Origin of the sequence: Streptomyces sp. NBC_00557 (assembly GCF_036345995.1) — a bacterium.
Taxonomy (GTDB): domain Bacteria; phylum Actinomycetota; class Actinomycetes; order Streptomycetales; family Streptomycetaceae; genus Streptomyces.
Genome location: NZ_CP107796.1, coordinates 6,618,374 through 7,073,474, shown reverse-complemented (window position 1 = coordinate 7,073,474; position 455,101 = coordinate 6,618,374). Strand labels below are relative to the sequence as shown.

411 protein-coding genes, 8 tRNA genes, 3 rRNA genes, 3 pseudogenes and 2 riboswitches (2 of these 427 cut by a window edge) are annotated in these 455,101 nt (G+C 72.4%); of the genes and pseudogenes, 137 read left to right on the top strand and 288 right to left on the bottom strand.

Features of this window, described 5'->3' with window-relative positions:
* The 5 genes from OG956_RS31225 to OG956_RS31205 form a co-directional block, all read right to left on the bottom strand.
* Positions 1-1,541 carry the 5' portion of an SMC family ATPase gene (locus OG956_RS31225; protein WP_330341350.1) on the bottom strand. 1,450 nt of this gene lie to the left of the window's left edge, so the window shows 1,541 of its 2,991 coding nt (coding positions 1-1,541); it begins with the start codon at positions 1,539-1,541; its stop codon lies off the left edge, out of view.
* A complete protein-coding gene (locus OG956_RS31220) occupies positions 1,538-2,701 on the bottom strand; it encodes an exonuclease SbcCD subunit D (RefSeq protein WP_330341349.1) in 1,164 nt (387 codons plus the stop codon). The genes OG956_RS31225 and OG956_RS31220 overlap by 4 nt, the downstream gene beginning before the upstream one ends.
* 106 nt (positions 2,702-2,807) lie before the next feature.
* Complete coding sequence (locus tag OG956_RS31215) at positions 2,808-3,434, bottom strand: YigZ family protein (protein WP_330341348.1); 627 nt, start codon at positions 3,432-3,434, stop codon at positions 2,808-2,810.
* A gap of 174 nt (positions 3,435-3,608) precedes the next feature.
* Positions 3,609-4,151, bottom strand: a complete 543-nt coding sequence (locus OG956_RS31210) for a SixA phosphatase family protein (protein WP_330341347.1) — start codon at positions 4,149-4,151, stop codon at positions 3,609-3,611.
* On the bottom strand, positions 4,148-4,984 hold the full coding sequence (locus OG956_RS31205) for a hypothetical protein (protein WP_330341346.1): 837 nt from the start codon (positions 4,982-4,984) through the stop codon (positions 4,148-4,150). Before OG956_RS31205 ends, OG956_RS31210 begins: the two co-directional genes overlap by 4 nt.
* Before the next feature lie 146 nt (positions 4,985-5,130).
* On the opposite strand from OG956_RS31205, the gene OG956_RS31200 reads away from it, so the two are divergent.
* From OG956_RS31200 to OG956_RS31190, 3 genes are all read left to right on the top strand, one after another.
* Positions 5,131-5,538, top strand: coding sequence for a CoA-binding protein (locus OG956_RS31200; protein WP_330341345.1), 408 nt, complete (start codon positions 5,131-5,133; stop codon positions 5,536-5,538).
* 214 nt (positions 5,539-5,752) lie between these two features.
* The gene (locus OG956_RS31195; protein WP_330341344.1) at positions 5,753-7,390 is read left to right on the top strand and encodes an APC family permease; all 1,638 of its coding nucleotides are present in this window, start codon (positions 5,753-5,755) and stop codon (positions 7,388-7,390) included.
* 63 nt (positions 7,391-7,453) lie between these two features.
* The gene (locus OG956_RS31190) at positions 7,454-8,677 is read left to right on the top strand and encodes a 4-hydroxybenzoate 3-monooxygenase (protein ID WP_330341343.1); all 1,224 of its coding nucleotides are present in this window, start codon (positions 7,454-7,456) and stop codon (positions 8,675-8,677) included.
* On the opposite strand, the gene OG956_RS31185 is transcribed toward OG956_RS31190, so the two are convergent.
* Positions 8,671-9,033 (bottom strand): ArsR/SmtB family transcription factor, encoded by a 363-nt coding sequence (locus OG956_RS31185; RefSeq protein ID WP_330341342.1) that lies wholly within the window; start codon positions 9,031-9,033, stop codon positions 8,671-8,673. The genes OG956_RS31190 and OG956_RS31185 overlap by 7 nt on opposite strands.
* A gap of 60 nt (positions 9,034-9,093) precedes the next feature.
* Between OG956_RS31185 and OG956_RS31180 the strand changes: the two genes are divergently transcribed.
* Positions 9,094-10,335, top strand: a complete 1,242-nt coding sequence (locus OG956_RS31180) for a cation diffusion facilitator family transporter (protein ID WP_330341341.1) — start codon at positions 9,094-9,096, stop codon at positions 10,333-10,335.
* A 148-nt stretch (positions 10,336-10,483) separates the two neighbouring features.
* Here OG956_RS31180 and OG956_RS31175 read toward each other — a convergent pair whose 3' ends face one another.
* Together OG956_RS31175 and OG956_RS31170 are read right to left on the bottom strand one after the other, a co-directional pair.
* Positions 10,484-11,041 carry a YbaK/EbsC family protein gene (locus OG956_RS31175; protein WP_330341340.1) on the bottom strand — a complete coding sequence of 186 codons (558 nt, stop codon included), beginning with the start codon at positions 11,039-11,041 and terminating at the stop codon, positions 10,484-10,486.
* A gap of 32 nt (positions 11,042-11,073) precedes the next feature.
* A complete protein-coding gene (locus OG956_RS31170; protein WP_330341339.1) occupies positions 11,074-11,646 on the bottom strand; it encodes a helix-turn-helix domain-containing protein in 573 nt (190 codons plus the stop codon).
* Between the two features lie 149 nt (positions 11,647-11,795).
* On the opposite strand from OG956_RS31170, the gene OG956_RS31165 reads away from it, so the two are divergent.
* Positions 11,796-12,653: an EamA family transporter gene (locus tag OG956_RS31165; protein WP_330341338.1), complete on the top strand. Its 858-nt coding sequence runs from the start codon at positions 11,796-11,798 to the stop codon at positions 12,651-12,653.
* A gap of 361 nt (positions 12,654-13,014) precedes the next feature.
* Here the strand turns inward: OG956_RS31165 and OG956_RS31160 are convergent, their stop codons facing one another.
* Positions 13,015-13,779, bottom strand: a complete 765-nt coding sequence (locus OG956_RS31160; protein ID WP_330341337.1) for an acyltransferase — start codon at positions 13,777-13,779, stop codon at positions 13,015-13,017.
* A 108-nt stretch (positions 13,780-13,887) separates the two neighbouring features.
* On the opposite strand from OG956_RS31160, the gene OG956_RS31155 reads away from it, so the two are divergent.
* Entirely contained in the window at positions 13,888-14,415 is a 528-nt protein-coding gene (locus tag OG956_RS31155) for a gamma carbonic anhydrase family protein (RefSeq protein WP_330341336.1), read from the top strand.
* A gap of 282 nt (positions 14,416-14,697) precedes the next feature.
* Here OG956_RS31155 and OG956_RS31150 read toward each other — a convergent pair whose 3' ends face one another.
* Positions 14,698-15,345: a DedA family protein gene (locus tag OG956_RS31150; protein WP_330341335.1), complete on the bottom strand. Its 648-nt coding sequence runs from the start codon at positions 15,343-15,345 to the stop codon at positions 14,698-14,700.
* 252 nt (positions 15,346-15,597) lie between these two features.
* On the opposite strand from OG956_RS31150, the gene OG956_RS31145 reads away from it, so the two are divergent.
* Positions 15,598-16,638 (top strand): lysylphosphatidylglycerol synthase transmembrane domain-containing protein, encoded by a 1,041-nt coding sequence (locus tag OG956_RS31145; RefSeq protein ID WP_330341334.1) that lies wholly within the window; start codon positions 15,598-15,600, stop codon positions 16,636-16,638.
* Positions 16,639-16,689: 51 nt separating this feature from the next.
* Here the strand turns inward: OG956_RS31145 and OG956_RS31140 are convergent, their stop codons facing one another.
* The 3 genes from OG956_RS31140 to OG956_RS31130 all read right to left on the bottom strand — a co-directional run bounded on the left by OG956_RS31140 (position 16,690) and on the right by OG956_RS31130 (position 20,165).
* Complete coding sequence (locus OG956_RS31140) at positions 16,690-18,567, bottom strand: RICIN domain-containing protein (protein ID WP_330341333.1); 1,878 nt, start codon at positions 18,565-18,567, stop codon at positions 16,690-16,692.
* 393 nt (positions 18,568-18,960) lie between these two features.
* On the bottom strand, positions 18,961-19,167 hold the full coding sequence (locus tag OG956_RS31135) for a hypothetical protein (RefSeq protein WP_330341332.1): 207 nt from the start codon (positions 19,165-19,167) through the stop codon (positions 18,961-18,963).
* A 50-nt stretch (positions 19,168-19,217) separates the two neighbouring features.
* Positions 19,218-20,165, bottom strand: coding sequence for a MurR/RpiR family transcriptional regulator (locus OG956_RS31130; RefSeq protein ID WP_330341331.1), 948 nt, complete (start codon positions 20,163-20,165; stop codon positions 19,218-19,220).
* A 212-nt stretch (positions 20,166-20,377) separates the two neighbouring features.
* Here OG956_RS31130 and OG956_RS31125 point away from each other — a divergent pair, with 212 nt between their 5' ends.
* The 4 genes from OG956_RS31125 to lpdA all read left to right on the top strand — a co-directional run bounded on the left by OG956_RS31125 (position 20,378) and on the right by lpdA (position 26,159).
* On the top strand, positions 20,378-21,376 hold the full coding sequence (locus OG956_RS31125) for an N-acetylglucosamine kinase (RefSeq protein ID WP_330341330.1): 999 nt from the start codon (positions 20,378-20,380) through the stop codon (positions 21,374-21,376).
* A gap of 8 nt (positions 21,377-21,384) precedes the next feature.
* The gene (locus OG956_RS31120) at positions 21,385-22,956 is read left to right on the top strand and encodes a sodium:solute symporter (RefSeq protein ID WP_330341329.1); all 1,572 of its coding nucleotides are present in this window, start codon (positions 21,385-21,387) and stop codon (positions 22,954-22,956) included.
* A gap of 446 nt (positions 22,957-23,402) precedes the next feature.
* Positions 23,403-24,581 (top strand): anhydro-N-acetylmuramic acid kinase, encoded by a 1,179-nt coding sequence (locus OG956_RS31115; protein WP_330341328.1) that lies wholly within the window; start codon positions 23,403-23,405, stop codon positions 24,579-24,581.
* Positions 24,582-24,743: 162 nt separating this feature from the next.
* Complete coding sequence (lpdA, locus tag OG956_RS31110) at positions 24,744-26,159, top strand: dihydrolipoyl dehydrogenase (RefSeq protein WP_330341327.1); 1,416 nt, start codon at positions 24,744-24,746, stop codon at positions 26,157-26,159.
* Between the two features lie 49 nt (positions 26,160-26,208).
* On the opposite strand, the gene OG956_RS31105 is transcribed toward lpdA, so the two are convergent.
* Positions 26,209-26,661: a DUF4442 domain-containing protein gene (locus OG956_RS31105; RefSeq protein WP_330341326.1), complete on the bottom strand. Its 453-nt coding sequence runs from the start codon at positions 26,659-26,661 to the stop codon at positions 26,209-26,211.
* Positions 26,662-26,810: 149 nt separating this feature from the next.
* Between OG956_RS31105 and OG956_RS31100 the strand changes: the two genes are divergently transcribed.
* The gene (locus OG956_RS31100) at positions 26,811-27,830 is read left to right on the top strand and encodes a hypothetical protein (RefSeq protein ID WP_330341325.1); all 1,020 of its coding nucleotides are present in this window, start codon (positions 26,811-26,813) and stop codon (positions 27,828-27,830) included.
* 114 nt (positions 27,831-27,944) lie between these two features.
* The gene (locus OG956_RS31095; RefSeq protein ID WP_330341324.1) at positions 27,945-29,240 is read left to right on the top strand and encodes an MFS transporter; all 1,296 of its coding nucleotides are present in this window, start codon (positions 27,945-27,947) and stop codon (positions 29,238-29,240) included.
* Here OG956_RS31095 and OG956_RS31090 read toward each other — a convergent pair.
* The 3 genes from OG956_RS31090 to OG956_RS31080 form a co-directional block, all read right to left on the bottom strand.
* Entirely contained in the window at positions 29,202-30,047 is an 846-nt protein-coding gene (locus OG956_RS31090) for a spermidine synthase (protein WP_330341323.1), read from the bottom strand. The genes OG956_RS31095 and OG956_RS31090 overlap by 39 nt on opposite strands.
* An 86-nt stretch (positions 30,048-30,133) precedes the next feature.
* A complete protein-coding gene (gene tuf / locus OG956_RS31085) occupies positions 30,134-31,306 on the bottom strand; it encodes an elongation factor Tu (RefSeq protein WP_330341322.1) in 1,173 nt (390 codons plus the stop codon).
* Between the two features lie 264 nt (positions 31,307-31,570).
* Complete coding sequence (locus OG956_RS31080) at positions 31,571-32,293, bottom strand: DNA alkylation repair protein (protein ID WP_330341321.1); 723 nt, start codon at positions 32,291-32,293, stop codon at positions 31,571-31,573.
* Positions 32,294-32,434: 141 nt separating this feature from the next.
* Here OG956_RS31080 and OG956_RS31075 point away from each other — a divergent pair, with 141 nt between their 5' ends.
* Both OG956_RS31075 and OG956_RS31070 read left to right on the top strand, forming a co-directional pair.
* Positions 32,435-33,586 (top strand): glutathione-independent formaldehyde dehydrogenase, encoded by a 1,152-nt coding sequence (locus OG956_RS31075; protein ID WP_330341320.1) that lies wholly within the window; start codon positions 32,435-32,437, stop codon positions 33,584-33,586.
* A gap of 110 nt (positions 33,587-33,696) precedes the next feature.
* A complete protein-coding gene (locus OG956_RS31070) occupies positions 33,697-34,464 on the top strand; it encodes a TVP38/TMEM64 family protein (protein WP_330341319.1) in 768 nt (255 codons plus the stop codon).
* Between the two features lie 6 nt (positions 34,465-34,470).
* Here the strand turns inward: OG956_RS31070 and OG956_RS31065 are convergent, their stop codons facing one another.
* Positions 34,471-35,640: a thiolase family protein gene (locus OG956_RS31065; RefSeq protein WP_330341318.1), complete on the bottom strand. Its 1,170-nt coding sequence runs from the start codon at positions 35,638-35,640 to the stop codon at positions 34,471-34,473.
* A 124-nt stretch (positions 35,641-35,764) separates the two neighbouring features.
* Between OG956_RS31065 and OG956_RS31060 the strand changes: the two genes are divergently transcribed.
* Entirely contained in the window at positions 35,765-36,241 is a 477-nt protein-coding gene (locus tag OG956_RS31060) for a winged helix-turn-helix transcriptional regulator (protein WP_330341317.1), read from the top strand.
* 541 nt (positions 36,242-36,782) lie between these two features.
* Entirely contained in the window at positions 36,783-36,965 is a 183-nt protein-coding gene (locus tag OG956_RS31055; RefSeq protein ID WP_330341316.1) for a hypothetical protein, read from the top strand.
* Positions 36,966-37,010: 45 nt separating this feature from the next.
* Here OG956_RS31055 and OG956_RS31050 read toward each other — a convergent pair whose 3' ends face one another.
* The gene (locus OG956_RS31050; protein ID WP_330341315.1) at positions 37,011-37,673 is read right to left on the bottom strand and encodes a hypothetical protein; all 663 of its coding nucleotides are present in this window, start codon (positions 37,671-37,673) and stop codon (positions 37,011-37,013) included.
* 175 nt (positions 37,674-37,848) lie between these two features.
* Between OG956_RS31050 and OG956_RS31045 the strand changes: the two genes are divergently transcribed.
* From OG956_RS31045 to lnt, 3 genes are all read left to right on the top strand, one after another.
* Positions 37,849-39,897 (top strand): restriction endonuclease, encoded by a 2,049-nt coding sequence (locus OG956_RS31045; RefSeq protein ID WP_330341314.1) that lies wholly within the window; start codon positions 37,849-37,851, stop codon positions 39,895-39,897.
* A gap of 116 nt (positions 39,898-40,013) precedes the next feature.
* Positions 40,014-40,490, top strand: coding sequence for a nuclear transport factor 2 family protein (locus tag OG956_RS31040; protein ID WP_330341313.1), 477 nt, complete (start codon positions 40,014-40,016; stop codon positions 40,488-40,490).
* Positions 40,491-40,795: 305 nt separating this feature from the next.
* Positions 40,796-42,370: an apolipoprotein N-acyltransferase gene (gene lnt / locus OG956_RS31035; protein ID WP_330341312.1), complete on the top strand. Its 1,575-nt coding sequence runs from the start codon at positions 40,796-40,798 to the stop codon at positions 42,368-42,370.
* On the opposite strand, the gene OG956_RS31030 is transcribed toward lnt, so the two are convergent.
* Together OG956_RS31030 and OG956_RS31025 are read right to left on the bottom strand one after the other, a co-directional pair.
* Complete coding sequence (locus tag OG956_RS31030; RefSeq protein WP_330341311.1) at positions 42,288-43,199, bottom strand: Gfo/Idh/MocA family protein; 912 nt, start codon at positions 43,197-43,199, stop codon at positions 42,288-42,290. The genes lnt and OG956_RS31030 overlap by 83 nt on opposite strands.
* A gap of 10 nt (positions 43,200-43,209) precedes the next feature.
* Complete coding sequence (locus OG956_RS31025) at positions 43,210-44,379, bottom strand: FAD-dependent monooxygenase (protein ID WP_330341310.1); 1,170 nt, start codon at positions 44,377-44,379, stop codon at positions 43,210-43,212.
* 82 nt (positions 44,380-44,461) lie between these two features.
* Between OG956_RS31025 and OG956_RS31020 the strand changes: the two genes are divergently transcribed.
* The 3 genes from OG956_RS31020 (at position 44,462) to OG956_RS31010 (ending at position 46,181) form a co-directional block, all read left to right on the top strand.
* A complete protein-coding gene (locus OG956_RS31020) occupies positions 44,462-45,085 on the top strand; it encodes a TetR/AcrR family transcriptional regulator (RefSeq protein WP_330341309.1) in 624 nt (207 codons plus the stop codon).
* A gap of 10 nt (positions 45,086-45,095) precedes the next feature.
* Positions 45,096-45,611 carry a DinB family protein gene (locus tag OG956_RS31015; protein WP_330341308.1) on the top strand — a complete coding sequence of 172 codons (516 nt, stop codon included), beginning with the start codon at positions 45,096-45,098 and terminating at the stop codon, positions 45,609-45,611.
* A gap of 114 nt (positions 45,612-45,725) precedes the next feature.
* On the top strand, positions 45,726-46,181 hold the full coding sequence (locus tag OG956_RS31010; protein ID WP_330341307.1) for a hypothetical protein: 456 nt from the start codon (positions 45,726-45,728) through the stop codon (positions 46,179-46,181).
* Positions 46,182-46,198: 17 nt separating this feature from the next.
* On the opposite strand, the gene OG956_RS31005 is transcribed toward OG956_RS31010, so the two are convergent.
* The 7 genes from OG956_RS31005 to OG956_RS30975 form a co-directional block, all read right to left on the bottom strand.
* Positions 46,199-46,657 (bottom strand): hypothetical protein, encoded by a 459-nt coding sequence (locus tag OG956_RS31005; RefSeq protein WP_330341306.1) that lies wholly within the window; start codon positions 46,655-46,657, stop codon positions 46,199-46,201.
* A gap of 201 nt (positions 46,658-46,858) precedes the next feature.
* On the bottom strand, positions 46,859-47,542 hold the full coding sequence (ung, locus tag OG956_RS31000) for a uracil-DNA glycosylase (RefSeq protein ID WP_330341305.1): 684 nt from the start codon (positions 47,540-47,542) through the stop codon (positions 46,859-46,861).
* An 89-nt stretch (positions 47,543-47,631) separates the two neighbouring features.
* Positions 47,632-49,212: an ABC transporter substrate-binding protein gene (locus OG956_RS30995; protein ID WP_330341304.1), complete on the bottom strand. Its 1,581-nt coding sequence runs from the start codon at positions 49,210-49,212 to the stop codon at positions 47,632-47,634.
* A gap of 198 nt (positions 49,213-49,410) precedes the next feature.
* On the bottom strand, positions 49,411-50,181 hold the full coding sequence (locus OG956_RS30990) for an SDR family oxidoreductase (RefSeq protein ID WP_330341303.1): 771 nt from the start codon (positions 50,179-50,181) through the stop codon (positions 49,411-49,413).
* Between the two features lie 12 nt (positions 50,182-50,193).
* The gene (fabG, locus tag OG956_RS30985; RefSeq protein ID WP_330341302.1) at positions 50,194-50,955 is read right to left on the bottom strand and encodes a 3-oxoacyl-ACP reductase FabG; all 762 of its coding nucleotides are present in this window, start codon (positions 50,953-50,955) and stop codon (positions 50,194-50,196) included.
* A gap of 166 nt (positions 50,956-51,121) precedes the next feature.
* Positions 51,122-51,571 (bottom strand): DUF3037 domain-containing protein, encoded by a 450-nt coding sequence (locus OG956_RS30980; protein ID WP_330341301.1) that lies wholly within the window; start codon positions 51,569-51,571, stop codon positions 51,122-51,124.
* Positions 51,568-52,332 (bottom strand): HipA family kinase, encoded by a 765-nt coding sequence (locus tag OG956_RS30975; protein ID WP_330341300.1) that lies wholly within the window; start codon positions 52,330-52,332, stop codon positions 51,568-51,570. The genes OG956_RS30980 and OG956_RS30975 overlap by 4 nt, the downstream gene beginning before the upstream one ends.
* A 193-nt stretch (positions 52,333-52,525) precedes the next feature.
* On the opposite strand from OG956_RS30975, the gene OG956_RS30970 reads away from it, so the two are divergent.
* Both OG956_RS30970 and OG956_RS30965 read left to right on the top strand, forming a co-directional pair.
* Positions 52,526-53,029, top strand: coding sequence for a Rieske (2Fe-2S) protein (locus tag OG956_RS30970; protein WP_330341299.1), 504 nt, complete (start codon positions 52,526-52,528; stop codon positions 53,027-53,029).
* 20 nt (positions 53,030-53,049) lie between these two features.
* Entirely contained in the window at positions 53,050-53,520 is a 471-nt protein-coding gene (locus OG956_RS30965) for a pyridoxamine 5'-phosphate oxidase family protein (protein ID WP_330341298.1), read from the top strand.
* A gap of 4 nt (positions 53,521-53,524) precedes the next feature.
* Here the strand turns inward: OG956_RS30965 and OG956_RS30960 are convergent, their stop codons facing one another.
* Positions 53,525-54,427 (bottom strand): LysR family transcriptional regulator, encoded by a 903-nt coding sequence (locus OG956_RS30960; RefSeq protein ID WP_330341297.1) that lies wholly within the window; start codon positions 54,425-54,427, stop codon positions 53,525-53,527.
* A gap of 74 nt (positions 54,428-54,501) precedes the next feature.
* On the opposite strand from OG956_RS30960, the gene OG956_RS30955 reads away from it, so the two are divergent.
* Positions 54,502-55,437 carry a DMT family transporter gene (locus OG956_RS30955; RefSeq protein WP_330341296.1) on the top strand — a complete coding sequence of 312 codons (936 nt, stop codon included), beginning with the start codon at positions 54,502-54,504 and terminating at the stop codon, positions 55,435-55,437.
* Positions 55,438-55,519: 82 nt separating this feature from the next.
* Here OG956_RS30955 and OG956_RS30950 read toward each other — a convergent pair whose 3' ends face one another.
* A complete protein-coding gene (locus tag OG956_RS30950; RefSeq protein WP_330341295.1) occupies positions 55,520-56,851 on the bottom strand; it encodes an aminotransferase class I/II-fold pyridoxal phosphate-dependent enzyme in 1,332 nt (443 codons plus the stop codon).
* Positions 56,852-56,928: 77 nt separating this feature from the next.
* On the opposite strand from OG956_RS30950, the gene OG956_RS30945 reads away from it, so the two are divergent.
* Positions 56,929-57,609: a pyridoxamine 5'-phosphate oxidase family protein gene (locus OG956_RS30945; RefSeq protein WP_330341294.1), complete on the top strand. Its 681-nt coding sequence runs from the start codon at positions 56,929-56,931 to the stop codon at positions 57,607-57,609.
* On the opposite strand, the gene OG956_RS30940 is transcribed toward OG956_RS30945, so the two are convergent.
* The 4 genes from OG956_RS30940 to OG956_RS30925 all read right to left on the bottom strand — a co-directional run bounded on the left by OG956_RS30940 (position 57,591) and on the right by OG956_RS30925 (position 61,403).
* On the bottom strand, positions 57,591-58,565 hold the full coding sequence (locus OG956_RS30940) for a DMT family transporter (RefSeq protein ID WP_330341293.1): 975 nt from the start codon (positions 58,563-58,565) through the stop codon (positions 57,591-57,593). The genes OG956_RS30945 and OG956_RS30940 overlap by 19 nt on opposite strands.
* A gap of 196 nt (positions 58,566-58,761) precedes the next feature.
* On the bottom strand, positions 58,762-59,769 hold the full coding sequence (locus OG956_RS30935; RefSeq protein ID WP_330341292.1) for an EamA family transporter: 1,008 nt from the start codon (positions 59,767-59,769) through the stop codon (positions 58,762-58,764).
* Between the two features lie 70 nt (positions 59,770-59,839).
* On the bottom strand, positions 59,840-60,418 hold the full coding sequence (locus OG956_RS30930) for a Clp protease N-terminal domain-containing protein (protein ID WP_330341291.1): 579 nt from the start codon (positions 60,416-60,418) through the stop codon (positions 59,840-59,842).
* Between the two features lie 370 nt (positions 60,419-60,788).
* Positions 60,789-61,403 (bottom strand): PadR family transcriptional regulator, encoded by a 615-nt coding sequence (locus OG956_RS30925; protein ID WP_330341290.1) that lies wholly within the window; start codon positions 61,401-61,403, stop codon positions 60,789-60,791.
* Between the two features lie 197 nt (positions 61,404-61,600).
* Between OG956_RS30925 and OG956_RS30920 the strand changes: the two genes are divergently transcribed.
* Positions 61,601-62,413 (top strand): PhzF family phenazine biosynthesis protein, encoded by an 813-nt coding sequence (locus OG956_RS30920; RefSeq protein WP_330341289.1) that lies wholly within the window; start codon positions 61,601-61,603, stop codon positions 62,411-62,413.
* Positions 62,414-62,423: 10 nt separating this feature from the next.
* Here OG956_RS30920 and OG956_RS30915 read toward each other — a convergent pair whose 3' ends face one another.
* Together OG956_RS30915 and OG956_RS30910 are read right to left on the bottom strand one after the other, a co-directional pair.
* Positions 62,424-63,236 carry a CPBP family intramembrane glutamic endopeptidase gene (locus OG956_RS30915; RefSeq protein ID WP_443065626.1) on the bottom strand — a complete coding sequence of 271 codons (813 nt, stop codon included), beginning with the start codon at positions 63,234-63,236 and terminating at the stop codon, positions 62,424-62,426.
* A 198-nt stretch (positions 63,237-63,434) separates the two neighbouring features.
* The gene (locus OG956_RS30910) at positions 63,435-64,952 is read right to left on the bottom strand and encodes a glutamate--cysteine ligase (protein ID WP_330341287.1); all 1,518 of its coding nucleotides are present in this window, start codon (positions 64,950-64,952) and stop codon (positions 63,435-63,437) included.
* A 567-nt stretch (positions 64,953-65,519) separates the two neighbouring features.
* Between OG956_RS30910 and OG956_RS30905 the strand changes: the two genes are divergently transcribed.
* Positions 65,520-66,119 (top strand): hypothetical protein, encoded by a 600-nt coding sequence (locus OG956_RS30905; RefSeq protein ID WP_330341286.1) that lies wholly within the window; start codon positions 65,520-65,522, stop codon positions 66,117-66,119.
* 277 nt (positions 66,120-66,396) lie between these two features.
* Entirely contained in the window at positions 66,397-66,603 is a 207-nt protein-coding gene (locus OG956_RS30900; protein WP_030603474.1) for a DUF5999 family protein, read from the top strand.
* Positions 66,604-66,721: 118 nt separating this feature from the next.
* Here OG956_RS30900 and OG956_RS30895 read toward each other — a convergent pair whose 3' ends face one another.
* Both OG956_RS30895 and OG956_RS30890 read right to left on the bottom strand, forming a co-directional pair.
* The gene (locus tag OG956_RS30895) at positions 66,722-67,777 is read right to left on the bottom strand and encodes an endo-1,4-beta-xylanase (RefSeq protein ID WP_330341285.1); all 1,056 of its coding nucleotides are present in this window, start codon (positions 67,775-67,777) and stop codon (positions 66,722-66,724) included.
* Between the two features lie 137 nt (positions 67,778-67,914).
* Positions 67,915-69,525 carry a glycoside hydrolase family 43 protein gene (locus OG956_RS30890; protein ID WP_330341284.1) on the bottom strand — a complete coding sequence of 537 codons (1,611 nt, stop codon included), beginning with the start codon at positions 69,523-69,525 and terminating at the stop codon, positions 67,915-67,917.
* A gap of 229 nt (positions 69,526-69,754) precedes the next feature.
* Here OG956_RS30890 and OG956_RS30885 point away from each other — a divergent pair, with 229 nt between their 5' ends.
* From OG956_RS30885 to OG956_RS30870, 4 genes are all read left to right on the top strand, one after another.
* Positions 69,755-70,285 carry a universal stress protein gene (locus OG956_RS30885; RefSeq protein ID WP_330341283.1) on the top strand — a complete coding sequence of 177 codons (531 nt, stop codon included), beginning with the start codon at positions 69,755-69,757 and terminating at the stop codon, positions 70,283-70,285.
* Between the two features lie 274 nt (positions 70,286-70,559).
* Positions 70,560-71,117 (top strand): hypothetical protein, encoded by a 558-nt coding sequence (locus OG956_RS30880; RefSeq protein ID WP_330341282.1) that lies wholly within the window; start codon positions 70,560-70,562, stop codon positions 71,115-71,117.
* A 285-nt stretch (positions 71,118-71,402) separates the two neighbouring features.
* Positions 71,403-73,358, top strand: a complete 1,956-nt coding sequence (locus tag OG956_RS30875) for an APC family permease (RefSeq protein WP_330341281.1) — start codon at positions 71,403-71,405, stop codon at positions 73,356-73,358.
* 89 nt (positions 73,359-73,447) lie between these two features.
* Positions 73,448-73,846, top strand: a complete 399-nt coding sequence (locus OG956_RS30870; protein WP_330341280.1) for a TOBE domain-containing protein — start codon at positions 73,448-73,450, stop codon at positions 73,844-73,846.
* Between the two features lie 280 nt (positions 73,847-74,126).
* Here OG956_RS30870 and OG956_RS30865 read toward each other — a convergent pair whose 3' ends face one another.
* Entirely contained in the window at positions 74,127-74,609 is a 483-nt protein-coding gene (locus OG956_RS30865) for a molybdopterin-dependent oxidoreductase (RefSeq protein WP_330341279.1), read from the bottom strand.
* 203 nt (positions 74,610-74,812) lie between these two features.
* Between OG956_RS30865 and modA the strand changes: the two genes are divergently transcribed.
* The 4 genes from modA to OG956_RS30845 are packed head-to-tail and all read left to right on the top strand — an operon-like array spanning position 74,813 to position 78,003.
* On the top strand, positions 74,813-75,637 hold the full coding sequence (modA, locus tag OG956_RS30860; protein ID WP_330341278.1) for a molybdate ABC transporter substrate-binding protein: 825 nt from the start codon (positions 74,813-74,815) through the stop codon (positions 75,635-75,637).
* Complete coding sequence (gene modB / locus OG956_RS30855; RefSeq protein ID WP_330341277.1) at positions 75,634-76,494, top strand: molybdate ABC transporter permease subunit; 861 nt, start codon at positions 75,634-75,636, stop codon at positions 76,492-76,494. The genes modA and modB overlap by 4 nt, the downstream gene beginning before the upstream one ends.
* Positions 76,491-77,555, top strand: coding sequence for an ABC transporter ATP-binding protein (locus OG956_RS30850; protein WP_330341276.1), 1,065 nt, complete (start codon positions 76,491-76,493; stop codon positions 77,553-77,555). The genes modB and OG956_RS30850 overlap by 4 nt, the downstream gene beginning before the upstream one ends.
* Positions 77,556-77,583: 28 nt before the next feature.
* Positions 77,584-78,003: a TOBE domain-containing protein gene (locus OG956_RS30845; RefSeq protein ID WP_330341275.1), complete on the top strand. Its 420-nt coding sequence runs from the start codon at positions 77,584-77,586 to the stop codon at positions 78,001-78,003.
* A gap of 54 nt (positions 78,004-78,057) precedes the next feature.
* Here OG956_RS30845 and gcvP read toward each other — a convergent pair whose 3' ends face one another.
* The gene (gcvP, locus tag OG956_RS30840) at positions 78,058-80,943 is read right to left on the bottom strand and encodes an aminomethyl-transferring glycine dehydrogenase (RefSeq protein ID WP_330341274.1); all 2,886 of its coding nucleotides are present in this window, start codon (positions 80,941-80,943) and stop codon (positions 78,058-78,060) included.
* Between the two features lie 176 nt (positions 80,944-81,119).
* Positions 81,120-81,214: riboswitch (glycine riboswitch) on the bottom strand.
* A gap of 119 nt (positions 81,215-81,333) precedes the next feature.
* On the opposite strand from gcvP, the gene OG956_RS30835 reads away from it, so the two are divergent.
* On the top strand, positions 81,334-81,705 hold the full coding sequence (locus OG956_RS30835) for a PRC-barrel domain-containing protein (protein ID WP_330341273.1): 372 nt from the start codon (positions 81,334-81,336) through the stop codon (positions 81,703-81,705).
* Here the strand turns inward: OG956_RS30835 and OG956_RS30830 are convergent.
* The 13 genes from OG956_RS30830 to OG956_RS30770 all read right to left on the bottom strand — a co-directional run bounded on the left by OG956_RS30830 (position 81,627) and on the right by OG956_RS30770 (position 97,278).
* The gene (locus OG956_RS30830) at positions 81,627-83,042 is read right to left on the bottom strand and encodes a DNA polymerase IV (protein WP_330341272.1); all 1,416 of its coding nucleotides are present in this window, start codon (positions 83,040-83,042) and stop codon (positions 81,627-81,629) included. The two genes, OG956_RS30835 and OG956_RS30830, sit on opposite strands and share 79 nt — an antisense overlap.
* Before the next feature lie 66 nt (positions 83,043-83,108).
* Positions 83,109-83,753: a MerR family transcriptional regulator gene (locus OG956_RS30825; protein ID WP_330341271.1), complete on the bottom strand. Its 645-nt coding sequence runs from the start codon at positions 83,751-83,753 to the stop codon at positions 83,109-83,111.
* Positions 83,754-84,041: 288 nt separating this feature from the next.
* Positions 84,042-84,515 carry a bifunctional nuclease family protein gene (locus OG956_RS30820; RefSeq protein ID WP_004934251.1) on the bottom strand — a complete coding sequence of 158 codons (474 nt, stop codon included), beginning with the start codon at positions 84,513-84,515 and terminating at the stop codon, positions 84,042-84,044.
* Between the two features lie 86 nt (positions 84,516-84,601).
* Positions 84,602-85,339 carry a transcriptional regulator FtsR gene (gene ftsR, locus OG956_RS30815; RefSeq protein ID WP_330341270.1) on the bottom strand — a complete coding sequence of 246 codons (738 nt, stop codon included), beginning with the start codon at positions 85,337-85,339 and terminating at the stop codon, positions 84,602-84,604.
* A gap of 45 nt (positions 85,340-85,384) precedes the next feature.
* On the bottom strand, positions 85,385-86,212 hold the full coding sequence (locus tag OG956_RS30810) for an FHA domain-containing protein (RefSeq protein ID WP_330341269.1): 828 nt from the start codon (positions 86,210-86,212) through the stop codon (positions 85,385-85,387).
* Between the two features lie 190 nt (positions 86,213-86,402).
* Positions 86,403-87,380: a DUF881 domain-containing protein gene (locus OG956_RS30805; protein WP_330341268.1), complete on the bottom strand. Its 978-nt coding sequence runs from the start codon at positions 87,378-87,380 to the stop codon at positions 86,403-86,405.
* Positions 87,381-87,385: 5 nt separating this feature from the next.
* Positions 87,386-87,718, bottom strand: a complete 333-nt coding sequence (locus OG956_RS30800; RefSeq protein ID WP_003988855.1) for a small basic family protein — start codon at positions 87,716-87,718, stop codon at positions 87,386-87,388.
* A complete protein-coding gene (locus tag OG956_RS30795; RefSeq protein ID WP_330341267.1) occupies positions 87,715-88,563 on the bottom strand; it encodes a DUF881 domain-containing protein in 849 nt (282 codons plus the stop codon). The genes OG956_RS30800 and OG956_RS30795 overlap by 4 nt, the downstream gene beginning before the upstream one ends.
* A 237-nt stretch (positions 88,564-88,800) precedes the next feature.
* Complete coding sequence (locus OG956_RS30790; protein WP_330342991.1) at positions 88,801-91,296, bottom strand: mannose-1-phosphate guanyltransferase; 2,496 nt, start codon at positions 91,294-91,296, stop codon at positions 88,801-88,803.
* Between the two features lie 114 nt (positions 91,297-91,410).
* The gene (locus OG956_RS30785) at positions 91,411-92,019 is read right to left on the bottom strand and encodes a CDP-alcohol phosphatidyltransferase family protein (protein WP_330341266.1); all 609 of its coding nucleotides are present in this window, start codon (positions 92,017-92,019) and stop codon (positions 91,411-91,413) included.
* Between the two features lie 106 nt (positions 92,020-92,125).
* A 5S ribosomal RNA gene (rrf, locus tag OG956_RS30780) occupies positions 92,126-92,242 on the bottom strand.
* An 86-nt stretch (positions 92,243-92,328) separates the two neighbouring features.
* A 23S ribosomal RNA gene (locus OG956_RS30775) occupies positions 92,329-95,451 on the bottom strand.
* A gap of 300 nt (positions 95,452-95,751) precedes the next feature.
* A 16S ribosomal RNA gene (locus OG956_RS30770) occupies positions 95,752-97,278 on the bottom strand.
* Together the 16S, 23S and 5S rRNA genes form the textbook arrangement of a ribosomal RNA operon.
* Positions 97,279-97,835: 557 nt before the next feature.
* On the opposite strand from OG956_RS30770, the gene OG956_RS30765 reads away from it, so the two are divergent.
* Both OG956_RS30765 and ptsP read left to right on the top strand, forming a co-directional pair.
* Entirely contained in the window at positions 97,836-98,285 is a 450-nt protein-coding gene (locus OG956_RS30765; RefSeq protein WP_330341265.1) for a PTS sugar transporter subunit IIA, read from the top strand.
* A 78-nt stretch (positions 98,286-98,363) separates the two neighbouring features.
* On the top strand, positions 98,364-100,034 hold the full coding sequence (gene ptsP / locus OG956_RS30760) for a phosphoenolpyruvate--protein phosphotransferase (RefSeq protein ID WP_330341264.1): 1,671 nt from the start codon (positions 98,364-98,366) through the stop codon (positions 100,032-100,034).
* A 152-nt stretch (positions 100,035-100,186) separates the two neighbouring features.
* Here the strand turns inward: ptsP and OG956_RS30755 are convergent, their stop codons facing one another.
* Complete coding sequence (locus OG956_RS30755; protein ID WP_330341263.1) at positions 100,187-101,080, bottom strand: hypothetical protein; 894 nt, start codon at positions 101,078-101,080, stop codon at positions 100,187-100,189.
* 24 nt (positions 101,081-101,104) lie between these two features.
* A complete protein-coding gene (locus OG956_RS30750) occupies positions 101,105-102,376 on the bottom strand; it encodes an MFS transporter (RefSeq protein WP_330341262.1) in 1,272 nt (423 codons plus the stop codon).
* A 56-nt stretch (positions 102,377-102,432) separates the two neighbouring features.
* Here OG956_RS30750 and OG956_RS30745 point away from each other — a divergent pair, with 56 nt between their 5' ends.
* The gene (locus OG956_RS30745) at positions 102,433-103,752 is read left to right on the top strand and encodes an aminotransferase class I/II-fold pyridoxal phosphate-dependent enzyme (protein WP_330341261.1); all 1,320 of its coding nucleotides are present in this window, start codon (positions 102,433-102,435) and stop codon (positions 103,750-103,752) included.
* Between the two features lie 16 nt (positions 103,753-103,768).
* Here OG956_RS30745 and OG956_RS30740 read toward each other — a convergent pair whose 3' ends face one another.
* Positions 103,769-105,736: an acetoacetate--CoA ligase gene (locus OG956_RS30740; protein WP_330341260.1), complete on the bottom strand. Its 1,968-nt coding sequence runs from the start codon at positions 105,734-105,736 to the stop codon at positions 103,769-103,771.
* A gap of 214 nt (positions 105,737-105,950) precedes the next feature.
* Between OG956_RS30740 and OG956_RS30735 the strand changes: the two genes are divergently transcribed.
* Positions 105,951-108,311, top strand: coding sequence for a glycoside hydrolase family 31 protein (locus OG956_RS30735; protein WP_330341259.1), 2,361 nt, complete (start codon positions 105,951-105,953; stop codon positions 108,309-108,311).
* Between the two features lie 10 nt (positions 108,312-108,321).
* Here the strand turns inward: OG956_RS30735 and OG956_RS30730 are convergent, their stop codons facing one another.
* Together OG956_RS30730 and OG956_RS30725 are read right to left on the bottom strand one after the other, a co-directional pair.
* On the bottom strand, positions 108,322-108,858 hold the full coding sequence (locus OG956_RS30730) for an NUDIX domain-containing protein (RefSeq protein WP_330341258.1): 537 nt from the start codon (positions 108,856-108,858) through the stop codon (positions 108,322-108,324).
* 46 nt (positions 108,859-108,904) lie between these two features.
* Complete coding sequence (locus tag OG956_RS30725) at positions 108,905-109,714, bottom strand: M15 family metallopeptidase (protein ID WP_330341257.1); 810 nt, start codon at positions 109,712-109,714, stop codon at positions 108,905-108,907.
* 195 nt (positions 109,715-109,909) lie between these two features.
* Here OG956_RS30725 and OG956_RS30720 point away from each other — a divergent pair, with 195 nt between their 5' ends.
* The 3 genes from OG956_RS30720 to glpK (OG956_RS30710) all read left to right on the top strand — a co-directional run bounded on the left by OG956_RS30720 (position 109,910) and on the right by glpK (OG956_RS30710) (position 114,371).
* Entirely contained in the window at positions 109,910-111,559 is a 1,650-nt protein-coding gene (locus OG956_RS30720; RefSeq protein WP_330341256.1) for a GGDEF domain-containing protein, read from the top strand.
* Between the two features lie 438 nt (positions 111,560-111,997).
* On the top strand, positions 111,998-112,747 hold the full coding sequence (locus OG956_RS30715; protein ID WP_330341255.1) for an MIP/aquaporin family protein: 750 nt from the start codon (positions 111,998-112,000) through the stop codon (positions 112,745-112,747).
* Between the two features lie 103 nt (positions 112,748-112,850).
* On the top strand, positions 112,851-114,371 hold the full coding sequence (gene glpK, locus OG956_RS30710) for a glycerol kinase GlpK (protein ID WP_330341254.1): 1,521 nt from the start codon (positions 112,851-112,853) through the stop codon (positions 114,369-114,371).
* Between the two features lie 145 nt (positions 114,372-114,516).
* Here glpK (OG956_RS30710) and OG956_RS30705 read toward each other — a convergent pair whose 3' ends face one another.
* The 4 genes from OG956_RS30705 to OG956_RS30690 all read right to left on the bottom strand — a co-directional run bounded on the left by OG956_RS30705 (position 114,517) and on the right by OG956_RS30690 (position 119,106).
* Positions 114,517-115,122: a GTP-binding protein gene (locus tag OG956_RS30705; RefSeq protein ID WP_330341253.1), complete on the bottom strand. Its 606-nt coding sequence runs from the start codon at positions 115,120-115,122 to the stop codon at positions 114,517-114,519.
* Between the two features lie 133 nt (positions 115,123-115,255).
* On the bottom strand, positions 115,256-115,651 hold the full coding sequence (locus tag OG956_RS30700; RefSeq protein ID WP_330341252.1) for a DUF742 domain-containing protein: 396 nt from the start codon (positions 115,649-115,651) through the stop codon (positions 115,256-115,258).
* A gap of 9 nt (positions 115,652-115,660) precedes the next feature.
* Positions 115,661-116,095: a roadblock/LC7 domain-containing protein gene (locus OG956_RS30695; protein ID WP_330341251.1), complete on the bottom strand. Its 435-nt coding sequence runs from the start codon at positions 116,093-116,095 to the stop codon at positions 115,661-115,663.
* Positions 116,092-119,106: a sensor histidine kinase gene (locus OG956_RS30690; RefSeq protein ID WP_330341250.1), complete on the bottom strand. Its 3,015-nt coding sequence runs from the start codon at positions 119,104-119,106 to the stop codon at positions 116,092-116,094. The genes OG956_RS30695 and OG956_RS30690 overlap by 4 nt, the downstream gene beginning before the upstream one ends.
* A gap of 416 nt (positions 119,107-119,522) precedes the next feature.
* On the opposite strand from OG956_RS30690, the gene OG956_RS30685 reads away from it, so the two are divergent.
* Positions 119,523-120,047, top strand: a complete 525-nt coding sequence (locus tag OG956_RS30685; RefSeq protein WP_330341249.1) for a hypothetical protein — start codon at positions 119,523-119,525, stop codon at positions 120,045-120,047.
* A 16-nt stretch (positions 120,048-120,063) separates the two neighbouring features.
* On the opposite strand, the gene OG956_RS30680 is transcribed toward OG956_RS30685, so the two are convergent.
* The 4 genes from OG956_RS30680 to OG956_RS30665 form a co-directional block, all read right to left on the bottom strand.
* Positions 120,064-124,809, bottom strand: coding sequence for a hypothetical protein (locus tag OG956_RS30680; RefSeq protein ID WP_330341248.1), 4,746 nt, complete (start codon positions 124,807-124,809; stop codon positions 120,064-120,066).
* 50 nt (positions 124,810-124,859) lie between these two features.
* Positions 124,860-125,738 (bottom strand): hypothetical protein, encoded by an 879-nt coding sequence (locus OG956_RS30675; RefSeq protein ID WP_330341247.1) that lies wholly within the window; start codon positions 125,736-125,738, stop codon positions 124,860-124,862.
* 31 nt (positions 125,739-125,769) lie between these two features.
* Positions 125,770-127,299 (bottom strand): hypothetical protein, encoded by a 1,530-nt coding sequence (locus OG956_RS30670; RefSeq protein ID WP_330341246.1) that lies wholly within the window; start codon positions 127,297-127,299, stop codon positions 125,770-125,772.
* A gap of 181 nt (positions 127,300-127,480) precedes the next feature.
* On the bottom strand, positions 127,481-128,170 hold the full coding sequence (locus OG956_RS30665) for a GntR family transcriptional regulator (protein ID WP_330341245.1): 690 nt from the start codon (positions 128,168-128,170) through the stop codon (positions 127,481-127,483).
* 112 nt (positions 128,171-128,282) lie between these two features.
* Between OG956_RS30665 and OG956_RS30660 the strand changes: the two genes are divergently transcribed.
* On the top strand, positions 128,283-129,122 hold the full coding sequence (locus OG956_RS30660) for a putative hydro-lyase (RefSeq protein WP_330341244.1): 840 nt from the start codon (positions 128,283-128,285) through the stop codon (positions 129,120-129,122).
* A 157-nt stretch (positions 129,123-129,279) separates the two neighbouring features.
* Here OG956_RS30660 and OG956_RS30655 read toward each other — a convergent pair whose 3' ends face one another.
* The 5 genes from OG956_RS30655 to OG956_RS30635 all read right to left on the bottom strand — a co-directional run bounded on the left by OG956_RS30655 (position 129,280) and on the right by OG956_RS30635 (position 134,878).
* On the bottom strand, positions 129,280-130,287 hold the full coding sequence (locus OG956_RS30655; protein WP_330341243.1) for an SGNH/GDSL hydrolase family protein: 1,008 nt from the start codon (positions 130,285-130,287) through the stop codon (positions 129,280-129,282).
* Positions 130,284-131,459 (bottom strand): glycosyltransferase, encoded by a 1,176-nt coding sequence (locus tag OG956_RS30650; protein ID WP_330341242.1) that lies wholly within the window; start codon positions 131,457-131,459, stop codon positions 130,284-130,286. Before OG956_RS30650 ends, OG956_RS30655 begins: the two co-directional genes overlap by 4 nt.
* Positions 131,456-132,583 carry a glycosyltransferase family 4 protein gene (locus OG956_RS30645; protein ID WP_330341241.1) on the bottom strand — a complete coding sequence of 376 codons (1,128 nt, stop codon included), beginning with the start codon at positions 132,581-132,583 and terminating at the stop codon, positions 131,456-131,458. The genes OG956_RS30650 and OG956_RS30645 overlap by 4 nt, the downstream gene beginning before the upstream one ends.
* A gap of 182 nt (positions 132,584-132,765) precedes the next feature.
* Positions 132,766-134,184: a HEAT repeat domain-containing protein gene (locus tag OG956_RS30640; RefSeq protein ID WP_330341240.1), complete on the bottom strand. Its 1,419-nt coding sequence runs from the start codon at positions 134,182-134,184 to the stop codon at positions 132,766-132,768.
* Between the two features lie 301 nt (positions 134,185-134,485).
* On the bottom strand, positions 134,486-134,878 hold the full coding sequence (locus OG956_RS30635) for an ankyrin repeat domain-containing protein (protein WP_330341239.1): 393 nt from the start codon (positions 134,876-134,878) through the stop codon (positions 134,486-134,488).
* A 306-nt stretch (positions 134,879-135,184) separates the two neighbouring features.
* Between OG956_RS30635 and OG956_RS30630 the strand changes: the two genes are divergently transcribed.
* On the top strand, positions 135,185-135,379 hold the full coding sequence (locus tag OG956_RS30630) for a hypothetical protein (RefSeq protein ID WP_330341238.1): 195 nt from the start codon (positions 135,185-135,187) through the stop codon (positions 135,377-135,379).
* A gap of 46 nt (positions 135,380-135,425) precedes the next feature.
* Positions 135,426-137,039: a hypothetical protein gene (locus tag OG956_RS30625; RefSeq protein ID WP_330341237.1), complete on the top strand. Its 1,614-nt coding sequence runs from the start codon at positions 135,426-135,428 to the stop codon at positions 137,037-137,039.
* A gap of 198 nt (positions 137,040-137,237) precedes the next feature.
* Here the strand turns inward: OG956_RS30625 and OG956_RS30620 are convergent, their stop codons facing one another.
* The gene (locus OG956_RS30620; RefSeq protein WP_330341236.1) at positions 137,238-138,746 is read right to left on the bottom strand and encodes an SCO1417 family MocR-like transcription factor; all 1,509 of its coding nucleotides are present in this window, start codon (positions 138,744-138,746) and stop codon (positions 137,238-137,240) included.
* A gap of 102 nt (positions 138,747-138,848) precedes the next feature.
* Between OG956_RS30620 and yczE the strand changes: the two genes are divergently transcribed.
* The 4 genes from yczE (at position 138,849) to OG956_RS30600 (ending at position 142,339) form a co-directional block, all read left to right on the top strand.
* A complete protein-coding gene (gene yczE, locus OG956_RS30615; RefSeq protein ID WP_330341235.1) occupies positions 138,849-139,502 on the top strand; it encodes a membrane protein YczE in 654 nt (217 codons plus the stop codon).
* On the top strand, positions 139,499-140,275 hold the full coding sequence (locus OG956_RS30610) for a glycerophosphodiester phosphodiesterase (protein ID WP_330341234.1): 777 nt from the start codon (positions 139,499-139,501) through the stop codon (positions 140,273-140,275). Before yczE ends, OG956_RS30610 begins: the two co-directional genes overlap by 4 nt.
* 62 nt (positions 140,276-140,337) lie before the next feature.
* Positions 140,338-141,684, top strand: coding sequence for an MFS transporter (locus OG956_RS30605; RefSeq protein ID WP_330341233.1), 1,347 nt, complete (start codon positions 140,338-140,340; stop codon positions 141,682-141,684).
* A 280-nt stretch (positions 141,685-141,964) separates the two neighbouring features.
* A complete protein-coding gene (locus OG956_RS30600; protein WP_003977404.1) occupies positions 141,965-142,339 on the top strand; it encodes an RNA polymerase-binding protein RbpA in 375 nt (124 codons plus the stop codon).
* A 127-nt stretch (positions 142,340-142,466) separates the two neighbouring features.
* Here OG956_RS30600 and fxsA read toward each other — a convergent pair whose 3' ends face one another.
* From fxsA to OG956_RS30580, 4 genes are all read right to left on the bottom strand, one after another.
* Positions 142,467-143,018, bottom strand: coding sequence for an FxsA family membrane protein (gene fxsA / locus OG956_RS30595; protein ID WP_330341232.1), 552 nt, complete (start codon positions 143,016-143,018; stop codon positions 142,467-142,469).
* 65 nt (positions 143,019-143,083) lie between these two features.
* Positions 143,084-143,881, bottom strand: a complete 798-nt coding sequence (locus OG956_RS30590) for a polyprenol monophosphomannose synthase (protein WP_330341231.1) — start codon at positions 143,879-143,881, stop codon at positions 143,084-143,086.
* A 537-nt stretch (positions 143,882-144,418) separates the two neighbouring features.
* Positions 144,419-146,023 carry an amidohydrolase gene (locus OG956_RS30585; protein WP_330341230.1) on the bottom strand — a complete coding sequence of 535 codons (1,605 nt, stop codon included), beginning with the start codon at positions 146,021-146,023 and terminating at the stop codon, positions 144,419-144,421.
* A gap of 69 nt (positions 146,024-146,092) precedes the next feature.
* On the bottom strand, positions 146,093-146,533 hold the full coding sequence (locus OG956_RS30580) for an Lrp/AsnC family transcriptional regulator (RefSeq protein ID WP_018548954.1): 441 nt from the start codon (positions 146,531-146,533) through the stop codon (positions 146,093-146,095).
* Between the two features lie 245 nt (positions 146,534-146,778).
* On the opposite strand from OG956_RS30580, the gene OG956_RS30575 reads away from it, so the two are divergent.
* Positions 146,779-147,216 (top strand): hypothetical protein, encoded by a 438-nt coding sequence (locus tag OG956_RS30575; RefSeq protein ID WP_330341229.1) that lies wholly within the window; start codon positions 146,779-146,781, stop codon positions 147,214-147,216.
* Positions 147,217-147,671: 455 nt separating this feature from the next.
* On the opposite strand, the gene OG956_RS30570 is transcribed toward OG956_RS30575, so the two are convergent.
* The 6 genes from OG956_RS30570 to OG956_RS30545 all read right to left on the bottom strand — a co-directional run bounded on the left by OG956_RS30570 (position 147,672) and on the right by OG956_RS30545 (position 154,787).
* On the bottom strand, positions 147,672-148,844 hold the full coding sequence (locus tag OG956_RS30570; RefSeq protein ID WP_330341228.1) for an acyl-CoA dehydrogenase family protein: 1,173 nt from the start codon (positions 148,842-148,844) through the stop codon (positions 147,672-147,674).
* Between the two features lie 331 nt (positions 148,845-149,175).
* Positions 149,176-149,835 (bottom strand): TetR/AcrR family transcriptional regulator, encoded by a 660-nt coding sequence (locus OG956_RS30565; RefSeq protein ID WP_330341227.1) that lies wholly within the window; start codon positions 149,833-149,835, stop codon positions 149,176-149,178.
* A 75-nt stretch (positions 149,836-149,910) separates the two neighbouring features.
* Positions 149,911-150,057, bottom strand: coding sequence for an SCO1431 family membrane protein (locus OG956_RS30560; protein WP_330341226.1), 147 nt, complete (start codon positions 150,055-150,057; stop codon positions 149,911-149,913).
* Positions 150,058-150,111: 54 nt separating this feature from the next.
* On the bottom strand, positions 150,112-151,473 hold the full coding sequence (locus OG956_RS30555; RefSeq protein WP_330341225.1) for a peptidase C39 family protein: 1,362 nt from the start codon (positions 151,471-151,473) through the stop codon (positions 150,112-150,114).
* 763 nt (positions 151,474-152,236) lie between these two features.
* Positions 152,237-153,778, bottom strand: coding sequence for an amino acid permease (locus tag OG956_RS30550; RefSeq protein ID WP_330341224.1), 1,542 nt, complete (start codon positions 153,776-153,778; stop codon positions 152,237-152,239).
* Positions 153,779-153,830: 52 nt separating this feature from the next.
* Positions 153,831-154,787, bottom strand: a complete 957-nt coding sequence (locus tag OG956_RS30545) for a hypothetical protein (RefSeq protein WP_330341223.1) — start codon at positions 154,785-154,787, stop codon at positions 153,831-153,833.
* A 274-nt stretch (positions 154,788-155,061) separates the two neighbouring features.
* Between OG956_RS30545 and OG956_RS30540 the strand changes: the two genes are divergently transcribed.
* Positions 155,062-155,682 carry a uridine kinase family protein gene (locus OG956_RS30540; RefSeq protein ID WP_330342990.1) on the top strand — a complete coding sequence of 207 codons (621 nt, stop codon included), beginning with the start codon at positions 155,062-155,064 and terminating at the stop codon, positions 155,680-155,682.
* A 427-nt stretch (positions 155,683-156,109) separates the two neighbouring features.
* A complete protein-coding gene (locus tag OG956_RS30535; RefSeq protein ID WP_330341222.1) occupies positions 156,110-157,975 on the top strand; it encodes an AAA family ATPase in 1,866 nt (621 codons plus the stop codon).
* Between the two features lie 26 nt (positions 157,976-158,001).
* Here the strand turns inward: OG956_RS30535 and OG956_RS30530 are convergent, their stop codons facing one another.
* The 10 genes from OG956_RS30530 to OG956_RS30485 all read right to left on the bottom strand — a co-directional run bounded on the left by OG956_RS30530 (position 158,002) and on the right by OG956_RS30485 (position 167,333).
* Complete coding sequence (locus OG956_RS30530; RefSeq protein WP_330341221.1) at positions 158,002-159,087, bottom strand: hemolysin family protein; 1,086 nt, start codon at positions 159,085-159,087, stop codon at positions 158,002-158,004.
* The gene (locus tag OG956_RS30525) at positions 159,084-160,418 is read right to left on the bottom strand and encodes a hemolysin family protein (RefSeq protein WP_330341220.1); all 1,335 of its coding nucleotides are present in this window, start codon (positions 160,416-160,418) and stop codon (positions 159,084-159,086) included. The genes OG956_RS30530 and OG956_RS30525 overlap by 4 nt, the downstream gene beginning before the upstream one ends.
* A 236-nt stretch (positions 160,419-160,654) precedes the next feature.
* The gene (locus OG956_RS30520) at positions 160,655-161,119 is read right to left on the bottom strand and encodes a PH domain-containing protein (protein ID WP_330341219.1); all 465 of its coding nucleotides are present in this window, start codon (positions 161,117-161,119) and stop codon (positions 160,655-160,657) included.
* Between the two features lie 13 nt (positions 161,120-161,132).
* Positions 161,133-161,981: an ATP phosphoribosyltransferase gene (gene hisG / locus OG956_RS30515; protein ID WP_330341218.1), complete on the bottom strand. Its 849-nt coding sequence runs from the start codon at positions 161,979-161,981 to the stop codon at positions 161,133-161,135.
* 52 nt (positions 161,982-162,033) lie between these two features.
* Positions 162,034-162,306, bottom strand: a complete 273-nt coding sequence (locus tag OG956_RS30510) for a phosphoribosyl-ATP diphosphatase (RefSeq protein ID WP_330341217.1) — start codon at positions 162,304-162,306, stop codon at positions 162,034-162,036.
* A gap of 34 nt (positions 162,307-162,340) precedes the next feature.
* The gene (gene ribH, locus OG956_RS30505; protein WP_330341216.1) at positions 162,341-162,826 is read right to left on the bottom strand and encodes a 6,7-dimethyl-8-ribityllumazine synthase; all 486 of its coding nucleotides are present in this window, start codon (positions 162,824-162,826) and stop codon (positions 162,341-162,343) included.
* Positions 162,827-162,863: 37 nt separating this feature from the next.
* Entirely contained in the window at positions 162,864-164,147 is a 1,284-nt protein-coding gene (locus tag OG956_RS30500) for a bifunctional 3,4-dihydroxy-2-butanone-4-phosphate synthase/GTP cyclohydrolase II (RefSeq protein ID WP_330341215.1), read from the bottom strand.
* Positions 164,144-164,785, bottom strand: a complete 642-nt coding sequence (locus tag OG956_RS30495) for a nicotinamide mononucleotide transporter family protein (protein ID WP_330341214.1) — start codon at positions 164,783-164,785, stop codon at positions 164,144-164,146. The genes OG956_RS30500 and OG956_RS30495 overlap by 4 nt, the downstream gene beginning before the upstream one ends.
* Entirely contained in the window at positions 164,782-165,390 is a 609-nt protein-coding gene (locus OG956_RS30490) for a riboflavin synthase (protein ID WP_330341213.1), read from the bottom strand. Before OG956_RS30490 ends, OG956_RS30495 begins: the two co-directional genes overlap by 4 nt.
* A gap of 154 nt (positions 165,391-165,544) precedes the next feature.
* A riboswitch (FMN riboswitch) is annotated at positions 165,545-165,675 on the bottom strand.
* Positions 165,676-165,965: 290 nt separating this feature from the next.
* On the bottom strand, positions 165,966-167,333 hold the full coding sequence (locus OG956_RS30485) for an ROK family transcriptional regulator (protein ID WP_330341212.1): 1,368 nt from the start codon (positions 167,331-167,333) through the stop codon (positions 165,966-165,968).
* 133 nt (positions 167,334-167,466) lie between these two features.
* Here OG956_RS30485 and OG956_RS30480 point away from each other — a divergent pair, with 133 nt between their 5' ends.
* Positions 167,467-168,681: an MFS transporter gene (locus OG956_RS30480; protein WP_330341211.1), complete on the top strand. Its 1,215-nt coding sequence runs from the start codon at positions 167,467-167,469 to the stop codon at positions 168,679-168,681.
* On the opposite strand, the gene OG956_RS30475 is transcribed toward OG956_RS30480, so the two are convergent.
* Positions 168,641-169,099 (bottom strand): acyl-CoA thioesterase, encoded by a 459-nt coding sequence (locus tag OG956_RS30475; RefSeq protein ID WP_330341210.1) that lies wholly within the window; start codon positions 169,097-169,099, stop codon positions 168,641-168,643. The genes OG956_RS30480 and OG956_RS30475 overlap by 41 nt on opposite strands.
* A gap of 76 nt (positions 169,100-169,175) precedes the next feature.
* Positions 169,176-170,456 carry an alginate lyase family protein gene (locus OG956_RS30470; protein WP_330341209.1) on the bottom strand — a complete coding sequence of 427 codons (1,281 nt, stop codon included), beginning with the start codon at positions 170,454-170,456 and terminating at the stop codon, positions 169,176-169,178.
* Positions 170,457-170,588: 132 nt separating this feature from the next.
* Between OG956_RS30470 and OG956_RS30465 the strand changes: the two genes are divergently transcribed.
* Entirely contained in the window at positions 170,589-171,995 is a 1,407-nt protein-coding gene (locus OG956_RS30465; RefSeq protein ID WP_330341208.1) for a uracil-xanthine permease family protein, read from the top strand.
* Between the two features lie 158 nt (positions 171,996-172,153).
* Positions 172,154-172,840 (top strand): DUF5995 family protein, encoded by a 687-nt coding sequence (locus OG956_RS30460; protein WP_330341207.1) that lies wholly within the window; start codon positions 172,154-172,156, stop codon positions 172,838-172,840.
* 118 nt (positions 172,841-172,958) lie between these two features.
* On the opposite strand, the gene OG956_RS30455 is transcribed toward OG956_RS30460, so the two are convergent.
* The 10 genes from OG956_RS30455 to OG956_RS30410 all read right to left on the bottom strand — a co-directional run bounded on the left by OG956_RS30455 (position 172,959) and on the right by OG956_RS30410 (position 184,782).
* Entirely contained in the window at positions 172,959-174,656 is a 1,698-nt protein-coding gene (locus OG956_RS30455; protein WP_330341206.1) for a flavin monoamine oxidase family protein, read from the bottom strand.
* Positions 174,657-174,706: 50 nt separating this feature from the next.
* Positions 174,707-175,495, bottom strand: coding sequence for a carbon-nitrogen hydrolase family protein (locus OG956_RS30450; protein ID WP_330341205.1), 789 nt, complete (start codon positions 175,493-175,495; stop codon positions 174,707-174,709).
* 214 nt (positions 175,496-175,709) lie between these two features.
* Complete coding sequence (locus tag OG956_RS30445; RefSeq protein WP_330341204.1) at positions 175,710-176,093, bottom strand: DUF742 domain-containing protein; 384 nt, start codon at positions 176,091-176,093, stop codon at positions 175,710-175,712.
* Positions 176,094-176,100: 7 nt separating this feature from the next.
* Positions 176,101-176,538 (bottom strand): roadblock/LC7 domain-containing protein, encoded by a 438-nt coding sequence (locus tag OG956_RS30440; protein WP_330341203.1) that lies wholly within the window; start codon positions 176,536-176,538, stop codon positions 176,101-176,103.
* Entirely contained in the window at positions 176,528-179,248 is a 2,721-nt protein-coding gene (locus tag OG956_RS30435; protein ID WP_330341202.1) for a sensor histidine kinase, read from the bottom strand. The genes OG956_RS30440 and OG956_RS30435 overlap by 11 nt, the downstream gene beginning before the upstream one ends.
* A 94-nt stretch (positions 179,249-179,342) precedes the next feature.
* Positions 179,343-180,806: an HAD-IA family hydrolase gene (locus OG956_RS30430; protein ID WP_330341201.1), complete on the bottom strand. Its 1,464-nt coding sequence runs from the start codon at positions 180,804-180,806 to the stop codon at positions 179,343-179,345.
* A 31-nt stretch (positions 180,807-180,837) separates the two neighbouring features.
* Positions 180,838-181,914 carry an ABC transporter ATP-binding protein gene (locus tag OG956_RS30425; RefSeq protein ID WP_330341200.1) on the bottom strand — a complete coding sequence of 359 codons (1,077 nt, stop codon included), beginning with the start codon at positions 181,912-181,914 and terminating at the stop codon, positions 180,838-180,840.
* 5 nt (positions 181,915-181,919) lie between these two features.
* On the bottom strand, positions 181,920-182,741 hold the full coding sequence (locus OG956_RS30420) for an ABC transporter permease (RefSeq protein WP_330341199.1): 822 nt from the start codon (positions 182,739-182,741) through the stop codon (positions 181,920-181,922).
* A complete protein-coding gene (locus OG956_RS30415) occupies positions 182,726-183,625 on the bottom strand; it encodes an ABC transporter permease (protein ID WP_330341198.1) in 900 nt (299 codons plus the stop codon). The genes OG956_RS30420 and OG956_RS30415 overlap by 16 nt, the downstream gene beginning before the upstream one ends.
* Positions 183,622-184,782, bottom strand: a complete 1,161-nt coding sequence (locus tag OG956_RS30410) for an ABC transporter substrate-binding protein (protein WP_330341197.1) — start codon at positions 184,780-184,782, stop codon at positions 183,622-183,624. Before OG956_RS30410 ends, OG956_RS30415 begins: the two co-directional genes overlap by 4 nt.
* 203 nt (positions 184,783-184,985) lie before the next feature.
* Here OG956_RS30410 and OG956_RS30405 point away from each other — a divergent pair, with 203 nt between their 5' ends.
* Positions 184,986-185,726: a GntR family transcriptional regulator gene (locus tag OG956_RS30405; RefSeq protein ID WP_330341196.1), complete on the top strand. Its 741-nt coding sequence runs from the start codon at positions 184,986-184,988 to the stop codon at positions 185,724-185,726.
* A 111-nt stretch (positions 185,727-185,837) separates the two neighbouring features.
* Here the strand turns inward: OG956_RS30405 and OG956_RS30400 are convergent, their stop codons facing one another.
* From OG956_RS30400 to fmt, 9 genes are all read right to left on the bottom strand, one after another.
* On the bottom strand, positions 185,838-186,290 hold the full coding sequence (locus OG956_RS30400) for an Lrp/AsnC family transcriptional regulator (RefSeq protein WP_031174468.1): 453 nt from the start codon (positions 186,288-186,290) through the stop codon (positions 185,838-185,840).
* A gap of 27 nt (positions 186,291-186,317) precedes the next feature.
* The gene (locus tag OG956_RS30395; protein WP_330341195.1) at positions 186,318-187,805 is read right to left on the bottom strand and encodes an amino acid permease; all 1,488 of its coding nucleotides are present in this window, start codon (positions 187,803-187,805) and stop codon (positions 186,318-186,320) included.
* Between the two features lie 317 nt (positions 187,806-188,122).
* The gene (locus OG956_RS30390) at positions 188,123-189,565 is read right to left on the bottom strand and encodes a GuaB1 family IMP dehydrogenase-related protein (protein WP_330341194.1); all 1,443 of its coding nucleotides are present in this window, start codon (positions 189,563-189,565) and stop codon (positions 188,123-188,125) included.
* Positions 189,566-189,697: 132 nt separating this feature from the next.
* Complete coding sequence (locus tag OG956_RS30385; protein ID WP_330341193.1) at positions 189,698-190,036, bottom strand: barstar family protein; 339 nt, start codon at positions 190,034-190,036, stop codon at positions 189,698-189,700.
* Entirely contained in the window at positions 190,033-190,434 is a 402-nt protein-coding gene (locus tag OG956_RS30380) for a ribonuclease domain-containing protein (protein WP_330341192.1), read from the bottom strand. Before OG956_RS30380 ends, OG956_RS30385 begins: the two co-directional genes overlap by 4 nt.
* A 353-nt stretch (positions 190,435-190,787) precedes the next feature.
* On the bottom strand, positions 190,788-191,831 hold the full coding sequence (locus tag OG956_RS30375) for a sugar-binding transcriptional regulator (protein ID WP_330341191.1): 1,044 nt from the start codon (positions 191,829-191,831) through the stop codon (positions 190,788-190,790).
* Positions 191,832-191,921: 90 nt separating this feature from the next.
* On the bottom strand, positions 191,922-192,605 hold the full coding sequence (gene rpe / locus OG956_RS30370; protein WP_330341190.1) for a ribulose-phosphate 3-epimerase: 684 nt from the start codon (positions 192,603-192,605) through the stop codon (positions 191,922-191,924).
* A gap of 155 nt (positions 192,606-192,760) precedes the next feature.
* A complete protein-coding gene (locus OG956_RS30365; protein WP_330341189.1) occupies positions 192,761-194,179 on the bottom strand; it encodes an RsmB/NOP family class I SAM-dependent RNA methyltransferase in 1,419 nt (472 codons plus the stop codon).
* An 80-nt stretch (positions 194,180-194,259) separates the two neighbouring features.
* Entirely contained in the window at positions 194,260-195,192 is a 933-nt protein-coding gene (gene fmt / locus OG956_RS30360) for a methionyl-tRNA formyltransferase (RefSeq protein ID WP_330341188.1), read from the bottom strand.
* Between the two features lie 239 nt (positions 195,193-195,431).
* On the opposite strand from fmt, the gene OG956_RS30355 reads away from it, so the two are divergent.
* Entirely contained in the window at positions 195,432-195,974 is a 543-nt protein-coding gene (locus OG956_RS30355) for a hypothetical protein (protein ID WP_330341187.1), read from the top strand.
* Between the two features lie 134 nt (positions 195,975-196,108).
* On the opposite strand, the gene OG956_RS30350 is transcribed toward OG956_RS30355, so the two are convergent.
* The 14 genes from OG956_RS30350 to pyrR all read right to left on the bottom strand — a co-directional run bounded on the left by OG956_RS30350 (position 196,109) and on the right by pyrR (position 212,736).
* Positions 196,109-198,256 (bottom strand): primosomal protein N', encoded by a 2,148-nt coding sequence (locus tag OG956_RS30350; protein WP_330341186.1) that lies wholly within the window; start codon positions 198,254-198,256, stop codon positions 196,109-196,111.
* Positions 198,257-198,453: 197 nt separating this feature from the next.
* Entirely contained in the window at positions 198,454-199,662 is a 1,209-nt protein-coding gene (gene metK / locus OG956_RS30345) for a methionine adenosyltransferase (RefSeq protein ID WP_330341185.1), read from the bottom strand.
* Positions 199,663-199,903: 241 nt separating this feature from the next.
* Complete coding sequence (gene coaBC / locus OG956_RS30340; RefSeq protein WP_330341184.1) at positions 199,904-201,106, bottom strand: bifunctional phosphopantothenoylcysteine decarboxylase/phosphopantothenate--cysteine ligase CoaBC; 1,203 nt, start codon at positions 201,104-201,106, stop codon at positions 199,904-199,906.
* Between the two features lie 93 nt (positions 201,107-201,199).
* Entirely contained in the window at positions 201,200-201,472 is a 273-nt protein-coding gene (gene rpoZ / locus OG956_RS30335; protein ID WP_003982715.1) for a DNA-directed RNA polymerase subunit omega, read from the bottom strand.
* 51 nt (positions 201,473-201,523) lie between these two features.
* The gene (gene gmk, locus OG956_RS30330) at positions 201,524-202,081 is read right to left on the bottom strand and encodes a guanylate kinase (protein WP_330341183.1); all 558 of its coding nucleotides are present in this window, start codon (positions 202,079-202,081) and stop codon (positions 201,524-201,526) included.
* Between the two features lie 72 nt (positions 202,082-202,153).
* Positions 202,154-202,477: an integration host factor gene (locus OG956_RS30325; protein WP_003977346.1), complete on the bottom strand. Its 324-nt coding sequence runs from the start codon at positions 202,475-202,477 to the stop codon at positions 202,154-202,156.
* Between the two features lie 300 nt (positions 202,478-202,777).
* Positions 202,778-203,623: an orotidine-5'-phosphate decarboxylase gene (gene pyrF / locus OG956_RS30320; protein ID WP_330341182.1), complete on the bottom strand. Its 846-nt coding sequence runs from the start codon at positions 203,621-203,623 to the stop codon at positions 202,778-202,780.
* The gene (locus OG956_RS30315) at positions 203,620-204,726 is read right to left on the bottom strand and encodes a quinone-dependent dihydroorotate dehydrogenase (protein WP_330341181.1); all 1,107 of its coding nucleotides are present in this window, start codon (positions 204,724-204,726) and stop codon (positions 203,620-203,622) included. The genes pyrF and OG956_RS30315 overlap by 4 nt, the downstream gene beginning before the upstream one ends.
* Before the next feature lie 70 nt (positions 204,727-204,796).
* Complete coding sequence (gene carB, locus OG956_RS30310; protein WP_330341180.1) at positions 204,797-208,105, bottom strand: carbamoyl-phosphate synthase large subunit; 3,309 nt, start codon at positions 208,103-208,105, stop codon at positions 204,797-204,799.
* Entirely contained in the window at positions 208,098-209,240 is a 1,143-nt protein-coding gene (gene carA / locus OG956_RS30305) for a glutamine-hydrolyzing carbamoyl-phosphate synthase small subunit (protein ID WP_330341179.1), read from the bottom strand. The genes carB and carA overlap by 8 nt, the downstream gene beginning before the upstream one ends.
* Complete coding sequence (locus OG956_RS30300) at positions 209,237-209,797, bottom strand: PH-like domain-containing protein (protein WP_330341178.1); 561 nt, start codon at positions 209,795-209,797, stop codon at positions 209,237-209,239. Before OG956_RS30300 ends, carA begins: the two co-directional genes overlap by 4 nt.
* Complete coding sequence (locus tag OG956_RS30295) at positions 209,794-211,080, bottom strand: dihydroorotase (protein WP_330341177.1); 1,287 nt, start codon at positions 211,078-211,080, stop codon at positions 209,794-209,796. Before OG956_RS30295 ends, OG956_RS30300 begins: the two co-directional genes overlap by 4 nt.
* Before the next feature lie 5 nt (positions 211,081-211,085).
* Positions 211,086-212,066, bottom strand: coding sequence for an aspartate carbamoyltransferase catalytic subunit (locus tag OG956_RS30290; RefSeq protein WP_330341176.1), 981 nt, complete (start codon positions 212,064-212,066; stop codon positions 211,086-211,088).
* 91 nt (positions 212,067-212,157) lie between these two features.
* A complete protein-coding gene (gene pyrR, locus OG956_RS30285) occupies positions 212,158-212,736 on the bottom strand; it encodes a bifunctional pyr operon transcriptional regulator/uracil phosphoribosyltransferase PyrR (RefSeq protein ID WP_330341175.1) in 579 nt (192 codons plus the stop codon).
* Between the two features lie 253 nt (positions 212,737-212,989).
* Here pyrR and bldD point away from each other — a divergent pair, with 253 nt between their 5' ends.
* Complete coding sequence (bldD, locus tag OG956_RS30280) at positions 212,990-213,493, top strand: transcriptional regulator BldD (RefSeq protein WP_043498969.1); 504 nt, start codon at positions 212,990-212,992, stop codon at positions 213,491-213,493.
* 167 nt (positions 213,494-213,660) lie between these two features.
* Here bldD and nusB read toward each other — a convergent pair whose 3' ends face one another.
* From nusB to OG956_RS30215, 13 genes are all read right to left on the bottom strand, one after another.
* On the bottom strand, positions 213,661-214,095 hold the full coding sequence (gene nusB / locus OG956_RS30275) for a transcription antitermination factor NusB (protein WP_189814907.1): 435 nt from the start codon (positions 214,093-214,095) through the stop codon (positions 213,661-213,663).
* Between the two features lie 2 nt (positions 214,096-214,097).
* On the bottom strand, positions 214,098-214,664 hold the full coding sequence (gene efp / locus OG956_RS30270) for an elongation factor P (protein WP_330341174.1): 567 nt from the start codon (positions 214,662-214,664) through the stop codon (positions 214,098-214,100).
* Between the two features lie 60 nt (positions 214,665-214,724).
* Positions 214,725-215,831, bottom strand: coding sequence for an aminopeptidase P family protein (locus tag OG956_RS30265; protein WP_330341173.1), 1,107 nt, complete (start codon positions 215,829-215,831; stop codon positions 214,725-214,727).
* 149 nt (positions 215,832-215,980) lie between these two features.
* Positions 215,981-216,859 (bottom strand): Pro-rich N-terminal domain-containing protein, encoded by an 879-nt coding sequence (locus tag OG956_RS30260; RefSeq protein ID WP_330341172.1) that lies wholly within the window; start codon positions 216,857-216,859, stop codon positions 215,981-215,983.
* Positions 216,860-217,042: 183 nt separating this feature from the next.
* A complete protein-coding gene (gene aroB / locus OG956_RS30255; RefSeq protein ID WP_330341171.1) occupies positions 217,043-218,134 on the bottom strand; it encodes a 3-dehydroquinate synthase in 1,092 nt (363 codons plus the stop codon).
* Positions 218,131-218,613, bottom strand: coding sequence for a shikimate kinase (locus OG956_RS30250; RefSeq protein WP_330342989.1), 483 nt, complete (start codon positions 218,611-218,613; stop codon positions 218,131-218,133). Before OG956_RS30250 ends, aroB begins: the two co-directional genes overlap by 4 nt.
* Positions 218,614-218,645: 32 nt before the next feature.
* A complete protein-coding gene (gene aroC, locus OG956_RS30245) occupies positions 218,646-219,830 on the bottom strand; it encodes a chorismate synthase (RefSeq protein ID WP_330341170.1) in 1,185 nt (394 codons plus the stop codon).
* Positions 219,831-219,996: 166 nt separating this feature from the next.
* Positions 219,997-220,836, bottom strand: coding sequence for a shikimate dehydrogenase (locus OG956_RS30240; RefSeq protein ID WP_330341169.1), 840 nt, complete (start codon positions 220,834-220,836; stop codon positions 219,997-219,999).
* A complete protein-coding gene (gene mltG, locus OG956_RS30235; protein ID WP_443065625.1) occupies positions 220,817-222,478 on the bottom strand; it encodes an endolytic transglycosylase MltG in 1,662 nt (553 codons plus the stop codon). The genes OG956_RS30240 and mltG overlap by 20 nt, the downstream gene beginning before the upstream one ends.
* A 177-nt stretch (positions 222,479-222,655) precedes the next feature.
* A complete protein-coding gene (ruvX, locus tag OG956_RS30230) occupies positions 222,656-223,120 on the bottom strand; it encodes a Holliday junction resolvase RuvX (protein ID WP_330341167.1) in 465 nt (154 codons plus the stop codon).
* A 26-nt stretch (positions 223,121-223,146) separates the two neighbouring features.
* Positions 223,147-225,819, bottom strand: coding sequence for an alanine--tRNA ligase (gene alaS, locus OG956_RS30225; RefSeq protein ID WP_330341166.1), 2,673 nt, complete (start codon positions 225,817-225,819; stop codon positions 223,147-223,149).
* Positions 225,819-226,175 carry a hypothetical protein gene (locus tag OG956_RS30220; protein ID WP_330341165.1) on the bottom strand — a complete coding sequence of 119 codons (357 nt, stop codon included), beginning with the start codon at positions 226,173-226,175 and terminating at the stop codon, positions 225,819-225,821. Before OG956_RS30220 ends, alaS begins: the two co-directional genes overlap by 1 nt.
* Positions 226,176-226,191: 16 nt before the next feature.
* Positions 226,192-226,626: a DUF948 domain-containing protein gene (locus OG956_RS30215; protein ID WP_209438828.1), complete on the bottom strand. Its 435-nt coding sequence runs from the start codon at positions 226,624-226,626 to the stop codon at positions 226,192-226,194.
* Positions 226,627-226,778: 152 nt separating this feature from the next.
* Here OG956_RS30215 and OG956_RS30210 point away from each other — a divergent pair, with 152 nt between their 5' ends.
* Positions 226,779-228,971, top strand: coding sequence for an ATP-binding protein (locus tag OG956_RS30210; RefSeq protein WP_330341164.1), 2,193 nt, complete (start codon positions 226,779-226,781; stop codon positions 228,969-228,971).
* A 128-nt stretch (positions 228,972-229,099) separates the two neighbouring features.
* Here OG956_RS30210 and rpsD read toward each other — a convergent pair whose 3' ends face one another.
* The 5 genes from rpsD to OG956_RS30185 all read right to left on the bottom strand — a co-directional run bounded on the left by rpsD (position 229,100) and on the right by OG956_RS30185 (position 234,441).
* Positions 229,100-229,714, bottom strand: coding sequence for a 30S ribosomal protein S4 (rpsD, locus tag OG956_RS30205; RefSeq protein WP_330341163.1), 615 nt, complete (start codon positions 229,712-229,714; stop codon positions 229,100-229,102).
* 305 nt (positions 229,715-230,019) lie between these two features.
* Positions 230,020-231,429: a replication-associated recombination protein A gene (locus tag OG956_RS30200; protein WP_330341162.1), complete on the bottom strand. Its 1,410-nt coding sequence runs from the start codon at positions 231,427-231,429 to the stop codon at positions 230,020-230,022.
* 44 nt (positions 231,430-231,473) lie between these two features.
* Positions 231,474-232,130, bottom strand: coding sequence for a vitamin K epoxide reductase family protein (locus tag OG956_RS30195; protein WP_330341161.1), 657 nt, complete (start codon positions 232,128-232,130; stop codon positions 231,474-231,476).
* Positions 232,131-232,450: 320 nt separating this feature from the next.
* Positions 232,451-233,713 (bottom strand): histidine--tRNA ligase, encoded by a 1,263-nt coding sequence (gene hisS, locus OG956_RS30190; RefSeq protein ID WP_330341160.1) that lies wholly within the window; start codon positions 233,711-233,713, stop codon positions 232,451-232,453.
* A 14-nt stretch (positions 233,714-233,727) separates the two neighbouring features.
* Entirely contained in the window at positions 233,728-234,441 is a 714-nt protein-coding gene (locus OG956_RS30185) for an MBL fold metallo-hydrolase (RefSeq protein ID WP_330341159.1), read from the bottom strand.
* A 177-nt stretch (positions 234,442-234,618) separates the two neighbouring features.
* Here OG956_RS30185 and OG956_RS30180 point away from each other — a divergent pair, with 177 nt between their 5' ends.
* Positions 234,619-235,452 carry a peptidylprolyl isomerase gene (locus OG956_RS30180; RefSeq protein WP_330341158.1) on the top strand — a complete coding sequence of 278 codons (834 nt, stop codon included), beginning with the start codon at positions 234,619-234,621 and terminating at the stop codon, positions 235,450-235,452.
* A gap of 154 nt (positions 235,453-235,606) precedes the next feature.
* On the top strand, positions 235,607-236,836 hold the full coding sequence (locus tag OG956_RS30175) for a DUF349 domain-containing protein (protein ID WP_330341157.1): 1,230 nt from the start codon (positions 235,607-235,609) through the stop codon (positions 236,834-236,836).
* Between the two features lie 142 nt (positions 236,837-236,978).
* Here the strand turns inward: OG956_RS30175 and relA are convergent, their stop codons facing one another.
* From relA to pgsA, 15 genes are all read right to left on the bottom strand, one after another.
* Positions 236,979-239,513: a GTP pyrophosphokinase gene (relA, locus tag OG956_RS30170; RefSeq protein WP_330341156.1), complete on the bottom strand. Its 2,535-nt coding sequence runs from the start codon at positions 239,511-239,513 to the stop codon at positions 236,979-236,981.
* 857 nt (positions 239,514-240,370) lie between these two features.
* Complete coding sequence (locus OG956_RS30165) at positions 240,371-240,910, bottom strand: adenine phosphoribosyltransferase (protein ID WP_330341155.1); 540 nt, start codon at positions 240,908-240,910, stop codon at positions 240,371-240,373.
* Positions 240,907-242,007 carry a protein translocase subunit SecF gene (gene secF / locus OG956_RS30160; protein ID WP_330341154.1) on the bottom strand — a complete coding sequence of 367 codons (1,101 nt, stop codon included), beginning with the start codon at positions 242,005-242,007 and terminating at the stop codon, positions 240,907-240,909. Before secF ends, OG956_RS30165 begins: the two co-directional genes overlap by 4 nt.
* Positions 242,008-242,010: 3 nt before the next feature.
* On the bottom strand, positions 242,011-243,783 hold the full coding sequence (gene secD, locus OG956_RS30155; protein ID WP_330341153.1) for a protein translocase subunit SecD: 1,773 nt from the start codon (positions 243,781-243,783) through the stop codon (positions 242,011-242,013).
* A gap of 140 nt (positions 243,784-243,923) precedes the next feature.
* Positions 243,924-244,427 carry a preprotein translocase subunit YajC gene (yajC, locus tag OG956_RS30150; protein WP_330341152.1) on the bottom strand — a complete coding sequence of 168 codons (504 nt, stop codon included), beginning with the start codon at positions 244,425-244,427 and terminating at the stop codon, positions 243,924-243,926.
* Positions 244,428-244,616: 189 nt separating this feature from the next.
* Positions 244,617-245,687 carry a Holliday junction branch migration DNA helicase RuvB gene (gene ruvB / locus OG956_RS30145; protein ID WP_330341151.1) on the bottom strand — a complete coding sequence of 357 codons (1,071 nt, stop codon included), beginning with the start codon at positions 245,685-245,687 and terminating at the stop codon, positions 244,617-244,619.
* A gap of 23 nt (positions 245,688-245,710) precedes the next feature.
* Positions 245,711-246,316 (bottom strand): Holliday junction branch migration protein RuvA, encoded by a 606-nt coding sequence (ruvA, locus tag OG956_RS30140; protein ID WP_330341150.1) that lies wholly within the window; start codon positions 246,314-246,316, stop codon positions 245,711-245,713.
* Positions 246,313-246,852: a crossover junction endodeoxyribonuclease RuvC gene (gene ruvC / locus OG956_RS30135; RefSeq protein WP_330341149.1), complete on the bottom strand. Its 540-nt coding sequence runs from the start codon at positions 246,850-246,852 to the stop codon at positions 246,313-246,315. The genes ruvA and ruvC overlap by 4 nt, the downstream gene beginning before the upstream one ends.
* A 127-nt stretch (positions 246,853-246,979) precedes the next feature.
* A complete protein-coding gene (locus tag OG956_RS30130) occupies positions 246,980-247,732 on the bottom strand; it encodes a YebC/PmpR family DNA-binding transcriptional regulator (RefSeq protein WP_330341148.1) in 753 nt (250 codons plus the stop codon).
* A gap of 60 nt (positions 247,733-247,792) precedes the next feature.
* Positions 247,793-248,389, bottom strand: a complete 597-nt coding sequence (pdxT, locus tag OG956_RS30125) for a pyridoxal 5'-phosphate synthase glutaminase subunit PdxT (protein WP_330341147.1) — start codon at positions 248,387-248,389, stop codon at positions 247,793-247,795.
* A 30-nt stretch (positions 248,390-248,419) separates the two neighbouring features.
* Entirely contained in the window at positions 248,420-249,325 is a 906-nt protein-coding gene (gene pdxS / locus OG956_RS30120) for a pyridoxal 5'-phosphate synthase lyase subunit PdxS (protein WP_330341146.1), read from the bottom strand.
* A gap of 151 nt (positions 249,326-249,476) precedes the next feature.
* Positions 249,477-250,019 (bottom strand): hypothetical protein, encoded by a 543-nt coding sequence (locus OG956_RS30115; protein WP_330341145.1) that lies wholly within the window; start codon positions 250,017-250,019, stop codon positions 249,477-249,479.
* Between the two features lie 120 nt (positions 250,020-250,139).
* A complete protein-coding gene (locus OG956_RS30110; protein WP_330341144.1) occupies positions 250,140-251,303 on the bottom strand; it encodes a glycosyltransferase family 4 protein in 1,164 nt (387 codons plus the stop codon).
* Entirely contained in the window at positions 251,300-252,208 is a 909-nt protein-coding gene (locus tag OG956_RS30105; protein WP_330341143.1) for a phosphatidylinositol mannoside acyltransferase, read from the bottom strand. The genes OG956_RS30110 and OG956_RS30105 overlap by 4 nt, the downstream gene beginning before the upstream one ends.
* Positions 252,205-252,921 (bottom strand): phosphatidylinositol phosphate synthase, encoded by a 717-nt coding sequence (gene pgsA, locus OG956_RS30100; protein WP_330342988.1) that lies wholly within the window; start codon positions 252,919-252,921, stop codon positions 252,205-252,207. Before pgsA ends, OG956_RS30105 begins: the two co-directional genes overlap by 4 nt.
* 242 nt (positions 252,922-253,163) lie before the next feature.
* Between pgsA and OG956_RS30095 the strand changes: the two genes are divergently transcribed.
* Entirely contained in the window at positions 253,164-255,362 is a 2,199-nt protein-coding gene (locus tag OG956_RS30095; protein ID WP_330341142.1) for an elongation factor G-like protein EF-G2, read from the top strand.
* A 211-nt stretch (positions 255,363-255,573) separates the two neighbouring features.
* Entirely contained in the window at positions 255,574-257,220 is a 1,647-nt protein-coding gene (locus OG956_RS30090) for a hypothetical protein (protein WP_330341141.1), read from the top strand.
* Positions 257,221-257,251: 31 nt separating this feature from the next.
* Here OG956_RS30090 and OG956_RS30085 read toward each other — a convergent pair whose 3' ends face one another.
* From OG956_RS30085 to OG956_RS30070, 4 genes are all read right to left on the bottom strand, one after another.
* A complete protein-coding gene (locus OG956_RS30085) occupies positions 257,252-257,809 on the bottom strand; it encodes an HIT family protein (protein ID WP_330341140.1) in 558 nt (185 codons plus the stop codon).
* A gap of 85 nt (positions 257,810-257,894) precedes the next feature.
* Entirely contained in the window at positions 257,895-259,871 is a 1,977-nt protein-coding gene (gene thrS / locus OG956_RS30080) for a threonine--tRNA ligase (RefSeq protein WP_330341139.1), read from the bottom strand.
* Between the two features lie 98 nt (positions 259,872-259,969).
* The gene (locus OG956_RS30075; protein WP_330341138.1) at positions 259,970-261,214 is read right to left on the bottom strand and encodes a hypothetical protein; all 1,245 of its coding nucleotides are present in this window, start codon (positions 261,212-261,214) and stop codon (positions 259,970-259,972) included.
* A complete protein-coding gene (locus OG956_RS30070; protein WP_330341137.1) occupies positions 261,211-261,777 on the bottom strand; it encodes a DUF4365 domain-containing protein in 567 nt (188 codons plus the stop codon). The genes OG956_RS30075 and OG956_RS30070 overlap by 4 nt, the downstream gene beginning before the upstream one ends.
* Positions 261,778-261,945: 168 nt before the next feature.
* Here OG956_RS30070 and OG956_RS30065 point away from each other — a divergent pair, with 168 nt between their 5' ends.
* Complete coding sequence (locus OG956_RS30065; RefSeq protein ID WP_330341136.1) at positions 261,946-262,671, top strand: 3'-5' exonuclease; 726 nt, start codon at positions 261,946-261,948, stop codon at positions 262,669-262,671.
* Here OG956_RS30065 and OG956_RS30060 read toward each other — a convergent pair.
* From OG956_RS30060 to OG956_RS30025, 8 genes and pseudogenes are all read right to left on the bottom strand, one after another.
* On the bottom strand, positions 262,643-263,443 hold the full coding sequence (locus tag OG956_RS30060) for a DUF2207 family protein (protein WP_330342987.1): 801 nt from the start codon (positions 263,441-263,443) through the stop codon (positions 262,643-262,645). The genes OG956_RS30065 and OG956_RS30060 overlap by 29 nt on opposite strands.
* A gap of 70 nt (positions 263,444-263,513) precedes the next feature.
* A tRNA-Val gene (locus tag OG956_RS30055) sits at positions 263,514-263,585 on the bottom strand.
* Between the two features lie 39 nt (positions 263,586-263,624).
* Positions 263,625-264,071: an SRPBCC family protein gene (locus OG956_RS30050; protein ID WP_330341135.1), complete on the bottom strand. Its 447-nt coding sequence runs from the start codon at positions 264,069-264,071 to the stop codon at positions 263,625-263,627.
* Positions 264,072-264,197: 126 nt separating this feature from the next.
* A pseudogene (locus tag OG956_RS30045) lies at positions 264,198-264,353 on the bottom strand (exo-rhamnogalacturonan lyase family protein); the annotation flags it as partial.
* Between the two features lie 2 nt (positions 264,354-264,355).
* Positions 264,356-264,999 (bottom strand): annotated as a pseudogene (locus tag OG956_RS30040) (ABC transporter substrate-binding protein); the annotation flags it as partial.
* 58 nt (positions 265,000-265,057) lie between these two features.
* Positions 265,058-266,005: an alpha/beta fold hydrolase gene (locus OG956_RS30035; RefSeq protein WP_330342986.1), complete on the bottom strand. Its 948-nt coding sequence runs from the start codon at positions 266,003-266,005 to the stop codon at positions 265,058-265,060.
* A gap of 935 nt (positions 266,006-266,940) precedes the next feature.
* Positions 266,941-267,012, bottom strand: a tRNA-Val gene (locus OG956_RS30030).
* Between the two features lie 84 nt (positions 267,013-267,096).
* Positions 267,097-267,579 carry a TIGR02611 family protein gene (locus OG956_RS30025; RefSeq protein ID WP_330341134.1) on the bottom strand — a complete coding sequence of 161 codons (483 nt, stop codon included), beginning with the start codon at positions 267,577-267,579 and terminating at the stop codon, positions 267,097-267,099.
* Between the two features lie 190 nt (positions 267,580-267,769).
* Between OG956_RS30025 and OG956_RS30020 the strand changes: the two genes are divergently transcribed.
* Positions 267,770-268,183 (top strand): SsgA family sporulation/cell division regulator, encoded by a 414-nt coding sequence (locus OG956_RS30020; protein ID WP_004002642.1) that lies wholly within the window; start codon positions 267,770-267,772, stop codon positions 268,181-268,183.
* 310 nt (positions 268,184-268,493) lie between these two features.
* Positions 268,494-269,054: a CGNR zinc finger domain-containing protein gene (locus tag OG956_RS30015; RefSeq protein ID WP_330341133.1), complete on the top strand. Its 561-nt coding sequence runs from the start codon at positions 268,494-268,496 to the stop codon at positions 269,052-269,054.
* Between the two features lie 64 nt (positions 269,055-269,118).
* On the opposite strand, the gene OG956_RS30010 is transcribed toward OG956_RS30015, so the two are convergent.
* Positions 269,119-269,271: a hypothetical protein gene (locus OG956_RS30010; protein ID WP_165289388.1), complete on the bottom strand. Its 153-nt coding sequence runs from the start codon at positions 269,269-269,271 to the stop codon at positions 269,119-269,121.
* Between the two features lie 200 nt (positions 269,272-269,471).
* The gene (locus OG956_RS30005; protein ID WP_330341132.1) at positions 269,472-269,933 is read right to left on the bottom strand and encodes a hypothetical protein; all 462 of its coding nucleotides are present in this window, start codon (positions 269,931-269,933) and stop codon (positions 269,472-269,474) included.
* 264 nt (positions 269,934-270,197) lie between these two features.
* Here OG956_RS30005 and OG956_RS30000 point away from each other — a divergent pair, with 264 nt between their 5' ends.
* Positions 270,198-270,731: a DsbA family protein gene (locus tag OG956_RS30000; RefSeq protein WP_330341131.1), complete on the top strand. Its 534-nt coding sequence runs from the start codon at positions 270,198-270,200 to the stop codon at positions 270,729-270,731.
* 33 nt (positions 270,732-270,764) lie between these two features.
* Here the strand turns inward: OG956_RS30000 and OG956_RS29995 are convergent, their stop codons facing one another.
* The 3 genes from OG956_RS29995 to OG956_RS29985 form a co-directional block, all read right to left on the bottom strand.
* Positions 270,765-271,589 (bottom strand): GNAT family N-acetyltransferase, encoded by an 825-nt coding sequence (locus OG956_RS29995; RefSeq protein ID WP_330341130.1) that lies wholly within the window; start codon positions 271,587-271,589, stop codon positions 270,765-270,767.
* Between the two features lie 72 nt (positions 271,590-271,661).
* Entirely contained in the window at positions 271,662-272,483 is an 822-nt protein-coding gene (locus tag OG956_RS29990) for an aminotransferase class IV (protein ID WP_330341129.1), read from the bottom strand.
* Positions 272,480-273,535 carry a chorismate-binding protein gene (locus tag OG956_RS29985; RefSeq protein ID WP_330341128.1) on the bottom strand — a complete coding sequence of 352 codons (1,056 nt, stop codon included), beginning with the start codon at positions 273,533-273,535 and terminating at the stop codon, positions 272,480-272,482. The genes OG956_RS29990 and OG956_RS29985 overlap by 4 nt, the downstream gene beginning before the upstream one ends.
* A 178-nt stretch (positions 273,536-273,713) precedes the next feature.
* Here OG956_RS29985 and OG956_RS29980 point away from each other — a divergent pair.
* From OG956_RS29980 to OG956_RS29960, 5 genes are all read left to right on the top strand, one after another.
* Positions 273,714-273,786: transfer RNA gene (locus OG956_RS29980), tRNA-Gly, on the top strand.
* Between the two features lie 37 nt (positions 273,787-273,823).
* Positions 273,824-273,897 (top strand) — tRNA-Cys (locus OG956_RS29975).
* A gap of 1 nt (position 273,898) precedes the next feature.
* Positions 273,899-273,970, top strand: a tRNA-Val gene (locus OG956_RS29970).
* A gap of 47 nt (positions 273,971-274,017) precedes the next feature.
* Positions 274,018-274,089, top strand: a tRNA-Val gene (locus OG956_RS29965).
* Positions 274,090-274,118: 29 nt separating this feature from the next.
* Positions 274,119-274,190: transfer RNA gene (locus OG956_RS29960), tRNA-Val, on the top strand.
* 70 nt (positions 274,191-274,260) lie between these two features.
* Here the strand turns inward: OG956_RS29960 and OG956_RS29955 are convergent.
* From OG956_RS29955 to OG956_RS29945, 3 genes are all read right to left on the bottom strand, one after another.
* Positions 274,261-274,551, bottom strand: a complete 291-nt coding sequence (locus tag OG956_RS29955; protein WP_330341127.1) for a TFIIB-type zinc ribbon-containing protein — start codon at positions 274,549-274,551, stop codon at positions 274,261-274,263.
* Positions 274,552-274,631: 80 nt separating this feature from the next.
* Complete coding sequence (locus OG956_RS29950; protein ID WP_330341126.1) at positions 274,632-275,591, bottom strand: aminoglycoside phosphotransferase family protein; 960 nt, start codon at positions 275,589-275,591, stop codon at positions 274,632-274,634.
* A 363-nt stretch (positions 275,592-275,954) separates the two neighbouring features.
* Positions 275,955-276,131, bottom strand: a complete 177-nt coding sequence (locus OG956_RS29945; RefSeq protein WP_330341125.1) for a hypothetical protein — start codon at positions 276,129-276,131, stop codon at positions 275,955-275,957.
* A gap of 601 nt (positions 276,132-276,732) precedes the next feature.
* Here OG956_RS29945 and OG956_RS29940 point away from each other — a divergent pair.
* A complete protein-coding gene (locus tag OG956_RS29940; RefSeq protein ID WP_330341124.1) occupies positions 276,733-278,145 on the top strand; it encodes a serine/threonine-protein kinase in 1,413 nt (470 codons plus the stop codon).
* Between the two features lie 174 nt (positions 278,146-278,319).
* Here OG956_RS29940 and OG956_RS29935 read toward each other — a convergent pair whose 3' ends face one another.
* The 10 genes from OG956_RS29935 to OG956_RS29890 all read right to left on the bottom strand — a co-directional run bounded on the left by OG956_RS29935 (position 278,320) and on the right by OG956_RS29890 (position 291,890).
* A complete protein-coding gene (locus OG956_RS29935) occupies positions 278,320-279,213 on the bottom strand; it encodes an IS982 family transposase (protein ID WP_330335877.1) in 894 nt (297 codons plus the stop codon).
* 55 nt (positions 279,214-279,268) lie between these two features.
* Positions 279,269-280,087, bottom strand: coding sequence for a TrmH family RNA methyltransferase (locus OG956_RS29930; RefSeq protein WP_330341123.1), 819 nt, complete (start codon positions 280,085-280,087; stop codon positions 279,269-279,271).
* 89 nt (positions 280,088-280,176) lie between these two features.
* Positions 280,177-281,409: a uroporphyrinogen-III C-methyltransferase gene (gene cobA / locus OG956_RS29925; RefSeq protein WP_330341122.1), complete on the bottom strand. Its 1,233-nt coding sequence runs from the start codon at positions 281,407-281,409 to the stop codon at positions 280,177-280,179.
* A 142-nt stretch (positions 281,410-281,551) separates the two neighbouring features.
* Positions 281,552-285,712 carry a nicotinate-nucleotide--dimethylbenzimidazole phosphoribosyltransferase gene (cobT, locus tag OG956_RS29920; RefSeq protein WP_330341121.1) on the bottom strand — a complete coding sequence of 1,387 codons (4,161 nt, stop codon included), beginning with the start codon at positions 285,710-285,712 and terminating at the stop codon, positions 281,552-281,554.
* A 393-nt stretch (positions 285,713-286,105) separates the two neighbouring features.
* A complete protein-coding gene (cbiE, locus tag OG956_RS29915) occupies positions 286,106-287,347 on the bottom strand; it encodes a precorrin-6y C5,15-methyltransferase (decarboxylating) subunit CbiE (RefSeq protein ID WP_330341120.1) in 1,242 nt (413 codons plus the stop codon).
* 83 nt (positions 287,348-287,430) lie between these two features.
* Positions 287,431-288,069: a GNAT family N-acetyltransferase gene (locus tag OG956_RS29910; RefSeq protein ID WP_330341119.1), complete on the bottom strand. Its 639-nt coding sequence runs from the start codon at positions 288,067-288,069 to the stop codon at positions 287,431-287,433.
* Between the two features lie 133 nt (positions 288,070-288,202).
* Positions 288,203-289,033: a MetQ/NlpA family ABC transporter substrate-binding protein gene (locus OG956_RS29905; RefSeq protein WP_330341118.1), complete on the bottom strand. Its 831-nt coding sequence runs from the start codon at positions 289,031-289,033 to the stop codon at positions 288,203-288,205.
* Between the two features lie 80 nt (positions 289,034-289,113).
* Positions 289,114-289,851 carry a methionine ABC transporter permease gene (locus tag OG956_RS29900; RefSeq protein WP_330341117.1) on the bottom strand — a complete coding sequence of 246 codons (738 nt, stop codon included), beginning with the start codon at positions 289,849-289,851 and terminating at the stop codon, positions 289,114-289,116.
* A complete protein-coding gene (locus OG956_RS29895) occupies positions 289,848-290,882 on the bottom strand; it encodes a methionine ABC transporter ATP-binding protein (protein ID WP_330341116.1) in 1,035 nt (344 codons plus the stop codon). Before OG956_RS29895 ends, OG956_RS29900 begins: the two co-directional genes overlap by 4 nt.
* A 357-nt stretch (positions 290,883-291,239) precedes the next feature.
* Positions 291,240-291,890, bottom strand: a complete 651-nt coding sequence (locus tag OG956_RS29890; RefSeq protein ID WP_330341115.1) for an HAD family hydrolase — start codon at positions 291,888-291,890, stop codon at positions 291,240-291,242.
* Positions 291,891-291,977: 87 nt separating this feature from the next.
* Between OG956_RS29890 and OG956_RS29885 the strand changes: the two genes are divergently transcribed.
* Both OG956_RS29885 and OG956_RS29880 read left to right on the top strand, forming a co-directional pair.
* Positions 291,978-292,337 (top strand): hypothetical protein, encoded by a 360-nt coding sequence (locus OG956_RS29885; protein ID WP_330341114.1) that lies wholly within the window; start codon positions 291,978-291,980, stop codon positions 292,335-292,337.
* A gap of 1 nt (position 292,338) precedes the next feature.
* A complete protein-coding gene (locus OG956_RS29880) occupies positions 292,339-292,761 on the top strand; it encodes a hypothetical protein (RefSeq protein WP_330341113.1) in 423 nt (140 codons plus the stop codon).
* Here the strand turns inward: OG956_RS29880 and OG956_RS29875 are convergent.
* The 3 genes from OG956_RS29875 to OG956_RS29865 all read right to left on the bottom strand — a co-directional run bounded on the left by OG956_RS29875 (position 292,751) and on the right by OG956_RS29865 (position 295,069).
* The gene (locus OG956_RS29875; RefSeq protein ID WP_330342985.1) at positions 292,751-293,248 is read right to left on the bottom strand and encodes a GNAT family N-acetyltransferase; all 498 of its coding nucleotides are present in this window, start codon (positions 293,246-293,248) and stop codon (positions 292,751-292,753) included. The two genes, OG956_RS29880 and OG956_RS29875, sit on opposite strands and share 11 nt — an antisense overlap.
* Positions 293,249-293,293: 45 nt before the next feature.
* On the bottom strand, positions 293,294-293,800 hold the full coding sequence (locus OG956_RS29870; protein WP_330341112.1) for an RNA polymerase sigma factor: 507 nt from the start codon (positions 293,798-293,800) through the stop codon (positions 293,294-293,296).
* Positions 293,801-293,893: 93 nt separating this feature from the next.
* The gene (locus tag OG956_RS29865) at positions 293,894-295,069 is read right to left on the bottom strand and encodes a glycerophosphodiester phosphodiesterase (RefSeq protein ID WP_330341111.1); all 1,176 of its coding nucleotides are present in this window, start codon (positions 295,067-295,069) and stop codon (positions 293,894-293,896) included.
* A 368-nt stretch (positions 295,070-295,437) separates the two neighbouring features.
* On the opposite strand from OG956_RS29865, the gene OG956_RS29860 reads away from it, so the two are divergent.
* Positions 295,438-296,109, top strand: coding sequence for a lysophospholipid acyltransferase family protein (locus OG956_RS29860; RefSeq protein ID WP_330341110.1), 672 nt, complete (start codon positions 295,438-295,440; stop codon positions 296,107-296,109).
* 291 nt (positions 296,110-296,400) lie between these two features.
* Here the strand turns inward: OG956_RS29860 and OG956_RS29855 are convergent, their stop codons facing one another.
* The 4 genes from OG956_RS29855 to argH form a co-directional block, all read right to left on the bottom strand.
* Positions 296,401-297,927 (bottom strand): MFS transporter, encoded by a 1,527-nt coding sequence (locus OG956_RS29855; RefSeq protein WP_330341109.1) that lies wholly within the window; start codon positions 297,925-297,927, stop codon positions 296,401-296,403.
* The gene (locus OG956_RS29850; protein WP_330341108.1) at positions 297,924-298,475 is read right to left on the bottom strand and encodes a TetR/AcrR family transcriptional regulator; all 552 of its coding nucleotides are present in this window, start codon (positions 298,473-298,475) and stop codon (positions 297,924-297,926) included. Before OG956_RS29850 ends, OG956_RS29855 begins: the two co-directional genes overlap by 4 nt.
* A gap of 91 nt (positions 298,476-298,566) precedes the next feature.
* Entirely contained in the window at positions 298,567-299,538 is a 972-nt protein-coding gene (locus tag OG956_RS29845) for an aldo/keto reductase (protein WP_330341107.1), read from the bottom strand.
* 221 nt (positions 299,539-299,759) lie between these two features.
* Positions 299,760-301,193 carry an argininosuccinate lyase gene (gene argH / locus OG956_RS29840; RefSeq protein WP_330341106.1) on the bottom strand — a complete coding sequence of 478 codons (1,434 nt, stop codon included), beginning with the start codon at positions 301,191-301,193 and terminating at the stop codon, positions 299,760-299,762.
* 154 nt (positions 301,194-301,347) lie between these two features.
* Here argH and OG956_RS29835 point away from each other — a divergent pair, with 154 nt between their 5' ends.
* The gene (locus tag OG956_RS29835; RefSeq protein ID WP_330341105.1) at positions 301,348-301,935 is read left to right on the top strand and encodes a pyridoxamine 5'-phosphate oxidase family protein; all 588 of its coding nucleotides are present in this window, start codon (positions 301,348-301,350) and stop codon (positions 301,933-301,935) included.
* Between the two features lie 3 nt (positions 301,936-301,938).
* Positions 301,939-302,643 carry a L,D-transpeptidase family protein gene (locus OG956_RS29830; protein ID WP_330341104.1) on the top strand — a complete coding sequence of 235 codons (705 nt, stop codon included), beginning with the start codon at positions 301,939-301,941 and terminating at the stop codon, positions 302,641-302,643.
* A gap of 33 nt (positions 302,644-302,676) precedes the next feature.
* On the opposite strand, the gene OG956_RS29825 is transcribed toward OG956_RS29830, so the two are convergent.
* Both OG956_RS29825 and OG956_RS29820 read right to left on the bottom strand, forming a co-directional pair.
* Entirely contained in the window at positions 302,677-304,158 is a 1,482-nt protein-coding gene (locus OG956_RS29825; RefSeq protein WP_330341103.1) for a sensor histidine kinase, read from the bottom strand.
* A complete protein-coding gene (locus OG956_RS29820) occupies positions 304,155-304,895 on the bottom strand; it encodes a response regulator transcription factor (protein WP_330341102.1) in 741 nt (246 codons plus the stop codon). Before OG956_RS29820 ends, OG956_RS29825 begins: the two co-directional genes overlap by 4 nt.
* Before the next feature lie 208 nt (positions 304,896-305,103).
* On the opposite strand from OG956_RS29820, the gene OG956_RS29815 reads away from it, so the two are divergent.
* The 8 genes from OG956_RS29815 to OG956_RS29780 all read left to right on the top strand — a co-directional run bounded on the left by OG956_RS29815 (position 305,104) and on the right by OG956_RS29780 (position 313,024).
* Positions 305,104-306,456, top strand: coding sequence for a ferredoxin reductase family protein (locus OG956_RS29815; RefSeq protein ID WP_330341101.1), 1,353 nt, complete (start codon positions 305,104-305,106; stop codon positions 306,454-306,456).
* 28 nt (positions 306,457-306,484) lie between these two features.
* Positions 306,485-306,976, top strand: coding sequence for an FMN-binding protein (locus OG956_RS29810; protein ID WP_330341100.1), 492 nt, complete (start codon positions 306,485-306,487; stop codon positions 306,974-306,976).
* A gap of 72 nt (positions 306,977-307,048) precedes the next feature.
* Complete coding sequence (locus OG956_RS29805; RefSeq protein ID WP_330341099.1) at positions 307,049-308,431, top strand: ferredoxin reductase family protein; 1,383 nt, start codon at positions 307,049-307,051, stop codon at positions 308,429-308,431.
* 17 nt (positions 308,432-308,448) lie between these two features.
* A complete protein-coding gene (locus tag OG956_RS29800; protein WP_330341098.1) occupies positions 308,449-309,225 on the top strand; it encodes an FMN-binding protein in 777 nt (258 codons plus the stop codon).
* The gene (locus OG956_RS29795; protein ID WP_330341097.1) at positions 309,218-310,021 is read left to right on the top strand and encodes an FAD:protein FMN transferase; all 804 of its coding nucleotides are present in this window, start codon (positions 309,218-309,220) and stop codon (positions 310,019-310,021) included. Before OG956_RS29800 ends, OG956_RS29795 begins: the two co-directional genes overlap by 8 nt.
* An 82-nt stretch (positions 310,022-310,103) precedes the next feature.
* On the top strand, positions 310,104-310,280 hold the full coding sequence (locus OG956_RS29790) for a hypothetical protein (RefSeq protein ID WP_330341096.1): 177 nt from the start codon (positions 310,104-310,106) through the stop codon (positions 310,278-310,280).
* Between the two features lie 84 nt (positions 310,281-310,364).
* Complete coding sequence (locus tag OG956_RS29785; RefSeq protein WP_330341095.1) at positions 310,365-312,179, top strand: ABC transporter ATP-binding protein; 1,815 nt, start codon at positions 310,365-310,367, stop codon at positions 312,177-312,179.
* Positions 312,176-313,024 (top strand): serine/threonine-protein kinase, encoded by an 849-nt coding sequence (locus tag OG956_RS29780; RefSeq protein ID WP_330341094.1) that lies wholly within the window; start codon positions 312,176-312,178, stop codon positions 313,022-313,024. Before OG956_RS29785 ends, OG956_RS29780 begins: the two co-directional genes overlap by 4 nt.
* Before the next feature lie 16 nt (positions 313,025-313,040).
* Here OG956_RS29780 and OG956_RS29775 read toward each other — a convergent pair whose 3' ends face one another.
* From OG956_RS29775 to OG956_RS29730, 10 genes are all read right to left on the bottom strand, one after another.
* Positions 313,041-313,808: a zf-HC2 domain-containing protein gene (locus OG956_RS29775; protein ID WP_330341093.1), complete on the bottom strand. Its 768-nt coding sequence runs from the start codon at positions 313,806-313,808 to the stop codon at positions 313,041-313,043.
* The gene (locus tag OG956_RS29770) at positions 313,798-314,385 is read right to left on the bottom strand and encodes an RNA polymerase sigma factor (protein ID WP_330341092.1); all 588 of its coding nucleotides are present in this window, start codon (positions 314,383-314,385) and stop codon (positions 313,798-313,800) included. The genes OG956_RS29775 and OG956_RS29770 overlap by 11 nt, the downstream gene beginning before the upstream one ends.
* 157 nt (positions 314,386-314,542) lie before the next feature.
* Positions 314,543-315,085, bottom strand: a complete 543-nt coding sequence (locus tag OG956_RS29765) for an arginine repressor (RefSeq protein ID WP_330341091.1) — start codon at positions 315,083-315,085, stop codon at positions 314,543-314,545.
* Between the two features lie 7 nt (positions 315,086-315,092).
* The gene (locus OG956_RS29760) at positions 315,093-316,298 is read right to left on the bottom strand and encodes an acetylornithine transaminase (protein WP_330341090.1); all 1,206 of its coding nucleotides are present in this window, start codon (positions 316,296-316,298) and stop codon (positions 315,093-315,095) included.
* Entirely contained in the window at positions 316,295-317,206 is a 912-nt protein-coding gene (argB, locus tag OG956_RS29755; protein ID WP_330341089.1) for an acetylglutamate kinase, read from the bottom strand. Before argB ends, OG956_RS29760 begins: the two co-directional genes overlap by 4 nt.
* A complete protein-coding gene (gene argJ / locus OG956_RS29750; protein WP_330341088.1) occupies positions 317,203-318,354 on the bottom strand; it encodes a bifunctional glutamate N-acetyltransferase/amino-acid acetyltransferase ArgJ in 1,152 nt (383 codons plus the stop codon). Before argJ ends, argB begins: the two co-directional genes overlap by 4 nt.
* Positions 318,355-318,493: 139 nt before the next feature.
* A complete protein-coding gene (gene argC / locus OG956_RS29745; RefSeq protein WP_330341087.1) occupies positions 318,494-319,522 on the bottom strand; it encodes an N-acetyl-gamma-glutamyl-phosphate reductase in 1,029 nt (342 codons plus the stop codon).
* Positions 319,523-319,546: 24 nt separating this feature from the next.
* Positions 319,547-319,942, bottom strand: a complete 396-nt coding sequence (locus tag OG956_RS29740) for a GtrA family protein (RefSeq protein WP_330341086.1) — start codon at positions 319,940-319,942, stop codon at positions 319,547-319,549.
* Positions 319,942-320,892, bottom strand: a complete 951-nt coding sequence (locus tag OG956_RS29735) for a glycosyltransferase family 2 protein (RefSeq protein WP_330341085.1) — start codon at positions 320,890-320,892, stop codon at positions 319,942-319,944. The genes OG956_RS29740 and OG956_RS29735 overlap by 1 nt, the downstream gene beginning before the upstream one ends.
* Before the next feature lie 24 nt (positions 320,893-320,916).
* Positions 320,917-323,460: a YfhO family protein gene (locus OG956_RS29730; RefSeq protein WP_330341084.1), complete on the bottom strand. Its 2,544-nt coding sequence runs from the start codon at positions 323,458-323,460 to the stop codon at positions 320,917-320,919.
* Positions 323,461-323,774: 314 nt separating this feature from the next.
* Between OG956_RS29730 and OG956_RS29725 the strand changes: the two genes are divergently transcribed.
* Complete coding sequence (locus tag OG956_RS29725; protein ID WP_330342984.1) at positions 323,775-324,227, top strand: DUF6314 family protein; 453 nt, start codon at positions 323,775-323,777, stop codon at positions 324,225-324,227.
* Positions 324,228-324,273: 46 nt separating this feature from the next.
* On the opposite strand, the gene OG956_RS29720 is transcribed toward OG956_RS29725, so the two are convergent.
* A complete protein-coding gene (locus tag OG956_RS29720) occupies positions 324,274-324,867 on the bottom strand; it encodes a histidine phosphatase family protein (protein ID WP_330341083.1) in 594 nt (197 codons plus the stop codon).
* 73 nt (positions 324,868-324,940) lie between these two features.
* Positions 324,941-326,467, bottom strand: a complete 1,527-nt coding sequence (locus OG956_RS29715) for an aminotransferase-like domain-containing protein (protein ID WP_330341082.1) — start codon at positions 326,465-326,467, stop codon at positions 324,941-324,943.
* Here OG956_RS29715 and OG956_RS29710 point away from each other — a divergent pair.
* Together OG956_RS29710 and OG956_RS29705 are read left to right on the top strand one after the other, a co-directional pair.
* On the top strand, positions 326,466-327,377 hold the full coding sequence (locus OG956_RS29710; RefSeq protein WP_330341081.1) for a DMT family transporter: 912 nt from the start codon (positions 326,466-326,468) through the stop codon (positions 327,375-327,377). The genes OG956_RS29715 and OG956_RS29710 overlap by 2 nt on opposite strands.
* A 20-nt stretch (positions 327,378-327,397) precedes the next feature.
* The gene (locus OG956_RS29705; protein ID WP_330341080.1) at positions 327,398-327,619 is read left to right on the top strand and encodes a DUF1918 domain-containing protein; all 222 of its coding nucleotides are present in this window, start codon (positions 327,398-327,400) and stop codon (positions 327,617-327,619) included.
* On the opposite strand, the pseudogene OG956_RS29700 reads toward OG956_RS29705, so the two are convergent.
* Positions 327,589-328,838: pseudogene (locus tag OG956_RS29700) on the bottom strand (glycoside hydrolase family 10 protein). The gene OG956_RS29705 and the pseudogene OG956_RS29700 sit on opposite strands and share 31 nt — an antisense overlap.
* 170 nt (positions 328,839-329,008) lie before the next feature.
* Here OG956_RS29700 and OG956_RS29695 point away from each other — a divergent pair.
* Both OG956_RS29695 and OG956_RS29690 read left to right on the top strand, forming a co-directional pair.
* The gene (locus tag OG956_RS29695) at positions 329,009-329,884 is read left to right on the top strand and encodes a 3-hydroxybutyryl-CoA dehydrogenase (RefSeq protein ID WP_330341079.1); all 876 of its coding nucleotides are present in this window, start codon (positions 329,009-329,011) and stop codon (positions 329,882-329,884) included.
* A gap of 214 nt (positions 329,885-330,098) precedes the next feature.
* Complete coding sequence (locus tag OG956_RS29690; RefSeq protein WP_330341078.1) at positions 330,099-330,356, top strand: hypothetical protein; 258 nt, start codon at positions 330,099-330,101, stop codon at positions 330,354-330,356.
* Between the two features lie 38 nt (positions 330,357-330,394).
* On the opposite strand, the gene OG956_RS29685 is transcribed toward OG956_RS29690, so the two are convergent.
* From OG956_RS29685 to infC, 11 genes are all read right to left on the bottom strand, one after another.
* A complete protein-coding gene (locus OG956_RS29685) occupies positions 330,395-330,931 on the bottom strand; it encodes an NUDIX hydrolase (protein ID WP_330341077.1) in 537 nt (178 codons plus the stop codon).
* 65 nt (positions 330,932-330,996) lie between these two features.
* A complete protein-coding gene (locus OG956_RS29680) occupies positions 330,997-332,337 on the bottom strand; it encodes a transcriptional regulator (protein ID WP_330341076.1) in 1,341 nt (446 codons plus the stop codon).
* 200 nt (positions 332,338-332,537) lie between these two features.
* Complete coding sequence (locus tag OG956_RS29675) at positions 332,538-333,635, bottom strand: PP2C family protein-serine/threonine phosphatase (RefSeq protein WP_330341075.1); 1,098 nt, start codon at positions 333,633-333,635, stop codon at positions 332,538-332,540.
* Between the two features lie 192 nt (positions 333,636-333,827).
* Positions 333,828-334,004 (bottom strand): hypothetical protein, encoded by a 177-nt coding sequence (locus OG956_RS29670; protein WP_330343062.1) that lies wholly within the window; start codon positions 334,002-334,004, stop codon positions 333,828-333,830.
* A gap of 189 nt (positions 334,005-334,193) precedes the next feature.
* Positions 334,194-336,770 carry a phenylalanine--tRNA ligase subunit beta gene (gene pheT, locus OG956_RS29665; protein WP_330341074.1) on the bottom strand — a complete coding sequence of 859 codons (2,577 nt, stop codon included), beginning with the start codon at positions 336,768-336,770 and terminating at the stop codon, positions 334,194-334,196.
* Positions 336,770-337,891, bottom strand: a complete 1,122-nt coding sequence (gene pheS / locus OG956_RS29660) for a phenylalanine--tRNA ligase subunit alpha (protein ID WP_330341073.1) — start codon at positions 337,889-337,891, stop codon at positions 336,770-336,772. Before pheS ends, pheT begins: the two co-directional genes overlap by 1 nt.
* 133 nt (positions 337,892-338,024) lie before the next feature.
* Positions 338,025-339,158, bottom strand: coding sequence for a sensor histidine kinase (locus OG956_RS29655; protein WP_330341072.1), 1,134 nt, complete (start codon positions 339,156-339,158; stop codon positions 338,025-338,027).
* Positions 339,159-339,209: 51 nt separating this feature from the next.
* On the bottom strand, positions 339,210-340,064 hold the full coding sequence (locus OG956_RS29650) for a TrmH family RNA methyltransferase (RefSeq protein ID WP_330341071.1): 855 nt from the start codon (positions 340,062-340,064) through the stop codon (positions 339,210-339,212).
* Positions 340,065-340,259: 195 nt separating this feature from the next.
* Positions 340,260-340,643 (bottom strand): 50S ribosomal protein L20, encoded by a 384-nt coding sequence (rplT, locus tag OG956_RS29645; protein ID WP_004002577.1) that lies wholly within the window; start codon positions 340,641-340,643, stop codon positions 340,260-340,262.
* Between the two features lie 97 nt (positions 340,644-340,740).
* A complete protein-coding gene (gene rpmI, locus OG956_RS29640; RefSeq protein WP_003977225.1) occupies positions 340,741-340,935 on the bottom strand; it encodes a 50S ribosomal protein L35 in 195 nt (64 codons plus the stop codon).
* 113 nt (positions 340,936-341,048) lie between these two features.
* Positions 341,049-341,711, bottom strand: coding sequence for a translation initiation factor IF-3 (gene infC, locus OG956_RS29635; protein WP_225098250.1), 663 nt, complete (start codon positions 341,709-341,711; stop codon positions 341,049-341,051).
* 376 nt (positions 341,712-342,087) lie between these two features.
* On the opposite strand from infC, the gene OG956_RS29630 reads away from it, so the two are divergent.
* Positions 342,088-342,453, top strand: a complete 366-nt coding sequence (locus OG956_RS29630; protein WP_330341070.1) for a DUF1844 domain-containing protein — start codon at positions 342,088-342,090, stop codon at positions 342,451-342,453.
* A gap of 1 nt (position 342,454) precedes the next feature.
* Here the strand turns inward: OG956_RS29630 and OG956_RS29625 are convergent, their stop codons facing one another.
* On the bottom strand, positions 342,455-343,186 hold the full coding sequence (locus OG956_RS29625) for an SseB family protein (RefSeq protein WP_330341069.1): 732 nt from the start codon (positions 343,184-343,186) through the stop codon (positions 342,455-342,457).
* Between the two features lie 152 nt (positions 343,187-343,338).
* Between OG956_RS29625 and OG956_RS29620 the strand changes: the two genes are divergently transcribed.
* A complete protein-coding gene (locus OG956_RS29620; protein ID WP_330341068.1) occupies positions 343,339-344,295 on the top strand; it encodes a serine hydrolase in 957 nt (318 codons plus the stop codon).
* A gap of 42 nt (positions 344,296-344,337) precedes the next feature.
* On the opposite strand, the gene mycP is transcribed toward OG956_RS29620, so the two are convergent.
* Complete coding sequence (mycP, locus tag OG956_RS29615) at positions 344,338-345,531, bottom strand: type VII secretion-associated serine protease mycosin (protein WP_330341067.1); 1,194 nt, start codon at positions 345,529-345,531, stop codon at positions 344,338-344,340.
* Positions 345,528-346,523 (bottom strand): hypothetical protein, encoded by a 996-nt coding sequence (locus OG956_RS29610; protein ID WP_330341066.1) that lies wholly within the window; start codon positions 346,521-346,523, stop codon positions 345,528-345,530. The genes mycP and OG956_RS29610 overlap by 4 nt, the downstream gene beginning before the upstream one ends.
* A 1,139-nt stretch (positions 346,524-347,662) precedes the next feature.
* Here OG956_RS29610 and OG956_RS29605 point away from each other — a divergent pair.
* Positions 347,663-348,865, top strand: a complete 1,203-nt coding sequence (locus OG956_RS29605) for an amino acid deaminase/aldolase (protein ID WP_330341065.1) — start codon at positions 347,663-347,665, stop codon at positions 348,863-348,865.
* Positions 348,866-348,868: 3 nt separating this feature from the next.
* Here OG956_RS29605 and OG956_RS29600 read toward each other — a convergent pair whose 3' ends face one another.
* Genes OG956_RS29600 through OG956_RS29590 form a run of 3 tightly spaced genes read right to left on the bottom strand, consistent with a single transcriptional unit; the run spans position 348,869 to position 352,406 of the window.
* The gene (locus tag OG956_RS29600; RefSeq protein ID WP_330341064.1) at positions 348,869-349,660 is read right to left on the bottom strand and encodes a 3-oxoacyl-ACP reductase; all 792 of its coding nucleotides are present in this window, start codon (positions 349,658-349,660) and stop codon (positions 348,869-348,871) included.
* Entirely contained in the window at positions 349,657-351,030 is a 1,374-nt protein-coding gene (locus OG956_RS29595) for an aldehyde dehydrogenase family protein (RefSeq protein WP_330341063.1), read from the bottom strand. The genes OG956_RS29600 and OG956_RS29595 overlap by 4 nt, the downstream gene beginning before the upstream one ends.
* Before the next feature lie 11 nt (positions 351,031-351,041).
* Positions 351,042-352,406 (bottom strand): glutamine synthetase family protein, encoded by a 1,365-nt coding sequence (locus OG956_RS29590; protein WP_330341062.1) that lies wholly within the window; start codon positions 352,404-352,406, stop codon positions 351,042-351,044.
* Between the two features lie 98 nt (positions 352,407-352,504).
* On the opposite strand from OG956_RS29590, the gene OG956_RS29585 reads away from it, so the two are divergent.
* Together OG956_RS29585 and OG956_RS29580 are read left to right on the top strand one after the other, a co-directional pair.
* Positions 352,505-353,242: a FadR/GntR family transcriptional regulator gene (locus OG956_RS29585; protein WP_330341061.1), complete on the top strand. Its 738-nt coding sequence runs from the start codon at positions 352,505-352,507 to the stop codon at positions 353,240-353,242.
* A 46-nt stretch (positions 353,243-353,288) separates the two neighbouring features.
* On the top strand, positions 353,289-353,987 hold the full coding sequence (locus OG956_RS29580) for a gamma-glutamyl-gamma-aminobutyrate hydrolase family protein (protein WP_330341060.1): 699 nt from the start codon (positions 353,289-353,291) through the stop codon (positions 353,985-353,987).
* A 272-nt stretch (positions 353,988-354,259) separates the two neighbouring features.
* Here OG956_RS29580 and OG956_RS29575 read toward each other — a convergent pair whose 3' ends face one another.
* Positions 354,260-355,225, bottom strand: coding sequence for a LysR family transcriptional regulator (locus OG956_RS29575; RefSeq protein ID WP_330341059.1), 966 nt, complete (start codon positions 355,223-355,225; stop codon positions 354,260-354,262).
* 70 nt (positions 355,226-355,295) lie between these two features.
* On the opposite strand from OG956_RS29575, the gene OG956_RS29570 reads away from it, so the two are divergent.
* On the top strand, positions 355,296-356,423 hold the full coding sequence (locus OG956_RS29570; RefSeq protein WP_330341058.1) for a C4-dicarboxylate ABC transporter: 1,128 nt from the start codon (positions 355,296-355,298) through the stop codon (positions 356,421-356,423).
* Here the strand turns inward: OG956_RS29570 and OG956_RS29565 are convergent.
* From OG956_RS29565 to OG956_RS29550, 4 genes are all read right to left on the bottom strand, one after another.
* Positions 356,371-357,090: a helical backbone metal receptor gene (locus OG956_RS29565; protein WP_330341057.1), complete on the bottom strand. Its 720-nt coding sequence runs from the start codon at positions 357,088-357,090 to the stop codon at positions 356,371-356,373. The genes OG956_RS29570 and OG956_RS29565 overlap by 53 nt on opposite strands.
* Entirely contained in the window at positions 357,090-357,662 is a 573-nt protein-coding gene (locus tag OG956_RS29560) for a helix-turn-helix domain-containing protein (RefSeq protein WP_330341056.1), read from the bottom strand. Before OG956_RS29560 ends, OG956_RS29565 begins: the two co-directional genes overlap by 1 nt.
* Positions 357,663-358,099: 437 nt before the next feature.
* The gene (locus OG956_RS29555) at positions 358,100-359,917 is read right to left on the bottom strand and encodes an ABC transporter permease/substrate binding protein (RefSeq protein WP_330341055.1); all 1,818 of its coding nucleotides are present in this window, start codon (positions 359,915-359,917) and stop codon (positions 358,100-358,102) included.
* Positions 359,910-360,992 carry a quaternary amine ABC transporter ATP-binding protein gene (locus OG956_RS29550; RefSeq protein ID WP_330341054.1) on the bottom strand — a complete coding sequence of 361 codons (1,083 nt, stop codon included), beginning with the start codon at positions 360,990-360,992 and terminating at the stop codon, positions 359,910-359,912. The genes OG956_RS29555 and OG956_RS29550 overlap by 8 nt, the downstream gene beginning before the upstream one ends.
* Before the next feature lie 133 nt (positions 360,993-361,125).
* Between OG956_RS29550 and OG956_RS29545 the strand changes: the two genes are divergently transcribed.
* From OG956_RS29545 to OG956_RS29535, 3 genes are all read left to right on the top strand, one after another.
* Complete coding sequence (locus OG956_RS29545) at positions 361,126-361,482, top strand: hypothetical protein (protein ID WP_330341053.1); 357 nt, start codon at positions 361,126-361,128, stop codon at positions 361,480-361,482.
* A 29-nt stretch (positions 361,483-361,511) separates the two neighbouring features.
* A complete protein-coding gene (locus tag OG956_RS29540) occupies positions 361,512-362,441 on the top strand; it encodes a 5'-3' exonuclease (protein WP_330341052.1) in 930 nt (309 codons plus the stop codon).
* A gap of 112 nt (positions 362,442-362,553) precedes the next feature.
* A complete protein-coding gene (locus OG956_RS29535; protein ID WP_330341051.1) occupies positions 362,554-363,399 on the top strand; it encodes a siderophore-interacting protein in 846 nt (281 codons plus the stop codon).
* Positions 363,400-363,411: 12 nt separating this feature from the next.
* Here OG956_RS29535 and OG956_RS29530 read toward each other — a convergent pair whose 3' ends face one another.
* The 5 genes from OG956_RS29530 to OG956_RS29510 form a co-directional block, all read right to left on the bottom strand.
* Positions 363,412-364,344 (bottom strand): 5'-nucleotidase, encoded by a 933-nt coding sequence (locus OG956_RS29530; RefSeq protein WP_330341050.1) that lies wholly within the window; start codon positions 364,342-364,344, stop codon positions 363,412-363,414.
* An 11-nt stretch (positions 364,345-364,355) separates the two neighbouring features.
* Positions 364,356-365,132, bottom strand: coding sequence for an ABC transporter permease (locus OG956_RS29525; protein ID WP_330341049.1), 777 nt, complete (start codon positions 365,130-365,132; stop codon positions 364,356-364,358).
* Entirely contained in the window at positions 365,129-366,136 is a 1,008-nt protein-coding gene (locus OG956_RS29520) for an ATP-binding cassette domain-containing protein (RefSeq protein ID WP_330341048.1), read from the bottom strand. Before OG956_RS29520 ends, OG956_RS29525 begins: the two co-directional genes overlap by 4 nt.
* A gap of 171 nt (positions 366,137-366,307) precedes the next feature.
* On the bottom strand, positions 366,308-366,937 hold the full coding sequence (locus tag OG956_RS29515) for a PadR family transcriptional regulator (protein WP_330341047.1): 630 nt from the start codon (positions 366,935-366,937) through the stop codon (positions 366,308-366,310).
* A 95-nt stretch (positions 366,938-367,032) separates the two neighbouring features.
* Positions 367,033-367,614, bottom strand: a complete 582-nt coding sequence (locus OG956_RS29510; protein ID WP_330341046.1) for a GNAT family N-acetyltransferase — start codon at positions 367,612-367,614, stop codon at positions 367,033-367,035.
* A gap of 66 nt (positions 367,615-367,680) precedes the next feature.
* Here OG956_RS29510 and OG956_RS29505 point away from each other — a divergent pair, with 66 nt between their 5' ends.
* Positions 367,681-368,631: an RluA family pseudouridine synthase gene (locus tag OG956_RS29505; protein WP_330341045.1), complete on the top strand. Its 951-nt coding sequence runs from the start codon at positions 367,681-367,683 to the stop codon at positions 368,629-368,631.
* A 132-nt stretch (positions 368,632-368,763) separates the two neighbouring features.
* Here the strand turns inward: OG956_RS29505 and OG956_RS29500 are convergent, their stop codons facing one another.
* The 16 genes from OG956_RS29500 to OG956_RS29425 form a co-directional block, all read right to left on the bottom strand.
* Positions 368,764-370,239 (bottom strand): cytochrome P450, encoded by a 1,476-nt coding sequence (locus OG956_RS29500; RefSeq protein ID WP_330341044.1) that lies wholly within the window; start codon positions 370,237-370,239, stop codon positions 368,764-368,766.
* 59 nt (positions 370,240-370,298) lie between these two features.
* Positions 370,299-370,919, bottom strand: a complete 621-nt coding sequence (locus OG956_RS29495) for a GTP-binding protein (protein ID WP_330341043.1) — start codon at positions 370,917-370,919, stop codon at positions 370,299-370,301.
* A complete protein-coding gene (locus OG956_RS29490; RefSeq protein WP_330341042.1) occupies positions 370,900-371,316 on the bottom strand; it encodes a DUF742 domain-containing protein in 417 nt (138 codons plus the stop codon). The genes OG956_RS29495 and OG956_RS29490 overlap by 20 nt, the downstream gene beginning before the upstream one ends.
* The gene (locus tag OG956_RS29485; protein ID WP_330341041.1) at positions 371,313-371,717 is read right to left on the bottom strand and encodes a roadblock/LC7 domain-containing protein; all 405 of its coding nucleotides are present in this window, start codon (positions 371,715-371,717) and stop codon (positions 371,313-371,315) included. The genes OG956_RS29490 and OG956_RS29485 overlap by 4 nt, the downstream gene beginning before the upstream one ends.
* Positions 371,714-373,381, bottom strand: coding sequence for a sensor histidine kinase (locus OG956_RS29480; RefSeq protein WP_330341040.1), 1,668 nt, complete (start codon positions 373,379-373,381; stop codon positions 371,714-371,716). Before OG956_RS29480 ends, OG956_RS29485 begins: the two co-directional genes overlap by 4 nt.
* 384 nt (positions 373,382-373,765) lie before the next feature.
* On the bottom strand, positions 373,766-376,618 hold the full coding sequence (locus tag OG956_RS29475) for a DEAD/DEAH box helicase (protein ID WP_330341039.1): 2,853 nt from the start codon (positions 376,616-376,618) through the stop codon (positions 373,766-373,768).
* Between the two features lie 92 nt (positions 376,619-376,710).
* Positions 376,711-377,652, bottom strand: coding sequence for a twin-arginine translocase subunit TatC (gene tatC / locus OG956_RS29470; protein ID WP_330341038.1), 942 nt, complete (start codon positions 377,650-377,652; stop codon positions 376,711-376,713).
* Between the two features lie 46 nt (positions 377,653-377,698).
* A complete protein-coding gene (gene tatA, locus OG956_RS29465) occupies positions 377,699-377,986 on the bottom strand; it encodes a Sec-independent protein translocase subunit TatA (RefSeq protein WP_330341037.1) in 288 nt (95 codons plus the stop codon).
* Between the two features lie 326 nt (positions 377,987-378,312).
* Entirely contained in the window at positions 378,313-378,507 is a 195-nt protein-coding gene (locus OG956_RS29460; protein WP_330341036.1) for a hypothetical protein, read from the bottom strand.
* Positions 378,508-378,549: 42 nt separating this feature from the next.
* The gene (locus OG956_RS29455; protein WP_330342983.1) at positions 378,550-378,810 is read right to left on the bottom strand and encodes a hypothetical protein; all 261 of its coding nucleotides are present in this window, start codon (positions 378,808-378,810) and stop codon (positions 378,550-378,552) included.
* Between the two features lie 141 nt (positions 378,811-378,951).
* Entirely contained in the window at positions 378,952-379,944 is a 993-nt protein-coding gene (locus OG956_RS29450) for a helix-turn-helix transcriptional regulator (RefSeq protein WP_330341035.1), read from the bottom strand.
* A gap of 14 nt (positions 379,945-379,958) precedes the next feature.
* On the bottom strand, positions 379,959-380,912 hold the full coding sequence (locus OG956_RS29445; protein WP_330341034.1) for a helix-turn-helix transcriptional regulator: 954 nt from the start codon (positions 380,910-380,912) through the stop codon (positions 379,959-379,961).
* A gap of 178 nt (positions 380,913-381,090) precedes the next feature.
* Positions 381,091-381,462 carry an FKBP-type peptidyl-prolyl cis-trans isomerase gene (locus OG956_RS29440; RefSeq protein ID WP_330341033.1) on the bottom strand — a complete coding sequence of 124 codons (372 nt, stop codon included), beginning with the start codon at positions 381,460-381,462 and terminating at the stop codon, positions 381,091-381,093.
* 131 nt (positions 381,463-381,593) lie between these two features.
* The gene (locus OG956_RS29435; RefSeq protein WP_330341032.1) at positions 381,594-382,604 is read right to left on the bottom strand and encodes an FKBP-type peptidyl-prolyl cis-trans isomerase; all 1,011 of its coding nucleotides are present in this window, start codon (positions 382,602-382,604) and stop codon (positions 381,594-381,596) included.
* A 143-nt stretch (positions 382,605-382,747) separates the two neighbouring features.
* Positions 382,748-384,109, bottom strand: coding sequence for a Pup--protein ligase (gene pafA / locus OG956_RS29430; protein WP_330341031.1), 1,362 nt, complete (start codon positions 384,107-384,109; stop codon positions 382,748-382,750).
* A gap of 9 nt (positions 384,110-384,118) precedes the next feature.
* Complete coding sequence (locus tag OG956_RS29425) at positions 384,119-385,378, bottom strand: MFS transporter (protein WP_330341030.1); 1,260 nt, start codon at positions 385,376-385,378, stop codon at positions 384,119-384,121.
* Positions 385,379-385,472: 94 nt separating this feature from the next.
* Between OG956_RS29425 and OG956_RS29420 the strand changes: the two genes are divergently transcribed.
* Positions 385,473-386,489 (top strand): LacI family DNA-binding transcriptional regulator, encoded by a 1,017-nt coding sequence (locus OG956_RS29420; protein ID WP_330341029.1) that lies wholly within the window; start codon positions 385,473-385,475, stop codon positions 386,487-386,489.
* A 79-nt stretch (positions 386,490-386,568) separates the two neighbouring features.
* On the opposite strand, the gene prcA is transcribed toward OG956_RS29420, so the two are convergent.
* The 6 genes from prcA to arc all read right to left on the bottom strand — a co-directional run bounded on the left by prcA (position 386,569) and on the right by arc (position 392,681).
* A complete protein-coding gene (gene prcA / locus OG956_RS29415) occupies positions 386,569-387,321 on the bottom strand; it encodes a proteasome subunit alpha (RefSeq protein ID WP_330341028.1) in 753 nt (250 codons plus the stop codon).
* A gap of 62 nt (positions 387,322-387,383) precedes the next feature.
* Positions 387,384-388,229, bottom strand: coding sequence for a proteasome subunit beta (gene prcB / locus OG956_RS29410; protein ID WP_330341027.1), 846 nt, complete (start codon positions 388,227-388,229; stop codon positions 387,384-387,386).
* Positions 388,181-388,771: an endonuclease VII domain-containing protein gene (locus tag OG956_RS29405; protein WP_330341026.1), complete on the bottom strand. Its 591-nt coding sequence runs from the start codon at positions 388,769-388,771 to the stop codon at positions 388,181-388,183. Before OG956_RS29405 ends, prcB begins: the two co-directional genes overlap by 49 nt.
* Positions 388,772-388,779: 8 nt before the next feature.
* Positions 388,780-388,998 (bottom strand): ubiquitin-like protein Pup, encoded by a 219-nt coding sequence (locus tag OG956_RS29400; protein ID WP_069781834.1) that lies wholly within the window; start codon positions 388,996-388,998, stop codon positions 388,780-388,782.
* Between the two features lie 172 nt (positions 388,999-389,170).
* Complete coding sequence (gene dop / locus OG956_RS29395) at positions 389,171-390,682, bottom strand: depupylase/deamidase Dop (protein WP_443065624.1); 1,512 nt, start codon at positions 390,680-390,682, stop codon at positions 389,171-389,173.
* Positions 390,683-390,914: 232 nt separating this feature from the next.
* Positions 390,915-392,681: a proteasome ATPase gene (gene arc, locus OG956_RS29390; protein WP_330341025.1), complete on the bottom strand. Its 1,767-nt coding sequence runs from the start codon at positions 392,679-392,681 to the stop codon at positions 390,915-390,917.
* A gap of 528 nt (positions 392,682-393,209) precedes the next feature.
* Here arc and OG956_RS29385 point away from each other — a divergent pair.
* Complete coding sequence (locus tag OG956_RS29385; protein ID WP_330341024.1) at positions 393,210-393,512, top strand: ferredoxin; 303 nt, start codon at positions 393,210-393,212, stop codon at positions 393,510-393,512.
* Between the two features lie 19 nt (positions 393,513-393,531).
* Here the strand turns inward: OG956_RS29385 and OG956_RS29380 are convergent, their stop codons facing one another.
* The 3 genes from OG956_RS29380 to OG956_RS29370 form a co-directional block, all read right to left on the bottom strand.
* Positions 393,532-394,113 (bottom strand): hypothetical protein, encoded by a 582-nt coding sequence (locus OG956_RS29380; protein WP_330341023.1) that lies wholly within the window; start codon positions 394,111-394,113, stop codon positions 393,532-393,534.
* Positions 394,114-394,357: 244 nt separating this feature from the next.
* Positions 394,358-395,260: a tRNA (adenine-N1)-methyltransferase gene (locus OG956_RS29375; protein WP_069781830.1), complete on the bottom strand. Its 903-nt coding sequence runs from the start codon at positions 395,258-395,260 to the stop codon at positions 394,358-394,360.
* Between the two features lie 55 nt (positions 395,261-395,315).
* Positions 395,316-397,064 carry a site-2 protease family protein gene (locus OG956_RS29370; protein WP_330341022.1) on the bottom strand — a complete coding sequence of 583 codons (1,749 nt, stop codon included), beginning with the start codon at positions 397,062-397,064 and terminating at the stop codon, positions 395,316-395,318.
* Between the two features lie 511 nt (positions 397,065-397,575).
* Between OG956_RS29370 and OG956_RS29365 the strand changes: the two genes are divergently transcribed.
* Both OG956_RS29365 and OG956_RS29360 read left to right on the top strand, forming a co-directional pair.
* Positions 397,576-398,646, top strand: a complete 1,071-nt coding sequence (locus OG956_RS29365; protein ID WP_443065698.1) for a PD-(D/E)XK nuclease family protein — start codon at positions 397,576-397,578, stop codon at positions 398,644-398,646.
* Positions 398,647-398,699: 53 nt separating this feature from the next.
* On the top strand, positions 398,700-399,371 hold the full coding sequence (locus tag OG956_RS29360; RefSeq protein ID WP_055703620.1) for a response regulator: 672 nt from the start codon (positions 398,700-398,702) through the stop codon (positions 399,369-399,371).
* 86 nt (positions 399,372-399,457) lie between these two features.
* Here the strand turns inward: OG956_RS29360 and OG956_RS29355 are convergent, their stop codons facing one another.
* From OG956_RS29355 to metH, 4 genes are all read right to left on the bottom strand, one after another.
* Positions 399,458-401,038 (bottom strand): ABC transporter substrate-binding protein, encoded by a 1,581-nt coding sequence (locus OG956_RS29355; RefSeq protein WP_330341020.1) that lies wholly within the window; start codon positions 401,036-401,038, stop codon positions 399,458-399,460.
* A 95-nt stretch (positions 401,039-401,133) separates the two neighbouring features.
* Positions 401,134-402,738 (bottom strand): ABC transporter substrate-binding protein, encoded by a 1,605-nt coding sequence (locus OG956_RS29350; protein ID WP_330341019.1) that lies wholly within the window; start codon positions 402,736-402,738, stop codon positions 401,134-401,136.
* Between the two features lie 448 nt (positions 402,739-403,186).
* Positions 403,187-403,888 (bottom strand): HAD family hydrolase, encoded by a 702-nt coding sequence (locus tag OG956_RS29345; RefSeq protein WP_330341018.1) that lies wholly within the window; start codon positions 403,886-403,888, stop codon positions 403,187-403,189.
* A 176-nt stretch (positions 403,889-404,064) separates the two neighbouring features.
* Positions 404,065-407,580 (bottom strand): methionine synthase, encoded by a 3,516-nt coding sequence (metH, locus tag OG956_RS29340; protein WP_330341017.1) that lies wholly within the window; start codon positions 407,578-407,580, stop codon positions 404,065-404,067.
* A gap of 295 nt (positions 407,581-407,875) precedes the next feature.
* Between metH and OG956_RS29335 the strand changes: the two genes are divergently transcribed.
* The 6 genes from OG956_RS29335 (at position 407,876) to OG956_RS29310 (ending at position 415,023) form a co-directional block, all read left to right on the top strand.
* A complete protein-coding gene (locus OG956_RS29335) occupies positions 407,876-408,640 on the top strand; it encodes an IclR family transcriptional regulator (RefSeq protein WP_330341016.1) in 765 nt (254 codons plus the stop codon).
* Positions 408,641-408,997: 357 nt separating this feature from the next.
* Positions 408,998-409,792: an MIP/aquaporin family protein gene (locus OG956_RS29330; RefSeq protein ID WP_330341015.1), complete on the top strand. Its 795-nt coding sequence runs from the start codon at positions 408,998-409,000 to the stop codon at positions 409,790-409,792.
* A 64-nt stretch (positions 409,793-409,856) separates the two neighbouring features.
* Positions 409,857-411,395 carry a glycerol kinase GlpK gene (glpK, locus tag OG956_RS29325; protein ID WP_330341014.1) on the top strand — a complete coding sequence of 513 codons (1,539 nt, stop codon included), beginning with the start codon at positions 409,857-409,859 and terminating at the stop codon, positions 411,393-411,395.
* A 41-nt stretch (positions 411,396-411,436) separates the two neighbouring features.
* Complete coding sequence (locus tag OG956_RS29320) at positions 411,437-413,053, top strand: glycerol-3-phosphate dehydrogenase/oxidase (RefSeq protein ID WP_330341013.1); 1,617 nt, start codon at positions 411,437-411,439, stop codon at positions 413,051-413,053.
* A 223-nt stretch (positions 413,054-413,276) separates the two neighbouring features.
* Entirely contained in the window at positions 413,277-413,948 is a 672-nt protein-coding gene (locus OG956_RS29315; RefSeq protein ID WP_330341012.1) for a FadR/GntR family transcriptional regulator, read from the top strand.
* Between the two features lie 163 nt (positions 413,949-414,111).
* Positions 414,112-415,023 carry a PAC2 family protein gene (locus tag OG956_RS29310; protein WP_330341011.1) on the top strand — a complete coding sequence of 304 codons (912 nt, stop codon included), beginning with the start codon at positions 414,112-414,114 and terminating at the stop codon, positions 415,021-415,023.
* A 101-nt stretch (positions 415,024-415,124) separates the two neighbouring features.
* On the opposite strand, the gene mshC is transcribed toward OG956_RS29310, so the two are convergent.
* From mshC to OG956_RS29290, 4 genes are all read right to left on the bottom strand, one after another.
* Positions 415,125-416,354, bottom strand: coding sequence for a cysteine--1-D-myo-inosityl 2-amino-2-deoxy-alpha-D-glucopyranoside ligase (gene mshC, locus OG956_RS29305; RefSeq protein ID WP_330341010.1), 1,230 nt, complete (start codon positions 416,352-416,354; stop codon positions 415,125-415,127).
* A gap of 124 nt (positions 416,355-416,478) precedes the next feature.
* A complete protein-coding gene (locus OG956_RS29300) occupies positions 416,479-417,318 on the bottom strand; it encodes an SCO1664 family protein (protein ID WP_330341009.1) in 840 nt (279 codons plus the stop codon).
* On the bottom strand, positions 417,282-417,872 hold the full coding sequence (locus OG956_RS29295) for a DUF3090 domain-containing protein (protein ID WP_330341008.1): 591 nt from the start codon (positions 417,870-417,872) through the stop codon (positions 417,282-417,284). Before OG956_RS29295 ends, OG956_RS29300 begins: the two co-directional genes overlap by 37 nt.
* Before the next feature lie 98 nt (positions 417,873-417,970).
* Complete coding sequence (locus OG956_RS29290) at positions 417,971-418,657, bottom strand: histidine phosphatase family protein (protein WP_330341007.1); 687 nt, start codon at positions 418,655-418,657, stop codon at positions 417,971-417,973.
* 62 nt (positions 418,658-418,719) lie between these two features.
* Here OG956_RS29290 and corA point away from each other — a divergent pair, with 62 nt between their 5' ends.
* Positions 418,720-419,715, top strand: coding sequence for a magnesium/cobalt transporter CorA (corA, locus tag OG956_RS29285; protein ID WP_330341006.1), 996 nt, complete (start codon positions 418,720-418,722; stop codon positions 419,713-419,715).
* Between the two features lie 16 nt (positions 419,716-419,731).
* Here the strand turns inward: corA and OG956_RS29280 are convergent, their stop codons facing one another.
* Entirely contained in the window at positions 419,732-420,520 is a 789-nt protein-coding gene (locus OG956_RS29280; protein ID WP_330341005.1) for a ferritin-like domain-containing protein, read from the bottom strand.
* Positions 420,521-420,775: 255 nt separating this feature from the next.
* Positions 420,776-421,831, bottom strand: a complete 1,056-nt coding sequence (locus OG956_RS29275; RefSeq protein ID WP_330341004.1) for an LLM class F420-dependent oxidoreductase — start codon at positions 421,829-421,831, stop codon at positions 420,776-420,778.
* Between the two features lie 138 nt (positions 421,832-421,969).
* Between OG956_RS29275 and OG956_RS29270 the strand changes: the two genes are divergently transcribed.
* Both OG956_RS29270 and OG956_RS29265 read left to right on the top strand, forming a co-directional pair.
* Positions 421,970-422,953 carry an aldo/keto reductase gene (locus OG956_RS29270; RefSeq protein WP_330341003.1) on the top strand — a complete coding sequence of 328 codons (984 nt, stop codon included), beginning with the start codon at positions 421,970-421,972 and terminating at the stop codon, positions 422,951-422,953.
* Entirely contained in the window at positions 422,950-425,490 is a 2,541-nt protein-coding gene (locus tag OG956_RS29265) for a helix-hairpin-helix domain-containing protein (protein WP_443065623.1), read from the top strand. Before OG956_RS29270 ends, OG956_RS29265 begins: the two co-directional genes overlap by 4 nt.
* Before the next feature lie 199 nt (positions 425,491-425,689).
* Here OG956_RS29265 and OG956_RS29260 read toward each other — a convergent pair whose 3' ends face one another.
* A complete protein-coding gene (locus OG956_RS29260; RefSeq protein WP_330341001.1) occupies positions 425,690-426,403 on the bottom strand; it encodes a hypothetical protein in 714 nt (237 codons plus the stop codon).
* 47 nt (positions 426,404-426,450) lie between these two features.
* Here OG956_RS29260 and OG956_RS29255 point away from each other — a divergent pair, with 47 nt between their 5' ends.
* Positions 426,451-426,639, top strand: a complete 189-nt coding sequence (locus OG956_RS29255; RefSeq protein ID WP_014671721.1) for a DUF5703 family protein — start codon at positions 426,451-426,453, stop codon at positions 426,637-426,639.
* 67 nt (positions 426,640-426,706) lie between these two features.
* Here OG956_RS29255 and OG956_RS29250 read toward each other — a convergent pair whose 3' ends face one another.
* The 3 genes from OG956_RS29250 to OG956_RS29240 all read right to left on the bottom strand — a co-directional run bounded on the left by OG956_RS29250 (position 426,707) and on the right by OG956_RS29240 (position 429,435).
* Positions 426,707-427,534, bottom strand: a complete 828-nt coding sequence (locus tag OG956_RS29250) for a chaplin (RefSeq protein WP_330341000.1) — start codon at positions 427,532-427,534, stop codon at positions 426,707-426,709.
* 197 nt (positions 427,535-427,731) lie between these two features.
* Entirely contained in the window at positions 427,732-427,965 is a 234-nt protein-coding gene (chpH, locus tag OG956_RS29245) for a chaplin ChpH (RefSeq protein ID WP_330340999.1), read from the bottom strand.
* Between the two features lie 144 nt (positions 427,966-428,109).
* Positions 428,110-429,435, bottom strand: coding sequence for a M20/M25/M40 family metallo-hydrolase (locus OG956_RS29240; protein ID WP_330340998.1), 1,326 nt, complete (start codon positions 429,433-429,435; stop codon positions 428,110-428,112).
* Between the two features lie 214 nt (positions 429,436-429,649).
* On the opposite strand from OG956_RS29240, the gene OG956_RS29235 reads away from it, so the two are divergent.
* Both OG956_RS29235 and polX read left to right on the top strand, forming a co-directional pair.
* Positions 429,650-429,737, top strand: a tRNA-Leu gene (locus tag OG956_RS29235).
* Between the two features lie 63 nt (positions 429,738-429,800).
* Entirely contained in the window at positions 429,801-431,522 is a 1,722-nt protein-coding gene (gene polX / locus OG956_RS29230; protein ID WP_330340997.1) for a DNA polymerase/3'-5' exonuclease PolX, read from the top strand.
* Between the two features lie 30 nt (positions 431,523-431,552).
* Here the strand turns inward: polX and OG956_RS29225 are convergent, their stop codons facing one another.
* Entirely contained in the window at positions 431,553-431,867 is a 315-nt protein-coding gene (locus OG956_RS29225; protein WP_330340996.1) for a dsRBD fold-containing protein, read from the bottom strand.
* A gap of 89 nt (positions 431,868-431,956) precedes the next feature.
* On the opposite strand from OG956_RS29225, the gene OG956_RS29220 reads away from it, so the two are divergent.
* Positions 431,957-432,331, top strand: coding sequence for a YchJ family protein (locus OG956_RS29220; RefSeq protein ID WP_330340995.1), 375 nt, complete (start codon positions 431,957-431,959; stop codon positions 432,329-432,331).
* A 20-nt stretch (positions 432,332-432,351) separates the two neighbouring features.
* On the opposite strand, the gene OG956_RS29215 is transcribed toward OG956_RS29220, so the two are convergent.
* Positions 432,352-433,053: a FadR/GntR family transcriptional regulator gene (locus OG956_RS29215; protein WP_330340994.1), complete on the bottom strand. Its 702-nt coding sequence runs from the start codon at positions 433,051-433,053 to the stop codon at positions 432,352-432,354.
* 141 nt (positions 433,054-433,194) lie between these two features.
* Here OG956_RS29215 and OG956_RS29210 point away from each other — a divergent pair, with 141 nt between their 5' ends.
* The 4 genes from OG956_RS29210 to OG956_RS29195 are packed head-to-tail and all read left to right on the top strand — an operon-like array spanning position 433,195 to position 436,964.
* On the top strand, positions 433,195-433,713 hold the full coding sequence (locus tag OG956_RS29210; RefSeq protein WP_330340993.1) for a gluconokinase: 519 nt from the start codon (positions 433,195-433,197) through the stop codon (positions 433,711-433,713).
* 41 nt (positions 433,714-433,754) lie between these two features.
* Positions 433,755-435,152, top strand: coding sequence for a GntT/GntP/DsdX family permease (locus OG956_RS29205; protein WP_330340992.1), 1,398 nt, complete (start codon positions 433,755-433,757; stop codon positions 435,150-435,152).
* A 10-nt stretch (positions 435,153-435,162) separates the two neighbouring features.
* Positions 435,163-435,924 (top strand): SDR family oxidoreductase, encoded by a 762-nt coding sequence (locus OG956_RS29200; RefSeq protein WP_330340991.1) that lies wholly within the window; start codon positions 435,163-435,165, stop codon positions 435,922-435,924.
* Between the two features lie 14 nt (positions 435,925-435,938).
* A complete protein-coding gene (locus OG956_RS29195; RefSeq protein ID WP_330342981.1) occupies positions 435,939-436,964 on the top strand; it encodes an L-idonate 5-dehydrogenase in 1,026 nt (341 codons plus the stop codon).
* Here the strand turns inward: OG956_RS29195 and OG956_RS29190 are convergent.
* The 3 genes from OG956_RS29190 to OG956_RS29180 form a co-directional block, all read right to left on the bottom strand.
* Positions 436,961-437,587 carry a cytochrome b/b6 domain-containing protein gene (locus OG956_RS29190; RefSeq protein WP_330340990.1) on the bottom strand — a complete coding sequence of 209 codons (627 nt, stop codon included), beginning with the start codon at positions 437,585-437,587 and terminating at the stop codon, positions 436,961-436,963. The two genes, OG956_RS29195 and OG956_RS29190, sit on opposite strands and share 4 nt — an antisense overlap.
* Positions 437,571-438,299 carry a molybdopterin-dependent oxidoreductase gene (locus OG956_RS29185; RefSeq protein WP_330340989.1) on the bottom strand — a complete coding sequence of 243 codons (729 nt, stop codon included), beginning with the start codon at positions 438,297-438,299 and terminating at the stop codon, positions 437,571-437,573. The genes OG956_RS29190 and OG956_RS29185 overlap by 17 nt, the downstream gene beginning before the upstream one ends.
* Before the next feature lie 97 nt (positions 438,300-438,396).
* Positions 438,397-439,374 (bottom strand): hypothetical protein, encoded by a 978-nt coding sequence (locus tag OG956_RS29180; protein ID WP_330340988.1) that lies wholly within the window; start codon positions 439,372-439,374, stop codon positions 438,397-438,399.
* A 309-nt stretch (positions 439,375-439,683) separates the two neighbouring features.
* Between OG956_RS29180 and OG956_RS29175 the strand changes: the two genes are divergently transcribed.
* From OG956_RS29175 to OG956_RS29160, 4 genes are read left to right on the top strand one after another with little or no spacing between them, the layout of a single operon-like run.
* Positions 439,684-440,598, top strand: a complete 915-nt coding sequence (locus tag OG956_RS29175; RefSeq protein ID WP_330340987.1) for a DMT family transporter — start codon at positions 439,684-439,686, stop codon at positions 440,596-440,598.
* Between the two features lie 22 nt (positions 440,599-440,620).
* On the top strand, positions 440,621-441,136 hold the full coding sequence (locus tag OG956_RS29170; RefSeq protein ID WP_330340986.1) for an NUDIX domain-containing protein: 516 nt from the start codon (positions 440,621-440,623) through the stop codon (positions 441,134-441,136).
* A 21-nt stretch (positions 441,137-441,157) separates the two neighbouring features.
* Positions 441,158-441,550, top strand: coding sequence for a YidH family protein (locus OG956_RS29165; protein ID WP_330340985.1), 393 nt, complete (start codon positions 441,158-441,160; stop codon positions 441,548-441,550).
* Positions 441,538-441,870 (top strand): DUF202 domain-containing protein, encoded by a 333-nt coding sequence (locus tag OG956_RS29160; protein ID WP_330340984.1) that lies wholly within the window; start codon positions 441,538-441,540, stop codon positions 441,868-441,870. Before OG956_RS29165 ends, OG956_RS29160 begins: the two co-directional genes overlap by 13 nt.
* Positions 441,871-441,885: 15 nt before the next feature.
* Here OG956_RS29160 and OG956_RS29155 read toward each other — a convergent pair whose 3' ends face one another.
* Positions 441,886-442,890 carry an NADP-dependent oxidoreductase gene (locus OG956_RS29155; protein WP_330340983.1) on the bottom strand — a complete coding sequence of 335 codons (1,005 nt, stop codon included), beginning with the start codon at positions 442,888-442,890 and terminating at the stop codon, positions 441,886-441,888.
* Positions 442,891-442,946: 56 nt separating this feature from the next.
* On the opposite strand from OG956_RS29155, the gene OG956_RS29150 reads away from it, so the two are divergent.
* The 3 genes from OG956_RS29150 (at position 442,947) to OG956_RS29140 (ending at position 445,669) form a co-directional block, all read left to right on the top strand.
* Positions 442,947-443,246 carry a hypothetical protein gene (locus OG956_RS29150; protein ID WP_330340982.1) on the top strand — a complete coding sequence of 100 codons (300 nt, stop codon included), beginning with the start codon at positions 442,947-442,949 and terminating at the stop codon, positions 443,244-443,246.
* A 179-nt stretch (positions 443,247-443,425) separates the two neighbouring features.
* Positions 443,426-444,448 carry a phosphotransferase family protein gene (locus OG956_RS29145; protein ID WP_330340981.1) on the top strand — a complete coding sequence of 341 codons (1,023 nt, stop codon included), beginning with the start codon at positions 443,426-443,428 and terminating at the stop codon, positions 444,446-444,448.
* Positions 444,449-444,454: 6 nt separating this feature from the next.
* Positions 444,455-445,669 carry an acyl-CoA dehydrogenase gene (locus tag OG956_RS29140; protein ID WP_330340980.1) on the top strand — a complete coding sequence of 405 codons (1,215 nt, stop codon included), beginning with the start codon at positions 444,455-444,457 and terminating at the stop codon, positions 445,667-445,669.
* Positions 445,670-445,724: 55 nt separating this feature from the next.
* Here OG956_RS29140 and OG956_RS29135 read toward each other — a convergent pair whose 3' ends face one another.
* Genes OG956_RS29135 through OG956_RS29125 form a run of 3 tightly spaced genes read right to left on the bottom strand, consistent with a single transcriptional unit; the run spans position 445,725 to position 448,782 of the window.
* Positions 445,725-446,318, bottom strand: coding sequence for a TetR/AcrR family transcriptional regulator (locus OG956_RS29135; RefSeq protein ID WP_330340979.1), 594 nt, complete (start codon positions 446,316-446,318; stop codon positions 445,725-445,727).
* A gap of 26 nt (positions 446,319-446,344) precedes the next feature.
* Entirely contained in the window at positions 446,345-448,012 is a 1,668-nt protein-coding gene (locus OG956_RS29130; RefSeq protein ID WP_330340978.1) for a class I adenylate-forming enzyme family protein, read from the bottom strand.
* Entirely contained in the window at positions 448,009-448,782 is a 774-nt protein-coding gene (locus OG956_RS29125) for an SDR family oxidoreductase (RefSeq protein ID WP_330340977.1), read from the bottom strand. The genes OG956_RS29130 and OG956_RS29125 overlap by 4 nt, the downstream gene beginning before the upstream one ends.
* A gap of 104 nt (positions 448,783-448,886) precedes the next feature.
* On the opposite strand from OG956_RS29125, the gene OG956_RS29120 reads away from it, so the two are divergent.
* A complete protein-coding gene (locus OG956_RS29120) occupies positions 448,887-450,119 on the top strand; it encodes an exo-beta-N-acetylmuramidase NamZ family protein (RefSeq protein WP_330340976.1) in 1,233 nt (410 codons plus the stop codon).
* Positions 450,120-450,244: 125 nt separating this feature from the next.
* The gene (locus OG956_RS29115; RefSeq protein WP_330340975.1) at positions 450,245-451,540 is read left to right on the top strand and encodes a serine-threonine protein kinase; all 1,296 of its coding nucleotides are present in this window, start codon (positions 450,245-450,247) and stop codon (positions 451,538-451,540) included.
* 75 nt (positions 451,541-451,615) lie between these two features.
* Here the strand turns inward: OG956_RS29115 and OG956_RS29110 are convergent, their stop codons facing one another.
* Positions 451,616-454,402, bottom strand: coding sequence for a penicillin acylase family protein (locus OG956_RS29110; RefSeq protein ID WP_330340974.1), 2,787 nt, complete (start codon positions 454,400-454,402; stop codon positions 451,616-451,618).
* Between the two features lie 220 nt (positions 454,403-454,622).
* On the opposite strand from OG956_RS29110, the gene OG956_RS29105 reads away from it, so the two are divergent.
* Positions 454,623-455,101: the 5' portion of a hypothetical protein gene (locus OG956_RS29105; RefSeq protein WP_330340973.1), read on the top strand. 124 nt of this gene lie beyond the right edge of the window; the window shows 479 of its 603 coding nt (coding positions 1-479); its start codon is at positions 454,623-454,625; its stop codon lies beyond the right edge, outside the window.

Below are 455,101 nucleotides of genomic sequence, written 5' to 3'. Positions count from 1 at the left end.
TCGCCGTCGGTGAGGCGGGCGGCCAGTTCGGCGGCGATGCCGTTCAGGCGCTGTTCCTTGAGGTCGAGCCAGTGGGCGCGGGCGTCGAGGGCGCGCTGCCCGGCCGCCTGCGCCCGGCGCTGGGCGTCCTGGAGGTCCGCGGCCAGCTGGTCCCGGGTGCGGGCCGCGTCGAGGCGCCTCGCCATCGGTTCGCGCCGGACGGCGAGCTGTTCGGCGCGGGTGGCGGCCTCCTGCGCGGCGTCGACGCGGGACTGCAGTGCCGCCCGGGTGGTGTCCCAGCCGGCGAGCCAGGCATCGGCCTCGCGGAGCACGTCGTCGTCGGCGCGGTCCTGGCGATCGAGGCCGGAGCGCTCCTCGGCCAGTTCGGCGAGCCTGCGTTCGGCGCGCCGGGCCGCGTCGAGGCCGCCCAGCTCCTCGGCGGCCCGGCGGGCGGCGGCGGCGAGTCCGGCCGCGCCCGCGTCGGCGCAGGAGCCGGGGAGCAGGCCGCGCGCGTGTGTCTCGGCCGCGGCCGCCCTGCGGTGCTCCTCCTCGGCGGCCCGGCGCAGCTGAAGTGCGGGCGCGACGGCCTCCGCCTTGCGGGACCGCTCCATGCGCCGCTGGTCCTCCTGGTGGGCGCCGGCCCGCTCCTGGAGCCGCTCGGCGCGCCGCCGGGCCTCGGCGAAGCGGCTCTGCAGCCGGGCGAGTTCGCGTGCCTCGTCCAGGGCGTGCCGGGCCTCGGCGTGGGCGGACTCGGCGGCGGTGAGACGGCAGTGGGCGACGGTGAGGCGTTCGCGCGCGGTGGCGCGGGCGACGGCGGCGGCGCCGAGGACGGCGTCGGCCAGGCCGGGGTCGCCGGGGGCCAGCTCCGGCAGCTCCATGGCGTCGCCGGCCTCCTGCTGCATGCGGTGGGCGTCGGCGAGCAGCGCCGCGTCGCCGTCACGCACGCGTGCCTCGGTGGCGCGGCGGCGCTCGGCGAGGCGCTTCTCGACGTCGGCGAAGCGCTGGGTGTCGAAGAGGCGGCCGAGCAGCCGGCCGCGGGCCTCGGCGTCGGCGCGCAGGAACCGCGCGAAGTCGCCCTGGGGCAGCAGGACGACCTGGCAGAACTGCTCGCGGCTCATGCCGAGCAGCTGGGTGATCTCCTCGCCGATCTCCTGGTGGGAGCGGCTGCGGTCGCGCCAGACGCCCGCCTCGGCGTCGTACTCCCGCAGCCAGGTCTGGGCCTTGTCGACGGTGGTGCCCTTGCCGCGCAGCTTGGGCCGCTCCCAGGGCGGCTGCCGGGTGATCTCCAGGCGGCGGCCGGCGACGGTGAGGTCGAGGCGGACCTCGGTGCGGGTGCGGGGGTCGGCGTGGTCGCTGCGCAGATGCATGCCCTGGCCGCTCTGCCGGGCGCCGGGGACGGAGCCGTACAGGGCGTAGCAGACGGCGTCCAGGACGGAGGTCTTGCCGGCGCCGGTGGGGCCGTGCAGCAGGAACAGTCCGGCGGCGGACAGGGCGTCGAAGTCGACGCTCTGGGAGCCGCCGAAGGGCCCGAACGCGGTGATGTCGAGCCGGTGCAGCCTCACCGGGCCACCTCCCGCACGGCGTCGTCGGCGCGCACGGCGTCGAAGGCGTCGCGCAGGACGGCCCTCTCCTGCTCGTCGGGTCCGGCGCCGCGCACATGGGCGACGAAGTCCTCGGCGATCTGCTGGTCGGTGCGTCCGGCGAGCCGCCGTGCGTAGGACACCTCGGGGTCGCCGGGGGCGCGCTCGGGGGCGAAGACGAGGCTGAGGGTGTGCGGGAAGCGTTCGGTGAGCCGGGCCATGGGGTCGGCGGGGCGGACCGGGTCGGTGAGGGTGGCCTCGACCCAGGCCTCCTCGTGGCGGGCCAGCGCGGGATCGGCGAGCAGGTCGTCCAGGGCGCCCCTGATGCGGGCCAGCGGGCGCGGCACCGGGCAGTCGACGCGCTCGGCGGTCACGGAGCCGTCGGCGCCGAGGTCGACGAGCCACATGCTCTTGCGGTGGCCGGCCTCGGAGAAGGAGTACGCGAGGGGGGAGCCCGAGTAGCGCACGCGCTCGGTGATGGTCTGGCAGCCGTGCAGATGGCCGAGGGCCGCGTAGTCGACGCCGTCGAAGACTCCGGCCGGGACGGCGGCGACCCCGCCGACGGTGATGTCCCGCTCGCTGTCGCTGGCCTGGCCGCCGGTGACGAAGGCATGCGCGAGGACCACCGAGCGGGTGCCGGGCGGGCGCGTGGCGAGGTCGGCGCGGACCCGGTCCATGGCGGCGCTCAGCACGGCCTCGTGGCCGGCCTTGTCCACCCCGAACTCGTCCTTGACCAGGGCGGGTTCGAGGTACGGCAGGCCGTAGAAGGCGACGTCGCCGTGGGCGTCGGCCAGTACGACCGGGGTGGCGACGGCGGAGGGCTCGGTGCGCAGGTGGATGCCCGCACGGTCGATGAGTCCGGCGCCGACGCCGAGCCGGCGGGCGGAGTCGTGGTTGCCGGAGATCATCACCGTGGGCACGCCGAGCTCCGCGAGGCGGTGCAGGGCGTCGTCGAACAGCTCGACCGCGGCGAGCGGCGGCACCGCGCGGTCGTACACATCGCCCGCCACGACCACCGCGTCCACCGCGCGCTCGCGCACGGTGGTGACGAGGTGACCGATGAACCCGGCCTGGGCCCCGAGCATGTTCACCCGGTGGAAGGCCCGGCCGAGATGCCAGTCGGACGTGTGCAGGAGTCTCATGATCCCCGAGACTAACGGCCGGGTCTGACATCACGGGCGGTTACTCCCGTATCAGCCCGTCATGACCCGCCAAGCCCGGCCCGTTATGCCCGGTCAGAGCCGAACGTCAGGCGTCTCCGTAGGCTTCGCCGCCCAGTTCGAAGCCGGCCGTGCCCGCTGTCGCGTCGGCGAGCCAGGCGCGGAAGGCGTCCACGTCGGCGTCCGGCAGCCCGATCTCGATGGCGGCCTGCTCGCCGTAGCGGACGTCGCGGACCTCGCGTCCGGTGGCGCGCAGGTCGTTCTGCAGCTTCCCGGCCCGCTGGTGGTCGACGGTCACCGTGGCCAGCCGGAAGCGGCGCCGGGTGAGCGTGCCGAGCACGTCCAGGGTCTCGCCGACGGCTCCGCCGTAGGCGCGGATGAGTCCGCCGGCGCCGAGCTTGACGCCTCCGTAGTACCGGGTGACGACTGCGACGACGTAGCGCATCTCACGGCGCAGCAGCATCTGCAGCATGGGGACGCCCGCCGTGCCGCCCGGCTCGCCGTCGTCGCTCGCCTTCTGCACGGAGGCGTCGGCGCCGATGACGTACGCCCAGCAGTTGTGGGTGGCGTCGGCGTGCTCCTTGCGCACGGACGCGATGAAGTCCTGCGCCTCCTGCTCGGTGGCGGCCGGGGCGAGGGCGCACAGGAACCGGGAGCGGTTGATCTCGGTCTCGTGCACGCCCGCGCGGGCGACTGTGCGGTACTGGTCCTGCATCCGGTCAGCCTATGCGGTGCCCGCCGGCGGCGGTCACGGCGCGTACCGGGGCATGCGGCCGCGTGCGGTCGGGCACGCGCGTGGAGGCCGGCCGCAGCGCACGCCGGCCTCCGGCGGTCGGGCACGCGCGTGTGCGGGTCGGTGCGGCCCGGGCGGTCACACGCGCGCGTAGCGCTACTTCTTCGTCCCGCGCGGTACGGTCAGCGAGGTCAGCAGGGCCGTGCCGGGGCCGAGGGAGGGCCAGCCGGGGCCGTGCCAGGAGAGGATGGCGATCGCGGCGGTCGGGAACTTCGTCCGCACCCGGTCCAGCGTGTCGTCGAGACCGTCCCCGGCCAGCTCCAGGACCAGCTTCTCGAGGCCCGGGTTGTGCCCGACGAGCAGCAGCGTCTCCACCTGGCGCGGCGTCTCGCGGACCGCCTCCAGCAGCTCGGGCACGGCCGCCGCGTACAGCCGCCGGTCGTAGCGCACCGGCGGCGGGGTGCCCCATTCGGCGGAGGCCAGCTCCCAGGTGCGGCGGGCGCGTACGGCCGTGGAGCACAGGGCGAGGTCGGGCAGGCAGTCGGCCTCGGCGAGGGCGCGCCCGGCGGCGGGGGCGTCGCGCAGGCCGCGCGGGGCGAGGGGCCTGGCGTGGTCCTCGACGCCCTCGGGCCGGGCGGACTTGGCGTGCCGCAGGACGACCAGCCGGCGCAGCGGTCCCGCGTCCGCCCGCGCGATCACGCCGGGCTCCCGAGGTCGCGGGCGAGGTCGAGGGCCGGCAGGCGGTCGGCGTAGACATACGTCTCGAACCGCGCTCCGTCGGGCAGGCCCGGGTCGCGCTCGACGTCCCGCAGCACGTCCAGCACCCCGGGCAGGTCGAGGTCGTTCTCCCATGCGGAGCGCAGCCGCTCGCGCACCTCCTCCGGCACGGGCCGCGACGGCTGCCTCGCCCACCCGGCGACGGCCCGCCGCCACCGCGCCAGGAGTTCGCCGGCCTCCGCCAGGGCACCGGGATTCAGCCGCACCGGCTCCCGCCGCGGAACGCGGAGCAGCGCGAGCCGGAGAGCGGCGGGATCGGCGAGCAGGACGTCCGGAACGAGGCGGGCGGTGCCCGCTCCGGCCTGTCCGGACCCGGGCTCGGCGGCACGACCCGCGGTCGGCCCGGAACCCGGCGGGGACACGCTCCGCCCGCTCACCGGCTCCTCGCCCGTCCACTCCACCGGCGCGACCTCCATCACCGGGCCGGGGCCGGAGGCAGTCGTGCGGTCGGCGGTCACCTGGATCGCCCGGGTCTTCGGCGGGCCCGGCGCGAGGTCGCGGGCGTCCTCGAAGGGGCGGATGGACAGCGTGGTCGCTGCGGTGCCCAGACCGGCGGCGCCGTGGGGGGCGGCCAGGGTCGTCCAGACCGGGGTGCCGTCCAGCTCCAGTGCGCGGACGAGGAGGTCGGCGGTGAGCAGCACCCGCAGGGACGTCGGGTCGGGGCCGCAGGCGTGGGCCTCGACACGGGTCAGGCCGCGGCGGGCGGGCGCGGCGGGGACCAGTTCACCGGTTCGGGCGTCGAGGATGCGCAGCACGGGGTGAGCGTAGGCGGCCCGGCGGTCGCGCGCAGGCATCTCGGGCGCGTTCGGGACATGGTGGCGCGAGGGGGCGGGCGGGAATCCGGACCCGGCTCGCCGATGTTGCTCAGGCGACGAGTTTCCCGCAGCCCGAGGAGGCGGCCGTGTACGGCGACGAAGCGACGATCCGCAGGATCCTGACGGAGCTGGGCGACACCTGGGCGGTGGTCGGCCTGTCCGGCAACCGGAGCCGGGCGGCGTACGGCGTGGCGCAGGTGCTGCAGCGGTACGGCAAGCGGATCGTGCCGGTGCATCCGAAGGCCGAGACCGTGCACGGCGAGCGGGGCTACGCCTCCCTCGCGGAGATCCCCTTCGACGTGGACGTGGTCGACGTCTTCGTCAACAGCGAGCTGGCCGGCGCGGTGGCCGACGAGGCCGTGGCGAAGGGCGCGCGGGCGGTGTGGTTCCAGCTCGGCGTCGTGGACGAGGGGGCCTACGAACGTACCCGATCGGCCGGTCTGGACATGGTCATGGACCGGTGCCCGGCCATCGAAATTCCCCTCCTGGGCTAGCGAATCTAGCATTCTACTCACAATTGCCCGCTGAATATTGACATTCGCACTGGGCATCTGACCTGTGACAAGGCCGTGACCCAGCGTGCGCCCAAGACAGCGGAGATCCCGGGTCAAGTTTTGGTTAACACTCTTTTGCTGACTCGGAAAGCATCCCTAACCTGTGGCCTCCTTGCTCGTTAATGCTGCGTATAGAACTGAGAGGCCACTTGACATGGCACAAGTCGATCAGGCTGCACCGGTAGCCACAAGCGACACCGGTGGTCTGCGACGCGACGTCGGACTGATCGGTCTGATGTGGGCCTCGGTTGGCTCCATCATCGGGTCCGGCTGGCTCTTCGGTGCCGAGAAGGCGGTTGTGGCGGCCGGCCCCGCTGCGATCATCTCGTGGGTGATCGGAGCGGTGGCGATCGTGCTGCTGGCTCTCGTGCACGCCGAACTCGGCGGCATGTTCCCGGTGGCCGGCGGTACCGCCCGCTACCCGCACTACGCCTTCGGCGGCCTGGCCGGTATGTCCTTCGGCTGGTTCGCCTGGCTCCAGGCCGCGACGGTGGCGCCGATCGAGGTCGAGGCCATGATCGGCTATGCCAAGCACTGGCACTTCGCCGACGGCTTCCAGCGCGCCAACGGCACGCTCACGGCCAGCGGTATCACGGTGGCCGTGCTCCTCATGGCGGTGTTCGTCGCGGTGAACTTCCTGGGCGTCCGCATCCTCGCCCACACCAACAGCGCCGCCACCTGGTGGAAGATTGCGGTCCCGCTCGCGGCGATCTTCGTCATCGCCATCGGCAACTTCCACCCGGGCAACTTCACCTCCGAGGGCTTCGCCCCGAAGGGCGCCGCGGGTGTCCTCGGCGCGATCAGCTCCAGCGGCATCATCTTCGCGCTGCTCGGCTTCGAGCAGGCGATCCAGCTGGCCGGTGAGAGCCGCAACCCGAAGCGCGACCTGCCGCGCGCCACGCTCGGCTCGGTGGCGATCGGCGCCGTGATCTACCTGCTGCTCCAGGTCGTGTTCATCGCCGCCCTGCCGCACGCCTCCTTCGCCAAGGGCTGGGCGAACCTGAACTACGCGGGCATCAGCGGCCCCTGGGCGGGTCTCGCCACGCTGTGCGGCCTCGGCTGGCTGGCCTGGGTCCTGTACGCCGACGCGATCATCTCCCCCGGAGGCACCGGCCTGATCTACACCACGGCCACCTCCCGCATCTCCTACGGCCTGGCCAAGAACGGCTACGCGCCGAAGGTGTTCGCCAAGACGGACAAGCGCGGTGTGCCGTGGTTCGGCCTCGCCATCTCGTTCGTGACCGGTGTGATCTGCTTCCTGCCGTTCCCGAGCTGGCAGGAGCTGGTCAGCTTCATCACCTCGGCGAGCGTGCTGATGTACGCGGGCGCCCCGCTGGCCTACGGCGTCTTCAAGGACCGGCTGCCGAACCACGAGCGTCCGTACAAGCTGCCCGCGGGCAACATCATCTCGCCGCTGTCCTTCGTGGTCGCCAACCTGATCATCTTCTGGTCCGGCTGGGACACCCTGTGGCGTCTGGGCTGCGCGATCCTGATCGGCTACGTGCTGCTCGGCTCCTACGCCTGGTACGCGATCGGCAAGAACCTGCCGGGCGCCCCCCGGCTGGACTTCAAGGCCGCGCAGTGGCTGCTCCCCTACCTGGCGGGCATCGGCGTGATCTCCTACTTCAGCACCTTCGGCGGTACCGGTGACCTGCCGCTGTGGTGGGACATCCTGGTCGTGGCCGCGTTCTCGCTCGGCGTCTACTACTGGGCCAAGGCGACCGCCTCGGAGCCCGAGCAGATCGAGCGCGACATCGAAGAGGTCGTCGTCACCGACGCCCCCGCGCACTGACCCGCTCCACCCTGGTGTCCCGTCGGCCGGTCACGGCTGACGGGACACCGTCATAATGCAGGGATGATCTCCCCTTCCCCGCACCTCGGCGCCGCGCCCGCAGAACGCCGTACGGTGGTCGTCGTGGGCGCCGGGCCGGCCGGGCTCACCGTCGGCGGCATCCTGCGGGCCGCCGGCGTCGACTGCGTCGTCCTGGAGACCGAGAGCCGGCAGTTCATCGAGACACGGCCGCGCGCCGGGGTCATCGAGGAATGGGCTGTGCGCGAACTGGACCGGCGCGGGCTGTCCGAACGGCTCCCGGAGCGGGCCGAGTCGCACACCGCCTGTGAGTTCCGCTTCGACGGCGAGCGCTACCGCTTCCCCTACGCCGACCTGACGGGCCGTCGTCACTACGTCTATCCCCAGCCGCTGCTGGTGACGGACCTGGTGCGGCAGTACGCCGACGTACGCGGCGGCGACATCCGTTTCGGCGTGCGGGACGTCATGCTGCACGACCTGGACTCCGACCGGCCGGCGGTGTCGTACCGCTGCCCGGACACGGGGGAACGGCGGCTGCTGCACTGCGACTTCGTCGCGGGCTGCGACGGGGCGCGCGGAGTGACCCGGGACGTGATACCCGCCGGGCGGAGGCGGAGCGCGCGACAGGACGACGGCATCGGCTGGCTGGCGCTGCTCGCGGAGGCGCCGCCGTCGACGGACTGCGTGCTGTTCGGCGTCCATCCGCGCGGTTTCGCCGGGCAGATGCCGCGCAGCCCCGAGGTCACCCGGTTCTACCTCCAGTGCCCGCCCGGCGACGACCCGGAGAACTGGCCGCACGACAGGGTCTGGACCGAGCTGCGCGAGCGGCTCGGCGCGGCCGGTGCGCCCCCGCTCACCGAGGGCCGGCTGACCGAGAAGCGCGTCCTGGACATGCACCACTACGTCGTCGAACCCCTGGTCCACGGGCGGCTGTTCCTGGCCGGGGACGCCGGTCACCTGGTCGCGCCCATCGCGGCCAAGGGCCTGAACCTCGCCCTGCACGACGCGTTCCTGCTCGGCGACGCGCTCACCGCGTACGTCACCAAGGGCGACGGCAGCGGCCTGGACGGCTACTCGGCGGCCTGTCTGCGCCGGGTGTGGGACTACCAGGAGTTCTCCCAGTGGCTGTCGGACATCTACCACGGGGTGGCGTCCGGCGATCCCTTCCGCGCCGGCACCACACTGGCCCGGCTGCGCCGGCTGTTCACCTCGCCGGCCGCGGCGGCCGCCTTCGCCGAGCAGTACCTCGGGACGGCCGCCGCCTACTGACCTGGGGCGGCCCGCTCGGCGAGCAGGTGGTCCGCCGTCTTCAGCGCCTCCTGCACCAGCCGGCGCAGATGTCCGTGCGGGAGCGAGTAGATCACCCGGCGGCCCTCCTTGCGGGTCTTCACCAGTCCCGCGAGCCGCAGCCGGCCCAGGTGCTGGCTGACGGCGGGACGGGCCGCGCCGCACGCCTCGGTGAGCGTCGTGACGTCGGCCTCGCCGGTCGTCAGGGCGTGCAGCAGGGTCAGGCGGGTGCGGTCGCCGAGCAGGGCCATGAGCTCGGCGGCGAGCGCGAACTGCTCCTCGCCGGGGCTGCGCGGGTGCGCATGGTGCGCAGGTGACAGGTGCATGCGTGCGCTCATACGCACATAATGGTCCGGTGGGCGCCGCGCGTCCACTCCCGCACACGGAAGGGGACCCACGTGAACGACCGGCACGCACCTCGGCACGGGCACAGCCAGGGTCATGACCACGGCCACGGAGGTCACACCCACGCGCACACCGGCCACGGTCACGCGGACCCCGTGCACACGGGCCAGGCTCACGATCACGGTCATGCGGACGCCACGCACACGGGCCACGTTCACGGTCACGAGGGCCACACACACGCGCAGGCGTACGGTCCCGACGTTCACGGCCACGGCCACAGTCACGGTCACGGGGACCACTCCCGCAAGCCCGGTCTCCGCCACCGCCTGGCGCATCTGCTCACCCCGCACTCCCACGACAGCGCCGACAAGCTGGACCCGGCCATGGAGGCCTCCGCGCACGGGATGCGGGCGCTGTGGGTGTCGCTGGCCGTGCTGGGGGCGACCGCGCTGGCGCAGGCGGCCGTGGTGGCCGTCTCCGGCTCGGTCTCTCTGCTCGGGGACAGCGTGCACAACGCCGCGGACGCGCTGACCGCCGTTCCCCTCGGCATCGCCTTCGTGCTGGGCCGGCGGGCGGCGACCCGCCGGTTCACCTACGGCTACGGGCGCGCCGAGGATCTGGCGGGGCTGGTGATCGTGCTGACCATCGCCGCGTCGGCGGCCTTCGCCGCCTGGGCGGCCGTGGGGCGGCTGCTCGATCCGCGCCCGGTCGCGCACGTGCCGGCGGTCGCGGTGGCCGCGCTGGTCGGGTTCGTGGGCAACGAGTGGGTGGCCCGGTACCGGATCCGGGTGGGCCGCCGGATCGGCTCGGCCGCGCTCGTCGCCGACGGGCTGCACGCCCGCACGGACGGTTTCACCTCGCTGGCGGTTCTGGTGGGCGCCGGAGGCTCGGCGCTGGGCTGGCATCCGGCGGATCCGGTCGTGGGGCTGGCGATCACGGCCGCGATCGTGCTGGTGCTGCGGGACGCGGCGCGTGAGGTGTTCCGCCGGATGCTGGACGCGGTCGACCCGGCGCTGGTGGACCGGGCCGAGCGGGCGGTGCGGGGCGTGCCGGGCGTGCGCGAGGTGGGCGAGCTGCGGCTGCGGTGGATCGGGCACCGGCTGCGGGCCGAACTCGCGGTGGTGGTGGACGGCGAGGCGACGCTGCGGCAGGCCCACGCGATCGCCGTGGAGGCGGAACACGCCCTGCTGCACGCCGTACCGAGGCTGACGGCCGCCCTGGTGCACGCCGACCCCGCCCCGGCGCCGGGCGAGCGCGATCCCCATGTGGCCCTGGCCCACCATGCGACGGCGTGAGCCGCGTCCCGGCGGAGACGGTTCCCGCCGGGGCTGTACCTGCCCTTCCCGCCCGGGCGGGCCTGCACTATCGCCGTGGAACGGACGCGCCGGCCGGTGATCTCAGGCGATCCGCCGGTGGTCTCAGACGATCCGCCGGCCGGTGGGCTCAGGCGATCCCGAGCCCCTCCAGGACCACCGCGCCCGGCAGTTCCGCGAGGGCCTTGCCCGGCACCAGCAGCTTGCCGCGCCGGCGTCCGCTGCCGACGAGGACATAGGGCAGGTCGACGACGGCCGCGTCGACGAACACCGGCCAGCCGGCGGGCAGTCCTACGGGGGTGATGCCGCCGTACTCCATGCCGGTCTCTCCGGTCGCCGTCTCCATGGAGGCGAAAGAGGCCTTGCGGGCGCCGAGTTGGCGGCGTACGACGCCGTTGACGTCGACCCGCGTGGTGGAGAGCACCACGCATGCGGCGAGGGTGGTCTCGCCGCCCCGCTTGCCCGCGACCACCACGCAGTTCGCCGACTGCTCCAGCAGCTCGCGGCCGTAGTGCTCGACGAAGACGGCCGTGTCGGCCCAGCGCGGGTCGGTCTCGACGTAGAGGACGCGGTCGGCGGGAACCGCGCCCCGCCAGGTGCGCACGGCGCCGGCGACCGGCGCGGTCAGCTCCTCGAGACAGTCCGTGACGGGGGTGGCGGTGTCGAAGTCTCCGATGGGTGCGCGCATGTCCGCACGCTAACAGCCCGCGCCGGTGCGGCTCAGCGGACGGGGGGCACCGAGACGGCCATCACCATCTCCATCGGTACGTCGCCCTCGTTGGCGTAGGTGTGCGCGGTGGAGGCCTCGAAGGTGGCGCTCGCGCCGGTCGGCACCAGGTGCTTGACGCCGTCCACGGTGAGGGTCAGCTCGCCCGCGGTGACATGGACGAGTTCCACCGTGCCCACACGGTGCGGCTCGGAGGGGCTCCGCTCCCCCGGCATCAGCCGCCAGTCCCACATCTCGAGCGGTCCGGGCGCCTCCGTGCCGGCGAGGAGGCGGTTGTAGCTGCCGGCGTCGGTGTGCCAGAGCCGTACGGCCTGTTCGGCGGGGACGATGCGGACGTTGGGGCCCTGTTCGTAGTCGAGCAGAGTGGTGATGCTGATGCCGAGCGCGTCACCGATCTTGACGACGGTGCCGATGCTGGGGTTCGTGCGGGCCTGCTCGATCTGGATCAGCATGCCGCGGCTGACTCCTGCGCGTGCGGCGAGCGCGTCCAGGGTGAAGCCGCGCTCCGTGCGCCAGCGCTTGACGTTGCGCGCCAGGGACTGGGTCAGCAGGTCGAGGTCCGACACATCACGTCCATCGGGAAGAGGTCCGGGTCAGGCCCGTGGGTCGGGTCCGGGCGTCCCGGAAGTTCAATATTCGGGATGACAGAGTTCACTTCACTGAACTACCGTGAGGTGCACCCGATCGTTCATCAAACTGTACTGCGAGGCCGGCCGTGACAGCATTCTTCGCCCTGACCACCAGCCTCCTGTGGGGGCTGGCCGACTTCGGGGGCGGGCTGCTGACACGACGGACGCCCGCGCTGACCGTCGTGGTCGTCTCGCAGGCCATCGCGGCGGCCGTGCTGGGCGCGATCGTCGTCGCGACCGGCGGGTGGGGCGGGGCCGGGCCCCGCCTGTGGTTCGCCTTCGCCGCCGGGCTGGTGGGGCCGGTCGCCCTGCTCTCCTTCTACAAGGCCCTCGCGCTCGGCCCCATGGGGGTGGTCTCGCCGCTCGCGACGCTGAGCGTGGCCGTGCCGGTGGGCGTGGGCCTGGTCCTCGGCGAGCGGCCCGGACTGCTCCAGGTCGCGGGTATCGCCGTCGCCGTCACCGGTGTCGTCCTCGCGGGCGGACCGCAGTTGCGCGGCGCGCCCGTCCAGCGGCGGACGATCCTGCTCACGCTGATCGCGGCCCTGGGGTTCGGCACGGTCTTCGCCCTGATCACGGAGGCCTCGACGACCGTCACCGGCCTGTTCCTCGCCTTGTTCGTGCAGCGGCTGACGAATGTCGCGGTCGGCGGGGCCGCGCTCGCCGTCTCCGTCCGGCGGGGTGGCCGGGCGGTGCCCGAGGGCGGCTTCCCGTGGACCTCGCTGCCCGCGCTGGCCTTCGTCGGACTCGCCGACGTGGCCGCCAACGGCACCTACGCGGTCGCCGCCCAGCACGGCCCGGTCACCGTGGCGGCCGTGCTCGCCTCGCTGTACCCGGTGGTGACGGCGCTGGCCGCGCGCGGCTTCCTCAGCGAACGGCTGCGCGCGATCCAGGCGGCGGGCGCGGGCCTTGCCCTGCTCGGCACCCTCCTACTGGCGACGGGCTGATCCGTCCCGGCACCTCGGATATCCAGCCGCCGGACCCTGGCCCCGGAACCGAGCCGCCCCGCATCCCCCATCCCGCACGAGCGCCGCCCCCGGGCCCCCGCATCGCAGCCAGGCTGGCCCCTGGCCCACATCGCAGCCGAGCCGCCCCGCATCCCCCACATCCCGCACGAGCGCCGACCCCGGGCCCCGGATGCCTGCCCGAACCAGGTCCTGGCCCGCACCGCAGCCGGGCCGGCCCCGGGCCCCGGATCCGAGCCGGGCCTCATCGCCGCATGCCGCGCGAGCCGGCCCTCGGTTCGCGCGCCGCCCGAGTCATAGTCATACCTGCCGAGCCGGCTCGCGCCTCGGCATTCCGCCTGCGTCAGCTCTCGGTTTCCAGTTGGGCGAGGCTGGCCACCACGTCCTCGTCGAGTTCCGCCAGGGCGCGGAGCTGATCCGGTGTCGTCCCCTCCGGGATCGGTATCGGCGGCGGGGTTCTGAGCGGGGGCTGCCAGCCCTGGTCCGCCGTCCAGCGCCGGACGACCCGGGCGGGCGCCCCGGCCACCACGGCGTGATCGGGCACCGTGCCCCGCACCACGGCACCGGCCGCGACGACCACGTTCCGGCCGATCCGCGCGCCCGGCAGGATGACCGCGTTGGTGCCGATCCAGCAGCCCGGGCCGATCTCCACGGGTTCCATGCGCGGCCACTGCCTGCCGATCGGCTGGTGGGGGTCGTCGTAGGAGTGGTTGGTGGAGGTGACGTAGACGTACGGGCCGAAGTAGCAGTCGCTGCCGATGGTGACCGTCGTGTCCGCGATGACATGGCTGCCCCGGCCGAGGACGACGCCGTCGCCGATGCGCAGGATCGGCTCCGGCCCGAGGTCCAGGTCCGGCATCAGACCCGCGGTCAGCGTGACCTGTTCGCCGATGATGCAGTGCGAGCCGAGGTGGATCCAGGGTTCGCCGAAGACCGTGCCGAGCGGGAAGGCGAGCCGGGTCGCTTCGCCGATCGAGCCGAACTTCAGGCGGCCGGGGTGCTCGGCGGTGACGGAGCCCGTGCGCTGAGCCCAGGCCCAGGCCGCGTGCACCGCGCGCTGAGCGACGCGGCGACGCCAGGACGAGAACGTGTTCTTGGGCTTCGGCACGGGCTTACGTTACTCATCGGTCGCCTCCGGGGAGAGGCCGGGCTGCTGTGATCTTTGCCCCAGCCCCTGACGTACCGTGCGGGTAGTCACGGACACGAGGAGACGGTGATGACACAGCAGGCGCTGATCGTGGGCATCGGCGGCCGGGAGCCGCAGGTCGATCCGGAGGCGTTCGTCGCGCCGACGGCTTCCGTGATCGGCGACGTCACGCTGCACGCGGGGGCCAGTGTCTGGTACGGCGCGGTGATCCGGGGCGACGTCGAGAAGATCACCGTGGGCGCGCAGGCGAATGTCCAGGACAACGTCACCCTGCATGCGGACCCCGGGTTTCCGGTGCATGTCGGTGAGCGGGTGTCCATCGGGCACAACGCCGTCGTGCATGGGGCGACCGTGGAGGACGACTGCCTCGTCGGGATGGGGGCGACCGTGCTGAACGGGGCCGTGATCGGCGCCGGATCGCTCGTCGCCGCCCAGGCTCTGGTGCCGCAGGGGATGGTCGTGCCGCCCGGGTCGCTGGTGGCCGGGGTGCCGGCGAAGGTGCGGCGGGAGCTGACCGAGGAGGAGCGGCAGGGGGTCACCCTCAACGGCACGATGTACGCGGAGCTGGCGAAGGCGCACCAGGACGTGCATCGCTAGGGGGTTCCGTTTGGATCAGCCCGGGTCCGCGACGCCCGGCACGGCACCTCGCCGCGTTGTCGGACCACCCGAGTACGCCCAGTACGCGGGTGATCCTCCGCCTTGCGATGCTCCCCCACTGCCTGAAGGGCGTGGGAGGTGCCCCCAGCACCGGACGCCGCGGCCTGATCCGACCTGATCCAAACGAAACCCCCTAGGCCGTCCGGCGGGCGGCGGCCGCGTGCGGCCCGTCGCGCCCCGCGGCGGAGCCGCACATCGGGCCCGCGCCCGTGGCGGGGCGTTTCAGTCCCCGGCGCTGACCGGTTCTGCCTCGCGGTCCACCTGCTGCTGGGCCTTCTTCGCCTTGCGCTGGACGATCAGCAGGGTGGCGAGGCCGAGGGCCACCGCCGCCGCCAGCCCCACGTACGAGAACTTCTTCAGCCAGCCCTCGGCGACCACGCCGACGTAGTACACGGCCGCCGTGGTGCCGCCCGCCCAGCAGATGCCGCCGAGGACGTTGGCGATCAGGAACTTCCAGTACGGCATGTGCAGGACGCCGGCGAGAGGGCCGGCGAAGATGCGGAGCAGGGCGATGAAACGGCCGAAGAAGACCGCCCACATGCCCCACTTCTCGAACGACCGCTCCGCGGTGGCCACATGGCCCGCGCTGAAGTGCTTCGGGAATCTCCTGCCCAGCCAGGCCAGCAGGGGGCGTCCCCCCTTGCGGCCGATCGCGTAGCCGATGGAGTCGCCGATCACGGCGCCCGCGGTCGCGCACGCGCCGAGGACGACCGGGTTGACGCCCGAGTGCTGGGAGGCCATCAGCGCCGCCGACACGAGGATGATCTCCCCTGGAAGCGGGATGCCCAGGCTCTCCAGACCGATCACCAGGGCGACCACGGCGTAGACGGCGGCCGCGGGCACCGAGTCGAGCCAATCCTGGACGTGCACCGCGGGATCCTCCCCTGTCGCCTTCCCTGACCGGTGGGGCCGCCGCATGTAAAGGGCGCCCCAAGGGAAGGCTACCTGGTCGGCGGTGAACGGCGGCGTACGCGCAACCGCTGGGCGGCACCGTCCCGCCCCCGGCCCTTCGGTTTCCGGACATCCCCGTGTCATGCGGGTGGGGAAGGCTCCCCGCGGTTTCGCCCGACCCGCCTTTCCAGGTCCCCGCCGTGGGGCCCGCTGCGGAAGGACGACGTCCCCGTGTCCTCACTCTCCCCGTCCCCCTCGCTCGCCTCCCCGCCGCGCGCGCTGCCCGCGGTTCCACTCCCCACCGCACCGAGCGCCGATTCCGCCTCCCGGCCGACGTCCCTCCTCGGGGCCAGGGGCCTGCGGCTGGCCCTGTGCCTTGTTCCCGTGCTGCTCGCCGCCGGATGGGCGGTCGCCCACCGGCCGGTCGTGTACGAGGGGGTGCGGCGACTGGCCGCGGCCGATCCGGGGTGGCTGCTGGCCGGTGCCGGTCTGACCGGCCTGAACTGCGTGGCGGCCGCCTGCGTCCGGCAGGGTGCGCTGCCGGACCGGGTGCGGCCGGGGCTGCTGCTGGCCTCGCAGTTCGCCGCCGGCGCCGCCAACCACGCGCTGCCCGGCGGGCTCGGCGCGCACGCCGTCACCCTGCGCTTCCTGCGGAGCCAGGGCGTGCCGCCGGCCCGGGCCACCGCGTCGATCGGGCTGTACTCGCTGGCCAAGTCCGGCGCCAAGACCGGGGTGCTGCTGGTGTTCCTCGCGGCGACGCCGGCCTGGCGGCGCCTCGGTGGTCTGGTGCCGGACGGCCGGCTGCTGGTCCCGGTCGCCGCCGCGGGCGGCGCCGTGGCGGCGGCCGGGGTGCTGCTGACCGTCGTACGACCGCTGCGGCGGCCGGTGACCGGGCTGCTGCGGTCCGCCCTCGCCGATGCCCGGGAGGTGCACACGCGCCCCTGCCGGGTGGTCGCCCTGTGGGGCGGGGCGGTGGCGATGCCGCTGGTGCAGGGGACCACGCTCGCCTGCGTCGGCGCCTCGCTCGGGCTGGGGCTGCCGTGGCAGCACGTGGTGCTCGCCTATCTGGCGGCGGGCACGGCCGTCGGCGCGGTTCCGGCGCCGGGCGGGTTCGCGGTGGACGCGGCGCTGGTGTGGACGCTGGCCGCCTTCGGCTGCGCACCGGCGACGGCCACCGCGACGGTCATCGGCTACCGGGTGCTGACCGACTGGGTGCCCCTGCTGCCCGGCACCCTGCTGCTGTCGGCGCTGATCCGGGCCAAGGTGCTGTGAGTGCCGGGTCGTCAGAGGCCGGCTGCCGTGGCTCGTCGGACCCGGTACCCGTCAGTTGAGCAGCGCGCCCGCCGGCGCCGCCACCGCGGTGACCGGACGCAGGACGTCGTGCACCGCGCGCTCCGCCCGGGCCGGTGACGCGGGCCCGGGACCGCGCTGCCGCCGGCCGGGGCCGAGCCCCTGCCGTTCCCGGCCGAGGCGGACCTGGGCGATCCGGGTCCCGTCCGGACCCGTCGACTCGTCCGGCCCGCCGCCCTCCCGCTTCCCGCGTGCGGCGATCCCGTACGGCGGCCCGTCGGCAGCCCGGCGGCCGTGCCCCGGTGCGCGGCCCGCGGGCGCATCGGCCGCGCCGTGCGCGCCGGTGCCTCCGGGCGCGCCCGGCACGGCGCCGGGCCGCCCTCGCCCGCCCGTCCCCGGTCGCAGCAGCCAGCGCTGGTCCGGCGAACCGTCACGCGGGGCCAGGATCACCCGGGCCGACGAGTCGTCGGCGTCCGGGGCGAGCGCGAGGCCCTCGCCGTGGCGCAGCAGGATCTCGCCGTGCACGGTGACGTCGTAGACCGCCTCGCCGGCGTGCGCGGCGCATGCGGCCAGCGTGACCGTCCTCGTGCCCAGGTCGGCGGCCAGGCACAGGGAGGGGTCGGCGGCGCTGCGCAGCAATCCGTCGTCCTGGTACGACCATCGCTGCGCGGCGGCGGAGGAGCACGGTGCGAGCCCGATGCCCGCACCGGCCCGGACGGTGCTCCCGCGCGCGTCCAGACAGCGTCCGGAGGTCAGGCCGCGCAGGGTGCCGTGGGCGACCTCGACGGGTTCGCGGGCCGAGGCGGCGGAGGGGGAGCTGACGGGCAGGGCGCCGGTGCCGCGCGGATGCGTGGTGCGGGCGGCGGGGGCGCCCCAGGTGGCGCCGGGTGCGGGGACAGCGTTGTCGTCGGACCAGCTTCTGGCCACGAGGACGGTGGCGAGCAGTGCGAGCGAGGTCAGTCCGACGCCGATGGCCACCGCCGTGCGATGGCGGCTGCCGGAACCGGTGGTGCGGTGTCTGCCGCCGGCGCCCGCTGCCGCCGGCTCGGGCGCCGGGGAGTACGGCACCTCCTCGGCGGCGCCGCGCCCGGGACGCGAGTCGACATAGCGACGGGCGCCCCAGCCGAGCACGGTCTCGGCGAGCAGCAGGCCGGGGCTGTCGTCGAACAGCCCGAAGGTCTCGGCGGCGTGCCGGCAGTGCGCACAGGCCGCCAGATGCCGGCGCACGTCGGGCAGCAGGGTGTCGCCCCGGCGCAGGGGGACGTCCAGGAGCCGGTTGTGGAAGCGGCATTCCTTGGTGGGGGCGAGTTCCCGGTGGGCGCGTACGCAACCCGCTCTGAATTGCTCGCACGCCTGTTCCAGTGCGGCCGTCGCGGTGGCCGGGTCGATACCCAGCAGACCAGCGGGAATGTTTATCGGTTCGGCCTCCACCTCGGTGTGCCAGAGAAGACATTGCGAGGCGCCGGGAAGTGCCCGGAATGCGCGTTCGGCGAGTTGCCGTCTTTCCGGCGTCGCGGGATTCGTCGCGCGCAGTCCGCGGCCGCCGGCGGGTTTGCGCAATTCCGGCAGCGTCGCGCAGGCCACGTCGTCGGCGGCCCAGGCGCGGACGGTGTCGCGTACGGCGGCCAGCAGTTGCGGGCGCAGGGCGCCGCCGACGGCTCCGGCGGCCATCCGGCCGAGAACCTCGTGGAAGGCGGCGGTGGCGACGAGGTGCGCGGTCGGTCCGGCCGAGGCCAGGCAGACGGTGGCGTAGTCGCGGGCGGCACGCCAGTGGCGGGCCAGCAGCAGGGCGACGGCGTGATGGTGGACGGCGTGCGGGCCGCCGAGGCCGGCGGCGAGACTGCGGTCGGACTCCCCGGGCGAACCGGGCAGCGGTGGATACGGCGGGCGTGGGGGGTGAGGGGACTGCACGGAACCATTTCCTTCCAGCCGCAGGACGGCGCACGAAATGCCGTCCTGACGGAAAGCAGTGCCGAGTGGTGCATACCTGTCGGGCCGGCCTGGGCGTTCGACGCCGGCCTTTGCCCTCCCGCGGGAAGGCTCACCTTCGCACACGCTGCTCACAGGAAACAAGGAGTTCGATTGACCCGGCCTCAGAGTCGGTGAATTCCACCACAGTTACCGGCGGTATCGCTTCCGTGGGACCGTTCCCATGTTTCTCCGGGCACCGCACCGAGCCGAACACCGGCGTCTCGGCGTCCGGTTGAGAAGCCGTCAGCAGGGCACGCGCGGCCCGGCCCTCGAGCGGCTTCCTCCGTCCGTGGGGACTCCGGGGAGCGCCGGGGCGCCGTGGCGTACGGGGTGTCAGGCGCCGCCGACGGCCGTACGCGTGTCGCCGGCGGCCCTGTCGAGGCGGCAGGTGGCCTCTTCGGCCGTGCAGTGGGCGAGGAGCATGACGACGGCCGTCTCGGCGTGGCCGCCGGCGGCCCGCAGGGCGTCGGCGGCGGTGTCGGGGTCGGCGCCGGTGGCCTGGACGCCGATGCGGCGGACCCGGTCGACCAGCAGGTCCACGGCGCGGTCGTCCCTTCGGCAGGTGCCGGTGGCGGCGGGCGGGGTGGTGGTCAGTCGCCGGGCGGTGTGCGGCGGGGCGCCGGCTGGCGCCTGCGGCGCTGGACCGCGCCATAGGTCTTCTCCAGCGCCGCGGTCGTGGCCTCGTAGGACTGCTGGGCGACGCCGACGAACAGGCAGTCGATGAGCGCCAGTTGGGCGATGCGGCTGACGGTCGCGCCGGAGCGGAAGGGGGTCTCCCGGGCGCACGTCGTCAGCACGAGGTCCGCGCTCTCCGCGAGGGTGGAGCGCGGGACGTTGGTGAGGGCGATGGTGGTGGCGCCGCGTTCGGCGGCGGCCTGCAGGGGCTCGACGGTGTCCTCCGTCTCGCCGGAGTGGGAGATGGCGAGGGCGACGTCGCCCGGTCCGAGCAGGGCGGCGGCGGTGAGCGCGGCGTGCCGGTCGGTCCAGATGAACGCCACGCGGCCGATGCGGTGCAGCTTCTGGTGCAGGTCCTGGCCGACGAACGCGCTGGCGCCGACGCCGAAGACGTCGATCCTGGGCGCTCCCGCCAGGGCCTGGACGGCCCGGCCCAGCACCTCGACGTCCACGCCCGCCCCGGTGTCCTCCAGGGCGCGCACCTCGTTGTAGACGATCTTGCGGACGATCTCGTCGAGGGTGTCGGTGGCGCTGATGTCGGTGCCCGGCGCCGGGCGGTCTCCGCTGAGGGCGTGCTCGCGGGCGGCCGCCGCGGCCAGCGAGAGGCGCAGTTGCGGGTAGTTGGTGATCTCTATGGCCCGGCAGAAGCGCATCACGGTCGCCACCGAGGTGTCGGCCCGCTGGGCGAGGGCGCTGATGGACAGCTTCGCCGCCTGGGCCGGGTCGGCGAGGACGGCCTCGGCCACGCGTCGCTCCGACGGCGCCAGGGACGACAGGGCCGCCCGGATGCGTGCCAGCGTGCCGGCTGCGGAGGTGTCCGCCGCCGGCCGGTCCGGTATGCGAGGTGGTTCCGTGCTGGCCATGGGCCGTACCTCCTGGCTGGGTGGCGTCACAGTAGCCACGCCTCCGGCTGGCCGTCAAAAATTTACGTACCGAATTACGGCACGTCACTTATTGACATGTGAAGTGGGTCGTTCTGATACTCGCTGAACCGCGCTCCGCGCCGGCCACCGGCCTTCCAGCCGTCCGGTGAGCGGCCGGAGCGGCGACCCGGGATGACACGAAGGCGTGCCGTATGACAGCAGTAGTCGCGGTGGACCTGGGCAAGACCGGCTGCCGTGCCGCGTTGTTCCACGGCGGCGACGGTCCCGCCCGGCGGATCCACGAGGTGCCCGGGGCGCCCGGGCTCGCCGCCGAGAACGGAGTGGCGGCCGCCCGCACCGCCGTACTCGCCGCCGTACTCCCCCTCCTCGAACCGCAGTCCGCGCCGCGGCCGGCCGCGGTCTGCGTGGGCGCCGCGGGAGCGGCAGCCGCACCGGAGGCCGCCCGCGGGCTGGCCGGCCTGCTCCTCGAGGACCTGCCCACGGACGAGGTGGCCGTCACCAGCGACGCCGTCACCGCCCACGCGGGCGCCCTCGGCGGCCGCCCCGGAGTCGTCCTCGCGATCGGCACCGGCTGCGTCGCCGTCGGCATCGGGGACGACGGGTCGTACGCCCGCGTCGACGGCTGGGGGCCCTGGCTCGGCGACGAGGGCAGCGGCGCCTGGATCGGCGCGGCCGGGCTGCGGGCCGCGCTGCGGGCCCATGACGGACGCGGCCCCGACACGGCGCTGCTGGCCGCCGCCGCCGAACGCTTCGGCGACCCGGACCGGATGCCGGTGGCCCTCGGCCGCGACGGCAACCCCGCCCGGACCGCCGCGTCCTTCGCCCCGGACGTCGCGCGCCTGGCCGCGGCCGGCGACGCCGCGGCCTCGGCGATCGTCCAGGACGCCGCCCGCGCGCTCGGCGAGGCCGTGCTCGCCGCCGCCCGCCGGATCGGCGGCGAAGCCCTCTCCGTGACCGTCACCGGCGGGCTCACCGGCCTCGGCGAACCGCTCCTCACGCCGCTGCGCTCGGCGCTGGCCGGCTCCCCGCTCCCCCTGCGCCTGCGGGACCCGCTCGGGCAACCGCTGGACGGTGCGCGCCTGCTGGCGCTGGACGCCGGCGCACCGCACGAGCCCCACGTCGTCCGCGTACGGCGGGCGGCGCCCTTCTCCCCCGCCCCCACCTCGCCGGCGCCGCCGGCCGTTGCTTAGGAGTGAGCGTGCGTCAACTCGACCTCGTGGTGGTCGTCGTCTATCTGGTGGCGATCGCCGTGATCGGACTGCGCCTGGCCGGCCGGCAGAGCACCGCGAAGGACTACTTCGTCGGCGAGGGCCGCATGCCGTGGTGGACGGTGTCGTTCTCCGTGGTGGCCACCGAGACCAGCGTGCTCACCGTGATCAGCGTGCCCGGCGGCGCGTACAGCGGGCAGGGATTCGGAAACGTCGAACTGGCCCTCGGCTACGTCATCGGCCGCGTGGTCGTGGCCACCGTGCTGATCCCCCTGTACAAGCGGGGCGGCTTCGTCAGCGCCTACCAGTACCTGGGCAGCAGGTTCGGGCTGAAGCTGCAGGGGCTCGCCTCGGTGACGTTCGTCTTCACCCGGCTCCTCGCCGAGGGCGTCCGGCTGTTCGCCTCCGCCATCCCGATCAAGCTGCTGCTCGACGAGTTCGGGGTGCACGCGGGCTACCGGTTGATCATCATCGTGCTCACGGCGATCACGGTCGTCTACACCTACCTCGGCGGGATCAAGGCGGTCATCTGGACCGACGCCATCCAGATGGGCCTGTACCTGGGCGGCGCGGTCCTCGCCATCGCCGTGCTGTCCGGCCATGTCGGCGGCAGTGGGTTCGCCGGCGCGCTGCACTCGGGCCACTTCAGGCTGTTCGACACCGACTTCGCCCTGGCGCACGTCCTGACCAGCCCGTTCGCCCTGCCCACCGCGATCGTCGGCGGCGCCATCTTCGCCATGGCCAGCCACGGCTCGGACCAGCTGATCGTTCAGCGCGTCCTGGCCACCCGCTCGCTGCGCGACGGCCAGAAGGCCATGATCGCCTCGGGTGTCTTCGTCACCCTGCAGTTCGCCGCCTTCTCGCTCGTGGGCGCGCTGCTGTGGTCGTACAACCAGGGCAAGGACTTCAGGCAACTCGGCCTGAGCAGCTCCGACAACCTCTACCCGCAGTTCATCCTGCACGGGCTGCCCGTGGTGATCTCCGGTCTGCTGGTGGCGGGCATCCTGGGCGCCGCGATGGGCTCGCTGTCCTCGGCCCTGAACTCCATGTCGAACTCGACGGTCGCCGACATCATCCACAGCTTCTTCCGCAGCACGCCGTCCGAGGAGTCGCTGCTGAAGCTCGCCCGGGTGATGACGCTCGTGTGGGCGGTGCTGATGGCGGTGTTCGCCTGTGCGTTCAGCACCAGCACCGGCAACGTCTATCTGACGGGTCTGACGATCGCGGGCTACACCTACGGCGCCCTTCTCGGCGCGTTCCTGCTCGGGCGTCTCGTGCGGCGCGCGAACGAGATCGACTCCGTGGTCGCCTTCCTGGTGACGATCGGCGTGATGACATACGTCGTGCGCGGCGTCAAGATCGACGTCCATGTGGCCGGCGCCACCGTGCCGACCGCGATCGCCGCCCAGTGGCTCGTGCCCATCGGCGTCGTCGTCACCCTGGTCGTCGGCGGCCTGGCCAGCCTGCTCCACCACGCCCCCGAGACCGCCGCGATCCCGGCGACCGACGGCGAGACGGCCCCCGGCACCGGCCGCGTGGCCACGGCGACCGGCACGGACTGAGGGCGCGCGCATCCGGGCGGGGGCCGCCGTCCCGGCCCAGCCCAACCTCGACCGCGCAAACCCCGGAGTCGGACCGCCGTCCCGGCGTCGCCCCGCCCTGCGACCGCGCGGGCCCCGGTCCAGGGCCACCACCTCACCCCGCCCAGCCTGCACCCCCGTGCAGGACCGCCTCCCCGCCCCCGGCCCAACCTCCGACTCCCGCCCCCGGCCCAACCTCCGACCGCACAACCCCGGCACAAGGCCACGGCCTCACCCCGCCCGGCCTGCAACCACGCACATCCCCGGAGCGGGGCCGGCGGCCCGGTGTCGTCCCGCCCGGCGACCGCGCACACCCCCGGAGCGGGGCTGACGACCTGGCCCCCAGCCGTTCCGACCCGTGAGGGAGAAGTCATGCCACAGCGTCGGCCGACGCGGTCCGCGCGACGGACGAGGTGCCGGGAGGCGTCGTGCGTGTGATCGGCCTGATGTCGGGGACCTCCTACGACGCCATCGAGGCCGCCGCCGCGGACCTCGCCCTGGACGGCGACGCCCTGCTGCTACGGCCACTCGGGCACCTCTCCGTGCCGTACCCGGAGGAGGTGCGGGACCTGATCGGCGCCAGCTTGCCGCCGGCCGCGACGACCACGCAGGCCGTGTGCGCCCTGGACACCGGCGTCGGCCAGGCCTTCGCCGGCGCGGCCGGGCGGGCACTGCGCGAGCTGTGCGACGGGAGGGCCGACCTCGTGGTCTCGCACGGCCAGACGGTGCACCACTGGGTGGAGGACGGCACCGTCCGCGGCACGCTCCAGCTCGGCCGGCCCGCCTGGATCGCCGAGGCCACCGGGCTCCCGGTCGTCTCCGACCTGCGCAGCCGGGACGTGGCCGCGGGCGGGCAGGGCGCGCCGCTGGTCGCCATGACCGACGCCCTGCTGCTGCGCGCCCTGCCCGGCACACCGGCCGCGCTGAACCTCGGCGGGATCGCCAACGTCACCGTCCTGGCACCCGGCGCCGAACCCCTGGCCTTCGACACCGGCCCGGCCAACGCCCTGCTGGACGCGGCCGTACGGCACTTCACCGGCGGTGCCGCCGACTACGACGAGGACGGGCGCAGGGCCGCCGCCGGCCGGACCAGCCCCGAACTGCTGCGCGCCCTCCTCGACGATCCCTACTACCGCAGGCCGGCGCCGAAGAGCACCGGCAAAGAGCACTTCCATCTGCCTTACCTGCAGCGAGCGCTGGCGGCGGCCCCCACCCCGGATCCCGACGACGTCCTGGCCACCCTGACCCGGCTCACCGCCGTCACCGTGGCCGACGCCTGCCGTGCCCACCGGGTCACCGAACTCGTCGTCTCCGGCGGCGGCACCCGCAACCCGGTGCTCATGCGCACGATCGGCGAGGAACTGACCGGCGTACGGATGCGCCCCAGCGACGACCTGGGCCTGCCCTCGGACGCCAAGGAGGCCCTGGCCTTCGCCGTCCTCGGCTTCCTCACCGTGCACGGGCTGCCCGGCACCCTGCCCTCGGGCACCGGCGCCCGCCGGGCCACGCTGCTCGGCAGCATCACCCCCGGTGCGACGCCGCTGCGCCTGCCCGAACCCGCCGCACGGCCACCGCGCCTGCTGCGCGTCGACCGTCCCGCCCGCTGAAAATCGGGGCCGACCGTGCCGGCACGGGTGAGGCCCGGCACAGGGCGGCTGCTCGTCGCACGCGGGTGAAGTCCGCGGCCGCCCGGCGGCGCCGCCGTTTGCCGCCGGGCGGGAACGGGGAACCCTGCCGAGCCCGAACGCGTCCCGCTGCAGGAGGCATCGATGACGGACGAGCCGGAGGACCGCTTCGACGTGGTGGTGCTCGGTGCCGGACCGGGCGGCTACGTGGCCGCCATCCGCGCCGCCCAGCTGGGCAGACGCGTCGCCGTGGTGGAGCGGAAGTACTGGGGCGGCATCTGCCTGAACGTGGGCTGCATCCCGACCAAGGCCCTGCTGCGCAACGCCGAGCTGGCGCACATCGTCACCCGCGAGGCGAAGACGTTCGGCATCCGCGCCGACGGCCCGGTGTCCTTCGACTACGGCGAGGCGTTCCGCCGCAGCCGCAAGGTCGCCGACGGCCGGGTCAAGGGCGTGCACTACCTGATGAAGAAGAACGGGATCACGGAGCTCGACGGGCACGGCACGTTCCTCGCCCCGCACACCCTCCAGGTCTCCGGCTTCGACGGCGACACGCGCACCATCGGATTCGACCACTGCGTCATCGCCACCGGCGCCACGCCCAAACTGCTGCCCGGCACCCGGCGCACCTCCCGCGTGGTCACCTTCGAGGAACAGATCCTCGCCGAGGAGCTGCCGCGGTCGATCGTCATCGCGGGCGCCGGCGCGATCGGCGTCGAGTTCGCCTACATCCTGCACAACTACGGCGTGAAGGTGACGCTCGTCGAGTTCCTGGACCGCCTCGCCCCGCTGGAGGACGCCGAGGTGTCCGCGGAACTCGCCAAGCAGTACCGCAGGCTGGGCATCGACGCGCTCACCTCCACCCGCGTCGAGTCCATCGACGAGTCGGGCCCCCAGGTGCGTGTCACGGTCACCGGCAAGGACGGCTCCCGGCAGGTCCTGGAGGCCGACAAGGTGCTCCAAGCGCTCGGCTTCGCCCCCAACGTGGCGGGCTACGGCCTGGAGACCACCGGCGTGCGGGTCTCCGGGCGCGGCGCGATCGAGGTCGACGGCCGCTGCCGTACGAACGTCCCGCACATCTACGCCATCGGCGACGTCACCGCGAAGCTGATGCTCGCGCACGCGGCCGAGGCGATGGGGGTGATCGCCGCCGAGACGATCGCGGAGGCGGAGACCATGGAACTCGACTACGCGATGATCCCGCGGGCCACCTTCTGCCGGCCGCAGATCGCGAGCTTCGGCCACACCGAGGAGCGGGCGCGCGAACTGGGTTACGACGTCAGGGTGGCGAAGTTCCCGTTCACCGCCAACGCCAAGGCGCACGGCCTGGGCGACGCCACCGGTTTCGTGAAGCTGATCAGCGACGCGAAGTACGGCGAGCTGGTCGGCGGGCACCTCATCGGCCCCGACGTCACCGAGCTGCTGCCCGAGCTGACCCTGGCCCAGCAGTGGGACCTCACCGTCCACGAGATCGCCCGTAACGTCCACGCCCACCCGACGCTCGGCGAGGCGGTGCAGGAGGCGGTGCACGGCCTGGCCGGGCACATGATCAACCTCTGACACCCGCCGATCACGGCCGGCCCGTGCCCGGCTGCCCTCTCTTACCACCTCAGCCGTTCAGCCGCAGGGTCCACACCACGGTCATCTCGCCGGTGACGGCCCCGTCCTCGCGCTGGATGGCGATGTCGACCGGGAACTCCGGCCGCCCACCGGCGTCCAGCTCGGCGACGACCTCGGCCGCCGGGCGGCCCAGGGTCGCCGTGGCGGTCACCGGGCCCGTCGCCAGCTTCTTGTAGGCGATCTCGGCGCGCACCGCGAGCGGCACCGCGCGCGCCAGCTGGTCGCCGAACGCCGTGAGGACGATGGCGCCGCTCGCCGATTCGGCGAGGGTGAACATGGCGCCGGCGTGAGGACCGCCGATGTGGTTGTGGTAGTCCGGCTGGTCCGGCAGCCGCAGCACGGCACGCTCCGGGCCGACCTCGACGAACTCCAGGTTCAGGGTCCGCACCATCGGAACCGCGGCGGCCAGCATCTCGCCCATCGAGGCGCTCTCAACTGTCATGCCCCAGATGTTACTGGTGAGTAGCGAAACTGGCCAGCCCCGCGCTCTCCCCATCCACCAGCGCTGACCGCCGCCCGTCCGGCTTCGCTACGACCCTGACGAGGGCCGGTGACCGCATCGTGTCCGGGGCGGCACTAGGGTTACTGGCCATGTGGCCAGATCAGCAGCCGCCAGGGGGCGCGCCGAACCCGCAGAACAACCCGCAGCAGAATCCGTATCAGCAGCCGGGTTACCAGCAGCCGAACCCGTACCAGCAGCCCGGATACCAGCAGTATCCGCAGGCCGGGCCGTACGGTCAGCCGCCGCAGTGGGGGCAGCCGCAGCCTGCCGCGCCCGCCCCGCAGCCCCCGCACGGCGGCGGGGCCCGCACCAGGCTGATCGCGATCCTCGCGGCCGCCGCGGTCGTGATCGCCGCCGGCGTGACGGGGTATCTCGTCCTCGGCAAGAAGGACGGCACGGACGACAAGGCCGGCGGCAAGGGCGGACAGCACGCGAGCCAGTCACCGGCTGCCCAGCCCACGGCCGGCTCGTCGGCGACCGACGACCCGCGCGGCACCGGAACCGAGAAGCCGACCGTCCCCGGCTGGAAGGTCGTGGTGAACCCCAAGTGGGGGATCGCCTTCGACGTGCCGGCGGAGTGGGAGGTCCAGTCCCCCGGCATCGCCGTCAACTTCACCTTCCCGAAGAGCGAGACGGACACCGGCATCACCATGTCGGGCATCGCCGAGTACAAGTCCAAGTGGTGCACCTCGGACGACGACAAGGATGGCCGCACCGAGGACACCCCGCTGGCGGTCGTGGGCACCAAGGGCGCCAACGGGGCCAAGAACACGGACGAGATCGCGGTCAACACGCCGGCCTGGTGGGTCTACGGCGGCTACACCCAGCCCGACAAGAAGAGCATCTCCTGGGACAAGAAGGCCACCGCCTTCACCACGGACTCGGGCATCAAGGGCAGTTACGCCTGGGCGCAGTCGACGCACACCCCGAAGAAGGGCAAGTGCGTCAGCGACGGCAAGGCGCTCACCTTCGGCTTCCAGAACTCGGCGCACGACTACGTGTCGTTCAACTTCTACGGCGCCAAGGGCGTGAGCGGCGAGGTGTCCCGGGAGACCGTGCTGAAGATCCTCCGCACGGTCCGGCTGCACGGCGACCCGACCAACGAGTGAGCACGCGCGGCGTTTCCGGGCCGCCGCGTCACGGTGACCGGAACGCTGCGTCTCCGGCCGGACGCGCGGGAGAAACCGATTGCCCCCGCCCCACGCGGGAGCGATAGTCGCCCAGTGAACCCACCGTCCTTCCCCCACGGCCGGCGCAGACCCTCCTGGGCGGGCCGCAACCACTCCCTGCTGACGGCCGCGGCCGTGGTGACCGGCTTCGGTGCGAACGGCTCGCTCGTCGCCGCCGCGTTCGCCGTGCTGGACGCGGGCGGCGACGGCGGCGACGTGGGGCTCGTGGCCGCCTCGCGCACGGTGCCGCTGGTGGTGTTCCTGCTGATCGGCGGCGCGCTCGCGGACCGGCTCCCCCGGCACCGGGTGATGGTCGCCGCCAACGCCCTCAACTGCCTCTCCCAGGGCGCCTTCGCCGCACTCGTGCTGGCCGGCGAACCCCGGCTGTGGCAGATGATGCTGCTCAGCGCGCTCGGCGGCACCGGGCAGGCGTTCTTCGGCCCGGCGGCCGAGGGCATGCTGCTGTCCTCGGTGCAGGGCGAGCAGGCGGGCCGCGCGTTCGCCGTGTTCCGCATGGCCACGCAGGGCGCGGCGCTCGGCGGCGCGGCACTGGGCGGCGCCCTCGTCGCAGCCGTCGGCCCCGGCTGGGTGCTCGCGCTCGACTCCGCGGCCTTCGCCGTCGCGGGCGCCCTGCGCTCCTTCCTCGACACCGGCCACATCCCGCCGCGCACCCCCGGCGAGGGCATGCTGGCCGATCTCCGCGACGGCTGGCAGGAGTTCGCCGGCCGCCCCTGGCTGTGGGGCATCGTCGTCCAGTTCTCGATCGCCAACGCGGTGGTCGGCGCCGCCGAGGCGGTCTACGGCCCACTGGTCGCCCGCGACCACTTCGGCGGCGCGGGCCCCTGGGGCCTGGCCCTGGCCGCGTTCGGCGCGGGCACGGTGGCCGGCGCCCTGCTGATGACCCGCTGGAAACCCCGCCGCCTGCTCCTCGCCGGCACCCTCTGCGTCTTCCCCCTCGCCCTGCCCGCCGCCGCCCTGGCCGTACCGGCGCCGGCCGGGGCACTGGACGCGGTGATGTTCGCGGCCGGCACGACGGTGGAGGTGTTCGGGGTGTCCTGGATGACCGCACTGCACCAGGAGATCCCCGAGGAGAAGCTCTCCCGGGTGTCGGCGTACGACTGGTTCGGGTCGGTCTCGCTCGTCCCCGTCGCCACCGCGCTGGCCGGTCCCGCGGAGAGCGCCTTCGGCCGGCCGGCCGCGCTGTGGGGGTGCGCCGGGCTGGTCGTGCTGGTGACCGCGCTGGTGCTGCTGGTCCCGGACGTCCGGGCCCTGACCCGCCGTACCCAGCGGGTGGCCGGCTCCCCGGCCGGGTCAGCCGATGCCGAACGCACCGTCGGGGGGCTCGGGTGAGGGCACGGCGTCGGCGTCCTCGACCGGGCGCGCCGAACCGGTGAACTCGCTGATCGCCGCCCCGTGTTCGACCCGCGCCGGGAAGACGTCCGCGGCGGTGCGGCGGGCCAGCACGGCGGTGTCGAGGGGCCGGTGCGAGGCGACCAGCACCGCGTTCCCGAACCGCCGGCCGCGCAGCACCCCGGGCTCGGCGATCAGCGCCAGCTCCTCGAAGACGGCGGCGAAGGTGGCGAGCTGGGAGCGCAGGAAGGCGAACGGCGCCGCGTCGGCGAGGTTGGCCAGATAGACCCCGCCGGGCCGCAGCACCCGCTCGGCCTCGCGGGCGTAGGCGAGCGTGGTCAGATGGGCCGGTACCCGGGACCCGCCGAAGACGTCGGCGACGAGCACATCGGCGTGGTCGTCCGGCGCCGCCTCCAGCCAGGCCCGGGCGTCGGCGGTGTGCAGTGCGATGCCCGCGCCCCGCGGCAGCGGCACGTACTCGGTCACCAGCTCCAGCAGCTCCCCGTCGGCCTCCACGACGTCCTGCCGGGAGCCCGGCCGGGTGGCCGCCACGTACCGCGGCAGCGTCAGCGCCCCGCCGCCGAGGTGCAGCACGTCCAGCGGCAGCCCCTCGTCGGCGACGGTGTCGAGCACGTACCCGAGCCGCCGCGCGTACTCGAACTCCAGATGCGCCGGGTCGTCGAGATCGACGTACGACTGCGGCGCCCCGTCCACGGTGAGCAGCCAGGCCCGCTCGCGATCGACGTCGGGCATCAGCTTGGCGGTGCCGTGGCCGGTGGTCCGGGTAACGGGTATCTGCGCGGTCACGGGTTCATTGTCGCGTGCCCCGGAGGGGCGCGGGGAACCGCGCGGCCGGCCGGAACGCGCCGGCGGTTCCCCACGCACCTGAGCCGCTACCCGACGGAGCCGACGGTCCCCGCGCCCACGGTCCGCCCGCCCTCACGGATGGCGAACCCGAGCCCCGGCTCCAGCGGCACCTCCCGCCCCAGCTCGACGGTCATCTCCACCGTCTCGCCGGGCCGGGCCACCGCGGCCGGGCCGAGGTCGACGTCCCCCACCACGTCCGCGGTGCGGATGTAGAACTGCGGCCGGTACCCGGTGGCGACCGGGGTCGTACGGCCGCCCTCGCGGCCCGACAGCAGATACACCCGGGCGGTGAACCGCCGGGCGGGCACCACGCTTCCCGGAGCCGCCACGACGTGCCCGCGCCGCACGGCGTCCCGCGGCACGCCCCGCAGCAGCACCGCCACGTTGTCCCCGGCCTGCGCCTCCTGCATCGGCTTGCCGAAGGTCTCGAGCCCGGTGACGACGGTCTCCACGTCGGCGCCGAGCACCGCCACCCGGTCCCCCAGGCGGAGCGTGCCCCGCTCCACGGCGCCGGTGACGACCGTGCCGCGCCCGGTGATGGTGAGCACGTTCTCCACCGGCAGCAGGAACGGCGCGTCCAGGTACCGCTCCGGCATCGGCACATAGGTGTCCACCGCGTCGAGCAGCGCCTCGACGGCCGCCGTCCAGCGCGGGTCGCCCTCCAGCGCCCGGAGCCCGGAGACCCGTACGACCGGTACCGCGTCGCCCGGGTAGCCCTGGGAGGTGAGCAGGTCGCGGACCTCCAGCTCGACGAGGTCGATCAGCTCCTCGTCGTCCGTGCCGTCGGCCTTGTTGAGCGCGACGACGATGTGGTCGACGCCCACCTGCCGGGCGAGCAGCACGTGTTCGGCGGTCTGCGGCATGATCCCGTCGAGCGCGGAGACGACGAGGATCGCCCCGTCGAGCTGTGCGGCCCCGGTGACCATGTTCTTGACGTAGTCGGCGTGGCCCGGCATGTCCACGTGGGCGTAGTGCCGGGTGTCGGTCTCGTACTCGACGTGCGCGATGTTGATGGTGATGCCGCGCGCGGCCTCCTCCGGGGCCCGGTCGATGCGGTCGAACGGCACGAAGGTGCCGGTGCCGCGCTCGGCGAGGACTTTGGTGATGGCGGCGGTCAGGGTGGTCTTGCCGTGGTCGACGTGCCCCATGGTGCCGATGTTGAGGTGCGGCTTGGTGCGCGCGTAGGCCGTTTTGGACATGGCTGTACCTCGAAGCCTCTCAGGCGTGGAAGGGATGCGGGACCCCGAGGACCGGCCGACCCTCCCCCTGCGGGGTCCGCCGGTTCGTTCCGGAGAGGGTCAGCTTCGGGCGCCGTCGACGGCGGCCACGAGGATCTGGACGGCAGCCTTCGGCGCATCCGCGGCGGCGGATGCTGCGAGGAGGAAGGCGTACCGGAACATGGGGTCGATCATCGCCGAGCGGCGGTGCGGCGTCGAATGGTTTTCGCGGCGGCCGGGCCGAGGTCAGGCCCCGATGTTCTTCAGGGCCTCCCGCACGGTGAGCGGCGCGAACCGGCCCCGCTCCCGCGCCAGGAAGGCCCGTACGGCGTCGGGGTCGGTCTTGGCGTACTCGCGCAGGGCCCAGCCGATCGCCTTGCGGATGAAGAAGTGGGGATGCCCGGCCTGGAGCAGGCAGTAGCCGAACAGCCGGTCGGTGTCGGTGGTGTCCTTGCGGGCCAGCTGGTGCAGCAGGGCCGTGCGCACCGGCCACAGGCCGGCGTCGGTGATCCAGGTGTCCATGTCGGCGGTGAGCGCGGGGTCGGCCGCGACGAGGCGTCCGACCACGTGCGCGGCGAGCGGGTCGACGGTGTCCCACCAGGGGACCGTGGTGACGAGGTGCCGGGCCACCGGCAGGAAGCCGGAGGAGCAGCGGCCGGCGTGCCGGCGCAGGAAGTCCACCGCGGCGTAGTGGTACTCGCGCTCGGGCAGCGCCCAGCAGCGCAGCGCGACCGCGGTGCAGTCGGCCTCGTCCGGGCGCGGGGTGCCGGCGAGGACCGTGCGGGTCAGGGCGCGGCGGGCCGGGGTGGGGATGCCGAGGAAGGGCGCCACGTCCTTCATGTACGTCCGCATCGCGGCGGCCCGCGCCGGATCGGCGGCGGCGCCGAAGGCCGCGGTGAGCCGGTCGAGCACGGTGTCGGCGAGGGCACTGCGCGGCACGCGCGGCGAGGCCGTCCCAGTGGCGGTCATGACCGCACTCTACTATCGAACACCCGTTCACTCGCGTGCCTGGGAGCGCCGTGCGCATCCCTTCCCGACGCCGGTTTGCGGCCCTTTCCGCACCGGCGTTACCTGGAAGTACCCGTGGTGTAGCGGGCGGAGGTGACACAGGTGAAAGCCGTCGTTTACGAGGAACCCTTCAGTGTGGTGGTGAAGGACGTCCAGGATCCGCGGATCCAGCATCCCAACGATGTGCTCGTACGCGTCACGTCGACCGCGATCTGCGGCTCCGACCTGCACATGTACGAGGGCCGCACGGCGGCCGAGTCGGGCATCGTCTTCGGGCACGAGAACCTCGGCGTCGTCGAGGAGGTCGGCAGCGGCGTGACCTCGCTGTCCAAGGGCGACCGGGTCGTGATGCCGTTCAATGTCGCCTGCGGGTTCTGCAAGAACTGTCTGGCCGGGAAGACGGGCTTCTGTCTGACGGTCAATCCCGGATTCGCCGGCGGCGCCTACGGCTATGTGGCGATGGGCCCGTACACGGGCGGCCAGGCCGAGCTGCTGCGGGTGCCGTTCGCCGATTTCAACTGCTTGAAACTGCCCCCGGGCGAGGAGTTCGAGACCGACTTCGTGCTGCTCGCCGACATCTTCCCGACGGGCTACCACGGCTGCGAACTCGCCCGGGTGTCCCCCGGTGAGAGCGTGGCCGTCTACGGCGCCGGGCCGGTGGGGCTGATGGCCGCCTACTCGGCGCTGCTGCGCGGCGCCGCGAAGGTGTTCTCCGTCGACCGGGTGCCCGAGCGGCTGGCCAAGGCGGAGGAGATCGGGGCGATCCCCATCGACTTCACCAAGGGCGACCCGGCGGAGCAGATCAAGGAGCAGACCGGAGGCGAGGGAACCGACAAGGGCGTCGACGCCGTCGGCTACCAGGCCCAGGCACACGACGCCAGTCACGAGGAACCGGCCATCGTGCTGAACGCGCTGGTCGAGACGGTACGGCCGACGGGCATGCTCGGTGTGCCGGGCCTGTACGTGCCCTCGGACCCGGGCGGCCCCGACGAACACGCCAAGCACGGCCAACTGCTCGTCTCCATCGGCAGGATGTTCGAGAAGGGCCAGCAGATGGGCACGGGCCAGTGCAACGTCAAGCAGTACAACCGGCAGTTGCGCGATCTGATCATCGCCGGGCGCGCCAAGCCCAGTTTCGTGGTCTCCCACGAACTGCCGCTGGACCAGGCGCCGCAGGCGTACGAGAAGTTCGACAAGCGGGTCGAGGGCTACACCAAGGTGGTGCTCCACCCCGGTCACGCACTCGCCGCGTGAGTCGCTCCTGAGACGACCGTGGGACGAAGGGGTCCGGGCGCGCCAGGCGCCCGGACCCCATCGCGTCCTCCCGGCGGCGATCACAGGGGTTCGTCGGTTAATGTCACCGGATGCTCGATGCCACCCGCTCTGGCACCGCCACCGCCTCTGTCCGGACCGCCGCCACGGAGCTCGCCGTGCCCGTGTCCGCCCCGCCCCGCGCCGGGTTCGCCGGGCGGTGCGCGCGGGCGCTGGTGTCTCCCTACGCGCGGCTGTCGCTGCTGCTCGCCCTGCTCGCCGGTGCGGCCGCGGGTGTGCTCGCCTTCGAGCCGCAGCGGCTGCTGACGCACGGGTGGCCGCCGCAGCTCGGCGGGGCCGCGGCAGCCGTGGTGTTCACGGTGGCGTACGGGCTGTGCACCGTGGCGTTCGTGCCGCGTCCCGTGCTCAACCTGGCGGCGGGCGCGTTGTTCGGCTCGCAGCTGGGGCTGGCGACAGCACTGGCCGGCACGGTGCTCGGGGCGGGCGTGGCGTTCGGGCTGGGCCGGGTACTGGGGCAGGACGCGCTGCGCCCGCTGCTGCGGGGCCGCTGGCTGCGGGCGGCCGACGGCCAGCTCAGCCGGCACGGGTTCCGGTCGATGCTGGCGGTCCGGCTGTTTCCCGGCGTGCCGTTCTGCGCGGCGAACTACTGCGCGGCCGTCTCCCGGATGGGCTGGCTGCCCTTCCTGCTGGCGACCGCGCTGGGCTCGATCCCGAACACGGCCGCCTACGCGGTGGCCGGCGCCCGCGCCGCCACGCCGACCTCCCCGGTGTTCCTGATCGCAATGGCCTGCATCGCCGCACCGGCACTCGCCGGCTCACTGGTGGCGTGGCGCAAGCGGCACCGTCTGCGCGGCCGGTAGCCGTTCTCAGACCCCCTCGAGGATCATCGCGTTGGCCAGGCCGCCCGCCTCGCACATGGTCTGCAGGGCGTACCGGGCGCCCCGCTCCCGCATGGCGTGGACCAGGGTGGTGGTCAGCCGGGTGCCGCTGGCGCCGAGGGGGTGGCCGAGGGCGATTGCGCCGCCGTGCACGTTGACCTTGGCCAGGTCGGCGCCGGTCTCCTGCTGCCAGGCCAGCACCACGCTGGAGAACGCCTCGTTGACCTCGAACAGGTCGATGTCCGCCGGCTTCAGCCTCGCCCTGCGCAGCACCTTCTCGGTCGCCGGGATCACCCCGGTGAGCATCAGCAGCGGGTCGGAGCCGGTGACGGCGAAGCTGTGCAGCCGGGCGAGCGGGCGCAGGCCGAGGCGGGCGGCGGTGTCGCTGGAGGTGATCAGGACGGCGGAGGCGCCGTCGTTGATCGGGCTGGCGTTGCCCGCGGTGACGTTCCACTCGATCTGCGGGAAGCGCTCGGCGAAGGCGGGGTCGTAGTAGGCGGGCCTGAGGCCGGCGAGTATCTCCGGGGTGCTGTCGGGGCGGACGCACTCGTCGCGGGCGACGCCGTCCAGCGGCGCGACCTCGGCGTCGAAGAGGCCTGCCTGCCAGGCGGCTGCGGCCTTGTGGTGCGAGGAGACGGCGAACTCGTCCATCCGCGCCCGGGTGAGCGACCACTTGGCGGCGATCAGTTCCGCGCTGATCCCCTGGGGGACCAGGCCTTCGGGGTAGCGCTCGGCGACGCCGGGTCCGAACGGGTCCTTGCCCGCGGGCACGTTGGACCACATCGGCACCCGGCTCATCGACTCCACGCCGCAGGCGACCACCAGGTCGTACGCCCCGGAGATCACGCCCTGCGCGGCGAAGTGCACGGCCTGCTGGGAGGAGCCGCACTGGCGGTCCACCGTGGTCGCCGGGACCGTCTCGGGGAACCCGGCGGCGAGGACGGCGTACCGGGTGGTGTTCATGGCCTGCTCGCCCACCTGGTCCACGGTGCCGCCGATGACGTCGTCGATCAGCGCCGGGTCGACGCCGGAGCGTTCGACGAGGGCGCGCAGGGTGTGGGCGAGCAGCTGCACGGGGTGGACGTGGGCGAGGGAGCCGTTCGGCTTGCCCTTGCCGATGGGGGTGCGTACGGCTTCGACGATCACGGCGTCACGCATGGCGGGGCCTCCTTGGCCGCCCGGCTGCTCGCGGCGGGCCACGGCAGCTACCGGTGAGTAGGAAATCCGGACCCACCATAACTCGCTTAGTTTGGAAATCAAACCCTCCTCTAGACTGGGCGCCATGGCCGCCACGAAAGACCCGCGCCCCTGCTCCATCGCCGACGCCCTCGCGGTGGTCGGGGAGAAGTACTCGCTGCTCGTCCTGCGCGAGGTGTGCCTCGGCAACGGCCGCTTCGACCAGCTGGTGCGCAACACCGGCGCCCCCCGCGACATCCTGGCCGCCCGGCTGCGCCGGCTCGTGGACGCCGGGATCCTCACCAAGCGCCTCTACAGCGAGCGCCCGCAGCGCTTCGAGTACCTGGCCACACAGGCGGGCCTGGAACTGCACCCGGTTCTGATGACACTCAAGGAGTGGGGCGACCGCCACATCCGCAAGGGCGCCGACCTGCCCATGTCCATCGAGCACCGCTGCGGCCACGAACTGGTCCCGGTCGTCACCTGCCGCGCCTGCGGCGAGGAGATCCACCCCGAGCACCTCACGGCCCGTCCCCAGGCCCCGGGCTGGACGATCAGCGGGCCCACGGCGGCAGTTGGGTGAGACGGCAGTCCCCAGACCTGCTTGCCGTCGGCCAGGAGTGGCGTGATCCTTCGGGGGCCATTCACCCGTCCACCCTCACGCCGGTTGGTGAGCGCGCTGGTCCAGCCGCTTGCCCCGAACCCTCACCGGCGGAGCCGACGGGCTGGGTAGGCGCGGACGGGGGCCCCTCGCGCAACCCTCGCCCTGCCGTTCGCCCCGGCCCTGGCCCTGCGGTTCGCCCCGGCCCCGTGCGCGGGGACTGTTTCGGACATCTCCGCGGGCTGGATGCTCCGGGTCCGCCGAGCGCCCTGGCCCTGCTGTCCGAGGTGCCTCGCAGGGTCGCCGGGACCTGCGGATTCCCGGCTCCGGCGGTGGCGTACGGCCGTATCCGGCCCGGCGCGTCGCCGCGGCCCGCGCCCGCGTCCTCGTGCGGCCCCGCAGGGCACAGCCGGGGCGACGCGGGCGAGAAGAAGGCACCGCGGCCGGTGACGGTGACCAACCGCATACCTTCTGTGTAGCCGGGCGGTAGCGCAGTGTCAGTGCTTACCCCTAGGCTGTCCGCATGTCCCCCGAAGTCCCCCCGTTCTCTGGTTCCGTGCGGTCTGCTGCCGAGGTGAACGAGCAGATCCGGGCGCTCTGGCTGCGTGCGGGCGGCACCCTGTCGGCCCAGGAGCGCGCGGAGTACGAGCAGTTGGTGATCGAGTGGGCCGAGGCGATCCGCTGCGAGGTCATCAAGGCGGCGTGACGCGTACGGCGCCCCGGGACCGCCTGCGCCCGCCCGCCGCCGCGGTCATCCCTCGCCGCTCCCGCCCCCGGCGTCGGCCTCGCGGGTCCACAGGGACAGATCACTGCTCGTCGCCACGGCGAGGGTCCGTCCGGAGGGCGAGAATCCGGTGGCGCGGAGTTCGGAGTAGTGCGCGTGGAAGATATGCCACCAGCGCTCTCCGTGCGGTCCGGAGTGCGGCAGTGCGTCGCCCCGGGAGAGCAGGACACGCTCGTACGGCCAGGCCGGCGCGACGACCTCCAGTTGCCAGCCGTCGCCGGTGGTGGTGTGCAGTCCCCCTCCGAAGAGCCCGGCGACGCGCACCCTGCGTCCGGCGACCGGTCCCAGTCCAGGGCACGACATGGCGGGATCCGCGGCCGGTCCGCTCTCCTCGCAGTCGGGCTGCGGGTCGCGGGCCCGCGCGATCCTCTCTCCCGTGACGCCGTCGAAGAGACCGTGCCCGTCGTGGGACACGACCATCACGAGATCCTGGCCGGTCCGTGGGTGCGAGGCGAAGCCGATGCCGAGCAGGCCGCCGACCGGGGCGTACGCGATGCGCCGCCACGGCTCCGGCGCCGGTACGACCGGGGCGGCGAGCAGTCGCCGCCGCATCTGCTGCTGGTACGCGGATAGCTCCGGCTCGGGTACCGGCTCGGCCGCGGGCCCGTTGTTCGTCGTCGGCTTCGTCATGCGGCCATGATCCGGACGCCGGCGGCTTCTTCCAACTGTGCCGCCGCACCTGCGCGGACGGTCCAGCGGGTTGCTGCCGCCCCGCCGGTGTGCGGGACGGCCGGACCTGACTAGAGTCGTGCCGTTACACCTGGTTGTGGGGACAGCCAGTGCGCTTGGGGAGGGCCTGCACCACATGAGTCGTCGTTCCAATGGCGTGATAGGCGTCTGGGCCGAGATGCAGCGACAGCAGCAGCGGCAGGCGCAGGCCGAAGCCAGACGACGGAGGCAGGAAGAGCAGCAGGCACGCGCCTACCAGCGGCGAGTCGCCCAGAGCCATCGCGAGTACCGGCAGGCGGAGGCACAGCGCCGGACCGAGGAACTGGACGCACAGGTCGCAGCGCTGCAGGGTCTTCTCGCCGCGGGTGTTCAGGCGCCGGCGTTCCGGGCCTCCTCCCTCCTGCGCCCGGAGGTGATCGAGCCGTTCGCACCGGGTGCGCTGGCGCAGCCCGTTCCGATGCCGGATTTCGCGCACTACCAGACGCAGAGCGGATGGACCGCCGCCCGCCGCGCCCAGGCCCAGGCGGAGGCTCGGGCGCGCTTCGAGCGGGACTGGCACGCGGCCCAGGCGGCGGAGGCGCAGCGGCAGCAGCAGCTGGCGGCGTACCAGCAGTGGGCCGACGCCCAGCTCGCCGAGGTACGGCGGCACAACGCCGGCGTCGGCGAGCTGACCGAAGGAGTCGGGCGCCGCGATCCGGACGCCGTGGTCGAGTACTTCACCGCCGCTCTCCACACGTCGGCCGCGTGGCCGGAGGAGTTTCCGCGTCAGGTGACGGCGGCCTACGACGCGGCGGCCGGGCAGCTGGTGCTGGACTGGGAACTGCCCGCCTACGACGTCGTACCCGAGGTCAAGTCCGTTCGCTACATGCCCGGGCTGGACCAGGACAAGGAGACCGCCCGGCCCGTGGGCCAGCGGCGGGCTCTCTACCGCGAGGTGCTGGCGCAGTGCGTGCTGCTCGTGCTGCACGAGCTGTTCGCCGCGGACGAGCTGGGCGCGCTCGAGTCGGTGACCCTGAACGGGTTCGTGGACGGGCACGACCCCACGACGGGCCGGCCGGGCCGCATCTACCTGGCGACCGTGATGGCCGCGCGCTCGACGTTCCGCGAGCTCCACCTGGCCCAGGTGGACGCCTGCAGCTGTCTGGCCGACGCGCTGCGCGGGCAGCTCTCGGCCCGTCCCGACCAGCTCGCGCCGGTGCGGCCGGGTCGCCGGCCCGAGGACGTCGGCAACCGTGTCGTCACGCAGGGCGGCGACGAGGAACCCGACCTGTACGAGATGGATCCGATCGCCTTCGAGAATCTCGTCGCCGATCTCTTCCGGGCCATGGGGATGCAGGCAGTCACCACCCAGCGCTCGAACGACGGCGGGGTGGACGTCGACGCCCTGGATCCGGCGCCGATCCGCGGCGGCAAGATCGTCGTGCAGGTGAAGCGCTACCGGCACACGGTGCCGCCCACCGCCGTACGCGACCTGTACGGGACCGTGCAGGACGCCGGCGCCAACAAGGGCGTGCTGGTCACGACGTCGGGCTTCGGCCCCGGCTCGCACACCTTCGCCCACGGCAAACCGCTGGAACTGATCTCGGGCACGGAACTCGTCGATCTGCTGCACCGTCACGGGCTCCGCGGACGCCTCGGCGATCGTACGGGCCGCGGCGGAACGCGGCCGGCGCCGTCCGCCCCGGAACCCCGGCTCCCCGACGACCACAACGTGCTGGGCATGGCGTGGGCCGGAGGTGTTGCCCTGGACGCGTGCGCTCTCGTCTGCCGGGGCAACCGGGTGCTCGGCGAGGATCACTTCGTCTTCTTCAACAACCCGCGGACGCCGGACGGCACCGTGCGGGCTCTTCCCGCCCAGGCACCGGACAGGGCCGCGATCGGCGTCTCCTTCGACGCGCTGCCGCCCGAGGCCGACCGGCTCGTGCTCGTTGCCGCCGTCGACCCGGAGGCTGATCCGGACGCCGACCTCTCCGGATTCACCGACGCGCGCATCCGGCTGCTCGATCCCGGGATGACCGAGCTGGGGCGACTGGAGGTCTGCGACGGGCGGCCCGGCGAGACCGCCCTGGTACTCGGCTCCTTCCGCCGCAGGTCCAACGGTGACTGGGACTTCGTGCTCGGCGGCAAGGGCTACACGGGCGGTCTGGCGGAACTCGTCGCGGACTACGGCATCGAGGTGGAGTAGGCCGCCCGCGTCCGGGAGCGGACGCCTCGGTGACTCCGGTGTGCGGGCGCGTGGTTACGGGCGAATGTCCCGGCGCGCCTCTTGGCTCCGCGCCCGCCATGCCCAACACTGTGCCGATGACGCAGCGTGCGGAACTCGCCACCGTGATGGACCGACTGGCCGTCGACGAGTTGATCACCGCGTACGCGGTGGCCGTGGACGAGGGCGACTGGGGCGCCTACCGGGAGCTGTTCACGGTGGACGGGAGGGCCGACTACCGTTCGGCCGGCGGCATCGAGGGCGACGCGGAGCGGGTCGCCGGATGGCTCGCCGAGAGCCTGGCGCTGTTCTCCGTACGGCAGCATCTGATCGTCAACCGCCAGGTGCGGTTCGGCTTCCTGGAGCACGACACCGGCGACACGGCCTCGGTACGGGCCGACTACCTCAACCCGATGCGTCGCGCGGCCGACGGCGGCCCCACGGCCCCGGACCTGGTGTGCGGGGGCAGCTACGGATTCGGGGTGCTCCGCACCGCCGAGGGCTGGCGCCTGCGGGAGGTGGTCGCACAGGAGAAGTGGCGCCGCCTCCCGGCCCAGGGCCCGGCCACCGCCTAGAACACCGCCCGCACCGGGCCCACCGCCCCCGCGCAGGCACCCGCCCCGCCCAGCCCTACGTCGGCCCCGCCCAACAAGCCCGGCAGCCGCACCGGCCCCACAACCGGCCCCACACACGCCCCCAGCCACCTGGCCCCACAACCGCCTCGCAAGCCCCGGCCACTCACGGCCGCCCCGCCACCGGCCCCCGAGCCGCCCCCACGCAAGCCGCCGCGCATGCCCCGGCGCACGCCGGGCAGGTGCCCCCTGTCGTAGATCGCCTGGACCGCGCACACTGGAACGAGCGCACGGCTGGGAGGGCCCGTATGAGGATGATCGACCGCTGGCTGACCTCCCCTTGGCGGCGTTCCGCCGTGGCCGTGGTCGCCGGTGCCCTGCCCGTGCTCGCGTTCCCCGCGCCGGCGCTGTGGTGGTTCGCGTACGTCGCGCTGGTCCCCTGGATCCTGCTGGCCCGCTCGGCGCCCACCGGGCGGCGGGCGGCGTACGACGGCTGGTGCGGCGGCTTCGGATTTCTGCTGGCGGTGCACCACTGGCTGCTGCCGAGCCTGCACGTGTTCATCTTCCTGATCGCCGCGCTGCTGGGCGCGCTCTGGGCGCCCTGGGGGTGGCTGGTGCGCCGGTTCCTGGGAGAGCGGCCGACGCCGGGGCGGGGAGCCGCCGCGCTGCTGGTGCTGCCGTCCGGCTGGCTGATGGTGGAGCTGGTGCGGTCCTGGCAGGGGCTCGGCGGGCCCTGGGGCATGCTGGGCGCCAGCCAGTGGCAGGTCTCCCCCGCGCTGCGGCTCGCCTCGGTGGGCGGGGTGTGGCTGCTCAGCTTCCTGATCGTGGCCGTGAACGTGGCGGCGGCCGTGCTGGTGTCGGTGCCCGCGTCGCGGGTCCCGGCCGTGGCCTCGCTGGTCGCCACGGCCGCCGCGACCTCGGCCGTGTGGGCCTGGGCGCCGCGGCCGGACGTCGACGGGCATGTGCGGATCGCCGTCGTACAGCCCGGGATCGTGGACGGGCACGACAGCGGCGACAAGCGGTTCGACCGCGAGGAGCAGCTGACCCGGCGGCTCGCCGGGCAGCACCTCGGCCTGGTCGTCTGGGGCGAGTCGAGCGTCGGGTTCGACCTGGGCGACCGTCCCGACCTGGCCCGGCGGATCGCCGCGCTGTCCCGGGCGACCGGTGCCGACGTCCTGGTCAACGTGGACGCGCGCCGCTCCGACCGGCCCGGCATCTACAAGAGTTCGGTGCTGATCGGCCCGGACGGCCCGACCGGCGACCGGTACGACAAGATGCGGCTCGTGCCGTTCGGCGAGTACATACCCGCCCGTTCTCTCCTGGGCTGGGCCACCTCGGTCGGCAAGGCGGCCGGCGAAGACCGCAGGCGCGGCAGCGAGCAGGTCGTGATCAACGTGGGGCACGGACTGCGCATCGGACCGCTGATCTGCTTCGAGACCGCGTTCCCCGACATGAGCCGGCATCTGGCCGAGGACGGCGCCGACGTCCTGCTCGGCCAGTCCTCCACCTCGTCCTTCCAGGGCAGCTGGGCCCCGGCGCAGCACGCCTCGCTGGCCGCGCTGCGGGCCGCCGAGACCGGCCGCCCGATGGTGCACGCGACGCTCACCGGCGTCTCGGCCGTGTACGGGCCGAAGGGGCAGCGGCTCGGGCCCTGGCTCGGCACCGGCGCGAGCGCCGCCCGGGTGTACGACGTACCGCTCGCGCACGGCGTCACGCCGTACGTCCGCTACGGCGACTGGCCGGTGTACGGCGCGCTGCTGGTGCTGGCCGCGTGCTGCGCGGCCGAGGGGGTGCGGGCGCTCAGGCTGCGCCGAGGCGGCCCTGCACCGCTCGCACCACCCGCTCGCACAGCTCATGAGTCGCCAGCGCGTCCCGTGCGCTGAGCACCTTCCCGGCGCGCACGGCGTCCAGGAAGGCGAGCACCGCCTGCTCGATGCCGCGCTGCCGGGCCACCGGCACCCAGTCGCCGCGCCGGCGCACGGTCGGCTGGCCCTTGTGGTCGATCACCTCGGCGAGATTGAGCACCTGACGCTTGGTGTCCTGCCCGGAGACCTCGAGGATCTCCTCGTTGGAGCCGCTGAGCCGGTTCATCACGCCGAGCGCGGTGAAGCCGTCCCCGCCGAGCTGCAGCACGACGTGGTGCAGTGCCCCGTCCCGGACGCGGGCGCGGACGGTGACGTCGTCCACGGTGCCCGGCACCAGGAACCGCAGGGTGTCCACGACGTGGATGAAGTCGTCCAGGATCATCGTGCGCGGTTCCTCGGGCAGCCCGATCCGGTTCTTCTGCATGAGGATCAGTTCGCGCGGATGGTCCAGGCACTGCGCGTACCCGGGCGCGTACCGGCGGTTGAAGCCGACGGACAACGAGACCCCGCGCTGCTCGGCCAGGGCCACCAGCCGCTCGGAGTCGGCGAGTTCGTAGGCGAGCGGCTTGTCCACGTACGTGGGGACGCCCGCCTGGAGCAGCCGGGCGACGATCTCGGGGTGGGCGCCGGTCGGCGCGTGCACGAAGGCCGCGTCGAGCCCTTGCGCGAGCAGGGAGTCGAGCGTGCCGTGCCGCTGCCCGGGCGGCAGGTGCAGGGTGTCCGCGACCCGTTCGAGGGTGGCGGGCGTCCGGGTGTGGAGGTGCAGGTCGACCCCCGGCTGCATGCCGAGCACCGGCAGATACGCCTTCTGCGCGATGTCCCCGAGTCCGATGCAGCCGACCTTCACGTGTGCTCCCCTACCGCTCGACCGTGTCCTGGGCAGCATACGGCGGCCGCCAGCCGGCGATGCCGTCGAAGCCGCGCAGGAGGAGCGCGGGTGCGGCCTTCGACAGGACCGCGATCACGGTGTCGCGTACGGCGACGGCGGCGGGGCCCGCGGCCATGTTCACGCGTGCCGCTCTGACGGCCCGGCGGGCGATCGCGGTGGTGCGCGGGAGGCGGGCGGCGGTGTAGGCGGCCAGGTCGTGGGCGTGGTGGGCGAGGACGACGGCGTCCTCGACGGCCTGGTTGCCGCCCTGGCCGAGGGTGGGCGGCATGGCGTGGGCGGCGTCGCCGAGGAGGGCGGTCCGGCCCGCATGGTAGGCGGGCGGCGGGGTGGCGATGTGGTGGACGTCGTGCCGGAGCACGTCCTCGGGGCGGGCGGCGGCGAGCACATCCGGGATCGGGTCGTGCCAGTCGCCGAACCGGCGCAGGAGTTCGGCCCTCTCGTCGTCGGGCGCCCGGCCGCCGGCCGGGGTCATGGCCGCCGCGTACGCGTAGACACGGCCGTCCTTGAGCGGGTGCGTGCCCCAGAGCCGGCCCCGGCCCCAGGTCTCGTGGGCGGCGAACCGGACGCCCGGCAGCGGGATCAGCATCCGCCAGGTGGTGAACCCCGCGTACACCGGTCCGGGATGGCGGGGGAAGAGGGCTGTGCGGACACGGGAGTTGACGCCGTCCGCGCCGACCACCAGCTCGGCAGGCAGTTCCTCGTCGCCGGTGCGGACGCGGGCGGGCCTGCGGCGGTCGCCGGGGTCGGCGAGGCTCGCGCCGGCCGCGGTGCGGACGGCGCCGGGGGGCAGGAGGGCGGCGAGGCGGTCCACCAGGGTGGCGCGGGGCAGCAGGACCAGGGGGCCGCCGAAGCGGGCGGCGGCTGCCTCGGCGCTGGTGCGGGACAGCCAGCGGCCGCCCGGGGTGCGCAGGCCGCCGTCCCCCTGCCAGGCGGCCAGCTGCCTGATCTCGTCGCCGATGCCGAGCACGTCCAGGGCGCGCAGGGCGTTCGGGGCAAGGGAGATGGCCGCGCCGACGGGCTCCAGGGAAGGGGCGCGCTCCAGGACGGTCACGCCCCAGCCCCTTCGGTGCAGGGCCGCCGCCGCGGCCAGGCCTCCGATGCCGCCGCCGATGACGATCGCGCGGTCCGACTGTGTCATGGTTCCTCCCCATTCCCCGTTCACTACATCTGTAGTGACCCGCACGCTACTACAGACGTAGTGATCCCGGTAGGGTCGGATCATGTCCGTACGCACCTCGAGCGCCTCCCGCGCCGATCTCGTCGCCGACGCCGCCCTCGCGCTGCTCGCCGAGCGCGGCATGCGCGGGCTGACGCACCGGGCGGTGGACGAGACGGCGGGACTGCCGCCCGGCTCGACGTCGAACGTGGCCCGCACCCGGCAGGCCCTGCTGGAGCTGGCGGTACGCCGGCACGCCGAGCGGGAGGCCCGGGTGCTGGACCCCGCGGAGATGCCGGCGCCGGACGGCGGACCCGACGCGCTCGCCGACGGGCTGGCGCTCGCCGTGCACCGGTTCCTGACCCGGGACCGCGACCTGCTGATCGCCCGCTACGAACTCGCCCTGGAGGCCACCCGCCGCCCCGAGCTGCGGGCCTTCTACGACCGCGCGGGCGCCGTCTTCAAGGAGCAGCTGGCCGCCCTGCTCACCGCCGCCGGCTCCCCCGAGCCGGCCCGGCATGTGCTGTCCCTGGTCGCCTGGGCGGACGGGCTGATGTTCTCCTGCGCGGCGGGCTCGTTCAGCGCCGAGGCGCCGGGCCTGGAGGAGATCCGCACGGGCCTGCGGGAGCTGCTCAGGGGGATGCTGGGCCGGAGAAAACCCGTGGTGGAGGCGCCGGATGATCGATGACGATACGGGGATGACCACGATCGAACGCCGAGAGCCCGCCCCGAACGCCGGCGAACGCGCCATGCTGGAGGGCTGGCTGGACTACCACCGCCTGACCCTGGCCCACAAGTGCGAGGGGTTGAGCGACGAACAGCTGCGCACCGCGTCCGCACCGCCCTCCGAGCTGTCCCTCATGGGTCTCGTGCGGCACATGGCGGAGGTGGAACGGGCCTGGTTCCGCAAGGTCCTGGTGGGCGACGAGCCCGGCCCCGTCTACTGCACCGACGAGGACCCGGACGGCGACTTCCATGTCACCGGGGCCGCCACCTGGCAGGAGGCGTACGCGACCTGGCAGGCGGAGATCGAGACCGCCCGGCGGAACGCGGCGGCCTTCCGGCTCGACGACCTGTCCCAGGGCAGGAGCCGGTTCACCGACGAGCCGTTCAGCCTCCGCTGGATCTACGCCCACATGATCGAGGAGTACGCCCGGCACAACGGCCACGCCGACCTGCTCCGCGAGCGCATCGACGGCGCCACCGGCGACTGAGCGTCACCCTCGGTACCCTCGAAGCCCTCGGACGGGGCACGAGATCATCCGTACGGGGCATGAATCCCGGCTCCCTGCTGCCAAGCCGGGTGCCGACGCAGCAGAGTTGCGCGGGTGCATCGAACGACGACCACCGCAGCGCTCCTGGCCACCGTGGCCGTCTCGGCCCTGTCCGGCTGTGTGACGGTCCAGGCCCCCGCGACGCCCGCGCCGCCCCGGGAGGCGACCACCTCGGTCCCGGCGGCGCCGCGCACGGACGGCAGCGCCGGGCCCCGGCCCGTACCGGCGCCGGCCCAGGAGGCGCTGGAGATGACGGGTCCCACCCGGCATCCGCGGCACCCGGCGCCGGCCGGCCCCCCGCACCGGCCCGAGGCGCCCCCGGTCGCACACCGGCCACCGGCTCCCCCGCACCGGCACACCGAGCGTCCCCGGCGGCCGCACACCGACGTACCGGACCGGTCGAGGCCGGCCGGCCCGGCGCCGGACGTGTGCGCCCTCGGCAGGACGTACGGTGGCTGGCGCGCGGACAGCCCCGAGGCGCGGATCTGCGACCAGGCCTACGGCCGCTGACACGCGCCCGCAGGCCGTCACTCGCCCAGCCGCGACTGCAGCCGGCCGATGGCGGCCCGCACCCCCTCGCCGTACCCGTCCGGGGCGAGCGCGCCGGCGGTCTCGCGGGCCCGGCGCAGATGGCTGCGGGCGGCCTCGTCCCGGCCGAGCTTCACGTAGTCGGCGGCGAGATTGAGGTGCAGCGAGGGAAGGAACCCCCGCACACCCGGCGGAGCGCCGCCGTCGGACACCTCCTCCGCCGCCGACAACGCCCTGAGGTCCCAGGCGAGTTCGTCCTCCGGATCGTCCTGGGTGTCGGCGAGATAGTGGGCCAGGGTGCAGCGGTGCAGCGGGTCGCCGTCCTCGCCGATCTCCGCCCACAGGGTCAGCAGCCGGCTGCGGGCCTCCTCGCGGTCGCCGCCGTGGTGCAGCATCACGACCTGCCCGATCCGCGTGAGCACGGCGTCGGGCGCCGCCTGTTCCTGTTGCTCCGCCACGGGTGCCCTCCGGGCTGTCGACCGGTCTACGGTGCCGACGCTAAACCGTGCCGCCCGGAAAGCCGGGCAGGCAGCGCCGTTGCGCTTCCGGCCGGCGGGCTGCCGCGGGTCCGTTGCGGCTGGGCGCGCCCACGCGGCGGAGCCGCATGTCGATCACGGCCCCGCACCCCTTCGGGGCGCGCCCTCCGGCCCCCGGCAGCCCTACCCCAGGTTGGGAATCCGCCAGTCGATCGGCTCGTGGCCCTGGCGGGCGATCGCCTCGTTGATCTGGGTGAACGGGCGGGAGCCGAAGAACTTCTTCGCGGAGAGCGGGGAGGGGTGGGCGCCCTTGACCACCGCGTGCCGCGTCTCGTCGATCAGCGGCAGCTTCTTCTGCGCGTAGTTGCCCCACAGGACGAAGACCGCCGGGTCCGGGCGGTCGGCGACCGCCCGGATGACGGCGTCGGTGAACCTCTCCCAGCCCTTGCCCTTGTGCGAGTTGGCCTCGCCGGCCCGGACGGTGAGGACCGCGTTGAGCAGCAGCACGCCCTGCCGGGCCCACGGCATCAGATAGCCGTTGTCCGGGATGGGCAGGCCCAGCTCCTGCTGCATCTCCTTGTAGATGTTCCGCAGGGAGGGCGGGGTCTTCACGCCCGGGCGGACCGAGAAGCACAGGCCGTGGCCCTGGCCCTCGCCGTGGTACGGGTCCTGGCCCAGGACGAGGACCTTGACCTGCTCGTACGGCGTCGCCTCCAGCGCGGCGAAGACCTCTTCGCGCGGCGGGTAGACGGGACCCTTCGCCCGCTCCTCCTCGACGAACTCGGTCAGCTCCTTGAAGTAGGGCTGCTGCAGCTCGTCGCCCAGAACCCCGCGCCAGGACTCGGGCAGCATGGCGATGTCGGTCACGTCAACGTCCTTCGGTCTACTACGGCGTGGTCACGTCCAGGCTTCAGAACCTACAGGCGACCACTGACAACCGGCAGCCGAAGGGGGGTTCACCAGCTGGTCTTGCGGTGCAGCGCCCACATCATCATGATCGTCGACGGGTCGAGGGCCTGCTCGCCGCCGGAGATGTCCTCGCTGGCGGCGATGTACTGCCGGCCCTGCCACAGCGGGATCAGCCGCGCGTCGTTCACGATGATCTGCTGGGCCTCCTCCATGTCCTTGACCGTGCGGGCGCGGTCGCTCTCCGCGCGCGAGTGGGGCAGCAGTTTGCCGGTGATCTGCGGGACCGGGTAGGGCGTGCCGAGCGCGTTGTGCTCGCCGACGAACGGGGCGATGAAGTTGTCCGCGTCGGGGAAGTCCGGGAACCAGCCGCGGCCGAACACCGGGTACTCGCCCTTCTGGTAGCCGACGACGTAGGTCTTCCAGGGGCGGCTCTTGAGCGTGACCGTGAACAGTCCGGAGGCCTCCAGCTGCCGCTTCAGCTCCTGGAACATCAGCGCCGTCTCGGAGCCGTAGCGGTCGGTGGTGTACCAGAGGGTGAGCGGGACGCGCTGGTGGATGCCCGCGTCGGAGAGGATCTTGCGGGCCTTGGGGACGCTCGGGTCGCCGTAGTCGTCGAAGAAGCCGGTGCTGTGCCCGGTCAGGCCCTTGGGGACCATCGAGTACAGCGGGTCGACCGTGTCCTTGTACACCTTGTGTGCGATGGCGCCCCGGTCGACGATCTGGGCGACGGCCTTGCGCACGGCGGGCTGCTTGGCCCACGGGTCCTTGGGGTTGAACACCAGGTAGCTGATGTCGATGCCGGAGCCGTCGACCAGCTGGAGGTTGCTGTCGGCGTGCTGCTGCAGGGCGAGGATGTCGTCGGCGCCGAGGCCGCGGTAGGTGACGTCGATCTGCTTGGCGCGCAGCGCCTTGACCATCTCGGCCGAGTCCTGGAAGTAGCGGATGGTCACCGCGTCGTTCTGCCGCCGGGCGAAGCCGTGGTAGTTGCCGTTGGCGGTGAGGACGGCCTGCTTGCCCTCCTCGTAGGACTGCAGCTTGTACGGCCCGGAGCCGTAGACCTTGTCGTCCTTGCGCAGGGAGCGCGCGGGGTAGTCGTCCGGGTCGACGATCGACATGGCGGGTGTGGCCAGCACGAACGGGAAGGTGGCGTCGGACTGGTTGAGGTGGAAGACGATCTCGCGGTCGCCGAGCACCTGCACCCGGTCCAGGCTGCCGAGCAGCCCGGCGGGGCCGCTGGGGGCGTTGATGGTGCGGATGCGGTCGATGGAGTACTTGACGGCCTGGGCGTTCAGGGCGTTGCCGTCGGCGAACTTCAGGCCCGCGCGGAGCGTGCAGCGGTAGGTGCGGCTGGAGGAGTCCGTGAAGGAGCAGCTCTGGGCCGCGTCGGGCTGGGGGGCGGTGGCACCGCTGGGGTAGGCGACGAGCGTCTGGAAGATGTTCCGGTACAGCTCCCAGGAGCCGTCCCAGGCTCCGGCGGGATCCAGCGTGCTGGGGGCGCTGGTGGTGCCCACGACGATGGGCCCCTTGTCGTCGCCGCCGCCGTCGGACAGCAGGCCGCAGCCGGTGGCCACCAGGGATATGGACGCGATCGCCGCGACTCTCCGCAGGAATCGGTTCCGGTTGAACACGCGCACGCTCCTCGATCTGCCATACCAAGGGTCGGCAGACCATACCGCAGCGTCCGGGCCTTGGAACCTCCCCGGAAACAGGGCTTCTTGATCGATTCGCGAGCGGTGCCGCCATGACGACGTTGTCAGTCCGCTGAGCGGACTCCAGGGGGCGTTCCGGGCGCCGATCTGTCCGAAAATCGACGCCCGGAAACGGGCTCAGGCTCCGACGCCGGCGTTGAGGAAGATGCCGCCGTCCACGACGAGCGTCTGACCGGTGATCCAGTCGGACTGCTCGGAGGTGAGGAAGGCGGCGGCCCCGCCGATGTCGGAGGGCACGCCGAGCCGGCCGAGGGGGTAGGCGGCGGCCGCCTGCTCCTCGCGGTTCTCGTACAGCGCCTGCGCGAACTTGGTCTTGACCACGGCCGGGGCGATCGCGTTGACCCGCACCTTCGGCGCGAACTCGTGCGCCAGCTGCTGGGTCAGGTTGATCATGGCGGCCTTGCTGACGCCGTAGGCGCCGATGAACGGCGAGGGCGCGAGGCCCGCGATCGAGGCGATGTTGACGATCGCGCCGCCGTTGTCCTTCTGCCAGGCGTGCCAGGCCTTCTGGGCGAAGCCGAGCGCGGAGATCACGTTGGTCTCGAAGACCTTGCGGGCGACCTCCAGGTCGAGGTCGGCGATCGGGCCGAAGACCGGGTTGGTGCCCGCGTTGTTGACGAGGAAGTCCAGGCGGCCGAAGGCCTCCATGGTGCGCTCGACGGCCTCGGTCTGGTGGGCCAGGTCGTGGGCCTTGCCGGCGACGGCGATCACCCGGTCCGCGCCGAGCTTCTCGACGGCCTCCTTCAGGGCGTCCTCGCCGCGGCCGGTGATGCATACGCGGTCGCCCCGGGCGACGAGCGCCTCGGCGACGCCGTAGCCGATGCCGCGGCTGCCGCCCGTGATGAGGGCGACCTTGCCCGAGAGCTCGGGGAGTTCAGCGGAAGTCATGTACCTGGTCCCTTAGTTGAGCGGTCCGCCGGCGACGTACAGCACCTGGCCGGAGACGAAGCCGGCCGCCTCGCCGGTGAAGAAGGCGATGGCGTTGGCGATGTCCTCGGGCTCGCCGACGCGCTGCACCGGGATCTGGGTGGCGGCGGCCTTCTTGAAGTCCTCGAAGCCCATGCCGACGCGGTCGGCGGTGGCCTTGGTCATCTCGGTGGCGATGAAGCCGGGGGCGACGGCGTTGGCGGTGATGCCGAACTTGCCCAGCTCGATGGCGAGGGTCTTGGTGAAGCCCTGGAGACCGGCCTTGGCGGCGGAGTAGTTGACCTGGCCGCGGTTGCCGAGCGCCGAGGAGGAGGAGAGGTTGACGATCCGGCCCCAGCCGGCGTCGACCATGTGCTTCTGGACGGCCTTGGTCATCAGGAACGAGCCGCGCAGGTGCACGTTCATGACGGTGTCCCAGTCGGAGACGCTCATCTTGAACAGCAGGTTGTCGCGCAGCACACCGGCGTTGTTGACCAGGATGGTCGGGGCGCCCAGCTCCTCGGCGATCCGGGCGACGGCCGCCTCGACCTGCGCCTCGTCGGAGACGTCGGCGCCGACGGCGATCGCCTTGCCGCCCGCGGCGGTGATCTTCTCGACCGTGTCCTTGCAGGCGGCCTCGTCGAGGTCGATCACGGCGACGGCACGGCCCTCGGCGGCCAGCCGCACGGCGGTGGCGGCTCCGATGCCGCGCGCCGCGCCGGTGACTACCGCGACCCGCTGTTCAGTGGTGGACATTGCTGCTTCTCCTCGCCCTTGAGAGAACCTGGCGCCCCTGGAGAGCCTGCGGCGGCTCCTCCGGGGGCTCTGTGATGCGGTGAGCGACCGCTTAGTACCTTCAGCACACGTGACGCTAGAAGCCCTGGCACCCGGTGTCAACGGCACACCGGGTGCATGTGATCCATTACCTCACCAGGAGGTCGAGCAACCGCTCGGTCTCGGCGGCCGGGTCGGTGGTCAGACCGGTGTGCACGGGACCGGGCTGGACGATCGTGGAGCGGGGCGCGATCAGCCAGCGGAAGCGGCGCCCGGCGTCGTCCCCGGCCGCCTGCCCGGCCTCCTCGCCGCCCGCGCAGTGCCGCTCCACCGCGCCGAGCGCGGCGCGGATCCCGGCCACGTCCGCGTCCGGGTCCAGGGCGAGCAGCCGGGCCTCGTCCAGATGGGTGCGGGCGCCGACGTAGGCCTTGGCGCGGCAGTAGACGACGACGCCGGCGTTGACGCACTCGCCGCGCTCGACGCGGGGTACGACCCGGATCAGCGCGTACTCGAACACGTCCCGGTCGCCGCCCTGGCCCGACCGGGTGATGTGCCGCTCGGTGACGTGGCCGGCCATGTGGATGTGGGTCTCGCTCACGTGGTCCCCTCGATGCCGGTGATGCGTTCGGCGATGGCGGCCGCCCGCGCGAGCAGCGGCCGTGCGTAGGCCCGGCGCAGGTCGTCCGGGGTGTCGAAGCCCGGCTCGTCCGTGAGCCAGGCGTCGGGGATCTCGGCGGTGACCTCGGCGAGCAGGTCCTCGGTGACCTTCGGCGCCAACTCGGCCGCGGCGGCGGCGAGATCGGGGCCGAAGCGGGCGAGGGCGTGGTCGCCGGCGTCGTAGGGGCGGGCCGCGGAGCCCGAGGCGGCGGGCCAGTTGTGGTGCCAGATCATGGTGGCGCCGTGGTCGATGAGCCACAGGTCGCCGCGGTGCACCAGGAGGTTGGGGTTGCGCCAGGACCGGTCGACGTTGTTGACCAGCGCGTCGAACCAGACGATCCGGCCGGCCTCCGCAGGGCTCACCGGGAAGGCGAGCGGGTCGTAGCCGAGGGCGCCGGAGAGGAAGTCCATGCCGAGGTTGGCGCCGCCGCTGGACCTGAGCAGGTCCTGCACCTGCTGTTCGGGCTCGCCGAGTCCGAGCACCGGGTCCAGCCGGACGGTGACCAGGCGGGGCGTCCGCAGGCCGAGGCGGCGGGCGAGTTCGCCGCACACCACCTCGGCGACGAGCGTCTTGCGACCCTGGCCGGCGCCCGTGAACTTCAGCACGTACGTCCCGAAGTCGTCGGCCTCGACGAGCCCCGGCAGCGAGCCCCCCTCACGCAGCGGCGTGATGTAGCGGGTCGCGGTGACTTCCTTGAGCATCGCCCCAGGTTACTGGGGTGCGGCGGGCAGCAGGGCCCACAGCCGACCGGCAGCCGCGGCTTACGCCCGTCTCATGCCCGGGCGGTGAGGACCGGGGTGCCGTCCGAACGATCGGGGGTGCCGTCTGAACGGGCGGCGGCCGGGCGCCGTACCCCTGGGCGGATCACGACAAGCTCCGCGGAAGGAAACCCACATGAGCAGCGCATCGCCCCATCCGGCTCCGGGACCGGCCCGCCGTACGGTCGTGGCGGCGGCCGGAGCGGCGGGTCTGGCCGCCGCGCTCGCGGCCTGCGGGTCGAGCGACAACGCGTCCGGCTCGGTCGACCCGGGGTCCGGCTCCTCCGGATCGGGGGGCTCGGCCGGGACGGGAAGCACCGGCTCCACGGGAGCGTCGCAGAACAGCGGCGGCGGCGCCGCGCTCGCCAAGACCTCCGACATCCCCGAGGGCGGCGGCAAGATCTTCAAGGACCAGGGCGTCGTCGTCACCCAGCCGACGGCGGGCACGTTCAAGGCGTTCTCGTCCAAGTGCACCCACCAGGGCTGCGCGGTGGGCAGCGTGGCGGGCGGTGTCATCATCTGCCCGTGCCACAACAGCCACTTCTCCGTCGCGGACGGCAGCGTGAAGCAGGGGCCGGCCACCCAGCCGCTGCCCGCCGAGAAGATCACCGTGTCCGGCGAGGACATCAAGCTGGCCTGAGGGACACGAGGAGGGGCCGTATGACCCTGACCGGGCAGCGCCGGGGCCGGAAGATCATGATGACGCCCGGCGAGCTGGACGAGTTCCTCACCCGTCAGCGCACCTGCCGGGTCGCCACCGTCTCGCAGGACGGCACTCCGCACGTCAGCGCGCTGTGGTTCGCCTGGGACGGCGCCTCGCTGTGGCTGTACTCGGTGGTGCGCAGCAGGCGCTGGGCCCAGTTGCGCCGCGATCCGCGGGTGGCCGTCGTCGTCGACTCCGGCGAGGAGTACGACGAGCTGCGCGGGGTCGAGCTGTCCGGCCGGGTGGCGTTCGTGGGCGAGGTGCCGCGCACCGGGGAGCTGTGCGCGGAACTCGACACGCCCGAGGCGCTGTTCGCGCGGAAGTACTTCGGCCTGGACGAGCTGCCCCACGACGGCCAGCACGCCTGGGCCCGGCTGACACCGGAGAAGACCGTCTCCTGGGACTTCGGGAAGCTGGGGTCGTCCTAGGGACTCAGCCGACCTTCTGCGCGGCGGCGCGCAGGGCGTCCACCGCCGCCCGGATCGACGGGCGGCGGTCGGCGTCCGCGCGCCAGACGACGTACACATGGCGGCGCACCCGCTGCTTGAGCGGCACGAGGACCACGCCGTCCGGGACCGGGTGCCGGCCCAGCAGCGGCGCGATGCACACGCCGAGACCGGCGGCGACCAGGCCCAGCTGGGTGTGGGTCTCGCCCGCGCGGTGGCCGACGATCGGCTCGACGCCCTTGGACCGCAGCGTGAACATCAGCCACTCGTGACAGAACTCGCCCTGCCCCCAGGTGATCCACTCGTCCTCGGCGAACTCGGTGAGGTCCACCTCGTCCCGGCCGGCGAGCCGGTGCCCGACGGGCATCGCGACATCGGCCGGGTCGTCCAGCAGGGGCGCCTTGACCAGCCCGTCCGGCACGGGCATCGGCTTGTTGTACCAGTCCAGGACGACCGCGAGATCCAGGTCGCCGCGGACGACGCCGGCGATGCCCTGCTCCGGTTCCAGCTCGCTGGAACGCACCCGCAGCCCGGGATGCCGGGAGCGGAGGGCGCCGAGGGCGTCGGGGAAGAGCCCGCGCGCGGCCGTCGGGAACGCGGACAGCCTGAGTTCGCCGACGACCTGCCCGCGGTGCGCCTCCAGGTCGGACTCGGCCAGCTCGACCTGCGACAGGATGCGCGCCGCGTGCTCCGACAGCAGCCGCCCGGCGTCGGTGAGCCGCACACCCCTGCCGTTCTTGGCGAGCAGTTGCTGGCCGACCTCGCGCTCCAGCTTGCCCAGCTGCTGGGAGACGGCGGACGTGGTGACGTGCAGCGCGTCCGCGGCCGCGCTGACCGAGCCGTGCCGGGCGAGGGCGTCGAGGGTACGCAGGCGCTCAAGATTCAACATGTAAGTGATTCTAAGAGGTACCAGGTGAGAAATCTCGATTGTGCTACGAGGTTGCCTTCAGCATTCTTGGGTCCATGAGCACGGTCACCGCACCCCGGACCCAGTCCCCCGCCCCAGCCCGCCCCCGCGCCCGCCTGGACTGGCGCCTGCGCTTCGGCGCCCTGTCCCTGATCTGGGGCTTCAGCTTCCTGCTGATCAAGGTGGGCACGCAGGGCTACGCCCCCTTCCAGGTCACCCTCGGCCGTCTGGTGTTCGGCACGGCGGTCCTGGCGGCGGCGATGGCGGTCAAGCGGGAGCGGCTGCCGCGCGGGGCCCGGCTGTGGGGGCACATGGCGGTCGCCGCGTTCTTCCTGAACGCCCTGCCCTTCTCCCTCTTCGCCTACTCCGAGCTGACGATCCCGTCCACGCTGGCCGGCATCTGTAACGCCACGTCGCCGCTGTGGGGGATGGCCCTGTCGCTGGTCGCGCTGTCCGAGGACCGGCCCACCCGGGTCCGTGTGGCCGGGCTCGGGCTCGGTTTTCTGGGCGTCCTGACGGTGCTGGGCGCGTGGCAGGGCTTCCACGGCCTTGACGCCGGCGGTACGGCGATGGCGCTGCTCGCGTCGCTGAGCTACCCGGTCGGCTGGATCTACGTCAGGCGGACGCTGGCGGGCACGGGCAACTCCCACCTGTCGATGACGGGGGCGCAGCTGATGCTCGCAGCGCTCCAACTGGCCGTCGTCACGCCCTTGTTCACCAGCTTCCCCACGCGTTTCCCGCTCGTTCCGCTGCTGGCGGTCGCCGCGCTGGGGGCGCTGGGGACCGGGCTGGCGGTTCTCATCCAGTACGGGCTGGTTGCCGAAGTCGGTCCGACGACCGCGCAGATGGTCACGTACTTCATCCCGGTCATCGCCACGGGGGCCGGCGTCGCGATCCTCGGGGAGTCGCTGCGGTGGACGACGCCGGTGGGTGCGGTGATCGTTCTTGCGGGGGCCGCGCTCACCCAGGCGCGGGGACGCAGGGCCGCCTGACACCCCGCACCCCGCGTTCACTCCTCACCAGGGGGTTTCGTTTGGATCAGCCGGGGGTCCGACCTGATCCGAGCGAAACCCCCTAGCCGTGCACGCGTGCCGGAGACGGTCGTACCGCTGCCGCCACCGCGTCCGCCAAGGGGCCGATGTCCTCCTCCGTGAGCGTGGAGACCGTGATGCGGACACCCGGCAGCGAGGCCACGCGGAAGCGGGCCCCCGGTGCCACCGCCCAGCCCGACTGCAGGAGCCGGCCCACGGCACCGGTCTCGTCGGGGACCGGTACCCACACGTTCATGCCGCTGCGGCCGTGGGCGGCGACGCCGCGTTCCGCGAGCGCGTCGACCAGCCCGTCCCGGCGAGCGCCGTACGCCTTCGCCACCGCCGCCCGGTCCACCGCGCCCTGGGACCACAGCCGGGTCACGGCCCGTTGCAGCAGCAGGCTCACCCAGCCGGGGCCCAGCCGCTGCCGGCCGCGCACCCGGTCGACGGTCACCGGGTCGCCGGTGAGGACGGCCACGCGCAGGTCGGGGCCGTAGGCCTTGGAGGCGGAGCGGACGAGGGCCCAGTGGTGGGTGACGCCGGCGAGGGGGTGCAGCGGGAGGTCGACGATGCCGTGGCCGTGGTCGTCCTCGATGAGCAGGGCTCCCGGGTGCTCGCGCAGCACCGCGCGCAGGGCACGCGCGCGTGGGGCGGTCACCGAGGCGCCGGTCGGGTTCTGCGCGCGGTCGGTGACGATCAGGGCGCGGGCCCCGGACTCCAGGGCTCGGCGCAGGTCCTCGGGGCGCGGTCCGTCGTCGTCCACGCCGACCGCGTGCGTGCGCAGGCCCAGCGCCGGGACCAGGTCGAGCACGCTGGCCCAGCCCGGGTCCTCCACGGCGACCGCGTCGCCCGGCCTCAGGTGCGCGGCGAGGATGCGCTCGATGGCGTCGAGGGAGCCGGACGTCACGGTGACGAGGCCTTCGGGGACGCCGTCGGCGTCGAGTTCGGCGCGGGCGAGGCGGACGAGGCCGGCGTCGATCGGGTCGCCGCCGTAGAGGACGGGCCGCCGGTCGCCCTCCTCCGCCGCCGCGGCGAGGGCCGGTGCGAGGCGGGGCAGCAGGGCGGGGTCCGGATTGCCCTCGGAGAGGTCGCGGCCTCCGGCCGGGACCTCCACCCGCAGTTCCTCGCGGCCCGTGGTGGCCGGCTTGGGCCGGACGCGGCTGCCCCGGCGGCCGGCGGTCTCGATCACCCCGCGCTCGCGCAGGGTGCGATAGGCGGCCGCCACGGTGTTGGGGTTCACGCCCAGCCGGTCCGCCAGCTCCCGCATCGGCGGCAGGGACTGTCCCGGCCGCAGCTCTCCGGCGCCGACCGCGCGCTCGACGCTGGCGGCGATCTCGGCTGCGCCGCGCCCCTGAATGGGATAATCTCCTAGCACAAAGAACATTATGCACTAGTACAATGCCGGAGTCGATGCGGCTGCCGCCGATCGCCGATGCTCCATGGAGGACCGCCATGCAGGGGACGACCGAGGAAACCCAGGCCGCCGCCTACACCCCGACCGACCGGACCGTGCCCACGCGCTCCGCGGCCCGGGCGTCGTACGACAAGGAGCTGGTGCACGCGATACTCGACGAGGGGTACGTCTGCCACCTCGGCTTCGTCCGCGACGGCGCCCCCGTGGTGCTGCCGACCCTGTACGGCCGGGTCGGCGAGCGGCTGTACGTGCACGGGTCCACCGGCTCCCGCCCGCTGCGGATGACCGGCGAGACCGACCCGGGCCTGCCGGTGTGCCTGACGGTCACCCACGTCGACGGGCTGGTGCTGGCGCGCTCCGCCTTCCACCACTCCATCAACTACCGGTCCGTGGTGGTGCACGGCATCGCGCGCCAGGTCACCGACCCCGAGGAGCAGCGGATGGCCCTGGACGCGCTGGTGGACCACGTCGTGCCGGGCCGGTCCGCCGACTCCCGGCCCGCCAACAAGAAGGAGCTGGCCGCCACCGCGGTGATCCGGCTGGATCTGGACGAGGTGTCGGCCAAGCTCCGCACCGGCGGTGCGAACGACGACCCGGAGGACCTCGGTCTGCCGTACTGGGCCGGCGTCGTCCCGCTCCGGAAGGGCTACGGCGCGCCGCTGCCCAGCGCCGACCTGGCTCCGGGCGTCGAGCTGCCCGACTACCTGAAGTCCCTCTGAGTCTCCGGCAGGTGGACCGGCGCCGGCTCCCGGCCGTCGCGTGCCTCACTCACCGCGAGGCCCGCGACGGCGCCGAGCAGGAGCAGGGTGCCGGCCGCGGTCGTGGCCGTGAGCCGCTCGCCGAGCAGGGCGACGGCGAGCACGGCCGCGGTGACCGGCTCCAGCAGCATGATCACGGAGACCGTCGCGGACCGTACGACGGCCGCCCCGGCGAAGTACAGGGCGTATGCGAGGGCCGTGGGCACGGCGGCGATGTACACCATCAGCCACAGCAGCCGCGCCGGATGGGCGGTGTGCGGCAGCAGGCCCTCGTGCAGGGCGAACGGCAGCAGGCACAGGCCGGTCACCGCGAACGCGCCCACGGTGGTGCCGGAGGCGTCGGCGCCGCCGCCCCTCCCCCACCAGCGGGTCAGCAGGGTCATGGCGCCGTAGCCCGCGGCCGACAGCAGCGCGAGGAGCACTCCGGCCGGCCGTACGGTCGCCGTCGAGCCGCCGAAGGTGAGCACGGCCAGCCCGGCGAGGGCCCCGCCGACGGCCGAGATCCCGCCGGCGCCGAGCCGTTCGCCCAGCAGCAGCCGGGCGCCGAGCGCGATGAGGACGGGGCCCGCGCCGAGGGTGACGACCGTGGCGACGGCCAGGCCGGTCGACTCCACGGCCGCGAAGTAGGCGGTCTGGAACACCGCCAGACCGAGGCCGGTGGCCAGCACCCGGCCGGCCCGCCGGACCAGGGGCTCAGCGGTCGCCGGACGGGTCCACGGACGCAGTCCGCGTCCGGCGAGGAGCAGGACCAGCCCCAGCGCGCAGCGCCAGAAGGACAGGGCGAAGGCGCCCATGTCACTGGCCCGGTAGACCAGCGAGGCGGCGGCGCCGGCGGTGCCCCAGGCGGCACCGGTGATGAACAGGTAGAGCAGGCCGCGCCCGACGGGCAGGCCGGCGGCAGTGTGTGACGTCGTCAAGGGATTCTCTTCCGCAGAAACGCACCCGGAGGTGCGGAAGTTCGGGGGCGGCCCGCTTCAGCGGGCCGCGCGGACTTCGTCTGCGGGCAGCACCGTCCGGCCCGGGCGCGGGAGTCGCGCGGGCGGGTGTCCCGGAGGCCCGCCTCAGGCGGCCGGGGGCGGAAGGACGAGTGCGTTCGACGGCATGATCAGCACCTTATGCGGCGGGGCCCGGGGCCGACAACTCGCGTTCGGCGCCGCCCGACGCCGCCACCGGCTCGCCGGAACCCTTCGCGGGCGCCGAGGACTGGGCGATGAACGCGCCGATCAGGACGACCGCGCCGCCGGCCACCTGGGGCGCGGACAGGTGCTCGCCGAGCAGCACCCAGGCCAGCACCGTCGCGATGACCGCCTCCAGGCAGGCGACGACGCCGGCGACCTGCGGCGACAGCCGGCGCACGGACAGCACCCCGGTGACGTACGCGACGACGGTGGCGATCAGCACGATCCAGCCGAGCAGCGCGAGGGCCGGGACGGCGGTGCCGTTCAGGTCGGCGGTGCCGGCCAGCACCGACCAGCGCATGCCCCAGGGGCGGGCGACGACGGTCAGCACGAGGGCGCCGGCGAGCAGGCCGTAGGCGATGACGCCGAGCGGGTCCGGCGCCTCCTCGCCCGCGTCGCCGCCGTGGTCGGCCAGCACGAAGTAGCCGACCTGGCAGCAGGCTGCGCCGAGCGCGAAGAGCAGGCCGAGGGCGTCGAAGCTCAGCCCGGACCAGACCTCGACGACGCAGGCGAGGCCGCCGGCAGCGAGGACGACGCCGAGCGCGGCGGCACGGGTCACGGGCCGCCGCTGCACGAACCGCACCCAGCCCAGCACCAGGGCGGGGGCGAGGTACTCGATGAGCAGCGCCACGCCCACCGGGATGCGGGACAGCGCGGCGAAGTAGCAGGCCTGCACGCCCGCCACGGCGAGCAGCCCGAACCCGGCGAGCAGCGCGGGCCGGCGGCGGGGCAGCGCGCGATGCCGTACGGCGACGGGCAGCATGACGACGGCGGCGCCTGCCACCCGCAGCCAGACCACGTGGAGCGGGTCGAGTCCCGCCTCGATCAGGGGTTTGGCGGCGACTCCCGACCCACCGAAGGCCAGCGCCGAGGCGAGCGCGAGACCGAGCCCCACGCCCTTGCCCCGGCCGCCCCGACTGCTGTCTGACGTATGCACCGGCACATGATGACAGGCGGCGACATGAGCGTCATCCTCGTTGACACCTGTCTCAGCGGCTGGACGCGCACCACCGTCAGCGGGCCCGCCCGTCCTCCCCGGCGCGGGTCTGCGCGCCGCGTGCGACAGGGGCGTCCAGTTCCCGGATGCCGGCGCGCTGCAGGACCTCGACGGCCCGGGACTCGGGGTCCGCGGTGAGGGCGGCGAGCAGGTCGACACCGGTGACCCGGGAATCGCCGCGCAGCCGGGCGCGCTCGCGGGCGCCGGCGACGGCGGCGGCCGCGGTGGGCGACCAGCCGGCGGTGTCCCTGGCCTCGCGGGCGCCGGGCACGGTGGGGCCGGGGACGACGGCGAGCGCCCCCGAGTCCTCGACCCGGCCCTGCCAGCGCAGCCCGTAGCCGATGCTGCGCTGCACGAGATAGCCGAGCAGCCGGGCGAGTCGCGGCGGGCCGCCGACGGCGGCACGGACCTCGGGGTCGTGCTCCAGCAGGGAGTGCAGCAGATGGGCGGTGTCGATCTGCCGGTCCCCGTCCCGCACGGCCCGGCGGCGGGCACCGGCGACCACCGCTGCCAGCTCGGCGCCGAGCACGGCATCGTCGTCCAGGTGCGGCACCGCCTCGTCATGGGCGGCCGGGCGGGCTGTACGGGGTTGCACAGCCCTTACCCCATCAGCCTCGGCGGGCCGGGTCATCCACGAGCGGAACCATCTTCGCGTCCCACACAGAGTGGACATCGGCGTTCGGCATCTCATCCTTACGGAGGAGATCAGACCGATCCGGGCCGGACAGCGCGCGTCGGACCTGTTCGACGCGGCGGTGATACGGCGGGTGGGCTGACGCCGCCGGGCCGTCCGGCTTCCCGACGTGCATTGCGGCCGAGGCCGACCGGACGTGTCGCCCACGGACGCGGCGACGGCCGCCGTGAACGAGCGGTGCGCAAGCCGGACAGCGCGCGCCGCCCGGCGCCGGTCAGGCGAAGGCGCCCCGCGCGGTGTCGCGCGGGGCGCCCGGTGTGCCGTACGGGTCTCAGTGCTCGTCGGCGAGGATCAGGTACAGCTTCTTGCGGGCGTCGTTGATGACGGCCAGCGCCTTCTCGCGCTGTTCCTTGCTGCCGGTCTTCCAGACCTGGCCGAAGGCCTCCATCAGACCGACGCCGGCCTGGCGGATCTCGCTGAGGGCCTCCCAGTCGACCCCGCGCGAGGCCTCCTCCCACGGGGCGTCCGGCCCCTCGTCGGCGGCGGCGCGCCCGTCCTCGGTGAGCGTGAACAGCTTCTTGCCGCCCTCGCTCGCACTGGCGATCAGCCCCTCGTCCTCCAGCAGCTGGAGCGTGGGGTAGACCGAGCCGGGGCTGGGCTTCCAGGCGCCGCCGCTGCGTTCGGCGATCTCCTGGATCATCTCGTAGCCGTGCATCGGGCGGTCCTTGAGCAGGGCCAGGATCGAGGCCCGTACGTCACCGCGCCGCGCGCGTCCCCGCGGGCCGCCGCGGCCGCGGTGTCCCCAGGGTCCGGGTCCACCGGGGCCGAACCCCGGCCCACCCGGACCGAACGGGCCGAAGGCGGCCCGTCGCCCCTCGAATCCCCCGAAGCCCCGCAGTCCGGGGCCCTCGTGCCGGGCGCGGTGCTCGAATCCGTGCGTGTGCATGGCGATCACTCCGTCCATCGATGATCAGTCACGTCTGCATCGCGTATCATTCGCGATGTCTCAACGATATATCGGAACCGATCGCCTGACAAGGCTCCCTCCCGATGCCCTTCCTTCTCGCCCGCCCTGGCGGGAACGTGCCAGAGATCGCCGGTTGGCCTTGGTCGGGTCTCGGTCACGGCACTAGCGTCGGCGTCATGCGCATGCGAATCGTGGACGCCTTCACCGACCGCCCCTTCGCCGGCAACCCGGCCGGAGTCCTGCTCCTGGACGACGTCTTCCCCGACGACGACTGGCTCCAGAACGTCGCCATGGAGATCAACCACGCCGAGACGGCCTTCGCCCACCGGCTGCCCGAGGGCGGGGAGGCGGACTGGGCGCTGCGCTGGTTCACGCCCGTCGCCGAGGTCGCGATGTGCGGGCACGCCACGCTCGCCACAGCCCATGTCCTGCACGCCACCGGCGCCCACGAGGGACCGGTGCGGTTCGCCACCCGCAGCGGCGTGCTCATCGCCACGCCCGCCGAGGACGGCGCCCTCACCCTCGACTTCCCGACCGCCCCGCTCACTCCGGCGGAGATCCCGGCGGGGGTCGCCGAGGCGCTCGGCGCGGCGCCGGTCGCCGCGTTCGACACCGGCCCGAACGTGGGCGACCTGCTGCTGGAACTGGCCGACGAGAAGACGGTCCTGGGCCTCGCGCCGGACCACAAGTCGCTCGGCGCCTTCTCCTCGCGCGGCATCATCGCCACCGCCCGCGCCGACGACCCGTCCCGGGGCTACGACTTCGTCTCCCGCTGCTTCTTCCCGAACGTCGGCATCGACGAGGACCCGGTCACCGGCAGCGCCCACACCGCCCTCGCCCCGCACTGGTCGGCGCGCCTCGGACGCGACGAGCTCACCGGGCTCCAGGCCTCCCGCCGCACCGGCCTGGTCCGCACCGCGCTGCGCGGCGAGCGCACCCTGCTCACCGGCCACGCGGTCACGGTCATCGAGGGCGAGCTGCGGGCCTGAGCACCGGTCGTCAGGCCGTGGGCAGCCAGCCCACCCTGCCCGCGAGGAGGGCGTAGCCGACGAACGCGCCGATGTCGAGCAGCGAGTGGGCCACGACCAGCGGCCCGACCCGGCCCCAGCGCCGGTACAGGTACACGAACACCACGCCCATGACCATGTTGCCGAGGAAGCCGCCGACGCCCTGGTAGAGGTGGTACGAGCCGCGCAGGACCGCGCTGGCGACCAGTGCGGTCCCCGGGGTCCAGCCCAACTGGCCGAGCCTGCGCAGCAGATAGCCGACGACGATGACCTCTTCGAGGATCGCGTTCTGCATCGCCGACAGGACCAGCACCGGGAACTTCCACCACACGTCCGGCAGTGCCTCGGGGACGACGGTGAGGTTGAAGCCGAGGCCGCGGGCGGCGAGGTAGAAGGCGATGCCGGTGCTGCCGATCACGGCCGCCACGCCGGCGCCGCGGCCCAGGTCGGGCCAGGGCCGGGTGCGGTCGAAGCCGAGCGTGCGCAGGCTCCCGCCCTCGCGCAGGAGCAGGTGGGCGACGAGCGCGACGGGGACCAGCGCGGTGGCGATGCCGAACAGCTGCCAGGCCAGGTCGAGCCAGGGGCGCCCGGGGGCGGCCGACGCGTTGAGGGTGGCCGCCTGGTCCTTCAGGCCGCCCGGCTTGGTGACCGCGCCGATGAAGCTGATCAGCGCGGAGACCCCGCTCGCGCCCAGCGACAGGGCGAGGACGAGCAGCGTCTCGTCCCGCAGGATCCGCCGCGGGTCGCGCCGCTCCGCCCCGGATCCGGCCACCGACTCAGCCTCCACCTGCACCCCTGCCTCCATCCGGCTCGTGGACCTCGGGCCCACTATGCCTGGCAAGGATCGCAGAGGACACGGGAGCACGGCACAGGCCCACCTCTTGGCGCCCCTGCACCGGGCACCTCGGTCGTCACGCCGCGCCCGGCCATGGCGGCACGGACCGGCGGTCCGTACGGCGGGCCGGCGGTCCGTACGGCGCTCAGCCCCACCGGCGCCGCCGGGTCACCCCAGCGGCACCGGCTCCGGCAGCCCCACCGGCCATGTGTGCACCGGCTCTCCGACATGCATCAGCTCGGCGTAGCGCCGCGTCGTCGCCGCCAGGGCCGCCTCGCGGGCCATGCCCTGTTCGAGGCAGCGGTGGAACGTGGCCGCCTGCCACGACGCCCCGTTCACCCGGCGCCGGCACCGCTCCTCGATGACGCCCAGGTAGAGATCCCGGTCGGCCGGCTCCACGCCCCACGCGTCCAGCCCGGCGGAGGCCAGCGGCAGCAGCTCGTCGCGGACCAGGGTGACCGCGTCGACCTCGCCGGTGCCGCCGTACCGTCCCCGCCGGGGCCACACCAGGCGCGCGTCGATGCCGTACCGGCACGCCGCGTCGAAGTTGGCCTCGGCCGCGGCGAAGGGCAGCCGGGTCCACACCGGCCGGGACTCCTCGGCGAGGGCGCGGACCAGGCCGTAGTAGAAGGCCGCGTTGGCGATCACGTCGGTGATGGTCGGCCCGGCCGGCAGCACGCGGTTCTCCACCCGGAGATGGGGGACGCCGTCGGCGATGCCGTACACCGGCCGGTTCCAGCGGTAGATCGTGCCGTTGTGCAGCACGAGTTCGGCGAGCTTCGGCGTGCCGCCCGACGCGACGGCCTCCAGCGGGTCCTCGTCGTCGCACAGCGGCAGCAGCGCCGGGAAGTAGCGCAGGTTCTCCTCGAACAGGTCGTACGCCGACGTGATCCACCGCTCCCCGAACCAGGTGCGCGGCCGTACGCCCTGCGCCTGGAGCTCGGGCGGGCGGGTGTCGGTGGACTGCAGGAACAGCGGGGGCCGGGACTCGCGCCACAGCTCGTGACCGAACAGGAACGGGGAGTTGGCGCCGACGGCGATCTGCGCGGCGCTCGCCGCCTGCGCCGCGTTCCACACGTCGGCGAAGCGGGCCGGGGTCACCTGGAGGTGCAGCTGCACGGAGGTGCACGCGGCCTCCGGGACGATCGACTTGGAGGTGCACACGAGATGCTCGACGCCCTCGATGTCGAGCCGGAAGTCCTCGCCGCGCGCGGCCACGATCTGATCGTTGAGCAGCGTGTAGCGGTCCACCTCGGAGAGGTTGGAGGAGACCAGGTCGTCGCGGTCGAGGGTGGGCAGGATGCCGATCATGACGATGCCGGCGTCCACCTCCCCGGCCTTGCGGTCGGCGTAGGCGAGCGAGGTGCGCAGCTCCTCGGCGAGCCGGTCGAATACCCGTCCGCCCAATCGGTGTGGCGCTATGTTGACTTCCAGGTTGAACATGGCGAGTTCTGTTTGGAAATCACGGCTCGCGATCCGCTCCAGTACCTGCCCGTTCAACATTTTCGGCATGCCGTCGGACCCCGCGAGATTCAATTCGATCTCGACGCCCATGAGGTTCTTGGGGCGGTCGAATCGCTTCTCCCGCAACAGCCGCTCCAGTCCCGCCAGACACTTCTGGAGCTTTTCGCGATAGCGCTGACGATCGGACAGGTCGAACTGCCCCGCCACGACCTTCTCCCCCATCGAAGTGTCCCTCCTCGGCTGGGCGGGCCGGCGAACCGGCCGCCGGGGCTCCCGGGTGCAGCAGGGATGATGCCCAGCGGAAGCGATCCATAACGCCCCCGCGCGGACCCGGCAGCCGCTACTCTGTCGGAATGTTCCCCGCGGCACATTCACGGGGCATGCGTCGGTGGCCCTACGGGTGCCCCCATCACCTCGTGAAAAACGCCGACGACATTCGGCCGACCGTTACCGGTGCGTAGCACGAGGTCAGCGGCGGGGTGGTGGTCCGGAAATCGGGAGGACTCCCGCAAATCGTCGGCTTATTACCGCCTTGCGCGACTTCCCTGATTAAGGTAGACGAAACAACGGCCGAACACGCGTCATATAAACTTCGCCCACAAGGCGGAAGGCTGACGCCTCGGTCCCTGGTTCCTGCCGTGTCCAGGCCGTCCCGACGACGGGCGGCAGGCCGAGCCGCACCCATGTTCCCGACCGGGCCTGCACCCTTCCGGCCTTGCGTGAGCAGACAGCGCCGTCCGCCCCATCCCTCCTCGCGCCGTCGCGCCTGTCGAACGAGAGGCGACCCACATGCCGCTGCACGTGCCCCCTGCCCCCGCGCCTGCCCTGCGTTCCGTCCTCACCGCCCTCGGTTCCCCCACCGCGGTCCGTGAGGCCCGCACCCCCTCCCTGCGCGCCGCGCAGGGGCCGACCACACCCGAACTCCCGTTGCCCGTGCACGTCCTGGACCGGATCACCGCACAGGGCCTGTCCGCGACCCGGCTGGCCGGCTGGCGCTTCCTGATCCGCTGCGGCGATCGGGCGGTGGCCGCGGCCGAGACCATGCTCACCCCGGACGGCTGGGCCTTCTCGCACTTCTTCGAGGGCCCGTACGTCACGTCCACCGAGCGCGCCCTGCACCAGGCCGAGGCCCTGGCACAGCCGTACCAGGCGCGCCTGCTGTCCCTGCCCGGCCTGTACATGCTCACCCTGTGGCTGCACGGCGACATCACCGCCGACGGGGCCGAGGGCCACCCGGCGGACACCGATCTGCTCGTGCCGCTCGCGCCGGCCCCGCCCGGCATACCGGCGCACCGTCCGTTCCGGGTCGCCGAGCTGCTTCCGGTGCTGACCCACCGCGCGACCCCGGTGCCGCTGCTCGGGCCGCCCGTGCTCGGTTCACCCGCCTGACCGAACGACCGCGTACCCCGCTTGCCCGCAAGGGCGGCGGGGTACGCCCATGTCAGCCGCCCGGCCTGCGATGACTAGCCCGATCCGGCCACTGCGAACCACCCGAAGTGACAGTGCACTTGGGCTGAACCGTCCGCGCGGGTGACGCGTCATGAACCTGTGAGAAGCCGTGCTGCGAAATCCCTGCGGAACAACGCCGAGAGGGCAACACTGGGTTCCGACCGACTTGAACACCACGGGGGACGCCATGACCACGACAGAGCGAAAGATCCCACCCATGTGTCAGCACCAGCCGCCGTGTCCGCCAGCCGAATCCGCCGACCGGGAGTCCGCCCGTCTCGTGGCGCACCACCCGGAGCAGGGATGGAGTCTGCTGTGCAACGGCGTCCTCCTCTTCGAGGACACCGGTGAGCTGCTGCCCGACGGCCGGATCATCGCTCCGCACCGCCCGCTCGGTGCGGAGCAGGTGATGACGGCCGCCTGAGCGGAGCCCGAAGAAGCTCCCGAGCGGAGCGCGAAGAGGAAAGAGGGGCCGGCCGCACGTGTCCGTGCGCACCGGCCCCGACGTGTGTCCGGGGGTGGCTACCGACGGTAGCCGGGCGCTATCGCAGCGCCTCGCTCAGCGCCTGGTACGCCGGCTTGGGGTTCAGCTGCTCGTCCCACGGCAGGGCCGCGCCCTCGCCCGGGAAGACGCCCGGGATCCAGGAGTACTTGTCGGTGTAGTCCCAGATCGTGATGCCGACGCAGCGGCGGACGCGCAGACAGGCCTTGGTCAGATCCCCGTACCAGCTCGCCTGCTCGGCCAGCTTGTCGGCGGTCGCGGGCAGCTGCATCCGGACGTCGACCTCGGTGAGGGCGGTGTCCAGGCCCAGAGCGGAGAAGCGGCGCAGGTTGTCCTCGATGCTGGTGGGATAGCCGTACTGCAGCGCCAGATGGGTCTGGAAGCCGACGCCGCCGAGCGGCACGCCCTTCGCCTTGAGGTCCTTGACCAGCGCGTAGTAGGCGTCGCTCTTCGGGCCCACCGCCTCGATGTTGTAGTCGTTCAGGTAGAGCTTCGCGTGCGGGTCGGCCTCGTGGGCCCAGCGCAGCGCGTCGGCGATGTAGCCGGGGCCGAGGGTCTTGTACCAGAGGGTCTCGCGGTAGGTGCCGTCCTCGTTGAAGGCCTCGTTGACGACGTCCCACGAGTACACCTTGCCCCGGTAGTGCCGCACCTCGGTGGTGATGTGCTTCCTCAGCACCGCCCGCAGTTCGCTCGCGGTCCACTGCCTCGAGGTGAGCCAGTCGGGCAGCTGGCTGTGCCAGACCAGGGTGTGGGCGCGCACCTTCTGGTGGTTCTTCCGGGCCAGGTCGACGATCTGGTCGCCGTTGGTCCAGTCGAAGACGCCCTGCTGCGGCTCGGTGGCGTACCACTTCATGCCGTTGCCGGGCGTGATCATGTCGAACTGGCTGCCGAGGATCTTCGTGTAGGCGCTGTCGGTGAGCTCGGGGTTGTCGGTGGCGCTGCCGAAGTACCGTCCGTGGCGCTCGGCCAGGCCGGCGAGGGTCGGCTGGGTATGAGTCGGCGCGGCCTGGGCGGCGGGGCCGGTGGCGACGCCGGCGGCCACCAGGGCGGCCGCGAGGGCGGCGGCGACTCTGAGACGCGTGCTCTTTCCGGGCATGGTGCGACTCCTGACTCTCAAAGGGGTGGGCGGCCTTGACGGCACCGACGGGCACAAGCGGGCAGGGGTGCTTCGAAACATTCGAATGATCCACCGAACGCTTCGCCCGGCGACTCTAGGAAGGCGCACGAAGGGCGTCAAGGTGTCGTGCGGGAGATCGCGGGCGCGTAGTCGAACCAGTCGAATGCGGCGTGCCCTTCGGTGACGTACATCCCGATGACCCGGCCGGTGAATCCGGTGGCCACCTGAGTGGACAGATAACGCCCGTCCAGCTGGGCCAGTCGCACGGATCCCTCCGCGGTCTCGACGGAGAAGACGAGGGTGTCGGGGCCGCTCCCGGGCCCGGGATCCCGGGTCGCGCGCATGTCGACGGCCAGGGTCACGGGGCCCGCCGGCAGCGGGAGTTCGGCGACGCGCTGCCGCACCGGACCGATCCGTACGACGACGGCCGCGGTACGCGTGCCCACGCGGAGGCCGCCGTCCCCGGCCGCCTCCAGGTCGTCGGGCGAGCCGGCCTGCGGACCACTGCCCGCGCCGGCCGCGCCGCCGTTTGCCGTGCCCGCTCCGACGGCGTCGCCTCCGCCGGACACCTCGAGGTCGTAGTGGTGCTCCTCGTCCAGGCGGACGGACAGTCCGGCCCGGCCGGTGCCGGACTCCAGTCGGGCGGCGGCGCGGCAGTCGAGGTGCTGCTGGCGACGGCCGACGAAGGTGTGGCCGGGACGGTCGAGGCTGTCCCCGCCGGCGGTCAGCGTGAGCCGGCCGGGCCGCTCGGTGAGCGACCAGCACCCCTCGGGCCTGCGGCGCGGCGATATCCAGTACGGCGCGAGCACCGGCGAGGTGAAGTCGTCGCGCACCGGGGGCGGTTCGAGCGGGGACCAGGCGGCCGGCGCGGGATGCCGCTCGCGCACGGGACCCACCCGGGGCCAGCCGTCGGCCCACTCCACCGGCACCAGGAAGGTCTCCCGGCCGAGGACGTGGAACTCCGGGAAGTAGCCGCGCGGCCGGGTGCCGAGCAGCACCATCCACCAGGTGCCGTCGGCCGCCTGCACCAGGTCGGCATGGCCGGTGCACTGGATCGGCGAGCTCGAACCGCGGTGGGACAGCAGCGGGTTGCCCGGCGCCGGTTCCCAGGGGCCGCGCGGGGAGCGGGCGCGCGCGGCCGAGACACCGTGGCCCAATGCGGTCCCGCCCTCGGCGAGCAGCAGGTACCACCACTCGCCGATCCGGTACAGATGCGGCGCCTCGGGGTCCCTGAGGCCGGTGCCGGACCACATCGGCAGCGGGCCTTCGAGCACCTCGCCGGTGCGCGGATCGATCCGGGCCACGGTGACCCCGGCCATGGCGCACCAGCAGGAACCGTCCTCGTCCCAGGCCAGGTCGGGGTCGATGCCGGGCAGGTCGATCCACACCGGGTCCGACCAGGGGCCCTCGGGACGCTCGGCGGTGACGAGAAAGGTGCCGCCGGCGCCGACGCTCGTGGTGATGACGTGGAAGAGCCCGTCGTGGTACCGGATCGTCGGGGCGTAGACGCCGCCCGAGGCGGGCGTGTCGTCCGGCAGCGCCAACTGCCCCGGACGGTCGAGGACGTTGCCGATCTGGCGCCAGTGCACCAGGTCGCGGCCGTGGAAGACCGGGACGCCGGGGAAGTACTCGAAGCTGGAGCACACCAGGTAGTAGTCGCCCCCGACCCGGCACACGCTCGGGTCGGGGTGGAATCCGGGGAGGACGGGGTTGTCGTAGGTCCGCATGGTGGCCTCGAAAGGTTCGAAAGTTTCGATTGCGATCTCGAATCCTAGCGACCGCTGCCCCCATCGCCTACGGCCGGACCGCCGTGCGGAACCCGTTGAAAAAGACACCGTTCACCCGGCTGGTCGAATCGCCGGTACGGGAGTGGGATGGAAGGAAGCGAAGGGCTTGCAGGGTGGGCACGTCCGCGCGCGAGAAGCCCCGGCGTCGCCCGCGAGGAACGGTGGAGTGATGTCCGGTTACGACGCCTCGGCGGCCCCCCGTGTGGTGGTCGGTGTGAGCGGCTCCCTGGGCAGCGTCACGGCCCTGCGGCGGGCCACCGCGCTGGCCCGCCGGCTGGGAGCCGAACTGTGGCCGGTGCTGGCCTGGGAGCCGCCCGGCGGTGATCCGGCGGCGCGCCGCTCCCCCGCTGCCGGCCTGCTCGTCGAGGAATGGCAGCGGCTGGCCCGGCAGCGGCTGGCTGCCGTGCTGGAGGAGATCTACGGCAGCGACTCCCCCGGTGTGCCGATGCACGCGGTCGTGGTCCGCGGCGCTCCCGGACCGGCGCTGGTGGCGACGGCCGACCGCGAGGACGACGTCCTGGTCGTGGGCGCGGGCCGGCGCGGTCTGCAGCGCGCCTTCTCCGGTCGCGTCTCCCGGCACTGCCTGGCACACGCCGTCTGCCCGGTTCTCGCGGTGCCTCCGTCGCCCCTGGAGTCCGAACTGCTGTCCGTCCACCGGCGCAACACCTGGCATCTGCGCATGGACATCCGGAGGCTGTGACGGCGTGGGCCTGAGCGGATACGACGCGCTGCCCGGCGCGGGCGCGAGACCGCCAAAAGCGGTGCGGGTGCGAGACCACCATCGGAACGGGGCGGTCGAGCGGCTGAAGGGCCGAGCGACCCGCGCGGTGAGTCGCCGGCGGCGGCACGGCCTGTCGCCCCGGACGCCCGTCGCGCTGCCGTTGCGTCAAGAACCACCGCTGTGCCGTCAGAGCCCCGTCAAGGAGCGCCACGGGCGGGCTCCGGCGGCACCGGAACTGTCTAACGTCGGCTCCATGAGGCACTGCGACGACACCCGCACCCGATGGACCGGCCCCTCTCCGGCCGGCCCCGCCGGCTCGGTGTACGACCGCGACTGGGCGGCGGACGTGCGCAGGTCGATCCTCTGCGCCGGTGTGCTGCTGGCGCTGCTGCTGCTCATCGACCGGGCGGCCGGCTCCCTCACGTGGTGGCACGGTGCCCTGTGGGCGGGCATCGCCCTGCTGCTGTTCCTCGTCCTGTTCCCGGTACGGGTGTCGGCCGGCGCCGGCTGGCTGGCCACCCGCCGGCTGGTGCGCACCCGCCGGGTCCGCACCGATCTGCTGGTCGCCGTGCGGCCGTTGGACGGCGTCGCCCAGCGTCTGGTGCTGCGCGACACCCTCGGCAACCGGGCCGAGATCGACCCCGAGATCCTGATCCGCAACCCCGGCCTGTGGCACCTGCTCGACGAGGGCGCCCGGATCTCCGAGGCGGCCGGCACCCTGGCGTGCGGCACGACCGCCCTGCACCGCCTCGCCCGCCGCCTCGACAGCGAGACGGCCCGGGCTGTGTTCCGCGCCTCCGGCCTGGAGTAGCCGGGGAATCCCGTACGGCGATGCATCCGAGCGCCGCATCATGACGCTAGGTGGCCGATTGACGAGCCGACGGCTCGGCCGGCGAACGCCACCGCCGTACCCCCGGCACACGCCTCCGGCCTCCCCTTCTTGATGCGGCCCCGTCGCCCGCGGGCCATTCTTAACGCAAGATTGACGCCTCCCGGGCCCGGATCCGTGGGCCCAGGCATCACTCTCCGCATACGCTGGTGCCGCCGTCCGCGGGATGGCCGGAAAAGAGCTGAGCCGCACACAGGAGAGCCCCCGATGGCCACGACCGAACACCCCCCTCCCAGTCGCTTGCGCAACTGGATGCTGGAGGGCCTGTCCGACATGGGCAAGGGCGGTGGCCACACCGGACCGCACGCCGCGCCGGAACCCCCGCACAAGGGCCAGCGCTGGTACCGCGTGATGTGCCTGACCGGCGTCGACTACTTCTCGACCCTCGGCTACCAGCCGGGCATCGCGGCCCTGGCGGCCGGTCTGCTGTCCCCGATCGCGACCATCGTCCTGGTCCTCGTCACCCTCGCCGGCGCCCTGCCGGTCTACCGCCGGGTGGCCGAGGAGAGCCCGCACGGCGAGGGGTCGATCGCCATGCTGGAGCGGCTGCTGTCGTTCTGGCAGGGCAAGCTGTTCGTGCTCACGCTGCTGGGCTTCGCGGCCACCGACTTCCTGATCACCATCACCCTCTCGGCCGCTGACGCCTCCACCCACCTCGTGGAGAACCCGCACCTGACCAGCGCCCTGCACGGCCACCAGATGCTGATCACGCTGTTCCTGGTGGCGCTGCTCGGCGCGGTCTTCCTGAAGGGCTTCCTCGAGGCGATCGGTGTCGCGGTCGCCCTGGTCGGGATCTACCTCGCGCTCAACCTGGTCGTCGTGATCGTCGGCCTCTGGCACGTCGTCACCGCCGGGCACGTGGTCACCGACTGGACCGGGGCCCTGACGGCGGAACACGGGAACGTGTTCGTGATGGTCGGCGTGGCCCTCATCGTCTTCCCGAAACTCGCCCTCGGCCTGTCCGGCTTCGAGACCGGCGTCGCCGTCATGCCGCACGTCCAGGGCGACCCGGACGACACCGAGCAGAGGCCGACCGGCCGGATCCGGGACACCAAGAAGCTGCTCACGACCGCCGCGCTCATCATGAGCGGCTTCCTGATCACCACGAGCTTCATCACCACGCTGCTGATCCCGGCGGACGACTTCAAGACGGGCGGCCCCGCCAACGGGCGCGCCCTCGCCTACCTCGCCCACCAGTACCTCGGCGGCGCCTTCGGCACGGTCTACGACGTCTCGACCATCGCCATCCTGTGGTTCGCCGGCGCCTCCGCGATGGCCGGCCTGCTCAACCTCATGCCGCGCTACCTGCCCCGCTACGGCATGGCCCCGCACTGGGCCCGCGCGGTCCGGCCCATGGTCATCGTCTTCACGCTGATCGCGTTCCTGGTGACCTGGATCTTCGACGCCAACGTCGACAAGCAGGGCGGCGCGTACGCCACCGGCGTGCTGGTGCTGATCAGCTCGGCGGCGATCGCGGTGACCATCGCCGCGCGCAAGGCGGGGCAGCGCAAGTGGACGATCGGGTTCGGCGTGATCGCGGCGGTGTTCCTCTACACGACCGTCGTCAACGTCATCGAGCGCCCGGACGGCGTGAAGATCGGCGCCTGCTTCATCGCGGGCATCATCCTGGTGTCGTTCCTGTCCCGGCTGGCGCGTGCCTTCGAGCTGCGGGTGACCACCGTGACGCTCGACCCCCTGGCGGAACGGTTCATCCGGGACATGGCCAGCCGGAAGATGCGCTTCATCGCCAACGAGCCCGGCCACCGGGACAAGGCCGAGTACCGCGACAAGATCGAGCAGATCCGCGCCGACAACGACATGCCCGAGCAGGAGGACTTCGTCTTCGTCGAGGTCAAGATCACCGACCCCTCCGAGTTCGAGGCGAGCATGGCCGTGCGCGGCGAGGTCCTGCACGGGCGCTACCGGGTGCTCACTCTGGAGCACTCCTCCATCTCCAACGCCCTGGCGGCCTTCCTGCTGCACGCCCGGGACATGACGGGCTGCACCCCGCACATCTACTTCGAGTGGACCGAGGGCAACCCGTTCGCCAACTTCCTGCGCTTCTTCCTCTTCGGCCAGGGCGAGGTAGCCCCGGTCACCCGCGAGGTCCTGCGCGAGGCGGAGCCGAACCGCGAACGCCGGCCCCGGGTGCACACCGGGTGAGACCCCGCAAGGAGCCCCACGCCGACGCGTCGTCCCCCACGGCAGGCCCGTGTCCACGGATCCCCTGCCGTGGTCCTATCGTGACCGGCATGCAGTCCTACACGATCGGCCAGGCGGCGCGGCTGCTCGGCGTGAGCCCCGACACCGCCCGCCGGTGGGCCGACGCGGGCCGGGTGGCGACCCACCGCGACGAGGCCGGGCGGCGGCTCATCGACGGCAGGGACCTGGCCGCGTTCTCGGTCGAACTGGCCAAAGCGGGGGGCGGCGAGGACGACCACCCCTCCTACACCTCCGTCCGCAACGCCTTCCCCGGCATCGTCACGGCGATCAAGCTCGGCGACGTCGCCGCCCAGGTGGAGATCCAGGCCGGCCCGCACCGGCTCGTCTCCCTGCTGACCCGTGAGGCCGTCGAGGAACTGGGCCTGGAGGTCGGCATGGAGGCCACCGCGCGCGTGAAGTCCACGAACGTGCACATCGACCGCGTCTGAGCCCGTCCCCATGGTCGGCACCGGCCGAGCAGCGTCAACCCGCGGAGTGGCGCCGCACGGGCCATGGCGCGGATCCGCGCCGTTCACGGAGCCGACGCGTGGCCATCACGCGGGCCCGCGCCACTCACGCAGTCGGGCAGGTGGCCGCCGTACGAGCCTGCGCCGTTCACGGAGCCGACGCGTGGCCGTCATCCGCGCCGTTCACGCAGTCGGCGCGTGACCGTCACGCAGGCCCGCGCCACTCACGCAGCCCGCGCGTGACCGTCGTACACCCCGCGCCTCACCGAGCCGGCGCGTGGCCGAGTGCGGTGTGCGCCGGGCCGGTACAGCGGTAGCTGCCGTCCACCCGGATCGCCGTGATCCCGCTGATGTGCCGGGCCCCGCACCGGTCCTGCGGCAGCACCAGCTGAGGCCCGGCCGCGTCCAGCGGGGTGTCGTCGACGCACACGCCCAGCAGGACGGGCGCGTCCGCGAAGTCCGGGTCGATCTCAGCCCAGGAGAGCACCGCGTGGTGGCCGTCGGCGCCCGACACGGCGATGAGGTAGCGCAGCCGGTCCTTGCGCCGCACCGGGTCGAAACCGGGCCCCGCGTCGGCGAGGACGTCGTACAGACGCGGGCCGGTGAAGCGGTGGTGCTGGACGCCGCTGGTGGCGCACTCGAAGCTGACGTCCGCCCGGTGCTGCGGCCAGCGGAGCAGCTCCGGGACGGTCAGCCGGGCGGTCCGGGCGAGGTCGCCGGTCAGGGCGAGTCGGGCGAGCGTCATCGGCAGGCACCTCCCGCAGGACCGTACCCGCTGCCGGGTGGCGTCCAAACGCACATGCGAGCTCCATGTCACAAGTTCGCGGCCAATGCGATGCGACAGGGGGCTTATGCCTGGCAGATGCGGCAGTATCATCGCCGAGCGGCCGGGCTTCCCGGCCCCGACAGGGCGCGACCGTTGTTCCGCAGAGCACGAGGAGTACAACCGTGAAGACCCGTTCCGTGCGCCGGACCCGGCGGACACTGCAGCTGGCCGGTGCGGGAGCCGCCGCCCTGATGGCCCTCGGCGCCTGCTCCTCGTCCTCGAACTCGAAGGACTCGGCGTCGGGCGCGCCGGACGCCGCTTCACCGAAGCTGTCCGGCAACGTCACCGTGTTCGCCGCCGCCTCGCTGAAGGAGGGCTTCACGACCCTGGGCAAGGAGTTCGAGAAGGACCACCCGGGCACCAAGGTCAGCTTCAACTTCGGCGGCAGCGACACGCTCGCCGCGAGCATCACCGGCGGTGCCCCGGCGGACGTCTTCGCCGCCGCCAGCCCCAAGACCATGGCGATCGTGACGGACAAGAAGGACGCGGCCGGCACCCCGGCCACCTTCGTCCGCAACCAGCTGGAGATCGCAACCCTGCCGGGCAACCCGCACAAGGTGGCCGCTCTGAAGGACCTCACCGCGTCCGGCCTCAAGGTCGTCCTGTGCGACAAGACGGTGCCGTGCGGCGCCGCCGCCCAGAAAGCCCTGGACGCCGCCGGACTCAAGGTCACCCCGGTCTCCTACGAGCAGGACGTCAAGGCCGCCCTGAACAAGGTGGAGCTGAAGGAGGCGGACGCCGCGGTCGTCTACGAGACCGACGTGAAGTCCGCGGGTGGCAAGGTGGAGGGCGTGGAGTTCCCCGAGTCCGCCAAGGCGATCAACGACTATCCCATCGTGCTGCTGAAGAACGCGCCGAACGCCGCGGCCGCCAGGGCGTTCATCGCCCTCGTGCGGTCCGCCGAGGGCCAGAAGGTGCTCGGCGAGGCCGGATTCCTCAAGCCGTGACCTCGCTTCTCGAACCCGGCGCCGCGACCGGTCCCCGAACGGGCCGGCCGCGGCGCCGCCGCGTCGGCGCGGGGGGCCGGCGCGGAGTGCCGTTGCCGCTGCTGCTGCCGGGCCTGCTGGCGCTGGCGTTCCTGCTGCTGCCGCTTCTCGCGCTGCTCGTCCGCGCGCCCTGGCACAGCCTGCCGGAGCAGCTGTCCAGCACCGAGGTGTGGCAGGCGCTCCAGCTGTCGCTGGTCAGCGCCACGGCGGCAACGGCCGTCAGCCTCGTCCTGGGCGTGCCGCTGGCCTGGCTGCTGGCCCGCACGCAGTTCCCGGGCCGCGGGTTCGTACGGGCCCTGGTGACCCTGCCGCTGGTCCTGCCGCCGGTGGTCGGCGGTGTGGCCCTGCTCCTCGCGCTCGGCCGCAACGGGGTGATCGGGCGCTGGCTGGACGCCTGGTTCGGGATCACGCTGCCGTTCACCACCGCCGGGGTCGTGCTCGCCGAGGCGTTCGTCGCGATGCCGTTCCTGGTCATCAGCGTCGAGGGCACCCTCCGCGCCGCCGACCCGCGGTACGAGGAGGCGGCGACCACGCTGGGCGCGTCCCGCTTCACCGCGTTCCGCCGGGTCACGCTGCCGCTGATCGCGCCCGGCATCGCGGCGGGCGCGGTCCTCGCCTGGGCGCGCGCGCTCGGCGAGTTCGGCGCGACCATCACCTTCGCGGGCAACTTCCCCGGCCGCACCCAGACCATGCCCCTCGCGGTCTACCTGGCCCTGCAGAACGACCCCGACGCCGCGATCGCCCTCAGCCTGGTCCTGCTGGCGGTGTCGATCGCGGTCCTGGCGGGGTTGCGAGACCGCTGGATGACCACCTCATGACGAACGCCCACCCGCGCGACACGGACGGCCTGGACGCCCACCTCATAGTCGACCGCCCCGGCTTCCGCCTGGATCTCACCCTCACCGCCGCCCCCGGTGACGTCGTCGCCCTCCTCGGACCCAACGGCGCCGGAAAGACCACCGCCCTGCGCGCCCTCGCCGGCCTCACCCCGCTCACCGGCGGTCACCTGCGCCTGGACGGCACCGCCTTGGACCGCACTCCCCCGGAGTCCCGCCCGGTCGGCGTGGTCTTCCAGGACTACCTGCTCTTCCCCCACCTGTCCGCCCTGGACAACGTCGCCTTCGGCCCCCGCTGCCGGGGTGCGGGCAAGGCGGAGGCCCGCGCCCAGGCGGCGGCCTGGCTGGACCGGATGGGCCTCGCCGCGCACGCGGACGCCAAGCCGCGCCGCCTGTCCGGCGGACAGGCACAGCGCGTGGCCCTGGCCCGCGCCCTGGCCACCCGCCCCCGGCTGCTGCTCCTGGACGAGCCGCTGGCCGCGCTGGACGCCCGCACCCGCCTGGAGGTACGCGCCCAACTCCGCCGCCATCTGGCCGAGTTCGAGGCCGTAGCCGTCCTGGTCACCCACGACCCGCTGGACGCCATGGTGCTCGCGGACCGTCTGGTGGTCATCGAGCACGGCCGCATCGTCCAGGAGGGCGCCCCCGCGGACATCGCCCGACGCCCGCGCACCGACTACATCGCCCAGCTCGTCGGCCTCAACCTCTACCGGGGCCAGGCCGACGGCCACACCGTGCGGCTCGACGCGGGGCCCTCGGTCACCACGACCGAGGAGCTGAACGGTCCGGCGTTCGTGGCGTTCCCGCCGTCCGCCGTCACCCTGTTCCGGGACCGGCCCACCGGCGCCAGCGCCCGCAACCTCTGGCGCTGCGAGGTGGCAGGCCTGGAGACGCACGGCGACCGGATCCGCGCCGACCTCGGCGGCGAACTGCGGCTCGCCGCCGACCTCACCACGGTCGCCGCGGCCGACCTCGGCCTGCACCCCGGGTCTGCTGTCTGGGCGACGGTCAAAGCGACGCAGACGCACGCGTACCCGGCCTGAACGGGCGGGCGCTCTACGGTGAGTGTCCATGACCCTGAGCATCCGCAACCAGCTCCCCGGCACCGTCACCGAGGTCCACCCGGGCGAGGCCATGGCCATCGTCAGGCTCCGCCTGGACGGCGGCCAGCACCTCGTGGCGGCCGTCACCAAGGAGTCCGCCGACGAGCTCGCCCTCACCCCCGGCTCGCCCGTCCGCGCCCTGGTGAAGTCGACCGAGGTCTCGGTGGCCAGCCGGCGGGTGGAGGGCCTGTCGATCCGCAACCAGCTTCCCGGCGCGGTCACCGGCCTGACGACCGGCGCGGTCATGGCGACGGTGAAGATCTCCATCGACGGCGGCGTCCTGACCGCGGCGATCACCAAGGACGCGGTCGCCGACCTCGGCCTCTTCGTGGGCTCCGACGTGGTCGCCCTCATCAAGGCGACCGAGGTGTCCCTCGCCACGGCATGACAGGCCGAGGGCCCCGCCCGGAGTCCGGACGGGGCCCTGAAGGCAGCCGCTCGCTCAGTCCTCGTACGCGTCCAGCGGCGGGCAGGAGCACACCAGGTTCCGGTCGCCGAAGGCCTGGTCGATGCGGCGCACCGGCGGCCAGTACTTGTCGGCGGCCGACACACCGGCCGGGAACACGGCCTCCTCGCGGCCGTAGGCGTGCTTCCACTCACCGCCGAGCGCGCCCGCGGTGTGCGGCGCGTTCCGCAGCGGGTTGTCGTCCGCCGGCCACTCGCCCGCGCCGACCTTCTCGATCTCCGCGCGGATGGCGATCATCGCGTCGCAGAACCGGTCCAGCTCGGTGAGGTCCTCCGACTCGGTCGGCTCGATCATCAGCGTGCCGGCCACCGGGAAGGACATGGTCGGCGCGTGGAAGCCGTAGTCGATCAGCCGCTTGGCCACGTCGTCCACGCTCACGCCGGTCGCCTTGGTCAGCGGGCGCAGGTCGATGATGCACTCGTGCGCGACCAGGCCGCCGGGGCCGGTGTAGAGCACCGGGTAGTGCGGCTCCAGGCGCTTGGCGATGTAGTTCGCCGACAGCACGGCCACCTGGGTGGCCCGCTTCAGGCCCTCGCCGCCCATCAGACGGACGTACGCCCAGGAGATCGGCAGGATGCCCGCCGAGCCCCACGGGGCGGCCGAGATCGGACCGACGCCGGTCTCCGGGCCGGCGGCCGGCTGGAGCGGGTGGTTCGGCAGGTACGGCGCCAGGTGCGAGCGGACCGCGACCGGGCCGACGCCGGGGCCGCCGCCGCCGTGCGGGATGCAGAACGTCTTGTGCAGGTTCAGGTGGGAGACGTCACCGCCGAAGTGGCCCGGCTTGGCGAGGCCGACCAGGGCGTTGAGGTTGGCGCCGTCGACGTACACCTGGCCGCCGGCCTCGTGCACCTGCGCGCAGATGTCGGCGACGTGCTCCTCGAACACGCCGTGCGTGGACGGGTAGGTGATCATGAGCACGGCCAGCTCGTCGCGGTACTGCTCGATCTTCGCCCGCAGGTCCTCGACGTCGATCTCGCCGTCCTCGGCGGTCCTGACGACGACGACCCTCATGCCGGCCATCACGGCGCTGGCCGCGTTGGTGCCGTGCGCGGAGGACGGGATCAGGCAGACGGTGCGCTGCTCGTCGCCGTTGGCGCGGTGGTAGCCGCGTACGGCGAGCAGGCCGGCCAGTTCGCCCTGGGAGCCGGCGTTCGGCTGCAGGGAGACCTTGTCGTAGCCGGTGACCTCGGCGAGACGTTCCTCCAGCTCGCGGATGAGCGTGAGGTAGCCCTCGGCCTGCTCGGCGGGCGCGAAGGGGTGCAGCTGGCCGAACTCGGGCCAGGTGACCGGCTCCATCTCGGTGGTCGCGTTGAGCTTCATGGTGCAGGAGCCCAGCGGGATCATGCCGCGGTCGAGTGCGTAGTCGCGGTCGGCGAGGCGGCGCAGGTAGCGCAGCATCGCGGTCTCGGAGCGGTGCTGGTGGAAGACCGGGTGGGTGAGGTAGGCGTCGGTGCGCAGCAGCGCCTCGGGCAGGGTGTCCTCGGCGGTCGCGTCCAGCGCCTCGATGTCGGCCTCGACGCCGAACGCGGACCACACGGCGGCGAGCTGCGCCCGCTTGGTGGTCTCGTCGCAGGCGATCGAGACGTGGTCGGCGTCGACGAGGTGCAGGTTGACGCCGTTGTCCCGGGCCGCGGCGACGACCTGGGCGGCCTTGCCGGGCACGCGCGCGGTGACGGTGTCGAAGAACGCGCGGTGCACGATCTCCACGCCACCGGCCTTCAGGCCCTCGGCGAGGAGGGTGGCGTACCGGTGGGTGCGGCGGGCGATGGTCTTCAGGCCCTCCGGGCCGTGGTAGACGGCGTACATGCCGGCCATCACGGCGAGCAGCACCTGGGCGGTGCAGATGTTGCTGGTGGCCTTCTCGCGGCGGATGTGCTGCTCGCGGGTCTGCAGGGCGAGGCGGTAGGCCTTGTTGCCGTCGGCGTCGACGGAGACGCCCACGAGCCGGCCGGGCAGGCTGCGCGCGAACTTCTCGTGCACGGCCATGTAGCCGGCGTGCGGACCGCCGAAGCCCATCGGCACACCGAAGCGCTGGGTGGTGCCGACGGCGATGTCGGCGCCCAGCTCACCCGGAGAGGTGAGCAGGGTCAGCGCGAGCAGGTCGGCGGCGACCGTGACCAGGGCGCCCAGCTCGTGCGCCTGGTCGATGACCGGCTTGATGTCCCGTACGGCGCCGGAGGCGCCCGGGTACTGGATCAGCACGCCGTTGATCTCACGCTCGGCGACCTCGGCCGGGATGCCCTCGGAGAGGTCGGCGACGACGACCTCGACGCCGGTGGGCTCCGCGCGGGTCTGGATGACGGCGATGGTCTGCGGCAGCGCGTCCGCGTCGACCAGGAAGAGGCCCTTCTTGTTCCGGCCCATGCGGCGGGAGAGCGCCATGGCCTCGGCGGCGGCGGTGCCCTCGTCCAGGAGGGAGGCGCCGGAGGTGGGCAGGCCGGTGAGGTCGGCGACCATCGTCTGGAAGTTCAGCAGCGCTTCGAGCCGGCCCTGGGAGATCTCCGGCTGGTACGGGGTGTAGGCCGTGTACCAGGCCGGGTTCTCCATGACGTTGCGCAGGATGACGGGCGGCGTGAACGTCCCGTAGTAGCCCAGGCCGATCATGGAGTCGAGGACCTGGTTGCGGTCGGCGAGCGCGCGCAGCTCGGCGAGCACCTCGGCCTCGGTGCGGGCGCCGGGCAGGTCGAGGGCGTCGGCGTTCTTGATCACATCGGGCACCGCCGCGGCGGTCAGCTCGTCCAGCGAGCCGTAGCCGACGTGCGCGAGCATCTTCGCCCGCGCCTCCTGGTCGGGCCCGATGTGGCGCTGCTCGAACGGGATGCCCGCTTCGAGCTCCGAGAGCGGGATGCGGTGGGCGGTCATTGCGGAGGCCTCCTGGTCTGACGCGACCTTCGAGGGGCACCACTGCACGGGTGCCCGGACGGCCTCCCCCTCTGTCATCTCAACCTGAGAGCTTCACCGGGTCGCCCGAGGGCACCCGGTTTTCACCGTCGGTGAGAGCCGGTGCCGTCGGCACCCGCCCTGCTTTCCAGAGTGACCTCGTCCGTGCGGTACGTGAGCCTGAGAGATTCCGGGGAGGATTTGCTCCTTCGGCGCCTCCGAGGTGGTCGGAGGACTCTCCCGCACGGGGTCAGCAGCCGCTGTCAGCCTACCAGCGAGGTCAACGCCGGGGCCCTCGAGTGGCCGCCCGACTGAATGTGCTCTTTTGTAGTGCTTACGGATGAGTTGCGACCAAGTGGAGGGAGACGGACCGTGCAGACCGAGATCGATCCGCGCAACCTGATCGGCCGCAAGGCGTTCGACCGCAACGGCGCCAAGATCGGCACGATCGACGAGGTGTACCTCGACGACGCGACCGGCGTCCCCGAATGGGCGGCCATACGGACAGGACTGTTCTCCCGCGACGCCTTCGTCCCCCTGGAACCGAGCGAACTGATAGACGGCTCCCTCCACGTCCCCTTCGACCGCGCCCTGATCAAGAACGCCCCCGACTTCGGCGTGGGCCGCCACCTCTCCCCCGAACAGGAACTCCAGCTCTACCACCACTACGGCCTCGACGTGGTCTCACCCCCCTCGGTCCCGGACCACGACTTCGGCAGACTGGCGGGCTCGGAGGAGACCTGAAGGGCGAGATCCGGAACCAGCGGCAACGGATCGGCGGACTCCAGCGCGGGATCGTCGACGGAGAACGTCCGCACCCGCCCCGGAGGGGACTGCGGCGTCTCGAACCGCACGGTCACCCGGCCCAGCCCGCTCCCCTGCACCCACCCGTGCCCGTACTCCGCGTGCCTGACGTCCTGACCGGCCCGCCACGACCGCTCCTCCGGCTCCGGCCGCTCCGCCGTCACCTCGGCCCCCGTCTCCTCCGGCGTCTCCTCCGCCCGCGCGGGCATGGCCTGGGCGAACAGGTCCTCCTGGGTGTAGTCGGCGAGCCCGGAGACGCCCACACCGAGCAGCCGTACCCCGCCCGTGGTGTCCACGGAGTCCAGCAGCCGCGCGGCCGCCTCCCGCACCACCGCCGGATCGTCGGTCGGCCCCCGCAGCGTCTCCGACCGGGTCAGCGTCGAGAAGTCGTACCGCCGCACCTTCAGCACGATGGTCCGCCCCGACAGCCCGGCCCCCCGCAGCCGCCCCACGCACCGGTCGGCGAGCCGCCGCACCTCCAGCCCGATCCGCAGCCGGTCGTGGATGTCCACGTCGTAGGTGTCCTCGACCGACACCGACTTCGCCTCGCGCTCGGCCACCACGGGCCGTTCGTCGTGGGCCAGGGCCATGGCGTACAGCGCCTGCCCGTGTGCCTTGCCCAGCAGCCGTACCAGCTCGTCCTCGCCCGCCTCGGCCAGTTCCTCGACCGTGGTGATGCCGGCCCTGCGCAGATGGTCCCCGGTGGCCGGCCCCACCCCCGGCAGGGTCCGCACCGGCATCGGCCCCAGCAGCGCCCGCTCGGAGCCCGGCTCGATCACCACCAGCCCGTCCGGCTTGGCCTGCTCGGAGGCGATCTTGGCGAGCATCTTGGAGGCGGCGAGCCCCACCGATCCGGTGAGCCCGGTGACCGCCCGGATGTCCGCGCGCAGCTTGATCCCGGCCAGCCGCGCCGACTCCTCGTCCCAGGCGGTCCCGCCGGCCTCCAGGTCCACGAACGCCTCGTCCAGGCTGAGCGGCTCCACCAGCGGCGACAGCTCCCGCAGCAGCGCCATCACCTGCTCGCTGATCTGCCGGTACAGGCCGAACCGCGGCACCAGATACGCCGCGTTGGGCGCCAGCCGGCGCGCCTGGGCCATGGGCATCGCCGAGTGCACCCCGAACGCCCGTGCCTCGTACGACGCGGTGGCCACCACCCCGCGCGGACCGAGCCCGCCCACGACGACCGCTTTCCCGCGCAGGCTCGGCTTGGATGCCTGCTCCACCGAGGCGTAGAAGGCATCCATGTCGAGATGCAGGATCGTGGGCGCGTTTCTCACATCTCCGATGCTGCACCACGGCACTGACAATGCCGTGGTGCAGGCGGACGGCCGGTGGGCCGGGGCTCAGACCGCCCGGTTGCGGCGCCGTGCCAGCTCGTCCGCGGGGTTGGGCCCGACGAGGGTCTCGCCGGTGTCGATGCGCTCGCCGTGCAGCTGCGAGAGCGCGCTTTCCACGTCGCGCCAGACCACGCCGACGGCGATCCCGAAGATGCCCTGACCGCCCTGGAGCAGGGCGTGGACCTCGTCGGGCGAGGTGCACTCGTACACCGTGGCGCCGTCGCTCATCAGCGTCATCCGCTCCAGGTCGCGGAAACCGCGTTCCCTGAGGTGCTGCACGGCCGTCCGGATGTTCTGCAGCGAGACCCCGGTGTCCAGGAACCGCTTGACGATCTTCAGGACGACGACGTCGCGGAAGCTGTACAGCCGCTGCGTCCCCGACCCGTAGGCGGGCCGCACGCTCGGCTCTACCAGGCCGGTGCGCGCCCAGTAGTCGAGCTGCCGGTAGGTGATGCCGGCGGCCGCGCAGGCCGTCGGCCCCCGGTAGCCGATCTGTTCCGACGTCATGGAAGCCGCCCCTCCGCCGTTCGGCACCACCGTCGGCCGCTGCGGAGCGTGATCCACCGCGCTGCTGTGAACCGGGTACGGCCCGTTCTCCCCGAAACCACGCACGGGAGCACCCCCAGCCGTACCGTCGCCGCTGGTTCTCACGCCGACCTCCGTCCTTGACCTGCCTTCACGACGGTAGGCAGTCACCAGGGGTGCGTCAACGATCGCCACACTCGGCACGCCGAGTGATAATCACCCTAGGAGTGGTTTCCCGTGCCCCACCGCGGGGAAAGGCTAGCCGAATGCGCTCGGGGGAACGCCTAGGACGCTCTCACAGGCCGATGGCACGTGCCCGCGCAAGGCGTTGCCGAGGGCGCCTCCCCGGGCCCGGGTCGCCGCCCACCGGCCGTCCGCGCTCACCGGTTGCCCGTGCTCACCGGTTGCCCGTGCTCACTGGTTGCTCGTACCGAAGTCCTCGGGCGAGATCTGGTCGAGGAACTCGCGGAACTTCTCCACCTCGTCCTCCTGCTCGTCCGGAATGGCGATGCCGGCGTCGTCCAGCACCGTGTCACTGCCGTAGATCGGCGTTCCGGTGCGCAGGGCCAGCGCTATGGCATCGGAGGGGCGGGCGCTGACCTCGACCCCGCTGGCGAAGACCAGCTCCGCGTAGAACACGCCTTCCCGCAGATCGGTGATGCGTACCTCGGTCAGCTCCTGGCCTACGGCCTCCAGCACGTCCTTGAACAGGTCGTGGGTCAGCGGCCTGGCGGGGGCCATGCCCTGCTGGGCGAACGCGATCGCCGTCGCCTCTCCCGGCCCGATCCAGATGGGGAGGTAACGGTCGCCTCCCACTTCGCGCAGGAGCACGATCGGTTGGTTGGAGGGCATTTCGACCCGGACACCTACGACATCGAGCTCGTTCACACAGCAACCCTAGGCCGTGCTCGGGACGTTTGGGTAGTCGGGCCGGGAACAGGTGGCCGATCCGGGTCGCCGGCGGCCCCCGGCGGTCAGGGCAGCCGCACCCCGAGCGCGGTCTGCACCAGCGCCGCGTGCAGCTTCACCGTGAGCGCCGCCAGCTCCTTCGCCCGGGCCTCGGCGTGTGCCCTGGTCTGCGGGTTGCGGTGGCGCTTGAGCGGGGCCACGACCTGCTCCACCAGCCCGGCCTCGCGGTCGGCGGCGGCCTTCATCACCCGAAGGTGGCGTGGCTCGATGCCGTACCGGCCCAGTTCGGCGATGAGCGAGGCCACGGTGACCGCCTCGGCGTCGTAGGCCCCGTCGTGCAGCGGAGCGATGAGGCCGTACGACTCCCACTCCTCCAGGTCCGCCTCGTCGATCTCCGCGGCCGCCAGCAGCTCGGCTCTGCCCACCCGGGCCACCGTGGGCGCGCCGGTGGGCTCCGGGGCGTCCTCACCGGTGCGCTGGCGCCCCACCAGGGGCAGCTGGACGGCCTCGCCACGCTCCATGGCGTCCAGATGCTCGCGGATCACCTTGAGCGGCAGATAGTGGTCCCGCTGCATCCTGAGCACATGCGCCAGCCGCTCGACGTCCCTGGCGCTGAACTTGCGGTACCCCGCAGGGCTCCGCTGCGGCTCGATGAGCCCCTCCGACTCCAGGAAGCGGATCTTGGAGACGGTGACTTCGGGGAACTCGTCGCGCAGCACGTTCAGCACGGTGCCGATGCTCATCAGCCCGCTGTCCCTGGCGGCAGTACCGCTTCCGGCACCGCCGCTCGGTGTGTGAAGCATGGACCTTCCCTGGGGGTTCCCCCCGGACACCGGTCCGGGGGCGGGTCAGATGCCCTGCCGGCTCGCGTAGAACACCAGCCGGTACTTGCCGATCTGCACCTCGTCACCGTTCGACAGCGCGACCTGGTCGATCCGCTCGCGGTTGACGTACGTGCCGTTCAGACTGCCGACGTCGGCCACGGTGAACGAGCCGTCCGGGGAGCGGCGGAACTCCACATGCCGACGCGAGACCGTCACGTCGTCCAGGAAGATGTCGCTCTGCGGATGACGGCCGGCCGTGGTCAGATCGCTGTCCAGCAGGAAGCGGCTGCCCGAGTTCGGGCCGCGGCGCACCACCAGCAGCGCCGAGCCCATCGGCAGCGCGTCCACCGCGGCCTGCGCCTCCGGCGAGAGCATCGGCATCTGCGTCTGGCCGGTGACCTCGGCGTCGTACGCCTCCAGGCCGGAGATCGAGATCGTGGACGTCGTCTCGGACGCGCGCTCCGGCGCCACCCCCGGGCGCAGCGGCGCACCGCAGTTGGAGCAGAAGCGGGCGTTCTGCGCGTTGCGGTTGCCGCACCTCGTACACACCAGGACCGACATGGACGGATCCTCCTGCGGCTGCCCCGCCGGGGCGTTGGACGCGTACGGACCGGGGGCGTACCCTCCACCCGCACCCGAGGCTGACGGTTGCCCGAAACCTATGCCGCCGGACTGGGCAGGGTCAACCGACGCCCCGCCCTGACCTCCGGAAATGTCACCGCCCGGACCAGCGACCTGGTCCCGGAACAGCGGGCGCTGGCCCTCCGCGTCAGGCTGCGCGCGGTGCCGAGCGGTCGCGTTGTCGCTGCCCTCTCGCGCGCTCTTGCCGAACAACTTCGCAAACAACTTCACGGGCGATTCCCCTTGACCGAAACAGACCCGCCCGTGGGGCAGGACGAACCCTGATTGCCTACACCGGCCGAGCCGGACATTCTCACAACGTCCGTAACCACCAGACAGTTTCCACCACGCACCACCGCTTCGGTGCGCCGACCCCCCGCAACCTCATGCCCCTGCCGGACGTCCCCCATGCACCGCCGGTTCACTGGGAGGACGACCGAGCGTAGTCAGGCCGCTTCGCCTGTCGCAAGGCATCCACGACGATCTTGCCGGACTGCTGGACCGTCACCGTGGCCTGCTCCTTCTCCAAGGTCTGCACCACGCCTCCCGGGATGTTCAGCGCCGGCTCCAGGTCCTGCGGCTTGCCGATGACCTTGAAACGATAAGGGGCGTTGATCTTGTTCCCGTCGACGCCCACGCCGTTGCCGGAGTCGGTGAAGTAGGTGTTCGCGACCACCCGGACCCCGTTGACCTGGATCGCCTCGGCACCGGCCGCGCGCAACTCCTGGATCGCGTCGAGCAGCATGTCAGCCTTGACCGTCCCCTTCGTGTCCTCGATCGTCATCGTGATGCCGGGACCCTGCGCGGCCACGGTGCCCGCCAGAATGCCGAGTTGCCTCTCCTTCTCGGCGGTCTGCCTGCGCGCCTCCGCGGCCCGGTCGGAGCTGCTCTGCAGCTCCTGGCGCTGCTTCTCGAGTCCCTGCCTCTCGTCCTCAAGACGCTGAGTACGCGAATCCAGTTCATCGAGGATGCGCACAAGATCCTCCTGGCGTGCCCCGCGCAGCGCGCTGTCGGTGTCGCTGTTGGAGGCCACCTGCACGGCCAGCCCGAAGCCGAGCCCGAACAGGAGCACGGCCACGATGAGTTGCGCCCGGGTGAAACGCGGCGGCCACAGGCCCTTGACCAGCCGCTGCCGGCCGGTCAGCGGCTGCTCCGTCCGCTCCTCCTCGGGGGCCGGCTCGGACGCCCGTGCGGGCACCTCCTCGGGGATCTCCCTGCGGAGCCGGTTCTCCGGCTGCTCCGGCTGCTTCGGCTGCTCCGACCGCCCAGGTTGCTCGGACCGCTCCGACCGCCCCGGCTGCTCCGACCGCTCAGGCCGCTCGTTCCGCTCGCTCGGCCGGTTCGGCTCGCCCGGCCGGTTCGGCTCGCTCGGCTGGTTCCGCTCGTTGTGCTCGCTCATCGGTGTCACGCCCGGAACACGTGGCGCCGGATCGCCGCGGCGTTGGAGAAGATCCGGATGCCGAGGACCACCACGACACCCGTGGACAGCTGCGCGCCCACGCCCAACTTGTCGCCGAGGAACACGATCAGCGCGGCGACGACCACGTTCGACAGGAACGACACGACGAAGACCTTGTCGTCGAAGATGCCGTCCAGCATGGCCCGCAGACCACCGAACACGGCGTCCAGCGCGGCGACGACGGCGATCGGCAGATACGGCTCGACAACCGCCGGAACCTCGGGCCGGACCAACAGGCCGGCCACGACTCCCACGACGAGGCCCAGTACGGCGATCACGATGTGCCCTTCTCAGTCTTCTCGGTGCTCGGCTGTGCAGTACGTACGATCACGCTCGGTGCGGCGGGCAACCGCAGGTCGCCCTGCACCGAGATGGTGGCGCGGATGCCGAAGTTCTGCTCCAGGGCGTGCAGGTACAGACCGTCGGCGCTGTTCTGGAACCCGGTGCTGAGCCGCTTCCCGTCCCCCACCGCCAGCACCGTGTACGGCGGCACCAGCGGCCTGTTGTCGACCAGTATCGCGTCCCCCGCGGCCCTGATCGCGGACAGGGCGGTCAACCGCTGCCCGTTGATCGAGACGGCCTCCGCCCCGGACGCCCACAGCCCGTTGACCACGCGCTGCATGTCCCGGTCACGGACCCGGCCGGTGTCGGAGAACCCGGAGGTCTCCCGCGGATTGGTGCCGTCACCGCCCGTGCTGGCCTCCTTGGCGTCGTCGACGACGAGCTTGACGCCGGGGCCGTGCACGGCGGTCGCGCCCGACAGAACGCCCACCAGGTCCGCCTTCGCGCTGCCCCCGCTCGACTTCAGCGCTGCCCGCTGGCGCGCGCTGACGTCGTCGCGGAGCTTGTCGACGGTGCTCTCCAGCTTGTCCGCGTTCGCGGTCTCGCTGTCGACGCGGTCGATCAGCTCCTGGCGCTCCTTGGCCACCACGGGCGCCGCGGCCCGCGTCTGCGCCGCCCCGACGGTCACCACGAGCGCCGCGAGGACGAGGCCGGCCGCTAGGCCCAGCTTCGCCCTGAGCGTCTTGGGCAGGCCGCCCTCGCCCAGGGACTTCTTCCGGGCGGCGGCCTCGGCGTACCCGTCGTCGAGGCTGTGGTCCATGACGTTGGTGATCAACGACATGGAGGCGTCCGGGCGCTGAGGCCGCGTGGGGCTGCTCCGAACGGGAGGTTGCTGCGGCATGCCGCACATCGTCGCATGTCGCGCGCGATTACTCCGAATGGCCCCGCCCGCGTGCCGGACAGGCCCCCTTGGGGACGCTTGTCCGGCACGCGCGCGTGCGCGGGTTTTGCGGTACAGCAGCGCCCGCGTCCTGGTCCGCGAGCGCTGTCCGCGGACGCTTCCCGTGCCTGTTCCGGGCTACCGCCCGGCGCTGTCCACGACGGCCGACCACTCGTCCAGCAGGGCCTGCGCCGAGGCGTCGTCGGGGCCCTCGGCCCACAGGTGGGTGACGGCCTCCGCAGGGTCGGGCAGCACCATGACCCAGCGCCCGTCCGTCTCCACCACGCGCACACCGTCTGTCGTGTCGACGAATCGATCCCCGGCGGCCTCGACCACCCGCCGCATGACCAGGCCCTTGACCGCCCACGGCGTGGCCAGGTCCCGCTTGAGGACGTGCGCCCGCGGGATCCTCGCGTCGATCTGGCTCAGTGTGAGCTGGGTGCGCGCCACCAGCCCGATGAGGCGTACGAAGGCCGCCGTGCCGTCGTAGACGCTGCTGAACTCGGGGACGATGAACCCGCCCTTGCCGTCGCCACCGAAGATGGTGCCTTCCTCGCCGCCCACGCGCGTCAGGTCGTCGGGCGAGGTGGTCGTCCACTCGACCTGGGTGCCGTGGTAGGCGGCGACCTGCTCGGCGATCCGGGTCGTGGTCACCGGCAGCGCAACCCGGCCGCTGCGCCGCTCGGCGGCCACCAGGTCCAGCATCACCAGCAACGCGCGGTCGTCCTCGATGATCCGGCCCTTCTCGTCGACGAGCGACAGCCGCTCGCCCACGGGGTCGAACCGGACGCCGAAGGCCGCCCCGGACGAGGCCACTATCTCGCCCAGCCGCACGAGGCCGTTGCGCCGCATCTCGGCCGTCTCGGTGGGCCGGGACTCGTCGAGACCGGGGTTGATGGTCAGGGAGTCCACGCCGAGCTTGCCGAGCAGGCTGGGCAGGACGAGGCCGGCGCTGCCGTTGGAGGCGTCGACGACGACCTTCAGGCCGGACTCGGCGATCCCGGTCGTGTCGACGTTCCGCAGCAGCGATCCGGTGTAGGAGTCGAAGACGCTCGCGGGGAAGTACAGGTCGCCGATCTCGCCGGGGAACGCGCGCCGGTACTCCTGCCGCGCGAACACCCGGTCCAGCTTGCGCTGACTGCCCTGCGACAGGTCGGCGCCGTTGCCGTCGAAGAACATGATGTCGACCGAGTCCGGCACACCAGGCGAGGTCCGGATCATGATGCCGCCGGCGCTGCCGCGCGCGGTCTGCTGCCGGGCCACGGGCAGCGGCACGTTCTCCAGGTCGCGTACGTCGATGGCGCTGGCCTGCAGCGCGGAGATGACCGCCCGCTTCAGCGCACGGGCGCCTCGGGAGTGGTCTCGGGCGGTGGTGACCGTGGAGCCCTTCTTGAGGGTGGTCGCGTAGGCGCCGGCCAGCCGTACGGCCAGCTCCGGCGTGATCTCCACGTTCAGGATGCCGGACACCCCGCGCGCGCCGAAGAGATGGGCCTGTCCTCTGGACTCCCAGATGACGGAGGTGTTGACGAAGGCGCCGGCTTCGATGGTCTTGAACGGATACACCCGGACGTTACCCTGAACGATCGATTCCTCACCGATCAGGCACTCGTCCCCGATGACCGCGCCGTCCTCGATCCGCGCGGCCCGCATGATGTCGGTGTTCTTGCCGACGACGCACCCGCGCAGGTTGCTGTGCTGCCCGACGTAGACGTTGTCGTGCACGACGGCCTTGTGCAGGAACGCACCGCTCTTGACGACGACGTTCGAGCCGACGACCGTGTGCTCGCGGATCTCCGCGCCGGCCTCCACCTTCGCGTAGTCGCCGATGTACAGGGGCCCGCGCAGTACGGCGCCGGGGTGCACCTCGGCGCCTTCCGCGACCCAGACGCCGGGCGAGATCTCGAAGCCGTCGATGTCGACGTTGACCTTGCCCTCGAGCACGTCGGCCTGGGCCTTGACATAGCTCTCGTGGGTGCCGACGTCCTCCCAGTAGCCCTCGGCGACATAGCCGTAGATCGGCTTGCCTTCCTTCATCAGCTGCGGGAAGACGTCACCGGACCAGTCGACCGGAACATCGGGTTCGACATAGTTGAATACCTCGGGCTCCATGACATAGATGCCCGTGTTCACCGTGTCGGAGAAGACCTGGCCCCACGTCGGCTTCTCGAGGAAACGCTCGACCTTGCCTTCCTCGTCGACGATGGTGATGCCGAACTCCAGCGGATTGGGCACCCGGGTCAAGCAGACCGTGACCAGCGCGCCCTTCTCCTTGTGGAAATTGATCAGTTCGGTGAGGTCGAAGTCGGTCAGCGCATCACCGGAGATGACAAGGAAGGCATCGTCCTTCAACGCCTCTTCGGCGTTCTTGACGCTTCCGGCGGTTCCGAGTGGCTTCTCCTCATTGGCATAGGTGAGCTCCATACCGAGCTCTTCGCCGTCGCCGAAGTAGTTCTTGACGAGCGATGCCAGGAACTGAACGGTGACGACGGTCTCGGTGAGCCCGTGCCTTTTGAGCAGCCGTAGCACATGCTCCATGATCGGGCGGTTGGCCACCGGCAGGAGCGGCTTGGGCATGCTAGAGGTCATAGGGCGCAGGCGCGTGCCTTCGCCCCCGGCCATCACGACGGCCTTCATGTCGGAAGCGTCCTCCTCCAAGAGACGACGGTCTAGCCGACTTCACCCGTCCAGATTGTCCCGCACTTTTCCACCGCGGGCCATCGAGGCGTTACGTCCGGACAATCGCCGAGCTCAATCGGCCATGGCGTCCGCCCGAACCAAACGGCGGACCTGTACCACGTAGAGCACTCCTGCCCACCAGTAGAGGGTTGTACCCCACCCGGCGAACGCCCATCCGAAAATAGCAGCGAGTGACGCGATCCAACCGCTGCCATCGCTGAGGAGCAGCAGCGGGAAGGCGTACATCAGACAGAACGTGGCCGACTTCCCGAGGAAGTTCACCTGCGGCGGCGGATACCCGTGCCGGCGGAGGATGCCCACCATCACCAGAAGCATCAGCTCTCGCGCGAGCAGGAGGCCGGTCAGCCAGAGCGGAAGGATCTCCCGCCAGGTGAGACCGACCAGTGTGGAAAGGACGTAGAGCCGGTCGGCGGCGGGATCGAGAAGCCGGCCGAGACTGCTGATCTGATTCCAGCGCCGGGCGAGCTTGCCGTCCAGATAGTCACTGACCCCGCTCAACGCCAGCACGAGGAGTGCCCAGCCGTCGCTCTTCGGTCCCCCGAACTCGGGCCTGAGGATCAGCCACAGGAAGAGGGGTACGCCGACGAGCCGCGCCATGCTGAGGATGTTGGGGATGGTGAGGACCCGGTCCGTCTGGACACGTGTCTCCTGGACCTCCACCCGGGGGCCTCCTGTGCGAAAGAGCCGACGATGCTCCCTGACCTTACCTCAACGCAAAAAAGCTCCGGCTCCTGGGCAGTGCCCAGGAGCCGGAGCTGTAAAAGGAGTTCGGCGGCGTCCTACTCTCCCACAGGGTCCCCCCTGCAGTACCATCGGCGCTGTAAGGCTTAGCTTCCGGGTTCGGAATGTAACCGGGCGTTTCCCTCACGCTATGACCACCGAAACACTATGAAACTGTCGAACGCCGCACCGCTGACTACAGCGGGGCTGTTCGTGGTTTCAGAACCAACACAGTGGACGCGAGCAACTGAGGACAAGCCCTCGGCCTATTAGTACCGGTCACCTCCACACGTTACCGTGCTTCCAGATCCGGCCTATCAACCCAGTCGTCTACTGGGAGCCTTACCCCATCAAGTGGGTGGGAGTCCTCATCTCGAAGCAGGCTTCCCGCTTAGATGCTTTCAGCGGTTATCCCTCCCGAACGTAGCCAACCAGCCATGCCCTTGGCAGAACAACTGGCACACCAGAGGTTCGTCCGTCCCGGTCCTCTCGTACTAGGGACAGCCCTTCTCAAGACTCCTACGCGCACAGCGGATAGGGACCGAACTGTCTCACGACGTTCTAAACCCAGCTCGCGTACCGCTTTAATGGGCGAACAGCCCAACCCTTGGGACCGACTCCAGCCCCAGGATGCGACGAGCCGACATCGAGGTGCCAAACCATCCCGTCGATATGGACTCTTGGGGAAGATCAGCCTGTTATCCCCGGGGTACCTTTTATCCGTTGAGCGACGGCGCTTCCACAAGCCACCGCCGGATCACTAGTCCCGACTTTCGTCCCTGCTCGACCCGTCGGTCTCACAGTCAAGCTCCCTTGTGCACTTACACTCAACACCTGATTGCCAACCAGGCTGAGGGAACCTTTGGGCGCCTCCGTTACCCTTTAGGAGGCAACCGCCCCAGTTAAACTACCCATCAGACACTGTCCCTGATCCGGATCACGGACCCAGGTTAGACATCCAGCACGACCAGACTGGTATTTCAACGACGACTCCACACACACTGGCGTGCATGCTTCACAGTCTCCCAGCTATCCTACACAAGCCGAACCGAACACCAATATCAAACTGTAGTAAAGGTCCCGGGGTCTTTCCGTCCTGCTGCGCGAAACGAGCATCTTTACTCGTAGTGCAATTTCACCGGGCCTATGGTTGAGACAGTCGAGAAGTCGTTACGCCATTCGTGCAGGTCGGAACTTACCCGACAAGGAATTTCGCTACCTTAGGATGGTTATAGTTACCACCGCCGTTTACTGGCGCTTAAGTTCTCAGCTTCGCCCCACCGAAATGGAGCTAACCGGTCCCCTTAACGTTCCAGCACCGGGCAGGCGTCAGTCCGTATACATCGCCTTACGGCTTCGCACGGACCTGTGTTTTTAGTAAACAGTCGCTTCTCGCTGGTCTCTGCGGCCACCCCCAGCTCAGAGCGCAAAGCTCATCACCAGGACTGGCCCCCCTTCTCCCGAAGTTACGGGGGCATTTTGCCGAGTTCCTTAACCATAGTTCACCCGAACGCCTCGGTATTCTCTACCTGACCACCTGAGTCGGTTTAGGGTACGGGCCGCCATGAAACTCGCTAGAGGCTTTTCTCGACAGCATAGGATCATCCACTTCACCACAATCGGCTCGGCATCAGGTCTCAGACTACGTGCAGGGCGGATTTGCCTACCCTGCGTCCTACACCCTTACCCCGGGACAACCACCGCCCGGGATGGACTACCTTCCTGCGTCACCCCATCACTCACCTACTACCAGCTCGGGTCACCGGCTCCACCACTCCGAGACACGTCAAAGACGCGCCCCGGCGGCTTCACGGGCTTAGCATCACTGGATTCGATGTTTGACGCTTCACAGCGGGTACCGGAATATCAACCGGTTATCCATCGACTACGCCTGTCGGCCTCGCCTTAGGTCCCGACTTACCCTGGGCAGATCAGCTTGACCCAGGAACCCTTAGTCAATCGGCGCAAACGTTTCTCACGTTTGTATCGCTACTCATGCCTGCATTCTCACTCGTCAACCGTCCACAACTACCTTCCGGTGCTGCTTCACCCGGCAGACGACGCTCCCCTACCCATCCGTGCACCCGTTAGGGCTATATGCACGAATGACACGACTTCGGCGGTACGCTTGAGCCCCGCTACATTGTCGGCGCGGAATCACTTGACCAGTGAGCTATTACGCACTCTTTCAAGGGTGGCTGCTTCTAAGCCAACCTCCTGGTTGTCTGTGCGACTCCACATCCTTTCCCACTTAGCGTACGCTTAGGGGCCTTAGTCGATGCTCTGGGCTGTTTCCCTCTCGACCATGGAGCTTATCCCCCACAGTCTCACTGCCGCGCTCTCACTTACCGGCATTCGGAGTTTGGCTAAGGTCAGTAACCCGGTAGGGCCCATCGCCTATCCAGTGCTCTACCTCCGGCAAGAAACACACGACGCTGCACCTAAATGCATTTCGGGGAGAACCAGCTATCACGGAGTTTGATTGGCCTTTCACCCCTAACCACAGGTCATCCCCCAGGTTTTCAACCCTGGTGGGTTCGGTCCTCCACGAAGTCTTACCTCCGCTTCAACCTGCCCATGGCTAGATCACTCCGCTTCGGGTCTTGAGCGTGCTACTACAGCGCCCTGTTCGGACTCGCTTTCGCTACGGCTTCCCCACCCGGGTTAACCTCGCAACACACCGCAAACTCGCAGGCTCATTCTTCAAAAGGCACGCAGTCACGAGAAGCACCGAAGTGCTTCCGACGCTCCCACGGCTTGTAGGCACACGGTTTCAGGTACTATTTCACTCCCCTCCCGGGGTACTTTTCACCATTCCCTCACGGTACTATCCGCTATCGGTCACCAGGGAATATTTAGGCTTAGCGGGTGGTCCCGCCAGATTCACACGGGATTTCTCGGGCCCCGTGCTACTTGGGTGTCTCTCAAACGAGCCGCTGACGTTTCGACTACGGGGGTCTTACCCTCTACGCCGGACCTTTCGCATGTCCTTCGCCTACATCAACGGTTTCTGACTCGTCCCACGGCCGGCAGACCATGGAAGAGAGATCCCACAACCCCGCATACGCAACCCCTGCCGGGTCTCACACGCATACGGTTTGGCCTCATCCGGTTTCGCTCGCCACTACTCCCGGAATCACGGTTGTTTTCTCTTCCTGCGGGTACTGAGATGTTTCACTTCCCCGCGTTCCCTCCACATACCCTATGTGTTCAGGTATGGGTGACAGCCCATGACGACTGCCGGGTTTCCCCATTCGGAAACCCCCGGATCAAAGCCTGGTTGACGACTCCCCGGGGACTATCGCGGCCTCCCACGTCCTTCATCGGTTCCTGGTGCCAAGGCATCCACCGTGCGCCCTTAAAAACTTGGCCACAGATGCTCGCGTCCACTGTGCAGTTCTCAAACAACGACCAGCCACCCACCACCCCGAACCAACCGGTTCGAGTTCACTGGGGCCGGCGACTGAGGAGAAGTTCATTCCCTCAGACACCCAACAGCGTGCCCGACACCCTCGCCTCTTCACCGTTCCGTTCCACGCCGAAGCAGTACTAGGAAGAGAAGCAGACCGAGTGTGCCGAGTAGTCAACGTTCCACCCATGAGCAACCAGCATCAGACGTTCGCTGATGTACTGGCCTCTGACCGAGCGAACCCGGTAAGAAGTGCTCCTTAGAAAGGAGGTGATCCAGCCGCACCTTCCGGTACGGCTACCTTGTTACGACTTCGTCCCAATCGCCAGTCCCACCTTCGACAGCTCCCTCCCACAAGGGGTTGGGCCACCGGCTTCGGGTGTTACCGACTTTCGTGACGTGACGGGCGGTGTGTACAAGGCCCGGGAACGTATTCACCGCAGCAATGCTGATCTGCGATTACTAGCGACTCCGACTTCATGGGGTCGAGTTGCAGACCCCAATCCGAACTGAGACCGGCTTTTTGAGATTCGCTCCACCTCACGGTATCGCAGCTCTTTGTACCGGCCATTGTAGCACGTGTGCAGCCCAAGACATAAGGGGCATGATGACTTGACGTCGTCCCCACCTTCCTCCGAGTTGACCCCGGCGGTCTCCCGTGAGTCCCCAGCACCACAAGGGCCTGCTGGCAACACGGGACAAGGGTTGCGCTCGTTGCGGGACTTAACCCAACATCTCACGACACGAGCTGACGACAGCCATGCACCACCTGTACACCGACCACAAGGGGGCACCCATCTCTGAGTGTTTCCGGTGTATGTCAAGCCTTGGTAAGGTTCTTCGCGTTGCGTCGAATTAAGCCACATGCTCCGCCGCTTGTGCGGGCCCCCGTCAATTCCTTTGAGTTTTAGCCTTGCGGCCGTACTCCCCAGGCGGGGCACTTAATGCGTTAGCTGCGGCACGGACAACGTGGAATGTTGCCCACACCTAGTGCCCACCGTTTACGGCGTGGACTACCAGGGTATCTAATCCTGTTCGCTCCCCACGCTTTCGCTCCTCAGCGTCAGTATCGGCCCAGAGATCCGCCTTCGCCACCGGTGTTCCTCCTGATATCTGCGCATTTCACCGCTACACCAGGAATTCCGATCTCCCCTACCGAACTCTAGCCTGCCCGTATCGACTGCAGACCCGGGGTTAAGCCCCGGGCTTTCACAACCGACGCGACAAGCCGCCTACGAGCTCTTTACGCCCAATAATTCCGGACAACGCTTGCGCCCTACGTATTACCGCGGCTGCTGGCACGTAGTTAGCCGGCGCTTCTTCTGCAGGTACCGTCACTTTCGCTTCTTCCCTGCTGAAAGAGGTTTACAACCCGAAGGCCGTCATCCCTCACGCGGCGTCGCTGCATCAGGCTTGCGCCCATTGTGCAATATTCCCCACTGCTGCCTCCCGTAGGAGTCTGGGCCGTGTCTCAGTCCCAGTGTGGCCGGTCGCCCTCTCAGGCCGGCTACCCGTCGTCGCCTTGGTGAGCCGTTACCTCACCAACAAGCTGATAGGCCGCGGGCTCATCCTGCACCGCCGGAGCTTTCCAACCCGGGAGATGCCTCCCAGGCTCGTATCCGGTATTAGACCCCGTTTCCAGGGCTTGTCCCAGAGTGCAGGGCAGATTGCCCACGTGTTACTCACCCGTTCGCCACTAATCCCCTCCCGAAGGAGGTTCATCGTTCGACTTGCATGTGTTAAGCACGCCGCCAGCGTTCGTCCTGAGCCAGGATCAAACTCTCCGTGAATGCTTCCCCGTGATCGGGGCGACACATCACGAGAGCGGAACAGTCAGGCGGAATAAGCCCGACCGTTCACAGCGTCCTCGCTGTGTTTTTTCAAAGGAACCTCGCCACCGGAAACCATCCGGTAGACGGGGTATCAACATATCTGGCGTTGACTTTTGGCACGCTGTTGAGTTCTCAAGGAACGGTCGCTTCCTTCGTACTCACCCTCTCGGGCTTTCCTCCGGGCGCTTCCCTTCGGTGTTTCCGACTCTATCAGGCTTTTCCTGCCTCTCCGACCACCACTCCGCGAGCATGCAGAAGCGGATCCAGAGATAGGATCTGATGAGTTTGGGTTCCGCCTGACGGGGACACTTGCGCAGCCCTCAGCCCCAGGCGGGAGTACGACTGTACACGGAGCCTCGGAGGCGGTGCAAATCCAGGGGGTTGGTGGTCTAGACCACTAGCTGATAGCTTCCTATCCGGAACCGCCAGTTCATATGACATACGCTGCTGCCAGTGCGCCGTCCGGGACAGGCAGTGACGGCTCGTAAGCAGCTCCACTCCTTGGGAGGCTTCCCATGACCACCGTGACGTCCCCGCTCGCCGGACGTGCCATCGGACTGGCCGAGGTGCCGGATCCGGTCTTCTCCGGGGCCATGGTCGGCCCGGGCACCGCGATCGACCCCGTGCGTGAGCCTTCCGAGGCCGTTGCGCCGGTGGACGGCGTCATCATCTCCCTGCACCCGCACGCCTTCGTCGTGGTGGACGAGAGCGGCCGCGGTGTCCTCACCCACCTCGGCATCGACACCGTGCAGCTCAACGGCGAGGGTTTCGAGCTGCTCGTGAGCAAGGGCGACACCGTGACGCGCGGCCAGGCCGTCGTCCGCTGGAACCCGGCCGCGGTGGAGGCCGCCGGCAAGTCGCCGGTCTGCCCCGTCGTCGCACTCGAAGCCACGGCCGAGTCCCTGTCCGGCCTGCGGGACAGCGGAGACGTGAAGGCCGGCGACAGCCTCTTCGCCTGGAACTGACGGCAGTGCCGTCACCGGGCGGCGAACAGCACAACCACCGCGGCGGCGGGGCCCGCCGCACTATCGGAGACGGGTGACATGGAGACAACGCTGCGAGGCGTCGGCGTGAGCCATGGCGTGGCCATCGGCGAGGTCCGGCACATGGGCACGGCGGTGCTGGAGCCGCCGGCCAAGCAGATACCTTCGGAGGAGGCCGAGCGGGAGCAGGGGCGCGCCCGTCAGGCCGTGGACGCCGTGGCCGCCGATCTCATGGCGCGCGGCAATCTGGCCGGAGGCGAGGCCCAGGCCGTGCTCGAGGCGCAGGCCATGATGGCTCAGGACCCCGAGCTGATGGCCGATGTGGACCGGCGGATCGCCGTCGGCAGCACGGCGGAGCGCGCGGTGTACGACGCGTTCGCGGCCTACCGCGAGCTGCTGGCCGGTGCCGGTGAGTACCTCGCCGGCCGGGTGGCCGACCTCGATGACGTGCGGAACCGTATCGTCGCCCGGCTGCTCGGCGTGCCGATGCCGGGTGTCCCGGACAGCGACCAGCCCTATGTACTCGTGGCCCGGGACCTGGCGCCCGCGGACACCGCGCTGCTGGATCCCTCGCTGGTGCTCGGCTTCGTGACCGAGGAGGGCGGGCCGACCAGCCACAGCGCGATCCTGGCGCGGGCACTGGGCGTGCCGGCGGTCGTGGCGCTGCCGGGTGCCGGTGAGCTGGCCGAGGGCACGGTGATCGCCGTCGACGGCAGCACCGGCGACATCTTCGTGAACCCGAGCGAGGAGAAGAAGGCGCAGCTGGAGGCCGCTGCCGCCGAGCGCAAGGCCGCGCTGGCCGCGTCGACCGGGCCGGGCGCGACGGCGGACGGTCACAAGGTGCCGCTGCTGGCCAACGTGGGCGGTCCTGCGGATGTGCCGGCCGCCGTGGAGGCCGGGGCCGAGGGTGTCGGTCTGTTCCGTACCGAGTTCCTGTTCCTGGACGACAGCAAGAACGCTCCTTCCGAGGCGAAGCAGGTGGAGGCCTACCGGCAGGTGCTGGAGGCGTTCCCCGAGGGCCGTGTGGTCGTGCGGGTGCTGGACGCGGGGGCGGACAAGCCGCTGGACTTCCTGACTCCTTCCGACGAGCCGAACCCGGCGCTGGGCGTGCGGGGTCTGCGGACGCTGCTGGACCACCCGGAGATCCTGCGCACGCAGCTGACCGCGCTGGCGAAGGCCGCCGAGGGTCTGCCGGTCTATCTCGAGGTCATGGCGCCGATGGTCGCCGACCGTACGGACGCGAAGGCGTTCGCGGACGCCTGCCGTGCGGCCGGGTTGCAGGCGAAGTTCGGCGCGATGGTGGAGATCCCGTCGGCGGCGCTGCGGGCGCGTTCGATCCTGCAGGAGGTCGAGTTCCTTTCGCTGGGGACCAATGACCTCGCCCAGTACACGTTCGCGGCCGACCGGCAGGTGGGCGCGGTGTCCCGGCTTCAGGACCCGTGGCAGCCGGCGCTGCTGGACCTGGTGGCGCTGTCCGCGGAGGCGGCGAAGGCCGAGGGCAAGAGCTGTGGTGTGTGCGGCGAGGCCGCGTCCGACCCGCTGCTGGCCTGTGTGCTGACCGGTCTGGGCGTCACCTCCCTGTCGATGGGTGCGGCGTCGATTCCTTATGTCCGCGCGACGCTGGCGAAGTACACGCTGGCGCAGTGCGAGCGGGCCGCGGCGGCGGCGCGTGCCGCGGACAGCGCCGAGGAGGCGCGCGCCGCGGCTCAGGCGGTGCTGTCCGGCGAGTAGGCCGTGACCGCGCCTCGCGCGCGTGTGCCGGGTTCAGGGGCGTCCCGCCTTCGGGTGGGGCGCCCCTGCCGCGTGCGGCGGCGCTGTCACTGCGGGCGCGCTCCGCCTCTGCGGCGTCACGGTGCGCCCGGTGTCGGTCGTCCTCCGTGCGCTCAGTGCCGGTGGTCCGCTGTGCCGCTCTCGGCGCCGAGGTCGGGCGGCTCGCAGTAGTCGACGCCGGATTCCGGGGAGATGAGGTCGCCGGATTCGACGTCGGTGCAGTAGGCGTCGAAGACTTCGGCGGCGGTGAGCGGTTCGAGGCGGCCGCAGCGCAGTCGCCAGCCGTAGACCCGGTCGGCGGTGTCCGGGGCGGTGACGCGCAGGACGAGTCCGCCGGGGCTTCGGGTCGCGAGGCCGAGCGCGAGGACGCTGGTGAATTCCAGGGCCTCGGCCTCGTCGAGGCGGATGCCGTCGTCGGCGTCCCGATCGCCGTGGAGGACGGCGATCAGGGTGTCGGGGGGTCCGGATACGCTGCACACGAGGTGGCGGTCGCCGGGTGGTGCGGTGTCGAGGATGCGGATCAGGAGTTCGGAGGCGCGGGTGAAGGCGGCCTTGCCGATGTCCTCGCCGCAGGTGGGGCAGGGGCCGAGGCGGGAGAGCAGGGTGGTGGCGTACTCCCAGGTCGCCTGTCGTACGGCTTCGTCCACGAGGGCGGGGACGAGGGCGTCGAGGGGCCGGCCGTCGTAGGGGATGGTGGGGCCGGTCGCGGCGAGTTCCGCGGTGAAGCGGCTCCGGCTGGCCGGGGCTTCGGGGTCGAGGCCGGCCTGCGCGCAGTAGGCGGCGTAGTCCTCGGGGTCGAAGAGGGCGAGCGTGGTGTGGGTGCCCTGGGCGGCGCGGGCCCGGAGGACGGCTTCCACCTGCCGGAGATAGGTCTGGTGGTCGTCGAAGGTGAAGCTGCGGTAGCGCCGCATGGCGCGGAAGTCGTGTTCGTCGGTGAGCAGACCGATGGTGCCGGCGATCTCGCGGCGCAGGACGCGTCGCATGGTCTGGTGGTCGGTGTGCGCCATGTTTCCCCCTGAGTGCGCAGTCGATCAGTGCTCACTCACCGTAACCGGCGGCACTGACAACGGGCTGCCGTGGAGGCGGTCGCGGACCAGGCGGTGCTGAAGTGCGCAGGTCGCGGCGATGGTGGCGCCGAAGGCGGTCCAGCCGAGGGGGCCGGTGGCGATGGCCGCGGTGACGGCGAGGGGGCCGAGGCTGCGCTGGGCGGACTGGGCGAGTCCGTGCACGCCGAGGTAGGCGCCCTGTGCGGTGTCGGGGGCGAGGGCGAGGGAGAGTTCCCAGGACACGACGGCGTGCAGCATCTCGGCCAGGGTGAAGAGGACGGCGGACGCGGTGAGCAGGCAGATCGCCTGCTCGGTGCCGCCGGTGGCGGACAGGGCGAGGGCGCCGCCGCCGGCGGCGGAGGCGGCGGACAGCGGGAGGAGCAGTTTCCGGGCTGCCGCGGTGGTGGTGCCGTAGCGGGCGAGCGGCACCTGGAGGGCGACGACCATCACGTTGTTGAGGACGAGCAGCAGGGGTGCGAGGCCGTGCGGTACGCCCTCGGTGTGGGCGATCCACAGGGGCAGGCCGACCTGGAAGACGGAGTCGTCGAGGAAGAGGACCGTGTCGGTCGCCACGTAGGCGAGGTAGGTGCGGTCGCGCCATGGGTTCGCCGGTTTCCTGCCGCGGTGTGTGCCGGCCGTGGCGGCGACGCGGTTGCCGGACGGGGGTTCCGCGCAGGTCAGGGTGAGGAGAGCGATGGCCACGAAGGAGAGCGCGTCGCCGGTGAGGAGCCAGCGGTAGGCGGTGGTGGTGCCGAGGGTGAGGGCGCCGGCGGCGGCGAGGCCGCCCAGGGCCCAGCCGGCGTTGGAGGCGGTGCGGTTGACGGCCTGGTAGCGGACGCGGTCGGGGCCGGCGATGCGGGCGGCGTAGAGCTTGGTGAGGACGCTGGAGGCACGGTCTCCGAGGCTGCCGGCCGCCGAGATGGCGAGCAGCGGAAGGTAGTGGTCGCTGGTGAGCAGCCCGAACGAGGCGACGGCGCGCAGGAGTTGGAGGGCGATCAGGGTCCGGGTGAGGGGGAAGCGGTCGGCGATGCGTCCGCCGAGGGGTGCGCCGGCGATGCCGACGGCTCCGGAGACGGCGGCGAGGGTGCCGATCTGGGCGACGGAGAGGCCGGAGACGTAGGTGAAGTACAGGACGGAGACGGCTGCCCACAGGCCGCTGCCGATGCGGTCGACGAAGGTGATCAGGAGCATCCGGCGTCCGTCGCGGCCTCCTGGTATGCGCGCGGCGTGGATGGCGGCCTCGGGTTCGGCGTCCACTGTTCCCCCTCGGGTGGAGCTTGTGTGGAATTATGTACTGATACATAATCAGTAACGTGGCAACACAATATGAGATCAGTGGCACGACGGCCAAGGGAATTGCCGGGTCCGTCGAACGCGGCGTGGCCGAGGGGGCGTTGGCGCCGGGGGTCGCGCTGCCGCCCGTGCGGCGGCTCGCGGACGAACTGGGGGTGAGTCCGGGGACGGTCGCGACGGCCTACAAGGAGTTGCGGCAGCGGGGCATCGTCGTCACGCGCGGGCGTGGCGGGACCGTGGTGGCGCCGGCTCCGGCCGTGGCGTCGCGGCGGCCGCCCAAGGTTCCCGCGGGGCTGCGGGACCTGGCCGGCGGACATCCCGATCCGGCGCTCCTGCCCGCGCTGCTGCCGCCGTCACGCCTCTCTCCGGGCGCCCGCTCCCACCGCTCCGCGCCCCGGCTGGCGCGGCTGGAGGAGGTGGTGCGCGACTGGGTGGGAGCGGACGGCGTCCCCGCTGAGCACGTGACGTTCGCCCACGGGGCGCTGGACCTGGTCGGCCGGGTGCTGTCGGTCGAGCTGCGTCCGGGGGACGCCGTGGCGATGGAGGACCCGGGATATCACCACCTGCTGGATCTGGTGGCGGCGCTGGGACTGCGTGCGGTGCCGGTCGCCGTGGACGATGCCGGGATCCGCCCGGACGACCTGCGCGAGGCGCTCAGGGCCGGGGTGCGGGCCGTGGTGTTCAGTCCGCGCGCGCAGAATCCGTACGGCGGATGCTTCTCGGCCGACCGCCGGGACGCGCTGGCCGGCGTGCTGCGTGCCGCGCCCGAGGTGCTGGTGGTGGAGAACGACCACGCCTCGGAGGTGTCGGGCGCCCCGTTGCGCACGGTGACGGGCGCCGGGCTGCGGCGCTGGGTGCATGTGCGGACCGTGAGCAAGTTCCTGGGGACGGATCTGCGCTGGGCGGCCGCGGCCTGCGACCCGGTGACGCTCGCGCGGCACGACGGCCGGCTGCTGCTCACCTCGGGCTGGGTCAGCCATCTGCTGCAGGAGACCGTGCACGGCCTGATGACCGACGCGGACACGCGCGCGTTGGTGGCACGCGCGCGTGAGACGTACGCGCTGCGCCGCACCGCGCTGGCCGGTGAGCTGGGCGCACGGGGCATCGCCTCGCACGCCGTGAGCGGGATGAACCTGTGGGTGCCGGTGCGTGACGAGTCGGCCGTGGTGAACGGACTGCGGTCCCACGGCTGGTGGGTCGCGGCCGGGGCGAGGTTCCGCCTTGCCTCCGGGCCCGGCGTCCGGATCACGGCCGCGGGGCTGGCGCCTGCCGACGCCGCGCGGCTGGCCTCGGACTTCGCCGCCGTACTGGGCGAGTCCGAGGCCACCTACGGAGGGTGAGGCCCGCGGGGTGGGGTCAGCCACGCTTGCGGGCGAGTTCCTCGTAGAAGCCGAGCAGGGCGAGGTTGTCGATGGAGCCGGGGTTGACCGCCTTCTCCAGCGGGGTGCCCTGCAGGAGGCGCTTGACGGGGACCTCGATGCGCTTGCCGGTGAGGGTGTGCGGGACGCCGGGCACCTCGATGATCTCGTCGGGCACGTGGCGCGGCGAGAGCTGCTCCCGGATCGTCTGCTTGATCCGGTTCAGCAGGGCCTCGTCGAGGACGGCGCCGGGCGCGAGGTGCACGAACAGCGGCATCCAGTAGCCGCCGTCGGGCTGTTCGACGCCGATGACCAGGGACTCCTTGATCTCCGGCAGCCGTTCGACGACCTCGTAGATGTCGGCCGAGCCCATGCGCACGCCCTGCCGGTTGAGGGTGGAGTCGGAGCGGCCGTGGATGATCACGGTGCCGCGTGAGGTGACGGTGATCCAGTCGCCGTGCCGCCAGACGCCGGGGTAGGTGGCGAAGTAGCTGTCGTGGTAGCGGCTGCCGTCCGGGTCGTTCCAGAAGCGGATCGGCATCGAGGGCATCGGGTTGGTGACGACGAGCTCGCCCACCTCGTCGACGACCGGCTTGCCGCTGGGGTCCCAGGCCTGCAGATCGGTGCCGAGGCCGGGCGCCTGGAGTTCGCCGGTGTACACGGGGAGGGTCGGTACGCCGCCGGCGAAGCAGGAGCAGACGTCCGTGCCGCCGCTGACGGAGGCGATCCACAGGTCGTCGCGCACCTCGTCGTGCAGCCAGCGGAAGCCGTCGGGCGGCAGCGGGGAGCCGGTGGTGGCGACGCACTTCACGGCGGACAGGTCGTAGTCGCGCGCGGGGTGGACGCCGGCCTTGCGGCAGGCCATGACGTAGGCGGCGGAGGTGCCGTAGAGGGTGGCGCCGGTGCGTTCGGCGACCCGCCACTGGGCGCCCGTGTCCGGGTAGCCGGGGCTGCCGTCGTACAGGACGATCGTCGTGCCGGTGAGCAGGCCGGAGACGAGGAAGTTCCACATCATCCAGCCGGTCGAGGTGTACCAGAAGAAACGGTCCTCGGGGCCCAGGTCGCAGTGCAGGCCGAGCTGCTTGAGGTGCTCGACCAGGATGCCGCCCTGGGACTGGACGATGGCCTTGGGCAGGCCGGTGGTGCCGGAGGAGTACAGCACCCACAGCGGGTGGTCGAACGGGACCTGCTCGAAGACCGGCTCGGCGTCGCCCGCGGTCAGCGCCGACCACTCCAGGGCGCCCTCGGGCGCCGGTGTGCCGAGCAGCGGGATGTGGACGACGGCGCGCAGGGTGGGCAGGTCACGGCGCAGTTCGGCGACGATCTCGCGGCGGTCGTGCTCCTTGCCGCCGTAGCGGTAGCCGTCGACGGTGAACAGCACGACGGGTTCGACCTGCTGGAAGCGGTCCAGGACGCTGCGGGCGCCGAAGTCGGGGGCGCAGGAGGTCCACACGGCGCCGACGGCGGCCGTGGCCAGCAGGGCGACGACGGCCTGCGGGATGTTGGGCAGGTAGCCGCTGACCCGGTCGCCCGGGCGGACGCCGAGCGCGCGGAGTTCGGCGGCGAGGGAGCCGACCTGGCGGCGCAGCTCGGCCCAGGTCACCGGGCGCGGTTCGTGGGTCTCGTCGACATGGAGGAGGGCGGGCTCGTCCGCGCGGTCGGCGGCGGCGCGCAGGGCGTGCTCGGCGTAGTTGAGGGTGGCTCCGGGGAACCACTGGGCGCCGGGCATCGCGCGGTCGCCGAGCACGCGCGCGTAAGGCGTGGAGAAGCGGACGTCGAACCACTCGGTGACGGCTTCCCAGAACGTCTCGAGGTGGTCGACGGACCACTGGTGCAGTGCGGGATAGCCGCCTTCGGCGGGCGCGCCGTGATGCTCGGCGGCCCAGGCCTGGAACCGGGTGATGCGTGCCTGGGCGATCCGCTCGGGATCGGGCTGCCAGAGCGGCTGGGGGTTCGCGGTCGACATGGTGGCGGCTCCCGGGCTGTGCGCGTCGTGTGCGTCGGTCCGCGCACGGCTGGGGTGTGCGCGTGACGCGGCTGACAGGGACGATGCCATGTGATCGACTTCTGCACCAGGGTGCGCCCCACACAGTCGGTGTCGTGAAGATGTGGTCCCGCCACGGGTGAACGGCAGTTGAACGACACGCGCGCGTGGGGCGCGCAGTGGCAGGGTGAGCAGCATGGACGGTCGTGACCTGGTGCGTTCGATGAGTGGAGTCGGTGCGGGGAGGGCGGCTCGGAGGTTGCGTACCGTCCGGGCGGCGTGGCGCAGGCGGCGGATCGACGCCGCCGCGCTGCCGCCGCGGGGTGCCGAGCGGGCACGGGTCCCGGGTCGGCTTGAGAGCACGGAGCCGGGACCGGGCGGCGGGCTGATCCGGTTCGCGCGGTCCGAGCTGCGGATCACCGTCGCGGTGAACGGGGCCGTGTTCTGGGGCTGGGACGAGGTGGGGCCGCAGCCGTCGTACGCGCTCGACGGGACCTGCCCGGAGCCGGATCCGCGTGCCGTGCTGGAGCCGGACAAGGACGGTGGCTGGCGGGTGGTCGCCGAGCGGGTGACGGTCGCCGTGTCGCGGCACGGCGCGGTGGAGGTGCGCACACCCGGAGGGGTGACCCTGCGGCGTGACCTGCCGCCGCGCTGGTGGGAGCCGGCCGGCGGGGGCCCGGCGCGCTGGATGCAGCGGTCGGAGGTGCCGGCGGACGCGCGCTTCTTCGGTCTGGGCGGCCGGGCGTCCGGGCCCCGGCTGCGGGACGGGACGTACCGGCTGTGGAACACCGACCCCGGCCGGGCCTTCGGACCCGGCGACGATCCGCTGTACCTGACCATGCCGGTGCAGCTGGTGGTGGCGGACGCCGGCACGCATCTGGTGTTCCACGACACCACGTGGGACGGCACGGTGGTGCTGCGCGAGGGCGAGGAGGGGGCCGGGTCGGGACACGACCGGGCGGGGCGCTGCGAGCTGCGGATGGACGGCGGCCCGCTGCGCTGCTGGGTGATCGTGGGCACCCCCGCGCGCGTGCTGCACACGTGGGCCTCGCTCACCGGGGCGCCCGCGGTGCCGCCCGCGTGGGCGCTCGGTCACCAGCACGCGCGGTGGGGGTTCGGCAGCGAGCAGGAGGTCCGGCGGATCGTGGCGGGATACCGGGAGCGCGGGCTGCCGCTGGACGCCGTGCACCTGGACATCGACCACTACGACGACCACCAGGTGTTCACGGTCGACCAGGAGCGGTTCCCGAAGCTGCCGCAGCTCGCCGAGGAGCTGCGCCGGGACGGGATCCGGCTGGTGTCGATCGTCGACCCGGCGGTGAAGGCGGCGCCGGGCAACGCCGTGTACGACAGCGGGTCGGCCGTGGACGCGTTCGTGCGGGACGCCTCCGGGCGCACGGTGCGCGGCGTGGCGTGGGCCGGGGAGTCGGTCTTCCCGGATTTCACGCACGCGCGCGTGCGCAAGTGGTGGGGCGGTCTGTACGAGGAGCGGCTGGGGCAGGGCTTCGCCGGGTTCTGGCACGACATGAACGAGCCGACGTCCTTCACCGCCTTCGGCGAGCCGACCCTGCCGCGTTCGGCCCGGCACGCGCTGGAGGGGTGCGGCGGCGATCACCGGGAGGCGCACAACGTGTACGCGCTCTGCATGGCCCGGGCGGGCTACGAGGCGCTGCGCGAGCTGTCGCCCGGCAAGCGGCCGTTCTTGTTCTCGCGCTCGGGCTGGGCGGGGCTGCAGCGCTACGGGGGCGCCTGGTCCGGGGACGTGGCGACGGGCTGGCCGGGGCTGCGGGCGTCGCTGTCGCTGGTGCTGGGCCTCGGGTTGTGCGGGGTGCCGTACTCGGGTCCGGACGTGGGCGGTTTCGACGGCGATCCGTCGCCGGAGCTGTATCTCAGGTGGTTCCAGCTGGGGGCGTATCTGCCGCTGTTCCGCACCCACGCGAGCCTGCGGGCGGGCCGCCGGGAGCCCTGGGAGTTCGGTCCCGAGGTGCTGCGGCACGCGCGCGTGGCGCTGCTCGAACGGCGGCGCCTGCGGCCGTACTTCATGACGCTGGCGCATCTGGCCCGGCGCACCGGCGCTCCCTATGTGCGGCCGCTGTGGTGGTCGGCGCCGGAGGACCGGACGCTGCGCGACTGCGAGGACGCGTTTCTGCTCGGGGAGGCTCTGCTGGTGGCTCCGGTGCTGGATCCGGGCGCCGAACGGCGTGCGGTGCGGCTGCCGCGGGGCCGGTGGTACGACACCGTGACGCAGGAGGCGTACGACGGGCCGGCGCGGGTCGTCGTCGACACGCCGCTGTCGCGGATACCGGTGTTCGCGCGCGCGGGCGCGGTCGTCCCGGTGCGCGGCGCCGACGGCGGCCTCGAGCTGGAGGTGTGGGCGCCCGCGCACGGCCGTACGGGCGGCGGTCTGGTGGTGCCGGACACGGGTGACGGGTGGGAGGAACCGGAGGCCGAACGGTACGTCGCCCGCCGCCAGGGCGCCCGGGTGGTGGTCACGCGGGACGGGGAGGGGGGTTCCGCCGAGCCGCCGTACCCGGTGCGGGTGCGGGGGCTCGGCTGAGCCGCGCCGGTCAGACGTACCGGCCCTCGAACCAGGCCCTGACGGCCAGGGTGTGCAGCGGGAAGGCCAGTTCCTCGGGCCGGCGCAGCAGCTCCCAGCCCTCGGTCTCGTCCGTGGGGCCCGCGGGCGGGAGGCCTTCCACCGGGCGCTCCGGGAGGAGTCCGAACAGCAGCAGGTGCCCGTCGGGTGAGCTCATGGCGTCCACGAGCCGCACGTCGCGCGCGGCCGCGTCGATGCCGGTCTCCTCCTTGAGTTCGCGCACGACGGCCTGCTTCCAGTCCTCCCGGTCGTCGATGTAGCCGCCGGGCAGGGCCGTGCCCCCGCGCGCGGGGGCGACGGTCCGGGTGATGACGACGAGGGCCGTGCCCTTGGTGTCGTACACGGGCTGGAGCGCGATCGCGACCGGCAGCGGATTGCGGTAGGCGACCGTTCCGCACGCGGGGCAGGTGCGCGGCCAGCCGGAAACGCCCTCTCCATAGGGCGCTCCGCACCTCGAACAATGCGAGTCCGGTGCGGAATTGGCAGTTGAGTGCTGAGTTTCGGACACGCGCGGACTGTATCCGATCGGAAGTGGGTCGGTCTTGCGCAGGCGGTCAGTGTCCGCCGGTGAGCGACTTCCGGGACACGGGGAAGTCGAAATAGGTGTCCGGGTACGGCTCGGGCTGGTACGTGTAGTGCCACCACTCCTCGGCGAGGTTCACGAAACCGAGGCTCTCCATGGTGTTCTTCAGCAGCAGGCGGTTGGCGCGCTGTACGCCCTGGATGCGCGGGTCGAGGGTGTGCGCGAGGGTGTCGAAGCAGTCGAACCCGGTGCCCATGTCGACGGAGTTGTCGGGGAAGCGCTCGTCCTTGGGCGCGTAGCAGGGCACGAGCGGCTGTCCGGGGTGGTAGGGGCGGGTCGGCCGCGCCGGGAGCTTCACGATCGTGAGGTCCATGGTCGAGCCGCGGCTGTGGCCGGACTTCTCGGCGATGTAACCGTCCGCGAAGAGCCGGGTCTTGTCGACGTTCGGGTAGAACTCGGCCTTCATCGCCTGGTCGTCGAGGTCCTGGGCCCAGCGGACGAAGTGGTTCACGGCGCGCTGCGGCCGGTAGCAGTCGTACACCTTGAGGGTGTAGCCCTTGCGCAGCAGGAGGCGCTGGGCCTTGTGGAGGGCCTCGGCGGCGGGGCGGGTGAGGATGCAGAGGGGCTGCTCGTAGCCGTCGATGCGCTCGCCCACGAAGTTGTGCGGGGTGAAGTAGCGGATCTCCTGGAGAATCGTGGGATCCACGCTGCTCAGAGCCACGAAGTCCTTGGGCGCCCTGGGATCCGTGGCCGCCCCGGCGGTCGCGGGGGCGGTGGTCACGGCCAGCAGGGCGGCGAGGGCGGTGACGAGACCGCGGACTGCACTGGTGAGTCGTGTCATGTCTCCTGCATCTATCAGGTGCGCGTTGCGGCCGGGAAGCTCTGCGCCCCCTTCCGGACCGGCGGCGCCGATCACGGTGGGGTGAGGGAGGCATGGTGACCCCTGGGATGCCACGCTGAGTGACCGCCCCGGAATCCTGCGTGAACGTCTCATGAACTGCGCCTGGGCGTACGCGGGCAGCGCAATCATGCTCCCGTGCACTCCTGGACGGACACTCTCCGCTTCGCCTTCCAGCCGGTGGTCAACCTGAGGACGGGCGCGGTCGCCGCACTGGAGACACTCGCCCGCCCGGAGACGGGCGACATCCTGGCCGAGGCCCGCCGGGATCCCGAACTCGACGGGAGACTCGCGGTGTCGGCGCTGCGCGCCGCGGCACGCAAGGAGACCCTGCTGCCGCTGCACCTGAACGTGTTCGCGGCCACGCTCGCCGACCTCGGTGGCCTCACCCCGCTGCACGACGCCGTGCGCGCGGCCGGACGGCTGCCCTGGGAGGTGACGCTGGACGTGGTCCCGCCGTACACGCACGTGCCGCAGCGAGCCCTGCTGGAGGCGGTGGCCGCGCTGCGCGAACAGGGGTTCCGGATCAGCGCCGACGGCGTCGGGGACGGTGACGTACCGCTCCGGCTGCTCACCGACCTCTCCCCCGACCTGGTCAAGCTGGACGCCTGCCTGCTGGCCCGGCCGCCCGCGGTGCGGGCGATGCGCACGCTGTGCGAGGAACTGGGCGCCCTGGTCGCCGTGGAGGGCGTGGAGACGGAACTGCAGTACGCGGCGGCGCTGTCGGCCGGGGCGCAACTGGGCCAGGGCGAGCTGTTCGCGCCGCCGGCCCGGATCCCCGCCGCGGACGTATACGTTCCGCCCCGCTCCCCCGGCACCGTCGGTGCGCCCCGGTCGGGGCCGTCGGTACGGGAGTTCGTGCGCCCGGCCGCCGTACTGCCGGTGACCGCCTCGGCGGGACAGGTCCGAGCGCTGCTGACCGGGTCGCCCGAGGTGTCCGGGGTGCTGCTGGTGGACCAGGCGGGCCGGCCCGTGCGCTCGGTGCACCGGTCCCGGTTCCTGCTGTCGATGTCCGGCCGCTACGGGCACGCCCTGTACGCCGACCGGCCGGCCTTCAAACTCGGGGACGCGCCCCGGACGGTCGGCGTCGACGCGACCGCCTGGGAGGTGCTGGACGTCGTCGCGGTCGGTGGCCGGGACCGCACGTCCGACGATGTCGCGGTGGTCGACCGGCACGGCCGGTGCGTGGGCGTCGTACGGCTCGCGGACCTGGTGCGGGCGCTGGCCGAAAGCCGGGTGGAGGAGGCGGCCGGGCTCAACCCGCTGACCCGGCTGCCCGGTTCGGACGCGATCACCGGCGAGGTGGACCGGCGGATCGCGGACGGCCGCGCCTTCGCGCTCAGCTGGCTGGACATCGACCACTTCAAGCAGGTCAACGACGGCGCCGGGTTCGCCGCGGGCGACGAGCTGATCCGGTCGGTCGGACGGGCCCTGCAACAGGCGGCCCCGGCTCACGCGCGCGTGGGGCACATCGGCGGCGACGACTTCCTGGTGCTGGCCGAGGAGGAGGCGCTCGGTCCGCTGGTCGCCGCCGTGCTCGACGCGCCCTGGTCGGCCGGGGGCCGGCCGGTCACCCTCTCGCTGGCGACCGTGGTGTGCGCACCGGGCAGCGTGGGCGACCACCGGCAGGCCGCCGCCCAGCTGGCTCCGCTGAAGCAGGCCGCCAAGGCGCTGCGCGGCGCGAGCTGGGTGCTGGGGCGGGCGGGGCTGCCCGGTCACGAGGTGCGGCGCGGCTCGGGGGCGGCGCCGGCGCCTGCCGGCTACGCGGTGGTGGAACCGGGGCGGTGAAGATCCCTGCCGCTCCTGCCCGTTGCGGCCCATGGCCGGGTGAGCGATGTGCCGGCGGGGCCACCTGTCCGTCGCGGCCGGGCGTCGGTGACCCGGGCGGCGAAGGTCGTCCGGCGCGGGGAGGGGCTCTGGGAGGCCACGGTCAGCGCGCCTCGATGTCACCGTCGCCGTCGACCACCTTGACGCCCCCCGGGCGCCGGTGAACACTTCCCGGTGTCAGCCGACATCGCCGTACATTCTCGGCGTTATCAGGCACTGCGTCACGGGTCTGTCCTGCTCCACGACCCGTCCTTCCCCGGCGATACGGCTGCGACGGCACGCTCGTCACGGTCGCCGGGCGGGACTGAGGACTCCCTGCCTCCGGCTGCAGACGCCAACGGAGCTTTCCCGCACGGAAGTCCGGGGCCGCCCGCCCCGAAAGGCGCCAAGGGAGCCGCCATGAGCAACGGAGACATTTTCGTCGGCGAAGTCATCGGCACCGCGATCCTGATCCTCTTCGGTGCCGGAGTCTGCGCCGCCGTCACCCTCAGATACTCCAAGGCACGGGCCTCCGGCTGGGTCGTCATCGCGTTCGGCTGGGGCTTCGGCGTCCTCGCGGGCGCGTACACCGCCGCTCCGCTCTCCGGCGGCCAGCTCAACCCCGCGGTCACCCTCGGCATCGCCATCGACACCGGCAAGTGGGGCAAGGTGTGGGTGTATCTGCTGGGGCAGCTCGTCGGCGCGATGCTCGGGGCCGTGCTGGCCTATCTGGTGTACCTCGCCCAGTTCCAGGCCAACGTCCGCAAGGAGGACACCACGGAGGGCACGGCCGACGAACCGGTGCCGACGCTCGGCATCTTCTCGACCATCCCCGAGATCCGGAACCCGATCGCCAACCTGGTCACCGAGATCATCGCGACCGTCGCCCTGGTGCTGCCGATCCTCGCCTTCGGGCTGACGAAGGGGCTCGGCGAGTCCGGCACCACCGTGCTGATCGTCTCCCTGCTCGTCGTGGGCATCGGGCTCTCCCTGGGCGGCCCCACCGGTTACGCCATCAACCCCGCCCGCGACCTCGGCCCGCGCATCGTGCACACCTTCCTGCCGATCCCCAACAAGGGCACCTCCGACTGGGGTTACGCCTGGATACCGGTCGTCGGGCCGCTGATCGGCGGGGCCATCGCCGGCGGCCTCTACAACGCGGCCTTCTGATCCGCCGTATCCCTTTCTTCCGGCCCCGAACGCCCGCTTCGCCGCTCTCCCCGCAACGCGCCCCTCAGACCAGCGACCCGACCCAGCGACCCAGGGGACCGCCATGACGGACACCGCCGACACCTACGTCGCCGCCATCGACCAGGGCACCACCTCCAGCCGTTGCATCGTCTTCGACCACAGCGGCGCCATCGTCGCCGTCGACCAGCGCGAACACCGCCAGATCTTCCCCAAGCCGGGCTGGGTGGAGCACGACGCGACCGAGATCTGGTCCAAGGTGCAGGCCGTGGTGGCCGGAGCGCTCGCCAAGGCCGGGCTGCGCGCCGACCGGCTGAGCGCCCTCGGCATCACCAACCAGCGGGAGACCACCGTCCTGTGGGACCGCGCCACGGGCAAACCCGTGCACAACGCGATCGTCTGGCAGGACACGCGCACCGCGGCCCTGTGCGGCGAACTGGGCGGCGCGGACGGCCAGGACCGCTTCCGGGAGCAGACCGGACTGCCGCTCGCCAGCTACTTCTCCGGGCCCAAGGCGGCCTGGCTGCTGGACAACGTGCCCGGCCTGCGGGAACGCGCCGAGCGCGGCGAGATCGCCTTCGGGACCATCGACTCCTGGCTGATCTGGAACCTCACCGGCGGCACCGAGGGCGGCCGGCATGTCACCGACGTCACGAACGCCGGCCGCACCATGCTGATGAACCTTCAGACCCTCCAGTGGGATCCGGCCATCCTGTCCGCCATGGACATCCCCGAGGCGATGCTGCCGGAGATCCGCTCCTCCGCCGAGGTGTACGGCACGGCCGTCGGACAGCTCGCCGGGGTGCCCGTCGCCTCCGCGCTGGGCGACCAGCAGGCCGCCGTCTTCGGGCAGGCCTGCTACGACGTGGGCACCGCGAAGAACACCTACGGCACCGGCAGTTTCCTGCTGCTGAACACCGGCGACCGGCCGGTGCCGTCCAAGAGCGGGCTGCTGACGACGATGGGGTACAAGATCGGCGGGGAGGCGCCGGTCTACTGCCTGGAGGGCTCCATCGCGATCACGGGCGCGCTCGTCCAGTGGTTCCGCGACCAGCTCGGGATCATCCGTACCGCCGACGAGATCGAGACGCTGGCGGCGAGCGTCGAGGACAACGGCGGCGCCTACATCGTGCCCGCGTTCTCGGGCCTGTTCGCGCCCTACTGGCGCTCCGACGCGCGCGGTGTCGTCACCGGCCTCACCCGGTACGTCACCAAATCGCACCTCGCGCGTGCGGTGCTGGAGGCGACGAGCTGGCAGACCCGGGAGGTCGTGGACGCCATGTACCAGGACTCCGGGGTGCGGATCAGCACCCTGAAGGTCGACGGCGGCATGACCAGGAACAACCTGCTCATGCAGCACCAGGCGGACGTCCTCGGCGTACCGGTGATCCGGCCCCGGGTGTCGGAGACGACCTGTCTGGGCGCCGCGTACGCGGCCGGTCTAGCGACGGGCGTGTGGAACGACCTGGACGAGCTGAAGTCCCACTGGCAGCGGGACACGGAGTGGACACCGGCGATGGAGCCGTCGGTACGCGACCGCGAGTACCGCAACTGGCGCAAGGCGGTGGAGAAGAGCTTCGGCTGGCTGGAGGAGGGCGACGCGTAGGGGATCGCGCACACGCGCGTGAGGGCCACTCGTCGAAGAGTCCCGGCACGCGCGCGTGAGGGCTCCTCACCGGACCACGGCTCGTACCCCTGTCGGCGGGGGTACGGGCCGTGCCCCTCACTCAGCGGAGAGGCCGCCTCGCCGGTCAGCGCAGGGCGGCCCGGCGGCGGTCCGCGGCGTGGTCCATCGCGTGCTGGACGACTCCGACGAGCACCTCCTTGACCGACTCCCGCTCTCGCGCGTCGCACAGCAGCACGGGAACGCCGTCGTCCAGGTCGAGGGCCTGCCGGACCACCTCGGCCGGGTAACGGGCCGCTCCCTCGAAGCAGTTGACGCCGACGAGGAAGGGGATGCCGCGCCGCTCGAAGTAGTCGACCGCGGCGAAGCAGTCCTCGAGACGGCGGGTGTCGGCCAGGACGACGGCGCCGAGCGCGCCCTCGGACAGCTCGTCCCACATGAACCAGAACCGTTCCTGTCCGGGCGTGCCGAACAGGTACAGCACCAGATCGTCGCGCAGGGTGATGCGGCCGAAGTCCATGGCCACGGTGGTGGTGTGCTTGCCCTCCACCCCGCTGGTGTCGTCGACCGGGCGGCCCGCCTCGGTGAGCGGTTCCTCGGTGCGCAGCGGCCTGATCTCGCTGACGGCTCCGACGAGGGTCGTCTTGCCCACGCCGAAGCCGCCGGCCACCAGGATCTTGAGCGTGACGGGCTCGACCGGGGACGCGCCGCGCTCAGAACGCCCGAAGATCATCGGTCTCTTCTCCTGCTCGGGGGCCCTGCTGGAGGGATCGTGCTTGACAGGGATCGTGCTTGGCAGTCCTGCGTGACAGTCCTGGCCGTGGGCTCCTGGCCGAGGGCTCCTGGCCGAGGGCTCCTGGCCGACGTCACAGGGCCCGGAGGCCGTTGATCACGTCACGCAGGATCCGCTCGTCCGGCAGCTCGGCCGGTGGCACCGGACGCGTGACATGGACGAGTTCCGCGTGCACGAGGTCGCCGACGAGGACACGCACCACACCGACCGGCAGGTCGAGTTCGGCGGCGAGTTCGGCGACCGACTGCGGTTCGCGGCGGCACAGCCCGACGATCTCCACGTGCTCCGGCGCCAGCGTCGGATCCGTTTCCGGGTCCTCCACGCCGGGTTCCGTGACGACCACCGCGATCAGGTCGAGCCGGTGCTGGCCCGGACTCGTGGTCCGGCCGCGCGTCATGGCGTAGGGACGGACGACCGGCCCGGCCTCGTCGTCGAACCAGTGGTTTCTTCCCTGACCGTCTGCGCTCATGACATCTCACTACCCGCCTGCGGGCAGATCGGTGCGCGGTGCGCTGCCCAGATGTGCGCCGACCCGCTTGACCAGCAGGGTCATCTCGTAGGCGACCTGTCCGACGTCGGAGTCGGCGTCGGACAGGACGGCGAGGCAGCTGCCGTCCCCGGCGGCCGTGACGAACAGGAAGGCGTCGTCCAGCTCGACCACCGTCTGCCGGACGCCGCCCGCGTCGAAGTGGCGGCCCACGCCCTTGGCCAGGCTGTGGAAGCCGGATGCGACGGCGGCCAGATGCTCGCTGTCCTCGCGGGTCAGGTCCTTGGACACACCCGTCGGGAGCCCGTCGCCGGACAGGATGACGGCCTTGCGGATGCTGGCCACCCGGTCGACCAGGTCGTCCAGGAGCCAGTTGAGCCCTCCCTTGTCGGTCGCCGTGTGGCCGGTCGCCTTCGGTGCGGTCATCGACCGTCCCCCTTTGTCGTTCCTTGTGCTGTGCCGTCGTGGGCGTCGTCGCCCGCGGCGTTCTCCCGCCGGCCGCGCTGCCAGCCGCGCTGGAGCGAGGCCATCCGGCTGCGGACCTCCTCGGCGTCGCGGTCGGCGGGCTGTGCCCCGCGCTCGGCGCGCGGCGCGGTGTCCTGCTTGAGCTGGGGGGCCAGACTGGCCTGACGGATGCGCCGGGGCAGGGGGCCGGCGGACGGCTCGGCAGCGTCCGAGTCCCCGGCTGCAGCGCCATCCGACGCCCCCTCGATGCCTTCGGCGGAGGGCGTGGACCGGGCACGCCGGGCCAGGGCAGCGCCACCCGACATCCCCTCAGCGCCTTCGACCGAGGCCGTGGACCCGGTACGCCGCGGCAACGCAGCGCCACCCGACATCCCCTCGGTGCCGTCGGCAGAGGGCGTAGGCCGGGTACGCCGGGGCAAGGCGGGGGCGTCGGGCACCGCGTCGGTGTTCTGCGCGGCGAGCGCCTCGCGGTCCTCGGCGGTCCGGCCGGGCGGTTCGGCGGAGGGCGTCGTGCGGGTGCGGCGCGGCAGCGCGGGCACGTCGCTGCTCTCCAGGGCGGTCGCCTCGCGCTCACCGGCCCGGTCCGCGGGGTCGGCGGGCTGTCCGCGGGTGGGGGTGCGCCGGCGGGTCGGGAGGGGGGCCGGTCCTTCGGCGCCGGGGCTGCGGGACCCGGCGGAGGGGTGCGGGTCCGGTTCGTCGCGGCGGGAGCGCCGGCCGGTGACGGGCCTGCCGTGCGAGCTGACCAGTTTCGGGGTCTGCCGACGCGGCAGCGGTATGGGCCCGGTGTCGTCGGCCTCGGCGGACGGGGCGGGCGCCGTGTCGTCCGCCCCGGAACCGGAGCGGCGGGGCCGGAACAGCCCGCCGCGCGTGCTGTCCTCGTCGGCCAGGACTCCGGGGAAGTCGTCGAGGGCGTCGAGATCCACCGGCGCCTCCAGCTCGACCGGGCCGTCGAGCAGCGAGGTGGGCAGGCCGGGGAGCGGCGCAGGCGCCATGGACCGCACGCCGGCGAGGCCCGCCTGCGCGCCGCCCTTCGCCGGCCGGTCCCGGTCGAGGCGGAAGCCGAGGCCGTTGGTGTCCGGTACGTCGTCGGACAGCAGCGCGTCCGGGATGAAGACGACGGCGGTGGTGCCGCCGTACGGCGACGGCTGGAGGGAGACCCGGACGTTCTGCCGCTGGGCGAGCCGGCTGACCACGAACAGGCCGAGCCGGTCGGTGTCGGACAGTTCGAACTCGGGCGTCTCGGCGAGGCGCAGGTTGGCCTCCAGGAGCGCCTCGGCCGTCATGCCGAGCCCCCGGTCGTGGATCTCCAGCGTGAAGCCGTTGGCGACCCGCTCGCCGAGCACCTGCACGGCGGTGTGCGGGGGCGAGAAGACCGTGGCGTTCTCGAGGAGTTCGGCCACGAGGTGGGTGAGGTCGGCGACGGCCGGACCGGTGACGGCGACCCGGGGCAGGCGCCGTACCTCGACGCGTTCGTAGTCCTCGACCTCGGCGACGGCGGCCCGTACGACGTCCATCAGCTGCACCGGGCGGCGCCACTGCCGGGAGGGCGCGGCGCCGGAGAGGATGACCAGGCCCTCGGCGTGCCGGCGCATGCGGGTGGTGAGGTGGTCGAGGCGGAAGAGGTCGGCGAGTTCGTCGGTGTCCTCGGTGCGGCGCTCCATGGTGTCGAGGAGGGTGAGCTGCTTGTGCAGCAGCACCTGGCTGCGGCGGGCGAGGTTGACGAAGACCTCGGAGACGCCGGCGCGCAGTTCGGCCTGTTTGACGGCGGCCTCGACGGCGGCGCGCTGGAGCGTGTTGAGGGCCTGTCCGACCTCGCCGATCTCGTTCTTGTCGTACTCCAGGCGCGGCACCTCGGTCTCGACGTCGACCTGTTCGCCCGCGGACAGCCGGCGCATCACGCTGGGCAGCCGGACACCGGACGCCTCGTGCGCCTCCGTGCGCAGCCGGCGCAGGTCGCGGACGAGGCGGCGGCCGATCCGGACCGACACGACGAGGGAGGCGACGAGCGCGACCAGGCCCAGCAGCCCGGCGACGGCGGCCTGCACGATGACGCCGACCGCCACCGGGCGCGTACGGTCCTGGAAGCGGTCGCCGACCTGGTCGTCGAGGGTGCCGAGGTCGTCCAGGGCGCTCGCGGCGGCCGAGTCCCAGCTCTGCGCGGTGACACCGCGCGGCGTACCGGACTCCGCGTCGATGACGGTCCGTTCGGCCGTGCGCAGCGGGGCGGTGGCGGCGTTCTTCCAGAAGCCTTCGTAGCGGTCCCGCTCGGCGGCGGGCAGCAGCGGCAGGCTGACGTCGTACAGGACGGTGCGCTGGGCGGCGAGGTCCGCGATGGCGCGCCGCTCGGCGCGGGTCAGCCGGCCGACGACGAGCGAGGAGCCGAGCAGGGCGTCCTCGCGGGAGAGCAGTTCGCGGGCGCGACCGATGTTGACCATCGCGCGTGCCTGCGCGTCCAGTGCGACGTCGTCGATGCCTTCGAGGGAGGCGAGCAGCGTGAAACAGGGGTCGACGAGGCGGTTGTAGAGATCGTAGGCCTGGGCCCGGGTGACCGTGCCCTGCTCGACGCCGTGGCGCAGGGAGTCGAGGCCGTCGAAGGCGTCCAGGACGGCGGTCAGACGCTCGTTGTCGGCCACGTCCAGGCCGTCGAAAACGTGCCTGCCGCCGGCGTTCCGGCGGATCTTGGCGAGGGCGCGGTCGGTCGCGGCGCGGGTGCGCCGCAGCGCGGACACGGCGTCGGCGGCTCTGGGGTCGGCGAGGTAGACGAGGGTCTGGCGGCGCTCCTGCTGCAGGACGCGGATGGCGTCCTCGGCGGGGTAGGCGATGTCCTGCTGGACGTCCGTCACCTGGAACAGCCGGGCCGCTTCGCGCCCTGTGAGTACCGTCGCGAAGCCCCAGATGGCGGTCAGGGACACCAACGGCACGAGAAGCAGCGCCACGATCTTCCGGCGGATGGACTTCCCGCGAAAGCGCATGGCCTCCCCCAGCTCGACCCCCGCCGGCCGGGGGTGCACATGTCCGTCAACAAACGGCGCGAGCCTACTACCGCCTCACAGTTAACTCGAAGACATGTCCGGAGGGCGAACTTCCGCTGCGGCGGCGAGACAGGGCGAGTTGTCCGGGCATTGCGGGAGATGGCCGCCTCGATCCAGCACCCGAGCATGGTGGGACCGACGCGTCGTTACCGGGTGGTTGGCTGGAATTTTTCGCCGACCGGGAATCATCGGGTGATCTCGTTCGTCCTCCTCTACGGGAAATGGGGGCGGAATGGGCCACAGGAGCCGCATCCCGCACCCCGGCGGCGTAAAACAGCGCAAGCCGGGCAGCCACTGGGGAGTCGGAGTCTTGTGACGCCGGGGCGAGCGGTCTGGCGGTGGGGAGTGACACGGTGATGGACACTGCGGAGCGGCGCGAAGCGCCCGAGGAGAGCGTGGCGGGACGCCCGGCGGCGGGGCGGGGCCCTGGGTCACCGGATCGCGGCATTCCGGCGCGTCGGCGCGCCGAGGAGACCGCCGAGCCGCAGTACTACCGGCCGTTGTGGGTCGAGGAGCCGGCCAAGCGGCATCCGCTGCCGGATCCGGTGCGTACGGCGGCGGTGCGGGCGCTGCTGATCATCGCGGTGACGCTGATACAGGCGATGGTGGCGTTCCTGTGCACGATGGCCGGGACCTGGCCGGCGTTCCCCCTGGTGATCAGCAGCGTGGTGAGCACGGTGGTGGCCACCTGGGCCGCGGTCGACGTGTGGGTGACCCGCCAGGTGTGGAACCAACGGTACGGCGTGGTCTCCGAGCCGAGCAGCACGGCCCGGGCGCTGCGCCGCGAGCGGCGCGCCCGGCGGCGCGCGGAGCGCGCGGCCCTGCGCGAGCAGGACCGGATACGCCGCCGGGGCGGCGCCGGGCAGCTGTCCCATCCCTGAGTCGCCGGCCGCGCCGCTACGGCGTGGCCGGCGCCGGCTTCCTGAACATGCGCGTCGCCGTGATCTCGCTGTGCACCGCTTCCCCGGCCCGGGGCTGCCGGGGCAGTCCGGGCCTGAGGTGTTCCTCCACGCTGATGTACTTCAGGCCGGCCCTGAGGTCGGCGTCGTTGCGGAGGCGGATGACCAGCGGGAACTCGGCCAGGGCGGTCGTGTCGAACAGGCCGGTGGTGTAGAGCAGCTGCACCCCGAGGGCGTCCGCCACTGCGCGCTGCAGCTCCAGCAGGTAGGTGGCGTTGGCGCGGCCGATCGGGTTGTCCAGGAACAGCGTGCCGGCGTGCCGGTGCTTGTCCCGGCCCCGGTCGTTGCTGCGCAGCGCGGCCATCGTGCAGTACAGGGCGATCGCCGCGGTGAGCAGCTGACCGCCGGAGAAGACGTCGCCCATCTGCCCGACGGGGACGCGCTCGGCGCGCAGTACGGCGTCGGGCTTGAGGATCTCGACGGCCACGCCCTTGGGCTGGAGCGCCGCGGCGACGCCGCGCAGCAGCAGCGACATGCCGTCCCGGCGCAGGTCGGAGTTCTTCTTCACGGCCGCGCGGGTGGCCTCGTCGATGACCTCGCCGAGGCGTTCGGTGAGCGTGGCCTGGTCGGGCTCCTCGAAGCGGATGCGCAGGAACTCCTGGCCGGACCACTCGCCGAGGCCCTCGGGCAGCCGGGAGAGCCGCTGCGCGGACCTCAGGGTGGCGAGGGCGGACTCCACGAGGCCCCGGAGGCGGTCCACGATGGAGTCGCGGTTGCGTTCGAGCTGGGCCAGCTCGTCGGTCAGGACGCGCAGCCGGGGCGCGAAGGCGTCGGCCCACTTCTGCGCGTGCTCGGGCAGCGCGGACGCGGGCAGTTCGCGGATCTGCTGCCGGGCGGGGGTGCGGACCTGTTCGTAGCGCGTGGAGTTGGCGTGCCGGACGAGGACGTCGCTCGCCTCGCGCACGGCCGCCTCGGCGGCGGACAGGTCGGCGGCGCAGCCGCGCAGTGAGCGGCGGGCCTCGGCGGCGGACTGCCGGGCGTCCTCCAGGCTGCCGGGGTACGGCTCCGGCTCCTCCTGCTCCTCGTCGGGGGTGTGCTCGCGCAGCAGGTCGCGGAGCATCGCGGCGATCTCGTCGAAGCCGCCGGCCGCGTCCTCGGCGGCCCGGTGGGCCTCCAGCAGCTCGGCGTGCGCCTCGCGGGCCTCGGCCAGCGCCTCGGTGCGGGCGGCGAGTTCGGCCGTCGCGGTGCGCAGCAGCGCCTGGGCGTGCTCGGCGTCGCGCGGGACGAGTTCCTCGGGCAGCTCGGTGTGCGCCTCGCCGTCCTCGGGGGCGTGCCGTTCGGCCTCGCCGCGCAGCCGGCCGAGCTGTTCGCTCGCGCTGGACATGCGGGTCTCCAGAAGCTGCACCAGCTCCTCCGCGCGTGCGGCGGCGGCCTGCCGGGAGGGCCCGTCGGAGCCGTCGGGCGACTGGAGGAGCTGCTCGGCGCGGGTGCGGACCTTGTTGCTGAGCCGGTCGAGTTCGGCGCGGGCGGCGCTCTCGTCGCTCTCCGCGCGGGCCTGCTCGGCGCGCAGGTCGGCGCCGACGCCGACCTTCTCGTACACCTGGGAGGCGGCCCGGTAGGCCTCGCGGAGGGCGGGCAGGGAGGCCTGGGGGGCGTCGGCGTCCTCGACCGGTACGTCGTCGGGGGCGCCGGCGATCTCGGAGCGCTCGGCGCGCAGGGCGCGCGCGGTGCGGCGGGCGTCGTCGGCGGCGCGCTGGGCGGCGCGGCGGTCCTCGTCGGCGGCGCGGGCGCGCTCCAGGCAGGTCTGGGCGCGCGCCTCGGACTCGGCGGCCTCGTCGGCGAGTTCGCGGAGCCGGGCCTGCCAGCCGGCGCGCTCGCGGAGCCGGTGGGCGAGTCCGGCGAGGGCGTCGGCGGCGCGGCGGGCCTTCTGCGCGGCCTCCTGCCGCTCGTCGCGGGCCTGCACGGCCTCGGCGGCGGCCTCGTCGGCCTCCGCGCGGACGGTTCGGGCCGCGGCCAGCTCGGCCTCGGCCTCCTCGGCGAACGCGCGGGTCTCCTCGGCCGCCCGGGCCAGTTCGGCGAGGCGTCCGGCAGGGCAGCCGGTGCGCCAGGAGGCGAGCCGGGCGGCCAGTTCGCGGTCCTTGCCGAGCCGGGCGGCGAGGGCGCGGATCTCCTCGTCGCGCTCGGTGGCCCGGGCACGCAGCGCCTGGCGTTCCTCGTCGGCGGCGTGTTCGTCGTGCATGGCCGGGTTCGGCGGCACGAGGAAGACGTCGCCCGGAGCGGCGTCGGCGGCGGGGGCCGGGGCGAGCAGGGCGGCGGCCGTGCCTACGGCGACGGCGGAGCGGGGCAGCAGGGCGGCGTCTTGGAGGGCCTCGCGGGCACGCGCGTGCGTGTCCGGGTCGGTGATGATGACGCCGTCGACCAGCTCGGGTCGGGCGGCGAGCACCCGCGCGTGGTCGGCGGGGTCGACGGCCTGGGCGAGGTAGCGCCAGCCGGGCAGCGCCGGGATGCCGTGTTCGCCGAGGAACTCCACCGTGGCCAGGACGTCGGGGCCGGGCGGCAGCAGTCCGCCGTCGCCGAGCGCGCCGAGGATCCTGGAGTCGTCGGCGGCGGCCGTGCGCAGTTCGAAGAGGTGCCGTTCGGCGGCCGAGACGGCGTCGTCGAGGAGTTCGCGCAACTCGTCGGCGAAGCGGTCCAGTTCCTCGGGGGTGAGGGGGCCTTCGGCGAGCGGGCGGGAGGTGCCGTGCGCGCCCGGTCCCGCCGGCTGGGCGGCGCCGTCACGCGTGCCGGCATCCGTTTCCGCGTCAGTGCCCTGCTCGGCCCGCGCGCCGCCCCGGGCGCCCGGCGCGTCGTCGGCGCTGGACCGGGGACCGGGCACTCCGGGCCGGCCGGCCGCGGGCGCGCCCGGCAGGCTGAGCAGTTCCGCGAGCCGCTCTTCGGCGGCCAGGGACTCGGCGAGGCGCCGCTCGGCGTCGTAGGCGCGCTGGGCGGCCGTGGCGGCGTCCGCCGCGCGGGCCGCGGTCAGTTCGGCGCGGGTCTCGGCGGCTGCGGCCTCACGCGCGTGCTCGGTGGCCTTGCGGGCGGCCTCGCGGGCCGCGTCCCAGGCGGCGACGGCGCTCTTCTCGGCGTCGCTCGCGGCGAGGGCGGCGCGCGCCGGGTCGGCGTCGGGGGCGCTGTCGTCGAGCCAGCCCGCGCGGACGGCCTCGGCGGTCTCCTGCTCGACCTCGGCGAGGCGCTGGCGCAGATGCCCGGCCTCGCTGCGGGCGCGCTGTGCCTCGGTGGCGGCGGTGGTGGAGTCCCGGTAGGCGGAGTCGGAGGCCTCCTGGAGGGCGGCGGAGCGCTCCTCCTCCTCGTTGGCGAGGGCTTCGGCGCGTTCCGCGGCCGCGTGCAGGGCCCGTACGAGGTCCACGGCGGCCTTGGCGCGGGCGGCGAGCGCGGGCGCGGCGTCCCGCTCGGCCTCCTGGATGGCGGCGGACACGCGCGCGACGCGGTCGGCGGCGGCGCGGTGCCGGAGCACGGCCTCGGCGGCCTGCCAGGCGGAGTGCAGGGTGCGGGCGTCGGCCAGCTCGCGCTTCTGCGCGGCGGCGGACTTCTCGGCTGCGGCGAGCGCCAGGGAGGCGTGCCGGTAGGCGAGTTCGGCGGCGATCAGGGCGCTGCGCTCGCGGGCGCCCTCGGAGTGGGTGACGGCGTACGCGGCGGCGGTGACCCGCTGGGCGAGGTCGGCGGCGCGCACCCGCTCCTGCACCGCCCGCGCGGTCAGCCGCCGGGCGAGGGTGCGGGTACGGCGCTCGGCGCCGACGTGGACCTCACGCGCGCGTGCGCGTGCCCCGGCGGCTTCGACGATCCGCCCGAGCAGGTCGACGGAGCCGGCGGTGAAGTCGCGTTCGGCGATCAGCTCGGCGCGCCGGCCGAGCTTGTTGCCGAAGCCGCTGACGAGGTCGGCGAGGCCGTCGGTGTCCCGGGTGTCGGTGACGGCGCGCAGCAGCAGGTCGGTGAAGTCGGAGTCCTTCTTGACCGCGAAGAGGCCGGCCGCCTCGCCCTCGTCGGCGTTCATCTCCCGCTGGTAGCGGAAGAGTTCGGGGTCGAGGCCGAGGTCGCCGAGGTGCTCGATCCAGCGGTCGTGGATCTCCTCCCAGTGCACCTCCAGGTGCGGGTAGGCCTTGCCGGCCTCCGTCAGGGCGTCGCGGAAGCCCTTCATGGTGCGGCGGCGGCCCTGGGCGCCCGAGGTGCCCTCGGCGGGCGGCCGTACGGCGGTGGACTCGGCGACCGGGAGGTTGTCCAGGCTGAGCCCCGGTCCGGGCCGGAACGAGTACCAGGCCTCGGCGAACTTGCGCGGGTCGCTGGAGACCTGCCGTCCGCGCCACTCGCTCACCTTGCCGACGACCACGCACTCGCCGGTCTGCACGTGCTGCCACTCCAGTGCCACGTGTCCGCAGTCGTCGGCGAGCAGGAACTTGCGCAGCACGCCGGAGCTGGCGCCGCCGAGGGTGTTGCGGTGGCCCGGCAGCATCACCGAGAAGATCAGCTTGAGCAGCACGGACTTGCCGCCGCCGTTCTCCAGGAAGAGCACGCCCGCGGGCGCGGGCCGGCGCGGCGGGCCGGACGGCTCCTCCTCGAAGAACTCCGCCTGCGTGGGCGCCGGGTCGGGCACGGGCTCGCCGACGCCCCGCAGGTCAAGCACGGTGTCGGCGTAGCGCGCACCGGCGGGACCGATGGAGTAGAGGCGGACCCGGGACAGCTCGTACATGGCGGACTCTCGTCGTAAGTCTTCGGAAAACGTGCGGGGGGTGCGGGAGTTCAGGAGTGGAACGGCAGCCCGGCGTCGGCCACCAGCTCCAGGTCGTCGGCGTCCTCGGCGGGCAGCAGGCTGGCCGTGCCGTCGGTCACCGGGACGACGCCCAGCTCCAGCAGTTCGGCCAGGGCGGCGCTGCCGGCCATGTCGCGGACCTGGAGCTGGTAGCGGGCCGTGGTGCGGTACGTGCCGCCGTTGTCGTCGCCGGTGCGCTGCAGGAAGCCCGAGTCGGTGAGGAAGGCGAGGGCCTTGGCGACGATGCCGGTGGTGGAGGCGGCCGGGCGGCGGGCGTCCTTGGTGGCTCCGGTGGCGCTGCGTCTGGCCCAGATCCGCCAGGCGGCCTCGAGGCCGGGCGCGTCGGTCGCCGGGTCGGTGTTCTCGCCGCGTTCCTCGGCCCGCTCCTCCAGGCGGCGGCAGGCCTGGCGTACGAAGGCGTCGACGCCGTTGACGGTGACACGGCCGATGTAGGTGTCGTCGGCGAGGTCCTCGGGGCGCGGGAACGCCAGCGCGGCCACGGCGAGATGGGCGAGTCCGTGCAGGAAGCGGTCGCCGGAGTCGGCGGCGGTGCGACGCGCGTAGTCGCCCATGCGGACGGCGAACACCGAGTCCTCGGCGGCGGTCACGGCCATCCCGGCGCGCGGGGACACCTCGAGGACGACGAGCCCCAGACCGGCGGCGACGGCGTCGGCGAGCCGGGCGAACGCCGGGTCCTCGCGGTAGCGCCGCAGCAGCTCGGTGTACTCCTGGTCGCGGGCGGGCTGCAGCTTGGGCTGGAGCCCGAAGGCGACGAGCCGGGCCGCGTCGGCGGCGTCGGCCGGGGTGACGGCGGCGGGCGCCGACGGGGCGGACGGCTCCGCCTCACTCCACTCGACGTGCTCGCTCACGGCTGTGACTCCTTGTCGCGTTGGTGCTCACTCATGCTGCTTCGGTCCGGTCCGCGGCCATCCCCGCCGCGTCCAGCAGCGCGGTTCCCACGATCAGATCGGCTCCGCCGAACTCCGGATCGTCCAGCTCGGTCCCGTCGTCCACGGCGAACAGCAGCTTCTCCTCGCCCTGCCGGTAGGCCGTTCCGACCGCCGGGCTGGCCGCGTGGACGGCCAGCAGGGCGACCAGATAGGCCAGGTCCGGGTCACCGGTGCGCCGGGCCTCGGCGAGGAGTCCCGACAGTCTGCGCGGAGCGTCGGCCGGGAGGTCCAGCAGCTCCATGGCGGCGGCCAGTTGCTCCTCGCTGAACCGGCTGTCGTCGGGTGTGGCGATCAGGTCGGGCTCGGGCATCTCCGCGCCCAGGTGCTCCCGCTCGACGGGCGGGGTCAGCAGTATGTCGACGAGGTCCGTCACCCGGACGGAGACCGGCGTGCGCAGGCCGGTGCCGTGCGCGAAGAACGCGTCGGTGACCCGGATGGCCTGCTCCAGGGGCAACGGCAGGACGGGGGCGAGGAGATGGCCGTACAGGTCCGTCCCGGACGTCCTGGCGGGCGTGGCGAAGGCCTGCCGGTCCTGCTCGGCGCGGAACAGCGGGCCCGCCTCCAGCAGCCGGGACTGCAGCTGGGTGTGGCGCCGGATGCAGTCCTTGACGATGTCGACCAGCTCGGCGGCGCGGCGCTTGTGCTCGGGCTCCTCGGTCTCGTCGCGGGCCTTGCGGATGTTGGTGAGGATCGCGTTCTCGTGGCGGTAGCGGTCGGCGACGTGGTCCAGGGCCTCGGCGATCATGTCGGGCACGGCGTTGAGCCAGTCCACCGCGCGGACGTTGCGCCGGGTGGCCTCCAGGGCCCGGCGCAGGCTCTCCGAGTACTGCACGGTGCGGTAGCGGGCCTGCTCGGCGGCGAGCTGGGCGTCGGCCAGCCGGCCGCGGCTGATGAGCACCTCCAGCTTGACCTCGGCGGCGATCTGGGCGCTGGTGACGTCGGTGTCGAGGGCGCCGACCAGGACGTTGACCGCCTCGTCCGTCGTGCGCAGGTAGACCGTGCCGCCGGGGCCCGGGACCTCCTCGATCAGCTTGAAGTCGTAGTCCCGCCGGACGTAGGTGCCGTCCGGGGCGAAGGTGCCGTAGACGGCGCGGAAGCCGCGGTCCACGCTGCCGACGTTGATCAGGTTCTCCAGGACCCAGCGGGCCACGCGCTCGTGCTCGGCGGCCGGCCGGTGCGGGGCCTGGGCGGCGATGCGCGGGACGAGCCGGGCGACGATCTGCTCGTGGTCGGCGCCGGTGTCGAAGTCCATGTTGAGCGTGACCAGGTCGATCGCGGCGAGGGCCACCTCGGCCATGCCGTACACCGAGTACTCACCGGCGAGGTTGGCCTTGCGCGCGTCGAGGTCGTGCAGCGGCGCGGTGCAGGCGAGCGCGCGCAGCCGCCGCGCCAGCCCCTCGTCGGCGGCCGGGCCCGGAGCCGGGCGCGGCCCCGCGCTGAGCTGGGGCGGAACGCTGTCCGTCGATGCAGGCGAAGTCACGGTGCACAGACTAGGTCCTGGGTCTGACATCGACCCAAACGAGCGGCTCCGCCGGATTGGCGGGGGCGCCGCGGGCTGCCTCGGGGCGGCCGGGAGCGGCGTGGCTCCGCCCGTACGCGGAGGGGTGTGGTATGGCTCGGCGGGGCCTGCCGCGTCCCGCCGCCGAGTCGCGGCTCAGCCCTTACGGGGCGACCCGGCGGCGGTACACCTCCACCACCCGCTCCAGCGAGTCCGCCAGGTACGTCTCGAGCAGACGCTCGGCCTCGCGGTTGTCCCCTGCCTGCAGCGCGCGCAGGATCTCACGGTTGCGGACGAGGTAGGGCTCGTGCAGGCGGCGCGGGTCGTCGACGACGTGGAAGGCGAGCCGCAGTTCGGCGAAGACACTGCGCATCAGTTCGTCGGTGCGTTCGCTGCCCGCGAGGGCGACGAGTTCCCGGTGGAAGTGGATGTTCGCGGTGCCCAGCGCCTTCCAGTCGTGCTCCGCGGTCGCCGCCTCCCCCTCGGCGACCGCCGCCGCCACGCCGTCCAGCGGGTAGGGCGGCCGGCCGAGCCCGCGTACGACGGCGCACTCGACCAGTGAGCGCGTGCGGTAGATGTCCTCGACGTCCTCGACGGTCAGGACGCGTACGAAGACGCCGCGGTTGAGCTCGTGGACCAGGAGGCGCTCGTGCGTGAGCAGCCGGAACGCCTCGCGCAGGGTGTTGCGGGAGACCCCGAGCGCCCCGCCGATGCCGTCCTCGGACAGCCGGGTGCCGGGCGGGAAGTACCCGTCGGCGATACGGGTCCGGAGGATGTCCGAAACGCGCTCCGCCGTGCTGGTACGCCCCAGGAGCGCACGGTCGTCGGCCAGTGCCGTCAGCTGCTCTGCCATGCCGGGAATTCAATCGCACGGACCGGAACGAAACAACATGGGTATTGAGGGATCGTTGAACAATCCTCTACCGTGCTGGGAACGGCACCGCTCACCTCCTCGAGGAGCCGGCATGGCGCAGACCCCGCGTATCCAGGACCTCCCCGTCATCGCAGTGGACGAGCACGCGCACGCATGGAGCCCGAAAACCGCCCGGGCCCGCTTCCGGGAGGGCCTGTCGGGGCCCACGGCCGGGGTCGCGGCGGGCCACACGCAGGCCAATCTGATCTCCGTGCCGGCCGACTGGGCGTACGACATGCTGGTGTTCTGCCAGCGCAACCCCAGGCCGTGCCCGGTGCTGGACGTGACGGACGCCGGCGCCAGGTCGACCGTCCTCGCCGAAGGCGCGGACCTGCGCACGGATCTGCCGCGCTACCGGGTCTGGCGGGACGGCGAACTGGTCGAGGAGCCCACCGATGTGCGCGCGTACTGGCGGGACGACCTGGTGTCCTTCCTGCTCGGGTGCAGCTTCACCTTCGAGTGGGCGCTGGCCCGGGCGGGCGTGCCGATCCGGCATGTCGAGCAGGGCCGCAATGTGCCGATGTACGTGACCACGCGCGCGTGCCGGCCGGCGGGACGGCTGCGCGGGCCGATGGTGGTGTCGATGCGGCCGGTGCCGCCGGAGCACCTCCGCGCCGCGATCCGGGAGAGCACCCTGCTGCCGGCCGTGCACGGCGGTCCGGTGCACTGCGGGGACCCCGCGGGGCTCGGCATCGCGGATCTCTCCCGGCCCGACTTCGGTGACCCGGTGACCTTCGGACCCGGTGACATCCCGGTCTTCTGGGCCTGCGGAGTCACCCCGCAGGCGGCGGTGACGGCCTCCCGGCCGCCGTTCGCCATCACCCACGCCCCGGGCCAGATGTTCCTGACCGACGCCCGCGACGAGCAGTACCGGCTGGTCGGCGTCGACTGAGGCAGGGGCCGGCCCCGGTGCGGCGGAGACACGGCTCCGGTTCCGCGGCCCACGCGCGCGTGGGTGCGGCGTGCCCACTGCCGTACGCCCCGGACTCGCCTGCGCCCCTACGACCGCCCGGCGCTGCGCCGCACCGGCCCCGCACGCGGCGAAGCCGTCACGGCTTGACGGACCCCACCGCGACCAACGGCTCGTCGTCCGCCCCGCCGGAAGCAGTCACCGCCGGAGCCCCAGAGCCCGTGCCCGGCGCGCCGGTCGGCCGGGCCTGCCGTGGGATCGCCGGTGTGTTCCTGCCGCCGGGGAGCCGCTGAGCCTCGATGTCCGCGGCCGTGCGCTGCGGCAGGGCCGCCAGCGCCGCCGAGACCGCGGCCGAGGCGTGCAGGTCGAGGTGGGCGCTGGTGCCGCGGGCCTGGTGATGCACCTCGTCGGCGGCCAGGCGCAGCAGTTGCGGCAGCAGGTCCTGGGAGCGCCGGACCACCCAGGCGGTGCCGGCCGTGGCCAGCCACAGCAGGGTCGCGGCCCGGGTCGGCGGGGGGAACTCCGGTTCCGGAGACGGCGGTTGCCCCGTCGCGTGGCCCGCCTCGGCGAGCAGGGCGTGGAAGCGGACGGCGAGCTGGCGGTGCCCGCGCTCCCCCGGGTGCAGGCGGTCGGCGCTCCACAGGGCCCGGTCGCTGATCCAGGCGCCGTCCGCGGCGTGCAGGTGGAGGGCACCGTAGCGCTCGGACAGCGCGTGGACGACCGTGTTGACGGCCCGTTGCCGGCGGGCCAGCGGACGGGCCAGGGCGCCCGGGAGGCCGAGCATGGCGCCGGGGTCGGGCAGGCAGGCGGTGAGCAGGGTGGCGCCCTGGCGGGTGACGGCCGCGTACACCTCGTCGAGGTGGGCGGCCACCGCCCGGATGTCGAAGGTGCGGCGCAGTGTGTCGTTGACGCCGATCACCACCGACACCAGGTCGGGACGGAGTTCCAGGGCGGCCGGCGTCTGCCGTGTCAGCACGTCGTGGGTCTGGGCGCCGCTGACCGCGAGGTTGGTGAACTGCACGGTGCCGGGGTTCTCGGCGAGACAGGGTGCCAGGAGCGCCGCCCAGCCTCGCCAGTGCTCCCCGACGCGGTCGCCCACGCCCTCCGTCAGCGAGTCCCCGAGCGCGACGAAGCGGACGGCTCTCATGCCACGCCCTCCGGAACGGTACGGCTGGCGCCGGACGGGCGGAGCACCTCCGCGTCGTGGGCCGCGAGGAACGCCTCCACGGCCGTACCCCAGCCGAAGCACTCCGCACGCGCGCGTGCCGCGTCCCGGCGTGCGGGCTCGGCACGGTCCAGGAGCAGTTCCACCGCGTCCGCGAAGGCCTCGCCGCGGTCGGCGGCGGTCGCCCCGGCCGAGCCGATGACCTCGGGCAGCGCCGACGACCGGCTGGCCACGACGGGTGTGCCGCAGGCCATGGCCTCCAGCGCGGCGAGCCCGAAGGTCTCGGCCGGGCCGGGCTGCAGGGCGATGTCCGCGGTCGCCTGGAGGGCGCCGAGGGCGGCCCGGTCGGAGACGTGCCCGAGGAACGTCACCGGCAGCCCGTGCTCCCGCGCGCGCTCCTCCAGGCGGGCCCTGAGCGGCCCGTCCCCGGCGACCACGAGCACCGCCCGCCGTCCGCGCCGTATCAGCGCCTCCAGGGCGTCCAGGGCGGTGCCGGGGCGTTTCTCGACGGACAGCCTGGAGCACATCACGAGCAGCGCCTCGCCCCCGCGCGCGTGCAGGGTGCGCAGCCCCGGGTCGCGCAGGGCGGGGTGGCGTTCCATCAGGTCGACGCCCAGGGGGGCGCGTACGACGTTGCGGGCGCCGATGCGCACGAACTCGCGCTCGGCGAACTCGGTGGTGCACACCACCCGCGAGTAGACGTGCGCGGTGCGGGTGTTGAGGGCGTCGGCGGCCCGGCGCGCGAGGTTCTCGGGCACGCCCCAGGTGCGCAGCACGCCGTCGGCGGTCTCGTGGGAGACCATCACGGCGGGCACGCGCGCGCGGCGCGCCCAGCGGCCGGTCCAGCGCAGGGTGGTCCGGTCGGAGACCTCCAGGCGGTCCGGGGCCAGCTCCTCCAGCAGGGCGGCCACGCGCCGCTTGTCGGTGAGGACGCGGTAGCCGCCGGTGCCGGGCAGCAGCGGGCCGGGCAGGGTGATGACCCGGCCCTGCTCGGTGTCGCGGTCGGTGTGCCGTTCGCCGGGCACGATCAGGACGGGTTCGTGGCCGGCCGCCTTGAAGCCCTTGCCCAGTTCCCGCAGGGCGGTGCGCAGGCCGCCGGAGGCCGGGGCGACGAAGTTGGCGAGCCGGACGATGCGCAGGGACTGACCGCTCATGCCGCCACCGCCGTCCTGCGTGCCGCGAGCACGTCGTCGTAGTGGGCGATCAGCTGGTCGCCGACGGCGGCCCAGGTGCGGCCCTCGACCATGGTGCGCGCGGCGGCGCCGAACGCGGTGCGCCGCTCCGGGTGCGCGGCCAGTTCGCGGACGGCCTCCCTGACGGCGTCCGCGTCGCGCGGCGGGACCAGGTATCCGGTGCGGGCGTGGGCGACCAGGTCGAGGGGGCCCCCGGCGGCGGGTGCGACGACCGGCACCCCGCTGGCCATGGCCTCCTGCACGGTCTGGCAGAACGTCTCGAAGGGGCCGGTGTGCACGAACAGGTCCAGTGAGGCGAAGATCCGCGCGAGGTCGCCGCCGGTGCGGCGGCCGAGGAAGACGGCGCCGGGCAGCGCCTCGGCGAGGTGGGCGTGGCTGGGGCCGTCGCCGACGACCACCACCTTGACGCCCTCCAGGGCGCAGGCGCCGGCGAGGAGTTCGACGTGTTTCTCGGGGGCGAGCCGGCCGACGTAGCCGACGATCAGCTCGCCGTTCGGGGCGAGCTCACGGCGCAGCGTCTCGTCCCGCAGGTCTGGCCGGAAACGTTCGGTGTCCACGCCGCGGGGCCAGAGCCGCACCCGGGGCACGCCGTGTGCCTCCAGGTCGCCGAGCGAGGCGCTGGAGGGGGCCAGGGTGCGGTCTGCGGCGGCGTGCACGGAGCGGATGCGCCGCCATGCGGCGGCCTCGCCGGCGCCCATGTAGGTGCGGGCGTATCCGGCCAGGTCGGTCTGGTAGACGGCGACGGCGGGGATGCCGAGCCGGGCGGCGGCGGCCATGCCGCGCACGCCGAGGACGAAGGGGCTGGCGAGATGGACCAGGTCGGCGCGGTGCTGGACGAGCGCGGCGGCGAGCCGCCGGCTGGGCAGGGCGACGCGGACCTGGGGGTAGCCGGGGAGCGGGAGGGAGGGGATCCGGACGACCGGGCACGGGGCGTCCGTGTCCGGTCCGCTGCCCGGAGCGGGGGCGGGGGCGACGACGAGCGGATGGTGACCGCGATCTACGAGGTGCCGGGCGGTCTGGAGCGCGCAGTGGGCCACGCCGTTCACATCGGGGGGAAAGGATTCGGTCACGATGACGACACGCATACGGGTGTTGTCGCCGTGCCGGACGTGGCCGCGTCAACGTCGATCTTTCCGCGCGGGGAACGTCCCATGAGCGTTGGGCTGTGCACCCGGGCAGGTCAGACGGCCGTCATGACCGCCTGACCTGCGGGACATCCGGTGTTCATCCGGCGGGCGGTCGTCCGGCCCGCTCGTGGGCGCGCGGGTCAGCCGAGGGCCGCGTCCGGTCCGAAGCGGCTGCGCACCGCCGTCTGCACCTCCGCCTCCTCGGCGGGATCGGCGGCCAGGCGGCGCAGGCGCTCCACGACCCGGGCGTCACCGGTCTCGGCGTGCCGGGCGGCGAGTTCGCGGGTGGTCTCCTCGCAGTCCCACAGGCATTCGACGGCGAAGCCGGCGGCGAAGGAGGGATCGGTGGCGGCCAGGGCGCGGGCGGCGCGGCCGCGCAGGTGCGAGGAGGCCGTCTCGCGGTAGATGTGGCGCAGCACGGGGGCCGCGCAGGCGATGCCGAGGCGTCCGGCGCCGTCCACGAGGGTCCACAGCGTGGGCGCGTCGGGGCCTTCGCCGCGTACGGCCTCGCGCAGGGCGCCGAGGACGAGGTCGCGGTCCCGTACGCCGCCGCGGCAGGCGAGCATGCGTCCGGCGGCGGCGCCGAGCGGATCGGGGCGCTGCGCCCAGCGGCGCGCGCGGTCGACTGCGGCGACGCTGCGCATCCGTTCGAAGGCGTCGACGGCGGCCTCGACGACGACGCTCGTGCCGTCGGCGACGGCGGCCTCGATCAGGTCGAGGGCGTCGGGGTCGTTGCCGTCGGCGAGGTAGCGCAACGCCGTGCAGCGGGCCCCGTCGCCGCCGGCGCGGGCGGCCTGGACGATCTCCGGCCGGTCCTCGGGGCCGGCCACGGCGACCAGGCAGCGGGCGGCCGGCACATGGAGGGCGGCGCCGCGGTCGAGTCCTTGCTGGGCCCATTCGAAGACGGCGCGCACGCTCCAGTCCGGGCGGGGGCCGGTGGGCCGCATCTGGCGCTGCCAGCGGTCGAAACAGCCGGTCTCCTGCGCGGCACGCACGCGTGCGGCGATCGACGGGCGCGGGTCCTCGGCCCACAGCCGCCAGGGCCGCGGCTCGAAGGCGTCGCGTACGGCGGCCGCAAGTTCCGCCTCGCCCTCGGGGTCGGCCGGGAAGCGGGCCAGGACGGGCGCGGCGAGGGCTCGCAGGCCGGCGTCGTCGTCGCGCAGGGCCAGCTCGTCCAGGGCCCAGGCCCAGTTGGAACCGTGGGCGGCGTACCTGCGCAGCAGTTCGAGCGCGTCCCGCCTGCCGTAGGAGGCGAGGTGGCCGAGTACGGCCAGGGCGAGGCCGGTGCGGGACTCGTCGGTGTCGAGGACGTCCTCGGGGTCGAAGAGGTGCGCCTCGACCGCGTCCAGCTCGCCGTTCAGGTCGAGGTAGAGGCGGGCGTAGTACAGGGAGCGGTTCTCCACCTGCCAGTCGTGGCGGGGATCGCGCTGCACGCAGTGGTTCAGGGCCGCCAGCGCTTCGGCGCGGGGGGCGGTGAGCGCGTGCAGTGTGCCGTCGCCGCGGCCCCGCTGGAGCAGGCCGAGCAGCGTACCGCTGGGCGCTATGACCGGATCGAACATGGGAAACAGCCTCACATCAAGCGTCGACGCAACCGGGGAACACGCGTTACCTGGCCGCGTGACACAACGTCGGAGCGCCCGCCGTCTCTTGCTTGCTGAAGACCATCTCTCTCTGCCTCTCGTCGGTGGCCCATGCGGACCGCATCACGGCCCGCGCGGTGCGGCAACACCTGCCCAGCCATCGCGTCCGTGAATCACGTCGTCATGATGACCCGGCGGTTTGCGCTGCCGCGACCGTATTTCCGGCGGCCCCGTACCGCCTCCCCCGTTTTCCGTGTCGTACCTGGTCAGGATGGGCGCGTCAGTGCGCGCCGAACAGCTCCAGGAGTTCCGTCTTGCCGAACATGCGGGCGGTGTCCACGGCCGACGGCGTGCCCGCGGCGGGGTCGGCGCCGCCCTCCAGGAGGGCCTTGATCACGTCCGTCTCCCCCTTGAAGACGGCGCCCGCGAGCGGGGTCTGGCCCCGGTCGTTGACCTGGTCGGCCGCCGCGCCCCGGGCGAGCAGGGCGCGCACCGCGTCGGCGTGACCGTGGTAGGCGGCGAGCATCACGAGGGAGTCGCCGCGGTCGTTGGTGAGGTCGGCCGGAACGCCGGCGTCGACGTATGCCACGAGCGCCTCCGTCTGGCCGCGCCGGGCCAGGTCGAAGATCTTGGTCGCCAGCTCCACGACCTCGGGGTCGGGGGCTTCACTCATCGGCGGACCGCCTCTCGTGCAGACTTCGGGACTTCGGGGAGCGTACGGCAAGCGAGCGGAGCACGGCCGTACGGGTGAATCGCAAGGGTACTGGCTTGTGCGGCACATGACCCGATGCGCCCGAGGTAAAGATCACCGATGGCCCCCGCCGGGACGGACAGACCGGCCCAGGCGAGCAGGGACCCTCCGCCAGCCGGGGGAAATCGCCCGAATTTCACCCAGTTGCACCTTTAATCGTATGGATACATCCTGTGATCCTGGAAGAACTCATGGTGACTGTCCCCCACTCCCACCAGGAGGCCTCAAATGATCCTCTCCATGTCAGGCGTCGTCCTGCTCGGCACCATCGTGTTCCTGTTCTTCCGCAAGGACGGCCTCAAGGGCTCGCACGCGTGCGTGTCGGCGCTGTTCGGCTTCTACCTGTCGAGCACGGGCATCGCTCCGAGCATCAAGGCGGGCGGGGACAGCCTCGCGAGCCTCCTCGGCGGAATCAAGTTCTGAGTCCGCCCACCGCCCACCCGCACCCACCAGTCAACAGGAGACAGCAGTGGCCCGGCGCCCTCTCCCCCGCATTCTGAGCAAGGACAGCGCCCAGATCGCCCGGACGCAGCTCGCCAGGAGCCGGGAACTGGCCCGGACGGCGGCCGACGGCGCCACCGACGTCCTCCATCCGCTGATCACGGTGACGCGCGGGCTGCGCCGGCTGGCCTCGGCCGGGCTGCGCAGATGGGCCGACACGCCCAAGGACAGGCGAGGGCCGCTGCTGTTCCTGGTGGCCTGTGTGGTCCTGGCCGTGTTCCTCATGCCGTACGGTCCGCTGCTCGCCGTCGTCACCGTGATGGCGGCAGCGGCCTGGCACGGCCGCGACCGCACCCCGCCGGCCGCGGAGGAGCCCGACGAGTCCCGGACCGAGCGGCTCCAGTCGCTCTACGACGCCCTGGTGCCCTACTTCTCCAGCCCCGCCGACCCGGCTCCGCTGTACGCGCACGGCGGCGCGTGGGAGAAGGCGTTCGCCTCGCACGAGTTCGACGACAGCGGGCGCGTCGGCCATCTCGTGATCCGCTACCCGGCGTACTTCCCGGACGGCGAGCCCGAGGCCCGGGCCCGGATCGAGCACCTGCTCACCGCGAAGGCCGGCCGGGGGCGCGAATACCGCTTCGCGTGGGACGAGGAGGGCAACCAGCTCACCGTCACCGCCCTGCCCCCGCTGCCCGCCGACATCCCGGCCCAGCACTTCGTGACCGCGCCCGGCGAGATCGTGCTGGGCTTCACGGACGCGAGCGAGGTCCACCGCACGCTCCCCCTCTCCTACGGAGAGGAACGGATCGATGTGCCGCCGGTCGTCTGGCGCACCGGCATCCGCTCCACCGAACCGCATCTGCTGGCCCTGGGACACCCCGGCAGCGGCGCCTCGACCCTGCTGCGCTCCATCGCCCTGCAGGTCCTGCGGTTCGGCGACGTCCTCATCGTCGACGGCGGCGGCACCGGCGAGTACGCCTGCCTGACCGGCCGGGACGGAGTGCTGGCCGTGGAGTGCTCGCTGCCCGGGGCGCTGGCCAGCCTGGAGTGGGCGGCGCAGGAGACCGAGCGGCGGCTCATCGCCATCAACCTGGCCCGGCAGGCCGGCGACCCGCCCCCCGCCGACGCCCGCCGCCCTCTGTGGATCCTGCTGGACCGCCCCTCCGTCTTCGCCCATCTGGCCATGGCGGACGGCCGCAAGGACCCGCAGTCGCTGCTGCGGGTGCCGCTGCGGCACGGCCGGGCCGCGAACGTGACGGTCGTCGTGGCCGAGCAGTTCGACGGCGAGGACGCCCTGAGCGAACCGGTACGGCAGCACACACGCGCGCGTGTCGTGCTCGGGCCCGTGGCGGCCCGGCAGGTCGAGGAGGCGCTGGGCGCTCCGCCACCCACCACGCCGCCGGGCCACGTGCCGCCGGGGCGGGGGTACGCGCGGCTCGGGCCGGGGCCGGTGCACCGGCTGCAGGTGCCGCGTACGCCGGATCCGTACGACGACGCGACCAGCGACGCCGACCGGCAGGCGGTGCTCGAGCTGCTGCCCCCGCGGGCCACCGCGGTGGCGGCTCAGCCGGCGGATCTCACGAAGCCGGAGACTGACGTCGCGCCGGTGAGCGCGGAGGTCATGGCCGCGGAGCCCTCGTAGGGTTCCTGCGCTGTCGGGACGGGGCCGCTCGCCGACGCGGTGCCTGGGTTCAGCCGGGCCGCCCCGCCGGGCACGAGCCCGCCGACGCGGTGCACGCGCTCGGCCGGGCCGCCGCGGCCGCCCCGGCACACCGCGGCCCCGAGCCATCGCCCAGACGTGAGACGCTTCCGTCCCTCGCCCCTGAGCCGGCGAGCTCCCTCACGCCACGAACGTACGCGGCGCCTCGGTACCCCCGGTGCCGCCCGTCTCCACCAGGCGCGCCGCCGCCGCCAGTCGGACCGCCGCCTCCTCCGCCACCGCTCCCCCGACGGTGAACGGCAGCCGGAGGTAGCCCTCGAAGGCGCCGTCCACGCCGAACCGGGGGCCGGACGGGACGCGGACGCCGGTCCGCTCCCCCGCCTCGGCGAGCCGGGAGCCGGACAGGCCGCCGGCGCGGACCCACAGGGTCAGGCCGCCCTGCGGCACGGTGAACTCCCACGACGGCAGCTCGCGCCGGACCGCCGCCACCAGCGCGTCCCGGTTCTCCCGGGCCTGGGCCCGGCGCAGTTCCACCGCCTGCTCCCAGCCTCCCGTGCTGAACAGCCAGTTGACGGCGAGCTGTTCCAGCACCGGCGTACCGAGATCGGCGTACGCCCGCGCGGCGACCAGGCTGCGGATGACGTCCGGGGCCGCCCGCACCCAGCCGATCCGCATGCCCGCCCAGAACGCCTTGCTGGCCGAGCCGACCGTGATGACGGTCGAGCCGGCCGGGTCGAAGGCGCAGACCCGGCGCGGCATGCCGCCGTCCGCGAACTGCTCGTCCAGCCACAGCTCGGTCATCGTCTCGTCGGCGACGAGCACCGTGCCGGCCGAGCGCGCCGCGTCCACCAGACGCCGCCGCTGGTCCTCGTCGGCGAGCGCCCCGGTGGGGTTGTGGAAGTCGGCGACGACGTAGGCGAGCCGGGGCGCGGCCTCGCGCAGGACCTGGCGCCAGCGGTCCAGGTCCCAGCCGGACAGGCCCTCGGCCATCGCGACCGGTACCAGACGGGCGCCCGCCTCCCGCATCAGCTGCAGGATGTTGGCGTAGGAGGGGGACTCCACGGCGATCCGCTCGCCGCGGCCCGCGAAGAGGTGGCAGATCGCGTCGATGGCGCCCATCGCGCCGGTCGTCACCATGATCTGCTCGGGCATGGTGGGGATCCCGCACGCCGTGTACCGCTCGGCGATCATCGCGCGCAGCGCGGGCAGCCCGGCCGGGTAGTCGCCGTGCGTGTGGGCGTACGGGGGCAGTTCCTCCAGGGCGCCCTGCACGGCACGGGTGAGCCAGGGCTCGGGGGCGGGGAGGGAGGCGCAGCCGAGGTCGATCATCGAGCCGAGGGCCTCGGGCGGCAGGGGTTCGAGCCCCCTGGCGGGCAGCGGGTTGCCGGCCGGCACGGCGGTCCAGCTGCCCGCTCCGCGCCGGGACTCCAGGAAGCCCTCGGTGCGCAGTGCCTCGTACGCGGCGGCGACGGTGGTGCGGCTGACGGACAGGGCGAGGGCCAGCTCCCGTTCGGCGGGCAGGCGGGCGGCCACCGGCACGCGTCCTTCGAGCACCAGCAGCCGGATGCCGTCGGCGAGAGCGCGGTAGGCCGGTGGACGGCGGGTGCCGGGGCCGGCCGGGCGGTCCTGCTGGGACTTGAGCAGCCGGGCGAGCTGCGCGGCGCCCATCGCAGAGGTCCACTGCGCCATGAAGATCAGTCCACCTTCCCCGGATTGGCCATGGATGGTGATTACTTGCAAGCCACAGAGTGACATGCACCAGGCCACCGCCACCACCCAGGGGGGTACGTCGTGTCCGTTCCGCGCCGTCTCGGACGACGGTTCATCCAGCTGTACGCCGGGCTCGCGCTCTACGGCGCGAGTTCCGCCCTGCTCGTCGAGGCGGGCCTGGGCCTCGAGCCCTGGAACGTGCTGCACCAGGGCCTCGCCGAGCTCACCGGGCTGACCATCGGCGTCGTCTCGATCGTCGTGGGGGCCGCGGTGCTGCTGCTGTGGATCCCGCTGCGCCAGCGCCCCGGGCTCGGCACGGTCTCCAACGTCTTCGTGGTCGGGCTCGCCATGGACGGCACGCTCGCGCTCGTCCCGGACCCGCACACGCTGACCGTGCGCGTCCCCCTGCTGCTCGCGGGCATCGTGCTGAACGGCGCGGCGACCGGGCTGTACATCGCGGCGAGCTTCGGCCCGGGCCCGCGCGACGGCCTGATGACGGGACTGCACCGGCGCACCGGCCGCTCGATCCGCCTGCTGCGGACCGGCATCGAGGTGGCGGTGGTGGTCACCGGGTTCCTGCTGGGCGGGACCGTGGGCGTCGGCACCGTGCTGTACGCGGTGTCCATCGGCCCGCTGGCGCAGCTGTTCCTGCGGGTGTTCGCCGTCCCTCAGGCACCGGGTCGCAGCACGGTCGTTGCCGGTACGACACCGCAAGGAGCGATACTGCGTTCGTGACCCTCACCAGCCCGCGTCTGCGCCATCCCTATCTCGACCATCCCGGACCGATCGCCTTCGCCCACCGGGGCGGGGCGGCCGACGGGCTGGAGAACACCGTGGCGCAGTTCCGGCGCGCAGCCGAGACGGGCTACCGCTACATGGAGACCGACGTGCACGCCACGGCCGACGGCCAGCTCGTCGCCTTCCACGACGCGACGCTGGACCGCGTCACCGACGGCGCGGGCCGGATCGCGGACCTGCCGTGGGAGGAGGTGCGGCAGGCGCGCGTAGCCGGCCGTGAACCGGTGCCGCTGTTCGAGGAGTTGCTGGAGACGTTCCCCGAGGTCCGGTGGAACGTCGACGTCAAGGCGGAGCCCGCCCTGCGCCCCACCCTCGACCTGATCGAGCGCATGGGCGCCTGGGACCGGGTCTGCGTCGGCTCGTTCTCCGAGGCGCGCGTGCTGCGGGCCCAGCGGCTGGCCGGGCCGCGGCTGGCCACCTCGTTCGGCACGCGCGGGGTGCTGAACCTGCGGCTGCGCTCCTGGGGGCTGCCAGCCGCCGTGCGCCGGTCCGCCGTCGCCGCGCAGGTGCCCGAGGCCCAGTCGGGCGTGCCGGTGGTCGACCACCGCTTCGTCCGCGCCGCCCACGCGCGCGGGCTGCACGTGCACGTGTGGACGGTCAACGAACCCCAGCGGATGCACCGGCTCCTGGACCTGGGGGTCGATGGCATCATGACCGATCACATCGACACGTTGCGCAAGGTCATGGAGGAGCGGGGCGTCTGGGTCTGACCGGCCGGCGCCCGGCCCGAGCCTTCGCGCCTGAGCGGGTGAGCGGGGAAGCGAGGGCAGGGGTGGGCACGGACACCGTGCGGGCGGAGGCGGCGGCCGACACCGCGGGCCTCCGGCGCGAGCAGCGCGGCTGGTACTTCTACGACTGGGCCTGCTCGGTCTATTCGACGAGCGTGGTGACGGTGTTCCTCGGGCCGTACCTCACGGCGGTCGCCGAGCGGGCCGCGGACGCCGGCGGCTATGTGCATCCCCTGGGCGTCCCGGTGCGGGCGGGCTCCTTCTTCGCGTACTCGGTGTCGCTGTCGGTGATCCTCGCGGTCGTGGTGATGCCGCTCGCGGGCAGCCTGGCCGACCGTACGGGCCGCAAGAAACCGCTGCTCGCGGCGGCGGCGTACACCGGCGCGGCCGCGACCACGGGGATGTTCTTCCTGGACGGCGACCGGTATCTGCTCGGCGGGCTGCTCCTGGTGGTGGCGAACGCGGCGCAGTCCGTCGGGATGATGCTCTACAACTCCTATCTGCCGCAGATCGCGCCGCCCGAGGAGCGGGACGCGGTCTCCTCACGGGGCTGGGCCTTCGGCTACGCCGCGGGCTCCACGGTCCTGGTCGCCAACCTGGTCCTGTACTCGGCGCACGACTCCTTCGGCCTGACCGAGACGGCCGCCGTCCGGGTCTGCCTGGCCTCGGCCGGCCTGTGGTGGGGCGCCTTCACGGTCGTACCGCTGCGCAGGCTGCGCGACCGGCACGCGCGCGTGGAGCGCTCGGCGGCGCCGGGCCTGCGGCAGCTGGCGGCGACGGTCCGGGACATGCGCCGGCATCCGCTGACGCTGTCCTTCCTGCTGGCGTACCTCGTCTACAACGACGGCATCCAGACGGTGATCACCCAGGCCTCCGTCTACGGCTCGCAGGAACTGGGCCTCGGCCAGTCGACGCTGATCACGGCCGTGCTGCTGGTGCAGGTGCTGGCGGTGGCCGGAGCGCTGGCGATGGGACGGCTGGCGAGGACCTACGGCGCGCAGCGGACGATCCTCGGCTCGCTGGTGGCATGGACGGCCACCCTGGCCGCCGGCTACTTCCTGCCCGCGAAGGCCCCGGTGTTCTTCTTCGTCCTGGCCGCCGGGATCGGGCTGGTCCTCGGCGGCAGCCAGGCGCTGTCCCGGTCGCTGTTCTCCCATCTCGTGCCGCCCGGCAAGGAGGCGGAGTACTTCTCGGCGTACGAGGTGAGCGACCGCGGGATGAGCTGGCTGGGACCCCTGCTGTTCGGCATGACCTACCAGCTGACCGGAAGCTACCGGTCCGCGATCATCTCGCTGGTGGCGTTCTTCGTCATCGGTTTCGTGCTGCTGGCGCGGGTCCCGGTGCGGCGGGCGATCGGCGCCGCGGGCAATCCGGTTCCGGAGAAGATTTGAAGCGCCGATTTAGCGTTCAACCCCAAAGGGCGGTAGTGTACGCCTTTGGCCTGCCAGGCGTACCGTTACTGCGCGTCAAAGAAGCCGAAACGCTGGGTGACATCTGCTAGCAGATGTGACAAACCGGGCGCCGGTGGGTAGAACAAGGGGCGGCTACGACGGCGACGCATGACCCGGAACGGGACACGGAACGGGAATCTTTACCGCCGACCGGACGTTGACCGGATGACGACGACAGCGACACCTGTCCTGTGGGCGACAAGCCCGGGAGGCACGATTCATGAGTGAGCGAGCTCTTCGCGGTACGCGCCTCGTGGTGACCAGCTACGAGACGGACCGCGGTATCGACCTGGCTCCGCGCCAGGCCGTGGAGTACGCATGCGAGAAGGGGCACCGTTTCGAGATGCCCTTCTCGGTCGAGGCGGAGATCCCGCCGGAGTGGGAGTGCAAGGTCTGCGGAGCCCAGGCACTCCTCGTCGACGGCGACGGCCCTGAGGAGAAGAAGGCCAAGCCCGCGCGTACCCACTGGGACATGCTGATGGAGCGGCGCACCCGTGAGGAGCTCGAAGAGGTCCTCGAGGAGCGCCTGGCGGTTCTGCGCTCGGGGGCGATGAACATCGCGGTTCACCCCCGGGACAGCCGGAAGTCGGCCTAGTCCCTGCGGGGCCGGGCCGGACACAGCGCATACGAAGACCGCGGGCGCCGTACGGATTCACGTACGGCGCCCGCGGTCTCGTCTGTCCGGGAACCTGCTCACCGGTCTCGTCTGTCCGGGGACCTGCTCACCACGTCAGCGGCGGCCGCTGCCGCTCCCCCGGCCCCGGCCGGTCCTCGCGGATGACCTCGCCCGGCACCACCTTGCCGTCGGGGCGGTGGATGCGGACCTGCTGGAAGGCGTCGCGGAGGCTGCCCGGAGCGGCCGTGCGCAGCCGCTTGTCCAGTGCGTTCTCCGTGTACCGGCGCACGGCCCGCTGCACCGGCGGCAGCAGCAGGAGCAGACCCGCGGCGTCCGACAGGACGCCGGGGATCATCAGCAGCAGTCCGCCGAGCATCATCAGGCCGTTGCCGCCGCGCTCCGGTGAACCGCCGCGCCGCAGTGCCTCGTTCAGACTCTGGAAGGCGCGCCGGCCGGCCCGCTTGATGACCGCGGAGCCCGCCACGAGGCCCGCGACGAGCAGCAGGAACACGGCGAGCCCGCCGGCCGCGCCCGCGACCAGGGTCAGCAGCCAGATCTCCAGCACCAGCCAGGCGGCGACCCCGAGCGGCAGATACCTGCGCAGCCGGGAGCGCCGGGGCCGGGCGGTGTACGGAGAGGTGGGAGCGCCAGTCGTCATGCCCCCAGTGTGCCTGGCGGCGGCTCAGCACGGGATAAGGGGCTGACCGGCCGGTCCGCCGCGGGTTACCTGGAGCTCTTGTTCCTGCCGGTGAGGCGGGCGAACCGGTCACCCGCGCCCCAGGCGGTGACCCGCCACAGCGCCTCGATGAGGATGTCCTTGCTCATCTTGGAGTCGCCCAGCTCGCGCTCGACGAAGGTGATCGGGACCTCGACGACGTGGTAGCCGGCCTTGACCGCGCGGCGGGCCAGGTCGACCTGGAAGCAGTAGCCCTGCGAGGCGACCTGGTCCAGGCCGAGACCCTCGAGGGTCTCGCGGCGGAAGGCGCGGTAGCCGCCGGTGATGTCGCGCAGCGGGAGATCGAGCGCGAGCCGGGAGTACAGGCTGCCGCCCCGGGAGATGAACTCGCGGGACTTGGGCCAGTTCACCACGCGGCCGCCGGGCACCCAGCGCGAGCCGAGCACCAGGTCGGCGCTCTTCAGCGCGGTGAGCAGCCGGGGCAGCTCCTCGGGCTGGTGGGAGCCGTCGGCGTCCATCTCGACCAGCACGCCGTAGTCGCGCTCCAGGCCCCAGCGGAAACCCGCGAGGTAGGCGGCGCCGAGGCCCTCCTTGCCCTTGCGGTGCATCACCTGGACGTGGGTGTCGTCGGCGGCCAGCTCGTCGGCGAGCTTGCCGGTGCCGTCGGGGCTGTTGTCGTCCGCGATCAGTACGTGCGCCTCTGGGACGGCCTTGCGCACCCGGCCGACGATGGTCTTGATGTTCTCCGCCTCGTTGTAGGTCGGAATGATCACCAAGGCCGTGCCGAGCGGACCGAACTGCCTCCCCTGGGCCTTCGCCGCGAGGGTCCCGTCGCCGTCGTTCACTGCTGCCCCTTCTGATCGTACGCAGGGGTCCACCATAGTGGCCGCCGTGTGGGAAGACGGCACACGTCGTTCGTATGGGGGTGTCGATTCCACAAGAGTGGGGTAAGAATGCGTTTTTCGGTACCCTCGCGACCCCTGCGGATGGGGGCCCGGCGCCCTTCGGGCCGACCTGGGACCCGCTGGCTGCGGATCGACCGAAAGCCGTTGTCTACTGAGCGCACGGGCCCCACCCGGGTCACACCTTGCCGACCGGCCGAAGCGTTCCCTCGGCGGCGCGGGCGCTGAGCCTGGCTCCCAGTGGCGGTGCCCCGGTGCGGCACACCGTCCCTGACCCAGCGGCGCTGCGCCGAGTTGCGCGAACACTCCCCGGTCGGGCGTCCGGTGGTGGACTCGGACGAACCTACCGGCCCCTGGCCGCCGACTGTCAACAGCCGTCTGACCTGGCACGACGCGGGGAAGGCCGGACTCGCCGGGGAGGATGCGCAGGTGGGGCGGCGGGACCGCGGCGGCCGTTCGCCGCCGCGCCACCCCCGTAGATCACTCGCCCGGCCGTACGAAGACCGTCCGCCCGCCGACCACCGTGCGCAGACAGACCGGCAGGTCGCGGCCCGGGGTGAGATCGGGCAGGCCGGGCGTGCCCGAGCGGGGGTCGGTCGACCAGCGGGCCACCCGGTCGTCGGGGGCCTGGACGACCAGCTCGTCGGTGCGCCAGACCGCGTAGTCGGCGGGCGCGCCCGGCACCAGGACGCCCGCGTCGTCCCGGCCCACGGCCCGCCAGCCGCCGCGCGTGTGGGCGGTGAACGCGGCGCGGACGGAGACCCGGTGCTCGGGCGTGCGGTGGAACGCGGCGGCGCGGACGGTGCCCCACGGGTCGAGCGGGGTGACCGGGCTGTCGGAGCCGAAAGCGAGCGGCACCCCGGCGCGCAGCAGGGCCGCGAAGGGGTTGAGGGTGCGGGCCCGTTCAGCGCCGAGACGGCGGGCGTACATGCCGTCCTCGCCGCCCCACAGCGCGTCGAAGGCGGGCTGCACGGAGGCGATCAGGCCCAGCTCGGCGAAGCCGGCGATCGTGTCGGGGGTGAGCATCTCGGCGTGCTCGACGCGATGGCGGGCGGCCCGGATCCGGGCCAGGCCGAGCTTCTCGGCGGCGGCGCGCACGCCCGCCACGACGGCGGTCACGGCCGCGTCGCCGATGGCGTGGAACCCGGCCTGCAGTCCCGCCTCGGTGCAGGCGACGACGTGGTCCGCGACGGCGTCCGCGTCCAGGTAGGCGGTGCCGGTGTGGCCGGCGTCGGCGTACGGCTCGTGCAGACAGGCGGTGTGCGAGCCGAGGGCACCGTCGGCGAACAGGTCGCCGGCGGCGCCCGCCGCGCCCAGTTCCCGTGCCTTGTCGGCGTTCTGCTCGGCCCAGTAGCCGATGACCCGGGGGGCGGGCGTCTCGGCGGCGAGCTTCAGCAGGCCGGTGAAGTCGTCCTCGGAGGAGATCTGCGGTCCGCCGCACTCGTGCACCGAGCCGATGCCGAGCGAGGCCGCGTGGGCGAGGGCGGCGCGCTGTGCCTCGGCGCGCTGGGCGGGGGTGACGGCGGCGAGCGCGGCCTCGCGCACGGCGTGGTGGGCGTCGGCGGTCAACGGGCCCTCCCCCGGCGCGATTCCGGGCACCAGGTCGAGCAGCGCCGTGGTGACGACCGCCGAGTGCACGTCGATGCGGGAGAGGTACAGCGGCCGGCCGCCGGCGGCCTCGTCGAGCTCGGCGCGGGTCGGCGGCCGGCCGCCGGGCCAGCGGGCGGCGTCCCAGCCGTGGCCCAGCAGGACGCGGTCGTCCGGGCGGGCGGCGGCGAAGTCGCGCACCAGGGCGAGGGCCGCCTCCAGGGAGGGGGCGCCGGACAGGTCCAGGCCGGTCAGGGCGAGACCGGTGGCGGTGGTGTGCACATGGGCGTCGGTGAAGGCGGGGGTGACGAGGGCGCCGTCGAGGTCGATCACCTCGTCCACGCCGTCGGCGAAGGCGTCGGCGGCGCCCTCGGAGCCGACCCAGGCGACGTGACCGCGTTCCACCACCATCGCCGTGGCGAAGGGGTCCGCGGGGCTGTGCACCTCGCCGCGGCGCAGCAGGACGGTCTTGGGGGGCTCGGCGGTGCTGTCACTCATGGCGACAGTCTCCCGCCCCGGCCGGCGCCCGCTGCACCCGGGGCACGTGCACGGCACGCCGTGCGGTGCTCAGATGCGGGGCGGCCGGGCCTCGTACGGCGTGGACAGGACCACCGTCGTGCGGGTCGACACCCCCGCCAGGCTGCGCAGCCGCGCCAGCAGCTCCTCCAGCTCGTGCGGGGTGGCCACCCGCACCTTGAGGATGTAGTTCTCGTCGCCCGCGACGCTGTGACAGGCCTCGATCTCGGGGACGCCCGCGAGGCGGTCCGCGATGTCGTCGGGGGCGCTCGGGTCGAACGGTTTCACCGAGATGAACGCGGTGAGCGGCAGCCCGACGGCCTCGGGGTCGACCACCGCGGCGTAGCCGCGGATGACGCCGCGCTGCTCCAGCCGGCGCACCCGCTGGTGCACGGCCGACGTGGACAGGCCCGTGGCCTTGCCCAGGTCTGTGTAGCTCATCCGCCCGTCCTTGACGAGCAGCTGCACGATCTGTCGGTCGAGCTCCTCCATGGCGCCAAAACCTACAGTGCGCCTGATCTCCGGGGATAGCCGAGAGCGCAGGTCATGGCCGCTTCGATACAAAAAGCGGTGCGAACCGCCCACAGTGCGCACCTGCATGCGGCATGTGACGAACGCCACACACCGTGGACGGCCTCCGAGATGTTCCCGTGATTACCGCCGAGGGCGGGCGGGAAGTGCTTGCTGTGGTCGAGGCCGCAGCGCCGTCAACGGCCCAGCCTTAGGGGGAGAATCCCATGCAGAGTGCCCATCGCCCTGGTCGATCCGCGTCCAAGCGGCAGCAGCAGCCGGTCGTCGAGCCCGAGCCGGAGGGCGTCGAACCCGACGCCTACGACGACGAACCGGACGCCTACGACACCTTCGAGATGTACCGGGTGATCTGCCCGGACTGCGCCCAGCCGATCGCACTGCTGGCGGACGAGGAGGTCCTGCCGGAGCACGCGCTGTGCGCCTCGCCGTGGAACCCGTTCGGGCTCACGGTCTGCGCCGGCACCGGCCGGTCCGCGGCCGACGCCCGCCCCGCGGACGAGTCCGTGGGGCCGCAGGAGCAGGACACCGCCCTGCTGCTGACGCTCCCGCAGGGTCTGAACTGGCGGACGCAGCCCTTCTCGCACGTCGGCGGCCCGGGTTCGCGCCCGATGCGCGTGCCGGCGATGCGCCGCCAGGCAGCCTGAGCCGCCTGAGCCGCCTCGGTTCACCTGCCCCGCGCCATGGCGCGCAGGCCGTCGTGGTGCGGGCAGGCGTGTCCGGTCCGCCGGGACGAGGCCCGTTTCCGGAGTACGCCGGTCCGAAGTACGCCGGCCGCGCGCGTACGCCTGCGGGGGAACGGCCTGCCGGACGGCCGGAGCCGGAGTGGGCACCGCTGAACTGACGCCCGATTCCGCCGGACGGTGACCTGTCCGGGGGCTCGGGCGTTGCCCAGGCATGACCCCCATGCACTCGGTCACCGGGCGTCAGCGGCGCATCTTCGTCCCGCGCCCGGCGGAATCAGTTCCGCCGCCCGTGCCGCAGGACCCGCCGATCTACCGCGATCTCATGCGCACGTGGGCCGACCGGGGCCGGACGCTGCCGGGCCGCCACGACCCGGAGTGGACCCGGCTGGCGGCCCCGACGGTCCTCAAGGGGCAGTTCAGCGACCCTCCGGTCCCGCCACGTGACGGGCGATGACCATCCGCTGGATCTGGTTGGTGCCCTCGACGATCTGCAGCACCTTGGCCTCGCGCATGTAGCGCTCGGCCGGGAAGTCCGCGGTGTAGCCGTAGCCGCCGAGTATCTGCACGGCGTCCGTGGTGACCTTCATGGCCGTGTCGGTGCAGTGCAGCTTGGCCATGGCCGCCTGCTTGGCGAACGGCTTGCCGGCGTCGCGCAGCCGGGCTGCCGCGAGGTACAGGGCGCGACCCGCCTCGATCTGGGTGGCCATGTCGGCGAGCATGAAGCGCAGGCCCTGGAAGTCGGCGATGGGGTGGCCGAACTGCCGGCGCTGGGTGGCGTAGGCGACCGCCTCGTCCAGGGCGGCCTGGGCGAGCCCGATCGCGCAGGCGGCGATGCCGAGCCGGCCGGAGTCGAGGGCCGACAGGGCGATGACGAAGCCCTGGCCCTCCTCGCCGATCCGGCGGTCGTCGCCGACCCGGACGCCGTCGAAGTGCACCTGCGCGGTGGGCGAGCCCTTCAGGCCCATCTTCTTCTCCGGCGCCGCGGCGCTCACCCCCGGCGCGTCGGCCGGGACCAGGAAGGCGGTGATCCCGCGCGGGCCCTCCTCGCCGGTGCGGGCCATCACGGTGTAGAAGTCGGCGATGCCGCCGTGCGTGATCCAGGCCTTGGTGCCGGTGATCACCCAGTCGTCGCCGTCGCGCACGGCCTTCGTGCGGAGCGAGGCCGCGTCGGAGCCGGAGGACGGCTCGGAGAGGCAGTAGGCGCCGAGCAGACCGCCGCCGAGCATGGCGGGCAGATGCTCGACCTGCTGCTGCTTGGTGCCGTAGGTGGCGAGCGCGTACGAGGCGAGCGTGTGCACGCTGACGCCCAGCCCCACGGTGAGCCGGGCCGTCGCCAGCTCCTCCAGGACCTGGAGGTAGACCTCGTACGGCTGGTCGCCGCCGCCGTGCTCGGAGTCGTACGGCAGGCCGAGCAGGCCCGACTGGGACAGCAGGGTGAAGACCTCGCGCGGGAAGCGTCCCGCGTCCTCCTCCTCGGCGGCCCTCGGCCTGATCTCACGCTGGGCGATGTCCCGGACGAGGGCGAGCAGATCCCGCGCCTCCTCCGTCGGCAGCTGACGTTCCACCGGCTGCGGGTCGCGGTCGGACATGGCGACGGTCTCCTCCCTCGTTAGGGCACCGGCGGCAGGGCCCGTCGGGTGGGGGCGGCTCCGCCTGGTCGTTCGAATGGCCGAAGGCGCCCTCTTCCGGGTCGCGGAAGCGGCTGACCAGCGGCTGTGCGCAGTGAGTATGCCCGATCAGCGACTTCACGTCACCAGTTAACGACCGCTTACTTCGAGAATCCAGCCGGGGGCTCCGCACGGCGCCGGATCAGGACGTGCGGGGGACCGGAGAGCGGTCCGGATCTTCCGCGCGTACGGCCGCCCATGACAGTCACCGCGGCTCGGGCGGTGCCCGCTCCGCGCCTGCGCCTCCGGCGCCTCAGGCGTCGCGGCGGGCCGGCTCCGGTGCACGGTAGGCGGGGTCCAGTTCCTCGACGGCGCGCAGGGCCCCGCCGAGCGTCTTCACCAGCAGTTCGCGCATGGTGGTGCGGGACAGCTCGGGGCGGTCGATCCAGTCCAGGGTCGCCCCCTCCACTCCGCACACCCAGGACAGCAGACTCATCCGGGCCAGCGGCGAGATGTCGCCGCGGCCGTAGGCGCCCTCGGCGATGGTGGCGATGATCGCCTCGCGCACCCCGTCCCGGATGGCGTGCACCTCGGTGTCGAAGCCGACGCCGCCGCTGACGATGGTGCGGTAGGCCGCCTGGTGGTTCTCGGCGTACCGCAGATAGCCGTCGATGGTGCGGTGGACGCGCTCCACGGCGGGCAGCTCCAGCCCGCTCGCGGCGAAGGCGACCAGGTCGGCGACGGAGTCCCGGACGATGGCCAGGTAGTAGCCGCGCTTGGACTGGAAGTAGTAGTAGATCAGCCCCTTGGCGACATGGGCCTGGCGGGCGATGTCGTCCATGGACAGCGCGTCGTAGGACGTGTCGGCGAACAGCTTCCGCCCGATGGCGATGAGTTCGGCGCGGCGCGCTGCCGAGCGCTCGGTGCCGCGCGTCCGGGGACGGACGAGGGCACGCTGATGCGGCGTATTCAAGGTCGGCCCTGTTCCAGGCGGTCGGCGGGACCCGAGCAGTATGTCAGAACATGCCGCACACGTGAGCGGGTCGCGTCAGAGCAGGCCGAGCCGGGTCAGGAGCATCGCGACGACCGCCACGAGGATCCAGCCCATGACGTGCTCGAGGATCTGCGGGCCGTCGTCCTGGGGGCCGCCGGTGCGGGCGCGGGTGGCGGTGGCCGGGAGTGCGGTCGTGTGCATGTGGCCACCTTGCCACCCGCGACGCCGATTGCGGCGATGAGCTTGCTCACAGGGTCAGCGCACGCCCACCGCGGCGAGGGCCTTGCGCTGGAGCGAGGTCGGGTGGGCCGGGAAGTACAGGTAGCAGACTCCCCCGGTGCCCGAGGCGACGTTCCCGGAGGCGTTGTACCGCTTGGTGCGCAGCCAGATGTTCTCGAACTCCCGGCGCAGATACACCCGTCGGACCGCGTCGTCGTTCGGCGAGGCGGGGTCGTTGGCGATCACGTCGCCGTCCGCGGTGAAGCCGATCACCGTCATCAGATGGCCGGAGGTGCCGTAACCCGCGCCGGTCAGCTCGGTCTTGAGGAACGACTGGGACGTTATGGCCGGGATGCCGGCGGCGATCAGCGTCTCCAGGTCGGTGAGCGAGGCGAGCCGGGTGACCACGCCCTGCAGGCCATCGAACGTGGCCGCGTAGGCGGCGTTGAACGGCCAGTTGCCGCAGCCCTCGTACTGGTAGTCGTAGGTGAACCGGGCGGCGTTGTCCACCTGCGGGTCGGCGTACGCCGGGTCGACCCAGGACAGCTGCTCGGGGGTGAGCCGGCCGCCCCAGTACTCGATGATCATCTGTGAGGAGGTGGGGCTGCACCAGGCCTCGCCGCCGCCGTCGTACTGCGGGTACTGGCCCTTGTGGATCTCCTGCGAGTAGCGCGGGACGGCCAGTTCCTGGGCGAGGCCCGGGGTGGAGGCGGGCACGGTGAAGCGGTCGGGGATGTCGGAGCCCATGGCGCCGAGCCGCCAGACGGTGGGGGTCAGGTGGGTACCGGGCCTGCGGTAGAGGGTCAGGCGCAGCCGGTACGACGTCAGGCGCAGTCCGGTGCTCGCGTCGTCGATGGCGAAGGTGTCGGTCCAGATGCTGCTCTTGCCGTCGCTCTGGCCGTCCACCGAGGTCCGCTTGATGTCCTGGTCGCCGGCCGCCCAGCGGCCCATCACGTACCAGGGGGTCTCGGTGCCATCGGAGTAGGAGCCCTGCAGCTCCACCTGGAGCCAGGTGCCGTCGGGGGTGTGCGCGTTCCAGGAAGAGACGACCTCGGTGGCGGGGACGGCGAGCCGGTGCACGGGAGACGTCCAGGTGGCGTACTCCCAGGCGGCGGTGGTGCCGGTGTGCGGGTCGGTGTAGTCGGTGCGGCCGGCGGGGACGCCGATCACGACGCCGGGGCGGGCGCCGGCGACGGCCCGGACGCCCTGGGCGGTGCCGAGACGCCACTCGCGGTAGGTGGTCCAGGCGTGGTAATCGATCGGGCGGGCCGGCGCTCCGCCGGTACCGGCGGCGGGTCGCCGCGCGGCGGCGGCAGCGGGGGCCGTGCCGCCGGCCACCGCCGCGGCGACGGCGGCGGTGAGGACGGTTCTGCGGGACGGCTGTCGGGCTCTGCTCATGGGCGCGATTACCCCCAGGTGTCCGGTGATCCGGTGCGGTTGTGCGCCAACTATGGAGCAGGCGGCAGGGGCCTGCCAGCACTTCGGCGCATGCCGCGCCACCAATATTGGTCTGGACCGCTGAAAGCGCCTTCCGCAGCCGAGCGGTACCGGGGCGGGGGGCGGAGCCGGGGCCGGCCGGGGCGGAGCCAGTGCCGGCTAGGACGGAGCCCGGGCGAGCCGGGACGGAGCCGAAGCGGGCCGGGACAGAGCGAGCCGGAGCGAGCCGGAGCGGAGCCCGGGCTGGCCGGGATGGAGCCTGGGCGAGCCGGGGCCGAGCCGGAGCGAGCCGGGGCCGAGCCGGAGCGAGCCGGGACGGAGCCGGAGCGGGAGCGGGCCAGGACGGAGCCCGGGCGGGCCGGGACGGAGCCGAAGCGGGCCGGGACAGAGCGAGCCGGAGCGGAGCCCGGGCTGGCCGGGATGGAGCCTGGGCGAGCCGGGGCCGAGCCGGAGCGAGCCGGGGCCGAGCCGGAGCGAGCCGGGGCCGAGCCGGAGCGAGCCGGGACGGAGCCGGAGCGGGAGCGGGCCAGGACGGAGCCTGGGCCGGGCCTGGCCGGGGCGGAGCCGGGACGGAGCCGGAGCGAGCCGGGACGGAGCCAGGGCGGGCCGGGACGGAGCCGGGGCGGAGCCCGGGCGAGCCGGAGCGAGCCGGGACGGAGCCAGGGCGGAGCGCGGGGACCGGGCGATCGGCCCCCGCGCCCGTACACCCGGGCGAGCGTGCCGGTCAGACGAGGTCCATCGCCGCCACCTCGTCCGGGCGGCCGTAGCTGATCGGTCCCTGGAAGCGGCGGCGGGCCGTGGCGAACCACCACACCGTCGCCACGACCAGGACGACGGCGAGCGCGATCGGCGCGTAGTTGAAGGAGTCGACGGTGATCGGCGAGGCCTGCGGCAGCATGAACAGGACGCTGCTGAGCGCGATCCAGACCACCGCGAGCCAGCCGACCGGCCGCCCCCAGCGCCCCAGGTGCCACGGCCCCGGCTGGAACGCGTCACCGAGCCGCAGCCGCAGGAAGATCGGCACCGCGTAGGCGAGGAAGAGACCGACCACGTTGACGCTGACGATCGCGGTGAACGCGGTGTGGGACCACCAGCCGGGCACGACCAGCGCCAGCGAGCAGGCGACCGCGAGCCACACCGCCTTCACGGGGGTGCGGGTGCGCGTCGAGACCGAGTGCCACCAGCGTGAGCCCGGCATGGCGCCGTCGCGGGAGAAGGCGAAGATCTGCCGGGTGTTGCTGGTGAGGTTGGCGAGCCCGCAGAAGAGCATCGCGCCGATGACGATGAGGAGCATCACCTTGGCGGCGCCGAGGCCGAGTCCGTCGATGAGGATCTGGACGGGGGGCGCGTCGGAGCTCGCCTGTTTGGCGTAGTCGCCGATGCTGTAGACCAGTGCGAGCATCAGGATCAGGCCGGTGATCGCGGAATAGCCGATGGCGCGGGTGATCCCCTTCGGCGCGTTCACCGTGGCGTGCACCGTTTCCTCGGACATGTGGAAGCTGCCGTCGAACCCGGTGAACGTCCAGCTGGTGACCAGCAGGCCGAGCATGCCGCCGTAAAGCCCGCTCGAGAAGCCGGTGTTGTTCTCGAAATGCGTCACGAAGGACACCGGCTGATGATGATCGGGCATCACTATCAGTGCCCCCACGATCACCACGAGTCCGATCAGCAGCCACCACACGGAAATACGGTTCAGTACGGCGACGAGCTGCACCGTGTAGGTGTTGGCGAGCCCCTGCACGACGATGATCAGGGCTGTGATCAGCACCGTCTGGTGCGCGGTCGGCTGGTAGGAGGGCCACTGCAGCTGCACGAACGCCTGGATGAAGGTGGCGGCCGCATAGCCGGTGGCGGCGGTGCCGCCGATCTGGCCCACGAAGTTCAGCCAGCCGGTGAACCAGGACCAGGCGCCCTTGTGCCGCTTCGCGAGTTTACCGGCGGAGAAATACAGGGCGCCGCTCGTCGGATAGGCGGAGGCGACTTCCGCCATGGAAGCACCGATGAGCAGAACCATGACGCAGACGCCGATCCAGCCGAACACGAGAATGCGGGGACCGCCCGCGTTCATGCCGAATCCGAACGACGAGAAGATACCCGACAGGATATTGATGATGGTGAAGGAGATCGCGAAATTGTCGAATGCCTGGAAACGCCGGGTGAGTTTTCGCGGATAACCCATCGCATGCAGGGTCGCGTCGTCGTCGAGTACGACCGGGTCCGCGCCCGCGCGAGCCTGCGCCCGGGGCTTCGATGTCCGTTCCGACACAGATGGGCCTTTCTCTGAGTGAATCCGGGGGGAGGGGCGGAGCAGATGCGGCTCAGTCGGACCGTGGCACGGGCAGGCCGCAGGCGCGCCGGGCCCGGGAGAGCTGCTCGGCGGGGTCGCCGAAGGCGCTCCAGGGCATGCGCGAGGCGTACGGGCCCATCGCCGTGAGCACCGCCCGGGCCTCGAACGCGCACTGGGCCATGACCAGGGCGTGTGCGAGGTAGGCCAGGTCGAGCACCGGGGTGAAGCGGTAACCGGCCACCGCCGGCAGCCAGTTCTGGTAGATCGCCAGCGCGGTGGAGCGCCACTGCGGCTGTTCCCAGACACGGTCGGCGAGCAGCTGGGTGGGGTTGTAGCTCTCCACCAGGGCCACCAGGGGCAGCAGCCGCAGGGCGGAGTCGGCGGGCGCCCGCTGGCTGAGGAAGGCGGCCACGTCCCAGGCCGCGTTGACCGTGCCGCCGTGCCGCGTGAAGAAGAAGGACAGGAAGCGGTGGTGGCCCTCGCGGTGCCAGGGGTCCAGTGACAGGACGTGCGCGAACAGCCGCCAGGGGCCCGGCGGCGAGGTGAGCAGGCCGTGCGGGGCCGGGTCGCGCGGCCGGTGCAGCCGGGCCATGGCGAGCCTGGCGACCCAGGGTGTGGGGTCCTCGGGCGCCATGGCGGCGGCCCGGTCGCAGGCGGTCAGCGCGATCCGCTCCAGCGCCTCGGCGCGCTCGTCGTGCGCGTCGGCGGCCCGCAGCGCGCGCTGCACCGCGACCCTGGCCCACATCAGCGCGGCCTCGGGGGTCGGCTCCTCCGCGAGCCAGCGCTCGACGAGATCGGTGCCGGCCGCCTCGGAGGCGAGGACCAGCGAGCGATGGGCGCGCAGGGCGAAGTCGGAACGCGTCTCGGCGAGCGCTTCGTAGGCGCAGCGATAACGCCCGGCGCGCACATCGACGCATGCGCTCGCGAGGACACGGTCGTCGGCCGCCGGGTGCCACACATAGTGCCCTTCGAATAACTCCGCGGCCATCTCCCCCTGCCAGTCCCCGTGGTCGGTCGTGCTGGAGGCACCTTACTCAGTGGCGGGCGCACCCGGAACGGGTGATTCGACATATCGGTCAGTGGTTTCGTGAATGTTTATCCGAGGCCAATGGCCGGCCGCCCGCCGATGATTTAAAACGCGACTTTTTCGGTGCCGCGCGGTCCCGGCCGTACGGCGGCAAAGGGTCACACCGGGCCTCTATACGGCACTACTACACTGTTTCCGGACAACCGCCCGCATCGACCCGGAACGGGGAACCGTCATTCGTGAACTCGCCGCCCGGCTGCGCGGGCTGCCTCCCTCGGTCGGGCCGGTCCGGCTGGTCGGCGTCGACGGGCACGCCGGTTCGGGGAAGTCCACGTTCGCCGGGCAGCTGGCCGCCGCCCTCGGCGGGACCCCGGTGCTGCACCTCGACGACATCGCCAGTCACGAGCAGCTCTTCGAGTGGACCGGCCGGCTGACGACCCAGGTGATCGAGCCGCTCGCCCGCGGCGAGAGCGCCTCCTACTCGCCCTACGACTGGCGGGCCCGCACCTTCGGTGCGCCGCGCCCGCTGCCGGCCGCTCCCGTGGTCCTCGTCGAGGGCGTCGGCGCGGGCCGCCGGGCGCTGCGGCCGTATCTGGCCCTGCTGCTGTGGATGGAGGTGCCCCGGGAGGAGTCCTGGGCGCGCGGCCGGCTGCGGGACGGACCGGAGCAGGGCGAGTTCTGGAACGGCTGGATCGCGGCGGAGCGCGCGCACTTCGCCCGGGACCCCTCACGCCCCCATGCCGATCTCCTGGTAATGCAGACGCCGGAGGGATATGAGGTGCTTCCGGGGCCTGGGTCGACGACTGGACCGGACCAAGACGTGACCCACAGTGATGGATCGTCCGCATTGTGGTGAACGCGTGAAGACCCTTGCGGGGGAACTTCCGCCAGTGTCCCAACTCGGCTTGACCCGGGGGCCGTACAGGTCTTACGTTCTCAATGAGCGGTGATGCGAAGCCGCTGCAGACGCGAAGCCCCCGGTTGTTCCCCCGTGATCGGGGGCTTCGTTCTGCCCGCTTCACCCCTTTCCCGGCCCCGCGCACACCGATCCGCTCACCCACGGTCACCGAGCCCCGTGCGCCCCGTCTGCTCCCACCTCGTCGAACGCCCTGTGCGGCACCCTTCGGCACGCGGTCTCCGCGCGGGTACGATGCCCTCGGTGCGAGCTTCGAGGCTGCCTCGCGCACTGGCAACTCCGGTCCGCGGCACAGCGGTTCGACCGCGGCGGCCGTCGGGCGACTGCCCGGTGGTGATCCACGGGGACACGTCTGTGGGGGGACGGGATGGACTTCGGCACGCAGGGCCCCGAGGCCCCGGCCGACCTGGCCTGGCTGCGGGGGGTGGACGCCTACACGATGGGCGCCTATCCGCAGGCGGAGGAGGAGTTCCGCGCCGCGGTGCGGATGGACCCCGGAATGGCCGACGGCTGGCTCGGGCTGCACGCGCTCCGGGTCGACACGACGACCTCGCTGCTGAGGATGTTCCGGCACCGCGACCGCTTCGGCGAACAGCGCGCCCGGCACCGCAGGTCGCTCAACTCCTGGTACTGGCTGGGCTGGTGGGTGCAACCGGTGCTGGAGAGCCCGCGCGACCTGCTGCTCGCGCACGCCTCGCACTGGCTGGACGGCCGGCACGTGCCCGAACTGGACCGGGCCCTCGCCGGGCTGCCCCCGGTCGACACCGACCCCCAGGTCCGCTTTCTGCACGCCTGCCGCGCCTATCTGGTCAAGGACTGGGAGCAGCTGGTACGGCACACCGATCCGCTGCTGGACGATCCGATGCTCGGCATCGAGGCGGGCCTGTTCGGCGGCATGGCCCGGGTCCGGCTGGAGATGTACGGCCAGGCCGAACCCCTGCTGTCGGCGGCGCTGATGCGCTGCCGCAGCGAGCAGCCGCAGCGCAAGGAGCTGCGCTACTGGCTGGCGCGGGCGCACGAGGGCACCGGACGCTCGGCGGCGGCCCTCCCCCTGTACCGGGCCGTGCACCGCGTCGACCCCGCCTTCATGGACACCTCGGCCCGGCTGGCGGCGATCGCCGAGGGCGACGGGTACGACGACACCGCCGACCTCGCCGCGATCACGCTGACCGGCGCCGGGCAGGACAGCGTGGACGGCCCCGACGGTTTCGATCCGATCTTCGGCACCGAGGGGCGTGATCTGCGGCTGCCGGAGCCGGATCTGCCGACGGGGCCGCTGCCGTCGGTGGCCGATCCGGCGGTGCGGACGAAGACCGGCCTGTCGTCCACCTCGCCCGTTCCGGCCGGTCCGACCGACCCCGCCCTCCTTGAGGAGGCGCTCGCCGAACTCGAGCGCATGGTCGGCCTGGAACCGGTGAAACGCCAGGTCAAGGCGTTGTCGGCACAGCTGAACATGGCCCGGCTGCGGGCCGGTCAGGGGCTGCCGGTGCAGCCGCCGAAACGGCACTTCGTCTTCTCCGGGCCCTCGGGCACCGGGAAGACGACGGTGGCCCGGATCCTGGGCCGGGTGTTCTACGCGCTCGGGCTGCTCGGCGGCGACCACCTGGTGGAGGCGCAGCGGGCGGATCTGGTCGGCGAGTACCTCGGGCAGACGGCGGTGAAGGCCAACGAGCTGATCGACTCCGCGATCGGCGGGGTGCTGTTCGTGGACGAGGCGTACTCGCTGTCCAACTCCGGGTACGGCAAGGGGGACGCCTACGGCGACGAGGCCCTGCAGGTGCTGCTGAAGCGGGCCGAGGACAACCGGGACCACCTGGTGGTGATCCTCGCCGGCTACCCGGAGGGCATGGACCGGCTGCTGGCCGCGAACCCCGGGCTGTCCTCCCGTTTCACCACCCGCGTCGACTTCCCCTCCTACCGTCCGCAGGAACTCACCGAGATCGGCAAGGTGCTGGCCGGGGAGAACGGGGACGTGTGGGACGAGGAGGCGCTGGAGGAGCTGCGCTCGATCGCCGGGCATGTGGTCGAACAGGGCTGGATCGACGAACTGGGCAACGGGCGGTTCCTCAGGACCCTGTACGAGAAGAGCTGCGCGTACCGGGACCTGAGGCTGTCGACGTACCCGGGTTCCCTGTCCCGGGAGGACCTGGCCACGCTGCGGTTGCCCGACCTGATGCAGGCGTACGGAGAGGTGCTGTCGGGGCGGGGGCCCCACGATCCACCGGGTATGTGAAGCGCCCCACCACTCGAACTCAGGGCCTAGGCGAGCGCCCCCTCCGGTTCCCCGCTCACCCTCGGCTCGGCCAGCTTGACGTCTCGCATCTCCCGGTGGGCCGGGTCGCGGACCTCGCCCACCAGCAGCTCCAGGACGTCCTCCAGGGCCACCAGCCCCAGCACCTTGCCGGAGGCGTCGGCGACCTGCGCCAGGTGCGTGGCCGCCCGCCGCATGACCGTCAGCGCGTCGTCGAGCGGCAGCTCGGCCCGCAGGGTGGTCATGGGGCGCCAGACGTGCTGCGGGACGGCGCGGTCGGAGTGCTCCAGGTCCAGCACGTCCTTGACGTGGAGGTACCCCATGAAGGGGCCCTTGTCCGCCGCGGCGACCGGGAACCGGGAGTACCCGGTGCGGGCCGTCAGCTCCACGATCTCTCCGGGGGTGACCGCCGGTGTCACCGTGACCAGGGACTCCCGGCGCAGCAGGACGTCCGTCACCGGGCGGGAGCCCAGTTCGAGTGCGTCCTCCAGGCGCTCCCGCTCCTCGGGGTCGAGCAGGCCCGCCTGGCCGGAGTCCTCCAGCAGGCGGTTGAGCTGCTCGGTGGTGACGACGGCCTCGACCTCGTCCTTCGGCTCGACCCGGAAGAGCCGCAGGATGCCCTGGGCGCAGGCGCCGAGGGTCACGGTGATCGGCTTGCAGACGCGGGCGAACCAGACCAGCCCGGGGCTGAGCCAGAGCGCCGCCTTCTCGGGGGCCGCCATCGCCAGGTTCTTGGGCACCATCTCGCCGACGACCAGGTGGAAGAAGACCACCGCGGCCAGCGCGATGACGTAGCCCAGCGGGTGGACCATGCCGTCGGGGAGGTGGACCGCGGCGAACACCGGCTCCAGCAGATGCGCCATCGTCGGCTCGGCCACGGCGCCGAGGGTCAGCGAGCAGACCGTGATGCCGAACTGGGCCGCCGCCATCATCTGCGGCAGCCGCTCCAGGCCGTGGATCACCTGGCGGGCGCGGGCGGTGCCGAGCGGTTCGATCTGGCTGCGGCGCACCGAGACGAGCGCGAACTCGGCGCCGACGAAGAAGCCGTTGGCGAGCACGAGCATCGCGGCGAAGACCAGTTGGAGGACGCTCATCGGGCGGCCTCCATCATGTCTGCCGCCGGGGCCGTACGGACCAGGCGGACCCGCTCGGCGCGGTAGTGGCCGACCTGGCGGACCGAGAGCCGCCAGCCGGGCAGCTCGGCCCGGTCTCCGGGCGCCGGGATGCGGCCCAGCAGGTCGGCGACGAGTCCGGCGACCGTCTCGTACGGTCCCTCGGGCACGTCGAGGCCTATGCGCTGGAGGATGTCGACCCGGCAGCTGCCGGCGGCGTCCCAGGCGGGCCGGCCGTCCTCCGGCGGGGCCGGGGCCAGCTCGGGCATGTCCTTGGCGTCGTGCTCGTCGCGCACCTCGCCGACGAGCTCCTCGACGATGTCCTCCAGGGTGACCACGCCGGCCGTGCCGCCGTACTCGTCGACGACGACCGCGATGGGCTGCTCGGAGCGGAGCCGGGTCAGCAGGGGCTGGACCGGCAGGGTCTCCGGGACCAGCAGCGCCTTGCGGGCGATGCGGCCGACGGGGGTGCGCAGGCGGTCGTGCACGGGGACGGCGAGGGCGTCCTTCAGATGGGCCATGCCCACGATCTCGTCGATCTTCTCCCGGTAGACGGGGAAGCGGGACAGGCCGGTGGCCCGGGTGAGGTTGACGACGTCCTCGGCGGTGGCCGTGTCCTGCAGGGCGCTGACCTTCACGCGCGGGGTCATGACGTGCTGCGCGGTCAGTTCGCCCAGGGACAGGGTGCGCACGAACAGGTCGGCCGTGTCCTGCTCCAGGGCTCCGGCCTGCGCGGAGTGGCGGGCCAGGGAGACGAGTTCGCCCGGGGTGCGGGCGGAGGCCAGTTCCTCGGCGGGCTCGACGCCGAGGGCTCGCACCAGCCGGTTGGCGACCGTGTTGAGCGCGGAGATCACCGGGCGGAACAGGCGGGAGAAGCCGGCCTGCGGGCCGGCCACGAACCGGGCGACGGGCAGCGGCTTGGACACCGCCCAGTTCTTGGGCACGAGCTCGCCGATCACCATCTGGACCGCGGAGGCCAGCAGCATGCCGACGACCACGGCGACACCGGAGACGGCGCCGTCGGGGATGCCGAGCGCGGCGAACGGGCCGCGCAGCAGCCGGGCCAGGGCGGGCTCGGCGAGCATGCCGACGACCAGGGAGGTGATGGTGATGCCGAGCTGCGTGCCGGACAGCTGGAAGGACAGCTCCTTGAGCGACTCGGCGACCCTGCGGGCCCGTCGGTCGCCCTCGGCGGCCGCCTTCTCGGCCTCCGTCGCCTCGACGGTCACGAGGCCGAATTCGGCGGCCACGAAGAAGCCGTTGGCGAGGATCAGCAGGAAAGCCGCTCCCAGGAGCAGCAGGGAGATGGTCACGCTGCCACCGCCTTCCCGGTATGTCGGGTCGGGGCGGCGCAGGTACTACAGGACGATCCGTCCATCGCTGGAGGGAGTCACTCCTCGGGTAGCAGGAACCCCTGTGCGCCGGGCGGCGTCCAGGGGCGAAGGCCCGGCGAAAGGGCCTCCGCCACCAGATTAATCAAGACGGCGCCCGATGGGGCAGGGTGGGCGACCCGGAGTGAGCCCCGAATCACCCCTGACACGCCCCCGGGTCAGCCCCGGCTGTCCGCCGGGTGCGCCGTCGCACGGGCTTCGGCGAGGGCCCGCAGCGCCTGCGCGTCCGCGATGGCGCGCTGCTTGGCGAGCCCCGGCTGGATGCCGAGCGCGGGCAGGCTGGTGCCGTCGCTGAGGTTGAGGAAGACCCAGGGATCCCCCGGACGGAGGTTCACCTGAAGGATCTCCGGCCACTCCAGGCGGCGCTTGCTCGCGATGTTCACCACGGTGACACCGGACTCGTCGGCGACGACCCTCACCCGGGAGATCCGGGCCAGCACCCAGAAGATCAGCGCGCCCGTGATGACGAAGCTGGCCCGCTCCCCCGGACCGAGCTGCTCCAGCAGCATCCCGATCCCGGAGATGGTCAGGAAGATCAGCACACCGGCGGTGAGCAGGATCGCCCGGGTGTGGCCCGGCCGGAAGGTGACGGGAAGGGCGGGGGTGGTGGGCGTGTCGGACATCTGGCGCGGACCCTTACAGGCGGCAGGCGTGGATGGCCGTGGTGAGGATGGCGCGGGCGCCGATGGCGTACAGGTCGTCCATGATCCGCTGCGCCTCCTTGGCGGGGACCATGGCGCGGACCGCGACCCAGCCCTCGTTGTGCAGCGGGGAGACGGTCGGGGACTCCAGGCCCGGGGTGAGCGCGACGGCCTTCTCGAGCTGCTCGACCCGGCAGTCGTAGTCCATCATCACGTACGTCCGGGCGACCAGGACGCCCTGGAGGCGGCGCAGGAACTGCTGGACCTTCGGGTCCTCGGCGTCACTGCTGGTGCGGCGGATGACGATGGCCTCGGACTTCATGATCGGCTCGCCGAAGACCTCCAGGCCGGCGTTGCGCAGGCTGGTGCCGGTCTCGACGACGTCGGCGATGACCTCGGCGACGCCCAGCTCGATCGCGGTCTCCACGGCGCCGTCCAGGTGCACGACGGAGGCGTCGATGCCGCGTTCCTCGAGGTGCCCTGCGACGATGCCCTCGTAGGAGGTGGCGACCGTCTTGCCCTTGAGGTCCTCGACGCCGTTCGCGGTGCCCGGCTTGGCGGCGAAGCGGAAGGTGGAGCGGGCGAAGCCGAGCGGCAGGATCTCCTCGGCGTCGGCGCCGGAGTCGATCAGCAGGTCGCGGCCGGTGATGCCCAGGTCGAGACGGCCGGAGGCGACGTAGATCGCGATGTCGCGGGGGCGGAGGTAGAAGAACTCGACCTCGTTCACCGGGTCGACGATCCGCAGTTCCTTGGACTCGCGGCGCTGCTGGTAGCCGGCCTCATGCAGCATCTCCGCCGCAGGGCCGGACAGTGAACCCTTGTTGGGGACGGCGATGCGCAGCATGAGGTCGGCTTCCTTTGCGTGAAGGGGTTTCTACGGCGGTTGTGGCAGGGCGTTACAGGTAGGCGTAGACGTCGTCCAGGGAGATCCCGCGGGCGACCATCATCACCTGGACGTGGTACAGCAGCTGGGAGATCTCCTCGGCGGCCGCCTCCTTGCCCTCGTACTCGGCGGCCATCCAGACCTCGGCGGCCTCTTCGACGACCTTCTTGCCGATGGCATGGACGCCCTTGCCGACCAGCTCGGCGGTGCGGGAGGTGGCGGGGTCGCCGTGGGCGGCCTTCTGCTGGAGCTCGGTGAAGAGCTCCTCGAACGTCTTCTTGGACATGGTGGTCCTTACCCTACGCGCTCCGGCCGGTGCCTCAGTGCCAGGGTTCGGATACCGAGCGCAGTGTGGCGGCGGTCGAGACCGCCGCGGTCACCGCCTCGTGGCCCTTGTCCTCGCTCGAGCCCTCCAGGCCGGCCCGGTCCAGCGCCTGCTCCTCGGTGTCGCAGGTGAGCACGCCGAAGCCGACGGGCACGCCGGTCTCGACGCTGACCTGGGTGAGTCCGGCGGTGACGCCCTGGCACACGTACTCGAAGTGCGGGGTGCCGCCGCGGATGACGACGCCGAGGGCGACCACGGCGTCGTAGCCGCGCCCGGCCAGCACCTTCGCGGCGACCGGGAGTTCGAAGCTGCCCGGGACCCGGATCAGGGTCGGCTCGTCGATCCCCAGCTCGCGCAGGGCGCGCAGGGCGCCGTTCACCAGACCGTCCATCACCTTCTCGTGCCACTGCGCCGCGATGACGGCGACCCTCAGGTCGCTCGCGTTGCGTACGGACAACTCCGGTGCACCCTTGCCGCTCACGTGTCTCCTCAAGTGCCTTGCTGTCGTGCCTGTCGGCTTACTGGTTGGCCGCCACGGCCGGCGTGTCCAGCCAGGGCAGGTCGTGTCCCATACGGTCGCGCTTGGTGCGCAGGTAGTGCAGGTTGTGCTCGCCGGCCTGGACCGGCATCGACTCGCGGCCGGTGACCTTCAGGCCGTTCCGCAGCAGCGCGTCGGTCTTGTCGGGGTTGTTGGTCATCAGCCGGACGCTGCGCACGCCGAGGTCGGCGAGGATCTGCGCGCCCGCGCCGTAGTCGCGGGCGTCGGCGGGCAGGCCGAGTTCGAGGTTGGCGTCGAGGGTGTCGCGGCCCCGCTCCTGCAGTTCGTACGCCCGGAGCTTGGACAGCAGGCCGATGCCGCGTCCCTCGTGGCCGCGCAGGTAGACCACGACGCCCCGGCCCTCCTCCTGGATGCGCCGCAGGGCGGCGTCCAGCTGCGGGCCGCAGTCGCAGCGCAGGGAGCCGAAGACGTCCCCGGTGAGGCATTCGGAGTGGACGCGGACCAGGACGTCCTCGCCGGCGCCGATCTCGCCGTGGACGAGGGCGACGTGCTCGACGCCGTCGACGGTGGACCGGTAGCCGTAGGCGGTGAAGGTGCCGTGCCGGGTGGGCAGGCGGGTCTCGGCCTCGCGGCGGACGGTGGGCTCGCTGCCGCGGCGGTAGGCGATCAGGTCCTCGATGGAGATGATCGTCAGGCCGTGCTTGCGGGCGAACGGGATCAGCTCGGGCAGGCGGAGCATCCGGCCGTCCTCGCCGGCGATCTCCACGATGGCGCCGGCCGGGCGGAGCCCTGCGAGCCGGGCGAGGTCGACGGCGGCCTCGGTGTGGCCGTTGCGGACGAGGACGCCGCCGGGCTTGGCGCGCAGCGGGAAGATGTGGCCGGGCCGGACGAAGTCCGTGGGCTCGGCCGTGCCGCTCGCGAGCAGCTGGAGCGTGGTCGCGCGGTCGGAGGCGGAGATGCCGGTGCTCACACCGTGCGCGGCGGAGGCGTCCACCGAGACGGTGAACGCGGTCTTCATCGACTCGGTGTTGTCCTGGACCATCTGCGGGAGCTGGAGCCGGTCGAGTTCCCCGCCCTCCATGGGCGCGCAGATCAGTCCCCGGCACTCGCTCATCATGAACGCGACGATCTCGGGGGTCGCGTGCTCGGCGGCGATGACGAGGTCGCCCTCGTTCTCGCGGTCCTCGTCGTCCACGACGACGACCGGGCGGCCCGCCGCGATGTCGGCGATGGCCTGCTCGACGGGGTCGAGGCCGAAGTTCTCGATGGCGTCGGTGGCGTACAGGGGCGGTGCCGAGGTCATGCCGGGGCTCCTTCCAGGACGGGCTGCGTGCTCCTGCGGGAGCGCAGCCACCAGTCGCGCATGCCCCACAGGACGAGTGCGCCGTAGATGACGTAGACGAAACCGGAGAAGGCGTAGCCGTTGGCGAAGTTGAGGGGCACGCCGACGAGGTCGACCAGCAGCCAGGCGATCCAGAACTCGACCATGCCCTTGGCCTGGGCGTACATGGCGACGATGGTGCCGACGAAGATGTAGGCGTCGGGCCAGGGGTCCCAGGACAGCGACGGGTAGGCCGTGAAGAGCAGGGCCACCGCGACCGTGCCGGCGGCGGCCGCGCCGAGCATCGCCGCGCGCTCGCGCCAGGTGGCGAACCGGGGGGCGATGTGCCCGTCGTCCGAGCGGTCCCTGTTGCGCCGCCACTGCCACCAGCCGTAGAGGGCGACGGCCATGACGACGGCCTGCTTGCCGGCGCTGCCGGTCAGATGGCCGAAGAAGGCGGCGAACAGGACGAGCCCGGAGAGGAACTGCACGGGCCAGGTCCACAGGGAGCGGCGCCAGCCGAGGGCGAGGGTGATCAGACCGAGGATGTTGCCGGTCATGTCGGACCAGATGATGCGCTGGCCGAAGAGGGTGAAGGCCTCGGAGTTCAGCCAGTTCACTTGGCGGCTCCCTGGGCGCGGTCGCCGAGCAGCCGCTCGACGTACTTGGCGACGACGTCGACCTCGAGGTTGACCGGGTCGCCGGGCTGCTTGTGGCCGAGCGTGGTCAGCGCGAGGGTGGTCGGGATGAGGCTGACGGTGAAGTAGTCGGGGCCGGCGTCCACGACCGTGAGGCTGATGCCGTCGACGGTGATGGAGCCCTTCTCGACGACGTAGCGGGAGAGGTCCGCAGGCAGGGAGATCTTCACGATCTCCCAGTTCTCGGAGGGCTTGCGCTCCAGGATCTCGCCGGTGCCGTCGACGTGGCCCTGCACGATGTGCCCGCCGAGGCGCGCGCCGACGGCCATGGGCCGTTCGAGGTTGACGCGGGAGCCGACGGTGAGCGCGCCGAGGCTGGAACGCTGCAGGGTCTCCGCCATCACGTCGGCGGTGAACTCGTCGCCCTCGTGCTCGACGACGGTGAGACAGACCCCGTTCACGGCGATGGAGTCGCCGTGCCGCGCGCCCTCGGTCACCACGGGGCCGCGGAGCCGGAAGCGGGAGGCGTCGCCGAGGTTCTCGACGGCGGTGACCTCACCCAGCTCTTCGACGATTCCGGTGAACACTTCCCGGGTCCTCCTGCCTCTTCGGGCACGGACTCCGGGGCCTGTCGATGACGACAGAATGTACGGGTGAGCACGCCGGGCGACGCCGAAAAAGGGCCGTCCGCGTACGGACCAGCCCCAGATACGGCGACGCGCACGGGTGTGTGCCCGCCCGCCGCGCACTGCCTCCCATCCGGACTTTAACCGTCGGTCCAGGAATTTCACCTGGTCAACCGGCCGCTGGAAGCGACCGGGTCGCGGACTGTAACCGCCGGTTCGGACTTTCACCGACCCCGGAGTGCGCTGCTTCTGGTACAGGGCCAGTCTGCCACGCCGGGCGGCCGTACAGACAGGCGGAGGGTGTGGGTTCCCTCACAGCGCGTGTCACCGTCCTTGCGCGACGCAGCCGCAGCGCCTGACTCACAGGCGTGCAGAGCCGGTTGACCTTGGCTCGCACCCATTGACCCGAATGGTCTAGTCCTTTTATCGTGCGGGCGGGTCCGGTGGCGGTGACGACGGCCCTTGCCCGCCGCCGGACCGCCAGGACGGCCGGACGCGCCGGCCCCTGACCGCACGCCGGGGCGCCCAGAACGTGATCAGCCTTGGAGCACGGCGGTTCCGGGCATCCGGTCCGGAGGTGCGAAGAGGTCGTCCTGGGCGCGGTCCCGGGCCGTCAGCAGCGCGCCGCGCAGCACCGCGGCGCCGCCGAGGGTGCTCGCGCGCACCTCGGTGACCAGGGGCGACATACGGCTCAGGCGGTCCTCGACGAGGCCGGCCAGCACCGGCCCCCCGGCCTGCCCGACCTCTCCGCCGAGCACCACGCAGCCGGGGTCGAGTACGGCGACGACGGACGCGGCGCCGACGGCGATCCGGTCGGCGAGGGCGTGGAGGAACGCTCCGGCACGCCGCTCGCCGTCCGGCCGGTCCGCCCGCGGCGACGTCACACCCGGACCCGCCGCCTCCGCACCTGTTGCCCCACCGGGCATCCCCGCACCCAGGCCCACTCCCTCGGCGCGAGCCACGCCCGGAGCCACCGCCCCCGAACGCCCCGCCCCCGCGTCCTCCACTTCCGCCACCGCTCTCTCGACCACCGCAGCCGCCCCCGGTCCGTCCGTCGGGGCCGGGACCGGCAGGCCGTGGTCCGCGGCCAGTGTGCCGATGGCCGCCGCGCCCGCCAGGGAGTGGAAGCCGCCGTCGCAGTCCCGTGCCGAGGGGAGTGAGGCGGTGCCCGGGACGGGCAGGAAGCCGATCTCGCCGGTGCCCCCCGAGGCGCCGCGGCGGAGGGTGCCGTCGAGGACGACCGCCGCGCCGACGCCGTGGCCGAGCCAGAGCAGGACGAAGGTGTCCCGGTCGCGGGCGGCGCCCTCGCGCTGCTCGGCGAGGGCGGCGAGGTTGGTCTCGTTCTCCACGGTGACCCGGGCGCCCGGCAGCCGGTCCTGCAGGGCGGTGGCCAGACTGCGGTGCCAGGCGGGCAGACCCCCGGAGTCCCTGAGGTCGCCGGTGGCCGGGTCGATCAGGCCGGGCGCGCCGATGCCGACGGTGTGCAGCCGGTCGGCGCCGGCCTCCTTCGCGGTCCGCTCCACCGCGGTCACCGCCTGCTCGACGGCGGTCCCGGTGCCGGTGTCCCCGCCGATCGGCACGGACACCTCGGCCAGCACCCGGCCGACCAGGTCGGACACCAGGACGACGACGCCGCCGGTGCGGACGTCGAGCGCGGCCAGATGGGCCCGGTCGGCGACGATGCCGTAGAGGCGGGCCTTGGGGCCGCGGCGCTGCTCGCCCGACTCGCCGACGACGGTGATCAGTCCGGCGGCGGTGAGCCGTTCCACGAGGTCGGCGACCGTCGGCCGGGACAGACCGGTCAGCTGCTTCAACTGGCCCGCCGTGAGCGGGCCTTCCTGCTGCAGCAGACGCAGGGCCAGGCGGTCGTTGATGGCCCGGGCGGTGCTGGGTGATGCGGGCATGACGGGAATCCTCCCAGATCGACGCGCGCCGACGGCGGCCCTGAAACCCACTATCTATCAGGCAGGCTCCCTGATAGTTTACGGCGGGTGCGTGGGCTCGAGGCGGGGCGGGAACTCCCGGGAGGGGCGGAAGATGAGCGACCTGAGTGACGCGCGCGGTGAGGTCAGGCGGGCACGGTACGCCGTGGCGGCCGTGTTCGCCGTGCACGGCGCCGTGACCGGCTCGTTCGCCACCCGGGTGCCGTGGATCCAGGACCACGCCTCGCTCGGCGCGGGCCAGTTGGGCTTCGCGCTGGCCTTCACGGCGTTCGGCGCCTCGTGCTCGATGCCGCTGGCGGGCCGGATCAGCCACCGCTTCGGCAGCCGTACGGCCCTGCGCGGTCTGATCGCGCTGTGGACGTTCTCCCTGGTCCTGCCGTCCCTCGCGCCGAACCTGTACACCCTGTGCCTGGCGATGTTCACCTACGGCGCGAGCGCGGGGATGGCCGACGTGGCGATGAACGCGCTCGGCGTCGAGATCGAGCGGCTGCTCGGCCGGTCGATCATGTCGGGCCTGCACGGCATGTGGAGCGCCGGCGCCCTCGTCGGCTCGGCGGCCGGCACCCTGGCGGCCCACCTCGGCTCGGACGCCCGGCTGCACTTCGCGCTCGCCGCGGCCGTGCTGACCGCGCTCGGCCTGACGGCCTGCTCCTGGGTGCTGGACCTGCAGCCCGCCGAGGACGAGGAGCCGCCGCCGAGGTTCGCGCTGCCGCCCCGCTCGGCGCTGCTGATCGGCACGGTCGGCTTCTGCGCGGTGTTCGCGGAGGGCGCGAGCCTGGACTGGTCCGCGGTGTTCCTGCGGGACCGGCTGGGCAGCTCGGCCGGGCTGGCGGCGGCCTGCACGACCGGGTTCATGCTGACGATGGCCGTGGCCCGGATCGCCGGGGACGCGGTGGTGAACCGGTTCGGCGCGGTCCGTACCGTGCGGGCCGGCGGCGGCCTGGCGGTGCTGGGCGGCCTGCTGATCGTGGGCGCCGGGCACGAGGCGGTGGCGATGGGCGGGTTCGCGCTGATGGGGCTCGGCATCGCGGTGGTCGTACCGCTGTGCTTCGCGGCGGCCGGGCACGCGGGGCCCCATCCCAGCCAGGCCATCGCCGGCGTGGCGACGATCACCTACACCTCGGGTCTGATCGCGCCCAGCCTGATCGGCGGAGTGGCGCAGGCGACCAGCCTGGTGGTGTCGTTCTGCGTGGTGACGGCCCTGGCCTGCGGGCTCACGGCGTTCGCGGGCGTGCTGCGCAGCGCCGAGCGCGGCGGCCGGAGCGAGGTCAGCCGGCCGGCCCCAGCAGTTCCCGACCCGCGGCCCTGAAGGCGTCGGACCAGGGCGCCGGGCGCAGGGTGGCCGCGTCCAGCCGGACCAGCACCCGGGCGCCCTGGGCGTAGGTCAGCGTCCCGTCGGCCGAGCAGAAGCGGAAGCCGTAGGTCAGGCCGGTGGTGCCGAGCCGGTCGAGCCAGAGGTGGACGGCGTAGGTGCCGGGGCTGGTCACCGGCGCCTCGTAGCTGATGCGCAGTTCACGGACGGCGTTGCAGGCGTCGCCGGCCGCGTGCCAGTCGCCGTCGAAGCGGACGCCGTAGGCGCTCCACAGCTCGGTCCAGGCCCGCTCGACCAGCAGCGGGTAGCGGGCGTTGTGCAGGAGGCCGAGCGCGTCGAGGTCGTCGAAGTGCACGGTGACGGGGATGAGCCGGCCGTAGGAGACGACGGGGGCGGTCGGGGCTTCGGCGGTCACGGGTGGGGCTCCTGAGCATGGCTGGTGCTGACGATCCATACTAAGCGACCGCTCAGAAGCCCTGGCCGAGGCCCGTTCAGCCCGCGATCGAGTCCAGCTGCTCGGCGGCCGGCCGCAGCGCCCACAGGTCTCCTCCGGGCGGCGCCTCCAGCTTCGCCACGGCCGCCCGGGCCGCCGGGTCGCCGGCGTCCGCCGCCGCGTGCACGACGTCGGTGGCCGCGTACCGGTGGAACTCCAGCTCCGGGTGCGGCCACGCGGCGGCGCCGGTCGCGGCCGGCAGCAGATAGCCGACCGCCTTGAACAGGCTCTGCCCGTCCGGCCCCTGATACGTCCACAGGTTCACGCCCACGTGCCGGCCGACGGCCGCGAGCCGGGTGTAGGCGACCAGGTCGAAGGTGGAGTAGTGCCAGCTGCGGGTGCGGGCGAGTTCCTGCGGCTGGCTGCCGTCTCCCGCGATCTGCGGGTCGATCCGCCTGGCGCGCGCGTCCAGCACGGTCCGGCGGGCCAGGGCGGTGTCGCCGGTGGCGTAGGCGAGCGCGGCGAGCTGCATGTCGTAGAAGGTGCCGTGGTTGTTGGCGGCGGCGCCCTCCTCCTTGCCGAAACCGCTGTTCTTCAGCCAGTCCAGGAAGTCGGCGTTCCACTTCTCCATCGCCGTGCGGTCCGCGGCCCTCCAGCCGGGGGCGCCGGCGGCGAGGATCGCCTGGGCGTCGAGGACGCTGGTGTACGACTGGGAGAAGTCGATGATGCCGATGGCCCGTCCGTCGTACTTGCAGGGGATGAACTGGGCGTGGTCCAGGTCGGGGTTCATCCGGGTGGCCGGGTCCAGGAACCAGGTGCGCAGGATCTGCCCGGCCTTCTCGGCGTAGGTCCGCTTGCCCGTGTAGTACCAGGCGAGCGCCAGGTCGTACGTCGAGTCGAAGACCTTCTCCGCGTCCTGCCGGTCCGTGCCGCTGTCGACCTCGGGGTTGCGCTGCCCGTCGCGCTGGACGTACGGGCAGCCCCAGGGATTGCCGGCGGTGGGGGTGGTCGTGGGCCACCAGTAGGGGGCCTGGCTCAGGTACTCGTGGACGTCGCCGCCGGGTGCGGGGCGCGGTTTGTCGACCACCGTCCAGGGGCCCTGGTCCAGCCAGGTGTCGGCGCGGGCGGTCAGGTCCCGCAGCGCGTGCCGGAGCCCAGGGTCCCGGTCCAGGCGGGCGCGGGTCCGCTGCAGGCGGGCGGCGTCCAGGACGGCGGTGCGCGGCGCCCTGGGTGCGGCGTGCGCGGATCGGGCGGACGCGGCCTGCGCGGACGGGACGAGCACGGCCGTGAAGGCCGCCACCGCCGCGAGCAGCAGGGCCGCACGGGGTCTTCCGCTCATGGGCACTCCGATCATCCGATATCAGATATGTGAACGCAATTCATGAGTGCGACCGTGTGAGCGTAGAACCGCTCGTTACCCCTGACAATGGTTCGGACCGTCTTCACGTACGTAAGAAAGCGAAACCCCACCATGGACCTCGGCGTGCGCTGGAAACTGCACGGTGACGGGCGCACGCCCGCGCCCGGAGCGGTGGTACGCCCCGACGAACGGCTCTCCTGGCCCCGCACGGTGGGCCTTGGCGCCCAGCACGTGGTCGCGATGTTCGGGGCGTCCTTCGTCGCGCCCGTGCTGATGGGCCTGGACCCCAACCTGGCCATCATGATGTCGGGCGTGGCAACCGTGATCTTCCTGCTCGCCACCCGCGGCCGGGTGCCGAGCTACCTGGGCTGTTCCCTGTCGTTCGTGGGCGTGGCCGCCGTCATCCGCGCCCAGGGCGGCACGAGTGCCACGGTGACCGGCGCGGTGTTCGTCGTCGGCGTGGTGCTGTTCCTGGTGGGGCTCGCGGTGCAGCGCTTCGGGGCGCGGATCATCCACGCGGCCATGCCGCCGATCGTCACCGGCGCGGTCGTCATGCTGATCGGCTTCAACCTCGCCCCGGTCACCGCCTCCACCTACTGGCCCCAGGACCAGTGGACCGCCCTGCTGGTCATGCTGTTCACGGGGCTGGCCGTGGTCTGTCTGCGCGGCTTCTGGTCCCGTATCGCGATCTTCCTCGGGCTGGTCTTCGGCTACGCCGTCTCCTGGGCCTTCGACCGGATCTTCGGCAAGATCCACTCCATGAGCCCCAGCGGCAAGGTCACCGACCACTGGCGGCTCGACCTGTCCGGTGTCTCCAAGGCCGACTGGATCGGGCTGCCGCACTTCCACGGGCCGTCCTTCCAGTGGTCGGCGATCCTGGTCGCGCTGCCGGTCGTGATCGCCCTGGTCGCCGAGAACACGGGCCATGTCAAGGCGGTCGGCGAGATGACCGGCGACCCGCTGGACGACAAGCTCGGCACGGCGATCTCGGCGGACGGCATCGGGTCCATGCTCTCCACCGCGGTGGGCGGCCCGCCGAACACCACCTACTCCGAGAACATCGGCGTGATGGCCGCGACCCGCGTCTACTCCACCGCCGCCTACTGGGCCGCCGCCGGCTTCGCCCTGCTGTTCGGCGTGTGCCCCAAGTTCGGCGCGGTCGTGGCCGCGATCCCGGGCGGTGTCCTCGGCGGCATCACCGTGATCCTCTACGGCATGATCGGCCTGCTCGGCGCCCAGATCTGGCTGCACGCCAGGGTCGACCTGCGCAACCCGCTGAACCTGGTGCCCGCCGCCGCGGGCATCATCATCGGCGTCGGCAACGTGAGCATGAAGTTCACCGGCAACTTCTCGCTCAGCGGCATCGCCCTGGGCACCCTGGTCGTCATCACCGGCTACCACGCGCTGCGCGCCTTCGCCCCGGCCCACCTGAAGACGCAGGAACCGCTGCTGGACGAGGGCACGTCCGCCTACGACGCGGAGGCCGCCGGCCCGCAGCCGCCGCGCGCCACGTCGTAGGGCCGCCGGCGAGGTGCGGGCCGCGCGCCGACGGTGCGGCTCCCCCGCGCGCGTCCGGCCGTCCCCGCATCCGCGCCGCGGCGGTCCGTTCCCCCGTTCCGGGGAAGCACCGGGCCGGTCGGGCGCGCCCGCCGTCCCGGGCCTGCGACCCTTCCCGCATGCCGCAGTTGGAACATCTCACCACTCCCCTCGACGCGGTCGTCTCCCGGATGCGCGCCCTCGGCGCGACGCTGCCCGAGCGGGACGGCGTCGCCGTGTTCAACCGCGTCTACCTCACCGTCACCGAGGAGATCGACCGGCGCGTGGACAGCGGGGCGTTCCCGGACCCACGCGCCGCGATCGCGCTGGACGTGCGGTTCGCCGAGCGCTATCTGGCGGCGGTCGGCGCGGCCGCCGCCGACCTCCGTACACCCGCCTGCTGGCGCCCGCTGTTCCAGCTCCGCCGCCACCCGGGGGTAAGACCACTGCAGTTCGCGCTCGCGGGCATCAACGCGCACGTCGGGCACGACCTGGCGCTCGCCGTGGTGGACGCCTGCCGCACCCTCGGCTGCGAACCGCCCGATCTGGAGGACGAGTTCGACCGCGTCGGCGATCTCCTCGTCGCGCTGGAGGAGCGCGTCCGCGAGGACCTGATGCCGGGCCCCGACCTGCTCCAGCTCGCCGATCCGCTCACCCACCTGCTGGGCTGCTGGAGCCTGGAGCGGGCCCGGGACGCCGCCTGGGTCGCCGCCCGGACCCTGTGGACGCTGCGCCACTGCGGCGGCATCGCCGAGGAGTTCACCGAACGGCTGGACGCCGCCGTGGGACTCGCCGGGCGGATGCTGCTGACACCGCTCACCGGCTGACCCGGCCGCGTGCCGTCTTCCGTCTCCGGCGGCTCACCGGACCGGGCTGTGCGAAAAGGCGCGGGCGGCCGGAGTCCGACTCCGGCCGCCCGCGCCTGGTCCTTGCTCGTTGTTGCGTTCAGTCCTCGGGCAGCTCCACAGGGGCGATCTCGTCGTACACGTCACCCGGGCCGGGGTTGGCCGGGTCGGTCTGGCCGCCGAGGTGGTGCATGACGCCCCAGACCGCGTTCAGCGCGGTCTGGACGGCGCCCTCGGCCCAGCCGGCGGTCCAGGAGATGTCGTCGCCGGCGAGGAAGATGCCCCGCTTGTCCTCGGGCAGCCGGTCCTGCATGAAGTGCGTGAACAGGCGCCGCTGGTAGCGGTAGTGGCCCGGCAGGTTGGCCTTGAACGCGCCCATGAAGTAGGGCTCGTTCTCCCAGGAGACCGTCACCGGGCTGCCGATGATGTGCTTCCTGATGTCGACCTTCGGGTAGATCTCGCCGAGCGACTTCAGCATGACCTCCATCCGCTCGTTCGCGGACAGCGGCAGCCACTTCAGGCTGTCGTCGCACCAGGTGTAGGACAGGCAGATGACGGCGGGCTTGTCCGGGCCGTTGTCGAGCAGGTAGGTGCCGCGGGTCATGCGGTCGGTGAGCGTCATCGACATGACGTCCCGGCCGGTCTCCTCGTCCTTGTCCAGCCAGAAGGGCCGGTCCACGGGCACGAAGAGCTTGCTGGACTCCATGTAGTGGGTGCGCTCGATCGCGGTCCAGTGGTCGATCGGGAACAGCGAGTCGTCGCACTCGATCTTGGACAGCAGCATCCAGGACTGGGCGGTGAAGATCGCCGCCTTGTAGGTGCGGATGTCGCCGTTCGCGTCCGTCACCGTGATCCGGTTGCCGGCGGTGCGGTGCAGCCGGGTCACGGCCGGGCGCGGCTCGCCGTCCACGTGCAGGGACTTCAGCGAGGTGCCGTACGGCCAGTGGACGATCTTCTCCGGCTCGCGCTCCCACAGGCGCAGCGGCAGCTGCTGGGAGCCGCCGACGATGCCGCGGTGGTGGTCGTCGGCCTCGGTGTAGACGACGCGCAGGATCTCCAGGATGGAGTTCGGGAAGTCGGTGTCCCAGCCGCCCGTGCCGAAGCCGACCTGGCCGAAGATCTCGCGGTGCCGGAAGGACTTGAACGCCTCGGAGTCGCAGAGGAAGCCGTAGAAGGTCTGGTTGTCGAGCTTCTCGACCAGCTTCGACCAGATCTCGCGGATGCGCTTGACGTCCCGCTCGCGCATGGCGCGGTTCATGTCGGAGAAGTCGGCGCCCTCCTCCAGGCACTTGCTCCAGGCCTCGGCGACGTCCCGGTACACCTGGGGCAGGTCGTCGATGGTCTCGGCGTAGTGCGACTCGCCCTTGAGGTCCACGACGGTCGAGGGGGTGGCCTCGGCCAGCGGGTTCGGGAAGGGCCTGGTCTCCAGGCCGACCATGTCGATGTAGTGCTGGAGGGCGGTGGAGGACGGCGGGAAGCGCATCGCGCCCATCTCGGCGGTCAGCGACTCGTCGCAGCCCTCGAAGCCGACGGTGCGCAGCCGGCCGCCGATCTGGTCGGCCTCGTAGACGACGGGCTTGAGGCCCATCTTCATCAGCTCGTACGCGGCCACGATGCCGGACAGGCCGCCGCCGATGATCGCGACCTCGGTGCCGTGCTCGGTCGCGGGTATCTGGCCGAGGCCCGCCGGGTGGGCGAGGAAGTCGTCGTAGGCGTACGGGAAGTCCGGGCCGAACATGGTGATCGGCGGCTGCTGCTCGTCGGTGTGCTCGACGGCGTTGGGCACCGTGGACGTCATGGGGGTGCGGACTCCTTGCGCGGGGTGGTTCGGGGAAGGGCTCGGGGAGGTCAGACGAGGGACCCGTACAGACCGGGGCGGCGGTCCTTCAGGTACGGGTTCGCCTCGCGGGAGGCGGCCAGGAAGGCGGTGTCGACGTCGGCGACCACCAGTTCCTCGCCGCGGCCGGCGCGGGCGCGGGCGATGCCGTCGGGGCCGGCGAGGGCGGAGAGGCCGAAGAACTCGAACTCGCCCTCGTGCCCGAGCCGGTTGACGTACGCGACGTACATCTGGTTCTCCCAGGCGCGCACCGGCACCATGGCCTCGGCCACGAACTGGAACGGGTGCATGTTCGCCGTGGGCACCACGAGCAGGTCGGTGCCGGCCAGGGCGTGGGCGCGCGCGTTCTCGGGGAACTCGACGTCGTAGCAGATCATGAGGCCGACGGTCAGGCCGCCCAGCCGGGCCTGGACGAGGGACTGCTCGCCCGGCGTGAAGTGGTCACGCTCGGCGCAGCCGAAGAGGTGGGTCTTGCGGTAGTTCGCGAGGCGGGTGCCGTCGGCGGCGATCAGCTGGGCGGAGTTGTACACCGTCTCGCCGTCGCGCTCCGGGTAGCCGTAGGCGATCGCGATGCCGTGCCGGGTGGCGGTCTCGGCGATCGCGTCGGCGGAGTCGCCGTCGGCGGGCTCGGCGAGGCGCGCGACGGCGTCACCGATCGCGTACCCGGTCAGGAACATCTCCGGTGCGGCGAGCAGCGCGGCGCCCGCGGCGGCGGCACGGCCCGCGGCATCGTCGAGGACCTTCAGGTTCTCGGCGACGGAGCCGGGGCGGCCGGAGCTCTGGAGCAGGGCGGTGCGCATGCGGATCCTCACCGGAAAGAGGCTTGTCGGGGGCGGCCGCGACGTTTTTCGGGGCCATGAAGAAGGTACGGTCGGCGCGCTCGGCCGGACAAGAAGGAGCCGTTGCGCGCCCGTGCGCGGTTTGTTGCGTACGACAGGCCTGGAACGGCGATTCGTTGCGCACACCGGTGTTCGTGCCCCGGCTCCTGGGCGCCGCTGACCGGGTCCCGGCCGCCTACAGCTCCTTCAGACGCTCCATGATCTCCCGCAAGAGCACGGGATCGGTCGCCGGGTCGCCGTCGGCCGGGTGGCGGCGGGGGGCGTCGATGCGGATCAGGCCCGCCTCGGCCAGGTCGCCGAGCAGGACCCTGAGGACGGTCAGGGGCAGGTCGGCGTCGGCGGCCAGCTCCACGACGGGCCGCGGGCCGCGCCGGACCAGCTCGAGCAGCGCGGCGCCGGCGTGGTCGACGGCCGGTGCGGGCCCGCCGGTGTCGAGCGCGGTGACGCGGGACATCAGGTCGACGGCGAGGGCGGCCGAGGGCCGGGTGCGGCCCCTGGTCACCGTGTAGGGGCGCACCATCGGCCCGGTCTCGTCCTCGTACCAGTGCTCGTCGCTCACCGCGGGATCATCTGGCGGTGCGGGCGGCCGCGTCCAGGTGGCGGCCGAGGCGGCGCACGAGCAGGGCCATCTCGTGGGCGAGCTGGCCGACGTCGGTGCCGGCCTCGGTCAGGACGGCGAGCCGGCTGCCGTGCCCGGCCGGGGTGATGAAGAGGTAGGCGTCGTCGAGCATCACCATGGTCTGCCGCACCTCGCCCGCGGCGAACCGCTCCCCCGCCGAGCGGGCCAGGCCGTGGAAACCGGAGCAGACGGCGGCCAGGTGCTCGATGTCCCGCCGGCGCATCCCCTCCGAGGTGCTGAGCGGCAGGCCGTCGGCGGTCAGCAGCACGACCTGGCGCACATGGTCCGTGCGTGCCACGAGATCGTCCAGCAGCCAGCCGAGATCCGTGCCGGGCGCTTCGCCGGTCTCGACGGGTCGCTCTGGCCTCTGTTCGTCACCGGGCATCGTCGGTGTCCGTCCCTTCGTGGGCGTGGGTGGTCGCGGTGTCGGTGATCGTGTCGTCCCAGGGGGCGGGCGCGGGTACTTCGGGTGCGGATACGTGGGGGCTGGTCGCGCCCCGGCGGCGGAGCGGCGTATCCGGACCCGGCCTCGCGCCCCCGGGGGGTTGCGGTGCCGTCGGTGTGTCGGTACCGGAACTCCGGGCAGCCTCGCCGGCGGCCGGCAGGCCCCTGCGGCCGCGCTCCAGGCCCCGCTGGAAGGCTCCGAAGACCGCCCGCATCTCCTCGGCGTCGAGCCGCGTGCCGGCCCCGCTCTGCCGCGCCGGCGGCTCGTCCCGCAGCTCCCGCGCGAGAGAGGCCTGCCGGACGCGCGTGGGGAGGGCGGGCGGGGGCGCCGGCGACTCGGACACCGCCTCGCGGGCGCGCGCGGTGGAGGACGCCGGCCGCGCTTCCCGCGCGGTCGACGACGCGGGCCGCTCTCGCGGGGGCGGTGCGGAGCCGGCGCCCGGAGCGCCGCCGGCCCCGGCCGTGCCCCCGTCCGACGGCCTCTCCCGCGCGGCTCTCGATTCCGGGACGTCCGGAGCCGACGGACCGTGCCCCGGCGCCGGCCCGGTCACGCCCCCGGCGCCCGGCGCCGGCACGGACGCGAGGCGTTGCCGCGGGGACGGGGCGTCCGCGGGTGCGGCGGGTGGCTCACTCGGCGCGGACAGGACGCTCGCGGGCGTGCCGGACGGCTGACTCGGCGCGGACGCGGACGTCCGCTTCCTCGTGGGCAGCTCCCGTACCGCCGCCCCGGCCGCGCGCGGCTCGACCGGTGCCAGTACCGCGTCCGGCAGCAGCACCACCGCCGTCGTACCGCCGTAGGGGGAATCGCGCAGGCTCACCTCGATGGCGTGGCGGGCGGCGAGGCGGCCGACGACGTACAGGCCGAGGCGGTCGTGGCGGGTGGGGTCGAAGGTGTCGGGGTCGGTGAGGGTGGCCTGGGCCCGGGCACGGGCTTCGGCGTCGAGGCCGAGGCCGCGGTCGTCGATCTCCAGGACGAAGCCTCCCCCGGCCCGCCCGGTGCGCAGGGTGACCTGGGTGTGCGGAGGCGAGAACACCGTGGCGTTCTCCAGGAGTTCGGCGAGGAGGTGGACGACGTCGGCGACCGCGTCCGCCGCCACGCCGGTCTCCGGCATGGGCGGCACCACCACGCGCGCGTAGTCCTCGATCTCGCCGACGGCCGAGGCGACGACGTCCGCGACCGGCACCGGCCGGCGCCAGCGGCGGCCGGGTGCGGCGCCGGAGAGGATGATCAGGCTCTCCGCGTGCCGGCGCATGCGCGTGGTCAGGTGGTCGATGCGGAACAGGTCGCGCAGGACGTCGGGGTCGTCGGTGCGCCGCTCCAGGGTGTCGACGAGCTTCAACTGCCGGTGCACCAGCGCCTGGTTGCGGCGGGCGATGTTGAGCAGCACCGCGAACAGGCCCCGGCGCAGGGTCGCCTGTCTGACGGCGGCCTCGATCGCGGCGAGCCGCGCGGCGTTGAAGGACCGGCCGACCTGTCCGATCTCGTCGTCGCGCACCTCGTCGGCGGCCAGCGGCGGCGCCTCCGCCGCCGCGTCCACCTCCTCGCCGGCGCTCAGTCTGCGCATGACGTCGGGCAGCTGGCGCTGGGCCAGCAGGTCGGCCGCGTCCCGCAGGGTCTCCAGGCGCCGTGAGAAGCGCCGCGCGCCGCGCACGGCGAACCACAGCGAGAGCCCCGCGGCGGCGAGGCCCACCGCTCCGACGACGGCCGCCTTGGTCAGCTCCCGGTAGGCGAAGGCCCGGCCGCGCGCGGCGGAGTTCTCGGCGGAGCGGGTGCACAGCTGCATGTACCGCTTCACGGCCCGGTCGGTGGTGGACCGCCAGGTGTTCGCCGCGACCGCCTTCCCGGCGCCGGCGGCCCCGGCCCGCAGCAGCGCGTCCTCGCCGCGCACGAGCGAGCCGTACAGGTCCCCGCGCTGGAAGTCCTCGAACAGGGCACGCGAGTCGTCGGGCAGGTCCGGCACGTACGTCCGCTGGAACACCCGCCGGTCCTCGATGGTCGCGGTCAGCGTGTCGTACTGCCGGTCGGTCAGCGTGCCGGCCGCCCGTGCCCCGGCGACCAGCGCGTCCTCCCGGGAGACGAACTCCCGTACCCGCACCAGCTCGATGACGACCTGTGCCTCGCGGGCGAGCTGTCCGGCCTGCAGGGCGGTGAGCGTGGACTGCACGTCGAAGCCGGGCTCCACCAGCGCGCTGTACTCGTCCACGGCCCGGTCCCAGGTGATCTGCCGGGACAGCACTCGCGTGCGCAGCCCGTCCAGCTTTCCGGTGGCCGCGTCCATGGCGTCCAGCGCCTGCCGCTGCCGGGCCGTGAGCCGGCCGCGGCCGCCGTCCCGGATCGCCTGCCGCATGGCGTCCACGGCCCGGTCGGTACGGCGCTGCTGTTCCAGCAGCCGGCCGGCCGCCGCCGTGTCGAGGGGGGCGCCGAGGTAGGCGGCGGACATCCGGCGCTCGATCTGGATCTGCCCGACCGCGGTGTCCACGGGGGTGCCGAAGTCCTCGTACACCCCCTGGAGCCGGATCAGCGCGCGGGTCTCACCGGTGACGGACCACATGGCGAAGCTCCACAGCGCCATCAGCGCGACGGCCGGCGCGAGCGCGAGCGCCACGATCCGCGTGCGGACGGTGGTGGGACGGCCGAGGGGCCAGCGCATGGGGCACCTACCGGTGTTACCAGTCAGTAGAAAGTCCGGCACAACCTACGGGACGCCACCGCGTACCGCAATGGTGACCATCGGTAACACCCGGTCAGGCGGGCCTCGGCGGCAGCGTGAAGGTGGTGAGGACCGCCGCGTGGTCGGAGGGCCAGTCGTTGTCCGCGACGTCCGGCCAGGGCCGCGGGCTGCCGGTGACGAGGGTGCGCGCGTCCCGCACGGTCAGGCCCCGGTGCAGCACGTAGTCGATCCGGTCCTGCGGTTCGGGCCGGCCGCTGCCGTCCTCGTGCACCGGGTGGACCGGCGACCAGGTGTGGCCGGGCTCGGCGGCGGGGTCGGGGTGGGCCTCGCGGTAGGAGTCGGCGAAGCCCGCCTCCTCGGCGGCCCTCGTCACGGGCCAGGGCACGTCCGGCCAGTCCAGGTGGGAGGGGCAGTTGAAGTCGCCGACGAGGACGACGGGGACGCCGTCGCGCGAGGTCGCGGCGATGCGGTCCAGCGCCTCCCGCATCTGGCTCAGCCGCAGTTCCTCGTGGGCGATCAGCTCGGCGGCCGGCAGTCCGTCGAAGGCCGCCTCGTAGGGGCCGTAGGGCGTGTAGTGCAGATGGGCGGTCCACACGTCGACCTCGCGGCCGGGCGCCACGGCGATCCGGACGCCCGCTGCGCCGTAGAAGCCGACGTCCGGGTCGCCGAGGCGGGCGGTGACGGGGTGGCGGCTGATGACGCCGAGGTTCTCGCCGGCCCGGTGGTGGTACCAGCCGAGGGCCTCGGCGAGTTCCGGGGCGGCGGTGCCGCCGGTCTCCTGGAGCCCGACGACGTCGGCGCCGCTGTCCAGGATGATCTTGAGCTGCTTGGCGCGGTGGTCGTCGACCTGGCTGCCGCCGAGCCACAGGTTCCAGCTCATCACCCGCAGCTCGGGCTCGACCATGCGCCGCAGTTCCTCGACCGTCACCCCCTCGAGGCTGTCCCGGACGGTACGGCCGGGGGCGGCGCCGATCGGTGCGAGGGACGGCACGGCGAGGACGGCGCAGCCGGCAGCCTCGGCGGAGGTGACGCCGGTCTCGGTGTCCTCGACGGCCACGCAGGCGGCGGGGTCGACGCCGAGGGCGCGGCACGCGGCCCGGTAGGGGTCGGGGGCGGGCTTGGTGCGGGCGGTGTCGTCGGCGGTGACGGAGGCCGCGAAGCGCTCCGCGCCCAGGGCGTCGAGGACGATGCCGGCGACCGCGCGCGGGGACGCGGTGACCAGGGCGACGGGCACGCCGTGGGCGGCCAGCGCGTCCAGCAGGTCCAGGGCGCCGGGCCGGGGCACGGTCCCGGTGCGGACGCGCTCGGCGAACTCCCGGTGCAGGCCGGCCGCGAGGTCGGCGGCCGGCCGGCCGGTGGCCGCCGCGAGCCAGGCGGCGGTGTGTTCCACCGGGCGGCCGAGCACGTCCGGCTGGTCGGCCTCGGTCAGCGGGCGTCCGGCGACCTGCTGGACCGCCTCCCACCACAGCCGCTCGGTGTCGACGAGCGTGCCGTCCATGTCGAACAGAACCGCCTGGAGGGCGGTGTGGGGGGTCATGTTCGGGTTGTTCCTCACTTCTGGGCGCAGTTCACTTCTGGGCGCGTTCGGCCACGAGCACCGGCCGCTCCGGCAGGGACAGGGCGGCCGGGGTTCCGGCGCCGAGCGCCGCGGCCTCGTGGGCGGGCAGGTCGGCCTTGGCCTCGGTGCCGTCGGCGAGCCGTACGGTGACGCGGACGACCGCGCCGAGGAAGGCCGTCGCGACGACCCGGGCGGCGCCCTGCTCGTCCGGGCGCACGTGGACGGCCTCCGGCCGCACCAGCACGTCCACCGGGCCGTCGGGCGCCTCGCCGTCGGCGGGCAGCCGCTGCCCGAGCACCTCGACCGTGCCGTCCTTCAGCTCGCCCGGGATCCGGCTCATGGTGCCGACGAACTCGGCGACGAAGGCGGTGGCGGGACGGCCGTACAACTCGGCCGGTTCGGCGCACTGTTCGAGGCGTCCGGCGCGCATGACCGCGACCCGGTCGGCGACGGACAGCGCCTCTTCCTGGTCGTGCGTCACGAACAGCGTCGTGATGCCCAGCTCCTGCTGGAGCCGGCGGATCTCCTCGCGCAGGGTGAGCCGCACCTTGGCGTCCAGCGCGGACAGCGGCTCGTCGAGCAGGAGCACGCGCGGGCGCAGGGCCAGGGCGCGGGCGAGCGCGATGCGCTGCTGCTGGCCGCCGGAGAGCTGGTGCGGATAGCGCTCGCCCTTGTCGGCGAGGCCGACCAGGTCCAGCAACTCGGCGGCGCGGGCGCGCCGTTCGGCCGTACGGACGCCCCGCATGCGCAGCCCGAAGGCGACGTTGTCGACGGCGTTCAGATGCGGGAAGAGGCTGTACGACTGGAAGACCATGCCGGCGTCGCGGCGGTGGGCCGGGACGTGCGTGACGTCCTCGCCGTCCACGAGGACGGCGCCGGAGTCGGGGTGTTCGAACCCGGCGAGCATGCGCAGCGCGGTGGTCTTGCCGCAGCCGGAGGGGCCGAGCAGGGCCAGCAACTCCCCCGGGCGGACGGTCAGGTCGAGCCCGTCGAGGGCGACGGTGGGCCCGAACTCCCGGCGCAGCGCCCGGAATTCGACGGTGGCGGCCTGTTCGGTGACGGCCTTCTCGAGCGTGGTGGCGGTCATGGTGGTCATCCCCGGGAAGAAGCGGTTCGGTTGCGGCCGCCGCCGGCACCGGCGAGCGCGAGGAGCAGGGCCCAGGTGACGAGCAGGCTGAGCACGGACACGGCGACGGACATCTGGGCCTGCTCGCCGCCGACGTTGTAGATCCACACGGCGAAGGGCGCGTAGCCCAGCAGGTGGGAGACCGTGAACTCGCCGAGGACCAGGGCCAGGGTGAGGAAGGACGCGTTCAGCAGGGCGCCGCGCAGGTTGGGCAGTACGGCCCGGACGAGGGCCTTGGGCCAGGAGGCGCCGCAGCTGCGGGCCGCCTCGGCCAGGGTCCGTACGTCGATGGCGCGCAGGCCGGCGTCCAGGGCCCGGTAGACGAACGGCAGGGCCATCACGACGTAGGCGAGCACGAGCACGAGGGGGAAGCGGTCGTTCTGGACCACCACGAACGTCTCGAACAGCGGCGTCCGGGAGAGATGCTCCGGGCCCCACTTCAGGACGGTGGCGATCCCGGCGACGAACGCGATGGGCGGCACCACCAGCGGCAGCGAGCACACCACCTCCACCACGGGACGCAGCCGGGGCGCGCCGAGCCGGAGCGCGACCACGGCGGGCGCCGTCAGCAGCAGCACGACCGCGACGGTGGCGACGGCGAGTTCCAGCGAGAGCAGCAGGCTGGAGACGAAGCCGTCGGCGGAGAGGATCTTCGTGTAGGCGTCGAAGGTGAGGCCCTGGCCGGGCACGTCCACCGTGAAGACCACGGAGGCGGCGAGCGGCACCAGGAAGTACAGGGCGGCGAGGCCGAGGACGGCCCAGCGCCACGGGGTCAGGCGTCGAGCCATCGGGCGCTCCTTCGCTGAAGGGGCAGGTACACGGCCATCACCAGGCCCGCCACCAGCACCATGTCGAGGCTGAGGGCGAGGGCGACGTTCTCCTGGCCGACCAGCACGTTGCCGGACAGGGCGTCGGCGATCTGCAGGGTGACCAGCGGGACCGCGCTGCCGACCATGGCGGCGGCGGTGGCGTAGGCGGAGAAGGCGCTGCCGAACAGCAGCACCAGGCCGCCGAGCAGCGAGGGCGCGAGCACGGGCAGCGCCACGTGCCGCCAGTACTGCGCGCCGGTGGCGCCGTTGTTCAGCGCGGCCTCGCGCCACTGCGCGCGCAGGCCGTCCAGCGCGGGGGTGATGGTGAGGACCATGAGCGGGACGAGGAAGTACAGGTAGACGAGGACCAGGCCCCAGAAGCTGTAGAGATCCCAGCCGCTGTCCTTCAGGCCGAGGTGCACGGTCAGGACGCCCGCGTTGCCGAGGGTGGCGACGAAGGCGAAGGCGAGGGGGACCCCGCCGAAGTTGGCGAGCACGCCGGAGGCGGTCAGCACGGCCTCGCGCAGCCGCCGGGAGCGGGAGGAGACCACGGCCTGGGCGAGCGGCAGCCCGAGCAGGGCGCCGAGCACGGCGGAGATCGCGGACAGCTTGACGCTGCCGAGCAGGGCGGTCAGGTACGGGCCCTGCAGCGAGGCCGTCATGTTGGCGCCGGTGTAGCGGGTGGCGCCCGTGGTGGCGTCGTCGACGGAGAAGGCGCCGTTCACGATGGCGAGGGCGGGCAGGCCGAAGGCGACGGCCGTGAACGCCAGCAGCGGCACGACGGCGAGCCAGCCGGGGGCGCGGCGCCGCCGCTTCGCCGAAGCGACGGGCGCCACGTCCGCGCGCGGGAGAGCGGCGGTCATCCGGAGACGGCCTTCCCCCAGCCCTGCGCGATGACCGTCTTGGCCTTGCTCTGCTGGGTCTCGGTCGGGAAGGACGGCGTGCCGGTCACCTTCGGGAGCTTCGCGGCGGCGGTCTTGTCCAGCGTCCCGGCCTTCTCCATGGCGGTCATCAGGGCCGGGCGGGCGTAGCCCTTGAGCCACAGGTTCTGGCCCTCGGTGCTGTACAGGTACTCCTGCCACAGGCGGGCGGCCGCCGGGTGCGGGGCGTCCTTGGTGATGGCCTGGGAGTAGTACTGGGCGTACTGGCCGTCGCTCGGGATGGTGACCTTCCAGTCGAGGCCCTTGGACCTGAACTCGTCGGCGTAGCCGGCGTTCAGGTAGTCCCAGTCGATGGAGATCGGCGTCTCGCCCTTCTCGACGGTGGCCGGGGTGGACTCGACGGGCGTGTAGTTGCCGTTCTTCTTCAGCTTGGCGAAGAAGTCGAGGCCGGGCTGGATGTCGTCGAAGGAGCCGCCGTTCGCCAGGGCCGCCGCGTAGACGCCGCCGAAGGCCGAGCCGGACTTGGTGGGGTTGCCGTTGAGGGCGACCTGTCCCTTGTACTCGGGCTTGAGCAGGTCCTTGAAGCTGGTCGGGCAGCTCTTCACGCGCTTGGCGTCGCAGCCGATGGAGATGTAGCCGCCGTAGTCGTTGTACCAGCGGGCCTGCGGGTCCTTCTGGGCCTCGGGGATGTCGGCGTAGGAGGCGACCTTGTAGGGCGCGAGAAGGCCCTGCTGGGCGGCGCTGAGCGCGAAGGAGGAGCCCAGGTCGAGGACGTCGGGGGCGCGGTCCTGCCCCTTGCGGGTGGTGACGGCGTTGATCTCGTCCTGGCTGGAGCCGTCGGGGCTCTCGTCCTGGATCTTGATGCCGTACTTCTTCTGGAAGCCGTCGATGATCGCGCCGTAGTTCGCCCAGTCGCGGGGCACCGCGATGATGTGCAGCGCGCCCTCCTTCTTGGCGGCCTTGACCAGGGCGTCCATGCCGCCGAAGTCGGCGGCGGAGGTGGCGGTGGCGGCGCTCTTGCCGTCCTTGGTGGTGGTCGACGCGTTGTCGGGGGCGGCGCCGCAGGCGCTGAGCGCGAGCGCGGCGACGACGGCGATGCAGCCGCCGAGTGCGGCGTTTCTCGGCAGGGACACGGTCACGGTCTCTCCAGGGGCGCACGAGGGTTGCGGAGAACTTGTCTGAACAAGTTGCGTCACAGTACGCCCGCTCGCGGTGTCCTGTCTGTAAACGGGAGCGAAACTCTGAACCTTGGTTGGCTGCACAATCCAGACCCGGGCAGATCACGCTCAGGTCTCGATTAGGCTGGTCACGCTGTGCACAGCGACCTGAGCAGAGGGGAAGCATGACGGCGCGACACGAGGAGATCGCCGACGAGCTGCGGCGGGCGATCGACCGCGAGGAGTACACGGTCGGCAGCCGGCTGCCCTCGGAGTCGGAGCTGGCCGCGCACTACGGCGTCTCGCGCGGCACGGTCCGCCAGGCCGTCTCGGCCCTGACCGCCGAGGGGCTCATCGGCTCCCGTCAGGGCGCCCGGCGCGTGGTCCTCGCCAGCCGCCGCAGCCAGAGCTTCGAGGAACTGCGCAGCTTCGCCCAGTGGGCCCGCGCGATGGGCCGCGAGGCCACCGGACACGTGGTGGCCCAGGAGTACCGCCCGGCGACCCACGAGGACGCCGTACGACTCCAACTGCCCGTCGGCACCCAGGTGTTGCACGTCCTGCGGGTGCGCGGCCTGGACGGCGAACCGGTGCTGCTGGAACGCACGGTGTACGCCGACTGGATCTCCCCGGCCGTCGAGTCGATCGAGCCGGACTGTCCCTCGGTCACCCAACGCCTCTACGACGACACGGGGTTGGTCTTCGCCTACGGCGAGCACATCATCGACGCGGTCGCGGCCGGCGCCCAGGACGCCGAGCTGCTGGGGGTCCGCCGCACCAGTCCGCTGCTGCGGGTACGGCGGGTGACGACGACGCGTGAAGGGCGCCCGGTGGAGTGGTCGGACGACCGGTACCGGCCGGACGCGGTGAGCTTCAGCGTGCGGAACTCCATCGACAACAACGCGCTGGCGCGCAAGACCGCGGAGTAGAGCCCGGGGCGCCTTCGCCGTCACCGGGTGCGGGTCGTCCGTGGCTGTTCGCGCGGTTCCCCGCGCCCCTGAAGGAGCCGCAGTCCAACCTGCCCGAACGGGCGCGGGGAGTCACCCCGGCGCCCCGGAGGAAAAGCGCCGCAGCAACGGCGACAGCACCAGCACCGACTTGGTCCGCTCCACGAACGGCTCCCCGGCGATCCGCTCCAGCACCCGCTCGAAGTGGCGCATGTCCGAGGCGAAGACCTGGGCGATCGCGTCCGCGTCCCCGGTGACGGTGGACGCGGCCACGACCTCCTGGTAGCGCTCCAGGCCCCGCTGGATGGTGTCCGGCGAGGTGTTGCGCCGGCAGTAGATCTCGATGTACCCCTCGGTCTCCCAGCCGAGCGCCGCCGGGTCCACCCGGACGGTGAACCCGGTGATCGCTCCGGTGGCCCGCAGCCGGTCCACGCGCCGCTTCACCGCGGGCGCGGACAGGCCGACCATCTGCCCGATGTCCGCGTAGGAGCGGCGGGCGTCCTCGGCGAGGGCGTGCACGATGCGTTCGTCGAGATCGTTCAGCACAGGGGGTGTTTCACTTCTTCGGTCAGGTCACTTCGCTGCCGCCACCGCGACGTCCTCACCGGCCGCGAGACGGGAACGGCGATAGCCGTATACGAAGTAGAACACGAGCCCGACGGCCATCCAGACACCGAACACGATCCAGGTGACGGTCGACAGGCTGCCCATCATCCACACGCAGAAGGCGAAGCCCAGCGCGGGCAGCACCGGCGACAGCGGGACGCGGAAGGTGCGGTTCATGTGCGGGCGGGTCCGGCGCAGCACCACGACCGCGATGTTGACCAGCGCGAAGGCGAACAGCGTGCCGATGCTGGTGGCGTCCGCCAGCTGGCCCAGCGGGATCGCGGCGGCGAGCACCCCGCAGAACACCGAGACGATCACGGTGTTGGCGCGCGGCGCGCCGGTCTTCGGGTGGACCTTGGCGAAGATCTTGGGCACCAGTCCGTCGCGGGACATGGCGAAGAGGATGCGGGTCTGGCCGTAGAGCACGGTCAGCACGACGCTCGCGATGGCGATGACGGCGCAGAAGGCCAGCAGGGTGCCCCAGAAGCTCTGCCCGGTGACGTCCTTCATGATCTGGGCGAGCGCGGCCTCGGAGTCGTTGAAGGTCCGCCACGGCTTGGCGCCGACGGCCACGGCGGCGACCAGCACGTACAGCGCGGTCACGATGACCAGCGAGAGCATGATCGCGCGCGGCAGGTCGCGCTGGGCGTCCTTCGCCTCCTCACCGGCGGTGGAGGCGGCGTCGAAGCCGATGTACGAGAAGAACAGCGTGGCGCCGGCCGCGCTGACGCCCGCCATGCCGAGCGGCATGAAGTGAGAGTAGTTCCCGGACTTGAAGCCCATGAAGCCGATGGCGCAGAACATGATGAGCGCGGCGATCTTCACGCACACCATGACGGTGTTGGCCCGCGCGGACTCCTTGGCGCCGCCGAGCAGGAACACCATCGCGAGGAGCACGACGATCAGCGCGGGCAGGTTGAAGACGCCGCCGTCGCCGGGCGGGGCCGACAGGGCCTGCGGGATGGTGACGCCGATGGTGCCGCTGAGCAGTTCGTTGAGGTACTCGCCCCAGCCGACGGCCACGGCGGCGACGGAGACGCCGTACTCCAGCAGCAGGCACCAGCCGCAGACCCAGGCGATCAGTTCGCCCATCGTTGCGTATGCGTACGAGTACGAGGAGCCGGAGACCGGGATGGTGCCCGCCAGCTCGGCGTAGGACAGGGCCGAGAACAGCGCGGTGAGACCCGCGATCACGAACGACAGGGTGACGGCCGGGCCCGCTTTCGGGACGGCCTCGCCGAGGACGACGAAGATGCCGGTGCCGAGCGTGGCACCGATGCTGATCATGGTCAGCTGCCACAGCCCGAGGGAACGCCGCAGCGTTCCTCCCTCGCCGTGGCCGCCCTCCGCGACCAGGCGTTCCACGGGCTTGCGCCGCATGAGGCGCGCGGCGACGCCCGGGGACGCGGGGGCGGTCGCTGTGCGGTCGTGCGGGGGTGCGCCTTGATCGAGCACGCGCTGGCTCCTTCTCGCTGCCGTCGGTCACATGGGGCGGACCGGCGCCTTTGCCGGACCTCGCGGAGGGGACCGAGGGAGCCTGCGGACGGCAGGAACCATCGAGCGGGGTCCCCGCCACGCCACGTACAGCGCAGCACCTTACGGGGGTGGCCTTCACGGGCGTAATGCAGCAACCTTGCGCGTCCCTGCATGATCATTGCGTTCCTCGGCCCGGAATGACAAATCGTTGTGCGCCCGCTGACGACCGTTGCACGGCAACGGCCCCCGCCCTCCCGGCGATCGGGAGGACGGGGGCCGTACGGAGGCGGGTGGGATCAGTTCCAGCTGGCGTGCAGCGGCTTGCCCTCGGCGTAGCCGGCCGCGCTCTGGACGCCGACGATCGCCTTCTCGGCGAACTCCTCCAGGGTGGCGGCGCCGGCGTAGGTGCAGGAGGAGCGGACGCCCGCGATGATCGAGTCGATCAGGTCCTCGACGCCCGGGCGGGCCGGGTCGAGGAACATGCGGGAAGTGGAGATGCCCTCCTCGAACAGCGCCTTGCGGGCACGGTCGTACGCCGACTCCTCCGAGGTGCGGTTGGCCACGGCACGCGCGGAGGCCATGCCGAACGACTCCTTGTACGCACGGCCGTCGGCGTCGTGCTGGAGGTCGCCGGGGGACTCGTAGGTGCCGGCGAACCAGGAGCCGATCATCACGTTGGAGGCGCCGGCCGCGAGGGCCATCGCCACGTCGCGCGGGTGCCGCACGCCGCCGTCGGCCCACACGTGCTTGCCGTACTTCCTCGCCTCGGCGGCGCACTCCAGCACCGCGGAGAACTGCGGCCGGCCCACGCCGGTCATCATGCGGGTGGTGCACATGGCGCCGGGGCCCACACCGACCTTGACGATGTCCGCGCCGGCGTCGATGAGGTCCCTGACGCCCTCGGCGGAGACGATGTTGCCCGCGACGACCGGCACCTGCGGGTCGAGGGCGCGCACCAGCTTGATGGCGCTGATCATCGACTCCTGGTGGCCGTGCGCGGTGTCGATGACGAGCGTGTCCACGCCCGCGTCGAGCAGCTGCTTGGCCTTGCCCGCCACATCGCCGTTGATGCCGACGGCGGCGGCGATCCGCAGCCGGCCGCCGGCGTCGACGGCCGGGGTGTACAGGGTGGCGCGCAGCGCGCCCGTGCGGGTGAGGATGCCCGCCAGCTTGCCGTCCTTGTCGACCGCCGGGGCGTAGCGCCGGTTGTGCTGGTCGAGGGTGTTGAAGGCCTCGCGCGGGTCTATGTCCGCGTCGAGGAGCAGCAGGTCCTTGGACATGACCACTTCGAGCTGGGTGAAGCGGTCGACGCCGGTGAGGTCCGCGTCGGTGACGACGCCGACGGGCCGCTGCTCCTCGTCGACGACCACACCGGCGTTGTGGGCGCGCTTGGGCAGCAGCGCCAGGGCGTCGGCGACGGTCTGGTGCGGGGCCAGCACGATCGGCGTGTCCAGCACGAGGTGGCGGCTCTTCACCCAGGAGATGACGTCGGTGACGACGTCGATCGGGATGTCCTGCGGGATGACCACCAGGCCGCCGCGCCGGGCCACCGTCTCCGCCATGCGGCGGCCGGCGATGGCGGTCATGTTGGCCACGACGAGCGGGATGGTGGTGCCCGTGCCGTCCGGCGAGCTGAGGTCCACGCCCTGACGGGAGCCCACCGCGGAGCGGCTCGGCACCATGAACACGTCGTCGTACGTCAGGTCGTACGCGGGCTGGATGTCATTGAGGAAACGCACGTGCTGCACATCCCAGTCGATCAGAGGTGACCCCCCGACGGGTGCGCCGGGGGGAAAGAGCACGTACTTCATTGTCCCATGTCGGGGTGGCCGGCATGCCCCGACGGAACATCCAGGGTGCGCGCCGATCACCTAGGAGGATCCTCCGAGGGCCAGCACGACGGCGAGGGCGGGCGTCCGGTCCACGGCCTCGGTGAACACCTCCTGGGCGGTCCGCCACTCGCCCGGATTCTCCTCGGCGTACGGCTGCCAGCCGCGGACGACGATCAGCAGTCCCTGCTCGACGGCGCCCTCCGGCCAGACCGTGTGGTCGGCGAGGGAGTCGGCGAGCGCGTCCCAGTTGCGGCCGAACCACTCGGGCAGCGCCAGGGCGCGGGCGGCGCGGTCCATCAGACCGGCCTTGCCGGTGACCCCGCCGAGGTCCAGGTCGACCACGAGCCGCCCGGTCAGATCCGTCAGGTCCCCGCTCATCTCAGCACCGCCCGGAAGGAGTTGTAGTGATTGCCGGTGTAGTAGATCTCGCCGCCCCGACCGGTGACGATGCGCCGGGCGCCGCGGTCGCGGGAGCCGGGCGTCGGGACGGTGTACTCGTGGTAATAGCCGCGCGGGTGCTTCGGCAGGCGCCCCTCGAAGTTCCCGAAGACGACCCCGTCCCTGGCGTACGGGAAGGGTCCGCCCCTGTCGATGAGCGCGAGCGTCCTGCGGGCCTCGGCCGGCAGCCGGGACGCGTTGACGGTCCCCATCCCCCGCGCCCACGCCGGCGCGGACGCGCTCGTCCCGGGCGCGTGCGTGCCCGCGCTCGTCCCCGCCCCGGCACCGGACGAGCACCCGGCGAGCACCAGCAGGAACAGGCCGGCCAGCAGCCCCACGAGCAGGCGCGGCAGAGCCGACGACGGTCCGGGGGCGGCGGGCGAGGCCGGGGGCGGTACGGGGGCCTGAGAGGGGGCAGGGAGCGGTCCCGGCGCCAGCGGTGAGGCCGGGGACCGTTCGGCCGTGGGATGCGCTACGAGGGGCCGTCTGGGCGTGTGGGGGACGAACCGCGGCAACATGCCGACGATGCTGCCACGGCCGTCCCGCGCATACCGCGCCACGACCCGCCGGGGCCCGCCGTGACGCGCTCGCCGTCCCCGGCCGCGCCCTCCTGCGGACGCTGACCCCGCGGCGTACGGGCGCCGCCGCGCCCACAACCCCCGTGCTCCCCCGCCGGTCGCCGTGGTCCCCGTCAGTGGCCGTCGGGGTCCGACCGGCTGAGGGCCGGCTTGGGGGTGGGGCCCGCCGTCATCAGGTAGTCGGCCGCCGACGTGTCCGTGACCAGGCTGGTGACGAGCCCGGAGCGCAGGACCGCGTCGATCGCGGCGGCCTTGCGCTGCCCGCCGGCGATCGCCACGACCTCCGGGATACGGCGCAGCTGGTCGGCCTTGACCGTGATGCACCGCTCCCCCAGGTCCCGCCCGATCCGGCGCCCCTCGGCGTCGAAGAGGTGCGCGGCCATCTCGGCGGCGACGCCGAGCGAGGCGTAGTGCGCCCGCTCCTCGTCGCTGAGCATGTCGTGCACGGTCGAGATGCCCGGCTCCCAGGAGCCGATGGAGACGCAGGCGACGGTGACCTTGTCGAAGTACTCGAAGGCCCGCGCGATCCCCGTCTGGTTGCGCAGCGCCGCGGCGGTGGCGGCGTCCGGCAGCAGCATCGGCGCGTAGATGGGGTGGGCGTCGCCGCCCGACACCTGCGCCGCACGCCGTACGGCCTCGACCGAGCCGCGCTCCGAGGTCCCGGCGTCGTACACCCCCGTCAGCTGGACCACCGTGCACGGCGGCAGCCGGTCCAGCGCCGCCGCCATGTGGATCGTGGACCGGCCCCAGGCCAGCCCGAGCACGTCCCCCTCGTTGACGAGCTCGCCGAGCAGGTCGGCGGCGACCTCGCCGAGGTTCTCGGGGTCGGGGGTCTCCTCGGCGTCGGCCGGGGACTCGACCACGACGGCGTGCCGCAGGCCGTAGCGGGCGCGCAGCGCGTCGGAGCGCTCGGCGTCCAGCTCGGCGGGGACACGGATCTCGATACGCACGAGATCCCGTTCGAGGGCCGTCTCCAGGACCCTGGCCACCTTGAAGCGGCTGACGCCGAACTCCTCCGCGATCTGGATCTTGGACTTGCCCTCGAGGTAGAAGCGGCGGGCCATGGCCGCCGCCTGCACCAGCTCAGCGGGTCCCATCCGCATGGCTGACCGGCCCGCCGACATACCCGACACGGCGATCTCCTCACTGCTGTTCACACTCTGGATTCGCCGTTCATCCTTGCAGATTCGGCGCTGCTGATCCGCCCCGTAGGGCGGCCTTCACTTAACCGTTCACGTAGCTGTGGCTCAGTGGTCGCATGCCCAGGACGCCTGGCTGGTGGCCGCCTCCGCCTGCGCGCGCAGTGCCCGGACCGCCTCCGCCGGGTCCTCGGCGCCGTAGACGGCCGAGCCGGCCACGAAGACGTCCGCTCCCGCGTCCGCGCACCGCTCGATCGTCGAGGCCGAGACGCCGCCGTCGACCTGGAGCCACAACTGCAGGCCGTGCTTGGCGATCAGCTCCCTGGTCCGGCGGATCTTGGGCAGCATGATGTCGAGGAACGCCTGACCGCCGAAGCCGGGCTCGACCGTCATGATCAGCACCATGTCGAGTTCCGGCAGCAGGTCCTCGAACGGCTCGATCGGCGTCGCCGGCTTGAGCGCCATGGAGGCGCGGGCGCCCTTGGCGCGGATCTCCCGGGCCAGCCGCACGGGAGCGGCGGCCGCCTCCACGTGGAAGGTGACGGAGGAGGCGCCCGCCTCGACGTACTGGGGCGCCCAGCGGTCGGGGTCCTCGATCATCAGATGGCAGTCCAGCGGGGTGTCCGTCGCTCGCGCCAGGGACTCCACGACCGGCACGCCGAGCGTGAGGTTCGGGACGAAGTGGTTGTCCATGACATCGACATGCAGCCAGTCGGCGCCTTGGACCGCCTTGGCCTCGTCCGCGAGGCGGGCGAAGTCGGCGGACAGGATGCTGGGGTTGATCTGGGCCATGCCCCAAGCCTGCCATGCCGCAGCGCCGGGCTGTAACGGCGGTCCGTTGCGGTGGTCATTCGTCCGCGGGCCGGTGGGAGTTGATCGCGCCCCGTGGCGGAGCCGCATATCGATACAGCCCCGCGCCCCTTACGGGGCGCCGGCCCCTGCGGCGTTCAGGCCGTTCTGCGGATCAGGGCCAGGTACATCGCGTCCGTGCCGTGCAGGTGGGGCCAGAGTTGTACGTCCGGGCCCTCGCCCAGCGCCGGCATGTCCGGGAGCAGGGGGCGGGCGTCGATCAGCTCCGTTTCCGGGCGCTGCTTGAGCACGTCGGCCACGACGGCGCGGGTCTCCGCCAGGTGCGGGGAGCAGGTGGCGTAGCCGACGACGCCGCCGACACGCACCGACTCGAGGGCGGTGCGCAGGAGGGCGCGCTGGAGGGGGGCGAAGCTGTCCAGGTCCTCGGGGCGGCGGCGCCAGCGGGCCTCGGGACGCCGGCGCAGGGCGCCGAGTCCGGTGCAGGGCACGTCCATGAGCACCCGGTCGAAGGTGCCGGGCCGCCACGGCGGCCTGGTCCCGTCGGCGGCGACGACCTGGTACGGCCCCGGGTTTCCGGCCAGCGCCCTGGCGACCAGGCCCGCCCGGTGCGGCTGCTTCTCGGAGGCGAGCAGGGTGGCGCCGCGTTCGGCGGCGAGGGCGGCCAGCAGCGCGGCCTTGCCGCCGGGCCCCGCGCACCCGTCGAGCCACCTGCTGTCGGATCCTTCGAGGGGCGCGCCCGCGAGTGCGAGGGCGACCAGCTGGCTGCCCTCGTCCTGCACTCCGGCCCGCCCCTCGCGCACGGCCTCGACCGCGCCCGGCTCGCCGCCCTCGGCGAGCCGCACCGCGTACGGCGACCAGCGCCCCGGTACGGCGGCGTCCTCGCGCAGCAGTTCCTCGGCGGTGGCCCGCCCCGGCCGCGCCACCAGGGTCACCTCGGGCCGTTCGTTGTCGGCCTCCAGCAGGTCCTCGATGCCGGCGCGCCCGCCGCCGAGCGAGTCCCAGAGCGCGGAGACGATCCAGCGGGGATGCGAGTGCACGACGGCGAGGTGGTCCTCGGGATCCTCGTCGTAGGGCGGCGCGACCTTCTCCAGCCATCCGTCCAGGTCGTCCTGGGCCACTTTCCGCAGGACGGCGTTGACGAACCTGGCGCGCCCGTCGCCGAGCACCACCCGCGCCAGCTCCACGGTGGCGGACACGGCGGCGTGGCTCGGGATCCGCGTGCCGAGCAGCTGGTGCACGCCGAGGCTGAGCACGTCGAGGACCGGCGGGTCGACCTCGCCGAGCGGCCGGTCGACGCAGGCGGCGATCACCGCGTCGTACGTCCCCTGCCGCCGCAGCGTGCCGTACACCAGCTCGGTGGCGAGGGCGGCGTCCCGCGCGTCGAAGTCGCCCTTCTCGCGGGCCTTGCGCAGCAGCGGAGGCAGCACCAGGTTGGCGTAGGCGTCCCGCTCGTCGACCGCGCGCAGCGCCTCGAAGGCCAGGATGCGCACGGGGTCCTTCTGCGGACGGCGGTAGGGCTTGGCGGGCCTGCGGGGGCGCCGGGACTGCTCGCTCACGAAAAAGGTGCTCCGGATGTGACGAAGGGGATGCGTCTCCCAGCGTACGTCGGCGCGTCCCCGCGTCCTGCCGCCGGAGCTCAGCCGCCGAGCCTCTCGCTCTCGCCGATGCGCACGCCGCGCGCCCAGTCGGCCGCGCGCATCGGCTTCTTGCCCTGGGCCTGCACCCACAGCAGCTCGACGGCGTACGAACCGGTGCCGACGTGCACGCTGTTCTTGCCGACGGCCGGCTGCCCGGGCGCGAGGTCGGTGCGCTCGGGCACGGGCGTGACCTGGATGAGCTTGAGCCGCTCGCCGCGGAAGGTGGTCCAGGCGCCGGGCGCCGGGGTGCAGCCGCGCACCACCCGGTCCACGCGCAGCGCGGGCGCGGCCCAGTCCACCTGGGCGTCCTCGACGGTGATCTTCGGTGCGACGGTGATGCCCTCGGCCGGCTGCGGCACGGCCTTCAGGGTGCCGTCCTCGATGCCGTCCATGGTGGCGGCGAGCAGTCCCGCGCCCGCGAAGGCGAGCCGGGTGAGCAGGTCGCCGCTGGTGTCGGTGGGCCGGATCTCCTCGGTCACGGTGCCGTAGACGGGCCCGGAGTCGAGCCCCTCCTCGATGAGGAACGTCGAAGCCCCGGTGATCTCGTCACCGGCCATGATGGCGTGCTGCACCGGCGCCGCCCCGCGCCAGGCGGGCAGCAGCGAGAAGTGCAGGTTGACCCAGCCATGGGCGGGGATGTCGAGGGCGACGCGGGGCAGCAGGGCGCCGTAGGCGACGACCGGGCAGCAGTCCGGGGCGATCTCCCTGAGCCGCTCGAGGAACTCGGGATCCCGCGGCCTGACCGGCTTCAGCACCTCGATCCCGGCCTCCTCCGCCCGCTCGGCCACGGGCGACGCGACCAGCCTGCGGCCGCGCCCGGCCGGCGCGTCGGGCCGCGTGACGACGGCGGCGACCTCGTGCCGCCCGGAGGCGATCAGAGCGTCCAGAGCGGGAACGGCGACCTCGGGGGTACCGGCGAAGACGAGCTTCATGGGCGGGATCGGGCCTCTCGGGCGGGGGTTGACCGGGCAGCGCACCAGTCTATGACCACGACGGGGACGGCCCCATGCCGACGGACGGCGCGCACCGGACCACCCCGGCGTATGCATATGCCCGTACGCCCCCACCCCGTGACCAGCGGAGCGCCCACGCGTTGGTCAAGAAAGAGTTGACCACACAGGGCCGCTTTCTCGGCCCGATTCCTTTCAACGCCGGTTCGAGAGGCTTGTTCATGGCCGACCACGCCACCCACGACGCCCAGGCCCGGGCCAGCCTGCACTCGCTGGTGCGGGACATCGAGCGGGTCCGCCGGCAGGTGGACGCACTGCGCACGCTCACCGCCCAGCTGGGCAACGTCTACCGCCCGCGCCGCTCCGGCCCGTCCACGGGCTTCGTCGTCTACGGACGTGCCCCCGCCCCGACGGTGCGCCTCGCCCAGGAACTCCGGGACAGCGTCGAAACGCTCGTCACGGCGGCCGTGGACTTCGACCGCTCCCTCGGCTTCTCGTGGGACGCGGTGGGCTCTGCGCTCGGCGTCACCAAGCAGGCGGTGCACCGCCGTTACGGCGCACGCCGCGCCGCCGCCCAGGCGGCGGCCGAGGCCGAACGGGCCGCGGAGCCGTCCGGCACCCGCACGGTCAACGTGAACAGCGGCCTGCCGGCGGTCCCGACGGTCCCCGCGGCCCGTTCCATGCCGACGCAGCCCACCGCGGGCAGCCAGTCCCTGCGCGACGACGCCCGCCCGACGGCCTTCCCCGGCCCGCGCAACCCCTGATCCGCGGCGGACCGCCCGCCGTCTCCTCCCTGCCCTCCCGAACGTCCGGGAGGGCAGACGTGTGCAGCAGGAACGAGCCGCCCGGCACCCACTGACCGGCGGGCGCCGCGAGCGGCAGCAGGTCTGCCGGCTCGTCAGCCGATGTCCGGCGGATCGATCCGCACCCGCACCGCCTCCCCGCTCCCCCGCGCCATCCGGGCGGCCTGCGCGGTCTTCAGCGCGGAGGCCAGCGCGGACCCACTGCCCGGCGGGACCCGGACCAGCGCCCGGTCCCAGTGCTCACCCGGCGGCGGCGCCCCGGGTCTGCGGGGCCCGCCGGGCGGCGCCGGCGGTATCGGCACCGGCCCCAGCACCTCCGCGTCCTGCGGCAGTTCGACCGAGGCGAGGAACTCGGCGACGGCCGCGGGCGTCCCGGACACCGCCGCCATCCGCGAGACGGGCGGGAAGCCCAGTTCGGCGCGTTCGGCCAGTTCGCGCACCGCGTGCCCGACGGGGTCCCAGCGCACCAGCGCCTGCACCGGCCGCAGGGTCGGCTCGGCCACCACGACCACCGTGCCGCCCTCGCTCTGCGGCCGCACCAGCGCTGCCGCCGCGATCCACCGGCGCAGCGCGTCCTCGCCGGCCCGCAGGTCGGGTCGTACGAGCATGGCCCAGCCGTCCAGCAGGAGGGCAGCCGCGTATCCGCCCTCGGCGACCGGTTCGGCCCCCGGTGTGCTCACCACCAGCGCGGGCGTGCCCGGCACCGTGTCCAGCACGTGCTCCCGCCCCGAGGTGCGCACCGGGACGGCGGGGAAGGCGCGCCCCAGCTCCTCGGCCGTCCGCCGGGCCCCGACGACCTGGGCGCGCAACCGGAATCCGCCGCACTCGGGGCAGTGCCAGCCGCTCTCCTCGCGCCCGCACCAGCCGCATCGCAGCACCCCCGCGTCCTGCCCCTGCAGCGGCCCGGAGCAGTGCGCGCAGCGGGCGGGGGCCCGGCACTGTGCGCAGGCCAGGCGGGGTGCGTAACCGCGCCGGGGCACCTGGACCAGCACGGGCCCGTGCCGCAGCCCCTCGCGGGCCGTCTGCCAGGCGAGGGTGGGCAGCCGGGCGGCGCGGGCGGCCTCGTCGCGCGCGAGGTCGCCGTCCCCGACGGTGCGGACCAGGGGCGCGGCCCGGCGTACCTGCTCGCGGCCGGCGACCAGCGGCCGGGCCCAGCCGCTGTCCACGAGCTGGGCGGCCTCGACGGTGCAGGCGAAGCCGCCGAGCAGGAAGGCGCACTTGTCCAGCGCGGCGCGCAGCAGCAGCACGTCGCGTGCGTGCGGCTGCGGGGCGTGCTGCTCGCTGTGGCTGTCGTCGCCGTCGTCCCAGATGGCGACGAGCCCCAGGTTCTGCACGGGCGCGAACATGGCGGCGCGGGTGCCCACCACGGCCCGTACGGACCCCCGCCGTACGGCGAGCCACTGCGCGTACCGCTTCTCGGGCCCGGCGTCGGCGGTGAGCAGCGCGTGCCGGCCGGCGCCGAGCAGGCCGGTGAGCGCGGCGTCGACGCGCGCGGCGGCCCGCCCGTCCGGTACGACGACCAGGGCGCCGCGCCCGGACGCGAGCGTGGCGGCGACGGCGCGGGCCAGTTCCTCGCTCCACAGCGGGCCCGGCAGCGCGTTCCAGACGGCCCTGGGCGCGTTGCCGGCGGCGAGGGCGTGGAGGAAGGCGCTGCCGTGCTCGTAGCGCCCCCAGGAGCCCGCCTCGGGCGCTGCGGGCGGGGGCAGCGGCGCGGGGGACGGCCGCTGCTCCGCTCGCGCGCTGCGGGGCGGCACGGCGAGCTGGAGGACGTCGGCGAGGCTTCCGGCGTACCGGTCGGCGACGGCTCGCGCGAGACTGAGCAGCTCCTCGCTGAGCACACGCTCCGGGGAGACGACCTGGGCCAGTGCGGCCAGCGGGCCGCTGTAGTCGGACTCGGCGCGGCGCTCGATCAGGAAGCCGTCGATGAGCCCGCCGCCCTCGCGGCGCCCCTCGCGCACCCGGTGCCGCCCGGCCCCGAACCGCACCCGCACCCGAACGCCCGGCTGTGCGTCGGCGTCCAGCTCGGCGGGGACCGCGTAGTCGAAGTACCGGTCGAGGTGCAGGACGCCCTTGTCGACGAGCACCCGGGCGACGGGCAGCTCCTCGGCGAGTGCGGCCCCCCGCCAGGTGCGCGGCTTGGCCCGCGGCGCCCGCGCCTTGCGCACGCTCTCCCGGATCAGCGCGAGCTGCTCCGGCGGCGCCCCTTCGGCCCCGCCGCCCCCCGGCTCGTTCTCGCTGCTCACCCTTGCATTCTTACCAAACCCCACCGACAACGGGCGCCGGCCGCCGATCGGGTCCCGCGCACAGACCCGCACCTGGCAGGGGAGCCGGCGACGGGCACGACCGCCGGATCCGGCCGCCCCGGCCGGCTGAGCCCCGACACGTCGAGGCCCGGCCCCCGGAGGCGGGGACCGGGCCTCGTCGCGAGCGAGCGGGCCGGTTACAGGCCGACCGCGGCGCGCAGGGCGTCCACGCGGTCCGTGCGCTCCCAGGTGAAGTCGGGCAGCTCGCGGCCGAAGTGGCCGTAGGCGGCCGTCTGGGCGTAGATCGGGCGGAGCAGGTCGAGGTCGCGGATGATCGCGGCCGGACGGAGGTCGAAGACCTCGTCGATCGCCTTCTCGATCTTCTCGGCGTCGACCTTGGCGGTGCCGAACGTCTCCACGAACAGGCCGACCGGCTCGGCCTTGCCGATCGCGTAGGCGACCTGGACCTCGCAGCGGGAGGCCAGGCCCGCCGCCACCACGTTCTTGGCGACCCAGCGCATCGCGTACGCCGCCGAGCGGTCCACCTTGGACGGGTCCTTGCCGGAGAAGGCGCCGCCGCCGTGGCGGGCCATGCCGCCGTAGGTGTCGATGATGATCTTGCGGCCGGTCAGGCCGGCGTCGCCCATCGGGCCGCCGATCTCGAAACGGCCGGTCGGGTTGACCAGCAGGCGGTAGCCCTCGGTGTCGAGCTTGATGCCCTCGTCCAGCAGGGCCTTCAGCTCCGGCTCCACGACGAACTCGCGGATGTCGGGGGCGAGCAGCGACTCCAGGTCGATGTCGGAGGCGTGCTGCGAGGAGACGACCACCGTGTCGAGACGGACGGCCTTGTCGCCGTCGTACTCGATGGTGACCTGCGTCTTGCCGTCCGGGCGCAGGTAGGGGATCGTGCCGTTCTTGCGCACGTCGGACAGCCGCTTGGACAGGCGGTGGGCCAGGAAGATCGGCAGCGGCATCAGGGTCGGCGTCTCGTCCGAGGCGTAGCCGAACATCAGGCCCTGGTCGCCGGCGCCCTGCCGGTCCAGTTCGTCGTCGTCGCCCTCGACCCGGGCCTCGTAGGCCGCGTCGACGCCCTGCGCGATGTCCGGGGACTGCGCGCCGATGGAGACGGACACACCGCAGGAGGCGCCGTCGAAGCCCTTCTTGGAGGAGTCGTAGCCGATCTCGAGGATCTTGCTGCGGACGAGGGTCGCGATGTCCGCGTAGGCCTTGGTCGTCACCTCGCCGGCCACATGCACCAGGCCCGTGGTGATCAGCGTCTCGACGGCGACCCGGGAGGTCGGGTCCTCGCGCAGAAGCGCGTCGAGAATGGTGTCGCTGATCTGGTCAGCGATCTTGTCGGGGTGACCCTCGGTGACGGACTCCGAGGTGAACAGGCGACGGGACACAACGCTCCCTGGGGTTGCAGCGGCTGCTGGCTGATCATTTGCGGTCGACGCACGGAGGCTGCGCCCGGCGTCGGCCGTGGACAGTTTATCGGTCGCACTCGGCCGACGGGTCACCTGTCTCGCCTCTCGGGAGCGCTGTGACCTGCGGCACGGGCATTCTGCCCAATGCCGGGCGGCATTGGCCAGGCCCGCCACACCCCAATTGCGGCTGACGTGCACCTGCCGCGGAGGCCGGGCGGACTCAGCCCAGGCGCTGTGCGACGAGGTCCCAGACGACGTCGGCGAGGGCTTCCTTGGGCCCGTGCGGCACGGGGGTCTCGCTGCCGTCGGCGCCCAGCACCACGGCCTCGTTCTCCTCGGAGCCGAACGTCTTGCGCTCCCCGACCTCGTTGACCACGAGCAGGTCGCAGCCCTTGCGGGCGAGTTTGGCGCGTCCGTTGGCGAGGACGTCGTCGGTCTCGGCGGCGAACCCGACGACCACCTGGCCGGGGCGGGCGCGCTCGGCGGAGATCTCCGCGAGGACGTCCGGGTTGCGCACGAGGACGACCGGGTCGGGGTCCTGGCCGTCCTTCTTCTTGATCTTGCCGGTCGCGTAGGCCGCGGGGCGGAAGTCGGCGACGGCGGCGGCCATGACGACCGCGTCGGCGTCCGCCGCCGCCTTCAGGACGGCCTCGCGCAGCTGGACGGCCGTGCCGACCGGTACGACGTCGACGCCCGCCGGGTCGGGCAGCCCGGCGTTGGCGGCGATCAGGGTGACCCGGGCGCCGCGGGCGGCGGCGGTGCGGGCGAGGGCGTAGCCCTGCTTGCCGGAGGAGCGGTTGCCGAGGAAGCGCACCGGGTCGAGGGGCTCGCGGGTGCCGCCGGCGGAGACGACGACGTGCCGCCCCTTCAGGTCGGGCTCGGTGACACCCCGGGCCAGCACCCGGCGGCAGACCTCGAAGATCTCCACCGGATCGGGCAGGCGGCCCTTGCCGGTGTCGACGCCGGTGAGCCGGCCGACGGCGGGCTCGATGACGACGGCGCCGCGGCGGCGCAGCGTGGCCACGTTCTCCTGGGTGGCCGGGTGCTCCCACATCTCGGTGTGCATGGCGGGTGCGAAGACGACCGGGCAGCGGGCGGTGAGGAGGGTGTTGGTCAGCAGGTCGTCGGCGAGGCCGTGGGCGGCCTTGGCGAGCATGTCGGCGGTGGCGGGCGCGACCACGACCAGGTCGGCGTGCTGGCCGATGCGGACGTGCGGGACCTCGTGGACGTCGTCCCAGACGTCCGTCGAGACGGGGTTGCCGGACAGGGCGGACCAGGTGGCGGCGCCGACGAAGTGCAGCGCGGAGGCGGTGGGCACCACGCGCACGTCATGGCCCGACTCCGTGAACCTGCGCAGCAGCTCACAGGCCTTGTAGGCGGCGATGCCGCCGCTGACCCCCAGAACGACCTTCGGCTTGTCCACGCTCACTCCCCGGACTCGTCAACCCTGCACACCCCATGACACACCACAGGCCCGGCAGCCGCGCCGCCGGGCCTGTCATGCGAGAACGAACGGTTACTGCGCCGGGCCCTCGACGGCCTCGGAGGTCAGCAGGCCGGCGTTGATCTCGCGCAGGGCGATCGACAGCGGCTTCTCGTGGACGTGGGTGTCGACGAGGGGACCGACGTACTCGAGCAGGCCCTCGCCGAGCTGCGAGTAGTACGCGTTGATCTGGCGGGCCCGCTTGGCCGCGTAGATCACGAGGCTGTACTTCGAGTCGGTGGCCTCAAGCAACTCGTCGATCGGCGGGTTGATGATGCCCTCGGGCGCGGTGATGGAAGAGGACACGCTCTACCTTCCGATGGGTGGGAAAAGATCATTCATGACCACGCAACGTGATCACACAACATCCATCAAGGCTAGCAGCTCGCGCGCCACGTCCTCGACGGAGGTGTTGACCAAGGTCGTGTCGAACTCCGGCTCGGCCGCCAGCTCGGTCCTGGCCGCCTCCAGGCGGCGCTCGATGACCTCGGGCGGCTCGGTGCCCCGGCCGGTCAGCCTGCGCACCAGCTCCTCCCAGGAGGGCGGAGCCAGGAACACCAGCTGGGCGTCCCCCATGGACTCCCGTACCTGCCGGGCGCCCTGGAGGTCGATCTCCAGCAGGACGGGCTCCCCCTTCTCCAGCCGCTCCTGCACGGCCGCGCGGGGCGTGCCGTAGCGGTTGCCGGCGAACTCGGCCCACTCCAGCAGCTCGCCGTTGGCGATCAGCTTGTCCATCTCCTCGTCGGTGACGAAGAAGTAGTGGACTCCGTGCTTCTCGCCGGGGCGCGGCTTGCGGGTGGTGGCCGACACCGAGAGCCAGACCTCGGGGTGTTCCTTGCGCATATGGGCGACGACCGTGCTCTTGCCGACCCCCGAGGGGCCGGAGAGCACGGTCAGCCGCGGACGTTCACTCATGCAGCGATTATTCCAGCAATCCCGGTGTGCCCGGGACTCCCGGTCCGGCTCCCCCTGCGCGGGGAGGCGGGCTCAGGAGCCGGTGCTGCCGAATTCACGCTCCAGGGAAGCGATCTGGTTGGAACCGAGACCGCGCACGCGGCGGCTCTCGGAGATGCCCAGACGCTCCATGATCTGCTTGGCGCGGACCTTGCCCACGCCCGGCAGCGACTCGAGCAGTGCGGAGACCTTCATCTTGCCGATGACGTCGTTCTCCTGGCCCTGCTTGATGACCTCGTGCAGGGAGGCGCCGGAGTGCTTGAGTCGATTCTTGACCTCGGCCCGCTCCCGGCGAGCCGCGGCGGCCTTTTCGAGCGCGGCTGCGCGCTGTTCGGGGGTAAGGGGCGGAAGAGCCACGCCTACGTCACCTCGGATGTCGAACTGTCGGATACGGACCGGTGAGGAACCTAGTCGCCCCACACCTGGGGAGCTACGAGCAACACGCTTCGCCCGTTCTCCCCCACTACCTCATGGGTGTGGGGGTGTCCCCACAGCTCGGAGACTAGCGGTCAAGGCCGCCAGAGTCAGCGAGAACAGCGGAAAAGTCCTGGTCAGCCTCCGCCAGGTCGGACATTTACGACATTCTGCCCCCGATTTGAGGATGTATTCACACTCAAGTCGCCGCAAGGCCGCCCAGCCGAGCACCCCTCCGAGGTCTCAGGCGCCGGAAACGGCCGCCCGGACCTCCTCCGCGAAGCGCTCCGCGGCCGCGCGCAGCGCCCCCGCGTCGGGACCGTGCCGCAGCACACCCCGGCTGACGTTCGGCACGACGTTGCGCACCGCCGGCCCGAACACCTTCGGGAGATCGGCCGCCGTGGCGCCCTGCGCGCCGACACCGGGCGCGAGGAGCGGTCCGTTGATCGCGAGGTCGTACGACGACAGGTCGCCGACCGTGGCGCCGACGACGGCGCCGAAGGAGCCCAGCGGCTCGTCCCCGGCGTTCTCGGCGGCCAGGTGGGCCAGCATGGTCGCGCCCACGGTCCGGCCGTCCGCGCGGACCGCGTGCTGGACCTCGGGGCCCTCCGGGTTGGAGGTCAGCGCCAGCACGAACAGACCGGCGCCGCTCTCCCGGGCCAGCGCCACGGCCGGGCTGAGCGAGCCGTAGCCGAGGTACGGCGAGACGGTCAGGGCGTCGGAGAACAGCGGGGCGTCCTTGTGCAGGTAGGCCTCGGCGTACCCGGCCATGGTCGAGCCGATGTCGCCGCGCTTGGCGTCCATCACGACGAGGGCGCCGGCCGCACGCGCCTCCTGGACGGCCTTCTCCAGCACGGCGACCCCGCGCGAGCCGAAACGCTCGAAGAAGGCGCTCTGCGGCTTCATCACGGCGACCCGGCCGGCGACGGCCTCGACGACCGTGCGGCTGAACCGCTCGAGTCCGGCCACGTCGTCGTTCAGTCCCCACTCGGCGAGCAGGGAGGCGTGCGGGTCGATGCCGACGCACAGCGGGCCGCGCTCGTCCATGGCGCGGCGCAGGCGGGCGCCGAAGGGCTCCGTCGGGCTCATGCGGGCTTCCTCACGTCGGCGCCGACCGCGTCGGCGAGGGTGGCGTAGGGGCTGGTGCGCAGACGGGCGGCGAGGCCCTTGTGGATCGCGCGGGACCAGAAGGGGCCCTCGTAGACGAAGGCGCTGTAGCCCTGGACCAGCGTGGCGCCGGCCAGGATGCGCTGCCAGGCGTCCTCGGCGGTCTCGATGCCGCCGACGCCCACGAGGGTGATCCGGTCGCCCACGCGCGCGTACAGGCGGCGCAGGACCTCCAGGGAGCGTGCCTTCAGCGGGGCGCCGGACAGACCGCCGGTCTCCTTCACCAGCGCGGGCGCGGACTTCAGGCCGAGCCCCTCGCGGGCGATGGTGGTGTTGGTGGCGATGATGCCGTCCAGGCCCAGTTCCACGGCCAGGTCGGCGACGGCGTCGATGTCGTCGTCGGCGAGATCGGGGGCGATCTTCACCAGGAGCGGGACGCGCCGGCCGGCGACCGCCCGGTCGGCGGCTTCGCGGACGGCGGTCAGCAGCGGGCGCAGCGCCTCGGTGGCCTGCAGGTTGCGCAGGCCGGGGGTGTTCGGGGAGGAGACGTTGACGACCAGGTAGTCCGCGTAGGGCGCGAGGCGCTCGGCCGACTTCACGTAGTCGCCGACGGCCTCCGCCTCGGGGACGACCTTGGTCTTGCCGATGTTGACGCCGACGACGGTCCGGAACACCGGCTCGCGGGTGGCCAGACGGGCGGCGACGGCAAGGGAGCCGTCGTTGTTGAAGCCCATGCGGTTGATCAGCGCCCGGTCGGCGACCAGGCGGAACAGCCGCTTCTTCGGGTTGCCCGGCTGCGGCTCGCCGGTGACCGTGCCGATCTCCACATGGTCGAAGCCCAGCATCGCCATGCCGTCGACGGCGACGGCGTTCTTGTCGAAGCCGGCGGCCAGCCCGAAGGGTCCGTGCATCCGCAGCCCGAAGGCCTCCGTGCGCAGCTCCTTGTAGCGGGGCGCGAGGGCGGCGGCGAGGAAGGTGCGCAGCACGGGGATGCGGACGGCGAGGCGGATCCAGCGGAAGGCGAGGTGGTGGGCCTTCTCGGGGTCCATCCGGGTGAACACCAGACGGAAGAACAGCTTGTACATCTCGGAAAGTCCTCAGTAGTCCTCATGAAGAGGGGGACACCGTTTCCGGTGTCCCCCTCGGGGCCGGCTGCTAGTCCCTGGCGGCGGTCAGGTGCTCCGCGTGTTCCTGGAGCGAGCGCACGCCCACGTCGCCGTGGTTGAGGGCGTCGATGCCCTGGACGGCCGCCGCAAGGGCCTGGACGGTCGTCAGGCACGGCACGGAGCGGGCCACGGCCGCCGTACGGATGTCGTAGCCGTCGAGGCGGCCGCCGGTGCCGTACGGGGTGTTGACGATGAGGTCGACCTCGCCGTCGTGGATGAGCTGGACGATGGTCCGCTCGCCGTTCGGGCCGGTGCCCTCGGACTGCTTGCGCACGACCGTGGCGTTGATGCCGTTGCGCTTGAGGACCTCGGCGGTGCCGGAGGTGGCCAGCAGCTCGAAGCCGTGCGCGACCAGCTCGCGCGCCGGGAAGATCATCGAGCGCTTGTCGCGGTTGGCGACCGAGATGAACGCCCGCCCCTTGGTGGGCAGCGGGCCGTAGGCGCCGGCCTGCGACTTGGCGTACGCCGTGCCGAAGACGGAGTCGATGCCCATGACCTCGCCGGTGGAGCGCATCTCCGGGCCGAGGACGGTGTCGACGCCGCGGCCGTGGATGTCGCGGAAGCGCGACCACGGCATGACGGCCTCCTTGACGGAGATCGGCGCGTCCAGCGGCAGCTCGCCGCCGTCGCCGTTCTTCGGCAGCAGCCCCTCGGCGCGCAGCTCGGCGATGGTCGCGCCCAGCGAGATCCGGGCGGCGGCCTTGGCCAGCGGCACCGCGGTCGCCTTCGAGGTGAAGGGGACGGTACGGGAGGCGCGCGGGTTGGCCTCCAGGACGTAGAGGATGTCGCCGGCCATCGCGAACTGGATGTTGATCAGGCCGCGCACCCCGACACCGCGCGCGATGGCCTCGGTGGAGGCGCGCAGGCGCTTGACGTCGAAGCCGCCGAGGGTGATCGGGGGCAGGGCGCACGCCGAGTCGCCGGAGTGGATGCCGGCCTCCTCGATGTGCTCCATGACGCCGCCCAGGTACAGCTCCTCGCCGTCGTAGAGGGCGTCGACGTCGATCTCGATGGCGTCGTCCAGGAACCGGTCGACGAGGACCGGCCGGGAGGGGCTGATCTCGGTGGACTCGGCGATGTAGGCGGCGAGGCGGGTCTCGTCGTAGACGATCTCCATGCCGCGGCCGCCCAGGACGTACGACGGCCGGACCAGGACCGGGTAGCCGATCTCGTCGGCGATGGCCTTGGCCTCGGCGAAGGTGGTGGCCGTGCCGTGCTTCGGGGCGGGCAGGCCCGCCTCGGCGAGCACCCGGCCGAAGGCGCCGCGGTCCTCGGCGGCGTGGATCGCCTCGGGCGAGGTCCCCACGATCGGCACGCCGTTGTCCTTCAGGGCCTGCGACAGGCCGAGCGGGGTCTGTCCGCCCAGCTGCACGATCACGCCCGCGACCGGTCCGGCCTGCTGCTCGGCGTGGACGATCTCCAGCACGTCCTCCAGCGTGAGCGGCTCGAAGTACAGCCGGTCGGAGGTGTCGTAGTCGGTGGAGACGGTCTCCGGGTTGCAGTTGACCATCACGGTCTCGTACCCGGCGTCGGACAGCGCGAAGGAGGCGTGGACGCAGGAGTAGTCGAACTCGATGCCCTGGCCGATGCGGTTCGGGCCGGAGCCCAGGATGATCACGGCCGGCTTCTCGCGCGGGGCGACCTCCGTCTCCTCGTCGTAGGAGGAGTAGAAGTACGGCGTCTTCGCGGCGAACTCGGCGGCGCAGGTGTCGACCGTCTTGTAGACCGGGCGGATGCCGAGCGCGTGCCGGACCTCGCGGACGACGTCCTCGCGCAGGCCGCGGATCTCGGCGACCTGCTGGTCGGAGAAGCCGTGCCGCTTGGCCTCGGCGAGCAGGTCGCGAGTCAGCTCGGGGGCCTCGGCCAGCTCGTCCGCGATCTCCTTGATCAGGAAGAGCTGGTCCACGAACCACGGGTCGATCTTCGTGTACGCGAAGACCTCCTCGGGGGTGGCGCCCGCGCGGATGGCCTGCATGACCGTGTTGATCCGGCCGTCGGTGGGGCGGCGGGACTCCTCCAGCAGCGCCTGCTTGTCGCCCGGGTCGCCCACGAAGGTGAACTGGCTGCCCTTCTTCTCCAGCGAGCGCAGCGCCTTCTGGAACGCCTCGGGGAAGTTGCGGCCGATGGCCATGGCCTCGCCGACCGACTTCATGGTGGTGGTCAGCGTGGAGTCGGCCTGCGGGAACTTCTCGAAGGCGAAGCGCGGGGCCTTGACGACGACGTAGTCGAGCGTGGGCTCGAAGGAGGCCGGGGTCTCGGCCGTGATGTCGTTCGGGATCTCGTCCAGCGTGTAGCCGACGGCCAGCTTGGCGGCGATCTTGGCGATCGGGAAGCCGGTGGCCTTGGAGGCCAGCGCCGACGAGCGCGACACGCGCGGGTTCATCTCGATGACGATCACGCGACCGTCCTCGGGGTTCACCGCGAACTGGATGTTGCAGCCGCCGGTGTCGACGCCGACCTCGCGGATGACGGCGATGCCGATGTCCCGCAGGATCTGGTACTCGCGGTCGGTCAGGGTCATCGCGGGCGCGACGGTGATCGAGTCACCGGTGTGCACGCCCATGGGGTCGAAGTTCTCGATGGAGCAGACGACCACGACGTTGTCGTTCTTGTCGCGCATCAGCTCCAGCTCGTACTCCTTCCAGCCGAGGATGGACTCCTCCAGGAGCACCTCGGTGGTCGGGGAGAGCGTGAGGCCCTGCCCGGCGATGCGGCGCAGCTCCTCCTCGTCGTGCGCGAAGCCGGAGCCGGCGCCGCCCATGGTGAAGGACGGGCGGACGACGACCGGGTAGCCGCCGAGGGTCTCGACGCCCTTGAGGACGTCGTCCATGGAGTGGCAGATGACCGAGCGGGCGGACTCGCCGTGCCCGATCTTCCTGCGGACCTCCTCCACGACCTCCTTGAACTGGTCGCGGTCCTCGCCCTTGTGGATGGCCTCGGGCCGGGCGCCGATCAGCTCCACGCCGTACTTGGCGAGGACGCCGTTCTCGTGCAGGGCGATGGCGGTGTTCAGGGCCGTCTGGCCGCCGAGGGTGGGCAGCAGGGCGTCGGGGCGCTCCTTGGCGATGATCTTCTCGACGAAGTCCGGGGTGATCGGCTCGACGTACGTGGCGTCGGCGATCTCCGGGTCGGTCATGATCGTCGCCGGGTTGGAGTTGACGAGGATGACGCGCAGGCCTTCGGCCTTGAGCACGCGGCACGCCTGGGTGCCGGAGTAGTCGAACTCGGCGGCCTGGCCGATGACGATCGGGCCGGAGCCGATGACCAGGACGGACTGGATATCGGTGCGCTTAGGCACGCTGGCCCTCCATCAGGGAGACGAAGCGGTCGAACAGGTAGGCGGCGTCGTGCGGTCCCGCTGCCGCTTCGGGGTGGTACTGGACGGAGAAGGCCGGCTGGTCGAGCAGCTGCAGCCCCTCCACGACGTCGTCGTTGAGGCAGACGTGCGAGACCTCGGCGCGGCCGAACTTCGTCTCGCTGACCTTGTCGAGCGGTGCGTCCACGGCGAAGCCGTGGTTGTGCGCGGTGACCTCGACCTTGCCGGTCGTACGGTCCTGGACCGGCTGGTTGATGCCGCGGTGGCCGTACTTCAGCTTGTAGGTGCCGAAGCCGAGGGCGCGGCCGAGGATCTGGTTGCCGAAGCAGATGCCGAACAGGGGCGTCTTCCGCTCCAGGACGGCGCTCATCAGCGCAACCGGGCCGTCGGCGGTCGCCGGGTCGCCGGGGCCGTTGGAGAAGAACACACCGTCCGGGTTGACGGCGTAGACCTCGTCGGCCGTGGCGGTCGCGGGCAGGACGTGCACCTCGATGCCGCGCTCGGCCATCCGGTGCGGGGTCATGCCCTTGATGCCGAGGTCGATGGCGGCGACGGTGAACCTCTTCTCGCCGATCGCCGGGACGACGTACGCTTCCTTGGTCGCGACCTCCTCGTAGAGGCTCGCGCCCTTCATGTGCGGCTGGGCCTGCACGCGCGCGACGAGCTCGGACTCGGCGGCGATCGCCTCGCCCGAGAAGATGCCGGCGCGCATGGAGCCGCGCTCGCGCAGGTGGCGGGTGAGCGCCCGGGTGTCGATGCCGGAGATGCCGACCACGCCCTGGCGCACCAGCTCGTCGTCCAGGGAGCGCTTGGCACGCCAGTTGGACGGCACGCGCGCGGGGTCGCGCACGACGTAGCCGGAGACCCAGATGCGTCCGGACTCGTCGTCCTCGTCGTTCCAGCCGGTGTTGCCGATCTGGGGGGCGGTCGCGACGACGATCTGGCGGTCGTACGACGGGTCGGTGAGCGTCTCCTGGTAGCCGGTCATGCCGGTGGAGAACACGGCCTCGCCGAAGGTCTCCCCCACGGCCCCGTAGGCACGGCCGCGGAAGATGCGGCCGTCCTCCAGGACGAGTACGGCGGGAACCCTGTCAGCTCCCCTTGTGGAGGTCGTCATCGTGCGCCTTCCGTGTCGTTGGTCATCTCGTTCAGGGTGGCGACCCACTCGGCGTGCTCGGCCGCGTGGTCGGAGCGGAAGCCGGAGTCGATCAGCTTGTCGCCCAGCGCCCAGGTCACCACCAGCAGTCCGCCCTCGGTGAGGACCTTGCCGGCGATGCCCTTGTCCAGCCGGGCGCCGCGCAGTGCGGCGGCGGGGACGAAGAAGTCGCTCGCGCCGGGGCGCTCGACCTCCAGGCCCGCATCGGTCAGGGTGAGCTCGGCCCGGCTGCGGGTGCCCAGGCCGTGGGCCACGATGCGGTCCAGCCACTGGCCGGCCGTGGTGGAGCCGTGGTAGCGGCCGCTCATGCTCAGTTTCACCGGGCCGGTCTCCTCCGGCGCGCCGGGCGGCACGGGCAGGTCGCTCTGGAGCGTGCCGCGCCACTTCCAGCCCTCGCGCATCAGCCAGTAGACGAGCGCGATGAAGAGGGCGAGTCCGACGAGCCAGCCGATGCGGGCCGGCCAGTCGGTGACCGGGGCCGACTTCTCCGCCTCGGCCAGCAGGATTACAGGTGTCACGTGAGCTTCCCGTCGACGAGCGTGGCCTTGCCCCGCAGCCACGTGTGCGTCACACGGCCCGGCAGCTCACGTCCCGCGTACGGGGTGTTGCGGCTGCGCGAGGCGAAGCCCGCGGGGTCCACCTGGCCACGGTATGCCGCGTCGACGAGGGTGAGGTTGGCGGGCTCACCAGCCGAGACGGGACGGCCGTGTCCGGTGGCCTGTCCGATCTGCGCGGGCTTGAAGGACATCCGGTCGGCGACGCCGGCCCAGTCCAGCAGGCCCGTGTCGACCATGGTCTCCTGGACCACTGACAACGCGGTCTCCAGGCCGACCATGCCCATGGCGGCGGCCGCCCACTCGCAGTCCTTGTCCTCGTGCGGGTGCGGGGCGTGGTCGGTGGCGACGATGTCGATCGTGCCGTCCGCCAGGGCCTCGCGCAGGGCGTGCACGTCGCGCTCGGTGCGCAGCGGCGGGTTGACCTTGTAGACGGGGTTGTAGGTGCGCACCAGCTCGTCGGTGAGGAGCAGGTGGTGCGGGGTCACCTCGGCGGTGACCTGGATGCCGCGGGACTTGGCCCAGCGGACGATCTCCACGCTGCCGGCGGTCGACAGGTGGCAGATGTGGACGCGGGAGCCGACGTGCTCGGCGAGCAGCACGTCCCGGGCGATGATCGACTCCTCGGCGACGGCCGGCCAGCCGCCCAGGCCCAGCTCGGCGGAGACGACGCCCTCGTTCATCTGGGCGCCCTCGGTCAGCCGCGGCTCCTGCGCGTGCTGGGCGACGACCCCGCCGAAGGCCTTCACGTACTCCAGCGCGCGGCGCATGATCACCGCGTCGTCCACGCACTTGCCGTCGTCGGAGAAGACGGTGACGCCGGCCGCCGAGTCGTGCATGGCGCCCAGCTCGGCGAGCTTCCTGCCCTCGAGGCCGACGGTGACGGCGCCGATGGGCTGCACGTCGCAGTAGCCGTGCTCCTGGCCGAGCCGCCACACCTGCTCGACCACGCCGGCGGTGTCGGCGACAGGGAAGGTGTTGGCCATGGCGAACACGGCGGTGTAGCCGCCGGACGCGGCCGCGCGGGTGCCGGTCAGGACGGTCTCGGAGTCCTCGCGGCCCGGTTCGCGCAGATGGGTGTGCAGGTCGACCAGGCCCGGCAGCAGCACCTTGCCGCCGGCCTCGACGACCTCGGCGCCCTCGGCGGACAGGCCGGTGCCCACCGCCGCGATCGTCTCGCCGTCGATCAGCACGTCCTGCGGCTCGCCGCCGAGCACCTTCGCACCACGGATCAGGGTCTTGCTCATGGGGGTTACTTCTCCTCGGTGGTACGGGCGTGGGTGACGGCGGGCTCGTTGCCGCCGAGCAGCAGGTACAGGACGGCCATCCGGATGGAGACGCCGTTGGCGACCTGCTCGACGGCGGTGCAGCGGTCGGAGTCGGCGACCTCGGCGGTGATCTCCATGCCGCGGACCATCGGGCCGGGGTGCATCACGACGGCATGCTCGGGCAGCTTGGCCATGCGGTCGCCGTCGAGGCCGTAGCGGCGGGAGTACTCGCGCTCGGTCGGGAAGAAGGCGGCGTTCATCCGCTCGCGCTGGACGCGCAGCATCATCACCGCGTCGCACTTGGGCAGCGCGCTGTCGAGGTCGTACGACACCTCGCAGGGCCAGGTCTCCACGCCGACCGGCACCAGGGTGGGCGGGGCGACGAGGGTGACCTCGGCGCCGAGGGTGTGCAGCAGGTCCACGTTGGAGCGGGCGACCCGGCTGTGCAGGACGTCACCGACGATGGTGATCCGCCGGCCGGACAGGTCCTGGCCGAGCCCGGCGTCCCGGCCGATGAGCCGGCGGCGCATGGTGAAGGCGTCCAGCAGGGCCTGGGTGGGGTGCTGGTGGGTGCCGTCGCCGGCGTTGATGACCGCGGCGTCGATCCAGCCGGAGTTCGCCAGGCGGTACGGCGCTCCGGAGGCGCCGTGCCGGATGACGACGGCGTCGACGCCCATGGCCTCCAGCGTCTGGGCGGTGTCCTTCAGGGACTCGCCCTTGGACACGCTGGAGCCCTTGGCGGAGAAGTTGATGACGTCGGCGGAGAGGCGCTTCTCGGCGGCCTCGAAGGAGATCCGCGTGCGCGTGGAGTCCTCGAAGAAGAGGTTGACGACGGTGCGGCCGCGCAGGGTCGGCAGCTTCTTGATCGGCCGGTCGGCGACCCGGGCCATCTCCTCGGCGGTGTCGAGGATCAGGACGGCGTCGTCACGGGTGAGGTCGGCGGCCGAGATGAGATGACGCTGCATCTGTCAGGCTCCGTAAGGCAGTTCAATCGGGAGATTCGGGGCAGACGGGCGCGTGCGTGGGTACGCCGGAGCGCGCCCTGCGCCTGACGTGCTACTGGTCGGCCTTCACACCGAGCAGCACGGTGTCGCGACCGTCCTCCTCGGCGAGCTGGACCTTGACCGTCTCCCGCAGCGACGTGGGGAGGTTCTTGCCGACGTAGTCGGCGCGGATGGGCAGTTCGCGGTGGCCGCGGTCGACCAGGACCGCGAGCTGTACCGCGCGGGGGCGCCCGATGTCGTTCAGGGCGTCGAGGGCGGCGCGGATGGTGCGGCCGGAGAACAGCACGTCGTCGACGAGGACGACCAGCTTGCCGTCGATGCCGTCACCGGGGATCTCGGTGCGGGCCAGCGCACGCGGCGGGTGCATGCGCAGGTCGTCGCGGTACATGGTGATGTCGAGGGAGCCGACCGGGATCTTGCGGTCGGTGATCTGCTCCAGCTTGGCGGCGAGCCGCTGGGCGAGGAAGACACCCCGGGTGGGGATGCCGAGGAGCACCACGTCGTCGGCGCCCTTGGCGCGCTCGACGATCTCGTGGGCGATGCGGGTCAGCACCCGCGCGATGTCGGGGCCCTCGAGAACGGGCCGCGCATCGGACGCAGGCGGAGTCGCGTGCGAGTCCTGCTTGTCCATACGAAAAGGACCTCCTTCTCCGCCTCACGGGACGGACCTTAAAGGACGCCTGATTTGCGCCATCCACCGTAGCAGGTCATGCAGAGGGCTCCGGTCACCCCCCTGGCCCAACCGGTTGCCGCTACCACGGAAGAGTCGGTGTGGACCATTCGGCTTGACGCAGAAGAATCACGCTGCGTAACCTCACAGTGAGTTACCAGCCGCGCGGCGGGAACCCAGCCCAGTCGCGTCGACACAGTGTCCGGGGAGCTATATGTCCAGCGAATACGCCAAACAGCTCGGGGCCAAGCTCCGGGCCATCCGCACCCAGCAGGGCCTTTCCCTCCACGGTGTCGAGGAGAAGTCCCAGGGTCGCTGGAAGGCCGTGGTGGTCGGGTCCTACGAGCGTGGCGACCGTGCGGTGACCGTCCAGCGGCTCGCCGAGCTGGCCGATTTCTATGGCGTTCCGGTTCAGGAGCTGCTGCCGGGCACCACGCCGGGCGGCGCCGCCGAGCCGCCGCCGAAGCTGGTCCTGGACCTCGAGCGGCTGGCCACCGTGCCGGCCGAGAAGGCGGGACCCCTGCAGCGTTACGCGGCGACGATCCAGTCCCAGCGCGGCGACTACAACGGCAAGGTGCTCTCCATCCGCCAGGACGACCTGCGCACACTCGCCGTCATCTACGACCAGTCCCCCTCGGTCCTCACGGAGCAGCTGATCAGCTGGGGTGTGCTGGACGCGGACGCGCGCCGCGCGGTGGCCGCGCACGAGGAGAGCTGAGCCGCTCCACACCCGAGCAGAAACGTGCCGCCGGGGTGGCCGGAACCATGCGGTTCCGGCCACCCCGGCGGCGTTCTCACAGGCGTTCGCACGGCTGTGGGAGGGAATGCCGGAGGGCCCGCAGCACGAGCGTGCTGCGGGCCCTCCGGCGATGTCGTACCGGGCTTCTACGCCTGGTCCCGGCGCAGGGACGGCTTGAGTTCCTTCAGGCGGCCCAGCAGGCCGTTGACGAACGACGGCGACTCGTCGGTGGAGAACTCCTTCGCCAGCTGCACCATCTCGTCGAGCACGACGGCGTCCGGGGTCTCGTCCACCCAGATCAGCTCGTACGCGCCGAGCCGCAGGATGTTGCGGTCCACGACCGGCATCCGGTCCAGCGTCCAGCCGACCGCGTACTGGGCGATCAGCTCGTCGATGCGCTTCGCGTGCTCGGCGTAGCCCTCGACGAGCTGCATCGTGTACTCGCTGACCGGCGGCTGCCGGGTGTCGGACCGGGACAGCCGGATCCAGTCCGCGAGGACCGTCAGGACGTCGGCGCCGCGCTGGTCGCCCTCGAAGAGGATCTGGAAGGCGCGTTTGCGGGCCGTGTTGCGGGCAGCCACGGTTAGCTGTTCACCCGGCCGAGGTAGTCGCTGGTGCGGGTGTCGACCTTGATCTTCTCACCGGTGGTGATGAAGAGCGGGACCTGGATCTGGTGGCCGGTCTCCAGCGTGGCGGGCTTGGTGCCGCCGGTGGAGCGGTCGCCCTGGACGCCCGGCTCGGTCTCGGCGACGGTCAGCTCGACGGCGGCCGGCAGCTCGACGAAGAGCACCTCGCCCTCGTGCTGGGCGACGGTGGCCTCGAAGCCCTCGACCAGGAAGTTGGCGGCGTCGCCCACCACCTTGCGGTCGATGTGCAGCTGGTCGTAGGTCTCCATGTCCATGAAGACGAAGTAGTCGCCGTCCATGTACGAGAACTGCATGTCGCGCTTGTCGACAGTGGCCGTCTCGACCTTGACTCCGGCGTTGAAGGTCTTGTCGACCACCTTGCCGGACAGCACGTTCTTGAGCTTGGTGCGCACGAAGGCCGGGCCCTTGCCGGGCTTGACGTGCTGGAACTCGACGACGGACCAGAGCTGGCCGCCTTCGAGCTTGAGCACCATGCCGTTCTTGAGGTCGTTCGTGGAAGCCACGGTTGCGGAATCTCCTGGACTGACGTACGACCCCGGGGCAGGCGCCGCGGTGGATTGCCGCTACAGCGCGAGCAGCTCCTTGGTCGTGATGGTGAGTAGCTCGGGTCCGCCGTCCGCCTCGGGGCGTACGACGAGCGTGTCATCGATCCGGACACCGCCCCGGCCCGGGAGGTGGACTCCCGGTTCGACGGTGACCGGCACGCAAGCGTCCAGTTTACCCATGGCCGCGGGGGCCAACTGCGGGTCCTCGTCGATTTCGAGTCCGACCCCGTGTCCGGTCAGCGGTGGCAGGGCTTCCGCATAGCCCGCGGAGTCCAGCACCTGGCGCGCGGCGCGGTCCACGTCGCGGTAGGCGGCGCCGGGCGCCAGGGACTCGCGTCCGGCGCGCTGCGCGGAGAAGACCAGGTCGTAGAGCTCGACCTGCCAGTCCGCGGGCGAGGTGCCGATCACGAAGGTGCGGCCGATCTCGCAGCGGTAGCCGCGGTAGGTCGCGCCCAGGCACACGGAGAGGAAGTCGCCCTCCTCCACCCGCCGGTCGGTGGGGCGGTGCCCGCGGCGGCCGGAGTTGGGTCCGGTGGCGACGGAGGTGGGGAAGGCCGGGCCGTCGGCGCCGTGGTCGACCAGGCGGCGCTCCAGCTCCAGCGCGAGGTGCCGTTCGGTGCGGCCGACCAGGATCGACTCCAGCAGCTCGCCGAGGGCCTGGTCGGCGATCTCGGCGCCGATGCGCAGGCAGGAGATCTCCTCCTCGTCCTTGACCACCCTGAGCTGCTCCACGGCCGCGCCGAGATCGGTGAGGCGCAGCGCCGGGACCGCCGCGGCGAGGGCTCTGTGGCGGGCCACGGTGAGGTGGTGCTCCTCGACGGCGAGGGAGTCGGCGTCCTGGCCCGCGGCGTGGGCGGCCGCCTCGACGGCGGGGTCGCCGTTGTTCGCCGGGAGGACGTGCAGGCGCAGGTTCTCGTCGGGCCGGCCCTCGTACGGCCGGTCCTCGGGCGGACCGGTGCACACCAGCAGGTCATCGCGCTTGCCCACCAGCAGGGCGGCGCCGTGCGGGGCCGTGCCCGCGAGGTAGCGCACGTTGGCGGGGCGGGTGACGAGCGCTGCCGCGGTGCCGGCCGCGGTGAAGTGGTCTCTCAGCCGGGATCGGCGGGTCGCGTACACCTCTGACATGAGATGAGCGTAGGAGTTTTGTGCGGATTATGCCGATTCGTGGGGGCCGAGTGGGGTTGCGGAGCAGGTGGGGGGCGGTGCCTGTGGATCGCCGGACGCGGGCGCGGAGGCGGTGCCCGCGCGCCCTGCGGCACGGCGGCTGCCCCCGCTCACCAGTTCGGGGGGCTCGCGATGGCCCTCGCCAGGACCTCGTCCAGGACCCTCGCCGTGCCCGGGACGTCCAGCTGGGAGTTGTCGATGATCGGCAGGCCCGAGCCGTACCAGCCGGCCATGCGGCCGTGGATGCGGGCGACCTCCTCGTCGGTGAGGCGGCGGTTGCCGGTGCGCTCCGCGTTGCGCTCCAGCACGACGTCCAGGCCGGGCAGGAGGACGACGGGCAGCAGGCCGGGGCCCACATGGCGTTTCCAGCCGCCGAGGCCGACGACCGGGCGGTCCGGGAAGACGGCGTCGTCCAGGATGCAGGAGATCCCGTTGGCGAGGAAGTTGCGGGCGGCGAAGCCGCAGGTGCGGCGGGCCAGGCGGTACTGGGCCTCGGAGTTGTCGTTCCAGCCGGACTGTGGGTCGGCGAAGCCGGAGCGGACCCATTCGCGGACGTCGTCCAGGCTGATGTGCGCGGTGGGCACCCGGCGGTGGTCCGCCCAGTACTTGGCGACGCTGGTCTTTCCGGCGCCGGCGGGGCCGATCAGCAGGACGGCCAGGGTGGTGGTCGCCGGGTCGGGGGCCGCGGCGGGCGCCGGGGGCACGCCGACCGGGCCGCCGGGCGGCAGCGGGACATGACCGGTGGTGTCGGGGGCCGGCTGTCCGGCGGCGGGCTGCGGGGCCGGAGGCTGGGGCAGCGGCCGCTGCGGGGGCGTCGGCGGGACGGCGCCCACCGGGGCCGGGAAGCCCGGCGGCGGGGGCACGGGGGCGGGCCCCTGGGGGACTCCCGGGTGCGGGCCCGGGTGGTGTGCGGCCGAGGCCCAGCGGGCGTGCGGCCCCTGCCCCGGCTCGTGGGGCGGCGGCAGCGGAGACCCCACTGCGTGCTGCATCCGTGGCCACTCCGTCTCGTCGTCTCGCGGCTCGTTCGTGCTGGCAGCAGGGCCGGGCCCTGCTGCCTACCGAACGGTACCGTCCCCCGCCGTCGTCTGGTGAAACGGCCGAGGGCGGCCCGAAGTGCCCGTTCCGCAAAGGAAGTCGAGACCCCGCCTCGAGCGGAGGCGGCAGCCGGGGGCTTACCGGCCCACTTCGCCGTACGCGGCGAGCAGCACGGCCGGGTCCGGCCCCTCCAGGACCGTCGGCTTGGCCAGGCCGTCGAGGACGATGAAGCGCAGCAGGTCGCCACGCGACTTCTTGTCGATCCTCATCGCCTCCAGCAGCTTGGGCCACTGGTCGTAGCGGTAGTGCAGCGGCAGGCCGACGGCCTCCAGGACCGTGCGGTGCCGGTCCGCCGTCGCGTCGTCCAACCGGCCCGCCAGTCGGCCCAGTTCGGCCGCGAAGTGCATGCCGACCGCGACGGCCGCGCCGTGCCGCCACTTGTAGCGCTCGTTCTTCTCGATGGCGTGGCCCAGCGTGTGGCCGTAGTTGAGGATCTCGCGCAGACCCGACTCCTTCAGGTCCGAGGAGACGACATCCGCCTTCACCCGGATCGAGCGCTCGATCAGCTCGGCCGTGTGCGGGCCGGCCGGGGTCCGCGCCGCCTCGGGGTCCGACTCGATCAGGTCGAGGATCACCGGGTCGGCGATGAAGCCGGCCTTGATGACCTCGGCGAGCCCGGAGACGTAGTCGTTGACCGGGAGGGAGTCCAGCGCGGCCAGGTCACACAGGACGCCGGCCGGCGGGTGGAAGGCGCCGACGAGGTTCTTGCCCTCGGCGGTGTTGATGCCGGTCTTGCCGCCGACGGCCGCGTCCACCATGGCCAGCACGGTCGTCGGAATGGCGATCCAGCGCACCCCGCGCAGCCAGGTCGCCGCGACGAAACCGGCGAGGTCGGTGGTGGCCCCGCCGCCCACGCCGACGACGACGTCGGAGCGGGTGAAGCCCGACTGGCCGAGCGCCTTCCAGCAGTAGGCGGCGACCTCGGCGGTCTTGGCCTCCTCGGCGTTGGGCACCTGGATGGCGATCGCCTCGAAGCCCTGCTCGGCCAGGTCCGCGCGGAGCGCGTCACCGGTCTCGGCCAGCGCCTCCGGGTGGATCACCGCGACCCGCTTGGCCTTGCCGCCGATCAGGTCGGCCAGCTCGCCGAGGAGTTGGCGTCCGACCAGCACCTCGTAGGGGTCGGTGCCCGCGGTGCCGGCGACCTGGATGCGGGTGACTGCCTCGCTCATGCTTCTTTCAACTCCAGTGCGTCCAGCGCTGCTTGGGTGACCTCTTCGGGGGTGCGGCCGTCCGTCGCGACGACGGCGGTGGCGACCTCCTCGTACAGGTGCCGCCTGGCCTCCATCAGCTCGCGCCACTGCTTGCGCGGGTTGACCGCGAGCAGCGGCCGGGCCACGTTGAGGCCGGTGCGCTTGACGGCCTCCTCCACGTCCATCGAGAGGTAGAGCACCCGGTGCGCGGCGAGCAGGGCGCGGGTGTCGGCGTCGAGGACCGCCCCGCCGCCGAGCGCGAGGACGCCCTCGTGCTCGGCGAGCGCGGTGTGCACGGCCCGCTTCTCGAGGGCGCGGAAAGCGGGCTCCCCCTCGTCGACGAAGATCTCGGCGATGGTGCGGCCCTCGGCGGCGACGATGTCCTCGTCGGTGTCCCGGTAGCCGAGTCCGAGGCGCTCGGCGAGCAGCCGGCCCACGGTGGACTTGCCGACGCCCATCGGGCCGACGAGTACGACGGCGGGCACGGCGCTCACCGGATCCGCAGGTTGTCGAGGTAGGAGCGCACGTTGCGGCGGGTCTCGGCCACCGAGTCGCCGCCGAACTTCTCGGCGACCGCGTCCGCGAGCACCAGCGCGACCATCGCCTCGGCGACGATGCCGGCGGCCGGCACGGCGGAGACGTCGGAGCGCTGGTGGTGGGCCTGCGCCTCCTCGCCGGTGGTGACGTCCACGGTCCGCAGGGCGCGCGGCACGGTCGCGATCGGCTTCATCGCGGCCCGCACCCGCAGCAGCTCTCCGGTGGACAGGCCGCCCTCGGTGCCGCCGGCGCGGCCGGAGACGCGCTTGATGCCCTCGGGGGTGTTCACGATCTCGTCGTGCGCCTTCGAGCCCGGCACCCGGGCCAGCTCGAAGCCGTCACCGATCTCGACGCCCTTGATCGCCTGGATGCCCATGAGGGCGCCGGCGAGCCGGGCGTCCAGCTTGCGGTCCCAGTGCACGTGCGAGCCGAGGCCGACCGGGACGCCGTACGCCAGCACCTCGACCACGCCGCCGAGGGTGTCGCCGTCCTTGTGGGCCTGGTCGACCTCCGCGACCATCGCCTTCGAGGTGTCCGCGTCCAGGCAGCGCAGCGGGTCGGCGTCCAGCCTCTCGACGTCGGCCGGGGTGGGGTACACGCCCTGCGGGGCCTTCACCGAGCACAGCTCGACGACGTGCGAGACGATCTCGATGCCCGTGGTCTCCTTCAGGTAGGAGCGGGCGACCGCGCCGAGCGCCACCCGGGCCGCGGTCTCGCGGGCTGAGGCGCGCTCCAGGACCGGGCGGGCCTCGTCGAAGCCGTACTTCTGCATGCCGGCGAGGTCGGCGTGGCCGGGGCGCGGGCGGGTCAGCGGGGCGTTGCGGGCGAGCCCGGCGAGGATCTCCGGATCCACCGGGTCGGCCGCCATGACCTGCTCCCACTTGGGCCACTCGGTGTTGCCCACCATGATCGCGACCGGGGAGCCGAGGGTGAGACCGTGCCGGACGCCGCCCAGGAAGGTGACCTCGTCCTGCTCGAACTTCATCCGGGCACCGCGGCCATAGCCGAGCCGCCGCCGCGCCAGGTGGTCCGCCACCATCTCCGTGGTGATCGGCACGCCGGCGGGAAGGCCCTCCAGCGTCGCGACAAGTGCCGGACCGTGGGACTCCCCCGCGGTCAGCCAACGCAGCCTGCTCAACGGTGCTCCTCCGTGTTCGCGCCCGGTACTGCCCGGCGTACGCGCGTCCTCGCGTACGGCGACGGCGTGACCGGGTGCGCGACCCCGGCCCGCCACCTTCCGATCCTCCCACGTCCGGGGCCGGAAACCGGCCACAGGTCCACAAGGCGGACGCGCGGGCGGCGGGTCAGCGGGCGGCGAGCGCCTGCTCGCCGGCCCGGCGCATGGCGTCCAGAGGGGCCGGGGAGCGTCCGGTCATCCGCTCGACCTGCAGCACGGCCTGGTGGACCAGCAGGTCGAGGCCGCTGACCACGGCTCCGCCGAACATGGACCAGCGGGCCGCCAGCTCGGTGGGCCAGGGCTCGTAGAGCACGTCGAAGAGGGCGGCGGGCCGCTCGGGCACGGCGGCGGCGAGGGCGTCGGTGGAGCCGGCGGGCGTGGTGGCGATCACCAGCGGGGCGCGCAGCGCCTGCGCGGCGTCCGCCCAGTCGGCCGTACGGACGTCCACGTCGAGCCGTTCGCCCCACCGGCGCATCTCGGCGGCGCGGGCCTCGCTGCGGACGTAGGCGACGACCTCGCCGGTACAGATCCGGGAGAGGGCGGCGAGGGCGGAGGAGGCGGTGGCGCCGGCGCCGAGGATCGCGGCGGAGCCGACCTGCTCGATGCCGTGCTCGCGCAGCGCGGCCACCATGCCCGGGATGTCGGTGTTGTCGCCGAGCCGGCGGCCGTCCTCGGTGAAGACGACGGTGTTGACCGCGTCGACGGAGGAGGCCGTCTCGCTGATCTCGTCCAGCAGCGGGATCACCGCCCGCTTCAGCGGCATGGTCAGCGACAGGCCCGCCCACTCGGGCCCCAGCTCCCGCAGGAAGCCGGGCAGCCCGGCCTCGTCCACCTCGAAGCGGTCGTACGACCATCCGGTGAGCCCCAGCTCCTCGTACGCGGCCCGGTGCAGCACCGGCGAGAGGGAGTGGGCGATGGGCTTGCCGAGTACGGCGGCCCGGCGGGCGTCAGTTGCCCGAGCTGGCATTGAACTTGTCCTTGAGTTGCTTGAATTCGGCGTAGGTCTTGGCGAATTCGGTGTTGTTCACGCCGTCGGTCGCCACGAAATAGATCCAGCCGTCGTGGGTCGGATTCAGTGCCGCCTTGAGCGCGTCCTCGCCGGGGTTGCCGATCGGACCGGGCGGAAGTCCCTTGTGCGTGTACGTGTTGTACGGGCTCTGGTCGCTGTTGATCGCCTTCTCGGAGATGTGGATGTTGCTGGTGCCCTTGGCGTAGTTGTAGGTCGAGTCGAACTGCAGGTACTGGTTCGTCTCGGTGTTGGTGGGCTTGAGGCGGTTGTAGACGACCTCGGCCATCTTGCGGAAGTCGTCGCGCGTCTTGCCCTCGGCCTGCACCAGGCTGGCGACGGTGACCAGCTGGAACGCGTTGTCGAGACCCAGTGACCGGGCCTTGGAGGCGAGGCCGTAGGAGTCGTACTTCGACGTGGCCTGGGCGACCATCTGCTTGAGGATGTTGTCCGGCTTCATGCCCTTGGCGGCCGCGTAGGTGCCCGGGAAGAGGAACCCCTCCAGGGGATCTTTTATGGAGCCGGCGTACTGGGTGTTCCGGGCCCAGGACGGCAGGCCGAAGCTCTTGTATTCCTTCTCGGCGAGTTTCCGGGTGGTGCCGTCGGCGAGTTGGAGTTTCTTGTCGATGTCCTCGTAGACACCCGCGTTGCGCTCACCCGGTCGCACCAGGACGAAGCTGTGGCTCTTCGGATCCAGCATCAGCCGCACGGCGCTGGCGGCGGACATCTCCTTGTTCAGGACATAGGCGCCCGCCTGGATCGTGCCGGCGCCCGGAGCCTCGCTCTGTGCGTGGACGAAGGCCCCGGCGCTCTTGACGACCCCGGCGTCCTTGAGCAGGCGGCCGATGTCCCAGCCGCCTGCACCCTTCGGGATCTCGACCGTCACCTTCTGGGCGATGCCGTCGCCCTGGTAGTCGGGAGCCGGGGCGAAACGGTTCTGGTAGAACCTGTAGCCGAAGTAGCCGACGGTGCCGACGCCTCCGCCGAGGACAAGGACCACGACCAGGCAGGCGCAGCCGTTGCGACTCTTCCTGCCCTTCTTGCCCTGTTTGTCTCCCTTGCCGCGCCGCTCACGGCGGCTCTGGAGCTCGTACTCCTCGTCATCCTCGTCGTCGCCTCCCGCGAAGAAGGCGTGGTCCTCCTCCTCGGGCGCGGCCTCTGGGCCCGGTTCGGCCTCGGGGCCGGTGCGGCCGGGCGGTTGCGGCGGAGGGTAGGACTCCTCGGCGCCGTAGTAGTCGGGCTCCTGCCCGTCATGGGGTATGTGCTGCCGGCCGTACGGGTCGCCCGCATCCGCGCCGTACGGCATCTGGCCGTGGCCGCCGGACGCGTCCCAGCCGCCCTGCTGCGGGTACGGCTGCTGGGCGTGGCCGGGGTACTGCTGCTGTCCCTGTTCGTCGTAGTACGGGTACTGCTCGTGCCCGTAGCCGGGCTGGGGCTGCTGGTTCCAGTCGTCGTACTGCGGCTGCTGCGGGTAGTACTGCTCGGGGTGCTGCGGGTAGTGCTGCTGCGGCTGCTGCGGGTAGTGCTGCTCCGGCCGGTCGCCGTAGGCAGGCTGATGGCCGCCGGGGGCCTGCTGCCCTTCCCATCCGCCGTCCCCGTACAACGGGTCCTGCGGATGCCACGGTTGGGGGCCTGGGCCCCGGCCATACTCAGTCATCGATCCCCTAGAGCCGCGAGGCCGACCGGTCACGTGGCCGGCCGGCCCGCTTCCGTTCCGCCTCTTGCTGTGCGCCCGCTGTTCGAACACCGGCACATCGCGCGGAACGTTACCGTATCGCGATCAGGTGACCACTTCGACGCCCTCGCCGGGTGCTTTACCTGACACGCGTTCGGATTCCAAGGCCTGTTGGAGGATGATGACCGCCGCCGCCTGGTCGATGACCGAGCGGCCCTTCTTCGATCTCACGCCCGAGGCGCGCAGTCCCTGACTGGCGGTGACCGTCGTCATCCGCTCGTCGACCAGGCGCACCGGCACCGGCGCGACGCCGTTGGCCAGTTCCTGGGCGAAGGCGCGGACCTTGGCGGCGGCCGGGCCCTCGCCCCCCTTGAGGGAACGAGGGAGCCCGACGACGACCTCGATCGGCTCGTACTCCTCCACCAGTTGCCGCAGCCGGCGGTGGGCGGCGGGAACGTCCCGGCCGGGGACCGTCTCCACCGGGGTGGCGAGGATCCCGTCGGGGTCGCACGAGGCGACCCCGATCCGGGCGTCCCCGACGTCGATCGCGAGCCGACGCCCTCTGCGCATGTCCGACCGTTTCCTTACGTGCCCGTTTACTTGGCGGTGTCGGCGACCAGGCGCTCGACGGCGTCCACGGCCTCGCCGACCGCGGCCGGGTTCTGGCCGCCGCCCTGGGCCACGTCCGGCTTGCCGCCACCGCCGCCGCCGAGGGTCTTGGCGGCGGCACGGACCAGGTCACCGGCCTTGAGACCGCGCTCGCGGGCGGCCTCGTTGGTGGCGATGACGGTCAGCGGCTTGCCGTTGTTGACCGTGAAGAGCGCGACCACGGCGGCCCGGCCGCCCTGGATGCGGCCGCGTACGTCGAGGACCAGCTTGCGCAGGTCGTCCGGCGTGGTGCCGTCCGGCACCTGACCGGTGACCAGTGCGACGCCCCTGACGTCCTTGGCGGACTCGGCGAGACCGGCGGCGGCCTGGAGCACCTTCTCGGCGCGGAACTTCTCGATCTCCTTCTCGGCGTCCTTCAGCTTGCCGAGCATCGAGGAGACCTTCTCCGGCAGCTCCTCCGGGCGCCCCTTGAGCAGCTCGGTCAGCTGGTTGACCACCGTGTGCTCGCGGGCGAGGAAGTGGTAGGCGTCCACGCCGACCAGGGCCTCGATACGGCGCACACCCGAGCCGATGGAGGACTCGCCGAGCAGCTTGACCAGGCCCAGCTGGGCGGTGTTGTGCACGTGGGTGCCGCCGCACAGCTCCTTGGAGAAGTCGCCGATGGTCACGACGCGGACCCGCTCGCCGTACTTCTCGCCGAACTCGGCGATGGCGCCCTGCTTCTTGGCCTCGTCGATCCCCATGATCTCGGCGTGCACGTCCAGGTCGCGGGCGAGCACCTCGTTGATCTTCTGCTCGACGTCGGTCATCACCGTCTGCGGCACGGCGGACGGGGAGCCGAAGTCGAAGCGGAAGCGGCCGGGCTGGTTCTCGGAACCGGCCTGGGCGGCCGTCGGGCCGAGGGCGTCGCGCAGGGCCTGGTGGGTCAGGTGGGTGGCCGAGTGGGCACGGGCGATGGCCTTGCGGCGGCGGGCGTCGATGGAGGCGTGGGCCTTGGCGCCGACGGTCACCTCGCCGACCTGGACGACGCCCTTGTGGACGTACACGCCCGGCACCGGCTTCTGGCAGTCGCGGACCTCGATCACGGCGCCCGAGTCCACCTTGATCCGGCCGGTGTCGCCGATCTGGCCGCCGCCCTCGGCGTAGAACGGGGTGCGGTCGAGGACGACCTCGACCTCGTCGCCCTCGGTGGCGGCCGGCGAGGAGACGCCGTCCACGAGCAGGCCGACGATCGTGGACTCGCCCTCGGTGTCGGTGTACCCGATGAAGTCGGTCGCGCCGGCCGTGTCGGCGATCTCGCGGTAGGCGCCCATGTCGGCGTGCCCGGTCTTCTTGGCCTGGGCGTCGGCCTTGGCGCGCTCCCGCTGCTCCTTCATCAGGCGGCGGAAGCCCTCCTCGTCCACGGACAGCCCCTGCTCGGCGGCCATCTCCAGGGTGAGGTCGATCGGGAAGCCCCAGGTGTCGTGGAGCAGGAAGGCCTTCTCGCCGGACAGGACCGTGCCACCGGACTGCTTGGTCTCGGTGACGGCGGTGTCGAGGATGTTGGTGCCGGCCTTCAGCGTCTTGAGGAAGGCGTTCTCCTCGGCGAGGGCGACCTTCTCGATGCGCTCGCGGTCGGTGATCAGCTCGGGGTACTGCCGGCCCATCATGCCGATCACGGTGTCGATGAGGTCCTTGACGACCGGGCCGGTGGCGCCGAGCAGGCGCATGTTGCGGATGGCGCGGCGCATGATGCGGCGCAGGACGTAGCCGCGGCCCTCGTTGCCGGGGGTGACGCCGTCGCCGATGAGCATGGTGGCGGTGCGCATGTGGTCGGTGACCACGCGCAGGGACACGTCCGAGTCGTGGGCGTCGCCGTAGCGGACGCCGGTCAGCTCGGTGGCCTTGTCGATGACGGCCATGGAGGTGTCGATCTCGTACATGTTCTGCACGCCCTGCAGAATCATGGCGAGCCGCTCCAGCCCGAGGCCGGTGTCGATGTTCTTGCTCGGCAGGTCCCCGAGGATCTCGAAGTTGTCCTTGCCGGTGCCCTCGCCGCGCTCGTACTGCATGAAGACGAGGTTCCAGATCTCCACGTACCGCTCGTCGTTGACGGCGGGGCCGCCCTCGGCGCCGAACTCGGGGCCGCGGTCGTAGTTGATCTCGGAGCAGGGGCCGCAGGGGCCGGGCACGCCCATGGACCAGAAGTTGTCCTTCATGCCCAGGCGCTGGATGCGCTCCATGGGCACGCCGACGACCTCGTGCCAGATGCGCTCGGCCTCGTCGTCGTCCTTGTAGACGGTGATCCAGAGCTTCTCCGGCTCCAGGCCGTAACCGCCCTTGGCCTGGGGCGTGGTGAGCAGCTCCCAGGCGAGCTTGATGGCGCCTTCCTTGAAGTAGTCGCCGAAGGAGAAGTTGCCGCACATCTGGAAGAACGTGCCGTGCCGCGTGGTCTTGCCGACCTCTTCGATGTCGGGCGTGCGCACGCACTTCTGCACGCTGGTGGCGCGCGGGAACGGCGGCTTGACCTCACCCAGGAAGTAGGGCTTGAAGGGCACCATGCCGGCGGGGACGAGGAGCAGAGTCGGGTCGTCCGCGATGAGCGACGCCGAAGGGACGACGGTGTGCCCGCGCTCCTCGAAGAAGCTCAGCCAGCGGCGGCGAATCTCGGCCGACTCCATCAGTGGTCCTCATTCCGGTTGTACGAGTGCATCGGGGCTTCGATGTACTTCGGTGTGCTGCGGTTGTCGCTGTCGTTCTCGATGGCGGCGTAGCGGCGGGGCGAGGGCAGTTCGGGGTTCGCGTGGATCCCCAGGGCCTCCTCCAGCTCGGCTTCCCGCTGTGCCATGTTGTCGCGGACGTCGAGCGCGAAGCCCACCGCGCGGTCCTTGAGCCGCTGACCGGTCTCCAGGGCCTTGTTCGCCGCGGTCGCGGCGAGGCTCTCCGGGGTCAGCTGCCTCAGCTTGCGGTTGACCTTGGTGGTGGCCCACACACCGGCGGCGACACCGGTGGTGAACCAGAACGTACGGCGGAACATCGCTCGGTCTCAGTCCTTACTTCCGCTTGCGTCGCGCGGCAGGGACCGTCCGGCCCACGATCACGGTACGCCGGGGCGCCTTCGCGGGCACGTCCTCCTTGCGTCCGCCGAGCGCCCGGCGGACGCCGTAGCCGAAGGCCGCGACCTTGACCAGCGGGCCGCCGAAGGTGGAGGCGACCGTGGTCGACAGCGCGGAGGCGTTGGAGGTGACCTCCTGGACGTCCGAGGCGATCGCGTCGACGCGGTCGATCTGGGTCTGCGCGGACCGCACCGCCTGGGAGGCGTCGGCGAGCAGCGGGACGGCCTGGTCGGTCACGTCCGCCACCAGCTTGGTGGTCGCCTTGAGCGTCTGGGCCAGCCTCGCGAGAGCCACCGCGAGGAAGGAGACCAGGATCGCCCAGAAGACGGCCACCAGGATCCCGGCCACCTCTCCACCGGACACTGTGCGCACCCGCTCCCTGAAACGTGCCTCACCATCGAAAAAGTCGAGTCCGAGCCTATCGCGCCGGGGCCTGGGCTCCGTACCGGATTACCGGGCGGCGGGGACGGAGTTGCGGAAAGCGATTGTACGCCCTGCACACGGTTCAGTACGCTCCGTGTCCCATGCGAGGTCCTCAGCGCGCGGATCCCCTCTCCGACGGCGATCCGCCCCTCGAACTGACCACCTTCGTCGGGCGCTCGGCCGAGCTGGCCGGGCTGGCGGACGCGCTCGCCGGGGCGCGGCTGGTCACCGTGACCGGGGTCGGCGGGGTCGGCAAGTCCCGGCTGGCCGCGCAGGTCGCCGCCGGGTGGGAGTCCGTCTCCGGACGGGTGGAGCTGGCCCCGGTGCGTGATCCGCAGTTCGTGGAGTACGCGGTGGTGGAGGCGCTGGGCCTGACCGACCACACCTCGCGGTCGCCCCGGCAGATCCTGCTGGAGCATCTCGCCGGCCGGCCGGTCCTGCTGGTGCTGGACGGGTTCGAGCATCTGGCGGACGCCTGCGCCGAGTTGGCGGCGGAGTTGCTGCGGAAGCTGCCGGACCTGCGCGTGCTGGGCGTGGGCCGGCGTCCGCTGGGGCTGGCGGGCGAGCGGCTGTTCCCGCTGGCGCCGCTGGGCGAGGACGACGCGGTGCGGCTGTTCACGGACCGGGCGCGGGAGCAGGGGCTGGAGGTCGCCGACGGCCCCGCGGTGCGGGAGCTGTGCCGGCGTCTGGAGGGGATCCCGCTGGCGCTGGAGCTGGCCGCCGGACGGCTGCGGGCGCTGTCCCCGGAACAGCTGCTGCAGCGGCTGGACGACCGGTTCCGGCTGCTGACGGCGGGCTCCGGCCCGGCGTCCGTGCCCGGCGGGCCTCCGGCGCGCCACCAGACGCTGCGCACGGCGATCGGCTGGAGCCATGAGCTGTGCACGCCGGCCGAGCGGCTGCTGTGGGCCCGTCTTTCGGTGTTCGCGCAGACCTTCGACCTGGAGGCGGCCGAGTACGTGTGCAGCGGGGACGGGCTGCCCGCCGAGGACGTCCTGGACGTACTGTCGGAGCTGGTGTGCCAGTCGGTGGTGACCCGCGAGGAGAGCCCGGCCGGGCCCCGCTACCGGATGCTGGACACGGTCCGGGCCTACGGCGCCGAGTGGCTGGAGGCCGTCGGGGACGCGGGCCGGCTGCGCAGGCGGCACCGGGACTGGTACCTGGGGCTGGCGACCTGGTGCGAGCTGGACTGGTTCTCGCCCCGGCAGGGTGAGGTCGCCGCGCGCGTCGAGGCGGAGCTGCCCAATCTGCGGGCCGCCCTGGAGTTCTGTCTGACCGAGCCGGACGAGGCCCACCTCGGGCAGTACCTGGCGGGGTCGCTGTGGTTCTGCTGGGTCGGCTGCGGACGGCTCGCGGAGGGCCGCCGCTGGCTGACCCGCAGCGTGGAACTGGAGTCGGGCTACGAGCAGTCGCGGCTGAAGGCGCTGTGGGTGCTCGGGTACGTGGCGATCCTCCAGGGCGACACCGTGCTCGCGCTGGCGGCGCTGCGGGAGTGCCGGGAGCAGGCCGAGCGGGTCGCGGACGCCACGGCGGTGGCGTACGCCGAGCACCGCACCGGCTGTCTGGCGCTGGTCAGTGATGACATGGCCCGCGCGGAGACCCTGCTGCGGTCGGCGCTCGCGCGCTATCACGAGATCGGCGAACTCAACAGCAATGTGCTGATGGGCCAGGTGGAGCTGGCGATGGCACGGGCCTTCCAGGGCGACCTCGCGGACGCGGTCCGGCTGTGCGAGGACGCGCGCCGGGTGTGCGAGGACCACGGGGAGCGCTGGGCCCGCTCCTACGCGCTGTACGTGCTGGCGTACGCGGCCTGGCGGGACGGTGCCCAGGACAGGGCGCGGGAACTGCTCGGGGAGTGCCTGCGCAACGCGCACGCCTTCCACGACCTGCTCGGCTCCGTGCTGGCGCTGGAGCTGCTGGCGCTGGTGACGGCGACGCAGGGCGAGCCGGCCGAGGCCGCGCGGCTCCAGGGCGCGGCGGGCCGGATGTGGCCGTCGGTGGGGCTGCCGCTGTTCGGCTCGGCGCACTACAACGCCCCGCACGAACACTGCGAGGCGCTCGCACGGCAAGCGCTGGGGGACGCGCGGTACGACGAGTGCGTACGGGAGGGGGCCCGGCTGGAGCGCGCGGAGGCCGTGGCCCGTGCGCTGCAGCGGGGTGCGGTACGGCCGCTGGGGGCGCTGCCGGCCCCGCGGGGAGCGGCGCCGCCGGACAGGGCGCCCCGAAGGGGCACGGGGCCGCGGCACGACGCGGCTCCGACGCGGGGCGCGCCGAGTCCCCGCCGGCCCGCGCCCTGAGAGCGGCCGTCCTTCCGGCGGTGGGCACGGCGCGCACCGCCGGAAGGCCGCCCCATGCGAAAACCCGCCGCCTCCCTCGCCCGGAGGGCGGGGAGACGGCGGGCTGCGGTGTTACGCGGTCGCCTGGGTCAGCGGGCGTAGTACTCGACGACGAGCTGCTCGTCGCAGATCACCGGGATCTCCTTGCGGTTCGGCTCGCGGTCCAGGCGGAACGCCAGGGCCTTGAGGTTCACCTGCAGGTAGCGCGGGGTCTCACCCTCGGGGGCGAAGCCACCCTCGCGGGCGATCTGGAAGAGCGTCTTGTCCTTGGAGCGGTCGCGGACCTGCACGACGTCGTCCGGACGGACACGGAAGGACGGCTTGTCGACCTTCTGGCCGTTGACCTGGATGTGGCCGTGGACGACCATCTGACGGGCCTGGTAGATGGTGCGGGCGATGCCCGAACGCAGGACCAGGGCGTCGAGACGGCGCTCGAGCTCCACGATCAGGGCCTCACCGGTCTTGCCCTGGACCTTGGCCGCACGCTCGTAGGCGCGGACCAGCTGGCGCTCGGAGATGTCGTACTGCGCGCGCAGACGCTGCTTCTCCAGCAGACGGACCTTGTAGTCCGAGTTCTGCTTGCGGCCGCGGCCGTGCTCACCCGGCGGGTAGGGGCGGGCCTCGAAGTACTTGACGGCCTTCGGGGTCAGTGCGATGCCGAGGGCACGCGACTTCTTGACCTTCGGGCGGGACTGGTTCGCCACTGTCTCAATCTCTTTCGTAGTGTTCGGCTCGTCAGTGTTGAGGGAGGTCGCATCCGCAGCCGGGGAAACCCGCCGGGTCCGCTGGGACCTGCCGGGCAGCCGCTCCCCTGGTCTGGGCACATACGTGCAGCACGCGAGTGGCCCACCGACCGTCCCGGGATTCCGAGGGGTGGTGGGCTGCCCGCGACACCGTTCGACGGTGCGCGACGCTCCTGGAACCGCGCGTCCTGACGGCCGTGGGTTCCGGCTGGGTGTCCCGCTCTGACTGCACGGGACTCAGCACTTCGGGCAAGTCTACAGGGCGCTCAGGACCGCCTGCGACCGAGGTGCTTGCGGGTCCACTCCACCGCGTCCGCGTACCGCGCCTCGGCGCCGTGCCGGCCCGGGGTGTAGTACTCGCGGTCCTTCAGGGCGTCCGGGGCGTACTGCTGCTCGGCGATGCCCTCGGGCAGGTCGTGCGGGTAGACGTAGCCCTGCGCGTGGCCGAGTTTCGCCGCGCCCTTGTAGTGCCCGTCGCGCAGATGGGGCGGCACCGGGCCGGCCAGGCCCTTGCGTACGTCCTCCAGGGCGGCGCCGATCGCGGTCGTCGCCGAGTTGGACTTCGGGGCGAGCGCGAGGGCGATGGTGGCGTGGCTGAGGGTGAGGGCCGCCTCGGGGAAGCCGATCATGGCGACGGCCTGGGCGGCGGCGACCGCGAGGGGCAGCGCGTGCGGGTCGGCCAGGCCGATGTCCTCGCTCGCGGAGATCATCAGGCGCCGGGCGATGAAGCGGGGGTCCTCGCCGGCCTCGATCATGCGGGCCAGGTAGTGCAGGGCCGCGTCCACGTCGGAGCCCCGGATGGACTTGATCAGGGCGCTGGCGACGTCGTAGTGCTGGTCGCCGTCGCGGTCGTACTTCACTGCCGCCCGGTCGACCGTCTGCTCCAGCGTCTCCAGGCTGATCTCGCTCTCGCCCTTGTCCAGGGCGGCTCCGGCGGCGGCCTCCAGGGCGGTGAGGGCCCGGCGGGCGTCGCCGCCGGCGATGCGGAGCAGGTGCGCCTCGGTGTCCTCGGGGAGGCCGACGGCGCTCTTCAGACCGCGCTCGTCGGTCAGCGCGCGCCTGAGCAGGCCGCGGATGTCGTCGTCGGTGAGGGGTTCGAGGGTGAGCAGGAGGGAGCGGGAGAGCAGCGGCGAGATCACCGAGAAGTACGGGTTCTCGGTGGTGGCCGCGATGAGGGTGACCCAGCGGTTCTCCACCGCGGGCAGGAGGGAGTCCTGCTGGGCCTTGCTGAAACGGTGGATCTCGTCCAGGAAGAGGACGGTCTCCTTGCCGAAGCCGCCGGTGGCGCGGCGGGCCCCGTCGATGACCGCGCGGACCTCCTTGACGCCGGCGGTGATCGCGGACAGCTCCACGAACCGCTTGTTCGTCGTTTTGGAGACCACGTACGCCAGCGTGGTCTTGCCGGTGCCGGGCGGGCCCCAGAGGATCACCGAGGACGGTCCTGCCGGTCCCACCCGGCTCCCGCCACCGCCCTTGCCGGAGGGGCCTGCGGCCCCGCCCCTCTGGTCCGAGCCCTCGCCGACCAGCCGGCGCAGCGGGGAGCCGGGCTTCAGAAGATGCTGCTGGCCCACCACCTCGTCCAGCGTGCGCGGGCGCATCCGTACCGCCAGGGGGCTCGCGGCCGGGTCCTTCTCCTGGCGTTCTTCTGCTGCGGCGGTGAACAGGTCGGGTTCCACGCTGAAACCCTAAATCACGGCACTGACAACGCCGCCCGGCCCGGTCAGGCCCAGAGCTGGCTGCCCCACCGGGTCAGGATCAGCATGGCGATGATGCCGCAGTGCGTGACCGGCACCACCCAGGTGAACTCGCCGAAGAACGACTTCAGCCAGCGCGGTGCGGGCAGGAAGTCGTTGCGGACGTTGAACGAGGTGACGTACCAGAACATGGTGATCGTGGCGACCCAGGCCAGCGAGCACCACAGGCACAGCGCGTTGATCCGGTACAGGGACTGGAACTGCAGCCAGGTGCAGAACGCGACGCCGAACAGCGTGCCGAAGTTGAAGGTCAGCCAGTACCAGCGCGGGAAGCGGGCGCGGGCGAGCAGGCTCATGCCGACGCAGACGACGATGCCGTAGCAGACCAGGCCGAGCCAGGGGTTCGGGAAGCCGAAGGCCGCCGCCTGCTTGCTCTCCATGACGCTGCCGCAGGACACGATCGGGTTGACGCTGCACCCCGGCGTGAACGTCTTCCCGGCGAGCTTCGCCTCGAGGATCTTGTTCTTGTCGAGCGTGATGACCCAGGCGGCCAGCAGTCCGGCCGCTCCGGTGATCACGAGCAGCAGGGCGAAGGCACGGCTGCCGCCCACCGTGCGCGGGCCGTCGGCGGCGCGCTCGGGACCCGACTCCGTGGAGACGTCGTTGACTGTCGTCTTGCTCATCACGCCGATTCCGTCACTTGAGAGCTGGACCATCTTCGGGCATGGCTCATTGTGCCGCACGCACGTGTGCGGGCACCGTTCGAAGCACATAAGGACGTACGCACGGCAGGCACGGAGCGTTCGGTTCCGGCCGCTGATCGAGCCGTGCGGGGCCGTCACCGGCGTCCGTCCTCGCACGGGCCCGGCGACGGCCACGCGCGCGTGGAGATCCTGTGGGAAATCGTCCTCCAGGAGGAATCGACGCCCGCGGAGTTGACGGCCACCCGGAGGGCGGACCACGGGAGGGCGCCGGGTCCGCGGCGCCCTCCCGTACCGCTCGGCTAGCCGAGCCGGGACTCCAGTTCCGCCACGATCTCGTTCACGCCGATCGCCGTCTGCTCGCCGGAGTCCATGTCCTTGAGCTGGACGACGCCCTCGGCGAGATCGCGCTCGCCGGCCACGATCGTGTACCGGGCGCCGCTGCGGTTGGCGTTCTTCATGGCGCCCTTCAGGCCCTTGCCGCCGTAACTGAAGTCCGCGGCGATGCCGACCTTGCGCAGCTCGGTGACCTTGGCGAACAGCACGCGGCGGGCCTCCTCGCCGAGCGGGACGGCGTAGACCGACGTGGCGGACGGCAGGTCCAGCTCCACGCCCTCCGCCTCCAGGGCGAGGACCGTGCGGTCGACGCCGAGGGCCCAGCCGACCGACGGCAGCGCGGGGCCGCCGATCATCTCGGACAGGCCGTCGTAGCGGCCACCGCCGCCGACCGCGGACTGCGAGCCCAGCCCGTCGTGCACGAACTCGAAGGTGGTGCGGGTGTAGTAGTCCAGACCGCGCACCAGCTTCGGGTCGTCCTCGAAGGCCACGCCCGCCGCCGTGATCAGCTCGCGGACCTCCTCGTGGTACGCCTTGCAGGCGTCGCACAGGTAGTCGCGCAGCAGCGGGGCGCCGGTGAGCTGCTTCTGCACCGACTCACGCTTGTCGTCCAGCACCCGCAGGGGGTTGATGTCGACGCGGCGCCGGGTGTCCTCGTCGAGGTCCAGGCCGCGCAGGAAGTCCTGCAGCGCGGTCCGGTACACCGGCCGGCACTCCTTGTCGCCCAGGCTGTTCAGCAGGATCCGGAACCGGCTGAGGCCCAGAGAGCGGTACGCCTGGTCGGCCAGGATGATCAGCTCGGCGTCGAGCGCCGGGTCCTCCGCGCCGATCGCCTCGGCGCCGACCTGGGAGAAGTGGCGGTAGCGGCCCTTCTGCGGCTTCTCGTAGCGGTAGTACGAGCCCGAGTACCACAGCTTGACCGGGAGGTTGCCCGCCTTGTGCAGGTTGGCCTCCAGGGCCGCGCGCAGCACGGAGGCGGTGCCCTCGGGGCGCAGGGCGAGCTTGTCGCCGCCCTTGGTCTCGAAGGCGTACATCTCCTTGGTCACGATGTCGGTGGACTCGCCGACCCCGCGCGCGAACAGCTCGGCGTTCTCGAAGCCGGGCGTCTCGATGTAGCCGTAGCCGGAGTTGCGCAACGGAGCGGCGATCGCCTCGCGGACCGCCAGGTACTTGGCCGAGTCCGGCGGCAGCAGGTCATAGGTGCCCTTGGGGGCCTGGAAGGTACTCACGAAAGGCTCTCTCGTCACATTCCTCGTCGGGGAGCGGTGCTCGCGTCCGCTCCCTGGCCGGCCGCCACCTGCCGCAGATAGGGGTTGGTGGCGCGCTCCTGGCCGATGGTCGTCTGGGGGCCGTGGCCGGACAGCACCACGGTGGAGTCGTCGAGCGGCAGGCACACGCGGGCCAGCGACTCGAGCATGTCCGCCATGGATCCGCCCGGCAGATCGGTGCGTCCGATGGAGCCGGCGAACAGCAGATCCCCGGAGAAGAACACCGACGGAATGTCGGCGGTCTCGGGCATCCGGAAGGTCACCGACCCCTTGGTATGGCCCGGCGCGTGCGCGACGGAGAACTCCAGGCCGGCCAGGTCGAGGGTGGTGCCGTTCGCCAGCTCGCGGACGTCGTCCGGCTCCCCGACGGTCAGCTCGCCCATCAGCGGCATGCCGATGGACCGGCCGAGCGCCTTCTCGGGGTCGCTCATCATGTACCGGTCCTCGGGGTGGATCCAGGCCGGTACGTCGTGCGCGCCGCAGACCGGGACGACCGAGGCCACGTGATCGATGTGCCCGTGGGTGAGGACGACGGCGACGGGCTTGAGCCGATGCTTCCTCAGTGCTTCCTCGACGCCTTCGGCAGCCTGGTGGCCGGGGTCGATGATCACGCACTCCTCACCGGCGGCGGGGGCGACGAGATAACAGTTCGTCCCCCAGGCCCCGGCGGGGAACCCGGCAATGAGCACGATCGTCCTTCGTTGTGTCGATACGGGTGACCACAAGCTGTGGTCCAGAGCCTACCGGCGCTGCCGTTTCCTCAGCTAACCCATATACGGTACGTGGCTACACACAGCGGTCGGCTCACGAGCACGCACGCGTACCGGTCGGCACACACGCATCGACACGCATGAGGAGAGAAACCGGTGGTCAGCCAGGAGCAGCGGCGGCGTCAGCTCGCCCGGGAGAAGTTCTTGCGGCAGCAGCAGCGGCGCACCCAGGCGCGCCGCAAGGCCCGCGTGCGCAACTCCGTGATCGCGTCGGTACTGGGCATCGTCGTCATCGGAAGTGTCGTGCTGTACACGACCGATGTGCTCAAGGGCGGCGACGACAAGAAGACCAACACCGCCGCGGACGTCACGCCCAGCGCCTCGCCGACCAGCAAGGCCCCGGACCCGTGCGCGAAGCCGGCGGCCGGCTCGGCGAAGAAGCTGAGCTGGAAGAAGGAGCCGGCGATGACGATCGACACGTCGGCGAAGTACACGATGAAGCTCGCCACGACGTGCGGTGACATCGACATCGCGCTGAAGGCGGCGGCGGCCCCGCACACGGTGAACTCGTTCAACTTCCTGGCGGGCCAGGGCTTCTTCGACCACACCAAGTGCCACCGCCTGACCACGGACGCGATCTTCGTGCTGCAGTGCGGCGACCCGCAGGGCACCGGCATGGGCGGGCCGGGCTACACGCTCCCGGACGAGAACCTGAAGGACAAGAGCCTGAAGGGCAACACCTACCCGGCGGGCACGGTGGCGATGGCCAACACCGGCCAGAAGCACACCGGCGGCAGCCAGTTCTTCCTGGTCTACAAGAAGAGCCCGCTGCCGCCCAGCTACACGCCGTTCGGCACGGTGTCGCCGGCCGGCATGAAGGTGCTCGAGAAGATCGCCGCCGCCGGCGCCCAGCCGGCCGATCCCACCTCCGGCAACACCGCTCCCAACGCGACCGTGGTGATCAACAAGGCGACGGTGACGAAGTCCTGACCGCAATGACGGCCAAGGACGGTCAACTGCGGAATTTCGGTCGCGCTGGATGCGGACAGGCAACCCGCTGGTCGCCTATGTTGGCCGTGACGAAACTGTGGACGATGCCCCGGGGCGCTGAGGCCCTGCGCAGGCATCATGTGGAGGAGGCGCTGTGAGCAGCGACCCGTGGGGCCGCGTCGACGAGACGGGGACCGTGTACGTGCGTACGGCCGACGGCGAGAAGGTCGTCGGCTCCTGGGCGGCCGGCTCCCCCGAGGAGGCGCTGGCCTACTTCGAGCGCAAGTACGAGGGCCTGGTTGTCGAGATCGGCCTCCTCGAGAAGCGAGTACGGACCACCGACCTGTCGTCGAAGGACGCCATGGCCGCGATCGACCACCTGCGCGAGCAGGTGGACGCGCACCACGCGGTCGGCGACCTGGACGCGCTGCGGGCGCGGCTGGACAAGCTGGTGGAGACCGTCGAGAAGCGCCGCGAGGAGCGCAAGGCGCAGCGGGCCAGGCAGTCCGACGAGGCCCGCAAGGCCAAGGAGGAGCTGGTCGCCGAGGCCGAGCAGCTGGCGCAGTCCGACCAGTGGCGGGCCGCCGGTGAGCGGCTGCGGGCGCTGGTGGACACCTGGAAGGGTCTGCCGCGTCTGGACCGCAAGTCCGACGACGAGCTCTGGCACCGTTTCTCGCACGCCCGGTCGGCGTTCTCCAAGCGGCGCAAGGCGCACTTCGCGCAGCTCGACGCGCAGCGCGAGGAGGCCCGCCGGACCAAGGAGCGGCTGGTCGCGGAGGCCGAGGCGCTCTCCGGTTCGACGGACTGGGGTCCGACGGCGGCCCGCTACCGCGAGCTGATGGCGCAGTGGAAGGCCGCGGGCCGCGCTCAGCGCGAGCACGAGGACGACCTGTGGAACCGCTTCCGCGGCGCCCAGGACGTGTTCTTCGCGGCCCGCAGCTCGGTGTTCGCCGAGCGGGACGCGGAGCAGGCGGAGAACCTGAAGCTGAAGGAGGAGCTGGCCGAGGAGGCCGAGAAGCTGCTGCCGATCAGCGACCTGAAGGCCGCGCGGGCCGCCTTCCGCTCGATCAACGAGCGCTGGGAGGCCATCGGCCATGTGCCGCGCGACGCGCGTCCCAAGGTCGAGGGCCGGATGCACGCGGTGGAGCGGGCGATCCAGGAGGCCGAGGAGGCCGAGTGGCGCCGCACGAACCCGGAGGCACGCGCGCGTGCCGAGGGTCTTACCGGTCAGCTGCAGGCCGCCGTCGACAAGCTGAAGGCGCAGATCGAGCAGGCTCGCGCCCAGGGCAACAACGCCAAGGCCGAGAAGCTGGAGCGTGAGCTGGAGGGCCGCCAGGCGCTCCTGGACCAGGCTCTGAAGGGCCTGCAGGAGTTCGGCGGCTGATCCCCCACCCCACAGGCGAAGGCCCCGTACGGCGCGTACGGGGCCTTTTCCGTTCCTGCGACGGATCGACTGGTCGACGGACGTAAACGCTGATCGCCGGAGGTAACGCTGATCGACGGACGTAACGGCTGGTCGCCGGACGTTACGACCGGCTGCGTCCCGACGTCACGCGGTAGACGTCGTACACGCCCTCCACGCCCCGCACGGCCTTCAGGACGTGCCCGAGGTGCTTGGGGTCGCCCATCTCGAAGGTGAAGCGGGAGGTGGCCACCCGGTCGCGGGAGGTCTGGACGGCCGCGGAGAGGATGTTGACGTGCTGGTCGGACAGCACGCGGGTGACGTCCGACAGCAGCCGGGAGCGGTCCAGCGCCTCGACCTGGATGGCGACCAGGAAGACCGAGGACTGGGTGGGCGCCCACTCCACGTCGAGGATGCGCTCCGGCTCGCGGGAGAGCGACTCGACGTTCACGCAGTCGCTGCGGTGCACCGAGACGCCGCTGCCGCGGGTGACGAACCCGATGATCGGGTCGCCCGGCACCGGCGTGCAGCAGCGGGCCAGCTTGACCCACACGTCCTCGACGCCCTTGACCACGACGCCCGGGTCGGCGCTGGAGCGGCGCTTGCGGCCCCGGCTGCGGGACGGCGGGACGGTCTCGTCGATCTCCTCGGTGGCCGCCTCCTCGCCGCCGAGGGCCTGGACGAGCTTCTGCACGATGTTCTGCGCGGAGACATGGCCCTCGCCGATCGCCGCGTACAGCGCGGAGATGTCCGAGTACCGCATCTCGTGCGCGAGCGTGACGAGGGAGTCGCCGGTGAGGATGCGCTGGATCGGCAGGTTCTGCTTGCGCATCGCCCGGACGATCGCGTCCTTGCCCTGCTCGATCGCCTCGTCCCTGCGCTCCTTGGAGAACCAGGCGCGGATCTTGTTGCGCGCCCGGGGCGACTTGACGAAGCCGAGCCAGTCGCGGGAGGGTCCGGCGCCGGGTGCCTTGGAGGTGAAGACCTCCACCAAGTCGCCGTTGTCCAGGGTGGATTCGAGCGGTACGAGCCTGCCGTTGACCCGCGCTCCTATGGTGCGGTGGCCGACCTCGGTGTGGACGGCGTACGCGAAGTCCACGGGGGTGGCGCCCGCGGGCAGCGCGATGACATCGCCCTTGGGGGTGAAGACGAAGACCTCGTTGCGGGACAGGTCGAAGCGCAGGGACTCCAGGAACTCGCCGGGGTCCTCGGTCTCCTTCTGCCAGTCCAGCAGCTGCCGCAGCCACGCCATGTCGTTGATGGCGTCCTTGTCCTTCGCGGACGTCCTGGGCGCGTCCGTGCGGACCTTGGAGGCGCCGGCGACGGCCTCCTGCTTGTACTTCCAGTGCGCGGCGATGCCGTACTCGGCGCGGCGGTGCATGTCGAAGGTGCGGATCTGCAGCTCGACCGGCTTGCCGTTGGGGCCGATGACCGTCGTGTGCAGCGACTGGTACATGTTGAACTTGGGCATCGCGATGTAGTCCTTGAACCGGCCGGGGACCGGGTTCCATCGCGCGTGCACGGTGCCGAGGGCGGCGTAGCAGTCGCGGACCGTGTCGACGAGGACACGGATGCCCACCAGGTCGTAGATCTCCGCGAAGTCACGGCCGCGGACGATCATCTTCTGGTAGACGCTGTAGTAGTGCTTCGGGCGGCCGGTGACGGTCGCCTTGATGCGGGCGGCACGCAGGTCGGCCTGGACCTCGTCGGTCACTATGGCCAGGTACTCGTCACGCTTCGGCGCCCGTTCGGCCACCAGTCGGACGATCTCGTCGTACATCTTGGGGTAGAGGATCGCGAAGGCGAGGTCCTCCAGCTCCCACTTGATGGTGTTCATGCCGAGGCGGTGGGCGAGCGGCGCGTAGATCTCGAGGGTCTCGCGTGCCTTCTTCTCCTGCTTCTCCCGCTTCAGGTAGCGCATGGTGCGCATGTTGTGCAGGCGGTCGGCGAGCTTGATGACCAGCACGCGCGGGTCCTTCGCCATCGCGACGACCATCTTGCGCACGGTCTCGGCCTGCGCGGCCTCGCCGAACTTGACCTTGTCCAGCTTGGTGACACCGTCGACGAGCAGGGCGACGGTGTCGCCGAAGTCGCGGCGCAGCTGGTCGAGGCCGTACTCGGTGTCCTCGACGGTGTCGTGCAGCAGGCCCGCCATCAGGGTGGCCGGATCCATGCCCAGCTCGGCGAGGATGGTCGTCACGGCGAGCGGGTGCGTGATGTACGGGTCGCCGCTCTTGCGCTTCTGGCCGCGGTGCCAGCGCTCGGCGACCTGGTAGGCGCGCTCGATCTGGCGCAGGGTGGAGTTCTCGATCTTCGGGTCGTTGCTGCGCACTATCCGCAGCAGCGGCTCCAGGACCGGGTTGTAGGGGTTCGCGCGCTGCACGCCGAGCCGGGCCAGACGGGCGCGGACGCGGTTGGAGGAGCCGCTGCGGGGCTGTCCGGCGGGCTGGCGGACCACGGGCGGCTGTGCCGGACGCTCGGGCGGGGCCGGCTTGGGACGCGTGGCCTCGGCTGCCTTCTCGACGGGCGCGGACTGGGCGTGCTCGATCGGCCCGCGGGTGTCGTTCTTCGCGTTGGACACGTTCGGCGCGGGCTTCGCCGCGGCGGCCGAGGCGGACTCGGGCTTTGCGGCGGTCAGGTGCTGGGCCTCGTCTGGCAAGAGGACTCCTCGTGCGCGATCCGGGTCCCCCGGTCAGGCTCCGGAGATCCCATGGTAGCGATCCTGCGGCTGGTCATCGCCCTCAGCCGGAAGTGAGGACCGTCTACCCCTGAAACACGAGAGGCTCCCGCCGGATTCCGGAAGATGGACTCCGGGTGATACGGAGACGTGCGGGGGCTGTCGTGCGGGTGTCCCGCGAGGAGCGTCTCCGTGGCCCGCGCGGAGGGTCTCCATGGCCCGCGCGGAGCGTTTCCATGGCCCGCGAGGAGGGCCTCCGTGGCCCGCGAGGAGCGTCGCCGGCTTCCGCGGGTACGGGCGGCCCTGCGGGCCCTGGCCGCCGGCGGGGTGTGGGGCTCCTGCGGAGTGTCTCGCCGTCACCGGGGGCGGGCGACCCCTGCGGGCCTTGGCCGTCGGCCGGGTGCGGGACCCCGTCGGCCCTCGCCGTCGACGCGCTACGGGGCCTCTGCGGGCTCTCTCTCACCGTCACAGGGGACGGGCGACCCCTGCGGGCCCTGGCCGTCGGCCGGGTGCGGGACCCCGCCGGCCCTCGCCATCGACGCGCTGCAAGACCCTGCGGGCTCTCTCTCACCGTCACAGGGGACGAGCGACCCCTACAGGTCCTCGCCGCCGGCCGGGTGCGGGACCCCGTCGGCCCTCGCCGTCGGCGCGCTGCGGGACCCCTGCGGGCTCTCTCGCCGTCACAGGGGGCGGGCGGCCCCCGTCGGCCCTCCCCTGCCTTGGTGCGGGCCCCCTCGACTGTCTCGGCGTAACCGGGGGCCGGCGGCACCGTCGGCCGGTGCGGTCGGGTATGTGAAGCGGCCCGGGCCGTGGCCCGGGCCGCTTCGTGCGGGGTCCGTTCAGACCTGGAGCAGCGCCTCCAGCGGGGCCTCGCCAAGGGCAGGCTTCAGGCGGGACCGGCCGGCCAGGAAGCCCAGTTCCATCAGCACGGCCAGGCCGCAGACCTCGGCGCCGGCGCGCTGGATCAGGTGGATCGCGGCCTCGGCCGTACCGCCCGTGGCGAGGACGTCGTCCACGATGAGGACGCGGTCGCCGGAGGAGAGGTCCTCGGCGTGCACCTCGATCTCCGCCGAGCCGTACTCCAGGTCGTAGGCCTGGCGCAGCGTCGCTCCGGGGAGCTTGCCCGCCTTGCGGACCGGGATGAAGCCGAGACCCGCGCGGACGGCGACCGGGGCGCCCAGGATGAAGCCCCGGGCCTCCAGGCCGACGACCTTGGTCGCGCCGGTGTTCGCCGCGATCTCGGCCAGCGCGTCGGTGAGCGCCGTGAACGCGGCCGGGTCCGCGAGGAGCGGCGTGATGTCCTTGAACATCACGCCCGGCTCCGGATAGTCGGCGACGTCCCGGATACGGCTGAGCAGCAGCTCCCTGATCTCCGTCATCGGCGCTTCCCCTGCGGTCGGCCGCGGCCCCGGCTGCGGGAGGCGGGCTGGTTGCGGGGGCCCACGACGGCGGCGGCCGCGTCCTCGGGGTCGTCGGCGCGGTCGGCGGCGAGGTCCTCCTCCGCGGCGGCCTGGGCCCGCTTGGCCATGACCCGCTTGGCGAGGGCCTTCATCGCGGGCTCGCGCTCCTTGAGGTCGGCGACGAGCGGGGTGGCGATGAAGATCGACGAGTAGGCGCCGGCGGCGAGGCCGACGAACAGCGACAGGGAGATGTCGTTCAGCGTGCCGGCGCCGAGGAAGCCGCCGCCGATGAAGAGCAGACCGGCGACCGGCAGCAGCGCGACGACCGTGGTGTTGATGGAACGCACCAGCGTGCCGTTGATCGACTGGTTGGCGATGTCGCTGAAGGTGAAGCGGGTCTGCTTGGTGATGTCCTTCGTCTGCTCCTTGAGGCTGTCGAAGACGACGACCGTGTCATAGAGCGAGTAGCCGAGGATCGTCAGCAGACCGATGACCGTGCCGGGCGTGACCTCGAAGCCGACGAGGGCGTAGATGCCGGTGGTGATGGTGATGTCGTGGATCAGCGCGACCAGGGCCGCGATGGCCATGCGCCACTCGAAGGCGATGGCCAGGTAGATCACCACGAGCACCATGAAGATGCCCAGGCCCTCCCAGGCCTTGTCGGCGATCTGCTGTCCCCAGCTCGGGCCGACCAGGTCGGCGGCGAGCTTCTCGGGGTCGAGCTTCAGGTCCTTGGCCAGTTCCTGCTTGATCTTGTCGGACTGGCCGGTGTCGATGCCGGCGATCTGGATGCGCAGGCTGCCGTTGCCGAGCTTCTGCACGATCGCCTCATGGCCGGAGGCGTCCTTGGCGTAGTTCTCCGCCTGGGTCACCGAGGTGCTCATGTGGGTCGGCGTGGTGAAGACCGCGCCGCCCTTGAACTCGATGCCCATGTTCAGGCCGCGCACCGCCAGGCCGACGATGGCCGTGATGGTGATCAGGATCGAGATGCCGTACCAGATCTTGCGCTTGCCGACGAAGTCGTACGAGATCTCGCCGCGGTGCAGTCGAGCGCCGAGGTTGCCCAGTTTCGACATCGCTCAGGCCTCCTTCGGGTCGACAGAGCCGGCGGGGCCGGCGGGACGGCGGGTGCGGCGCAGCGGCGGCTTGGCACCCAGGCTCTTCGGGTCGAGGCCGGACCACTTGTGGCCGCTCGCGAAGAACCTGCGGCGGGCGAGGAGCGTCATCAGCGGCTTGGTGAACAGGAAGACCACGACGACGTCGAGCAGGGTGGTCAGGCCGAGGGTGAACGCGAAGCCCTGGACCTTGCCGACGGTCACGATGAACAGGACGGCGGCGGCGAGGAACGACACGAAGTCGGAGACGAGGACGGTGCGCCGGGCGCGCGGCCAGGCCCGCTCGACGGCGGGACGCAGCGAGCGGCCCTCGCGGATCTCGTCCCGGATGCGTTCGAAGTACACGATGAACGAGTCCGCGGTGATACCGATGGCGACGATGGCGCCGCAGACGGCCGGCAGGTTCAGCGCGAAGCCGATGGCCGGGCCGAGCAGCGACATGATCACGTAGGTGAGGATCGCGGAGACCACCAGCGAGGCCATGGCGACGAGGGACAGGCCGCGGTAGTAGACGACCAGGTAGATCACGACCAGGCCGAGGCCGATCGCGCCGGCGAGCAGACCGGCGTGCAGCTGCTCACCGCCGAGCGCGGCGGTGACGGTGGTGACGGACTGCTCCTGGAAGGACAGCGGCAGGGCGCCGTACGACAGCATGTTGGCGAGGCTCTGGGCGTCCTGCTGGGTGAAGCTGCCGGTGATCTCCGCCTGGCCGCCGGTGATGGCCTGGCTGACGTACGGGCTGGAGACGACCTCGCCGTCGAGGACGATGCCGAACTCGTTCTGCGGGGACTGGTTCTTCGCCAGCCGGCCGGTGATGTCCGCGAACTTCTTGGCGCCGCTGGAGGTGAAGGTCATCTGGACCTGCCAGCCGGAGGCGCCCTGGGTGTCGAAGACGGCCTGCGCCTTCTTCACCTCGGTGCCGTCGACGGCGGCCGGGCCGAGGATGTACTTGTACCAGACCTTCCTGATCTGGCCGCACGCGATGGTGGGCTCGCCGGGCTTGGCGGCGCCGCCGACCTTGGCCCGCTCGGCGGGCTTGGTGCAGTCCAGGGCGGCGTACTGGGCCTGGAGCTTGGCGGCGGCGGAACCGGCGCTGGAGGAGGCCGAGGGGGTGGCCGTCGGCTTGGCGCCGTCCGAGGCCGACGTGCTCGGCGACGGGGTGGAGCCGGCCTTCAGCGCGTCGGTGACGGCGCGGCCCTGGGAGGTCGCCGAGGCCGTGGGGGACGCGGTGGAGGACGAGGACGCCTTCTGCTTGGAGGAGGCGGTGGGGCTCGGGCTCGGCTTGGAGCTGCCGCTCGGGGAGGCGCTCGGCGAGGGGCTCTGTGCGGCGCCGCCGCTGGGCTCACTGGCGAGGACCGGGCGGAAGTACAGCTTGGCGGTGGTGCCGACCTGCTGCTGGGCCTCCTTGGAGTTGGTGCCCTTGGGGATGTTGACGATGATGTTGTCGGTCCCCTGGGTCTGCACCTCCGCCTCGGAGACGCCGAGGCCGTTGACACGGCGGTTCATGATGTCGACCGCGGTGTCCATGTTGGCCTTGTTGATCGCGGACCCCTGATCGGCCTTCGCCTTGAGCGTGATGCTCGTACCACCGGCGAGGTCGATGCCGAGACGCGGAGTGGTGTTTCCGGAGAGGAACATGCCTCCGGTGAGCGCCACGATGGCGATCAGGATGAGGGCCAGCGAGCGCCCTGGCTTGCTCTGGGCGCTCGCGCTCCGGCCCCTCTTAGGTGCTGCCACCTTCTCGTACTCCCTCTCGGGCCGCTCGCGCCGGTGGGCGCGGACGGCCATGACATGGTGTCGGGCTGTTCCGTGCGGGAAACAGACGCCCGGTGGTGCGCGGGGCGGATCATGCCGCGCAGCGCACCACCGGGACGTGACTACTTCGCGTCGGAGTCGCCGTCGGTCTTCTTCGGAGCGTCCTCCGCCTTGGCCTCGGCGGCCTCGGCCGCGTCGGTGTCGCCCTCGTCGGCGTCCTTCTTACCGAGGTCGACGGCCTTGTCGTCGGAGGCGGCGGCAGCGGGCGAGTCGGAGTCGTCGGTCTCGGTGAGGGAGGAGGCGTCGTCCGGGACGATGTCGGTGTCGGACTTCAGGTCGTGCTCGATGCCGTGCACGATGCGGTTGTACTCGTCGTCGCTGAGGACGGCGCCGATCGCGTTCTTGGCGAAGAGGAGCTCGACGCCCGGCCCGGCGTCGAGGAGGACGGTTTCCTCGTTGACCTCCTTGACCGTCGCGTAGATACCCCCGATCGTGCGGACACCGGAGCCGGGCTGCATCTCGTTGCGCATCTGGGCGGCCTGCTGCTGCTTCTTCTTGGCCGAGCGCGTCATGAGGAACATGGCCGCGATGAGCACGATGAAGGGGAGAAGGGTAAAGGCATTCACGGGACGGGGTTTCCTTCGCGCGACCGCGACGGAGAGCGGCCTGTTGATGGGGGTGTGGGTCGGCGCCGCCCGCAAGGGCGGCATCGGCGGAGTCTAAGCGAGTCCGCGCGCATGGAACAACGCTCAGCATGGCACCTGAGTTCCTGCCCGGGCCAATGTCTGCGCCGTCCCACCTCCATCATTGCGCGGTCAGCTCCCGAACAGGTCCTGTTGCCCGTTTCCGCCGGTCGCCGAGCGGGGCGGGGTGAGGCCGAGGTGCGCCCAGGCGGCGGGCGTGGCGACCCGGCCGCGGGGGGTGCGGGCGAGCAGCCCCTCCCGGACGAGGAACGGCTCGGCGACCTCCTCGACGGTCTCCCGCTCCTCCCCCACCGCCACGGCGAGCGTGGACAGGCCGACCGGGCCGCCGCCGAACAGCTTCAGCAGGGCTTCGAGGACGGCGCGGTCGAGCCGGTCGAGGCCGCGCGCGTCGACCTCGTACACGGCGAGGGCCGCCGCGGCGATCTCGCGGGTGATCAGCCCGTCCGCCTTGACCTGCGCGTAGTCGCGGACGCGGCGCAGCAGGCGGTTGGCGATGCGGGGCGTGCCCCGGGAGCGGCCGGCGATCTCGGCGGCGCCGTCCGGCTCGATCTCGACGTCCAGCAGTCTCGCCGAGCGGTGCACGACCCGCTCCAGCTCGTGCGGTTCGTAGAACTCCATGTGCGCGGTGAAGCCGAAGCGGTCGCGCAGCGGGGGCGGCAGCAGGCCCGCGCGCGTAGTGGCGCCGACCAGGGTGAAGGGCGGCAGCTCCAGCGGGATGGCGGTGGCGCCGGGGCCCTTGCCGACGATGACGTCGACGCGGAAGTCCTCCATCGCCATGTACAGCATCTCCTCGGCGGGCCGGGACATGCGGTGGATCTCGTCGAGGAAGAGGACCTCGCCCTCCTGGAGCGAGGAGAGGATCGCGGCGAGGTCGCCGGCGTGCTGGATGGCGGGGCCGGAGGTGATGCGGATGGGAGCGCCCATCTCGGCCGCGATGATCATGGACAGGGTGGTCTTGCCCAGTCCGGGCGCGCCGGACAGGAGCACGTGGTCGGCGGTCGCGCCCCGCGCGCGTGCGGCCCGCAGCACGAGGTCGAGCTGTTCGCGGACCTTCTCCTGGCCGATGAACTCGCCGAGGTCCTTGGGCCGCAGCGCGGCCTCGACGGCCTGGTCCTCCCGGTCGGCGACAGAGCCCACCAGCCGCTCCGCGGCGGGCGTGCCGGTCGTGTCGTCCCAGTTCATGTGCGTGTGCCTTCGGCTCGGGGTCAGCGGGCGCGGTTCAGGGTCTGCAGCGCGGCTCTCAGCAGCGGGCCGACCTGCGGGGCGCCGCCCGCGGCCTCGGCCTGGGGGGCGACCGCGGCGACGGCCTCGTCGGCCTCGCGGGTGGCGTACCCGAGGCCGATGAGGGCCGCGTGCAGCTGGTCGCGCCAGCCCTGGGTGACCGGGGCGCCGACCGCGGGGGCGCCGACGGGTTCGCCGAGCCGGTCCTTCAGCTCCAGCAGCAGCTTCTGCGCGCCCTTCTTGCCGATGCCGGGGACGGCCGTGAGGGCCTTCTCGTCACCGGTGGCGACGGCGCGGCGCAGCGCGTCGGGGGTGTGCACGGCGAGCATGGCCTGGGCGAGGCGCGGGCCGACGCCGCTGGCGGTCTGCAGCAGTTCGAACACCTGGCGCTCGTCGTCGTCCGCGAAGCCGTACAGGGTCAGCGAGTCCTCGCGGACGACGAGCGAGGTGTGCAGCTTGGCGCTCTGTCCGACGCGGAGCGTGGACAGCGTGTTCGGCGTGCACTGGACGGCCATGCCGACGCCGCCGACCTCGACGACCGCGGCGTCGGGGGCGAGCGCGGCGACCGTGCCGCTGACGAAGGCGATCATGCCGTACGGCCTTTCGTTGCGTGGAGTGTGTGGCGGGCGACCGCCTGCTGGAGCCGGTTCTGGGCGGGGGCGCGCCAGATGTGGCAGATGGCGAGCGCGAGGGCGTCGGCGGCGTCGGCGGGCTTCGGCGGGGCGGAGAGCCGGAGCAGGCGGGTCACCATGGCGCCGACCTGCGCCTTTTCGGCCCGGCCCGAGCCGGTGACGGCGGCCTTGACCTCGCTGGGCGTGTGCAGCGCCACGGGGATGCCGCGCCGGGCGGCGCACAGCATGGCGACGGCGCTGGCCTGGGCGGTGCCCATCACCGTGCGCACGTTGTGCTGGCTGAAGACGCGCTCGACGGCGACGAACTCGGGCCGGTGCTCCTCCAGCCACTGCTCGATGCCCTGCTCGACGGCGAGGAGGCGGTGGCCGAGGTCGGCGTCCGCGGGTGTGCGGACGACGCCGACGCCGAGCATGGTGAGCGGGCGGCCTGCGACGCCCTCGACGACGCCGACACCGCACCGGGTCAGTCCCGGGTCCACCCCCAGTACGCGCACGCGCCCCTCCCTCCGACGGCCTGCCGATCCCCTGCCGATCGCCTGTTCGTGCAGGCTATCGGGTGGCACTGACAAAGCGGCGGGCCGACGGGGTGTGTCCCGTCGGCCCGCCGGCAAGCCGTGCGTGCTACGCCTCGACCTTCTCCATGATCTCGTCGCTGACGTCGAAGTTGGCGAAGACGTTCTGCACGTCGTCGCTGTCCTCGAGCGCGTCGATCAGCTTGAAGATCTTCTTGGCGCCCTCCTCGTCCAGCTCGACCTGCATGGTCGGGACGAAGTTGGCCTCGGCGGACTCGTAGTCGATGCCGGCTTCCTGGAGCGCGGTGCGGACCGCGACGAGGTCGGTCGGCTCGCTGATGACCTCGAAGTTCTCGCCGAGGTCGTTGACCTCCTCGGCGCCGGCGTCCAGGACGGCGCCGAGCACGTCGTCCTCGGTCAGCTCGCCCTTGGGGACGATGACCACGCCCTTGCGGTTGAACAGGTACGACACCGAGCCCGGGTCGGCCATGGAGCCGCCGTTGCGGGTCATGGCGACGCGGACCTCGGAGGCGGCGCGGTTGCGGTTGTCGGTGAGGCACTCGATGAGCACCGCGACGCCGTTCGGGCCGTAGCCCTCGTACATGATCGTCTCGTAGTCGGCGCCGCCGGCCTCCAGGCCCGCGCCGCGCTTGACCGCGGAGTCGATGTTCTTGTTCGGGACCGACGACTTCTTCGCCTTCTGGATGGCGTCGTACAGCGTCGGGTTGCCGTCCGGATCGGCGCCGCCCATCCGGGCCGCGACCTCGATGTTCTTGATGAGCTTCGCGAAGAGCTTGCCGCGCTTGGCGTCGATCACGGCCTTCTTGTGCTTCGTCGTGGCCCATTTAGAGTGGCCGGACATCTGCCTGTCTCCTTCGCGTAACCCATCTCTGTACGAACGCCAGAGATCCTACAAGGACTCTCACGTCCGGTTGGCGCGCACCATGTCGACGAACAGGGAGTGCACGCGGTGGTCACCGGTCAGTTCCGGGTGGAACGAGGTGGCGAGCGCGTTGCCCTGGCGGACGGCGACGATGTGGCCGTCGTGCTCGGCGAGCACCTCGGCCCCGGCGCCCACGGACTCCACCCAGGGGGCGCGGATGAAGACGCCCTCCACGGGGTCACCGGAGATGCCCTTGACGTCGACCGCGGCCTCGAAGGACTCGTTCTGCCGTCCGAAGGCGTTGCGGCGCACGATCATGTCGATGCCGCCGATGGTCTCCTGGCCCGAGCGCGGGTCGAGGATCTTGTCGGCGAGCATGATCATGCCGGCGCAGGTGCCGTAGACAGGCATGCCGTCGCGCACGCGCGCGCGAAGGGGCTCCATCACGCCGAACAGGACGGCCAGCTTGGAGATGGTGGTGGACTCGCCGCCGGGCAGCACGAGGCCGTCGACCTCGGCGAGTTCCTCGGGGCGCCGCACCGGCCTGGCCACGGCGTCGGCCGCGGCCAGGGCGATGAGGTGCTCCCGTACGTCGCCCTGGAGGGCCAGGACGCCTATGACGGGTGCGTCAGTCATGTGTTTCGTGCAGTCCTCTGAGGGTGGGGATTACCAGCCGCGGTTCGCGTAGCGCTCGGACTCGGGGAGGATGTCGCAGTTGATGCCGACCATGGCCTCGCCGAGGTTGCGGGACGCGTCCGCGATGATCTTCGGGTCGTCGTAGAAGGTGGTGGCCTTCACGATGGCGGCGGCGCGCTTGGCCGGGTCGCCGGACTTGAAGATGCCGGAGCCGACGAACACGCCCTCGGCGCCGAGCTGGCGCATCAGGGCCGCGTCGGCCGGGGTGGCCACGCCGCCGGCGGAGAAGAGGACCACCGGGAGCTTGCCCAGCTCGGCGACCTCCTTGACCAGCTCGTACGGGGCGCGCAGCTCCTTGGCGGCGGCGTACAGCTCGTGGTTGTCCAGGCCGCGCAGGCGGGCGATGTCGCCCTTGATCTGGCGCAGGTGGCGGACGGCCTCCACGACGTTGCCGGTGCCGGCCTCGCCCTTGGAGCGGATCATCGCGGCGCCCTCGGCGATGCGGCGCAGGGCCTCGCCCAGGTTGGTGGCGCCGCACACGAACGGGGTGGTGAAGGCCCACTTGTCGGAGTGGTTGACCTCGTCGGCCGGGGTGAGGACCTCGGACTCGTCGATGTAGTCGACGCCGAGGGACTGCAGGACCTGGGCCTCGACGAAGTGGCCGATGCGGGACTTGGCCATGACCGGGATCGAGACGGCGTCGATGATGCTCTCGATCATGTCCGGGTCGGACATACGGGCCACGCCGCCGTCCTTGCGGATGTCGGCCGGGACACGCTCCAGGGCCATGACGGCGACGGCGCCCGCGTCCTCGGCGATCTTCGCCTGCTCCGGCGTGACGACGTCCATGATCACGCCGCCCTTGAGCTGCTCGGCCATGCCGCGCTTCACGCGCGCGGTGCCGGTCTCGGGAGCCTGGTTCTCGATGGTGGACACGGGTGACCTCACTGATGGGAAGAGGGTTTACTGCACCGACGAGGAAACGCGAGTGGACCAGGCCACAGCAAGGGCCAATGGCAAGCCGGTGGATCCTTTTCGGACCGGGCGGGTTCGCCCGGTGTTCAGGGGACCCGTCCGGGACGCCCGCTCAGGACGGCCGCTCCACCAGTGCCGCTGGGGGCTCGTCGTCCATCTCGAAGGCCAGCGGGAAGGGAGCGTGGCCGGCCAGCCGGAACCAGCGCACCTTGCGGTGCTCGCGCAGCCTGCGAGCGGCTCCCACGGCATCGTTGTGGAAGCGGCGGGCCATCGGGACCCTGCGGACCGCCTCCGCCAGCTCACGGACCGCCTCCTCGCCTCCTGGGGCCTCCCGCACGGCCTCCACCTGGGCCGGCTCCCCGAAGACCGCGCGCAGCGCCTGGCTCAGCTCGCTCTCGGCGACCTCCCGCTGCTCCTCCTCGGCCTGCCGGGCCGCGTGCGCGGCCTCGTACAGCACGATCGAGGCGGCCGGGTCCAGCACGCCCGAAGTGGCCAGCTCCTGCGCGACGGAGGCCCGGCGCAGCAGCTGGGCGTCGAGCGCGGCCCGTGCGGCGTCCATCCGCACGTGCAGCCGGTCCAGCCGCCCGGCCGTCCAGCTCAGGTACACGCCGATCGCGACGAGCACGACGAGGATCCAGATCAGGGTTGCGGTCACGGCCGAAGGCTATCGGCTGCCGCCGCCCGCCCTTCAGGGCGATCCCGCACCGCCTCCGGCCCCTTCGGCGGCGTCCCGTCCGAGCCGGGCTCCGGGTGCGGTCGTACGGTCTCCGCGGCCTCAGTCGCGGGCCAGCCCGAACCGGGCCCGCAGCCCCGTCGTCCGTTCGTCGGCCGCGACCGCCGCCGCGCCGGCCGTGACCGTCTCGTAGACGGAGAGGATGTCGGCGCCGACCGTGGCCCAGTCGAAGCGGCGCACGTGGGCGCTCCCGCGCCGGCGGAGCTCCGCGCGGCGGGCCGGGTCCCCCAGGAGCCGTACGGCGGCCTCGGCGAGCGCGTCGGCGTCCTCGTTGGCGAACACCTCGCCCGCCTCGCCCTGGTCCAGGACCTGCACGAAGGCGTCCAGGTCGGAGGCGAGCACGGGGGCGCCCGCGGACATCGCCTCGACCAGGATGATGCCGAAGCTCTCGCCGCCGGTGTTGGGGGCGACGTACAGGTCGACGCTGCGCAGCAGGCGGGCCTTGTCCTCGTCGCTGATCATGCCGAGGAACTCCACCTGTGCGCGCAGCTCGGCGGGGAGGTCCTCGACGGCCGCCTCCTCGTCGCCCCGGCCGGCGACCAGCAGCCGGGTCCGCGGGCGGGCCGCCAGGATCTTCGGCAGGGCCTTCATCAGCACCGGCAGGCCCTTGCGGGGCTCGTCGATGCGGCCGATGAAGCCGATCGTGTCGCCCTGCCACTCCGCCTTCGGCTCGGCCTTGGCGAAGAAGTCCACGTCGACGCCGTTGGGGATGACCACCGCGTCCCCGCCCAGGTGCTCCACCAGCGTCCGGCGGGCGTACTCGCTGACCGCTATGCGCGCGCTGATCTTCTCCAGGGCGGCCTGCAGGATCGCGTACGCGGCGATCATCGCGCGCGAGCGCGGGTTGGAGGTGTGGAAGGTGGCCACGATCGGGCCGGAGGCCGCCCAGCAGGTCAGAAGGCCCAGCGAGGGCGAGGCCGGCTCGTGGATGTGGACCACGTCGAAGGCGCCCTCGTGCAGCCAGCGCCGTACCCGCGCGGCCGACAGGAAGCCGAAGTTCAGGCGGGCCACGGAGCCGTTGTACGGCACCGGGACCGCGCGGCCGGCCGAGACGACGTACGGCGGCAGCGGGGTGTCGTCGTCGGCCGGGGCGAGGACGGAGACGTCGTGGCCGAGCCGCAGGAAGTACGCGGCGAGGTCGCGGATGTGGAACTGGACGCCACCGGGCACGTCCCAGGAGTACGGGCAGACGATCCCGATTCTCACGAGGGTCCCTTCGCGGGGTCGAGGTCGGCGAGCCACAGGCGCTGGAGCATGTGCCAGTCCTCCGGGTGCTCGGCGATGCCGCCGGCGAAGGCGTCGGCCAGCGCCTGTGTCATGACAGACGTCTTCTCCGCGCGCGTACCTGACTCGGGTACCTCGACCGGGGGGTGCACACGGCCCTGCATGACGGGCGAGCCGTCGTACCAGAGGGTGACCGGCAGCAGCAGCGCTCCGGTCTGCTGGGCGAGCAGGGCCGGCCCCGCGGGCATCCGGGTCCGCTCGCCGAAGAACTCGACCTCGACGCCGGAGGCGGACAGGTCGCGGTCGGCGACCAGGCAGACCAGGCCGCCGTCGCGCAGCCTGCGGGCCAGGGTGCCGAACGCGGAGCCGCCGCTGTGCGGCAGGACCTCCATGCCGAGGCCCTCCCGGTAGGCGACGAAGCGGTCGTACAGCGTCTCGGGCTTCAGCCGCTCGGCGACCGTCGTGAAGGGCGTCTCCAGCGCGGTGGTGACCCAGGCGCCGGCGAGGTCGTAGTTGGCCATGTGCGGCAGGGCCAGGACCACCCCCTTGCCGGCGGCCAGCCCGTCGGTGAGGAAGTGCAGGTCCTTGGGGTCGAAGCCCGACTTCACGCGTTCCCGGCTCCAGGCCGGCAGCCGGAAGGACTCCATCCAGTAGCGCAGGTAGGAGCGCATACCCGCGCGGGACAGCTCGCGCAGGCGCTCGGGGCCGGCGTCGGGCAGCACGCGCGCGTAGTTGGACTCCAGGCGCTGTACGCCCTTGCCGCGCTGTTTCCAGGCGAGGTCGGCGATGGTCTGCCCGAGGCGGACCGCGACGGGTTCGGGGAGCTTCTTGACGGTGCTCCAGCCGAGCCCGTACAGCGCGTCGGTGAGCCGTTCGCCGGCGCTCACTTCGCCGCCTCGGCGCCGTGCTGGGCCGCCGCCTCCGCCTCGGCGGACTCGCGGCGGACGGTGACGACGCGCTGGACCAGCGTGACCAGGCTGCCGGCGGCGACGATCCACAGCGCGATCGGCAGCAGCCATTGGATGCCCGGCACGCCGAACGCGTGCAGGCCCGCGAAACCGGCCGCGACCAGCGAGATCACCAGCCGCTCGGCGCGCTCCACGAGGCCGTTGACGGCGACCGGCAGCCCGATGGACTCGCCGCGCGCCTTGGTGTACGACACCACCTGCCCGCTCGCGAGACAGAAGATCGACACGGCGCACAGGACGTTGTCGTTCCCGTGGCCCGCGTACCAGAGGGCGAAGCCGCCGAAGATGGCGCCGTCCGCGACCCGGTCGAGGGTGGAGTCCAGGAAGGCTCCCCAGCGGCTGGAACGGCCCAGCTGGCGGGCCATGTTGCCGTCGACCAGGTCGGAGAAGACGAACAGGGTGATCACGACCGTGCCCCAGAAGAACGCGCCCTGGGGGTAGAAGACCAGCGCTCCCGCGACCACACCGGCCGTGCCGATGAGGGTGACCGTGTCGGGGCTGACGCCCCGGCGGATGAGAAACGCGGCGAACGGTGTGAGGACACGCGTGAAGAATGCACGCGCGTACTTGTTCAGCATGGCCTTCCCGACGGTCGTGTCGCCGTGGCCCCTGGTGGCCTCCGGCTGGCCCATCGTAGCCACGCGCGCGTGTGCGTGGCGGGCGGGCACCCGCAGCCGGTCGCGCGGACCGGTGCGCGCCGCCGTGCGCGGGGCGCACGGAGGGCCGCCGCTGGGCCGCGGCTGTCGTTCGTATGGACGCAGCGTGACGGGAGTGGAAAGCTCGAATAACCGCGGGCGTCGCCGGAGCCGCCAGTGCACGCGGGTCCCGCGTGTCCGCGCCCACAGTGACCTCACCGTGCACGGGAGGCAGGATCATGGGCGACAAGACTCAGACACACCCCGGAGCCGCCGGCAGGGCTCTGGAGGCCGACCAGCCCGCGTCCGTACGGAACGTGGTGCTGGTCGGCCACTCCGGTTCGGGCAAGACGACTCTGGTGGAGGCCCTCGCGCTGACGACGGGGGCGGTGAACCGGGCGGGCCGCAAGGAGGACGGCGGCACCGTCTCGGACTACGACGAGATCGAGCACCGGCAGCAGCGCTCGGTACAGCTCTCCCTGGTGCCGGTCGAATGGGACGGCATCAAGATCAACCTGCTGGACACCCCCGGATACGCCGACTTCGTCGGTGAGCTCAGGGCCGGTCTGCGCGCCGCGGACGCGGCCCTCTTCGTCGTCTCGGCCTCGGACGGCGTGGACGGCTCCACCCGGATGGTGTGGGAGGAGTGCGCGGCCGTCGGCATGCCGCGCGCGATCGTGATCACGCACCTGGAGGCCGCGCGCGCGGACTTCGAGGAGATGACCCGGATCTGCGCCGAGGCATTCGGCGGGGACGACCCCGACGCGGTGCTGCCGCTGTATCTGCCGCTGCGCGGCCCGGAGGGCCCCGACGGGCACGCGCCCGTGACCGGGCTGGTCGGGCTGCTCACGCAGAAGCTGTTCGACTACTCGGCCGGGAAGCGCGAGGAGTCCGACCCCGGCGAGGACCAGGTGCCGGACATCGAGGAGGCCCGTAACCGGCTCATCGAGGGCATCATCGCCGAGAGCGAGGACGAGACCCTCATGGACCGCTACCTCGGCGGCGAGGAGGTCGACGTCAAGACGCTGATCCAGGACCTGGAGCGGGCCGTGGCGCGCGGCTCGTTCTTCCCCGTCCTGGCGGCCGCCCCCGCGCCCGAGGGCGCCAAGCAGGGACTCGGCACGGTGGAGCTGCTGGAGCTGATCACCCGCGGGTTCCCGACGCCGTTCGAGCACCCGCTGCCCGAGGTCACGACCGTCGACGGCAAGCCGCGCGAGCTCAAGCCGTGCGACATCGACGGTCCGCTGGTCGCCGAGGTGGTCAAGACGTCCTCCGACCCCTACGTCGGCCGGATCTCGCTGGTCCGTGTCTTCTCCGGCACCCTGCGACCCGACCAGACGGTGCACATCTCCGGTCACGGGCTCGCCGACCGCGGTCACGAGGACCACGACGTCGACGAGAAGGTCGGCGCGCTGTCCATGCCGTTCGGCAAGCAGCAGCGCCCGGTGACGCACGCCGTCGCCGGCGACCTGGTGTGCGTGGCCAAGCTGGGCCGGGCCGAGACCGGGGACACGCTCTCCGCCAAGGACGACCCGCTGCTGATGGAGCCCTGGCGGATGCCCGACCCGCTGCTGCCGCTCGCCATCCAGGCGCACAGCAAGGCCGACGAGGACAAGCTCTCCCAGGGCCTGGCCCGGCTGGTGGCCGAGGACCCGACCATGCGCCTGGAGCAGAACCAGGACACCCACCAGGTGGTCCTGTGGTGCCTGGGCGAGGCCCACGCGGACGTCGCCCTGGAGCGGCTGCGCAGCCGCTACGGCGTCCAGGTCGACGTGGTGCCGCACAAGGTGTCCCTGCGGGAGACGTTCGCGAACAAGGCGACCGGCCGCGGCCGCCACGTGAAGCAGTCCGGCGGGCACGGGCAGTACGCCATCTGCGAGATCGAGGTGGAGCCGCTGCCCGGCGGCTCGGGCATCGAGTTCGTGGACAAGGTGGTCGGCGGCGCGGTGCCGCGCCAGTTCATCCCGTCCGTGGAGAAGGGCGTGCGGGCGCAGGCCGCCAAGGGCGTCGCCGCCGGGTATCCGCTCGTGGACGTGCGGGTCACGCTGGTGGACGGCAAGGCGCATTCGGTGGACTCCTCCGACGCCGCCTTCCAGACGGCGGGCGCGCTGGCGCTGCGCGAGGCCGCGGCGGGCGCGAAGATCCATCTTCTGGAGCCGGTGGCCGAGGTGTCCGTGCTGGTCGGCGACGACTACGTGGGCGCCGTGATGAGCGACCTGTCCGGCCGCCGCGGCCGGGTGCTCGGCACCGAGCAGGTGGGCTCCGGGCGGACCCTGATCCGGGCCGAGGTGCCCGAGTTCGAGATCGGCCGGTACGCCGTCGACCTGCGCTCGCTGTCGCACGGCACGGCGCGGTTCGACCGCGCGTACGCCCGGCACGAGCCGATGCCGCCGCAGATCGCCGAAAGGATCCGTGAACAGGCCGGTGACAACGGGTAGTCCAGCACCCCGGGCCGGGTGTGCGGGCGGGCGGCTTCGGCCGTCCGCCCGCCGGTTGTCGGTGGCGGCGACTACGCTGATCACCTGATCGCGTCGTGCCGCAGCCGTCCGGTTGTGACGGGTAATCGACGCGACGGCCTGTTCAACAGGTGTGCGGAGCGAGGAAGGCGGGAAGGCCGCAGAAGCGACACCGGCGGCGATGGGGGCGGGAATGTCGTTGGGAACGGAGTGGGACGGACCCCAGGTGCCCGTCTCGGGCGACGAGGGCCAGGCGGCGACCGCCGCGCTGGCTTCCGCGGCGTACCGGGACAGCCCGATGGAGGAGATCAAGAAGGCCGACAACGAATGGCACGAGTCGACCCTCAAGCCCGGCAGAATCGCGCTGCTGCGGCCCAATCTCGGTGAGGCGTTCTCGCGCGCCGTGATCACCCGGATGCTCGCGCCCGGCCGCAAGCCGCTCATCCAGTCCTTCGGCTCGGAGCCCCAGTTCGTCGTCGAGCACTGCCTCGCGGCCAACAACATCCGCCGGGAGCGCGACAACCGGCTGACCGCCGTGACGCTGCTGTGCGGGGTGCTCTTCCTGCCCGGGCTGCTGGGCTGGCTGCTCGTCTTCCAGCTGCGCACGTTCGTCGCCACCCGCGAGGACAGACGGGCGGGGGCGCTCGCCACCGTCCTCCTCCTCGGCGTCGGCCTGCTCGCCGCGCTGTTCCTGATCAAGATGCCGTTCGGCGGATTCTGGGGGTGGTACGCGCGCGCCTGCGTGGTGGTGCCCGTCCTCGGCTGGTTCTGGGCCAAGCAGATCTGCGAGCGCACGGCCAGAGACCTGCGGGCCCGCTGGGACGGCCTGCTGTCGGGCACCAGCGTCGGCGCCAAGGTCCCGGAGGCGGTGCCGCGCGGACCGAACCAGACCGCGGCCGAGGAGCTGCGCCAGTCACTGGCCCGGCTCAGCGCCGAGCAGCAGTCCAACTCGGTCTTCTACGCCGGCCCCAAGGGCATACTCGGCATGGGCACACGCTGGGGTTCCTGGCAGCTCGCCGAGGACCTGGTGCCGGCCGACCCGTCCCGGGAGATCCACCCGTTCCGCAGCTGGGACGTCATACGCGCGATCCACGACCAGCTCGCCCTGCTGGAGCGCGGCCCGCTGAACACCGGCGGTTTCCCCAAGCCGTCCATCAAGCACTGGATCGTCACGCCGATCGGCGAGAAGGCCACGGAGGTGTCCCGCCCGCAGGGCACCGACGTCGAGGCCTTCCAGGTCAAGCCGCACGCGATACAGGAGATCTGCAACAAGCAGCAGTTCGGCAGCGGCGACCGGCACTACCTGGGCGTGCAGTGGACGCTGTGGGACGGTCAGCTGGTCATCACCATGCTGATCACGGTGACGGTGCTGCACGAGACGCTGCGCATCGAGGTCACCGGGCACGCGCTGGGGCCGGTCAACTCGCTGTTCACCTCCAAGCCGGAGCCGCCGAGCAAGGAGGTCGCCAAGTCCCTCAAGCCGTGGGAGACCCGCAAGGTCATGCTGCCGCTGGCCACCACCGACGAGGTGGTCCGGCTGGCCACGCGCGCCCCGCTGACCTGGTATCCGCCGCTGCTCAACTGGCTCGGCGGCCAGCTGGTCCTGCCCGAGCCGTTCGGCCTGCGGCACGCCTGGGCCGACCAGCCGTGGCGGCACCGCTTCATGGCCGACGACGCGCTGCGCGCGGCCACGCCGGTGCTGCGGGTGGTGCACGCGGCGGCGATGAGGGTGCTGGAGGAGAACGGCGTGGACACGGAGAAGTTCGGCACGCGCTCGGGCGTCCTCAGCGGGCTGGTGCAGGACCCGACACCGACGAAGGCCGACCTGTACGACGCGTGAGCGGTGCCCTCGGCGGAGGGCACCGGAGCGACTACGCCGGCCAGGCCTCGGCCAGCATCTTCCTGGTGTCCGCCAGCAGCTGCGGCAGCACCTTGGTGTGGCCGACCACCGGCATGAAGTTGGTGTCGCCGCCCCAGCGCGGGACGATGTGCTGGTGCAGGTGGGCGGCGATGCCGGCGCCCGCGACCGTGCCCTGGTTCATGCCGATGTTGAAGCCGTGCGCGCCGGACGCGCTGCGCAGGGCGGTCATGGCCTGCTTGGTCAGCTCGGCCAGCTCGGCGGTCTCCGGACCGGTCAGCTCCGTGTAGTCGGCGACATGGCGGTACGGGACCGTCATCAGATGGCCGCCGTTGTACGGGTAGAGGTTGAGCACCGCGTAGACGTGCTCGCCACGCCGGACGATCAGTCCGTCCTCGTCGGACTTGGCCGGGATCGTGCAGAAGGGGCAGCCGTCGTCGGCCCCGGGACCGGTCGGCTTGCCCTCGCCCTGGATGTAGGCCATCCGGTGGGGCGTCCACAGGCGCTGGAACGCGTCCTGCGTCCCCACTCCGATCTGCTGCTCCGGCTCACTCGTCATGCTGTGCAGCATATGGCGTCACCCCCGCCGACCGGGAAAGGCCCCCGGGATCCACTGGGGTCCCGGGGGCCTGTCCGCGCTCTTCACACGGGGTGGATCAGACCTGGACCCGGTCCTCCACGACCTTCGCGATCTTGGCGATGGCCTCGTCGAACGGGATGCCGTTCTCCTGGGAGCCGTCGCGGTAGCGGAAGGAGACCGAGCCGTTCGACATGTCCTCGTCGCCCGCGATGACCATGAAGGGCACCTTCTGCTTCTGGGCGTTGCGGATCTTCTTCTGCATGCGGTCCGAGGAGGAGTCCACCTCGACGCGCAGGCCCTTCTTGCGGGCCGCCGCCGCGAACTTCTCCAGGTACTCCACGTGCGCGTCGCCGATCGGGATGCCCAGCGCCTGCACCGGCGCCAGCCACGCCGGGAAGGCGCCCGCGTAGTGCTCCAGCAGGACCGCGAAGAACCGCTCGATGGAGCCGAACAGGGCGCGGTGGATCATGACCGGGCGCTGCTTGGAGCCGTCGGGACCGGTGTACTCCAGGTTGAACCGCTCGGGCAGGTTGAAGTCGAGCTGGATGGTCGACATCTGCCAGGTCCGGCCGATCGCGTCCTTGGCCTGGACAGAGATCTTCGGGCCGTAGAAGGCGGCGCCGCCCGGGTCCGGGACCAGCGGCAGGCCCTGCTTCTCGGCGACCTGGCGCAGCGTCTCGGTCGCCTCCTCCCAGACCTCGTCGGAGCCGACGAACTTCTCCGGGTCCTTGGTGGACAGCTCCAGGTAGAAGTCGGTCAGGCCGTAGTCGCGCAGCAGACCGAGGACGAAGGTGAGCGTCTTGTCCAGTTCCTCGGACATCTGCTCGCGGGTGCAGTAGATGTGCGCGTCGTCCTGCGTGAAGCCCCGGGCGCGAGTCAGGCCGTGCACGACGCCCGACTTCTCGTACCGGTACACGGTCCCGAACTCGAAGAGGCGCAGCGGCAGTTCGCGGTAGGAGCGGCCGCGCGCGTCGAAGATCAGGTTGTGCATCGGGCAGTTCATGGGCTTGAGGTAGTAGTCCACGCCCTCGTCGAGCTGCATGGGCGGGTACATGCCCTCGGCGTACCAGTCCAGGTGCCCGGAGGTCTCGAAGAGCTTCCCCTTGGTCGCGTGCGGGGTGTAGACGAACTCGTAGCCCTCCTCCTCGTGCCGGCGGCGCGAGTAGTCCTCCATGACCCGGCGGACGATGCCCCCCTTGGGGTGGAAGACGGCGAGGCCGGAGCCGATCTGCTCCGGGATGGAGAACAGGTCCAGCTCGGTGCCGAGCTTGCGGTGGTCGCGCTTCTCCGCCTCGGCGAGGAAGTCCAGGTACGCCTTCAGCTCGTCCTTCGACGGCCAGGCGGTGCCGTAGATGCGCTGGAGCATCGGGTTCTTCTCGCTGCCGCGCCAGTAGGCGGCCGCGTTGCGCATCAGCTTGAACGCCGGGATCAGCCGGGTCGAGGGCAGGTGCGGACCGCGGCACAGGTCCTTCCAGCACAGCTCGCCGGTCTTGGCGTCCAGGTTGTCGTAGATCGTCAGCTCTCCGGCGCCGACCTCGACGTCCGCGCCGTCGTCGGAGGAGGCGGAGCCCTTGAGGCCGATCAGCTCCAGCTTGTACGGCTCGTCCGCCAGCTCCTCACGGGCGGCCTCGTCGGTGACCACACGGCGGGAGAAGCGCTGCCCGCGCTTCTGGATCTCCTGCATCTTCTTCTCGATGGCCTTGAGATCCTCGGGCGTGAACGGCTTGTCGACGTCGAAGTCGTAGTAGAAGCCGTCCTTGACGGGCGGGCCGATGCCCAGCTTGGCCTCGGGGAACAGCTCCTGCACGGCCTGTGCCATGACGTGTGCGGTGGAGTGGCGCAGGATGTTCAGGCCGTCCTCGGACGAGATCTCGACGCCCTCGACCTCGTCGCCGTCGGCCAGCTCGTACGCCAGGTCCTTCAGCTCGCCGCCCACGCGCGCGGCGATGATCGAGCGCTCGCCCGCGAAGAGGTCGGCGGCCGTAGTGCCCGTCGTCACCACGCGTTCTTCCCGCTCGGAATCGCGTTGGATGATCACACGGACGTCTGACACCGGTCTCTCCTGACTGAAGGTGGGTGCGGCGCCGTACCAGGAGCGCGCGCACAGGCGATCGTACCGACCTCACGGCGCCGACCGCGAAACGGTCACCCTCAGTCCTCGTCCCCGTACTCTCCTGGCTCCCTGTCGCCGCACGCCTCCTCGAAGAAGTCGAGGTTCTCCTGCAGGGACTTCATCAGCCGGTCCCGCTCCCCCTCGTCGACCTGCACGGGTACGACGCCGGAGGCGCCGGTGAGCCGCCGGAAGCCGCCGCGCCGCTCCAGCCGGCCGTGCACCCGCACCGGGAGTCCGACGAGGTGGGCGTGGCCGGCGATGCGGTAGTCCTCCTCGTCCAGGGTGACGCGCACGTGCGGCACGTCGGCGCCCGCGAGGACGCGCAGCCGCACCGTGCCCGCGCCGCCGGGTCCGGAGCGGCGCATGCGGACCACGGCGCCGGTGATCCGGACCGGCACGGAGGGTTCCTCGCGCAGGTAGCGGGCGGCGGCCTCGCGCAGGACGGGCAGGTCGCCGGGTGAGAACTCGACGGGTTCGGCGGAGGGGGCGCAGCCCTCGGGGACACCGGCGCCGGGCGCCCAGGCGACGGCGATCCGGGCGCCCTCGGTGCCCCGGACGAGCGCGGCCAGCGCCTCGGTCAGCTCGCGGCTGACGCCGGCCTCGACGGCGCCGTCGAAGGCGTCCATACCGCCGGTGGCCCGCCGGTAGTCGACGGCCTCCCGGGCGGCGTACAGGGCCTGGTGGAGGCGGACGGCGAGCGGGCGGCCGGTGGGCACGGGCACGAAGGCGGTGAGACGCCGGCCCTCGGCGGCGGGGCCGACGAGGACGTCGTCCAGGAGCGCGGCGGCCGCACGGCGGTGGCGGGCGCCGTGGTAGCCGGCACGGGCGCGTGTGGCGAGCGCGGCGGCGAGCAGCATCTGCCGTGCGGCGCCGCGCAGTTGCTCGTCGGCCGACCAGGGCGCGGCGCCGACGGGTCCGCTCGGGGTGTCCCGCCACCAGCGGATCTCGTCGCTGGGCACGGCGAGGGAGATCAGCACCTCGCGCGCGGCGGGGGTGTGGCTGCGGGCGAGAGCGTCGAGGGCCTCGCCGAGCAGGTCGTCGCTGTCGGGGAAGGCCCGGCTCTCCGGCACCAGCAGGCTGGTCCCGCCGCCGCCCGGTCCGGGCGGGGTCCAGCGGCCGTAGCGTCCCGGGGCCCCGCCGCGCCGCTGCCAGCCGTGCCGGCGCAGCAGGGCGCCGAGCACGGCGGGGTCGACCCGGCCGGGGTCGGGCGGCCGCTGCCAGGCGGGGTCGTCGGGATGCGGCCGGACCTGGCGCGGCGGCTCCTCGTACGGACGGCTCCTCATGGCCTGCCTCCCGTCCCGACCCGCGTCATGATCTCGCACAGCGCCCGGTCGTCGAAGATGCGCGAGGTCGGGATCCGCACGGTGGTCCGGTGCCGGCCGGTGACGGCGTGACCGGCCAGGTTGACCCAGTAGCAGCAGTGCCTGAGGTCGAGCCGGTCGTGGCTGGCGCGCAGCCAGTCGTCCTGGGAGCGCGGGACGAGCATCACGACGAGGATCTTGTGCACCGAGACGGGTGTGCGGGCGAGCTTGCGCAGATGGTCGTTGTCGAGGGTGAAGGAGAAGGAGCGCCCCGGAGGGTTCGGCGCGACCTGGTACGTGGCCTTGAGCTGCACCTTGATGGTGACCTCGTCGTCGACGGTGTGCCCGGGCGCGCTGTGGCTGACATGCCAGTCGATGCCGTTGTCCGGGAAGGGCTGGGACAGCGAGCATCCCGCCGCGGCGGCGACCGCGTGGAGATAGCCGACCTGCAGTGTCTCCATGCAGGCGGTGGTGGCGAGCGTGCCGCGAAGGGGGCCCGTGCGATCGGGCAGCAGCCCGCCCCGCTCGGGCTGCGCAATGGCCATGACCAACAGCCTTCCAAGCCAAGTGTTTCCCCGCTGAGGGCCGCTGAACAGCAAAGACCCGTACTCCTGTTGTCTCCGCCCGGCGTACGGCGCAAACGGCCCGGGTATCACCAAACGGGCAGAAGACGGAACGTCACCTGCCCCGGGTGAACGAGGAGTTGGGTTGGGATGACGTACTGGTACGAGGGGCCGCTGGCCGCCTTCGACACGGAGACGACGGGCGTGGACGTCGAGACCGACCGGATCGTGTCGGCCGCCGTCGTCGTCCAGGACGCGCCGGGCACCCGGCCCCGGGTCACCCGGTGGCTGGTGAACCCGGGCGTGCCGGTGCCCGAGGAGGCCACGGCGGTGCACGGTCTGACGGAGGATCACCTGCAGCGCAACGGCCGCTGGCCGGCGCCGGTGATGTACGAGATAGCCGAGCAGCTGGCGGAGCACGCGGCGATGGGCCGCCCGCTGGTGGTGATGAACGCGCCCTTCGATCTCACGTTGCTGGACCGGGAGTTGCGCAGGCACCGGGCGTCCTCGCTGGACCGGTGGTTCCAGTCGGCGCCGCTCAGGGTGCTGGACCCGCGGGTGCTGGACAAGCACCTGGACCGCTACCGCAAGGGCCGCCGCACCCTGACCGACCTGTGCGAGCACTACGGCGTGACGCTGCAGGGCGCGCACGACGCGGCGGCGGACGCGCTGGCCGCGCTGGACGTCGTACGCGCCCTGGGCCGCCGCTTCGCGACCCGTCTGGAGCGCCTGACCCCCGCCGAGCTGCACACGCTCCAGGCCGGCTGGCACGCGGCGCAGGCCCGCGGTCTTCAGGCGTGGTTCGCGCGCAGCGGCTCGGACGAGATCGTCAGCACGGACTGGCCGCTCAGGCCGGAGCTGCCGGCCGCGGCCTAGGCTCAGCGAGGCACGGCCCGGGCACCGCGCCCCGTACGGCGGTCACCAGGAGCGCCTCCGCCGCCCGCCCCGCCGCCGACAGCCGCGGGGAACCTCCTCCGCTCGAGCCGCCGCCGGAGGACGCCGTCGTGGAGGCGAGCGCGGCCGAGGCGACGAGTCCGGCGGCCGGCGCCGGGCCGGGCCGCACGGCGTGCGAGGACGGCCGCCGGGTGGGCACGGCGGTCGTCTCGACGGCATGCCGCCAGGTGTCGTCCAGGCCGAGGGCGACCGCCCAGGCCGTGCAGAGCCGCACCTGGTCGTCGTCGAGCGGTTCGGTGCCGGGATGGGCGGACGGGTCGGCGGGATAGCGCCGGAACGCCTCGACCCGCAGCCACTGGGCGCTGCCGTCGGGGGTGCGCCGGTGCAGCTCCCAGGCCTGCCGCGCCATCGCGAGCCCGGTGCCGAAGAGGACCGCGCCGGCGACGAGCACGGGTCCTCCGGCCGCATGGCGGCTGCCGCCGAGGCCCGCGCCCACCACGGCGATGACGAAACCGAGCACGGCGCCGGCGATGCCAGCGTACCGTCCGGCGCGTGCCCGGCGCACGGACGCCGCGTCCCACAGACCGCTCGCGGCCTGCCAGTCCTCGAGGCGGCGCGCCAGCAGCGACCAGCCAGCCTGGAAGGTCGTGTCGTACCGGCTCGGCGTGATCTCGTCGCGACCGCCGAAGAGGCACCCGAGGACCTCGCCGGTGACCGGGTCCGGGGAGCCGGTGTCCCTGGTGCGGCGCCGCAGGCCCGGGGCGTGTTGCTCGCCCGTGGCATCAAAAGGGCCGGCCCGCTGCTGCGGACCGGCCCTTTCCCGGTGGGCGATACTGGGTTCGAACCAGTGGCCTCTTCGGTGTGAACGAAGCGCTCTCCCACTGAGCTAATCGCCCGGGAACGCACTGAACAATACAGGCCCCGGCGCCGATCCTTCAAACCGCTTGCAGGTGCCGGAGCAGTCCGCGGCGCCCGGACCGCATCATCAGGCGGTGGTTGGCGCGGAAGACCGCACGGCCGGGTACGGCGAGCCGGCGCAGCAGCGGCTTGTGCACGTCCACTTCCTGCTCGTAGCGGGCCAGGGTTCCCGGGCCTTCGGCGGTGACGGTCCAGCGTGCCCGGCCCTCGATGTCACCGGACAGGGCGACCTCCAGCACACCGGCGTCGGGGTCGCGGCGGATCCGCCGCGCGGTGAAGGTCATGGCGTACGGCAGCACGGACCGGACGGTGATCACACCGGTGTCGGCGTCCAGCCTGGTCACCGACCGCACCTGCGGCCACCAGCGCGGATAGTCCTCGGGCCGCTCCAGCACCGCGTACACGTCGGCCGGCGGCGCGGGCAGGGGCCACAGGCTGCGGAAGCGGTAGTGGTTCCAGTCCATGCCGGGAGTGTGCCCGGCCGGGGCGGATGAATCTGAGTACGCGTACTCATGCGCCGTACCGTGACGCGGGCCACACTCTTCGGGGAGCGCCGCCGCCCGTGCGCCGGCGCTCCCCCCAATCACCGGCTACGACGGCATCCTGTCGCGGAGCAGCACCAGGTTCTCGATGGCCGCGAGGCCGTACAGCGCGGTGTCGTTGCTGGACACCCGGCTCGCCTCGCTGCCCTCGACCAGGGTGCCGGGCCCGGTCAGCTTGTCCGTCTTCCACGGCGCCGACCAGGGGACGCCTTGACGCGGTTGTAGCCGTCGGTCCACCACTCCGTCAGATCGGTCTTGTCGAAGCCGAGCCCGTCCTTCGTGAAGATCGCCTTGCCGTTCTGCCGGAGGCGGAGGTCGTACAGGTACATGATGGGGAAGTAGCCGGTGTCCCCGGGGACCTTCGTCCGGTCGTGGACGGTCTTCAGGGCCTTGAAGTAGTCGTCCCAGGTCCAGTCCGGGTGCGGCTCGACGCCGGCCTTCTGGAACACCTTCTTGTCGATCACGAGCGCCATGGTGTTGGAGCCGACGGGAATTCCGAGCTGTTTTCCGTAGACCTCGCCGACCTTCGTCGTTCCGGCCCGGAAGTGATCCGGAGTCAGATTACCTGCCTGCACCTGAGATCCGAGGCCGAGGAGAATTCCGCGCTTGTCGTACTTCCGGAGAAAAGTGACGGCGTTTTGGAAAACTCCGGGGGATTTCCGTCGGCGACCTGCGTCTGGAACTTCTCCCAGAAGGACGCGTACGTCTGGAAGTCGGTCTTGACCTTGATCTTCGGATACTTCTTCTCGAAGAGCGCGATGGTCTGGTTGATCTTCTTGATCCGCTCCTCGGCGCCCCACCGCGAGTAACGGATCGTCACCCTCGCGTCCCCGGAACCGCTTCCGCCGCCGCCCCCGGCGCCGCAGGTGGGCGGCGGCGGCCGGGTAAGTCACGCAGACACGTGGGATTCAGGAAGGCAGGCCCGTCAGCCAGTCGAGCAGGAGACGGTTGGTCTTTTCCGGGCGTTCCTGCTGGACGAAGTGACCGCAGCCGTCGAGGAGGTGCGAGCCGCGCAGGCCGGGCAGGGTCTCGGGGTAGGCCGCGACCGCGTCGGCCAGCCAGGCGAGCGAGGGGTCCAGGGCTCCGGCGATGAACAGCGAGGGCTGCCGGATCGGGGCGCCCGCGTGACCTGCCAGGTCCGCCCAGTCACGGTCCATGTTCCGGTACCGGTTCAGCGCCCCGGTCATGCCGGTCCGCTCGAACTCCCCGGCCAGGAAGTCCAGGGCCTCCTCGCCCAGCCAGGCGGGCGGCGGACCGGCGGGGAAACGCTCCCGCAGGGTGCCGCCACGGCCGGTGAAGTGCGGGCCGGGGGCGCCCGGCCCGGGCATGGTGCCGGCGGACAGGGCCGCGTGGAAGCCGGCGAGCCAGCCGCGCACATCCGGCTCGATCTCCGCCTCGGCCCGGCCCGGCTGCTGGAAGTACGCCACGTAGAACTCCCCCTCCCCACCCATGCCCGCGAAGATCTCACTGGGCCGGGGACCGCCGGGAGGGCTGTACGGCACCCCCAGCAGAGCCACTGCTCGGAAGACGTCCGGTCTGGTCAGAGCGGACGTAGCGGCGATCGTGGCGCCCCAGTCGTGCCCCACCACCACCGCGGACTCCTCCCCCAGCGCCTCCACCACGGCGAGGTTGTCGGCGACCAGGTCGAACATCCGGTACGCATCCACGGCCGCCGGTTTCGACGACCGGCCGTAGCCCCGGACGTCCACGGCCACGGCCCGGTAACCGGCGGCAGCCAGGGCCGGCAACTGGTGCCGCCACGAGTACCAGGACTCCGGGAAACCGTGCACCAGCAGCACGAGGGGGCCGCGGCCCTGCTCCACGAGGTGCACACGGCCCGCCGGGGAGGACACCAGGCGGTGGACGGGGGCGGGGGCGGGATTCTTGGGCCTGGCTGGTGCTGGAGTGGGGGGCGGGGCGGCGTTCTTGGGCGTGGCTGCTGCTGCGGGCGTCTCGGGCACGGGGTCTCCTGCGGAGGGCTCCGACGTCGGGTCGTCTGGGGCGTTCACGGTCACGGGGTGTGCGGGGCCGCTCAAGGGCACGGATCTTCGAGGCTGACGGCCGGCGGTGCGGGACTGTCGGTGTACCGGCTTGCCAGGTCCTGGCGTGCCGGCCGTCGCCCGAGGTGCGCGTGGTGGCGGGGCGTCGGTCCTGTCGGTTTGTCGGCTTGCCGATCTATCGCTCTGTCGCCTCTCCCGGACAAGTCGTGCGCCGGGGTGTTCTCGGCTTAAGTGCTGGTCAGGTGGGGTGGAAGGCCGGGCAGGGGCGGCTCGCGGCTGCCCGGTCGGAGCGACCGGCGAAGGGCGTCGGTCCGGTGGCGGCCGATGTGGACGATGGTGCGATGGCCGGCCCGGTGAGCACGAGGAAAGTTGCCGCTTCGGCAAAAGGAACGGTCCGTGCATGGGCCTCGGCGGACGGAGACCGCAGGTGCCGGCATCCTGCGAACGGGGACCCCACACGGCTGACCTGCAAGCCGGCGCAGCAGGACTCCACCAAGCCACTACAAGCCCGCAGCAGCCGAGCGGCAGGCAGCCTCCACCGACCCGGACAGGCCTGCAGAGGCGAGCCGACGCGGCAGGACCCCACCGACCCGCACGAGCCCGCAGCAGCCGACCAGCACAGCAGCCCACCACCACCCGCACCAGCCCCCAGCACCGACCGACACGGCAGCCTCCGCCGAGGCACACAAGCCCGCAGCAGCCGACCGGCGCGGCAACCCTGCCACCGAGCCCACAGGCCCGCGCACGCCGACGGCCCACCCGCTCTGTCGCAGGTGGGCCGTCGGTTGGGGTGGGCGATACTGGGTTCGAACCAGTGGCCTCTTCGGTGTGAACGAAGCGCTCTCCCACTGAGCTAATCGCCCGGGCTCAGGAAGAACATTACCCCATGTCAGGGGGTGCCTCCGACCAGGGCCGGGGCGGTGGACCGCCGGGCGGCGCAGGAGACGTCACTGGTGCTTGATCTTCCACGGCATGACGAAGCCGAACTTCCACGTGTAGACCGCGACCAGCACGGCCACGATCACCAGCCCGATCACGGTCAGGACGATGTTGCGACGGCGCACCTTGGGATCGAGGGCGCGCTGGGCGGCCTCGGTGACCTTGCGCTTGGTCCAGCGGAGCACGAGCTGCGCCCAGACGAACTCGGTCGCCCAGATCGCCATGCCGCCGAAGATCACCACCCAGCCGGGTCCCGGCAGCGGCAGCATCACGATCCCGGCGGCGACGACCGCCAGGCCGACCAGGAAGACGCAGACCTGCCAGCCGAGGTGCAGCATCGGGCGGGCCCTGATGAATTCCGGCGCCCGGGAGCCGAGCCGGCCGCCGGCCGCGGGTACGGCGTCCTCGCGGCCTTCTCCGCGATGCCCGTCAGGGTGCTCGTCCCCGACCCCCACGGCGGCCTCGTTCCGCCCGTCACTCCGCGTATTCATACATACAAACCCTACCGGAGTGAATCGGTCACCGGAATGGTCGTAGATCTCGTACGAGTTCTCGGCCGGAAGAGTTACGTAAAGACACGCAAAACCCTCAGAGGGGTTTACAACGGCATCGTAGGTGGCATGTCGATTTCGCCGACGTGCGAATCCCCGAGCGCACACTGAGCGAAAGGCCCTGGCGCTTATGAACACCACGGTCAGCTGCGAGCTGCACCTGCGCCTCGTTGTGTCGAGCGAGTCCTCCCTGCCTGTCCCCGCAGGCCTGCGGTACGACACGGCCGACCCCTACGCCGTGCACGCCACCTTCCACACCGGAGCCGAGGAGACCGTCGAGTGGGTGTTCGCCCGCGACCTCCTCGCCGAGGGGCTGCACCGTCCCACCGGCACCGGCGACGTCCGAGTCTGGCCGTCGCGCAGCCATGGTCAGGGCGTCGTGTGCATCGCCCTCAGCTCCCCGGAGGGGGAGGCCCTGCTCGAGGCCCCTGCGCGGGCCCTCGAGTCCTTCCTGAAGCGAACCGACGCCGCCGTGCCCCCCGGCACGGAGCATCGGCATTTCGATCTGGATCAGGAGCTCTCGCACATCTTGGCGGAGAGCTAGGCCGCGGCCCTCGAAAGCAGCCCGGTGCCGTCCACTCGGGGAGACGGCTCGGGCCAAGACAACCGCATACGGCACAGCCCGGCGCCGTCACCGTGAGCGATGCACACGGGACGGCGCCCAGGTGTGCCCGCCCGCTTCCGCCGGCCGGGTGACTCGTGTACGCCGGCGCGGGGAGGGAACCAGCCCGCGCGCCGAGGCGTTCTACCGGCAATCGAGGTCGGACTCGGACCGGTGCGGTGGGCGCGGATGTCGCTACCATCGGCCAGCATCGGCGGGCCTCGGCCCGACCCCCCAGGCCAGGGAGCGAACAGTGCTGATCACCCACGACACCCGGTGCGCGCTCGACACCGTGGTGGATCTGGTGAACACCGCGCCGGAGGACGACGCGGCGGCCGACGGACTGCCCGATGTCCCGGCCCTCGCGGAATTCGTACGAAACCACAAGATCAGCGATGTCGGCGTGCTGTCGGAGTTCGACCTGTCGGCGGTGCGCAGGGTCCGGGGGCGCTTCGCGGCGATCTTCGCCGCGCCGGACGCCCGCTCGGCTGCGGTGCTGATCAACGAGCTGGTCGCCGCGGCGGGCACCACCCCGCGTCTGACGGACCACGACGGCTACGACTGGCATGTGCACTACTTCGCTCCCGGCGCCTCCGTGGCCGACCATCTCGCCGCCGACTGCGGCATGGCGCTGGCCTTCTTCGTGGTGGCCGGGGAGCAGGAGCGGCTGCGGCGCTGCGAGGCACCGGACTGCCGGCGCGCCTTCGTCGACCTCTCCCGCAACCGCTCGCGGCGCTACTGCGACAGCCGCACCTGCGGCAACCGGCTCCATGTGGCCGCCTACCGGGCCAGGAGGAAGGAAGCGGCGGGCTGACCGGCACGGGCCGGCCGGGGCGACGTCCGTCCCGGCGGGTGACGCCGGGACGGACGTGTACGGCTCACAGCAACAGCAGGTCGTGCAGCGCAGCCATGAGGAGCAGACACCCGATCACCGCAAGGAAGATCATCAGCGGTGGCTGGGATAGGGCGAAGAGGCACCCGCGCGGCTCGTCCTTCGGCGGCGCGGCCTCGCTCTGTCTCGTGTCCAGCATCTCGCCGCAGATCATGGCGCAGATGGGGGCCTGCGCGCGATCCACACGCTCGCCGGGCGCGGGAGTTGCCGCTTGTCGCACCGTCCCGTCCGACTCGCTTCGGGTTGTGAACGATTCGGGCCGGGCGCGCGACGCTCTGTGTCGTTTCGGTCCGGGAGGGTCCTGTGGTGCACGTGCCGCGGCGCGGAGGGCCGCGGCCGTCATATGCCGTGTTTCTTGAGGATGGCCTCGATGTCGCTGAAGTCGTCGGTGGGGGCCGCCGAGCCGGTCGGGCGCGGGGCGGCGGAGCCCTTCGCGGGCCGGCTGCCGGCGCCCAGGGACGCAGCGGAGGATCCGCCCAGGGACGGAGCGGAGGATCCCGGGGCCACGGCCTCGGTCCGCTCGCTGCCGGCCGCCGCGCGCCCGGCGCGCCGGCGCTCCACCGCCCGGGTGCCGGCGAACAGCAGCCAGGCCGCGCCCAGCAATCCGAACCCCGCCCACGCGGTGGGGCTGAAGGCGGTGTGGGCGAGCCAGCCGACCAGCCCGGTCATCACCAGGCCGACCGGCACCAGTGCGTAGGCCGCGATGCGGGCCGCCGCGAGGAAACGCCTGCGGTAGGCCGTGACCACCGCGATGCCCAGGCCCGCCGCGGACACGGCGGAGCAGACGGTCTCGGCAATCATCCGGTCCTCCTGGCGGGCTGGGTCGGGCGGCGGGCAGTCGGCGGACGCTGCACACCGGCACGGCACGCCGCCTCCGTCCCCTCCATCGTGCACCGCCCCCTCCCTGCGATGCCATGCTCCAGCGGGACATCAGGGACATCTCCGGGTCGTCTCCTACTGGAGTGCCGGCCCGGGGCCGTACCGGCACATGCCGCAAAGCCAGGGCACCGGCGGCCGTACCGTCCCGATTGGGTCGGCCGGGGCCGGCCTGGAAGACTGGGCGGCATGACCGATGCCTCCCCCGAATCGACCCCCACACGCGCCGGCGCCGTCGTCCTCGACGTCTGGTGCGAGCTGCAGTGCCCCGACTGCCGTACCGCCCTCGGTGACGTCCGCGCGCTGCGGGAGCGCTACGGCGACCGGCTGGAGCTGCGGCTGCGGCACTTCCCGCTGGAGAAGCACAAGCACTCCTTCGCCGCCGCGCAGGCCGCCGAGGAGGCGCTGGCGCAGGGCCGGGGCTGGCCGTACGTCGAGGCCGTGCTGGAGCGGGTCGAGGAGCTGGACCGCGAGGGCGAACCCTTCCTGGTCGAGATGGCGCGCGAACTGGGCCTGGACGCCGAGGAGTTCGACACCGCGCTGATCGACGGCCGGCACATCCTGATCGTGGACGCCGACCAGGCCGAGGGCAAGGCGATCGGGGTGACCGGCACCCCGACGTACGTCATCGGCGGCGAGCGCCTCGACGGCGGCAAGAGCCAGGAGGGGCTGCGCGCGCGCATCGAGGAGATCGCCGACCGGCTGCTGGGCGGGGGCGCCTGACCCCGCGGACCGCCGGCGGCCGGGGCGGAACGCCTACAGCAGGGGTTTGGCGAGGGCGTGGGTCGTCGTCTCATAGCCGAGGGACTCGTACAGCCGCTCGGCGGGAGTGTTGCCCGCGAACACATTGAGGCCGAGGACCGGCCGGCCGGCCTCGATGGCCTGGCGCTCGGCCAGCAGCATGAGCGTGCGGCCGTGTCCCCGGCCGCGCTGGGCCGCGTCGGTCCCGACGTCGAACACGAACGCCTTGTCGTCCTGCAGGGCCACCCACAGCGTGCCCACGCGGGTCCCTTCGTGCTCCAGGACGCTGAAGACCATGCCGTCGGTGGCGAGACCGTGCGGCAGCAGCGCCTCGTGGTCGCTGCGGGCCTTGGCGCGTGCCGCGGCCTCGGGGACGCCGCGCTCGATCCACGCGCGCGCGTAGTGCTCGCTCTCGTGCGCGTGCCACGCGTCGAACTCCGCTGCCGTCATGGGCCGCGCCCGGCTGCCCGGCGGCAGGTCGGGCGGGGTGGTGCCGAGGCGCTTCTCCATGCCGCGGTTGCGCAGGGTGTAGCCGAGGGCGCCGAACAGCCTCAGGGCGATGCCGGCCGAGGCGGGGACGAGGGTCTCGATCTGCGTGCAGCCCCAGCCGCGCGCCACCTCCTCGGCGGCGAGCGCGGCCACCGTGCCCCGGCCGCGCCGGCGGTCGGGCTCGGCTATCCGCAGGTCGATGACGCGGGCCACCGCCTCGCCGAGGGACGGCGAGGTGCCGAGGTGGATCTCGCCGACGGGCCGGCTGTTCACGCACACCTGGTAGCGGCGGGAACGGGTGCCGTCGGGGTGCTGCTGCAGCGGCTCGACCGGCCGCAGGGTCGTGGTCATCACAGGTGTTCTACCCGTAGCCGACCGCCCAGTCAGCCCGTTTTCCGCAGCGCCGCAGGGCCGTGCCCCGGCTCAGGGGTCGAGGTCCCGCGCGGCGTGCTCGTCGAAGATCCGCATGGCCTTGGCGGTGACCGGTCCCGGGGTGCCGGGCAGTTCGCGGTCGTCGACCCGGTGGACGGCCTGGACGTCGCGCAGGGTGGAGGTGAGGAACACCTCGTCGGCGCGCCGCAGCACGTCCAGCGGCAGGTCGGTCTCCTTGGCGCCCGTCCACTCGACGGTCAGCGCGCGGGTGATGCCGGGGAGGCAGCCGGAGGAGACGGGCGGGGTGTGGATCTCGCCGTCCAGGACGACGAAGACGTTCGACCCGGTGCCCTCGCAGAGCTGTCCGGCCGTGTTGCCGAACAGCGCCTCCGACGCGCCGTGTTCGTGGGCGCGGGCGAGGGCGACGACGTTCTCGGCGTACGAGGTGGTCTTCAGGCCGGTGAGGGCGCCGCGCTCGTTGCGGGTCCAGGGGACGGTGATCACGGCGGTGGTGTCCGGGCGGCGGGCGGTCTCGCCGAGGGCGACCACGAGGGTCGGGCCGTGCTCGCCGCGGTCGGAGCCGAGCGGGCCGTGGCCGCCGGTGAAGGTGATCCGCAGCCGGCCGAGCGGCATCGGGTTCGCCTCCAGAACCGCCGCGCAGGCCTCGCGGACCTCGTCGTGGTCGGGGTCGGGCAGGCCGAGGCCCCGGGCCGAGCGGGTCAGCCGCTCCAGGTGCCGGGTGAGCGCGAACGGCCTGCCGTGGACGGCCTTCACCGTCTCGAAGACGCCGTCGCCCACGGTGAGCCCGTGGTCGAAGACGGAGACACGCGCGGACTCCAGGTCCCGCAGTCCGCCGTCCAGCCAGATCCTCATGCGCACAGCCCTCCACTCGCGTCGTACGCCCCCGACGCTACCGCGAGCAGCCGGGACGCCTTCAGCTCGGTCTCCCGCCACTCCCCCTCGGGGTCGGAACCCCAGGTGATGCCGGCGCCGGTGCCGAAGCGCAGCATCCCGGCCTCCCGGTCGATCCAGAAGGTGCGGATGCCGACGGCCAGCTCGCCCGTGCGCCGGTCGGCGTCGACCCAGCCGATGCCGCCGCAGTACGGCCCGCGCGGCGCGGTCTCCAGGGCCTCGATGATCTTCAGGGCGCTGGACTTCGGCGCGCCGGTGACCGAGCCGGGCGGGAAGGCGGCGGCGAGCAGGTCCGGCCACCCCGCGCCCTCGGCCAGTTCGCCGCGGACGGTGGAGACCAGGTGGACCAGTCCCGGGTGCTTCTCCACGGCGCACAGGTCGGGGACGGTCACGCTGCCGGTGGCGCACACGCGCCCGATGTCGTTGCGGACCAGGTCCACGATCATCACGTTCTCGGCGTAGTCCTTCTCCAGGAGGTCCGCCTCGGTACGGCCGGTCCCCTTGATCGGCCCGGACTCCACCACACGCCCGTCCCGGCGCAGGAACAGCTCGGGCGACGCGGTGGCGATCTCCACGCCGTGTTCCGGCAGCCGGATCGTTCCTGCGTACGGCGCCGGGTTGCCGCGGGCCAGCAGGGCGGTCAGGGCGTCCACGTCGGCGTCCGGGGCGACCGGCGCGCCGAGCACCCGGCAGAGGTTCGCCTGGTAGACCTCGCCGGCCGCTATGTGCCCGCGGATCCGGCGGACGGCCTCCGTGTACGCGGCCCGGTCCAGGGAGGAGGTCCACTCCCCCACCGCCGGGCCCCGCCAGCCGCCCGGCACCGGGGCGGGCACCGGCTCCCTGCGCACGTCCGCGAAGCGGGCGCAGGTCAGCTGGCCCTCGAAGTCCGCGCAGACGGCCCAGAAGCCCGTGGAGTCCAGGGCGGCCGGGTCGCTGGTGACGTCGAGCAGGCCGGTGGCGACGCGGTCGCCGAAACGGGCCAGGGCAGGCAGGACGGAGGGGTCGTGAAGCACGTGGACGAGTCTAGGTCGGGTGTCCGGCGGGTAGCCGTGTGATGTCCCCGAGGACGCTGTGACCACGGGGTCCGCCACGGTCGGCGCAGCACGCTGCGCAAACGCGTTTTTGTACTGGCCCGGGAATCCGCTAGAGTTCAACACGTCGCCGGGACGCGCAAGCGGACCGAAACGACAGGCGGACGTAGCTCAGTTGGTAGAGCGCAACCTTGCCAAGGTTGAGGTCGCGAGTTCGAGCCTCGTCGTCCGCTCGAAGGAAGAGGGGGTCTCCCGATCCCCTACACTCCTGGTGGAGTGGCCGAGAGGCGAGGCAACGGCCTGCAAAGCCGTCTACACGGGTTCAAATCCCGTCTCCACCTCCAAGGACGATTAGCTCAGCGGGAGAGCGCTTCCCTGACACGGAAGAGGTCACTGGTTCAATCCCAGTATCGTCCACTGGATCTTCTCGCAGGATCCTCGGATCTTCTTGAAGATCCCCGCCCGCGCGATTAGCTCAGCGGGAGAGCGCTTCCCTGACACGGAAGAGGTCACTGGTTCAATCCCAGTATCGCGCACTGCCTGTGATGTACGTGTCACAGCCCGCGGACGATTAGCTCAGCGGGAGAGCGCTTCCCTGACACGGAAGAGGTCACTGGTTCAATCCCAGTATCGTCCACACAGCACGAAGCCCCCGGCCGTCTCGTACGGCCGGGGGCTTTCGCCTGTTCAGCCCGGGTGTCGCAGGGTCAGCTGGAGAAGAGCATGTGCGCCCAGCTCTTGTGGTGGCCGTGGTGGTGCCCATGGCCGCCGTGGTGACCGCCGTGCGGGGCGCCCCAGGCGGGCGCGTGCGGGGCCGGGTACGGCTGCGGGGCGGGCGGGGCCGGCGGCGCCTGCTTGGACCACTGGGCCTCCAGCTGGGTCAGCGCCTCCAGCTCGCCGTAGTCGAGGAAGATGCCGCGGCAACCGCTGCACTGCTCGATCTGGACGCCGCTGCGGTTGTAGGTGTGCATCGGCGCGTGGCACTTCGGACAATGCATGGTCGGCTCAACTCCTCGCCGGTCGGTCCTGCTTCGTGGTTCCCCAGGACAGACTCCGTCCGGCCCCGGGCGGTTGCAGCCTAGCCGGTGCCTTCCGGCGGCAACTGGTGCGGAACCGGGGTCATTCGGGCACATGCGTCGACGACCGCCTGCTCCACCTCGTCCAGCGGCCGGCCGGCCGCACGCGCCTTGACGACGGCGAGGGCGGCCGTCTGCACGGTCAGCGCGCGGGCCGGCACGTCCAGGGCGGGCCAGGGGTCGCCGGCCGCGGGCACGGCCGGGCCGCCGGCCCGCCGGTACGCGCCGAGGAAACGGGTCCAGTCGTCGGGCGGGAGGAGCCCGCAGGCGTACCACGCGGCGGGGCGGGCGAGGTCCCAGGCCGGGACGCCGGCGCCCAGGTCGTCGACGTCGATCAGCCGCCAGGGCCCGTCCGGCGCCGGGTGGCGGACGAGCTGGCCGAGGTGCAGGTCGCCGTGGCAGAGGGCGGGTGCGCCGGGCATGGGGGCCTCGGCGCGGGCCCAGGCGGGGAGAGCGGCCCAGGCGGCGAGGACGGCACCGGCGGCGGGGTGCGGTCCGCCGTCCAGGGCCTTGTGGAGCCGGGCGACGGCGCGGGCGGCCTTCGCGGGGCCGCGCATCGCGGGCAGGCCGGGGGGCGGGGGTGTGCGGTGCAGCCGGGCCAGGAGGGTGGCGGTGGCCTCCCAGGGGGCCGCGTCCGGGGCGCCGGGATCCACGGGGGCGCCGTACGGCCAGAAGGTCACGAGGCGGCCCTGCAGCGGGGTGGGGGCCGGGGTGAGCGGCGGCAGCAGGACGCCGGGCAGGCGGGCGGCCGCGGCGAGGCGCCTGGTCAGCTCGCCGGGGTCGGTGCCGGGGGCGTGGGCCTTCGCGACGGTGCCGGCGTGCCGTACGACGGTGGCGTCGGGGCGGTCGGCCAGAGCGCCGCCGGCGCAGGCGCAGGGGGTGTCCTCGGTGCGGCCGGGATGGGCGGCGGCCCGGACCTTCGCGCTGAGCGCGGGGATGAGGGCGGGGGTGTCTGTGGTCAACGGTGCCTCGGCAAGGTGGGCTGCGCGGCTGAGCGTACCGGCGGCGGGCGGGGCGGGGACGCTCGACCGCGCCGGGAAGCCGGCGGCGCCGCAGCTCCCGGAGGGGCGCGCGGCCGTGTCCGAGGTGCGGCTGCCGCCGCGCGGGCGCGGCCGGTCACGAGGCGGCCGGCAGTCCCCGGGGCGGAGATCCACGTGCCGCACGCGCGCGGCGCGCCCCGCCCGGAAGCGCCCCGAAAACGGCGCATGCCGGCGCAGCTCCCCAGCTGCGCCGGCATTTGTGCCGTCCGCCGCACCCCCGTCCCCACGGGGTTTCCTGGATGGATGTCCCCGCCCGGACCGCTCTTCCGGGCCTGGGGTCGCCGCTCAGCGCCCCAGCATCACACCCACGGACGACGCCTGTGTGGCCACCGTCTCCCAGCCGTCGAAGACGAGCAGGAGCAGGGCCGCCAGGGGAAGGGCCATCAGTGTCGCCACCAGGGGGTGGCGGCGGCCCGTCCGGCGCGGTGCGAACGCCGGGCGTCGCGGTGCCGTGTGGGCCATGGTCCCTCTCCTGACCGTGTCGGTTGTCGTCGGCAGCGGCGGATGTCTGACCTCGGGGGACGAGTGCTGCACCCGCCGCTTGACCTCAAATCTAGGCGCGGGGCCGCATCCGGGCGTCATGCCCTCGTACCGATTGCCGGGCCTCCCCGAGGATGAGCCACGATCCGGGACGTACTCCCCTGGGTGGAGACGCGCATCAGGGTCTCGGGGTCTTCCCGGAGGGGTCGCCCGCCGTGTCGGTCATGTCCGACGCGTCCTACGGCCGGACGGAGTGACTTCGATCACTCCGCCCTGGGGTGGAGCCGGAACCGCGCACGGTCCGCCGCCGGCCCCGCGCCGGTGTCCGCGGGCCCTTCGCGGCGGGCGCCGGGCGGGCCGGGGAACCGACGCCACCTGGCCCGTGATGATCCCAACGCCCTCTCGTCCGCGAGCGGTTGGGCACGGCGGCGGCCCAACGCCCCGACGCCGGCAGGTCTCCTGACCGCTTTTCACGTCGTACCGGTCGACGTCACATTCCTTCCGCACCGGAGGGCGCGGCCTCTGCGCGCGGGCGGCCGTGGAAACGTAAGCTGTGCCACGTCACAGGGACCGGGCAGCGGGGATGAACATGGCGATGATGCGCCTGAGGCGCGAGGACCCGCGCGTCGTCGGCTCGTTCAGGCTTCACCGACGGCTCGGCGCGGGCGGGATGGGTGTGGTCTACCTCGGCTCCGACAAGAAGGGGCAGCGGGTCGCGCTGAAGGTGATCCGGCCCGACCTGGCGGAGGACCAGGAGTTCCGGTCGCGGTTCGCCCGCGAGGTCTCCGCCGCCCGCCGCATCCGGGGCGGCTGCACGGCCCGGCTGGTGGCGGCCGACCTGGAGGCCGAGCGGCCCTGGTTCGCCACGCAGTACGTGCCCGGCCCCTCCCTGCACGACAAGGTCGCCGACGAGGGCCCGCTCAGCGCGGCCGACACCGCCGCGATCGGCGCGGCCCTGTCCGAGGGCCTGGTCGCGGTGCACGAGGCCGGCGTCGTCCACCGGGACCTGAAGCCCTCCAACATCCTGCTGTCCCCGAAGGGGCCGCGGATCATCGACTTCGGCATCGCCTGGGCCACCGGCGCCTCCACCCTCACCCACGTGGGCACGGCGGTCGGCTCCCCCGGCTTCCTCGCGCCGGAGCAGGTGCGCGGCGCGGCCGTCACCCCGGCGACGGACGTGTTCTCGCTCGGCGCCACCCTCGCCTACGCCTCCACCGGCGACTCACCCTTCGGACACGGCAGTTCGGAGGTGATGCTGTACCGGGTGGTGCACGAGGAGCCGCAGCTGTCCGGCGTGCCGGACGCGCTCGCCCCGCTGGTTAGGGCCTGTCTGGCGAAGGACCCCGAGGACCGGCCCAGCACGCTGCAGCTGTCGCTGCGGCTCAAGGAGATCGCGGCACGGGAGGCTCAGGGCCTGGACGGCGTACGGCCGCCCGCGCCGCGCGCCGCGGCGGAGGACCGGCCCACCGGGCGGCTCGTGGACACCTACCCGGAGCCGCAGCGCACCCGCCGCATGTCCCCCGGCACGCCGGTGCCGCGCGGTGGCACCCCCGCCCGGGGCGGTACGCCGGCGCGCGGCGGCGCGTCCGCGCGGACCGGCAGCGGCCCGCGCGGCACCGGCTCGGGGCGCTCCGCACGGCCGGGCTCCGGGCGTACGCCCCCGGCGCAGCGCGGCGGCGCGCCGCGCTCGGGCGGCGGGGGCCGTCCGGCCGCACGGGGCGGTTCCGGGCGGCCGGCGCAGCGGACGACGGGCACCGGGCTGCGGCCGGCCAATCCCCGGCTGCTGCGCCAGCGGCTGTTCGTGTTCGTCGTGGTGACGCTGCTCGTGGCGCTCGGCATCGCGGTGGCGCAGGGCTGCCAGGGTCCCGCCCGCGGCCTCGGCGACGACGGCGTCCGACGTCAGCGGCAGGCCCAGCCGGCCCACGCGACGGCGGACGCCGGCCTTCCGGTGCCCGGCCGGTACGGCCCGGCCCCGGGCACGGGCCGCGTGGGCTGATCAGCGGCTGGGTCCTGTCGTCAAACTCCCGCCGTCCGCCCGGAGGGCGGGCCTCGCGCCCGCTGCGGAGCAGCTGATGCATGCCGTAGGTGCGTGCTCTGGGGGTCCCCCCGGCCGAAGGCTGGGGGAGGGAGTTTGACGACAGGGCCTAGACGAGTAAGTCCGAAGGGTTGGTCAGTGGTCGTAGGCGATCAGTGAGCGTGTGATGGCTCGGCCTGTGTTGCGGTTGTGCCAGATCGCGGTCGTCATGGCGAGGATCCGTTGTCCGACACGGGCGAGAACGCCGGCGGGGGTTCTCGCGCCGTGACGCTCGAGGTCGAGCTGGCCCTTGAGGGTGTCGTTCACCGACTCGATGAGCTGTCGGATGGGCTTGAGAAGGTGTTCGCCGGGCCGGGGGGTGATGTTGCGGTAGGTCGGCCGCAGCAGGGTCAGGCCGTGCTCGGCCATGAAGGCGTCGAGGTGCCTGGATACGTAGCCCTTGTCGCCGACGATGGTCTGTCCGGGGTGGGTGGCCAGTAGGTCCTGGTCGCCGGTGAGCATGTCGGCCAGCACCTCGCGTTCGTCAACTTTGGGGTTGGCCAGGGCCCAGGCGATCGGGAGGCCGCCGGGGGTGCACACAAGGTGAAGACGCAGGCCCCAGAAGAACCGGGAGTGCGAGGGGCAGTAGCCGTAGCCGGCCCAGCCGGCCAGGTCGGAGCGCTTCGCGGTGGGCCGTGAGCGGGCGCACTCCACGGGGGTGGAGTCCACGATCCACACGTCGTCGTGCCAAAGGTCGCTGTCCCGGGCCAGGGTGCGGATGAACCTGCTGATCAGCGTGTTCGCGGCCCGCAGGCGTTTGTTGTACCCGGACTGCCCGGGCAGGTAGGGGAACTCGGCCGCCAGATGGACGCGGGCGAACCGCAGCCAGCGGGCTTCGGAGACGAACCCGAGCAGGGCCTGCATCACCGCCAGCGTCAACAACTCGGCATCGCTCAGGCTCGGCGGGCGGCCCCATCGACGCGATCCTGCCAGAGAGTCATCGATCTTCACGTACAGTGCAGTCGCGAGGGTTTCGAGGTCTGTCGTCACAAACGGACCAACGAGACCCTCGCTTCATGCACTCGGCCCCTTCGGACTTACTCGTCTAGGACTCCGGGCGGCCGGCGGTCACCGCGTAGAAGGCGACCGCCGCGGCCGCGCCGACGTTGAGCGAGTCGACGCCGTGGGACATCGGGATGCGGACCCATTCGTCGGCGGCGACCAGGGCCCGGGTGGACAGTCCGTCGCCCTCCGCGCCGAGCATCAGGGCCACCCGGTCCATCCGGTGCGGGGCTGCCTCGTCGAGGGTGCGGGCCTTGTCGTCCGGGGTGAGCGCGAGCAGCGTGAAGCCGGCCCCGCGGACCGACTCCAGGCCCTTCGGCCAGGTCTCCAGCCGGGCGTACGGCACCGAGAACACCGCGCCCATGGAGACCTTGACGCTCCGGCGGTACAGCGGGTCGGCGCAGTCGGGCGACAGCAGGACCGCGTCCATGCCGAGGGCGGCGGCCGAGCGGAAGATCGCGCCGATGTTGGTGTGGTCGTTGACCGACTCCATGATCACGACGCGGCGGGCGTCCCGCAGCAGCTCCTCCGCCGTCGGCAGGGGCTTGCGCTGCATGGAGGCGAGGGCGCCGCGGTGCACGTGGTAGCCGGTGACCTGCTCGGCCAGTTCGGGGCTCACGGTGTAGACGGGCGCGGGGAGTTCGTCGATGACGTCGCGCATGACGTCGATCCACTTGGCCGAGAGCAGCATGGAGCGCATCTCGTAGCCCGCTTCCCTGGCCCTGCGGATGACCTTCTCGCCCTCGGCGATGAACAGGCCCTCGGCAGGCTCGCGCCTGCGGCGCAGCTCGACGTCGGTCAGCCCGGTGTAGTCGGTCAGGCGGGGGTCGTCGGGATCCTCGACGGTGATGAGATCGGCCACAGGGTGATGCTGCCTTGTCCTGGGGGTGCGGAGCCAACGGCTGGAACGACTAGGTTACCCGGGGTTATGCATGATCAAGGGGCTGGTCGTCACCCGGCGGGCGCGGGGCCGACCGTCACGACCTCGCCGATCACGATGACCGCCGGGGGCCTGACGTCCTCGGTCCGCACGGTCTCGGCGACCGTGGCGAGGGTGGCGTCGACGCGGCGCTGCGCGGCCGTCGTGCCTTCCTGGACCAGCGCGACGGGGGTCTGCGGGGACTTGCCGTGCGCGACGAGCGTCTCGGCGATCTTCCCGATCTTGTCGACGCCCATGAGGATCACCAGCGTGCCGGTGAGCCTGGCCAGCGACGGCCAGTCGACCAGGGAACGCTCGTCGTCCGGGGCCACATGGCCGCTGACGACCGTGAACTCGTGCGCCACACCCCGGTGCGTGACCGGGATGCCGGCCGCGCCCGGTACCGAGATCGAGCTGGAGATGCCGGGGACCACGGTGCAGGGGATGCCGGCCTCGGCGAGCGCCTGGACCTCCTCCATGCCCCGGCCGAACACGAACGGGTCGCCGCCCTTGAGCCGGACGACCGACTTGCCCTGCTTGGCGTGCTCGATGAGCGCGTTGTTGATGGCCTCCTGGGCCATGTAGCGGCCGTACGGGATCTTCGCCGCGTCGATGACCTCGACGTGCGGCGGGAGTTCGGCGAGCAGGTCGCGCGGGCCGAGCCGGTCGGCGATGACGACGTCCGCCTCGGCGAGCAGCCGGCGGCCGCGGACCGTGATCAGGTCGGGGTCGCCGGGTCCGCCGCCGACCAGGGCGACGCCGGGCGTGCGCGTGCGGTGGTGCGGGGCCACCAGGGTGCCGTCGCGCAGACCCTCCACCACCGCGTCCCGGATGGCGGCGGTGTGGCGGGGGTCGCGGCCGCGCGCCTGCGTGGTGAGTACGGCGACGGTGACGCCCTCGCTGTGGCCGGTGGCCGGGGTCCAGGCGGTGGCCTGGTCGGCGTCGTCGGAGCGGACGCACCAGACGCGGTGCCGCTCGGCCTCGGCGGACGCCCGCGCGTTGGCCTCGCGGTCGCTGGTGGCGATCAGGGCGTACCAGGCCTCGGCGAGGTCGCCGTCCTGGTACGGGCGCCTGATCCAGGTGATCTCGCCCGTGTCCGCCATGGCCTCGACGGAGGGGGTCGCCTCGGGGGACACGACGACGATGTCCGCGCCGGCCGCGATGAGTGCCGGCAGGCGGCGCTGGACCACCGTGCCGGCGCCGAGGACGACCACGCGGCGGCCGGAGAGGCGGAGGCCTACGGGGTAGGCGGGGTGTTCGGCCATGAGGGGCGGCTCCTCGTGCAGCTGTGCGGTGGGGGCTCGCTGCACCTTCGGAGCGGCCCTGACGTGCGATTTTAGCGATGCGCAGGGCAGAGGGCACCGGGTGGTCCGACAGCTGAACACCGGACCACCCGTGCCGTGGCGCCTACTTCTCGGTGACCCCCGCCGAGTCGAACGTCGCCACCTCGTGCATCGCCCGCGCGGTGCTCTGCACCAGCGGCAGCGCCAGCAGGGCGCCGGTGCCCTCGCCGAGGCGCAGGTCGAGGTCGACCAGCGGGCGCAGGCCCAGCTTGTTGAGGGCGGCCACGTGGCCGGGCTCGGCGCTGCGGTGACCCGCGATGCAGGCGGCGAGGACCTCGGGGGCGATGGCGCGGGCGACCAGCGCCGCGGCGCCGGCGCTGACGCCGTCCAGGATCACCGGCGTACGCAGGGAGGCGCCGCCGAGGAGCAGGCCGACCATGGCGGCGTGCTCGAAGCCGCCGATCGCGGCCAGGACGCCGATGGGGTCGGCCGGGTCCGGCTGGTGGAGTTCCAGGGCGCGGCGGACCACCTCGGTCTTGCGGGCCAGCGTCTCGTCGTTGATGCCGGTGCCGCGGCCGGTGACCTCGGCCGGGTCGGCGCCGGTGAACACCGAGATGAGCGCGGCCGACGCCGTGGTGTTGGCGATGCCCATCTCGCCCGTCAGCAGCGCCTTGTTGCCGGCCGCCACCAGGTCGCGGGCGGTCTCGATGCCGACCTCGATGGCCTGCTTGGCCTCCTCGCGGGTCATCGCGGGCCCGGTGGTCATGTCGGACGTGCCGCCGCGGATCTTGCGGGGCAGCAGGCCGGGGGTGGCGGGCAGGTCTGCGGCGACGCCGACGTCCACGACGCACACCTCGGCGCCGACCTGGCCCGCGAAGGCGTTGCAGACCGCTCCGCCGCCCAGGAAGTTGGCCACCATCTGGGCGGTGACCTCCTGCGGCCAGGGAGTGACGCCCTGGGCGTGCACGCCGTGGTCGCCGGCGAAGATGGCGACGGCGGCGGGCTCGGGGATCGGCGGCGGGCACTGCCGGGACAGCCCGGACAGCTGCGCGGAGATGATCTCGAGCATGCCGAGCGCGCCGGCCGGCTTGGTCATGCGCTTCTGGCGCTCCCAGGCCTCGCCGAGGGCCTTGGCGTCGAGCGGGCGGATCTGGGCGACGGTCTCGGCAAGCAGGTCGTGGGGTTCCTCTCCGGGCAGGGCGCGGCGGCCGTACGTCTCCTCGTGCACCACCCAGGACAGGGGGCGCCGCTTGGACCAGCCGGCCTGCATCAGCTCGGGCTCGTCCGGGAACTCGTCGACGTACCCGACGCAGAGATAGGCGACGACCTCCAGGTGCTCGGGCAGGCCGAGCGCGCGGACCATCTCCCGCTCGTCGAAGAAGCTGACCCAGCCGACGCCGAGGCCTTCGGCGCGGGCGGCGAGCCAGAGGTTCTCCACCGCGAGCGCCGAGGAGTAGGGCGCCATCTGCGGCTGGGTGTGCCGGCCGAGGGTGTGCCGGCCGCCGCGGGTGGGGTCGGCGGTGACGACGATGTTGACCGGGGTGTCGAGGATGGCCTCGATCTTCAGTTCCTTGAACTGCTTGGCCCGGCCCTTGGGCAGCGACTTGGCGTAGGCCTCACGCTGACGCATCGCCAGCTCGTGCATCGTCCGCCGGGTCTCGGCGGAGCGGATGACGACGAAGTCCCAGGGCTGCGAGTGGCCCACGGAGGGCGCCGTGTGGGCGGCCTCCAGGACGCGCAGCAGCACCTCGTGCGGGATGGGGTCGCTGCGGAAGCCGTTGCGGATGTCCCTGCGCTCGCGCATGACCTTCAGGACGGCCTCGCGCTCGGCGTCGGCGTAGCCGGGCGCGGCCGGGCCGGTGGACTGTCGTGCTTCCGCCACTGCTCCCGTGCCCTCTTCCTCCTGGTCGGCGGCCCTGGTCCGCAGGTCCTCCGCGTGCTGTACGACATCGGGGGCCGGCGCGGGTTCGCCCTCGCGCGGCGCGGGCACCGTGGCCGCCGCCTGCTGCGTCTCCTCCGTGGGGAGGACCAGGGGCTGCGGAGGGGTCGGCGCCAGGTGCGGGGTCGTGGGGACCTGGCCCGCGACCGGCACGAACTGCCCGAGCGGCTGCTCGGGGTGCGGCGGCACATGGGAGGGCAGCGGCTCCGCCGGCTCGGCCGGGGCGTGCTGCCCGCCGGTCTCCGCCGACTCGGCCGGGCCCGCCGCCACGGGAGCTGCTTCGGCGGCGGCCGGCACCGGGGTGGCGTCGGTGGGCTGCGCGGGGGTGCCGTCGGCGTTCGGCGTGGTGGCGGTCTCCGCGGGCGGTGCCTGCGGGACGGTTTCGGGGGTGGCCGTGTCGGGCTGGGGCTGCGGGAGGGCTTCGGGGGCGCTCGCCTCGGGCTCGGCCTGCGGGACGGCTTCAGGTGCGGCAGCGTCGGGCTGGACCTGTGGATTCAACTCCGCGGCCGGGTGGGGCTGCGGTGCGCCGGGGGCCGCCTGGGCGTCGTACGCGAGGGGCTCGGCCAGCTGCGGGCCCTGGGGGTGGGGGTGCGGCGCGGGGCCGCCGGAGCCTTCGGCCGCTGGCCCCGGTACGACGTCAGGGGCCACAACCACCTCGGCGGCCTGCACCTCCGACGCCTCGGAAACGCCGGCCGGGGTGCCGACCGCGGGCGCGGTCACGGCGCCGGCCTCGGGTGCGACGGCGGTCCCGGAGGCGCGTACGGCGTCCGCGGCGGCCGGGGGCTGGGCGTCCACAACGGCATCGGGGCTCTGCGGGGCTGGCGGTGCCGGGGTGGCGTCCTCCGGGGTGTCCGGGGCGCCCGGAGCGGCGTTCGGCGCCTGTGCCGCGGGAACGGTCGCGGCACTCTCCTGGGCCGCGGGGGCGCCGTCGGTGGCGACGGCGGCGTGGCCGGACGGCACCGTCGCCGTGCCGTCTACGCCCTGAGCCGCGGTGCCGCCCTCGGCGGCAGGGGCAGTGTCCGCGGCCGACGACTCGGCGTCGCCCCGCGGTTCGCCCGCGGCCTGCTCCGGGTGCCGGCCCGGCCCGGCCTCGCCGGACGGCTGAGCGGCCTCGGCCGGTTCGACGCCGTCGGCGGCGGGACCCGCTGCCTGCCCGGCCGCAACGGCCTCGGCCTGCGCGGGCGTTGCCGCCTGCGGGGCGACGGCCTGGTCGTGATCCGGGGCAGCCGTCTCGGCGGTCGTCGGCACCGGTGCGCCCTCGGCGCCCGCGGCGGCCTGCCCGGTCTCCGCGCCCTCGGCAGACCGACCGGCGTTCGCCACGGCCTCGGCCCCAACGTCGGCGGCGGGAGCGCCGACGGCGGCGGCGAGCCCGCCGTCCACGGCGGTCGTGTCCTCGGCAGGCTCCGCACCGGCCGCCTCCGGCGCGCTCTCACCGGTCTCGGCGACAGTGTGCTGAACGCCGTCGGCCTCCTGCCCGGCAACAGCAGCCTGAACGCCCTCCGCCGCACCGGGTCCGGCGGCCCCGGCCTCCTGGCCACCGGCGAGCGGACGAGCCTCCTCGGGCACCGCCGCCGTAGGAGCCGTGTGCACCACCCCGTCATGGCCGTGCGCGGGCTGTACGCCGTCGTGGCCGTGGACCAGGTGCGCGGTGCCCGGCACCGGTGCGGCGGCCTGGGTCGCGAGGCGGGTGACGGCGGCCTGCGCGGCGCCGGACGGGTCGGTCTGCGCGGCGGTGTCCACGGCGACGGCGGCCGGGTCAACCGTTTCGGCAGCCGGTGCCTGCGCGTCGGCCTGGGCCGCGTGGGCGGCGCCCCAGGGGGCCGCGCCCTGCGGGGCCGTCTCGTACGGCGGCTGGGCGTCGAGGTACTCCGGGCCGGCCGCGACCGGACCGGGCTGCCGTACCGGCGCGCCGGCCGGGCCGCGGTCGGCGAGGGAGCGGACCGGGCTCGCGGAGGCGTCGGGGATCGGCGGGCCGAGGTGCAGCGGACGGCGCGGCGCCTGCGCGGCGGCCGGCTGCTCCTGCGGGGCCGACAGTATCGGCGACGGCGGCACGGAGGCCGGGGCCGGGTTCGGCAGGCGGACGCCGCTGAGGTCGACGGAGCCGCTGTCCCGGCCGGCCGTCTCGTGCGGCCCCGGCTGGTGGACGGCCTCGACGACCGGTTCCGGCGCGGGTGGCGGAACCTCGTTGCCCCATGCGCCCTGGGCGCCCGGCAGCAGCAGGTCTTCGTCCTCGGCGGGTGCCTCGGAGAGGTAGGTGTACGCACCGTGCGCGGCGACGCCCGGCTGCTCCACCATGCCTGCGCTCTCCGGCTGCCCCTCGCCCGGGACCTGGCCGGTGTCGGTCATGCGTACCCCTCGCCCATCGGTTTAGTGCTCCTACGACCAGCTCACCCGGAACGGCGCACCGACCGCCCGTAGTGAAGAACGAGCGTCCGTGCCCAGCGGCACGAACGACCCGCCGGAAAAGGCGACAAAGCCATTCAGTGGCATTGTCCCGGCCGCCCGGCCGTCGCGACAGCATGATCCGCGACGGCACGCTGTGGACTGCGCCACGTTGCGCGTCCTCCGGTTCCGCAGTACCGCACCCGCCCCAAAACGGGCGTGCTTTCCGGACATTGGCGAACGAAGTTCCGGGCCGCCGGTGTGGCACAACGATCGGCCAGCCTACCGCGCGCGGTACGACAACCGGATCACGGGGCGCGATCCGGCAGCGCCCGCCCGTCGCCCGGCCACCACCCCTCAACGAGGCGCTTCGCGCAGCGGCAGTGTTCCGATGAGCAGGAACGAGACACTCCGCTCGGTCTCCGTCCAGGCGCGGGTGTCGAGTTCGACGGACTGCAGCAGCGCGCACTCGACGTGGTATCCGTGCTCGGTCAGGTCGCGGCCGATGAGTTCGGCGGCGTCGCGGGTGGCGGCGTGAGTGACGATGCGCTGCGGGCGCCGGTCGGCGACGGCAGAGACGACGGCCGCTCCCCCGCCGCCGACCCGGACGACGTCCGGTTCGGGCAGGTTCTCCAGGACGTGCGGGGCGGTGCCGTGGACGACGTGGAGCTGGACACCGTACCGGCGCGCGGCGGAGTCGGTGCGGGCGCAGGCCGCGGGATCCCGGTCGACGGCGATGACGGCCGCTCCGGCGCGCGCGGCCTCGGCGGCGAACGCGCCGGAGCCGCTGCCGATGTCCCAGACCAGGTCGCCGACCCGGGGGCCGAGCCGGGCGAGTTGGGCGGCCCGCAGCAGCTGCCGCTCGCCCTCGCCGAGGCCGCCGCCGGGTCCGCCGGCCGGTCCCTCGGCGTAGCTCGCGTCGGGCTGCACCCAGCCGCGCGGTCCGGCGCCCGGGTCGCGGCCGGCGATCCAGCCGCCGCCCTCCCCCGCGCCGGCCGGGCCGCCGATGACGATGACGACGTTGGGGTCGCGCCAGGTGTGGTCGGCTGCCTTGTCGGAGGTGACGACGGTGACCTGCTCGCGTTCGGTGCCCAGTTCCTCGCAGATGACGAAGGTCCGGTGGACGCCTTCCAGCAGCAGCCCGAGTTCGGCGGGTCCGGCGCCCGGTGCGGTGAGGACGGCGACCTTGGTGTGGGCGCGGCAGACGTTCACGGCGCGGCGCAGGGTGCGCGGGTGGGCGACGACCACCTGGGCGTCGTCCCAGGGCATGCCGGCGCGGGCGAAGGCGGCGGCCACCGAGGAGACGGCGGGGACGACCTCGACCTCCAGGCCGAACTCCGGGGCGCGCAGGGTGCGTACGACGCCGAAGAAGCCGGGGTCGCCGTCGGCGAGTACGACGGCGGTGCCGCGGTGGGCGGCGATCCGGCGGGCGGCGAGCGCGACGCTGCCCAGGCGGACGCGTTCGGCGGCGGGCGGAACCTCGGGCAGCGCCAGGTGGTGGGCCGCGCCCGCCACGAGTGTGGCGGCGCCGAGGGCGGCGCGTGCCGTGTCGGTCAGCGGCGAGCCGTCCCAGCCGATCACCGTGACCCGGTCGGCCATCGTCGTTTCTCTCCAGGTCTTCGCAGGTCGTCAGGGTACGGGCCCCAGCGGGCCCCCTGAGCGTACCTGGTGCGGCTGAGGGCTCAGTTCCAGTCGGAGTAGGAGGTGAAACCGCCCGTGTCGGCCAGCTGCTCCTCGACGCCGTCCAGGTCCTCGGGCAGCAGGCTCCAGACGATGAGGTCGGTGCGCACGTCCGTCCACTCGCCGTGGGTGTCGCGGGTCCGGGCTATCCAGGCGCCGCGCAGGACGCCCTCGCTGATGCAGCCGATCTTCTGGGCGACCTGCTGGGAGGCGGTGTTGTCGGCCGCGGTGCGCAGCTCCAGGCGCTCGAACTTCTGGTCCCGGAAGAACCATTGGGCGGTGGCCAGGGCCGCCTCGGAGGCGTAGCCCTCGCCGCGCGCCCAGGGGGCGATGACGTAGGCCATCTCGGCGGAGCGCACGCGCCAGTCGGCGTGCCGCAGATGGACCGTGCCGACCAGGCGCTGGGTGAGGAACTCGTCGACGGCGAAGACGATGCCGCGGCCCTCCGCCCGTTCGGCGGGGGCGTGTTCGGTGATCCAGGCGCGGGCGTCGGCCTCGGTGTACGGCTGCGGCACCGAGGTCCAGGCGGTGACCAGTTCGTCGTTCATCATCTCGGCGAAGGCCTCGATGTCGGACTCCTCGAAGGGACGCAGCACCAACCGCTCCGTGCTGATGGAGATGTTGGGGAAGGTGCTAGTCATGCGCCGCTCCGTAACCTTCGGAATGAACCTTCAGGGCCTGCTGAACTGCCCAGCATGCAGCATGTAACCACTGAACCGCACGACGGGGCCCGCTCCCGGTGCGGGAGCGGGCCCCGAGGGCGGGCGGGCCGGATCAGAAGGAGGGGATGACCGAGCCCTGGTACTTGTCCTCGATGAACTTCTTGACCTCGGGCGAGACGAGGAGCTTGGCGAGCTTCTCGACCCGCGGGTCCTTCTCGTTGCCCTTCTTCACGGCGAGGAAGTTGGCGTACGGGTTGTTCTTGGCGGACTCCAGCAGGATGGCGTCCTTGGCGGGCTTCAGACCGGCGGAGATGGCGTAGTTGCCGTTCACCACGGCCGCGTCCACGTCGTCCAGGGAGCGCGGGGTCTGGGCGGCCTCGACCTCCTTGAACTTCAGGTTCCTGGGGTTCTTGGCGATGTCCTGCGGGGTGGCCTCGTTGCCGGCGCCGGACTTGAGGGTGATGAGCCCGCCCGCGGCGAGCAGCTTCAGGGCGCGGGCCTCGTTGACGGCGTCGTTCGGGACGGCGACGGTCGCACCGCTCTTCAGCGCGTCGGCCTTCTTGACCTTGTGGGAGTACAGGCCGAGCGGCTCCAGGTGCACCGTGACGACGGGCACGATGTGGGTGCCCCGCTTGGCGTTGAAGTCGTCCAGGTACGGCTGGTTCTGGAAGTAGTTGGCGTCCACCGAGCCGTCCTCGGTCGCCGTGTTCGGCGTGATGTAGTCCGTGAACTCCTTGACCTGAAGGTCGAGGCCCGCCTTCTTCGCCAGCTTGTCCTTGACGAAGTCCAGGATCTCGGCGTGCGGGGTGGGGCTCGCGGCGACGACCAGCGGGCCGCTGTAGTCGTGGGAGGCGGAGGAGCTGCCGGAGCCGCAGGCGGTCAGCCCGAAGGTGAGGGCTCCGGCGGCGAGGACGGCGGTGGTGAGCTTGGCGGTGTTACGCACGAAAAGTGCCTTTCCTGATGGGTGGTGCGACCCCGTGTACGGGTAAACGGGGAGTCTGGGGGGTGCCGTACGAAACGGCGTTACGCGACCTTGCTGATGTCGGCCGCCGCCGGCTCCTTCGCCTTGAGCAGGCGGAGCTTGGGGGCGGGGCCGGAGCGGCCGCCGCGGCTGTGCAGGGAGCGGGCCGCGAGGTCGCCGGCGAACTGGATGAGGGAGATGACGACGGCGAGGATCGCGACGGTGATCCACATCAGCTCGGTCTCGAAGCGCTGGTAGCCGTAGCGGACGGCGAGGTCTCCGAGGCCGCCGCCGCCGACCGTGCCGGCCATGGCGGAGTAGCCGATGAGGGCGATGACCGTGGTGGTGGTGGAGGCGATGAGCGAGGGCAGGGCCTCGGGGACGAGGACCTTGCGGACGATCGTCCAGGTGTTGCCGCCCATGGCCTGCACGGCCTCGACGAGGCCATGGTCCACTTCGCGGACGGCCGTCTCGACCAGCCGGGCGAAGAACGGGATGCCGCCGATGGCGAGCGGCACGATCGCTGCGGTCGTGCCGATCGTCGTCCCGGTGACCCAGCGCGTGAAGCTCATCAGCGCGACCATCAGGATGATGAACGGCATCGACCGGCCGATGTTCACGATCTGGCCGATCACCTTGTTGGCGAGGACGTTCTGCAGCAGGCCGCCCCGGTCGGTGAGGACGAGGAGGATGCCGAGCGGAAGGCCGGCGGCGACGGCGATCAGGGTGGACCACAGCACCATCCAGAAGGTCTCGGTACACGCCTGCTGCAGCAGCGGCTGCATCTCGGACCAGGTCACTTGGCACCTTCCTTCACCAGCAGGGCCTCCTGGCCCACGACGTCGATCTGCAGGCCCTGTTCGCGCAGGAACCCGATCGGCACCACGTTGTCCTCGTAGCGGCCGGGCAGTTCGATGCGCATGCGGCCGATCTGCAGGCCGCCGACGGTGTCGATGGCGGCGCCGAGGATCGAGATGTCGATGTTGTAGGTGCGCGACAGCTGCGAGATGACCGGCTGGGTGGCCGCCTCGCCGTGGAAGGTGACGTCGACGACGGTCCGGTCGGCGCCCGTGCGCTCGCCGCTCACCGGGAACAGCGCGGCGGCCAGCTCCGAGCCGGGGGTGGCCAGCAGTTCGCTGACGGTGCCGGACTCGACGATCCGGCCCTTCTCCATGAGGGCGGCGGAGTCGCAGACGGCCTTGACGACGTCCATCTCGTGGGTGATGAGCAGGACGGTCAGGCCCAGCTGCCGGTTCAGGTCGCGCAGCAGCTGGAGGATGGAGCGGGTGGTCTCCGGGTCGAGGGCGCTGGTGGCCTCGTCGGAGAGCAGCACCTTGGGGTCGCCGGCGAGGGCGCGGGCGATGCCGACGCGCTGCTTCTGACCGCCGGAGAGCTGGGCCGGGTAGGCCTTGGCCTTGTCGGCGAGGCCGACCAGGTCGAGGAGTTCCAGCGCCTTGCGGGAACGTTCCTTCCCGGACTTGCCGAGGATCTCCAGCGGCAGCTCGACGTTGTCCTGCACGGTCCGCGAGGACAGCAGGTTGAAGTGCTGGAAGACCATGCCGATGCGGCTGCGCGCCCGGCGCAGTTCCCGGCCGGCGCGCGGGCCGCGGCCGGCCAGGGCGGTGAGGTCCTGTCCGGCGACGGTCACGGTGCCGGAGGTGGGGCGCTCCAGCAGGTTGACGCAGCGGATGAGGGAGGACTTGCCGGCGCCGGACTGGCCGATGACGCCGTAGACCTCGCCTTCGCGGACATGCAGGTCGACGCCGTCGAGGGCGGTGACCTCGCGGCCGCGGGAGCGGTAGACCTTGGTCAGGCCCGAGGTGGTGATCACGTGGGTTTCCGTCACTGTCGAGTGCGCGGGCAGGGGTGTGCCCGGGCACGGGTGCATGCGGTCAGGCATGTGTCAGACATGGGAAGTGGTGGTGCGTCCCGTACGGACTGCGCGCACGGACATGCCACGGCTCTCGCTTCGGGGCGCGAGACTCAGCTGATGCGGGGGCCCTCTAGAAGGCGCACATTCGACACATCAGGCGACACAGACAACGAGCACCGGGCGGCGTCATGGTCGCCTCGGTCGCACGGGTGCGGCAGCTCGTCGTGGTCATGCGATCAGTAAACCAGACCCACGGTGCTGACCGGTCGCCGCTGTCCGGATAGTGGACAGCGGCGGACAGCCCGGCCCAGGCGGTCAGCGGCGGACGGAGACCTCCACACCCTCGTCCGTGACCAGTGCGGACAAGGCCGACAGGTTCTCCACCACGAGGTCGGCGTGGAGTTCCTCGGCCCGATGGGTTGTGGCCAAGGCCACGGTGGTCATCCCGGCGGCGCGGCCCGCCCGGAGTCCGGCGGGGGCGTCCTCGAAGACGACGCAGTGGGCCGGGTCGACGCCGAGCTGCCGGGCGGCGAGCAGGTAGGGCTCGGGATCGGGCTTGCCGCGGGTGACGTCGGCGGCGGCGATCAGCGTCTTGGGCAGGATGCCGACGGCGTCGAGGCGGGCCTCGGCGAGGCGCCGGGTGGCGGAGGTGACGACGGCCCAGCGGTCGGCCGGCAGCGCGTCCAGGAAGTCCCGGGTGCCGGGCAGCAGCCGTACGCCGCCGTCCGGCACGTCGTCCACCTCCAGCTGCTCGACCCGGGCGACCGCCTCCGGCACCAGGCGAGCGGGCAGCAGGTCGGCGACTATCTCGGCGGCGGGCCGCCCGTGCAGTGCCACGCGCCCGAACTGCTCGGCGGTGATTCCGTACTCCTTCGCCCACCTGGTCCAGCAGCGCTCGACGGAGTCGAGGGAGGAGACGAGGGTGCCGTCGTTGTCGAACAGGAGGGCGTGCGCGTGGATCGTCATACCCAGACCCTACGATGTGGTCTAGACCCTCCGGCCTACGGCGGGGTCGGCGGCCGGCGTCCGTTTCGGCCGTAATAAGGTCACGGCATGCTCAATGCCCTGACGCTGGTGACCGGGGTCGCCGCGCTGCTGCTCGCCGCCTGGTGCGGCTGGGCCGCCTACCGGGACCAGCCGACCAAGGACTGGCACTTCATCGGCATGGCCGTGGTGTCGCTGCTGGCCGTGGCGCAGCTGGTGGTCGGCGTCGTGCAGCTGGCGCGGGGCGAGAAGCCGGCGCAGGGCACGACGATCTTCGTGGCGTACCTGCTGGGCGCGTTCGCGTGCATCCCGGCGGCCGGGTTCATGTCCCTGGCGGAGCGGACCCGCTGGGGCTCGGTGACGGTCGCCGCGGGCGGTGTGGTGCTGGCCGTGCTGGAAGTGCGGCTCTTCGACATCTGGGGAGGCTGAGATGACGGCGGTGGAGGAGAAGCCGACCCGGTTGATCAAGGGACCGGGCATGCTGCTCGTCTGGTTCTACGGCGTGATGGTGGTCGGCGCGGTGTCGCGTTCGGCCTTCCAGATCTCCACGGAGTTCGACCGGGCGCCGCTCGCCTACTCGCTGTCGGCCGTGGCCGGTGTCGTGTACGGCTTCATCACGTTCACACTGATCCGGGGCGGGGAGACGGCCCGCAGGGCGGCACTGGTGTGCTGTGCCGCCGAACTCGCGGGGGTGCTGCTCGTCGGTACCTGGACCCTGGTCGACCACTCCGCGTTCCCGGACACGACGGTGTGGTCGTACTACGGGGCGGGGTACGTCTTCATCCCCGTACTGCTGCCCATCTCGGCGATGTACTGGCTGCGGCGGGCGCGTAGGGCCGCCGTCACGCCGTAGCGGCGTAGGCCCCGGCCTGCTTCTCCAGGATGATCAGCTCCACCCCGTCGTCGCCCCGGGAGCGGCCCACCGTCTCGTAGCCGGAGCGGCGGTAGAGGCGGAGGTTGCCCTCGCTGCGGTGGCCGGTGAAGAGGCGGAAGCGGGTGGCGCCCCGCTCCTGCTCCAGCGCCGTCTCGGCCGCGCGCAGCAGGCGTGCGCCGATGCCGTGGCCCTGCAGACGGGGGTGGACGCAGAGCTTGCCGATGGCGGCGGCGCCGTCCTCGGTGACCTTGCCGCGCACCGAGCCGACCACCTCGTCGCCGAGCCGGGCGACGAAGACGCAGTCGGAGGCGACCTCCTCGCGGACGGAGTCCAGGGTCTGCACGAGCGGGTCGATGCGGTAGTTGCCGTACAGCGCCGCCTCGCTCTGGAAGCACAGGTACTGGAGCCTGAAGATCTGCTCCGCGTCCTGCTCGGTCGCCGCCGAGATGGTCACGCTCATGCCCATGTGCGCACGCCTCCCGCTCACCTGATCACCTGTCGTCCCTCACTCCTATCCCCGCACTTCGCGGGCCGCAACCTCCGGTGCGAGCAATCGACGCAGACATCCCAGACATCTGGAGCGTTCCGGGCCGAGGCTGCCCTGTGAGATACCCAACTCCCCCGCGATCTCCCGGTATGTCAGGTCCTTCGGGGACAGCAGGGCCTCGAGCAGGCGGGGGCAGCGACCGGGCAGCCGGCGCACCGCGTCGCGCAGCGCGCGGTACCGGGCGGCGGTGAGGACGAGCTGTTCCGGTCCGGGGCGGCCGTAGTCGACCGGTTCGAGGCCGTAGGGCCGTTCCCGCCGGCGGGTACGGCGGCTGCGGCGCGCCTCGGCCCGTACGGCCCTGCGCAGCCAGCGCTGCGGGTCGCCCGGCGGCCCGTCGGTCTCCAGCCGTTCCAGCAGCCGGACCCAGACGGCCTGTTCCAGGTCGTCCGGCTCGCTTCCGGAGGCATATGCCTCGGCGGACGCCTCCGCGGTGAGCAGGGGATGCAGAACGGCTACCAAGTCATGCGTCATATGCGGAACGACGCGCCGCCCCGGGAGCGGGTTTCCGGGGCGGCGGGCCAACACTCCGAACGGGGTGCCGGCGGGTGCCGCGGTTGACGCCGGTCAGCGGCCGAGGAAGTCGGCGCGGGCGAGCAGGCCGGTGTCGGCGTTGTCGGTGAAGACGCCGTCGATGCCGGTCTCGAAGTAGGTCCGGAAGGCGCCGAAGGAGTCGCCGTAGCCGTCGGCCGCGCTGCCCTTGCGGTAATCGGCCGGAAGGAACGGGTTCTCGTTGCGCATGGTGTAGGGGTGCAGGACCAGGCCCACCTTGTGCGCGTCGGCGACCAGGGTCGTGGGCTTGCCCAGGGTGCCGTCCGCGTTCTTCGGGATGACCAGGTCCAGGGTCGGCCCGATGCCCTGTGCGTAACCGGCGATCTCCCGCAGGCCCTTCGGGGTGATGAGATCGGCGACGGTGCGCGGGTCGCCCGCCTCCACGAAGTCGTAGGGGCGGCTGTCGGCGGTGGAGAGCAGCACGACGAGCGGGTTGTCCACCAGCTGGTTCAGCCTCTGGATGCTGGTGGGCTCGAAGGACTGCAGGATGACCGGCGAGTTCCGGCCGTCCTTGCCGTACTTGTGCAGCAGCTTGGCCACCCGCTCCTCCAGGCCCAGGCCGAGCTTGCGGAAATAGGTGGGGTGCTTGGTCTCGGGGTAGATCCAGACCTGCCTGCCACGCTTGCGGGTCTGCTCGTCCTGCCACTTCAGGACCTCTTCGAAGGTGGGGATCTCCCAGCGCCCGTTGTAGAGGGTGTTGTGCGGCCGGTTGGCCGGGATGCGCTCGACCGCGCGCAGGGTCTTCAGCTCGGCGAGCGTGAAGTCCTCGGTGAACCAGCCGGTGGTGGGCACGCCGTCGACCACCTTGGTGGTCTTGCGGCCGGCGAACTCCGGGTGCGCGGCGACGTCCGTGGTGCCGCCGATCTCCGGCTCGTGCCGGCAGACCAGATGGCCGTCCTTGGTGGGCACCAGGTCGCCGGCCTCGACGACGTCGGCGCCCAGGTCCAGGGCCAGGTCGTACGAGCCGAAGGTGTGCTCGGGGCGGTAGCCGCTGGCGCCGCGGTGGCCGATGATCGTCGGTACCGGCAGGCTCTTCAGGCCCCGGCCGCCCTGCCTCGCGGTCCGGGCCCCGGCGGCCTCGGCCGCGCCCGGCAGCCCGAGGACCGCTCCGCCCGCGCCGAGCACCGCGGCGCCGAGGATCGCCCGCCGCCCGGTGCCCGGGGTCTTCTTGTCCGCCTGGTCGCCGCTCATCAGCGCCCTCCTGCCGTCGGCCTCGTGAGTCGCGCCGATCGTAGGGGCGCGGACATGACCGAAGGGAGTCCCAGGGCGGAACACCCGGGTGACGCCGTATGTCCTGTGGGGGCGGTGTGCTGACGGGCCGTCGGCTTGGGCGGCCGGCGACCGGGTAGCCGAGTGGGTGACGGCCGTTCGCGAGATCCGTCACACCGTCGCGAGGGTGTTACGGCCCGTCTCCCGGGCGTCACCGCAGGTAAACCCGCGTCAACAGTTCGTAAGACCTCGGTGAACCGGGCGTCCCCGATGTGCGCCCGGCCGGGAGCCGCGAGTAATGTCCTCACCTGCACAGACACATATCGCCCCCCTCGACATCGGAGGACCCGTTGTCCCGCTTCGCGCTCATCAAGGCAGTGCTCGGACCGATCATGCGCCTGATGTTCCGCCCACAGGTGGAGGGCGCGGAGCACATCCCGGGCGACGGTCCGGTCATTCTGGCCGGCAACCACCTCACGTTCATCGACTCGATCGTGCTGCCGCTCGTCACCAAGCGGCAGGTCTTCTTCATCGGCAAGGACGAGTACGTCACCGGCAAGGGCGTCAAGGGCCGGCTGATGGCGTGGTTCTTCACCGGCGTCGGCATGATCCCGGTGGACCGGGACGGCGCGAGCGGCGGCGTGGCCGCGCTGATGACCGGGCGCCGGATCCTGGAGGAGGGCAAGATCTTCGGGATCTACCCCGAGGGCACACGGTCGCCCGACGGGCGGCTGTACCGGGGGCGTACCGGCATCGCGCGGCTGACGCTGATGACCGGCGCGCCGGTCGTCCCGTTCGCCATGATCGGCACGGACAAGCTGCAGCCGGGCGGCCGGGGCATCCCGCGGCCGGGCAAGGTCACCGTCCGCTTCGGCGAGGCCATGGAGTTCTCCCGGTACGACGGCATGGACCGGGACCGCTACGTGCTGCGGGCCGTGACCGACTCGGTGATGGCCGAGGTCATGCGGCTGTCCGGGCAGGAGTACGTGGACATGTACGCCACCAAGGCCAAGGCGGCGTGAGCCGCTGCCGGTTCGGCCGGTCGTCGGGTACGCCGGAAAACGCCCCGTCCCGCGCAGACGTCCGCTAGGAGCGGATGGCGGTCGCGCAGCCGTCGCCCGTGGACGCCGTGCCGTTGAGCGGCTTGCTGCGCCGGCCCCCCGGACGCCGGATGGCCAAGGGGCCGGGCGCCGCGAGGAACATGCCGGGCGTCGGAAAGCCAAGGTGCCGACGCCGGAAAGCCAAAGTGCCGGACCCTGGACGCCGGAAGGCCGAAGCGCCGGAAGGCCAAGCTGCCGGACGCCGCCGGCGCTTCACTCCGCCGTGTTCTCCAGTCGCTGCCCCCTCAGCAGGAACCACGCCGCGGCCGCCGTTCCCAGCAGGACCGCCGCTCCCGCGCCCGAGGCCAGGTGCAGGCCGTGGACGAAGGCGTCGCGGGACGCGTTCAGGAGTGCTCCTGCCGTGTGCGGGGGCATGCTCCTCGCCGTCTCGACCGCCGCGCCCAGTGACTCATGGGCCTGGGCGGGGGTGCCGGCCGGGCCCGTGAAGTCGCGGTAGGCGCCGGTGACGATCGAGCCCAGCAGGGCGATGCCCAGGGCCGCGCCCAGTTCGTACGCCGTCTCGGAGACCGCCGAGGCCGCGCCCGCCTGTTCCCTGGGCACGCTGGAGAGGATCACGTCGGCCGTGACGGTGAAGGACAGGCCCGCGCCGACGCCCACGACCAGGAGCGCGGCGCCGAGGGCCGGGTAGCCGGTGGCCCGGCCGAGTGCCGTCAGCGCGGCCAGGGCCAGGCCGACCGCCGCGAGGCCGCCGGAGACCACGGCGCGGACCGAGAAGCGGCGGGCCGCGCCGCCCGCGGCCAGGCCGGCCGCCACCGCGCCGACGGCGGCGGGCAGTTCGGCCAGGCCCGCCTCGAACGGGCGCCTGCCCTGGACGAGTTGCAGGTACTGGGAGAGGAAGAACACCAGGCCGGACATGCCCAGCACGGTCAGCAGGTCGGCGAGGACCGCGCCGCTGAAGCCGCGCTGCCGGAACAACCGCATGTCCAGCAGCGGCGTCGGCATGGTGAGCTGGCGGTGCACGAAGCCGTAGAGCGCGGCCGCGCCCAGCAGGCCCGCGGCGAGAACGGGCACGGAGAGACCGTGCGTGGCCGTCTCCTTGACCGCGTAGACGACACCGATCACGCCGGCCAGCGAGAGCACGACGCTGAGCAGGTCCCAGGGGCCGGGGTTCGGATTGCGCGACTCGGGCAGGGTGCGGATGCCGACCAGGACCAGCACCGCCATCACGGGCAGGTTGATCAGGAAGACCGAGCCCCACCAGAAGTGCTCGAGGAGGAAGCCGCCGGTGATCGGCCCGACCGCCGTGCCTGCGGAGGCGGCGGCACCCCAGATGCCGACGGCGACGCTGCGCTCGCGGGAGTCGTGGAAGAGGTTGCGGATCAGGGCGAGGGTGGCGGGCATCAGGGTCGCGCCCGCGACACCGAGCAGCGCCCGCGCCAGGATCATCAGGTCCGGTGTGGTGGCGTACGCGTTGAGCACGGAGATCGCGCCGAACGCCGTGGCTCCGCCGAGCAGGATCCGCTTGCGGCCGATGCGGTCGCCGAGGCTGCCCATGGACACCAGCAGACCGGCGATGACGAAGGAGTAGACGTCGCCGATCCACAGCAGCTGGGTGCCGGAGGGGTTGAGGTCTTCGCTGATGTAGGGGGTCGCCAGGCCGAGGACGGTGGCGTCGACGGCCACCAGCAGCACGGCCAGGACGAGGACGCAGAGCGCGAGCCAGCGGCCCGGGCGCTTCACCGCCTCCGCCGCGTGCGCCGGCTGCAGGGTGCTGGTCATGATTCCTCTCTTCGCAGAGCGCCGCCGAGCAGCAGCTCGGCGACCATCGTCGGGAAGTCCCTGGCGGCCACGCGGCCGTCCAGGGTGGCCCAGGCGCAGGAGGCGATCAGGCCGTAGAGCGCCTCGGTGAGCCAGACCGGGGTGAGGTCGATGCGGAACTCGCCGCTTCGCTGACCGCGCTGGAAGACCGCGCCGATGCGCGCGTCCAGCCGCTGCCAGCCGTCGTTCTGCCGCTCGCCCTCCCACAGCTGGCTCTCGCCGTACAGGAAGGCGAGCAGTCCGGCCGCGGGCTGGATCTCGCACACCAGCCTGCGTACGGCCTCGCTCGCGGGCCCGTCGTCGGGGCGGGCGCGGTCCACGGCCGCCTCGCACTCCTCGATGCCGAGCGCCTCCAGGGCCCGGACGAGCGCGTCCCGCCCGGCGAAGTGCCGGTGCAGCGTGGCCCGGCTGATCCCCGCGGCCTTGGCGACCTCGTCCATGGTCGCGGTGGACTTGCGGGTCAGCAGGGCGGCCGCGCTGCGCAGCACGTGGTCACGGTCGAGAGCCATGAGACAAGAATAGCTTGGATGAGACAAACTTGTCTCATACAAGGCGTGCGTGACTCATAGGTGCTGGTCGGCTGGTCGGTGACGTGTGCGATCAGTGCCAGGGCAGCCGGCCGCGCCGCTCCCAGTAGGCGTGCGGGTCCTCGGCGAGGGTGGCGAGGCGGGACAGCTGGTCCTCGTCGAGGTCGACGGCGGGGGCGTGGAGGTTGGAGACGAGCTGGGTGACCGTCGCCGCGCCGGAGAGGACCACGCCGGCCCAGGGCCGGGAGAGGATCCAGGCCAGGGCCACGGCGTCGCAGCCGAGCCCGGTCTCCTCGGCCACGGCCTTCAGCGCCTCGGGCGCGTGCGGCCCGGCCAGCCTGCCGTTGGCCATGCCCTCCTTGACGAGCACGGTGAGCCCGGCCTCGTGCGCCTCGGCGAGCGCGGGCGCGGCGGAGGTCTCCAGCAGGTTGTACGTCGACTGCACGGTGCGGAACAGCGGTTCGCCCCCGACGGTCACCGCGAGGGCGGCGCGGACGGCCTCGGCCTGCGCGGGACCGCTGGTGGAGAAGCCGATGGTCAGGCCCTGTGCGGCGGCCTCGGCGAGCCGGGCGTGGAGTTCCTTGTCGGTGAGGGCGGGGCTGTCCGGGGTCACCGAGTGGATCTGGTAGAGGTCGAGGCGGTCGCCGAGCACCGCCTCGGTCTCGGCGCGCTGCCGCTCGTACGCGGCGAGACTGTGGTCCTTGACCTCGTGGGTCTCGGCGTCCGCCGACCAGCCGGCGGTGTAGGTGTAGCCCCATTTGCTGCCGACGACCACGTCGTCGATGTCGGGCCGGGCGTTCAGCCAGTCGGCGAGGAACTCCTCCGAACGGCCGTAGGAGCGGGCCGCGTCGACGTAGCGCACGCCCTGCGCGTAGGCGGCGTCGAGGAGTTCGTGGGTCCGGGCGCCCAGCGCGTCGACGCTGCGGTTGTCTCCGAGGTCCTGGTCGCGGTCCAGGTTGATGTAGCCGGGCCGGCCGACGGCGGCGAGTCCGAGTCCGATGTGGCAGGTGGGGGTCGTCGCTGTCGCCAGGCGGGCGAAGGGCATCGCGGGCTCCGTTCGGTCGGCTCCGGTACGGCTGGCGACCAACGTAACCCGCGATGACGCTCCGATTGGGAAGCCGGGCGCCGGGAGCTCGGGGCTCACGGCACGTGGGCGGGTGCGCGCCCCCGTGGTTGCCCGCGCCCGCGCGGCGGAGCCGCACATGGATACAGCCCCGCGTCCCGCAAGGGCCGGCCCTGCGGGACGCCCGCCGTCGGCGCCCGCCCTCAGCCGTTCTTCTTCGCGTCCGCCCACGCGTGCTGGGCCGCCACGTCCGCCTTGACCTCGGCCAGCTGGACGGCGACCGCGCTGGGCGCCGTACCTCCGCGCCCGTCGCGGGAGGCCAGGGCGCCCGGCACGTTGAGGACGGAGCGCACGTCCGGGGTGAGGTGGGCGGAGATCTTCGCGAACTGCTCGTCCGTGAGGTCGTCCAGCTCCTTGCCCTCGGCCTCGGCGACCTTGACGCACTCCCCCGCGACCTCGTGCGCCACGCGGAACGGCACGCCCTGCTTGACCAGCCACTCGGCGATGTCCGTGGCGAGCGAGAAGCCGGCCGGGGCCAGTTCCTCCATGCGTTCGCGGTTGACGGTGAGGGTCGCGATCATGCCGGTGAAGGCGGGCAGCAGCACCTCCAGCTGGTCGCAGGAGTCGAAGACCGGCTCCTTGTCCTCCTGAAGGTCGCGGTTGTAGGCGAGCGGCAGGGCCTTCAGCGTGGCCATCAGACCCGTCAGGTTGCCGATCAGGCGGCCCGACTTGCCGCGGGCCAGCTCGGCGATGTCCGGGTTCTTCTTCTGCGGCATGATCGACGAGCCGGTGGAGAACGCGTCGTGCAGGGTGACGAAGGAGAACTCCTTCGTGTTCCAGATGATGATCTCCTCGGCGATCCGGGAGACGTTCACCCCGATCATCGCGGTGATGAAGGCGAACTCGGCGACGAAGTCCCGGGAGGCCGTGCCGTCGATGGAGTTGCCGACGCTGCCGTGCTCGAAGCCGAGGTCCCGCGCGACCGCCTCCGGGTCCAGGCCGAGGGAGGAGCCGGCCAGCGCGCCGGAGCCGTACGGGGACACGGCGGTGCGCTCGTCCCACTGGCGCAGGCGCTCGGCGTCCCGGGACAGGGACTGCACGTGGGCGAGGACGTGGTGGGCGAACAGGACCGGCTGGGCGTGCTGGAGGTGGGTGCGGCCCGGCATCGCCACGTCCGGGTGGGCCTCGGCGAGGCCGATCAGGGCGTCCTGGAGGTCGGCGATCAGCCCGCCGATGATGCGGGCGTGGTCGCGCAGGTACATCCGGAACAGGGTCGCCACCTGGTCGTTCCTCGACCGGCCGGCCCGCAGCTTGCCGCCGAGGTCGGGGCCGAGGCGCTCCAGCAGGCCGCGCTCCAGGGCGGTGTGCACGTCCTCGTCGGCGATGGTGCCGACGAAGGCGCCGGACGCCACGTCGGCCTCCAGCTGGTCCAGCCCGGCGATCATGCGCTGCAGCTCGTCCTCGGTGAGGAGGCCGGCCTTGTGCAGCACGCGCGCGTGGGCGCGCGAACCGGCGATGTCGTACGGTGCGAGCCGCCAGTCGAAGTGGACGGACGCGGACAGCTTCGCCAGGGCCTCGGCGGGACCGTCGGCGAAACGGCCGCCCCAGAGCCGTACGTCACCGCTGTTGCTGCTCACTTGGGCTGCTCCTAGGAAAGTGGGTTCTCACACTGCGCCTGCCTTGTGCATGAGTATGCAGAGCTCTGCATGATTCGTCAATCAGCGGCGCCGGGCACGAAAGAGCGGGGCAAATACTTAGACACTCGAAAGAGTTGCGCGGATAATCCTGGACATGGGAAAGACCTATGAGCGCATCGACGGCAGGCTCCGGACGTTCATCGAGGAGCAGCCCCTCTTCTTCACCGCGACCGCCCCGCTGTCCGGCGACGGCACGGTCAACCTCTCCCCCAAGGGCCTCAAGGGATCCTTCGCCGTGCTCGACGAACGTACCGTGGCCTACCTGGACTTCGCCGGGTCCAACGCCGAGACCATCGCGCACCTCCGGGAGAACGGGCGGATCACCCTGATGTGGTGCGCCTTCCAGGGCCCGCCGAACATCGTGCGCGTGCACGGCAGGGGCGAGCCCGTCTTCCGGGACGACCCGCGCTTCAAGGACCTGCTCAGCCGTTTCCCCGGCATCGACCCGAGCACGCACGGGCTGCGCGCGATCATCGTCGTCCACGCGGAGCTGATCCGCGACACCTGCGGGTACGCCGTCCCCTACATGGCGTACGAGGCGGACCGCGACCTGCACGGAAAGCGTTTCGCGCGGGAGGACGACGTCTCCCTGAGCGCGTACTTCGAGAAGAAGGAGCACGTGGCGACGAGCCTGGACGGACTGCCCGGGCTGCCGCTCCCCCTGCCTCCGTCTACCGTCTGAGCCATGCGCCCCGGTGTCGTGCTGACCCTCGTGTCCGTCTCCTCGCTCGCCCTGCTCGGCCTCACTCCGGGTCCCGGGTCCACCCCGCTGCCCGCGCGGATGGCCGACACCGGCGGCGGCAGCCAGCTGATCACCGCGCAGGCGGCGGGCACCGACGCGACGTCCGGGACGCTGACGTGGTGGGACCTCCGGGACGGTCGGTGGGTGGCGGCCGGGACGGCTCCGGCGCGGTTCGGAGCGAACGGACTGGCCGAGGGCGGCTCACGGACCCAGGGCACGAACACCACGCCGACCGGTCTGTACGACCTTCCGTTCGCCTTCGGGACCAAGGCGGCGCCGAGCGGGACGAGGGTCGCCTATCGCGCGGTGAAGGACAGTTCGTGGTGGTGCCAGGACAATGACTCGGCTTCGTACAACCGGTGGGTCGAGCCGTTGCCGCAGGACTGTCGTGCGTCCGAGTCCGAGCACCTCGTCTCCTATGCGACGCAGTACGCGTACGCGCTCGTGATCGGCTTCAACTACGACCGGCCGGTGCGCGGGCGCGGCGCCGGGATCTTCCTCCATGTGAACGGCAAGGCGGCCACGGCAGGCTGCGTGTCGGTGCCCGAGGACGCGATGCGGCGGATCCTGCAGTGGGCGGATCCGGCCAAGCGGCCGCATGTCGCCATCGGGACCGAGGACGGGGTCACGGCCGTCACCCGGTACTGAGAGCCGGTGCCCCGGGGGCGGATCCGGGCCGGCTCAGCGGGGCAGGCGTACCCGGAACGCCGTGGAGCCCGGCCGGCTCTCCAGCCCCACCGTCCCGCCGTGCGCCTCCGCCACCGCCGCCACGATCGACAGCCCCAGGCCCGCGCCCGCGCCGGAGGCGTTCGGGTGGCGGCGGTGTTCCGCCCGGGTGAAGCGTTCGAAGACGCCGGGCCGGACCTCTTCCGGGACGCCGGGGCCGTCGTCGTGGACGCGGAGGACGGCCGAACCGGCGTCTGCCTCCAGGGTGACCGTCACCTTCGTGCCCGCGGGGGTATGCGTACGCGCGTTGGCCAGCAGGTTGGCCACCACCTGGTGGAGGCGGTGGGCGTCGCCGGGGACCGTCACCGGGTCCTCGGGCAGGTCCAGGCTCCAGCGGTGGCCGGGGCCCGCGGCGCGGGCGTCGGTGACCGCGTCCAGGACCAGGCGGGTCAGGTCGACCGGCTCGCGTTCCAGCGGGCGGCCGGCGTCGAGGCGGGCGAGCAGGAGCAGGTCGTCGACCATCTCCCCCATGCGGGCGGACTCGGCGGTGATGCGCTGCAACGCCCGGGTCACCTCCGGCGGCACCGGGCCCGGGTGGAGGAGGGCCAGTTCGGCGTGGCCGCGGACCGAGGCGACCGGGGTGCGCAGCTCGTGGCTGGCGTCGGCGGCGAACCGGCGCAGCCGCTCCTCGCTCGCGTGACGCTTGGTCAGGGCGTCCTCGACATGGCCCAGCATGCGGTTGAAGGCGGCCGCCACCCGGCCGACCTCGGTGCCCGGGTCGGCGTCCGGAGCGCGCGGTGGCAGCGCCACCTCCCCGCTGGCCAGCGGCAGTTCGCTGACCCGGGTGGCGGTGGCGGCGACCCGGCTCAGGGGACGCAGCGACCAGCGGACCCAGAGCGCGCCGGCCACCCCCGTCACCACCAGGGCCGCGCCGAAGACGATCGCGGCGACCGCCTCCAGCCGGTGGACCGCGCTCTCGACCGGCTCCAGCGGCAGTCCCACCAGCAGCACGTCCCCGTCCCGGCCGGCGGAGGCGACGACGCGGTAGTGGTGCAGGGAGGACAGCTCGACGGTGTGCGGCCGGCCGTCGACCGGGACGCGGGCCAGCCGGGCCGCATCCTGCGCGGTCAGGTCGACGTTCAGGTCCGCGCCCAGGTCCCCGGAGCGGATGAGGCCCTTGTTGGTGACCGTGCCGTCGAGCAGGCGGGCGCCGAAGGTGCCGGTGGCCATGCGGCGGGTGTCGCCCTTCTCGTCCCCGTCGTGGTCGTCGGGGACCCTCCCGTTGTGTTCCAGGCTCTCCGGGAAGCGGGTGCCGACCTGGGCGAGCTGCTCGTCCAAGCGCTGGGTGAGGAAGCCGTCCAGCTCGACGACGGCCGCGAGGCCCACGGCGGCGCAGCTCACCGCCAGCAGCACCACGAGGCCGAAGGTGAGGCGGGCGCGCAGGGTGCGGGGCCGGGGCAGCCGGGCGAGGCGGGCGCGGACATGCGGACGGCTCACGTGGTCACCGGTTTCAGGACGTATCCCGCCCCGCGCACGGTGTGGATCATGGGTGCGCGGCCCGCGTCGACCTTCTTGCGCAGGTAGGAGATGTACAGCTCCACGACATGGGCCCGGCCGCCGAAGTCGTAGGACCACACCCGGTCGAGGATCTGCGCCTTGCTGAGCACCCGGCGCGGGTTGCGCATGAGGAAGCGGAGCAGTTCGAACTCGGTGGGCGAGAGTTCGATCAGCTCGCCGGCCCGGCTGACCTCGCGGGCCTCCTCGTCCATGACCAGGTCGCCGACCGTCAGCCGCGGGCCCTCCTCCTGCTGGCGGGCCATGCCGGCCCTGCGCAGCAGGCCGCGCAGCCGGGCGACGACCTCCTCCAGGCTGAACGGCTTGGTGACGTAGTCGTCGCCGCCGGCCGTGATGCCCGCGATCCGGTCCTCCACCGCGTCCCGGGCCGTGAGGAAGAGCACGCAGACGTCCGGCTTCACCTCGCGCAGCCGGCGCAGCACGGCGAAGCCGTCGGTGTCCGGGAGCATCACGTCCAGGACCACGGCGTCGGGCAGCAGCTCGCGCGCGCCGTCGAGGGCCGCGGCGCCGTCGCCGGCCGCGCGCACCTGCCAGCCCTCGTAGCGCAGGGCGCCGGTGAGCACCTCGGCGAGGTCGGGGTCGTCGTCGACGACGAGGACGCGCACGGGGGTGCCGTCGGGTCGGGTGAGGGCCGGGCGGCCGGAACGGGTCGTGTTCATCGCGCCTACCAGCATCACCCAGATGGCGGGGTGCGGCGTACCGCCCGCCCTCTGAGTTTTCTCTGAGCCGGTCCCCGGTCCGCTGAAGACCGGCTGAGAACCACCTCTGAGTCTGCTCTCACAGCACCTGGTCAGGGGGTCGTTCAGAGGTGGCTCAGAGCTTCGCCGCGCACAGTGGCCCGGTACGACGACGAAGGGACGGCGATCGATGACCACCGTGGATGCGGGGCGGGCGGCCCCGCCGGCGCCCGTGACCGCACGGCGCTCCCCCGCGGGGCCCGTGCTGGCCGTGCTGTGGGCCGGGGCGGCGGCCGTGGTCGCGCTGTGGTGGGCGGACACCGCCTCCGTGGTCGGCACGGCCGGCTGGCTGACCGGCGCCGGGCGGATCGCCGGGCTGCTGTGCGGGTACGCCTGCGCGGTGCTGGTCGGCCTGATGGCGCGGGTGCCGCTGCTGGAGCGGCGGACAGGCTCGGACCGGGTGGCGCGCTGGCACGCGATGGCCGGCCGGTACACGGTCTGCCTGCTGCTCGCGCACATCGCGCTGATCCTCGCCGGGTACGCCGCCCAGGACCGGGCCTCGCTGTGGCACGAGGCGGTGACGGTCGTCCTGGACTATCCGGACATGCTCAAGGCCACCGCCGGCACGGTGATCCTCCTCGCGGTCGGCGTCACCTCGGCGCGGGCGGTGCGCCGCCGCACCAGCCACGAGTTCTGGTACTACGTCCACCTGCTGACGTACGCGGCCGTGTTCCTGGCCTTCTTCCACCAGCTGACGCTCGGGAACGAGTTCAACGGCAAGCCCGTCGCGACCGCCGTCTGGTACGCGCTGTACCTGGGCGTCGCGGCCCTGGTGCTCTGGTACCGGATCCTCACCCCGGTCCGCCTCAACCGGCGCCACCAGCTGCGGGTGGACTCCGTCCACCAGGAGGCGCCCGGTGTGTACTCGGTCGTCGTGCGCGGGCGGCGCCTGGACGAGCTGGCGGCGCGGCCGGGGCAGTTCTTCCGCTGGCGGTTCCTCGGCCAGGGGCTGGGCTGGACGTCGACGCCGTACTCCCTGTCCGCGCCGCCGCGCCCGGACATGATGCGCATCACGGTCAAGGCGCTCGGCGACCACAGCGCGGCCGTCGCCCTGCTGCGGCCCGGCACCCGGGTGTGGGCGGAGGGCCCCTACGGCTCCCTGACCGCCGACCGGGCCACCAGCCACCACTGTCTGCTCATCGCGGCCGGCGTCGGCATCACCCCGCTGCGGGCGCTCTTCGAGACGCTGCCCGGCGAGGTCACCCTGCTGTACCGGGCGCGCGGCGTCGAGGACCTGGCGCTCGGCGGGGAACTGGAGGCGATCGCCCGCCGGCGCGGCGCCCAGGTGCTGTACGCGCTGAACGGTCCCCGGGGCGAGCGGCCCCGCATCACGGCGGAGTCGCTGCGCGCGGCCTTCCCCGGCATCGCCGGCCACGACGTCTACATCTGCGGGCCGCACGGCTTCGCCCGCGAGGTGTACGAGGCGCTGCGGGCCGCCGGGGTCCCGGACCGCCGTATCCACCACGAGTCGTTCGAACTGTGACAACCAGCGAAGCTGTGAGGCAGAACACGTGCATGCCCTGAAGAGGAACCGCCCCCTGCGCCGCATCGTGCTGGCCGGCGCCGCCACGGTCACCGGGATGGTGCTGCTGCTGTCGCTGAAGCCGCACACGGGCCCCACGCTCGCCACGGCCGACACCAAGTCCCCCACGGTGTCGGGCAGTTCGGCCCCGTCGAGCGGCTCGTCGGGGGGATCGAGCGGCTCTTCCCCGGGGTCGGCGACGGGCAGCAGGACCGCCACCGGCGACACCGTCCAGACCCGCTGGGGCCCGGTCCAGGTGCGGGTGACGATCACGGGCGGGAAGCTCACGGACGTGACCGCCGTGCGGTACCCGCAGGACAACCCGCGCGACCAGGAGATCAACAGCTACGCGCTGCCCCAGCTGCGGCGCGAGGCGCTGGCGGCGCAGAGCGCGGACATCGACATGGTGTCCGGCGCCACGTACACCAGCACCGGCTACAAGCAGTCCCTGCAGTCCGCGCTCGACTCCGCGGGGCTGTGAGCGGTCACGCTGAACACCGAGCGCATGCGGCACGTATCTGAGGGCCAAGGGTCAAGTCCCCACGGAGGAACCGTGACCACCACGCTCGCAGGCGGACGTGCCGCCCGCCGCCAGACGATGCGCCGCATCCGCCCGCGCCGCAGCCCGGCCGTACCGCTGCTGCTCGCCGTCTGGGCGGGCGCGGCGGCCGTGCTGTGGCTCTGGTGGCACAACACCCCGTCCATCGCCGACGACACCGGCAGGATCCTCAACGCGGGCCGGATCACCGGCCTGCTGGCCGGCTATCTGATGGCGCTGGTCGTGCTCCAGATGGCGCGCGTGCCCGCGCTGGAGCGGCGGGTCGGCTCGGACCGGGTGGCCCGCTGGCACGCGATGAGCGGCCGCTACACCCTCTCCCTGATCGTGGCGCACGTCTTCCTCACCATGTGGGGGTACGCGCGGCAGGCGGGCAAGTCGCTCGGCGACATCGTCCAGCAGACCATGGACTCCATCAACCAGCTGCCGGACCTGGGCAAGGCTGCCGTCGGCACCGGCCTGTTCGTGCTGATCGGGCTCACCTCCGTCGGCGCGGTCCGCCGCCGGATGCCGTACGACACCTGGTACCACGTGCACCTGATGACGTACGCGGCGGTGTTCCTGACGTTCTGGCACCAGATCACCACCGGCAACGACTTCGCGGTCGAGCCCGTGGCGAAGACCTTCTGGTACGGCCTGTACGGCGCGGTCACCGCGCTGGTGCTCTGGTACCGCATCCTCACCCCGATCCGGCTGAACCTGCGGCACCGGATGCGGGTGGAGGCCGTCATCGAGGAGACGCCGGGCATCGTGTCGGTGCTGATCGGCGGGCGCAGGCTGCACCGGATGGGCGCGGAGGCGGGCCAGTTCTTCCGCTGGCGGTTCCTGGCGCCCGGGATGCGGTTCAGCTCGCACCCGTACTCGCTGTCGGCGGCGCCCCGCCCGGACATGCTGCGGATCACGGTGAAGGCGATCGGCGACCACAGCGCGCGGCTGCGCGAGCTGACGCCCGGCACCCGGGTGTGGGCGGAGGGGCCGTACGGCGCGCTCACCGCGCAGCGCCGCAGCCGCGGCAAGGTGCTGCTGGTCGCGGGCGGGGTCGGCATCACCCCGATGCGGGCGCTGTTCGAGACGCTGCCCGGCGCGGCCGGTGACATCACCCTGCTCTACCGGGCCAACAGCACCCAGGACCTGGCCCTGTGGGACGAGCTGGCGAAGATCGCCGACGAGCGGGGCGCCCGGCTGATGTACGCGGTGAACAGCCCCGACGGCGAGCGGCCGGACATCTCCGCGGAGAACCTGAAGCGGAAGATCCCGGACATCGACCGCCACGACGTCTTCATGTGCGGCCCGCCCGGGTTCGCCCAGTCGGTGTACGAGGCACTGCGCGGCGCGGGGGTCCCCGCCCGCCGCATCCATCACGAGTCGTTCGAGATGTGAGCGGGAGCTACGGACAGATGAGGAAGAGCCACCCCATTCGGCGGGTCGTGCTGGCCACCGCCGCGACGGTGTCCGGTGTCGTGCTGCTGCTGTCGCTGAAGCCGGCGTCCGGTCCGGCCGCCGCTTCGGCGGCGGGCGCCGCGCCGCAGCAGACGGTCGCGGGGCAGCAGGCCCCGCAGGGCGGGTCGCAGGCGGCGGGCGCGGGTTCCGGCACGGTGACCGGTGACGCGACGCAGACGCAGTACGGGACCGTGCAGGTGCGGATCACCGTCGCCGGCGGGAAGATCACCAAGGCGGAGGCCGTCCAGGCGCCCAAGGGCGGGCTCAGCGACCAGAAGACCGCGATGGCCGTGCCCAAGCTGAACCAGGAGGCCGTCGCGGCGCAGAGCGCGCGGATCGACGCGGTGTCGGGGGCGACGTACACGAGCGACGGCTACAAGAAGTCGCTGCAGTCGGCGCTGGACAAGATGAAGCCGGCGGGTTCCGGTGCGTCGGGCGCCGGCTCCTCCGGTGCGGCGCAGGCCCGTACGGTCACCGGGAAGGTGGCGCAGACGCAGTACGGGCCGGTCCAGGTGCGGATCACCGTCGCCGGCGGGAAGATCACCAAGGCGGAGGCCGTCCAGGCGCCCAAGGGCGGACTCAGCGACCAGAAGACCGCGATGGCCGTGCCCAAGCTGAACCAGGAGGCCGTCGCGGCCGGCACCGCGCACATCGACGCCGTCTCCGGCGCCACCTACACCAGCACCGGCTACCGGCAGTCCCTCCAGTCGGCGCTGGACCAGGCCGGTGGCTGACACGGTGACCGAGCCGGCCGAAGCTCCCGCCGCGGTGCGTCACGCGGAGGAGGTCATGGGGACCGTCTTCTCCTTCGACGTCCGCGGCGGGGAACCCGGCGCCGTGCGGCAGGCGCTGGCCGAGGCCGTCGCCGGGCTGCACCGCGCGGACGCGGTCTTCAGCACCTACCGCGAGGACAGCGAGGTCTCGCGGCTCGTCCGCGGTGAGCTGACCGTGGCGGACTGCTCGCCCGAGGTGGCCGAGGTGCTGGTACTGGCCGACGAGGCGGAGCGGGTGAGCGAGGGCTGGTTCAGCCCCCGCTACCGCGGCTCGCTGGACCCCACCGGCATCGTCAAGGGCTGGGCCGCCGAGCGGGCGGCGCGGCTGCTGGCGGGGGTGGCCGGGGTGCGCGGGGTGAGCGTCAACGGGGGCGGGGACGTGCAGATGCTCGGTGCGCCGGAGCCGCAGCGGCCGTGGCGGGTGGGAGTGGCCGATCCGCTCCGGCCCGGGGGTCTGGCGGCGGTGATCTCGGCGGCGGGTCTGGCGGAGCTGTCGGTGGCGACCTCGGGCACGGCCGAGCGGGGCGCGCACATCGTGGATCCGCGTACGGGCAGGTCGGCGGTGTCGGACCTGGTCGCGGTGACGGTCGTGGGACCCCGGCTCACCTGGGCCGACTGCTGGGCCACGGCGGCGTTCGCGATGGGGTCGCGGGCAGGGCTGGCCTGGCTGGAGTCGCTGCCCGGCGTGGAGGCCCTGCTGATCACGGCCGGGGACGAGGTGCGCTGCACCGGGGGGCTGGCCGCGCGACTGGGCTGACCCGCATCTTTTTGCCGGTGAAGGCCATCCCGTTTCCGTCCTGGGACGTATCCCGTGTGCAACGAGTTCCAGGAGGAGCGCTATGGCCATCTTCAGCAGTCTGCTGCCCGCCAAGCGCCGTGACCGCGACCGCGACGACACCTCACGTCACTTCGGCACGCGGCACGGGCACCGCCACGGGCACCGGCACACCGGCGGTCACCGCCACGACCACTTCGACCGTCACAGCCACGGCGACCACGACCACCACGGATACTGATCGCCCACGAAGGCGGAGGGGACCGGAGACCGCCAGGCCCCGGTCCGCTCCGCCGATCGCCGCCGATCCCCGAGGGACCCTCCCATGGCGCATGTCCTGCGGCGTCTGCTGTCGGTCGCGGAGGCGTCCGACGGCGTCGTGGCGGCCGCGCCCCCGGTGCCGCCGCGCGCGGTGTTCCGGCGGTTCTGGCCCTATACGCGCGGCGGCCGGCGCTGGCTGGCGCCCGTCGTCGTCTTCAGCCTGCTCGGCCCGGCCGTGGACGCCGCCGAGCTGTGGCTGTTCAAGACCGTGGTGGACGCCGTCCTCGTCCCCCGCGACCTGCGGCCCTTCGTGTGGATCGCACCGGCCTATCTGGGCCTCATCCTCTTCTCCGGCGTCCTGCGCTTCGCCGACGACATGATCTCGACCTGGGTCGGCGAACGCTTCCTGCTGTCGCTGCGCTGCGACGTCTTCCGGCATGTCCAGGGACTGTCGCTCGGCTTCTTCGAGCGCCGGCGGCTCGGCGACGTGCTCTCCCGCATCACGGGTGATGTCGACGCGGTGGAGACCTTCCTGCTCTCGGGGGTCGCGGACGCCCTGTACTACGTGATCCGCCTCGCCCTCTTCCTCGGCCTGCTCTTCTACCTGCGCTGGGACCTGACCGTGCTGGCGCTGCTCATCGTGCCCCTGTTCTGGGGGGCCGCCCGGCACTTCTCCCGGCTGGTCAAGGCGGCGTCCAGGGAGCGCAGGCGGCGCAGCGGCTCCCTCAGCGCGATCGCCGAGGAGGTGCTGGGCAACGTGGCGCTGGTGCAGGCGTACAACCGGCAGGGCTGGGAGGAGCGCCGGTTCGAGCGGGAGGGCGTCGGCAGGTTCCGGGCGGTGATGGCCTCCGCGCGGATCCGGGCCGTCTACGCGCCGGTCGTCGAGATCATCGAGGTGACCGGGGGTCTCGCGGTGATGGGTCTCGGCACCTGGAAGCTGGCCCAGGGTCAGCTCACGCTGGGCGGGCTGCTGGTCTTCCTGGCCCTGATCGGCAAGCTGTACGGCCCGGTGCACGGCCTGTCCGGGCTCGGCACCACCTTCTACGCGGCCTCCGCCTCGGCCGAGCGGATCATCGAGCTGCTGGACCAGCGGCCGCAGGTCCGCGAGCGGGCCGACGCCCGGCGGACCGGGCGGGCGCGGGGCGCGCTGGAGTTCGACGGCGTCTGGTTCCGCTATCCCGGCGCCCCGTCCTGGGCGCTGTCGGCGGTGTCCTTCCGGGTGGCCCCGGGCGAGACGCTGGCGCTGGTCGGCGCCAGCGGGGCCGGCAAGTCGACCGTCGCCAAGCTGCAGTTGCGGTTCTACGACCCCGACCGGGGCGCGGTCCGGCTCGACGGGACCGATCTGCGGGAGCTGCGGCTGTCCGACGTCCGGGACAGCGTCGCCGTGGTGCTCCAGGAGACGCTCGTCTTCCACGGAACCGTGCGGGAGAACATCGCCTACGGCCGGCCGGGGGCGAGCGAGGCGGACATCGTCGCGGCGGCCCGCGCGGCGGACGCCCACGAGTTCATCGAGCGGCTCCCGGAGGGCTACGACACGCTCGTCGGCCAGCGCGGCCGCACGCTGTCCGGCGGGCAGTGCCAGCGCCTGGCGATCGCGCGGGCGATGATCAGGGACGCGCCGGTGCTGCTGCTGGACGAGCCGACCACCGGGCTCGACGTGCGCTCGGGCCGGCGGATCATGGAACCGCTGCGCCGGCTCATGGCCGGCCGGACGACCGTCGTGATCTCCCACAACCTGCCGACCGTCCGCGACGCCACCCGGATCGTGGTGCTCGGCCACGGCCGGGTCGTCGAGCACGGCGCCCCGGACGACCTGCTGCGCCGCCAGGGTGCGTACGCCCGGCTGCACCGGCTGAGCGCGGGCACGGTGCTGTCATGAGCGGCCCCGCACCCCCGGCCCTGGCACCGGGCGCGCACCCGGCTCCCGGGTACGCGATCCTGGCCCATCTGACCCGCACCGGCTGGCTCGACGTGTACGACGCGTGGAGCGAGGAGCGGGCCTGCCGGTGCGTGATCAAGGTCGTACGGCCGGATCTGCGCGGCGAGGAGGGGCTGGGCGCGCGGCTGCTGCGGGAGGGCCGGTGGCTGCGGGAGTTCAGCCATCCGCACCTGGTGCGGGGTTACGAGACCGTGGAGCGGCCCGAACCGCTCGTCGTCCTGGAGACGCTGACCGGTGAGACGCTGTCCCATCTGGTGCACCGCCTGCGGCGCCGGCCGGCCGCGGCCGATGTGGCGCTGCTCGGCGTGCAGTTGTGCTCCGCCGCCCACTATCTGCACGGCCGGGGCCTGCTGCATCTGGACCTCAAGCCGTCCAACGTGGTGGTGGAGCGCGGTCACGCCAAGGTGCTGGACCTGAGCGTCGCCCGGCCGCCGGGACGCGCGCCCGCCGGGGTGGGCACGTGCGGCTACCGGGCTCCGGAGCAGGCGCGCGGCGGACCGCTCACGGCGGCCGCCGACGTGTGGGGCATCGGCGTCACGCTGTTCGAGGTGGCGTGCGGCGAGCCGCCGTTCGGCCACGGGGAGACGGCGGACGACAGCGGCGGCACCACGGACGGCCGGTGCCCGGGGGCCGCGGAGACGGCTCCGCCCATCGCGTCCCGGCGGCGGCTGCCGCGCCCGCTCGCCGCCGCCGTGGACGCCTGTCTGCGGCCGGACCCGGCGGCGCGGCCCACGGTCGCCGAGCTGACCGCGGCCCTGGAGCCGGCGCTGCCGCCGGAGCCCTGAGCGGGGGCGGCCGCCGTCACGCCTCGGACTCCACCACCTGGCCCTTGTGCAGCTGGGCCGTGGCGAGGACGGTGCCGTCGGGAGCGGTCAGCCGGGCGCCGGTGAGCGTCGACAGGTCGCCCGGCGCGGCCACGCCCCACTGGCCGCGCCCACCGGTCAGCGGGAAGTCGCCGACCCGCACGGAGGTGCCGTCGGAGTGCTGCAGGAGACAGGTGACCTTTCCGGTGTACGAGCGGCGCGGCCCGGCGAGCGCGACGGACACGAACACCCAGCCGGGGCTTCCGGGGTGGGCGTAGACCTCGCCGGCGGACTGCCCGCCGTGCCCGGCCGACGTCATGTCGCCGACCATCATCGGCTCGGACACGACGGCGGGCGCGGTCGAGGCGATGACCGCCTCCACGGCGGTGCCGACCCCCCACCCGGCGAAGCCGACGGCGACGGTGACCGCGGCGACGACGGCAGCGAACCGCAGCCTGGCCCGGCGGGCCCGCCCGCGCAGGCCCCGGGCCGCGCGGGCCGCGGCGCCCTCCCGGCCCTCGTGCGCGGACGCCTGCCCGGCCAGCCTGCGCGCCGTCCGGGTCTCGAACCCGGCCGGCGGGTCGGCGTCCGGCAGCAGGCCGATCAGCCGGTCGCCGACCAGGGTGAGCCGGCGGACGTACTCCCGGCAGTCCGCGCACCGGTCCAGATGGGCGACCGCCTCCGCGCGCTCGCGGCCGGGCAGCACGCCCAGCGCCAGCTCGGCGCCCATCTCCCGGAGCTTCTCGCAGCCGGCGTCACTCGACATGGTCGCCTCGCTTCGGGGACGCGAGCGTGGTGCGCAGTTTCGCCATGGCCGACCTGATCCTGGTCTTGGCGGTCCCGAGCGGGATCTCCTCGGTCTCGGCGATCTGCTGGGCCGTCATGCCGTAGATGCCCGCCATCACCAGGGCCCGGGCCTGTTCCCGGGGCAGCCGGGAAACGGCGGCCCGCAGCTCGGCGGAGGCCTCGTCGGCCAGCGCCCACTGCTCGGGGGTCTCGGTGACGACGCCGATGACGGCGTCGACGTCCTCGGGGGCCATCGGCCGGCTCCGCCGGGCCCGGACGGCGTCGACGGCGAGGTTGTGCGCGATGGTCGTCAGCCAGGTGGCGACCGAGCCGCGGCGGGAGTCGTAGATCTGCGCATGACGCCACGCCCGCTCGAACGTCGACTGGGCGACGTCCTCGGCGAGTTGCTCGTCGCCGGTGACGGCCATGGCGACGCCGAAGACCCGGCGCTGGAACCTGCGGACGAAGACAGCCGCCAGTTCCGGGTCCCCGGTGGCCAGCCCGGCCAGCAGGGCCTCGTCCGGGAGACGGCCCTCGGGGAACCGCAGACCCGACACACTTCTGTATACGGACGACGGCCGCCAGGGGATTGCCCGCCCACCTGCCCGCCCGCCGCGGAAGATCACACGCTCATTCTCCGCCGACGGGCCGGGCGCCGCACTCGCGCCGGGCGCCCCCGGCCGCAGACCGGCGGAGGGAGTCCGACGACAGGACCTAGTGGCCGTTCTGCGCCAGGCGCAGCAGGTGGTCCGCGAGGGCCTGCCCGCCGCTCGGGTCCCGGCTGATCAGCAGCAGCGTGTCGTCGCCGGCGATGGTGCCGAGGATGTCGTGCAGCTCGGCCTGGTCGATGGCGGAGGCCAGGAACTGGGCGGCGCCCGGCGGGGTGCGCAGCACCACGAGGTTGGCGGAGGCCTCCGCGGAGATCAGCAGCTCCTGGGAGAGCCGCCGCATCCGCTCCTCCTTCGCCGACTCCCCCAGCGGCGCGCGGGGGGTGCGGAAGCCGCCCTCGCTCGGCACCGCGTAGATCAGCTCGCCGTCGGTGTTGCGGATCTTCACCGCGTTCAGCTCGTCGAGGTCCCGGGAGAGCGTCGCCTGGGTGACGCTCAGCCCGTCGTCGGCGAGCAGCTTCGCCAGCTGGCTCTGCGACCGCACCGGCTGCCGGTTGAGGATGTCCACGATCCGGCGGTGCCGCGCGGTACGGGTCTGCGGCACGGCCGGCCCGGCGGCCGCCTGCTCGTGATCCTGCGCCTGGCTCATCGTCGTCCTATTCTCCGGATCGTCCGTCCCCATCCACTGGGTTCGCTGCGTCGAGGATGCCGGGCAGCGCCCGCAGGAAGGCACCCACCTCGGCGTCCGTGATGTTCAGCGGCGGCATGAGCCGTACGACGTCGGGGGCGGGCGCGTTCACCAGGAACCCGGCCTCCTGGGCCGCCGCCTGCGCCTGCTGCGCGTGCGGCCCGGTGAGCACGATACCCAGGAGGAGGCCGGCGCCTCGCACATAATCGATCAACGGGTGGCCGAGGCCCTCGATTCCCTCGCGCAGCTTCTCGCTCTGCCGCTTGACGTTCTCCAGCAGTCCCTCGCCCTCGATGGTGTCGAGGACGGCGAGTCCGGCGGCGCAGGCGACCGGGTTGCCGCCGAAGGTCGTGCCGTGCTGGCCCGGCCGGAGCAGTTCGGCGGCCCGGCCGAAGGCCACGGTGGCGCCGAGCGGCAGACCGCCGCCGAGCTGTTTGGCGAGGGTGACGACATCGGGGAGCACACCCTCGTGGGCCTGGTACTCGAACCAGGTCCCGGTCCGGCCGATGCCGGTCTGCACCTCGTCCAGCACCAGCAGGGCGCCGGTGGCGGCGGTGATCGCGCGCGCGGCCTTGAGATAGCCGGCCGGCGGCACCACGACGCCGTTCTCGCCCTGGATCGGCTCGATGATCACCAGGGCCGTCTTCTCGGTGACCGCCGCCGCGAGCGCCTGGGCGTCGCCGTAGGGGACGTGGGTGACATCGGGGGGCAGCGGCCGGAAGGGGTCCTGCTTGGCGGGCTGGCCGGTGAGCGCGAGGGCGCCCATGGTGCGGCCGTGGAAGCCGCCGTCGGTGGCGACCATGTGGGTGCGCCCGGTGAGCCGGCCGATCTTGAAGGCGGCCTCGTTGGCCTCGGCTCCGGAGTTGCAGAAGAAGACCCTGCCCTCCCGTCCGAAGAGCGTCAGCAGCCGTTCGGCGAGGGCGACGGTGGGCTCGGCCATGAAGAAGTTGGAGATGTGGCCGAGCCGGCCGATCTGCTCGGTGACGGCCGCGACGACCGCCGGGTGGGCGTGGCCGAGCGCGTTGGCGGCGATGCCGCCGACGAGGTCGAGGTACTCCCGGCCCTCGGCGTCCCACACCTTCACGCCCTCGCCGCGCACGAGGGGCAGGCGCGGGGTGCCGTAGTTGTTCATGAGCGCGCCCTGCCAGCGGTGGGTCAGCTCCTGGTTGCTCATGACTCCCCCTGTTCGACCGGAATGTCGTCGGGCACGACCATCGTGCCGATGCCTTCGTCCGTGAAGATCTCCAGCAGGATCGAGTGCTGGACCCGGCCGTCGATGACGCGGGCGGTGTGCACCCCGTTGCGCACGGCGTGCAGACAGCCCTCCATCTTCGGCACCATGCCGGAGCTCAGCTCCGGCAGCAGCTTCTCCAGCTGGGAAGCCGTGAGGCGGCTGATCACCTCGTCGGAGTTCGGCCAGTCCTCGTAGAGGCCCTCGACGTCGGTGAGGACCATGAGGGTTTCGGCGCCCAGTGCCGCAGCGAGTGCCGCAGCCGCCGTATCAGCATTGACGTTGTAGACATGGTGGTCGTCCTGGGAGCGGGCGATCGACGAGACGACCGGGATGCGGCCGTCCGCCAGCAGGGCCTCGATGGCGCCGGTGTCGATCCCGGTGATCTCGCCGACCCGGCCGATGTCGACCAGTTCGCCGTCGATCTCGGGCTGGTGCTTGGTGGCGGTGATGGTGCGCGCGTCCTCGCCGGTCAGGCCGACCGCGAGCGGGCCGTGCTGGTTGAGCAGGCCGACCAGCTCGCGCTGCACCTGCCCGGCGAGCACCATCCGCACGACGTCCATGGCGTCCTCGGTGGTGACGCGCAGGCCCGCCTTGAACTCGCTGACGATGCCGTGCTTGTCGAGGGCGGCGCTGATCTGCGGGCCGCCGCCATGGACGACGACCGGCTTGAGGCCGGCGTGCCGCAGGAAGACCACGTCCTGGGCGAAGGCGGCCTTCAGCTCCTCGTTCACCATGGCGTTGCCGCCGAACTTGATGACGACGATCTTGCCGTGGTGCCGGGTCAGCCAGGGCAGCGCCTCGATGAGGATCTGGGCCTTCGGCAGGGCCGTGTGCTTGCGGGTGCTCATGAGGAGTAGGCGCTGTTCTCGTGGACGTAGTCGGCGGTGAGGTCGTTGGTCCAGATCGTCGCGGTCTCGGCGCCGGCGGCCAGGTCGGCGACGATGTGCACCTCGCGGTAGCGCATGTCGACCTTCTCGCGGTCCTCGCCGACCGAGCCGTTCTTGCACACCCAGACGCCGTTGATGGCGACGTTGAGACGGTCGGGCTCGAAGACGGCCTTCGTGGTGCCGATCGCGGAGAGCACCCGGCCCCAGTTGGGGTCCTCGCCGTGGATCGCGCACTTCAGGAGGTTGTTGCGGGCGATGGAGCGGCCCACCTCGACGGCGTCCTCCTCGCTCGCCGCGTTGATCACCTCGACCTTGATGTCCTTGCTGGCGCCCTCGGCGTCCCGGACGAGCTGCTGTCCGAGGTCGTCGCAGACCTGGCGTACGGCGTCGGCGAACTCGGCGTACTCCGGGGCGATCCCGGAGGCGCCGGAGGCCAGCAGCAGCACGGTGTCGTTGGTGGACATGCAGCCGTCGGAGTCGACGCGGTCGAAGGTGACCCGGGTGGCGGCGCGCAGGGCCCTGTCCAGGGTGGCGCTGTCGAGGTCGGCGTCGGTGGTGAGGACGACCAGCATGGTGGCGAGGCCGGGCGCGAGCATGCCGGCGCCCTTGGCCATGCCTCCGACGGTCCAGCCCTCCTTGGTGACGACCGAGGTCTTGTGGACGGTGTCGGTGGTCTTGATGGCGATGGCGGCCTTCTCGCCGCCGTGCTCGCTCAGGGCAGCGGCGGCCGTCTCCACGCCCTTGAGGACCTTGTCCATGGGCAGCAGGACACCGATGAGGCCGGTGGAGCACACGGCGACCTCGATGGCGCCCCGGCCGAGCACCTCGGCGGCCTTCTCGGCGGTGGCGTGGGTGTCCTGGAAGCCCTTGGGCCCGGTGCAGGCGTTGGCGCCGCCCGAGTTGAGGACCACGGCCGAGACCTGGCCGCTCCTGACGACCTGCTCCGACCACAGCACCGGCGCCGCCTTCACGCGGTTGGAGGTGAAGACGCCCGCGGCGGCACGGCGCGGCCCGTTGTTGACCACGAGGGCCAGGTCGGGGTTGCCGTTCTCCTTGATCCCGGCGGCGATGCCCGCCGCCGTGAATCCCTTGGCTGCCGTGACGCTCACTGCATCTCCTTGTTCGCCCCGCCGCGGTAGCGGCTGATGTCACTGCCGCCCGTGCAGCGCGCCGGTGCGGCTTTCATCGTCGTCTGCGGCCCGGTGGCTGCACGTGCTCCCCCAGCTACCGCTGGGCGGTGCCCCCAGCTCACGGTGCGACTCCGATCGTGGAAAGCCCGGTGGTCTGCGGGAGACCCAGGGCGATGTTCATGCTCTGGACGGCACCGCCCGCGGTGCCCTTGGTGAGGTTGTCGATGGCGCTGATGGCGATGATGCGGCCCACGGACTCGTCGTACGCGACCTGCACCTGAACGGCGTTGGAACCGTGGACGGACGCCGTCGCGGGCCACTGGCCCTCGGGGAGCAGGTGGACGAAGGGCTCGTCGGCGTAGGCCTTCTCGTAGGCGGCGCGGACGGAGTCCGCCGTCACCCCCGCGACGGCGGACGCGCTGCACGTGGCGAGGATCCCGCGGGGCATCGGCGCGAGGGTCGGCGTGAAGGAGACCGAGACCCGCTCCCCCGCCACCCCGCTGAGGTTCTGGATCATCTCGGGGGTGTGCCGGTGGGCGCCGCCGACGCCGTACGGCGACATGGATCCCATGACCTCGCTGCCGAGCAGATGCGGCTTGGGCGCCTTGCCCGCGCCGGAGGTGCCGGACGCGGCGACGATCACCGCCTCCGGCTCGGCGAGCGAGGCGGCGTAGGCCGGGAACAGGGCGAGGGTGACCGCGGTCGGGTAGCAACCGGGCACCGCGATGCGCTTGGACCCCTCCAGCGCGGCGCGGGCGCCCGGAAGTTCGGGGAGGCCGTAGGGCCAGGTGCCGGCGTGCTCGGAGCCGTAGAACCGCTCCCAGTCGGCCGGGTCCCGCAGCCGGAAGTCGGCGCCCATGTCGATCACGAGGACGTCCGGGCCGAGCTGCTCGGCGACGGCGGCGGACTGCCCGTGCGGGAGCGCGAGGAAGACCACGTCGTGCCCGGCGAGCGCCTCGGCCGTGGTCTCGGTGAGCACCCGGTCGGCCAGCGGCAGCAGGTGTGGCTGGAGCGCGCCGAGCCGCTGGCCGGCGTTGGAGTTCGCGGTCAGGGCACCGATCTCGACCTCGGGGTGCGCGAGGAGCAGGCGCAGGACCTCGCCGCCCGCGTATCCGCTCGCTCCGGCCACCGCCGCACGTACCGTCATGCCGTCCTCCTCTGGATGGCATGACTATACGTTTCGCTGCACTTTTATGCAACGGTCCGGGCCGGGCAGCATGATGCGGCGGGAGAGCAGGAAGGTCACCGGGATGGCGGCCGCCGAGGCGAGGAGCGGGGCGAAGCGGCTCCCCGCGTGCAGGACGTCCACGATCACGTACACCCCGGCCGTGGTGATGACGAAATTGGTGAGGTTGGTCAGCGGGAACAGCAGGAATTTCCGCCAGGTGGGCCGCGTCCGGTAGGTGAAACGCGCGTTCAGGAAGAAGGAACCGACCATGCTCAGCAGAAATGCCAGGGCGTGCGCGGCCAGATACGGGAGGAAAGCGAGGAACAGCAGATAGAGACCGTAATAAGTGGCGGTGTTGACGCCGCCGACGACGGCGAAGACGGCTATCTGTCTCGACATCAGGGAATGAGGTCTTTCGTCCGTTCGACGTTGGTCGCCTTCACCAGGAAGTGCGGGCGGCGCTTCACCTCGTAGTAGATGCGGCCGGTGTACTCCCCGATCACGCCCAGCATGACCATCTGGACGCCCGCGAGAGCGGTCACGGCGGTGATGATGGTGACATAGCCGGGCGTCTGGACGCCGTGGATCAGGGCGGCGCCGACGATCCAGGCCGTGTAGAGGCCCGCGCAGCACAGCAGCACCATGCCGAGCCAGAGGGCGGCGCGCAGCGGGCGGTTGTTGAAGGACAGCAGCCCGTCGATGCCGTAGTTGAGCAGGCCGCGCAGGTTCCAGGAGCTGCGGCCGGCCTCGCGGGCGGCGTTCTCGTACGTGAAGGCGGTGCTCGGGAAGCCGACCCAGGCGAACAGGCCCTTGGAGAAGCGGTTGTACTCGGTCAGGGCCAGCGCGGCGTCCACCACGCGGCGCGACAGCAGCCGGAAGTCGCCCGCGCCGTCGACGAGTTCGACGTCGACCAGGCGGTTGACGAGCCGGTAGTACAGGCGCGCGGTCAGGGTCCGGGCCAGGCCGTCGCCGGTGCGGGTGCGCCGGGCGACGACCTGGTCGTGGCCCTCCTCGCGCAGCTGGACCATCCGCCGGATCAGTTCGGGCGGGTGCTGGAGGTCGGCGTCCATGACGACCACCGCGTCGCCGGAGGCGTGCCTGAGGCCGGCGAGCAGGGCGGCCTCCTTGCCGAAGTTGCGGCTGAAGGAGACGTAGCGCACCCGTGCGTCGCGCTCCGCGAGGCGCTTGAGGACGGCGAGCGTACGGTCGCGGCTGCCGTCGTCCACGTAGACGAACTCCATGTCGTGGCCGAGCGGCAGCAGGTCCTCGGCGACGGCCTGGATCCTGTCGTGGAAGCGTTCCAGGACGGCTTCCTCGTTGTAGCAGGGCGCGACGATCGATATCAGCATGGCGGGTTCCCCCCAGGGGCGCGGTCAGGGTGCGGCGGTCACGCGCGCGCGTGGCGATGTGCCGGCGGGCGGCGCGGGGACGCGCCGGCGGCGGACGGCGGTGAGGGCGGTGAGCACGGCGAGGGCCGTGAGCGACACGAGTGAGACGGTCGTGCCCAGCCGCAGGCCGGGCGGGTGGAAGGTGCAGGTCAGGCTGGTCGAGCGGCCGTCGAGCGGGACGGCGATCAGCCCGTGGTAGGCCCCGGCGGGCCGGGCCGCGCGGTCGCCGGTGGCGCACCGCCAGCCGGCGATCCTGGGGGCGGCGACGACCGCGATGCCCTTGCTGCCGGCGGGCAGCCGGGCCCGGAGAGTGCCGTCGGAAACGCTCACCCAGGTGGCGCCGGTGGCCTTCAGACGCGCGGCGGCCGCCCCCAGCCGGGCGGTGTCCAGGCAGCCGACGGCGCCGGGCGGGATGCGGCCGGGCCGGTCCGGCGTCAGCTCGATCCGCACGCGTCCGGAGGCCGGTGCGGTGCCGAGCGGCGCCATGGCGGCCCGGTTGCGCCCGTACGTGAACCGGAACGGGACGCCGGTGCCGCTTGCGGCGAGCCGCGCGGTGCCGGAGAAGTGCGGCGCCCACAGCTCGACCTGGGTCCCGGCCGGGCAGCGGGCGGTGATCACGGGCCCGGTCAGGGCGCTTCCGGAGCCCACGTACCGGCTCTTCACGGGCTTCCCGACGTCGTCGTACACGGCGATGCGGGGCACGGCGTAGACCCGGCTGCCGAGCAGCAGTTCCTGGTTGCGGTACGGCGACGGTCCGAACGGGGCGTCGTCGGGCGCGGTCCGCACGGTCACCAGGGGCGGCACGTCGCGCCGGGTGACGGTGATCCGGTCGCTTCCCAAGGCCGGGGTTCCCTGGTGCGGGTCCGGCGGGTCGTGCAGCCGGGCGCCGACGGAGAAGAGGACGTCGGTGACGGCGTTGTCCAGGCTCTGCACGCTGCGGCCGCGCGAGGTCCAGCCGCCGCCGAGCGCGGTGAGGGTCCGGCTGAGGACGTCGGAGGTGAGGCTGCTGTAGTACTGGGCGCCCTGGCCGCCGACCAGCAGCGGGTCGTTGCCGACGGTCTGTTCGCGGCCGGGGTCGGTGCGGTAGCGGGGCCAGCCGTCGTTCTCGGCGATCACCGCGGCCTGCCGCTGCTGCCGCTCGCCCCAGGGCGCGTAGTCGTCCAGGTGCTTCAGGCGCAGCCCGGCGGCGACGGCGGAGGTCGCGGCGCTCTCGCCGACCTGCGCCCCGAGGAGCAGGACGACGGCGGCTCCGGCGAGCCGGGTGCGGGGCCCGGCGCGACCCAGCAGGACGAGCCCGGTCAGGGTGCCGGCGACGGCGAGCAGCAGCACCGGCCAGGTGTGCGGCCGTACCAGCGCGCTGCGGCTCGCGACGGCGGTGAGTACGGCGAGCAGCGCGGTCGCGGCGCCGAGCGCGCGCCCGTCGGGCGGGCCGTACGCCAGGGCGTGCCAGGCGGCGATCACCAGCAGCCCGCACAGGACGAAGGCCTGCCGGTAGGAGCTGCCCTGCGGGGTGGCGAAGGCGTGCCAGGCCAGGCTGGTGGGCGCCCACTGCAGGGACAGGGCGACCAGGAGCACCAGCGCGGTCCAGCCCGCGCGGACCGGGGCGGGCACCGCGCGGTGGAAGGGCAGGGCGAGGGCGATCACCAGGGCGGTGACGCCGACGTAGAGGGCCGGGGAGCCGAAGCCGTACGTCGCCGGCAGCAGCCGGGCGAGCAGGTCCTCGCCCGGCACGGGGGTGAACGGCCGTACGCGGCCGGGGTAGGCGTGCCGGGTGCCGAAGTAGACCACCGCGACGAGCGGGGCGGCCAGGCCCGCGCCGAGGGCGGCGGTGAGGGTGGCGCGGCCGGCCGCCGCGAGCGCCTGCCGGCGGGGCGGGCGGGTGAGCAGCAGGCGCAGGGCGAGGACGAGCGCGGCGCCGAGGGTGGCCATGTAGGCGGTGTAGAAGTCGGCGGTCCAGGCGAGGGCGACGACCAGGACGCCGAGGAGCGGGCGGCGCCCCGCGAGCGCCCACTCGCCGACCAGGCACAGCAGCGGCAGGGCGATCAGGCCGTCGAGCCACATCGGGTTGTAGCCGGCGTCGGCCAGGGTCCAGCCGCACAGCGCGTACGAGGCGCCGAGCAGGCCCGCCGCCCACCAGCGGCCGGGCCGCAGGGCGAGCAGCAGGCAGGCCATGGCGGCCGCGGCGCAGCCGGTCTTCAGGGCGGTGACGGCGTAGACGGCGAGGTCGATCCGGTCCCTGGGGAAGACGGCGACGAGCAGCGCGAAGGGGCTGCCGAGATAGGTGCCGAGGTCGGGCAGGAAGCTGGATCCGTATCCGGACTGCCAGTTGACGAGCAGGCCGCCGTCGGCGCGGCCGTGCAGCAGGTCCCACAGATGCGCGTGGAAGGGCACGTACTGGTTGCCGAGGTCGTTGACGCTGCGGGTGCGGGGTCCGAAGGGGTAGCTGCGGGCGAGTACGTCCCCGGCGCAGAACGCGGTGACGGCGACGGCCGCGCCGAGCAGCGCGGCGGCGCGCCCCGGACGGGACATCGGTTTCCCACCCAGTCTCATTGTCCGATGTCCCCCCACGCATACGTGCCCGTTATTTCGCCGACGTAGACGGCCCGGATTTCGGGTTGGTTGTGCGCTCACCGAAAAGTGAAGCGCCGTCCTCCGAATACGGAAAACACCGGATGAATTTGATGACGTCCCGGGAAATCTCTGATTTACGGGAGGTGTTTTTACGGTGAACCGGCCTTGCGGACCGCGGGCGGCTCGGGTGAGGCGGCGGCTGGTGGCGCCGCTAAGCTCGGTGAGGCCCGATGGGCGCCCGGAGGCCGCGACGCACGACGGAGGGCATGGTGATGGACGGCGGGTTCTGGCCGGTGGCCGATGTGCTGGCGCATCTCGCCGGCCGCTGGCGTGTCGAGCGGGAGGTGCGGGATCTGGCGAGCGGGGACGAGGGCCGTTTCGAAGGGGCGGTCGACTTCACCGCGCTGCCCGGCGGAGCCCTGCTGCACGAGGAGTCCGGCGCCTTCACCTGGCAGGGCGTGACCCGGCCGGCCACCCGTGCGCTGCGGTTCCTGCCCGGGGCCGCGCCGGGCACGGCCGACGTCCGGTTCGCCGACGGGCGGCCCTTCCACGAGCTGGACCTCCGCACCGGGCACTGGGTGGCCGAGCACCCGTGCGCGGCCGACCTCTACCGGGGCGAGTTCACCGTCCGGGACGCCGGCCACTGGCGCACGGTGTGGCGGGTCGGCGGCCCCGCGAAGGATCTCCTCCTCACCACCGACTACGTGCGCGAGGAGGGGTCCTAGGTGTGCTGTCCGGGGACGTTGGTGACACGCGTGCTGACGACAGGGCCTAGGTGTGCGACAGCTGGGCCGGGACCCCGTCGAGGCGCAGGTTCCAGCGGCCACCGCGACCGGTGACGGTCGTCGTGGACAGCGGGCGCACGTCGATGTTCCAGTAGGTCGACGGCGGCGCCTTCAGGGCGTAGACCAGGGCCGCGCGGATCACGGCGGGCTCGGCGACGGCGACGATCCGGCCGCCGTCGTCCGCCGGGCGGGTGTCGAGCCAGCCTCCGACCCGCGAGATGAACGCCAGCAGGGACTCGCCGCCGTGCGGGGTGGCGCGCGGGTCGGCGAGCCAGGCGTCCACCGCGTCCGGCTCGCGCGCCATCGCCTCGCCCAGGGTCAGGCCGCTCCAGCGGCCCATGTCGCAGTCCCGCAGGGCCAGCTGGACCAGGGGGGCGTACCCCAGCGCGTCACCGGTGGCCCGGCTGCGCGGCGTGGGCGAGCAGTACCGCAGCTCGGCCGCCGCCAGCGGCAGCAGGTCCGCGGCGGCGCGCTGCACCTCGTCCCAGCCGGCCTGGTCCAGCGGCCGGTCGTCCTGGAAGCGCTCCGCCAGCAGCGGGGCGCTGCGCGCGGCGGCGACGAACGTCACCCTCAGTGGCATGCGGTGATGGTGTGCCGATTGTGTGTCCTGGTCAAGGGGTGCTGACTGTGAGCTACGGGGGGTAAGCGGCTGCTCACTCGACTGACCGGGCAACGGCGTCGTCCATGACGGGTGGCACGCCACGGGGCGCGCCCCCGGAGGCCGGCTGCGGCACGGTCGCCGTGCCCCGGAACACCTCGTCGCAGGCCGCGCGGAGCCGTCGCACCCCCTCGCCGATCTCCCCGGCCCCGGCGACCGCGGCGAAGCTCAGCCGCAGGTGGGCCGCGGGGGGTTCGGCGCTGAAGTAGGGGCGGCCGGGGGTGAGCGCCACGCCCGCGCGGAGGGCGGCGGCGGTGAGGGCGGTCTCGTCGGTTCCCTCGGGCAGGCGCAGCCAGAGGTGGTAGCCGCCGGAGGGGACGTGCGGCAGGGCGAGTTCGGGCAGGCGTCCGGCGAGCGCGGCCGTCATCGCGTCCCGGCGGGCCTTCAACTCCTGTGCCAGCGCCCGCAGATGGCGGGGCCAGGCCGGGGAGCCGACCAGTTCCAGGGCCGCCTCCTGCAGCGGGCGGGGCACGAAGAAGCTGTCCACGACCTGGATGGCGCGCAGGCGCTCCAGCACCGGGCCGCGCGCGGCCAGCGCGCTCACCCGGAAGCTGGGCGAGGTCGCCTTGGTCAGCGAGCCGACGTGCACCACCACGCCGTCGGGGTCGTCGGCCGCGAGCGGGCGGGGCAGCGGGCCGGCGTCGGCGTGCACCAGGCGCCGTACGAAGTCGTCCTCGACGATGAAGGCGCCGGCCTCGCGGGCGATGCGCAGCACCTCGGCGCGCCGGTCCGGGGCGAGCACGGCGCCGGTCGGGTTCTGGAACAGGGGCTGGCAGACGAACACCCGGGCGCCGCTGGCCCGGAAGGCGTCGGCGAGCAGGCCGGGGCGCACGCCGTCGGGGTCGACCGGTACCGGGACGGGCCGCAGGCCGGCCGCGCGGGCGATGGCCAGCATGCCGGGGTAGGTGGGCGACTCGACGAGCACCGGGGCGCCGGGCGGGGCGAGTGCGCGCAGGGCGGTGGCCAGCGCGGACTGGCCGCCGGCCGCGATCAGCACCTCGGCCGCCGTGACGCCCCCGCCGATGTCGCGCGCGAACCACTCCCGCAGCTCCGGCAGCCCCTCCAGCGGCGGTCTCCCCCAGGCGCCGGGCCGCCGCCCGGCCCGGGCCAGGGCCGCGGCCATGGCCCGCTCCGGCTGGAGGGAGGGATGCAGATAGCCGCCGTTGAACTCCAGCACGCCGGGCGGCGGCGCGGCCAGGGAGACGGTGACCCCGGAGGCGTCGACCGTGCGCGGTACGAGGTCGGTGGCGCCGTCGGCGCTCAGCGCGACCTCCTGCCACGAGGTGTCCCCGACGGGCGTCTCGAGCGTGCGCGGCCGGGCCCGGAAGGCGCCGGCTCCGGGCCGGGTGACCACCAGCCCCTCCGCGGCCAGCTGGGCGAGCGCGCGCGAGACGGTCACCGGGCTGACCCGGAACCGCTCGACCAGCTCCCGGCTCGACGGGAGCTTTCCACCGGGAGAGTAGCGGTCGAGGTCCCGTCGGAGCTGTTCTGCCAGTTCGTTGACACTGCTACGCTGGTCCATGAGAACACAGAGTAGCGCTACTGCCGCCGAGCCGATAGCAGTCACCGCTCCCCGCGAGCGCCGGGGCCTCGGCACCGGCCTCGCCGCCCTCGGTGTCGCCTCCTTCTCCCTGACCTTCCCGGCCACCGCCTGGGGCCTCGAGGGCTTCGGCCCCTGGTCGCTGGTGGCCGTGCGCAGCGTCCTCGCGGCGCTCGTCGCGGGCGGCTGCCTCGTGGTCCTGCGGGTACCGCTGCCGGAGCGGCGGCATCTGCCGGGTCTCGCCGTCGTCGCGTCCGGCGTGGTGTTCGGCTTCCCGATGCTGACCACGCTCGCCCTGCGGACCTCCACCACCGCGCACGCCGCGGTCGTGGTGGGGCTGCTGCCGCTGACCACCGCCGTGTTCTCCGCCCTGCGCACCGGCAGCCGCCCCTCGCGCCGCTTCTGGCTGGCGGCGCTGGCGGGAGCCGGGGCCGTCGTCGCGTTCACCGTCGGACAGAGCGGCGGCGCGCTCACCCTCGCCGACGGCTATCTGTTCGCGGCACTGCTGGTGTGCGCGGCCGGCTACACGGAGGGCGGCCGGCTGGCCCGGGTCATGCCGGGCTGGCAGGTGATCGGCTGGGCGCTGGTGCTGTGCCTGCCGCTCAGCGTGCCGGCCGCCGCGGTGGCCCTGGCGTGCGAGCCGGTGCACCTCACCGGGCACGGCGTCGCCGGCCTGCTGTGGGTGGCTCTCGGCTCCCAGTTCCTCGGCCTGGTCGTGTGGTACCGGGGCATGGCGGACATCGGCGTCCCCCGGGCCAGCCAGTTGCAGTTGGCTCAGCCGCTGCTCACACTGGTGTGGTCGGCGCTGCTGCTGGGCGAGCACTTCACGGCGGCCGCTCCCGTGACCGCCGTCGCCGTGCTCGTCTGCATCGCCGTCACCCAACGGTCGTGATCATGAGGAGGGCCTGCGAGATGCGTGCATCCAAGGGCGACCGTCTTGTCCAGCACGGCAGGGTGGTCGGCCAACACGACCAGGTCTCGGAAGTGGTCGAGGTACTGGGCCCCGAGGGCAACCCGCCCTATCGCGTCCGTTTCCAGGACGGCCACGAGGCGATCATGTCACCCGGCCCCGACTGCCAGGTCAAGCACCACGAGGAGAGGGATCAGCGCGGCGGTTTCGCCGACCGCCCGTAGTGGTCGGTGATCACGCGTGACATCGCGCCGATCGGATCGGCCGCCACGTCCTTGGCGGCGAAGAAGACATGCCCGCTCACCTGCGGGTGTCCGGCGGCGAGGGTGAGGTGCCGGGACAGCTCCACCGGGTCCTGCCAGGCCGAGGGCTGCCCGGCCGCTCCCGCCCGGTACAGGGCCTCCCCGATGTAGAGCCGCGTCCGGCTGCCCTGCGCGACGTCCGCCCACCACGCGACGAGCGTGGCGTAGTCGGCATCGGCCGCGCCGAGGTGCCAGTACAGCTGCGGGACGACGTAGTCGATCCAGTTTTCCGCCGCACCCAGCCGCGGGTGTCGGCGTACAGGTCGTCGTACGACTGCACCTGCGCCCGGGTGTCCGAGCCGCGCGGGTCGGCCGAGGCGTTGCGCAACACCCCGAAGGGGCTGATCCCGAACCGGGCGCCGGGCCGGACGCGCCGGACGGCGGCGGCCGTGTCCCTGATCAGCGCGTCGATGTTCGCACGCCGCCAGGCGGCCCGGCCGGAGAAGCCGCCGCCGTGACGGTCGTAGGCGTCATCGTCGTCGAAGGTCTGCCCGGCGACCGGGTACGGGTAGAAATAGTCGTCGAAGTGGACGGCGTCGACGGGATACCGGGCGACCGCGTCCAGGACCGCCCGCCGGACGAAGGCGCGGACCTCGGGCAGGCCCGGGTTGCAGGAGAGCCCGCCGCCGTACGGCACCACCCAGTGCGGGTGCCTGCGGGCCGGATGGGAAGCGGCGAGCCGGCCGGGGTCGGTGTGGAGCGCGATCCGGTACGGATTGAACCAGGCGTGCAGCTGAAGGCCCCGGGCGTGGGCCTCCCCCACCGCGGTGCCGAGCGGGTCCCAGCCGGGGCTTCTGCCCTGCGTACCGGTGAGGCACTCGGACCAGGGCTCGTACGGGGACGGCCACAGGGCGTCGGCGGCGGGGCGTACCTGGAAGATCACCGTGTTGAGCCGGTCGCGGGCCGCCCTGTCGAGGTGGGCGATCAGCTCCCGGCGCTGCGCGGCGGCCGGCAGACCGGGCCGGGACGGCCAGTCCCGGTTGGCCACGGTCGCCAGCCAGACGCCGCGCATCTCCCTGGCCGCGCGCGCCCGCCGGCCCGCGCCGGGCACGGGCCGGCGCTCCGCCGCGTCCGCGGCTCCCGGCGCCGTGACCAGCGCCGGCAGGGCCAGGGCGAAGGCTCGCCGGGACAGTGGAGGCATCGGCACACCCCTACGCTCGGGATCCGCTTCGTCACGGACCGTTCCGCGCCCCAGGATGGCCCCCACCCCGCCGATCGATCATCGATACTTGACGGTAACGTGCTCGATCGGAGCAGGCGCCGAACCCGGAAGTCCTGCCAGCGAGCCGGAGAACCAGCGAAGGGGTCGATGTGACAGGCTTCCCATCGGGAGATATCACGCGCGTCGGAGTCGTGGGCTGCGGCCAGATGGGCGCGGGCATCGCCGAGGTGTGCGCCCGCGCGGGACTGGACGTGAGGGTCGCCGAGACCACCGGCGAGGCCCTGGAGATCGGCCGTACCCGGCTGTTCAACTCCCTGGCCAAGGCCGCCCAGCGCGGAAAGATCACCGAGGAGGAGCGGGACGCCACCCAGGCGCGGCTCACCTTCACCACCGACCTCGGCGAGTTCGCCGACCGTGATCTGGTGATCGAGGCCGTGGTGGAGAGCGAGCCGGTGAAGACCGAGATCTTCCAGGTGCTGGACCAGGTGGTGATCCGCCCGGACGCGATCCTCGCCTCCAACACCTCCTCGATCCCGCTGGTGAAGCTGGCGGTCGCCACCTCCCGCCCGGACCACGTCGTCGGCATCCACTTCTTCAACCCGGCCCCGGTGCAGCAGCTGGTGGAGCTGATCCCGGCGCTCACCACCTCCGAGGGCACCCTCAGCCGCGCCCAGGTCTTCGCCGAGAAGGTGCTCGGCAAGCACTGCATCCGCGCCCAGGACCGCTCCGGCTTCGTGGTCAACGCGCTGCTCGTGCCGTACCTGCTCTCCGCGATCCGGATGTTCGAGTCGGGCATCGCCAGCCGCGAGGACATCGACAACGGCATGGAGATGGGCTGCGCCCACCCGATGGGCCCGCTGAAGCTGTCCGACCTGATCGGCCTGGACACCATCGTCTCCATCGCCAACAGCATGTACGCCGAGTACAAGGAGCCCCTGTACGCCGCTCCCCCGCTGCTCCAGCGCATGGTCGAGGCGGGCCGGCTGGGCCGGAAGACCGGCTCGGGCTTCTACACCTACGGCTGATCGCTTCTCCACCCACGGCTGATCACGCAGAGCGACGCTTACGGGCCCGGCACCGAACCCGGTGCCGGGCCCATCTGTTTCACACACCGTGTGCGCGGCGGGCACGCATATGCCGCTCGCACACGCTCCCCACGCGCCCACCAGGAGAGTTGACTCCTCATGCGCATGCAAGGGACGCGGAACCACCCGTTCGACTACAGAAAGGAGCGGACTTGTGACCGCCGATCCGGAGCATCCCGTGGTCCAGGGAGAACTCGCAGAGTTACGCCGCCGCCTCGACGTGGCCTACGCCCGGGTCGAGGGAGGGCTGGCGTTGCTGAGCCATCGCACCGAGGAGACCGCCAAGGAGCTGGACGAGCTGAACTCCCGGATCGTCTCGCTGGAACACGCACGCTGGCCGCTGCCCTCCCTCGCCGTGCTCACCGCGCTGGGCGCGCTGGTGGCGACGGTCTGGCAGAGTCTGGGCCGCTAGCCCTGGGCGAGCCTCGCGTGGTGCAGCAGGAGTAGCCGCTAGCCCTCTGCGAGCCTCGCGTGGTGCAGCAGGAGTAACGCGGCCGCCATGTTGGCGGCCGGGACCTCCCCGCGGGCGATCATGTCGGGGACGAGTTTGAGCGGAACCCATTCCCGGCGGTCCGATTCGAAGTCGTCCACGGGGTGCCCGACGTACTCGCCCCGGTCGGACCAGTAGATGTGGTGCCGGGCGTCGGTGAGGCCGTTGGACGGCTCCACGCTCATCAGGTGGTGCAGGGGCCCCGGCCGCCAGCCGGTCTCCTCCTCCAGTTCCCTGGCGGCCGCCTGCGCTATGTCCTCGCCGTCCTCGACGACGCCCGCGGCCAGTTCCCACCCCCAGCTGTCGGTGATGAAGCGGTGCCGCCACAGCAGCAGCACCTCGTTGGCGTCGTTGACCACGGTCGCCACGGCCACGGGCCGCAGCCGGATCAGGAAGTGGTCCAGGTGCCGGCCGTCCGGCAGCTCGACATCTGCGAGATTGACGCTGAACCAGCGGTTTGCGTACACAGTTTGTTCGTTCAGTTTCGTCCACTGCACGGTTCTGCCACCTTCCGCCGAGTAAGTGGCAATATCGCAGCAGGGACTGTGCGCCCACAGTGGGCCTACAGCGGTACGCGCAGTGCGCCGTCGATGAGTTCGGCGGCTTCGGCGGTGCCGGCCGAGCCACAGCGCACCAGGTGTTCGCGCACCGCGCGGAGTCTGTCGCGCAGCCGCTGCGACTCCATCCCGCGTGCCTGCTCCGCCATCTGCACGGCGGTGGCCACCGCTTTGTCGGCGTTCCCCTGGCGCAGCTCGATGGTGCTGAGCATGGCGAGCCGGTGCACCCGGCCCCGGTCGTGGGCGGGGTTGTCGACGGCCGCCGCCGCGTGCTCCCCCGCGGCGGTCAGCTCCCCGAGGCTGAGCAGCGCCTCGGCCACCTGCACATTGACGAGGCCCGGCTGGACGTAGCCGGTCTCGTCGGGCTCGTAACCGCGCCGGATCCGTTCGGCGGCCGTCTCGGCGCGCCGGATGCAGGACAGCGCGCCGGCGGAGTCGCCGAGGTGGGCGTACGCCTTGGCCTGCATCGCGTACAGATCCGAGGCGAGCGCCGGGGTGATGTGCTTGCCGGCGGCCCGCAGCGCGGCCTCCGCGAAGGCGACGGCCTGCCGGTACTCCCGCATGAACAGCGACTGGTTGACCAGCAGCGCTATCACGTACGCGCCAAGTCCCCGGTCACCGCTGGCCTTCGCCAGCCTGAGCGCCTGGTGGAAGTAGCGCTGGGCCAGCCCGTGGGCGTCGGAGTCGTAGGCGCAGATGCCCGCGATCGCCACCAATCCGCCGGTGGCCCGGTGCAGTTGGCGTCCGGTGGCGTCGGTGTAGCTGCCGCGGAGCAGCGGCGCGGCCTCGGAGTTGAGGAAGCCGACGATGCGGCTGCGGGTCGCGATGCCGCCGGCCTTGCGGTACATCTGCTCGTAGTGCGTGCGCGCGGCCCGCAGCATGGCGATGTCGGCCGGGGTGACCCGGTGCCGGCCGCCGCGGGAGACGTCGACGTCCTCGGGCGGGTTCTCCCACTCCCACACCGGCATCACGGCCGGCGTGCCGGTGACGGCCGGGGCGCCGAGCACATGCGGCCGCTGCTGTTCGTCGGAGCGCCACAGGGCGGTGGCCCGCTCCACGAAGCCGTTCAGCGAGCCGGCGTGCGGGGTGCCGGGCTCGCCGGGCACTCCCAGGCCGATGTCGTCGAGGGTGACGGGACGGTGCAGGCGGGCGGCGAGCACCTCGCAGATCAGGTCGGGGACCTGGCCGCGCGGCCGCTGGCCCTTCAGCCACCGCGCCACGGCGGTGTGTTCGTACCGGAGCGCGAGGCCCCGTTTCCGGCCCGCCTGGTTCACGTGGGCGGCGAGGCCGGCGTGCGAGATCCCCGCCTCGTCCAGGATCGCGTCGAGCAGAGTGTTGGGCTGCATGGATGCCCCCCGAATGGCCTGTGCGGTTCAGCGTAGTGGGTCCGGGTTCGCACGGGGTGTGAACGGAGTGCTCGCATCCGCAGGGTGCATGCGGTGTCGCTCAGCGTGGTCTTCCGGTTCACTGGGCTTCCGGCCAAGCCGCCGGCTCCCCCTCGAAAAGCGGTGGCTTGGCCGGGTGAGGGGCGGCTCATGGGGCGCAGTCAACGGCGGGTCGTCGGCTGCGCGTCGTCCGGGGCCGGCCGTCCCCGCGCCGCGGAGCCGCACACGGCGCCGTCCCGCGCCCCGGCAGCGGTGCACCGTGCGGGGTTCCGGTCGTTGCGCAGGACGAGGAGCGCTGTGTCGTCCGCGGGAGTGCCGGCCGTGTGATGCAGCAGCGCGGTGAAGAGGGTGCCCAGGACCGTCCGGGCGGAGACGGGGTGCTCCCGTACGGCGTCTCTCAGGGCCTTCGGCAGCGGAAAGAACCGGCCCTGGCCGTCCCGCGCGTCCTCCACGCCGTCCGTGAAGAGGACGAGAAACTCACCGGGAAGCAGATGACCGCAGGCCCGGTCCTCCAGCTCGGCCGGCAGCGGGAAGGGGCCGAGCGGGGGCAGCGGTTCGGCGCCCGTCAGCGGCTCGACCCTGGTGCCGCTGAGCCGGTACGGCCAGGGGTGACCGCAGTTGAGGGCGCGCACCTCACCCGCGCGGTCGATCTCCAGGAGCAGCACGGTGACGAACTCCTCGGCGACCGGGTGGTCGGGGTCCGGGGCGCCGTGGGCGGGGTGTTCGGCGCGGGCGCGCTCGCGCAGGTGGCGGGCGAGGGCGCGGTCCAGTCGGCGCAGGACGCCGGTGAGGTCGGGCTCGTCGTGGGCGGCCTCGCGGAAGCTGCCGAGGACGGCGGCGACGGTGCCGAGCGCCGCCAGGCCGTGTCCTCGGACGTCGCCCATCACCACCCGCACCCCGTGATCGGTGGCGATCGCCTCGTACAGGTCGCCGCCGACGCACGCGCCCCGCTCCGCGGACAGCTGGGCCGCGGCGAGGTTCAGCCCGTCGAGGCGGGGCGGCAGGGGCCGCAGGACGACGCTCTGGGCGGCCCGCGCCACCCGGCGGGCCTGCCGCAGCTCCCGCAGCGGGGCGCGGCGGGCGTGGGCTATCAGTCCGGTGCCGACGGCGACGAAGACGGCGCTGGTGAGAAGGCGAGCGCCGAGCCCTTGCTGGTGGGCGAGGGGACAGCCGAACCGGTAACCGACCGCCACGGCTCCCCAGACCATGGGCAGTACGGCTCCCCGCGCGGTGGGCGCCCGTGCCTTGATGCGGATCATGCCACTGGTCCCCCATGGAGAGTCCCTGACAGGGCAGACGGACCGGCCCCGAAAGGCCGGTCCGATTCTGTCGAGGGCATGGCCCGAGGAGACCGGATCGCCCCCGGTTCCCACCCGATCGAGTGAGCCCACGCCGGTCAACCTGCATTTATGCAGGTCTCCGAAGGGATGAACACCCTTCCGCGCGGGGATTCAGCGCACGGCCCGCCGCCCGAGTTCGGCGATCCGCGCGCTCTGGAAGAAGCAGAAGACCTTGCCGTCCAGGGCGTGGGCGGGCATGCCGTACCAGAGCTTCGGGGCGAGTTCCGGCGCGGCGGCCGTGACCACGGCGTGCAGCCGTTCGGCCATCACCCGGTCCGGCTCCCGCATCCGACGGCTACGCCGAGACCCACCGCCTCGCCGGCCGGCCCGAAGAGGCGCTGCGGCCGCACCGCGAGGCCGGCGGCACCGCAGCACCCCGAAGGGGCGCGGGGCCGCGGTTGACACGCGGCTCCGCCGCGTGCGCGTGACCGGCCACGGAATACCCGCAGCCGGCCACGCACAGAACCGCTACGGCGATCAGCCCCGCAGAACCGCACCCGTCCGCTCGCCCGCGAGGGCAACGGCCGCATCCCGCGCAGCTGAGGCCTCATCCACGGTCAGGGTGCGATCCCCGGCCCGGAAGCGGAGCGCGTACGCCAGGGACTTCTTGCCCTCGCCCAGCTGCTCGGCGTTCTCGTAGACGTCGAACAGCCGGATGGACTCGAGGAGTTCGCCCGCGCCCTCGCGCAGCGCCGCCTCGACCTCCGCGGAGGGGATCGGCCTGTCGACGACGAGGGCGACATCCTGCGTGGCGACCGGGAACGTGGAGATCCGCGGCGCCTGCGGAGCGCCGTCGCCCGCCGCCTCCAGGGCGTCGAGGTCCAGCTCCATCGCGCAGGTGCGCTCGGGCAGCCCCAGGGACTTCAGCACCCGCGGGTGCAGCTCGCCCGCGTGGCCGACGACCCGCTCCGCGCCGTCCGCGCCGATCACCAGCTCGGCGCAGCGGCCGGGGTGCCAGGGGCCGTACTGGCCCTTGCGGACGGTCAGTTCGGCACCGGCCTCGCGGGCGACGACGCGCGCCGCCTCGACCGCGTCGGCCCAGTCCGCCGGACGGCCCTTGCCCCACCAGCCGGCCTGCTCGCGGGCGCCGGCGAGGACGACGGCCACGTGCCGCGGCTGCTCGGGCAGCGCGGCGTTCAGCGCGGCGATCTCCTCGTCGGTGGGCCGCCGGTCGACCGGAAGGTGCGTGGCGACCCGCTGCTCCTCGCGGGGGTGGAACACCAGCCCGGTCTCGAACAGCGCCAGGTCGTGCGAGCCCCGGCCGTCGTTGCGCCGCAGCGCGCCGAGCAGGCCCGGCAGCAGCGTCGTGCGCAGCGCGGGCTCCTCGTCGCTGAGCGGGTTGACCAGCCGGACGACACGGCGGGCCGGGTCGTCGGCGTCCAGGCCGAACTGGTCGAAGACCTGCTCGCTGATGAAGGGGTAGTTCGGCGCCTCGACATAGCCGGCACCGGCCAGGGCGCGGCCGACCCGGCGGTGCAGCCGCTGACGGTGGGTCAGGCCACGGCCCGAGGGAAGCTTGGGCAGCGTGGAGGGCAGGTTCTCGTAGCCCTCGAGGCGGATGACCTCCTCGGCGAGGTCGTTCGGGTCGACCAGGTCGGGCCGCCAGGACGGGACGGTGACGATCAGCTCGTCTTTCCCGCCCGTCTCCCGACCACCGCCCCTCGACGACGCGTTCCACGCGGCAGCATTTCCCACGACGTCGCAGCCGACCTGCTGGAGGCGGCGTACGACGGTCTCGCGGCCGTAGACGACGCCCGCGACCTTGTCCGGGTGGTCGGCGGGGATGGTGATGGTGCGCGGGGCCGAGGGCGCGACGATCTCGGTGACACCGGCCTCCGCCGTGCCGCCCGCGAGCAGCACCAGCAGGTCCACCGTGCGCTGCGCGGCGGCCGCTGCGGCCTGCGGGTCGACGCCGCGCTCGAAGCGGCGGGACGCCTCGGTGAGCAGCTTCTGGCGGCGGGAGGTGCGGGCGATCGCGACGGCGTCGAAGTGGGCCGCCTCGATGACCACGTCCGTGGTGCCGTTCGAGCCGTTCTCCGTCGGCTCGTGGTCGGCGATCTCGGTGTTGGCGCCGCCCATCACGCCGGCGAGGCCGATCGGGCCGCGGTCGTCGGTGATGACCAGGTCCTCGGCGTGCAGCGTGCGCTCGACGCCGTCGAGGGTGACGAGCTTCTCGCCCTCCTGGGCGCGGCGCACGCCGATGGTGCCCTGGACCAGGGAGCGGTCGTAGGCGTGCAGGGGCTGGCCGAGCTCCATCATCACGTAGTTCGTGACGTCGACGGCGAGCGAGATCGGGCGCATGCCGACCTTCTGCAGGCGGCGCTGCAGCCAGATCGGGGAGCGGGCCTCGGGGCGCAGGCCGGTGACCGTGCGGGCGACGAAGCGGTCGCAGCCCAGCGGCTCGGTCACCTGGACCGGGTAGCCGTAGGCGTTCGGGGCCGGCACGTCGATCAGGGCGGGGTCGCGCAGCGGCAGGCCGTAGGCGATGGCGGTCTCGCGGGCGACGCCGCGGATGGACAGGCAGTCGCCGCGGTTGGCGGTGACGGCGATGTCCAGGACCTCGTCGACCAGCTCCAGCAGCTCGATGGCGTCCTTGCCGACCTCGGTCTCCGGCGGCAGCACGATGATGCCGTGGCTGCCGTCGTCGCCCATGCCCAGCTCGTCGCTGGAGCAGATCATGCCGTGCGAGACCTTGCCGTAGGTCTTGCGGGCGGAGATGGAGAAGCCGCCGGGCAGCGTGGCGCCGGGGAGGACGACCACGACCTTGTCGCCGACGGAGAAGTTGCGGGCGCCGCAGACGATCTCCTGGGGCTCGCCGGTGCCGTTGGCCTGGCCGACGTCGACGGTGCAGAAGCGGATCGGCTTCTTGAAGCCCTCCAGCTCCTCGATGGTCAGCACCTGGCCGACGACCAGCGGGCCCTTGAGGTCGGCGCCGAGCTGCTCGACGGTCTCCACCTCGAGCCCCGCCGACACGAGCTTCTCCTGGACGTCGCGGCCGGTTTCCGTCGCCGGCAGGTCGACGTACTCCCGCAGCCAAGAAAGCGGGACCCGCATCAGATCTCCATCCCGAACGGCCGGGTGAACCGGACGTCACCCTCGACCATGTCTCGCATGTCCTCGACGTTGTGGCGGAACATCAGCATCCGCTCGATGCCGAACCCGAAGGCGAAGCCGCTGTACTTCTCCGGGTCGACGCCGCAGGCGGTGAGCACCCGCGGGTTGACCATGCCGCAGCCGCCCAGCTCGATCCAGCCCTCGGACGAGCAGGTGCGGCAGGGCCGGTCGGGGTTGCCGACGGACTCGCCCTTGCAGACGTAGCAGAGCATGTCCATCTCGGCGCTGGGCTCGGTGAAGGGGAAGAAGTTCGGCCGCAGCCGGGTCTTCATGCCCTCGCCGAACAGCGACTGAACCATGTGGTCCAGGGTGCCCTTGAGGTCGGCCATGGTCAGGCCCTCGTCCACGGCGAGCAGCTCGACCTGGTGGAAGACGGGCGTGTGCGTGGCGTCCAGCTCGTCGGTGCGGTACACGCGGCCGGGGCAGATCACGTAGACCGGCAGTTCGCGGTCGAGCAGCGAGCGGATCTGCACGGGCGAGGTGTGGGTGCGCAGCACTACGCCGGACTCGGTGCCGCCATCGGGCCCCTGCACGAAGAAGGTGTCGGCCTCGCCGCGGGCCGGGTGGTCCGGGCCGATGTTCAGGGCGTCGAAGTTGAACCACTCGGCCTCGACCTGCGGGCCCTCGGCGACCTCGTAGCCCATGGCCACGAAGATGTCCTCGATGCGCTCCGAGAGCGTGGTGAGGGGGTGGCGGGCGCCGGCCGGGACGCGGTCGTACGGCAGCGTGACGTCGACGTCCTCCTCCACCAGCACGCGGGCGTCGCGCTCGGCCTCCAGCTCGGCCTGGCGGGTGGCGAGGGCCTTGTTCACGGCGCCGCGGGCCATGCCGACGCGCTTGCCGGCGTCGGCCTTGGCGTGCGGAGGCAGGGCGCCGATCTCGCGGTTGGCGAGGGCCAGCGGAGAGGCGGGGCCGGTGTGGGCGACCTTGGCCTCGTGGAGCGCGTCGAGGGAGTCCGCGGCGGCGAAGGCGGCGAGCGCCTCGTCCCGCATGCGCTCGATCTCTTCCGGTTTCAACGCCTCGACCTCGACAGGGTCGTACGACTTATTGGGTGCCGACATCTCTTCCCGTGCTTCCGATTGGCTGGCGGATGGTCCCCGTCACCGACTCGACTCGCGAGGGCCGCGTGAAGGACACAAAGGTGCCAAAGGCCGAGTCTAACGGGGTGGAGGTGTACGAAGAGCCCGCGGGCCGTCAGGCGAGATACGCCGGCGCGGCCACGGGCAGGGTAAATCGGAACTCGGCGCCGCCGCCCGGGGCGCGGCCGACCGTGATGGTCCCGCCGTGGGCCTCGACGATGCCCTTGACGATGTACAGCCCGAGGCCGGTGCCACCGCGCTTGCTGCCCCGCCAGAAGCGGGTGAAGACGCGGTTCATGGACTCCTCCGGGATGCCGGGACCCTCGTCGCTCACCGTGACCGACGTGCCGGTCCGCTCGCCCTCGCGCGGGGACGCGCAGGGCATGACGTCAATGGTGACGGTTCCCTCGCCGTGCCGCACCGCATTTTCGATGAGGTTGCTGAGCACCTGGTCGATCTTGTCGGGGTCGGCCCACAGGGCGGGCAGCGGCTGCTCGATGCGCAGCAGGAAGCGGTCGGCGGGCTGGCCGGCGGTGACGTAGGCCTGGATGTGCCGGGAGACGGCGGCCCCGATGTCGACGGGCTGCCGGCGCACCTCCAGCCGCCCGGAGTCGATCCGCGAGATGTCCAGCAGTTCGGCGATGAGCCGGGTGACGCGGTCGGCGTCGGCGTCGACGGTCTCCAGCATCAGCCGCTTCTGGTCATCGGTGAAGCGTTCCCACTTGGCGAGGAGCGTGGCCGTGAAGCCCTTCACCGAGGTGAGCGGCGAGCGCAGCTCGTGGGCGACCGTGGCGATCAGCTCGGCGTGGCTGCGCTCGGTACGGCGGCGGGCCTCGGTGTCGCGCAGCGAGACGACGACCCGCCGGACGGGCCCCAGGGGCCGCTCGCGCACGTACCGGACGGAGACGAGCACCTCCCTGCCGCCGGGCAGCAGCAGATTGCGCTCGGGCTGCCGGGTGCGGATCGCGAGGCCGCCGTAGGGATCGGTGAGCTGCCACCAGCGGCGGCCGTCCAGGTCCTCTAACGGCAGGGTCTTCTCCAGGGGCTGGCCGAGGGCGTCGGCGGGGCGTACGGCGGCGATCCGCGCGGCGGCGGCGTTGAAACAGACGACGCGGCCCTGCTCGTCGGCGACGACGAGGCCGTCGGGCAGCTGGTCGGGGTCGATGCCGGGGTGCTCTGCGCACCGGGGCGCGGAGGTGCCCCGCGCGTCCCGTCCCTCCGGCGCGGTGCTCGTGCCGGCCACACTCATCCCCGTACCCCACCTCTTTCGACGGCGCAGGGCCCCGAGCTGGTCACCCTACTAGCTCTGGGTGACGGAGCGGCACCCTCCGGAGGCGCGCTGCGCGCGGGCCGACGCGTAGAGACATACGGCGGCGGCGGTGGCGAGGTTCAGGCTCTCGGCCTTCCCGTGGATCGGCACCCGCACCACGGCGTCGGCGAGCGCGCGGGTCTCCTCCGGCAGCCCCCAGGCCTCGTTGCCGAACACCCAGGCGGTCGGCCCGCCCATGCTCCCCTTGTCCAGCTCCTCGTCCAGGTCGCGGTCCCCCGCCCCGTCGGCTGCGAGGATCCGCACTCCGGCGTCCTTCAGCCCCTCGACGGCCCGCTCGACGGGCACGCCCACGGCGACGGGCAGATGGAAGTGCGAGCCCACGGAGGCGCGGACGGCCTTCGGGTTGTACAGGTCGACGGAGGCGTCGGTGAGGATCACGGCCTCGGCCCCGGCGGCGTCGGCGCACCGCAGTACCGTCCCGGCGTTCCCGGGGTCGCGCACATGCGCCAGCACGGCGACCAGCTTCGGCCGGGCGGCGAGGATCTCCGCGAAGGGCGCGTCCAGGAACCGGCACACCCCGACGAGCCCCTGCGGGGTGACGGTGGTGGAGATGTCGGCGATCACCTCGTCGGAGGCGAGCTGCACCCGCGCACCGGCGTCCCGCGCGGCCCCGACGATGTCGGCGTACCGCTCCGCGGCCTCGAGGGTGGCGAACAGTTCTACGAGCGTGGCCTGCCCGCCTGCCCGATGCCCAGCCGCCTCCCGAACAGCCTGCGGCCCCTCCGCCAGAAACAGCCGGTCCTTACCCCGGAAGTTCCGCTTGGCCAGCCGCCGGGCAGCGGAGACACGCGCGGACCGGGGGGAGATCAGCTCGGGGCTGGGCATCCTGTTTCTTCACCTTCGAGAAAGTCTTCACTGTGTGGCGCCGGGGGCTGCAACGCCCCGAATAGGGGCGCGGGGGACTGCGCGGCCAGCCCCCGCCGGCCCGCGGCCGGAAAACGACCGAGCCACCCAACAACAGGACCCGCAAGCCATGACAGCCTGCGGGTCCAGTGAACGTCGGCTAAAGCCAGCGCAGCGTCACGCGGCCTTGGGCGCGTTGACGTCCGAAGGCAGCGCCTTCTGCGCGACCTCGACGAGCGCGGCGAACGCACCGGCGTCGTTGACGGCCAGCTCGGCCAGGATCTTGCGGTCGACCTCGACGTTCGCGGCCTTCAGACCCTGGATGAAGCGGTTGTAGGTGATGCCGTTGGCGCGGGCAGCGGCGTTGATGCGCTGGATCCACAGCTGACGGAAGTCGCCCTTGCGCTTCTTGCGGTCGTTGTAGTTGTAGACCAGCGAGTGGGTGACCTGCTCCTTGGCCTTGCGGTACAGGCGCGAACGCTGACCGCGGTAGCCGGAGGCCTGCTCGAGGATCGCCCGGCGCTTCTTGTGGGCGTTGACTGCCCGCTTGACGCGTGCCACTTGTTAACTCCTTGTAGCGGGGTCGTGGTGGTCCTCACACGACCCGGAAACGATTCGGTCCCGGTCCAGACGTACGGCGCTCAGTCGGCGCCGCAGGTCACTTGCCGAGAAGCTTCTTGATCTTCGCGGCGTCGCCCGGGGCCATCTCGGCGTTGCCGGTGAGGCGACGCGTGACGCGGGACGACTTGTGCTCGAGCAGGTGGCGCTTGCCGGCACGCTCGCGGAGCACCTTGCCGGAGCCGGTGATCTTGAAGCGCTTGCTGGCACCGCTGTGCGACTTGTTCTTCGGCATAGCGCCGTTATCTCCTCGTCGGTGGCGCTCCGGTGCCCGGTCGCGAAAACCGGGCACTGTGGAGCGTCGCTCTTCTTTCGGTTACATCCACTGGGGACGGGTGTCCCCCGGGGTCACGCCTCGGCGGGCTCCTCGGCGGACGCCTCGGCCTCGGCGGGGTTCTGCGAACGACCGGGGTGGGCCTTCGCCTCCGCCTTGCGGGCTTCCTGTGCCTGCCGGGCCTCGGCCATGGCCTCGGTCTTCTTCTTGTGCGGACCGAGGACCATGATCATGTTGCGGCCGTCCTGCTTCGGGTTCGACTCGACGAAACCGAGGTCCTGGACGTCCTCCGCGAGGCGCTGCAGCAGTCGGTAGCCCAGCTCGGGACGGGACTGCTCGCGGCCACGGAACATGATCGTGATCTTGACCTTGTCGCCCTGCTTGAGGAACCGGACGACGTGACCCTTCTTGGTGTCATAGTCGTGCGGGTCGATCTTCGGCCGGAGCTTCATCTCCTTGATGACCGTGTGCGCCTGGTTCTTGCGCGCCTCACGGGCCTTCATGGCCGACTCGTACTTGAACTTCCCGTAGTCCATGAGCTTGCACACGGGCGGACGGGCGTTCGCCGCGACCTCGACCAGGTCGAGGTCGTACTCCTGCGCAAGCTCCAGTGCCTTCGCGAGCGGCACGATGCCGACCTGCTCGCCACTGGGACCGACAAGTCGCACCTCGGGAACGCGAATCCGGTCGTTGATGCGGGGCTCGGCGCTGATGGATCCTCCTCGGTAGCACCACACGGTTGTCTGGCGGACAGCCGCGTATGTCTTTTCGTTAGACCTAACCGCGCCGAAGCAGAAAAAATGCCCCGGACGATCACAGGCGGGGCTCCAACGCACTACCGGAGCACCGCCGCGATGCCGCGGGGCGCGTCTCGGGCGACTCCATCGTCCGTACGGAACGATGGTGGCCGCCTGACCGGGTGACCCGCCGTCCCGGAGGACGGTCAGGTGGGAGATCGGAGCCTCCACTTGTGGGCCGGGAGCTCTGTTGCACGCAGGGCACACCCGGCCGGTCGTGAACCAGACTAGCAGGATCGCTTGACAAGGGCGAACCGGCGAGCGCGCGACAAGGCTCGGGGGAAGCGGTGATCCGGCACCGCCTATGGTGTGGGGCATGAGTGAGACCCCTCCTGAGAATCCCGAGAACCCCGACTTCGACGCGATGACCCGGGACATCGCCGAGGTCCCCGCCGTCGAGGTGATCGTCACGGTCGCCGTCAACCTGATGAGCGCCGCCGCGGTGAAGCTCGGGCTGAGCGAGGAGGGCGAGAAGTACAAGGACCTGGACGAGGCCCGCAAGCTGATCACCGCGCTCGCCGGCCTGCTGGACGCGAGCACGACGGAGATCAGCTCCTTCCACGCGGCCCCGCTGCGCGACGGCCTGAAGTCGCTGCAGCTGGCGTTCCGCGAGGCGTCGACCGTGCCGGACGAGCCGGGCCAGGGGCCGGGCGAGAAGTACACCGGCCCGGTCTACGGCTGATCTATTCCTTGACGTACAGGGGCTCGCCCGGAGGCGTGGTCCCGGCCGGCAGCAGTGCCAGGTCGAGGCCGCGCACCAGGCGGGCCCTCAGTGTCTCGTCGGCCGCCAGGCGCTCGGCGACCGCGCGGGCGGCCTCGGCGGTCGGGGCGGCCGGGTCGACGACGAGGGCGAGGGTGCCGTCGGCGCGTCCGGGCCCGAGGTGGGCGCGCAGCACGGCGGGCTCCGCCGCCACGGCCGTACGGACGGCCTCGATCACCGCCGGGTCGGCGAGCGGATCCGCAGTGGTACGGCCCTCGGCGAGGGCCAGCAGCGCCGGGCCGGTCAGCTCGAACGGCACGGGCCCGGCGAGGTCCAGCACCACCGTGTCGGCCTTCTCGTGGGCGGCGGCCTGCAGCGCCTGGTGCAGGGGTACGGCGACCGGGCGCGCCGCCGGATCCCAGCGTGCGAGGGAGTCGGTGGAGGTGAAGGCGGGAAGCGCGGTGCGGCCGCCGGCCTTCAGGGTGGGTACGGCCATGTCGCTGGTCTTCTCGCGGCGCAGTCCGTTCTCGTCCTCCTCGGCCTCGCCGAGCACGGCGACGACCGGCACGAGCAGGCGGGCGCCCTTCAGTGCCTCCAGCACCGGCCCGAGGGCGCCGCGGTCCTCGGCCCAGGCCGCGAGCGCGGCGCTCAGCCGGGGGTCGGCGGAGCCGTCGTCGTCGGAGAAGCCGGGGTCGGGAATGTTCTTGTTCGCCACGGTCACCGACCCTATCGCCACCGGTCACCGGGCCCGTCGGCGCGGTCCGCGGCCCCGGGCACGGGAGTCCTCACAGGAATCTCAGCATTCCCTGATCCCTGTCTCAGCCCGGACCGACGCAGCGCACAGCACACGCGCCGAGCATCGCGGGCATGGAGTCCCCCAGAGCCCGCCGCGGCCGTCGTGCGCGCCCGTCCCGGCGCCGTCCGCTGCTGTCCCTCGCGCTCGCGCTGGCCGCCGTGGCCGGGATGACCGCCGGCGGCACGGTGTACGTGAAGGCGCGGGCGCACCCGGGGACGGCGGCCGTATCGTCGTCGGCGACGCTCTCGGCCTCCCCCTCGGCCGGGGCGGGCGAGGAGGCCTCGGTGGAACCCGTGACGGAGCCGGCCGCGGACCGGACGGCGCTGCTGGGCAAGGCGATGACGGCGGTGAAGGTGCCGTCGGGCGCGCGGGTGTCGGCGGCGGTGCTGGCGGTGGACTCCGGGCAGAGCGCCGCGTACGGGGACGCGGCCTTCGACACGGCCAGCATCGTGAAGGTCGACATCCTGGCCGCGCTGCTGCTCCAGGCGCAGGACGCGGACCGGCGGCTGACGGCGGCCGAGCGGTCGTACGCCACGAAGATGATCGAGAACAGCGACAACGCGTCGGCGACGGCGCTGTGGCACACGATCGGGCGGGCGGAGGGCCTGGACGCCGCGAACAAGCGCTTCGGGCTGACCTCGACCTCCGGCGGCGAGGGCGGGCTGTGGGGGCTGACGCAGACCACGGCCGCCGACCAACTGGTCCTGCTCCGGCAGGTGTTCGGGGAGGAGTCCGAGCTGAGCGCGGCCTCCCGGAGCTATGTGCAGGGGCTGATGGAGTCGGTCGAGCCGGACCAGCGGTGGGGGGTGTCGGCCGTCGCGGAGGGCAGCTCCTGCGCGCTGAAGAACGGCTGGCTGGCACGCAGTACGACGGGCCTGTGGGACGTGAACAGCATCGGGCGGGTGACGGTGGACGGCGCCGGCTATCTGGTGGCGGTGCTGTCGGAGGGCACCGAGAGCCAGGCGAGGGGCATCGCGCTGGTGGAGGCGGCGGCCGAGGCGGCGGTGTCGGCGTTCACCGGCACGTGACGGGGGACCCGTGGGTGACGGTGGCGTACGTACCGGGCGCGCTCAGGCCGTCTGCCGACGCCCCCGCCACAGCACCACGCCCGCCACGAGCAGGACCCCGCCGGTGCCGCCGGCCAGGGGGCCCGCCCAGTCGGCGGTCGAGGAGGCGGCCTTGGGGGCGTCCGGACCGTCGCCGAAGTACGTCTTCCCGTACGCCGCCGCGCGCAGGCTCCGCGGCTTCAGCCGGTCGGCCGCGCGCAGGGCCGCCGCCGGGTCGATCATGCCGAAGCCGCGGGAGTCGTCCCGGCCGCCGGCCGGCGCGTCCCGTGCGGTGTCCTCCAGGAGCTTCTTGATCTGGGCCGGGGTCAGCTCGGGGTGGGCCGCCCTGACCAGGGCCGCCGCGCCGGAGACGAAGGCGGAGGCGGCCGAAGTGCCCCAGCCCGCGTAGTACTTGTGGTCCGGGTCGGCGATGACCACGTCGACGCCGGGCGCGCTGACCGTCGCGTACCAGCGGCGGGTCGAGAAGGAGGCGCGGGTGCCGTAGCGGTCCACGGCGGTCGCCGCGATGACGCCGGGATAGGCGGCCGGGTAGGAGATGTGGTCGCCCTTGTCGCCGCCGTTGCCCGCGGAGGCGACGACGACCACCCCCTTCTTCAGGGCGTACTGCACGGCCTCGTCCTCGCCGGCCTCGGGGTGCGCCGAGTTCGAGTCGTCGCCGAGGGAGAGGTTGATGACGTCGGCGCCGTGGTCGGCGGCCCAGCGGATGCCGTCGGCGAGGGCGTTGCCGCGGGTGGTGCGGGCCCGGGCGCGGGCGGGGTCGTTGTCCTCCAGGATCACCCGCACGGGCAGGATCTTCGCCTCGGGGGCGACGCCCATGACACCGGCGCCGCCGCCGGGGCCGTGGCCGTGCCCGGCGATGATGCCGGCCATGGCGGTGCCGTGCCGGGCCCAGTCGCGGTCGCCCTGCGTGGCGCCGAAGCCGATCATGTCCTTGGCGGGCAGGACGTTGCCGGCGAGGTCCGGATGGTCGGCCTCCACGCCGGTGTCCAGGACGGCGACGGTGACGCCCCGGCCCTTGGTGACGCGCCAGGCCTGGTCCAGGTGCAGCGCGGACAGGCCCCACTGCTGGGCGCGGATGCCGTCGGCGTGGGCCGCGCCGGCGGGCAGCAGGGTGAGGGCGCCGGTGAGCAGCAGGCTCAGGGCGGCGCCGGCGCGGGCCGTGCGGCGGCCGCGGACCGAGGGCCTCGTTCGCCTCATGAGGGTTTCTCCGTGGCCGTGCCGAGGTTCTGGCGCAGCCGCCGTTCGATGCGGTCGGCCAGGCCCTGTGCCTCGTTGCCGAGACCGGCCTGGGCCGGTGGGGTGGTGGCGCCGTCGGCGACGGCGTCGGCGGCGGGCTGGGGCGCGTCGGCGGCGCGGCCGTCGGCCCAGCCGGAGACGGCGTAGACGACGACGGGCGCGTCGGTGAGGACGGAGATCGTCCAGGAGGCCCGCTGCCGGTCGCCGAAGCCGGCGGCGGCGGTGCCCTCGGCCGCGTACGGCCGTGGCATCAGGTCGGCGCGCCGGTCCAGGCGCTCGGTGCGGAAGCGGTGCGCGAGCGCGGACATGGCGGCGGGATCGGCCTCGGTGAACAGCAGGCCGACGGTGGTGACATAGCTCTGGGTGGCGTCGGTGTAGGTGGCGCGCAGGAGCCGCCGGCAGCCGACGGGGGCGAGCACCTTCTGCAGCAGCGGGTCGAAGGCGTGCGCGCAGCCGCCGTCCGGGGCGACGGCGATCCGGGTCCAGGTGCGGTCGGCGCCGCCGGGGCCGGCGCCGGGGCCCTGGACGGTGGGCGGGAAGAGCTGGTCGACGGGCACGCTGTGCCACAGCGCCCCGGCGGTGGCGAAGTGGTCGCCGGCGGTGGCGTCCCCGCCGCCGCCGGTGAGCCAACTCCCGGTGGCGGCACCGCCGATGAGACCGAGGCCGAGCACGAGGCAGGCGGCGGCGACGGCGGTCCGGGGCGCCACCCGGTGCCCCGGCCGCTCGCTGAAGGCCTCCGGCTCCCCGAACGACACCACGGGCCGTACGGCCGCCCCGGCACCCCACGACAGGGCCGGATCCGGCCCGGCGAATCCGGGCGGCGGTCCTACGGGGTGACCAGGCGTGAGAGGACTCCACGCCCGCTCCTGCGCACCCGCGACACCGGCCCCGGTACGGCCCGCCCCGGCAGCGGGGGCCGCCGCGCCGCGCCGCGCCTGGGGGGCGTCGGTCACCGGACGGAGCCGGGCGGTGGTCTCCGAGGGGGTGGCGGGGCGGGGCCCGGCCGAGGACCCGGACGCGGTGGCAGAGCGGGGCGGGGCCGAAGGCCGGGCGGGGGCGTCGGGGCGAGGTGCGGCCGAGGACCGGGACGCGGTGACGGAGCCGGGCCGGGCCGCAGACCCGGACGCGGTGGCCGAGCCGGGTGTGGCGCTCGTCTCCGGCGTGGTGATCGGGCGGAGCCGGGCCGTCGTCTCGGACTGGGTCTCCGCCGGGGCCCCGGGCCGCCGGGGATCCTTTCCGGGCCGGTGCGCGTCACGCCCCGTGCTCGGCGGAGCGTCGGGGAACCGGGCCGAGGCAGGCGGCGGTGGCGGGCTCACGGGCACTCCGGCCGCCGGCACGGCGGGCCGCGGCGCACCGGGCCGGACCTGCTGCGCGGGTCCGGCACCGGAGCCCCCGGGCGTCCGGACGTCACGCGCGGCGGCCTGCCCGTCCGACGCGCCGCCGCTCCCGGGCCGCCCGCCGGAGGGCGAGCCCTTGTCCGCGGCCCCCGCGGCGGAAGCCGCGCCATGGCCCGCGGACGACCCGGCAGAAGGCGTCCCCTGTCCCGCGGAACCGCCGGCAGGCGAACGGTCCCGGCCCGGGGCACCTCCGGACGCGTGCCCCTCGTGCGCGGTACCGCCTCCGGACGCGTGCCCCTGCTGGGCGGTACCGCCCTCGGACGCGTCCCCCTCCTGCACGGCGCCACTCCGCTGCGCGCGGCCCTGGCCGGGGGTGAAGACCGAGGGCTCGTCGTCGAGGTCGGCGGGGGGAGTGGACGGGCGTGGGGGGATGGGAGCGTGGCGCGCTTCCGTGGTCATGCACCCCCCGTTTCCTCGTCCCCGGGCCGTCCTCTCCTCGTGCCCGGGCCGTCCTGCGTGTGCGCGGGCCGCTGTGCCGCCCGGTGCTGCCCGGCGCTGAAGGTCCGTCCCGGGCACGCATACCCGTACGGCGGGACGGGCATCCCGGTTCAGGTGAAGCGGCCGGGCGCGTTCCGCGTACGTGCGCGTCACTCTACGGGTTGTCCGGACCGGATTCAGAACCAGTCCGGGGTGCCGGGGCATCTGCCCGGAACGTCCCCCTACCCTGCGGTAATCCTGTCTGGCAGGCTTCCGTCATGACTGCGCGCGCCGCCGACCGGGCCCGTTACGACCGGGCCACCGCCCATCTCGACGCCCCTCTCGCGATCGTGGACCTGGACGCCTTCGACGCCAACGCGGCCGATCTCGTCCGCCGGGCCGCGGGCAAGCCGGTCCGGGTCGCCAGCAAGTCGGTCCGCTGCCGTGCCCTGCTGGAGCGGGTTCTGGCCAGGGACGGCTTCCAGGGGATCATGTCGTTCACGCTGGCGGAGTCGCTGTGGCTGGCGCGTTCCGGGTTCGACGACATCCTGCTGGCCTATCCGTCCGCCGACCGGGCCGGTTACGCGGAACTGGCCGCCGATCCCAAGCTCGCCGGCGCCGTCACCGTGATGGTCGACGACCCCGCGCAGCTCGACCTCGTCGACGCCGCACGGGACGGCGGGCGGGAAGTCGTGCGGGTCTGCCTGGAGTTGGACACCTCGCTGAAGCTGCTCGGCGGCCGGGTCCGGGTCGGCGCGCGGCGCAGCCCCCTGCACTCCCCCGCCCAACTGGCCGAGCTGGCCCGCTCGGTGGCCCGCCGGCCGGGTTTCCGGCTGGTGGGGATCATGGCGTACGAGGGACACATCGCGGGCGTCGGGGACGCGGTGGCCGGGCGGCCGCTGCGGTCCCGGGCGATCCGGCTGATGCAGGCCGCGGCCCGGCGTGAACTGGCCGAGCGGCGGGCCGCGGTGGTGCACGCGGTGCGGGCGGTCGTCCCGGACCTGGAGTTCGTCAACGGCGGCGGCACGGGCAGCGTGCAGCACACCGCCGCCGAGGACGCGGTGACGGAGATAGCCGCCGGTTCGGGGCTGTACGTGCCCCGGCTCTTCGACAACTACACGTCGTTCACCGGCCGTCCGGCGGCCCTGTTCGCCCTGCCCGTCGTACGGCGGCCGGGGGTCGGGGTCGTCACCGTGCTCGGCGGCGGCTACCCGGCCTCCGGCGCCGCCGGACCCGACCGGCTGCCGGTGCCGTACCTGCCGGAGGGCCTGGCGTACGACCCCCAGGAGGGCCCCGGCGAGGTGCAGACGCCGCTGCTCGGCTCGCCCGCGGACGATCTGCTGATCGGCGACAAGGTGTGGTTCCGGCACGCCAAGGCGGGCGAGCTGTGCGAGCGGTTCGACACCCTGCACCTGGTCGAGGGGGACGCGGTGACCGCGACCGTGCCCACCTACCGGGGTGAGGGCCGCACCTTCCTGTGAGACCTACAGGGGCGTGACGTACGCGCCCGCGATGCCGCCGTCCACCAGGAAGTCGGTGGCGTTGACGAAGGAGGAGTCGTCGCTGGCCAGGAAGGCGACGGCGGCGGCGATCTCCTCGGCCTCGGCGAACCGCCCGACCGGGATGTGGACGAGACGGCGGGCCGCCCGCTCCGGGTCCTTCGCGAACAGCTCCTGCAGCAGCGGGGTGTTGACCGGGCCCGGGCACAGGGCGTTCACCCGGATCCCCTCCCGCGCGAACTGCACGCCCAGCTCGCGGGACATGGCGAGGACGCCGCCCTTGGAGGCCGTGTAGGAGATCTGCGAGGTGGCCGCGCCCATCCGCGCCACGAAGGACGCGGTGTTGATGATGGACCCCTTGCCCTGGCGCCGCATGTAGGGGATGGCGGCCTTGCAGCACAGGTACACGGAGGTGAGGTTGACCTCCTGGACCCGCTTCCAGGCCTCCAGGCCGGTCTCCAGGATGGAGTCGTCGTCGGGCGGGGAGATCCCCGCGTTGTTGAAGGCGACGTCGACGCTGCCGTAGGTGTCGTACGCCGCCTTGAACAGCGCCTCGACCTGCTCGGGGTCGGTGACGTCCGTCTTCACGAAGAGTCCGCCGGCCTCGTCGGCGGCGGCCTTGCCGCGGACCTCGTCCACGTCCGCGCAGACCACGTGCGCGCCCTCGGAGGCGAGCCGGCGGGCGGCGGCGAGGCCGATGCCGCTGCCGGCTCCGGTGACGACGGCGGTACGGCCGGTCAGGCGGCGGCAGATGATGTCCGATGACTGAGAGGTCACTGTGCGGGGCCCTCCGTGCTGATGAAGACGTTCTTGGTCTCGGTGAAGGCGGTCAGGGCGTCGGGGCCGAGTTCGCGGCCGAGGCCGGACTGCTTGTAGCCGCCGAACGGGGTCCAGTAGCGGACGCTGGAGTGGGAGTTGACGGACAGGTTGCCGGCGCGGACGGCCTGGGAGACGCGCAGGGCGCGGCCGAGGTCCCGGGTCCACAGGGAGCCGGAGAGGCCGTAGGGGGTGTCGTTGGCGAGGCGGATCGCGTCGGCCTCGTCGGTGAAGGGGAGGAGGACGGCCACCGGCCCGAAGATCTCCTCGCGGGCCGCCCGGCCGTCGTGCCGCTCCCCCGTCAGGACGGTCGGCGGGAACCAGAAGCCGGGGCCGTCGGGGGCGCTGCCGCGCAGGGCGGGCGCGTCCTCGGGGACGTAGGACCGCACCCGGTCCAGTTGCCGCCGGGAGATCAGCGGGCCCATCTGCGTCTTCTCGTCGGCCGGGTCGCCCACGACGACGGAGGCGAGGGCGTCGGCGAGGAACGCGCGGGCCTCTTCCAGCACCGGCTCCTGCACGAGGATGCGGGTGCGGGCGCAGCAGTCCTGGCCGGAGTTGTCCAGAAAGGAGAACGGGTCGAGGGCGCGGGGCAGATCGGCGTCGGCGAAGACGATGTTGGGGCTCTTGCCGCCGAGTTCGAGGGTGACCGGCTTGACCAGGCGGGCGCAGTGCTCCATGACCTCGCGGCCGGTGCGGGTGGACCCGGTGAACACGATCTTGGCGACGTCCGGGTGGTCCACGAGCGCGCGTCCCGCGGTGTGGCCGTGACCGGGCAGCACCTGGAAGACGTGCTCGGGCAGCCCTGCCTCCAGGGCGAGTTCGGCGAGCCGGAGCGCGGTGAGCGGGGTGGTCTCGGCGGGTTTGAGGACGACCGCGTTGCCGGCGGCGAGCGCCGGGAAGGAGCCCCACGCGGCGATCGGCATGGGGAAGTTCCAGGGGGCGATGACCCCGACGACGCCGAGCGGCTCCTGGAAGGTGACGTTCCAGCCGCCGGGCACCGGGATCTGCTTGCCGAGGAGGCGTTCGGCGCCGCCGGCCGCGTACAGCAGCAGATCGCGGGCGTTGCCGGCCTCCCAGCGGGCGTTGCCGAGCGTGTGGCCGGCCTCGCGGACCTCCAGCCGGGCGAGTTCCTCGAGGTGCGCGTCGACGGTGTCGGCGAAGCGGCGCAGCAGCCGGGCCCGGTCGGCGGGCGCGAGGGCGGCCCAGCCGGTCTGGGCGCGTACGGCCCGTACGACGGCGGCGGCCACGTCCTCCTCGCTCGCGGCCGGGACGGTGGCGACGACCTCCTCGGTGGCGGGGTTGAGGACGACGAGCTGGTGCGGGTCAGTCACGGGATGACCTTTCACAGGCGTTCGAAGGAGCGGCGCAGCTCCCAGTCGGTGACCGCGGCGTCGAAGGCCGCGAGCTCGACGCGCGCCATGTTGCGGTAGTGGGCCACGACCTCGTCGCCGAAGGCGGCCCTGGCGATGGGGCTGCTCTCCCACAGCTCGGCGGCCTCGCGCAGGGTGGTCGGGACGTGCTCGTAGCCGGCGGTGTAGGCGTTGCCGGGGCAGGGGGCCGGGAGTTCGAGCTTGTGCTCGATGCCGTACAGGCCGGCCGCGACCAGGCCGGCGACGGCGAGGTGCGGGTTCACGTCGCCGCCGGGGAGGCGGTTCTCGAAGCGCAGGGAGCGGCCGTGGCCGACGACGCGGAGCGCGCAGGTGCGGTTGTCGTGGCCCCAGGCGACGGCGGTGGGGGCGAAGGAGCCCGGCTGGAACCGCTTGTAGGAGTTGATGTTCGGGGCGTACAGGAGCGAGAAGTCGCGCAGCGCGGCGAGCTGCCCGGCGAGGAACCGGCGCATGACGTCCGACATCCCGCCCTCGCCGTCCCCCGCCATGACGTTGTCGCCGTCGGCGTCGGCGAGCGAGAGGTGGATGTGGCAGGAGTTGCCCTCGCGCTCGTTGTACTTGGCCATGAAGGTGATCGAGACGCCCTCCTGGGCGGCGATCTCCTTGGCTCCGGTCTTGTACAGGGCGTGCTGGTCGCAGGTGACGAGGGCCTCGTCGTAGCGGAAGGCGATCTCGTGCTGGCCGGGGTTGCACTCGCCCTTGGCGGACTCGACGGTGAGGCCGGCGCCGGCCATCTCGTTGCGCAGCCGGCGCAGCAGGGGCTCGATGCGGCCGGTGCCGAGGACGGAGTAGTCGACGTTGTACTGGTTGGCCGGGGTGAGGCCCCGGTAACCGGCGTCCCAGGCGGCCTCGTAGCTGTCCTTGAAGACGATGAACTCCAGCTCGGTGCCGACCCGGGCGGTGTAGCCGAGTGCGGCGAGCCGCTCCAGCTGGCGGCGCAGGATCTGGCGCGGGGCGGCGTCGACCGGCGAGCCGTCGTTCCAGGCGAGGTCGGCGAGGAGCAGGGCGGTGCCGGGGTGCCAGGGGATGCGGCGCAGGGTGGCGGGGTCGGGGTGCAGGGCGAAGTCGCCGTAGCCGCGGTCCCAGGAGGACATGGCGTAGCCGTCGACGGTGTTCATCTCGGTGTCGACGGCGAGGAGGTAGTTGCAGCCCTCGGTGCCGTGGTGGAGGACCTCGTCGAGGAAGAAGCGGGCGGCGAACCGCTTGCCCTGGAGGCGCCCTTGCATGTCGGGGAAGGCCAGGACGACAGTGTCGATCTCACCGCTCGCGACGAGGGCGTGCAGTTCCTCGACACTGAGCGGGGGTGTGCGGTCTGCCACGGGAGAAGCCTCCTTCGGCGCCTGGAGCGCTTTTTCGGCCGAGCCGGGAGCCATAAGGTATTGCCCGGAACCATTGCCTGGGAAGGGGGTACGGCCGGATGTCGTGGGAGAGCCACCCCCGGGGGGTGGGCGACCGGCTGGCTCCGGTGCTGCGGCCGGTGCGGGCGGGCAACGGCTTCGAGGAGGCGCTGGAGCAGATCCTCCAGGTCGTGCGGCTCGGCCTGGTGCCGGGCGGCGAGCGGCTGCCGGCCGAGCGGGAGCTGGCGGAGCGGCTCGGGATCAGCCGGGTGACGCTGCGCGAGGTGCTGAAGGTGCTCCAGGACCAGGGTCTGGTCGAGGCGCGGCGCGGACGCTACGGCGGAACGTTCGTGCTGCCGCGCGCGGACGGCGGCGGCGAGGACGAGCTGCGCCGGCGGGTCGCCGGGGTCGACCTGGAGGACGTGCTGCGGTTCCGCGAGGTGCTGGAGGTGGGCGCGGCCGGGCTGTGCGCGGCGCACGGTCTCACGGACGGCCGGGCGGACCGGCTGCGCGAGGCGCTGGCCCGCACGCACGACGCCCCGCTGGCGGACTACCGACGCCAGGACACCCTGCTCCACCTGACCCTCGCCGAGCTGTGCGGCTCCCCCTCGCTGACCGCGCAGTACGCGTCGGTGCGGGCGCAGGTGAACGATCTGCTCGACTGCATCCCGCTGCTGGTGCGCAACCTGGAGCACTCGCAGCGCCAGCACACCGCGCTGGTGGAGGCGGTGCTGGACGGGGACGCGGACGGCGCGCGGGAGATGATGCGCGAGCACTGCGCGGGCACGGCGGCGCTGTTGCGGGGCTTCCTCGCATGACCCTTAAAGGTATGAAAGCAAACCTTTTTCTTCCGGGGAGGCCGGCATGACCGTACGACCGCTGATCGGCGTCAGCACCTATCTGGAGTCCGCCGCGCGGTGGGGGGTGTGGGAGCTGGACGCGGCGCTGCTGCCGGCCGGCTATCCGCGGCTGGTGCAGCGGGCCGGCGGCCTGGCCGCGATGCTCCCGCCGGACGCGCCGGAGCGCGCCGCGGAGACGGTGGCCCGGCTGGACGGCCTGGTGATCGCCGGCGGCCCGGACGTGGACCCGGCCCGGTACGGCGCCGAGCGCTCCCCGCGCACGGGGCCGCCGGCGCTCGAACGGGACGCGTGGGAGCTGGCGCTGATCGACGCAGCGCTGGCCGCGGGGGTGCCGCTGCTGGGCGTCTGCCGGGGCATGCAGCTGCTGAACGTGGCGCTCGGCGGAACGCTGGTCCAGCACCTGGAGGGGCACGCGGAGGTGGTCGGCGTGTTCGGCGGCCACCCGGTCAAGCCGGTGCCGGGGAGCCTGTACGCCGGGATCGTCCCGGAGGAGACGACCGTGCCGACCTACCACCACCAGGCCGTGGACCGCCTCGGTGCGGGCCTGGTGCCGTCGGCCTACGCGGCGGACGGCACGGTGGAGGCGATCGAGCTGCCGGCCGGCCGGGGCTGGGCGCTGGGCGTGCAGTGGCACCCGGAGATGGGCGAGGACGTGCGGGTGATGCGCGCGCTGGTGACTGCGGCCGGCTCCGCCACGGGATGACGGTTGGCGCCGACTGCCGTGTGGCTGCGCCACCTGGCCAAGGGGTTTTCGGCGAAGCCGATTGCTGCGGGGTGCCCGCGCCTTGTGGGTGCCGGGCGGGCGTCGCCCACGGGCCGTCCGCGGGGTGCGGGTGCGTTGTGGCTGGTCGCGCAGTTCCCCGCGCCCCTGGGGCGTTGCAGAGCCGTCGGCTTGTCAGCGTCGCCGGCGCTGCGGGCAGTCGTGCCTCCCCCAGCCGGGCGCGGGACGCATTCCGCCCAGTCGCGGAGCGCGCGTCACCCTCGCGTCAGGGAGAGCAGCTCCCGCGCCGGGCCCGTGGGGCGGTGGCCCGTCGGCCAGACCGCGCGCAGGTCGCGGCGGAGGGACACGCCCTCGACCGGGATGCTGACCAGGCGCCGCATGGCCAGTTCCTCCCCCACCGCCAGTTCGCTGAGCACCGAGGGGCCGGCGCCGCTGACCGCGGAGGCCTTGACCGCCGTGGTGGAGGACAGCTCGATCAGGGGGCGGGCGAGGCCGCCGAGCGCCGCGTCGAGGACCTGGCGGGTGCCGGAGCCGCGTTCCCGGAGGATCAGCGGGGTGGCCGCCAGCTCGTCCGGCGTCAGGGGGCGCCGGCGGCGGGCCCAGGGATGGGCCGGCGCGGTGACGACGATCAGGCGGTCGCGGGCGATGACGGCGGAGTCGAGCCCCGTGGGCACGGACAGGCCCTCCACGAACCCGAGGTCCGCCTCGCCCGCGAGCAGCAGTTCCGCGACCTTCGCGGAGTTGCCCGCGAGGAGCGACACCGCGGTGTCCGGCCGCTCGGCGTGCAGGGCGAGGAGCCAGCCGGGCAGCAGGTACTCGGCGATGGTCATGCTCGCCGCGACCCTCAGCCGCGAGTCCCGGCGGTCCCGCAGCGCCCGCGCGCCCGCGTCGAAGGCGGCCGCCGCCTCGACGACGCGGCGGGCCCAGTCCGTGACCAGCGCGCCGGCGTCCGTGAGCCGGGAGCCCCGGGGCGAGCGGTCGACGAGGGCCACACCGAGCTGCCGTTCCATGGAGCGGATCCGGCTGCTGGCGGCGGGCTGGGTGATCCCGACCTCCCGCGCCGCGGCCCCGAGACTGCCCAGCCGTGCCACCGCGAGCAGCAGCTCCAGCGCGGCCAGATCGGGCACCCGGTGGGCCAGCGATGCCGTGCGGTCCGGCTCCGGGTGATCCGGTGCCGTGCGTTCCGATGTGCGCTCTCGCCGCCCCGCCGTCTCGCTCATAAGACCAGCTTATGTCCTCATAGGAGGGAACTCCCTGGTCACGCGCGAGGGGCGGCGGGACCGTGGGGCCATGGTCACCGCAGCCCATCCCTTGTCCGCCGCCTCCGTCACGCCGGCCGCCCGGGTCCGCCACCTGGGCCCCAACTGGTACGCCGCCGTCATGGGCACCGCCGTCCTCGGCTCGGCCGGCGTGGCGCTGCCCGCGCACGCGGCGGTGCTGCGCGTCGTCTTCGCCGCCTGCTGGGTGCTGTCCCTGATCATGCTGGCGGCCCTGCTGGCGGCCCGCTCCCTGCACTGGGCCCACCACCGCGACCAGGCCCGCGCCCATCTCCTCGACCCGGCCGTGGCCCCCTTCTACGGCTGCCTGTCGATGGCCCTGCTGGCGGTCGGCGGCGGGGCCCTGACCGCCGGGCAGCAGGTGATCGGCGCCCGCGCCGCGGTCGTGCTGGACGCCGTCCTGTTCACGGCGGGCACGGCGGTCGGGCTGGCGGCCGCGGTGGCCGTGCCGTACCTGATGGCCGTACGGCACCGGGCCGGGCCCGCGCAGGCGTCCCCCGCGTGGCTGCTGCCGCTGGTCGCGCCGATGGTGTCGGCCGCGCTCGGCCCGCTGCTGGTGCCGCACGTGCCGCCCGGTCAGGCGCGCGCGACCCTGCTGCTGGGCAGTCTCGCCCTGTTCGGGCTGAGCCTGTTGGCGACGCTGCTGATGCTGCCGCTGGTCTTCGGCCGGCTGCTCTCCGGCCCGCTGCCGCTCGCGCTGACCCCGACGCTGTTCCTGGTCCTGGGTCCGCTCGGGCAGTCCACCACGGCGGTCGGCAAGATCGCGGATGCGGCGGCGGGGGTCGTACCGGCGCCGTACGCGCGCGGGCTGGACGTCTTCGCCGTCCTGTACGGGGTGCCGGTCATGGGGTTCGCGCTGCTGTGGCTGGCGCTGGCGGCGGCGCACGTGGTGCGGGCGCGCCGGCACGGCATGAGGTTCGCGATGACCTGGTGGGCGTTCACCTTCCCGGTGGGCACGTGTGTCACCGGCGCGATGGCGCTCGCCCGGCACACCGGTCTCGTGGTGTACGGCGGGCTGGCCGTCGGGCTGTACGCGCTGCTCGCCGCCGGCTGGCTCGCGGCCGCCTCCGGCACCGTGCGGGGCCTGCTCAGCGGCGCGCTGCTCGCAGCGCCTCGGACAGCACCCGCGGCGCCTCGGTGAGGGACGGGCCGTACCAGGTCAGGTGGCGCCCGCTGACCAGGGCGCAGGGCAGGCCGGGGAAGGCCTCGGGGCCGTCGTCCCCGGTGAAGCGGTACGGCTCGTCGGGCAGCACCACGAGGTCCGGCGCCGCCGCCCGCAGGTCGTCCAGCGGCACGCGGGGGTAGCGGTCGGGGTGGCCGGCGTACAGGTGGTCCACGCCGAGCCGGGCCAGCACGTCACCGGCGAAGGTGTCCCGGCCGAGGACCATCCAGGGCCGGCGCCAGACCGGTACGACCGCCGTCCTGCGCCCGGCCGGCTCGGGCAGCGCGGCCCAGGCCTCCTCCGCCTCCTTCAGCCAGCGGGGCCGCCCGTGCGCACCGCACGCCCGAAGGACCCGGTCCAGCTCGGCGAAGGCCTGCGGGACGCTGCGCACCTCGGTGACCAGCACGGCGAGGCCCGCGGCGCGCAGGGCGTCGAGATCGGGGGCGCGGTTCTCCTCCTCGTTGGCGATCACCAGGTCGGGGGCGAGGGCGAGGATGCGGTCGAGCGCGGGGTTCTTGGTGCCGCCGATCCTGGTGACGTCGAGGTCCGCCGGGTGCGTGCACCAGTCGGTGGCGCCGACGAGGGCGCCGGGCAGGGTCCGGGCCACCGCCTCCGTGAGGGACGGGACCAGGGAGACGACCCGCACTAACGGGACCTGTCCTGCACGGCCTCGATGTGCTCGGCGACCGCCACGACCACCACCCGGGTGTCCGGCACCGTCGCCCGCCACCGGTGCCTGACGCCGCCCGTCAGGTACAGGGTGTCGCCCCGGCCCAGGCGGTACGCGCGCCCCTCCGCCTCGATCTCGACCGCGCCGTCGGCGACGTACATCAGCTCGTCGTTGCGGTGCTGGAACTCGCGGCCCGCGTCGTGGTCGCCGGTGAACTCGGAGGCGTGCAGCTGGTGGTGGCCGCGGACCAGGGAACGGGTGCGGGGCGCGAAGTCGTCCTCGGCGGCCGGGTCGGCGCGGACGACGTCGACGCTCGCCGCCGGGTCGGCGGCGGCGAGGAGTTCCACGGCGGTGGTGCGCAGGGCGTCGGCCAGCCGCTCCAGCGAGGTGCGGCTGGGGCGGGCCCGGTCGTTCTCGACCTGGCTGAGGAAGGGCACCGACAGGCCGCTGCGCTCGGCCACGACGGCGAGGGTCAGCTCCAGGGCACGACGGCGCCGCCGGACGGCCGCGCCCACCCGCACGGGCTGCTGCTCTTTGTGGTCGCCCATCGCTCCGGCTCCCTCCCTCGCTCGTCGTGCCGCTCTCCGGGTGCCCGCTCTGCGGCGCACCCCTTCCGATGACTTCTCTGCACCCTACGCATGTTCGGCAAACTGTTTCACGCGGCTGTCACAAACCCGGCATGATGTCCAGTCCCCCACCCCCGCGGTTCGCGCCAGTGTGCCAGGGGCCGGACGCCACCGGAACTCGCGGCCGGCAGGTGGCGGACACCCCCGCCGGCCGGGCCGCGGACCCCCGCACGGGCCGGCGGTCGTGACGTACGGTGATTGGCCGGATCCTTCTCGTGCCGGAAATCCGCGAAGGGCGGGCACCGCCGGTCGCGCGGTGGCGTCCGGCGGTACCCGCCCCTCGGGAGGCGGTCCGGGCCAGTCGTCAGGTCACCCGGCCGCCAGGCTCTCGGCTCATCCAGCCGCCCGGCGTCCGGGGCTCACCCGGCCGCCCGGCTCTTGGCGTCCTTCCCCGCGACCGGGGCCCAGGCGTCGACCAGGCCGGGGTGCTCGCGCAGCCAGCCGCGTACGGCGTCCTGCTCGTGGCCCTTGCCGGCCTTCTGGATCCGCGCCTCCAGGCCGGTGAGCTGCTTCTCGGTCATGGAGAAGTGCTTCAGCCAGCGGGCGACCTGCGGATCGTCGGCGGCGAAGCCCTTGCGGGCCAGGGTGTGCACGCCGTCGCCGCTGCCCCAGGCGCCCTTCGGGTCCTTGAGCTTCTTCAGGTCGTAGTCGCTGTACGCCCAGTGCGGGGACCACAGGGTGACGACGACCGGCTGCTTCTTGGAGTAGGCGCGCTTGAGCTCGGCGAGCATGGCCGGGGTGGACCCGTCGATCACCTGGTAGGAGCCGTCGAGGCCGTACGCCTTGAGGACCTTGCTCTTCAGCAGGCCCATCTCGCCCGCGCTGGGCTCGATGCCGACGATCTTCCCGCCGAACTCGGAGGCGTGGGCCTTGAGGTCCGCCAGGGAGTTCACGTCCTTCACATAGGACGGGACGGTCAGCTCCAGGGAGGTCGGGCCGTACCAGGAGCCGAGGTCGTCGAGCTGCTTGCCGTACTTCTTCCAGTACTCGGCGTGGGTGGTGGGCAGCCAGGAGTCGGTCTCGAAGTCGAGCTGGCCGGTGGCGAGGCCGGTGTAGAGGGGGCCGGCCGCGTACTGGGTGGTGGTGACCTTGAAGCCGCGTTCCTCCAGGATCTCCTTCCACAGGAAGGTCGAGGCGATGCCCTCGTCCCAGGGGATGTAACCGATGCGGATCTCCTTGCCCTTGCCGACGTCCGTGCCGGAGGCCTCGGAGCTGGTGCCGGCGCCGGAGCCGAAGATGCCGAGGCCGCCCGCGACGAGCGCGAGGACGACCACGCCGACGACGGCGACGGCCGGGCGCGGCCGGTACGACCACGCACGCGTGCGTGCCTTCGCGGCGGCCCTGCGTCCCAGCGGGGACAGCTGGGTGCCGAGGGCGCCGGTGACGCGGTCGAGGTAGATGGCGAGGACGACGATGCCGACGCCCGCCTCGAAGCCGTAGCCGATGTCGAGCTGGCCGATGGCCTCGTTGACCGCGCCGCCGAGGCCGCCGGTGCCGACCATGCCGGCGATGACGACCATGGACAGACCGAGCATGATCACCTGGTTGACGCCGGCCATGATGGTCGGCAGGGCGAGCGGCAGCTGGACCCGCCAGAGGATGTCGCGCGGGGTCGTGCCGAACGCCTCGGCGGCCTCGACCAGTTCGGCGTCGACCTGGCGGATGCCGAGCTCGGTCATGCGGACGCCGGGGGCGAGCGCGAAGATCAGGGTGGCGACGACGCCGGCCGCGGTACCGAGCCCGAAGAACAGCATGGCCGGGATCAGCAGGACCATCGACGGCATGGTCTGCAGCAGGTCCAGGACCGGGCGCACGGCGGCGCTGACCGCCTTGGAGCGGGCGGCCCAGACGCCCAGCGGGAGGGAGATCACCAGCGCGATCACGGTCGCCACGAGGACCAGGGCGAGCGTGGACATGGCCTGGTCCCACAGGGCGAGCGAGTCGACCAGCGCGAATCCGGCGAAGGCGAGGACGCCGGCGGTGAGGCCGCGCAGCCACCACGCGACGACGGCGAGGATGCCGGCCATCAGCAGGGGCTGGGGCGCGCCGAGCACGGCGTCGATGCCGTCGTACATGCCCTCCATGACCGCCTTGACGGCGTCGAAGAGCCAGGAGAGGTGGCCGACCAGCCAGTTGACGCCGGAGTCGACCCAGTCGCCGAGATGGATCCTAGGCACGGCTGATCACCTTCGCCTTCCCGTCCGGGCTGTCGCAGGGCGCGGGTTCGGCCGTCTCCTCGCCGAGGAAGCCGACCAGGCGCTGCCGGGGGACGACACCGACGACGCGGTTCGCCTCGTCCACGACACTGACGCGGTGGGACAGCCGGGCGCTGATCGCGCACAGCTCGGTGAACGGCGTCTCGCGGGTCGCGGTCTCGCAGCCGCACAGGGGGGCGTCGGCCGTGACCGAGGTGTCCATGAGGGCGCCCGCCGTCAGCACGCGGGAGCGGTCGACGTCCTGGATGAAGGAGGCGACGTAGTCGTTCTCCGGGCGCAGCAGGATGTCCTCGGCGGTGCCGGTCTGCACGATGCGGCCGTCGCGCATGACGGCGATGCGGTCGCCGAGCCGCATGGCCTCGTTGAGGTCGTGGGTGATGAAGACGATGGTCTTCTTCAGCGTCTTCTGCAGTTCGAGGAGCTGGTCCTGCATGTCGCGGCGGATCAGCGGGTCGAGGGCGCTGAAGGACTCGTCCATCAGCAGCAGGTCGGCGTCGGTGGCGAGGGCGCGGGCGAGGCCGACGCGCTGCTGCATGCCGCCGGACAGCTCGTCGGGCCAGGAGTCCTCCCAGCCGGCCAGGCCGCACAGGGCGAGCGCCTCGTCGGCGCGGCGCTCGCGCTCGGCGCGGGGCACGCCCTGCACGGCGAGGCCGTAGGCGGCGTTGTCGCGGACGCTGCGGTGCGGGAACAGCGCGAAGTGCTGGAACACCATGCTGATCCGCTTCGAGCGCAGTTCGCGCAGCTCGCGGGCGGTGAGCGCGGTGAGGTCCTGGCCGTCGAAGCGGACACTGCCGGCGGTCGGCTCCAGCAGGCCGTTGAGCATGCGCAGCAGGGTGGACTTGCCGGAGCCCGACAGGCCCATGACGACGAAGATCTCGCCCTCCTCGACGCGGAAGGAGGCGTCGATCACGGCGGCCGTCGTGCCGTCGGCGCGCAGCTCCTCCCGGTCGGCGCCCTGCCGCAGACGGTCCACCGCTCGGTCCGGTCGTCTGCCGAAGACCTTGAACAGGTGCTCGGCCTCAAGCCTGGGGTGCACGCGTACCTCTCGTCTGGGGGTCTGGGACAGTGGCCGCGCCTCCCCACGATCGAGATGGTCAAACTTTTAAGTGGCTCACTTCACATCGCGCCTCTACGATGTGGCGGCCGGACGCTGCCGAGGGGGGGAAGCAGTGGAACGACCCGATGACCGCGTTCCGTCGGCGTTCCGTTTCGCCGCCGAACTCGTCGCCTGGGTGGCCACTCCCTGGGCGCTGGCCGCCTACGGGTGGCCGCTCGCCGTGCTGTCGCTGGTGGTCCTCATCGGCCTGCCGGCGGTGTTCGCCACACCGGGCGACAAGCAGAAGGTGATGGTGCCGGTCCCCGGCGCGGTCACCGTCCTGCTCGTGCTGATGCAGCTCGCGGCCGCGGTGGTCTCCGCGTGGTGGCTGTGGCCGCTCTGGGCCGCCGTGCCGGTGACCGTGCTGGCCTTGGCCGTCCTGGTCACGGAGCGACCGCGCTGGAGGTGGCTGCTGTCGCCGGCCGGGTGAGTGTCGGTGCGGTGCGGCATGATGCGAGCGTGACCGGACGACTCATGCTGCTCGACACCGCTTCGCTGTACTTCCGCGCCTATTTCGGCGTCCCCGATTCCGTGAAGGCGCCGGACGGCACGCCGGTGAACGCCGTGCGCGGGCTGCTGGACTTCATCGACCGGCTGGTGAAGGACCACCGGCCGGAGCACCTGGTGGCCTGCATGGACGCCGACTGGCGGCCGCAGTGGCGGGTGGACCTCATCCCCACGTACAAGGCGCACCGGGTCGCCGAGGAGCACGAGGACGCGCCGGACGTGGAGGAGGTGCCGGACACCCTGTCCCCGCAGGTGCCGGTCATCGAGGAGGTGCTGGACGCGCTCGGCATCGCCCGGGTGGGCGTCGCGGGGTACGAGGCGGACGACGTGATCGGCACCTTCACCGCGCGCGCCACGGGCCCCGTGGACATCGTCACCGGCGACCGCGACCTGTACCAGCTGGTGGACGACGCGCGGGGGGTGCGGGTGCTGTATCCGCTGAAGGGGGTCGGCACGCTCCAGCTGACCGACGAGGCGGTGCTGCGCGAGAAGTATGGCGTCGACGGGCGGGGGTACGCGGATCTGGCGCTGCTGCGCGGCGATCCGAGCGACGGCCTGCCGGGCGTGGCCGGGATCGGCGAGAAGACGGCCGCCAGGCTGCTCGCCGAGTTCGGGGACCTGGCCGGGATCATGACGGCGGTCGACGACCCGGGGGCGAAGCTCACGCCGTCGCAGCGCAGGCGGCTCGACGAGGCCCGGCCGTATGTCGCGGTCGCGCCGAAGGTGGTGCGGGTGGCCGACGACGTGCCGCTGCCGGAGGTCGACACCGCGCTGCCGCGTGCCCCGCGCGATCCGGGGGCCCTGGAGCAGCTGTCCAGGCGGTGGGGGCTCGGGGGCTCGTTGCAGCGGCTGGTGACCACCCTCACCGAGCCGCGTGCGTGAGCTTGACCGGAATATTCCGGCAAAGGTCGCTCCGACGGCACTCGAGGGAGAGGTGTTACCACTGAGGGGATGCTAACTTAGGTAAACCTAACCACCTTTGCTGGAGGTCGTGATGGCAGAGCGTCCCGCGCGAAAGCCGCGCAAGACCCGTACCGCCCATGTGGTCCGCACCGAGCGGCTCACCCCGCACATGCAGCGGGTGGTGCTCGGCGGTGAGGGTCTGGCCGACTTCTCGGCGGACACCTGCACCGACCACTACGTGAAGCTCCTCTTCTGCCCCGCGGGCGTCACCTATCCCGAGCCCTTCGACCTGGAGCGGATCCGGGCGGAGTTCCCGCGCGAGCAGTGGCCGGTGACCCGCACCTACACCGTGCGGGCCTGGGATCCCGGGCACCGCGAGCTGACCCTCGACTTCGTCGTCCACGGCGACGAGGGCCTGGCCGGGCCGTGGGCGACGCGGGTGCGGCCGGGTGAGACCGTGCGCTTCATGGGCCCCGGCGGCGCCTATGCGCCCGACCCGGCCGCCGACTGGCATCTGCTCGCCGGGGACGAGAGCGCGCTGCCCGCGATCGCGCGGTCCCTGGAGGCGCTGCCCGCCGGCGCCCGCGTCCATGCCTTCGTGGAGGTGTCCGGCCCCGAGGAGGAGCAGAAGATCGACTCCGATGTCGAGGTCGTCTGGCTGCACCGGGGGGACCGGCCGGTCGGCGAGGCGCTGCTCGAGGCCGTACGAGGGCTTCGGTTCCCCGAGGGCCGGGTGCACGCGTTCGTGCACGGGGAGGCGGGGTTCGTGAAGGAGCTGCGCCGGCTGCTGCGGGTGGAGCTGAACATCCCCCGTGAGGACCTGTCGATCTCCGGCTACTGGCGCCTGGGCCACGACGAGGACGGCTGGCAGGCCTCCAAGCGGGAGTGGAACGCCCGGATCGAGGCCGAGCAGGAGAGCAGCGCGGCGGCGGCGTGAACGCGCGCCCGCTCAGGGCTCGTTGATCGCTCCGAACGGGACGTGCACGCTGGGCGTGGTGCGGGACGTGCTGCGCAGGTGGGTCACCTGGTCGTCGAAGAAGATGTGGGGCCTGAGCACCTTCAGCACCGCGCCCTTGTCGATGCCGCCGAGGAAGAAGGCGCCGTTGACGGTCAGCCCCCACTGCTTCAGGCTCCGCACCGCCCTCTCGTGGGCCGGCGCCGCCCGCGCGGTCACGATGGAGACGTGGACCCGGCTCGGGTAGTCCGGGTCGGCCTTGCGCCGCTCCTCCTCCCGGCGCTGTATCCGGTTGACCCCGGCGAGGAAGTCGCGCAGCGGTCCGGGGTCGTGCGGGGTGGCCGCGTTACGGGTCTCGTGGGCCCGGAACTCCGCCAGGCCGCCGGACTGGTACACCCGCTCGGCGGCGTCGCCGGCGAGGACGCCGTCGAAGTCGAACGCGATGCGCAGTTCCGGGTCGTCGGGGTCGTCGGCGTACGACGATCCGAGCACATGCCCGGCCGGCAGGCCGGCGGCGACCGCCGCGCGCACGTCCTCGCCGTTCGCGGACAGGAACAGGGACATGTTCAGCGCGGTCATGAACGCGTGGGGCGACCGCCCCTGCATGAACACGGCCCGGGTGACCGGCAGTTCATGGGCCTGGATGGACCGCATGACCCTCAGGCCCGTGTCGGGGTCGTTGCGGGAGAGGATGATGACCTCGACGAGCGGGTCGTCGGGCTCGCCGAGGTCGTTCAGGGACAGCAGCCTGCGGATGAACGCGAACGCCACGCCGGGCGGGAGCGTGTCGTCGACGTGCTCCTCCTGGTGGGCCCGGTAGGCCTCTTCGCCCTGTTCGCGGAAGACGGCGTCCGACTCGCTCAGGTCGAACAGGGCGCTGGAGGCGACACCGACGACGAGCCGGTTCGCGAGGTCGTAGGGCGGCATGTCCTACATCATCACACCGACCGCTGGTAGGAGCGGAAGGTGCGGATGGACAGCCACACCGCCGCGGTCGCCAGGCCGAGCAGCGCGCCGCCGCGGCCGAGGACGACGCCCCAGTCGGGCTGTGCGGACATCGCCGAACGGCCCGCGACCATCGCCCAGTTGAGCGGGTTGAAGTCGGCGATGTGCCGCATCCAGCCGGGCATCTGCGAGGGCGCCATGAACGCGCTGGACAGGAAGGTCAGCGGCAGCAGCAGGAAGGTGTTGATGCCGATGATCGACTCCCGTTCGCCCACGAGCATGCCGAGCGCGTTGGACAGCGCCCCGAAGACCGTGCCGAGCAGGACGGCGGCCAGCACCAGGACCGCCACACCGCCGGTGCCGCCGGGGTAGTCCGCGCCGCCGAGCAGTCCGAGCAGCACGATGACCAGCGACTGGAACGCGGTGACCAGGCCGTTGTTGACGACGTTGCCGTTCATCAGCGCGGCCCGGCTGACCGGGGTGGTCAGGAAGCGGTCCAGGGTGCCGCGCTGGATCTCCTCCAGGGTGGCCATCCCCGCCCACATGTTGGCGCTGAGCGCGCTCATCACCACCACGCCGGGCACCAGGTAGTCCAGGTAGGAGGTGGTGCCGAAGCCGCCGAGCTGGACGATCTTCTTGAAGAGGTTGCCGAACAGGAACAGCCAGATCACCGGCTGGACCAGAGTGATGACCGCGTAGGCGGGCTGCCGGGCGAACACGCGCAGTTGACGCTGCGTCATGTACCAGGTCTGGGTGAGGGCGGCGCTCATCGCACACCTCCGGCGAGCACGCCGCGGGTCTCCGCCTCGGCCTCCGTGTACCGGCGGCCCGCGTGACGGAGGTAGACGTCGTCGAGCGAGGGCCGGGCGACGGTGGCCGAGGCGACGGTGACCCCGGCCCGGTCCAGCGCGGCGAGCAGCGCGGGCACGCGGGCCGCCCCGTCGTCGGCGCGGACGCTGATCCGGCGCCCCTCGCAGAGTGCCTCGTGCACGCCGGGCAGGGCGGTCAGGGTGCCGGTGAGCAGGGTGCGGCCGGCCTCGCCGACCGGTTCGGCGAGCTCCAGGTGGACGGCGTCGCCGCGCAGTTCGCCCTTGAGGGCGTCCGGGGTGCCCTCGACCACGAACCGGCCGCGGTCGACGATCGCGACGCGCTCGGCGAGCCGGTCGGCCTCCTCCAGGTAGTGGGTGGTGAGCAGGATCGTCAGCCCCTCCTCGCCGGCCAGCCGGCCGATCTCCTCCCACATCGCGGTGCGTGCCTCGGGGTCGAGGCCGGTGGTCGGCTCGTCCAGGAAGAGCACCTCGGGCCGGTGCACCAGCCCGAGGGCGACGTCCAGGCGGCGCCGCATGCCGCCCGAGTAGCCCTTGACCTGCCGGCGGCCGGCGTCGGCCAGGGCGAACCGCTCCAGCAGCTCGTCCACCCGGCGGTTCAGCGCGGCGCCGGTCAGTCCGTACAGACGGCCCTGCAGCTGCAGGTTCTCCCGGCCGGTGGCGACCGGGTCGGCGCCGGAGCGCTGGGCGACCACGCCGATCGCGCGGCGCACCCGGTCGGGGTGGCGCAGCACGTCGTGCCCGGCGACGGTGGCGGTGCCGGAGTCGGGGCGGGCGAGGGTGGTGAGGATCTTGACGGTGGTGGACTTGCCGGCGCCGTTCGGGCCGAGAAGCCCGAAGACGGTGCCCGGTGCCACGGTGATGTCCATGCCGCTCAGCGCGGTGACACCACCTGGGTAGGTCTTGGTCAGCTGGCGCGCCTCGACTGCGGGCGCACGGGTGCTCATGACGACTGCTCTCCTGCGGGTGCGAAGGACGGAAGATCCGCGTGAAGAGCGCCGGGCTATCCTGGGTGTGCCGCACCTCGATCGCCCGGAGCCGCCGCACGGCGGATCCGTTTCGGGGTTCGTGACCCCGGCGGAGCTGCTGCAACAGCCCCGTCGGGGTCGTTTTCTGTATCAGGTGGTCGCGGCGATGTCCGGCGGCAGCTCTCCCGTCTCGTGGTAGCGCCGCCAGTCGTCGACCCTCGGCAGGGTGCCCTCCTTGATCTCGGCCAGGAAGCCGCGGACCCACGCGGCCTGCGCCTCGGTCATGTGCAGTTGGTACTCGGTCTCGACGAGGAAGAGCCGCGGCAGCGTCTCGTACAGCTTCTGCAGCGCGCCTCGGCCGCTCGCCACCTGGATCTCCAGCGCGGTGAGCCGCTCCTCGAGGAGCCGCACCACCTCGTCCGGGTGCAGGGCGCCCATGAGCGAGAGGGCGGTCTCGAAGATCGGGTACTCCTTCACCGGGACCGCGATGAGGTCCGACAGCCACTCGGTCAGCTCCTCGCGCCCGGCGTCGGTCAGCCCGTACACCGTGCGCTCGGGGCGGTTGCCCGCCCGCTCCACGTCGGTCACCTCGACGAAGCCGTGCTTCTCCAGGTTCTGCACGACCGTGTAGAGCGAGCCGTACTTGATCTTCGTGCTGGTGTCCTTGCCCTGGCGGCGCAAGGTCCGGGCGATCTCGTACGGATGCATGGGCTTCTGCCAGAGGGTCGCCAGCACGGCGAGCGCCAGCGGGTTGCCCGGCTTGCGGCGCTTCATGGCCACGGCGATCACCTCGCTCCCGAATATCCGCGAGCGAACATATCGCGTTCCAGTCGCGTTGGTCAATACACACGATGTATCGCGTGTGGACGATACCGTCAGTCCCCCTGCACGCGCGCGTGAAGGTGCATGTCATGCCAGCCGTCGGCATGGAGCAGCGCGCTGCGCCGGGTCCCCTCGGCGGCGAACCCGGCCTTCACGGCAACCCGGCAGGAGGCCCGGTTGGCGGTGGCATGCGACAGTTCGAGCCGGTGCAGGCCGATCTCGTCCAGCGCCCAGCGGGACAGCGCGGTGGCGGCCCGCACCGCGACACCGCGTCCACGCGCGCGTGCCACCGTCCAGTACGCGACCTCGGCGCAGCCGTCGCCGAGCAGGATCCGGCGCAGCGCGACCCGGCCGAGAAGGTCACCGGTGTCCGCGGCCGTGACGGCCCAGTGGGCCTCGCGCTCGTCCTTCCAGCCGCTCTGCCACTGGACGATCCAGCCGGCGGCCTCCGCCTCGGAGTCGGCGGACCTGATGTGCCACTGGTGCATCAACGGGTCCTGGAAGGCGGCGTACACCGCGGGCGCGTCCTTCGCCTGCCAGGGGCGCAGGAGCAGGCCGTCGCCGGTGGGCAGGCTGGGCTGGGGAATGCGGGCGAGGGTGCCGGCGGGGACGACCGGCCTGTTGAGATACGGCATGATCCGCATCCTGCCGACCGCGCACCCCGTCGGCCCACCGGATTCGGGCTCGTACCCTTGACCCCGATGAGACGCCGTACGCCACCTCCGCCCGCCCCGCTCCCCCAGCGCGACGGCGTCGACCCCGTGCGGGTGCGGCTGCCGTACGGCGGGACGTGGGCCACCGTGCGGGAGCATCTGGTGCAGCGGCTGACGGGCGCCCCGCCCGGCATGGTCGAGGCGATGTTCGACGCGGGGTCGGTCGTCGGCGCCGACGGGCGGCCGGTGGCGCCGGACGCGCCGTACGTGCCGGGGATGTTCGTGTGGTTCCACCGCGAACTGCCGGCCGAGGTGCCGGTGCCGTACCCGGTGGAGGTCGTCCACCGGGACGAGCACATCGTCGTCGCCGACAAGCCGCACTTCCTCGCCACCACCCCGCGCGGCAGCCATGTGGCCGAGACCGCGCTGGCCCGGCTGCGCAGCGAGCTGGGCCTGCCGGCGCTGACCGCCGCGCACCGCCTCGACCGGCTGACGGCGGGGCTGGTGCTGTTCACGGTCCGGCCCGAGGAACGCGGCGCGTACCAGACCCTGTTCCGGGACCGGCGGGTGCGCAAGGAGTACGAGGCGGTCGCGCCGTACGACCCCGCGCTGGAACTGCCCCGCACCGTGCGCAGCCGGATCGTGAAGGAGCGCGGGGTGCAGGCGGCCCGGGAGGTGGAGGGCGAGCCGAACGCCGAGACGTACGTCGAACTTGCCGGGCGCCGGGGTGGTCTCGCCCGGTACCGGCTTGTGCCGGCGACCGGGCAGACCCATCAGCTGCGGGTGCATCTGAACGCGCTGGGCGTACCCGTCCTCGGCGATCCGCTGTACCCGGAGGTGACCGCCCCGGTGCCGCCCGGCGACTTCCGGCGCCCCCTGCAACTGCTCGCCCGCAGGCTCGAGTTCACCGATCCGGTCACCGGCGCGGAGCACACGTTCGACAGCGGACGCGTGCTCCAGGCCTGGGAGTCGTACGACGCCTGGGCGGGCCGGGGTTAGAGGCGCGGGGCAGGCGCGCGAGGCGGCATCGAGCACGACCGCGGCCTAGGGCGGCCGACGCCGTCACCCTGCTGCTCCGCACAAGCCCTCGGCGCGTCAGGGATGCCCCGCCGCCTCACCGCGAAGCGCCGGTCACTCCCCCCGCCACCAGTCGAGCAGCCGCCGCCAGACGTTCGGCCGGCGCGGTGTCGTCTGTGGTGCCGTGGCGGAGGGCTCGGGTGCGGCGGGGCGGGCGGGGTCGGCGGCTGCGGTCTGGCCGGGGCCCTGATGGCCGGTCTGCCAGGTGCGCTGCGCCGGGACGGCAATGGGCTTCGGCAGCGTGTCGACGTCCTGCTGCGGCTTCGGCTCGAAACGCACGGGCAGGGCCACCAGGTGCCGGGAGGCGATGGACGAGCGCCAGCGCAACTCCTCCACCCGGCAGTCGAGTTGGATGTCGGACAGCCGCGTCAGCAGCGCGTCGACGCCGACGTCGGCGATGGCCCGGCCGATGTCCTGGCCGGGGCACTCGTGCGGGCCGCCGCCGAAGGCGAGGTGGGAGCGGTTGCCCTGCATGCTCGCGGACAGGTCCGGACGGATGCGCGGGTCGAGGTTGCCGGGGGCAGGCGCGAAGAGCAGGCCGTCGCCCTTGCGGATGCGCTGCCCGCCCAGCTCGGTGTCCTGCTTGGCGTAGTAGCCGAGCACGGTGCTGAACGGCGGCTCGTCCCACAGGGACTGCTCGATCGCCTCCGGCACCGTCATCTGGCCCCCGCTGAGCCGGGCGCGGAAGCCGGGCTCGGTCAGGACCATGCGCAGCGCGTTGGCGAGCAGGTTCGCGGTGGCCTCGTAGGCCGCGAACAGGACGAGCCGCAGGTGCTCGCGGACCTCGTCGTCGCTGAGTCCGGCCGGGTGGGCCATGAGGTGGCTGGTGAAGTCTTCCTCGGGCTGGGCGCGGCGGCGCGTGGTGAGCCGGCTCAGCGCGTCCATGACGTAGGCGTGGCTCTGCAGGGCGGTCTCGGTGCCCTTCAGGGCGTCCCGCGCGGCCTGCACCATCCGGTCGTTGTACTCCTCGGGCATGCCGAGGATCTCGCACATGACGGCCATCGGCAGGTGGTCGGCGAACTGGGAGACCAGGTCGGCCCGGCCGCGCTCGCAGAACCTGTTGACCAGGCCCTGGGTGTAGCGGCCGATGTGGCGGCGCAGGGTGCGGTGGTCGATGGGGGCCATGGCCGCGGTGACCGCCGCGCGCAGCCGCTCGTGTTCGTCGCCCTCGGCGTGCGAGCAGATCGGCTGCCAGGCGATGTGCGGCATCAGCGGGTGGTCGGGTTTGACCATGCCCTCCAGCAGCGGGCTCCAGATCCGGCTGTCCCGGGTGTAGAGGGAGGGGCTGCGCACCAGGTGCTGGTTCTCGGCGTGCCCGAGGACCACCCACATCGGTACGTCGTCGTGGAGCAGCACGGGCGCCACGGGGCCGTGCTCCTCGCGCAGCCGTTCGTAGAGGGCGCCCAGGTCCTCGGCGTCGGGGCCGTAGAGCCGGCGCAGCCCGCCGGGGCCGAGGCCGTGCGCGGGGCAGCCGGGGGGCGGTCCGGGGGTGGGGTCGGTGTCGGTCAGCGAAGGGGTTTCAGACGTCACGGTGTCGCTCCGGAGCGAAAGGACGGTGTGGGGATCGGGGGTCGTCGGGCGGGTCGCGGTCAGGCGAGGGTGCGGGACAGGGCGATGGAGTGGAGGAAGCGCATCAGGGTCATCAGGACCTCCTTGCTGGAGGCCCGGCGGCGTACGTCGCACTCGACGATCGGGATCTCCGGGGTCAGGTCGAGCGCGGTGCGCAGTTCCTCGAGGGGGTAACGGGGCGCGTCCGGGAAGGAGTTGACGGCGACGACGAAGGGCACGCCGCGTTCCTCCAGCCGGCCCATCACGTCGAAGCTGACCTCCAGGCGCCGGGTGTCGACGAGGACGACCGCGCCGAGCGCACCTTCGAACAGCCCGTTCCACAGGAACCAGAAGCGCTCCTGGCCGGGGGTCCCGAAGAGGTAGAGCACCAGCTTGTCGCTGATGCTGATCCGGCCGAAGTCCATGGCCACGGTGGTCGCCGTCTTGGACTCGGAGCCGTAGTTGTCGTCCACGCCGATGCCGGCCTGGGTCATGGTCTCCTCGGTGGTCAGCGGTCTGATCTCGCTGACGGAGCCGACCATGGTGGTCTTGCCGACGCCGAATCCCCCCACGATCACGATCTTCACCGCGGCCTGGGCGGTGTGCGGCAGGTGGTCCTCGGTGCGTGGGCCGGGGATGGTGTCAGAGGCGTTGAAGTCCATGCATCACCGCTTCGAGGAGTGAACGGTCGGGGAGCGCCCGGCGGACGACCGGGGCGCGCACCTGCACCAGTTCGGCCGTGATCAGCTCGGTGATCAGGACGGTCATCGCGCTGAACGGCAGGTTCAAGTAGGCCGAGAGCTCGGCCACGGACAGGGGGTTGGCGCACAGCCGCAGGACGGCGGCCTGTTCCGGTGAGGCGGCCGGTTCGGGCGCGTGGCGCGCCACGATCAGTGTCACGAGGTCGAGTTCGGCGCGTGCGCCGTCCTCGGATCCGGCGACGGCGTAGAGCCGTTCGGGGTTCTTGGGTTCGGCCTGGCCCTCCGCGGGTGCGGGCGGCGCCGGCCGGGGTGGCGGTGGGGGGTTCGGCTCGCGCCGTTTGCGTCGTGGAGGAGTCATACGGTCTGCCCGTTCCGCCGGGGCGGACTGGTGAGATGGGCGCCGATCCGGACGACGAGGTCGCGCATCATGCCGCTCATCCGGCCGGGCTCGCAGGTCACGTCGGCGAGGACGGCGAGGTAGGCGTTGTCGCCGGCGTTCATGAGGTAGAAGTAGCCGCCGTCGATCTCGAAGACGACGACCTTCAGATCACCGGCGCCCGGCAGTTCCTGGATGATGGCGCCGGCCAGGCTCTGTACGCCCGCGCACGCGGCGGCGACGCGGTCGGCGGCGTCGGGGTCGCCGCCGTAGCGGGCGATGCGCAGCCCGTCCGCGGAGAGGACCACGATCATCTCGATGCCCGGCACGCCGTCGTTGAGCTGCTTGAGCATCCAGTCGATGTTGCCTCGCTGCTGGATCACTTGAGGTCCCCCTCGTCGTCGGCCTCGGTGGCGCCCTCGGCGGGCTCGTCCGCGTAGTCATTGAGCAGGTGCACGTACTTTTCCGGGTGCCGCGTGAAGTCGGTCAGTTCCGGCCCGGTGGCGTCCTCGGGCATGCCCTTGCGCAGGCCGTTCCAGAAGTCCTCGATGCCCTGGCCGATGGGCCGGTCCCTGAGCTTCTTGATCTCGGGGTCCATCCCGGGCTCGGGTTCGGGCTTCGGCTGGGACCAGATCGTCGGCCTGCCCTCGCGCTCGGCCTGCTCGATCTCGGCCTGCTCGGCGAAGCGCTGGCTGATCGGGGTCTTCACCCGGCTGCGGCGCTGCGGCAGGCCGCCCGCCGTCCACTCGGTGACCACCGGGACGTCGTCCTCCATGGAGATCCCGGCCGGGATCTTGGGACTGGTGGGGCGGCGCCGCTTGGGCGGACGCTTGGGGCCCTCGACGGCGCCCAGCTCGGGCATCGGGGTGCCGGTCGCGCCGATGCCGTGGGCGGCGCCCACGCCGGGCTCGGTGGTGGTCATCACGCACGGCACGATGAGGATCGCGCGGCAGCCGCCGTAGGCGGAGGCCCGCAGCGAGACCTCCATGTCGAACATCCGGCACAGCCGTCCCACGACGGCGAGGCCGAGGCGGGGGCTGTCGCCGAGGTTGTGCGCGTCGTCGAGGTTCTTGGCGTCCTCGATCATCTTCTCGATGCGGGCGCGGGACTCCTCGGTGAGGCTGACGCCGGCGTCCTCGATCTCGATGGCGATGCCCGCCTGCACCTCGGTGGCGGTGACGTGCACCTTGGCCGTGGGCGGCGAATAGCGGGTGGCGTTGTCGAGGAGTTCGGCGGCGGCGTGGATGACCGGCTCGACGCTGGTGCCCTTGATGTTGATGTTGACGATGGAGCTGAGCTGGATGCGGCGGTACTCCAGGATGCGCGACATCGCGCCGCGCAGCGTGCTGTAGAGGGAGACCGGCAGCGGCCACTGCCGGCCGGGGCGGCCACCGCCGAGGACGGCGATGGTGTCGGCGAGCCGGCCGATCAGCGAGGTGCCGTGGTCGATGCGCAGCAGGTCGTCGAAGACCTCGGGGTTGCGGCCGTGGTCCTCCTCCATCTCCCGCAGTTCGTTGGACTGCTGGTGGACGATGGCCTGGACACGGCGGGCGATGCTCACGTAGGAGCGCTCGGTGGCGTCGCGCATCGAGATCTCGCGGTCGGCGCCGCGCATCGCGGCCCGGAACATCTGGCGGTAGGAGTCGGGCAGGCCGCGCAGTTCGGGGTCGGCGTCGTAGCCGTTGACCATCACGTCGCGCAGCGGTTCGCCGGCCCGCAGCCGCAGATGGCCGTTGGGGATGACCTCGGTGGCGAAGCGCATCATCAGCTCGTCGTGGGCGGCGAGCCGGTGCTCCAGGTACGCGGTGTGCCGGGCGTTCTCGGCCCGTTCGGCGCGCAGCGTCCTGCCGCGGCGTGCGGCCTCCGCGCCCGTGGCGAGGATCAGGAGCAGGGCCACGGCCCCGACCGCGCCGACGGCGACCCGGGCCGACGCCGGGCCCAGGGCGAGGGCCGCACCGATCGCGGCGGCCATCACTATGGCCGGCGGCAACAGCACGCGCGCGTAGGGACGTTCACGGCCACCGGGAGGCTTCTGCACACTCACCATGGATGCCTTCTGAGACGAATCGGCTGGGTGTCGGAAGAGCTTGCGGGGGGAAGGTTCATGGAACTGCCGGGATCTAACGCACGATTGGGAACAGGCGCACGAATTCACCTCAACTCGGTGCGCCGCGGGCGAGCTTAGTCCGACCGGATCATCGCCGTGTCATATTCGGCAAGCACCTGAAATCGCCCGTACGACGGGAGTACGCTCGGCTCCATTTACACGGCGGGCGTTCGTTCGAACACGTACGGTGAAGCCGCACAGGCGTACGAAAGCCGCTCACCGTGATAGGTGAACGGCTCGTACGACCCCTGACACCGGGGCCACGGGCGGGTGCGGATCACCCCTGCGGGGGAACCCTCGCATCCGCCCGGAAAGGGCCCTCGGTCACCCCACCGACGAGTAGGCGACCACACCCCGCAGCAGCTGGTCGGTGGCCTTGCGCGCGGCCTTCCCCACGGTCGAGCCCTCCGCGGGAGCCGCCGCGGAGATCTGGCCCAGCACGTCGATGACCTGCTTGCACCACCGCACGAAGTCACCTGCGGGCATGTCCGCCTCGCGCAGCACCTCGTCCAGCCCCTTGCCCGAGGCCCACATGTACGCGGCCCACGCGAAGCCCAGATCGGGCTCGCGCTGGCCGACGCCCTCGGTCTGGCTGATCCGGAACTCCTCCTCCAGACCGTCCAGCCGGCCCCAGATGCGGATCATCTCGCCGAGCGCGGCCTTCGCCTTGCCCGAGGGCAGCTTGGGCGCCATCGCGTCGTCGCCGACCCGTGCCTCGTACACCAGCGCCGAGACGCAGGCGGCGAGTTCGGCGGGGCTGAGCCCCTCCCAGACCCCCTCGCGCAGGCATTCGCTGGCCAGCAGGTCCAGTTCGCCGTACAGCCGGGCGAGCCGTCTGCCGTGCTCGGTGACCTCGTCGCCGCGCAGATAGTCCAGCTCGGTCAGCAGCGCGACGATCCGGTCGAAGGTCCGCGCGATGGTGTTCGTACGGCCCTCGATACGGCGCTCCAGCTGCGAGGTGTCGCGCAGCAGCCGGTGGTAGCGCTCGGCCCAACGGGCGTGGTCCTCGCGGTCGTTGCAGCCGTGGCAGGGGTGGGCGCGGAGCGCGGAGCGCAGCCGGGCGATCTCGCGGTCGTCGGCGGCCTGCGAGCGCTTCTTGCGGGCCCGCTCCGGCGGGATGTGCCCGGCCTTGGTGCGCAGCGCGGACGCCAGGTCCCTGCGGGACTGCGGCGAGCGCGGGTTGAAGGACTTCGGGATCCGCATCCGGTCCAGCGCCTCCACCGGCACCGGGAAGTCCATCGACGCCAGCCGCTTGACCTGCCGTTCGGCGGTCAGCACCAGCGGGCGCGGGCCGTCGTGGTGGTCGAAGCCGCGGTGGCCGTTGGAGCGGCCCGCGGGCAGGCCCGGGTCCAGCACCAGCGCGAGGCCCGCGTACTTGCCCGTCGGCACATGGATGACATCGCCCGGCCTGAGCTTCTCCAGGGCGACGGCGGCCTCGGCCCGGCGCTGGGCGGCGCCCTGCCGGGCCAGCTCGGTCTCCCGGTCCTTCAGCTCGCGGCGCAGCCGCGCGTACTCCTCGAAGTCGCCGAGATGGCAGGTCATGGAGGCCTTGTAGCCGGCCAGGCCCTCTTCGTTGCGCTGCACCTGGCGGGAGATCCCGACCACCGACCTGTCCGCCTGGAACTGCGCGAAGGAGGTCTCCAGCAGTTCGCGGGAGCGGTGCCGGCCGAACTGCTCGACCAGGTTGACCGCCATGTTGTACGACGGCTTGAAGCTGGAGCGCAGCGGGTACGTGCGCGTGCCCGCGAGACCGGCGAGGTGCTCGGGGCTCATCCCGCGCTGCCACAGCACCACCGCGTGGCCCTCGACGTCGATGCCCCGGCGGCCGGCGCGGCCGGTGAGCTGGGTGTACTCGCCGGGGGTGATGTCGGCGTGCTGCTCGCCGTTCCACTTGACGAGTTTCTCCAGCACCACCGAGCGGGCCGGCATGTTGATGCCGAGCGCGAGGGTCTCGGTGGCGAACACCGCCTTGACCAGGCCGCGCACGAACAGCTCCTCCACGACCTCCTTGAAGGTCGGCAGCATGCCCGCGTGGTGGGCGGCGATGCCGCGCTCCAGGCCCTCCAGCCACTCGTAGTAGCCGAGGACGTGCAGGTCCTCCGGCGCGATGTGCGCGGTGCGCTCCTCGACCAGGGCGCGGACCTGTTCCCGCGCCTCCTCGTCGTTGAGCCTGAGGCCCGCGTACAGGCACTGCTGGACGGCGGCCTCGCAGGCGGCGCGGCTGAAGATGAAGGTGATCGCCGGGAGCAGGCCCTCGGAGTCCAGGCGCTCGATGACCTCGGGCCGGCCCGGCGTCCACACCCGCGAGCGCTGCCGGCGCTCCCGCTCCCGGTCGGCCTCGCGCATGGACCTGCCGCGTCTGCGGTCCTGGTACGACGGTCTGGTGGCCTCCATGCGGGCCAGGCGCACGAGGTCGGGGTTGACGGCCTTCTTGTGGCCCTCGCCCTCCTCGAACAGGTCGTACATCCGCCGCCCGGCGAGCACGTGCTGGAACAGGGGCACGGGCCGGTGCTCGGAGACGATCACCTCGGTGTCGCCGCGGACGGTGTCCAGCCAGTCGCCGAACTCCTCGGCGTTGGAGACGGTCGCCGACAGTGACACCAGTGTCACCGACTCGGGCAGGTGGATGATCACCTCTTCCCAGACGGCGCCGCGGAAGCGGTCGGAGAGGTAGTGCACCTCGTCCATGACCACATAGCCGAGGCCCAGCAGGGTCTGGGAGCCGGCGTAGAGCATGTTCCGCAGGACCTCGGTGGTCATCACGACCACCGGGGCCTCGGAGTTCACGCTGTTGTCGCCGGTGAGCAGGCCGACCTTGCCGGTGCCGTAGCGGCGGCACAGGTCGGCGTACTTCTGGTTCGACAGCGCCTTGATGGGTGTCGTGTAGAAGCACTTCTTGCCCTGCTGCAGGGCGAGGTGGACGGCGAACTCGCCCACGATCGTCTTGCCGGAGCCGGTGGGGGCGGCCACCAGCACGCCCTTGCCCGCCTCGAGTGCCTGGCAGGCCTCGATCTGGAAGGGGTCGAGGCCGAAGTCGTACATCTCGCGGAAGGACGCGAGCGCGGTGGCCTGCTCGGCTGCCCGCCTGCGGGCTGCCGCGTACCGCTCGGCCGGTGAGAGGTCCTCTGTCATCGTGCTTTCGAGCGTACCGGGCCGCACCGACAACAGGACGATCATTATCCGGAACGTCGGCCGACCTGCGACGACGATGCCCCCGGCCCTTCGGGGGCGGGGGCATCGTCGTGGTGTTCCGTCCGGTGCGGAGCGGCTCAGGTGACGTCGTCGTAACCGTTGACGTGGTCGGTGCCCGGCGGCTCGAGGGCGCCGCTGGCGGTCACCGGCTCGATCTCGCCGATGTCCTCGGGGGTGAGGTCCAGCTCGGAGGCCTCGTCGTCGGCGGGGCCCTCGGCCTCCCGGCGCGCCCGGCGCCGGTCGTTGAACAGCGAGACGGCCACGGCGATGAAGAACAGCAGCCAGATCGGCGCGGCGAGCGCCAGCATCGAGATCGGGTCGGCGCCGGGCGTGGCCACGGCGGCGAAGGCGGCGATGCCGACGACCATGCCCCGCCACCAGCCGAGCATGCGCCTGCCGGAGACGATGCCGGTGAGGTTGAGCATGACGAGCAGCAGCGGCATCTCGAAGGCGAGGCCGAAGACCACCACCATGCGCGTCACGAGGTCGAGCATGTTGTCCAGCGGCAGCAGGTTCTCCGCGCCCTTGGGCGTGAGATCGATCATCACCTTCGCCGTGGTGGGCAGCACGTGGTAGGCGACGTAGCCACCGCCGATGAAGAGCGGGAAGCCGAAGCCGACGAAGCCGTAGGCGTACTTCTTCTCGTGGCGGTGCAGGCCCGGCGCGACGAAGGCCCAGAGCTGGTAGAGCCAGATCGGCGACGCCACCACGATGCCGGCGGTCAGCGAGGCCTTCAGCGCCAGGGTGAAGGGCGTCAGCAGGCCGCTGACCGTGAGGTGCGCGCAGTGGACGTTCTTCGATTTGGCCAGCTGCCCGAAGGACTGCGAGCAGCCGACCGAGCGCAGGAGCGGCTCGGTGATGAAGTTGATGATGTCCTGGTAGAAGAACGCGGCCACGATCGTGACCACGAGAATCGCCAGAACACCCTTCGCGAGCCGGTTGCGCAGCTCACGCAAGTGATCCGCGAGCGGCATCCGCCCTTCGGGATCCCTCTCCTGCTTGCGGGCAGACTTGAGCAACCCACATCCTCATCTCGTGCAGCGGACCGGATGCCCGGTCCTCGCGTCAGCGCTGGGTGGTCGTGTCCGTCGGCTCGCTGACCGGCCGGGAGCTGGTCACGTCGCCGGGCGCCGCCTGAATGGTGCGCTGGGCCGGGGTCTGCTCCTCGGCGGGCTCCGCGGAGTTGTATGCCGCCTTGCCCTCTTCCTTCATCGCCTTGGCCTCGCTCTTGAGGATGCGCGCCGACTTGCCGAGCGAGCGGGCCATGTCCGGAAGCTTCTTGGAGCCGAACACGAGGACGATCACCAGGATCAGCAACACAATGTGCCACGGCTCAAGTGCGTTGCGGAACATAAGTCTTCACCTTCTCACTGAGGCGGGGCGGCGGGGCATGTCCGACGGGTCGGACAAGTGTCTGACCATCGTGCTGGCAGCGATCGTAGCGCCCGGGGGTGAACGTAGGACAATCCCCGTGCGTACTCCCGCTCTCCGTGCGGACCGCGCCTCAACTCTCCGGGCCGCGATCTGCAGCGTACCTGGACGGACCGGTCGGGTGACAGGGCGAAGTGACCCAAAGCGCATGACTCCCAGGTCTCACAGCGCATCGGCACCCTGTGCCGCGCCGGCCTCCGGGGGCCTCACGGCGCACCGACAGCCTGTGCCGGGCGGCCTTCGGGGCCTCACAGCGCGTCGACGGACCGTGCCGCGCTGACCGCCGACCGCTCCAGGTCCTCGGCCGCCCTGTTGATCCGGCGCGCGGAGTCCGCGACCTGCTGCCCGAGGCGCCGCGCCTCCAGAAAGACCCGGACGGCGAGCACCCCCAGCACCGCGAGACCCAGGAAACCCAGCGCTACCGCGAACATCGGCCAGAACATGACGTCGAGACTAGACCGTCCGCCGCGGCGGACCGCAGCCGCCTACGCCGTGGAGTGCAGCCTGAGCGTCCTGACCCCGCCGCCCGTGAGCAGCTCGACGATGCGCTCCCCCGCCGGCTTGCGGACGGCCGCGCCGCACTCGGGGCAGGTGAAGGAGTAGAAGGTGGTCCTGCTGGTGGCGCCGATGGCGAGGCGCAGCGCGCTCGCGGCCAGCTCGAAGCGGCCCCGGCAGTCCGGGCAGCCCGCCCTGAACACCACGGGGACCGCTCTCCTCATCCCGGCGAAGGCGGCCGCCACCGTCATCTCACCCGCACGCTCGCTCACAGGACTCGCTCCTCCTCGTGGTCGTTCGCCCGCCGGCGATGCGCCCTTGCCGGCTGCGGCGCCATCGTGGCCGGTCGCGCGGTTCGCCGCGCCCCTTCGGGGCGCCCGGTGCCCGGCCGCTCACGCCTGCTGCGCCGAGTCGTACGCCGCCAGCGCCTCCGCCGCCGCTCTGCGGGCGCTGTCGGCCAGCTCCGGCGGGGAGACGATCCGCCCGTCGCGGCCGAGCCGGAGGGCCAGCCGGCGCAGCGAGGCCGGATCGGGCGTGCGCAGAGTGATACGCAGCCCGCCGTCGGGAAGCTCATCGGCGCTGTCGTGCGGGTAGTACTCGGCCACCCAGCGGCCGCCCGGGCCGACCTCGACCACCACCTCGGGGTCCTCGGCGGCCGGCTGCACCAGTGCCTCGGACAGATCGCGCAGCTCCATCTCGGGCGGCGCGGACGGCTCGTCCAGGATCCGGATCTCCGCGACCCGGTCCAGGCGGAAGGTGCGCCGCGCCTCGGAGCGGCGGCACCAGGCCTCCACATAGGTGTGGCCGACGCTGACCAGGCGGATCGGGTCGATCTCCCGCTCGGTGACCTCGTCGCGGGCCGGGGAGTAGTAGCGGATCCACAGCCGGCGGCGCTCGGAGATCGCCCGGTCGACGTCGGCGAAGACGCCGCCCTCGGACTCGAAGGTCACCGACAGCCGGGAGCTGGCCCCGGCGGCCTCACCGGCGGCGGCCTCCACCTTGGCGGTGGCCCGCAGCAGGGCCTGCCGGTCGCTCTCGCGGAGCCCGGGCAGGGTCGAGACGGCGCGCGCGGCCACCAGCAGGGCGGTCGCCTCGTCGGCGGCGAGCCGCAGCGGCTCGGCCGCGTCCTCGCCGAGCGCGGCCGGGTTGTGCCACCAGATCCGCTCGCCGTCGGTGTCGATGTCCAGCAGATCACCGCCGCGGAAGCTGGTGCCGCACATCGGCAGCAGATCGAGGTCGGCGACCAGCTCGTCCTCGGTGATGCCGAAGGCGCGCGCCACGTCCGCGATCCGCGCGCCGGGCCGCTCCCTGAGATAGGTCACCAGGGACAGCATCCGCCGGGTCTGGTCGATGGCGTTCACCGTCCTGACCGGTTTGCCTGCCACAGTCCCGCTCCCCCTCAGCCCTTGGCCACGGCACGCAGCCGGTCCACCACGTCCGCGCGCAGCTCGGCCGGCTCCAGCACCACCACGTCCGGCCCGAACTCCACCAGCCAAGCGTCCAGGCCGTGCCCGTACGGAATCTCCAACTCGTCCCAGCCGTCGCCGAGTTCCCGCACCCGGGTGGCCTTCGCCCGAAGGGGGTAACCGGCGCCGGAACGCAGCCGGATCAGCGCCGTGCCGTCGGCGATCTCGCCCGCCCAGCTCGCGACGGTCTCCCGCACGGTGACGACGTCGGGCACCGGCGCGGTGAAGCCCGTGCCGCGCGAGCGGACCCGGCCGGTGATCCGGGACAGCCGGAAGACGCGCTCGGCGCCCCGGTCGCGGTCCCAGCCGGCCAGGTACCAGTGGCCGCGCCAGCACTCCAGCGCCCACGGCTCGACATGCCGGGGCTCGGGGTGGGCGGCGGAGGCCTTGCGGTAGTCGAAGACGACCGGGCGGCGGTCGCGGCAGGCCAGCATCAGCGGCTCGAAGGCGGCCTCGTGCACCGGGATACGGGGTTCCAGAGCGCCGTGCGCCTCGTACGGGTCGACGTCCTCGGGCAGCCCCGCGGCCCGCAGCTTCTGCAGGGCGCCGCTGGCCGCCCCGGCCAGGCGGGCCTGCTGCCACACCTTCGCGGCGAGCCCGAGCGCCGCGGCCTCCTCGGCGTCCAGGGTGATGGGCGGCAGCCGGTTGCTGTCCCGGCGGGCGAGATAGCCGACCTCGCCGTCCAGGTTCTCGACCGTCTCGATCACCAGGCCCAGCTCGCGCAGGTCGTCCTTGTCCCGCTCGAACATCCGGTTGAAGGAGTCGTCGCTGCCCGCTTCGAGGTAGGCCTCGATGGACTCGCGCAGCTCACGCTTGCTCAGAGGCCGCCGTGTGCCGAGCAGACACAGCGCGAGGTTCATCAGCCGCTCGGCCTTGGCAATGGCCATCGACGCCCTTCGCCTTTCCTATGGTGCTTCCGACCGATGACCGTACCGCTCCGGGGGGCACCGGCAAAAGCCGAGGGCCCATGCCCGCACAGGCATGGGCCCCAGGTGATCGGATCCGGTCGGATCCGGCCGGTCGATCAGTGACGGTCCCGTGGGACCGGGCGGGATCCGGCGGGGATCAGACGCCCAGCAGGTCCACCACGAAGATCAGCGTCTCGCCCGGCTTGATCGCCGGGGTGGGGCTCTGGTCGCCGTAGGCGAGGTGGGCGGGGATGGTCAGCTGGCGGCGGCCGCCGACCTTCATGCCCTGCACACCCCGGTCCCAGCCCGCGATGACCCGGCCCGCGCCCAGCGGGAAGCGGAACGGAGTGCCGCGGTTCCAGCTGGCGTCGAACTCCTCGCCGGTGCTGAAGGCGACACCCACGTAGTGGACGGTGACGGTCTGACCCGCCTGCGCCACCGGCCCGTCACCCTCCCAGATGTCCTTGATCTCGAGGTCCGCCGGGGGCTCGCCGCCCGGGAAGTCGATCTCGGGCTTCTCGATGTTCACGTCAAAAGCTCCTGCTTGTGTACGACACGAAACGCCGACAGTCTTTCATCCCGGCTGCTCGCCGCCCGCCACGGACACCGGCTCCGTCACCGGACACGGCACGGACACGGCGCGCAGACGGTCACCGCGGGCTACATCGCGGCGAGGATGTCCACCGTGAACACCAGCGTCGAGCCCTTCTTGATGACACCGCCGCTCGGCGGAGTGTCGCCGTAGCCCAGCTCCGGCGGCACGACGATCAGCACCCGGCTGCCTACCTTCTTGCCGGTCAGCCCCTGCGCCAGCCCCTTCACCGCCTGCTGCATCTGCTCCAGCGCGAACTGGCTCAGCCGGCCCGAACCATACGTCCGCTGAAACGTCTTGCCACCGTCCCACACCAGGCCCTGGAACTGGCACAGCACCGTCTGGTCGGCCTTCAGCTCCGGCCCGTCGCCCTCGAGGACATAGGCCGACACCAGCTTCTTCGGCGCCGCCGTCCTCGGGACGGTGACCTTCGGGACCGTGCCGTCGGTGTTCGTGCCCACCTTCGGCAGCGCGGCGTCCGTCTGCGGCACCGCCCGGCCCTTCGCCGAGCTCTTGGAGTTGAACGAGTCGATCAGGTCGATCACGAACACCAGCGTGTCCGTGCCCTTGATCCCCGCCTGCGGGTTGCCTTCCTTGCCGTAACCCCAGGTCGGCGGCACGGCCATCAGCACCCGGCTGCCGGTCTTCCTCCCCGCCAGCCCGTACCGCCAGCCGTCGATGATGCTGCCCTGGGCGAGCTGCATCACCAGCGGGCGCTTGCGGTCGTAGGAGTTGTCGAAGACCTTGCCCGTGTCCCAGATCTGGCCCAGGTAGTTCGCCTGGATGAAGTCGTTCTCCGCGACCGCACGGCCACCGCCCGCGATCACCGTCTTCACCGCCAGGTCCTTCGACGGCGCGCCGGGGCCCTTCGCCACGGCCGGCTTCTCCCCGAACTTCGTGCCCCCCGTGATCGCCGGCAGCGGGGCGTCCACGATCTTCGGCGGAGGAGCCGTGGACACCGACGGCGACGGCGACGGCGAGACGCCGGCCTTGCTGGATCCGGACTTGTTGTCACCGCACGCGGACACGGTGACCAGTCCGGCGGGAACGGCGGCGAGGAGAAGTGAGCGTCGGCGCACGGAAGAGCCTCGTAATCGGTCGATCTTGCGGATGGCGTGCGCGCAACTCTACGGCGTGAGAAGGGCGCCGTACGAGAAACGTACGACGCCCGTGTGGCGCTCCGGCATTTCACACCGGAAACGCTTGACTCACCCGGCTTGCACTACATTCCGGCGATCAGCTTCTCCACCCGGTCGTCCACCGAACGGAACGGGTCCTTGCACAACACGGTGCGCTGCGCCTGGTCGTTGAGCTTCAGATGCACCCAGTCGACCGTGAAGTCCCTGCGCTGTTCCTGTGCCCGCCGGATGAAGTCACCGCGCAGCCGCGCCCGAGTCGTCTGCGGCGGAACGGACTTGCCCTCGAAGATCTTCAAGTCGTTGCAGACCCGGGCCGCCTGACCCTTCTTCTCCAGCAGGTAGTACAGGCCACGACGACGGTGGATGTCGTGGTAGGCGAGGTCTATCTGCGCGACCCGCGGATGCGACATCGTCATGTTGTTCTTCGACCGGTACCGCTCGATGAGCTTGTACTTCATCACCCAGTCGATCTCGGTGGCGATCCGGTCCAGCTCCTCGGTCTCGATCGCGTCCAGCGTCCGGCCCCACAGCTCCAGGACCTGCGCGACCGTGCCCGTGCGGATCCCGCGGCGGTCGCAGAAGTCCACGGCCTTGTCGAAGTACTCCCGCTGCACCTCCAGCGCGGAGGCCTCGCGGCCGCTCGCCAGCCGCACCTTGCGCCGCCCGGTGATGTCGTGGCTGACCTCGCGGATCGCCCGGATCGGGTTCTCCAGCGTCAGGTCGCGCATCACCGTGCCCGCCTCGATCATGCGCAGCACCAGATCCGTCGCGCCGACCTTCAGCAGCATCGTCGTCTCGGACATGTTGGAGTCACCGACGATGACATGCAGCCGGCGGTAACGCTCCGCGTCCGCGTGCGGCTCGTCACGCGTGTTGATGATCGGCCTCGAACGGGTCGTCGCCGAGGACACACCCTCCCAGATGTGCTCCGCCCGCTGACTCACGCAGTACACCGCGCCACGCGGCGTCTGCAGCACCTTCCCCGCGCCGCACAGCAGCTGCCGTGTGACCAGGAACGGGATCAGGATGTCCGCGAGCCGCGAGAACTCCCCGTGCCGCGCCACCAGATAGTTCTCGTGACAGCCGTAGGAGTTGCCCGCCGAGTCCGTGTTGTTCTTGAACAGGTAGACGTCGCCCGCGATTCCCTCCTCGTGCAGGCGTCGTTCCGCGTCCACCAGGAGTCCTTCGAGAATGCGCTCGCCGGCCTTGTCGTGGGTGACCAGTTCGATCACATTGTCACACTCGGGTGTCGCGTATTCCGGATGTGAGCCCACGTCGAGATACAACCGGGCGCCGTTTCGCAGAAAGACATTGCTGCTGCGGCCCCATGACACGACACGGCGGAAGAGGTACCGCGCCACCTCGTCAGGAGACAGGCGCCGCTGTCCCCTGAACGTGCACGTGACGCCGTACTCGTTCTCCAGCCCGAAAATGCGGCGGTCCATGACTGAACATTACGCCCGATCCCCCGAGCTGAAACGGGGTTCGACAGCACGATTTGGATCATTTTCCGATGAAGACGCAACGACCCCGCTCCGCACCGGAGCTGTGAGGACCCGCCCCGCGGCCAGCAGCACCAGCAACGACACCGCTCCCGCCGCGCCCGGAACCGCGAACCCCCACACGGTGCCACCCGCCTGGACCACCGGCCCCGCCACGCCCGTCCCCACCGACGCGCCCACCGTGAACGTCGTCACGAGCCACGAGAACGCCTCCGTCACCGTCCCGCTCGGCGCGTGCCGGTCCACGATGATGAACGCGCAGGCGATGCACGGCGCCAGGAACACCCCGGAGAGCACCGACAGCAGCACCATGGGCACCGCCCGCGGTGTCAGCGTGAGCGGCAGGTAACACACCGCCAGAGACGCCACCAGCACCCGCAGTCGCCGCTCCGGCGCACCACGCCAGGCACGGGCCCCGTACACCGAGCCGCCCACCAGCGCGCCGAGCCCCAGCCCCGCCATCATCCAGCCGTACACGGCGTCACCGCCGTGACCGTCGGCGTACGACACGGACGCCACCGTGATGGAACCCAGCGCGATCCCCACGAACAGAAAGGCGCCCAGCAGGGCCAGCAGGCCCGGCGACCGCAGGGCGCCCAGCCAGTGCGCCTCACGCGGCGCCGACCGCCACGCGCGCGAAGGCGGCGACACCACCACCGACAGCGCGCCCAGCACGCCCAGCAGGTTCAGCACCAGCAGCGCCGCACGCTCGTCCCACAGCGACACGCACAGCGTCACCAGCAGCGGCCCCACCGTGAACATGATCTCCTGCGCGATCGCGTCCAGGGAGTACGCCGTGTGGACCCGCTCCTCCCCGCGCAGCACCGACGGCCACAGCGCCCGCAGGCCGCCCTCCAGCGGCGGCGTGAACAGGCCCGCCGCCCCCACCGCCGCGTACGCCAGCGGCAGCGGAGCGGTGCCGCAGAAGGCGAACACCGCCATCGACGCGGCCGCCAGAACAGCCGCCGGCAGCTGCACGCGCGGCTGGCCGTGCAGGTCCACCAGCCGGCCCAGCACCGGCTGGCCGACCGCGTTGGCGACGCCGTAGACGGCCGCCAGAGCGCCCGCGAGGCTGTAGGTGCCTCCTTGCGCCCGCACGAACAGCACCAGCGCGATCGCGGCCGTCGCGTTCGGCAGCCGCCCCACCAGGGTGCCGGTGAGCAGCCGGAGCGCGTGCCGCGCCCGGAGCACCTCCAGATAGCCCGTGGCCATGTGCCGCCCTCCAGCCGAAGTTTTACGTATAACCCCCGCCGTCATACGTACCATGTGCCCAGTTCGGACGTCCACACGAAGAGGCAGGCCCCCGGTGGCACGCAGCAGCACCCGCCCGACCAGCCGCGACGTCGCCCGGGCGGCCGGAGTCTCCCAGGCCGCCGTCTCCCTCGTCCTCGGCGGCAAATGGCGCGGCCGCGTCTCCGAGGCCACCGCCGCACGCGTCCGCGACGCCGCACGGGACCTCGGCTACCGGCCCAACCTCGCCGCCCGCAACCTGCGCCTCGGCCACACCCGCACCGTCCTGCTCGTCGTCCCCGCCCTCACGACCGAGTTCTTCGCCGGCGTCTACACCGGCGCCGCCCGCGTCGCCGCCGACCACGGCTTCGGCGTCGTCCTGTACCCCTCCCCCGAAGGCGTCGGCCCCGCCCGCGACCCCTTCGCCTCCGCACAGGCCGCCCTCGACGGCGTCATCGCCTCCTCCATGGCCGCCGACGCCCTCACCGCCATCCGCGGCGACCAGCTCCCCCTCGTCATGCTCGACAGCGACCCCCACGGCAGCCTCGGCGCCGCCACCGTCAACCTCGACATCACCGACGGCATCCGCCAGGTCACCGAGCACCTGACCGCCCTCGGCCACCGCCGCATCCTCCACCTGGCCGCCGACGTCCCCTCCTGGACCTTCGAGATCCGGGCGAGAGAACTGGCGGCACGCATCGCGGCCGTACCCGGCGCGGAAGTCCGTACCGCCCGGGCCCCGATCTCCATCGACGGCGCCCGCACCGCCACCGAGACCGCGCTCACCACACCCGGGCCCCGGCCCACCGCCATCGTCTGCGACGACGACAAACTCGCCGCCGGCGCCTACAAGGCCCTCCGCCGCCTCGGCCTGCGCATCCCCGACGACATCTCCGTCACCGGCGTCGACGACCTCGGCCTCGCCACCGCCATCGACCCCGAACTGACCACCGTACGGCTCGACGCCGAGCGCTTCGGCGAACGCGGCATGCACGCCCTCCTCGCCGTCCTGGACGGCCGCGAACCCGACAGCGGGGACATCCCGGTCCAACTGGTCGTCCGCGGCTCCACGGCGCCTCCACCGGCCTCCTAGGCCCCCCGCGGCCCCAACGCCGTGTGCCCCGGCCGAGGCACGGCCGGGGCACACACGAGCAGACGATCGAGCGGCGGCGTCACTCCTCCTCGGAACCGTCCTCCTCGGCACTCTCCGCCTCCGTGGCCGCACCGTCCGCCGCCAGCAGACGCGAGAGCTGACGGCCCACGATCCGCTTGAACTTGCGCCGCTGCGGACGCGTACGGTCCAGCACCGCCACCTCGAGACGCTCCGCGGGGATCTCCCGCTCGCTGCCGTTGGTGTCCCGCGACAGCGCCTGCACCGCCAGCTTGAGCGCCTCCGCCAGGCTCATGCCGTCGCGATGCCGCTGGTCGAGGAAACTGCTGATCTGCTCGGCATTGCCACCCACGGCGACCGAACCGTGCTCGTCCACGATCGAACCGTCATGCGGCAGCCGGTAGATCTGGTCACCCGCCGGCGTCTCCCCCACCTCGGCGACGACCAGCTCCACCTCGTACGGCTTCTCGGCCGCCGAGGAGAAGATCGTGCCCAGCGTCTGGGCGTACACGTTCGCCAGGCCCCGGGCGGTCACATCGTCACGGTCATAGGTGTAACCCCGCAGATCGGCGTACCGCACACCGCCGATCCGCAGATTCTCGTACTCGTTGTACTTGCCGGCGGCCGCGAAACCGATCCGGTCATAGATCTCGCTGAACTTGTGCAGCGCACGGGACGGGTTCTCACCGACGAACACAATGCCGTCGGCGTACTGCAGCACGACCAGGCTCCGGCCACGCGCGATGCCCTTGCGGGCGTACTCCGCCCGGTCGGCCATGGCCTGCTGAGGTGAGACATAGAACGGCGTCGACACCGGTTATCCGTCCCTTTCTGTCATGGTCACTGGATCACCTTCAAAACAACCGGGGCCCGCCGTCAGAGCAGGGCCGCCTTCGGGCCGTCCGGCTCCTCCAGCCGCCCCTGCAGCACCGCACGGGACAGCTCGGAGGCCTCGTCCTCCGTCAGCCGGCGGAACCCGTCCTCGGTGATCACGGTGATGATCGGGTAGATCCGGCGGGCGACATCGGGACCACCGGTCGCCGAGTCGTCGTCAGCCGCGTCATACAGAGCCTGCACCACCAGCGTGGTCGCCTGCTCCTCGGTCAGATCGTCACGGAACAGCTTCTTCATCGCACCGCGCGCGAAGATCGAGCCCGAACCCGTCGCCGCGAAGTTCTGCTCCTCCGAGCGGCCGCCCGTCACGTCGTACGAGAAGATCCGCCCCTTCTCGCGGTCCAGGTCGTACCCCGCGAACAGGGGGACCACCGCCAGGCCCTGCATGGCCATGCCGAGGTTGGAACGGATCATGGTGGACAGCCGGTTCGCCTTGCCCTCCAGCGACAGCTGAGCGCCCTCGACCTTCTCGAAGTGCTCCAGCTCCAGCTGGAAGAGCTTGACCATCTCCACCGCGAGACCGGCGGTGCCGGCGATGCCGACGGCCGAGTACTCGTCCGCCGGGAACACCTTCTCGATGTCCCGCTGAGCGATGACATTGCCCATGGTGGCCCGACGGTCACCCGCCAGCACGACGCCTCCCGGGAACGTCACGGCGACGATCGTCGTCCCGTGCGGCGCCTCGATCACACCCTGCGTGGGCGGCAGCTGCCGGTTGCCGGGCAGCAGCTCGGGCTGGTGCTCGGAGAGGAAGTCCATGAAGGAGGAAGACCCTGGCGTCAGGAAGGCAGCTGGTAGACGCCCGGTGCCACGAGTGTTGGCTTCCACAAGGTTCCTTCCAGATAGGCGGCGGCTCGGCGTGCGGCCTCGGGGTCGTCACGCAACTTGCCGATGGCCGAATTGCAGTTGAAGCACAGTACGCCACGGACCCTACCCGTCTTGTGGCAGTGATCCACATGCGCGGGTGGAGCGGCCAGACAGATCGCGCAGAGCCCGTACTGAGCGGCGACCATCGCGTCGCGCCCGGCTTCGGTGAGGCCGTAGCTTCGCTTCAGGTGATTCGCTCGGCCTTCTGCAGCACGGCACGCCTTGCACCGTGTCGAGAGGCCATCCGAGGCGGTCGCATTTCGATGCCACTCACTCCACGGCTTGACCTCGCCACACTTCAGACAGAGCTTGTGCCCATCGGGCACGTCCACCCGTGCACGGACCGCCTTGCCCCGGGCCTCCTGTCGGCGCCGGTAATACTCGGCTGCGCACTCACGGCAATTGGTCTGCAGACCGTCTGGCCTCGACCTGTTCGCCGCGAATGCGCTGACCGGAAGCATCTCCTGGCATGCCGAGCACTTCTCCGACCCCCCGCTGTTCATAAGAGTGACTACTGTCCACCCTTTTGAACGAAGGACCTCACGAAGTCCTCTGCGTTCTCCTCCAAGACGTCGTCGATCTCGTCCAGGACGGAGTCCACGTCGTCGCTCAGCTTCTCGTGTCGCTCCTTGAGGTCCTCCGAGGCCTGCGCTTCCTGCGCCTGCTCCTCGACCTCCTCGGTCGCGCGCGTGGCCTTCTGCTGGCCGCCGCCGGTGTCCTTGGTTGCCATAACCCTCACCCCGCTCAGTTCGCCTGCCGATCGGTGATGATCAGACCCTACAAGCCGGGTCCGACATCGGCCCCGCAGTTTCTCCAACGTACGGGGGCCATCTCGATGATTCCCGGGCGGCAGGATTTCCACCCTGTCCGCCCGGGCCGCACCGAGTACCCCCCTGGCCCGCTCACCCGCCGGACAGGACCCTGACCAGGTCTTCCGCGGTGCGGCAGCGGTCCAGCAGCTCCTTGACGTGATTTCGCGTTCCGCGTAGCGGTTCCAGGGTTGGAACGCGCTGCAGCGAGTCCCGGCCGGGCAGGTCGAAGATCACCGAGTCCCAGCTCGCCGCAGCGACGTCGTCGGCGTACTGCTCCAGGCAGCGCCCGCGGAAGTAGGCCCGGGTGTCCTCCGGCGGCTTCCTCATGGCCCGCTCGACGTCCGCCTCGTCCAGGAGCCGCTTCATGCGGCCGCGGGCGGCGAGGCGGTTGTACAGGCCCTTCTCGGGGCGTACGTCGGCGTACTGCAGGTCGACGAGGTGGAGCCGGGCGGCGTCCCAGTCGAGGTTGTCGCGGCGGCGGTAGCCCTCCATGAGTTCGCGCTTGGCGACCCAGTCGAGCTCGCCGGCCAGGCTCATGGGGTCGTTCTCGAGCCGGGTGAGGGTGTCCTCCCAGCGGGTGAGGATGTCCTTGGTCTGCTCGTCGGCGTCCTCGCCGTAGCGTTCCTCGACGTACTTGCGGGACAGCTCGTAGTACTCCATCTGGAGCTGCACCGCGGTCAGGGTGCGTCCGCTGCGGAGGGTGACCAGGCGCTTGAGCGACGGGTCGTGGGAGACCTGGTGCAGGGTGCGCACGGGCTGGTCGACGGCGAGGTCGACCGCGATGAAGCCGTCCTCGATCATGGACAGGACCAGGCTGGTCGTGCCCAGCTTGAGGTAGGTGGAGATCTCCGAGAGGTTCGCGTCGCCGATGATCACATGCAGGCGGCGGTACTTCTCCGCGTCGGCGTGGGGTTCGTCCCGGGTGTTGATGATGGGCCGTTTGAGGGTGGTCTCGAGGCCCACCTCGACTTCGAAGTAGTCGGCGCGCTGGCTGAGCTGGAAGCCGTGTTCGTGGCCGTCCTGGCCGATGCCGACGCGGCCGGCGCCGGCGAAGACCTGGCGGGAGACGAAGAAGGGGGTCAGGTGGCGCACGATGTCCGAGAAGGGGGTCTCCCGCTTCATCAGGTAGTTCTCGTGCGTGCCGTAGCTGGCGCCCTTGTTGTCGGTGTTGTTCTTGTACAGGTGGATGGGCTGGGCGCCGGGGAGCTGGGCGGCGCGTTCGGCGGCCTCGGCCATGATGCGTTCCCCGGCCTTGTCCCAGAGGACGGCGTCGCGGGGGTTGGTGACCTCGGGGGCGCTGTATTCGGGGTGGGCGTGGTCGACGTAGAGCCGTGCTCCGTTGGTCAGGATGACGTTGGCGAGGCCGATGTCCTCGTCGGTGAGCTGGCTGGCGTCGGCGGCCTCCCGGGCGAGGTCGAAGCCTCGCGCGTCGCGTAGCGGGTTCTCTTCCTCGAAGTCCCAGCGGGCCCGGCGGGCCCGGTGCATCGCCGCCGCGTAGGCGTTGACGATCTGGGACGAGGTGAGCATGGCATTGGCGTTGGGGTGGCCGGGGACGGAGATCCCGTACTCCGTCTCGATGCCCATTACTCGCCGTACGGTCATGCGGCCCTCCTTGCCCGGCGGCACCCTCGGTCGTGGGCGCCGCTCACGTACCGCTGGCGCTCCGGTGCGTGTGCGGTGCCCGTCCCCGCACTGCGCGACTCGGCGGTAGGAACGAGCCTAGAACGCCTTTGCGCTGGTGGGGAGATCATTTGCGTCATTGCCTGCTCCGGTCGTGGCCAGAAAAACAGTCGGCTGCGGGTACCCGGTGAGGGCACCCGCAGCCGCCCTGCCGTTACAGGTACTGACCGGTGTTCGCCACCGTGTCGATGGAGCGTCCGGTGTCCGCGCCCTGCTTTCCGGTGATGAGGGTGCGGATGTAGACGATCCGTTCGCCCTTCTTTCCGGAGATCCGGGCCCAGTCGTCCGGGTTGGTGGTGTTGGGCAGGTCTTCGTTCTCCTTGAACTCGTCCACGCAGGCCTGGAGGAGGTGGGAGACGCGGAGGCCCTTCTGGTTCTTCTCGAGGAAGTCCTTGATCGCCATCTTCTTGGCGCGGCCCACGATGTTCTCGATCATGGCGCCGGAGTTGAAGTCCTTGAAGTAGAGGACTTCCTTGTCGCCGTTGGCGTAGGTGACTTCCAGGAAGCGGTTCTCCTCGGATTCGGCGTACATCTGCTCGACGGCGGTCTGGATCATGCCCTGGACCGTCGCGCTCTTGTCTCCGCCGTGTTCCGCGAGGTCGTCGGCGTGCAGCGGGAGACGCTCGGTGAGGTACTTGCCGAAGATGTCCTTGGCGGCCTCGGCGTCGGGACGCTCGATCTTGATCTTCACGTCGAGCCGGCCGGGGCGCAGGATGGCGGGGTCGATCATGTCCTCGCGGTTGGAGGCGCCGATGACGACCACGTTCTGCAGGCCCTCCACGCCGTCGATCTCGGCGAGCAGCTGCGGGACGATGGTGTTCTCCACGTCCGAGCTGACGCCGGAGCCGCGGGTGCGGAAGAGGGACTCCATCTCGTCGAAGAAGACGATCACGGGTGTGCCCTCGCTGGCCTTCTCACGGGCACGCTGGAAGACCAGGCGGATCTGCCGCTCGGTCTCGCCGACGTACTTGTTGAGCAGCTCGGGGCCCTTGATGTTGAGGAAGAAGCTCTTGCCGGCGGCCTGGCCGGTGACCTCGGCGACCTTCTTGGCCAGCGAGTTCGCGACGGCCTTGGCGATGAGCGTCTTGCCGCAGCCGGGGGGGCCGTAGAGCAGGACGCCCTTGGGCGGGCGCAGCTCGTGCTCCTTGAAGAGGTCCGGGTAGAGGTACGGCAGCTCGACCGCGTCCCGGATGGCCTCGATCTGGTTGCCGAGGCCGCCGATCTGGTCGTAGCCGATGTCGGGGACCTCTTCGAGGACCAGTTCCTCGACCTCGCTCTTGGGGACGACCTCGTAGACGTACCCCGAGCGGGGTTCGAGCAGGAGGGCGTCGCCGGCGCGGATGGTGGTGCCGAGCAGGGGCTCGGCGAGCCGTACGACCCGCTCCTCGTCGGTGTGCCCCAGTACGAGGGCGCGCTCGCCGTCCTCGAGGATCTCCTTGAGGGTGACGATGTCGCCGACGCGCTCGAACTCCATGGCGTCGACCACGTTGAGCGCTTCGTTGAGCATGACTTCCTGGCCGCGCCGCAGGTCGTCGAGGTCGACGCTCGGGCTGACGTTCACCCGGAGCTTGCGGCCGCCGGTGAAGATGTCGGCGGTGCCGTCTTCGTTGGCTTGCAGGAAGACGCCGAAGCCGGCCGGCGGCTGGGCGAGCCGGTCCACCTCTTCCTTGAGGGCCACGATCTGGTCGCGGGCCTCGCGGAGGGTGTTGGCCAGCCGTTCGTTCTGGGCGGACACGCCGGCCAGGTTGGTCTGCAGCTCGACGATCCGCTCCTCGAGAATCCTCGTGTGTCGCGGAGAGTCGGCGAGCTTGCGTCGCAGGACGGCGATCTCCTGCTCAAGGTAGGCGATCTGCCCGGCCGGGTCGTCGGACCCTCGTCCCGGGCGGATGCCGCGGTTCATGTCGTCGTCGTGGGCTGCCACGGTCCTCACCTCCTCCAAGGGGAGCTGGACGCTTCCAGACCCTACCTGGGTGGGTGTCGATTGAAACCCCTAGATCACAAAGACTGTCAAGGTGTGTCGTCGGTCACCCGTTGCGCTCTCCCTCGCACGGAGGGGATACCCACTCAACGTGATAGGGAAGCAGCTTGTTCCGGGCATCGCGTGGTCGAAACCCTTCGGTAGTGGCCGGAGTTGTCCGTTGCGGGCGGGTGGTTGTGGTAACGGGGGGCGTGCGGGCGCTCTGTGTGCATCACGCAGAGCGACGGTCCGGTCGGTGGGTGTCACGTCCGGCCGCGGCTGGAACCGGTCGGGTGCCGTGGCCGGGGACGGGTGTCGTCGTCCTGGATCCGCGCTGGTACCCGGGCGGACGGGGGCGGAAACCACCGGTGCCGGTGAGGCGTGGGCGGCGGGCGGGCGGAGGTAGGGTCGGGGGTGTTCAACAGCCGCTGGTGCGGACCCGGCTGGCCCTTGCGGCGCCGGTTCCGCCCGGTGTTCCCGACGGCAGGAGAGGTGACCGTGCAGCAGGAGGCCCCGGGCGGGGAGGCGCTGGAGGTCTGGATCGACCAGGATCTGTGTACCGGCGACGGGATCTGCGCCCAGTACGCCCCTGAGGTGTTCGAGCTGGACATCGACGGGCTGGCCTATGTGAAGGGCGCGGACGAGGAGCTGTTGCAGGCTCCGGGTGCGACGGCGCCGGTGCCGCTGCCGTTGCTGGCGGATGTGGTGGACTCGGCGCGGGAGTGTCCCGGCGAGTGCATTCATGTGCGGCGGGTTTCGGACAGGGTCGAGGTGTACGGGCCCGACGCGGAGTGAGTCCGGGCCGGGCCCCGTTTCAGACGCTGTGGGTGCCGGCGGGTGGGGTGCGCAGGAACGCGGTGCCGTTCCAGTGCCAGGCGGTCGGGGTCTTCAGGTCGGGGCAGCAGTTGGGGACGGCGTCGGAGGAGTAGCCGAGGAGGGTGGCGGCGACCGTGCCGGCGCGCAGGGAGAAGCCGGTGACGGTGACCCGGTCCTTGGGGTCGACGAGCGTGGCGACGATGCGGGGTGCGCCGCTGTCGGCGGAGCGGGTGAGGACGTAGACGCCGTCGGGCGGGGTGCCCATGGTGGCGTCGCAGTGGACGACGGCGACGGTTTCCGGTCTGCCGTCCCCGTCGAGGTCTCCGGTGGCTTTCCTGGCGACCACGGCTTTCGTGGGTCCGCACTGCAGCGGGAAGTCGACGCCGGTGGTGCCGGGCGGTGCGGCGGCCGCGGGGGCGGTCCTTCGGTGGGTTTCGGTGTGCGTCTGGGCGGCCGTGGCCGATCCGGGCTGGACGACGGAGGACAGGGCGACGACGCCGGCGACGGCCGTGGCGGTGGCGACCCAGTGGATGGGCCGGGTCTGGGCGTGGGCGAGCTCCGGAACGGCGGATTGCTGCACTAGGAGTGTCTCCTGTGAGGGCTGTGCCGGTGGGGGTGGCCAGCATGGTGCCACACGTCACAGTGCGGGGGAACGGCGGGGTCGGAGGATTCCCGCAGGCGGGGCCCGCGCGCGTGGCGGGGGTTGGGGCCGTGGGGGGCGGGGATCCTGGTGCCGTGTCAACGCGCGGGCGCCGCGCCGGAGTTCCCGCCGGGGTGGGGGAACAGCGGCGCGGCGCCCATGGGTTGTGCCGGGTGCGGGTGGGTCAGCGGCCGGTGCCGCCGTCGGCGTTGGGGCCGGCGTAGTCCTCGCCGTAGGCGCCCTTGGCGGGGCGGCGGCGACGCATGGGGGGCTCGACGCCGTCGGCGAGGCGGCGGGCGGTGAGCAGGAAGCCGGTGTGGCCGATCATCCGGTGGTCCGGGCGGACGGCGAGGCCCTCGATGTGCCAGTTGCGGATCATGGTCTCCCAGGCGGTCGGCTCGTTGAAGCAGCCGATCTCCCGGATGGACTCCACGGTCCGGGCGAGCTGGGTGGTGGTGGCCACGTAGCAGCAGAGGATGCCGCCGGGGACGAGTGCCTTGGAGACGGCTTCCAGGCATTCCCAGGGGGCGAGCATGTCGAGGATGACGCGGTCGACGTCGGTGTCGGACAGGTTGTCCTGGAGGTCGCCGACGGTGAGCTGCCAGGCCGGGTGGGGGCCGCCGAAGTAGCGCTCCACGTTCTGCTTGGCGATCTCGGCGAAGTCCTCGCGGCGCTCGTAGGAGTGCAGCATGCCCTGGTCGCCGATGGCGCGCAGCAGGAAGCTGCTGAGCGAGCCGGAGCCGACGCCGGCCTCCACGACGCGCGCGCCGGGGAAGATGTCGGCGAAGGCGAGGATCTGCCCCGCGTCCTTCGGGTAGACGACGGCCGCCCCGCGGGGCATGGACAGGACGTAGTCGGGGAGCAGGGGGCGCAGCGCGAGGTAGGCGACGTTGCCGGTGGTGCGGACAACGCTGCCCTCGGGAGCGCCGATCAGTTCGTCGTGCGGGAAGGAACCCTTGTGGGTGTGGAAGTTCTTCCCGGCTTCGAGCGTGAACGTGTAGTGGCGACCCTTGGGGTCGGTCAGCTGTACCTGGTCCCCGACCTTGAAGGGCCCGCGCCTGCGGGCGGCACCGGTCGGTTCGGACATGTGACCAGCGTACCGGTTCCCCGCCGGGGGCTTGGCCGCGCTCCGGTGCGGCGGGCTATGAAGCCGGTCTTGCCATCGCCCTGACGAAGGCCCGCTCCACGTCTGCCGCTGACAGGACGCCGTAGATCTCGCCCGTCTCCTCGACGACCAGGTATTCGGTGGCGGGGGTGGCCCGCAGGACGTCGAGGAGTTCTTCTCCGGCGAGTTCCGCGGAGACGCGCATGCCCTCGGTGAGGTCCTGGGCGAGGCCGCTGACGGCGACCCAGGGGCGGCGGTGTTCGGGTACGCCGACGATGGCGGACTCGCGGACCAGGGAGACGGGGGTGCCGTGGGCGTCGACGACGACCAGGGCGCGGGCGCCGGCCGCGTTGGCCCGGCGCAGGGCCTCGGAGAGCGGGGTGTCGGTCTCCACGGGTACGGCGCGCCGGGTCAGGGTGCGGGCGCGCAGCTCGGGGAGGTGTTCGCGCAGGCGGGCCATGCGCAGGCTGTTGCCGGCGCCGGTCCAGATGATGGCGGCGAGGATGGCGGCGAGCAGGGCGTCGGTGACGGTGTCCATGCCGCCGGTGTCCGTGCTGCCGCCGCCGAGGGCGCCGGACTGGTTGAGCAGGGGCAGGCCGATGAGGACGGTGACGGCGAGGGCGCGGCCGACCCAGGCGGCGGCGACGGTGCCGCTCATGGGCCTGCCGGTGATCTTCCAGACGACGGCGCGGAGCATGCGGCCGCCGTCGAGGGGCAGGCCGGGCAGGAGGTTGAAGACCGCGACGATGAGGTTGGAGATCATCAGGCCGGCCAGCAGGACGCCGGGTACGGTGCCGGGCTCGACGGGTTTCATGGCGACGTAGAACAGGCCGGCCAGGACGAGGGAGAGCAGCGGGCCGACGAAGGCCAGGACGAACTCGCGGCCGGGGGTCTCGGCCTCCTTCTCGATCTCCGAGACGCCGCCGAAGAACTGCAGCTGGATGCGGCGGACCGGGAGCTTGAAGCGGATCGCGGCGACCGTGTGGGCCAGCTCGTGGACCAGGACGGAGGCGTAGAAGGCGACGGCGAAGAACAGGGAGACGAGGTAGCGGGCGGCGCCCAGCTCGGGCAGCACGCGGTCGAGCTGGCCGCCGAAGACCCAGGTGATCAGTGCGGCGACGAGGAACCAGCTGGGGGCGACGTACACAGGCACGCCGAAGGGCCGTCCCATGAGGATGCCGCCGCCGGGCTCCTTGGGCCGCGGCTGCGGCGGCTCGCCCTTGGCGATCCCGGAGTGGGCGAGGGACCGGTGCTCGTGCTGCTCGTCGCGCGGGGCGCCGGGAGCGTGACCCGGCCGGGAGGGGGTGCCGGGGGGCTGGGGGCGGCCGGCGTGCCCTTCGGCGCCCGCAGCATCGCCGGCGCCGCCGGTGCCGGGACCCTCGGGAGGGCCGGGCGGCGCTGCGGCGTCGGTACGGTCCTCGCTCGCGTCGGTGTCCGAGCCGGTGCCGGAGCCTGTGCTGTCCGTGCTGTCCGTGCGCTCCGGGGAGGCGGAGGCGGCCGAGGCGGTGTCCGAGCGAAGGCCGGCCGTGTCCTCCCCGGGCTCGGTGGCGTCCGGGGCGCCGGAGCCTGCGCTGCCGGGGGCCGTGCCGGGCTGCCGAGGGGGCGGGGCGTCCCCGCGGCCGGGCCGATCGGTCCGGGTGTCGTCCGTCTCGGCCCGGTGGTGGTCCGTGGGGGGCTGGGGCTCCGGGCCGGTGGGGTCGGTCGTCGGGGCCGTCGGACCCGCGGGGTGCTCGGCCGGCTTGTCGTTGCCGGACCGCGGCTGCCCGCTCCCGCCGCTCACGTCCACGGTGTCCCCTCGTTCGAAGCGTCTTCCGTACCTGCGGAACGGAAGGGTCTGTGGTCGATGGTATGCGGCCGTGGCGAGGTGTTCCGCCCCGGCACCCCTTGTGTTTGCCCCGTGGCCGCGCGGTCGAACACGGCGACGGCTGGGTCACTGTCAGTGGCGGGCCGTAAGGTCTGTGGTCATGGACAGCAGCATCGAGGACACGGAGGCCCGGTCGGGCGGCGCCGGGCAGACGGATCCGGACGGGGCGCCGCGACCGGCGCCCGTGACGGCTCCGGTGCCGGAGCCCTCGACGGCTGTGGCGACGCCCGCGGGGACCCCTGAGCCCGGCTCGGCGACGGCCACGGGGACCGCTGCCCCGGACCCGGCGACGGCCACTGGGACCGCTGCCCCGGACCCGGCGACAGCCACAGAAACCGCTCAGCAGGACTCGGTGACGGCCACAAGAAACACTCAGCCCGACTCGGTCACGGTCACAGGAACCGCCGCCCCGGACTCGGCGACGCCCGCGGGGATCCCTGAGCCCAGCTCAGCGACGGCCCCAGCAGACCTCGGGCCCGGCTCGGCGACACCCACGGGAACCCCTGACACCGGCTCGACCACGGCCACAGGGACCCCTGACCCCGGCTCGGCGACACCCGCAGCGCGCCCTGGTCCTCGCTCGACCACGGCCACAGCGTCTCCCGCACCCGGCTCGGCGAGAGCCACAGCGGCCCCCGAGTCCGGTTCGGTCGTGCCGGTCGCGGTGGAGGCCGGGGCCGGGCGGGTGGCCGTTGCGCCGACGTCGCTGTCCCCGTCGCGGGCGAGCGATTTCATGCAGTGTCCGCTGCTGTACCGGTTCCGGGTGATCGACCGGCTGCCGGAGAAGCCGAGCGCGGCGGCGACCCGGGGCACGCTGGTGCACGCGGTGCTGGAGCGGCTGTTCGACGCGCCGGCGGCGGAGCGGACCGCGCCGCGGGCGAAGGCGCTGATCCCGGGGCAGTGGGACCGGCTGCGGGAGAGCAGGCCGGAGGTGACGGAGCTGTTCGCCGACGATCCGGACGGCGAGCGGCTGGCCGGGTGGCTGGCGGAGGCCGAGCGGCTGGTCGAGCGCTGGTTCACGCTGGAGGATCCGACGCGGCTGGAGCCGGCCGAGCGGGAGCTGTTCGTGGAGGCCGAGCTGGAGTCGGGGCTGCGGCTGCGCGGGATCATCGACCGGGTGGACGTGGCGCCGACCGGTGAGGTCCGGATCGTCGACTACAAGACGGGCAAGGCGCCGCGGCCGGAGTACTCCGAGGGCGCGCTGTTCCAGATGAAGTTCTACGCCCTGGTGGTGTGGCGGCTGAAGCGGGTCGTGCCGCGGCGGCTGCAACTGGTGTATCTGGGCAGCGGGGACGTGGTGACGTACGACCCGGTGCTCGCCGATCTGGAGCGGGTGGAGCGCAAGCTGCACGCGCTGTGGGACGCCATCCGGCAGGCCACGGAGACCGGGGAGTGGCGGCCGCGGCCGACCAGGCTGTGCGGCTGGTGCGATCACCAGGCGCACTGCCCGGAGTTCGGCGGCACTCCCCCGCCGTATCCGCTGCCGGTGGCCGGGACCGGGTGAACCGGAAAACCCGGGCAGGGCAGAATGGGCCGCGACTAGCGAAGGAGTGTCACGTGGCCATCCGTGTCCTACTGGTCGACGACCAGCCCCTGCTGCGTACGGGTTTCCGGATGATCCTGGAGGCGGAGCAGGACATCGCGGTCGTGGGCGAGGCCGGTGACGGTCTGCAGGCCCTCGACCAGGTGCGGGCCCTGCAGCCGGACGTGGTGCTGATGGACATCCGTATGCCGCGGATGGACGGGGTGGAGGCGACCCGGCAGATCACCGGGCCGGGACGGGACGGTCCGGCGAAGGTCCTCGTGCTGACGACCTTCGATCTGGACGAGTACGTGGTGGAGGCGCTGCGCGCCGGGGCGAGCGGTTTCCTGCTGAAGGACGCGCCGGCGAACGAACTGGTGCAGGCGATCCGGGTGGTGGCGGCCGGTGAGGCGATGCTGGCGCCGAGCATCACGCGCCGGCTGCTGGACAAGTACGCCGGGCATCTGCCCTCCGGTGAGGAGCCGGTGCCGGACACGCTGAACACCCTCACCGACCGTGAGGTGGAGGTGCTGAAGCTGGTGGCGCGCGGGCTGTCGAACGCGGAGATCGCGGCCGATCTGTTCGTCAGCGAGACGACGGTGAAGACGCACGTGGGGCATGTGCTGACCAAGCTGGGCCTGCGGGACCGGGTGCAGGCGGCGGTGTACGCGTACGAGAGCGGTCTGGTGCGCCCCGGCGCGCAGTAGCGCGTACGACGGCGAAGGGCGCCCCTCCCGCGTGGAGAAGGGCGCCCTCGGTGTCTGTGGCGCCGGCGGTGCCGTGCCGGCGGGGGTCAGCTCTTGCTGAGTTCCCAGAACCGGAACACGGTGGAGGCGTCCAGGCAGTACTCCAGGCCGTAGACGCCGTCGTGGACGACCGCGTACTGCTTGGCCTGCCAGACGGGCAGGACGGGCAGGTCGGTGGCGACGATGTCCTGCAGCCGCGCGAAGTCCTTGTCGGTGGCGGCGCGGTCGCTCTGCGCGGCGGTGTCCGGGATGAGGGTGCCGCTGATGGTGGCGTTGCCGTAGTGGTTGTCCAGCACGTTGCCCTTGCCGAAGAACGGCGCGGTGAAGTTGTCGGGGTCCGGGTAGTCGGGCACCCAGCCCTTGACGTACACGCCGTACTTGCCGGCCGCGATGTCCTTCTCGTACTGGTCGAAGGGGACCGACTTGACGTCCGCGTCGAACAGGCCGCTGGCGTTGAGCTGGCCGGCGATGGCCTTGAGCTCGTCGTCGGTGGCGGGGCCGTAACGCGACGGCGTGGACCACAGGGTGAGCCTGACCTTGCCGGTGATGCCGGCGGCGCGCAGGGCGGCGGCGGCCTTGGCCCGGGAGGGGCGGGCGCCGTAGGTGTCGAAGAAGGCCGTGTTGTGGCCGGTGATACCCGCGGGGATGATCGAGTACAGCGGGGTGGCGGTGCCCTGGTAGACGTTCTTGATGAGGGCGTCGCGGTCGACGAGGTAGGCCATGGCCTTGCGGACGCCGAGCTTTCCGGCGACGGGGTCCTTCATGTTGAAGACCAGGTGCTGGACTTCGGCGCTGGTGCCCTCGATGACCTCGAGGCCCTTGTCGTCGCTCTGGTTCTCGATGCCGGCGATGTCGGAGGCGGTGAGGCCTCGGTAGGCGATGTCTACGTCGCCGCCGAGGAGAGCCTTCTTCAGGGCGGCGCGGTCGCCGTGGAAGAACTTCAGGGTGACGCCGGAGTTCTTGGCCTTGGCGGTGCCCTTGTAGTGGGCGTTGACGGAGAAGACGGCCTGGTCCTTGTCGAAGGAGTCCAGCTTGTAGGGGCCGGAGCCGATGGCCTTGTGGTCGGTGCGCAGGCTGTTCGCGGGGTACTGGCGGTGGTCGACGATGGAGCCGGCGCCGGAGGCTATCTTGCTGGGGAAGGTGGCGTCGGAGGTCTTCAGGTGGAAGACGACCGTCCTGGCGTCCGGGGTGTCGACGCTGCCGAGCATCGGGAACATGATCGCGGGCCCGGAGGGGTCGTTGATCTTCAGCATGCGGTCGAAGGAGAACTTCACGTCCTTCGAGGTGAGCGGGTCGCCGTTGCTGAACTTCAGGCCGTCCTTGAGCGTGCACCGGTAGACGGTGGCCCGGGAGTCGGTGAAGGTGCACCCGCTCGCCAGTTCCGGCTGGGGCTCGGTCGCACCCTTGGGGAAGCTGAGCAGCGACTGGAAGACGTTGTCGAACAACAGCCAGGAGCCCGGGTCGTAGCCGGAGGCGGGGTCCGTGGCGAGGACGTCGTCGGACATCCCCATCACCACGGAGGAGCCGGTGCCCCCGGAATCACCGGTCTGAGAGCCGCAGGCGGTCAACAGGCCGGAGGCCAGTACCGCCACGGCGGGCAGGACTGGCCACGTGTTGCGCTGGTTCACTTGCAGTGCCTTGTCGTCGGTTCGTCACCCCCGGGGCCGCCGTCCTGGCCCCGGGGAGTCCGGGCAGCCGTCGCCGGCCCCCCGCACGAGAGCCGTCAGCCGCTCACACCGCGGCCGAGCTCCCACAGCTGGAGCGTAGACGACGAGTTGAGGGCGTAGGAGACGCCCGTGATGTCGTCGCGTGCGGCGACGTACTGCTTGCCCTGCCACAGCGGCAGGACCGGGACGTCGTCGGCGACGATGTCCTGGATCGCGGTCAGGCTCTTGGCGGCGTTGAGCCGGTCGGCCTCGCGTCGGGACGCCGGGATCAGCGTGCGCTGGATGGTGGTGTTGGAGTACGGCGAGCCGAGGAAGTTGTCCTTGTCGAGGAAGGGCGCGAGGAAGTTGTCGGCGTCGGGGAAGTCGGGGAACCAGCCCATGCCGTAGACGTCGTAGCGGCCCTTCTGCTCGGCGGGGCGGAAGGCGGCCCAGGGGTGGCCCTGGATGGAGGCGTCGAACAGGCCGCTGTCGTTGAGCTGCTTCTGCAGGATCTGGAACTCCTGCTTGGTGGCCGAGCCGTAGTGGTCGGTGGTGTAGTGCAGGGTCAGCTTGACCGGGGTGCTGATGCCGGCCTTGGTCAGCAGGTCCCTGGCCTTGGCGAGGCTGGGGTTGCCGTACTTGTTGAAGAACGAGTTGGAGTGGCCCGTGACGGTGGCGGGCACGAGCGAGTACAGCGGCTCGGCCTGGGTGCCGTAGACCTTGGAGACGAGTTCCGCGCGGTCGATGAGCTGGGCCATGGCCTGGCGTACGGCCTTGGACTTGACGCTGGGCGCGTTGGTGTCGAAGGCGAGGTAGCGGATCTCCAGGCCCGGCATGTCGACGAGGTCGACCTTGTCGTCGTTGCCGGCGTCCAGCTTCTGGATCTGGGCGGGCGACATGGTGCGGGTCATGACGTCGATGTCGCCCTTGTCGATGGCGGCGCCCATGGCCGCGGCGTCGGGGAAGGACCGCAGTTCCACCTTGTTGTTGTTCACCTTCACGGCGCCCTTGTAGTAGGGGTTCTTGGTGAAGGTGGCGGTGGTGACGGTGTTGCCGCTGACGTCGGCGTGGAAGGTGTAGGGGCCGGAGCCGTCGACCTCGAAGCCGTCGCGGAGCTTGTCCTTCTCGTAGTCCTTCGGGTTGACGATGCCCGCGACCGGGGTGGACAGCTTGTACGGGAACGTGGCGTCGGCGGTCTTCAGGTGGAAGATGACCTCGCGGTCGCCCTGGGTCTCGATGGTGTCGATGGTGTTCAGCAGGGAGGACACACCACTGCTGGCCTTGATGCGCAGGGCGCGCTCGATGGAGTACTTGACGTCCTGTGCGGTGACCGGGTCGCCGCTGGCGAACTTCAGGCCGTCGCGCAGCTTGCAGGCGTAGCGCTCGCTGCCGCTGTCGGTGAAGGAGCAGCTCTCGGCGGCGTCGGGGACGGGGTCGCCCTCTCCCTTGGGCTGGGCCATCAGGGTCTGCACGGTCTGGCGCAGGATGTTCCAGGTGCCGACGTCGTAGGCGTAGGCCGGGTCGATGGGCGCCGGGGCGTCCTTGGTGGCCGTGAACTGGTCCGTGGTGCCGACGACGATGGCGTCCGAGCTCTTGCTCCCGCTGTCGGATGTGCCGCACGCGGCGAGAACCGGGGTGAGCAGGCCGGCGACCGCCGGCAGCACCAAAGTCTTGCGGTTCATGCGGGAGTTTCTCCAGAGCTGTTCGGGTCCGTGTATCCGCCATGCATGGGTGTGTGCCGCGGATCACGGGGGTTGCGGTGATGTTCTCGCGATGAGATTAGTCCGCGCCCGCAGCAGGGCTCACGGCTACGTGAGTTGACCCCCCATCACGCAGTGAAACCGGTTGCGGACACACCGAAAACCCGACAGCGGCATGATTAGTGCAGCGTTCCATCAATCGGGACACAAAGACCCGCCGTTCCGGGCCGAACGGGGGCGTTCAGCACACCCGGCCGGGCTTGTCGAGGGCCGCCGGGGTGGGGAACCTCACATTCCCAACTGTGCGGGGACCCGGTGGAATTCAGGCCGGACGACCGTCTGTGAATTCCCCTTGCGGGTACTTCCCCGGAAATGTGTCCCACTGGGCCGATGAGCCCTGGCCAATGGCCTTTTCACGCTGGGTGAACGGCTAGACCGTCTGCGCCATCAGACCGCGGAGAAATGCCAGGTCGACCTCTTCCAGCGAACTGACCACGGTGCGTCCTGCGGAGGGGCCGATGGGGGCGATGGAGGGGACGGCGACGACGCGGCAGCCGGCGGCCTCCGCGGCGGCGACGCCGGTCGCGGTGTCCTCGACGACCGCGCATCTGTCCGGCCGGGCGCCGAGTCCGGCCGCGGCCAGCAGGTAGGGGTCGGGGAAGGGCTTGGTGCGGGAGACCTCGTCGCCGGCGATGGACAGGGCGAAGTGGTGCGGGCCCAGCACCTTCAGCACACGGTCGATGATGCGGCGGTGGGAGGCGGAGACCAGGGCGGTGGGGATGGCGTGCTCGTGAAGCTCGGCGAGGAGCCGGGCGGCGCCCGGCATCAGCGGCAGCCCGCGGTCGATGCGGTCCTCGAAGCCCTCGTTGAGCAGCACGGTGAGCTCGGCGAGGGTGATGTCGGCGCCGGTGGCCTCGATGAGGAAGCCGGCGCTGCGGGTCATGGGGCCGCCGACCACGACGTGCCGCCAGGAGTCGTCCAGGGTGTGGCCGAGGGAGGCGAAGACCTCGACCTCGACGTCCCACCAGAATCCCTCGGTGTCCACCAGGGTGCCGTCCATGTCGAGGAGCACGGCCTGCAGGGCTGAGCCTTCGGCCGTACGGGTTCCGAGCGCGGGAACCGTGCTGGTCATCCGGCGCACCTCCTTGAGGGACGAGCAGGCCGGTTCCCGGACAGGGAACCGGCCAGCAGTGGACCGACCAGTGTACGACGCCGGCGACGGAAACGCCTCGTTTGCCACTCGCGCACGGGGGTATGCCGAAAATCACCCTCTGCGCAGGCCAGGGGGCCGTCGTCATGCCCCCGCACTCACCTGGCGTTGAAGTACTTCGCCTCCGGGTGATGGATGACGATGGCGTCCGTGGACTGTTCGGGATGCAGCTGGAACTCCTCGGACAGGTGGACGCCGATCCGCTCCGGGCCCAGCAGTTCCGCGATCTTGGCGCGGTCCTCCAGGTCGGGGCAGGCGCCGTAGCCGAGGGAGAAGCGGGCGCCCCGGTACTTCAGCGCGAACATGTCCTCGATGTCGGCCGGGTCCTCACCGGCGAAGCCGAGTTCGGCGCGGACGCGTGCGTGCCAGTACTCGGCGAGCGCCTCGGCCAGCTGCACGGACAGGCCGTGCAGTTCGAGGTAGTCGCGGTAGGAGTTGGCCGCGAAGAGCTTCGCGGTCTCCTCGCCGATGCGGGAGCCGATGGTGACGACCTGGAGGCCGACGACGTCGGTCTCGCCGGACTCCTCCGGGCGGAAGAAGTCGGCCAGGCACAGCCGGCGGCCGCGTCGCTGGCGCGGGAAGGTGAACCGGGTGCGCTCGTTGCCCTGCTCGTCCAGGATGATCAGGTCGTCGTCCTTGGAGACGCAGGGGAAGTAGCCGTAGACGACCGCTGCTTCCAGCAGGTTCTCCGTCTGGAGCCGGTCGAGGAGGCCGCGCAGCCGGGGGCGGCCCTCGGTCTCCACCAGTTCCTCGTACGACGGCCCCTCGCCGGTGCGGGCCTGCTTCAGCCCCCACTGGCCCTTGAACAGGGCGCCTTCGTCGAGCCAGCTCGCGTACTCCTTGAGCTGGATGCCCTTGACGATCCGGGTGCCCCAGAACGGCGGGGTGGGCACGGGGTTGTCGGTGGCGACGTCGGAGCGGACGTGCCCCTCCTCGGGGCGTTCCTCGGTCTCGACGGCGGGGGTGGCCCGTACCCGGCGCGGGCGCAGCTCGGGCAGCTTGGCGCCGGGCACGCCGCGCTTGACGCCGATGAGGGCGTCCATCAGGCGCAGGCCCTCGAAGGCGTCGCGGGCGTAGCGGACCTCGCCCTCGTAGATCTCGTGCAGGTCCTGCTCGACGTAGGCGCGGGTGAGGGCGGCGCCGCCGAGGATCACCGGGAAGCGGGCGGCGAGGCCGCGCTGGTTGAGCTCCTCCAGGTTCTCCTTCATGATCACCGTGGACTTCACCAGCAGGCCGGACATGCCGATCACGTCGGCCCGGTGCTCCTCGGCGGCCTCCAGGATGGCGGAGACCGGCTGCTTGATGCCCAGGTTGACCACGTTGTAGCCGTTGTTGGACAGGATGATGTCGACGAGGTTCTTGCCGATGTCGTGGACGTCGCCGCGCACGGTGGCCAGCACGATGGTGCCCTTGCCCTCGGCGTCGGACTTCTCCATGTGCGGTTCGAGGTAGGCGACGGCGGCCTTCATGACCTCGGCGGACTGCAGGACGAACGGCAGCTGCATCTGGCCGGAGCCGAACAGGTCGCCGACGACCTTCATGCCGTCCAGCAGGGTGTCGTTGACGATGTCCAGGGCCGGGCGGTCCTTCAGGGCCTCGTCCAGGTCCTGCTCCAGGCCGTTGCGCTCGCCGTCGATGATGCGCCGCTTGAGGCGCTCCTCGAGCGGGAGGGCGGCCAGTTCCTCGGCCTTGCCCGCCTTCAGGGACTTGGCGGTGGCGCCCTCGAAGAGCTGCATCAGCTTCTGCAGGGGGTCGTAGCCCTCGCGGCGGCGGTCGTAGATGAGGTCGAGGGCGGTGGTGACCTCCTCCTCGCTGAACCGGGCGATCGGCAGGATCTTGGAGGCGTGCACGATCGCCGAGTCCAGGCCGGCCTTGACGCACTCGTCGAGGAAGACGGAGTTCAGCAGGATGCGGGCGGCCGGGTTGAGGCCGAAGGAGATGTTGGACAGGCCGAGGGTGGTCTGGACGGCCGGGTGGCGCTTCTTCAGCTCGCGGATCGCCTCGATGGTGGCGAGTCCGTCCTTGCGGGACTCCTCCTGACCGGTGCAGATGGTGAAGGTCAGGGTGTCGATGAGGATGTCCTCCTCGCGGATGCCCCAGTTCCCGGTGAGGTCGGCGATGAGCCGCTCGGCGATCTCGACCTTCTTCTCGGGGGTGCGGGCCTGGCCCTCCTCGTCGATGGTGAGCGCGATCAGGGCGGCGCCGTGCTCCTTGGCCAGGGCCGTGACCCTGGCGAAGCGGGAGTCGGGGCCGTCGCCGTCCTCGTAGTTCACCGAGTTGATCACCGCGCGGCCGCCGAGCTTCTCCAGGCCCGCCCGGATGACGTCGACCTCGGTGGAGTCCAGCACGATCGGCAGGGTGGAGGCGGTGGCGAAGCGGCCGGCGAGTTCCTCCATGTCGGCGACGCCGTCGCGGCCGACGTAGTCCACGCACAGGTCGAGCATGTGCGCGCCCTCGCGGATCTGCTCGCGCGCCATCTCCACGCAGTCGTCCCAGCGGCCCTGAAGCATGGCCTCGCGGAACTTCTTGGAGCCGTTGGCGTTGGTGCGCTCGCCGATGGCCAGGTAGGAGGTGTCCTGGCGGAAGGGGACGCTCTGGTAGAGGGAGGCGGCGCCCGGTTCGGGCCGCGGGTGGCGCTCGGGCGGGGTGAGGCCCTGGACGCGCTCGACGACCTGGCGCAGGTGCTCGGGCGTCGTGCCGCAGCAGCCGCCGACGAGGGACAGGCCGTACTCGCGGACGAAGGTCTCCTGGGCGTCGGCCAGCTCGGGCGCGGTCAGCGGGTAGTGGGCGCCGTCCTTGCCGAGGACGGGCAGGCCCGCGTTGGGCATGCAGGACAGCGGGATGCGGGCGTTGCGCGCGAGGTAGCGCAGGTGCTCGCTCATCTCGGCCGGGCCGGTGGCGCAGTTCAGGCCGATCATGTCGATGCCGAGCGGTTCCAGCGCGGTGAGCGCGGCGCCGATCTCGGAGCCGAGGAGCATGGTGCCGGTGGTCTCCACGGTCACGGAGACGATCACCGGGAGGTCGAGACCGAGGGCGTCGAGGGCGCGGCGGGCGCCGAGGACGGCGGCCTTGGTCTGCAGCAGGTCCTGGGTGGTCTCGACGAGCAGGGCGTCGGCGCCGCCGGTGACCAGGCCCTCGGCGTTGCGCTGGTAGGCGTCGCGCAGGGTGGTGTAGGGGGCGTGGCCGAGGGTGGGCAGCTTGGTGCCGGGGCCCATGGAGCCCAGCACCCAGCGCTGGCGGCCGTCCCGTTCGGTGAACTCGTCGGCGACCTCGCGGGCGACCCGGGCGCCGGCCTCGGACAGCTCGTGGACGCGCTCGGAGATGTCGTACTCGCCGAGGGCGGAGTGGTTGGCCCCGAAGGTGTTGGTCTCGACGCAGTCGACGCCCACGGCGAAGTACGCCTCGTGGACGGAGCGGACGATGTCGGGGCGGGTGAGGTTGAGGATCTCGTTGCAGCCCTCGAGCTGCTGGAAGTCCTCGAGGGTGGGTTCCTGCGCCTGGAGCATGGTGCCCATGGCTCCGTCGGCGACCACCACGCGGGTGGCGAGCGCCTCTCGGAGCGCGGACGCACGGGTCCGGCTGTCGGCGGAAGGGGACGGTGGCGACGAGGCCATGAAGGGGCTCCCTAGATGCGACGGCTGTCGGCTATGCGGCGCCCCCGGGCACGTTTCCTGGCGGGCGGGGATGCCGCACGGCGTCAGCGTAACCGGGAGTCGGCTTGGATGGGCAGCGGCGTCCACGACGCGGACGCGGGTGACCCTGGCGCCACGGCCGGGTCACGGGTGATGTAACAGGTGCCGACCGACCATTAGCGGGAGGTCGGCATGGACCGGTAGTGTTCGACATTGCCGAACGGCGTGAAACCGAAGCGCCGGTACGGCAGTCGAAGGGGACGGAGGCAGGACGGCGATGGCACGGAACATCCAGTCGCTCGAACGGGCGGCCGCGATGCTGCGGCTGCTCGCGGGCGGCGAGCGGCGGCTCGGTCTGTCGGACATCGCCTCCTCGCTGGGCCTCGCCAAGGGGACCGCCCACGGCATCCTGCGCACCCTCCAGCAGGAGGGGTTCGTGGAGCAGGACGACGCCTCCGGGCGCTACCAGCTGGGCGCGGAGCTGCTGCGCCTGGGCACCACGTACCTGGACGTGCACGAGCTGCGGGCGCGGGCGCTGGTGTGGACGGACGACCTGGCCCGCTCCAGCGGGGAGAGCGTCTACCTGGGGGTGGTGCACCAGCAGGGCGTGCTGATCGTGCACCACGTCTTCCGGCCGGACGACAGCCGGCAGGTGCTGGAGATCGGCGCGATGCAGCCGCTGCACTCCACGGCACTGGGCAAGGTGCTCTCGGCCTACGACCCGGTGGCGCACAGCGAGGCGCTGGAGTCGGACCGCAAGCCGTTCACGGACCGCACGGTGTGCGACCCCGAGGAGTTCGAGCACCTGCTGGACCTCACGCGCGCCCGGGGCTACGCCGCCGACATCGAGGAGACCTGGGAGGGCGTGGCGTCCGTCGCGGCCCCCATCCACGACCGGCGCCGCATGCCGGTGGGCGCGGTGGGCATCACGGGCGCGGTGGAACGGCTGTGCCGGGACGGGCAGCTGCGCCCCGAGCTGATCGCGGCCGTGCGCGACTGCGCCCGCGCAGTCTCCAGGGACCTCGGCGCGGGCCGGTTCTGAGCGGTCCCCGGAGGGCCCGGGACCTGCTGCGGTACGACCGGAACGCCGGGCGGCGTTCCGGTTCTCGCCCTACCCTGATGTGGACAAAATGGGCTAAATGCCATGTCAAGGGGCGAAGAGTGATAACCGCCGACGATCAATAACGATCCTGTTTTCGATAACAGAACCCTTGACTCCTGCGTGAGGCCGAAGCGAGACTCCCGTCCATCGGTCGGCATTGTCGAACACCTAACGGCAATAAGCGCTAGAGTGTGACAACGCCAAGGGCCGGCATCGCTCTCACCCCCCGAGGGCGCCAGAACCACCGGAGGGACCCGGGGTTCGGCTACCCCTGGACGAAGGACAAAGGAGTCGCGGGTGTCCAGCTCCGACATCTTCATCGGCGAGACCATCGGTACCGCCATACTCATCCTGCTCGGCGGCGGCGTCTGCGCGGCCGTCACGCTGAAGGCCTCCAAGGCCCGTAACGCCGGCTGGCTCGCCATCGCCTTCGGGTGGGGCTTCGCCGTCATGACGGCCGTCTACATCTCAGGACCGCTCTCCGGCGCACATCTCAACCCCGCCGTCACCGTCGCCCTGGCGATCAAGAACAACGACTGGAGCAACGTCCCGGTCTATCTCGCCGGCCAGCTGCTCGGCGCGATGATCGGCGCGGCCCTGGTGTGGGTCGCCTACTACGGCCAGTTCCACGCCCACCTCACCGACAAGGAGATCGTCGGCGGTCCCGGCGCGCAGGCCACCACGGCCAAGGCGGTCGAGGCCCAGGAGAAGGGCGCGGGGCCGGTCCTCGGCATCTTCTCCACCGGTCCGGAGATCCGGAACGCGGCGCAGAACCTGGCCACCGAGATCATCGGCACGACCGTGCTGATCCTCGCGGTCCTCACGCAGGGCCTGAACGACAAGGGCAACGGCCTCGGCATCCTGGGCGGTCTGATCACCGCGTTCGTGGTGGTCTCGATCGGCCTCTCGCTGGGCGGCCCGACGGGCTACGCGATCAACCCGGCCCGCGACCTGGGCCCGCGCATCGTGCACGCCCTGCTGCCCCTGCCCAACAAGGGGGGGTCCGACTGGTCGTACGCCTGGATCCCGGTCGTCGGTCCGCTGATCGGCGGCGCCATCGCGGCAGGCATATACAACGTCGCGTTCGCCTGAGCCCGACCGCGAAGCTCGCGCCGTACGACATGCCTCTTCACTACGGATCTTTCAGGAGCACACAGTGACCGACGCCCACACCGCAGGCCCCTTCATCGCCGCGATCGACCAGGGCACCACCTCCTCGCGCTGCATCGTCTTCGACCGGGACGGCCGTATCGTCTCCGTCGACCAGAAGGAGCACGAGCAGATCTTCCCGAAGCCGGGCTGGGTCGAGCACAACGCGAACGAGATCTGGACCAACGTCCAGGAAGTCGTCGCCGGTGCCGTCGCGAAGGCCGGCATCACCCGTGACGACATCAAGGCCATCGGCATCACCAACCAGCGCGAGACCACCGTGCTGTGGGACAAGAACACCGGTGAGCCCGTCCACAACGCCATCGTCTGGCAGGACACCCGCACCGACGCGCTCTGCAAGGAGCTGGGCCGCAACGTCGGCCAGGACCGCTTCCGCCGCGAGACCGGCCTGCCGCTGGCCTCGTACTTCGCCGGGCCCAAGGCCCGCTGGCTGCTCGACAACGTCGACGGCCTCAAGGAGCGCGCCGAAGCGGGGGACATCCTCTTCGGCACCATGGACACCTGGGTCATCTGGAACCTGACCGGCGGTGTCAACGGCGGCAAGCACGTCACCGACGTCACCAACGCCTCCCGCACCCTTCTCATGAACCTGCACACCACGCAGTGGGACGAGAAGATCTGCGAGTCCATCGGCGTGCCGATGCAGATCCTGCCCGAGATCCGCTCCTCCGCCGAGGTCTACGGCGAGGTCACCGGCGGCAAGCTCGGCGACCTGCTCGGCGGCATCCCGGTCGCCTCCGCGCTCGGCGACCAGCAGGCGGCCCTGTTCGGCCAGACCTGCTTCTCCGAGGGCGAGACCAAGTCCACCTACGGCACCGGCACCTTCATGGTGATGAACACCGGTGACAAGATCATCAACTCCTACGCCGGTCTGCTGACCACCGTCGGCTACAAGATCGGCGATCAGCCGACGGTCTACGCCCTGGAGGGCTCGATCGCCGTCACGGGCTCCCTGGTGCAGTGGATGCGCGACCAGATGGGCCTGATCTCCACCGCCGCCGAGATCGAGACGCTCGCGCTCTCGGTCGAGGACAACGGCGGCGCCTACTTCGTCCCGGCGTTCTCCGGCCTGTTCGCCCCGCACTGGCGCTCCGACGCCCGCGGTGTGATCGCCGGCCTGACCCGGTACGTCACCAAGGCCCACCTGGCGCGCGCCGTCCTGGAGGCCACCGCCTGGCAGACCCGGGAGATCGCCGACGCGATGGTGAAGGACTCCGGCGACGAGCTGGTGGCCCTCAAGGTCGACGGCGGCATGACCGCCAACAACCTGCTGATGCAGACGCTCGCCGACGTCCTGGACGCGCCCGTGGTGCGCCCGATGGTCGCCGAGACCACCTGCCTCGGCGCCGCCTACGCCGCCGGCCTCGCCGTCGGCTTCTGGTCCAGCACCGACGAACTGCGCGCCAACTGGCGCCGGGCCGCCGAATGGACCCCCCGCATGGACGCGGAGACCCGCGACCGTGAGTACAAGAACTGGCTCAAGGCCGTCGAGCGGACCATGGGCTGGATCGAGGACGAGAGCTGAGCTGCCCGCGAGACAGCTCTGACGAGGAGTAAGTACCCGACATGACCAGTCAGTCCACCCTGAGTTCCGTGCCTGCCCTGGGGACGCACCCGGCCTCCGGCTCCAACCCGAGCCGGGCCGAGACCAGGGAGCAGCTCTCCAAGGCGTCGTACGACCTTCTGGTGATCGGCGGCGGCATCCTGGGCATCTCCACCGCCTGGCACGCCGCGCAGTCCGGCCTGAGGGTGGCTCTGGTCGACGCCGGCGACTTCGCCGGCGCCACCTCCTCCGCCTCCTCCAAGCTGCTCCACGGCGGTCTGCGCTATCTGCAGACCGGCGCGGTGAAGCTGGTGGCGGAGAACCACTTCGAGCGCCGTGCGGTCTCCCGCCAGGTGGCCCCCCACCTGGCGAACCCCCTCACCTTCTACCTTCCGGTGTACAAGGGCGGGCCGCACGGCGCGGCGAAGCTCGGCGCGGGCGTCTTCGCCTACTCCGCGCTCTCCGCGTTCGGCGACGGCGTGGGCCACCTGCTCTCCCCCGCCAAGGCGGCGCAGGACGTGCCCGAGCTGCGCACCGAGAACCTCAAGGCCGTGGCCGTGTACGGCGACGACCAGATGAACGACGCGCGCATGGCGCTGATGACGGTCCGCGCGGCCGTCGAGGCGGGCGCGGTCGTGCTGAACCACGCCGAGGTCACCGGCCTGCGCTTCACGCGGGGCCGGGTCACCGGCGCCGAGCTGAAGGACCGCCTGTCCGGCGACGAGTTCGGCGTCGACGCCCGTCTGGTGCTGAACGCGACCGGCCCCTGGGTCGACCACCTGCGGAAGATGGAGTACCCGAACGCGGCGCCGTCCATCCGCCTGTCCAAGGGCGCCCATCTGGTGCTGAAGCGGACCTCCCCGTGGAAGGCCGCGCTCGCGACGCCCATCGACAAGTACCGCATCACCTTCGCCCTCCCCTGGGAGGACATGCTGCTGCTCGGCACCACCGACGAGGAGTACGAGGGCGACCCGGCAGACGTGTCCGTCACCGACAAGGACATAGCGCAGATCCTGGACGAGGCCGCGTTCTCCGTCCGCGACCAGCAGCTCCAGCGGGACCTGATCACGTACGCGTTCGCCGGTCTGCGGGTGCTGCCGGGCGGTCCCGGCGACACCGCGAAGGCCAAGCGGGAGACCGTGGTGACCGAGGGCAAGGGCGGCATGCTGTCCGTCGCCGGCGGCAAGTGGACCACGTTCCGGCACATCGGCCGTACGATCATGAAGAAGCTGGAGTCGCTGCCCGGTCAGCCGCTCGGCGACGACTTCGAGCCGATCTCCTCGCTGCCGAAGAAGCTGCCGCTGCCCGGCATCGCCAACCCGCGCGCGGTCGCCCACCGGCTGCTCACCGACCGCCCGGCGCCCGGGCCGCGCATGGCCGCCGACACCGCCAGGCACCTGGCCACCCACTACGGCTCGCTGGCCTTCGACATCGCCCGCCTGGCGAACGAGAACCCCGAACTGGCCGAGCGGGTGCACCCCGACGCGCCGGAGATCTGGGCGCAGGTCGTGTGGGCCCGCGACCACGAGTGGGCCGAGACGCCGGACGACGTGCTGCGCCGCAGGACGACGCTGACCATCCGCGGCCTGGCCACGGACGAGGTCAGGGCAAAGGTCCAGGACCTGCTCGACAAGAAGTAGGCCTCGGCGGCGGCCGGTCCGCCCTCCCCGACCGGGACCGGCCGCCACCGAGACGCCGGACCCCGCCGCACCGGGTCCGGACCGACGAGAGGGGCGGCTCCCGCCGATGGAGCCGCCCCTCTCTCCTGCCCGGAGCGGGAGGGCGCGGGCAGGGAATCGCCCTTCCGCGCGGCCCGCATAATGTGCTCGGACATCCGATGTCTGAGCCACTGGGAGGCCGGTCATGGCAGTCACCGACGAGGCGATCGAGAAGATCAAGGGCATGATCGTCTCCGGTGCGCTGCGGCCCGGCGACCGGCTGCCCAAGGAGAGCGAACTCGCCGCCGAGCTGGGGCTGTCGCGCAACTCGCTGCGGGAGGCCGTACGGGCGCTGTCGCTGATCCGGATCCTGGACGTGCGGCAGGGCGACGGCACCTATGTCACCAGCCTCGACCCGCAGTTGCTGCTGGAGGCGCTGAGCTTCGTCGTGGACTTCCACCGCGACGACACCGTGCTGGAGTTCCTCGCGGTGCGCCGCATCCTGGAGCCGGCCGCGACGGCGATGGCAGCCGTGCGGATCGGCGAGGACGAACTGGACGCGCTGACCGCCCAGTTGGACGCCCTCGGTGAGGACCCGTCGGTGGAGGAACTGGTCGCCGCCGACCTTCGGTTCCATCGCGGCATCGTGCGCGGCGCCGGCAACTCGGTGCTGTGCTCGCTGCTCGACGGGCTGTCGGGCCCGACGACGCGGGCCCGGATCTGGCGGGGCCTCACCCAGGAGGACGCGGTCGGCCGCACCCTGCGCGAGCACCGGGCGATCCTGGCGGCGCTGCGCGACCGGGACGCCGAGGCGGCCCGCTCCTGGGCGACCGTGCACATCGCGAGCGTGGAGCAGTGGCTGCGGTCCACGCTGTGAGCTGGGCCGGGGCGAGGCCGGGCGGATCGTCCCGCGGGGTGTTCCGGCCTGGCGAACGGGGCAGTGATCCGGTCACTCCCCCACGCACGGGGGCTGCGGGCGCCCCCGCCGGACGCCGTAAGGTTGGTGAGTCAAGCGAGGGCACGTCGGAAGGAGGCACTGGGTGATCGAGCTGGAGGGGGTTCCCGAGCTGATCGACCCAGTCATGGTGGCCGCGTTCGAGGGCTGGAACGATGCCGGCGACGCCGCCTCCACGGCGGTCGCGCATCTGGAACGCGAATGGAAGGGCGAGGTGTTCGCGGCGCTGGACGCCGAGGACTACTACGACTTCCAGGTGAACCGGCCCACGGTGTTCATGGACGCCGGTGTGCGCAAGATCACCTGGCCGACGACCAGGTTGTCGGTCGTGCGGGTCGGCGGCGAGAAGCCGCGCGACCTGGTGCTGGTCCGCGGCATCGAGCCGTCCATGCGCTGGCGTTCGTTCTGCAACGAGCTGCTCGGCTTCGCGCACGAGCTGGGCGTGGAGCTGGTGGTCATCCTCGGCGCTCTGCTCGGCGACACCCCGCACACGCGTCCCGTGCCGGTCAGCGGGGTGACGTCCGACCCGGACCTGGCCCGCCGCATGGACCTGGAGGAGACCAAGTACGAGGGCCCGACCGGCATCGTCGGCGTCCTGCAGGAGGCGTGCACGCACGCCGGCGTCCCGGCGGTGTCGCTGTGGGCGGCCGTGCCGCACTACGTCTCCCAGCCGCCCAACCCGAAGGCCACACTGGCGCTGCTCAACCGCCTGGAGGACCTGCTGGACCTGCGCATCCCGCAGGGCGAGCTGCCGGAGGACGCGCGCGCCTGGCAGGTGGGGGTGGACCAGCTGGCCGCGGAGGACAGCGAGGTCGCCGAGTACGTGCAGACCCTGGAGGAGGCCCGGGACACCGCGGAGCTGCCGGAGGCGTCGGGTGAGGCGATCGCCCGCGAGTTCGAGCGGTATCTGCGGCGGCGGGACGTCAGCCCTCCGGGCGGTAAGCCGCGTCCTGCCCCCGGCGGTTCCAAGGACGACGAGGACGACACCGAGGACTGAGCGGCCGAGGCACGAAGAAGGGGCGTTTCCCGGTGCCGGGAAACGCCCCTTCTTCGTGGTGCAGACGCGCCGAGGGTGCCGATTCGGGTTGTCGGACGGCTTTACAGGGCCACTCCGAGCAGCGCGTCCACTGCCCTCGTCACCAGGCCCGGTGCGCCCGTGTCCGTGCCGCCCTCCTGCTCCTGCCGGGCGGCCCAGCGGTCCACGGCCGTGAGCGCGGCGGGGGCGTCGAGGTCGTTCGCGAGGGCCTCGCGGACCTCCTCGACCAGCGCGTCAGCGGACGGGCCGTCGGGGCGGGAGACGGCGGAGCGCCAGCGGGCGAGGCGTGCTTCGGCGTCGTGGAGGACCTGGTCGGTCCATTCCCAGTCGGCGCGGTAGTGGTGGGCCAGCAGAGCGAGGCGGATGGCGGCCGGGTCGACGCCGTCGCGGCGGAGCTGCGAGACGAAGACCAGGTTGCCCTTGGACTTGGACATCTTCTCGCCGTTCAGGGCGACCATGCCGGCGTGGACGTAGGCCTTGGCCATGGGGAACTCGCCGGTGAGCACCTGGGCGTGCGAGGCGCCCATCTCGTGGTGCGGGAAGGCGAGGTCGGAGCCGCCGCCCTGGACGTCGAAGCCCATGCCGAGGTGGTCCAGCGCGATGGCCACGCACTCGATGTGCCAGCCGGGCCGGCCCCGCCCGAGGGTGCCGCCGTCCCAGCTGGGCTCGCCCTCGCGGGCCGCCATCCACAGCATCGGGTCCAGCGGGTTCTTCTTGCCCGGACGGTCCGGGTCGCCGCCGCGCTCGGCGGACAGCAGCCGCATGGCGGCCGCGTCGAGGTGCGAGACCTTGCCGAAGTTCGGGTCGGACTCGACGGAGAAGTAGATGTCGCCCTCCAGCTCGTAGGCCGCGCCGAGGTCGCGCAGCCGCTCCACGAGCGGGACGATCCCGGGTATGGCCTCCACGGCGCCTATGTAGTGCCGCGGCGGGAGCATCCTGAGGGCGGTCATGTCCTCACGGAACAGGGCCGTCTCCTTCTCGGCGAGGGCGACCCAGTCGACGCCGTCCCGGTCCGCGCGCTCCAGCAGCGGATCGTCGACGTCGGTGACGTTCTGGACGTAGTGAACCTGCCGCTTGGTGTCGAGCCACACGCGCTGAACGAGGTCGAACGCGTTGTAGGTCGCCGCGTGACCCATGTGGGTCGCGTCGTACGGGGTGATGCCGCAGACGTAGAGACGGGCGACGGGACCGGGGTCGAGGGTGACCGGACCGCCGGTCGCGGTGTCGTGGATCCTCAGGTCGCGGCCCTGACCAGGCAGGGCGGGGACCTCGGAAGCGGGCCAGGCATGCATGTACCTGAGCCTAACCGGCCGCCTGCTGCGCATACGAACGGGATCGCGCCGGATGGCCGGTTGTACGGTCTTGTACCTTCGCGGCCGATGTGCTTGCGCGCCGGGCCTCTTGAAACCCCGCCGCCTACACGGGAGGCCAGGGGATGGCCGGCCACTCGCCGCCCGGCTCCGGGTGCACTCCCGTGGTCAGCAGCGCCTCCACACGCGCGCGCGTGGCGTCGATCTCGGCCGGGGTGATCAGCGCGGCCAGCCGCTCGCCCAGCGGCCCGTCGAGGGCCCCCTGGAGCCCTTTGAGGACCTCGACGGCCTCGTCGGTCAGCGGTTCCCCGGCCCAGCCCCACAGCAGCGTGCGGAGCTTGTTCTCGACGTTGAAGGTGACGCCGTGGTCGATGCCGTAGAGCCGGCCGTCGGGGGTGGGCAGCAGATGGCCGCCCTTGCGGTCGGCGTTGTTGATCACCGCGTCGAGGACGGCGAGCCGGCGCAGCCGCTCGTCGTCGGCGTGCACCAGCAGGGCGGTGCGGCCCTCGCCGACGTCGGCCAGGCCGATCGCCCTCCAGCCCGGCTCCGGTTCCTCGGCGTCGACCAGCGCGAGCAGCTCCGCCTCGGCCTGGACGTCGATCCACAGCTGGCACATGCCCTCGCCGTACGGGCCGTCGCGCAGCACGGTCGGCGGGACCAGGCCCCAGCCCGTGGCCTCGGAGACCTCGTAGGCGGCCACCTCGCGGGCGGCCAGGGTGCCGTCGGGGAAGTCCCACAGCGGGCGCTCCCCGGCGACCGGCTTGTAGACGCAGGACGCCTCGCGGCCGTCGAGGGCGATGGTGCAGAACAGCGCGGCGTTGGACGCCTCGCGGATCCGGCCGCGCACGGTCAGCTCACCGCGCGCGAGCAGCTCGGCGGCGGCCGGGCCGGCTGCGGCGTCGGTGGGCGTCACGCTCCGCGGCGGTATCCGTTCTGGCGCGGACATACGTGTCCTTCCGGATCGAGCGGGAGGCTGCACAGCGGGCACGGCGGCCTTCCGGCGTTGACGACGTCGAGGGCGCGCTTGGCGAAGGCACGGGCCTGCGCGCCGGTCAGCCGGACCCGCAGCATCGGGGGTCCGTTCTCCTCGTCCTGGAGCAGCCGCTCCTCGGCCTCGGCGAGGTCCTCCTCGGTGTCGGCGTCCAGCTCCACCAGGGCCTGCGCCTCGACGATCATGCGCTGTTCCTCGCCGTCCCAGGCCAGCGCCATGGTGCCGACCCGGAACTCCTCCTCGATGGGGGTCTCCAGCGGGGCGGTGTCGGCGATCTCGGTGGGTGCCACGGCGGGGACGGCGGCGCTGCCGCCACTGCGCCGTACGACCTCGTCGAGCAGTTCGTCCATGCGCTCGGCGAGCGCGGCGACCTGGGTCTTCTCCAGAGCCACGCTGGTCACCCGGGAGCCTGCGGTGGCCTGGAGGAAGAACGTACGGCGTCCGGGCAGTCCGACCGTGCCGGCCACGAAGCGGTCCGGCTGGTCGTAGAGGAACACCTGACGGGACACGTCCTGTCTCCAGTGAGAGTGGGTTCGAGTGGTTCGGGGCTGCGGGCCACAGCGGATCGGCGACGGTGCGGATCGCTTCACCCTACTGCGGCCGACGATCACGGTGCGCCCGCACCGCCTCCGACCGGTGCGTCGCCCTCACCAGGTTCCTCGCGCGGGGCGAGGGAAGCGAAATCCCCGGTGTCGCCGAGGCGAACGAGAAATGGCCGCAACCGGGTGTAGCGGATCGCGGTGACGGAACACGGTTCCACGGAGATCCGCTGAAAGAGGTCGAGGTGCAGTCCGAGGGCGTCGGCGACGAGGGACTTGATGATGTCACCGTGGGAGCACATGAGATACACGGCGTCGGCGCCGTGGTCGCGCTCCACGCGCGCGTTCCACTCGCGTACGGCCTCGGCGGCGCGGGTCTGCATGGCGCGCATCGACTCACCGCCGGGGAAGGCGGCGGCCGACGGGTGGGCCTGGACGACCTCCATCAGCGGCTCGTCCTTGAGCTCGGCGAGCTTGCGGCCGGACCAGTCGCCGTAGTGGCACTCCCCGATCCGCTCGTCGGTGTGGGCGCGCAGGCCGGGGCGGGCCTCGAGCAGCGGCCGCACGGTCTCCTGGCAGCGCTGCAGGGGGCTGGTGACGACCTCGGAGATCGGCAGGGCGGCGAGCCGTGCGGGCAGGGCGGCGGCCTGGGCGGCGCCGCGCTCGTCCAGGGCGACGCCCGGCGTCCAGCCGGCGAGGACACCGGAGGTGTTGGCGGTGGAGCGTCCGTGCCGGACGAGGATCAGCGTGGGCATGCCGCCCAGCGTAGGGGTATCAGCACATGAACCGGGGAACGGCCGAAGGGAGAATGCGCTCCGTGATCGTCGACTGCGCCATCTACCGGCACGGGCACCGTACCGAGGGACCGGACGACTTCTCCGACGCGCTGGCCGATGCTCGCGCGGCCGGCGGGTTCGTGTGGATCGGTCTGCACGAACCGTCCGAGCGGGAGTTCGACCTGGTCACGCAGGAGTTCGGGCTGCATCCGCTGGCCGTGGAGGACGCCCTCAAGGCGCATCAGCGGCCCAAGCTCGAGGTGTACGACGACTCGCTGTTCATGGTGCTGAAACCGGTCGTGTACGAGCCGCGCAGCGACACCGTCTCGGCAGGCGAGATCATGGTCTTCGTCGGCGACTGCTTCGTGGTCACCGTCCGTCACGGCGAGGGCTCGCCGCTGGCGGCCGTGCGGCGCCGGCTGGAGGACGAGCCGGACATGCTGGACAAGGGTCCGACCGCCGTGCTGTACGCGATCTCCGACGCGATCGTCGACCACTATCTGGAGGTGGCGACGGAGCTGGGGACCGACCTGGAGGAGCTGGAGGCGGAGGTGTTCCTGCCGGAGGGCGGCGGCTCGCGGGGCACCGCGTCGCGGATCTACGGCTTCAAGCGGCAGGTGCTGGAGTTCCGCCGGGCCACCGGCCCGCTGGCGCTGCCGCTGAGCCGGCTGGCGGGCACCGGGCAGTTCGGCGCCCCCGTGCCGTTCGTGCACGACAAGGCGCGCCCGTTCTTCCGGGACGTGGGCGACCACCTCGCGCGCGTGAACGAGTCCGTGGAGGCCCTGGACCGGCTGGTGTCGGACGTGCTGTCGGCCCATCTGGCGCAGATGAGCGTGCGGCAGAACGACGACATGCGCAAGATCTCGGCGTGGGCGGCGATGGCCGCGGTGCCGACGATGATCGCGGGCATCTACGGCATGAACTTCGACCACATGCCGGAGCTGCACTGGCTGTGGTCGTATCCGGCGGTGATCCTCGTGATGGCGGCGCTGGAGGTGCTGCTGTACCGCCTGTTCAAGCGCCGCGGCTGGCTGTGAGGCGGCTCCGCGCCGCTCAGGCGAACTCGCGGGCGGAGGCGGCGGGGCCGCCGAGGGGGTCGCGGCGGGCCGGCATGCGCAGAGTGACCATGCGGCGCCGGCCGGCGAGGAGTTCGTAGGCGTACACGGCGTGGATGCCGGCGGCGAGGAGGGCGTACCGGGCGCGGGACCAGCCGAGGATGCGGCGCATGTGGGCCATCACCGCGAGGCTGACGTCCCGGTGGACGCGGATCTCGGCGAGGGCGCAGGCGCGCAGGGTGCGCCGGATCAGCGGGCCGTGCCCGGCGGCGGCGAACCGCAGCAGCTCCTCGTGGGTGTAGGCGAGGTGCTTGTCCTCGTCGTCGGCGATCATCCGGACGGCCCGGCCGATCTCGGGGTGGTCGGCGAAGTGCTCGAGCAGCAGCCTCATCTGCTCGGCGGCGCGCTGTTCGGTGACGCGGCTGTGGGCGAGGTAGACGATGATGTCCCGCTCGGTGAGCGGCTCGTCCCGCCGGAGCCTGTCGTGGGCGAGGCCGATGCCGCGCCGCTCCAGCAGCATCGTGTAGTCCGTCTCGGGCGGTACGGCGACGGGGGTGAGACCGCGCTTCCTCATCAGCGCGAGGAAGATGCGTCCGTGCTTGTCCTCGTCGGCGCCGTGCCGGGCGATCTTCGGGGCCATGGCGCGTTCGCCGAGCGGGACCAGCGCCGCGATCCGCCCGTTCTCCCAGCCGCCCTGGGACTCCCCGCCTGCGGCGATGGAGCAGAACAGCCGGAACGACTCGTCGTGGTAGAGGATCTCCTGGAACAGACTCCTGGCCGACAGCATGGACGCCACCTCTCCCGCACGCCTGCGCACCGGTGCGCCGCAGTCCGCGACGCCTTCGCGGGCTTCCGCGAAGAACGAGTCAATGGCGGCCGCAGGGGGGCCGCAACACGGGTGCGCGCCGGCTGGGCCGAAAGGCCGAAAGAAGCGACGCCGGAGTCGTAACCGCACGGCGCCCGGACCGTTGTTCCGGGTGACGGCCGTGGCGGGGAAGACCCCCCGAGCCCCCACCACGGCCGCTGAAGCTCCCGCCGGTGCCTAGGCCAGGCCGGCGCGTTCCAGGGCCTCGATGCCGGCCCGCAGCGAGGCGAGTCGCTCCTCCAGGGTGAAGCCGGCCGGGGACAGGCTGAGCGTGGTGACGCCGGCGGCGGCGTAGGCCTTCATCCGGTCGGCGATGCGGTCGACGGACCCGAGCAGTGTCGTCCGGTCGATGAGGTCCTGCGGGACCGCCGCGGCGGCGCCCTGCTTGTCCCCCGCCAGGTACTTCTGCTGGATCTCCGCGGCCTCCTTCTCGTATCCCATGCGCCGGGCGAGCTGGTTGTAGAAGTTCTGCTTGGCACTGCCCATGCCGCCGACGTACAGCGCGGTGTAGGGGCGGAACGTGTCGGCGAGGCGGGCCACGTCCTTGTCGTCGCCGACGGCGATCGGCAGGGTCGGGCAGACGTCGAAGCCGTCGAGGGTCCTGCCCGCCTTCTCGCGCCCCGCGCGCAGGTGCCTGAGGGTGGTCTCCTCCAGGTCGTCGGCGGAGGGGAAGATCAGCAGGGCGCCGTCGGCGATCTCGCCGGTCTGCTCCAGGTTCTTCGGCCCGATCGCCGCGATGTAGAGCGGGATGTGCTCGCGCTGCGGGTGCACGGTCAGCTTGATCGGCTTGCCCGGGCCGCCGGGCAGCGGCAGCGTCCAGTGCTCGCCCTCGTACGTCAGCCGCTCCCGGGTCATGGCCTTGCGCACGATCTCCACGTACTCGCGGGTCCGGGCGAGCGGCTTGTCGAACTTGACGCCGTACCAGCCCTCGGAGACCTGCGGGCCGGAGACGCCGAGGCCGAGCCGGAAGCGGCCGCCGGAGAGCGAGTCGAGCGTCGCGGCGGTCATCGCGGTCATCGCGGGCTGCCGGGCGGGGATCTGGAAGATGGCCGAGCCGACGTCGATGCGCTCGGTCTGCGCGGCGACCCAGGACAGCACGGTCGCCGCGTCGGATCCGTAGGCCTCGGCGGCCCAGCACACGGAGAAGCCCAGCCGGTCGGCCTCCTGGGCCACGGCCAGATTGTCCCCGTCCATTCCGGCACCCCAGTAGCCGAGGTTGATCCCGAGCTGCATCGCCGACTCCTCTTACCGGTGAGTAACGTCCCTGTCGGGGGTGACACTAGCGCCTCGCCACCCGCCCAGCCACGGCGCGGGGCACCGGTTGTCCACAGGCCACCCACCGCACCGGTCCTGGCCAGTAATCTCGCCCGCATGGAGCAGAGGCATCTCGGCCGTACCGGCCTGCGCGTGTCCCGGATCGGGCTCGGCACCCTCACCTGGGGCCGGGACACCGACGAGCACGACGCCGCAGACATGCTGAAGGCGTTCTGGGAGGCCGGCGGGACCCTCGTCGACACCGCCGACGTGTACGCCGACGGGGAGGCGGAGTACCTGCTCGGGCGGCTGATGGACGGCCTGGTGCCGCGCCGGGACCTGGTGATCTCCACCAAGGCCGGCAGCGTGCCCGACCCCGACCGCCGTTTCGACGGCTCCCGCGGCCATCTGCTCGCCGCGCTCGACGCCTCCCTGGCCCGCCTGGGCACGGAGTACGTCGACCTGTGGCACGTCCACGCCTACGACCCTCAGACCCCGCTGGAGGAGACCCTCCAGGCGCTGGACATAGCGGTCGGCAGCGGCCGCGCGCGGTACGCGGGCGTCTCGAACTTCTGCGGCTGGCAGCTCGCCAAGGCCGCCACCTGGCAGCTCGCGGCGCCGGGCACACGCACCCGCCTGGCCAGCACGCAGATGGAGTACTCCCTGCTGCAGCGGGGCGTGGAGCGGGAGGTGCTGCCCGCCGCGCTGGATCTCGGCGTGGGTCTGCTGCCCTCCTCGCCGCTCGGCCGGGGCGTGCTGACCGGCAAGTACCGGCACACCACGCCCCCGGACTCGCGCGGCGCCTCCGAGCACCTCGCGCCGTTCGTCGAGCCGTATCTGGACGACACGGCGAGCCGCATCGTGGACGCGGTGACGACGGCCGCCGACGGGCTCGCGGTCACCCCGCTGCAGGTGGCCCTCGCCTGGGTCCGGGACCGGCCCGGCGTGGCGGCGCCGATCGTCGGCGCGCGCAACGCACAGCAGCTCACGGCGGCGTTGTCAGTGGAGGCCCTTAGTCTTCCTGACGAGATCTGCCGGGCGCTGGACGATGTGTCGGCGCCCGTGCACCGCTATCCCGATCACGACTGGAGCACGCTGTGAGCACGGAGCCGGAGACCACGGAGAAAGCCGGGCCGGGGACACCGGACGTTCCGGAGACCGCCGGGCAGAAGGCGACCCCCGGGCAGAGCCGTGCGGACGCCGGCGCCGGTGCGGGGCAGAGGCCTGCGGGGACCGGGGACAGCGGGTCCGGCACCGGGAGCGAAGGCACGGAGGCGGCAGGGGCTGCCCGGGGCGCAGGGGCAGACGTGGCCGGAGGAGCGAGCGACGCGGACACGCGCGAGGGCCGGGCCGAGAGCGACGCGGGCCCGGGCGGCGCCGAGAGCGGCACGGACGCGGGCGACGCCGAGGCAGGGTCGGGCACGGACGCGGGCCCGGGCGGCGCGGAGGGCGGGTCGGGCGCGAGCGATAACGCCGACGGCGGGGCCGAAGGCAGGGGCGGTCTTCGCGCGGGCGACGCCGAAGGCGAGGGCGGTGCCGGTGACGCGTCGCAGTTGTCCGAGGCCGAGGCCGAGTTGGCGGCGCAGCGGCTCGAGCGGGAGCGGATCGAGCGGCGCAAGGCCGAGAAGAAGGGCCGGATCGAAAGCGGCGCCAAGCTCAGCGGCAAGGCGGCCGACCTCCTCGCCGCGGTGCGGGCGGTGGAGAGCGGCGAGAAGCCGGTGGCCGCGGTGTTCGCCGAGCCCACGCCGGCGCCGCGCCGCCCGGCCCCCGAGCCCGTGCGCCGCCCGCAGCCCGTCCCCGCCGCGCCCGCGGGCGTTCCGGCCGCCGCGCCCGCGCCGGAGACCGTCGAGGCCGTCCGCCGGGTGCTGGCCGAGGGCGGCGCGCCCGAGGCCCTCGCTCCCCAGGTGGCCGCTGCGCTCGGCGAGGGCGCCGACGCCGTGCTGCGCGAGGACCCCTGGCAGCTGCTGCGGATCGGCGGTGTACGGCCCGACCAGGCCGACGGTTTCGCGCGGGCGCTGCTCGGCGCCGCCTGCGGGCCGGGCGACGAGCGGCGGGGCCGTGCGATCACCGTCTGGCTGCTGGAGCAGGCGGCCCTGGCCGGGCACACCGCGCTGGAGCTGCCCACGCTCACCGCGGCCCTGGCCCGGCAGAGCGTGCCGGACCCGGACGCGGCGGTGCAGAGCACGCTCGCGGAGGGCGAGGCCCTGGCGTTCCAGGACGCCCTGGAGGAGCCGGGGGCGGCGGCCCCGCAGGCGGCCGGCGGCGGCGACGGCGAGGACGAGCGCCCGGTCCGGGTCCTCGTCGGCCTGGAGCGGTACGCACTGGCCGAGGAGAGCCTCGCCGACGGACTGGCCCGGCTGGTCAACTCGCCGTCCAAGGAGAGCGAGCAGGCCTGGGCGTCGGCTGCGGGCGCCCTGTCCGGCGGCGCCGCCGAGCTGGCCCGCGCGGTCGCCGGACACGGGCTGGTGCTGCACACCGGCGGAGAGGCCGCCCGCGCGGAACCGGCCGCGCTGCTCGCCGCGGCGCGCGCCGCGGGCCTGCGGGCCTTCGCCGTCTGCCACACTCCCGACGGCTGCCGCCGCCTCACCGCCACCCTCGCGGCCACAGCCCCGGCCCGGCCCGACGCGGGCACGGACGCCGGCGCCGGGCCGGAGGAGCACGCGCACCCCTCCTCCGCCACCGAGCTCGGCGTGGGCACGGTCGCCGGGCTGCTGGCCGGTGCGGAGGGGCCGGGGCGGGACGCGGACGGGACGCTGGAGCTGGATCTGCTGGTGGTGCTGGACGCGCCGCAGCTCGACGTGGAGAGCGCGGCGACGCTGGTGGAGTCGCTGCCCGACGGGGCCCGGCTGGTGCTCAGCGGCGACCCGGCGCTGCTCTGGTCGGCCGGGCCGGGGCGGGTCTTCGCCGACCTCCTCGCCGCACGCGTCGTCCCGCAGATCGCCTCGCGCATCCCCGACCCGGGGCCGATCGGCGAGCTGGTCTCCGGCATCGGCATCGGCGAGCTGAACCAGGTCGCCGCTCCGGGCAAGGAGATCGTCATCGTCCCGGTGCGGGACGCGGGCGAGGCCGTGCACCGGACGGTCCAGCTGGTCGCGGACTCGGTGCCGCGGGCGATCGGCGTACCGCCCGACCAGACGGTGGTGATCACACCGGGCCACGGCGGTGCGGCGGGCACCCGCGCCCTCAACTCCGCGCTCAAGGAGCGCCTCAACCCCGGCCCCGGCCGCTTCGGCGGCTTCGACCCCGGCGACCGGATCGCCTACTCCCCCGCCCCGGGCCGTACGGTGCCGGGCGTGGTGGTGAAGGCCGACGCGGACGGGCTGCACCTGACGTGCGCGGGCGTCCCGGTGGTCGTACCCCGCGAGCGGGTGGAGAGCGCCGTACGGCACGGCTGGGCGCTGACCGCGCACCAGGCGGTGGGCGCGCGCTGGCCGGCGGCGGTCGTGGTGCTGCCCGGCGACGCGGCGCAGGCCCTCAGCAGGCCCTGGGTCTACACGGCGTTCGGCCGGGCGGAGCGGCATCTGTCCGTGGTGCACGGCGTGGAGCAGGCCCTGCCGAAGGCGGTGGCGGAGACCCCGGCCAAGCCCCGCACCACCCGGCTGCAGACGCTGCTGCGCACCCAGGTGCCGGCGAGCTGAGCTGACCCGGGCCGCGCATCCCGTTCCGGCCGCGCAAGCTGTCCGCGGCCGGAACGGCGACCAGCCTTGGGGTGCGGAACCGGCAGCGCCGCACCGGCCTCCGGCCGCACAGCACCGCCGTGCGCACAGCACCGCCGTGCGCACAGCGCCGCCGGCCGCCGTCGCCCTCACTTCTCGAGGCGCTCACCCTTCGGCGCACTCACCTCTGGACGTTCTCGACCTCGTCGTCTTCGGCCTCATCCTCGTCCTCGACCTCATCCTCGTCCTCGACGAATTCGAGGTCGTCCTCCTCGTCGGAGTCGTCCTCGTCGTCGAAGACCGCGCTGACGTCGAACCGGCACACCACTCCTTGCGGGTCGATGTGCTCGAACGGCGCGTCCAGCCACTCCCCCGCCTCGGGGGCCTCCTCCGCCGCGGTGACCCAGAGCGTCGAGTCGCCCTCCTCCAGGCCGAACTCCTTGTGCCGGGAGGCGATCTCGTCGGGTTCGAACTCGCCGAACAGGATGCCGAGCGCGCCCGGAACCGTCCCGGCGGCCTCCTCGGACAGGCCGCCCGGGGCCTCGTACTCCGCCGCCTCGACCCGCTGCGCCTGCGCCAGCAGCCGCTGCGGTTCCACCACGGCGTAGTCGCGGCGGATCAGCACGCTGATCGCGTGCGGTTCCTCGGGGCCCGCGTACGGCGGCAGCTCCTCCGCACCGGGGATCTCGAAGGGCGTGACCTCGTCGTAACGGTCGTAGAGCAGCTCGTCGTACACCTCGGCGGCCGCGGCCAGCTGGTTGAACGCCTCCAGCACGGCCGGGTCGTCCTCCCCCGACCTGCGTTCGACCGCGGCCAGATGACGGTCGAGCGCGGTCTTGATCGCCTCGGCGGCGGCGCGTACCTCGGCAGCGGTGGGCTGCGCAGCATCAGACATACTGCAGACGCTATCCGTACCGGGCCCCAGCCCGCACAATAGATGCGATGCCGGAATACGAATTTGTCGACGTGTACGTGCCTCGCGGGGTGTCCCGCAAGGAGGCGACGCGTCTGCTGACGGACCATGCCGAGTACGGACACTGGGAGTTGGACCGACTGAGCCTGCTGCGTGACGGCAGCCGCAGGGTGCGGTTGCGCCGGCGGATCATCCGCCAGGTGCGGGCCACGTGGTGAGACAGGCCGTCTGAACGGAGCGGGCCCCGCCATGCCGGCGGGGCCCGCTCCGTTTCCGGCGTGCCCGCTAGGCCATGGACCGGGCCCTGCGGTAGAGCACCGCGCCCGCGAGGAGCGCGCCCGCGCCGACGGGCAGCGCGAGACCCAGCGGCAGATCGCTGCCGGTGTGCGCGAGCTGGGCGCCGGTCAGCGGCTGGGCGGAGTGCCCGCCCGTCTGCTTGACCTGGGTCGACCCGTGGGGGCCGCCGGGCGTGTGCCCGCCCTGGCCGGGCGGGGTCGCCGGGGTGCCGGGGTGGGTCGGCCCGCCCGGCTGGTGCGGGGTGCCGGGGTGGCCCGGATGACCGGGGTGTCCCGGGTGGCCAGGATGGCCGGGGTGGCCAGGATGGCCCGGGTGGCCCGGATGACCTGGGTGGCCTGGGTGACCGGGTTGTCCCGGCTGCCCGGGCGGGTTGCCGTGGCCGTGGCCTGCGTTGCCGCAGTCGTTGCCCGTGGCGGCGTTGCCGGCTCCGATGACGTTGACGCTGTTGCCGCAGACGTTCACCGGAGCGTCGATCGGCACCTGCACCGTGTTGCCGGAGCCCACGCCGGGCGAGCCCGAGGTGTGGCCGCCCGCGTGCGAGCCGCCGGAGCCGCCGTGGCCCGCCGGAGTGCCGCCGTGGTTGGCGCATGTGTTGCCCACGGACGGGTTGAGCAGCCCGACGACGTTCACGGTGTTGCCGCACACATTCACCGGCACGTGCACCGGCGCCTGCACCGTGTTGCCGGACAGTACGCCGGGTGAGCCGGCGGCGGCGCCGGACGCGCCCGCGTCGGCGTGGGCGTAGCCGCTCACAGCGGCGATCACACCGGTCGCGGCGGCCATGGTCATCAGGCCCTTTCGGGTCCCTTGTCGCATGCTGAGTTCCCCCCTGCCTTCGTTTTCCCGATAAGCGACCGGCCCGGAAGAGATCCAAAGAGATCCAAAGAGATCCAAAAAAGAACGGGCCGATCGAAAAGGCCGGTCGGCCTCGGAGTGCGTGGCGCGCGCTCCGAGGCCGACGGCTCGTCAAGGACGCTCCCTCGGGACCGACGGTCCCCTCCAGGGAGCCGGCGTCAGTGGTTGACGCAGGTGTTGCCGAAGGCGGGGTTCAGGAGCCCGATCACGTTGACCGTGTTGCCGCAGACGTTCACCGGCACGTGCACGGGCACCTGGACGACGTTGCCGGAGACGACACCCGGGGACTGCACGGCGGCACCCTGGGCACCGGAGTCGGCGACAGCGAGGCCCGCGCCCGCGAGAACCAGCCCACCGGTGGCAGCCGCAGCAGCGACGACCTTCTTGATCATTATTCCTCCTTGTTGGCAAAGCGATCCCAAGGTGCGGGATCGCATCACCTGTAACGAGGAGGGAGTAATGGGGCTACGAGCTTATGGTCCGATTCACCCTTCTCAGTCACCCTCGCACGGCCGCCCGAATTCCCCCGGCAGACCTCACGACGCGTCGAGGAACCGGTCGAGCACCCGCACGCCGAACCGCAGCCCGTCCACCGGCACCCGCTCGTCCACGCCGTGGAACATGCCGGCGAAGTCCAGCTCCGGCGGCAGCTTCAGGGGTGCGAAGCCGAAGTGGCGGATGCCGAGGTCGTCGAAGGACTTGGCGTCGGTTCCGCCGGAGAGCATGTAGGGGATCGCCTTGGCGGTGGGGTCCTCGGCGAGCAGCGCGGACTGCATGGCCTCCACCAGCGCTCCGTCGAAGCCGGTCTCGACGGCCTTGTCGGCGTGCACGTCCTCGCGGCGGACGTTCGGCCCGAGCAGCCGGTCGAGGTCGGCGAGGAACTCCTCCTCGTGGCCGGGCAGGAAGCGGCCGTCGATGTGCGCGGTGGCCTCGCCGGGGATGACGTTGACCTTGTAACCGGCGTTCAGCTGGGTCGGGTTGGCGGTGTTGCTCAGGGTCGCGCCGATCAGCTTGGCGATGCCGCCGAGCTTGGCCAGGGTGGAATCCATGTCCTCCGGGTCCAGCTCGGTGCCGAGCGCGTCGCCCAGCTCGTCCAGGAAGGCCCGGGTGGTCTTGGTGACCCGCACCGGGAACCTGTGGCGGCCGACCCGGGCGACGGCCTCGGACAGCTCGGTGATGGCGTTGTCCCGGTGGATCATCGAGCCGTGCCCGGCCGTGCCGGCGACGGTCAGCTTCATCCAGTGCATGCCCTTCTCGGCCGTCTGGATCAGATAGAGCCGCCGCTGCTCGCTGACGGTGAAGGAGAAGCCGCCGACCTCGCTGATCGCCTCGGTGACCCCCTCGAACAGCTCGGGGTGGTGGTCGACCAGGTAGCGGGCGCCGTAGGTGCCGCCGGCCTCCTCGTCGGCGAGGAAGGCGACGACGACGTCCCGCGGGGGCCGCCGGCCGCTGCGGAGCCGGTCGCGCACGACCGCGAGGGTCATGGCGTCCATGTCCTTCATGTCGACCGCGCCACGCCCCCAGACGCAGCCGTCGGCGATCTCTCCGGAGAACGGGTCGTGGGTCCAGTCGACGGCGTTGGCCGGTACGACGTCCAGGTGGCCGTGGATCAGCAGCGCGGGCCGGGACGTGTCCTCGCCCTCGATGCGGGCCACCGTGGAGGCGCGGCCGGGGTGCGACTCGTAGATCTTCGGCTCGAGCCCCACCTCGGCGAGCTTCTCGGCGACCCACTCGGCGGCCTGGCGCTCGCCGGGGCCCGAGTGGTCGCCGTAGTTGCTGGTGTCGAACCTGATCAGCTCGCGGCAGAGGTCCACGACCTCGTCCTCGCCGGTGACGTTCCTGGTCGTGCCCGTGTCGCTCACGTGCTTCCTCCCGCGCTGTCGCTGCTGGTGGTCCTCCACATCCTCCCTCCGTCCCGCCCGCGGCCCAAGACCGGTGCCCACCCGTCACACGCCGTTCACGCACCACCGGCGCCGGGGACCGGGGTGATCGGCCACCTCCGAAAGCCTGGTAATGTTTCCTTCGTCGCCGCGAGGGAAACCCCGCCGAAAGGGTCCCGAGCACGACAGACACCTTGTCCGGGTGGCGGAATGGCAGACGCGCTAGCTTGAGGTGCTAGTGCCCTTTATCGGGCGTGGGGGTTCAAGTCCCCCCTCGGACACCAGCGAGGCCCCTGCTCAGCAGGGGCCTTTTGCTTCTCCCCGCGGCCGGGTCCCACACTTGAGGGGTGGCCCGGCCCAATGACGAGGTCGAGGCGCTCCTGCAGGAGTACGCGGACCTCATCGCGATCACCGGAGGCGACGCCTTCAAGGCGCGCGCCTACGAGAAGGCCGCGCGTGCCATCGGCGGGTATCCGGCCGACATCTCCACGCTCGACGAGGACGGGCTGAGGGAGATCCCGAACGTGGGGAAGTCGATCGCCGACAAGGTGGCCGAGTACCTGCGCACGGGGAAGATGGCGGTGGTCGAGGAGCGGCGGGCGAAGATCCCCGCCGGGGTGCGGGAGCTGATCACGATTCCCACCCTGGGCCCGAAGAAGGCGCTGCGGCTCTACGAGGACCTGCACATCTCGTCGGTGAACGAGCTGGCGGCGGCGATCGAGGCGGACGCGCTGGCCGATCTGAAGGGCTTCGGCGAGAAGACGCAGGAGAACATCCGGCACGGCATCGAACTGCTGCAGCGGGCGGGCGCCCGGGTGCCGCTGTCGCTGGCGCTGGACACCGCAGAGGAGATCGTCGCCGAGCTGTCCGGGGTGACCGGGTGCACGCGCTGCGCGTACGCGGGCTCGCTGCGGCGGATGCGGGAGACCGTGGGTGATCTGGATCTCCTGGTCGCGGCGAAGAGGTCGGAGCCGTTCATGGCGGCGCTGTGCGAGCTGCCGGCCACCGCGGAGGTCATCGCGCGGGGTTCGAAGAAGACGTCGATCCGCACCGGCAGGGGGCTCCAGGTCGACCTGCGGGTGGTGCCGCCGGAGTCGTGGGGCGCCGCCATGCAGTACTTCACCGGTTCCAAGGCGCACAACATCCGTACCCGCACCATCGCCGTGCACCAGGGGCTGAAGCTGTCCGAGTACGGCCTGTTCGACGCGGAGAGCGGGGAGTCGCTGGCCTCGCGGACCGAGCAGGAGGTGTACGCCCGGCTCGGGCTGCCGTGGATCGCGCCGGCGCTGCGGGAGGACCGCGGGGAGATCGAGGCGGCCCTGAACGGTGAGCTGCCCGAGGTGGTGACGGAGCAGGACATCCGCGGTGACCTGCACACCCACACCGATCTCACCGACGGCCTGGCCCCGCTGGAGGAGATGGTGGCGGCCGCCGCCGAGCGCGGTCACGCGTACTACGCGGTCACCGACCACGCGCCGAACCTGTACATGCAGCGCATGACCGACGAGAAGATCCTCGCCCAGCGGGAGCGGGTGCGGGAGCTGGACGGCGCGCACCGCAGGATGCGGCTGCTGCACGGCACGGAGCTGAACATCGACCCGGACGGCGGGGTGGACTGGCCGGACGACTTCCTGGCCGGCTTCGACCTGTGCGTGGCCTCGCTGCACTCGCACTTCGACCTGGACAGGAAGGCGATGACCCGGCGGCTGGTGCGGGCCTGCGAGCACCCGTGCGTGAACATCATCGGGCACCCCACGACCCGGCTGATCGGCAAACGGCCGGGGGTCGACGCCGACTGGGACGAGGTGTTCGCGGCCTGCGCGCGCACCGGCACCGCACTGGAGGTCAACGCCCAGCCGGACCGCCTGGACCTGCGCGACGAGGACATCCTGCGCGCGCGGGAGCACGGGGTGAGGTTCGCCGTGAACACCGACGCGCACTCCATCCCGCACCTGGCGCAGCTGCGCTACGGCGTCGGCACCGCGCAGCGCGGCTGGCTCACCAAGGACGACGTGATCAACACCTGGCCGCTGACGAGGCTGCGCCGGTTCCTGCGCAAGGGCCGGTGACGGCGGATGGCGCGGGACCGGTGCGGAGAGTCACTCGCGGTCGAGCCACAGCGGTGACAGGTCCTCCTCGGCGTCGGCCGCTCCGACCGCCCTGATGTCCCCGTCGGCGGCGCGCAGCAGCCTGCGGCCCATGGCGATCAGGGCGCGTCCGGCGGCGAGTTCGTCGCCTATCTCGGGCACGTCGGGGTCGTAGGGGTTGCGGCGGGCCTCTGCGTGGCTCTCCAGGACGTTGTCGCCGGTGTCCAGGACGATCCGGGCGGTGGTCTCCGGATCGTGCTCGGAGAGGTACAGGTTCAGCCGCCATTCCTTGACGGCCGGAGGACGGCTCATCGCGGGTCGGGTCATCGTCGTCCGCCTCCCTGGGCTGCACTGCCCTTCCACTGTGCACCCGGCCGGGGGCGGACGCCTCCTGTCGTGCGGGCAGAATGTGGCCCATGACCTCGCGTGCCTGCCCCTGCGGACTCCCCCGGCCCTACGACGCCTGCTGCGGCCGGTTCCACACGGGGGCCGCGAGCGCGCCGACCGCGGAGGCGCTGATGCGCTCGCGGTACAGCGCGTTCGTGACGGGGGACGCCGGGTATCTGCTGCGCACCTGGCATCCGCGGACCCGGCCGGAGCGGCTGGAGCTCGATCCGCGGATGCGGTGGACGGGGCTGGAGATCCTGGACACCACCGGCGGGTCCGCCTTCCACACCACGGGCACAGTGACCTTCCGCGCCTCCTACCGGGGCGGTTCGCTGCACGAGCGCAGCCGGTTCGAGCGGGTCGGCGGGGCATGGGTGTACGTGGACGGGGACTTCCTGGACTGAGGCCGCACCTGGTGTGCGGACTAGGGCGCCAGGATGTCCAGTTCCTGGAGGGCGCCCACGGTGATCTGCCGGGTCAGCTCCTCGGCGCGGGTGGCGTCGCCCGCGCGGACGGCCTCCGCCACCTGTACGTGCAGGGTGACCGCCGCCGGGTCGGGGTCCTCGAACATGACCTCGTGATGGGTGCGGCCGGCGAGGACCTCCGCGACGACGTCGCCGAGCCGGGCGAACATCTCGTTGCCCGAGGCGTTCAGGATGACCCGGTGGAAGGCGATGTCGTGGACCAGGTACTCCTCGAGCCGGTGGCCGCGTGAGTTGGCCACCATGCCGAGCGCGCACTCGGTGAGTTCGGCGCACTGTCCGGCCGTGGCGTGCTTGGCGGTGAGCCCGGCGGCGACCGGTTCGATCGCGCAGCGCAGCACGGTCAGCGAGCGCAGCTGGTGCGGGCGGTCGGCGCCCGCCAGACGCCAGCGGATGACCTGCGGGTCGTAGACGTTCCACTCGGACTTCGGGCGGACGGTGACGCCGACGCGGCGGCGGGACTCCACGAGGTGCATGGACTCGAGGACCCGGACCGCCTCGCGCATCACGGAGCGTGACACCTCGAAGTGCTGTGCCAGCTCGTCGGTACGCAGCACGCTGCCCGGCGGGTACTCGCCCGCCGTGATCGCGGGGCCGAGGGTGTCCAGTACACGGCCGTGCAGCCCCCGGCCCGGTGTGGTCATGCACTCAGCGTACGGCGTGGATCACCGGCCGAAAAAGTCAGACTTATATGTCACAGACTCTTGAATTCGTCGTACCTAATGGGTTTCAGTGTGGCGACGCCGCCGTGGCGTCGGATGTCGAGGAAGACAGCGAGGCAGTACATGCGAACCCCCCAGGTCGTCGTCGTGATGGGCGTCGCGGGGACGGGCAAGACCACGATCGGTCCCCTGCTCGCCGCGCGGCTGGGCGTCCCGTACGCCGAGGGCGACGACTTCCACCCGCAGGCCAACATCGACAAGATGTCGGCCGGGATCCCGCTCGACGACAGCGACCGGTGGCCCTGGCTGGACGCCATCGGCCAGTGGGCGCACGGGCGGGCCGGACTGGGCGGGGTGGTCAGCAGTTCCGCGCTGAAGCGGTCGTACCGCGACCGGCTCAGGGCCGCCGCTCCCGGCGTGGTGTTCGTGCACCTCACCGGGGACCGGAAGCTGATCGAGGAGCGGATGGCGCAGCGGCAGGGACACTTCATGCCGACCGCGTTGCTGGACTCCCAGTTCGCCACGCTGGAGCCGCTGGGCCCGGACGAGGCGGGAGTCGCCGTGGACGTCGCCGGCGGCCCGCAGGAGATCACCGAGCGTGCCGCGAAGGCACTCGAGGCGCTTCCCGACACCACCGCGTAGCACTCACCCCCGTCCCCCCCCCGTAACGCAAGGGAACACCCGTGACCAGACTCAGCGTCGAGATGCTGGCAGCGGACGCGCCTCCGCCGATCACCTCCGCCGGACACGCCCAGCTGGGCATCGCCGTCCTGGTGGGCATCGCCGTAATCGTCCTGCTCATCACCAAGTTCAAGCTCCATGCCTTCCTGGCGCTGACCATCGGGTCGCTGGCGCTCGGGGCGGCCGCCGGGGCACCGCTCGACAAGGCCATCACCAGCTTCACCACCGGGCTCGGCTCCACGGTGGCCGGCGTGGGCGTCCTGATCGCGCTCGGGGCGATCCTGGGCAAGCTCCTCGCCGACTCCGGCGGCGCCGACCAGATCGTGGACACGATCCTCGCCAAGGCGGGGGGCCGGGCCATGCCGTGGGCGATGGTGCTGATCGCCTCCGTGATCGGCCTGCCGCTGTTCTTCGAGGTCGGGATCGTGCTGCTGATCCCGGTCGTGCTCATGGTCGCCAAGCGCGGCAACTACTCCCTGATGCGCATCGGCATCCCGGCGCTCGCCGGTCTGTCCGTGATGCACGGCCTGATCCCGCCGCACCCCGGCCCGCTGGTCGCGATCGACGCGCTCAAGGCCAACCTGGGCGTGACCCTGGCGCTCGGCATCCTCGTCGCCATACCGTCGGTGATCATCGCCGGTCCGCTGTTCTCGAAGGTCGCGGCCCGCTGGGTGGACGTCCAGGCGCCCGAGCGGATGCTGCCGCAGCGTCCCTCGGAGGAGCTGCAGCGCCGTCCGGGCTTCGGCGCGACCCTGTCGACGGTGCTGCTGCCCGTGGTGCTGATGCTGCTCAAGGCCCTGGTGGACATCGTCGTGGACGACCCGGCGGACCACACCCAGCGCGTCTTCGACGTCATCGGCTCCCCGATGATCGCCCTGCTCGCCGCCGTGCTCGTCGGCTTCTTCACGCTGGGCCGGCCCGCCGGGTTCAGCAAGGAGCGGCTGCAGCAGACCGTCGAGAAGGGTCTGATGCCGATCGCCGGCATCCTGCTGATCGTCGGCGCGGGCGGCGGCTTCAAGCAGACGCTGATCGACTCCGGCGTGGGCCAGATGATCCTGGACGTCTCCAGGCACTGGTCGATCCCGGCGGTGCTGCTCGCCTGGCTGATCGCCGTGGTGATCCGGCTGGCGACGGGCTCGGCGACGGTGGCGACGGTCTCCGCCGCCGGTCTGATCGCCCCGCTCGCGGCCGGCACGTCGACCACCCACACCGCCCTGCTCGTCCTGGCGATCGGCGCCGGCTCGCTCTTCTTCAGCTTCGTCAACGACGCCGGCTTCTGGCTGGTGAAGGAGTACTTCGGGCTGAGCGTCGGGCAGACCGTGAAGACCTGGTCGATCATGGAGACCATCCTCTCGGTGGTCGCCGGCGGTCTGGTCCTGGTCCTGTCGCTGATCATCTAGGAGTACGGCGATGAGTCACCCGCTCTTCGACATCGCCGGCCGCACCGCCCTGGTCACCGGCTCCAGCCGGGGCATCGGCCTCGCGCTGGCCCGGGGCCTGGCCGAGGCCGGCTGCACGGTGGTCCTCAACGGGCGCGACCCGGACCGGCTGGCCGAGGCGGCCCGCGAACTGCCCGGGGACCGGATCCACACCGCGGTGTTCGACGTGACCGACGGGTCGTCCGTGGCCGCCGGGATCGCGGACGTCGAGGAGCGGGTGGGCCCGCTCGACATCCTCGTCAACAACGCGGGCATGCAACTGCGCGCGCCCCTGCTGGAGTTCACCGACGCCGACTGGCACCGGATCCTGGACACCAACCTCACCAGCGCGTTCCTCGTCGGCCGCGAGGCCGCCCGGCGGATGACGCGGCGCGGCCACGGCAAAATCGTCAACATCTGCTCGCTGCAGAGCGAGGTCGTCCGGCCCGGCATCGCGCCGTACGCGGCGACCAAGGGCGCGCTGAAGATGCTCACCAAGGGCATGTGCGCGGACTGGGGGCCGTACGGCGTGCAGGTCAACGGGCTCGGGCCCGGCTACATCGAGACCGAGCTGACCCGGCCGCTGGTGGCGGACGAGGAGTTCAGCGCCTGGGTCCGCCGGCGCACCCCGGCCGGCCGCTGGGGCCGCACCGAGGACCTGGTGGGCGGCCTGCTCTTCCTCGCCTCGCCGGCCGCGGACTTCGTCGGCGGTCAGGTCCTGTACGTCGACGGCGGCATGACGAGCGTCCTGTGAACGGGGCCGCGGCGATGCTGGGTTGTGTGATCCACGGCGCGGGCGAGCTGCGCGTGACGGAGCTGCTCGTGCCCCGCCCCGGGCCCGGCGAGGTCCTGGTCGCCGTCCGCTACGGCGGTGTGTGCGGCTCCGATCTGCACTACTGGCGGCACGGCGGGGTCGGGGACTTCCGGCTCCGGGAGCCGATGGTGCTCGGGCACGAGGTGGTGGGCACGGTGGTGTCCTACGGCACCGGGGCCGGTGGTCCCGCGCCGGGTACGGCGGTCGCCGTGCACCCCGCCACGCCGTGCGGGCGCTGCCCGGAGTGCGCCGCCGGGCGGGCGAACGTGTGCCGGGACACCCGGTATCTGGGCAGCGCGGCCCGCTTTCCGCATGTCCAGGGCGGCTTCGCCGAGCGGATCGCCGTACCGGCCGGGCAGGTGCGGGCGCTGCCGGACGGGCTCGGTCTGCGCCGGGCCGCACTCGCCGAGCCGCTGTCGGTGGCGCTGCACGCGGTGCGGCGGGCCGGGGACGTGGCCGGCCGGCATGTGCTGGTGACCGGGGCCGGGCCGATCGGGTGCCTGGTGGTCGCGGCGGCGAAGGCGGCCGGCGCGGCACGGGTGACGGTGACCGACCTGGTGCCCCAGGCGCTGGCGTACGCCGCCGTCGCCGGCGCCGACACGCTGGTACGGGCCGACGATCCGGGGGACGCCGGGTGGCCCGAGGAGGTGGACGTGGCCGTCGAGGCGTCGGGGGTCGCGGCCGGACTGGACGCGTGCCTGCGGCGGGTGCGCCGCGGGGGCGTGGTCGTACAGCTGGGGATGCTGCCGCCGGGGCAGTCGCCGTTCGCCGGGAACCTGCTGGTGAGCCGGGAGATCGAGCTGCGCGGTGCGTTCCGCTTCGGCGCCGAGTTCGACGACGCGCTGCACCTGCTCGCCGCGCGCGGGGAGTTCGACGGGCTGGTCAGTGCGGTGGTTCCGGTGCGGGACGCTGCCGCCGGTTTCGAGCTGGCCGCCGACAGGAGCCGGTCCTGCAAGGTGCTGCTGGAGTTCGGGAACTAGGGCCGCCACAGCGGGTGTTCCCGCTTCGCCCACTCCCTGCTCACCGTCCCGGTGCGCAGGCCCCGTCTCGCCTCCGGGTCGGCCAGGGCCATGCCGATGTGGCCGGCCAGGACCACGCCGATGGTCAGGGCGAGCCAGTCGTGGACGAAGGTCGCCGAGGTGCGCCACATCAGCGGCGCGAGGTGGGTGAACCACATCAGCAGGCCGGTGCCGAGCATGACCAGGGTGGCGCCGGCGATCCAGGCGGCGTAGATCTTCTGGCCGGCGTTGAACTTGCCCGCCGGGCGGGAGGAAGGGCGTGCGTCGCGGGCCAGCGCGGCGCGCAGCCAGAGCTTGTCGTGCGGGCCGAAGCGGTTGAGGAAGCGCAGGTCGGCGCGGAAGGCGCGGGAGGCGAGGCCCAGCAGCACCGGGACGGGCAGGGCCAGCCCGGCGCACTCGTGGACGCGGACGACCAGTTCGCGGCGGCCCACCAGGACCGCCAGCTGGGGGATGTAGAGGACGGCCGCGGTGACCACGCAGACCCCCATCAGCGCGGCCGTCGTGCGGTGGACCCAGCGTTCGGCCCGGCTGAAGCGGTGGACACGGGCGGCGGGCGGCGCCGGGGCGTCAGCTCGTAGGCTCATCGGTGCGTCCGTTCGACCGGCCGACCCAGGCGTCGACGTCGTAGCCGAGGTGCTCCCAGTAGCCGGGCTGCACATGGTCGGTGACCGTGATCCCGGAGAGCCACTTGGCGGACTTGTAGAAGTACATGGGGGCGACGTAGAGGCGGACCGGGCCGCCGTGGTCGTGGGAGATGTCCTTGTCCTGCATGCGCAGGGCGACCAGGACGTCCGGGCGGCGGGCCTGGGCGAGGGTGAGGCTCTCGGTGTAGGCGCCGTCGAAGCAGGTGAAGTGGACCGCCTTCGCGGTGGGCCGGACCCCGGCGGCGTCCAGCAGGTCGGAGAGGCGTACGCCTTCGAAGGGGGTGCCGGGGACCCGCCAGCCGGTGACGCACTGGACGTCCCTGACCAGCCGGGTCTGCGGCAGGGCGCGCAGATCGGCCAGGGTGTAGGTGTGCGGGCGGTCGACCAGGCCGCCGACCTTCAGGTGGTATTCGGCGGCGGTCAGGCGCGGCACGGACGCGGCGACGGAGTAGTAGCGGAAGCCGCCCCCGTTGGGCAGCAGGCCGGTCAGGCCCGTCGGGTCCTTGCCGGCGACGGCGCCGAGGACACCCTCCAGGCCGCGTTGCAGCGCGGGCGCGGCGGCGACGCCGAGCGCGCCCAGGCCGAGGGTGCCGAGGAAGACGCGGCGGCCGACGGGCGTGCCGCCCTGTTCCTCGGATCGTTCGGGGTTCACGTTCTCATTCGAGCACTCGGGGCTGTGGCGGGCCAGGGAGCCGGGTGGTTGGTCAGACTTTCGTCATCACTTCTTACGTCCCGGCCGGCCGTGCCGTTCAGTGGCCGAGCGCGCGGGCGCGGGCCTCGCGGAAGGCCGAGCGCGGGTCGCGGTGGGTGTAGGACCAGGGCACGCGGGTGGCGTGCGGGCCGATGCGCCGGAAGAGGACCGCGGCCTCGGCGGGGCGGCCGGCGCAGGACAGGGCGAAGGCGAGGTGGTTGAGGTCGATGTGGCGGCGGGGGTGTTCGTCGTGCTCCCACTCCAGCCACCAGTCGAAGCAGGTGCGCAGGATGCGGCGGGCCCGGGGGCCGGACCAGTGGCCGGAGGCGGCGGGGTCGGCCGGGGCGAGGCCGGTGGCGGCGAGGACCCGGTAGCGCTCGGCGTAGGCGACGAGGGGCAGGACGGCGAGCGGGGAGTCGGCCGGGGCCTCGGCGGCGGCCAGCTCGGCGCGGTCGTAGACCTCGTGGGCCTCGGGCGCCCGGCCTCCCGAGGGGCGTTCGGCGAGGCGGGCGAGGAACAGGTGGTGGGCGTGGTGGTGCTCGGGGTGGCGGCGGCGCAGCTCGGCGAAGGCGGCCAGCACCTCGCGCTCCGGGCCGAGGCTGCGGGCCAGCCGGAGCAATCCCAGCCAGGGGGTGGGGTCGGCGGGGGCCAGCGCGGCGGCGTCGGCGCAGGCCTCGCGGGCCCGGCCGGGGTCCTCCTCGCCGCACAGGGCGCGCCGGACCAGGGCGAGGGCGTACAGGGCGGCGGCGTCGACGCAGCCGGGTTCGGCCTGCAGCCAGTCGCGGGCCCGGGCCACGGCGTACGGTTCCCGGGCGAGCACGGTGAGGCGGTGGCCGCGGCGGTCCCAGTCGTCGCCGGTGTGCCGCAGCAGGGAGCGGGCGGCCTGGCGCCGGCCCTGGGTCAACGCGGTGCGGGCGGTGCGCAGTTCGGCGTCGTCGAGGGCGGGGTCGAAGGCGCCGGACTCGTCCGGGGCGGTGTCGCCGGCGTGGTCCGTGAGGGCCCGGCGGGTGCCGAGCACGGAGGGGAGTGGGGGCACCGCGGGACTTCCTGTTTCTCCAGCTGCCATCGGCCGATCACGCACAGCAAACCCCCAGCCAAGGTTTGCGTCAAGCCGAACCGGCTGATCTGGCCTTCAACCACCGTTGCTCACAAGGAACTTGAGTAACTCCGCGCAGGTGGCACCGCTGCGGGACCCAGGGTTCCGTACCCCTGTGTGGCGTACGCCATGGCGCCGGGCCGTCCGGCCCCACACGATGGCGAGTCAACTGCTCTGTTCCGCGCACTTCCGGGTCGATGCCGTACCGGGGGCGCTACAGTCGGCCACTACGCACCCGTGGTCCGGCGGATGATCGAGGTACGCAGCGTGTCCGTTCTGGTTCTCCTTCTCGCCGTGAGTGCCGCCTGCTGTCTGGGCTTCGGATTCGTCCTGCAGCAGAACGCAGCGCAGAAGGCGCCGCTGAGCGACTTCCTGACGTTCCGGCTGCTGCTCGACCTGATGCGGGTGCCGCGCTGGCTGGGCGGCCTGGGGCTGATGATCGCCGGGATGGTGCTCGGCGCGGTCGCCCTCGGCAAGGGCGAGATCTCCCTGGTCGAACCGCTGCTCGCGACGAACCTGCTGTTCGCGCTGGCCCTGTCCCGGCACCAGACCAGGCAGTCCCTGGGGCGTCAGGGCTGGGCCGGGCTGCTGCTGCTCGCGGGCGGGGTGACCGCGTTCATCCTGGCCGGCGAGCCGCGGGCGGGCCACGCCATCGCCGACCCGCTGCGGCACTGGCTGATCATCGGCGCGATGGTCGGCGCCGCCCTGGTGCTCACGACGTACGCCAAACGGTCCCGGCTGAGCTGGGGCCCGGTGCTGCTGGCCACCGCCGCCGGGCTGCTGTACGGCGTGCAGGACGCGCTGACCCGGGTGAGCGGCACCCGCTTCTCCGCGGGCGGCTTCGCCGAGCTGTTCACCGGCTGGCAGCCGTACGGCGTGCTGGTGTGCGGGGCGACCGGGCTGCTGCTGGTGCAGAGCGCCTTCGAGACGGCCCCGCTGCGCATGTCGCTGCCCGCGCTCACCGCGGCCGAGCCGCTCGCCGGGATCCTGTGCGGCGTCGGCTTCCTCGGCGACCGGCTGCGCACCGACACCGGGGCGCTGGCCGGGGAGGCGGCCGGGCTCGCGGCGGTGGTCGCGGGCATCGTGCTGCTCGGGCTGCATCCGGCGATGCCGTGCGGCCCGGCCGAGGCGGAGCCCCCGGCCCGGGACCTGCAGCGCCGCTGAGCCCTCTGCTTGGATGGCCCGCATGAACCCCGCTGACGAAATCCTCGACATCGTCGACGAGAACGACCGGGTGATCGCCCGGTCGCCGCGCGGCGAGGCCTACGCCCGCGGACTGCGGCACCGCTGTGTGTTCGTCCAGGCCCGGGACGCGGCCGGCCGGCTCTTCGTGCACCGGCGCACCGCCACCAAGCTGGTCTTCCCGGCGCTGTACGACATGTTCGTCGGCGGCGTGGTCGGGGCGGGCGAGTCCTACGACGAGGCCGCGCTGCGGGAGGCCGAGGAGGAGCTGGGCGTGACGGGCCTGCCCCGGCCGGACTTCCTCTTCAAGTTCCTGTACGACGACGGCGCCGGGCACAGCTGGTGGTCGGCGGTGTACGAGGTGCGCTGCGAGCTGCCCGTCCACCCGCAGGCCGAGGAGGTCCAGTGGCACGGCTTCCTGCCCGAGGAGGAGGTCGAGCGGCGGCTCGGGGAATGGGAGTGGGTGCCGGACGGGCTGGCGGCGTACGAGCGGCTGAAGGCCTTCCGCTCGGCCCGGTGACCGCCCGGTAGGGTCGGCCGCGTGAGCGACTTCGTGACGAACATCCGGCTGTGGTTCGCGCCGGAGCGGGTGCGGGACGAGGGCGGCACGCCCGACTACCGGTTCTCCCTGGCCAACGAGCGCACCTTCCTCGCCTGGCTGCGCACGGCGCTCGCGCTGATCGGCGGCGGATTCGCGGTGGACCAGTTCCTGCCCCATCTGCGCTGGGCGTGGCGGGCCGGTCTCGCGCTCGCGCTGCTCGGCGCCGGTGTGCTGTGCGCCCTGCGCGCGGTGAACCACTGGGTGCGCTGCGAGCGGGCGATCCGGCGCGGCGAGGACCTGCCCGCTTCCCGGTTCCCGGCGCTGCTCAGCCTGGTCGTCGCGGTGGTGGCCGTGGCGATGGTCGTGGTGGTGCTGGCCGGATGGGCGGGGTGAGCCCGGCCCGGCGCGATCCGGGGCTGCAGCCGGAGCGCACCCGGCTGGCCTGGCGTCGTACGACCCTCTCGGCGGCCGTGGCCGCGGTCCTCGCCGTGAAGGCCGCCCTGCACGGCGGCCTGACGGCCACCGGTGTGACCGTCTGCGTCCTGTGCTGCGCGCTGTTCCTGGGCTTCGTGCTGGTGGCCCACCGCCGGATCCGCGCTCTTGCGGCCGCTCCCCGCCCCGCGGCGCTCGCCCCCCGGCACGCGACGGCGGCGGCGCTGTGCGCGGTGGCGCTGGCGGTGTGCGCGGCGGCGCTGGTGGCAGGGCCAGTCTGAATGGCCGGACAGGCCTCAGAGCATGCCGTCCTGGCCGGCAGCGTACAGGAGGCGCTCCTCGTCTCTGGTCCAGACGGCGCCCTCTGCTTCCTGCCGGTCGACGGTGACCACGATCTTCCCGCGGGTGCGGCCCTCCTGGTTCAGCCGGTGTGCGTCCGCCGTCCGCTCCAGCGGGAAGGTCTCCTGGACGTGCACCGAGATCACGCCTCTGTCGGCCAGGGCGGCGAGGGTGCCCAGGTCCTCCGCGTCCGGGCGGACGAAGCAGTAGCGGCCGCCGTGACGCACCACCTCCGGGTCGGCGATCGACGCCATCCGGCCCTCCGGGGCGAGCAGGCCGGCGGAGGTCTTCAGCGTGTCGCCGCCGACGGTGTCGAAGACCGCGTCCACGCCGTCCGGGGCGAGCGCGCGCACCCGTGCGGCCAGGCCCTCGCCGTGGGCCACCGGCTCGCCGCCGAGACCGCGGACGTAGGTGTGGTTGCGGTCGCTCGCCGTGCCGATGACCCGGGCGCCGAGGTGGGCGGCGATCTGCACGGCGAGGGAGCCGACCCCGCCGGCCGCCGCGTGCACCAGCACGGTCTCGCCGCGCCGCACCTGGAGCGCCTTGACCAGCACCTGGTAGGCGGTGAGCCCGGCGAGCGGCAGGCCGGCGGCCTCCTCGAAGGACAGCGTGCGCGGCTTGCGGGCCAGGGTGCGCACGGGCGCGGCGACGTACTCGGCGAAGGTGCCGCGGGACAGGAAGTCCTCGCGGCAGTAGCCGATGACCTCGTCGCCGGCGGCGAACTCGGTGACCGCGGCGCCGGGCCGGACGACCACCCCGCTGACGTCCCAGCCGGGGATCACCGGGAAGACGGCGTCCAGGACCGCGTCCAGGTGGCCCTCGCGGCACTTCCAGTCGACCGGGTTGACGGCCGCGGCGCGGACCTGGACCAGCACCTGGTCGGGGCCGACCTTCGGGTCGCGCACGTCGCCGTACTCCAGCACCTCGGGTCCGCCGTAGCGGCGGTAGCTGATGCCCTTCATGTCCTCGACCCTCCGGGGTACTCGTGCCCCACGCAAGCGGTACGAAGGCGGGCACCATGACCACCCCTCACCAGGAACACACCGAGCACGACACGCACCGCCACGGTCCGGGATGCGGGCACAACGCCGTGTCGCACGGCGACCACCTGGACTACGCGCACGACGGGCATCTGCACCGCGAGCACGCGGGTCACTGGGACGAGTGCGAACCGGCCGGGCACACCGTCCACCAGGACCATGAGCACGTGCACTACGACGAGTGCGGGCACGCCCAGGTGCGCCACGGCGACCACATCGACTATCTGCACGGCGGCCACCGGCACGCCGAGCACGAGGGCCACTGGGACGACCACTGACCCCTCTCGGGAACACACAGGGAACAGGTCCGACGGCTTTCCGGCAGCGCGCCGGGAGGCCGTCGGCCTATCGTGGCTCCCGTCACGTTTGGCCTTATGGCGGGTACACCCACTGGACGGCATACCGACCGGTCGGCATCATGAGGGGCATCGTGTTCACCCGTTCACAGGAGTGATGTATGAGCGCCGACCACCCGCCCGGACTCGACCTGGACCGGCTGCGCGCCCAGCTCGACCGCGAGCGCCCCGGTCTGGTGACCGGCCCCCTGACCGGCCGGCTGATCGAGGGCGGACGGTCGAACCTCACCTACGCGGTCTCCGACGGCACCTCCCGGTGGGTCGTACGACGCCCCCCGCTCGGCCACGTCCTGGCCACCGCGCACGACATGCGGCGCGAGCACCGCGTGATCGACGCCCTGTACCCGACGAACGTGCCGGTCCCGCGCCCGGTGCTGCTGTGCGAGGACGAGGACGTGCTCGGGGCGCCGTTCTACGTCATGGAGTTCGTCGAGGGCACCCCGTACCGCACGGCCCAGCAGCTCGCCCCGCTGGGCGCCGAGCGCACCCGCAACGCGGTGCTGTCCCTGGTGGACACGCTGGTCGAGCTGCACGCGGTGGATCCCGCCGAGGTGGGCCTCGAGGACTTCGGCCGCCCGGAGGGCTTCCTGGACCGGCAGCTGCGCCGCTGGGGCAAGCAGCTGGACGCCTCCCGCAACCGCGAGCTGGCCGGCATCGACGAACTGCACGCGGCCCTGGGCCGGGAGCTGCCGCGCTCGCCCGCCCCCGCCGTCGTGCACGGCGACTACCGGCTCGACAACGTCCTCATCGGGGACGACGACCGGATCAACGCCATCCTCGACTGGGAGATGTCCACCCTCGGCGACCCGCTCACCGACCTGGGCCTGCTGGTGATGTACAGCCGGCCGCTGGGCATGCCCCACTCCCCCGTCTCCACCACCGCCGAGGCGCCCGGACACCCCTCTCCCGAGGAGCTGGTCCAGCGGTACGCCGAGCGGTCGGGCCGGGACGTCTCGGCCGTCTCCTGGTACGAGGCGTTCGCCTGGTTCAAGCTCGCCGTCATCCTCGAGGGCATCCACTACCGGTACACGCTCGGCCAGACGGTCGGACGCGGCTTCGACCGGATCGGGGACCTCGTGCCCGTCTTCATCGACCACGGACTGACCACTCTTCAGGAAGGCTGACCGGTCATGGACTTCGCGTTCGACGCGCGCACCGAGGAGCTGCGCGCCAAGCTGCTCGCCTTCATGGACGAGTACGTCTACCCGGCCGAGCCGGTGGCGGAGGAGCAGCGGGCCGCGCTGGCCTCCCCGTGGGACACCCCGGCCGTGGTCGAGGAGCTGAAGGCCGAGGCCCGCAGGCAGGGCCTATGGAACCTCTTCCTGCCCGACGCCGAGTACGGCGCGGGACTCACCAACCTCCAGTACGCGCCGCTCGCCGAGATCACCGGCCGCTCCCCGCACCTCGCGCCCACCGCTACCAACTGCGCCGCGCCCGACACGGGGAACATGGAGGTGCTGGCGCAGTTCGGCGACGAGCGGCAGAAGAAGCAGTGGCTGGAGCCGCTGCTGGCGGGCGAGATCCGCTCGGCGTTCGCGATGACCGAGCCGGAGGTGGCTTCCTCCGACGCCACCAACATCACCACGCACATCGAGCGGGACGGCGACGAGTACGTCATCACCGGCCGCAAGTGGTACATCTCCGGGGCGATGAACCCGGACTGCAAGATCTTCATCGTGATGGGCAAGACGGATCCGGACGGTGCCGACATCCGCCGCCAGCAGTCCATGGTCCTGGTGCCGCGCGACACCCCGGGCGTCACCGTCAAGCGCGCCATGCAGGTGTTTGGCTACGAGGACCACTGGCACGGCGGCCACGCCGAGGTGGTCTTCGACCACGCGCGCGTGCCGGTGTCGAACCTCGTCGGCGAGGAGGGCGGCGGCTTCGCCATCGCCCAGGCCCGGCTCGGCCCCGGCCGGATCCACCACTGCATGCGGCTGATCGGCATGGCCGAGCGGGCGATCGAGCTGATGTGCCGGCGGGCCGTGTCCCGTACGGCCTTCGGCAAGGCGCTGGCCCAGCAGGGAGTGGTCCAGAACTGGATCGCCGACGCCCGGGTCACGGTGGAACAGCTCAGGCTGCTGGTGCTGAAGACGGCCTGGCTGATGGACACCGTCGGCAACAAGGGCGCCCACACCGAGATCCAGGCCATCAAGATCGCCACCCCGCGCGCGGTGGTCGGCATCCTGGACCGGGCGATCCAGCTGCACGGCGCGGGCGGGGTGAGCCAGGACTTCCCGCTGGCCGAGCTGTACGCGAGCGCCCGCACCCTGATGCTGGCCGACGGCCCGGACGAGGTGCACCAGCGGTCGCTGGCGCGCAGGGAGCTGAAGAAGTACCTGTAGCGGAACACGGGTGAGGGGCGGCCGCCTCGGGCGGCCGCCCCGCACGCACGTGCTCTCACGGGCGCAGCGCGCGCAGCAGCAGGTCGGCGAGGTGATCGGCGACCTGCTGCGGGGTGAGAGGGCCGTCCGGGCGGTACCAGGTGGACAGATGGTGGACGGAGCCGAAGTGGTAGTCCACCACCAGGTCGGCCGGGGTCGCCGTGGAGAAGACGCCCGCCTTCTGCCCCTCCTCGATCAGCGCGCGGAAGCGTTCGTGGTAGCGCCGGCGCTCGGCGCGCACCTGCTTGTTCTTCTCCGGGCTGAGGTGGTGCATGGACCGGAAGAAGATCGACGCGTCGTCGAGGTTGTCGATCGTCGTGACGACCACGTCCGCCGCGGCGGCTCTGAGCCGTTCCTCCACCGGCGCGTCCATGCCGGCGAAGTGGTCGAGCCGTTCCTGCTGGATGCGCAGCACGCGCGCGTACACCTCGTGCAGGAGGTCGTCCTTGGAGCCGAAGTAGTGGTACAGCGCCCCCTTGGTGACGCCGGCCGCCTCCACGATCTCCTGCACGGAGGTCCGGTCGTAGCCCTGCTCGGCGAAGAGCCGGGTGGCGGCGGCCAGCAGCCGCTGCGGAACGGGCGTCCCGTCTCCGTCCGTCGTCCTGGGCACTGCCGCCACCTGCCTTTCCGTGATGCTTACCGAATGTCCTGCGCGCGGGAACGCAGTTCCCGACGGAGGATCTTGCCACTCGCCGTCTTGGGCAGGTCGGGCAGGATCTCCACCTGACGCGGGTATTTGTAGGCGGCCAGTCTCTCCTTGCAGTACGCCGCGAGCTCGTCCGGGGTCGCCTCGGCACCCGGACGCAGGCTGATGTACGCCCGCACGGTCTCGCCACGGTAGCCGTCCGGGACGCCGACGACGGCCGCCTCGCGCACCGCCGGGTGGGTGTAGAGCACGTCCTCGACCTCGCGGGGCCACACCTTGAAGCCGGACGCGTTGATCATGTCCTTCTTGCGGTCGACGACGTAGAGCCAGCCCTGCTCGTCCATGAAGCCGATGTCGCCGGTGCGCAGCTCGCCGTCCGGGAAGGACTCGGCGGTGGCGTCCGGGCGCCGCCAGTAGCCGGGGACCACCTGGGGCCCGCGTACGACGATCTCGCCCTGCTCCCCGAAGGGCACCTCCTCGCCGCGCTCGTCCACGATCCTGACGACCGTGTCGGCGCCGGGCAGGCCCACCGACAGCGTCCCGGAGACGGGGTCCACGGGCGCCTCCAGGCCGGGCGGGACCGAGGCGCAGGGCGCGGTGCACTCGGTGAGGCCGTAGCCGACCCGGATGTACGGCCCGAAGCGCTCGCGGAACGTCTCCACCAGGGCCGGGGGCACCGGCGCGCCGCCGGAGGAGATGTTGACGAAGGAGGCGAAGTGCTCCCGGGTGGCGTCCGGGCGGGCGGCCAGCGCCATGAACGCCGTCGACGGTCCGACCGTGTAGTGCGGGTGGTGCTCGGCGAAGGCCTCCAGGACCACTCCGGGCTCGAAGCGGTAGGTGAGCACCAGGGTGCCGGCGCTGTTCAGGCAGGCGCCGAACTGGCACACCATGCCGGTGATGTGGAACAGCGGCGCGAGCGCGTAGTAGACGGGCGCCTCGGGCAGCGCGAGCCCGGTCCGCTGCCGCTCGGCGTTGTGCATGATGTTGCCGTGCGTGTTGGTGGCGCCCTTGGGCGTGCCGCTCGTCCCGGAGGTGTAGCTGATCAGCGCGATGTCGCCGGGGCGCGGGTCGCGGCCCCCGGGCGCGGTGCCGCCCTGCCGGGCGACGGCCACGAGGTCGTCGGCGTCCGGCGCCTGGGGCAGCTGCTCGAAACCGAGCACGCGCGCGTCGTCGCGCGTCTGGAAGTCCCGCTCGGTCGCGGTGAGCACGATCCGCACCGGCGAGTCGGCGGCGGTCTTCCTGAGGTACGCCTCCCAGGCCCGGTCGGAGCAGATCAGCGCGGTCACCTCGGCGTCGCGCAGGATGTGCCCCATCTCGCCCGACTTGTACATGGGGTTGACCGGGACGACGGTCGCGCCGGCCTTCCAGGCGCCGAGGACGGCGAGCACGAAGTGCGGGGAGTTCTGCAGCAGCACGGCCACCCGGTCGCCGGGCTCCAGGCCGCGCGCGGCGAGGTGGGCGGCGACGGAGTCGCTCAGCTCGTCCACCTCGCGGTAGCTCAGCCGGGCGTCGAAGTAGGCGAGGAAGGTGCGCTCGGGCGCCTCGGCGACGGCGGTCCGCAGGGCGTGCACGAGCGAGTCGGCGGGGTCGATCGGGGCGCGCTGGGCGTCGTCGAGCAGGGCGAGCCAGGGGCGCGCCGCGTACCGGGAGGCGGTCACCGGGACTCCTCCCACGTGCGCTGGACGCGGTTCATGCCGGCCAGCCAGCGGTCGGGGGCGGTGGCCCGCGCCGCGTAGTACTCGGCGACCTCGGGGTGCGGCAGGATCAGGAAGCGGTCCTCCTCGATGCCACGGAACAGGGCGTCGGTGACGGCGTCCGGTTCGATCGCGGTGGGCTGCAGCACCAGGTCGCCGGCGCTGCCGGTGGCGGCCAGCATGTCGGTGCGCACGCCCTGCGGGCAGATCGCGTGCACCTTCAGGCCGCGGTGGCGGTAGGTCAGCGACAGCCACTCGGCGAAGGCGTAGGCGCCGTGCTTGGTGACGCTGTAGGAGGGCGCGCCGATCATGGTGAGCAGCCCGGCGGCCGACACGGTGGACACGAACCGCCCGGCGCCGCGCTCCAGCCAGTCCGGCAGCAGCTCGTGGGCGGCGCGGACGTGCGCCATCACGTTGACGTCCCAGGAGACCGCCCAGGTCCTCTCGTCGAGCGGGCCGTCCGCGGCGCCGTCCTCGAAGGCGACGCCGGCGTTGGCGCAGTAGACGTCGACGGTGCCGCCGAGCGCGTCCCTGGCGTCGCCGACGATCGCGGAGGCGTCACCGGGCACGGCGGTCCCGCCGATCTCCTCGGCGACCGCCTTGGCCTTGTCGCCGTCCAGGTCGTTCACGACCACGCGGGCGCCCTCGGCGGCGAACCGCCGGGCCAGGGCGGCGCCGATTCCTCCGCCGGCCCCGGTGACGACCACTCCCGCATCCTGCACGGATTCCACCATCGGTCTCCTTCGACACGACTCAGCGCGGCGCGCATCGGCTCTGCTCACGCGAGACTAACCGGTCGGTATGTGTGAAGGAAGGCCCACTGCCACAACCTCTGGTCATGCATCTGTCCAGACGGAACCTCCTCGCATCGGCAACCGTGGCGGCACTTCCCGCATCCCTGCCCGCCACGCCCGGCCGCCGTGACGAACCGCACACGGGCTTCGAGCGGCTCGCGGCCGACGGCTACGCCCTGCTGAAGGGCGCGCGCGTCGGCATCGTCACCAACCCCACCGGGGTCACCCGCGACGTCCGGCACATCGTGGACGTCATGCACGCCGACCCCCGCGTGCGGCTGACCGCCGTCTTCGGCCCGGAGCACGGCTTCCGCGGCACCGCGCAGGCCGGCGGCTCCGAGGGCCGCTACGACGACCCGGCGACCGGCCTGCCCGTCTACGACACGTACCTGAAGAGCGGACAGCAGCTCGCCGACGTCTTCACCGCCGCCGGGGTCGACACGGTCGTCTTCGACATCCAGGACGTCGGCGCCCGCTTCTACACCTACATCTGGACGCTGTACGACTGCATGGAGGCCGCGCAGCTCGCGGGCAAGCGGTTCGTCGTCCTCGACCGGCCCAATCCGGTGACCGGCCGCCAGGCCCTCGGGCCGGTGCTGCACAAGGAGTTCGCCACGTTCGTCGGGCGGCAGCCGATCGCGCAGGCCCACGGCATGACCGTCGCCGAGCTGGCGCGGATGTTCAACGCGGAGTTCCTGAGCAGGCCGGTCGAGCTGGACACCGTCCTGATGACCGGCTGGAAGCGCTCGGACTGGTACGACACCGCCGCGCTGCCCTGGGTACCGCCGAGCCCGAACATGCCGACCCCGGACACGGCGCTCGTCTACTCCGGCACCTGCATGTTCGAGGGCACCAACCTCTCCGAGGGCCGGGGCACCACCAGGCCGTTCGAACTGCTCGGCGCCGAGGGCATCGACGGCCGCTGGGCCGCCGCCGCCAACGAACTCGCCCTGCCCGGTGTGCGGTTCCGCGAGGCGTACTTCGCGCCCGCCTTCTCCAAGTTCCAGGGCAGGACGGTCGGCGGGGTGCAGATCCACGTCCACGACCGGGCCGCCTACGACCCCGTACGCACCGGGATCGCGCTGCTGGTGACCGCCAGGAAGGTCTGGGACGGCTTCGCCTGGCGGTCGGACGACTGGATCGACAAGCTCACCGGCTCCACCCGGGTGCGCACGATGATCGACGCGGGGGCCGGCACGGACGAGGTGGTCGGCGCCTGGCAGGAGGAGCTCGCCGCGTTCCGGCGGATCCGCAGGGAGTACCTGCTGTACCGGTGAGCCGCGCGGTGTGAGCCGCACTGTGTGAGCCGCACCGGATGAGCCGCACTGTATGGCCAACTTCGCCCCCGCGCAGGACGATAGGCCCGTAACGCATCGTTTCCGGGGGGACGAGGGAGCCTGGCATGGCGGATCCTGGGATGAGCGTGACTCCCTACTGGGAGCTGACCTTCGACGCGGACGGGGACGTGGACGGCCCCGAACGCGACCGGCTGGTGGCGCAGGTCACGGCGCGGGGCGTCCGTGACCTGATCGTCTTCGCCCACGGCTGGAACAACGACCGCTCGGGCGCGACCGCGCTGTACCGGAGCTTCTTCGCACCGGTCCCCGCGCTCGCGCCCCGGGCCCGGCTCGGGTACGTCGGGGTGATCTGGCCGTCGATGCGGTTCAGCGACGAGCCGATCCCGGACTTCCCGCGCTCCGTGGCCACCACGGAGGCTCAGGCGGCCCCCGGTCCCGCGCTGGACAAGGACACCCGGCGCGCGCTGCTCGCGGCCTTCCCCGGCCGGGCCTCCGTGATCGACCAGCTGGCCCGGATGCTGGACGAACGGCCCGCCGGCACCGGCGCGTTGAGGGAGTTCGGGCGGCTGGCCGGACTGCTGGTCGAGGACGGGCGGCGGCAGGGCGCCACCGACACGGACGAGGACGGCGAGCCGGCCGTGTTCACCGGGGACCCGGCGACCGCCTGCGCCGCTTTCGCCGACGCGCTGGCGGCAGCCGGCCCGCCGGGTGAGGGATTCAGCCTTCCGAACCCCTGGGACGGCGCCAAGGAACTGCTGCGGCAGGCGACGTACTACTCGATGAAACGGCGGGCCGGCACGGTCGGCCAGCGCGGACTCGGGCCGGTGATCGGGCAGTTGGCGCATGCGGCGCCCGGGGTGCGGGTGCATCTGGCCGGGCACAGCTTCGGCGGGCGGCTGGTGTCGTTCGCGCTGCTCGGGCTGCCCGACGGCGTGGGCACGGTGAAGTCCGTGACCCTGCTCCAGGGCGCCTTCTCGCACTACGCCTTCGCGGAGCGGCTGCCGCAGGCCCCGGACAGGGCGGGGGCGCTCAGGGACCGGCAGCGGCGGATCGACGGCCCGCTGGTGTGCTGCTACTCGCACTTCGACACGGCACTCGGCACGTTCTATCCGCTGGCCTCCTGGCTGGCCGGGGACGACCGCTCGTGTCTCGGCCACGAGATCGCCGCCGTGCTGGGACCGCAGTGGGGGGCGATGGGGCACGACGGGGTGCAGGCGGTACCGGGGACCGCACGGCTCGACCTCGCGGCGGCCCTGGCCGGCGGACTGCCCGCGAGGGGCTGCGCGAACGTCGACGCGGCCGCGGTGGTCCGCCGCGGCGGCCCGCCGTCCGGCGCACACAGCGACATCCTGCACCCCGAACTGGCCCGGGTGGTACTGGCGGCGGGCCGCATCACGTGACCCGCCGCTCAAGCCCCTGGGGGCCCGCCGGCGCCGGCCCATACCGTGGGCCGGCGCCGGTTCGCCCACGCCTGGTCACCGGTGCGACGTGTACTCCACGACCTGCTGGAACGTCGGCCGGTTCTGCCAGCTGATCTTTCCGTGCTTGATGCCGCCCAGGGTGCGCTGGACGATGGAGTCGGCGCACCACTGGTCGCCGGCCGGGCACTGGTCGTCGCCCGGGTAGACCTGCGCGGCGGTCATCCCGGCCGCCTGGTCCAGGGTGCTGATCAGGACGTCCCGGCAGGCGCCGAGGCTGCCGTTGCCGCAGTACTTCTCGGCGAGGCCGCCGCGTACGTCCTCCCCGAGCACCGCCCGGATGTCCTTGTCGACATAGCTCCACCAGCCGTACTGGAAGGAGCTTCCCGCGTGCGAGCCGGTCGGGCCGTGTCCGGCGGACGGCGCCTCGTCGACGGACAGGTTGCCGGTGAAGGCGTTGTACAGATCGCTGCCGAGGCCCGGTTCGAACTCCGCCTTGACCAGCAGCGGCCACCAGGCGTCCAGGATGCGGATCGCGTCGGCGTCGGCGTAGGTGTGCGAACCGGCGGACGTCTCGGTGCGCTTGGCGCCCGCGCCGGCCCACGCCTTCAGCTTGGCGACCGCCGCGGCGGCCGTGGGGTCGGTCACCGCGGAGGAGTCGATCACCTTCAGCAGCTTCGGCAGCACGTCCTCGGCGCGCAGGTCGGCGAGGGCCGCGTCGGCCATGGCCTGCACCAGCTCGGCGCGGGTCACGCCGCCGGCCGCGACCAGCCTCTTCACCCGGTCCTCGAGCAGGTTGCCGCGGTGCACGGACCCGTCGCCCCAGGACGCGGTCGTGTAGTCCTTGGCCTGCTTGTTGTTCCAGGAGACGTAGTAGTCCTGGTCGACGGAGCCGGGGTGGGCGGAGGCCGGGGTGTAGTCGGCGGTGTTGGTGGCCGGGTCCCAGTTCCGCCACTCGTACGCCGGCTGCGCCCAGACCGGGAACTCCGCGTCGACGCCGGACGCCCGGACCGGGTTGTCACCGCTGTTGTAGTACGCGGTGTGCCGGGAGTCGGCGTAGAACCAGTTGAAGGTGAAGTTGATGTGCTGGGCCGCGGCCTGGAAGTCCTGGGGGCCCTTGACGAAGCCGGGGTCGTTCAGCATCTGGAAGCCGATGATCGAGTCGGCCTCGTGCAGATAGGACGAGCGCAGGGTGGTGTAGGCGACCTTCTTGCCGCCGACGGTCGCGCGGTACTCCACCGGGCCGTACTTCGTCCGCCACACCCGCATGGTGTACGACCCCGCCGGGGTGCTGTCGGCGGTGGTCGGCGACCAGGAGTTCTTCTGCTCGACCTCGTCCATGGCCGTGCAGACGCCGTGGTACAGGTAGTGGTGGTCGTCCTGGCACAGCTCGACGGCGTAGGTGTCGATGATGTCCTGGCCGGAGGTGGTCGCGCTCCAGGAGTAGTCCTGGCCGCGGCCGAGTTCGACGTACATGCTCAGGCCGGCGAAGGAGGCGCCGCGGGCGCTGATGCCCGGGCCCTGGATCTCCTGGAGCATGAGCAGCTGCGGCGCGAAGTAGCCGGTCTGCGGTCCGAAGACCGCGATCGGGTGGCCGCCGGCGGTGTACTTGCCGCTGACGACGAGCGCGTTGGACATGCCGCGCCGGGCCGAGCCGAGCGCGGTCTTCGCCGCGGTGGCCGAGGCGCTCTCGGCGGCGGCGGTGGCCGCGCTGCCCGTACGGTCGTAGACCAGCGGTTCCTGGGTGACCGAGCCGGCGTCGGGCAGGGCCTCGCCCTTGGCGTCGGCGGGTTTGCCGCCGTACGGGAAGCTCCGGCCGTCGTGGACGGTCAGGACGGCCTCGGGGTCGTTGCGCTCGCGGAAGGACTCCCAGACCCTGGTGCCCTCCTCGACGCCGTACTTCTGCTGGGCGGCGAGCAGGGACAGCGCGTTGTTCACCTCACCGCCCCCGCCGGAGCCGAACAGGGAGCCGATGACGGAGGCCAGCGCCACGAGGTCGGTGACCTTGAAGTGCTCGATGGTCCCGGCGTTGGTGATCGGGTCCTTGTGGCCGGTCAGGTCGTACTCGCCGGGGAAGTAGCGGCCGCTGTCGGAGGCGTCGATGTAGGCGTTGACGCCGTCGAGGTAGGCCTTGACGTCGGCGAGGGCCTGCTGCCCGCGGGCTCCGTTCCTGGCCACCGCGTTGTCGATCTGCGCCTGGAGGTCGGCCTCGGTGTAGGGCGCGTTGCGGTAGAACTGCTGCTCCAGGCCCTGGTTGGCGGCGGCGCCGCCGGCGAAGGAGGTCAACTGGCCGCGGCCGACGTGCCGGAAGACGTCCATCAGCCACAGCCGGTCCTCGGCCGCCGCGTACCCGGCGCCGTACTCGGTGCCGTACCGGGTGGTGCCTGTGATGTGCGGCACACCGGACTTCTTGTCCCGGACGATGGTGACGTCGCCGCGTCCGCCGGGCTTCTCGGTGGAGGCGACCTGGTCGGAGGGGACGCCGAAGGACGCGTCGTTGAAGAACGTGTTGACGGTCGAGTCGGTCAGGCCCGGATAGCCGGTGGCCAGGTTCGCGTACGGACCCAGCTGGTCCTCGGCGTGCGAGGGCTGGGTGCCGAAGGCCTGGTTGAGCAGGATCTGGGCGAGGGTGGCGTTGCCGTTCTCGCCGGGCGGCAGGATGTCCGAGCACTGGCCGCCGCAGTAGTCGTTCGGGGCGGTGGCGGTGGCGGCGGCCGCCTGCTGGGTGAGGGGGGAGAGAAGTCCGGCGACGAGAACGCATACGGACGCCGTCTTCAGGAACCCGGTGAAGCGGCGGGACGTTCTCAGTCTGTCCAGGGTGGTCCGTGGGGTTCGCCGTGGCATGGCAGCTCCTAGCGACAGAGGTGGCCGAACGTTACCGCCGGTATCCCCGCGTTTAAAGATGAACATGCGTCACTTTCCGGAGTCCGCAAGCAGAACGCACGAGAAGACCACGCGAAGAGATGGAGCCGAATCGCCTGTCGATACGTCTATTCGGCGACGTCCGTGCGACGACGCCGAAGTGACCGAAGTACAGGTGCAGGTGTGACGGAGGTGCAGGGCGATGGCAGGTTTCCGGAGTCTGGCGAGACAAGTACGAGATCCGCGCTGCGATCTGGCGCTGCGGCGGTACTCACTGCGCAAGTGCCTTGAGAAGTTCGCCCCTTACGGGCATCGGGCGACCTGGGACCACCTGTGCTCCCGGGCGGGCTTCGGGCCCGAGGACCGCTCCCCCGACCCGGCGCGGCTCGTGGCCGCACTGGAGGAGCTGGAGGAGGCCCGGTCCGTCTGGCTCGCCTACGAGACCGACTTCACCGAGCGGCGCAGGAAGGAGAAGCACGACGGGCTGCGCCGGCCGGGCAGCGTGGACGACTGGCACCGGCTGACCTGGGGCGGCTTCGGAGTCGCCTGGTGCGACGACCCGCGGGTCCACCCGCACGAGCCGCTGGCGGAGGTGCTGCGCCGGCTGATCGCCGCGCTGAACCGGGAACCGGGCTCCACCTGCCCGGTCTGCGGCGGCGACCGTCTGGTCTGGCGGTACGG

What these genes read in the sequence shown, in the direction of transcription:
- fxsA (WP_330341232.1), bottom strand. Translation starts at nt 143,018, where the DNA reads ATGACGACTGGCGCTCCCACCTCTCCGTACACCGCCCGGCCCCGGCGC.
- OG956_RS29510 (WP_330341046.1), bottom strand. Translation starts at nt 367,614, where the DNA reads ATGCCGTATCTCAACAGGCCGGTCGTCCCCGCCGGCACCCTCGCCCGC.
- OG956_RS30290 (WP_330341176.1), bottom strand. Translation starts at nt 212,066, where the DNA reads ATGCAGCGTCATCTCATCTCGGCCGCCGACCTCACCCGTGACGACGCC.
- OG956_RS29505 (WP_330341045.1), top strand. Translation starts at nt 367,681, where the DNA reads ATGAGACGCCGTACGCCACCTCCGCCCGCCCCGCTCCCCCAGCGCGAC.
- OG956_RS30065 (WP_330341136.1), top strand. Translation starts at nt 261,946, where the DNA reads ATGACGTACTGGTACGAGGGGCCGCTGGCCGCCTTCGACACGGAGACG.
- dop (WP_443065624.1), bottom strand. Translation starts at nt 390,682, where the DNA reads ATGACCGTACGGCGAGTAATGGGCATCGAGACGGAGTACGGGATCTCC.
- OG956_RS30010 (WP_165289388.1), bottom strand. Translation starts at nt 269,271, where the DNA reads ATGCTGGACACGAGACAGAGCGAGGCCGCGCCGCCGAAGGACGAGCCG.
- pheT (WP_330341074.1), bottom strand. Translation starts at nt 336,770, where the DNA reads ATGCGGGTCCCGCTTTCTTGGCTGCGGGAGTACGTCGACCTGCCGGCG.
- OG956_RS31045 (WP_330341314.1), top strand. Translation starts at nt 37,849, where the DNA reads ATGAGTCGTCGTTCCAATGGCGTGATAGGCGTCTGGGCCGAGATGCAG.
- OG956_RS29215 (WP_330340994.1), bottom strand. Translation starts at nt 433,053, where the DNA reads ATGACCACACCGGGCCGGGGGCTGCACGGCCGTGTACTGGACACCCTC.
- rpmI (WP_003977225.1), bottom strand. Translation starts at nt 340,935, where the DNA reads ATGCCGAAGAACAAGTCGCACAGCGGTGCCAGCAAGCGCTTCAAGATC.
- OG956_RS30640 (WP_330341240.1), bottom strand. Translation starts at nt 134,184, where the DNA reads ATGTTCGATCCGGTCATAGCGCCCAGCGGTACGCTGCTCGGCCTGCTC.
- OG956_RS30915 (WP_443065626.1), bottom strand. Translation starts at nt 63,236, where the DNA reads ATGGAGGCAGGGGTGCAGGTGGAGGCTGAGTCGGTGGCCGGATCCGGG.
- argB (WP_330341089.1), bottom strand. Translation starts at nt 317,206, where the DNA reads ATGAGCACCCGCAAGCACACGGCCCTGCCGAAGGCCCAGATCCTCATC.
- OG956_RS30990 (WP_330341303.1), bottom strand. Translation starts at nt 50,181, where the DNA reads ATGACTTCCGCTGAACTCCCCGAGCTCTCGGGCAAGGTCGCCCTCATC.
- OG956_RS30465 (WP_330341208.1), top strand. Translation starts at nt 170,589, where the DNA reads ATGGACCTCGGCGTGCGCTGGAAACTGCACGGTGACGGGCGCACGCCC.
- OG956_RS31195 (WP_330341344.1), top strand. Translation starts at nt 5,753, where the DNA reads ATGGCACAAGTCGATCAGGCTGCACCGGTAGCCACAAGCGACACCGGT.
- OG956_RS31025 (WP_330341310.1), bottom strand. Translation starts at nt 44,379, where the DNA reads ATGACACAGTCGGACCGCGCGATCGTCATCGGCGGCGGCATCGGAGGC.
- OG956_RS29200 (WP_330340991.1), top strand. Translation starts at nt 435,163, where the DNA reads ATGAGTCACCCGCTCTTCGACATCGCCGGCCGCACCGCCCTGGTCACC.
- OG956_RS30765 (WP_330341265.1), top strand. Translation starts at nt 97,836, where the DNA reads ATGACCACCGTGACGTCCCCGCTCGCCGGACGTGCCATCGGACTGGCC.
- OG956_RS30585 (WP_330341230.1), bottom strand. Translation starts at nt 146,023, where the DNA reads ATGAGTGACAGCACCGCCGAGCCCCCCAAGACCGTCCTGCTGCGCCGC.
- OG956_RS30895 (WP_330341285.1), bottom strand. Translation starts at nt 67,777, where the DNA reads ATGCCCGGAAAGAGCACGCGTCTCAGAGTCGCCGCCGCCCTCGCGGCC.
- OG956_RS29300 (WP_330341009.1), bottom strand. Translation starts at nt 417,318, where the DNA reads ATGTCCGCGCCAGAACGGATACCGCCGCGGAGCGTGACGCCCACCGAC.
- hisG (WP_330341218.1), bottom strand. Translation starts at nt 161,981, where the DNA reads ATGCTGCGCATCGCCGTCCCCAACAAGGGTTCACTGTCCGGCCCTGCG.
- ruvA (WP_330341150.1), bottom strand. Translation starts at nt 246,316, where the DNA reads ATGATCGCCTTCGTCAGCGGCACGGTCGCCGCGCTCGCCCCCGACGCC.
- OG956_RS30630 (WP_330341238.1), top strand. Translation starts at nt 135,185, where the DNA reads ATGATCCTCTCCATGTCAGGCGTCGTCCTGCTCGGCACCATCGTGTTC.
- OG956_RS30575 (WP_330341229.1), top strand. Translation starts at nt 146,779, where the DNA reads ATGCAGAGTGCCCATCGCCCTGGTCGATCCGCGTCCAAGCGGCAGCAG.
- OG956_RS29675 (WP_330341075.1), bottom strand. Translation starts at nt 333,635, where the DNA reads ATGATCCGCATCAAGGCACGGGCGCCCACCGCGCGGGGAGCCGTACTG.
- OG956_RS31130 (WP_330341331.1), bottom strand. Translation starts at nt 20,165, where the DNA reads ATGGCCAGCACGGAACCACCTCGCATACCGGACCGGCCGGCGGCGGAC.
- pyrF (WP_330341182.1), bottom strand. Translation starts at nt 203,623, where the DNA reads ATGAGCCCGACGGAGCCCTTCGGCGCCCGCCTGCGCCGCGCCATGGAC.
- tuf (WP_330341322.1), bottom strand. Translation starts at nt 31,306, where the DNA reads ATGTCCAAAACGGCCTACGCGCGCACCAAGCCGCACCTCAACATCGGC.
- alaS (WP_330341166.1), bottom strand. Translation starts at nt 225,819, where the DNA reads ATGGAGTCGGCCGAGATTCGCCGCCGCTGGCTGAGCTTCTTCGAGGAG.
- OG956_RS30845 (WP_330341275.1), top strand. Translation starts at nt 77,584, where the DNA reads ATGACCCTGAGCATCCGCAACCAGCTCCCCGGCACCGTCACCGAGGTC.
- OG956_RS29775 (WP_330341093.1), bottom strand. Translation starts at nt 313,808, where the DNA reads ATGTCGAGTGACGCCGGCTGCGAGAAGCTCCGGGAGATGGGCGCCGAG.
- OG956_RS29790 (WP_330341096.1), top strand. Translation starts at nt 310,104, where the DNA reads ATGGCCATCTTCAGCAGTCTGCTGCCCGCCAAGCGCCGTGACCGCGAC.
- OG956_RS31175 (WP_330341340.1), bottom strand. Translation starts at nt 11,041, where the DNA reads ATGCGCGCACCCATCGGAGACTTCGACACCGCCACCCCCGTCACGGAC.
- OG956_RS29910 (WP_330341119.1), bottom strand. Translation starts at nt 288,069, where the DNA reads ATGACTAGCACCTTCCCCAACATCTCCATCAGCACGGAGCGGTTGGTG.
- OG956_RS31015 (WP_330341308.1), top strand. Translation starts at nt 45,096, where the DNA reads ATGACCACGATCGAACGCCGAGAGCCCGCCCCGAACGCCGGCGAACGC.
- OG956_RS30240 (WP_330341169.1), bottom strand. Translation starts at nt 220,836, where the DNA reads ATGCCAGCTCGGGCAACTGACGCCCGCCGGGCCGCCGTACTCGGCAAG.
- OG956_RS31100 (WP_330341325.1), top strand. Translation starts at nt 26,811, where the DNA reads ATGTGGCCAGATCAGCAGCCGCCAGGGGGCGCGCCGAACCCGCAGAAC.
- OG956_RS30560 (WP_330341226.1), bottom strand. Translation starts at nt 150,057, where the DNA reads ATGCACACGACCGCACTCCCGGCCACCGCCACCCGCGCCCGCACCGGC.
- pafA (WP_330341031.1), bottom strand. Translation starts at nt 384,109, where the DNA reads ATGGACCGCCGCATTTTCGGGCTGGAGAACGAGTACGGCGTCACGTGC.
- OG956_RS29445 (WP_330341034.1), bottom strand. Translation starts at nt 380,912, where the DNA reads ATGGCCATTGCCAAGGCCGAGCGGCTGATGAACCTCGCGCTGTGTCTG.
- OG956_RS29815 (WP_330341101.1), top strand. Translation starts at nt 305,104, where the DNA reads ATGACCACCGTGGATGCGGGGCGGGCGGCCCCGCCGGCGCCCGTGACC.
- carA (WP_330341179.1), bottom strand. Translation starts at nt 209,240, where the DNA reads ATGACGACCTCCACAAGGGGAGCTGACAGGGTTCCCGCCGTACTCGTC.
- OG956_RS29845 (WP_330341107.1), bottom strand. Translation starts at nt 299,538, where the DNA reads ATGCCCTTCGCCCGCCTGGCGACAGCGACGACCCCCACCTGCCACATC.
- OG956_RS30545 (WP_330341223.1), bottom strand. Translation starts at nt 154,787, where the DNA reads ATGGCCGCGGAGTTATTCGAAGGGCACTATGTGTGGCACCCGGCGGCC.
- OG956_RS29280 (WP_330341005.1), bottom strand. Translation starts at nt 420,520, where the DNA reads ATGCTGTCGGCCAGGAGTCTGTTCCAGGAGATCCTCTACCACGACGAG.
- rpe (WP_330341190.1), bottom strand. Translation starts at nt 192,605, where the DNA reads ATGGCCCAGATCAACCCCAGCATCCTGTCCGCCGACTTCGCCCGCCTC.
- OG956_RS29830 (WP_330341104.1), top strand. Translation starts at nt 301,939, where the DNA reads ATGCGCCCCGGTGTCGTGCTGACCCTCGTGTCCGTCTCCTCGCTCGCC.
- OG956_RS30870 (WP_330341280.1), top strand. Translation starts at nt 73,448, where the DNA reads ATGCAGTCCTACACGATCGGCCAGGCGGCGCGGCTGCTCGGCGTGAGC.
- OG956_RS30690 (WP_330341250.1), bottom strand. Translation starts at nt 119,106, where the DNA reads ATGCGCTTTCGCGGGAAGTCCATCCGCCGGAAGATCGTGGCGCTGCTT.
- OG956_RS31125 (WP_330341330.1), top strand. Translation starts at nt 20,378, where the DNA reads ATGACAGCAGTAGTCGCGGTGGACCTGGGCAAGACCGGCTGCCGTGCC.
- OG956_RS29145 (WP_330340981.1), top strand. Translation starts at nt 443,426, where the DNA reads ATGAGCGCCGACCACCCGCCCGGACTCGACCTGGACCGGCTGCGCGCC.
- OG956_RS30680 (WP_330341248.1), bottom strand. Translation starts at nt 124,809, where the DNA reads ATGTACGAGCTGTCCCGGGTCCGCCTCTACTCCATCGGTCCCGCCGGT.
- gcvP (WP_330341274.1), bottom strand. Translation starts at nt 80,943, where the DNA reads ATGACCGCCCACCGCATCCCGCTCTCGGAGCTCGAAGCGGGCATCCCG.
- OG956_RS31050 (WP_330341315.1), bottom strand. Translation starts at nt 37,673, where the DNA reads ATGACGAAGCCGACGACGAACAACGGGCCCGCGGCCGAGCCGGTACCC.
- OG956_RS30805 (WP_330341268.1), bottom strand. Translation starts at nt 87,380, where the DNA reads ATGAGCGAGCACAACGAGCGGAACCAGCCGAGCGAGCCGAACCGGCCG.
- OG956_RS30220 (WP_330341165.1), bottom strand. Translation starts at nt 226,175, where the DNA reads ATGTTCCGCCGTACGTTCTGGTTCACCACCGGTGTCGCCGCCGGTGTG.
- OG956_RS30295 (WP_330341177.1), bottom strand. Translation starts at nt 211,080, where the DNA reads ATGAGCAAGACCCTGATCCGTGGTGCGAAGGTGCTCGGCGGCGAGCCG.
- OG956_RS31070 (WP_330341319.1), top strand. Translation starts at nt 33,697, where the DNA reads ATGCTCGATGCCACCCGCTCTGGCACCGCCACCGCCTCTGTCCGGACC.
- OG956_RS29155 (WP_330340983.1), bottom strand. Translation starts at nt 442,890, where the DNA reads ATGAAGGGCATCAGCTACCGCCGCTACGGCGGACCCGAGGTGCTGGAG.
- OG956_RS30460 (WP_330341207.1), top strand. Translation starts at nt 172,154, where the DNA reads ATGCCGCAGTTGGAACATCTCACCACTCCCCTCGACGCGGTCGTCTCC.
- OG956_RS29705 (WP_330341080.1), top strand. Translation starts at nt 327,398, where the DNA reads ATGCGTGCATCCAAGGGCGACCGTCTTGTCCAGCACGGCAGGGTGGTC.
- OG956_RS29760 (WP_330341090.1), bottom strand. Translation starts at nt 316,298, where the DNA reads ATGAGCAACCAGGAGCTGACCCACCGCTGGCAGGGCGCGCTCATGAAC.
- OG956_RS30790 (WP_330342991.1), bottom strand. Translation starts at nt 91,296, where the DNA reads ATGAAGGCCGTCGTGATGGCCGGGGGCGAAGGCACGCGCCTGCGCCCT.
- OG956_RS29320 (WP_330341013.1), top strand. Translation starts at nt 411,437, where the DNA reads ATGACCAGTCAGTCCACCCTGAGTTCCGTGCCTGCCCTGGGGACGCAC.
- OG956_RS29715 (WP_330341082.1), bottom strand. Translation starts at nt 326,467, where the DNA reads ATGGACCAGCGTAGCAGTGTCAACGAACTGGCAGAACAGCTCCGACGG.
- OG956_RS30265 (WP_330341173.1), bottom strand. Translation starts at nt 215,831, where the DNA reads ATGTCAGAGGTGTACGCGACCCGCCGATCCCGGCTGAGAGACCACTTC.
- OG956_RS30385 (WP_330341193.1), bottom strand. Translation starts at nt 190,036, where the DNA reads ATGAGCGGGGACCTGACGGATCTGACCGGGCGGCTCGTGGTCGACCTG.
- mycP (WP_330341067.1), bottom strand. Translation starts at nt 345,531, where the DNA reads ATGAGGCGAACGAGGCCCTCGGTCCGCGGCCGCCGCACGGCCCGCGCC.
- OG956_RS30025 (WP_330341134.1), bottom strand. Translation starts at nt 267,579, where the DNA reads ATGAATACGCGGAGTGACGGGCGGAACGAGGCCGCCGTGGGGGTCGGG.
- OG956_RS29990 (WP_330341129.1), bottom strand. Translation starts at nt 272,483, where the DNA reads ATGAGGATCTGGCTGGACGGCGGACTGCGGGACCTGGAGTCCGCGCGT.
- OG956_RS29620 (WP_330341068.1), top strand. Translation starts at nt 343,339, where the DNA reads ATGGAGTCCCCCAGAGCCCGCCGCGGCCGTCGTGCGCGCCCGTCCCGG.
- OG956_RS29400 (WP_069781834.1), bottom strand. Translation starts at nt 388,998, where the DNA reads ATGGCAACCAAGGACACCGGCGGCGGCCAGCAGAAGGCCACGCGCGCG.
- OG956_RS29780 (WP_330341094.1), top strand. Translation starts at nt 312,176, where the DNA reads ATGAGCGGCCCCGCACCCCCGGCCCTGGCACCGGGCGCGCACCCGGCT.
- ptsP (WP_330341264.1), top strand. Translation starts at nt 98,364, where the DNA reads ATGGAGACAACGCTGCGAGGCGTCGGCGTGAGCCATGGCGTGGCCATC.
- glpK (WP_330341254.1), top strand. Translation starts at nt 112,851, where the DNA reads ATGACGGACACCGCCGACACCTACGTCGCCGCCATCGACCAGGGCACC.
- OG956_RS30620 (WP_330341236.1), bottom strand. Translation starts at nt 138,746, where the DNA reads ATGGCGCAGTGGACCTCTGCGATGGGCGCCGCGCAGCTCGCCCGGCTG.
- OG956_RS29880 (WP_330341113.1), top strand. Translation starts at nt 292,339, where the DNA reads ATGACGGCGGTGGAGGAGAAGCCGACCCGGTTGATCAAGGGACCGGGC.
- OG956_RS29570 (WP_330341058.1), top strand. Translation starts at nt 355,296, where the DNA reads ATGGTCACCGCAGCCCATCCCTTGTCCGCCGCCTCCGTCACGCCGGCC.
- OG956_RS30700 (WP_330341252.1), bottom strand. Translation starts at nt 115,651, where the DNA reads ATGAGCGCAGACGGTCAGGGAAGAAACCACTGGTTCGACGACGAGGCC.
- OG956_RS30875 (WP_330341281.1), top strand. Translation starts at nt 71,403, where the DNA reads ATGGCCACGACCGAACACCCCCCTCCCAGTCGCTTGCGCAACTGGATG.
- OG956_RS29865 (WP_330341111.1), bottom strand. Translation starts at nt 295,069, where the DNA reads ATGAGCGGCGACCAGGCGGACAAGAAGACCCCGGGCACCGGGCGGCGG.
- OG956_RS29955 (WP_330341127.1), bottom strand. Translation starts at nt 274,551, where the DNA reads ATGCATTGTCCGAAGTGCCACGCGCCGATGCACACCTACAACCGCAGC.
- OG956_RS30470 (WP_330341209.1), bottom strand. Translation starts at nt 170,456, where the DNA reads ATGAGCGGAAGACCCCGTGCGGCCCTGCTGCTCGCGGCGGTGGCGGCC.
- OG956_RS29575 (WP_330341059.1), bottom strand. Translation starts at nt 355,225, where the DNA reads ATGAGCGAGACGGCGGGGCGGCGAGAGCGCACATCGGAACGCACGGCA.
- pheS (WP_330341073.1), bottom strand. Translation starts at nt 337,891, where the DNA reads ATGTCGGCACCCAATAAGTCGTACGACCCTGTCGAGGTCGAGGCGTTG.
- OG956_RS30250 (WP_330342989.1), bottom strand. Translation starts at nt 218,613, where the DNA reads ATGGGCGTCGGCAAGTCCACCGTGGGCCGGCTGCTCGCCGAGCGCCTC.
- OG956_RS29345 (WP_330341018.1), bottom strand. Translation starts at nt 403,888, where the DNA reads ATGACCAGCACGGTTCCCGCGCTCGGAACCCGTACGGCCGAAGGCTCA.
- OG956_RS30970 (WP_330341299.1), top strand. Translation starts at nt 52,526, where the DNA reads ATGAGCAGCGCATCGCCCCATCCGGCTCCGGGACCGGCCCGCCGTACG.
- OG956_RS29735 (WP_330341085.1), bottom strand. Translation starts at nt 320,892, where the DNA reads ATGCTGATATCGATCGTCGCGCCCTGCTACAACGAGGAAGCCGTCCTG.
- OG956_RS30500 (WP_330341215.1), bottom strand. Translation starts at nt 164,147, where the DNA reads ATGACCTCGGCACCGCCCCTGTACGCCACCGACGCCATCGAGAACTTC.
- OG956_RS30480 (WP_330341211.1), top strand. Translation starts at nt 167,467, where the DNA reads ATGAGCGACCTGAGTGACGCGCGCGGTGAGGTCAGGCGGGCACGGTAC.
- argC (WP_330341087.1), bottom strand. Translation starts at nt 319,522, where the DNA reads ATGACGGTACGTGCGGCGGTGGCCGGAGCGAGCGGATACGCGGGCGGC.
- OG956_RS30965 (WP_330341298.1), top strand. Translation starts at nt 53,050, where the DNA reads ATGACCCTGACCGGGCAGCGCCGGGGCCGGAAGATCATGATGACGCCC.
- OG956_RS31020 (WP_330341309.1), top strand. Translation starts at nt 44,462, where the DNA reads ATGTCCGTACGCACCTCGAGCGCCTCCCGCGCCGATCTCGTCGCCGAC.
- OG956_RS30655 (WP_330341243.1), bottom strand. Translation starts at nt 130,287, where the DNA reads ATGAGAGCCGTCCGCTTCGTCGCGCTCGGGGACTCGCTGACGGAGGGC.
- OG956_RS29730 (WP_330341084.1), bottom strand. Translation starts at nt 323,460, where the DNA reads ATGTCCCGTCCGGGGCGCGCCGCCGCGCTGCTCGGCGCGGCCGTCGCC.
- OG956_RS29890 (WP_330341115.1), bottom strand. Translation starts at nt 291,890, where the DNA reads ATGACGATCCACGCGCACGCCCTCCTGTTCGACAACGACGGCACCCTC.
- OG956_RS30485 (WP_330341212.1), bottom strand. Translation starts at nt 167,333, where the DNA reads ATGCCCGCATCACCCAGCACCGCCCGGGCCATCAACGACCGCCTGGCC.
- OG956_RS30260 (WP_330341172.1), bottom strand. Translation starts at nt 216,859, where the DNA reads ATGCAGCACGCAGTGGGGTCTCCGCTGCCGCCGCCCCACGAGCCGGGG.
- ruvB (WP_330341151.1), bottom strand. Translation starts at nt 245,687, where the DNA reads ATGAACTGGGACGACACGACCGGCACGCCCGCCGCGGAGCGGCTGGTG.
- cobT (WP_330341121.1), bottom strand. Translation starts at nt 285,712, where the DNA reads ATGACCGACACCGGCCAGGTCCCGGGCGAGGGGCAGCCGGAGAGCGCA.
- OG956_RS31155 (WP_330341336.1), top strand. Translation starts at nt 13,888, where the DNA reads ATGACACAGCAGGCGCTGATCGTGGGCATCGGCGGCCGGGAGCCGCAG.
- OG956_RS30755 (WP_330341263.1), bottom strand. Translation starts at nt 101,080, where the DNA reads ATGGCGCACACCGACCACCAGACCATGCGACGCGTCCTGCGCCGCGAG.
- OG956_RS30165 (WP_330341155.1), bottom strand. Translation starts at nt 240,910, where the DNA reads ATGACGGAGATCAGGGAGCTGCTGCTCAGCCGTATCCGGGACGTCGCC.
- OG956_RS29530 (WP_330341050.1), bottom strand. Translation starts at nt 364,344, where the DNA reads ATGCCGCCCTACGACCTCGCGAACCGGCTCGTCGTCGGTGTCGCCTCC.
- OG956_RS30925 (WP_330341290.1), bottom strand. Translation starts at nt 61,403, where the DNA reads ATGCACACGCACGGATTCGAGCACCGCGCCCGGCACGAGGGCCCCGGA.
- OG956_RS30450 (WP_330341205.1), bottom strand. Translation starts at nt 175,495, where the DNA reads ATGCGCACCGCCCTGCTCCAGAGCTCCGGCCGCCCCGGCTCCGTCGCC.
- OG956_RS30130 (WP_330341148.1), bottom strand. Translation starts at nt 247,732, where the DNA reads ATGTCCGGCCACTCTAAATGGGCCACGACGAAGCACAAGAAGGCCGTG.
- fmt (WP_330341188.1), bottom strand. Translation starts at nt 195,192, where the DNA reads ATGAAGCTCGTCTTCGCCGGTACCCCCGAGGTCGCCGTTCCCGCTCTG.
- OG956_RS29150 (WP_330340982.1), top strand. Translation starts at nt 442,947, where the DNA reads ATGACCACCCCTCACCAGGAACACACCGAGCACGACACGCACCGCCAC.
- cbiE (WP_330341120.1), bottom strand. Translation starts at nt 287,347, where the DNA reads ATGGCCGACCGGGTCACGGTGATCGGCTGGGACGGCTCGCCGCTGACC.
- OG956_RS31055 (WP_330341316.1), top strand. Translation starts at nt 36,783, where the DNA reads ATGTCCCCCGAAGTCCCCCCGTTCTCTGGTTCCGTGCGGTCTGCTGCC.
- OG956_RS29650 (WP_330341071.1), bottom strand. Translation starts at nt 340,064, where the DNA reads ATGCCCAGCCCCGAGCTGATCTCCCCCCGGTCCGCGCGTGTCTCCGCT.
- OG956_RS30715 (WP_330341255.1), top strand. Translation starts at nt 111,998, where the DNA reads ATGAGCAACGGAGACATTTTCGTCGGCGAAGTCATCGGCACCGCGATC.
- OG956_RS30850 (WP_330341276.1), top strand. Translation starts at nt 76,491, where the DNA reads ATGACGAACGCCCACCCGCGCGACACGGACGGCCTGGACGCCCACCTC.
- OG956_RS30070 (WP_330341137.1), bottom strand. Translation starts at nt 261,777, where the DNA reads ATGGCCATTGCGCAGCCCGAGCGGGGCGGGCTGCTGCCCGATCGCACG.
- OG956_RS30210 (WP_330341164.1), top strand. Translation starts at nt 226,779, where the DNA reads ATGCGAGGTCCTCAGCGCGCGGATCCCCTCTCCGACGGCGATCCGCCC.
- cobA (WP_330341122.1), bottom strand. Translation starts at nt 281,409, where the DNA reads ATGGCCGAACACCCCGCCTACCCCGTAGGCCTCCGCCTCTCCGGCCGC.
- tatA (WP_330341037.1), bottom strand. Translation starts at nt 377,986, where the DNA reads ATGTTCCGCAACGCACTTGAGCCGTGGCACATTGTGTTGCTGATCCTG.
- OG956_RS30555 (WP_330341225.1), bottom strand. Translation starts at nt 151,473, where the DNA reads ATGAGCAGAGCCCGACAGCCGTCCCGCAGAACCGTCCTCACCGCCGCC.
- OG956_RS29995 (WP_330341130.1), bottom strand. Translation starts at nt 271,589, where the DNA reads ATGACCACGACCCTGCGGCCGGTCGAGCCGCTGCAGCAGCACCCCGAC.
- OG956_RS29680 (WP_330341076.1), bottom strand. Translation starts at nt 332,337, where the DNA reads ATGCAGCCCAACACTCTGCTCGACGCGATCCTGGACGAGGCGGGGATC.
- OG956_RS30075 (WP_330341138.1), bottom strand. Translation starts at nt 261,214, where the DNA reads ATGAGGAGCCGTCCGTACGAGGAGCCGCCGCGCCAGGTCCGGCCGCAT.
- OG956_RS29490 (WP_330341042.1), bottom strand. Translation starts at nt 371,316, where the DNA reads ATGACTCCTCCACGACGCAAACGGCGCGAGCCGAACCCCCCACCGCCA.
- OG956_RS29140 (WP_330340980.1), top strand. Translation starts at nt 444,455, where the DNA reads ATGGACTTCGCGTTCGACGCGCGCACCGAGGAGCTGCGCGCCAAGCTG.
- chpH (WP_330340999.1), bottom strand. Translation starts at nt 427,965, where the DNA reads ATGATCAAGAAGGTCGTCGCTGCTGCGGCTGCCACCGGTGGGCTGGTT.
- OG956_RS29740 (WP_330341086.1), bottom strand. Translation starts at nt 319,942, where the DNA reads ATGTCGAGACAGATAGCCGTCTTCGCCGTCGTCGGCGGCGTCAACACC.
- OG956_RS29940 (WP_330341124.1), top strand. Translation starts at nt 276,733, where the DNA reads ATGAACATGGCGATGATGCGCCTGAGGCGCGAGGACCCGCGCGTCGTC.
- OG956_RS29335 (WP_330341016.1), top strand. Translation starts at nt 407,876, where the DNA reads ATGGCACGGAACATCCAGTCGCTCGAACGGGCGGCCGCGATGCTGCGG.
- OG956_RS29350 (WP_330341019.1), bottom strand. Translation starts at nt 402,738, where the DNA reads ATGAACCGCAAGACTTTGGTGCTGCCGGCGGTCGCCGGCCTGCTCACC.
- OG956_RS30415 (WP_330341198.1), bottom strand. Translation starts at nt 183,625, where the DNA reads ATGACCGCCGCTCTCCCGCGCGCGGACGTGGCGCCCGTCGCTTCGGCG.
- OG956_RS29170 (WP_330340986.1), top strand. Translation starts at nt 440,621, where the DNA reads ATGAACCCCGCTGACGAAATCCTCGACATCGTCGACGAGAACGACCGG.
- OG956_RS30005 (WP_330341132.1), bottom strand. Translation starts at nt 269,933, where the DNA reads ATGATTGCCGAGACCGTCTGCTCCGCCGTGTCCGCGGCGGGCCTGGGC.
- OG956_RS30050 (WP_330341135.1), bottom strand. Translation starts at nt 264,071, where the DNA reads ATGGACTGGAACCACTACCGCTTCCGCAGCCTGTGGCCCCTGCCCGCG.
- OG956_RS30695 (WP_330341251.1), bottom strand. Translation starts at nt 116,095, where the DNA reads ATGACCGCACCGAAGGCGACCGGCCACACGGCGACCGACAAGGGAGGG.
- ftsR (WP_330341270.1), bottom strand. Translation starts at nt 85,339, where the DNA reads ATGCTTCACACACCGAGCGGCGGTGCCGGAAGCGGTACTGCCGCCAGG.
- OG956_RS30405 (WP_330341196.1), top strand. Translation starts at nt 184,986, where the DNA reads ATGACGGCGCGACACGAGGAGATCGCCGACGAGCTGCGGCGGGCGATC.
- OG956_RS29110 (WP_330340974.1), bottom strand. Translation starts at nt 454,402, where the DNA reads ATGCCACGGCGAACCCCACGGACCACCCTGGACAGACTGAGAACGTCC.
- OG956_RS29725 (WP_330342984.1), top strand. Translation starts at nt 323,775, where the DNA reads ATGGACGGCGGGTTCTGGCCGGTGGCCGATGTGCTGGCGCATCTCGCC.
- OG956_RS29255 (WP_014671721.1), top strand. Translation starts at nt 426,451, where the DNA reads ATGCCGGAATACGAATTTGTCGACGTGTACGTGCCTCGCGGGGTGTCC.
- OG956_RS30510 (WP_330341217.1), bottom strand. Translation starts at nt 162,306, where the DNA reads ATGTCCAAGAAGACGTTCGAGGAGCTCTTCACCGAGCTCCAGCAGAAG.
- OG956_RS29855 (WP_330341109.1), bottom strand. Translation starts at nt 297,927, where the DNA reads ATGACCAGCACCCTGCAGCCGGCGCACGCGGCGGAGGCGGTGAAGCGC.
- OG956_RS31065 (WP_330341318.1), bottom strand. Translation starts at nt 35,640, where the DNA reads ATGCGTGACGCCGTGATCGTCGAAGCCGTACGCACCCCCATCGGCAAG.
- OG956_RS30665 (WP_330341245.1), bottom strand. Translation starts at nt 128,170, where the DNA reads ATGGCAGAGCAGCTGACGGCACTGGCCGACGACCGTGCGCTCCTGGGG.
- OG956_RS30535 (WP_330341222.1), top strand. Translation starts at nt 156,110, where the DNA reads ATGGACTTCGGCACGCAGGGCCCCGAGGCCCCGGCCGACCTGGCCTGG.
- OG956_RS29190 (WP_330340990.1), bottom strand. Translation starts at nt 437,587, where the DNA reads ATGAGCCTACGAGCTGACGCCCCGGCGCCGCCCGCCGCCCGTGTCCAC.
- OG956_RS30000 (WP_330341131.1), top strand. Translation starts at nt 270,198, where the DNA reads ATGACCGATGCCTCCCCCGAATCGACCCCCACACGCGCCGGCGCCGTC.
- OG956_RS29585 (WP_330341061.1), top strand. Translation starts at nt 352,505, where the DNA reads ATGTCGTGGGAGAGCCACCCCCGGGGGGTGGGCGACCGGCTGGCTCCG.
- fabG (WP_330341302.1), bottom strand. Translation starts at nt 50,955, where the DNA reads ATGTCCACCACTGAACAGCGGGTCGCGGTAGTCACCGGCGCGGCGCGC.
- OG956_RS30975 (WP_330341300.1), bottom strand. Translation starts at nt 52,332, where the DNA reads ATGCTCAAGGAAGTCACCGCGACCCGCTACATCACGCCGCTGCGTGAG.
- OG956_RS29835 (WP_330341105.1), top strand. Translation starts at nt 301,348, where the DNA reads ATGGGAAAGACCTATGAGCGCATCGACGGCAGGCTCCGGACGTTCATC.
- OG956_RS30455 (WP_330341206.1), bottom strand. Translation starts at nt 174,656, where the DNA reads ATGACGTCCACGGTGCCCAACGCCGTCGAGCACACCGACGAGCAGCAG.
- OG956_RS29125 (WP_330340977.1), bottom strand. Translation starts at nt 448,782, where the DNA reads ATGGTGGAATCCGTGCAGGATGCGGGAGTGGTCGTCACCGGGGCCGGC.
- OG956_RS30735 (WP_330341259.1), top strand. Translation starts at nt 105,951, where the DNA reads ATGGACGGTCGTGACCTGGTGCGTTCGATGAGTGGAGTCGGTGCGGGG.
- OG956_RS30660 (WP_330341244.1), top strand. Translation starts at nt 128,283, where the DNA reads ATGGCGCAGACCCCGCGTATCCAGGACCTCCCCGTCATCGCAGTGGAC.
- OG956_RS30725 (WP_330341257.1), bottom strand. Translation starts at nt 109,714, where the DNA reads ATGACACGACTCACCAGTGCAGTCCGCGGTCTCGTCACCGCCCTCGCC.
- OG956_RS29480 (WP_330341040.1), bottom strand. Translation starts at nt 373,381, where the DNA reads ATGGTGAGTGTGCAGAAGCCTCCCGGTGGCCGTGAACGTCCCTACGCG.
- OG956_RS30600 (WP_003977404.1), top strand. Translation starts at nt 141,965, where the DNA reads ATGAGTGAGCGAGCTCTTCGCGGTACGCGCCTCGTGGTGACCAGCTAC.
- OG956_RS29525 (WP_330341049.1), bottom strand. Translation starts at nt 365,132, where the DNA reads ATGAGCGCCGCCCTCACCCAGACCTGGTACATGACGCAGCGTCAACTG.
- OG956_RS29425 (WP_330341030.1), bottom strand. Translation starts at nt 385,378, where the DNA reads ATGGCCACGGGCTATCTGGAGGTGCTCCGGGCGCGGCACGCGCTCCGG.
- OG956_RS30705 (WP_330341253.1), bottom strand. Translation starts at nt 115,122, where the DNA reads ATGATCTTCGGGCGTTCTGAGCGCGGCGCGTCCCCGGTCGAGCCCGTC.
- OG956_RS29945 (WP_330341125.1), bottom strand. Translation starts at nt 276,131, where the DNA reads ATGGCCCACACGGCACCGCGACGCCCGGCGTTCGCACCGCGCCGGACG.
- OG956_RS30900 (WP_030603474.1), top strand. Translation starts at nt 66,397, where the DNA reads ATGTGTCAGCACCAGCCGCCGTGTCCGCCAGCCGAATCCGCCGACCGG.
- OG956_RS30865 (WP_330341279.1), bottom strand. Translation starts at nt 74,609, where the DNA reads ATGACGCTCGCCCGACTCGCCCTGACCGGCGACCTCGCCCGGACCGCC.
- OG956_RS31080 (WP_330341321.1), bottom strand. Translation starts at nt 32,293, where the DNA reads ATGACCGCCACTGGGACGGCCTCGCCGCGCGTGCCGCGCAGTGCCCTC.
- OG956_RS30520 (WP_330341219.1), bottom strand. Translation starts at nt 161,119, where the DNA reads ATGTCCGACACGCCCACCACCCCCGCCCTTCCCGTCACCTTCCGGCCG.
- OG956_RS31040 (WP_330341313.1), top strand. Translation starts at nt 40,014, where the DNA reads ATGACGCAGCGTGCGGAACTCGCCACCGTGATGGACCGACTGGCCGTC.
- OG956_RS31105 (WP_330341326.1), bottom strand. Translation starts at nt 26,661, where the DNA reads ATGACAGTTGAGAGCGCCTCGATGGGCGAGATGCTGGCCGCCGCGGTT.
- OG956_RS29475 (WP_330341039.1), bottom strand. Translation starts at nt 376,618, where the DNA reads ATGATCGTCCTGTTGTCGGTGCGGCCCGGTACGCTCGAAAGCACGATG.
- OG956_RS30795 (WP_330341267.1), bottom strand. Translation starts at nt 88,563, where the DNA reads ATGTCGTTGATCACCAACGTCATGGACCACAGCCTCGACGACGGGTAC.
- OG956_RS30945 (WP_330341294.1), top strand. Translation starts at nt 56,929, where the DNA reads ATGCAGGGGACGACCGAGGAAACCCAGGCCGCCGCCTACACCCCGACC.
- OG956_RS30315 (WP_330341181.1), bottom strand. Translation starts at nt 204,726, where the DNA reads ATGTACAAGCTGTTCTTCCGTCTGGTGTTCACCCGGATGGACCCCGAG.
- OG956_RS30430 (WP_330341201.1), bottom strand. Translation starts at nt 180,806, where the DNA reads ATGACCCCCCACACCGCCCTCCAGGCGGTTCTGTTCGACATGGACGGC.
- OG956_RS29520 (WP_330341048.1), bottom strand. Translation starts at nt 366,136, where the DNA reads ATGAGCACCCGTGCGCCCGCAGTCGAGGCGCGCCAGCTGACCAAGACC.
- OG956_RS29275 (WP_330341004.1), bottom strand. Translation starts at nt 421,831, where the DNA reads ATGCAGCTCGGGATCAACCTCGGCTACTGGGGTGCCGGAATGGACGGG.
- OG956_RS30420 (WP_330341199.1), bottom strand. Translation starts at nt 182,741, where the DNA reads ATGGCTCGACGCCTGACCCCGTGGCGCTGGGCCGTCCTCGGCCTCGCC.
- OG956_RS29195 (WP_330342981.1), top strand. Translation starts at nt 435,939, where the DNA reads ATGCTGGGTTGTGTGATCCACGGCGCGGGCGAGCTGCGCGTGACGGAG.
- OG956_RS29260 (WP_330341001.1), bottom strand. Translation starts at nt 426,403, where the DNA reads ATGTCTGATGCTGCGCAGCCCACCGCTGCCGAGGTACGCGCCGCCGCC.
- OG956_RS29850 (WP_330341108.1), bottom strand. Translation starts at nt 298,475, where the DNA reads ATGGCTCTCGACCGTGACCACGTGCTGCGCAGCGCGGCCGCCCTGCTG.
- OG956_RS30020 (WP_004002642.1), top strand. Translation starts at nt 267,770, where the DNA reads ATGAACACCACGGTCAGCTGCGAGCTGCACCTGCGCCTCGTTGTGTCG.
- OG956_RS29495 (WP_330341043.1), bottom strand. Translation starts at nt 370,919, where the DNA reads ATGGACTTCAACGCCTCTGACACCATCCCCGGCCCACGCACCGAGGAC.
- OG956_RS29315 (WP_330341012.1), top strand. Translation starts at nt 413,277, where the DNA reads ATGGCAGTCACCGACGAGGCGATCGAGAAGATCAAGGGCATGATCGTC.
- OG956_RS31220 (WP_330341349.1), bottom strand. Translation starts at nt 2,701, where the DNA reads ATGAGACTCCTGCACACGTCCGACTGGCATCTCGGCCGGGCCTTCCAC.
- OG956_RS30880 (WP_330341282.1), top strand. Translation starts at nt 70,560, where the DNA reads ATGAGGCACTGCGACGACACCCGCACCCGATGGACCGGCCCCTCTCCG.
- OG956_RS29655 (WP_330341072.1), bottom strand. Translation starts at nt 339,158, where the DNA reads ATGAGTGTGGCCGGCACGAGCACCGCGCCGGAGGGACGGGACGCGCGG.
- OG956_RS30910 (WP_330341287.1), bottom strand. Translation starts at nt 64,952, where the DNA reads ATGGGGGAGAAGGTCGTGGCGGGGCAGTTCGACCTGTCCGATCGTCAG.
- ruvX (WP_330341167.1), bottom strand. Translation starts at nt 223,120, where the DNA reads ATGCGCAGAGGGCGTCGGCTCGCGATCGACGTCGGGGACGCCCGGATC.
- OG956_RS29765 (WP_330341091.1), bottom strand. Translation starts at nt 315,085, where the DNA reads ATGAGCCAGGCGCAGGATCACGAGCAGGCGGCCGCCGGGCCGGCCGTG.
- OG956_RS29250 (WP_330341000.1), bottom strand. Translation starts at nt 427,534, where the DNA reads ATGCGACAAGGGACCCGAAAGGGCCTGATGACCATGGCCGCCGCGACC.
- OG956_RS30890 (WP_330341284.1), bottom strand. Translation starts at nt 69,525, where the DNA reads ATGCGGACCTACGACAACCCCGTCCTCCCCGGATTCCACCCCGACCCG.
- OG956_RS29115 (WP_330340975.1), top strand. Translation starts at nt 450,245, where the DNA reads ATGGCGGATCCTGGGATGAGCGTGACTCCCTACTGGGAGCTGACCTTC.
- OG956_RS29870 (WP_330341112.1), bottom strand. Translation starts at nt 293,800, where the DNA reads ATGACGCATGACTTGGTAGCCGTTCTGCATCCCCTGCTCACCGCGGAG.
- OG956_RS29220 (WP_330340995.1), top strand. Translation starts at nt 431,957, where the DNA reads ATGACCTCGCGTGCCTGCCCCTGCGGACTCCCCCGGCCCTACGACGCC.
- OG956_RS30530 (WP_330341221.1), bottom strand. Translation starts at nt 159,087, where the DNA reads ATGAGCGTCCTCCAACTGGTCTTCGCCGCGATGCTCGTGCTCGCCAAC.
- OG956_RS30570 (WP_330341228.1), bottom strand. Translation starts at nt 148,844, where the DNA reads ATGTCCGACCGCGACCCGCAGCCGGTGGAACGTCAGCTGCCGACGGAG.
- OG956_RS29885 (WP_330341114.1), top strand. Translation starts at nt 291,978, where the DNA reads ATGCTCAATGCCCTGACGCTGGTGACCGGGGTCGCCGCGCTGCTGCTC.
- OG956_RS30435 (WP_330341202.1), bottom strand. Translation starts at nt 179,248, where the DNA reads ATGCGCTGGCCCCTCGGCCGTCCCACCACCGTCCGCACGCGGATCGTG.
- OG956_RS29605 (WP_330341065.1), top strand. Translation starts at nt 347,663, where the DNA reads ATGACTGCGCGCGCCGCCGACCGGGCCCGTTACGACCGGGCCACCGCC.
- OG956_RS29290 (WP_330341007.1), bottom strand. Translation starts at nt 418,657, where the DNA reads ATGCCCACGCTGATCCTCGTCCGGCACGGACGCTCCACCGCCAACACC.
- OG956_RS30905 (WP_330341286.1), top strand. Translation starts at nt 65,520, where the DNA reads ATGCCGCTGCACGTGCCCCCTGCCCCCGCGCCTGCCCTGCGTTCCGTC.
- OG956_RS29560 (WP_330341056.1), bottom strand. Translation starts at nt 357,662, where the DNA reads ATGGGCGACCACAAAGAGCAGCAGCCCGTGCGGGTGGGCGCGGCCGTC.
- gmk (WP_330341183.1), bottom strand. Translation starts at nt 202,081, where the DNA reads ATGAGTGAACGTCCGCGGCTGACCGTGCTCTCCGGCCCCTCGGGGGTC.
- OG956_RS29785 (WP_330341095.1), top strand. Translation starts at nt 310,365, where the DNA reads ATGGCGCATGTCCTGCGGCGTCTGCTGTCGGTCGCGGAGGCGTCCGAC.
- OG956_RS29120 (WP_330340976.1), top strand. Translation starts at nt 448,887, where the DNA reads ATGCATCTGTCCAGACGGAACCTCCTCGCATCGGCAACCGTGGCGGCA.
- aroB (WP_330341171.1), bottom strand. Translation starts at nt 218,134, where the DNA reads ATGAGCGAGGCAGTCACCCGCATCCAGGTCGCCGGCACCGCGGGCACC.
- OG956_RS30355 (WP_330341187.1), top strand. Translation starts at nt 195,432, where the DNA reads ATGGCCGACCACGCCACCCACGACGCCCAGGCCCGGGCCAGCCTGCAC.
- OG956_RS30090 (WP_330341141.1), top strand. Translation starts at nt 255,574, where the DNA reads ATGTCGTTGGGAACGGAGTGGGACGGACCCCAGGTGCCCGTCTCGGGC.
- OG956_RS29405 (WP_330341026.1), bottom strand. Translation starts at nt 388,771, where the DNA reads ATGAACAGCGGGGGGTCGGAGAAGTGCTCGGCATGCCAGGAGATGCTT.
- pgsA (WP_330342988.1), bottom strand. Translation starts at nt 252,921, where the DNA reads ATGGGCCAGCCGGAGGCCACCAGGGGCCACGGCGACACGACCGTCGGG.
- lnt (WP_330341312.1), top strand. Translation starts at nt 40,796, where the DNA reads ATGAGGATGATCGACCGCTGGCTGACCTCCCCTTGGCGGCGTTCCGCC.
- OG956_RS30955 (WP_330341296.1), top strand. Translation starts at nt 54,502, where the DNA reads ATGAGCACGGTCACCGCACCCCGGACCCAGTCCCCCGCCCCAGCCCGC.
- OG956_RS29535 (WP_330341051.1), top strand. Translation starts at nt 362,554, where the DNA reads ATGGCAGAGCGTCCCGCGCGAAAGCCGCGCAAGACCCGTACCGCCCAT.
- OG956_RS30425 (WP_330341200.1), bottom strand. Translation starts at nt 181,914, where the DNA reads ATGACCGCCACCACGCTCGAGAAGGCCGTCACCGAACAGGCCGCCACC.
- OG956_RS29175 (WP_330340987.1), top strand. Translation starts at nt 439,684, where the DNA reads ATGATCGAGGTACGCAGCGTGTCCGTTCTGGTTCTCCTTCTCGCCGTG.
- OG956_RS31215 (WP_330341348.1), bottom strand. Translation starts at nt 3,434, where the DNA reads ATGCAGGACCAGTACCGCACAGTCGCCCGCGCGGGCGTGCACGAGACC.
- pyrR (WP_330341175.1), bottom strand. Translation starts at nt 212,736, where the DNA reads ATGGACAAGCAGGACTCGCACGCGACTCCGCCTGCGTCCGATGCGCGG.
- OG956_RS29630 (WP_330341070.1), top strand. Translation starts at nt 342,088, where the DNA reads ATGAGTGAGACCCCTCCTGAGAATCCCGAGAACCCCGACTTCGACGCG.
- OG956_RS29460 (WP_330341036.1), bottom strand. Translation starts at nt 378,507, where the DNA reads ATGTTCTGGCCGATGTTCGCGGTAGCGCTGGGTTTCCTGGGTCTCGCG.
- OG956_RS30095 (WP_330341142.1), top strand. Translation starts at nt 253,164, where the DNA reads ATGGGCGACAAGACTCAGACACACCCCGGAGCCGCCGGCAGGGCTCTG.
- lpdA (WP_330341327.1), top strand. Translation starts at nt 24,744, where the DNA reads ATGACGGACGAGCCGGAGGACCGCTTCGACGTGGTGGTGCTCGGTGCC.
- OG956_RS30645 (WP_330341241.1), bottom strand. Translation starts at nt 132,583, where the DNA reads ATGCGTGTCGTCATCGTGACCGAATCCTTTCCCCCCGATGTGAACGGC.
- OG956_RS30195 (WP_330341161.1), bottom strand. Translation starts at nt 232,130, where the DNA reads ATGAGCAAGACGACAGTCAACGACGTCTCCACGGAGTCGGGTCCCGAG.
- OG956_RS30085 (WP_330341140.1), bottom strand. Translation starts at nt 257,809, where the DNA reads ATGCTGCACAGCATGACGAGTGAGCCGGAGCAGCAGATCGGAGTGGGG.
- OG956_RS30635 (WP_330341239.1), bottom strand. Translation starts at nt 134,878, where the DNA reads ATGAGTGAAGCCCCCGACCCCGAGGTCGTGGAGCTGGCGACCAAGATC.
- OG956_RS30685 (WP_330341249.1), top strand. Translation starts at nt 119,523, where the DNA reads ATGGACACTGCGGAGCGGCGCGAAGCGCCCGAGGAGAGCGTGGCGGGA.
- OG956_RS29710 (WP_330341081.1), top strand. Translation starts at nt 326,466, where the DNA reads ATGAGAACACAGAGTAGCGCTACTGCCGCCGAGCCGATAGCAGTCACC.
- OG956_RS30920 (WP_330341289.1), top strand. Translation starts at nt 61,601, where the DNA reads ATGCGCATGCGAATCGTGGACGCCTTCACCGACCGCCCCTTCGCCGGC.
- metH (WP_330341017.1), bottom strand. Translation starts at nt 407,580, where the DNA reads ATGGCCTCGTCGCCACCGTCCCCTTCCGCCGACAGCCGGACCCGTGCG.
- OG956_RS31190 (WP_330341343.1), top strand. Translation starts at nt 7,454, where the DNA reads ATGATCTCCCCTTCCCCGCACCTCGGCGCCGCGCCCGCAGAACGCCGT.
- OG956_RS29160 (WP_330340984.1), top strand. Translation starts at nt 441,538, where the DNA reads ATGGGCGGGGTGAGCCCGGCCCGGCGCGATCCGGGGCTGCAGCCGGAG.
- OG956_RS30960 (WP_330341297.1), bottom strand. Translation starts at nt 54,427, where the DNA reads ATGTTGAATCTTGAGCGCCTGCGTACCCTCGACGCCCTCGCCCGGCAC.
- OG956_RS29820 (WP_330341102.1), bottom strand. Translation starts at nt 304,895, where the DNA reads ATGAACACGACCCGTTCCGGCCGCCCGGCCCTCACCCGACCCGACGGC.
- OG956_RS29375 (WP_069781830.1), bottom strand. Translation starts at nt 395,260, where the DNA reads ATGTCCGAACCGACCGGTGCCGCCCGCAGGCGCGGGCCCTTCAAGGTC.
- OG956_RS30740 (WP_330341260.1), bottom strand. Translation starts at nt 105,736, where the DNA reads ATGTCGACCGCGAACCCCCAGCCGCTCTGGCAGCCCGATCCCGAGCGG.
- OG956_RS29580 (WP_330341060.1), top strand. Translation starts at nt 353,289, where the DNA reads ATGACCGTACGACCGCTGATCGGCGTCAGCACCTATCTGGAGTCCGCC.
- OG956_RS29800 (WP_330341098.1), top strand. Translation starts at nt 308,449, where the DNA reads ATGAGGAAGAGCCACCCCATTCGGCGGGTCGTGCTGGCCACCGCCGCG.
- OG956_RS29225 (WP_330340996.1), bottom strand. Translation starts at nt 431,867, where the DNA reads ATGACCCGACCCGCGATGAGCCGTCCTCCGGCCGTCAAGGAATGGCGG.
- secF (WP_330341154.1), bottom strand. Translation starts at nt 242,007, where the DNA reads ATGTCGAAACTGGGCAACCTCGGCGCTCGACTGCACCGCGGCGAGATC.
- OG956_RS30650 (WP_330341242.1), bottom strand. Translation starts at nt 131,459, where the DNA reads ATGAGCGGTCAGTCCCTGCGCATCGTCCGGCTCGCCAACTTCGTCGCC.
- OG956_RS29670 (WP_330343062.1), bottom strand. Translation starts at nt 334,004, where the DNA reads ATGCGGGAGCCGGACCGGGTGATGGCCGAACGGCTGCACGCCGTGGTC.
- OG956_RS29720 (WP_330341083.1), bottom strand. Translation starts at nt 324,867, where the DNA reads ATGCCACTGAGGGTGACGTTCGTCGCCGCCGCGCGCAGCGCCCCGCTG.
- bldD (WP_043498969.1), top strand. Translation starts at nt 212,990, where the DNA reads ATGTCCAGCGAATACGCCAAACAGCTCGGGGCCAAGCTCCGGGCCATC.
- OG956_RS31185 (WP_330341342.1), bottom strand. Translation starts at nt 9,033, where the DNA reads ATGAGCGCACGCATGCACCTGTCACCTGCGCACCATGCGCACCCGCGC.
- OG956_RS29270 (WP_330341003.1), top strand. Translation starts at nt 421,970, where the DNA reads ATGGAGCAGAGGCATCTCGGCCGTACCGGCCTGCGCGTGTCCCGGATC.
- OG956_RS29455 (WP_330342983.1), bottom strand. Translation starts at nt 378,810, where the DNA reads ATGACGGTGGCGGCCGCCTTCGCCGGGATGAGGAGAGCGGTCCCCGTG.
- OG956_RS31060 (WP_330341317.1), top strand. Translation starts at nt 35,765, where the DNA reads ATGGCCGCCACGAAAGACCCGCGCCCCTGCTCCATCGCCGACGCCCTC.
- OG956_RS30440 (WP_330341203.1), bottom strand. Translation starts at nt 176,538, where the DNA reads ATGCCCGGTGACGAACAGAGGCCAGAGCGACCCGTCGAGACCGGCGAA.
- OG956_RS29210 (WP_330340993.1), top strand. Translation starts at nt 433,195, where the DNA reads ATGCGAACCCCCCAGGTCGTCGTCGTGATGGGCGTCGCGGGGACGGGC.
- OG956_RS29875 (WP_330342985.1), bottom strand. Translation starts at nt 293,248, where the DNA reads ATGGGCATGAGCGTGACCATCTCGGCGGCGACCGAGCAGGACGCGGAG.
- mshC (WP_330341010.1), bottom strand. Translation starts at nt 416,354, where the DNA reads ATGCATGCCTGGCCCGCTTCCGAGGTCCCCGCCCTGCCTGGTCAGGGC.
- OG956_RS30580 (WP_018548954.1), bottom strand. Translation starts at nt 146,533, where the DNA reads ATGGAGGAGCTCGACCGACAGATCGTGCAGCTGCTCGTCAAGGACGGG.
- pdxT (WP_330341147.1), bottom strand. Translation starts at nt 248,389, where the DNA reads ATGACTGACGCACCCGTCATAGGCGTCCTGGCCCTCCAGGGCGACGTA.
- OG956_RS30885 (WP_330341283.1), top strand. Translation starts at nt 69,755, where the DNA reads ATGTCCGGTTACGACGCCTCGGCGGCCCCCCGTGTGGTGGTCGGTGTG.